The sequence below is a fragment of the Candidatus Nanosynbacter sp. HMT-352 genome (assembly GCF_022819345.1).
In the GTDB taxonomy this organism is placed as follows: domain Bacteria; phylum Patescibacteriota; class Saccharimonadia; order Saccharimonadales; family Saccharimonadaceae; genus Nanosynbacter.
The window spans coordinates 1-461,373 of sequence record NZ_CP089288.1 but is presented as its reverse complement, the minus strand read 5'-3'; the positions used below and the strand labels follow the sequence as shown (position 1 = coordinate 461,373).

461 protein-coding genes, 29 tRNA genes, 3 rRNA genes, 2 other RNA genes and 3 pseudogenes (1 of these 498 only partly in view) are annotated in these 461,373 nt (G+C 42.7%); 238 read left to right on the top strand and 260 right to left on the bottom strand.

The genetic code is table 11. The features are described from left to right. From LRM46_RS02475 to LRM46_RS02370, 22 genes are all read right to left on the bottom strand, one after another. On the bottom strand, positions 1-1,630 hold the 5' portion of the coding sequence (locus LRM46_RS02475; protein WP_243812888.1) for a peptidoglycan D,D-transpeptidase FtsI family protein. It extends 116 nt beyond the left edge of the window; the window shows 1,630 of its 1,746 coding nt (coding positions 1-1,630); it begins with the start codon at positions 1,628-1,630; its stop codon lies beyond the left edge, outside the window. Positions 1,631-1,651: 21 nt separating this feature from the next. Beyond that, the gene (locus tag LRM46_RS02470) at positions 1,652-1,993 is read right to left on the bottom strand and encodes a hypothetical protein (RefSeq protein WP_129634729.1); all 342 of its coding nucleotides are present in this window, start codon (positions 1,991-1,993) and stop codon (positions 1,652-1,654) included. A 199-nt stretch (positions 1,994-2,192) separates the two neighbouring features. Then, complete coding sequence (gene rsmH / locus LRM46_RS02465) at positions 2,193-3,113, bottom strand: 16S rRNA (cytosine(1402)-N(4))-methyltransferase RsmH (protein WP_243812887.1); 921 nt, start codon at positions 3,111-3,113, stop codon at positions 2,193-2,195. 291 nt (positions 3,114-3,404) lie between these two features. Beyond that, positions 3,405-3,773: a division/cell wall cluster transcriptional repressor MraZ gene (locus tag LRM46_RS02460; protein ID WP_052198792.1), complete on the bottom strand. Its 369-nt coding sequence runs from the start codon at positions 3,771-3,773 to the stop codon at positions 3,405-3,407. A 434-nt stretch (positions 3,774-4,207) separates the two neighbouring features. Next, entirely contained in the window at positions 4,208-5,482 is a 1,275-nt protein-coding gene (locus LRM46_RS02455; RefSeq protein WP_243812886.1) for an ATP-dependent DNA helicase, read from the bottom strand. A 1-nt stretch (position 5,483) separates the two neighbouring features. Further along, positions 5,484-6,461, bottom strand: a complete 978-nt coding sequence (locus tag LRM46_RS02450; protein WP_243812885.1) for a Kiwa anti-phage protein KwaB-like domain-containing protein — start codon at positions 6,459-6,461, stop codon at positions 5,484-5,486. A 39-nt stretch (positions 6,462-6,500) separates the two neighbouring features. Beyond that, positions 6,501-6,926, bottom strand: coding sequence for a ribonuclease H family protein (locus LRM46_RS02445; RefSeq protein ID WP_129743803.1), 426 nt, complete (start codon positions 6,924-6,926; stop codon positions 6,501-6,503). An 8-nt stretch (positions 6,927-6,934) separates the two neighbouring features. Next, a complete protein-coding gene (locus tag LRM46_RS02440) occupies positions 6,935-8,620 on the bottom strand; it encodes a hypothetical protein (protein ID WP_243812884.1) in 1,686 nt (561 codons plus the stop codon). A gap of 65 nt (positions 8,621-8,685) precedes the next feature. Further along, a complete protein-coding gene (locus LRM46_RS02435; RefSeq protein ID WP_165000139.1) occupies positions 8,686-9,702 on the bottom strand; it encodes a gluconeogenesis factor YvcK family protein in 1,017 nt (338 codons plus the stop codon). Positions 9,703-9,728: 26 nt separating this feature from the next. Further along, positions 9,729-10,397 (bottom strand): SDR family NAD(P)-dependent oxidoreductase, encoded by a 669-nt coding sequence (locus LRM46_RS02430; RefSeq protein WP_243812883.1) that lies wholly within the window; start codon positions 10,395-10,397, stop codon positions 9,729-9,731. Positions 10,398-10,421: 24 nt separating this feature from the next. After that, entirely contained in the window at positions 10,422-10,907 is a 486-nt protein-coding gene (locus tag LRM46_RS02425) for a hypothetical protein (protein ID WP_129744763.1), read from the bottom strand. Further along, positions 10,894-11,511, bottom strand: coding sequence for a hypothetical protein (locus LRM46_RS02420; RefSeq protein ID WP_243812882.1), 618 nt, complete (start codon positions 11,509-11,511; stop codon positions 10,894-10,896). Before LRM46_RS02420 ends, LRM46_RS02425 begins: the two co-directional genes overlap by 14 nt. A 38-nt stretch (positions 11,512-11,549) precedes the next feature. Further along, the gene (locus tag LRM46_RS02415) at positions 11,550-12,041 is read right to left on the bottom strand and encodes an NUDIX hydrolase (RefSeq protein ID WP_243812881.1); all 492 of its coding nucleotides are present in this window, start codon (positions 12,039-12,041) and stop codon (positions 11,550-11,552) included. A 142-nt stretch (positions 12,042-12,183) separates the two neighbouring features. Beyond that, on the bottom strand, positions 12,184-12,801 hold the full coding sequence (locus LRM46_RS02410) for an SAP domain-containing protein (protein ID WP_146555028.1): 618 nt from the start codon (positions 12,799-12,801) through the stop codon (positions 12,184-12,186). Positions 12,802-12,846: 45 nt separating this feature from the next. After that, positions 12,847-14,190, bottom strand: coding sequence for a glycine--tRNA ligase (locus tag LRM46_RS02405; protein ID WP_243812880.1), 1,344 nt, complete (start codon positions 14,188-14,190; stop codon positions 12,847-12,849). Positions 14,191-14,265: 75 nt separating this feature from the next. Next, positions 14,266-14,946, bottom strand: coding sequence for a DNA repair protein RecO (gene recO / locus LRM46_RS02400; RefSeq protein ID WP_243812879.1), 681 nt, complete (start codon positions 14,944-14,946; stop codon positions 14,266-14,268). Continuing rightward, the gene (locus LRM46_RS02395) at positions 14,930-15,301 is read right to left on the bottom strand and encodes a response regulator (RefSeq protein WP_243812878.1); all 372 of its coding nucleotides are present in this window, start codon (positions 15,299-15,301) and stop codon (positions 14,930-14,932) included. Before LRM46_RS02395 ends, recO begins: the two co-directional genes overlap by 17 nt. Continuing rightward, positions 15,298-16,014: a sensor histidine kinase gene (locus LRM46_RS02390; RefSeq protein WP_243812877.1), complete on the bottom strand. Its 717-nt coding sequence runs from the start codon at positions 16,012-16,014 to the stop codon at positions 15,298-15,300. Before LRM46_RS02390 ends, LRM46_RS02395 begins: the two co-directional genes overlap by 4 nt. 35 nt (positions 16,015-16,049) lie before the next feature. Further along, positions 16,050-16,709 carry a hypothetical protein gene (locus LRM46_RS02385; RefSeq protein ID WP_243812876.1) on the bottom strand — a complete coding sequence of 220 codons (660 nt, stop codon included), beginning with the start codon at positions 16,707-16,709 and terminating at the stop codon, positions 16,050-16,052. 40 nt (positions 16,710-16,749) lie between these two features. Beyond that, a complete protein-coding gene (locus tag LRM46_RS02380; protein ID WP_243812875.1) occupies positions 16,750-16,950 on the bottom strand; it encodes a hypothetical protein in 201 nt (66 codons plus the stop codon). Next, the gene (gene xseA / locus LRM46_RS02375) at positions 16,928-18,028 is read right to left on the bottom strand and encodes an exodeoxyribonuclease VII large subunit (protein WP_243812874.1); all 1,101 of its coding nucleotides are present in this window, start codon (positions 18,026-18,028) and stop codon (positions 16,928-16,930) included. Before xseA ends, LRM46_RS02380 begins: the two co-directional genes overlap by 23 nt. Further along, complete coding sequence (locus tag LRM46_RS02370; protein WP_243812873.1) at positions 18,012-19,079, bottom strand: lysylphosphatidylglycerol synthase transmembrane domain-containing protein; 1,068 nt, start codon at positions 19,077-19,079, stop codon at positions 18,012-18,014. Before LRM46_RS02370 ends, xseA begins: the two co-directional genes overlap by 17 nt. Positions 19,080-19,117: 38 nt before the next feature. On the opposite strand from LRM46_RS02370, the gene LRM46_RS02365 reads away from it, so the two are divergent. Both LRM46_RS02365 and LRM46_RS02360 read left to right on the top strand, forming a co-directional pair. Beyond that, on the top strand, positions 19,118-20,311 hold the full coding sequence (locus LRM46_RS02365) for a TRM11 family SAM-dependent methyltransferase (protein WP_243812872.1): 1,194 nt from the start codon (positions 19,118-19,120) through the stop codon (positions 20,309-20,311). 63 nt (positions 20,312-20,374) lie between these two features. Continuing rightward, positions 20,375-20,647 (top strand): 50S ribosomal protein L27, encoded by a 273-nt coding sequence (locus tag LRM46_RS02360; RefSeq protein ID WP_129632482.1) that lies wholly within the window; start codon positions 20,375-20,377, stop codon positions 20,645-20,647. Positions 20,648-20,735: 88 nt separating this feature from the next. On the opposite strand, the gene LRM46_RS02355 is transcribed toward LRM46_RS02360, so the two are convergent. The 7 genes from LRM46_RS02355 to prfB all read right to left on the bottom strand — a co-directional run bounded on the left by LRM46_RS02355 (position 20,736) and on the right by prfB (position 27,975). After that, positions 20,736-22,274, bottom strand: coding sequence for a DUF445 domain-containing protein (locus LRM46_RS02355; RefSeq protein WP_243812871.1), 1,539 nt, complete (start codon positions 22,272-22,274; stop codon positions 20,736-20,738). Positions 22,275-22,349: 75 nt separating this feature from the next. Next, positions 22,350-22,733 carry a response regulator gene (locus tag LRM46_RS02350; RefSeq protein WP_129632476.1) on the bottom strand — a complete coding sequence of 128 codons (384 nt, stop codon included), beginning with the start codon at positions 22,731-22,733 and terminating at the stop codon, positions 22,350-22,352. A gap of 41 nt (positions 22,734-22,774) precedes the next feature. Continuing rightward, positions 22,775-23,950: a S41 family peptidase gene (locus LRM46_RS02345; RefSeq protein WP_129636881.1), complete on the bottom strand. Its 1,176-nt coding sequence runs from the start codon at positions 23,948-23,950 to the stop codon at positions 22,775-22,777. 64 nt (positions 23,951-24,014) lie between these two features. Then, positions 24,015-25,154, bottom strand: coding sequence for a CHAP domain-containing protein (locus LRM46_RS02340; protein ID WP_243812870.1), 1,140 nt, complete (start codon positions 25,152-25,154; stop codon positions 24,015-24,017). Positions 25,155-25,196: 42 nt separating this feature from the next. Beyond that, positions 25,197-26,180, bottom strand: coding sequence for a cell division protein FtsX (locus LRM46_RS02335; RefSeq protein ID WP_232736408.1), 984 nt, complete (start codon positions 26,178-26,180; stop codon positions 25,197-25,199). Continuing rightward, a complete protein-coding gene (ftsE, locus tag LRM46_RS02330; protein WP_129632464.1) occupies positions 26,180-26,863 on the bottom strand; it encodes a cell division ATP-binding protein FtsE in 684 nt (227 codons plus the stop codon). The genes LRM46_RS02335 and ftsE overlap by 1 nt, the downstream gene beginning before the upstream one ends. A gap of 20 nt (positions 26,864-26,883) precedes the next feature. Beyond that, positions 26,884-27,975: a peptide chain release factor 2 gene (prfB, locus tag LRM46_RS02325; protein ID WP_129635424.1), complete on the bottom strand. Its 1,092-nt coding sequence runs from the start codon at positions 27,973-27,975 to the stop codon at positions 26,884-26,886. Positions 27,976-28,026: 51 nt separating this feature from the next. Between prfB and hpt the strand changes: the two genes are divergently transcribed. Next, positions 28,027-28,566, top strand: coding sequence for a hypoxanthine phosphoribosyltransferase (gene hpt, locus LRM46_RS02320; protein ID WP_243812869.1), 540 nt, complete (start codon positions 28,027-28,029; stop codon positions 28,564-28,566). Here the strand turns inward: hpt and murD are convergent. The 20 genes from murD to frr all read right to left on the bottom strand — a co-directional run bounded on the left by murD (position 28,563) and on the right by frr (position 48,961). Beyond that, complete coding sequence (murD, locus tag LRM46_RS02315) at positions 28,563-29,807, bottom strand: UDP-N-acetylmuramoyl-L-alanine--D-glutamate ligase (protein WP_243812868.1); 1,245 nt, start codon at positions 29,805-29,807, stop codon at positions 28,563-28,565. The two genes, hpt and murD, sit on opposite strands and share 4 nt — an antisense overlap. Positions 29,808-29,843: 36 nt before the next feature. Then, positions 29,844-31,121: a M16 family metallopeptidase gene (locus tag LRM46_RS02310; protein ID WP_243812867.1), complete on the bottom strand. Its 1,278-nt coding sequence runs from the start codon at positions 31,119-31,121 to the stop codon at positions 29,844-29,846. Positions 31,122-31,136: 15 nt separating this feature from the next. Further along, positions 31,137-33,767: a preprotein translocase subunit SecA gene (secA, locus tag LRM46_RS02305; protein WP_243812866.1), complete on the bottom strand. Its 2,631-nt coding sequence runs from the start codon at positions 33,765-33,767 to the stop codon at positions 31,137-31,139. Positions 33,768-33,892: 125 nt separating this feature from the next. Then, a complete protein-coding gene (gene hpf, locus LRM46_RS02300; RefSeq protein ID WP_243812865.1) occupies positions 33,893-34,264 on the bottom strand; it encodes a ribosome hibernation-promoting factor, HPF/YfiA family in 372 nt (123 codons plus the stop codon). Between the two features lie 29 nt (positions 34,265-34,293). Then, the gene (serS, locus tag LRM46_RS02295; RefSeq protein WP_243812864.1) at positions 34,294-35,535 is read right to left on the bottom strand and encodes a serine--tRNA ligase; all 1,242 of its coding nucleotides are present in this window, start codon (positions 35,533-35,535) and stop codon (positions 34,294-34,296) included. Between the two features lie 72 nt (positions 35,536-35,607). After that, positions 35,608-36,447, bottom strand: coding sequence for an undecaprenyl-diphosphate phosphatase (locus LRM46_RS02290; protein ID WP_243812863.1), 840 nt, complete (start codon positions 36,445-36,447; stop codon positions 35,608-35,610). A gap of 65 nt (positions 36,448-36,512) precedes the next feature. Next, complete coding sequence (locus tag LRM46_RS02285; RefSeq protein ID WP_243812862.1) at positions 36,513-37,790, bottom strand: PspC domain-containing protein; 1,278 nt, start codon at positions 37,788-37,790, stop codon at positions 36,513-36,515. Further along, positions 37,790-38,134 (bottom strand): PadR family transcriptional regulator, encoded by a 345-nt coding sequence (locus tag LRM46_RS02280; RefSeq protein WP_243812861.1) that lies wholly within the window; start codon positions 38,132-38,134, stop codon positions 37,790-37,792. The genes LRM46_RS02285 and LRM46_RS02280 overlap by 1 nt, the downstream gene beginning before the upstream one ends. Then, complete coding sequence (locus tag LRM46_RS02275; protein WP_129743900.1) at positions 38,124-38,822, bottom strand: ABC transporter ATP-binding protein; 699 nt, start codon at positions 38,820-38,822, stop codon at positions 38,124-38,126. Before LRM46_RS02275 ends, LRM46_RS02280 begins: the two co-directional genes overlap by 11 nt. A 10-nt stretch (positions 38,823-38,832) precedes the next feature. Then, the gene (locus tag LRM46_RS02270; RefSeq protein WP_243812860.1) at positions 38,833-40,122 is read right to left on the bottom strand and encodes an ABC transporter permease; all 1,290 of its coding nucleotides are present in this window, start codon (positions 40,120-40,122) and stop codon (positions 38,833-38,835) included. A gap of 119 nt (positions 40,123-40,241) precedes the next feature. After that, positions 40,242-40,892, bottom strand: coding sequence for a hypothetical protein (locus tag LRM46_RS02265; protein WP_243812859.1), 651 nt, complete (start codon positions 40,890-40,892; stop codon positions 40,242-40,244). Positions 40,893-40,915: 23 nt separating this feature from the next. Next, positions 40,916-41,869: a CNNM domain-containing protein gene (locus LRM46_RS02260; RefSeq protein ID WP_243812858.1), complete on the bottom strand. Its 954-nt coding sequence runs from the start codon at positions 41,867-41,869 to the stop codon at positions 40,916-40,918. 90 nt (positions 41,870-41,959) lie between these two features. Then, positions 41,960-43,462, bottom strand: coding sequence for a lysine--tRNA ligase (locus tag LRM46_RS02255; protein WP_243812857.1), 1,503 nt, complete (start codon positions 43,460-43,462; stop codon positions 41,960-41,962). Between the two features lie 46 nt (positions 43,463-43,508). Continuing rightward, a complete protein-coding gene (gene greA, locus LRM46_RS02250) occupies positions 43,509-43,964 on the bottom strand; it encodes a transcription elongation factor GreA (RefSeq protein WP_243777712.1) in 456 nt (151 codons plus the stop codon). Positions 43,965-44,090: 126 nt separating this feature from the next. Further along, entirely contained in the window at positions 44,091-45,338 is a 1,248-nt protein-coding gene (locus LRM46_RS02245) for an aminoacyl--tRNA ligase-related protein (RefSeq protein WP_243812856.1), read from the bottom strand. Positions 45,339-45,355: 17 nt separating this feature from the next. After that, entirely contained in the window at positions 45,356-46,162 is an 807-nt protein-coding gene (locus tag LRM46_RS02240; protein WP_243812855.1) for a CPBP family intramembrane glutamic endopeptidase, read from the bottom strand. Next, positions 46,143-47,303, bottom strand: a complete 1,161-nt coding sequence (locus LRM46_RS02235) for a M50 family metallopeptidase (RefSeq protein ID WP_243812854.1) — start codon at positions 47,301-47,303, stop codon at positions 46,143-46,145. The genes LRM46_RS02240 and LRM46_RS02235 overlap by 20 nt, the downstream gene beginning before the upstream one ends. Then, positions 47,300-47,995 (bottom strand): polyprenyl diphosphate synthase, encoded by a 696-nt coding sequence (uppS, locus tag LRM46_RS02230; RefSeq protein WP_243812853.1) that lies wholly within the window; start codon positions 47,993-47,995, stop codon positions 47,300-47,302. The genes LRM46_RS02235 and uppS overlap by 4 nt, the downstream gene beginning before the upstream one ends. Then, positions 47,988-48,407 (bottom strand): hypothetical protein, encoded by a 420-nt coding sequence (locus tag LRM46_RS02225; protein ID WP_243812852.1) that lies wholly within the window; start codon positions 48,405-48,407, stop codon positions 47,988-47,990. The genes uppS and LRM46_RS02225 overlap by 8 nt, the downstream gene beginning before the upstream one ends. After that, positions 48,407-48,961 (bottom strand): ribosome recycling factor, encoded by a 555-nt coding sequence (frr, locus tag LRM46_RS02220; RefSeq protein ID WP_243812851.1) that lies wholly within the window; start codon positions 48,959-48,961, stop codon positions 48,407-48,409. The genes LRM46_RS02225 and frr overlap by 1 nt, the downstream gene beginning before the upstream one ends. Before the next feature lie 90 nt (positions 48,962-49,051). Between frr and recF the strand changes: the two genes are divergently transcribed. Next, a complete protein-coding gene (recF, locus tag LRM46_RS02215) occupies positions 49,052-50,104 on the top strand; it encodes a DNA replication/repair protein RecF (protein WP_243812850.1) in 1,053 nt (350 codons plus the stop codon). A 46-nt stretch (positions 50,105-50,150) separates the two neighbouring features. Here recF and tsf read toward each other — a convergent pair whose 3' ends face one another. The 3 genes from tsf to LRM46_RS02200 form a co-directional block, all read right to left on the bottom strand. Further along, positions 50,151-50,747 (bottom strand): translation elongation factor Ts, encoded by a 597-nt coding sequence (gene tsf / locus LRM46_RS02210; RefSeq protein ID WP_129743823.1) that lies wholly within the window; start codon positions 50,745-50,747, stop codon positions 50,151-50,153. Position 50,748: 1 nt separating this feature from the next. Then, positions 50,749-51,477, bottom strand: a complete 729-nt coding sequence (gene rpsB, locus LRM46_RS02205; protein WP_165000018.1) for a 30S ribosomal protein S2 — start codon at positions 51,475-51,477, stop codon at positions 50,749-50,751. A 109-nt stretch (positions 51,478-51,586) separates the two neighbouring features. Beyond that, positions 51,587-52,573, bottom strand: coding sequence for a hypothetical protein (locus LRM46_RS02200; RefSeq protein WP_243812849.1), 987 nt, complete (start codon positions 52,571-52,573; stop codon positions 51,587-51,589). Between the two features lie 91 nt (positions 52,574-52,664). Between LRM46_RS02200 and LRM46_RS02195 the strand changes: the two genes are divergently transcribed. Then, positions 52,665-53,009 (top strand): type B 50S ribosomal protein L31, encoded by a 345-nt coding sequence (locus LRM46_RS02195; RefSeq protein ID WP_129744463.1) that lies wholly within the window; start codon positions 52,665-52,667, stop codon positions 53,007-53,009. A 60-nt stretch (positions 53,010-53,069) separates the two neighbouring features. On the opposite strand, the gene LRM46_RS02190 is transcribed toward LRM46_RS02195, so the two are convergent. Continuing rightward, positions 53,070-53,669 (bottom strand): hypothetical protein, encoded by a 600-nt coding sequence (locus tag LRM46_RS02190; protein ID WP_129744462.1) that lies wholly within the window; start codon positions 53,667-53,669, stop codon positions 53,070-53,072. 60 nt (positions 53,670-53,729) lie between these two features. Between LRM46_RS02190 and prfA the strand changes: the two genes are divergently transcribed. Next, positions 53,730-54,800 carry a peptide chain release factor 1 gene (gene prfA / locus LRM46_RS02185; protein ID WP_320412666.1) on the top strand — a complete coding sequence of 357 codons (1,071 nt, stop codon included), beginning with the start codon at positions 53,730-53,732 and terminating at the stop codon, positions 54,798-54,800. 128 nt (positions 54,801-54,928) lie between these two features. On the opposite strand, the gene LRM46_RS03860 is transcribed toward prfA, so the two are convergent. Beyond that, positions 54,929-55,054, bottom strand: coding sequence for a hypothetical protein (locus LRM46_RS03860; protein WP_259372789.1), 126 nt, complete (start codon positions 55,052-55,054; stop codon positions 54,929-54,931). Positions 55,055-55,185: 131 nt separating this feature from the next. On the opposite strand from LRM46_RS03860, the gene prmC reads away from it, so the two are divergent. Continuing rightward, on the top strand, positions 55,186-56,010 hold the full coding sequence (gene prmC / locus LRM46_RS02180) for a peptide chain release factor N(5)-glutamine methyltransferase (RefSeq protein ID WP_243812848.1): 825 nt from the start codon (positions 55,186-55,188) through the stop codon (positions 56,008-56,010). Here prmC and LRM46_RS02175 read toward each other — a convergent pair. Beyond that, positions 56,007-56,771, bottom strand: a complete 765-nt coding sequence (locus LRM46_RS02175; protein WP_243777725.1) for a hypothetical protein — start codon at positions 56,769-56,771, stop codon at positions 56,007-56,009. The two genes, prmC and LRM46_RS02175, sit on opposite strands and share 4 nt — an antisense overlap. Positions 56,772-56,792: 21 nt before the next feature. Further along, the gene (locus tag LRM46_RS02170; RefSeq protein WP_243812847.1) at positions 56,793-58,436 is read right to left on the bottom strand and encodes an LCP family protein; all 1,644 of its coding nucleotides are present in this window, start codon (positions 58,434-58,436) and stop codon (positions 56,793-56,795) included. A gap of 41 nt (positions 58,437-58,477) precedes the next feature. On the opposite strand from LRM46_RS02170, the gene lepB reads away from it, so the two are divergent. After that, positions 58,478-59,083: a signal peptidase I gene (gene lepB / locus LRM46_RS02165; RefSeq protein WP_129632352.1), complete on the top strand. Its 606-nt coding sequence runs from the start codon at positions 58,478-58,480 to the stop codon at positions 59,081-59,083. A 6-nt stretch (positions 59,084-59,089) separates the two neighbouring features. Here the strand turns inward: lepB and LRM46_RS02160 are convergent, their stop codons facing one another. From LRM46_RS02160 to LRM46_RS02025, 28 genes are all read right to left on the bottom strand, one after another. Further along, the gene (locus tag LRM46_RS02160) at positions 59,090-59,968 is read right to left on the bottom strand and encodes a ParB/RepB/Spo0J family partition protein (protein WP_129744455.1); all 879 of its coding nucleotides are present in this window, start codon (positions 59,966-59,968) and stop codon (positions 59,090-59,092) included. Then, complete coding sequence (locus LRM46_RS02155) at positions 59,965-60,729, bottom strand: ParA family protein (RefSeq protein WP_129632346.1); 765 nt, start codon at positions 60,727-60,729, stop codon at positions 59,965-59,967. The genes LRM46_RS02160 and LRM46_RS02155 overlap by 4 nt, the downstream gene beginning before the upstream one ends. 95 nt (positions 60,730-60,824) lie before the next feature. Beyond that, the gene (rplU, locus tag LRM46_RS02150; RefSeq protein WP_129632343.1) at positions 60,825-61,130 is read right to left on the bottom strand and encodes a 50S ribosomal protein L21; all 306 of its coding nucleotides are present in this window, start codon (positions 61,128-61,130) and stop codon (positions 60,825-60,827) included. A gap of 78 nt (positions 61,131-61,208) precedes the next feature. Continuing rightward, positions 61,209-62,036 carry a sugar phosphate nucleotidyltransferase gene (locus LRM46_RS02145; RefSeq protein ID WP_243812846.1) on the bottom strand — a complete coding sequence of 276 codons (828 nt, stop codon included), beginning with the start codon at positions 62,034-62,036 and terminating at the stop codon, positions 61,209-61,211. An 8-nt stretch (positions 62,037-62,044) separates the two neighbouring features. Further along, positions 62,045-63,394, bottom strand: a complete 1,350-nt coding sequence (locus LRM46_RS02140) for a TIM44-like domain-containing protein (protein ID WP_243812845.1) — start codon at positions 63,392-63,394, stop codon at positions 62,045-62,047. Between the two features lie 17 nt (positions 63,395-63,411). Beyond that, a complete protein-coding gene (locus tag LRM46_RS02135; RefSeq protein WP_243812844.1) occupies positions 63,412-63,627 on the bottom strand; it encodes an acyl-CoA reductase in 216 nt (71 codons plus the stop codon). A gap of 85 nt (positions 63,628-63,712) precedes the next feature. Further along, positions 63,713-66,622, bottom strand: coding sequence for an isoleucine--tRNA ligase (gene ileS, locus LRM46_RS02130; RefSeq protein ID WP_243812843.1), 2,910 nt, complete (start codon positions 66,620-66,622; stop codon positions 63,713-63,715). After that, a complete protein-coding gene (locus LRM46_RS02125) occupies positions 66,622-67,809 on the bottom strand; it encodes an HNH endonuclease family protein (protein ID WP_129745234.1) in 1,188 nt (395 codons plus the stop codon). The genes ileS and LRM46_RS02125 overlap by 1 nt, the downstream gene beginning before the upstream one ends. A gap of 57 nt (positions 67,810-67,866) precedes the next feature. Then, positions 67,867-69,126, bottom strand: coding sequence for an adenine-specific methyltransferase EcoRI family protein (locus LRM46_RS02120; RefSeq protein WP_243812842.1), 1,260 nt, complete (start codon positions 69,124-69,126; stop codon positions 67,867-67,869). A 287-nt stretch (positions 69,127-69,413) separates the two neighbouring features. Then, positions 69,414-70,103, bottom strand: coding sequence for a LiaF transmembrane domain-containing protein (locus LRM46_RS02115; RefSeq protein ID WP_129745238.1), 690 nt, complete (start codon positions 70,101-70,103; stop codon positions 69,414-69,416). Positions 70,104-70,131: 28 nt separating this feature from the next. Continuing rightward, entirely contained in the window at positions 70,132-71,121 is a 990-nt protein-coding gene (locus tag LRM46_RS02110) for a WxL protein peptidoglycan domain-containing protein (protein ID WP_243812841.1), read from the bottom strand. 99 nt (positions 71,122-71,220) lie between these two features. After that, complete coding sequence (locus LRM46_RS02105; protein WP_243812840.1) at positions 71,221-71,865, bottom strand: hypothetical protein; 645 nt, start codon at positions 71,863-71,865, stop codon at positions 71,221-71,223. A gap of 59 nt (positions 71,866-71,924) precedes the next feature. Continuing rightward, the gene (locus tag LRM46_RS02100; protein WP_243812839.1) at positions 71,925-72,632 is read right to left on the bottom strand and encodes an LPXTG cell wall anchor domain-containing protein; all 708 of its coding nucleotides are present in this window, start codon (positions 72,630-72,632) and stop codon (positions 71,925-71,927) included. 8 nt (positions 72,633-72,640) lie between these two features. Next, complete coding sequence (locus tag LRM46_RS02095) at positions 72,641-75,061, bottom strand: RCC1 domain-containing protein (RefSeq protein WP_243812838.1); 2,421 nt, start codon at positions 75,059-75,061, stop codon at positions 72,641-72,643. Between the two features lie 72 nt (positions 75,062-75,133). After that, positions 75,134-75,742 carry a vitamin K epoxide reductase family protein gene (locus LRM46_RS02090; protein WP_129745508.1) on the bottom strand — a complete coding sequence of 203 codons (609 nt, stop codon included), beginning with the start codon at positions 75,740-75,742 and terminating at the stop codon, positions 75,134-75,136. After that, positions 75,735-75,992 (bottom strand): hypothetical protein, encoded by a 258-nt coding sequence (locus tag LRM46_RS02085; protein WP_243812837.1) that lies wholly within the window; start codon positions 75,990-75,992, stop codon positions 75,735-75,737. The genes LRM46_RS02090 and LRM46_RS02085 overlap by 8 nt, the downstream gene beginning before the upstream one ends. Continuing rightward, on the bottom strand, positions 75,992-76,447 hold the full coding sequence (gene nrdR, locus LRM46_RS02080; protein WP_129632309.1) for a transcriptional regulator NrdR: 456 nt from the start codon (positions 76,445-76,447) through the stop codon (positions 75,992-75,994). Before nrdR ends, LRM46_RS02085 begins: the two co-directional genes overlap by 1 nt. A gap of 5 nt (positions 76,448-76,452) precedes the next feature. After that, positions 76,453-77,646, bottom strand: coding sequence for a cell division protein FtsZ (gene ftsZ / locus LRM46_RS02075; protein ID WP_243812836.1), 1,194 nt, complete (start codon positions 77,644-77,646; stop codon positions 76,453-76,455). 37 nt (positions 77,647-77,683) lie between these two features. Further along, positions 77,684-78,910, bottom strand: a complete 1,227-nt coding sequence (ftsA, locus tag LRM46_RS02070; protein WP_243812835.1) for a cell division protein FtsA — start codon at positions 78,908-78,910, stop codon at positions 77,684-77,686. A 47-nt stretch (positions 78,911-78,957) separates the two neighbouring features. Next, a complete protein-coding gene (map, locus tag LRM46_RS02065) occupies positions 78,958-79,725 on the bottom strand; it encodes a type I methionyl aminopeptidase (RefSeq protein ID WP_243812834.1) in 768 nt (255 codons plus the stop codon). Then, positions 79,722-80,279 (bottom strand): adenylate kinase family protein, encoded by a 558-nt coding sequence (locus LRM46_RS02060; RefSeq protein ID WP_129634944.1) that lies wholly within the window; start codon positions 80,277-80,279, stop codon positions 79,722-79,724. The genes map and LRM46_RS02060 overlap by 4 nt, the downstream gene beginning before the upstream one ends. 9 nt (positions 80,280-80,288) lie before the next feature. Then, positions 80,289-80,747, bottom strand: coding sequence for a GatB/YqeY domain-containing protein (locus LRM46_RS02055; RefSeq protein ID WP_243812833.1), 459 nt, complete (start codon positions 80,745-80,747; stop codon positions 80,289-80,291). Continuing rightward, positions 80,747-80,962, bottom strand: coding sequence for a 30S ribosomal protein S21 (locus LRM46_RS02050; RefSeq protein ID WP_039326918.1), 216 nt, complete (start codon positions 80,960-80,962; stop codon positions 80,747-80,749). Before LRM46_RS02050 ends, LRM46_RS02055 begins: the two co-directional genes overlap by 1 nt. A gap of 43 nt (positions 80,963-81,005) precedes the next feature. Further along, complete coding sequence (locus tag LRM46_RS02045; RefSeq protein ID WP_243812832.1) at positions 81,006-81,542, bottom strand: hypothetical protein; 537 nt, start codon at positions 81,540-81,542, stop codon at positions 81,006-81,008. A 122-nt stretch (positions 81,543-81,664) separates the two neighbouring features. Continuing rightward, on the bottom strand, positions 81,665-82,804 hold the full coding sequence (locus LRM46_RS02040) for an alpha/beta hydrolase (RefSeq protein WP_243812831.1): 1,140 nt from the start codon (positions 82,802-82,804) through the stop codon (positions 81,665-81,667). Positions 82,805-82,880: 76 nt separating this feature from the next. Then, positions 82,881-84,509 carry a single-stranded-DNA-specific exonuclease RecJ gene (recJ, locus tag LRM46_RS02035; protein ID WP_243812830.1) on the bottom strand — a complete coding sequence of 543 codons (1,629 nt, stop codon included), beginning with the start codon at positions 84,507-84,509 and terminating at the stop codon, positions 82,881-82,883. Beyond that, the gene (locus LRM46_RS02030; protein ID WP_129632285.1) at positions 84,509-84,811 is read right to left on the bottom strand and encodes a helix-turn-helix domain-containing protein; all 303 of its coding nucleotides are present in this window, start codon (positions 84,809-84,811) and stop codon (positions 84,509-84,511) included. The genes recJ and LRM46_RS02030 overlap by 1 nt, the downstream gene beginning before the upstream one ends. A 64-nt stretch (positions 84,812-84,875) precedes the next feature. Further along, positions 84,876-85,535 carry a phosphoribosyltransferase gene (locus tag LRM46_RS02025; RefSeq protein ID WP_129632282.1) on the bottom strand — a complete coding sequence of 220 codons (660 nt, stop codon included), beginning with the start codon at positions 85,533-85,535 and terminating at the stop codon, positions 84,876-84,878. Positions 85,536-85,575: 40 nt separating this feature from the next. Here LRM46_RS02025 and priA point away from each other — a divergent pair, with 40 nt between their 5' ends. The 3 genes from priA to fmt are packed head-to-tail and all read left to right on the top strand — an operon-like array spanning position 85,576 to position 88,959. Next, positions 85,576-87,516 (top strand): replication restart helicase PriA, encoded by a 1,941-nt coding sequence (priA, locus tag LRM46_RS02020; RefSeq protein WP_243812829.1) that lies wholly within the window; start codon positions 85,576-85,578, stop codon positions 87,514-87,516. Between the two features lie 20 nt (positions 87,517-87,536). Continuing rightward, positions 87,537-88,112, top strand: coding sequence for a peptide deformylase (gene def / locus LRM46_RS02015; RefSeq protein WP_243812828.1), 576 nt, complete (start codon positions 87,537-87,539; stop codon positions 88,110-88,112). After that, entirely contained in the window at positions 88,072-88,959 is an 888-nt protein-coding gene (gene fmt, locus LRM46_RS02010) for a methionyl-tRNA formyltransferase (RefSeq protein WP_243812827.1), read from the top strand. The genes def and fmt overlap by 41 nt, the downstream gene beginning before the upstream one ends. Before the next feature lie 9 nt (positions 88,960-88,968). Here the strand turns inward: fmt and LRM46_RS02005 are convergent, their stop codons facing one another. The 6 genes from LRM46_RS02005 to LRM46_RS01980 all read right to left on the bottom strand — a co-directional run bounded on the left by LRM46_RS02005 (position 88,969) and on the right by LRM46_RS01980 (position 95,411). Further along, positions 88,969-89,442 (bottom strand): DUF5663 domain-containing protein, encoded by a 474-nt coding sequence (locus LRM46_RS02005; protein WP_243812826.1) that lies wholly within the window; start codon positions 89,440-89,442, stop codon positions 88,969-88,971. A 62-nt stretch (positions 89,443-89,504) separates the two neighbouring features. Continuing rightward, positions 89,505-89,819 (bottom strand): DUF5663 domain-containing protein, encoded by a 315-nt coding sequence (locus LRM46_RS02000; RefSeq protein WP_243812825.1) that lies wholly within the window; start codon positions 89,817-89,819, stop codon positions 89,505-89,507. Positions 89,820-89,855: 36 nt separating this feature from the next. Next, positions 89,856-91,829 carry a hypothetical protein gene (locus tag LRM46_RS01995; protein ID WP_243812824.1) on the bottom strand — a complete coding sequence of 658 codons (1,974 nt, stop codon included), beginning with the start codon at positions 91,827-91,829 and terminating at the stop codon, positions 89,856-89,858. 104 nt (positions 91,830-91,933) lie between these two features. Continuing rightward, positions 91,934-93,703 carry a translation initiation factor IF-2 gene (infB, locus tag LRM46_RS01990; RefSeq protein WP_243777752.1) on the bottom strand — a complete coding sequence of 590 codons (1,770 nt, stop codon included), beginning with the start codon at positions 93,701-93,703 and terminating at the stop codon, positions 91,934-91,936. 49 nt (positions 93,704-93,752) lie between these two features. Next, on the bottom strand, positions 93,753-94,829 hold the full coding sequence (locus LRM46_RS01985; RefSeq protein WP_129635204.1) for a 30S ribosomal protein S1: 1,077 nt from the start codon (positions 94,827-94,829) through the stop codon (positions 93,753-93,755). Between the two features lie 111 nt (positions 94,830-94,940). Continuing rightward, positions 94,941-95,411 (bottom strand): hypothetical protein, encoded by a 471-nt coding sequence (locus LRM46_RS01980; protein WP_243777753.1) that lies wholly within the window; start codon positions 95,409-95,411, stop codon positions 94,941-94,943. A 76-nt stretch (positions 95,412-95,487) separates the two neighbouring features. Here LRM46_RS01980 and LRM46_RS01975 point away from each other — a divergent pair, with 76 nt between their 5' ends. Continuing rightward, entirely contained in the window at positions 95,488-96,300 is an 813-nt protein-coding gene (locus LRM46_RS01975) for an ROK family protein (protein WP_243812823.1), read from the top strand. Next, positions 96,272-96,736 carry a hypothetical protein gene (locus LRM46_RS01970; RefSeq protein ID WP_243812822.1) on the top strand — a complete coding sequence of 155 codons (465 nt, stop codon included), beginning with the start codon at positions 96,272-96,274 and terminating at the stop codon, positions 96,734-96,736. The genes LRM46_RS01975 and LRM46_RS01970 overlap by 29 nt, the downstream gene beginning before the upstream one ends. Before the next feature lie 41 nt (positions 96,737-96,777). Here LRM46_RS01970 and LRM46_RS01965 read toward each other — a convergent pair whose 3' ends face one another. The 9 genes from LRM46_RS01965 to LRM46_RS01925 form a co-directional block, all read right to left on the bottom strand. Continuing rightward, a complete protein-coding gene (locus LRM46_RS01965) occupies positions 96,778-96,987 on the bottom strand; it encodes a con-10 family general stress protein (RefSeq protein WP_129637339.1) in 210 nt (69 codons plus the stop codon). A gap of 327 nt (positions 96,988-97,314) precedes the next feature. Then, a complete protein-coding gene (locus LRM46_RS01960; protein WP_243812821.1) occupies positions 97,315-98,031 on the bottom strand; it encodes a hypothetical protein in 717 nt (238 codons plus the stop codon). Beyond that, positions 98,028-98,726 (bottom strand): DUF3152 domain-containing protein, encoded by a 699-nt coding sequence (locus LRM46_RS01955; protein WP_243812820.1) that lies wholly within the window; start codon positions 98,724-98,726, stop codon positions 98,028-98,030. Before LRM46_RS01955 ends, LRM46_RS01960 begins: the two co-directional genes overlap by 4 nt. 118 nt (positions 98,727-98,844) lie before the next feature. Further along, positions 98,845-98,953, bottom strand: a 5S ribosomal RNA gene (gene rrf, locus LRM46_RS01950). Between the two features lie 181 nt (positions 98,954-99,134). Further along, positions 99,135-102,521 (bottom strand): 23S ribosomal RNA (locus LRM46_RS01945). A 270-nt stretch (positions 102,522-102,791) separates the two neighbouring features. Beyond that, complete coding sequence (gene pyrD / locus LRM46_RS01940; RefSeq protein WP_243813346.1) at positions 102,792-103,931, bottom strand: dihydroorotate dehydrogenase (quinone); 1,140 nt, start codon at positions 103,929-103,931, stop codon at positions 102,792-102,794. Between the two features lie 92 nt (positions 103,932-104,023). Beyond that, a tRNA-Val gene (locus LRM46_RS01935) sits at positions 104,024-104,100 on the bottom strand. A gap of 13 nt (positions 104,101-104,113) precedes the next feature. Next, positions 104,114-104,190, bottom strand: a tRNA-Ile gene (locus LRM46_RS01930). Between the two features lie 49 nt (positions 104,191-104,239). After that, positions 104,240-104,316, bottom strand: a tRNA-Ala gene (locus LRM46_RS01925). A 66-nt stretch (positions 104,317-104,382) separates the two neighbouring features. Here LRM46_RS01925 and LRM46_RS01920 point away from each other — a divergent pair. Further along, entirely contained in the window at positions 104,383-104,622 is a 240-nt protein-coding gene (locus tag LRM46_RS01920; protein WP_146422321.1) for a hypothetical protein, read from the top strand. Between the two features lie 294 nt (positions 104,623-104,916). On the opposite strand, the gene LRM46_RS01915 is transcribed toward LRM46_RS01920, so the two are convergent. The 4 genes from LRM46_RS01915 to LRM46_RS01900 all read right to left on the bottom strand — a co-directional run bounded on the left by LRM46_RS01915 (position 104,917) and on the right by LRM46_RS01900 (position 111,587). Then, a 16S ribosomal RNA gene (locus tag LRM46_RS01915) occupies positions 104,917-106,443 on the bottom strand. A 213-nt stretch (positions 106,444-106,656) separates the two neighbouring features. Then, positions 106,657-107,088, bottom strand: coding sequence for a divergent PAP2 family protein (locus LRM46_RS01910; protein WP_243813345.1), 432 nt, complete (start codon positions 107,086-107,088; stop codon positions 106,657-106,659). 2 nt (positions 107,089-107,090) lie between these two features. Then, positions 107,091-109,589, bottom strand: a complete 2,499-nt coding sequence (gene gyrA / locus LRM46_RS01905) for a DNA gyrase subunit A (protein WP_243813344.1) — start codon at positions 109,587-109,589, stop codon at positions 107,091-107,093. Between the two features lie 9 nt (positions 109,590-109,598). Beyond that, entirely contained in the window at positions 109,599-111,587 is a 1,989-nt protein-coding gene (locus LRM46_RS01900; protein ID WP_146422324.1) for a DNA gyrase/topoisomerase IV subunit B, read from the bottom strand. Between the two features lie 150 nt (positions 111,588-111,737). Between LRM46_RS01900 and LRM46_RS01895 the strand changes: the two genes are divergently transcribed. Beyond that, the gene (locus tag LRM46_RS01895) at positions 111,738-113,342 is read left to right on the top strand and encodes a hypothetical protein (RefSeq protein WP_243813343.1); all 1,605 of its coding nucleotides are present in this window, start codon (positions 111,738-111,740) and stop codon (positions 113,340-113,342) included. A 10-nt stretch (positions 113,343-113,352) separates the two neighbouring features. Continuing rightward, entirely contained in the window at positions 113,353-113,922 is a 570-nt protein-coding gene (locus tag LRM46_RS01890) for a hypothetical protein (RefSeq protein ID WP_232736316.1), read from the top strand. 14 nt (positions 113,923-113,936) lie between these two features. Here the strand turns inward: LRM46_RS01890 and LRM46_RS01885 are convergent, their stop codons facing one another. The 4 genes from LRM46_RS01885 to ssrA all read right to left on the bottom strand — a co-directional run bounded on the left by LRM46_RS01885 (position 113,937) and on the right by ssrA (position 119,478). Next, positions 113,937-116,840, bottom strand: coding sequence for a type IV secretory system conjugative DNA transfer family protein (locus tag LRM46_RS01885; protein WP_243813342.1), 2,904 nt, complete (start codon positions 116,838-116,840; stop codon positions 113,937-113,939). 8 nt (positions 116,841-116,848) lie between these two features. After that, entirely contained in the window at positions 116,849-117,292 is a 444-nt protein-coding gene (locus LRM46_RS01880) for a hypothetical protein (protein ID WP_243813341.1), read from the bottom strand. Between the two features lie 54 nt (positions 117,293-117,346). Next, complete coding sequence (locus LRM46_RS01875; RefSeq protein ID WP_243813340.1) at positions 117,347-117,718, bottom strand: hypothetical protein; 372 nt, start codon at positions 117,716-117,718, stop codon at positions 117,347-117,349. A gap of 1,357 nt (positions 117,719-119,075) precedes the next feature. Then, positions 119,076-119,478, bottom strand: a transfer-messenger RNA (tmRNA) gene (gene ssrA / locus LRM46_RS01870). Between the two features lie 66 nt (positions 119,479-119,544). Here ssrA and LRM46_RS01865 point away from each other — a divergent pair. From LRM46_RS01865 to rplT, 4 genes are all read left to right on the top strand, one after another. Continuing rightward, on the top strand, positions 119,545-121,068 hold the full coding sequence (locus LRM46_RS01865) for a YifB family Mg chelatase-like AAA ATPase (RefSeq protein ID WP_243813339.1): 1,524 nt from the start codon (positions 119,545-119,547) through the stop codon (positions 121,066-121,068). 84 nt (positions 121,069-121,152) lie between these two features. Further along, positions 121,153-121,659, top strand: a complete 507-nt coding sequence (infC, locus tag LRM46_RS01860; RefSeq protein WP_320412669.1) for a translation initiation factor IF-3 — start codon at positions 121,153-121,155, stop codon at positions 121,657-121,659. Then, positions 121,659-121,853 carry a 50S ribosomal protein L35 gene (gene rpmI / locus LRM46_RS01855; RefSeq protein WP_129743559.1) on the top strand — a complete coding sequence of 65 codons (195 nt, stop codon included), beginning with the start codon at positions 121,659-121,661 and terminating at the stop codon, positions 121,851-121,853. Before infC ends, rpmI begins: the two co-directional genes overlap by 1 nt. Before the next feature lie 2 nt (positions 121,854-121,855). Then, positions 121,856-122,197 carry a 50S ribosomal protein L20 gene (gene rplT / locus LRM46_RS01850; protein WP_243813338.1) on the top strand — a complete coding sequence of 114 codons (342 nt, stop codon included), beginning with the start codon at positions 121,856-121,858 and terminating at the stop codon, positions 122,195-122,197. A 50-nt stretch (positions 122,198-122,247) separates the two neighbouring features. On the opposite strand, the gene rnpB is transcribed toward rplT, so the two are convergent. Beyond that, positions 122,248-122,589: RNase P RNA component class A (rnpB, locus tag LRM46_RS01845), an RNA gene on the bottom strand. A gap of 175 nt (positions 122,590-122,764) precedes the next feature. Then, a complete protein-coding gene (locus tag LRM46_RS01840; protein ID WP_243813337.1) occupies positions 122,765-123,409 on the bottom strand; it encodes a site-2 protease family protein in 645 nt (214 codons plus the stop codon). A gap of 98 nt (positions 123,410-123,507) precedes the next feature. Between LRM46_RS01840 and rpmB the strand changes: the two genes are divergently transcribed. Further along, positions 123,508-123,717: a 50S ribosomal protein L28 gene (gene rpmB, locus LRM46_RS01835; RefSeq protein ID WP_243813336.1), complete on the top strand. Its 210-nt coding sequence runs from the start codon at positions 123,508-123,510 to the stop codon at positions 123,715-123,717. Positions 123,718-123,789: 72 nt separating this feature from the next. On the opposite strand, the gene LRM46_RS01830 is transcribed toward rpmB, so the two are convergent. From LRM46_RS01830 to thrS, 4 genes are read right to left on the bottom strand one after another with little or no spacing between them, the layout of a single operon-like run. After that, entirely contained in the window at positions 123,790-124,428 is a 639-nt protein-coding gene (locus LRM46_RS01830; RefSeq protein WP_243813335.1) for an MBL fold metallo-hydrolase, read from the bottom strand. A 2-nt stretch (positions 124,429-124,430) separates the two neighbouring features. Beyond that, positions 124,431-125,024 (bottom strand): hypothetical protein, encoded by a 594-nt coding sequence (locus tag LRM46_RS01825; RefSeq protein WP_243809643.1) that lies wholly within the window; start codon positions 125,022-125,024, stop codon positions 124,431-124,433. 24 nt (positions 125,025-125,048) lie between these two features. Beyond that, positions 125,049-125,951 (bottom strand): tRNA (adenosine(37)-N6)-dimethylallyltransferase MiaA, encoded by a 903-nt coding sequence (gene miaA, locus LRM46_RS01820; RefSeq protein ID WP_243813334.1) that lies wholly within the window; start codon positions 125,949-125,951, stop codon positions 125,049-125,051. Positions 125,952-125,962: 11 nt separating this feature from the next. Then, positions 125,963-127,774: a threonine--tRNA ligase gene (gene thrS / locus LRM46_RS01815; protein ID WP_243813333.1), complete on the bottom strand. Its 1,812-nt coding sequence runs from the start codon at positions 127,772-127,774 to the stop codon at positions 125,963-125,965. A gap of 60 nt (positions 127,775-127,834) precedes the next feature. Between thrS and LRM46_RS01810 the strand changes: the two genes are divergently transcribed. Beyond that, positions 127,835-127,911, top strand: a tRNA-Val gene (locus LRM46_RS01810). A 326-nt stretch (positions 127,912-128,237) separates the two neighbouring features. After that, a complete protein-coding gene (locus LRM46_RS03885) occupies positions 128,238-128,723 on the top strand; it encodes an NrdR family transcriptional regulator (protein WP_445083014.1) in 486 nt (161 codons plus the stop codon). On the opposite strand, the gene LRM46_RS01805 is transcribed toward LRM46_RS03885, so the two are convergent. The 7 genes from LRM46_RS01805 to LRM46_RS01775 form a co-directional block, all read right to left on the bottom strand. Continuing rightward, on the bottom strand, positions 128,641-130,329 hold the full coding sequence (locus tag LRM46_RS01805; protein ID WP_243813332.1) for a glycosyltransferase family 2 protein: 1,689 nt from the start codon (positions 130,327-130,329) through the stop codon (positions 128,641-128,643). The genes LRM46_RS03885 and LRM46_RS01805 overlap by 83 nt on opposite strands. A gap of 3 nt (positions 130,330-130,332) precedes the next feature. After that, positions 130,333-130,710 (bottom strand): hypothetical protein, encoded by a 378-nt coding sequence (locus LRM46_RS01800; RefSeq protein ID WP_129744301.1) that lies wholly within the window; start codon positions 130,708-130,710, stop codon positions 130,333-130,335. A gap of 4 nt (positions 130,711-130,714) precedes the next feature. Then, a tRNA-Thr gene (locus LRM46_RS01795) sits at positions 130,715-130,790 on the bottom strand. Positions 130,791-130,842: 52 nt separating this feature from the next. Next, on the bottom strand, positions 130,843-131,841 hold the full coding sequence (locus LRM46_RS01790; RefSeq protein ID WP_243813331.1) for a SurA N-terminal domain-containing protein: 999 nt from the start codon (positions 131,839-131,841) through the stop codon (positions 130,843-130,845). Beyond that, entirely contained in the window at positions 131,819-132,349 is a 531-nt protein-coding gene (locus tag LRM46_RS01785) for a PH domain-containing protein (RefSeq protein WP_243813330.1), read from the bottom strand. Before LRM46_RS01785 ends, LRM46_RS01790 begins: the two co-directional genes overlap by 23 nt. A 5-nt stretch (positions 132,350-132,354) precedes the next feature. Beyond that, positions 132,355-132,431: transfer RNA gene (locus LRM46_RS01780), tRNA-Arg, on the bottom strand. Between the two features lie 41 nt (positions 132,432-132,472). Then, positions 132,473-132,997, bottom strand: a complete 525-nt coding sequence (locus LRM46_RS01775) for a nucleoside-diphosphate kinase (RefSeq protein ID WP_146423680.1) — start codon at positions 132,995-132,997, stop codon at positions 132,473-132,475. Between the two features lie 92 nt (positions 132,998-133,089). Between LRM46_RS01775 and xerA the strand changes: the two genes are divergently transcribed. Next, positions 133,090-134,007: a site-specific tyrosine recombinase/integron integrase gene (gene xerA / locus LRM46_RS01770; protein ID WP_243813329.1), complete on the top strand. Its 918-nt coding sequence runs from the start codon at positions 133,090-133,092 to the stop codon at positions 134,005-134,007. 1 nt (position 134,008) lies between these two features. On the opposite strand, the gene LRM46_RS01765 is transcribed toward xerA, so the two are convergent. From LRM46_RS01765 to LRM46_RS01700, 14 genes are all read right to left on the bottom strand, one after another. Further along, positions 134,009-135,151: a hypothetical protein gene (locus tag LRM46_RS01765; RefSeq protein ID WP_243813328.1), complete on the bottom strand. Its 1,143-nt coding sequence runs from the start codon at positions 135,149-135,151 to the stop codon at positions 134,009-134,011. Then, positions 135,144-135,842, bottom strand: coding sequence for a PilW family protein (locus LRM46_RS01760; protein ID WP_129634914.1), 699 nt, complete (start codon positions 135,840-135,842; stop codon positions 135,144-135,146). Before LRM46_RS01760 ends, LRM46_RS01765 begins: the two co-directional genes overlap by 8 nt. Then, positions 135,826-136,407, bottom strand: coding sequence for a PulJ/GspJ family protein (locus LRM46_RS01755; RefSeq protein WP_243813327.1), 582 nt, complete (start codon positions 136,405-136,407; stop codon positions 135,826-135,828). Before LRM46_RS01755 ends, LRM46_RS01760 begins: the two co-directional genes overlap by 17 nt. Then, entirely contained in the window at positions 136,400-137,140 is a 741-nt protein-coding gene (locus LRM46_RS01750; protein WP_243813326.1) for a type II secretion system protein, read from the bottom strand. The genes LRM46_RS01755 and LRM46_RS01750 overlap by 8 nt, the downstream gene beginning before the upstream one ends. Positions 137,141-137,172: 32 nt before the next feature. Continuing rightward, on the bottom strand, positions 137,173-138,054 hold the full coding sequence (locus tag LRM46_RS01745; protein WP_243813325.1) for a prepilin peptidase: 882 nt from the start codon (positions 138,052-138,054) through the stop codon (positions 137,173-137,175). A 72-nt stretch (positions 138,055-138,126) separates the two neighbouring features. Further along, complete coding sequence (locus tag LRM46_RS01740; protein ID WP_129632204.1) at positions 138,127-138,606, bottom strand: type II secretion system protein; 480 nt, start codon at positions 138,604-138,606, stop codon at positions 138,127-138,129. A gap of 81 nt (positions 138,607-138,687) precedes the next feature. Further along, positions 138,688-139,902 (bottom strand): type II secretion system F family protein, encoded by a 1,215-nt coding sequence (locus LRM46_RS01735; RefSeq protein ID WP_129744290.1) that lies wholly within the window; start codon positions 139,900-139,902, stop codon positions 138,688-138,690. Between the two features lie 3 nt (positions 139,903-139,905). Continuing rightward, positions 139,906-140,976, bottom strand: coding sequence for a type IV pilus twitching motility protein PilT (locus LRM46_RS01730; protein ID WP_243813324.1), 1,071 nt, complete (start codon positions 140,974-140,976; stop codon positions 139,906-139,908). A gap of 11 nt (positions 140,977-140,987) precedes the next feature. Next, complete coding sequence (locus LRM46_RS01725; protein ID WP_129634924.1) at positions 140,988-142,748, bottom strand: GspE/PulE family protein; 1,761 nt, start codon at positions 142,746-142,748, stop codon at positions 140,988-140,990. Between the two features lie 13 nt (positions 142,749-142,761). Then, positions 142,762-142,992: a hypothetical protein gene (locus tag LRM46_RS01720; protein WP_129637149.1), complete on the bottom strand. Its 231-nt coding sequence runs from the start codon at positions 142,990-142,992 to the stop codon at positions 142,762-142,764. Further along, complete coding sequence (locus tag LRM46_RS01715; RefSeq protein ID WP_129634928.1) at positions 142,989-143,657, bottom strand: hypothetical protein; 669 nt, start codon at positions 143,655-143,657, stop codon at positions 142,989-142,991. Before LRM46_RS01715 ends, LRM46_RS01720 begins: the two co-directional genes overlap by 4 nt. Continuing rightward, positions 143,657-144,382, bottom strand: coding sequence for a PilN domain-containing protein (locus LRM46_RS01710; protein WP_129637147.1), 726 nt, complete (start codon positions 144,380-144,382; stop codon positions 143,657-143,659). Before LRM46_RS01710 ends, LRM46_RS01715 begins: the two co-directional genes overlap by 1 nt. Continuing rightward, a complete protein-coding gene (pilM, locus tag LRM46_RS01705; RefSeq protein ID WP_243813323.1) occupies positions 144,379-145,425 on the bottom strand; it encodes a type IV pilus assembly protein PilM in 1,047 nt (348 codons plus the stop codon). The genes LRM46_RS01710 and pilM (LRM46_RS01705) overlap by 4 nt, the downstream gene beginning before the upstream one ends. A 44-nt stretch (positions 145,426-145,469) precedes the next feature. Next, entirely contained in the window at positions 145,470-148,445 is a 2,976-nt protein-coding gene (locus LRM46_RS01700; RefSeq protein WP_243813322.1) for a hypothetical protein, read from the bottom strand. 44 nt (positions 148,446-148,489) lie between these two features. Between LRM46_RS01700 and ychF the strand changes: the two genes are divergently transcribed. Continuing rightward, complete coding sequence (ychF, locus tag LRM46_RS01695; RefSeq protein WP_243813321.1) at positions 148,490-149,569, top strand: redox-regulated ATPase YchF; 1,080 nt, start codon at positions 148,490-148,492, stop codon at positions 149,567-149,569. On the opposite strand, the gene LRM46_RS01690 is transcribed toward ychF, so the two are convergent. The 12 genes from LRM46_RS01690 to pnp form a co-directional block, all read right to left on the bottom strand. Continuing rightward, positions 149,559-150,281, bottom strand: a complete 723-nt coding sequence (locus LRM46_RS01690) for a TlyA family RNA methyltransferase (RefSeq protein ID WP_243813320.1) — start codon at positions 150,279-150,281, stop codon at positions 149,559-149,561. The two genes, ychF and LRM46_RS01690, sit on opposite strands and share 11 nt — an antisense overlap. 9 nt (positions 150,282-150,290) lie before the next feature. Beyond that, positions 150,291-150,851, bottom strand: a complete 561-nt coding sequence (efp, locus tag LRM46_RS01685) for an elongation factor P (RefSeq protein ID WP_129632170.1) — start codon at positions 150,849-150,851, stop codon at positions 150,291-150,293. A 73-nt stretch (positions 150,852-150,924) separates the two neighbouring features. Beyond that, positions 150,925-151,122 carry a 30S ribosomal protein S18 gene (rpsR, locus tag LRM46_RS01680; RefSeq protein ID WP_129632167.1) on the bottom strand — a complete coding sequence of 66 codons (198 nt, stop codon included), beginning with the start codon at positions 151,120-151,122 and terminating at the stop codon, positions 150,925-150,927. Between the two features lie 13 nt (positions 151,123-151,135). Next, positions 151,136-151,558 carry a single-stranded DNA-binding protein gene (locus tag LRM46_RS01675; RefSeq protein ID WP_129632164.1) on the bottom strand — a complete coding sequence of 141 codons (423 nt, stop codon included), beginning with the start codon at positions 151,556-151,558 and terminating at the stop codon, positions 151,136-151,138. 35 nt (positions 151,559-151,593) lie between these two features. After that, entirely contained in the window at positions 151,594-151,947 is a 354-nt protein-coding gene (gene rpsF / locus LRM46_RS01670) for a 30S ribosomal protein S6 (protein WP_165000188.1), read from the bottom strand. 130 nt (positions 151,948-152,077) lie between these two features. Continuing rightward, complete coding sequence (locus LRM46_RS01665) at positions 152,078-154,291, bottom strand: FtsK/SpoIIIE family DNA translocase (RefSeq protein WP_243813319.1); 2,214 nt, start codon at positions 154,289-154,291, stop codon at positions 152,078-152,080. A gap of 106 nt (positions 154,292-154,397) precedes the next feature. Further along, complete coding sequence (locus tag LRM46_RS01660) at positions 154,398-156,557, bottom strand: ribonuclease J (RefSeq protein ID WP_243813318.1); 2,160 nt, start codon at positions 156,555-156,557, stop codon at positions 154,398-154,400. A gap of 142 nt (positions 156,558-156,699) precedes the next feature. Next, positions 156,700-158,784: a YhgE/Pip family protein gene (locus LRM46_RS01655; RefSeq protein WP_243813317.1), complete on the bottom strand. Its 2,085-nt coding sequence runs from the start codon at positions 158,782-158,784 to the stop codon at positions 156,700-156,702. Continuing rightward, the gene (locus LRM46_RS01650) at positions 158,777-159,211 is read right to left on the bottom strand and encodes an RrF2 family transcriptional regulator (RefSeq protein WP_129745542.1); all 435 of its coding nucleotides are present in this window, start codon (positions 159,209-159,211) and stop codon (positions 158,777-158,779) included. The genes LRM46_RS01655 and LRM46_RS01650 overlap by 8 nt, the downstream gene beginning before the upstream one ends. A gap of 85 nt (positions 159,212-159,296) precedes the next feature. Next, complete coding sequence (locus LRM46_RS01645) at positions 159,297-159,878, bottom strand: uracil-DNA glycosylase (protein WP_243813316.1); 582 nt, start codon at positions 159,876-159,878, stop codon at positions 159,297-159,299. A gap of 59 nt (positions 159,879-159,937) precedes the next feature. Further along, entirely contained in the window at positions 159,938-160,846 is a 909-nt protein-coding gene (locus LRM46_RS01640; RefSeq protein WP_243813315.1) for a hypothetical protein, read from the bottom strand. Between the two features lie 39 nt (positions 160,847-160,885). Further along, complete coding sequence (gene pnp / locus LRM46_RS01635; protein ID WP_243813314.1) at positions 160,886-163,003, bottom strand: polyribonucleotide nucleotidyltransferase; 2,118 nt, start codon at positions 163,001-163,003, stop codon at positions 160,886-160,888. Between the two features lie 181 nt (positions 163,004-163,184). Here pnp and LRM46_RS01630 point away from each other — a divergent pair, with 181 nt between their 5' ends. Beyond that, the gene (locus tag LRM46_RS01630) at positions 163,185-163,793 is read left to right on the top strand and encodes a sortase (protein ID WP_243813313.1); all 609 of its coding nucleotides are present in this window, start codon (positions 163,185-163,187) and stop codon (positions 163,791-163,793) included. 58 nt (positions 163,794-163,851) lie between these two features. Here LRM46_RS01630 and rpsO read toward each other — a convergent pair whose 3' ends face one another. The 3 genes from rpsO to LRM46_RS01615 are packed head-to-tail and all read right to left on the bottom strand — an operon-like array spanning position 163,852 to position 166,511. Beyond that, positions 163,852-164,118, bottom strand: a complete 267-nt coding sequence (gene rpsO / locus LRM46_RS01625; protein ID WP_129632131.1) for a 30S ribosomal protein S15 — start codon at positions 164,116-164,118, stop codon at positions 163,852-163,854. A 38-nt stretch (positions 164,119-164,156) separates the two neighbouring features. Beyond that, positions 164,157-164,813 carry a tRNA pseudouridine(55) synthase TruB gene (gene truB, locus LRM46_RS01620; protein ID WP_243813312.1) on the bottom strand — a complete coding sequence of 219 codons (657 nt, stop codon included), beginning with the start codon at positions 164,811-164,813 and terminating at the stop codon, positions 164,157-164,159. Positions 164,814-164,816: 3 nt separating this feature from the next. Then, complete coding sequence (locus LRM46_RS01615; RefSeq protein ID WP_243813311.1) at positions 164,817-166,511, bottom strand: hypothetical protein; 1,695 nt, start codon at positions 166,509-166,511, stop codon at positions 164,817-164,819. A 159-nt stretch (positions 166,512-166,670) separates the two neighbouring features. On the opposite strand from LRM46_RS01615, the gene rpsT reads away from it, so the two are divergent. Further along, on the top strand, positions 166,671-167,021 hold the full coding sequence (gene rpsT / locus LRM46_RS01610; protein WP_253073718.1) for a 30S ribosomal protein S20: 351 nt from the start codon (positions 166,671-166,673) through the stop codon (positions 167,019-167,021). A 46-nt stretch (positions 167,022-167,067) separates the two neighbouring features. Here rpsT and holA read toward each other — a convergent pair whose 3' ends face one another. From holA to LRM46_RS01585, 5 genes are read right to left on the bottom strand one after another with little or no spacing between them, the layout of a single operon-like run. Next, positions 167,068-167,970: a DNA polymerase III subunit delta gene (gene holA / locus LRM46_RS01605; RefSeq protein ID WP_243813310.1), complete on the bottom strand. Its 903-nt coding sequence runs from the start codon at positions 167,968-167,970 to the stop codon at positions 167,068-167,070. Further along, positions 167,967-168,845 carry a bifunctional DNA-formamidopyrimidine glycosylase/DNA-(apurinic or apyrimidinic site) lyase gene (gene mutM, locus LRM46_RS01600; protein WP_243813309.1) on the bottom strand — a complete coding sequence of 293 codons (879 nt, stop codon included), beginning with the start codon at positions 168,843-168,845 and terminating at the stop codon, positions 167,967-167,969. Before mutM ends, holA begins: the two co-directional genes overlap by 4 nt. A 10-nt stretch (positions 168,846-168,855) precedes the next feature. Beyond that, positions 168,856-169,503 (bottom strand): hypothetical protein, encoded by a 648-nt coding sequence (locus LRM46_RS01595; protein WP_243813308.1) that lies wholly within the window; start codon positions 169,501-169,503, stop codon positions 168,856-168,858. Positions 169,504-169,524: 21 nt separating this feature from the next. Further along, a complete protein-coding gene (polA, locus tag LRM46_RS01590) occupies positions 169,525-172,062 on the bottom strand; it encodes a DNA polymerase I (protein WP_243813307.1) in 2,538 nt (845 codons plus the stop codon). A gap of 16 nt (positions 172,063-172,078) precedes the next feature. Further along, positions 172,079-172,633: a hypothetical protein gene (locus tag LRM46_RS01585; RefSeq protein WP_129744937.1), complete on the bottom strand. Its 555-nt coding sequence runs from the start codon at positions 172,631-172,633 to the stop codon at positions 172,079-172,081. A 62-nt stretch (positions 172,634-172,695) separates the two neighbouring features. On the opposite strand from LRM46_RS01585, the gene LRM46_RS01580 reads away from it, so the two are divergent. Then, complete coding sequence (locus LRM46_RS01580; RefSeq protein ID WP_243813306.1) at positions 172,696-173,283, top strand: AAA family ATPase; 588 nt, start codon at positions 172,696-172,698, stop codon at positions 173,281-173,283. Here the strand turns inward: LRM46_RS01580 and rpoD are convergent, their stop codons facing one another. Continuing rightward, a complete protein-coding gene (gene rpoD, locus LRM46_RS01575) occupies positions 173,284-174,234 on the bottom strand; it encodes an RNA polymerase sigma factor RpoD (protein ID WP_376787544.1) in 951 nt (316 codons plus the stop codon). Positions 174,235-174,242: 8 nt separating this feature from the next. After that, on the bottom strand, positions 174,243-175,976 hold the full coding sequence (gene dnaG / locus LRM46_RS01570; RefSeq protein ID WP_243813305.1) for a DNA primase: 1,734 nt from the start codon (positions 175,974-175,976) through the stop codon (positions 174,243-174,245). 53 nt (positions 175,977-176,029) lie between these two features. Between dnaG and LRM46_RS01565 the strand changes: the two genes are divergently transcribed. Beyond that, positions 176,030-176,641 (top strand): hypothetical protein, encoded by a 612-nt coding sequence (locus LRM46_RS01565; protein ID WP_243813304.1) that lies wholly within the window; start codon positions 176,030-176,032, stop codon positions 176,639-176,641. On the opposite strand, the gene LRM46_RS01560 is transcribed toward LRM46_RS01565, so the two are convergent. From LRM46_RS01560 to LRM46_RS01550, 3 genes are read right to left on the bottom strand one after another with little or no spacing between them, the layout of a single operon-like run. Beyond that, positions 176,638-176,976, bottom strand: coding sequence for an MmcQ/YjbR family DNA-binding protein (locus LRM46_RS01560; protein WP_129635327.1), 339 nt, complete (start codon positions 176,974-176,976; stop codon positions 176,638-176,640). The genes LRM46_RS01565 and LRM46_RS01560 overlap by 4 nt on opposite strands. Beyond that, positions 176,973-177,515 (bottom strand): oligoribonuclease, encoded by a 543-nt coding sequence (gene orn / locus LRM46_RS01555; RefSeq protein WP_129637277.1) that lies wholly within the window; start codon positions 177,513-177,515, stop codon positions 176,973-176,975. The genes LRM46_RS01560 and orn overlap by 4 nt, the downstream gene beginning before the upstream one ends. Before the next feature lie 19 nt (positions 177,516-177,534). Continuing rightward, positions 177,535-180,081 carry a helicase-related protein gene (locus LRM46_RS01550; protein ID WP_243813303.1) on the bottom strand — a complete coding sequence of 849 codons (2,547 nt, stop codon included), beginning with the start codon at positions 180,079-180,081 and terminating at the stop codon, positions 177,535-177,537. A 195-nt stretch (positions 180,082-180,276) separates the two neighbouring features. Between LRM46_RS01550 and pyrH the strand changes: the two genes are divergently transcribed. Continuing rightward, entirely contained in the window at positions 180,277-180,981 is a 705-nt protein-coding gene (pyrH, locus tag LRM46_RS01545) for a UMP kinase (protein WP_129634563.1), read from the top strand. Positions 180,982-180,984: 3 nt separating this feature from the next. On the opposite strand, the gene LRM46_RS01540 is transcribed toward pyrH, so the two are convergent. The 10 genes from LRM46_RS01540 to LRM46_RS01495 all read right to left on the bottom strand — a co-directional run bounded on the left by LRM46_RS01540 (position 180,985) and on the right by LRM46_RS01495 (position 190,656). Continuing rightward, positions 180,985-181,461 (bottom strand): MscL family protein, encoded by a 477-nt coding sequence (locus LRM46_RS01540; RefSeq protein WP_243813302.1) that lies wholly within the window; start codon positions 181,459-181,461, stop codon positions 180,985-180,987. A 21-nt stretch (positions 181,462-181,482) separates the two neighbouring features. After that, a complete protein-coding gene (locus tag LRM46_RS01535; RefSeq protein ID WP_243813301.1) occupies positions 181,483-182,661 on the bottom strand; it encodes a hypothetical protein in 1,179 nt (392 codons plus the stop codon). Positions 182,662-182,692: 31 nt separating this feature from the next. Further along, entirely contained in the window at positions 182,693-184,324 is a 1,632-nt protein-coding gene (gene argS, locus LRM46_RS01530; protein WP_243813300.1) for an arginine--tRNA ligase, read from the bottom strand. Between the two features lie 45 nt (positions 184,325-184,369). Next, positions 184,370-184,528 carry a hypothetical protein gene (locus LRM46_RS01525; protein ID WP_243804177.1) on the bottom strand — a complete coding sequence of 53 codons (159 nt, stop codon included), beginning with the start codon at positions 184,526-184,528 and terminating at the stop codon, positions 184,370-184,372. 89 nt (positions 184,529-184,617) lie between these two features. Beyond that, positions 184,618-185,637, bottom strand: coding sequence for a hypothetical protein (locus LRM46_RS01520; RefSeq protein ID WP_243813299.1), 1,020 nt, complete (start codon positions 185,635-185,637; stop codon positions 184,618-184,620). A gap of 18 nt (positions 185,638-185,655) precedes the next feature. Continuing rightward, complete coding sequence (locus tag LRM46_RS01515; protein ID WP_243813298.1) at positions 185,656-186,558, bottom strand: hypothetical protein; 903 nt, start codon at positions 186,556-186,558, stop codon at positions 185,656-185,658. 62 nt (positions 186,559-186,620) lie between these two features. Further along, positions 186,621-186,800 carry a hypothetical protein gene (locus LRM46_RS01510; protein ID WP_243813297.1) on the bottom strand — a complete coding sequence of 60 codons (180 nt, stop codon included), beginning with the start codon at positions 186,798-186,800 and terminating at the stop codon, positions 186,621-186,623. Between the two features lie 51 nt (positions 186,801-186,851). Next, entirely contained in the window at positions 186,852-187,262 is a 411-nt protein-coding gene (locus LRM46_RS01505; RefSeq protein WP_243813296.1) for a pyridoxamine 5'-phosphate oxidase family protein, read from the bottom strand. Further along, complete coding sequence (locus LRM46_RS01500) at positions 187,262-188,239, bottom strand: ribonucleotide-diphosphate reductase subunit beta (RefSeq protein ID WP_039327939.1); 978 nt, start codon at positions 188,237-188,239, stop codon at positions 187,262-187,264. Before LRM46_RS01500 ends, LRM46_RS01505 begins: the two co-directional genes overlap by 1 nt. Positions 188,240-188,253: 14 nt before the next feature. Then, complete coding sequence (locus LRM46_RS01495) at positions 188,254-190,656, bottom strand: ribonucleoside-diphosphate reductase subunit alpha (RefSeq protein ID WP_243813295.1); 2,403 nt, start codon at positions 190,654-190,656, stop codon at positions 188,254-188,256. A 198-nt stretch (positions 190,657-190,854) separates the two neighbouring features. On the opposite strand from LRM46_RS01495, the gene LRM46_RS03855 reads away from it, so the two are divergent. Continuing rightward, positions 190,855-190,989 carry a hypothetical protein gene (locus LRM46_RS03855; protein ID WP_259372793.1) on the top strand — a complete coding sequence of 45 codons (135 nt, stop codon included), beginning with the start codon at positions 190,855-190,857 and terminating at the stop codon, positions 190,987-190,989. A 4-nt stretch (positions 190,990-190,993) separates the two neighbouring features. Here the strand turns inward: LRM46_RS03855 and LRM46_RS01490 are convergent, their stop codons facing one another. Together LRM46_RS01490 and LRM46_RS01485 are read right to left on the bottom strand one after the other, a co-directional pair. Beyond that, positions 190,994-192,067, bottom strand: coding sequence for a hypothetical protein (locus tag LRM46_RS01490; protein ID WP_243813294.1), 1,074 nt, complete (start codon positions 192,065-192,067; stop codon positions 190,994-190,996). 21 nt (positions 192,068-192,088) lie between these two features. Then, a tRNA-Ser gene (locus LRM46_RS01485) sits at positions 192,089-192,178 on the bottom strand. A gap of 78 nt (positions 192,179-192,256) precedes the next feature. Between LRM46_RS01485 and LRM46_RS01480 the strand changes: the two genes are divergently transcribed. Further along, the gene (locus LRM46_RS01480) at positions 192,257-193,051 is read left to right on the top strand and encodes an ABC transporter ATP-binding protein (protein WP_243813293.1); all 795 of its coding nucleotides are present in this window, start codon (positions 192,257-192,259) and stop codon (positions 193,049-193,051) included. Continuing rightward, positions 193,048-194,259, top strand: a complete 1,212-nt coding sequence (locus tag LRM46_RS01475) for an ABC transporter permease (protein WP_243813292.1) — start codon at positions 193,048-193,050, stop codon at positions 194,257-194,259. The genes LRM46_RS01480 and LRM46_RS01475 overlap by 4 nt, the downstream gene beginning before the upstream one ends. A 1-nt stretch (position 194,260) precedes the next feature. Here LRM46_RS01475 and LRM46_RS01470 read toward each other — a convergent pair whose 3' ends face one another. Further along, on the bottom strand, positions 194,261-195,301 hold the full coding sequence (locus tag LRM46_RS01470) for a bifunctional phosphoglucose/phosphomannose isomerase (protein WP_243813291.1): 1,041 nt from the start codon (positions 195,299-195,301) through the stop codon (positions 194,261-194,263). Positions 195,302-195,378: 77 nt separating this feature from the next. Between LRM46_RS01470 and LRM46_RS01465 the strand changes: the two genes are divergently transcribed. Further along, positions 195,379-195,888 (top strand): hypothetical protein, encoded by a 510-nt coding sequence (locus LRM46_RS01465; protein WP_243813290.1) that lies wholly within the window; start codon positions 195,379-195,381, stop codon positions 195,886-195,888. Positions 195,889-195,949: 61 nt separating this feature from the next. Here LRM46_RS01465 and groL read toward each other — a convergent pair whose 3' ends face one another. The 4 genes from groL to LRM46_RS01445 all read right to left on the bottom strand — a co-directional run bounded on the left by groL (position 195,950) and on the right by LRM46_RS01445 (position 199,171). Beyond that, positions 195,950-197,593 carry a chaperonin GroEL gene (gene groL, locus LRM46_RS01460; RefSeq protein WP_243813289.1) on the bottom strand — a complete coding sequence of 548 codons (1,644 nt, stop codon included), beginning with the start codon at positions 197,591-197,593 and terminating at the stop codon, positions 195,950-195,952. Positions 197,594-197,609: 16 nt separating this feature from the next. After that, positions 197,610-197,879, bottom strand: a complete 270-nt coding sequence (locus LRM46_RS01455) for a co-chaperone GroES (protein ID WP_232272958.1) — start codon at positions 197,877-197,879, stop codon at positions 197,610-197,612. A 94-nt stretch (positions 197,880-197,973) separates the two neighbouring features. Further along, complete coding sequence (locus LRM46_RS01450) at positions 197,974-198,303, bottom strand: hypothetical protein (protein ID WP_129637131.1); 330 nt, start codon at positions 198,301-198,303, stop codon at positions 197,974-197,976. Between the two features lie 7 nt (positions 198,304-198,310). Next, on the bottom strand, positions 198,311-199,171 hold the full coding sequence (locus tag LRM46_RS01445; RefSeq protein WP_243813288.1) for a hypothetical protein: 861 nt from the start codon (positions 199,169-199,171) through the stop codon (positions 198,311-198,313). Positions 199,172-199,254: 83 nt separating this feature from the next. On the opposite strand from LRM46_RS01445, the gene LRM46_RS01440 reads away from it, so the two are divergent. Beyond that, a complete protein-coding gene (locus LRM46_RS01440) occupies positions 199,255-200,544 on the top strand; it encodes a Mur ligase family protein (RefSeq protein WP_243813287.1) in 1,290 nt (429 codons plus the stop codon). Here the strand turns inward: LRM46_RS01440 and LRM46_RS01435 are convergent. Next, positions 200,501-201,817 (bottom strand): UDP-N-acetylmuramoyl-L-alanyl-D-glutamate--2,6-diaminopimelate ligase, encoded by a 1,317-nt coding sequence (locus tag LRM46_RS01435; RefSeq protein ID WP_243813286.1) that lies wholly within the window; start codon positions 201,815-201,817, stop codon positions 200,501-200,503. The genes LRM46_RS01440 and LRM46_RS01435 overlap by 44 nt on opposite strands. A 41-nt stretch (positions 201,818-201,858) precedes the next feature. Here LRM46_RS01435 and tsaD point away from each other — a divergent pair, with 41 nt between their 5' ends. The 3 genes from tsaD to LRM46_RS01420 all read left to right on the top strand — a co-directional run bounded on the left by tsaD (position 201,859) and on the right by LRM46_RS01420 (position 206,592). Then, a complete protein-coding gene (tsaD, locus tag LRM46_RS01430) occupies positions 201,859-202,929 on the top strand; it encodes a tRNA (adenosine(37)-N6)-threonylcarbamoyltransferase complex transferase subunit TsaD (protein ID WP_243813285.1) in 1,071 nt (356 codons plus the stop codon). A gap of 18 nt (positions 202,930-202,947) precedes the next feature. Further along, a complete protein-coding gene (locus tag LRM46_RS01425) occupies positions 202,948-203,874 on the top strand; it encodes a lipid II:glycine glycyltransferase FemX (RefSeq protein WP_243813284.1) in 927 nt (308 codons plus the stop codon). A gap of 162 nt (positions 203,875-204,036) precedes the next feature. Beyond that, on the top strand, positions 204,037-206,592 hold the full coding sequence (locus tag LRM46_RS01420; protein ID WP_243813283.1) for a valine--tRNA ligase: 2,556 nt from the start codon (positions 204,037-204,039) through the stop codon (positions 206,590-206,592). A gap of 1 nt (position 206,593) precedes the next feature. On the opposite strand, the gene LRM46_RS01415 is transcribed toward LRM46_RS01420, so the two are convergent. Next, positions 206,594-206,935 (bottom strand): hypothetical protein, encoded by a 342-nt coding sequence (locus tag LRM46_RS01415; protein ID WP_243813282.1) that lies wholly within the window; start codon positions 206,933-206,935, stop codon positions 206,594-206,596. A 141-nt stretch (positions 206,936-207,076) separates the two neighbouring features. On the opposite strand from LRM46_RS01415, the gene LRM46_RS01410 reads away from it, so the two are divergent. Continuing rightward, positions 207,077-208,159 (top strand): VanZ family protein, encoded by a 1,083-nt coding sequence (locus LRM46_RS01410; RefSeq protein ID WP_243813281.1) that lies wholly within the window; start codon positions 207,077-207,079, stop codon positions 208,157-208,159. Positions 208,160-208,233: 74 nt separating this feature from the next. Here LRM46_RS01410 and LRM46_RS01405 read toward each other — a convergent pair. Both LRM46_RS01405 and LRM46_RS01400 read right to left on the bottom strand, forming a co-directional pair. Beyond that, a tRNA-Ser gene (locus tag LRM46_RS01405) sits at positions 208,234-208,323 on the bottom strand. A 17-nt stretch (positions 208,324-208,340) separates the two neighbouring features. After that, a tRNA-Ser gene (locus LRM46_RS01400) sits at positions 208,341-208,433 on the bottom strand. 72 nt (positions 208,434-208,505) lie between these two features. Between LRM46_RS01400 and LRM46_RS01395 the strand changes: the two genes are divergently transcribed. From LRM46_RS01395 to LRM46_RS01375, 5 genes are all read left to right on the top strand, one after another. Further along, a complete protein-coding gene (locus tag LRM46_RS01395) occupies positions 208,506-208,913 on the top strand; it encodes a hypothetical protein (RefSeq protein ID WP_243813280.1) in 408 nt (135 codons plus the stop codon). A gap of 35 nt (positions 208,914-208,948) precedes the next feature. Next, the gene (locus tag LRM46_RS01390; RefSeq protein WP_243813279.1) at positions 208,949-209,467 is read left to right on the top strand and encodes a hypothetical protein; all 519 of its coding nucleotides are present in this window, start codon (positions 208,949-208,951) and stop codon (positions 209,465-209,467) included. Positions 209,468-209,568: 101 nt separating this feature from the next. Beyond that, a tRNA-Arg gene (locus LRM46_RS01385) sits at positions 209,569-209,645 on the top strand. A 12-nt stretch (positions 209,646-209,657) separates the two neighbouring features. Further along, positions 209,658-209,745, top strand: a tRNA-Ser gene (locus LRM46_RS01380). Between the two features lie 8 nt (positions 209,746-209,753). Next, positions 209,754-210,206 carry a 23S rRNA (pseudouridine(1915)-N(3))-methyltransferase RlmH gene (locus LRM46_RS01375; protein WP_243813278.1) on the top strand — a complete coding sequence of 151 codons (453 nt, stop codon included), beginning with the start codon at positions 209,754-209,756 and terminating at the stop codon, positions 210,204-210,206. Here the strand turns inward: LRM46_RS01375 and LRM46_RS01370 are convergent. Continuing rightward, positions 210,201-210,692 carry a ComF family protein gene (locus tag LRM46_RS01370; protein ID WP_243813277.1) on the bottom strand — a complete coding sequence of 164 codons (492 nt, stop codon included), beginning with the start codon at positions 210,690-210,692 and terminating at the stop codon, positions 210,201-210,203. The two genes, LRM46_RS01375 and LRM46_RS01370, sit on opposite strands and share 6 nt — an antisense overlap. 287 nt (positions 210,693-210,979) lie before the next feature. Here LRM46_RS01370 and LRM46_RS01365 point away from each other — a divergent pair, with 287 nt between their 5' ends. Continuing rightward, entirely contained in the window at positions 210,980-211,474 is a 495-nt protein-coding gene (locus tag LRM46_RS01365; RefSeq protein WP_129743619.1) for an Hsp20/alpha crystallin family protein, read from the top strand. A gap of 99 nt (positions 211,475-211,573) precedes the next feature. Here LRM46_RS01365 and LRM46_RS01360 read toward each other — a convergent pair whose 3' ends face one another. The 6 genes from LRM46_RS01360 to LRM46_RS01335 all read right to left on the bottom strand — a co-directional run bounded on the left by LRM46_RS01360 (position 211,574) and on the right by LRM46_RS01335 (position 213,899). Further along, positions 211,574-211,951, bottom strand: a complete 378-nt coding sequence (locus LRM46_RS01360; RefSeq protein ID WP_243813276.1) for a pilin — start codon at positions 211,949-211,951, stop codon at positions 211,574-211,576. A gap of 76 nt (positions 211,952-212,027) precedes the next feature. Further along, positions 212,028-212,405, bottom strand: a complete 378-nt coding sequence (locus tag LRM46_RS01355) for a hypothetical protein (protein WP_243813275.1) — start codon at positions 212,403-212,405, stop codon at positions 212,028-212,030. A gap of 8 nt (positions 212,406-212,413) precedes the next feature. Then, positions 212,414-212,800, bottom strand: coding sequence for a pilin (locus tag LRM46_RS01350; RefSeq protein ID WP_243813274.1), 387 nt, complete (start codon positions 212,798-212,800; stop codon positions 212,414-212,416). 1 nt (position 212,801) lies between these two features. Then, positions 212,802-213,077, bottom strand: coding sequence for a hypothetical protein (locus tag LRM46_RS01345; RefSeq protein WP_243812127.1), 276 nt, complete (start codon positions 213,075-213,077; stop codon positions 212,802-212,804). A gap of 10 nt (positions 213,078-213,087) precedes the next feature. Further along, positions 213,088-213,525 (bottom strand): pilin, encoded by a 438-nt coding sequence (locus tag LRM46_RS01340; RefSeq protein ID WP_243813273.1) that lies wholly within the window; start codon positions 213,523-213,525, stop codon positions 213,088-213,090. Further along, positions 213,525-213,899, bottom strand: a complete 375-nt coding sequence (locus tag LRM46_RS01335; protein WP_146555102.1) for a hypothetical protein — start codon at positions 213,897-213,899, stop codon at positions 213,525-213,527. The genes LRM46_RS01340 and LRM46_RS01335 overlap by 1 nt, the downstream gene beginning before the upstream one ends. A 103-nt stretch (positions 213,900-214,002) precedes the next feature. Here LRM46_RS01335 and LRM46_RS01330 point away from each other — a divergent pair. From LRM46_RS01330 to LRM46_RS01275, 12 genes are all read left to right on the top strand, one after another. After that, a tRNA-Asp gene (locus tag LRM46_RS01330) sits at positions 214,003-214,080 on the top strand. 160 nt (positions 214,081-214,240) lie between these two features. Then, positions 214,241-215,437, top strand: a complete 1,197-nt coding sequence (locus LRM46_RS01325; protein ID WP_243813272.1) for a hypothetical protein — start codon at positions 214,241-214,243, stop codon at positions 215,435-215,437. 44 nt (positions 215,438-215,481) lie between these two features. Continuing rightward, entirely contained in the window at positions 215,482-218,379 is a 2,898-nt protein-coding gene (locus LRM46_RS01320) for a TrbL/VirB6 family protein (RefSeq protein WP_243813271.1), read from the top strand. 125 nt (positions 218,380-218,504) lie between these two features. Further along, positions 218,505-221,039, top strand: coding sequence for a TrbL/VirB6 family protein (locus LRM46_RS01315; RefSeq protein ID WP_243813270.1), 2,535 nt, complete (start codon positions 218,505-218,507; stop codon positions 221,037-221,039). A gap of 29 nt (positions 221,040-221,068) precedes the next feature. Next, positions 221,069-221,971 (top strand): PrgI family protein, encoded by a 903-nt coding sequence (locus LRM46_RS01310; RefSeq protein WP_243813269.1) that lies wholly within the window; start codon positions 221,069-221,071, stop codon positions 221,969-221,971. Between the two features lie 9 nt (positions 221,972-221,980). Continuing rightward, positions 221,981-222,856: a TraC-like domain-containing protein gene (locus LRM46_RS01305; protein WP_243813268.1), complete on the top strand. Its 876-nt coding sequence runs from the start codon at positions 221,981-221,983 to the stop codon at positions 222,854-222,856. Continuing rightward, positions 222,856-224,715 (top strand): VirB4-like conjugal transfer ATPase, CD1110 family, encoded by a 1,860-nt coding sequence (locus LRM46_RS01300; protein ID WP_129631974.1) that lies wholly within the window; start codon positions 222,856-222,858, stop codon positions 224,713-224,715. The genes LRM46_RS01305 and LRM46_RS01300 overlap by 1 nt, the downstream gene beginning before the upstream one ends. A gap of 17 nt (positions 224,716-224,732) precedes the next feature. Next, positions 224,733-227,711, top strand: a complete 2,979-nt coding sequence (locus LRM46_RS01295; protein WP_243813267.1) for a M15 family metallopeptidase — start codon at positions 224,733-224,735, stop codon at positions 227,709-227,711. Further along, positions 227,711-228,169, top strand: a complete 459-nt coding sequence (locus LRM46_RS01290; protein ID WP_243813266.1) for a hypothetical protein — start codon at positions 227,711-227,713, stop codon at positions 228,167-228,169. The genes LRM46_RS01295 and LRM46_RS01290 overlap by 1 nt, the downstream gene beginning before the upstream one ends. Then, on the top strand, positions 228,162-229,382 hold the full coding sequence (locus LRM46_RS01285; protein WP_243813265.1) for a phage tail tip lysozyme: 1,221 nt from the start codon (positions 228,162-228,164) through the stop codon (positions 229,380-229,382). Before LRM46_RS01290 ends, LRM46_RS01285 begins: the two co-directional genes overlap by 8 nt. Continuing rightward, positions 229,382-229,990 (top strand): hypothetical protein, encoded by a 609-nt coding sequence (locus tag LRM46_RS01280; protein ID WP_243813264.1) that lies wholly within the window; start codon positions 229,382-229,384, stop codon positions 229,988-229,990. Before LRM46_RS01285 ends, LRM46_RS01280 begins: the two co-directional genes overlap by 1 nt. 2 nt (positions 229,991-229,992) lie before the next feature. Further along, on the top strand, positions 229,993-230,643 hold the full coding sequence (locus LRM46_RS01275) for a hypothetical protein (protein WP_243813263.1): 651 nt from the start codon (positions 229,993-229,995) through the stop codon (positions 230,641-230,643). On the opposite strand, the gene dnaN is transcribed toward LRM46_RS01275, so the two are convergent. Together dnaN and dnaA are read right to left on the bottom strand one after the other, a co-directional pair. Beyond that, positions 230,633-231,730 (bottom strand): DNA polymerase III subunit beta, encoded by a 1,098-nt coding sequence (gene dnaN, locus LRM46_RS01270; RefSeq protein WP_178143072.1) that lies wholly within the window; start codon positions 231,728-231,730, stop codon positions 230,633-230,635. The genes LRM46_RS01275 and dnaN overlap by 11 nt on opposite strands. Before the next feature lie 245 nt (positions 231,731-231,975). Beyond that, positions 231,976-233,331 (bottom strand): chromosomal replication initiator protein DnaA, encoded by a 1,356-nt coding sequence (dnaA, locus tag LRM46_RS01265; RefSeq protein ID WP_243777849.1) that lies wholly within the window; start codon positions 233,329-233,331, stop codon positions 231,976-231,978. A 223-nt stretch (positions 233,332-233,554) separates the two neighbouring features. On the opposite strand from dnaA, the gene rpmH reads away from it, so the two are divergent. The 4 genes from rpmH to LRM46_RS01245 are packed head-to-tail and all read left to right on the top strand — an operon-like array spanning position 233,555 to position 235,515. Further along, a complete protein-coding gene (rpmH, locus tag LRM46_RS01260) occupies positions 233,555-233,692 on the top strand; it encodes a 50S ribosomal protein L34 (RefSeq protein ID WP_129631950.1) in 138 nt (45 codons plus the stop codon). 59 nt (positions 233,693-233,751) lie between these two features. Beyond that, on the top strand, positions 233,752-234,099 hold the full coding sequence (gene rnpA / locus LRM46_RS01255) for a ribonuclease P protein component (protein WP_129637026.1): 348 nt from the start codon (positions 233,752-233,754) through the stop codon (positions 234,097-234,099). A 24-nt stretch (positions 234,100-234,123) separates the two neighbouring features. Further along, entirely contained in the window at positions 234,124-235,044 is a 921-nt protein-coding gene (locus tag LRM46_RS01250; protein ID WP_243813262.1) for a YidC/Oxa1 family membrane protein insertase, read from the top strand. A gap of 9 nt (positions 235,045-235,053) precedes the next feature. Further along, complete coding sequence (locus LRM46_RS01245) at positions 235,054-235,515, top strand: Jag family protein (RefSeq protein ID WP_243813261.1); 462 nt, start codon at positions 235,054-235,056, stop codon at positions 235,513-235,515. On the opposite strand, the gene LRM46_RS03880 is transcribed toward LRM46_RS01245, so the two are convergent. Genes LRM46_RS03880 through LRM46_RS01235 form a run of 3 tightly spaced genes read right to left on the bottom strand, consistent with a single transcriptional unit; the run spans position 235,496 to position 237,876 of the window. Next, positions 235,496-235,930 carry a GtrA family protein gene (locus LRM46_RS03880; protein ID WP_243812140.1) on the bottom strand — a complete coding sequence of 145 codons (435 nt, stop codon included), beginning with the start codon at positions 235,928-235,930 and terminating at the stop codon, positions 235,496-235,498. The two genes, LRM46_RS01245 and LRM46_RS03880, sit on opposite strands and share 20 nt — an antisense overlap. Beyond that, the gene (locus LRM46_RS01240) at positions 235,899-236,849 is read right to left on the bottom strand and encodes a glycosyltransferase family 2 protein (protein WP_243813260.1); all 951 of its coding nucleotides are present in this window, start codon (positions 236,847-236,849) and stop codon (positions 235,899-235,901) included. The genes LRM46_RS03880 and LRM46_RS01240 overlap by 32 nt, the downstream gene beginning before the upstream one ends. Before the next feature lie 13 nt (positions 236,850-236,862). Continuing rightward, complete coding sequence (locus tag LRM46_RS01235; RefSeq protein ID WP_243813259.1) at positions 236,863-237,876, bottom strand: glycosyltransferase family 2 protein; 1,014 nt, start codon at positions 237,874-237,876, stop codon at positions 236,863-236,865. Between the two features lie 38 nt (positions 237,877-237,914). On the opposite strand from LRM46_RS01235, the gene LRM46_RS01230 reads away from it, so the two are divergent. The 3 genes from LRM46_RS01230 to LRM46_RS01220 are packed head-to-tail and all read left to right on the top strand — an operon-like array spanning position 237,915 to position 241,705. Continuing rightward, the gene (locus tag LRM46_RS01230) at positions 237,915-238,724 is read left to right on the top strand and encodes an ABC transporter permease (RefSeq protein ID WP_243813258.1); all 810 of its coding nucleotides are present in this window, start codon (positions 237,915-237,917) and stop codon (positions 238,722-238,724) included. A 5-nt stretch (positions 238,725-238,729) separates the two neighbouring features. Continuing rightward, positions 238,730-239,890 carry an ABC transporter ATP-binding protein gene (locus tag LRM46_RS01225; RefSeq protein ID WP_243813257.1) on the top strand — a complete coding sequence of 387 codons (1,161 nt, stop codon included), beginning with the start codon at positions 238,730-238,732 and terminating at the stop codon, positions 239,888-239,890. Positions 239,891-239,896: 6 nt separating this feature from the next. Continuing rightward, positions 239,897-241,705 carry a glycosyltransferase family 2 protein gene (locus tag LRM46_RS01220; protein WP_243813256.1) on the top strand — a complete coding sequence of 603 codons (1,809 nt, stop codon included), beginning with the start codon at positions 239,897-239,899 and terminating at the stop codon, positions 241,703-241,705. Between the two features lie 94 nt (positions 241,706-241,799). Here LRM46_RS01220 and LRM46_RS01215 read toward each other — a convergent pair whose 3' ends face one another. Genes LRM46_RS01215 through LRM46_RS01205 form a run of 3 tightly spaced genes read right to left on the bottom strand, consistent with a single transcriptional unit; the run spans position 241,800 to position 246,150 of the window. Next, the gene (locus LRM46_RS01215) at positions 241,800-243,497 is read right to left on the bottom strand and encodes an FG-GAP repeat domain-containing protein (RefSeq protein WP_243813255.1); all 1,698 of its coding nucleotides are present in this window, start codon (positions 243,495-243,497) and stop codon (positions 241,800-241,802) included. After that, complete coding sequence (locus tag LRM46_RS01210) at positions 243,494-244,084, bottom strand: hypothetical protein (protein WP_243813254.1); 591 nt, start codon at positions 244,082-244,084, stop codon at positions 243,494-243,496. The genes LRM46_RS01215 and LRM46_RS01210 overlap by 4 nt, the downstream gene beginning before the upstream one ends. Before the next feature lie 53 nt (positions 244,085-244,137). After that, the gene (locus LRM46_RS01205; RefSeq protein WP_243813253.1) at positions 244,138-246,150 is read right to left on the bottom strand and encodes a DUF7657 domain-containing protein; all 2,013 of its coding nucleotides are present in this window, start codon (positions 246,148-246,150) and stop codon (positions 244,138-244,140) included. A 128-nt stretch (positions 246,151-246,278) separates the two neighbouring features. On the opposite strand from LRM46_RS01205, the gene LRM46_RS01200 reads away from it, so the two are divergent. The 4 genes from LRM46_RS01200 to LRM46_RS01185 all read left to right on the top strand — a co-directional run bounded on the left by LRM46_RS01200 (position 246,279) and on the right by LRM46_RS01185 (position 249,272). Further along, positions 246,279-246,464, top strand: a complete 186-nt coding sequence (locus tag LRM46_RS01200; protein WP_243813252.1) for a DegT/DnrJ/EryC1/StrS family aminotransferase — start codon at positions 246,279-246,281, stop codon at positions 246,462-246,464. A gap of 244 nt (positions 246,465-246,708) precedes the next feature. Continuing rightward, positions 246,709-247,851: a glycosyltransferase family 4 protein gene (locus tag LRM46_RS01195; RefSeq protein WP_243813251.1), complete on the top strand. Its 1,143-nt coding sequence runs from the start codon at positions 246,709-246,711 to the stop codon at positions 247,849-247,851. After that, positions 247,851-248,912, top strand: a complete 1,062-nt coding sequence (locus tag LRM46_RS01190; protein ID WP_243813250.1) for a Gfo/Idh/MocA family protein — start codon at positions 247,851-247,853, stop codon at positions 248,910-248,912. The genes LRM46_RS01195 and LRM46_RS01190 overlap by 1 nt, the downstream gene beginning before the upstream one ends. Continuing rightward, entirely contained in the window at positions 248,913-249,272 is a 360-nt protein-coding gene (locus LRM46_RS01185) for a DMT family transporter (protein WP_243813249.1), read from the top strand. A gap of 29 nt (positions 249,273-249,301) precedes the next feature. On the opposite strand, the gene LRM46_RS01180 is transcribed toward LRM46_RS01185, so the two are convergent. From LRM46_RS01180 to rfbB, 5 genes and pseudogenes are all read right to left on the bottom strand, one after another. Next, on the bottom strand, positions 249,302-249,655 hold the full coding sequence (locus tag LRM46_RS01180; protein WP_243813248.1) for a hypothetical protein: 354 nt from the start codon (positions 249,653-249,655) through the stop codon (positions 249,302-249,304). Further along, a complete protein-coding gene (locus LRM46_RS01175; RefSeq protein ID WP_243813247.1) occupies positions 249,652-250,356 on the bottom strand; it encodes a glycosyltransferase family 2 protein in 705 nt (234 codons plus the stop codon). Before LRM46_RS01175 ends, LRM46_RS01180 begins: the two co-directional genes overlap by 4 nt. A 17-nt stretch (positions 250,357-250,373) precedes the next feature. Next, positions 250,374-251,219 carry a glucose-1-phosphate thymidylyltransferase RfbA gene (rfbA, locus tag LRM46_RS01170; RefSeq protein ID WP_243813354.1) on the bottom strand — a complete coding sequence of 282 codons (846 nt, stop codon included), beginning with the start codon at positions 251,217-251,219 and terminating at the stop codon, positions 250,374-250,376. An 87-nt stretch (positions 251,220-251,306) separates the two neighbouring features. After that, positions 251,307-252,724: pseudogene (locus LRM46_RS03875) on the bottom strand (sugar nucleotide-binding protein). Between the two features lie 2 nt (positions 252,725-252,726). Next, positions 252,727-253,740, bottom strand: coding sequence for a dTDP-glucose 4,6-dehydratase (gene rfbB / locus LRM46_RS01155; protein ID WP_243813244.1), 1,014 nt, complete (start codon positions 253,738-253,740; stop codon positions 252,727-252,729). 47 nt (positions 253,741-253,787) lie between these two features. Here rfbB and LRM46_RS01150 point away from each other — a divergent pair, with 47 nt between their 5' ends. Next, positions 253,788-254,225: an adenylyltransferase/cytidyltransferase family protein gene (locus LRM46_RS01150; protein ID WP_129631885.1), complete on the top strand. Its 438-nt coding sequence runs from the start codon at positions 253,788-253,790 to the stop codon at positions 254,223-254,225. Positions 254,226-254,227: 2 nt separating this feature from the next. Here the strand turns inward: LRM46_RS01150 and LRM46_RS01145 are convergent, their stop codons facing one another. Genes LRM46_RS01145 through LRM46_RS01130 form a run of 4 tightly spaced genes read right to left on the bottom strand, consistent with a single transcriptional unit; the run spans position 254,228 to position 259,253 of the window. Further along, on the bottom strand, positions 254,228-255,325 hold the full coding sequence (locus tag LRM46_RS01145; RefSeq protein ID WP_243813243.1) for a glycosyltransferase family 4 protein: 1,098 nt from the start codon (positions 255,323-255,325) through the stop codon (positions 254,228-254,230). After that, positions 255,309-256,451 carry a glycosyltransferase gene (locus tag LRM46_RS01140; RefSeq protein WP_243813242.1) on the bottom strand — a complete coding sequence of 381 codons (1,143 nt, stop codon included), beginning with the start codon at positions 256,449-256,451 and terminating at the stop codon, positions 255,309-255,311. Before LRM46_RS01140 ends, LRM46_RS01145 begins: the two co-directional genes overlap by 17 nt. Then, positions 256,451-257,872, bottom strand: coding sequence for a sugar transferase (locus LRM46_RS01135; RefSeq protein WP_129744737.1), 1,422 nt, complete (start codon positions 257,870-257,872; stop codon positions 256,451-256,453). The genes LRM46_RS01140 and LRM46_RS01135 overlap by 1 nt, the downstream gene beginning before the upstream one ends. Next, complete coding sequence (locus LRM46_RS01130) at positions 257,856-259,253, bottom strand: O-antigen ligase family protein (protein WP_243813241.1); 1,398 nt, start codon at positions 259,251-259,253, stop codon at positions 257,856-257,858. The genes LRM46_RS01135 and LRM46_RS01130 overlap by 17 nt, the downstream gene beginning before the upstream one ends. 16 nt (positions 259,254-259,269) lie before the next feature. Between LRM46_RS01130 and LRM46_RS01125 the strand changes: the two genes are divergently transcribed. The 3 genes from LRM46_RS01125 to LRM46_RS01115 all read left to right on the top strand — a co-directional run bounded on the left by LRM46_RS01125 (position 259,270) and on the right by LRM46_RS01115 (position 260,215). After that, on the top strand, positions 259,270-259,620 hold the full coding sequence (locus LRM46_RS01125) for a LexA family protein (RefSeq protein ID WP_320412668.1): 351 nt from the start codon (positions 259,270-259,272) through the stop codon (positions 259,618-259,620). A gap of 41 nt (positions 259,621-259,661) precedes the next feature. Beyond that, positions 259,662-259,736, top strand: a tRNA-Asn gene (locus LRM46_RS01120). 95 nt (positions 259,737-259,831) lie between these two features. Beyond that, positions 259,832-260,215 (top strand): hypothetical protein, encoded by a 384-nt coding sequence (locus tag LRM46_RS01115; protein ID WP_243813239.1) that lies wholly within the window; start codon positions 259,832-259,834, stop codon positions 260,213-260,215. A 72-nt stretch (positions 260,216-260,287) separates the two neighbouring features. Here LRM46_RS01115 and LRM46_RS01110 read toward each other — a convergent pair whose 3' ends face one another. Together LRM46_RS01110 and LRM46_RS01105 are read right to left on the bottom strand one after the other, a co-directional pair. After that, on the bottom strand, positions 260,288-262,012 hold the full coding sequence (locus LRM46_RS01110; protein WP_243813238.1) for a family 16 glycosylhydrolase: 1,725 nt from the start codon (positions 262,010-262,012) through the stop codon (positions 260,288-260,290). A gap of 242 nt (positions 262,013-262,254) precedes the next feature. Further along, positions 262,255-263,502: a glycoside hydrolase family 16 protein gene (locus LRM46_RS01105; RefSeq protein ID WP_243813237.1), complete on the bottom strand. Its 1,248-nt coding sequence runs from the start codon at positions 263,500-263,502 to the stop codon at positions 262,255-262,257. A gap of 17 nt (positions 263,503-263,519) precedes the next feature. Here LRM46_RS01105 and LRM46_RS01100 point away from each other — a divergent pair, with 17 nt between their 5' ends. The 8 genes from LRM46_RS01100 (at position 263,520) to LRM46_RS01065 (ending at position 271,004) form a co-directional block, all read left to right on the top strand. After that, positions 263,520-263,690: a hypothetical protein gene (locus LRM46_RS01100; protein ID WP_243813236.1), complete on the top strand. Its 171-nt coding sequence runs from the start codon at positions 263,520-263,522 to the stop codon at positions 263,688-263,690. Next, complete coding sequence (locus LRM46_RS01095; protein ID WP_243813235.1) at positions 263,657-264,667, top strand: hypothetical protein; 1,011 nt, start codon at positions 263,657-263,659, stop codon at positions 264,665-264,667. Before LRM46_RS01100 ends, LRM46_RS01095 begins: the two co-directional genes overlap by 34 nt. Positions 264,668-264,843: 176 nt before the next feature. After that, the gene (locus LRM46_RS01090) at positions 264,844-266,970 is read left to right on the top strand and encodes a ribonucleoside triphosphate reductase (RefSeq protein ID WP_243813234.1); all 2,127 of its coding nucleotides are present in this window, start codon (positions 264,844-264,846) and stop codon (positions 266,968-266,970) included. Continuing rightward, positions 266,921-267,661 (top strand): anaerobic ribonucleoside-triphosphate reductase activating protein, encoded by a 741-nt coding sequence (locus LRM46_RS01085; RefSeq protein ID WP_243813233.1) that lies wholly within the window; start codon positions 266,921-266,923, stop codon positions 267,659-267,661. Before LRM46_RS01090 ends, LRM46_RS01085 begins: the two co-directional genes overlap by 50 nt. Next, positions 267,646-268,308 (top strand): ferredoxin--NADP reductase, encoded by a 663-nt coding sequence (locus tag LRM46_RS01080; RefSeq protein WP_243813232.1) that lies wholly within the window; start codon positions 267,646-267,648, stop codon positions 268,306-268,308. Before LRM46_RS01085 ends, LRM46_RS01080 begins: the two co-directional genes overlap by 16 nt. Further along, the gene (locus LRM46_RS01075) at positions 268,305-270,032 is read left to right on the top strand and encodes a hypothetical protein (protein ID WP_243813231.1); all 1,728 of its coding nucleotides are present in this window, start codon (positions 268,305-268,307) and stop codon (positions 270,030-270,032) included. Before LRM46_RS01080 ends, LRM46_RS01075 begins: the two co-directional genes overlap by 4 nt. Positions 270,033-270,047: 15 nt before the next feature. Further along, a complete protein-coding gene (locus LRM46_RS01070) occupies positions 270,048-270,752 on the top strand; it encodes a hypothetical protein (RefSeq protein WP_243813230.1) in 705 nt (234 codons plus the stop codon). A 30-nt stretch (positions 270,753-270,782) separates the two neighbouring features. After that, positions 270,783-271,004, top strand: coding sequence for a DUF167 domain-containing protein (locus tag LRM46_RS01065; RefSeq protein WP_243813229.1), 222 nt, complete (start codon positions 270,783-270,785; stop codon positions 271,002-271,004). A 2-nt stretch (positions 271,005-271,006) separates the two neighbouring features. Here LRM46_RS01065 and LRM46_RS01060 read toward each other — a convergent pair whose 3' ends face one another. After that, positions 271,007-272,443: a polysaccharide deacetylase family protein gene (locus LRM46_RS01060; RefSeq protein WP_243813228.1), complete on the bottom strand. Its 1,437-nt coding sequence runs from the start codon at positions 272,441-272,443 to the stop codon at positions 271,007-271,009. A 94-nt stretch (positions 272,444-272,537) separates the two neighbouring features. On the opposite strand from LRM46_RS01060, the gene LRM46_RS01055 reads away from it, so the two are divergent. Then, complete coding sequence (locus LRM46_RS01055; RefSeq protein ID WP_243813227.1) at positions 272,538-273,299, top strand: ABC transporter ATP-binding protein; 762 nt, start codon at positions 272,538-272,540, stop codon at positions 273,297-273,299. Position 273,300: 1 nt separating this feature from the next. Then, the gene (locus LRM46_RS01050; protein ID WP_243813226.1) at positions 273,301-274,419 is read left to right on the top strand and encodes an ABC transporter permease; all 1,119 of its coding nucleotides are present in this window, start codon (positions 273,301-273,303) and stop codon (positions 274,417-274,419) included. Between the two features lie 446 nt (positions 274,420-274,865). Here LRM46_RS01050 and LRM46_RS01045 read toward each other — a convergent pair whose 3' ends face one another. Further along, the gene (locus tag LRM46_RS01045) at positions 274,866-275,078 is read right to left on the bottom strand and encodes a hypothetical protein (protein ID WP_243813225.1); all 213 of its coding nucleotides are present in this window, start codon (positions 275,076-275,078) and stop codon (positions 274,866-274,868) included. A gap of 70 nt (positions 275,079-275,148) precedes the next feature. On the opposite strand from LRM46_RS01045, the gene lysS reads away from it, so the two are divergent. Together lysS and LRM46_RS01035 are read left to right on the top strand one after the other, a co-directional pair. Next, on the top strand, positions 275,149-276,675 hold the full coding sequence (gene lysS, locus LRM46_RS01040) for a lysine--tRNA ligase (protein WP_243813224.1): 1,527 nt from the start codon (positions 275,149-275,151) through the stop codon (positions 276,673-276,675). A 296-nt stretch (positions 276,676-276,971) separates the two neighbouring features. Continuing rightward, positions 276,972-277,565, top strand: a complete 594-nt coding sequence (locus LRM46_RS01035) for a hypothetical protein (RefSeq protein WP_243813223.1) — start codon at positions 276,972-276,974, stop codon at positions 277,563-277,565. A gap of 6 nt (positions 277,566-277,571) precedes the next feature. On the opposite strand, the gene LRM46_RS01030 is transcribed toward LRM46_RS01035, so the two are convergent. The 3 genes and pseudogenes from LRM46_RS01030 to LRM46_RS01020 all read right to left on the bottom strand — a co-directional run. After that, complete coding sequence (locus tag LRM46_RS01030) at positions 277,572-278,288, bottom strand: DsbA family protein (RefSeq protein WP_243813222.1); 717 nt, start codon at positions 278,286-278,288, stop codon at positions 277,572-277,574. Beyond that, on the bottom strand, positions 278,285-278,884 hold the full coding sequence (locus tag LRM46_RS01025; protein ID WP_243813221.1) for a hypothetical protein: 600 nt from the start codon (positions 278,882-278,884) through the stop codon (positions 278,285-278,287). The genes LRM46_RS01030 and LRM46_RS01025 overlap by 4 nt, the downstream gene beginning before the upstream one ends. 7 nt (positions 278,885-278,891) lie before the next feature. Next, positions 278,892-281,030: pseudogene (locus LRM46_RS01020) on the bottom strand (ATP-dependent Clp protease ATP-binding subunit); the annotation flags it as partial. A 158-nt stretch (positions 281,031-281,188) separates the two neighbouring features. Between LRM46_RS01020 and galE the strand changes: the two are divergent. Next, complete coding sequence (gene galE / locus LRM46_RS01015) at positions 281,189-282,202, top strand: UDP-glucose 4-epimerase GalE (RefSeq protein WP_243813220.1); 1,014 nt, start codon at positions 281,189-281,191, stop codon at positions 282,200-282,202. Here galE and LRM46_RS01010 read toward each other — a convergent pair. Next, entirely contained in the window at positions 282,199-283,764 is a 1,566-nt protein-coding gene (locus LRM46_RS01010; protein ID WP_243813219.1) for an LTA synthase family protein, read from the bottom strand. The two genes, galE and LRM46_RS01010, sit on opposite strands and share 4 nt — an antisense overlap. 52 nt (positions 283,765-283,816) lie before the next feature. Between LRM46_RS01010 and LRM46_RS01005 the strand changes: the two genes are divergently transcribed. The 3 genes from LRM46_RS01005 to LRM46_RS00995 are packed head-to-tail and all read left to right on the top strand — an operon-like array spanning position 283,817 to position 286,018. After that, positions 283,817-284,608 (top strand): basic amino acid ABC transporter substrate-binding protein, encoded by a 792-nt coding sequence (locus LRM46_RS01005; RefSeq protein ID WP_243813218.1) that lies wholly within the window; start codon positions 283,817-283,819, stop codon positions 284,606-284,608. Then, positions 284,605-285,315 carry an amino acid ABC transporter permease gene (locus LRM46_RS01000; RefSeq protein ID WP_243813217.1) on the top strand — a complete coding sequence of 237 codons (711 nt, stop codon included), beginning with the start codon at positions 284,605-284,607 and terminating at the stop codon, positions 285,313-285,315. Before LRM46_RS01005 ends, LRM46_RS01000 begins: the two co-directional genes overlap by 4 nt. After that, on the top strand, positions 285,296-286,018 hold the full coding sequence (locus LRM46_RS00995) for an amino acid ABC transporter ATP-binding protein (RefSeq protein WP_275973527.1): 723 nt from the start codon (positions 285,296-285,298) through the stop codon (positions 286,016-286,018). The genes LRM46_RS01000 and LRM46_RS00995 overlap by 20 nt, the downstream gene beginning before the upstream one ends. A gap of 14 nt (positions 286,019-286,032) precedes the next feature. Here the strand turns inward: LRM46_RS00995 and LRM46_RS00990 are convergent, their stop codons facing one another. Both LRM46_RS00990 and LRM46_RS00985 read right to left on the bottom strand, forming a co-directional pair. Then, a complete protein-coding gene (locus tag LRM46_RS00990; RefSeq protein ID WP_243813216.1) occupies positions 286,033-286,500 on the bottom strand; it encodes an NUDIX domain-containing protein in 468 nt (155 codons plus the stop codon). 65 nt (positions 286,501-286,565) lie between these two features. Next, positions 286,566-286,642, bottom strand: a tRNA-Pro gene (locus tag LRM46_RS00985). Between the two features lie 118 nt (positions 286,643-286,760). Between LRM46_RS00985 and LRM46_RS00980 the strand changes: the two genes are divergently transcribed. Together LRM46_RS00980 and LRM46_RS00975 are read left to right on the top strand one after the other, a co-directional pair. Continuing rightward, positions 286,761-288,521 (top strand): ABC transporter ATP-binding protein, encoded by a 1,761-nt coding sequence (locus LRM46_RS00980; RefSeq protein ID WP_243813215.1) that lies wholly within the window; start codon positions 286,761-286,763, stop codon positions 288,519-288,521. Continuing rightward, positions 288,521-290,515, top strand: coding sequence for an ABC transporter ATP-binding protein (locus tag LRM46_RS00975; protein ID WP_243813214.1), 1,995 nt, complete (start codon positions 288,521-288,523; stop codon positions 290,513-290,515). The genes LRM46_RS00980 and LRM46_RS00975 overlap by 1 nt, the downstream gene beginning before the upstream one ends. Positions 290,516-290,562: 47 nt before the next feature. On the opposite strand, the gene LRM46_RS00970 is transcribed toward LRM46_RS00975, so the two are convergent. Both LRM46_RS00970 and LRM46_RS00965 read right to left on the bottom strand, forming a co-directional pair. After that, on the bottom strand, positions 290,563-292,845 hold the full coding sequence (locus LRM46_RS00970) for a S8 family peptidase (protein ID WP_243813213.1): 2,283 nt from the start codon (positions 292,843-292,845) through the stop codon (positions 290,563-290,565). Positions 292,846-292,848: 3 nt separating this feature from the next. Continuing rightward, complete coding sequence (locus LRM46_RS00965; protein ID WP_445083018.1) at positions 292,849-293,877, bottom strand: AAA family ATPase; 1,029 nt, start codon at positions 293,875-293,877, stop codon at positions 292,849-292,851. A gap of 250 nt (positions 293,878-294,127) precedes the next feature. On the opposite strand from LRM46_RS00965, the gene LRM46_RS00960 reads away from it, so the two are divergent. After that, positions 294,128-294,409 carry a DUF3892 domain-containing protein gene (locus LRM46_RS00960; RefSeq protein WP_243813211.1) on the top strand — a complete coding sequence of 94 codons (282 nt, stop codon included), beginning with the start codon at positions 294,128-294,130 and terminating at the stop codon, positions 294,407-294,409. 74 nt (positions 294,410-294,483) lie between these two features. On the opposite strand, the gene LRM46_RS00955 is transcribed toward LRM46_RS00960, so the two are convergent. Next, on the bottom strand, positions 294,484-294,945 hold the full coding sequence (locus tag LRM46_RS00955; protein WP_243813210.1) for a YbhB/YbcL family Raf kinase inhibitor-like protein: 462 nt from the start codon (positions 294,943-294,945) through the stop codon (positions 294,484-294,486). Between the two features lie 8 nt (positions 294,946-294,953). Beyond that, positions 294,954-295,688, bottom strand: a complete 735-nt coding sequence (locus LRM46_RS00950) for a hypothetical protein (protein ID WP_243813209.1) — start codon at positions 295,686-295,688, stop codon at positions 294,954-294,956. Between the two features lie 98 nt (positions 295,689-295,786). Here LRM46_RS00950 and LRM46_RS00945 point away from each other — a divergent pair, with 98 nt between their 5' ends. The 7 genes from LRM46_RS00945 to LRM46_RS00915 all read left to right on the top strand — a co-directional run bounded on the left by LRM46_RS00945 (position 295,787) and on the right by LRM46_RS00915 (position 303,201). Next, a complete protein-coding gene (locus LRM46_RS00945; protein WP_243813208.1) occupies positions 295,787-296,419 on the top strand; it encodes a TylF/MycF/NovP-related O-methyltransferase in 633 nt (210 codons plus the stop codon). Between the two features lie 47 nt (positions 296,420-296,466). Next, complete coding sequence (gene arcA / locus LRM46_RS00940) at positions 296,467-297,705, top strand: arginine deiminase (RefSeq protein WP_243809783.1); 1,239 nt, start codon at positions 296,467-296,469, stop codon at positions 297,703-297,705. Continuing rightward, on the top strand, positions 297,705-298,694 hold the full coding sequence (gene argF, locus LRM46_RS00935; RefSeq protein WP_243809784.1) for an ornithine carbamoyltransferase: 990 nt from the start codon (positions 297,705-297,707) through the stop codon (positions 298,692-298,694). Before arcA ends, argF begins: the two co-directional genes overlap by 1 nt. Before the next feature lie 39 nt (positions 298,695-298,733). Further along, entirely contained in the window at positions 298,734-300,278 is a 1,545-nt protein-coding gene (locus LRM46_RS00930) for a YfcC family protein (protein WP_243813207.1), read from the top strand. A gap of 3 nt (positions 300,279-300,281) precedes the next feature. Continuing rightward, positions 300,282-301,232 carry a carbamate kinase gene (gene arcC / locus LRM46_RS00925; RefSeq protein ID WP_129637190.1) on the top strand — a complete coding sequence of 317 codons (951 nt, stop codon included), beginning with the start codon at positions 300,282-300,284 and terminating at the stop codon, positions 301,230-301,232. A gap of 76 nt (positions 301,233-301,308) precedes the next feature. Then, a complete protein-coding gene (locus LRM46_RS00920) occupies positions 301,309-302,223 on the top strand; it encodes a magnesium transporter CorA family protein (protein ID WP_243813206.1) in 915 nt (304 codons plus the stop codon). A gap of 57 nt (positions 302,224-302,280) precedes the next feature. Then, positions 302,281-303,201, top strand: coding sequence for a CorA family divalent cation transporter (locus LRM46_RS00915; protein WP_243813205.1), 921 nt, complete (start codon positions 302,281-302,283; stop codon positions 303,199-303,201). A 355-nt stretch (positions 303,202-303,556) separates the two neighbouring features. On the opposite strand, the gene LRM46_RS00910 is transcribed toward LRM46_RS00915, so the two are convergent. Beyond that, positions 303,557-304,249, bottom strand: coding sequence for a DsbA family protein (locus LRM46_RS00910; RefSeq protein WP_243813204.1), 693 nt, complete (start codon positions 304,247-304,249; stop codon positions 303,557-303,559). Between the two features lie 53 nt (positions 304,250-304,302). Here LRM46_RS00910 and LRM46_RS00905 point away from each other — a divergent pair, with 53 nt between their 5' ends. The 3 genes from LRM46_RS00905 to LRM46_RS00895 are packed head-to-tail and all read left to right on the top strand — an operon-like array spanning position 304,303 to position 307,966. Further along, the gene (locus tag LRM46_RS00905; RefSeq protein ID WP_243813203.1) at positions 304,303-305,325 is read left to right on the top strand and encodes a CBS domain-containing protein; all 1,023 of its coding nucleotides are present in this window, start codon (positions 304,303-304,305) and stop codon (positions 305,323-305,325) included. 38 nt (positions 305,326-305,363) lie between these two features. Beyond that, complete coding sequence (gene aspS / locus LRM46_RS00900; RefSeq protein WP_243813202.1) at positions 305,364-307,142, top strand: aspartate--tRNA ligase; 1,779 nt, start codon at positions 305,364-305,366, stop codon at positions 307,140-307,142. Positions 307,143-307,180: 38 nt separating this feature from the next. Then, on the top strand, positions 307,181-307,966 hold the full coding sequence (locus LRM46_RS00895; RefSeq protein ID WP_243813201.1) for an N-formylglutamate amidohydrolase: 786 nt from the start codon (positions 307,181-307,183) through the stop codon (positions 307,964-307,966). Here the strand turns inward: LRM46_RS00895 and LRM46_RS00890 are convergent. After that, the gene (locus LRM46_RS00890; protein WP_243813200.1) at positions 307,913-308,452 is read right to left on the bottom strand and encodes a VIT1/CCC1 transporter family protein; all 540 of its coding nucleotides are present in this window, start codon (positions 308,450-308,452) and stop codon (positions 307,913-307,915) included. The two genes, LRM46_RS00895 and LRM46_RS00890, sit on opposite strands and share 54 nt — an antisense overlap. Positions 308,453-308,608: 156 nt before the next feature. Between LRM46_RS00890 and LRM46_RS00885 the strand changes: the two genes are divergently transcribed. The 4 genes from LRM46_RS00885 to LRM46_RS00870 are packed head-to-tail and all read left to right on the top strand — an operon-like array spanning position 308,609 to position 310,039. Next, a complete protein-coding gene (locus LRM46_RS00885) occupies positions 308,609-308,830 on the top strand; it encodes a hypothetical protein (protein ID WP_129636661.1) in 222 nt (73 codons plus the stop codon). A 19-nt stretch (positions 308,831-308,849) separates the two neighbouring features. Beyond that, positions 308,850-309,119, top strand: a complete 270-nt coding sequence (locus LRM46_RS00880) for a YtxH domain-containing protein (RefSeq protein ID WP_129743577.1) — start codon at positions 308,850-308,852, stop codon at positions 309,117-309,119. A gap of 40 nt (positions 309,120-309,159) precedes the next feature. Beyond that, positions 309,160-309,702, top strand: a complete 543-nt coding sequence (locus tag LRM46_RS00875; RefSeq protein WP_243813199.1) for a hypothetical protein — start codon at positions 309,160-309,162, stop codon at positions 309,700-309,702. Next, a complete protein-coding gene (locus LRM46_RS00870; protein ID WP_243813198.1) occupies positions 309,695-310,039 on the top strand; it encodes a hypothetical protein in 345 nt (114 codons plus the stop codon). Before LRM46_RS00875 ends, LRM46_RS00870 begins: the two co-directional genes overlap by 8 nt. A 3-nt stretch (positions 310,040-310,042) precedes the next feature. Here the strand turns inward: LRM46_RS00870 and LRM46_RS00865 are convergent, their stop codons facing one another. Continuing rightward, positions 310,043-310,945 (bottom strand): mechanosensitive ion channel family protein, encoded by a 903-nt coding sequence (locus tag LRM46_RS00865; RefSeq protein ID WP_243813197.1) that lies wholly within the window; start codon positions 310,943-310,945, stop codon positions 310,043-310,045. Positions 310,946-310,969: 24 nt separating this feature from the next. Between LRM46_RS00865 and trmB the strand changes: the two genes are divergently transcribed. Both trmB and LRM46_RS00855 read left to right on the top strand, forming a co-directional pair. Beyond that, positions 310,970-311,611: a tRNA (guanosine(46)-N7)-methyltransferase TrmB gene (gene trmB / locus LRM46_RS00860; protein WP_129637321.1), complete on the top strand. Its 642-nt coding sequence runs from the start codon at positions 310,970-310,972 to the stop codon at positions 311,609-311,611. A 17-nt stretch (positions 311,612-311,628) separates the two neighbouring features. Beyond that, on the top strand, positions 311,629-311,976 hold the full coding sequence (locus tag LRM46_RS00855; protein ID WP_129637319.1) for a nucleoside triphosphate pyrophosphohydrolase family protein: 348 nt from the start codon (positions 311,629-311,631) through the stop codon (positions 311,974-311,976). Between the two features lie 3 nt (positions 311,977-311,979). Here the strand turns inward: LRM46_RS00855 and LRM46_RS00850 are convergent, their stop codons facing one another. Next, the gene (locus tag LRM46_RS00850; protein ID WP_243813196.1) at positions 311,980-313,230 is read right to left on the bottom strand and encodes a UDP-N-acetylmuramate--L-alanine ligase; all 1,251 of its coding nucleotides are present in this window, start codon (positions 313,228-313,230) and stop codon (positions 311,980-311,982) included. Positions 313,231-313,314: 84 nt separating this feature from the next. On the opposite strand from LRM46_RS00850, the gene LRM46_RS00845 reads away from it, so the two are divergent. From LRM46_RS00845 to LRM46_RS00825, 5 genes are all read left to right on the top strand, one after another. After that, positions 313,315-313,980, top strand: a complete 666-nt coding sequence (locus tag LRM46_RS00845; RefSeq protein ID WP_243813195.1) for a hypothetical protein — start codon at positions 313,315-313,317, stop codon at positions 313,978-313,980. Between the two features lie 67 nt (positions 313,981-314,047). Continuing rightward, positions 314,048-314,254: a hypothetical protein gene (locus LRM46_RS00840; protein WP_082001355.1), complete on the top strand. Its 207-nt coding sequence runs from the start codon at positions 314,048-314,050 to the stop codon at positions 314,252-314,254. A 136-nt stretch (positions 314,255-314,390) separates the two neighbouring features. Next, positions 314,391-314,882 (top strand): hypothetical protein, encoded by a 492-nt coding sequence (locus LRM46_RS00835; RefSeq protein WP_243813194.1) that lies wholly within the window; start codon positions 314,391-314,393, stop codon positions 314,880-314,882. Between the two features lie 324 nt (positions 314,883-315,206). After that, complete coding sequence (locus tag LRM46_RS00830) at positions 315,207-316,169, top strand: ADP-ribosylglycohydrolase family protein (protein ID WP_488192385.1); 963 nt, start codon at positions 315,207-315,209, stop codon at positions 316,167-316,169. A gap of 25 nt (positions 316,170-316,194) precedes the next feature. Beyond that, positions 316,195-316,611 carry a hypothetical protein gene (locus LRM46_RS00825; RefSeq protein WP_243813192.1) on the top strand — a complete coding sequence of 139 codons (417 nt, stop codon included), beginning with the start codon at positions 316,195-316,197 and terminating at the stop codon, positions 316,609-316,611. Between the two features lie 378 nt (positions 316,612-316,989). On the opposite strand, the gene LRM46_RS00820 is transcribed toward LRM46_RS00825, so the two are convergent. Then, positions 316,990-317,066: transfer RNA gene (locus tag LRM46_RS00820), tRNA-Met, on the bottom strand. Positions 317,067-317,109: 43 nt separating this feature from the next. After that, positions 317,110-317,535 carry a hypothetical protein gene (locus LRM46_RS00815; protein ID WP_243813191.1) on the bottom strand — a complete coding sequence of 142 codons (426 nt, stop codon included), beginning with the start codon at positions 317,533-317,535 and terminating at the stop codon, positions 317,110-317,112. Positions 317,536-317,871: 336 nt separating this feature from the next. Between LRM46_RS00815 and LRM46_RS00810 the strand changes: the two genes are divergently transcribed. From LRM46_RS00810 to LRM46_RS00780, 7 genes are read left to right on the top strand one after another with little or no spacing between them, the layout of a single operon-like run. Then, a complete protein-coding gene (locus tag LRM46_RS00810; protein ID WP_243813190.1) occupies positions 317,872-318,642 on the top strand; it encodes a hypothetical protein in 771 nt (256 codons plus the stop codon). Continuing rightward, on the top strand, positions 318,639-319,319 hold the full coding sequence (tmk, locus tag LRM46_RS00805; protein WP_243813189.1) for a dTMP kinase: 681 nt from the start codon (positions 318,639-318,641) through the stop codon (positions 319,317-319,319). Before LRM46_RS00810 ends, tmk begins: the two co-directional genes overlap by 4 nt. Further along, entirely contained in the window at positions 319,316-320,026 is a 711-nt protein-coding gene (locus tag LRM46_RS00800) for a 7-cyano-7-deazaguanine synthase (protein WP_243813188.1), read from the top strand. Before tmk ends, LRM46_RS00800 begins: the two co-directional genes overlap by 4 nt. 12 nt (positions 320,027-320,038) lie before the next feature. Next, on the top strand, positions 320,039-320,587 hold the full coding sequence (locus LRM46_RS00795) for a non-canonical purine NTP pyrophosphatase (RefSeq protein ID WP_243813187.1): 549 nt from the start codon (positions 320,039-320,041) through the stop codon (positions 320,585-320,587). Next, positions 320,551-321,144, top strand: coding sequence for a GTP cyclohydrolase I (gene folE / locus LRM46_RS00790; RefSeq protein ID WP_243813186.1), 594 nt, complete (start codon positions 320,551-320,553; stop codon positions 321,142-321,144). The genes LRM46_RS00795 and folE overlap by 37 nt, the downstream gene beginning before the upstream one ends. 3 nt (positions 321,145-321,147) lie before the next feature. Then, positions 321,148-321,591 (top strand): 6-pyruvoyl trahydropterin synthase family protein, encoded by a 444-nt coding sequence (locus tag LRM46_RS00785; RefSeq protein ID WP_243813185.1) that lies wholly within the window; start codon positions 321,148-321,150, stop codon positions 321,589-321,591. A 1-nt stretch (position 321,592) separates the two neighbouring features. After that, positions 321,593-322,378, top strand: coding sequence for a 7-carboxy-7-deazaguanine synthase QueE (locus tag LRM46_RS00780; protein ID WP_243813184.1), 786 nt, complete (start codon positions 321,593-321,595; stop codon positions 322,376-322,378). A gap of 217 nt (positions 322,379-322,595) precedes the next feature. Here the strand turns inward: LRM46_RS00780 and LRM46_RS00775 are convergent. From LRM46_RS00775 to LRM46_RS00760, 4 genes are all read right to left on the bottom strand, one after another. Continuing rightward, positions 322,596-322,671 (bottom strand) — tRNA-Ile (locus LRM46_RS00775). A gap of 30 nt (positions 322,672-322,701) precedes the next feature. Then, positions 322,702-324,072, bottom strand: coding sequence for a dihydrolipoyl dehydrogenase family protein (locus LRM46_RS00770; RefSeq protein ID WP_243813183.1), 1,371 nt, complete (start codon positions 324,070-324,072; stop codon positions 322,702-322,704). 8 nt (positions 324,073-324,080) lie between these two features. Continuing rightward, the gene (locus LRM46_RS00765; protein ID WP_129631704.1) at positions 324,081-324,368 is read right to left on the bottom strand and encodes a hypothetical protein; all 288 of its coding nucleotides are present in this window, start codon (positions 324,366-324,368) and stop codon (positions 324,081-324,083) included. Next, entirely contained in the window at positions 324,362-325,099 is a 738-nt protein-coding gene (locus LRM46_RS00760) for a hypothetical protein (RefSeq protein WP_243813182.1), read from the bottom strand. Before LRM46_RS00760 ends, LRM46_RS00765 begins: the two co-directional genes overlap by 7 nt. Before the next feature lie 141 nt (positions 325,100-325,240). Between LRM46_RS00760 and LRM46_RS00755 the strand changes: the two genes are divergently transcribed. Beyond that, positions 325,241-325,405 carry a hypothetical protein gene (locus LRM46_RS00755; protein WP_164999847.1) on the top strand — a complete coding sequence of 55 codons (165 nt, stop codon included), beginning with the start codon at positions 325,241-325,243 and terminating at the stop codon, positions 325,403-325,405. 52 nt (positions 325,406-325,457) lie between these two features. Here the strand turns inward: LRM46_RS00755 and LRM46_RS00750 are convergent. Continuing rightward, positions 325,458-325,534, bottom strand: a tRNA-Met gene (locus LRM46_RS00750). 74 nt (positions 325,535-325,608) lie between these two features. Here LRM46_RS00750 and tilS point away from each other — a divergent pair. The 27 genes and pseudogenes from tilS to ruvA all read left to right on the top strand — a co-directional run bounded on the left by tilS (position 325,609) and on the right by ruvA (position 351,608). Further along, positions 325,609-326,445, top strand: coding sequence for a tRNA lysidine(34) synthetase TilS (gene tilS / locus LRM46_RS00745; RefSeq protein WP_243813181.1), 837 nt, complete (start codon positions 325,609-325,611; stop codon positions 326,443-326,445). A gap of 28 nt (positions 326,446-326,473) precedes the next feature. Further along, positions 326,474-328,342, top strand: a complete 1,869-nt coding sequence (ftsH, locus tag LRM46_RS00740; RefSeq protein WP_243813180.1) for an ATP-dependent zinc metalloprotease FtsH — start codon at positions 326,474-326,476, stop codon at positions 328,340-328,342. Positions 328,343-328,348: 6 nt separating this feature from the next. After that, complete coding sequence (gene murJ, locus LRM46_RS00735; RefSeq protein ID WP_243813179.1) at positions 328,349-330,001, top strand: murein biosynthesis integral membrane protein MurJ; 1,653 nt, start codon at positions 328,349-328,351, stop codon at positions 329,999-330,001. Further along, a complete protein-coding gene (locus LRM46_RS00730) occupies positions 330,001-330,831 on the top strand; it encodes a GTP-binding protein (RefSeq protein ID WP_243813178.1) in 831 nt (276 codons plus the stop codon). Before murJ ends, LRM46_RS00730 begins: the two co-directional genes overlap by 1 nt. 94 nt (positions 330,832-330,925) lie before the next feature. Further along, positions 330,926-331,102: pseudogene (locus LRM46_RS00725) on the top strand (transposase); the annotation flags it as partial. A gap of 46 nt (positions 331,103-331,148) precedes the next feature. Beyond that, positions 331,149-331,412: a SemiSWEET family transporter gene (locus LRM46_RS00720; protein WP_061582780.1), complete on the top strand. Its 264-nt coding sequence runs from the start codon at positions 331,149-331,151 to the stop codon at positions 331,410-331,412. Between the two features lie 217 nt (positions 331,413-331,629). Further along, entirely contained in the window at positions 331,630-331,944 is a 315-nt protein-coding gene (locus LRM46_RS00715) for a dUTP diphosphatase (protein WP_243813177.1), read from the top strand. Between the two features lie 74 nt (positions 331,945-332,018). Continuing rightward, the gene (locus LRM46_RS00710) at positions 332,019-332,489 is read left to right on the top strand and encodes a hypothetical protein (RefSeq protein ID WP_243813176.1); all 471 of its coding nucleotides are present in this window, start codon (positions 332,019-332,021) and stop codon (positions 332,487-332,489) included. A 110-nt stretch (positions 332,490-332,599) separates the two neighbouring features. Further along, entirely contained in the window at positions 332,600-333,562 is a 963-nt protein-coding gene (locus tag LRM46_RS00705; protein ID WP_243813175.1) for an elongation factor 4 family protein, read from the top strand. A 2-nt stretch (positions 333,563-333,564) separates the two neighbouring features. Further along, entirely contained in the window at positions 333,565-334,023 is a 459-nt protein-coding gene (locus LRM46_RS00700) for a 5' nucleotidase, NT5C type (RefSeq protein WP_243813174.1), read from the top strand. A 9-nt stretch (positions 334,024-334,032) separates the two neighbouring features. Continuing rightward, positions 334,033-334,743, top strand: a complete 711-nt coding sequence (locus LRM46_RS00695; RefSeq protein ID WP_178142755.1) for a guanylate kinase — start codon at positions 334,033-334,035, stop codon at positions 334,741-334,743. After that, positions 334,740-336,107 carry an LssY C-terminal domain-containing protein gene (locus tag LRM46_RS00690; RefSeq protein WP_243813173.1) on the top strand — a complete coding sequence of 456 codons (1,368 nt, stop codon included), beginning with the start codon at positions 334,740-334,742 and terminating at the stop codon, positions 336,105-336,107. The genes LRM46_RS00695 and LRM46_RS00690 overlap by 4 nt, the downstream gene beginning before the upstream one ends. A gap of 50 nt (positions 336,108-336,157) precedes the next feature. Further along, positions 336,158-336,868: a transcriptional regulator gene (locus tag LRM46_RS00685; RefSeq protein WP_129631658.1), complete on the top strand. Its 711-nt coding sequence runs from the start codon at positions 336,158-336,160 to the stop codon at positions 336,866-336,868. 18 nt (positions 336,869-336,886) lie between these two features. Beyond that, positions 336,887-337,351 carry a nucleotide exchange factor GrpE gene (locus tag LRM46_RS00680; RefSeq protein WP_243813172.1) on the top strand — a complete coding sequence of 155 codons (465 nt, stop codon included), beginning with the start codon at positions 336,887-336,889 and terminating at the stop codon, positions 337,349-337,351. Positions 337,352-337,496: 145 nt separating this feature from the next. Beyond that, the gene (gene dnaK, locus LRM46_RS00675; protein WP_259372792.1) at positions 337,497-339,386 is read left to right on the top strand and encodes a molecular chaperone DnaK; all 1,890 of its coding nucleotides are present in this window, start codon (positions 337,497-337,499) and stop codon (positions 339,384-339,386) included. 102 nt (positions 339,387-339,488) lie between these two features. Next, positions 339,489-340,598 (top strand): molecular chaperone DnaJ, encoded by a 1,110-nt coding sequence (gene dnaJ / locus LRM46_RS00670; protein ID WP_243813171.1) that lies wholly within the window; start codon positions 339,489-339,491, stop codon positions 340,596-340,598. 60 nt (positions 340,599-340,658) lie between these two features. After that, complete coding sequence (locus LRM46_RS00665) at positions 340,659-343,793, top strand: hypothetical protein (RefSeq protein ID WP_243813170.1); 3,135 nt, start codon at positions 340,659-340,661, stop codon at positions 343,791-343,793. A 23-nt stretch (positions 343,794-343,816) separates the two neighbouring features. Beyond that, complete coding sequence (locus LRM46_RS00660; protein ID WP_243813169.1) at positions 343,817-344,323, top strand: ATP-dependent zinc protease family protein; 507 nt, start codon at positions 343,817-343,819, stop codon at positions 344,321-344,323. Next, entirely contained in the window at positions 344,323-345,240 is a 918-nt protein-coding gene (locus LRM46_RS00655; protein ID WP_129743736.1) for a RimK family alpha-L-glutamate ligase, read from the top strand. The genes LRM46_RS00660 and LRM46_RS00655 overlap by 1 nt, the downstream gene beginning before the upstream one ends. Positions 345,241-345,264: 24 nt before the next feature. Continuing rightward, positions 345,265-345,756, top strand: coding sequence for a DUF192 domain-containing protein (locus LRM46_RS00650; protein WP_129745312.1), 492 nt, complete (start codon positions 345,265-345,267; stop codon positions 345,754-345,756). Next, positions 345,753-346,232, top strand: coding sequence for a hypothetical protein (locus LRM46_RS00645; protein ID WP_243813168.1), 480 nt, complete (start codon positions 345,753-345,755; stop codon positions 346,230-346,232). The genes LRM46_RS00650 and LRM46_RS00645 overlap by 4 nt, the downstream gene beginning before the upstream one ends. A 47-nt stretch (positions 346,233-346,279) precedes the next feature. After that, positions 346,280-346,356: transfer RNA gene (locus LRM46_RS00640), tRNA-Lys, on the top strand. A gap of 64 nt (positions 346,357-346,420) precedes the next feature. Beyond that, a complete protein-coding gene (locus LRM46_RS00635) occupies positions 346,421-347,872 on the top strand; it encodes a ComEC/Rec2 family competence protein (RefSeq protein WP_243813167.1) in 1,452 nt (483 codons plus the stop codon). 47 nt (positions 347,873-347,919) lie between these two features. After that, the gene (locus LRM46_RS00630; protein WP_129635224.1) at positions 347,920-348,636 is read left to right on the top strand and encodes a YebC/PmpR family DNA-binding transcriptional regulator; all 717 of its coding nucleotides are present in this window, start codon (positions 347,920-347,922) and stop codon (positions 348,634-348,636) included. Positions 348,637-348,735: 99 nt separating this feature from the next. Continuing rightward, positions 348,736-350,535 (top strand): lamin tail domain-containing protein, encoded by a 1,800-nt coding sequence (locus LRM46_RS00625; RefSeq protein ID WP_243813166.1) that lies wholly within the window; start codon positions 348,736-348,738, stop codon positions 350,533-350,535. Positions 350,536-350,551: 16 nt separating this feature from the next. Further along, positions 350,552-351,025, top strand: coding sequence for a crossover junction endodeoxyribonuclease RuvC (gene ruvC / locus LRM46_RS00620; protein ID WP_129631598.1), 474 nt, complete (start codon positions 350,552-350,554; stop codon positions 351,023-351,025). Positions 351,026-351,032: 7 nt separating this feature from the next. Then, complete coding sequence (ruvA, locus tag LRM46_RS00615; protein ID WP_243813165.1) at positions 351,033-351,608, top strand: Holliday junction branch migration protein RuvA; 576 nt, start codon at positions 351,033-351,035, stop codon at positions 351,606-351,608. Positions 351,609-351,653: 45 nt separating this feature from the next. On the opposite strand, the gene LRM46_RS00610 is transcribed toward ruvA, so the two are convergent. Beyond that, on the bottom strand, positions 351,654-352,202 hold the full coding sequence (locus LRM46_RS00610) for a DUF4352 domain-containing protein (RefSeq protein WP_243813164.1): 549 nt from the start codon (positions 352,200-352,202) through the stop codon (positions 351,654-351,656). A gap of 184 nt (positions 352,203-352,386) precedes the next feature. Here LRM46_RS00610 and ruvB point away from each other — a divergent pair, with 184 nt between their 5' ends. From ruvB to LRM46_RS00590, 4 genes are all read left to right on the top strand, one after another. Beyond that, positions 352,387-353,385: a Holliday junction branch migration DNA helicase RuvB gene (gene ruvB / locus LRM46_RS00605; protein ID WP_243813163.1), complete on the top strand. Its 999-nt coding sequence runs from the start codon at positions 352,387-352,389 to the stop codon at positions 353,383-353,385. Between the two features lie 62 nt (positions 353,386-353,447). After that, positions 353,448-353,948 carry a hypothetical protein gene (locus LRM46_RS00600; protein ID WP_243813162.1) on the top strand — a complete coding sequence of 167 codons (501 nt, stop codon included), beginning with the start codon at positions 353,448-353,450 and terminating at the stop codon, positions 353,946-353,948. A 1-nt stretch (position 353,949) separates the two neighbouring features. Beyond that, positions 353,950-356,409 (top strand): VWA domain-containing protein, encoded by a 2,460-nt coding sequence (locus tag LRM46_RS00595; RefSeq protein ID WP_129745296.1) that lies wholly within the window; start codon positions 353,950-353,952, stop codon positions 356,407-356,409. 24 nt (positions 356,410-356,433) lie between these two features. Next, complete coding sequence (locus LRM46_RS00590) at positions 356,434-357,270, top strand: PH domain-containing protein (RefSeq protein WP_129745294.1); 837 nt, start codon at positions 356,434-356,436, stop codon at positions 357,268-357,270. A 4-nt stretch (positions 357,271-357,274) separates the two neighbouring features. On the opposite strand, the gene LRM46_RS00585 is transcribed toward LRM46_RS00590, so the two are convergent. Further along, entirely contained in the window at positions 357,275-357,667 is a 393-nt protein-coding gene (locus tag LRM46_RS00585) for a type II secretion system protein (protein WP_129637085.1), read from the bottom strand. A 67-nt stretch (positions 357,668-357,734) separates the two neighbouring features. Here LRM46_RS00585 and recA point away from each other — a divergent pair, with 67 nt between their 5' ends. Genes recA through LRM46_RS00570 form a run of 3 tightly spaced genes read left to right on the top strand, consistent with a single transcriptional unit; the run spans position 357,735 to position 360,011 of the window. Continuing rightward, positions 357,735-358,790: a recombinase RecA gene (gene recA / locus LRM46_RS00580; protein ID WP_129637086.1), complete on the top strand. Its 1,056-nt coding sequence runs from the start codon at positions 357,735-357,737 to the stop codon at positions 358,788-358,790. Further along, on the top strand, positions 358,790-359,314 hold the full coding sequence (locus tag LRM46_RS00575; protein ID WP_243813161.1) for a 2'-5' RNA ligase family protein: 525 nt from the start codon (positions 358,790-358,792) through the stop codon (positions 359,312-359,314). Before recA ends, LRM46_RS00575 begins: the two co-directional genes overlap by 1 nt. 43 nt (positions 359,315-359,357) lie before the next feature. Beyond that, positions 359,358-360,011, top strand: a complete 654-nt coding sequence (locus LRM46_RS00570) for a regulatory protein RecX (RefSeq protein WP_243813160.1) — start codon at positions 359,358-359,360, stop codon at positions 360,009-360,011. Here the strand turns inward: LRM46_RS00570 and LRM46_RS00565 are convergent. Genes LRM46_RS00565 through LRM46_RS00535 form a run of 7 tightly spaced genes read right to left on the bottom strand, consistent with a single transcriptional unit; the run spans position 360,008 to position 366,178 of the window. Then, positions 360,008-360,595 (bottom strand): PRC-barrel domain-containing protein, encoded by a 588-nt coding sequence (locus tag LRM46_RS00565; protein ID WP_129745290.1) that lies wholly within the window; start codon positions 360,593-360,595, stop codon positions 360,008-360,010. The genes LRM46_RS00570 and LRM46_RS00565 overlap by 4 nt on opposite strands. Positions 360,596-360,619: 24 nt before the next feature. Continuing rightward, positions 360,620-360,904, bottom strand: coding sequence for a hypothetical protein (locus LRM46_RS00560; RefSeq protein WP_243813159.1), 285 nt, complete (start codon positions 360,902-360,904; stop codon positions 360,620-360,622). Beyond that, positions 360,901-361,494, bottom strand: coding sequence for a hypothetical protein (locus LRM46_RS00555; protein ID WP_243813158.1), 594 nt, complete (start codon positions 361,492-361,494; stop codon positions 360,901-360,903). The genes LRM46_RS00560 and LRM46_RS00555 overlap by 4 nt, the downstream gene beginning before the upstream one ends. Further along, positions 361,491-362,066 (bottom strand): PilN domain-containing protein, encoded by a 576-nt coding sequence (locus tag LRM46_RS00550; RefSeq protein WP_243813157.1) that lies wholly within the window; start codon positions 362,064-362,066, stop codon positions 361,491-361,493. Before LRM46_RS00550 ends, LRM46_RS00555 begins: the two co-directional genes overlap by 4 nt. Then, positions 362,059-363,111, bottom strand: a complete 1,053-nt coding sequence (gene pilM / locus LRM46_RS00545; RefSeq protein WP_243816791.1) for a type IV pilus assembly protein PilM — start codon at positions 363,109-363,111, stop codon at positions 362,059-362,061. The genes LRM46_RS00550 and pilM (LRM46_RS00545) overlap by 8 nt, the downstream gene beginning before the upstream one ends. 57 nt (positions 363,112-363,168) lie before the next feature. Continuing rightward, complete coding sequence (locus tag LRM46_RS00540) at positions 363,169-364,395, bottom strand: type II secretion system F family protein (RefSeq protein WP_243813155.1); 1,227 nt, start codon at positions 364,393-364,395, stop codon at positions 363,169-363,171. A 4-nt stretch (positions 364,396-364,399) separates the two neighbouring features. Beyond that, positions 364,400-366,178, bottom strand: coding sequence for a GspE/PulE family protein (locus LRM46_RS00535; protein ID WP_243813154.1), 1,779 nt, complete (start codon positions 366,176-366,178; stop codon positions 364,400-364,402). Positions 366,179-366,238: 60 nt separating this feature from the next. On the opposite strand from LRM46_RS00535, the gene tsaE reads away from it, so the two are divergent. The 6 genes from tsaE (at position 366,239) to LRM46_RS00505 (ending at position 370,053) form a co-directional block, all read left to right on the top strand. Then, positions 366,239-366,697, top strand: coding sequence for a tRNA (adenosine(37)-N6)-threonylcarbamoyltransferase complex ATPase subunit type 1 TsaE (gene tsaE, locus LRM46_RS00530; protein WP_243813153.1), 459 nt, complete (start codon positions 366,239-366,241; stop codon positions 366,695-366,697). Continuing rightward, entirely contained in the window at positions 366,694-367,068 is a 375-nt protein-coding gene (gene tsaB, locus LRM46_RS00525; RefSeq protein ID WP_129744019.1) for a tRNA (adenosine(37)-N6)-threonylcarbamoyltransferase complex dimerization subunit type 1 TsaB, read from the top strand. The genes tsaE and tsaB overlap by 4 nt, the downstream gene beginning before the upstream one ends. 153 nt (positions 367,069-367,221) lie before the next feature. Then, complete coding sequence (rny, locus tag LRM46_RS00520) at positions 367,222-368,712, top strand: ribonuclease Y (protein WP_243813152.1); 1,491 nt, start codon at positions 367,222-367,224, stop codon at positions 368,710-368,712. Then, complete coding sequence (locus LRM46_RS00515) at positions 368,712-369,239, top strand: NUDIX domain-containing protein (RefSeq protein WP_243813151.1); 528 nt, start codon at positions 368,712-368,714, stop codon at positions 369,237-369,239. The genes rny and LRM46_RS00515 overlap by 1 nt, the downstream gene beginning before the upstream one ends. Continuing rightward, a complete protein-coding gene (locus LRM46_RS00510; RefSeq protein WP_129631530.1) occupies positions 369,239-369,874 on the top strand; it encodes a 2,3-bisphosphoglycerate-dependent phosphoglycerate mutase in 636 nt (211 codons plus the stop codon). Before LRM46_RS00515 ends, LRM46_RS00510 begins: the two co-directional genes overlap by 1 nt. 102 nt (positions 369,875-369,976) lie before the next feature. After that, positions 369,977-370,053, top strand: a tRNA-Pro gene (locus LRM46_RS00505). A gap of 35 nt (positions 370,054-370,088) precedes the next feature. Here LRM46_RS00505 and LRM46_RS00500 read toward each other — a convergent pair. The 3 genes from LRM46_RS00500 to LRM46_RS00490 are packed head-to-tail and all read right to left on the bottom strand — an operon-like array spanning position 370,089 to position 373,597. Next, positions 370,089-371,609, bottom strand: coding sequence for a glycosyltransferase family 39 protein (locus tag LRM46_RS00500; protein WP_243813150.1), 1,521 nt, complete (start codon positions 371,607-371,609; stop codon positions 370,089-370,091). A 3-nt stretch (positions 371,610-371,612) separates the two neighbouring features. Further along, positions 371,613-372,335 (bottom strand): type 1 glutamine amidotransferase, encoded by a 723-nt coding sequence (locus LRM46_RS00495; protein WP_243813149.1) that lies wholly within the window; start codon positions 372,333-372,335, stop codon positions 371,613-371,615. Next, on the bottom strand, positions 372,335-373,597 hold the full coding sequence (locus tag LRM46_RS00490; protein ID WP_243813148.1) for a Mur ligase family protein: 1,263 nt from the start codon (positions 373,595-373,597) through the stop codon (positions 372,335-372,337). Before LRM46_RS00490 ends, LRM46_RS00495 begins: the two co-directional genes overlap by 1 nt. A 26-nt stretch (positions 373,598-373,623) precedes the next feature. Here LRM46_RS00490 and LRM46_RS00485 point away from each other — a divergent pair, with 26 nt between their 5' ends. Then, a complete protein-coding gene (locus LRM46_RS00485) occupies positions 373,624-374,022 on the top strand; it encodes a hypothetical protein (RefSeq protein ID WP_243813147.1) in 399 nt (132 codons plus the stop codon). After that, positions 374,013-376,463 (top strand): AAA family ATPase, encoded by a 2,451-nt coding sequence (locus LRM46_RS00480; protein ID WP_243813146.1) that lies wholly within the window; start codon positions 374,013-374,015, stop codon positions 376,461-376,463. The genes LRM46_RS00485 and LRM46_RS00480 overlap by 10 nt, the downstream gene beginning before the upstream one ends. Positions 376,464-376,532: 69 nt before the next feature. On the opposite strand, the gene LRM46_RS00475 is transcribed toward LRM46_RS00480, so the two are convergent. After that, a tRNA-Arg gene (locus LRM46_RS00475) sits at positions 376,533-376,609 on the bottom strand. A gap of 54 nt (positions 376,610-376,663) precedes the next feature. Between LRM46_RS00475 and murB the strand changes: the two genes are divergently transcribed. From murB to LRM46_RS00445, 6 genes are all read left to right on the top strand, one after another. Continuing rightward, entirely contained in the window at positions 376,664-377,686 is a 1,023-nt protein-coding gene (gene murB, locus LRM46_RS00470; protein WP_243813145.1) for a UDP-N-acetylmuramate dehydrogenase, read from the top strand. 44 nt (positions 377,687-377,730) lie between these two features. Next, the gene (locus LRM46_RS00465; RefSeq protein ID WP_243813144.1) at positions 377,731-378,216 is read left to right on the top strand and encodes a prepilin-type N-terminal cleavage/methylation domain-containing protein; all 486 of its coding nucleotides are present in this window, start codon (positions 377,731-377,733) and stop codon (positions 378,214-378,216) included. Next, positions 378,204-378,653 (top strand): type IV pilus modification PilV family protein, encoded by a 450-nt coding sequence (locus LRM46_RS00460; RefSeq protein WP_243813143.1) that lies wholly within the window; start codon positions 378,204-378,206, stop codon positions 378,651-378,653. The genes LRM46_RS00465 and LRM46_RS00460 overlap by 13 nt, the downstream gene beginning before the upstream one ends. Beyond that, on the top strand, positions 378,640-379,485 hold the full coding sequence (locus LRM46_RS00455) for a hypothetical protein (RefSeq protein WP_243813142.1): 846 nt from the start codon (positions 378,640-378,642) through the stop codon (positions 379,483-379,485). Before LRM46_RS00460 ends, LRM46_RS00455 begins: the two co-directional genes overlap by 14 nt. Continuing rightward, positions 379,482-381,263 carry an RCC1 domain-containing protein gene (locus LRM46_RS00450; protein ID WP_243813141.1) on the top strand — a complete coding sequence of 594 codons (1,782 nt, stop codon included), beginning with the start codon at positions 379,482-379,484 and terminating at the stop codon, positions 381,261-381,263. The genes LRM46_RS00455 and LRM46_RS00450 overlap by 4 nt, the downstream gene beginning before the upstream one ends. 77 nt (positions 381,264-381,340) lie before the next feature. Then, positions 381,341-381,781, top strand: coding sequence for a type II secretion system protein (locus LRM46_RS00445; protein ID WP_243813140.1), 441 nt, complete (start codon positions 381,341-381,343; stop codon positions 381,779-381,781). Positions 381,782-381,842: 61 nt separating this feature from the next. Here the strand turns inward: LRM46_RS00445 and glyA are convergent, their stop codons facing one another. Then, positions 381,843-383,111, bottom strand: a complete 1,269-nt coding sequence (gene glyA / locus LRM46_RS00440) for a serine hydroxymethyltransferase (protein ID WP_243813139.1) — start codon at positions 383,109-383,111, stop codon at positions 381,843-381,845. Between the two features lie 69 nt (positions 383,112-383,180). Between glyA and relB the strand changes: the two genes are divergently transcribed. Beyond that, positions 383,181-384,701, top strand: a complete 1,521-nt coding sequence (gene relB / locus LRM46_RS00435) for a type II toxin-antitoxin system RelB family anti-toxin (RefSeq protein WP_445083017.1) — start codon at positions 383,181-383,183, stop codon at positions 384,699-384,701. Here the strand turns inward: relB and LRM46_RS00430 are convergent. Both LRM46_RS00430 and LRM46_RS00425 read right to left on the bottom strand, forming a co-directional pair. Continuing rightward, a complete protein-coding gene (locus tag LRM46_RS00430; RefSeq protein ID WP_243813137.1) occupies positions 384,691-386,496 on the bottom strand; it encodes a glycogen/starch/alpha-glucan phosphorylase in 1,806 nt (601 codons plus the stop codon). The genes relB and LRM46_RS00430 overlap by 11 nt on opposite strands. 32 nt (positions 386,497-386,528) lie before the next feature. Then, positions 386,529-386,603 (bottom strand) — tRNA-Gly (locus LRM46_RS00425). Positions 386,604-386,646: 43 nt separating this feature from the next. Here LRM46_RS00425 and LRM46_RS00420 point away from each other — a divergent pair. Beyond that, positions 386,647-386,723 (top strand) — tRNA-Arg (locus LRM46_RS00420). Positions 386,724-386,747: 24 nt separating this feature from the next. Beyond that, entirely contained in the window at positions 386,748-387,158 is a 411-nt protein-coding gene (locus LRM46_RS00415) for a hypothetical protein (protein ID WP_243813136.1), read from the top strand. Between the two features lie 35 nt (positions 387,159-387,193). Here LRM46_RS00415 and LRM46_RS00410 read toward each other — a convergent pair. Together LRM46_RS00410 and LRM46_RS00405 are read right to left on the bottom strand one after the other, a co-directional pair. Next, positions 387,194-387,270: transfer RNA gene (locus tag LRM46_RS00410), tRNA-Lys, on the bottom strand. An 85-nt stretch (positions 387,271-387,355) separates the two neighbouring features. Then, a tRNA-His gene (locus tag LRM46_RS00405) sits at positions 387,356-387,433 on the bottom strand. 76 nt (positions 387,434-387,509) lie between these two features. Between LRM46_RS00405 and LRM46_RS00400 the strand changes: the two genes are divergently transcribed. Continuing rightward, on the top strand, positions 387,510-388,322 hold the full coding sequence (locus LRM46_RS00400; protein WP_243813135.1) for a bifunctional 5,10-methylenetetrahydrofolate dehydrogenase/5,10-methenyltetrahydrofolate cyclohydrolase: 813 nt from the start codon (positions 387,510-387,512) through the stop codon (positions 388,320-388,322). On the opposite strand, the gene LRM46_RS00395 is transcribed toward LRM46_RS00400, so the two are convergent. Continuing rightward, a complete protein-coding gene (locus LRM46_RS00395) occupies positions 388,319-388,690 on the bottom strand; it encodes a response regulator (RefSeq protein ID WP_129635371.1) in 372 nt (123 codons plus the stop codon). The two genes, LRM46_RS00400 and LRM46_RS00395, sit on opposite strands and share 4 nt — an antisense overlap. Positions 388,691-388,730: 40 nt before the next feature. Between LRM46_RS00395 and LRM46_RS00390 the strand changes: the two genes are divergently transcribed. Further along, on the top strand, positions 388,731-390,083 hold the full coding sequence (locus LRM46_RS00390; protein ID WP_243813134.1) for a class I SAM-dependent methyltransferase: 1,353 nt from the start codon (positions 388,731-388,733) through the stop codon (positions 390,081-390,083). Positions 390,084-390,109: 26 nt separating this feature from the next. Next, positions 390,110-392,269 carry a sensor histidine kinase gene (locus LRM46_RS00385; protein ID WP_243813133.1) on the top strand — a complete coding sequence of 720 codons (2,160 nt, stop codon included), beginning with the start codon at positions 390,110-390,112 and terminating at the stop codon, positions 392,267-392,269. Here the strand turns inward: LRM46_RS00385 and LRM46_RS00380 are convergent. Then, positions 392,266-392,481, bottom strand: a complete 216-nt coding sequence (locus tag LRM46_RS00380; protein WP_129631463.1) for a hypothetical protein — start codon at positions 392,479-392,481, stop codon at positions 392,266-392,268. The genes LRM46_RS00385 and LRM46_RS00380 overlap by 4 nt on opposite strands. Positions 392,482-392,572: 91 nt before the next feature. Here LRM46_RS00380 and LRM46_RS00375 point away from each other — a divergent pair. The 4 genes from LRM46_RS00375 to LRM46_RS00360 all read left to right on the top strand — a co-directional run bounded on the left by LRM46_RS00375 (position 392,573) and on the right by LRM46_RS00360 (position 395,399). Continuing rightward, positions 392,573-392,647 (top strand) — tRNA-Glu (locus LRM46_RS00375). Between the two features lie 221 nt (positions 392,648-392,868). Further along, positions 392,869-393,879, top strand: coding sequence for a DNA-methyltransferase (locus LRM46_RS00370; protein ID WP_243813132.1), 1,011 nt, complete (start codon positions 392,869-392,871; stop codon positions 393,877-393,879). Then, the gene (locus LRM46_RS00365; RefSeq protein ID WP_129631458.1) at positions 393,851-395,008 is read left to right on the top strand and encodes a hypothetical protein; all 1,158 of its coding nucleotides are present in this window, start codon (positions 393,851-393,853) and stop codon (positions 395,006-395,008) included. The genes LRM46_RS00370 and LRM46_RS00365 overlap by 29 nt, the downstream gene beginning before the upstream one ends. A 4-nt stretch (positions 395,009-395,012) precedes the next feature. Next, positions 395,013-395,399 (top strand): virulence RhuM family protein, encoded by a 387-nt coding sequence (locus tag LRM46_RS00360; protein WP_129631455.1) that lies wholly within the window; start codon positions 395,013-395,015, stop codon positions 395,397-395,399. Here LRM46_RS00360 and LRM46_RS00355 read toward each other — a convergent pair. The 3 genes from LRM46_RS00355 to LRM46_RS00345 all read right to left on the bottom strand — a co-directional run bounded on the left by LRM46_RS00355 (position 395,374) and on the right by LRM46_RS00345 (position 397,061). After that, on the bottom strand, positions 395,374-395,856 hold the full coding sequence (locus LRM46_RS00355) for a TIR domain-containing protein (RefSeq protein WP_129631452.1): 483 nt from the start codon (positions 395,854-395,856) through the stop codon (positions 395,374-395,376). The genes LRM46_RS00360 and LRM46_RS00355 overlap by 26 nt on opposite strands. 4 nt (positions 395,857-395,860) lie before the next feature. After that, positions 395,861-396,304 carry a hypothetical protein gene (locus LRM46_RS00350; RefSeq protein WP_129631449.1) on the bottom strand — a complete coding sequence of 148 codons (444 nt, stop codon included), beginning with the start codon at positions 396,302-396,304 and terminating at the stop codon, positions 395,861-395,863. Between the two features lie 454 nt (positions 396,305-396,758). Continuing rightward, positions 396,759-397,061, bottom strand: a complete 303-nt coding sequence (locus LRM46_RS00345; RefSeq protein WP_129631446.1) for a hypothetical protein — start codon at positions 397,059-397,061, stop codon at positions 396,759-396,761. Between the two features lie 133 nt (positions 397,062-397,194). On the opposite strand from LRM46_RS00345, the gene pyk reads away from it, so the two are divergent. The 8 genes from pyk (at position 397,195) to rsmA (ending at position 407,141) form a co-directional block, all read left to right on the top strand. Continuing rightward, positions 397,195-398,616 carry a pyruvate kinase gene (gene pyk, locus LRM46_RS00340; RefSeq protein WP_243813131.1) on the top strand — a complete coding sequence of 474 codons (1,422 nt, stop codon included), beginning with the start codon at positions 397,195-397,197 and terminating at the stop codon, positions 398,614-398,616. Positions 398,617-398,627: 11 nt separating this feature from the next. Further along, positions 398,628-399,866 carry a phosphoglycerate kinase gene (locus LRM46_RS00335; protein WP_243813130.1) on the top strand — a complete coding sequence of 413 codons (1,239 nt, stop codon included), beginning with the start codon at positions 398,628-398,630 and terminating at the stop codon, positions 399,864-399,866. A 24-nt stretch (positions 399,867-399,890) separates the two neighbouring features. After that, complete coding sequence (gene tpiA, locus LRM46_RS00330; RefSeq protein WP_243813129.1) at positions 399,891-400,649, top strand: triose-phosphate isomerase; 759 nt, start codon at positions 399,891-399,893, stop codon at positions 400,647-400,649. 14 nt (positions 400,650-400,663) lie between these two features. After that, complete coding sequence (locus LRM46_RS00325; protein WP_243813128.1) at positions 400,664-401,902, top strand: hypothetical protein; 1,239 nt, start codon at positions 400,664-400,666, stop codon at positions 401,900-401,902. Between the two features lie 4 nt (positions 401,903-401,906). Continuing rightward, positions 401,907-404,009 carry an ATP-dependent helicase gene (locus LRM46_RS00320; protein ID WP_243813127.1) on the top strand — a complete coding sequence of 701 codons (2,103 nt, stop codon included), beginning with the start codon at positions 401,907-401,909 and terminating at the stop codon, positions 404,007-404,009. A gap of 35 nt (positions 404,010-404,044) precedes the next feature. Beyond that, positions 404,045-405,235 carry a resuscitation-promoting factor gene (locus LRM46_RS00315; protein ID WP_243813126.1) on the top strand — a complete coding sequence of 397 codons (1,191 nt, stop codon included), beginning with the start codon at positions 404,045-404,047 and terminating at the stop codon, positions 405,233-405,235. Between the two features lie 91 nt (positions 405,236-405,326). Further along, positions 405,327-406,352 carry a resuscitation-promoting factor gene (locus LRM46_RS00310; protein WP_243813125.1) on the top strand — a complete coding sequence of 342 codons (1,026 nt, stop codon included), beginning with the start codon at positions 405,327-405,329 and terminating at the stop codon, positions 406,350-406,352. Next, a complete protein-coding gene (gene rsmA / locus LRM46_RS00305) occupies positions 406,353-407,141 on the top strand; it encodes a 16S rRNA (adenine(1518)-N(6)/adenine(1519)-N(6))-dimethyltransferase RsmA (RefSeq protein WP_243813124.1) in 789 nt (262 codons plus the stop codon). A gap of 75 nt (positions 407,142-407,216) precedes the next feature. Here the strand turns inward: rsmA and LRM46_RS00300 are convergent, their stop codons facing one another. Next, entirely contained in the window at positions 407,217-408,659 is a 1,443-nt protein-coding gene (locus LRM46_RS00300; protein WP_243813123.1) for a hypothetical protein, read from the bottom strand. Between the two features lie 96 nt (positions 408,660-408,755). On the opposite strand from LRM46_RS00300, the gene metG reads away from it, so the two are divergent. From metG to LRM46_RS00215, 17 genes are all read left to right on the top strand, one after another. Further along, entirely contained in the window at positions 408,756-410,267 is a 1,512-nt protein-coding gene (metG, locus tag LRM46_RS00295; RefSeq protein WP_243813122.1) for a methionine--tRNA ligase, read from the top strand. A 3-nt stretch (positions 410,268-410,270) separates the two neighbouring features. Then, entirely contained in the window at positions 410,271-411,089 is an 819-nt protein-coding gene (locus LRM46_RS00290) for a TatD family hydrolase (RefSeq protein ID WP_243813121.1), read from the top strand. Positions 411,090-411,100: 11 nt separating this feature from the next. Next, a complete protein-coding gene (locus LRM46_RS00285) occupies positions 411,101-411,406 on the top strand; it encodes a hypothetical protein (protein WP_243813120.1) in 306 nt (101 codons plus the stop codon). After that, complete coding sequence (locus tag LRM46_RS00280; RefSeq protein WP_129636418.1) at positions 411,403-411,840, top strand: hypothetical protein; 438 nt, start codon at positions 411,403-411,405, stop codon at positions 411,838-411,840. Before LRM46_RS00285 ends, LRM46_RS00280 begins: the two co-directional genes overlap by 4 nt. Before the next feature lie 12 nt (positions 411,841-411,852). Further along, positions 411,853-413,010, top strand: a complete 1,158-nt coding sequence (locus LRM46_RS00275; protein WP_243813119.1) for a cysteine desulfurase family protein — start codon at positions 411,853-411,855, stop codon at positions 413,008-413,010. Next, entirely contained in the window at positions 413,007-413,603 is a 597-nt protein-coding gene (locus LRM46_RS00270; RefSeq protein ID WP_243813118.1) for a YdcF family protein, read from the top strand. Before LRM46_RS00275 ends, LRM46_RS00270 begins: the two co-directional genes overlap by 4 nt. Further along, positions 413,600-414,652 carry a tRNA 2-thiouridine(34) synthase MnmA gene (gene mnmA, locus LRM46_RS00265; RefSeq protein WP_243813117.1) on the top strand — a complete coding sequence of 351 codons (1,053 nt, stop codon included), beginning with the start codon at positions 413,600-413,602 and terminating at the stop codon, positions 414,650-414,652. Before LRM46_RS00270 ends, mnmA begins: the two co-directional genes overlap by 4 nt. Positions 414,653-414,728: 76 nt before the next feature. After that, positions 414,729-415,076, top strand: a complete 348-nt coding sequence (rpsP, locus tag LRM46_RS00260) for a 30S ribosomal protein S16 (RefSeq protein ID WP_129637183.1) — start codon at positions 414,729-414,731, stop codon at positions 415,074-415,076. 73 nt (positions 415,077-415,149) lie between these two features. Next, the gene (locus LRM46_RS00255; RefSeq protein ID WP_243813116.1) at positions 415,150-417,033 is read left to right on the top strand and encodes an alanine--tRNA ligase; all 1,884 of its coding nucleotides are present in this window, start codon (positions 415,150-415,152) and stop codon (positions 417,031-417,033) included. A gap of 49 nt (positions 417,034-417,082) precedes the next feature. After that, positions 417,083-418,345: a cell division FtsA domain-containing protein gene (locus LRM46_RS00250; protein ID WP_243813115.1), complete on the top strand. Its 1,263-nt coding sequence runs from the start codon at positions 417,083-417,085 to the stop codon at positions 418,343-418,345. Between the two features lies 1 nt (position 418,346). Then, positions 418,347-419,978: a hypothetical protein gene (locus LRM46_RS00245; protein WP_243813114.1), complete on the top strand. Its 1,632-nt coding sequence runs from the start codon at positions 418,347-418,349 to the stop codon at positions 419,976-419,978. Beyond that, a complete protein-coding gene (gene ruvX, locus LRM46_RS00240; protein WP_129631399.1) occupies positions 419,968-420,381 on the top strand; it encodes a Holliday junction resolvase RuvX in 414 nt (137 codons plus the stop codon). Before LRM46_RS00245 ends, ruvX begins: the two co-directional genes overlap by 11 nt. Beyond that, a complete protein-coding gene (gene mltG, locus LRM46_RS00235) occupies positions 420,368-421,444 on the top strand; it encodes an endolytic transglycosylase MltG (RefSeq protein WP_243813113.1) in 1,077 nt (358 codons plus the stop codon). The genes ruvX and mltG overlap by 14 nt, the downstream gene beginning before the upstream one ends. A gap of 190 nt (positions 421,445-421,634) precedes the next feature. Beyond that, entirely contained in the window at positions 421,635-422,819 is a 1,185-nt protein-coding gene (locus LRM46_RS00230; RefSeq protein WP_243813112.1) for a CHAP domain-containing protein, read from the top strand. A gap of 60 nt (positions 422,820-422,879) precedes the next feature. Then, positions 422,880-424,202: a GTPase ObgE gene (obgE, locus tag LRM46_RS00225; RefSeq protein WP_243813111.1), complete on the top strand. Its 1,323-nt coding sequence runs from the start codon at positions 422,880-422,882 to the stop codon at positions 424,200-424,202. A gap of 46 nt (positions 424,203-424,248) precedes the next feature. Further along, entirely contained in the window at positions 424,249-425,667 is a 1,419-nt protein-coding gene (gene sbcB, locus LRM46_RS00220; RefSeq protein WP_243813110.1) for an exodeoxyribonuclease I, read from the top strand. Positions 425,668-425,730: 63 nt separating this feature from the next. After that, positions 425,731-427,035: a WD40/YVTN/BNR-like repeat-containing protein gene (locus LRM46_RS00215; protein ID WP_243813109.1), complete on the top strand. Its 1,305-nt coding sequence runs from the start codon at positions 425,731-425,733 to the stop codon at positions 427,033-427,035. A 4-nt stretch (positions 427,036-427,039) separates the two neighbouring features. Here LRM46_RS00215 and LRM46_RS00210 read toward each other — a convergent pair whose 3' ends face one another. Then, complete coding sequence (locus LRM46_RS00210) at positions 427,040-427,426, bottom strand: hypothetical protein (RefSeq protein WP_243813108.1); 387 nt, start codon at positions 427,424-427,426, stop codon at positions 427,040-427,042. Positions 427,427-427,547: 121 nt separating this feature from the next. Here LRM46_RS00210 and uvrA point away from each other — a divergent pair, with 121 nt between their 5' ends. Further along, positions 427,548-430,361 carry an excinuclease ABC subunit UvrA gene (gene uvrA / locus LRM46_RS00205; RefSeq protein ID WP_243813107.1) on the top strand — a complete coding sequence of 938 codons (2,814 nt, stop codon included), beginning with the start codon at positions 427,548-427,550 and terminating at the stop codon, positions 430,359-430,361. Between the two features lie 2 nt (positions 430,362-430,363). On the opposite strand, the gene LRM46_RS00200 is transcribed toward uvrA, so the two are convergent. Together LRM46_RS00200 and LRM46_RS00195 are read right to left on the bottom strand one after the other, a co-directional pair. Continuing rightward, complete coding sequence (locus LRM46_RS00200) at positions 430,364-431,014, bottom strand: DedA family protein (protein WP_243813106.1); 651 nt, start codon at positions 431,012-431,014, stop codon at positions 430,364-430,366. 37 nt (positions 431,015-431,051) lie between these two features. Beyond that, on the bottom strand, positions 431,052-432,824 hold the full coding sequence (locus LRM46_RS00195; RefSeq protein ID WP_243813105.1) for an ABC transporter ATP-binding protein: 1,773 nt from the start codon (positions 432,822-432,824) through the stop codon (positions 431,052-431,054). Between the two features lie 198 nt (positions 432,825-433,022). Between LRM46_RS00195 and LRM46_RS00190 the strand changes: the two genes are divergently transcribed. The 21 genes from LRM46_RS00190 to leuS all read left to right on the top strand — a co-directional run bounded on the left by LRM46_RS00190 (position 433,023) and on the right by leuS (position 450,901). Further along, positions 433,023-433,415, top strand: coding sequence for a transcriptional repressor (locus LRM46_RS00190; RefSeq protein WP_243813104.1), 393 nt, complete (start codon positions 433,023-433,025; stop codon positions 433,413-433,415). Beyond that, positions 433,415-433,744 carry a thioredoxin family protein gene (locus LRM46_RS00185; RefSeq protein WP_129637096.1) on the top strand — a complete coding sequence of 110 codons (330 nt, stop codon included), beginning with the start codon at positions 433,415-433,417 and terminating at the stop codon, positions 433,742-433,744. Before LRM46_RS00190 ends, LRM46_RS00185 begins: the two co-directional genes overlap by 1 nt. An 18-nt stretch (positions 433,745-433,762) precedes the next feature. Beyond that, positions 433,763-434,158, top strand: a complete 396-nt coding sequence (locus tag LRM46_RS00180) for a cupin domain-containing protein (protein ID WP_243813103.1) — start codon at positions 433,763-433,765, stop codon at positions 434,156-434,158. A 62-nt stretch (positions 434,159-434,220) separates the two neighbouring features. After that, the gene (locus LRM46_RS00175; RefSeq protein ID WP_243813102.1) at positions 434,221-434,655 is read left to right on the top strand and encodes an NUDIX hydrolase; all 435 of its coding nucleotides are present in this window, start codon (positions 434,221-434,223) and stop codon (positions 434,653-434,655) included. A gap of 29 nt (positions 434,656-434,684) precedes the next feature. Next, positions 434,685-435,404 (top strand): HD domain-containing protein, encoded by a 720-nt coding sequence (locus LRM46_RS00170; RefSeq protein WP_243813101.1) that lies wholly within the window; start codon positions 434,685-434,687, stop codon positions 435,402-435,404. Between the two features lie 66 nt (positions 435,405-435,470). Further along, on the top strand, positions 435,471-435,818 hold the full coding sequence (locus tag LRM46_RS00165) for a DUF488 domain-containing protein (protein WP_243813100.1): 348 nt from the start codon (positions 435,471-435,473) through the stop codon (positions 435,816-435,818). Between the two features lie 55 nt (positions 435,819-435,873). Next, complete coding sequence (locus tag LRM46_RS00160; protein ID WP_243813099.1) at positions 435,874-437,451, top strand: helix-hairpin-helix domain-containing protein; 1,578 nt, start codon at positions 435,874-435,876, stop codon at positions 437,449-437,451. A 50-nt stretch (positions 437,452-437,501) separates the two neighbouring features. Further along, positions 437,502-437,876 carry a phage holin family protein gene (locus LRM46_RS00155; RefSeq protein ID WP_243813098.1) on the top strand — a complete coding sequence of 125 codons (375 nt, stop codon included), beginning with the start codon at positions 437,502-437,504 and terminating at the stop codon, positions 437,874-437,876. A gap of 1 nt (position 437,877) precedes the next feature. Beyond that, the gene (gene secG, locus LRM46_RS00150; protein ID WP_129631344.1) at positions 437,878-438,114 is read left to right on the top strand and encodes a preprotein translocase subunit SecG; all 237 of its coding nucleotides are present in this window, start codon (positions 437,878-437,880) and stop codon (positions 438,112-438,114) included. Between the two features lie 10 nt (positions 438,115-438,124). After that, a complete protein-coding gene (locus LRM46_RS00145; protein ID WP_243813097.1) occupies positions 438,125-439,915 on the top strand; it encodes a peptide ABC transporter substrate-binding protein in 1,791 nt (596 codons plus the stop codon). A 24-nt stretch (positions 439,916-439,939) separates the two neighbouring features. Further along, positions 439,940-440,027: transfer RNA gene (locus LRM46_RS00140), tRNA-Leu, on the top strand. Positions 440,028-440,095: 68 nt separating this feature from the next. Beyond that, positions 440,096-440,169, top strand: a tRNA-Cys gene (locus LRM46_RS00135). Positions 440,170-440,294: 125 nt separating this feature from the next. Next, positions 440,295-440,380: transfer RNA gene (locus tag LRM46_RS00130), tRNA-Leu, on the top strand. Between the two features lie 48 nt (positions 440,381-440,428). Beyond that, positions 440,429-440,998: a LemA family protein gene (locus tag LRM46_RS00125; protein WP_129634583.1), complete on the top strand. Its 570-nt coding sequence runs from the start codon at positions 440,429-440,431 to the stop codon at positions 440,996-440,998. A 63-nt stretch (positions 440,999-441,061) separates the two neighbouring features. Further along, entirely contained in the window at positions 441,062-441,937 is an 876-nt protein-coding gene (locus LRM46_RS00120; RefSeq protein WP_243813096.1) for a M48 family metalloprotease, read from the top strand. Between the two features lie 2 nt (positions 441,938-441,939). Then, the gene (locus LRM46_RS00115; protein ID WP_243803758.1) at positions 441,940-443,037 is read left to right on the top strand and encodes a hypothetical protein; all 1,098 of its coding nucleotides are present in this window, start codon (positions 441,940-441,942) and stop codon (positions 443,035-443,037) included. After that, the gene (gene ligA / locus LRM46_RS00110; protein WP_243813095.1) at positions 443,012-445,030 is read left to right on the top strand and encodes an NAD-dependent DNA ligase LigA; all 2,019 of its coding nucleotides are present in this window, start codon (positions 443,012-443,014) and stop codon (positions 445,028-445,030) included. Before LRM46_RS00115 ends, ligA begins: the two co-directional genes overlap by 26 nt. Before the next feature lie 19 nt (positions 445,031-445,049). Next, complete coding sequence (locus LRM46_RS00105) at positions 445,050-445,748, top strand: histidine kinase N-terminal 7TM domain-containing protein (protein ID WP_243813094.1); 699 nt, start codon at positions 445,050-445,052, stop codon at positions 445,746-445,748. A gap of 159 nt (positions 445,749-445,907) precedes the next feature. Then, positions 445,908-447,197 (top strand): glutamate ligase domain-containing protein, encoded by a 1,290-nt coding sequence (locus LRM46_RS00100; RefSeq protein ID WP_243813093.1) that lies wholly within the window; start codon positions 445,908-445,910, stop codon positions 447,195-447,197. Positions 447,198-447,239: 42 nt separating this feature from the next. Beyond that, positions 447,240-448,328 (top strand): hypothetical protein, encoded by a 1,089-nt coding sequence (locus LRM46_RS00095; RefSeq protein ID WP_243813092.1) that lies wholly within the window; start codon positions 447,240-447,242, stop codon positions 448,326-448,328. 65 nt (positions 448,329-448,393) lie between these two features. After that, positions 448,394-450,901, top strand: a complete 2,508-nt coding sequence (gene leuS, locus LRM46_RS00090; protein ID WP_243813091.1) for a leucine--tRNA ligase — start codon at positions 448,394-448,396, stop codon at positions 450,899-450,901. Here leuS and LRM46_RS00085 read toward each other — a convergent pair. After that, positions 450,894-451,409: a hypothetical protein gene (locus LRM46_RS00085; RefSeq protein ID WP_243813090.1), complete on the bottom strand. Its 516-nt coding sequence runs from the start codon at positions 451,407-451,409 to the stop codon at positions 450,894-450,896. The genes leuS and LRM46_RS00085 overlap by 8 nt on opposite strands. 135 nt (positions 451,410-451,544) lie before the next feature. Here LRM46_RS00085 and LRM46_RS00080 point away from each other — a divergent pair, with 135 nt between their 5' ends. From LRM46_RS00080 to LRM46_RS00060, 5 genes are all read left to right on the top strand, one after another. Next, on the top strand, positions 451,545-451,691 hold the full coding sequence (locus tag LRM46_RS00080) for a hypothetical protein (RefSeq protein WP_164999843.1): 147 nt from the start codon (positions 451,545-451,547) through the stop codon (positions 451,689-451,691). A 24-nt stretch (positions 451,692-451,715) separates the two neighbouring features. After that, entirely contained in the window at positions 451,716-452,174 is a 459-nt protein-coding gene (gene nusB, locus LRM46_RS00075) for a transcription antitermination factor NusB (RefSeq protein WP_129631319.1), read from the top strand. Further along, complete coding sequence (locus LRM46_RS00070; RefSeq protein WP_164999994.1) at positions 452,155-452,652, top strand: NUDIX hydrolase; 498 nt, start codon at positions 452,155-452,157, stop codon at positions 452,650-452,652. Before nusB ends, LRM46_RS00070 begins: the two co-directional genes overlap by 20 nt. After that, positions 452,653-453,369, top strand: a complete 717-nt coding sequence (rnc, locus tag LRM46_RS00065) for a ribonuclease III (protein ID WP_146422716.1) — start codon at positions 452,653-452,655, stop codon at positions 453,367-453,369. A gap of 70 nt (positions 453,370-453,439) precedes the next feature. Further along, on the top strand, positions 453,440-453,829 hold the full coding sequence (locus LRM46_RS00060) for a KH domain-containing protein (RefSeq protein WP_243813089.1): 390 nt from the start codon (positions 453,440-453,442) through the stop codon (positions 453,827-453,829). Positions 453,830-454,041: 212 nt separating this feature from the next. Here LRM46_RS00060 and LRM46_RS00055 read toward each other — a convergent pair whose 3' ends face one another. Continuing rightward, the gene (locus LRM46_RS00055) at positions 454,042-454,674 is read right to left on the bottom strand and encodes a hypothetical protein (RefSeq protein ID WP_243813088.1); all 633 of its coding nucleotides are present in this window, start codon (positions 454,672-454,674) and stop codon (positions 454,042-454,044) included. Positions 454,675-454,778: 104 nt separating this feature from the next. On the opposite strand from LRM46_RS00055, the gene trmD reads away from it, so the two are divergent. Together trmD and LRM46_RS00045 are read left to right on the top strand one after the other, a co-directional pair. After that, on the top strand, positions 454,779-455,447 hold the full coding sequence (trmD, locus tag LRM46_RS00050; RefSeq protein ID WP_243813087.1) for a tRNA (guanosine(37)-N1)-methyltransferase TrmD: 669 nt from the start codon (positions 454,779-454,781) through the stop codon (positions 455,445-455,447). 178 nt (positions 455,448-455,625) lie between these two features. Next, positions 455,626-456,045, top strand: coding sequence for a hypothetical protein (locus LRM46_RS00045; RefSeq protein WP_243813086.1), 420 nt, complete (start codon positions 455,626-455,628; stop codon positions 456,043-456,045). Between the two features lie 21 nt (positions 456,046-456,066). Here LRM46_RS00045 and LRM46_RS00040 read toward each other — a convergent pair. Beyond that, a tRNA-Gln gene (locus LRM46_RS00040) sits at positions 456,067-456,141 on the bottom strand. Between the two features lie 28 nt (positions 456,142-456,169). On the opposite strand from LRM46_RS00040, the gene LRM46_RS00035 reads away from it, so the two are divergent. From LRM46_RS00035 to LRM46_RS00025, 3 genes are read left to right on the top strand one after another with little or no spacing between them, the layout of a single operon-like run. Continuing rightward, positions 456,170-456,703 (top strand): phosphatase PAP2 family protein, encoded by a 534-nt coding sequence (locus LRM46_RS00035; protein WP_243813085.1) that lies wholly within the window; start codon positions 456,170-456,172, stop codon positions 456,701-456,703. A 45-nt stretch (positions 456,704-456,748) separates the two neighbouring features. Then, positions 456,749-457,243, top strand: a complete 495-nt coding sequence (locus LRM46_RS00030) for a hypothetical protein (RefSeq protein WP_243813084.1) — start codon at positions 456,749-456,751, stop codon at positions 457,241-457,243. Between the two features lie 18 nt (positions 457,244-457,261). Further along, positions 457,262-458,332, top strand: coding sequence for a DNA recombination protein RmuC (locus LRM46_RS00025; RefSeq protein WP_129635359.1), 1,071 nt, complete (start codon positions 457,262-457,264; stop codon positions 458,330-458,332). 52 nt (positions 458,333-458,384) lie between these two features. Here the strand turns inward: LRM46_RS00025 and LRM46_RS00020 are convergent, their stop codons facing one another. Next, entirely contained in the window at positions 458,385-459,320 is a 936-nt protein-coding gene (locus LRM46_RS00020; protein WP_243813083.1) for an MIP/aquaporin family protein, read from the bottom strand. A 57-nt stretch (positions 459,321-459,377) separates the two neighbouring features. On the opposite strand from LRM46_RS00020, the gene LRM46_RS00015 reads away from it, so the two are divergent. From LRM46_RS00015 to LRM46_RS00005, 3 genes are read left to right on the top strand one after another with little or no spacing between them, the layout of a single operon-like run. Beyond that, positions 459,378-459,614: a hypothetical protein gene (locus LRM46_RS00015; protein WP_129631287.1), complete on the top strand. Its 237-nt coding sequence runs from the start codon at positions 459,378-459,380 to the stop codon at positions 459,612-459,614. A gap of 1 nt (position 459,615) precedes the next feature. Then, positions 459,616-460,659, top strand: a complete 1,044-nt coding sequence (gene pheS, locus LRM46_RS00010) for a phenylalanine--tRNA ligase subunit alpha (protein ID WP_243813082.1) — start codon at positions 459,616-459,618, stop codon at positions 460,657-460,659. A 5-nt stretch (positions 460,660-460,664) separates the two neighbouring features. Then, positions 460,665-461,297, top strand: coding sequence for a DUF998 domain-containing protein (locus tag LRM46_RS00005; protein ID WP_243813081.1), 633 nt, complete (start codon positions 460,665-460,667; stop codon positions 461,295-461,297). Positions 461,298-461,373: the final 76 nt, after the last annotated feature.

The following is a 461,373-nucleotide window of genomic DNA, read 5'->3' as shown; positions in this document are numbered from 1 at the left end:
GTACCATTATGACATATTCGGCGCCATTTTTTCCACCGCCATAACCAATATATGTAGCAATAGTTTCCTTCTGAGTATAAGCACCATTAATCACCGCTTCAGAAGTACCGGTTTTTCCACCAATTTCATAGCCAGATTTGTCACTCTTTGACAGGAATGAAGATCGACGCGCCGTCGTTAGCATCGTTCGCATCTGTGATGACGCGCCACCGCTTACGGTTTGGCGAATAACTTTATTTTCCGACGATTTCAGATTGCCAGATTCGTCAATTGTACCAACGAGAACGGTCGGCTTATAGTATTGACCGCCGTTAACTAGCGATGAAAATCCAGCTGCGACCTGAATCGTAGTCAAATTCATACTTTGCCCGTAAGTCATAGCCGAATAACGAACCTCATTTCCTTCAGCACTATCCGGTGGATAAATATAACCCGAAGCCTCACCCAGCTCAATTCCAGTTTTAGCGCCAAAGCCAAATTTATCGTGATAATATTCATACAAAATCTGGCGAGCCGGCAAATTAATCTGCGAACCATTTCCTAATTTTCGAATCGCGGTAATCGTACCGACGTTGAGCGAATTGTTAAACGCGCCTTGAATCGTCATCGTGCCGCCCAAACCCCTCAAAACGTTACACATCGTGCGGTCAGCGACTTTAATACAATCGGTATTATTATACGTGCTGGACGGCGTAATAACACCCTTGTCAATTGCCGTAGCGAAACTAAAGGACTTGATAATCGATCCCGGCTCAAACGGCACCATCGACGCGCTATCCACAAACACCGACCCATTTTTCTGCTTAGCAAAATCCGCCGGATTATAAGTCGGATAATTCGCCATTGCCAAAACTTGGCCGTTTTTTGGATTCATAACAATCACACTTCCCTCGGTAGCGCCAGCTGCTTCGACTCCCTTTTTCAACGCCAATTCAGTCTGATTCTGAATATTCCTGTCCACCGTCAGCGCCAAATTGTCGCCAGATTTCGCCTCGATTCGCATATTATTTTTTCCAACCGTCAAAGGTATGTTCCTCACGTCAGTTACAGATTGTAATAACCCGTCCCGACCTTTAAGTTGCTTATTCAAAGAACCTTCGATGCCATATTGACCTTCGCCAGCCGCATTCACAAATCCAAGCACGTGCGCACCCAGTTCGCCCTCAGGATAATTTCGAATAGAGCTTTGCTGATACAACACGCCCGCAAAGTTTTTCTTTTTCAATTTTTCCGCCTGAGTTCTGGTAATATTTTTCGCCAAAACTTCATAGCGCGACTTTTTATTATTAAGCCTTTCGGATACATTTTCCGTCATTTCACCGCCAGCAATTTCCCTCAGGCTATCAACAAGCTGACTCCGCTCTTTATCGTCAATCGACTGCGGATCCGCAATCACCGTATAGACCGCCTGATTAAGCACCACAGGAACTGGCGTTTTCCCGTCCATCATGTAAATTTTCCCGCGCTCCGCAGGAATGATAAATTGACGCTGCTGACTCGCTCGCGCTAATTCCGTATATTTGCCATATTGCAAAACCTGCAATTGAAATAATCGCAGCACAAAAGCCGCCATCACTACTAGTAAAGCGATGGCCAACCAACCAGTTCTTGAACGAATAAGCCGCTGCATATTGCTTATCCTATTATATCACTATTGAGCGTAATGCGTTTCAGTTGTCGTCATAGCTGAAGCGACATTGCTATTCTTCACCTTCTCTAACGCTGTCAGACGTGCGTTCTGAACTTCCAATTCTGACTTTTTTGCGCTTAGTTCGGTGATTTTTGTATCCAGACTCTGAGCTTCATAGCCGTAAGCTGTAAGCCTGGTTGCCTGAGTAAGATAAATCAAGCCCAGTACTGTAATCATCAATGCAACTAGCACTGTATGAGCAACAGGACCAAGTTTGACCTGAGACTGAAAACGTGTAGAATTCTGATTTCGGCGCAATTGACCGTGTGAACGTCGTGAAGTAAATGTGGTGGTGTTTGTCATTTGTCTCTATCTTTTATGTTTATATTTGTATTTAACATAACAAACCAGCCCGCCCGTTAAAGACAGGCTGGTTTCTCTAAGGTATATTCCGGAATACGCTTTAGTTTAGCCGCGGCGTACTGAAACAGCCTCTGCCTTGTCTGTATTCTGGAATTCTACTTTGATGTGGATTGGCATATTGTGCCTCCTTCTTTTTGTTTTATTTTTTCACGGCGTATCGAAACTTTGCACTTCGACTACGCGGATTGTGAACATCTTCAGTTCCAGACACCGGTTTTTTCTCTGGAACAATCAGCTCAGCCTCATAGCCAGCCGTTGCTTGCTCCGAAAAGTAACGCTTGATCAATCTGTCTTCCAAGCTATGAAAACTAATTATTCCTACTCGCCCGCCCTTATTAAGTAAGCGTGGCAAAAGTGGCAATAGTTCTTCAATCAGCTTAAGTTCGCGATTGACTTCAATGCGTAGCGCCTGAAAGGTACGAGTCGCAGGATGATGCTTCATACTACCGCGACCAACGGTTTGCTTGATCAGATCAGCCAGCTCAGTCGTTCCCTGAATTGGTCGAGCTTTTACAATTGCCTGTGCAATTCGCCTCGCCCGTCCGGGATTTTCCTCGCCGTAACGAGTAATCAGCTGCGTCAAATCATCAACCGAATACGAATTGACAATATCTGCCGCTGTAATTTCCGTCCGATTGTCCATCCGCATATCTAGCGGACCGTCAAATCTGAACGAAAAACCTCTCTCTGCTCTGTCAAGCTGCGGTGACGACACCCCCAAATCAGCCAAAATCACGTCAAATTTGCGTCCCTGCTTGACCAAATCTTGCGCTGCGCTCACAAAATCTTTGTGAATTAAAGTTACGCCTTTTTCAGCCAAATCGCCCAATGTTTTAATCGCGTTTTCATCACGATCGACTAACACTGAGTTCAAGTAACTATCCGTCCTATTTAAGAATGCCCTGGCATGGCCGCCATAGCCAGCCGTCAAGTCGAGATACGACTCGCCTTCGACTGGCTGCAGCTTGCTAAGGGTTATCTCCAAAAGTACGGGAACATGAATCGGTTCGCTCGCTTGGAGTTCTTCCGACTGTGGTGGATGTTCTTTAATACTCATCATTATTCCATTATACAGAAATAATGCTCGAGATCACCTAACTGGATATTTAATTCTGGCTTTTTTGTATTTGTGTTTTGTTTGTTTTTGTTGTCTTAGAGTGGAAATTTATTGATTGTCAGTAACAACCATGTTTTCCAAAGAGACTTATGTGTGAGGTGGAGTTTTTTTGGGAGGTGTTTGAGGAAGGTGCGTTGCCGTTTTTAATGTGGAGCAAATTGCCACATGCCATTTTCAAATACCCAGATAGTTGATCTCGAGAGGTTTTAATTGTTAAAGTGCTTAGCTAATCTACTATTCCGCATTCTCGGCCGCTATTAGCCGAAAATATTCCCCTGCTCGCACAGCAACGACTTCTCTGTCAATTCCAGCGTAGTCAAGCAAATGCTGCTCAATCGTCACTCGTCCTTGTTTTTGGTCGAGCGCCGATGCGGTTTTACCTCGTCGGAATTTAACGTTCAAGTCGGCAACTCGCTCGTCCAGAATACTTCCAGTTAGAGCGCTTTCCACTTCCCGATCCCAGATCTGCTGTGGATACAAGTGGAGATATTTGCCAAACCCGCGAGTTAGTACAACGCCTGACGCAAATTCTGCCCTGAGTTCAGCTGGAATTGTCAAGCGTCGCTTGTCGTCCAACTTACGCTCAAAGTAATCTGTCTGCACGTCGTCCTTCCTCCGTGGTAGATTAGTTGTTTTTTTGTAGTGGATGTTTGTTTTTGTTGGTGATTTTCCATCAACTTTCGTTCCACTGACTCCACTATACTACCCACAGCTACCCACTTGCAAGCCCTTTTTATGACTTTTTACCCATTTTTGCATCAAATAAAAACTTTTCCACATTTTTGTGGAAAAGCCTAGTGTTGAGTTGGTATAAGCCGACGCTATTTAATAGTTTTGGGCAATGGATTAGCAATTAAAGTTATTTCAGACCAGCCTACAGTTGAAAGGCAAACTAGTATACGCTTTTAACAATAAAAAGAACACCGGCGAACCGCTCAATTAAGGCGATTTAGTTCCGGTGGTTCTTAGCGTCAGTATAGTAAATAATTCTCAAGGAATCAATAGCAATAAGCTCCAGTACTCTATTCAAGAAACTACTAATGAGGCCTAAAGACCACGTCCCTATATCTCTCAGCAGACTCCCTACTTGCCTGCCTCAAGACCTCATCAATTGCCAGCGCGTCAGGAGAAACTTCCAGCGCCCTACGGTTAATTCCGTATAGATATAAATTGTCCAAATCTCGCACGCGACTCAAAGCCACATAACCCATACCTTCAACAAACGCCTTTCTCAGGTCAATCTTAGCCGCATCCAGCGTCATTCCCTGACTTTTGTGGACTGTTATAGCCCACGCCAAACGCAGCGGCACTTGAGAAATACTCGCTCGTTTGCGCTCTCCGTCTCGCAATTCCCAAATATCCGGTACCATCGTCACCCGACGACCATCTCGAAACTCAACAACCGGATATTCCGTCAGCGGCTCGAAATCAACTACCGTGCCGATACTTCCATTGGCATATAATTTTTGCGGCGAATTTTTAACCGCCATCACCAACGCGCCCAGCTTAATCACTAAATTTTCTGGAGCCAAAACTGACCTTTGCAGATTCTCTACATAAATTTTCGAGCCCGTCGTCGTTTGCTGATACGAACGCTCTTCTCCTGGTAATTCCGCCAATTTTTGAATATTAATATCATCGACATCAACATTTACGGTGTGCAGTTCTGTAATATCACCATCTGGCGGCTCAATTTCCGTGCGCGCCAGCAACGCCTCGACGTGACGTCGCCTAACATCGCCAGTTCTTAGAGCGGTCAGAACCTCCAAAAGCCGCTCATCATTCTGACGATATTGTCGCTCCAAATATAAAACCGCCGGCTGAAGTTCTTGCCAAGCATCAGAATAAACCACAAATCCACCGCCCTGCTCGTTCGGACGATTCACTGGCGGCAATTGAAAAAAATCGCCGCTCATCACCAACTGAATACCACCAAACGGCTGATCATTTTCCCTGACGGTTCGTAAAACTTTATCAATCATATCCAGCCGAAAATCGTGAAGCATTGAAATCTCGTCAATAATCAGCACGTCAGTTTTAGAAATCACATCACGCCGCGTTTTTGACAATCGTTCAAAAAAATTGTTCGGCAAATGATCATTCACACCAATGCCACTCCAACTGTGAATAGTATTACCACCAAGGTGCGTCGCCGCCAGACCAGTTGTCGCTGTTACCGACACCTTTTTACCGCGCTTTCGCGCCTGCGCAATAAAATTATTCAACAGGTGAGTTTTACCCGTTCCAGCCGCACCAGTCAGCAACGCCGACCGACCGCTCAGTAGAATAGCCAGCGCTAATTCTTGATCCATTTTAGCCTCGTGGCGGTTCGCCTTCTGGCTCGCCGAGCAGCTTCTTCGACTTAATTTCGTAACGCTTGCCCGTGATTTTACTCTCGATATAATCCTCGTTAATGAGATTTACGAACATATCCAAATCATTGCCGTCCATGATAATAATCGCGCCGTTATCATCGCTCATCAATTCCAATTGCATCTCATCAGCATAGTCCAGAACATCTTCCTGCTTAACCGCGCCGATTTCCAATTTCTGCAATTTATTAATCGTCTTTTTTCGCTCCTTCACTAGCGCATTAAGATCCATTCCCTCTGGAAAACTTAGCTTATATTCCTTCTCAATTTCCGCTACTTTTTTATCAGCAATCACCTGCTTTTTATATTCATAGCCAAACATTCGCTCAAATTTTCCAGGGTTAAACGCAAAAATATCTTTACCAACAATCAAAACTTGATTATCATCCGGAACCTTAAAACCAACTTCCGCACTAAACGAACCAAATTTGCCATCAGAAAATTCCCAAGCCAACGCGCTCTTCAGCGTCTGACCTTGCTGGATTAGCTTAACCGTGTAGAATGTCGCGTCAGAGTTGTTCGGATCGGTAAATCGCGCCACAATTCCCTTCATGCGCTTGAATTCGTGCTCAGTTTCCGAAAACTCCACGATGTCATGACGCTCGTGCTCGATTAGATGAATCAACGTTTCAGCTCGCCCAACCTTCTCCAGGTCAGTCCTCAATAAAACATTATCTTCCGATTCGCTCAATTCATAATCACGAACGCTCAATCCAGTGCCCGCACCCAAATTGACTTGATTGATATAATCAAACAAGAACAACGGTCTGAGTTGCTGCTCAACATCGCCTTTTATTGGCATAAAATACGGCGTGTAATTTTTGCTAAATAAGAACAGCTCTATCTGTAAATCATTCTTTTTTGCGTCATTTTGATTTGCCCACAAAAAAATATCAGTCGTTTCCCTCACTTCTTCCATTTTTCTAGTATAGCAATTTTTATCAGATGTCGCTAGCAGTTATTTAGCTAATCTCTCGCCTTCACGCGCTCGATTAGCCCATTCGTCCGCTAGTTCATTCCCTTCGTCGCCCTCATGACCGCGCACCCAACGCAAATCCGCCTGAGAGTTTGAATATAATTCGTACAGTTCACGCACAATATCCAGATTTTTAATCTCGCCACTCTTCTTCGTCCAGCCGCGCTTTTCCCAGCCCGGCGCCCACTTGGTGACCACGTTAATCCAAAATTCACTATCAGAATAAATCACACACGGCGCACCATTAGCATCTTTCAATGCCGCAATTAAGGCTTTACCTTCCATGCGAATATTAGTGGTATCACCATCTTCTGACCCCAAAATATAAGGCTGAAGATCACGAATAACCGCAAACCCACCTGGACCGGGATTCGGCGAAGCAGAGCCGTCAGTATAGTAAGTTGTCATTAATGTAATTATACACTAACTATAGCTCGCCTGGCTATCTTGCGAGACACACTGTTCATCTTATTATAGACTTTATAAAATTCACTCACGCGCTCACGACTTTGTTTTGTTAAATGAGATTCCTTCTCTTCATCAGCACAGTTTGTAAAGAAGTCTTGCTTACGCTGCCAAATATCAATTACCTTCTCTGCTGTTTCATCACTCATATTGACCAAATCGCCGTAAATTTTCTGCAGCTTAAAGAAAAAGTGTGCCGCCTTTTTATCAGTACGAGCCACCAGACGAGCATCTGGCGTAGAAAACTGCATCTCAAACGGCGCATACGGGATTCTTCCATCGTCAGTTGCATAGAATCCCGTAATCTTCGCATCTGTAAATCCGCTACTACTATCCTTAAAACTGAACATTTCCATATCAACGTCTGGTATTTTATCGATAATTTTCTGGCGAATCTTCTCCTGAAAATCCGAAGAACCCTTAATGACAAAACATTCGCTTTTTCGCCCTGGGGCTGGATATGGAGTAATCTTACCGCCATTAACAGCCTTAATCACAGCATCAGCATAGGCATCAGCTAGCTGTTCGTTGTCTTGACAAATTACCGTCATACCATATAAGTCGATCGGATGGAATTCCCCCGAATCCTTCAGAGGTTGAGAACGTTTATCGTAATAACCTATGGTCTGTAGCAATTTTTTACAATACGAGCCGCGACCCTTACCTCGAGCCCTTACTTCCAATTCTGCTCCATTCGGGGTTTTTACAGTACCAGATCCAAAAAATGTACTATGCGAGGAATTGGTATTTACGGCAGGTTTCAGATCTGACTCCCCTAGCAACTCAGAGAACACGCCATTAAAATTGCCCATAGCAAAATCAAATCGCGTAGGATCAGTCGAATACCTGCTACCAAAATGCAACGACACAACCCTGTCAACCTCATTCATGATCGAATCGATATCATTGCTCAAGGCATCTTTGCGATATAAAGCATCGCCAATATTACGCCCCGTCATAACACCAATTTCATCTTTTAACTCAGATTCCAAGTTATCCAGCCCAATAATACTACATACTGGAATTAAGAAATTTTCAGCAAATACTGCACATTTATACGCGAACGCGCTATGATAAGGGGCGATTTTTAAGTTAGACAAGGTTATAGCTCCAGCAATCATCGCAGTCTCCAAGCCTATACCTTTATCTCTTTCGCCTTTTGTTGAGAATACATTTATCAAGTTATCAAGATGCGGTACTGGAATTGACGGATTTTCAGCCCACGGACTCTTACCATAATTATCACCGTCCACGCCTAAATCGTCAGGAATTGTTTGATTATCCTTAAGCTTTAGCGCTTTTCCCGCTAGTGAACCCTCATCAATATCTTCCATGTACGACAAAAAAGCCTCTTGTAAGACCTTATAGTCCTCAACTATACCTATAACAGTATCCTTACTAATCTCTTCAGGGGCGCCATCTAGCGACCTCGTAATATATTCAGTACGTTGCCTACGACTTAAATCTTCCGGCATCCCGATAATAATCTCTGCAGCCAGTTTACGCGACGGAGTTAAGTGGTCTCCGCTAAATGTCTCCACCAACCCCATAGCCAGTTCTTTCCTTTCAAGAGAAAAGTCAGCTTCGCCTTGATTTTGAAGGTTGGTGATATTGTCTAATGATTCTTTACTTTCCATAATATAGCTTGTAAATTATATCACAAACTATAAATTTTTGCAATAGCTAGACTGCCCCGGACTATCTACGCAAAATAAATCCGCATCAATTCGCGCGCTACTCTGTCGGCATCGTGACGAATTAGGCTACGTTGAGCCGCCAATGGATCGCTGCTGGAGTTCGTATTGACCCACACGTCATCAGCAATCAGACGCTTGCCCGACGCGTAATAATGCTTTTTCTTCAGCAATTCCTTATCCCACTCGACCAAATATTCGCCGTCGTGGGCATATTTCTTTATCAATTCCTCTGGCGGACGATGATTATTGTAAAGCACATAATCCATATTCACCCCTGAAAATCGCTCAATTTCATCCGCAAAATCCGCCACGGTAAATCCATCAGTCTGCGTTGGCTTGGTAACCAAATTGCAAACATAGACTTTCTTCGCCTTCGTTTCAGCAAGCGCTCGAGTAACACCTCGAACCAACAACGCTGGCGCCAAACTACCATATAAAAGCCCCGGCGCAATTACCACCAAATCGGCATCCAAAATCGCTTGACGAGCTCGCGGGTTAATCGTAGCTGGCGGTTTAAGCTCTAACCACGGACGCTCGCCACGTGGAATCTTTAGCGACTCAGCCGCATGCTGACCATCAACAACCGTGCCGTCCTTCAGCTTAATCGACATTGTCGTATCGTCCAGAGTAATCGGATAAACTCGACCATTGACGCCCAAAACTTCGCTAGCCAATTCCACTGCATCAGCAAAACTCCCTGTCATCTTTTCCAGCGCCGCCATGAATAAATTGCCGAACGCGTGACCTTTCATGCTGCCCTCGCCAAATCGGTAATTGAACAAATCACGAACTTTCGGCGAAGTACTTAGCGCCACCAAGCATTGCCTGACGTCGCCCGCTGGCAACACGCCCAATTCATCGCGCAACACGCCAGTTGAGCCGCCATCGTCGACCATATTGACCAACGCCGTAATACTGTGTGTATATTTTTTCAATCCAGAAAGCAACGTGAAACTTCCTGTTCCGCCGCCGATAACTACAACTTTTACCCCAAAATAATCATTATTCGAACCATTTGTCATGCTTGAATTATAGCACCTTGGAAAGCCTAAACCAACGTACCTTTTGGCAACGCCCATTCCAAGAATGGCTGCTGCTGACAATCAATCGCGTTGATAATGTGCGTGGCAATTTTCGCAGGATCGTTGAAAAACACATAGTCAGCCGGAAGATCGCGCCCATTCCAAAACGGAGTTTTCATGGCGCCCGGCAAAAATAGCGCAACCCTAACTGGAAGTTTTTGTTCATCTGCCTGCATTCCCAAACTTCGCGCCAAACCCGCTTGAGCGTGCTTCGTCGCAACGTACACAGCTTCATCTGAGCGCGCTTTAACGCTACTTGTCGACCCGATAATCGTCAGTACAGACTTGCGATTCTGCGTTGACATCTTACGCCAAGCCCATTGAACCAGCGGCAACGCGCCCGAAAAATTGACTTCCGCCATACTGCGAACGCTCGGCTGATCTTCAAAATTGCCGCGCCAGCCATATCCAGCCGCCCACACAAATTGATCAATATCATCGCCGTTTAAAATCTGCTCAATTCGCGCCGACGCCGACTCCACTTGATCCGAATAATAAACATCCAATGGAAAACCTTCGCCGTGCTTCTGCGGATTATGAGTCTTACCCAGGACCAGCACACGCTCACCACGTTCCCGCAGCTGCTTCGCTATCTCTAATCCAAGCCCACTCGTCCCACCAAGAATAATATGCATATGATTATTATAGCAACGGCGATATTAAATGTAAATTCCGTATCTAAGCCTCGGCCACGCCTCTACCAGTTCCTCAGCTGAAAACTCCTTGACAGAATCCAGCTCTTGTAAAGGCGTTTTCAAGCAAAGCCCAACAGCCACGGCAGCCACTCGTCTCATGAGATATTCCGCATTATCTGAAGAAAAATAAGCATTCTTCCTGAATCCTCCTCTTATCCCTCCAACAGAATGTACACCCCACCCATCCCGCCAGCTTCGCAGCTCAACCCTATCATACGGAAACTGAAATGGCGATTGTATGGATGTGGACTGGCTAGGGAGGCGCTTCTCTGCTAACATGATATGTCCTGAATACTCATGACAGCGACTAGCCAACATTACATCCATATCGAGAACCTCGTCCTTAACAACTAATCTAGTCAATAAAGCAAATAACAAATCCTCGTTGACTTCGCCCTCCATAATATTCTCGATATTAACCCTGGCGCCGTAATTATCAGTTTTCCTCATACGTCAAATCTTTGGCTATCTTCTTATATTCTCTCCACTTGCTGCCAAAATCCACATTGCCATGAAAACGAGAAACAAATTCATCCACTTTATCCGGAGAGAAACTCTCAGTAGGCGATTCCTTAAGCTCTTCTAATGACAGTCCTACACAATGCAAAGCCACGGCTCCGACGCGCAAAGCAAGCCTGACGATCTCTAACTTCTGATCGTCGTCAGGGTTATTTTCAATGGAATCAGGGACGACAAGCTCGGTTGGTATTACTTTGCGCAAGAAAGAAATTCCACTATGCGACATAGGATCAGCTAATAGCCAGCCACTTACCTTCACCTCATCTTCAACCGCCAGACACTCTGAAATAGACACTCGCGCCATACTCTCACCAATTCCGCGAACCTTTTCTATCAAATTCCCATGACTACGAATATCACCCACTCTTCTAGCAAACGCCATGGACGCATTCACAGTCCCATCTTCTTCCAAAGACCAATCGCCATCATAGATTCCAATCAAGCGCCGACTTTCGACGGAGGAATAATTCTCTGAGCTATTACTAGAGTCAATAAATCTAATATCAAGAGATACGCCGCCTGTACTTTTTTCCATGCCTGATATTCTATACTATTTTATGGAAAAAGTCAATACTACTCTGTCGGCAAACTATTTGCGCCACACAATTTCTGCCACTTCAAATGCACTTTATATCGAAGCGGCGCGCCCGACTCGCTCTCTTGGAGTCGCAACTCTTCAGGATCCATAAACATCACTTCGTCCGCATCAACACCCGCTGAAAAATCAAAGTTTTCCGTCCACACACGACAAGAAAAACAAATTTGATTAGCATCAATTCGCTCAATGTAAATCTCATCCGACGCATCAAAAAGCTGATAGCGAAGATTACCCTTATAGCCAACCTCCTCATATAATTCCCGCTTCAAAGCCGACTCAAAAGTTTCACCATAATCCATTCCGCCGCCAGGAAGATCCCAAAGCGGCCGCCCGTCCTCTTTAACAACCAAAATCTGCCCAGCATCGTTGTAAATCAGAGCTTTTATGGAAACGCGATACAGACAATCCAGATGGTCCGTTCCATCTAAATTCTGTGTAATGATACGTCCGTTGGTGATTTTTGTCATGAAAGTCATTATACTACACCCGAGCGCTAGATAGCTAATACCATTTCACCTACAGTATACTCTGTCTTTCCAATATCTCTTTCCAATATCCATTTACTAACTACTCATTGGGTGTTAATAAGTTAGGAATTACCTAAATTACCTAATTGTGATACTCTTTTATTTTTCCTGCATATTCAGTCAAAAGATTCTTTGAATAAATTTTTTCATTTCTTGAATCTCTAACTTCTTTCCAAAGAATAGCAGCTACTTTTAACTTATTCGAATAGTTGCGACTATTTTCGTCTGCACAGAAATCCTTTAAAAATTGATTCCATTGACAAACCGAATTATCATATTTAGCATAATCCGATTTTCCATAATAAACTTTCAGCATATCTTGAATCGTAAAACTCAAATCATTTTCACTTTTTACTTTTCTCCAAGCAGTAGCCATATCAGCAGTAAATTTAAAAGGTGCAATACCTGTTACGGCAGAGAAATATTCTCTAAATTTTGTATTAAAGGAAAACCCACATTCAAGTAATGGCATATATAGAGTAATATTTTCAACTTGCTTTGTTTCGTTTTTTATTGATGATTTTTTAATTAAATTACCCTTAAAGTACTGCTCAATAATATAATTAAGTTCTTGTTTTGTACCTCTATGTTCTAATGCTAGCGACCTGCATATCTGTGAAAGTTCTTCACGATACCAATAGTATTGATTAAACTCATCAAACGATGTGATTTTATCAAACTCAGGTCTACTTTTTGTCAATCTTTTATCTCCTCAAAACCAATTTGCTTTTTTCACGTCCAATATCTACAACTCCTCAACCTTCACTCGCCTCTGCTCCGTCGTATCTCGCTCACGAACAGTAACGGTGTCATCTTCCAGCGTCTGAAAATCAACAACTACGCAGTGCGGCGTACCAATTTCATCCTGACGGCGATAACGCTTACCGATGTTTCCATTGTCATCCCACATAACGCGTCCAGGATTTTTCTTAGATAGGTTAGCGTAAATTTCACGCGCCTTCTCCACCAATTCTGGCTTATTCTTAAGTAGCGGTGAAACGGCAAATTTAACTGGCGCCAAATGTTCTGGAAGTGCCAAATAAACACGCTTGCTGCCGTTCTGCTCGTCCTCACGATACGCACTCGACAAGACCGCCATCAGCGCCCGCTCGACGCCAAAACTCGGCTCAATCACGTGCGGCACAAACTTTTCATTCGTCCCCTTGATCGTATATTCCATACTTTTCCCGCTGACGCGCTGAATATTCATCAAGTCAAAATCGGTCCGATATGCAATCCCCATCAGCTCTTCTTTGCCAATTGGAAAATCGTATTCAATGTCAATCGTTTTCTTACTGTAGTGTGCCCTGTCCTCTGGTGGAACGTCCAGCTCGTGAATATTTTCAGGGTCTAATCCCAACGCCTCCAAAAACTCGTGCGTCGACTTCAACAATTCATCAAACGCTTCCTGCCAATTTTCTGGATTGACAAAATACTCAATCTCCATTTGTTCAAACTCACGGCTACGGAAAACAAAATCTCGCGGCGCAATTTCATTGCGAAACGCCTTGCCCTGCTGAGCAATTCCAAACGGCAAGTCTGGATAAAAACTATCAACAACATTCTTAAAATTGGTAAAAATTCCCTGAGCCGTTTCCGGGCGAAGATACGCAGCACTGTCTTCACTTTCGGTGGCGCCAACGCTCGTCTTAAACATCATATTGAACGTTCGCGATTTGCTTAGCGGATTTCCATCTGGGCTTTTAATTCCCTTTTCTGCAATCACTTCATCCATTTGCTCCATCGTCAAACCGTCCGCATCAACCCCATTGTCTTTAAGGATATGATCCGTGCGATAACGCCGATGATTAACCGTATCTTCGCACAATGGGTCAACGAATGTATCAACATGCCCACTCGCCTTCCAGACTTTCGGATTCATCAAAATTGCCGCATCGACGCCATATATATCGTCGCGCTCATCGACAAACATTCGCCACCACAAATTCATGATATTTCGCTTCAATTGAACGCCCAGCGGACCATAATCCCACGTTCCAGACAAACCGCCATAAACATCCGAACCCTGATAAATAAAACCGCGGCGCTTGCATAGGCTAATAATATCTTCCATTTTTGCTTGACCCATTGAAAAAACCTTTCTCCATGTTGGCAACATGGCGATTCACATTATTATCCAAATTATACCATTTTACTGACAATTTTACACTGCCGCGTGTTGTCTGGCAATCAACCAACAATCGTTTATAACCTCAGTTATTCCGCCGATTTGCGCCACATTCGCCAGTGGCTTTGCCTGGATTAACCTTAACAATTTGATTGCGTCTGCGCCCAAATCGCCCTGCTCCGCCAATCTCAAACCTTTCTCTGCATTGTCATACATATATTTTTTATCTGACAGTAGCGCCGCTGTCGTTACGTCCGTACGAAGATTCAGTTCATCTCCCAGCAAACTCGCGTATTGCAAATAAAACCACGTTTCAATCAATTTTTGGTTTATTGCGGGATTATTCAATTGCTCCAAAACTTGACTCAGCACATAATACCACTCTGGTTCGTCAATGTTTTCACTCGCCGCAGAAACCAATTTCATTACCGAATATGCAAACTGCATCCGATCATAATCTTCCAAAATATGCCGATAAAAAGCCGACAATCGAGCGGAAGTTAATAGCCCCAAATCACCCCGACCAGAGCAAATAACCACATCACAAATCGCGAATAATTCAATTCCGCCTGCCAGTTTACTGCGCTCGCGTCGCACGCCTTTTGCGATTACGCTACGTCGACCTTTTGGCGTTAATAATTGCAAAACCCGGTCAGCTTCGGCGTAATTCGTTCGCCTCAAAACAATTGCTTTTACTCGTTCACTCTGCCCCGTCATTTAGAACCTCGCGAAAAATCGCCCGCGCCTCATTCGGGCGCATCGATGTTTTATTCAAAATCGACTTCACGCCAAGCGGACGCAAATCGTCCATTTTAACGTCGATATTCGTACAAACCACAATCGGCAAACTCGCCAAATCCGCGTACGATCGCAGCTCATTCAACAGAGCAATCGCCGTTTCACCAGCTAACAACATATCCAAAATTAAAGCATCAGGTTGCCAATCGTCAATAATTTCAATCGCCTGACCACCAGAAACCGCCACTCGATATTCCGCGCCAACATCTGCGGCAAACTTGCCCAGAATATCCGCCCAATTCTTATCATCCTCAACGATTAACAGTTTTTTCATATCAAACTCAACTGCCGACTAATTGGCATTTCTACATAAAAAGTCAGCCCATCACGATGACGAATCAGACCAATCCGCCCGTTCATCGCCCGCGCAAATTGATTCGCCACGTATATCCCCAGCCCGCTACTTTCCGGCCTTGTTCGCACGGTTTTTCGCGTTTCCATTTCATCAAGCAAAAGCCGATATTCCTTCAAACTCATCATCGGCCCAAAATCCCGCACGCTCATTCTCACGGCATCTTTTGTCGCCTTAACCGAAACCTTAATCTCCGATCCATCCTCCGTATACGCCAGCGCGTTATTTAAGAAATTCGCTAAAATTCGCCCCAAAAGTGTTCGGTTCGCTAATATCAATTGACTATTTCTGCCGCTCTTAGGCCAGCTAACTTTTCGTCCATAAAGCATTGCGTTGAACTTCGTTTCCATCGCTACTTGCTGACATAGAGCCAACGGATTGACCGGTTCAAGCGGAAATAACGACGGCGTTAAATTAGCTGAATTTGCCAAATCAATCGTAAGCTGCAACGCCTGCTCAGAAGTCCGAATAATTCGTTGCTGGATCTGAGTTTTATCGGCAGAACTGGTTAAATCGTCGTCCAACAGTAGCGCCAATTGCCTAATCAAAGCCAGCGGCGTTTTCAGCTCGTGTGCCGCCACTAAAACGCTCGGCAATCCCCCAAAATCAGCATCACTCCACTCTTTACCTGCCATACAATTCTAGTATAGCAAATATGTCTCGGGTTTTTCTATTCAGAGATTTTTACAGTGCTTAATATAGTCTGGAAATCTGGCTTAAACGTATCCGCGTCGGTTGAAAAACGAATAGTTTTATCGCGAACTTTCATCAAAACCACAGAGCCGCGCAATTCTTTCTCAAACGTACCATCAATTCGAGTCGCTGAAATTCCATTAAACTCAGTACTACTTGAGGTCAATTCACCCTTCTTTAGTCGTGATTGATAATCATTCAGCACCGTATCCATATTCTTGTTGATAATCTCCAACCTTAATGCAAATCGACTATTTTTATTAGTTGTCGAAGGAACTGAAATAGGGTGAAGATAAGCTTTGTAATCACCTCTGTCGCTGCCGTCATTTGCTACATATACACTCCAAGTTTTTGGATACATGAACGACACTCGACCATATTCAGAAGGACCGACAAATTCAATACGCGGGTTTTTCGCTTCTTCAGAAAATTTCTTCTGGTCTGATTCGGCTTGTTCGCTCTTCCCCTTAGCGACTTCAATCGCAACTTTACTATCAACACTGCTTTTTTCTCGGGAGTATTGCATGTACGCCCAAATTGCCAAAGATCCAGCAATCAAAAACAATATCAGACAGCCGATTGTACCGACCATCCAGCCATTAACTGAGCCACGCTCACTCTTATCTCTCGTCATCATATTGTAAAGTATAGCTTATGCTTTAATTGATGTAAAGATCTTACTCAGCATTAAAATTCTCGCTAAGAACCTCGATATCATGTCGCATATCTTCCAGCGTGGCAGTAATTTTTTTTGACAATTCTCTCGCCTCAATAAATCTCTGTTTCGCCTCATCCAGATTAAAATCATCGCCTTGAAACCACGCGATTCGCTCGTTCAATTCAGCCATCATTTGCTCAATTGTCATATCGTTGTTCACTATTCTCAATCCTCGCTTTCATAATTATATCTTTTGTTGTAATCTCTACAATATTACCAATCTGTAAATCGCCCTTGATCATTGCATAGCCACGACGCAGCGCCATTTCTGGATCATACTCAGCGATGACTTTTTGTTGCGACAATGTTGCATTTACAGCCGCATCCACACGACTTGACCACTGTTTTAGCGCTTCTTTTTGCAACATTGTTGCATTAAGCGATTGTTCTTCGATAGCCCTACAAATTGAATCTTTCGCGTCAATTAGCCTGTAATGCAAATGCCGAATCACCTCTCGCCTGTCAGGAAATAGCAATTGCGCGGCGTTACTCGGCGTGGCTGCGCGAACGTCCGCCGCCAAATCGCATAAACTCTCATCAATTTCATGACCAATTCCAGTCATTGTTGGAATGCGACTACTCGCCACCGCGCGTACCAGTTTTTCATCGTTAAAACTCGCCAAATCTTCCGCACTGCCACCGCCACGAATCAAAACAATCACATCTGGAGATTCTGACATTTGATTAAAATATGATATTGCTCGCACAGCTTGATCTGCAGCATTCACACCCTGTACATTAACATCGGCGACTACGAATTTCACACCACCCCAACGCTCACCGGAAATCTTCATAAAGTCAGCATATCCCGCCGCTTTTGTACTGGAAATAACAGCCACCCTATGAGGATATTGCGGTAATGGACGCTTTCTTTCAGAATTGAACAAACCCTCGACTGTCAATTTTTGCTTCAAAAGCTCAAAACTTCGCTTCAAACTTCCCTTGCCTAATGGGCGAATCTCTTGAACGTTCAAGCTAAAGGCGCCATTATCCCTAAGTACCGGCATTGCCCGAACGACAACTTTCATTCCATCTTCAATTGGCGTGCGTAAATTGCTAAAACCAACAAAACACCGAACCAGCCCGTCGTCATCCTTCAGATCGAAAAAAGCGTATTTCGGAGGATAAGACTTGAAGCTGGAAACCTCGCCCTCAACTTCAACCATTCCAGCAAAAGCCACGTCAAAAGTTTGATTGACAACTGCTATGAAATTGCTAACGCTAAATCTGGGAATCATCTGGCTTGCCGTATTTAATCAGTGCGTGTTGATAGAGAATATAGCCAAAGATAATCGTACCAGTAAGTAAAATTGCTCGCGTCAAAATTATTCCAGCAATCGCCAAATCCGGCGGAGTGCCTGCCATGCTTAAGAAAATAATCATAATAGTTTCATAAACGCCCGTCCCTCCAGGTGTAAACACGACAATCGCTGCCAATCCCGCCACGCCGTATCCAACCATCAGAATCGCCGGATTAACAAAAACACCCAGCGACAAAAACGCCACAGCAAACATCGCCACGTCAAAAACAGTGTAGACAGTTCCCCAAATCATCGGTTTTATCAGAAGCTTCGGATGATTGGACAAATCTTGAAAATCGTCCTGCATATCAACAAAAAACTCTTCGACTTTCTTCGGCTTCATCACTCGTCGCTTCTTACCTAAGGTTGCAATTTTTACCAATGTATTGATGAATTTAGACAATCTAGCGGCAGTCATCTGCATACGACGCTTTGACGAAAACACGAAAATCAGACCAAACGTCAGCGCCAAAACCACGATAATCAGCAAGAAGCTCGCCGCAACGATATAACGATTAACCTTACCGTCAATAGCCAACGCCAGTACAGCAATCACCAACAAAACCAAAAGCGACAAAAATCCCGTAACGTAACGAATCACCTGCGCAAATGTCGAACGTGCCGAGCTCACGCCAAGCTTATGCATTCGCCACGTCGTATACGAAATCCCACTAACTCCGCCCGACGGAAAAATATGATTGACCAAATTAAGCTCCAGCGCAATCCTCGTCTGCTCCAGCCTGGAAATATGATGAATCAGATTCTTCTCTCTCAGATACGAAAAAATCATCTCGCCGCCAGCGAAGTACACGATAATCTGAAATGGTAATAGCAAGAACAATAGCCATAAATCCGCATGCAAAAACAGATTCCACGCCTTCACGAGCTCATGCCGAGATAGAAAAATTATTATCGCCAAAACCACCAACGTCAAAACGCTCATAATGGCTCGTGGCGATTTCAATAGTTGCAACACCTTCGGTAACATAACCTTCATTATACCACGATAAATGTTATAATTACGACATGTTTATAGCTATTCTTGGACGCCAGCCAGAAATCTCTATCGCTGAATTAGAGGCAGTTTACGGTGCTAAAAATGTCCAAAAAATCTCCAACCAAGCCGCCACGGTTAATTGCGACAATTTTTCAATTGACAATCTCGGCGGAACGATTAAATGCGGACAAGTCATCACGAAGATAAAATCGCAAAAATCAGACCGCAACACTCTGCTCCAAGCCTCAAAAATTATTGTTGAAAAATACACGAAAAAACTTTCGAATAGTCAGAAAAAAATAACGCTTGGAATAAGCTTTTATGGCAATAAAACAGATCCGAGAAACATCCAAAAAATCGGAATCATCTTAAAAAACAACCTGAAAAAATCTGGCGTCAGTTTGCGCCTAATTCCTAATAAAACCGCCGCACTGTCCACTGCGACCTCTCACAATAATAAACTCGGCAGGTCTGAGGCGAAAATTGAAATTATCATAGCTAAGAACGTGTACGGAGATTTGATAATCGCTGAAAGTCGTGGCACTCAAAATATCAATTCATATACTCAGCGCGACCGCGGACGACCAAAACGCGATGCCTTCGTGGGAATGCTTCCGCCCAAGCTTGCACAGATTATGATTAACCTATCTGGCGCAAAACCTGGCGATTACCTCTGGGATCCGTTTTGTGGCACAGGAACGGTACTACAAGAAGCTGCACTTATCGGCGTGAATGCTTATGGCAGCGATTTGAGCGATAAGATGATATCTTACACGACTGAAAATATGAACTGGGTGGAAAAGACTTTTTCGACAAACACTTTCTGGCAAGCGCATCAGGCCGACGCTACCTCTGTAAAATTAACAGATGAACAGAAGAAACGGATTTCTCAAGTTGTTTGTGAAACATATTTAGGTCAGCCATTTTCCGCTCCGCCAAGCCCAGAAAAACTTCACGAAGTAGTTGGAAATTGCAATCACATAATTAGCGATTTTCTGCAAAATATCCATTCGCAAATTCGCCCAGACACGACGCTTTGCATAGCCGTTCCAGCGTGGCAAAATCGCGAAGGTAAATTCACCCACTTGCCTCTGATAAAGAATCTTAAAAAACTTGAATATCAGCAAATTATCGATAAAAACCTCTTATATTACCGTGAAAATCAAGTTGTTGCCAGAGAAATATTGGTATTAAAACCGGCAGATATAGCCAAAACCGCTTGACAACTGGCTTTATTTTCGATAAACTAGAACAGATTGTTTTATAGAAACTATAAGGAGTAAAGAATGTCAAAGGTTAAAGCTGGTGGTTCTAGTAAGAACATCCACAACAATGCTGGTCAACGTCTTGGCGTTAAGCGATTTGGCGGTCAAAAAGTTTCCGCTGGAGAAGTTCTAGTTCGCCAAACTGGCGCCACAAAGATCGCTGGTGACGGCACATACGTTAGCCGCAATTTCACAATCCACGCCGCAAAAGATGGCGTAGTTGGCTTCAAATCAGTTAAAAAAACCAAGTTTACCGGCAAATCAGAACGCCGAACGCAAGTTGTTGTTCTTTAATTGGTAAAAACTTTTTATTAAAATAGCTCCGGTAAATACGGAGTTATTTTATTAATCACCTCTTCTGGCAATATCTTAATATCATTTATCAATACCCCGCTTCCCGAATTCCCTTAATAGCATCTAAGATACTCTGACGACGTCTGTAAATTGATCCCAAATCACCACTGAATTTTCTATCTATATCTCTATAGTCATCGCTACCAATAATTTCTTCAATCACTCTGACAAAACGATCTCTATAAGCAATTATTCCCCATCTGTCATTCCGCGAATTATCGATAATACTTCTTATTATTGTCAATTTACCCAACAAACCATTAGTTACATCACCCAGAACTCTATTATCCGTACCCATCTGATCTACGTGCTCAGTTAGCTTAATCAGACGTCTACGCTCGTCATCATTTTCAATATTACTTTTTAGATCCTCCAGAAGACTCTCTATATCATTCTTAAATTTATTCGCAGATTTAGCCCTAGAAACTTCAAGCTCTCTAATCCTCGATGATGCGCGTCGTATGAGCTCTTCAGTTGCGAGTTCCTTTATCGCTTCAGGGTTCCCCTGAATTCGCCACTTCAGCTCATTCAGTTCTCTAGCTATAGATTTAGTCTCTGCAGAAAACTCGCCGTTATCCCCTCCGGTATATTTTTCAAAATTATTAATCACAGACTTAAAGTCCTCAGGTAATATGTCTGTATTGGCTTCATTCGTCTCTATCGACTTTTCAGCCACTGGGTTTTCAACCGATTTAGCTGCTGGCAAATCTGCTGGAGCAGCGCTTGCCTTATCCGCTTCTACCGGCTTCTCAACTGGTTCGGTTGCCACCAAATCCGCTGGGTTAGCACCTACCTTATCTGTCTCCGCTGGCTTTTTAGCTGACTTAACCGCTAGATTTTTAGCTAGCTCTTTAACTGCAGCTGACTTAATCGCTGGCGAACCCACCGAGTCATCGACCTTAACCGCCCCAATCGACTCCAAGACTTTTTTAGACATCACCAAGGCCGGTGAATTAACGCCAACCTCATTCGTTTTCACTGGCGAAACTTCGACAGTCTTAACGGCTAGATTCCCCATTGCGGAACTGACTTCACCCCTTAAAGACTTCTCAGAATTACCTTCTGTATCCAAGCCATCGCTAAGGGTTTCTGAAGGTGCCTTCACATCCAATAACTCATTCCAATCACTGTCCGGATGTTTCTGCCTCCAAATTTGCTCAGCAGCCTCCGTCCCTTCTTTAAGCATTTCCTCAGTAGATTTTCCGTAAAGTGCCTGAATATAGGACTCTGTAAAGGCCCCATTTTCTTTTAGAATTCGAAGAATATTCAACGGCACAATCCCAGTTACAGGAAAATACTCTCCATTAACTTTAATCGATTTATACACTTCCACAAACAATTCAGTCGAACCAATACCCTTCTCTGAATCAGTGTTGCACGCACACAACATAGCACTAGGAACCCAACCTCCCTCATATATAGCATCTCCCTTGTCTTTACCGCTACGAATAACAGTTAATGGACGTTTTGCAATATCTAAATCAGCATGGAAAGTTGCAACCACATAATCTCTCAAGGTTTTTCGTTGTTCTTGTTCAGGGTTCTGTGTTGGTTTTGGTTTTTCCATATATAACTACTTTATACCAAAAAACAAACAAAAAGTCAACCCCTAAGAGGCTGACCTTCCGCTAGATCTACTTCTCTATTGAATACCCAAATGATGCTTTACGCGAGCCACAACGTCGCCAATTACAACCTGAGATTTCACCAAATAATCATCAACACCCAAGCTCTCAGCACGCTCCTTGTCCTTTGGCTGGCTAAGCGCCGTCAGCATAATAATCCTCACGTTAGCAGTTTCTGGCGTATTGCGAAGAATATCCAGAACATCAAAACCACTGATTTTCGGCATCATCACATCCAAAAGAATCAAATCTGGACGATATTCAACAGTGGCAGACAGAGCGTCTTCTCCGTTGTTAGCCTCTCTAACATCAAACCCTTCAATCTCTAGTCGCGACCTATAAACCGCAGACAGAGCCATGTCATCCTCAACTAGTAAAATCTTCTTTTTTTGTCCGTTCATACTATCTCCATTTTATGTTGTCCAGCCCAAAAACACAAGCTTTATAACGACTTCGCCTTATCCATCTGCGGATCTACGTTATTATTGACATCGTCCGACGAAAGATCAACTTTTACATCAGGCTCTATACCAGTTTTATCTATATTTTTACCCTTTGGCGTGTACCATCTGGCTTCAGTAACTTTCATTTGCGACCCGCCAGGCAGCCCAAGCACAATCTGCACGCTTCCTTTACCGTAACTCTTCTGCCCAACCAACGTGGCTTTTCCGTATTCACGAAGCGCCCCAGCTGTAATCTCGCTAGCACTGGCGCTGTTGCCGTTAATAAGCACCACCGTCTTCATATTGCCCAGAATTGGCGTTCCAGTTGTACGCAGCGTTTTAACAATTTCAGAACCTCTACGCTCGGTCATAGCTATTTGATTGTCCAGCCAAATACCCAATAGCCCTTGAGCAGCCCCAACCGTTCCGCCCGGGTTGTTTCGCAGATCCAAAATCACCTTCTTAACGCCTTTTTCAACAAATTCCGAAGCGTATTTTCTGGACAAGCTTACTGTATCATCGCCGAATCGATTAACTTTCAAAATACCAATTTCTCCATCAATTTCCGACTCCACTGCCGGAGAAACTATATTCTGACGCACAACCGACACTTCACGCGTTTGACCACCGCTTAATAACGTCAATTTAACAGACGTACCAACTTCTCCGCGGATTTTACTCACAACTTTTTCCACTGACCAATCAGAAGAAGCCTCGTCATTCACCTTAACAATCGCCTCGCCAGCCTTAATTCCTGCCTTCTGAGCTGGACTATTTTCCAGGGGTTTTATGATAGTCGGCTTATTATTTCTAAGACCAATCTCCGCACCAATTCCACCGCCAATTTGACCACTTAATGATTTATCAAACTCCTTCGTCTCATCAGGATCCATATACGCCGTATGAGGATCGCCAGCCGCTTCAACTAGCCCACGATTGGCGCCATAAATTAACTTTTGAGTATCCAATTTTCCGTCATAATTAGCAATCAATTCTTGATATGTTTTTTGAACGCTAGATAAGTCAATCGTCTTATTTGAAGTTCTAACGCCAAATACCGATGCCACATTAGCAAACAGCGCATCAGAGCGAGCCCCCGCCACAAAGCTAACAATAGCCACAATAACAAGCGTCAAGAACCAACTTAATTGCTGTCTTTTCTCTCCCGTAACCATATGCTTATTATACTACAAAACGCCCGTTTAACACGAGCGTTTTTTTTGTGTATCACTATGCCGATTAGAAGTAAACGTATGTCAATCCTGAAGCCGAACGCGTGTAATGCCTATATAAACCGTCCCAGGCAAAGTTGTAGTCGCTGACGGTAATGGTTCCATCGCCATTGACAGACTCAACATACATAACGTGTCCGTAATATCCAATATTCATCACGGCTGCCGCGCCAGCTTTTGGCGTTGAGCCGCTAGAAATACCATAGCGCGCTGCAGTTGACGGCCACTGATTTGCATTGCCTGCGCCACCAAAATGCGGGACGTCTCGTCCAGTGCTATGAATTTTCCAAGCCACGTAGCTCACACATTCACGCGTGTATAGTCCCCATGGATCGATATAAGCATCAAGTGGAGCACTCGCCCAGGCGCCAGGATAACCGCCGCCGCCAGGTACACCACCCGGAATCGAAACATTACTACCACCAAGAGCTCGTCGGTTGGCTGCAGCCTGCTCTTCTCGCAACTTCGCCACCTCAGAATTACGTTTCTGAGCCAGAGCCGCATAGTTATTCTGATCATTCTTCGTGTCAGTAATCAGTTTTGCCTTCTCAGATTGCTTAGCCGCCATCGCATTACGCTGCAATTCCTGGTCGCGAAGCGTATTTTCGACAGACTTCTTATTCTCTTCTAGCTTTTTCTGCAAAGACTTAATTTCTTTAATCTTATCGTTCAATGAAGTTTTCAAAGAATTACGCTGTTCTTGCTTGTCAATGTAATCGCTAATATTTTTTGAGCTAGCGAGCATCTCCAGCGGCGAAATCTGATCATCAACATACAAATCCGCCAAAATTCGCCCCATCGCTTTACGATTGTGCTTAATTAGCTCTTCGTTCTTTTTTATCTGATCATTGAGGTTATTGATCTTTTTTTGGCTATCAGAAATCTGCGCTTGAATAGCTGATATTTGTCCATTTATCTTATCAAGTTCCGCCTGCAAACTATCAGCCATCTCACCCAAGCGCGAAGCCTCAGAATTATAGTTGTCTGCTTCTTGTTGCTTTGCCTGAATTTCAGCGTTATAGTCGCGAGCCAATACGTGTGATGCCAAGCCAAAAATGCCCGATCCAGCAAGCAATGCAGACATCGCCACCAGAGACGCTCTGCTGACCAATGATGCCGAAACTGGTGTGGTGGACCGTAGTTTCATATGTCTATGTTAGCATAAGCATAATCAGTATGTCAAGGACTTTTACAACTTAAGATATTTGCGAGTTGCCACCCAAGATGACGCCACGCCAATTGCCGCGCCGACCAGAATCATGCTCAAGAAAACCAGCACTCCGTACATTTTTAGATGATTCAAAAGATTATCGATAGGAATTCCATACTTCACCATCGGATCATGTGCAAGGATTAGCAAGCCATACCCAACCACCGTTGCGATAATTGCCGCGATAAATCCGTACATTATAGCCTCAACGATAAACGGACCTCTGATGAAACTGCGTTCTGCGCCGATCAACTTCATCATCTCAATCTCGTCCTTACGGTTGAAAATTGCCATGCGAATAGTGTTAAAGACCACAAGCGAAGAGATCACCACGAAAACAACTGTAGCGATTGAGCCGCCGATACTCGCCAATCTCACCCAACTACCAACTGTTTTAATGGCTTGCTGACGTTCACCTGAGAATGACGGCTCCCTGTTAGGGTCTTTATATTTTTTATATAAATCATCTGTTTTAACAAAATTATTTAATGATTGCTGGTTATTCAGTTCCTTCACGGAAACACGAAGCGTTGCCGACATCTCATTACTAGACTCGCGAATCGCCTCAAGCGTATCTGGATTATCCTTATATTGCTCAGCTTGCTTTTCACGCGCTTCTTCCGCGGAAATATACTTAACACTATCGACATTATCTAATTTTTCAATCCGAGATTTAATCGTTTTAATCGTTTTTTCTGGCGTGTCACCCTTTAAGTAAATTGACATATCGGCACGTTTGGAAACGTTTGAAACGGTATCAACCAAAACCTGGCGCGCTGATAACGTTATAAACACGATAATCAACGTGACGCTCATCACCGCAGTTGCGGCAATCGTTAGCCAGGCATTACGACTAAAATTATTGATGCCATATCGACACATTCTGACAAACGTCAACCAACCTCGTCGGCGCTGACGTATACGAATAGTTTCTTTATTTTTGTTAGACTTTGATGATTTCATTACTGTTTATAACTCCCTCTCGCCTGATCGGAGGTGATTTTACCATGATCAATTGTAATAACGCGTCGCTTCAATTTGTTGACAATCTCCACGTTGTGAGTCGTCAAAATAACCGTCGTGCCATACTTATTAATCTTTTCTAGCAAGCGAACAATATCCCAGCTGTGCTTCGGGTCCAAGTTTCCAGTCGGCTCGTCTGCGATCAGAATCTTCGGCTGACGCACCACCGCCCTAGCAATCGCTACACGCTGACGCTCACCACCAGAAAGCTGATGAGGAAAATGCTTTTCCTTCCCCTTAAGACCAACCAACTCAATCACCTTCGGCACAGTTGCCTTAATCTCCCGATTTGTCATTCCAGCAATTTCTAGCGCAAACGCCACATTTTCAAACACCGTTCGATTCGGAAGCAACTTAAAATCCTGAAAAACCACGCCAATTTTACGACGCAACAGCGGAATATGCTTGTCCTTCAAATTGTCATAGTCAATTCCACCAACTACAATTTTTCCAGAGCTCGGCTTTTCTTCGCGAGTCAAAAGCTTCAAAAGAGTCGATTTGCCAGCACCCGACGTACCAACAATAATCACAAATTCACCAGCGCCGACATGAATACTTGCTCGATTCAATGCCGGCTTGTTACTTTTACCGTAGTTCTTCGTTACCCTATCTAACAGAATCATTACTAGTATTATACCATAAGCTAAATATTTTTAGAATTAGCATTTTGTTCTAAATACGCCGTAATAAATTCGTCAATATCGCCATCCAAAACGCCTTGAGCGTTGCGGTTTTCATGCTTTGTGCGCGTATCTTTAACTAGTGTATATGGATGTAAAACGTAATTTCTAATTTGGCTGCCCCAATTTGCTGATTCGCCAGCCCTAAGATCAGACAGAGTTTCGGCGTGTTGCTCTAATTTCATCGCTAGCAATTTTGACCGCAGAATCTTCAACGCCGTTTCTTTATTCTGAATCTGTGAACGCTCATTCTGAATAGCCACCGTAATCCCTGTCGGCTCATGCGTCACCCGAACCGCCGAATCCGTCGTATTCACGCCTTGACCGCCCTTGCCGCCCGAACGATAGACATCAATTCTTAAATCATTCGGGTCAATCGATATTTCATCTGGCGCGTCAATTTTCGGCAAAACCTCGACAAGCGCAAAACTAGTCTGCCGCAAATTGTCCGCATTAAACGGACTTAATCGCACCAAACGATGCACGCCATTTTCCGACCGCAATTTTCCATAAGCAAAAGATCCAGAGATCTCCAAAACGACCGTTTTAATTCCAGCGTCGTCATTTGTCGAGCGCTCCAGCGTATCAACTTTCATGCCAGACTTTTCCGCCCAGCGCAAATACATTCGCTCCAACATCGCCGCAAAATCCTGAGCGTCCAGTCCGCCCACGCCAGCGGAAATGCGCATAATTGCCGAGCGATTGTCATATTCGCCGGAGAATAACAAATCGGTTTTATGCCTATCAAAACTCTTCTCAATCGCCGCAACTTGCGCTTGAAATTCCGGCAATAAATCGTCATCACCAAGCTCCATCAGCTCCACCATATCACCAACCTGCACCGTCAAAGTCTGCCAAGGCTCGACAGTCTGACGAAGGCTGGCAGCTTGTTTCGTTAATTCTTGGGCGTAATCAGGATTATTCCAAATTTCCGGCTGGTTTAATTGATCGTCCAGTTCCGCCAATTTCTGCTCCAAATCAGAAAACTTCAGCGCTTTTTTAGCCTGTTCAATTTCTTTTTCTAATTCACCAATTTTCTTTTTTAGCGGTTGCATATACTTTATTGTACCATTTTTCAGCGCTCAATTCTCTGTTAAAATAAAAAGATGTATAAAGATATTGAGAAAATTCTATTTACGAACGAAGAAATAAAAACGGCAGTTCAGAAACTTGGAAAAAAATTGACTGAGGATTATCACGATAAAAATCCTGTTGTCGTGGGTATTTTACGCGGCGCAGCGCCGTTTATGATCGACTTGATACAGGCGATGGATTGCTATATGGAAATTGATTTCATGGCGGTTTCCAGCTACGGCGATGACACAAAATCTTCTGGATCTGTAAAAATTATCAAAGATTTGGATACCGACGTGGCGGATAGACACGTGTTGATAGTTGAGGACATAATTGACAGTGGTCGAACCGCCCAGGCGCTAAGAGAATTATTTGCCGCAAAAAATGCTGCGTCGGTAAAAATATGCTCGCTATTAGACAAACCAGCGCGGCGCGAAGTTGATGCAGAAGCCGATTATGTAGGCATCGATACGCCGAATGAATTTGTCGTTGGCTATGGCCTGGATTTCCGCCAGCAATACCGCAACTTACCATACATTGGCGTCTTAAAACCAGAAGTTTATCAAGATTAAAGCTCTTCTACGGCGGCGACAAATTGCTCGCCGCGATCAGAATAACTCTTAAACATATCAAAGCTGGCAGCCGCTGGGCTAAGAATCACCACATCGCCAGATTGCGCTTTATTTTTGGCTGATTTGGCAACTTCTTTCATTCCTGCCATATTCAATTGGACAATTTCGCAATCAACTTTTTCTTCCCTTAAAACTTCCCTGATTTCATCAGCGTTAGCGCCATTGATAATTATCAATCGTACGTTTTGCCTGGCAATTTCTTTTGCTAATTCAGAATAATCCGCGCCTTTATCCGAGCCACCCAAAATCAAAATTTTCGGCTCCGCAAAAGCTTTTAACGCCGCAATCGCACTGCCCGGAGTGGTCGAAATACTGTCATTGTAATATTTCACGCCGTATTTTTCAGCAACAAACTTCAATCGATGTGGTAACCCCGTAAACTCGCTGAGCCCCTCCTTTATCTCATCATCCGACACATTTGGCAAAATCGATTTCACCGCCGCTATCGCCGCGCACGCATTGTCAATATTATGTTTCCCTGGCAGGCGAATCGCAGAAATTATATCGTCCGAAAGAGCAAATGGGTATTCCTTTTTCTGCGCCAAACTCGCATCTGCAATCGACGAACTGAACTCATTTTGAGAATTATAGACAACATAATCGTCCGTGGTTTGGAACTTGGCAATATTCGCTTTTGCCGCCAAATAATCATTAAAATCAGCGTGGACGTTCAAGTGGTCAGGTTCAATCATCAGCACCACGGCAACGTGCGGAGATTTCTGCAAATCCCACAATTGAAAACTGGACAATTCGTAAACGACAATGTCATTTTTCTCAATTTTTGGCAAAATGTCCAAAGCTGGCACACCAATATTTCCCACCAAATGAACGGTTTTACCCGCCGCGCGCAAAATCGACGAGATAAAACTACACGTCGTGCCCTTGCCTTTTGTACCAGTCACGCCAATTATAGTCGCTGGGCAATTGGCAAAAAACTCATTTGTCGCCGACCAAATTTGACCGCTAGTCTTTATCTTTTTTGGCGGAAGACTTGGCGACCTAACGATTAAATCCGCGTTCTCCAGCCCCGAAAATCCCGTCTGATAAGCCACATTTTCCGGCAAATTATCTACTTTTTCACGCTCGTCCGCCACCAAAAAATCAGCTTCCGGAAACTTCTCTCGGAAATACCGCAAATTAGATTGACCTTCAACGCCAAAACCAGCAATGACAATTTTCATAACCTGATTATATCACGGGAATTTTACGATTACACCCTAAAACAGCTTGTCGAGCTTATCGTACAGCTTTGTTAATAGCTCTTTTTCTTCCGAAGTAACTACTGCCAACGTCCACGTGTTTGATGCAAAAAATTGACGAGCCGTTTCAATCAACTGATCAGGAGTTACCGCCAAAATAGAATCTGGAACGGCGGCATAATCTCTCACGAAATCATCAGCAAAATATCGTCCTACGTAAAAATTGCTTACTTGCCCAACAGTTTGAGCACCCATTTGATAACGACCCAATGAATACGACTTCACGCTTTCCAAATCTTCTTCAGAAATAGATCCAGCCAAAACTTTCTTTAATTCTCTCACGATAATATCAAAGAGCTTTTCTGCAGTTTCGACATTTACTTGTCCACCAAAATCCCAAGCCGAATCGTAAAAACCAATCGACGTGTCGCTAAAAATACCATACGCCAAGCCTTTTTTACGAGCCGCGCCAAAAATCCTCGAGCTCATCGTGCCGGTCAGAATGTGGTTCAATGCGTTCATAGCCGTGACCTCTTCATCGCTTAACTCACGCGGAATCATCATTGACCAACCAAACGTCAAATTCGTCGCCTCTTTTCGTCTGACTAAAACCGGATTAGCCCTGCGCGGTTCATCACGCGGAATAACAAATCGCTCGCCCGTCTCTAATTGCCAGCCTTCAAGATGTTCTTTAATAGCCGCTTTTCGTCCAGCCATTTTTCCAGCCACCACAAACCGCATATTCTTCAAAGTATGCGTTCGCTTGTGATGATTTTTAATGTCTTTCAGTTCAATATTAGTAATTGTTTTTAGGCGCTGATTATATGTCAAAATATCTTCACCCAGCGCCTGCTGAATACGCGGCCACATCACGCGGTTATGATTGTTAAGATAACCAGTCAATTCAGAGCGAACATTACCCTTTTCCGCCTCAAGCTCATCGGCGTTAAAGCGTGGCGTTGTAATAGCCAGCCTCTGAAGCTCCAAAATCCTGTCCCACTCAAAATCCGCACAAATCGCTTCATAAACCATTGAATAGTCAGAAGTGTAAGCGTTGTGATAAGCGCCGTTCTTGGTAAATTCCTGCTCGTAATTGTGCTCCGAACGAAACTTTTCATTCGCACCGAACGCCATATGCTCCATAATGTGAGCAGTTTCATAAATATCTTTATTCAGAACGTAGCGATTTCCCGCCCTGAACTGCACCTGAAAACTCATTACCGTAGCATCTGGAACGTCAATCAACAAGCCGCGCGCACCATTCTTCAGTCTAATTTCCTCAACTGTATGTTTCATTGCCTAGTTCTCTGATTATTTACGATTTTTCTTACGGTTCTGTCGCTGAGCCTTTTTCTTCTTTCGAGCTTGATTCTTCGCACGATTTGATTCCGCGCTAGTCTTACCCTTTTTCACAGAGAAGTCATCGTCACGATTTTCCTCGCCCGAACCAATTTCATTTACGCCACGCTCAACGGCATTTTCTGCCAACCTAGTTAGCTCAGTGTCATATTCATCGTCTTGAGATTGACGGACTGTAGCATCGGCTTTATGGATATTAAATATCGTTGCCAAAACTTCATCGCGGAGATTAGCTTGCAAACTTTCAAACAACTTCTGAGATTCTGATCGGTATTCCACCAAAGGATCACGTTGTCCAACACTTCGCCAGTGAATTCCCTCGCGCAAATGTTGCATATTTTCCAAATGTTGCATCCACAATGTATCCAACACCGCCATGTAAACTTCGCGCTCAACTCCACGCAAATCATCGGCGCCAATCTCAGCTTCTTTCTCCGCGTAAGCTTCTTCGGCCAGCTCCAGCGCCTTTTCATAGCGCAAACGATCTTTCTTTTCCTTACCAACCTTTTCAATTTTTTCCTTATCAACCGGGAAAATAACCGAGAAATCCTCGACAAACTTTGGATTATTCTTTGATGGAAGAGTTGTCAATTCGTGAACTTTAGCCTTCAGCAAACGCTCAATTTCTGGCTTAATATTGTCGCCTTCCAAAATCCTACGTCGCATAACATAAACGACGCGACGATGACGGTTAATCACATTGTCGTATTGAACAACATTTTTGCGCGTATCAAAATTGTAGCCTTCAACTCGCTTCTGCGCCGCTTCCAATGTTTTCGACACAGCCCGAGTTCTGATTGGCGTATCATCATCAACACCCAATCTGTCCATCAATGATGCAATTCGCTCGCCCTGGAAAATTCGCATCAAATCATCTTCGGTCGAAACGTAAAACTGAGTCTCACCTGGATCACCCTGACGTCCGCCACGACCACGCAGCTGATTGTCAATTCGGCGTGATTCGTGTCGCTCTGAACCGATAACAACCAATCCGCCAAGTTCCTTGACACCCTTGCCAAGCTTAATGTCGGTACCACGACCAGCGATATTCGTGGCCAAAGTAATCGCGCCTTTTTCGCCAGCTTTCGCCACAATCGCAGCCTCACGCTCATTGTTCTTAGCGTTCAGAATCTCAAATTTAATACCTTCTTTTTCCAAATATTTGGCAATTTGCTCGTTCTTTTCAATAGAACCAGAGCCAACCAGAACAGGACGACCTTGCTTGTGGTAATCCTTAATCGCCTCAGCGACAGCTTTCAGTTTGGCCTTTTCAGTCTTAAAAATCAGATCTTCCTTATCCTCGCGAATAACTGGTTTGTTCGGTGGAATTTGGATAACGTCAAGTGAATAAATTTGCTGGAACTCCTCAGCTTCGGTAAATGCCGTACCGGTCATACCACTCAATTTATTGTACAAACGGAAGTAATTCTGGAATGAAATTGTCGCCAAGGTCATGCTCTCTTCCAGCACAGGAACGCCTTCTTTTGCCTCAATTGCCTGGTGCAAACCTTCGTTGTAGCGGCGACCCTGCATCAAACGACCAGTATGTTCATCAACGATGATCACCTCGCCATCATTAGTTACGACGTAATCTTTGTCGCGCTTGAACAACGTCTGCGCGCGCAAAGCCTGATCCATGTGATAAACACTGCGCACGTGATCTGGTGTGTACAAGTTTTTTATTCCCAACAATTTCTGAACTTTTTCAACACCTTCGTCAGTCAAGGCAACACTTCGGCGCTTCTCGTCCAAAACGTAATCTTCTGGAACCAACTTCGCGGCGATTTTAGCAAACGTATAATAATTGTCAGGATTTTCAGCTGCTGGAGCAGAGATAATAAGTGGCGTACGAGCTTCGTCAATCAAAATTGAGTCAACCTCGTCAACGATTGCGAAGTTCAATTCACGCTGCCTGAGCAAATCAACGTCGTTAACCATGTTGTCGCGCAAATAGTCAAAGCCAAACTCGTTGTTAGTTCCGTAAGTAATGTCCGCAGCATAAGCTTCCTTACGCGAAACTGGACGAAGTTTTCGCATTCGAGGATCGTCGTGATGCTCATTGTCGTAATCTTTATCATAAACAAATGACGCTTCGTTAATAATCACACCAGTAGTCAGACCTAGGAAATCATATACTTGACCCATCCAACCAGCGTCGCGCTGCGCCAAATAGTCGTTAACCGTCACCACGTGAACACCCTTGCCCTCCAAGGCATTCAAGTAAGTCGGCAATGTCGCCACAAGAGTCTTACCTTCACCGGTCTTCATCTCGGCAACGTTGCCCTCATGAAGAACCATGCCACCAATCAACTGCACATCATATGGACGCTCGCCAATCACACGCTTAGCGGCTTCCCTAGCCACGGCAAACGCATCCGGCAAAATCGTATCAAGTGTCACACTCTTCTTCGACAAACGCTTTTTCAGCTCGTCAGTTTGCGCCCGAAGCTCCTTGTCGGACATCTTTTCATATTTGTCATTCAGACCGTTAATAACATCAACTTGCTTACGCAATCGTTTCAAAATCTTCTTCTGTGGATCGCCAAAAATCTTACTCAGCGCTTTTTGTTGTGTAATTGCCATAAACCTTAAAACTCCCTCACTTTCAGGCATTTTCAAAAATTTCTTTTATTATAACTTTTTTCGGGCAATTTGAAAAGAAAAAGCGCCCAGAATCTGAACGCTTTCCTGCTAATTTCATCTATCAATTATTTTCGACCGAAAGTTTGCTTTAGCTTCGCCAAAACCCCACGACTTCCGCCAACGTGAGCCAGCACATCGTCTTTGTACTTACGAACTTGACCATTCAGCCTAGCTTCAACAATATCCACCGCAGCCAAAACGTTCATGGTTGAATCCTTAGCTACAATTTTCTTATCTGGCACATTGATAATAACTTCAACCTCGTACTTGTTGCCGCCAGGATTGTCAATCTGCCTAATCTTCACATCTGCAGACGCACTTTTTCGCGCGTGGCGTGGCAAATATTTTCCCAACGAACCAATTTTCCTTTCAACGTATTTTTTTGTTGTAGCGTTCAGCTCATATTTAACGCCAGTAATTGTAATATCCTTAATCATTTTTCCTCCTACTAACTAATACGCTCTTATTATATCACGTCACGACCATTCATATATGGACGAAGTACTTCAGGAACAGTCAAAGTTCCATCTGGATTCTGGAAATTCTCCAAAATCACCACCAGAGAGCGAGCTAACGATACCGCAGTTCCGTTCAATGTGTGAACAGATTCAATCGTGCCATTTTCTCGCCTGACTCGAATATTCAAACCACGAGCTTGATAATCAGTACAATTCGAACAACTCGTCAGTTCACGATAAGTTTGGTCAACTGGCGACCAATATTCAATGTCATACTTCTTTGCAGCCGGGGCACCCAAATCGCCCGCCGCAATATTAACCACGTGATAAGAAATCCCAATTTGCTGCCAAAGCGCCTCTTCAACGCTAAGAATTTTCTCATGAATCTCTTTAGATTGCTCAGGCAAACAAAACGCATACATTTCCAGCTTATTAAACTGGTGAACTCGGAACAGACCACGCGTGTGCTTGCCGTACGTTCCCGCCTCTTTTCGATAGCAAGGACTATAGCCAGCGTACAGTAATGGCAAATCTTTTTCGTCCAAAATCTCATCCGCGTGGTAGCCGGTTAATGGCATTTCCGCCGTACCGATTAGCGTCAAATCTTCACCGTCAACTACATATTCATTGCTGCCTTCACCCTTCGGAGTAAAACCTGCGCCCTCAGCCGTTCGCAAATTGACCATATGTGGCACGGTCATAAATGTGAAGCCCTGCTTTGTTACGTAATCCAAGGCAAATTGAGTTACGGCATTTTCCAGCAAAGCCAAATCGCCCTTCAAATAATAAAACTTCGCACCAGCCACTTTAGCGCCACGTTCAAAGTCCGCCCAACCGCGACTTACGGCATAATCCAAATGATCTTTTGCGCCAGTTTTGCAATCGCCATAAACTTTTATTTCAACAGAATCTTCTTCACCACCCAAAGGCACGTCGTCAAAAGTGATGTTCGGGACGTTTTTAAGAATTGCCGCAACTTTTTCCTCGGTCGATTTCAAATAGCTCTCACGCTCTGCCAGCTCAACTTTCAATTGCTTGCCCTGATCAATTAGCTCTTGGTCTGGTCGACCGCCCTTCATCTTCGCTGAAATAACATTACGCTGTTCGCGTAGCGCTTCAACCTGCTTCTGCAAATCGCGGCGCTCATCGTCTAATTGCAACAACGCCGCAATATCAACTTTATAGCCTTTATCGTTTGCCGACTTTTGCACCAAATCGGCATTTTCTCGGATGAACTTAATATCTAACATACTTTCATTATATAACAATTCTGAATAAAAATAGTCTCAAGAGCAGTTGAAATACTGCTAAATTTATCTCTTTTAAACGTGAGAAATCATTCCAACACCAAGCATAACCAATAACACCAAACCTAATGCGAATCGATAAATTATGAATGGTCGGAAATTATTACTCTGGATAAACTTCAATAACCACGACACGGCCAAATAGCCAACACCGAATGAAATTGCCGTGGCAACTATAGTTGGAGTCCAGCCAACGCCGCCAGAAATGTGTTTATATTTGGTAGCGACTTCCAACAACCCCGCCGCAACTAGCGCTGGAATACCCAAGAAGAAACTTAATTTCGTAACCGACACGCGGTCAAATCCACGAAACAGACCGACTGAAATCGTTGCACCAGAGCGACTAATTCCAGGAATAAGCGACAAACACTGCCCCGCGCCAATCGCCAGCGTGTCTTTCCAGCTAGTCTCAGTTTCGCCACGCTTGTTATTTACCGCACGATTGTCAGCCAGCCACATAACAACACTCCAGCCAATAAGCCCGAATGCCACAAACCACAAACTGCGCAGAACTGTTTCAACTTCATGCTTAAATAATAATCCGACAATCGCAATAGGAATTGAACCGATAATAATTGCCCAACCATATTTATAATCAAACTTTCGACGCGCTCGTTTCCACCATAGACCGCGCCACCAAGCCTGCAGGATTCGCCAGATGTCGCTCCAGAAATAAATCACCGCCGCCAAAATTGCTCCGATCTGAATTATCGCTGTAAAAGCCACGACGCTCGGATCGTCAATTCGCATTCCCAACAATTTCTCGGCAATTGTCAAATGTCCAGTCGAAGAAATCGGTAAGAATTCCGTAATTCCTTCAACAATACCAAGGACAATCGCTTGCCACCAAGCCACGCTTAAAAATTACCTTTCATCCTTCAAGTGTAGCATTAGCAGTAAAATCATTCAAATGCATAGGCCTAAGATTCGGAATTTTCTGCTTCAATCGAATTTTGATAGAACAAGCCGCTAACATTCACGCCCGCAGGAGCATAAATTTTCAAGCCAGTTATCGGCTTATAAAACTTCAAGCAACCGTCAAAGAATATCGCGTTACACTTCTCAGAAACAGACAGCACGATTTTATCGCCATCGCGGCGCACGTTAATTTCTGGTTTATTCGCCTTTGGCAAATCCACAAACTCCGCCTCCACCTTAAATTTGTCAGAATTTATTCGCGAAACATTCCCCACTGGCATATCAATAAAAATTGAATTAGCGTTTGCCGTATCCGGAATATCGATATTTACTTTCTTCGTAAGTTGCTGCGATTCACGTGCATATTCCAAGCCAGCGGGCGCGCTAAATATTGCGGCGCTTGCCAAACTCATAAAAACAACGGACGCCGCCACGATCATTGTAATTACAGACATTCGATTGACCTTCCAAGCGAATATGCTACGCGTTACAATTGCGCCAAATATCACCGCCGCGATTCCGCCAATTGCCAAGGAAGTCCATACTCCCCACGCCCACATTTGCATACCCAAACCGCCGAGCATATCAATCATGGAAACGCCGAGCGCCCCGCCAACAATCAGCCCAAACAGTATCGCTAGCGTCGTAAGTAACACCATAACACCGATAAAATATTGGAAAAATTTCGCAATTGGAGTTTTTCCGGCAGACGCAGTTGAGCTTCCATCAGCGGAAGCTTCCTTAAGTGCAGCCAAAGTTACCGGCTTCCCGCGCATTCGTAATTTGTCCGACGCGGTTTTTGCTGGCGGCATTGACACCCACATTGCGAGATAAACCAGCACCATCGTACCGAATGTTACAAACGGCGAGACAATTGCAATTAGTCGCACCCACAACGGATTGATATTAAAGTACGCCGCTATTCCCGCACACACACCGCCAATGACAGCGCCGTCTGTGTCGCGCATCAATTGCTTTTCTGGTTTTTCATTATCATTTGTCAATTCATCAGTTGAGTCCTCGCTATCATCCGAAAAATCACGCGGTTCGCCCATTTGATTTTTAATCGCCAAAACGTCATCATCGCCAATAACGCCCTCTTTCATCACGCCACGCTCAGCCAAAATCTCAACCATTCGCGCCTCAATTTCCTTCATCGCTTCCGCGTCGGCGTGCATATTTTTCTGAATCGAATTAAGATATTTTTCTAGCGATTTCTTAGCGTCAATTTCCGCACTAAACGCCGTTTTTGCCAGATGAATCCTGGTTATTTCCTTCATTATTTTGTTCCTTTCTCTAAGTTATCAAGCGAATTATTTAGCATATTTATGCGATCTTTAAGTTCGTGAATCAATTGATCGCCGTGATCTGTCAATGAATAATATTTTCGCGGCGGACCTTGCTCGCTTTCCTGCCATTCGTGTTGCAAATATCCGTCTTTCTGCAGCCTATTCAGCAGCGGATAAATCGTACCTTCGACCACCGTTAAGTTCGAATCGTTCAATTGCTTAACGATGTCGCCGGCGTACTGCGCTTTATTAGAACAAACCAGTAAAACGCAGTAAACCAAAAATCCTTTTCGCAATTGGACCGCCAAGCTTTCCGCATAGCTATCAACGTCCACTCTTGCCTTCTTTCGGTATATTAGAACCCTTAATTTTGCCGTCTTTGATCAGAATTTGATAATCGCATTTCTTAGCCAAATCAACGTCGTGCGTCACGATAATCAGCGTTGCGCCTTCTTGCTTGTTGTAATTGAACAGCAATTCTTCCACCTTCGCGCCAGTTTCGCTATCCAAATTTCCCGTAGGTTCGTCCGCAAAAATAATCTGAGGACTGCCGACAATTGCCCGAGCAATCGCCAAACGTTGCTTCTGACCGCCCGACAAATCCTTCGCACGATTCTTGCGCTTCTCGTACAAGTCCACCGCCTTCAGCGCTTCATTGATCTTACTTTCCCTCAAACCCCTTGGCATTTTCACAATTTCCAGCGGCAAACTCACATTGTCCGCCACGCTTTCATTGCCCTGAACAAAGAAACTCTGGAAAATAAAACCTATTTTTCTCGCGCGGAACTCGTCAACTTGCTTTTGTTTCAATTTCAGAATATCCTGACCGTCAATAATCACCTCACCTTGCTGTGGTCGATCCAGGCCGGAAATTGCGTGCATCAGCGTTGATTTTCCCGAACCAGATTTTCCCAAAATCGCCACGCTCACACCCGTTGGAATCCGCAAGCTCACATCATTTAGCGCCACAAATTGGTTCTTCTTTTTGCCGTAAATTTTCGTCACATTTTTAAGCTCAATCATAACAACTCTCCTATTCCGTCCTTAACGCTTCAATTGGATCTAATTTTGTTGCCTTGCGGCTCGGCAGCCAGCCAGAAAGTACCGCCATAACCATTAGTCCGATTATCAAAAGTCCCATTTGCAGAGGATTAACGACCAATAGATTCGTACCTTGCTCCAATTTCAGTAAACTAGCAATCATAGGATTAAGTAGTGACATCAAACTTGCTAATCCAACACCAATTAAGCCACCAAGAAGTCCAACCCACGCCGCTTCATATCTAAACATTTTACCAATATCGCGACCTCGCATTCCCAAAGCTTTCATTAGCCCAATCTGACTAGTTCGCTCCAAAACCGAAATGTACATTGTGTTAATAATCCCAAAAACACTCGCCAAAAGCGCCAAGCCGCCAAACCCAATCAGCGCCATTTGAGCCACATTCACAAAAGTTAAAATAACTTTTTGCGTGTCCTGAATCGAATACGACTCATAATCCTTGCCAAGCTCATTCTTCACTGCCTCAACATTTTTCTCATCATCAACTGACGCAATTACGTAAGAATATTCATTAGGCAAATCTTTAGGGTGACTAAAGTCGTAAATATCCTTAGCGTCGTCCACAGAAACGCGCACAGTCGGCTGGTAAAACAGGATCGTATCCGAAGGTTTATCGACTGCTGCGACTTTCAGAGATATTTCCTTGTCAGCACCCTTGCTTGATGAAGTTCCTTTTTGCAATCCTAGTGTAATCGTTTGCCCAATTGCTGATTTTGCATCACTGAATCCCATTTTTTTCACGTAAGATTCTGAAATAACAACTTCACCCTTTTTCGGCATAAAATTATCCAAATCACCAGCTGCAAACTTCATTCGAGTTTTATCAAACTTCACAGTTACGCTAGGCACGAATTTCTTGTCGCTTGCCGAACTTTTGACATATAAAACTCCATACATAGAATAAGCTGGCGTCACTTTTTCCACGTGCGGGATTTTCTGTATTTTTTTCACGTCGTTATCAGTCATCGAATATTTCTCTATCGCCTTAGATTGACTATTTTCCGTATCTTCCGAGTCGCTATATTCCGGAAGATTACTATCAGATCCTGACGAGGTCACTTTTTTATAGACCGAAACGGATTTTTTATCACCAGCCGCGTCGACCAGACTGTTTGTATACAGACGGCCACCTTCTCCAGCCATCAGCGCCAATCCAATCGTAAATGCTCCGACTGAAATCGCCAGCGCGGTTAAAATCGTGCGGCCTTTTGATTGCCCCAAATTTCGACCGGCGCGTTTAATAATGTCAATTCTTCTCACATTAAGCTCCTTGTTGATTTACTATACATAGTACTATGTTATACAAGGTACCTTAAATAGTCAAGGTATTTTTGAAAATAATATTCAAAAAATCGCAGGCTCTGTCAGCTTAGAGATCGCTATTTTCGCCTAGCTTTAACTATCTTCGCCAAGCCATTAAGCGCGCGCTTATAAAAAGGCTCAGTACTCACACGCTCCCGCAACCCGCCGTCGTTCACACTGTCCTGAATCTCGTGACTGCCCGCAACAACCCCGTTTTTCTCTATCGACTCATTATCTACCAAACCAGCCATATATCTAGCAGCATCAAAAAACGTCGGATCTCCCCAAATCTTGACTTCTTCATCATCTCCGTAATCAATTACTGCGGAGATAACCTGCTCGTCGTCCTTATTGTAGATTTCATCATCAATTCCATCGTAATCATCAGTCTCTTCGTCGCCATACTCAGCATCAAAGCGTCCGCTATAAAATCGACAATCGGCGATAATACCACGACACAAATCACCTTGATCATTTCTCTGCCATACACTCATCAGCACCACCAAATTAGACGTAGGCAGATCAGCCTCCTCAAGTAGCTTAACAGATTGTCCTTTACTGATAATTAGACGACCACTTCCCTCTGCCCTAGACTCATCAATATACATCACATCCTGCGGCGATACGTCTGGATAAGTATCGAGTGTGTATAATACCTCAGGAGACATTGTCTCTGTTGTAACTTGTCGTAATCTATCAGGCACTCCATTATTATATTCTTCAGACATTTTATGACCTCCTCAATTTAATCTTATTCCTCATCATACTCATCTTCAATCTCTTGGTCCAGAATCTCTTCAATCACGTCTTCCAGCGTAATAATTCCCAGCTCCATCTCATCGTCCATCACCACAAACAAATGATTGTGCGTTTGAATGAATCGACTTAAGACTGTGTCCAGGCGCGACCTCTTGTCAATATCATAAATTTTATCGCGGTACAATTGGCTAATTGGCAACGGCAAATCTCGTCCAACGACATCCTTCACGTATAAAACTCCGACCAATTCCCCGTCAGACTGAACTGGAATTCGTGAATGTCCAGCGTGCTTTATTTGCGCCAAAAGTGTAGCATCTAACTCGTCATCCAAATCCACGACAAAAACCTCACTCATCGGCGTAACCAAATCGCCAGCCGTCTTTTTGCTAAACTGCAACGCACCCGCAGCAATGCGGCTTTCGTCATAATCAACCGGGCTATCCGACCTAACGGCGTGCTCGTGAATAATCTCCTCCAGCTCCTGATGAGAATATAATTGCGGCGTTTCCTTACCTAGCCAGCAATTCAACAATTTCGACATCGGCTGAGCAAGCGGCCAAAATAGCACGTAAATTACATCAAGCAACCAAAAGAAATATCGCACAAATCGATATCCACGCTGCGAGAAAATCGCCTGCGGCAAAATCTCGCCAAACATCGTGATAAGGAGCGTCGCAATCAAACCACCAACCACGCCATTTGTCATATTTCCCAGCAAAATTGACATCGCGGTATTCACGCCGACGTTACCAAGCAAAATACAGAAAATCAAATAATAACCGTCTTTTCGATATCGATACACCCGTGCCGCAATTTTGTCGCCCTGCCTGGCTTTTCGCTTCAAGTCATCAGGTCGCGCCATCATTAAACCAATATTCAGACCGGAAAATAGCCCAGAAAGCGCCAATAAAACAGTCGCCGCCAGCCATAATAAAACATCAGACATAATCACAACCTTTCACCCTTAACCGCAAACGAAGCTAGCGTGTCAGAAAATAACTCCAATAAAAAATCCATATCCTTAATTATAGCAAAATTACAAGTTGACTTGCGGATAAATCGCCCGAGTTGTTTCGTCAATTTCACTCTTAAGCTGCGGAAACGGCACACCTTCACGCGCTGTAACGCCCTCGAAAATCCAGAATACTCGCTCAGAATAACCCCAACCACAAGCCGGCGGCATTCCATATTCCAACATCTCAACGTAATCAATATCAAGCATCATCGCCTCTTCATCACCAGCGTCACGCATTTGCTGCTGCTCAAGAAAACGATTTAGCTGGTCAATCGGATCATTAAGCTCAGAGAATCCATTACCCAATTCCGAACCAGCGATCACCGGCTGAAAACGCTCCACCGTCTCTGGATTTTCCGGATTAGTCTTTGACAGCGGACTAATAAACTTCGGCGTGTTCACCAACCAAACCGGACCAGCAACATCTTTACGAATATTCTTCCATAATTTATCAATGCTGCGCGGAATAGAGTCAGTTTTTTCGACTTCCAAATTATACTCTTTCAGTTTAGCGGCAACTTCTTCAATTGTCGTGTTATAAACGTCGATTCCGTAATGCTTGCGAATAACTTCAGCGTAATCCCAAACTTCCCACTCACCACTCATATCGACGTTGAACTTGCCCAATTGGAATTGCAAAGTGCCAAAAGTCTTCTGAAGCACATCTTTATACATCGACTCCATAAAACGCATTCCCTGCTTCCAGTCCCAGTAAGCCGCGTACCACTCCATAGCAATATGCTCCGGCAAATGCTCGTCCGAGTAATTTTCATTGCGAAAACGCGGACCGAGATCATAAACTTTCTCAAATCCAGCGCCAATCAATCGCTTCAATGGCAATTCATGACTAATTCGCAAATAAAACTGCTGATCGCCCAGTGCATCCATATGCGTCACAAATGGGTTCGCGTCCGCACCGCCAGTTGTGTGCTCCAAAACAGGAACATTAATCTCAATGAATCCATGACTATTCAAATAATCTCGCGTTGCTTGCCAAAACTTACTTCGGCGAATGAATCGCTCGCGAACTTCGGGATTGACATTCATATCAACATAACGTCGGCGCAAGCGCTCTTCCTTGTTCTCTAATTTTTCTGGCATTGGCCTCAACGATTTAGTCAATAGTCTGATCTTGCGCACACCAACGGACTTTTCACCCGTTTGCGTGGTGGTCATTACGCCCTTCGCCTCGATAAAATCGCCCGTGTCTAGCAATTTAAGCTGCTTCATTCCAAGCACACCGCGCGCAGCATCTAATTCCGCCACGTCATCACGCTGCAAGTAAAGCTGCACATCGCCAGATTGATCGCGTAATTTAATAAACGCCAATTTGCCAAAACTGCGAATAGATGCCACGCGACCCGCAACAACAACTTCCTTACCAGCTAGCTCATCGTACTTAGACAAAACCTCAGCACAAGTGTGAGTTCGTTCTGATTTTGCTGGATACGGTTCAACGCCTAATTGACGTAACGTTTCCAGTTTTCGTAGTCGTTCATTGCGATAATCTTGAAGTGTAGCCATAACAGAGATAATTATAGCACATTATGCGCGGCAGATCTCGCCAGACTTAAGATATCGACTTAATAATGTAGGTAATTTCGGCTTTTGGCGTTTTAATCGTCACTTCGTCACCGATTTTCTTACCAATCAATTCTTTACCAATTGGCGACTGATCTGAGATTCGCCCAGCCAATGGATCGGCTTCAACTGGCCCAACCACCGTGTAAGATACAGTTCTTTCTGGGCATTGCAATTCGACCGTACTACCCAAACCAACGCTTGAGCTGCCGTTGGATTTAATAATTTCGGCGTTCTGCAGAATATCTTCAATTTCCAAAATTCGCGTTTCCACCAAGCCTTGCTCTTCGCGTGCAGCGTCATATTCCGCGTTTTCGCTCAAGTCGCCAAAATCTCGCGCTGCCGCAATTTTCTCAGCAATCTCACCGCGTCGCCCCTTCAATTCTGCCAATTCTTTTTCTAAATCAGCCTTCCCAGCTTCTGTAATTTGATAAGTTTTTTTCATAAAAATTTCCTCCTCTACTGTATGTAGTGGTATTAGTCTTACGATCTACACTAAATATAGTGTTTTTAATTAGTCTTGATTAAGTCTATCTGAGTATATCAATCGCTATTTATTATGTCAATATGATCAGCCTTGCCGACTCAAGCAAAAATCCATCAATTGCTGATAATCCATTTTTCGCGTTTCGCCAGTTGCTCGTTCCGTCAATTCAAACAAGCCATCACCGTCAATCGCTCGATCGCCAATCGTTATCCGCCACGGCAATCCCATTAGCTCAGAATCAGCAAATTTCACACCTGGACGCTCGTCGCGATCATCAAGTAGCGCATCGACGCCACTATTAGCCAGCTCGTCATAAAACTTGCCCGCCAATTCCTGCCCTTTTTCACCAATTGCAACAATATGAACCTTAAACGGCGCAATATTTTCTGGCCAAACCAAACCTTTATCGTCAGCAAACTTCTCAACAATCACGCCCATAACTCGCGTAATTCCAATACCATAACTTCCCATATAAGCGTATCGCTCTTTGCCTTCGCCATCAGTAAATACCAACTTCATTTCTTCGGATTTCTGCGTGCCGAAATTAAAGATATTGCCAACTTCAGCAGTTTTCACTTTCTCTAACTCGCTACGATCAACGCCAAGCTCCTTAATCGCCTCATCCAAAACTTCCTCATTAACAGCGATATTTTTACCGCGATGAAGATAAATATAATCCTCACCAGCGTCGCAAATCGTCTGAAACTCATGACTAAACTTCGTGAAAGCGCCGCCAGAAGCAAACGTCACATATGTTTCATCGCCAATCCCAAATCGGTCATAACAACGCTTATACGCCTCAATGACCGAATTGTAATAACTGTCCAAACTCTCCTTGCTGTCGTGAATCGAATACATATCCTTCATCACAAATTCACGCCCACGCATAATTCCACTCTTAGCGCGAAGTTCGTTTCGCAATTTGTTCTGGAATTGATAAACGCTAATTGGCAAATCTTTGTAGCTCTTTAAGTAATTGCGAAGAAGATCAACAATCGGCTCCTCGTGCGTCCAACCAAAGCCTATATCCGTGCCGTCTTGCAATTTAGACTTAAACCAAACGTCGACCAATTCATCACTCCAGCGACCAGTTTCTTGCCACAATTCCTTTCGCTGCAAAGTACTCATCACCAATTCCTGGCTATCGACTTTACCCATTTCCTCGCGAGCAATTTGCTTAATATTCTCAAGAACTCTCAAACCCAATGGTAAAAACGAATACACGCCCGCCATCGTTTTATGTACGTAGCCAGCACGAATCAAAAGCTGAGCATTTCGCGCAACCTCGCCAGCTGGTGCCTGTTTCAAAGTTTTAGTAAAAAGTTGTGTCATTCGCATATTTTTCTCCTTTACATAAATATAAATGGCAATAACGATTCTGTCTGATTAATTGCGCCCGTATTAACAAACAAGAAATAAAAAGCTATTCCGTTTTTCGCCATATGCATCATAATCGGCACCCAAATTGCGCCAGTGTATTCCCTGGTCGCACACATCACCAGGCTTAAAGTAAATGTATCAACTGCCACCGCCCATTGCAATGGTGAATCTGGACCAACCCAAAGATGTGCCGCGCCAAACGCTATGCTTGTTACGATAATTGACAGCCAAATTGAGAAAGAATTGCGCAACTTGCCATAAAGATATCCGCGATACAAAAGCTCCTCAACAATCGGCGCCAGCACCACCAACACAACAAACGCCATGATAAATTGCCAATGAGTCGCCAACATACTCTGACTGAACGGTATAACCTGCTTTTGCTGCATGTCCACTAAGAAAACACCACTAGCGATGCTCATTGTAACCATTGTTAGTAAAAAGTACGCCACAAAAGCAAACGGAGAGATGAATATTTCCAAAAACGTCGGCCAATCATTCACGCCCAAATCGCTCAAAGTTGTTCGGCGCTTCTTAACCAAAAACGGTACAGAAATCACGATAATTAGCGACAAAATATATACGACAACCGAAAGCACCGTATTAACAACAACTGGATTCACAGAACCGAGAGGTACGCCGATTTTTGCCAAAGCACCGACCGCCAATGAAACAACAACTTCCACCGCCAAAAATACGCTATAAACCCAAGCTGGAAGCGCCAAAATCAGCCACCATTTACGGTTTTTTAATTTCTTAGAAGAGCTTTCCAACATCACTGATCGTCACCAAAATTGTTAAGATTAATAGAATTAGCATACCGGTTGCCTGAATATTTTCTTCACGCTCTTTCGTCAGATCTTTCTTAAATAAGCGGAAAATTGTCATCGTGAACCAGCGACCACCATCAAGCGCTGGGATTGGTAAAATGTTCATCACCGCCAGAGTCAGAGAGATTAACGCCGCCACGAAAATGATATTTTCAATTCCAGAACTGACAACTGACGGGAACAATACGCCTAGCATGCCAATTGGTCCTACTACACTCCCGCTAACAGATGCCAAATCAGCTCGTGCAGATTCTTTTGATTCTGCGGAACCGAATATTTGCCCGATTGATCCGTGCACGGTTTTTACCAATAACACACCAACGCCTTTGATAGTTTCATATGACAATTGCCCAGTAGTCGCCACACCCACAATAGGCGCCGACCAGGTGCTATACATTTTCTCCGTCTGCCCCGGAATAATGCCCAGATATCCGCTTCCCTTCACGGACTTTTCATCATTCAGCTGGACATCAACAGCCGACTCTTTACCGTCACGCTTGTACTTGACGTTGATTTTTTTGCCAGCATTCTCCTTCGTTACAATTGGCAACTTTCCCGCCTCTGTAAGCGACTGACCGTTTATCTCAATCAGTTCGTCATTAACCTTAAGTCCAATTTTATCCGCTGGAGAATTCGGTGTGATTTTCGCTATCGTCACCGGCGAACGCCTAACCTCTGTGTCAAATGGCAATTGAACTTGGTTCGACAGGATTTTCGGCATACCAATTGTCGCAAGAATCGTGAACAAAACAATCGCAGTCATCCAGTTCATCACGACGCCAGCCAGCAAGATTTTCGTCTTCACCCAAAACGTCGAACCGCCATATGTGCCCTCGCCTTTTGCGGAATCGTATTCGCCTTTCAATCTGACAAACCCACCAAGCGGCAGCCAGTTCAAGCTAAACGTTACGTCCTCACCCAAGAAACTTCGCTTTACTTTCCATTTTTTTGCAGCAGGTGGAAATCCGATTCCGAATTCCTCAACCTTAACGTCGTTTCTCTTGGCGACAATAGCATGACCTAATTCATGCAAAACCACCAATAAAATGAGAACAAATAGCCCTAAAAGTACTCCCCAAATAATCATTTCCCAAACCGCCTATTCCGATTAGCGTATTCCTCTAAAATCACCGACACGTCATCCACCGTCATGTCTGGCCAATTCTTCTCAATAAACATTAACTCACTGTACGCCGAGCGCCACAACATAAAGTTGCTGAGCCGTTGCTCGCTAGAAGTTCTAACAATCAAATCACACGGCGGCACCTCTGGCGCGTATATATTTTGAGCAATCAACTCGGGCGTGATTTCCTCAGGAGAAACTCCAGATTGAACAATTTTTTTAACCGCATCAGCAATCTCCAAATGTCCGCCATAATTCAAGCATAAGACCAATTCTCCATTTTTCAGATCGGCAGTTTTCTCCTCAGCCTCGTCAATCGCTTTGATCAATTGATCCGACAAGCCTTCCCTGGACCCAACAACCCTCAAGCGAACCTCATTTTCAATAAATATCGGCAGGTCAGCCTTCAGTATGTTCAATAGCAATTTCATCAAATGTCGGACTTCTTCCTCTGACCGCTTCCAGTTTTCCGTACTAAAAACGTAAGCGCTCGCATATTTCACGCCTCGATGAAGAACCTCCAACGCCACGTCTTTTAGCGCGTTATAGCCCGCCAGATGTCCTTCGTATGTCGGCAGACCGTGCTGCTTTGCCCACCGCCGATTTCCATCAACAATAAACCCGATATGCCGCGGCAAACTCACATTTTCACTCATTATTTGCCCTCCATTCATCAATTAGCTCAACATCTCGTACGTCTTTTTCACGTCCACGCCAGCTCTTCCATTTGCGCAGAAATTCCAAATCAACAAACCTCACACCATCATATTTCACCGCATAATCAAGCAAATCATCATAACTAACAGCCTGCCCATCAAAAACCCAGCCATCCCAAACTTCAGCCGAACCATCACCTTTTACAAAATAAAAACGCTGATTATCGTCGAACTTTTTAATCCAATCGCCACTTTCCTCGGAGAACTTTTTCATCAAATCAGAACTCGCCGCAAGATCAATATCACTAGCTGGACGAATCCCCAATTGATCCAAAATCCCGCTACCAATAACAATAATTTGATCCAACGGCAAATTCAACGCTTTCACTTTATCGGCAAAAGTTTCGCTCATTAAACGGTTAAGACGTCCTTTTCTTTCGCCTTAAATGCCTCGTCAATTTGCGTTTGCACCTTACCCATTAAGCCGTCAATTTCTTTCTCTACACGCTTCAAATCGTCTTCGCTCAGCTCTTTATTGTCCTTCATTCGCTTAGCGTCCTTTAATGCATCCTGACGAATGTTTCGCATCGCAATTCGAGCCTCCTCAACCTTTTCGCTAACCTGTTTCACCAATTGGTGGCGGCGCTCTTCCGTCAAAGCTGGAACTGGAACGCGAACCACTCGCCCATCGTCAGACGGATTAAAACCCAAGCTTTGATTATCGCGAATCGCAGAAGAAATTGCCGTAATGTTACTCGGGTCAAATGGCGTAACTAACAACATTTGTGCCTCTGGAGCGGTTACGTTTGCAACCTGATTAAGTGGCATTTTTGAACCGTAAGCCTCAACCATAACACCGTCGAGCATTCCAGCGTGCGCCCTACCCGTTCGCACCTTCTTCAATTCATCTTGAAAAAAGCTAAACGCTGCATTCATTTTTTCTTCATAAGGGTTTGTGTCGAACATATTTCCTCCAATTTATCTATCCGTTATTATATCAAACTTCAAGCGTCTTGTCTGCTAATTTTGCCTTACGCCCCGTGCTATAATAACAGAGTGATTTCTAAGATTAAGCTATACAATTTTCGGTCTTATCATCTGCACGAAGCGACTTTTAGTAATTCTGGGACGGTAATCGTCGGACCAAATGGCACAGGAAAAACGAATCTGCTCGAGGCGGTTTATGTAGCGCTGCGCGGCAGTAGTTTTCGTGGCAGCCTTAGCGATTGTATGACGCTGAACGCCCCGCAAACAATTGTTCATCTGGAGGGCGATTTCGGCGAGCGACGCATTAAGCTTGATTCAATTTCCGGAAAAATCAACAAAGAATTCATCATCAATGACAATAAATCAAAGGTCTTAACCAGAAAAAACCGCTTGCCTGTCGTTTTGTTTGAGCCAAGCGAACTAAGATTAATTTCCTCTTCGCCGTCCCGACGACGCGATTTTCTAGATGGCTTAATTGCCCGACTTGACCCCAAATATGACACGGATTTAAGAGCTTTTAATCGCACTCTTTTACAGCGCAACGAACTCTTAAAATCCCACCAAGAAGACTCATCAATTTGGCGCGACAACCTGTTTGCTTGGGACATAAAATTTGTCCAATACGCAACCAACATTGCCCAAAAACGAGCCAAATTTCTCCAGATAAACGAGCCCCGCATAAAAAATTTATACGAATCTTTGGCAGGAAAAGACACACAATTATCAATCGAATATGGCGCTATTGTACCTCTGGAAAATTACGACCAAGCCCTACTTAATCGCTTAGGAAAATCCCGCGAATATGAAATAGCAACCGGTTTTACTTCAGCTGGCCCACACCGTGAAGATTTCACAATTTTCCTCCATAATCAGCCCGCCATTAAAGTTGCTTCACGTGGCGAAATGCGCACAATTATGCTGGCGTTCAAGTTGCTAGAGCTTGAAATGCAGACAGAGATTAGTCAATCTCGACCGCTAATTCTACTAGACGACGTTTTCTCGGAACTAGACGCCACTCGCGAAAAACTCCTCCAAGAAACCATCCAAAATCACCAATTTATCGTCACCACGACAGATGCGCGCCACCAAAAAGACGGCTGCTCAATAATCTCCACACAATAAAAAATCGACCGCATTACTACGGCCGATTTCTTCTCTGTGCGAAAATCTATTCGCTGACACCCAGCTCAATTCGCTTGAATTGACGAATAACGATGTTCTCGCCTAATTTCGCGATTGCTTCCTTAACGTGCTGCTCAACAGTCTTAGAATCGTCCAAGATGTAAGCCTGACTCATAAGAACCTGCTCAGCAAAGTGCTTCTTCAATTGACCTTCAACGATCTTTTCGCGCATTTCTTCAGGCTTGCTTGCCAAAGATTCGCTCGCCATAAGCTCAGCTTTAACGCGCTCCATTTCCTCTGCTGGAATGTCAGCTTCAGAAACATACTTTGGACTCATCGCTGCAATCTGCATAGCAATTTCGTGCGCCAACGTCTTAAAGTCGTCAAGTCGAGCCACGAAGTCGGTTTCACAGTTTACCTCAACGATAACGCCGATTCGACCAGAGTGAACATAACTTTCGATCAAACCTTCACGAGCTTCGCGGTCGCCCTTCTTTTCAGCTTTCGTCAAGCCTTTTTTGCGCATAGCTTCCAAAGCTTTATCGAAATCGCCCTCAGCTTCGACCAAAGCTTTTTTAGCGTCAGTCAAGCCTACGCCAGTCAATTCACGCAATTTTTTGATATCGTCAACAGAAACGCCCATCCTATTTCTCCTCTTTTTTAGCTGGTTTTTCTTCAACCTTTACGCTACCTGCGCCTTCAGCAACAGCTGCGGTGAAGTAGTCTAATAGCAATTGAATACCCTTAACAGCGTCGTCGTTACCTGGAATTACGTAATCAATTCCTGTTGGGTTAACGTTGGTGTCAACAATCGCAAATACCGGCACGCCCAAAGTTTGAGCCTCGCGAACTGCATTTGCGTCGGTCAATGCGTCAACCACAACAACAGCGCCTGGCTTGCCCATCAAATCCTTGATGCCGCCATATTTCATATTCAAGCTGTCGATTTCCTCCTGGAAGCGCTGTACTTCAAGCTTGTTATAACGCTTTTCCAAGTCACCTGAAGCCATTCGCTTTTCAAGATTCTTCAGTTTCTTAATTTGCTGAGCAATAGTTGAACCGTTAGTCAACATACCACCAATCCAGCGCTCAACTACGTATGGCTGGTTGATCTTTTCAGCTGCTTCACGAACAACGTCTTTGGCTTGTTTTTTGGTACCAACAAACAGAACCTTACGGCCTGATGCGGCGATTTTTGTCAATTCTGGCAAAGCCTTGTCCAAAGCTTCAACAGTCTTAGTCAAGTCAATAATGTGACTGTCCTGACGCTTACTGTGAATATATGGCGCCATCTTTGGGTGCCAGCGGCTGGTTTTGTGTCCAAAATGAACACCTGACTCCAGCAAAGCCTTAATGTCTACCTTTACAGACATTCTCTTCTCCTTTTGCCTCATCCGCTCACGATTTGGAGTGTGAAACGGATTGTGTCATTAAAATTAGTTACCTGGTAATTATACCAAATAATCAGTAAATCTGCAAATATTACCCTTTCTCTAGCAATTGTCTAAATCGCGACAGACCATCAAAATCCTCACCGTTTCGATACGGTCGCACTATATTTACCAACGCAGGTAAAGTTAACCTATCAATTCTCTCCCCCTTGAGAATCCCCCCTTTGATAGCACGATAAGCTATATCATCAACCTCATAGCCAAATGCGCTATCAGTCGAAGAATGTACACCTGTTACTCTACTCACACCCCAATCATTATGGTCATTTTTGAGTCTGTAGTAAGCCTCTACAGGATATGTCGCCTCCCCCCACAGAGAGTCCGCACCTATACCATTATCAATGTAGTTACTACTAGCTGCCATAACTAATACACTCACCTTATGAGCCCCGGGGTTATTATATGCTCCAAATACTGAAATTCGCTCTCTCACCTGATCGCCGCCAATAATCCAATCATCGATAAATAAAATCTTAGAGCTCTCGCCAATCTCACCCCTGCCGCCATACACTTTCAGTCTACCTTCATATTCTTCGAATTCATCGTCTGGAAATTTAGATAAGACCAGACTTAAAATATACTGACTACTTTTCATCTCGTTTTTAACACGACACTGACTTAGCGAATTTCCTACGTCAATATAGACTGGCTTATTATCAACTTCTAAATGGTGCCTAAGTCTTTTTGCTAGCGCTGTTGCCGCAAAATGCAATTCCGACATGCCCAAAAAAACCAATTCATCTATTAATTCTTTAGCGCAATACTCCATGTAATCAGGTAAATAATACTTTGTCGTCTCTATAAATTGCACAAAATCATTTATCGCTTCGTATTCAGTCATTTCACATCGACTTTTCATAAATGAAGGGTCGCTCGTTTCTGTGCCCAGATAATTATCCGCTTTTACATAGACCATAAGATTATCTCGACTAGCGTCTTGAGCCTGCGACAATAACTTTGGCGGCGCCACTGGACTTAACTCACTCAAAGCATTAGGACTAGTCGGTAACTCTATCATATCTATATTATGTCATAATTTCGCCAAAATAGCAAAGTTAAGGCTACGGACTTTTGACATTTTTCGATAAATTATGTACAATTGAACAGTTATGAAAAGCAGTATTCACCCACAAAACTATCGCCCTGTCGTATTTAGCGACGAACAAGCGGGCTTCGCGTTCTTGACTCAGTCAACAGCGCAAACAACCGAAACTATCAAATGGGAAGACGGCAACGAATATCCATTAGTTAAGGTTCACATTTCATCAGCTTCACACCCATTCTTTACTGGTGAAGAAAAGATTATCGACACCGAGGGTCGTGTTGATCGCTTTAAGGCTCGTCAAGCTGCCGCTGAAGCTCGCCGAGCAGCTTTGGCAAACAAAGCAAAGAAAGCTAACGCTAAAAAAGCAGCTAAAACTGATTCTCCAAAATCAGACAAAAAGATTAAATAATCTGACAAATTAGTCCGACAATCCAAAAACCGCTCAATCACTGGGCGGTTTTATTTTACATTAGTTCAATCTGACAATATTTACCTCACGACATAATATTTCACGGTCTCCCCGCATCTTTGCGGCACATAAGCGGTGAGCGCCGTCCCCTTGTAGAGCCAAAAACACTTCGCCATCAGAATCCACAACAACGTCTACACTGCGTATTGAAGGACTAGTTTTCGGGTCCATTCCTGCGTATTGCCTAATAATATCGCGGCTACTTTTTCCACCTTTCGATTCCGACACTCGCCCTTCTCGCCAATCTTTAATCATCGGTGCAGCCACAAATAATTCAACCGGCAACGGAATATCAGATCCCGGAATCGCTCTCATGTCAGGCCACTCACCCTCATATATAGATATTTTCGTTTCACTGGCAATATTATCTTTAATTGATTCATTCAAATCACGTAGTGAAACTGGCTTCTCTATTGGATTGGTATCAATCTCAAACAAACTCTCCACAATCAAATCAACTCTCGGATCGTTTGCTGGTATATCCTCTGGAAGATCTTCAATACACTGCACCAGTTCAGGCGACTTTCCAACATCACAAAGCGCCAACTTATCAGTATTTTCGTAAACCAAATCACGCGATTCAACCTTGCATTCTCTCATTACGACCATATAATACAATACTAGGAAACATTTGTCAATGTATGATATAATTTTATAGATATGGCGAAGATTTCTTTAGATATGGATTCTCTGAAAAATGAACGAGCTGATTTGAGCAATTTTTTAGCGCAACCTGATGCCTACAGCTCACCAGATTTTACGGTAAAAAACAAACGATTTTCAGAATTAGAAACGCTTATCTCCAAAGGCGAAGAGCGAGAAAACCTGGAAAAAAACTTAATAGAAGCCAAAGAATTAGCAAACGAAGGCGGTGAATTGGCTGCCCTGGCGAAGCTTGAGATTACTGAAACCGAAGCTCGATTGACCGAATTAGAAGAAGAATTATTCATCCTACTTACCCCGAAAGACCCCAACGACGAGAAAAATATCATCATGGAAATCCGTGCCGGTGCGGGTGGCGATGAAGCGTCATTGTTTGCGGCGGAACTGTACCGCATGTATTTACGTTGGTGCGAATCTAACGGCTATAAAGTAGAATTAATCAGCGAATCAGCCAATGATTCTGGCGGCTATAAAGAAGTTATTTTCATGATCAAGGGCGACGCGCCATACTCTAAATTGAAGTTCGAAGGTGGCGTACACCGAGTTCAGCGAGTTCCAGTCACTGAAAGCCAAGGTCGCGTCCACACTTCAACTGTAACAGTGGCGGTTTTGCCAGAAGCAGAAGAGGCCGACATTGAGATAAATCCGAACGATTTGCGCGTCGACATTTACCGCTCCAGCGGACACGGCGGACAGAGTGTGAATACCACAGACTCGGCGGTGCGAATTACCCACTTGCCGACTGGAATGATAGTTACAAACCAGGACGAAAAGTCACAAATTAAAAACCGCGAGAAAGCTATGAGTGTGCTTCGTTCGCGATTGTTACAGATGAAAATTGACGAGGAAAACGCCAAATTAAGTGCCGAGCGACGCTCGTTGGTTGGAACTGGTGACCGCTCGGAAAAAATCCGAACGTACAACTTCCCGCAAGACCGAATCACCGACCACCGCATTCACTACAGCCGCAGCAATATCCCCGCTGCAATGAACGGGGATATCGACGATTTGATTGAAAATCTACAGAGATATGAGCGTGAACTGAAAGCTCAGAATGCTAATCATTAAAGAGATCTGGATTTCTAAATTCTAAATCAAGCGCAGCCTCACTCCACTTATCGCGGTCATCGAAACTTAGAGATTCGTCGCTAGCGCGCCGTTTATATTTTCCGTACAAACTCTTAATTGCCGCTTCATCAGCCGCTCTCTACCGTTACAACTGGAGTCTCTTTAGTTCTATTCCAGCCATAATCAGCCCCTGTTTCAAGACCTATCCCCATAACCACGTTAGCGATAGGAAGCTCGTACTTTCTTTTTGTCATATTATCTAATGCAATCCTTTTCTTCCGCTTAATAATATACCTGTATAATACTATCTTTTTCTTTATTTGTCAATGTCATCTATCTTCCCTCGCTTTTTTACATTCCATAGATATATGTTATAATTAGCCACATGATTATCTCTGAATGGCTAAAAATTGCCACAAAATCTCTAAAAGCAGAAAATATCCCGTCCGCCAGATTAGACGCTGAATTGATATTAGCCAACACTTTGCGAAAAAACCGCACTTACCTACACGCTCACCTGGACGAAGAAATTGACCCCAGGAGATTTGATATCGCAAATGCCAGACTAGACCTAAGATTAGACCGCGTACCAATCGCCTATATTCTGGGCTATAAAGAATTTTACGGCCGCAGATTCACCGTATCTCCCTCTGTTTTAATTCCCCGCCCTGAATCCGAAGATCTAATTTCATTGTTCTTAGAACTGACCGCCAGCGAAATTGCCGAAAAAGTTTTAATTGACGTTGGCACAGGGTCTGGCTGTCTGGGAATTACTGCCAAATTAGAGAGAAACAACTTGTCGGTGATCTTATCCGATATCAGCAAACCAGCCTTAAACGTTGCAGAAAAAAATGCGAACGCCTTAAATGCGGACGTCCATATTCAACAGCAATCATTACTTAATGGCCAGCTTCGACCCGTTGACTATATATTTGCCAATTTGCCTTACGTCGATAAGAATTGGGACGTGTCGCCAGAACTCCAATACGAGCCAGATATTGCGCTTTTCGCCGAAGACGAAGGATTGAAATTGATATTGCAATTGATCTCACAAGCACCACGATGTCTCACTTCAGAAGGTTTATTGTTTATCGAGGCGGACCCCCAGCAGCACAATAGAATAATTGACGAAGCCGTGAAAAATGGTTTTGTAAAAGAGAGAGTTCTCAATTACATCCTAGTCCTGCGTTTCACTGGTGCTAAAGATTAAATTACTACAGAATTTAAGAACACTAGCATCACTAAGATAATTCCGATTGTAAGAATCACTGGAGCGGATATGTCTGAAAACCGAATAGCTTTGTGTTTGTTGTAAGATTGGTAAGCTTTACTGGCGACAAGCGAGAATAGCAATAAGATTATCGTAACCTGTGAAACGCCGCCAAATAATGATTTTCCGTAACTGTAAGTCCAATAGTACGACAGCCAACCCAGTTCAGCAAAGACGAGTCCCCAGATTGCCGAAAGTAAAACCGTTTGTTCTTCATCATAACTGTGCAGGAAATGGCGCGCAGAACTATAGCCTATCAAGAACATCAGAATAACAACTACAGAAACTGGCCACTCGTACGATACCACCATCAGAGCGGTTACGCCGACGAAAATAGCGATCAACGATTGTATGGCAACCTGCCAGCGCTTAGACATCGGCTTAATTACAACCAGCCAAATTGCATATAATATCGCCAAGGCTACGCGGAAATAAAACACCGACGTAGGTAGATACATCAGACCAACAACACCAATTCCGACCGTTAAGTCAACCAAGTTAGCCTGGATGTTTGCCCACCAAAAACGCGGACGAACGGCAATTATACGCCATTTGCTCAGTACAACAAGAGCTAACGCTGGAAATGGAGTCTGAAACGCTTGAGCAATAACAAGTAATGCTGCCGCCAAGCCAATATTTAAGACATAGTAAACTAATTCGCTCCAAAACGTTCTTCGTTTAACAGTTTTCAGTAACTCCATAACTTACTCTATTATACCAAATTATGAGCCAGTTCCCACAACAACGATGAATTGTACATCAACATTCAAATTATACTTTGAAGAATCTGATGAAACCGAGCCGTACAACTCCTTAAATTTATCTTTTGTGGCAGTTTTTTCTTTACCAGCTGACAATTGATAAACTTGCGTCTTCCCTAACTTTTCATTACCTGGAGCGTTGCCAACATGAACAACTTTCATCCCTAATTCTGTCAATTTGTCCGCTTCTTTCTGCGCTGCACCAGCCACGCCGGAACCATTCAAGACAGCAACTGTGGCTTTTTCCTTAGATAACGGCGTTGCGTAAATCTCAGACTTTATATAAGCGCGAATGTCGTCATAATCATACAATCCCGCAGCCGGCTGGACTATGCTTGCGCCACCCGCCGTGCCAGTAGTCATAAGTACGTTGTTTTCCTCTACAAAACTCAATCTGTGAATATCAGATTCTTTTATCTCTGAGCCAAGGTTCATAATTGTGCGAATTTCTTTCGTGTCAATGTTTGTGCGTAAGTTTTTACCCATCGCATCCATCAGTGATGTCACCTTACCAAAGTCAGTCAGCGTTCCCGTGGAAGTAGCTTTGTTTTTCAGTGCCATCATAACCAATTGCTGATTCTTCTCTCGGTCAAAGTTAGATTGTTCCAATCCGTAAGTTGGCGCCACCAAACCACGCGCTCGAGAAAACCACATCGCCTTTTCGCCGTCCATTTCGTGCTTGCCGTTAGTTAATTGCATATAGTGACCTGTTGGGCATCGTTCGCGACGCTGCTGATAATTCAACTCCTTCGCTCGACACATCCAGTCCATACTTGGATCAAGAATTCCTCGTGGATCACGACTCTGTACGTCAACGGTAACTCCGCCGACCGCATTGACAGCATCACGAATCACCGCAGTATTAATATGCGCCACGTATTGAATATCCATACCGAATATATCGCCGATGAATTTCTTCGTTTTATCCATTCGTTCGGCTTCCGCCTGTGCGCTATCTCCGTTATTCACGCAACCAAAATATTCATTGATTTTACCAGCGTAGCCAGAATTACATGCCATGCCAAATTTTACATACAAGTCACGTGGAATGCTGAACATATACGCGTCTTTCTTTGTCTGATTGACGCTAAGAATCATCATCGAGTCGGTCAATGTCGCACCTGGATGGTCTGGATCGTCATCTGTTGTACCTAAAATCAGCACATTGCTTCGGCCATAAGCATCCTCTTTCAGCTTCTGCTGAGAAAATAGTCCTAAGATTCCGCCATTATGGAACACCGAGTTCATCGTCTGCCATAATTTTAATAGCAGCCAGCCCGCCACAATTGCAATAATAATTCCGATAATCGCAAGAATAATCCTGGTAATTAACTTTTTCTTACGCTTCTGCTTACGCTCCTGCCGATGAGAAGGCTTGGTGTTTTCATCAATCGCCGCCAACGATTCGCTAATATTCTGCTTTAATTTATTAGCAGAAGTTGGTTGCTGAATATTCCTTGTCGCATTATTCGACACCTGCGGACTATCTTCGTTACTACGAGGATGCCCGAGCGTAGTCGTTTTTTTGCTAGTAATTTCCCCCAACGAAGTTCGCTGTGGTCGCTTGGCGACAAATCCGTCCATCGACTGTTTGCGTGGTTTCATATCTATTGATTATAACACACAAAACGCTTATAATTGAAACAATGGACGCTACTTTTATGGATCGTCATCCAAAATTACAAGATGGCCTGGGAATGGTCATTTTCGTTGTTGGCGTGGTGATCGGTACACTTTTATTGAACACTTTTGTATTTCAAACTTTCAATGTTGAAGGCGCCAGTATGGAAACGACGATGTACACTGGCGATCGTCTGATCGTCAATAGATTGCCCGTCACTGGTTCAAAATTACAGAATAAAAATTATATTCCAAAGCGCGGACAAGTAATTGTGTTTAAGAATCCGAATTTTAACGCCTCGACAGGCAAAGATGAGTATATCGTTAAGCGTGTAATTGCCTTTGCTGGTGAGCGAGTTACTGTGAAAAACGGCACCGTAACTGTTTACAATACAGAGAACCCCGACGGATTTAACCCTGACACCTCAGTCAATAAAAATGAGCCAGGACAGCCTACTTCTGGAGATGTCGATACGACCGTACCGGAAGGCACGATATTCGTCATGGGCGATCACCGCCAAGGAAGCTATTCTTGCGACTCTCGAAACTGCATGGGGCCGATCCCCCTTTATGACATCGTCGGACCAGTTAGTCTACGAATATTTCCATTCAATAAAATTCGCTCGTTCTAATAAAAATTACTTTTCGAGCAATTCTCTTATTCGTTCAAATTCAAGATTATCCTTAAACTTGATACTAATCTGACCGGCTCCACGGCCGTTTGTACGGATTTTTACACCTGTTCCAAATCGCTTCGAAAGGCTTTCAATAGCATCTGCATGAGGCATATCTGCTGGGCGGCGCTTGTTCTCAATTGGACTAGCCTTCGCCTGCTTCCACAAAGTAACAACTTGCTCAATCCGTCGCGCCGACCACTCCTCGCGAATAGCTCGCTCCATAATATCTTCCGCGGCGTCATCAGGCAAACCGATTAGAGGTCTTGCTTGCCCTTCATTTAATCGCCCCTCAAACAACGCCTGCTGCACAGACTTCGGCAATTTCAGTAGCCTCAACGTATTACTGACCGCACTTATAGATTTGCCACCCAAACGCTTGCCAATCTCCTCCAGCGTCATATTGAATTGATCGCGCAATTTTTGATAAGCAGTCGCAGTTTCAAGCGCATTCAAATCATGTCGTTGCAAGTTTTCAATCAAAGAGACCTCCAGGCGATTTTGATCGCTCATACTCCTGACGATACACGGCACCTCTGTTAAATTCGCCCTATTCGCCGCACGCCAACGTCGCTCACCTGCCACGATCAGATATTTATCTCCTTTTGGCGTCACAACAATTGGCTGAACCACACCATGCTCGCGCACCGATTCCGTCAACTCGTTCAAAGCGTTCTCATCAAAAAAGCGACGCGGCTGATCTGGATCTGGGACGACTTGATCAATAGCAATATCTCTCAGATGAGAAACTTTCACATCCTGCTGTGCGGTTGGATCAAACGTTTCATCAATTAAGTTAGTCGGAATCAATGACCCAAAACCTCTACCTAAACCTTTTTTCATCGTTCCACCCTCTCTATAATTTCTTTCGTTAGCGCCTTATAGGCCCGAGAGCCTTTTGAAAAACGATCATACGCCCCAACTGGCGCGCCGTGACTAGGAGCTTCAGCCAAGCGAATATTTCGCGGAATGCTATTCTTGAAAATCTTATCTGGGAAATACTTTTTAACCTCAGCGTGAACTTGCCCGGATAATGTAGTCCTGGAGTCCATCATCGTCAGTAAAACGCCCAATAATTCCAGAGGTGGATTAAGCCCCTTCTTTATCAATTTCATACTTTCCAAAAGCTGCCCCAACCCTTCCAGAGCGTAAAATTCCGCCTGAACTGGGAGCAATACATAATTAGCGGCAATCATACCGTTGACCGTCAACAAACTCAAGCTCGGCGGGCTATCAATAATAATATAATCGTAATCCGTCGCCTTTTGTAAAGCTTCTCGCAAGCGAACAAACCTTCCCTGTGCCTGCGCCAATTCCACTTCCGTATTTGCCAAATGAGGTGTAGCTGGAGCGATTGATAAGTTTTTATATTCCGTTGGCAATATGATATTAGCCAGGTCAATTTGTCGCATAATCACCTCTGATATTGTTGCACCCAAATTCTGCTTATCTATTCCAAGTCCACTAGTAGCATTGCCCTGCGGATCAAAATCCACCAACAACGTTTTCTTGCCGGCTTTTGCCAAAAAATATGCTACGTTAATTGACGTCGTTGTTTTGCCGACGCCACCTTTTTGATTTGTCACCGCAATGATTTTTGTCATTCGTTCCCCTTTTTACCTGCCTTAATTATAGCATGAGCAGAACATAAATAACAGACATCAAAAAACCGCTTCCTTTGCGAAAGCGGCTCTTTAGATTATTTGATTGACGTAATTTCAATCTTCGTGTACTTCTGGCGATGACCAGTTTCTTTATGTACACGCTTTTTACTCTTGTAGCGGATAACGCGAAGCTTATCGCCCTTAACTTCCGCTTCTACGACCTTAGCTTTAACGCTAGATCCTTTTACGGTTGGCGTACCAACCTTGATTTTATCACCATCAATCACCAAAAGTGCGTCGAGAGTGAGTTCTTTTGTGCCTTCAGGGAGGAGATCCACCAAGAGGGACTCTTTTTCGCTGACAAGATATTGTTTGCCAGAGATTTTTACGACTGCTTTCATTTCGTTCCTTAATTATTATGAATTAACTCTAATAATTCTATCAAAAACTAGCGATAAAATCAAGTACACATAGTCAAGTTAGCAATTCGCGTTTTTCGCCATAGCGTTATTCGCCTTCAGCCAACCGCTCGGTGAGCCGCATTCCATATATTCGCCCTTAGCTTCGCCAACAACAATCACGCCGCCGCCATCGATGTACGCATTAATCGCGTCCGTTAGCTCAAACTCGCCTCTCTTAGGATTCGCCGGCAAAATTCGCGCCAACTCAAAAATCTCTTTGTTCAAGACGTAAAAACTTGAATTACTGAGATTACTTGGAGCTTCTTCCAATTTTGGCTTTTCAATTATTCGCACAAAATTGCCCTGATTGTCAGTTTCAATAATTCCTGTTTGCGGAATAAATTCCTCTTCGACAGGATTTCCTAATAGCCCAGCCGACAATCCGCGCGATTCCACCAACTCCGCCAAATCTGCCGCGTTTGAACCGCCGTCGTCACGCCAAAAGAATTGATCGCCCATAATCACAAAGGCCGACTCGCCCTGTTCGATGAATTCGCTCGCCAGACCAACTGGAATGCTTGTGCCGTAACCACCAGTTCCCGGCTGAGTTAAAAAATGTATTCGGACGTCGCGAAGTGGCGCCACCAGAGGTAATTTATCTTCTTTTCCCGCTCGACGCAAATAATCGTTCAATTGAATATTCGATCGATAATAACTCTGCACCTGCGTACTCTGTTCACCCACCACAAAGTAAATATCCTTTACGCCCGCTCGCACGACATCTTGCACGATATAATCAATCACTGGACGAGTACCGACCGGCAGCATACATTTTTCAATAGATTTGGTAATCGGCAACATTCGCGTGCCCCAGCCCGCAACCGGAATAATGGCTTTAGTAATCATAGTACCTCCTACATTTTCAGCTCTTTGTGAGCTCTTCTTAAAATCTCCAACATTTCCGCATAGCGTTTTTCATCAGAAGAAACCCGGGCATATAGAATAACTATATTGTCCATCACTTCAATATTAGCTTTTATATCCTGGTCATACAGCCACGCCATAAAACTAGGATTTAATAACTCAAAGCTCGCCGCCTGATCTTCGTTTGTGGCAAAAATAGTATAGCGTTTATTAAAATCTCCCCACTCCATTTTGACTTTTTTGTAGCCAAACGGAGCTATCACGCGCTTCCTAAAAATGCTATTATCATCCCTGTCGACCAAAATTCCACCGTAAGATTTGGGTAGCATAATCTGACCGATAAGATAGTTAACCTCATCTTTGTTTTTACCCTCGTCCGTAAATCCATTGCCATTTTTAAGCACACAAGTATAAAGCTGAACAAGAATGCCACCATCCCAAATACCAATAACATGGTTATTTACGTCAGCAGAGTTAAAATAGCGCGGCAAAAATAAGTTACCACCCTTCGGAAGAAGTAGCCTACCCCAATCCAGGCTAAAATACATGCCGTTGTCTTCGGCAAACTTGTTGAGTGAGCCGATCAACGTACCTACATCTTCCGTCGGCTGATTTATACCATCCAACTTCCATTCGTTACCTTCACGAACAAAGTTCCACTTCTCTGCAAATTCTTCGTTAGTACTTCGGATTTTCTTACCTGTAGCAACCTCCTCTAGCCTATCGTCTGCTTCCGCCAAAAATGCTACACTCACCCGATCGCTTTGATTATTAGCATCGTCATGCGCGTCAGCAAAAATGGCCTCATTTATCCGCACGTTATCGACGACATTCCTACGACCCATTTGACGCAAAGCCTGCATCACTAGTCCAATGTGATTTGAATATCTCTGTGTCGTATACTTACGAATTGACTCATAATCTAAGTTGCTCCAATCATACTGAAACCTCTCGAAAACTTGCCTAGCGTAATTAGTAAGATTATCTGGCTGCCATAACGAATCAGCGGAGGAAGCTTGGTGAACTGTATTAGTAGCCGCCTCACTATTTTGGCGAAATACTTTGAGCTTATCAACAAATACAGAGATAGCGGCCCCCACAAAAGTAGAAATAACTGCACATATGAACCACATTAAGTCGGCTAAATACAGTAAGCTAAAAACTAGTCCAACAGCAACGCCCACCAAGAAGCCTGCTATTTTCGATCTAGTCTTCCTTTTTACAAAGCCTGCCACACCGCCCGATACAGCTGCGGGTAGCATCAAAATTAAGGATCCCCCAGAAGAGCCCGACCCACCTCCGCCGGCTCGAGCAAAAAACATTAAAGACTCAATTAACATGAGCTAATTATACACTATTATCTGTCAAAATCGCCATCCGCATGAGACCAAAACTTGCGAATATCCTCTATATCGTCGGCATCTAGACGAATTGCCTGTGGCTCCCGCTGCTCTTTAATAATCTCTTCAGCAAGTCCATCCGCCAGCGGATCAATTGGCGAAAACCCTATTTTACTACCAAATAATTTGTTGAATAAATTTTGCATAACTTTTTTATTTTTATCAATTAACAATCATATATTAGCATAAGTACGATTAAAAGTCAATAGAATATCCTCCCCATGAAGAGGAGGATATTCTCATTTCACTTACTGCCCTTTACGCCTTTTTCAGGGAAATTTCTACCAATTTGCCCTCGATTTTGGCGTCGTATTTTTCCGATTCACTAGCCGCAGAATTCAACTCCACAGCGAGCGTTTCAGATTTAATGACGTCGGCGAAAACATCGACAGCTTGAGATATTTCAGAATCGTCGCTAGAAATACTCAATACAATTCGATCATCTATCTGCAAACCAGCCTGCTTGCGCGCGCTTTGGACATGGCGAACGATTTCACGCATCAAACCTTCGCGCTTTAGTTCAGGAGTGATTGTTAAGTCATAAACAACACTCGGTTGCGCCGACTCAGACTCTGAATCTGTAACAATTTCAACCGATTTCACGTTCAATTCATCTTTAGCGATATCAATCAAGAACTGCGCAACTTCCGCTGGTGTATCCTGAGAAATAGTATTGATAAGCTTCACAGACGCCAACGGCTGACGCACCTTAATTCCCTCCGATGCGCGCTTCGACAAGCCATCATTCACCGCAGTACGCAGTGCATTCATGTCGCGAAGCATTGAATTATCTATTTCACCAGCTGGCATCCAATCTTTAAGATGAATCGACTCGTTATCGCCCGTCAAATTATGGTACAATTCTTCCGCTAAGAATGGCGTAAACGGCGCTAGCATATAACTGAGTCGCACCAAAACGTAATGAAGGGTGCGGTAGGCGTCATTTTTATCGCCGTCATCTTCAGATTTCCAGAAGCGGCGGCGGCTGCGTCGGACATACCAGTTACTTGCATCATCTAAGAATGGCAAAATCGGCTTAGTCGCATCCTGAAGATTATAATTATTAAGACCTCGCTCGACCTCTGTTATCAATTGATGCAATCTCGACACAATCCAAATATCCAACGGATTTGTTAAATCGTGAAGCGGATCTGACAAATCGCCATTAAACTCCCAGCCATCAACTTCAGCGTACATTGTAAAGAAGTCATACATATTCCAGATCATACCAAGTTTACGCGCTACATCCATTACATCCTTATCCGCCAAGGCAAAGTTTTCGCCGTTTGTTAGCGGACTTGAAAGCATCAAGAATCGGAAGCTGTCGGCCGAAGTCTTGTTCATCAATTCCATCGGATCGGTATAATTCTTTAGCTTCTTGCTCATTTTTTTACCGTCGGCAGCATTGATAAATCCAGTACAAATCAAATTCTTCCATGGAGATTTACCGAACAAAGCCACGTTTACCGCTGTTAAGCTATAAAACCAGCCACGAGTTTGATCAATCGCCTCAATGATGAAATCGGCAGGAAAACTTGCTTCAAATTTTTCCTTGTTCTCAAATGGATAATGGAATTGAGCAAACGGCATCGAGCCAGACTCAAACCAACAGTCTAAAACCTTACCGATGTGATGCATTTCTGCGCCGTCGCACTCAAACGTAACGTCCATAACTTGCGGCAAGTGATAATCGTCCAACTTGCGACCCGTAACTTCTTCAAATTCTGCAAAGCTTCCAATCACTTTCACCACTTCCGTGCCATCATTCTTCACGCCCTTCCACACTGGAATTGGTGTTGCCCAATAACGATCGCGACTCAAGTTCCAATCCGGCGCCTGCTCGATGATGTTATGGAATCGTCCAGTCCTCAGATTGTCTGGCGTCCAGCTTGTCTGCTCGTTCGCCTCCAACATTTCCTTTTTCTGACTCTGAATATCCATAAACCAACTTGGGTGAGCGCGGTACATCAATTTCGTGCCGCATCGATGACAATGCGGATATTCGTGACGAATATATTCAATTTTCAGCGCCCGACCTTCTTCTAATAAAGTCTTCGCTATCTCTTTATTTACTTCCCAGATGTTGCGACCCAGCCATCTACCTTCTGTGTAATTTCCATCACCGTCAACCAACGACAATACTGGTACGTCATTTTTTCGACACAATTCATAATCATCCTCACCGTAAGCTGGCGCAATATGAACAATTCCCGTACCATCCTCAGTTGTCACGAAATCAGCGTGAAGAATCTTATGCGCAGCTGGACCGCGATTTTCAAATAGTGGCTCGAATCTTTTACCCACCAATTCAGAACCTTTAATCGTCTTAACAATTGAATATTCCAGCGGCTGGTGCTTTTCGTCCGTCATAACTTTCTCAACGCGGTCGCTTGCAACGTAAAACTTTTTATCGCCATACGCCACCAAAGAATAATCAACGTCTTGATTTACCGCCAAGACCATATTTGCCGGCAAAGTCCACGGCGTCGTCGTCCACGCAAGCAAATATTCATCCTCATCCTCCAGCTTAAAGTAGACGAATAAGCTCGGGTCAGTGTCCATTTGATAGCTATTTTCCATAGCCACTTCACTCTTAGAAATTGGCGTTGCGTCCTTCGTGCAATAGACCAAAATCTTTTCGCCTTCATAGATTTTGCCTTCTTCGTAAAGTCTCTTGAACGCCCACCAAACAGATTCCATGTAATTATTATCCATGGTTTTATAAGCGCCCTTAAACTCGACCCAACGACCAATTCGCTCAATTGTATCTTCCCACTCGGTGCCAGTTCGAACCATAGCCGCTCGACATTCCTTGACGTAATCCGAAACGCTAATTTTCGTGCCAATCTCTTTTTTATTAGAAATGCCTAGCGTTTTTTCAACGTAAACCTCCGCTGGCAGCCCGTGACAATCCCAACCCCAACGGCGCTCAACTCGCTGACCTTTCATCGTATGGAATCGCCCCATCGTATCTTTCACCGTGCTAACCAACAAATGTCCATGGTGTGGTGTTCCCGTCAAAAACGGAGGGCCGTCATAAAAAACCCAAGAATTATCAGCAGAACGCTGCGCGACCGACTTGTTAAATGTGTCATCGTCTTTCCATCGCTGCACCCAATCTTTCTCATATTCTGCAGCTCGACGACGTGTGCCATGTTTGAATTTCATTACTTATTTCCTTTCGCTCTATTATGTGATTTGCATAGCATTTCGCAATTCTCTATTGAGGTTACACCACCCTTGCTCCAAGCGCTAACGTGATCAGCGTCCATTTCATTCAGCTTCCATATTTTCGCCTTGTTAGCATCGTGACCTATTGCACAATAAGAACAGTTTGACACACCTTTTTCTTCCGCAGTTTCGGTCTGCTTTTTATAGACAGTTTGTTTAGTTGCATCGTCAAACACCCTAACCTCAAGCAATTTCGTATCACCAAGATCACCTCTTTGTCCAGAATACAGCCCCAAAACATACTCAAATATTCCCTTACGATTTTTTACAAATGGGTCACCATATAACTCACTAACTTTTGCGGAAATTTGGTCAGAGTTATACGAAAACTTGTGATATTCTTCATATAACCTTCCCCATTCCAGACCACGCATTTCTTTCTCGACTTGATTAAAGATATTTGATACCCAATTCAATACCGTATCAAAATAAGTCTTCGCTTCTGCAATAGAATCATCAAATCTATGCTGCGACATATATTCTGAGACCGTCATCTTCTTTGCATCCGCAATCCATTCCAGTGCCACATGCCAAAAGTCTTGCCGCTTAGCGTCACCATTGATATATGCACTCCACATAGCGATCATCGCATTACCGGAATTTGAGAAAGTCTCCTTACCTAATGTCACAAATGGTCCAGAATAAATAGCATTCAGCAATTCCTGCTCATTAAGTGGTACGCCGACAATATTAATCGTCTTAAACCACTCCTTGATTTCACTCTCTGTCCCTTCACATTCATACACCAAAAGCTCTGTTTCTAATATTTTCTGACGCAAATCATGCGGCAAAGAATCAAAATGCGTCTGATTACCATTGCGCACAATCGAGAAGCGCCCTTCAATAAATCGACCAATCGACGTAATTCGCTGCTGTCCGTCCAAAACATCCAAATCACCATCCTCTAATTTATTAAAATAAATTAGACCAATCGGGTAGCCTTTTAATATTGATTCAATAACCGCCACGTCCTTCTTACCGTCGGCATAAATGTAATTACGCTGATATTCTGGTTGAATCGTCAGCTTACCGCTCAAACCAAACAGACCCTTCCCTTCAAACTCATTATAGGTAAAGCCTTTAGTAACCTCGGCAATGGTATATTTTTTTAGATTAGCAATCATTTTTCTGATCCTTTCCTGCGTATTGTAACTCTTGCGTATGTAATTTTCCCATTAATTTTACCTTCCGCATTTTTTATTAGTCCTGGTATAGAGGTGGCGTATGAGTATTCTTGCACATTTCTTTTGTCCATCAACATAGGCTCTCTCCCCGTTGGCTGCTGGATGTCTGAGTCCTTCGAATAAGTATTCTGAAGTATGGCTGGATGACATCTCTCTCTCTCTCTCGACGGAAACGACTAAGTCCTTTCCGTCGTCACCCTTTCGAAAGGCAACTATCTCAAACTGATCTGGATTATACTTGTCTAGGAATGAAATTGGCACACCCATCACCCCAACATAATCGCTTGGAATTGCATCTGTAAACGATACTTCAATCGCATCATAGTTATCATACTTTTTATAACACACGTCGCTGTCAATTACTTTTTTGTTAAACTTCCTATTTTCCGCCATAGTCATCAACTGCAAATTATGATGACGTTTACCATGGTCAAGATTAGTAAACCATCGCACACCTTTAACTCGTATGAACTTCCTTCCGTCTTTATCAATTCTCCAACCAGACGCTGTTATAGGGTAGTTTTCAGGCACCATAAACTCTCTATCACCACTCGATATTGTTGGCCCAAGCCAAACCTTGTTGTCCATAACTTTCGGGAAGATCTCTTTATACGTAATTGCATTCATATTGCCAATAATCAAAAACTTCTTATCATATTCAAACAGTTGTGCCACATATTCACGAAACAGCGAGAACGGTGGATTAGTTACCACGATATCCGCCTGTTTCAACAGCTCAACACATTCTTTTGAGCGAAAATCGCCCGGCGGAAAATCGTCGTCGCCTTTCAGTGATCGACCACCACCATTAGCCTGAATAATTTTTTTAATATCCTCTAGGTCGTATATTCCGTCACCATTTTCGTCGGATACTTCAGTAATTTCAATCACCCGACCTTTTGTCTCGCCATCTTCAGTTGTCGTATTAGTCTGCGGTGCAGATTTCTTAACTAGAGAAATCTCTTTATCCGGCATATCTGGCAAAAGTGAACTTTGTAGCTCAGTTCCCGCTACCGGCGAGTTGAAATAACTGGTAGCAATCAGCTTTTTGATGCCATAGGCGTTGAATTTATTGGCAAAAAATTTGAAAAAGTTACTCTCGTACGGATCATCACAATTAAGATACACGACCTTGCCACGGAACACATCCGGGTTGTAGTCAATATACGCTTGGACTTCCTTTTGGATGTCTTCGTACTGCGTATAGAACTCATCATTACGAGCTTTCTTTGCTGATGTGAGGTTATTATTCGCCACTATTATTTATGCCTTTTCTTAATTTTAATATAAAAATCACCTCTTTTGACTTCGAGAATCCGCTTAGGTGCTTTATACGGACGGTACCATCTCGATTCCAAAAGAAGTGATTCTTTCAGCTCTTTATTTGCTATTTACGCAAGCTCACGGCAGGTTCTAATCTCGACTTCATGCCAATTTCTTCCCGCAGACTTCACGGCTGATAACCGCTCATTTCACGCCAATTCAACATACGCGAAAACGCCCTACTGCTATTGTAGCGCGTTTTCATCAAAATCCCAAGAACTTTATTTAATTTCCAGACCGCCTAAAACACACTCACCCTTCAGATATAGAGTCTTTTTGGCAGAATCTTTAGGTAGAGTTTTATCATCAGTTCCGCCCAAAAATCCGCGCACTTCGTTCTTAACAATCACATCGTCTGGCAAAGTAATATTAACGCCACCGCAAAATGTAAAAATTTCAATTACAGAACCGTCTTTAATCTTTGCTTGACGCAAATCCAAATCCACACCACCAAATATCGCAACCAACGAACCGCCAGTATAATCACCTTTTACAGCGTCTTCTTCGCCCCAAAAACAAGCAATTTTCTCATTACCAATGCCGCCGTCTTTATCCAGCTTTTTAGAACGCTTAACGCTCTTAGGACTAGTATTAAACATCATCGACAAACCAGCAGCAATCAAAACTACAGGCCAGAATACCTTCCAGATACTAACGTCAACTATTCCGTAAGAATTTAAGCCAATCAGAACGCCAATCGCAACCAGCAATAATCCCCAAATCCACGCCGTTTTATTTCGATAATTGAATATATTCACCAGCCCAGACAATACAAATCCTGCAGCCCAAACTGTACCCCAGAAAATATCCCAGCTAATGTTAATAACTTCGAGATTTTTCAGTAGTAAAACCCCGCCAAGCGCCACGATTACAATGCTCAAAAACGCTCTAATCAGAGAACTTTTCTTCATACAACTATTCTATCACTTTTTCATAAACTCAACGCTTTTTAAATTGAACAGTTTTTTTGTTCCGCTTTGATTTTATGATAATTATCACTATCAAAATAATGAACAAAAGTATTCCACCGCCAATCATCATTAACGCTGTAGTTGATGGCCAGAAGAACAATTCTTTTGGCTCGGCGGTTTTGGTGATTAGCTCATTTTTATCCTGGCTAATCCCCCACTCGCCAGCCTTCTTTTTATAGGAAATCGACAACTCTACCTTATATTTTCCACCCCAAAACGGCGCCAAATTGCTATCATAATTAAACTGTCGCGTTTCATTCGCAATCATCGCATTCACGCCACCGTTTTTATAGACAACATTCCCCATCGGGTCTTTCACGACCAGCTTTACGTCAACATCAGCCGACACATTGCCGGAATTTTTTAAGGCAATTTCATACAATTGACTACTGTTAGAATTCTTAACATTAAACTTCTCAATCGTCACGTCGCGGTGAATATCGCCAGGAACGGTTATCGCCATACGGATAGCCTGACGAGTCTGAACTTGAATGCCGCCGGCATTATTTGACGACTGTTTAACCTTCCGTTGGACAACCATACATGCATTATGCTCGCCAACATCTGCTTTACTTGGAACATTTACCGTAAAATCAACAAGCGTGTTCTCGTTCGCGCCAAGAGTCACCTCTTTCTTAGAGATAGAAACCCATTTACCCGCGCCAACTTTGTCCTCTGACTTCTCTTTGCAAGTCATATCACCGGTCGTCGTAACTGTGCCGTCAACCGAATAAACTTCAATCGTTTCTTCTTTATCAGACCCGTTTTGAACATACAATTGGTCAGATTTCGAAGCGCCACCAGAAAGATTATAGATGAAAATTGAGCTTGTCCTGGGATTATTCGGATCAGGATTTGCTGGTCGACCGCCAATGCCATTAGCAGACACCGACGCAGACAAAATCAGCCCTGCAATCATCGCCACTCCAATAACTTTACTCCACAACGAATTCTTCATATCCCTCCTTAAAAACCTATTATGCTTATTATATCAATGTCGCACATAAAAGAATAGACACTCATTAGAATGTCTATTCTCGCTCAATAATTTAGTCTGCTAAAGAGCCGTAATCGTTTGAACCATTGGCAATACGTATGTACCTGCTGCCTGACCAGCTGGGATGGTTTGGGCTAATGAGGTATTAGTTATATATCCAGCCCATACTTTACTAGCAGTCGCTGAAGCGCTCATTAGTGTTACGGGACTAGTACCAGAAAAGGTCGTAGAAGTACCCTTGGTAATACCTGCAGCTGCACCAATTACAGGGGTAACTGTACCGCCAGATGGATTAACTGTTAGGCGACCCTCGTTAATGGTTCCATTATATTTATACTGTTTTCCACCGCCAGCAGACCAAACACCAGTTCCTGGGGTCGCTACGTTTAGTGTCAACGTCCAGCCATTATCTGCGGCACCTGGGTTTTCGGCATAGATTCGATTATTATTATCTCCAAAAACACCAATTGACGACCCTAATGAGGATGACACTGTCGTAGCACCCATGGCAAATGTTGGATTATTAACTAAGGAATTAGTCGAGTCACGGATATCAGTACTCAAAACTCCAGGATTAATTGTCTGAGAGAGTTTAGAGTTAGCAGTAGTTGCGGCATTAGCTACAGAAGGGTTTGTCATATTATACAACCCCAATAGACCAACCACGCCTACGCTCGCAACGATTAATAATGTTAACTTTTTCATTTTTTCTCCTTACTTAATTGATTTAATTTATTACATTATAACTTATTATGCTTACTTTTTCATTTATCCCTCTTTTTCTGTTTTTTAACAATAAATAACATAATGAACGCCGCAACAATTACACCAATACCAGCAGCCATAATCATCCATAAATTAATTCCCGTATTAGCCAAAGCCTTACTTATCTCTTTAACAATCTTTGGAATACCAATAACATCTTCAATGGTCTTTTCCACGGTCTTTTTCGGAGTAGTAAATGAAAAATCAGCAAACCGCACTATTTCCGGGGATGTTGCATTAGCCTTCAGTTTAGCTGTAACACGACCGTTATGGGTGTATTCTGGGGCTGGCGGCATAAAATTGTCGCCTGGATGATTATTCTGCCAATTTGAAAAATCCAACATCCATATATTTCCCTTAACTTTAAACTCACGATTCCGCCCTAAAACAAAAGTCCTACCACCAAACTCAACCTTCAGATCGTGCTGACCTGTATCAGGATTAACCACCGTATGGACCGCGTCATAAACGCCATATACCAACAGGTCTTTCCCATTTACCAAATCAAACTTAGAGAATTTTGACGGAAAAGTCGGACAAATTGGCTCATTCATCTGGCTACCTGTTTCCAGAGAATCGCGAGCGCAATCAGTAATAACTTGCGACAAATTAGAGCTAGCCGACGAATCTGCAAAAGCCGAATAAGGGCTGCTCAAAGTAGCTAGTAATGTTATGATGATGAATAATTTTTTTACTCTATTTTTCATACTCAACCTTACTGCGCTGTTACCGTTAATGTCATTGGCAATTCATAAGTTCCTGGTTTTTGATATGCTGGAATAGTCTGGTTTAATCGAACGTTCTGTAGCAAAAATGCGCACCCCAATTGACCAGTTGACCCGCCACTGCTCATCAATGTAACGCCGTTAACCGTGGCAGTTCCTACCTTAAATTGAGAGTCAACGCCCTTTGATATTCCTGACGTCTGGCAAGTTGACCCGCTCAGTGAATTGCCCGAAGCTAAGACGGATGATGTTCCAAAATTGACAGACAAAAATCCCTGATCGCCATTAGTGCCGTTGAACATATACGATTCTGTGCCGCCAGTTCGCTTCCACTTAGCGGTCGCGCCGTCAGATGCCGACAACACAACGCTCCACCCAGAGCTGGTCTGCGTATTTGTCACTTCAATTTGCTTCGAGCTTGAGTTAGACAAGAAGGCGTTGGTAGTTACACTACTGCTACCAATAATGGAATTATCAAAATTCGTGACAGGATTAGCGACCGTAGCGCCAGCATTATCTCTAAAACGAATATCTAACGATCCAGGAGCGGTCTTAAATTCTGGATACATCGTGTAGCTGTCAATGCTAGATCCAGGAGCGACAGTCGTGTCAGTTGCTACACGGACGCAATAATTTTCGTTCCTATCAAGCCCTTTATCGACAAGCGCCAAATCCCACACACCCACTTCGCCAGCAGATATTTTTTGCGCATTCGTGAACGTTCCAGCCACTCCGCTTTTTCTCACCAGACTTTGAGGTCGAGAAGCGATAGCTCCTGCCGGCAATTCTGGATCAGTCGAGTTGCTATTGATACTAGTGCCGTCAGCGGGACCGCTCACAGAGTAAGCAAGCTTTGACACTCCAGTCACGACTTGCCAATCTGAACTACTTACCGCCGAACAAGTTGCCGCGCTGCCCTTTTTTGCATATTCGACACGCAGCTTCATTAATGAAGATTCAACGGCTCCCCCCGGAGGTGTTATTAGCGCAGGACGCATGACAGGACTATTACTCGACTGGCCATTCCCTATCTGACCCTTGTTATTATTACCCCAACAATACATCTCACCTGTACGTAAAGCGCATAAAAAGTCTTTGCCTGCATACATAGAAGTTTCACCGGAACTCGTAAATGGAACATTCACTTTTACAGGGGCGGGCAAATATCCCGTAATAGACCCGTTACCCATTTGACCCTTAGAATTAGCACCCCAACAATAAATTTCGCCAGTGTTTAATACCATACACGTAAATTCGCCGCCAGCGTAAACATTTTTAACAGTCTTTCCTCCAGAAAGGATACTACTACCAAAAGAAACTCTTGAAGCAATATTTCTATAGCCCATTGCTGTAACACCCAACTGACCCTTGGTATTTTTTCCCCAACAATACACTTCTTGACCGCCAGAAATAACGGCACAGGCATGCGAATCGCCAGCAGATATTGACTCAATCTTTTTCCCATTAAAACCTTTGACTTCAGTAGGATACTGAGTTCTGCCAGCAGCAAGTCCTACTCCAGTCCTTCCCGTAATATTAGACCCCCAGCAGAATGCTGTGCCTTCAACTGTCGCAGCACACGTAAATTTATCTCCTGCAACAACCTGTTTAACCGATTCCGTCCCAAAGTTATTCATATTAACTGCTGTTGGCGTGGTTGAACCTAAGAGCACGTCACGACCTAATTCTCCGTTTACACCTCTACCCCAACAGTACAATTTTCTCTCCGAGTTAAGTGAACAAGTATGCTCATTACCCGCCGCAATTTGAGAGACGACTGTGGTTGCGAATTCTCTAACTGGATATGGAGCATTCTTCTGAACTATACCATTATCCCCTAGTCTTCCAGCTAAGCCATAGCCCCAACAATAATCTTTATCGTCAGAAGCAATTACGCAAGTGTGATAATAACCAGTAGTAATCTGTTTTATAGTCTTACCGTTAAGCACGTCTTGTGTATATACAGGCACTGGGGTTGTTGATGAGGTGGTTGAATTAGTACCAAGAGCTCCATACTGACCATTGCCCCAACAATAAGCACTATCATCCGACATAATGGCGCAGCTATGTTCATACCCGCTTCCGTATTCAGCTAATTTTTTAAAATATGCACTCTTATTTTGCAGACCAACTCTCAGTCGAAAATCGGCACCGACTTTTGGTAACGTGGCAGCGATGTTGGTATTTGCAAGCGGACTGCCTGGATTAATACCATTGGATGATTCGTACAATCGATAAGAAACTTGTCCCACTTCAATCTGCTTACTACCACTAGGAATAGTCGCACGACTTTGCTGAGAACTCAAAAACATAAACCCTAAAGATGCGCTAACGACAATAAAACTGCCAAGGGCAAAAAATCTCTTGGCTTTACGGTCTTTTATTATTGATAACGTTCTATTATGTTCCATGGTGGTGGTATGAATTGAGCATAAATATACATCATAAATATACCATAAGCACTTTATATAAAGCAAGCAAAACTAGAACAATTGGCTGCCGAATTTGGCGATTATCGCGACAATTACCACGACAACCAACGATATTATAGTAAGCACATCATATCCACCACCAACGATCTTCTGCGCACAACGACAAGAGATATTTTTCTGTAGAACATTATAGCGCGTCAAACCGAGTATAATCATCAGCATTCCAAGATCCAAGGTCAAACACCATGGACAAAGTACACCAATTTCAACGTAGCTCATATAAAACATCCAAATAGCAAATATCATTCCGATGATAGCACCAGCCTGCGCCGCCTGCATAAACCACTTCGGAAACTTTGCTCCCGCCAACAACGCCACTGCAATTGTTACCATAACAGGCAAAGTCATCACGCCGATGAAACTATTTGGAAATCCTAAAATAGCCGCCGACCAATGATTCGCCACCGCCGAACAGCTTAAGGCTGAGCTAAAATCGCAACTTAATACAGCGTGAGAGTTTTTTGCTAATTCTAAGGCTTCAATAGATAATACGAATGATGCCAATAACCCCAGTCCACTACCGACAAGCATTACAAACACCGCCAAATTTTGCTTTTTCAAGTCTTCGTGAAATATCCAGTTTTTGATTTTATTAAACATAAAAACTCACTTCGCTAATTGTTGGTAGCGGCAAGCCACGCCAGAGGTTTTGCAATTGACCACTGTCGCTCAGCGCAATAATTGTTGGATATTCCACAATATCATACACTTCGCAAAAATTATTACCTTCTGCAGAATCAGGACTCATCTCCTCTAAAACATGACCAGTTTGTCGGCTAAAATCACGTAGAAAGTCTGAAACTTGGCGCGCATAATCGCTTTCCGAACGATAAATCACAACTACTCGCATTACAATTCCCGCTCGCCCTTACTGCGTCGCTTCGCTAAAATCTCCACAAAATCGTCCAACGTCTTAAACTCATAAAAAACGCTAGCAAAACGAACATACGCCACTTCGTTGCGCTTTTCTAGCTCGTCCAAAACTTGATCACCAATCTGTTTTGACGTAACTTCCGATTCGCCCAACGCATATAAAGAGTCTTCAACCGCCGTAATGATATTATCGACTTCCTCGTCAGACTTAAAGAATTTTCCGACCGAACGGCGCGTAGAATTCGCCAATTTCACCCGGTCAAACAACTCGCGATCGCCATTTTTCTTTATTACCGCTAGGTTTGGTTTTTCAACTCGCTCATACGTAGTAAATCGCTTGCCATCTGGAGTTTCTCTGCGACGTCGAATTGCGGCACCATCAGAAACTTCGCGTGATTCAATAACGCGACTATTGCCGATATTAAATACCATTTTATCTACTCCTTGTTCTTCTTTCGTCGCCTCAGAAATGCCGGCGTATCATCCTCATCATCGTCAGCTTCAACGGTTGGATTTTCCCAAATATTAGTTTCTGGCTCAGCCGCAAAACTTTCGGCAGATTCTTCCTTATCCAACTCTAGGTCAATATTTTTAACCATTTCGTCATCAACTTCTGTTTCGGCAGGTTTCATGTCGTCACCCACAGTCAAGCTAACTTCCTGCTGGCGGAATGTATCGCTATCAAATCCTGTCGCAATCACCGTAATAACCAGCTCGTCTTCCATTTCCGGCTTCAAAGTCGCACCAAAAATAATGTTGGCATTCGGACTAACAGCGCTAGTAATAATTTCTGCGGCTTCCTGAATTTCTGCCATACTCATATCGTAGCCACCAGTTACATTGAATAGCACACCTTTGGCGCCATCAATCGACACCTCAATTAGAGGACTTTCAATGGCTTGTTGCGCCGCCTGAACCGCTCGGTCATCACCGCTCGCTCGCCCAATTCCCATCAAAGCTGAACCAGCATTGCTCATAATTGCCTTAACGTCAGCAAAGTCAAGGTTAATTAACCCATGCTCAGTAATCAGTTCAGAAATGCCCTGAACACCTTGCCTTAGGACGTCATCGGCAATCTTAAATGTTTCTAGTAGCGGCGTTCGACGATCAATAGTTTGCAATAATCTGTCATTTGGAATAGTAATCAAGGTATCAACCTCGCGCCCCAAGTGAGAAATCGCCCAATCCGCATTAACTCGACGCTTTTCACCCTCAAAGCTAAACGGTCGAGTTGCCACGCCAACCACCAAAATGCCTAGTTCGCGTGCCACTTCTGCCACAACATAACCAGCACCAGAGCCAGTTCCGCCACCAGCACCAATTGTTACGAATACCATATCCGCGCCTTCTAGCGCTTCCCTGATTTCGTCACGAGATTCATTAGCTGCGGCCTCACCAACAGTAGGGTCGGCACCAGCACCCAAACCATTAGTTGCGTCACGACCAAGATGAATTTTTATGTCAGCCTTCGAATTATGCAACGCCTGGGCGTCCGTATTCATAGCAATAAATTGAACGCCAGTCAGACCGGCATCTTTCATTCGATTTATAGCTGAACCACCAGCACCGCCGACACCGACGACTTTTATGCTGGCAAATGTTTGAACTTCACTTGGTTGTATTTGCGGCATATATTCCCTCTCTTAATCCTTACATAAAGTATATCATTTATTTAAATCTAGCGAAAATATTTTTGAGTAAACCGCCAGCTTTTTTAGTGACATCGTTTGCGCCAACTATCGGTTTTACCTGCTGCGAAACACCCATAGAGTCGATCAACATCAGACCAACCGCAGCCGAAAATTCCGCGCCTTTCACTTCATCGCTAACTCCGCTATAGCCAGCCGGAACACCCAAGCGTGCCGCCACACTCAATTGATCTTTCGTAAACTCCACCATACCCTTGACTTTCGCCGCACCACCAACCAGTACAATGCCGCTCGGCAGCTTTCCTAATCGTCCAGCTCGCTTCAGTTCTTTAGCAATTGCTTCAAAGATCTCTTCATAGCGCGCCTGAACAATCTCGTCAATTTCTTCTTGGTTAAACTTATACGTCTGCTTTTCGACCTTCGTTTCAACTTCACCCAAAGTCTCGCCGCCAAATCGAGCATGCGCCAATTTAACAACTTCCGCAATCTCCGGATCCGTCCTAAGCCCAATAGCCAAATCGTTCGTTACATTCTGACCGCCCATTGGGATAACCGCCAGATGTTGCAGATCGCCCTCTTCGTAAATAGCAATTCCTGTAGTTGCCGCACCAAAATCAATCACTGCAACGCCGTTTTCGCGCTGACTTTCCGTAAGAACGGATTGAGCTGCCGCCAAAACTGACGGAACAACAGATACAGCCTCAACCTTAGCCATTTCCGCCGACTTCTGTAGATTAGTAATGTGCGGAACCAAACCAGACACGACATTCGCCCTAATTTCCAGACGCGCGCCAGTCATACCAATTGGATCTTTAATATTATCCTGACCATCCAGCCTATACGCGTGCGCAATAATATCTAAAATCTCTCTATTCTGTGGCACTTTTCCAGTTGTAGCAACTTCCTCCAGCCTCAATATATCATCATGAGTAACTTCATTATTAACAGTTCCAACGGTAATCATTCCGTCGGCTTTCGTACTCAATAAATGAGATCCGTTAATGCTCAATGTAGCCGCATTAATCTGATGACCGCTCATTCGCTCAGCGGGCTCCAAGGCCTTATCAATAGCCTCAGCTGGGCCACTCAAATTCGTTACGGTTCCCTTTCGCATTCCGCTATTCAGCGCTTCACCGACGCCAACAATTTTTGGCGCACCATTTTCTGCATCAATATAACCAACGACACAGCGCACGTTTTTCGTGCCAATATCAATTCCTACCACATATCGAGATTGCTCCTGCATAAGCTCTATTATACAGGTTATGCCTATAATTTGGCAAGCGAATTAGCCTAAAGCTTCGTCAGAATTTCAGCGCCAGTTTCGGTAATCAATACCGTATGCTCAAAATGCGCACCCAGGCTGCCGTCTTTCATACTAATTGTCCAGCCGTCGCTGTCGGTGATAATTTTCTCACCGCCCAAGCTTGCCATCGGTTCAATTGCAATTGTGTCGCCAGCGCGCAACATCGGACCAGTTCCTCGCCTGCCGTAATTCGGAATTTCTGGCTCCATATGCATGCTCAGCCCCACGCCATGACCAACCAGTTCACGGATTATACCAAGTTTGGCCTTCTTCAACACAGCTTCCACTCCCGCTGAAATATCGCCAACTCGCGTTCCATCGCCAGTTATCGCGTCAATTCCAGCATATAAGCTCTGTTCTGTTGCGTGCAACAAATGTTTCTTCGCGCCCTTAGGTTCTTCATCGACAACCATAGTAAAAGCGCTATCCGTCTTCATTCCACGATAGCCAATCACCAAATCAAAACTGACCACGTCGCCCTTTTCAAAAACATATTCGGTCGGTAAAGAATGCACCAATTGCTCGTTCGTCGATATACAAATCACTCCCGGGAATTTCACTTCGTCCGTAAGATAAGTCGCCTCTGCGCCAAAATCTTTAATTCGCTTGGCTACAAAATCATTAGCGTCCAGCTCACTCATTCCAGCCGTTACGGATTTTTTCAACTCATCATAAATTGTCGCAAGCATTTTGCCGCACTCGCGCATATCTTTCATCTGTTGCGGCGTTTTTTCTCCGGTGATCAATTGGCTCATTTTACGCCCTCAACAATGCCGCGACTGACCAGCTCTCTCTCAATTTCATCATGAACTTGCCCGACAGTTCCAACGCCGCTCATATGTACAATTGGAACACCATTGTCATTTAGATAATCCAGAATTGGGTAAATTTCACCTCGATAAATACTGAGTCGTTTGTCAATTGCCTCAGGCGTGTCGTCAACTCGACCGCGAACCCTCAAACGCTCCAGAATTTCGTCACGCGGAACTTCCAGTACAATCACCAACTTAACGTCTTTTCCGTGATGTGAACGCGACTCAATCAGCCATTTAGCCTGTTCTAATTGTCTTGGATAGCCGTCCAGAATTACGCCATTAATATCCTTAGCTTTATTAAGAGCCTCGCCCATCAAACCGTTGATAGTTTCCATCGGCACCAGCTCGCCGGATTGCATACGGTGAATCAATTCACCATCGTGAGTATCGCGCAACAGCTGCCCGGCACTAAGCCAACGCCAACCATGCCGCGCCGCTAAAATCTGCCCCTGCACACTCTTACCAGCACCCGCCGGCCCAAAAAATACAATCATTTTTTCCTCCTATTTTGTGAGTTTTTCTTTAACAATTTTTGCCACCAACGCGCCATCTGCAGCATTGCCGACCTTACTTTTTACCGCGCCAATAACTTGTCCCATTTTCTGAATTGAGACATCGTCCATACTCGCAATAACTTCTTCTACAATCTTCGAGATTTCTGCTTCGCCAAGTTGCTCTGGCAAAAATTCTCGTAAAATTTCCGCTTCTTTTTCTTCAGGTTCCGCCAACTCCGCACGGTCATTCTTTCGATATAAATCCGCACTTTCGACGCGCTTTTTCACTTCTCGAGCAACGACTTTTTCAATTTCAGCATCATCCAAGCCGTCTTCTCGCTTGCCCAAAGAAACTTCTTCGTTTAAGATTGCTGCCTTTAGATTACGCAAAACATCACCACGAAAACGATTGCCGCTCAATAGAGCGGCTTTCATTTCACTAGTAATGCGCTCTTTTAGCGCAGACATTAACGCACCCCTAGGCGCATTTTTGCCGTTTTTTCAGCTCGTCGCTCGCGGCGAATAATAGCTTTTTTACGACGCTCGGTCTTTGAAATTGGTTTTTCAAAACGCATAACGCTCTTAGCGCGAGCCAAAACACCGCTTTGCAAAACCCTGCGGTTGAAACGACGAATGATATTTTCGTTCGCTTCCTTCTGATCTTTACGTGTTACTTGTACCATACTGTAAACATTATAACAGATAAGAAAGTATTTGCCAACTAGATTATCCCTTCACCTTCTTTGACGTGAGATTTAATACCTCACCATCAGGAGTAAACGTAATAGTATAAGTGGTCACATCAGCCCGTATATGCCTATTACAGTCAAATCTGTGTTCTGTAACAGGGATCTTGGCAGTATACGTACCATCATCATTTTCAGAAATTTTAACTTTGGCAAGGTCACAAGGAATATTTTCTGGCAAAGTCGAATCGCCAGGAACTTCTCCATTCGCATCACTGGATAAAGACAATTGAACGCCATTATTTATCTCATACATTACGTCCTTTAGGGAAATTAAGTGACCAGCAGCTGCTACCAAAGAACTCAAGCTAGAAGCTTCATTCAAATGTTCAGCGAATTCCTTATGTTTACCCGCTACGTCATCATACTCTTCTTTAAGATCCGCTAAGGCTTTGCCAGGCAGCTCCGAGCGTGTATCTTCGTGATAATTAGTCAGTAACTTTAGCGCTACCCTCCCCAGGCTAGTATGTGTATCTTTCTGATATATAATTTCACTGCCGCTATTAGAAAACTCCATATTACCAAACCTCCTAAAAAATTCTCCCACCCAAAAATATTAATACACTATAACAATACATCTACTCTACAAGTAATGAAACTATTACGCCTAAGCCAAATGTAGCAATCGCCCTGCAAGCTTTAGGCGGACAAGGCGAGATCTTTAGTATCAGCGCCATACATAATCGCTAACACAGTAGGGTCGTTCATGACATTGTGAGTGTGGTTATTTAAAATTCCATATAGTCCGACTTCGGCGCTTGTCGACTTAGGCTCACCGTTCACAATACCGACAATGCGAGCCACGTCACGCATATTAGTCAAATGACTACCTTCGGGTACAAATATAATAATATTGTTTCGGACATTTGGCGCGGCTTTCAATAAATCTTCCAATAAGCCATCATTACTTAAGGCGAAAGGATCAGTAAGGAATTGCTGGCGCCAACCTTGTTTCGGCGGAGCAAACTCGACACTTGACTCTCCTAAGAGTTTACCAACCTCCTCAATAACTTTAGGATCTTCTCTCTGCAAGAACTTCAAGCCCAGTTCTTTTGCGCTTGGACTCAATGATTTCTTGCCGTAACGTATCAATTCCATGCCTTCTTTTCCTATGAAATTCCACCCCAAAGCAATAATCCCCATTTTACGCGATCCCACCGGATCGAATAGTCGTAACTCATTAACCTTAGATTCCATGTGAGCAACTGACGACGTCGCAACACGACCACCCAAAGAATGCCCACCAACACTAACCTCGTCGAAATCTTTCGCGACATGGTCAATTACTGAACCAACATATTCCCCTAAGCTATCGTAGCTACCAGTCTTTCGTATCTCCTTACGAACAGACTCGGGCAGCATCCCAGAATTGCCCACGCCCGGCATATTCATAACCATAATAGCCGCATCCGGATTCTCGCACGCCAGAACGGCAGCTTCTCGAATTGCGTTTGGATGACGGAAATTTCCTCCCCATCCATACAAAACAGCCTGAATCTTATTCGCATTTTCATTACCAAATATCGCGACTTCAATCCCAACTCTACCCAGTCCACTAAATACGCGAATATAGCGCGGATCTCTCAGTTGTTCAACAGTCTTATTCATATGGTTTGAATTGTAAGATTCCTCAGCCAAGCGACGCATATCTTCCTGTGTAGCAAGTTGTATAGTCTTTCCCTGTCTTAAGCCACTATCAATCTCGGCGACCTGTAGACCATTCTCAAAGCCATAATCTGTAGGTTTAGGTGACGGCGTCCAAAGTTTTTCTGAACTCATAAAAATATCGCTCCAAATAAATTTAAACTATTGGATTTATTATACAATATATATCTAAGTAATGCAACTATTATACCTAAGCCAAATGCAGCAATCGCCCTTCAACTGACTTTATCCCCTGCCATTCATTTACGGTCGGCTGGAACCAGACAGACACTTCGTCACCCACTTCACGGAAAAGTTCTTCTGGCGCATTAAAAGCCAGCATCTGCAACACAACGTCATTTTTATCACGCAAAGTCAATTTCACGTGTTGCCCGTCCGCACCCATTCTCCTCACGCTCAAAACCGTCGCTTCAGTTATTTTCAATATAGGCTCCGCATTACCATTGCCAAACGGCTCCATCTTCGCCAAATTATCAATCAGCTCCTCATTAATTTCCGAAAAATCGTCAATCTCCACGTCAGCTCTCGGCAACAAATATAATTCCTGATTTTTCAATTGCAATGAGTCGTAAAACTCATTCACTCGTCGTCTAAAATCGTCAATTCTCTCGGTCGCCAGCGTCACGCCCGCCGCCGCTCCGTGACCACCACCTTTAATAATGATGTCGTCAGCTGCACGAACCGCGTCAGCCGCAGAAAAATCACCAAAACTTCGCGCCGAACCCGTAGCTTCATCACCACGCTCACCGATTATGAAAACTGGCTTTTTGTACTTCTCAACCAATTTCGACGCCACAATACCAATAACTCCGTGATTCCAATTTCCGCTATTCACCACCAAAACTCGATCATCAGTCATATTGTCCGCCTGCTGGCAAGCTTCGTCAAAAATCTCATCCTGAATACTGCGACGCTTAATGTTCAATTCTTCCAATTTTTCACTAGCTTCCAATGCCCCCAAACCATCACTCGCCGTCAACATATCCAGAGCATATTGCGCAGTCTCCAATCTACCCGCCGCATTCATTCGCGGACCCAGACCAAATCCCAAATGCCTAGCATTAACCTTCTCTGGATCAATTCCCGCCACCGACATCAATGCCTTCAGACCAGGACGCCTCTGCTTTTTCAAAACCTCCAAACCCCAATAGACATTCGCCCTATTTTCATCCGCCAGCGTAACTATGTCGCAAACCGTTCCCAGCGCCACCAAATCCAACAGCCACTTCTCGTAACCATCTGGTAGCCCGTCCAGTTCGGTTTGTAGAGCTTGCACCAGCTTGAACGCTACACCAGCACCGCAAAGATCGCGGAACGGATATTTATGACCAGGAAACTTCGGATTAACTGCGGCAACGCTCGGCGGTGGAGTCTTAGCAACATTATGGTGATCAGTCACCACCGTATCAATCCCCAAACTCGATGCGTATTCAATTTCCGCATGACATAAACTTCCCGTATCAACCGTAACAATTAAATCCGCGCCCATATTCCGCACCTTATCAACTGCGCCCATCGTCATTCCATAGCCTTCAACAAACCGATTCGGAATAAACGCACCAACTTCCTTAAAGCCAAACTTACCAAATGTATCCAATAAAATTGCCGTTGCACTCAGTCCATCAATATCGTAATCGCCGTAAATAACAATTTTCTCACCCTCAGTGTGCGCCTTTTTCAAGCGGTCCACCGCTTTTTTCATATCTGGCAATAAAAACGGATCATGCTTTACTGACGCGTAATTCGGATGCAAAAATTCCTCACGCGCCGCACGCGTAGTCAAGCCTCGAGCCGCTAAAATTTTTTCAAATAATGCCATTAGTCTTTATCAGCCATGCCGCGCTTTGATCGCGCTGAATATTGCTGAGATTTAATCACCATACTTTGCAATTCCTTAAAAATTGGGAATTGTTTATTAGTGAAATACGTACGTGAGTTACCTTGCTTTTCACTCTGCAAAAATCCAACCTTTTCTAGTCGCTTCAATTCTCGTTGAATATTTCCAGGATCTTCCTTAATTAGCTTTGCTAATCCGCGAACATGTGTGTGAAAATCAGGATACTTAGCGTATACTACTACAATTTTTCGCCGCACCCTAGATGTAATAAAAACGTCTAACATAACCTCCCTAACGCATCTTTCTTAATTAAAGTTTATCACAATTTTACAACACCCGACAAGTTTTTTACTTCCAATTCAAAATAACCTGATTAATTTTCGCTATCGTTTCCTCTTTGGACGGCAATGTATTATCCTCATAATAATGATTTAATCCCATAAAATTCTCTTTCACATCCAAAATATGCATTTCATCAACTGTCATATGCAATTTATCCACCGCTGCCACGCCACAAAACGGCACCGCAATCACCAACTTCTCAATCCGAACTGACTTCAGAAAACTCAAAGCCACATCCAAAACCGACAAATCATCGCCAAAACCATCACTCGCTAAAATCACCACCCGATCCTTTAACATATCCTTATCGATGATTCCACCATCGCCCAAAAGCCTATTCATTTTCTGATGAGCCTCGCGCTTTTTCTCTTCCAGATAACCGTGAAATTCACTAGTATATTCATTAATTTCACCGTCAGAAAATTGGCTATTATACGTAAACTGCCCAGACTGCGACATCGCCCCAATGCTTAAACTTTCCCCAGGAATCTCAATCCCTTCGCTCAACAACATCATGAGGACACAGTGAAGCTTCACTGCAATTTGCTCGCCGATCAACACGCCACCTTCGCCAATTGCAACCACCGCGCAGTTTTCATAGCGATACTTTTCCAGTACTTGATCAGCCAGAATTGCCCCAGCCTGCGAACGACTCTCAAAATACATATGCTTATTTTAGCATTTTTTTCGCGATATAATAATAAACATGCATTACTATTTGGTTTCGCCAACAAGAATCGTCCGCGCCGACGCAAGTTCGTTTACGTATTCTTCAGAGGAAAGGCTGCCGACCGGAATGATTGTTGCTATAGAAATCGGCAAAATTAACGCTATTGGTGTAGTTCTACAAGAAGTTCGCCAACCAGATTTTGAAGTCAAGCCAATTAGTAAAATCATTGAAGAATATCCCTTGCCAATCGAACTCGTTCAAACTGCCATATGGATGAGTAAATATTACGCTACACACCAAGCGACCGTCTGGCAAGCAATTTTACCCAGCGGATTATCCAAAAAACGTCGCTCAATTAACCAGTCCACCCCAGTTAATACAGCAGAAAATCGAACAAAAAATGTATTCACTGATGAGCAAAAAACAGCCCTCCAGACCATCGAAAATCTCCATTCCGGAACAGCACTTTTACACGGCGTAACTGGCTCAGGAAAAACCCTAGTGTATATAGAAGCCGTAAAACAAGCCTTGGAAGAAGAGCGATCGTCAATAATTTTAGTCCCCGAAATTGCCCTAACTTCGCAACTAGTTGCTGAATTTTCTGCTCATCTGCCAAATGTCATAGTTACCCATTCCAAACAAACCGAAGCTCAACGATATGCAATCTGGAAAAGAGTTATTAGCTCAAACGATCCAGTAGTAATCATCGGTCCGCGATCTGCTCTTTTCATGCCCGTGCAACAGCTCGGACTTGTGGTGATTGATGAGTGTCACGAACCGAGCTTCAAACAGGAACAGTCCCCTCGATATTCAGCCCTCCGCGTCGCCTCAGTCCTTACGAATCAACATCGCGGCAAGCTAATTCTGGGTAGCGCCACTCCAGCGGTTGCCGATTATTACATTGCCAAAAAATCAAATACACCAATCATTACAATGACAAAACCAGCAAGACCAGACACCGTTCGCCCCAACGTGACGCTGGTAGACATGACAAAGCGCAACAATTTTACTCAACATCAATTCCTCTCCGACCCACTCTTGAAATCTATGAACACAGCGTTATCAAAAAATGAGCAAGTTCTTATTTTTCACAATCGACGTGGCACGGCATCAATCACATTATGCGATAACTGCGGCTGGCAGGCTGGTTGTCCACGCTGTTTTATTCCGCTCACGCTACATGCAGATAGTCATAAATTGTCATGCCACATTTGCGGTTTTTCAACCAAAGTTCCTACTAGTTGCCCTGAATGTAAAAACGCCGATATCATTCATAAAGGTATCGGAACTAAGCGAATTGAAGACGAATTACAGGGGTTATTCCCGAACAAAAAAATTGCTCGATTTGATAAAGACACCGATTTGAAAGCTACCGTAGACGAGCGTTACGATGAACTGAAAAATGGCGAAATAGATATAATTATCGGCACGCAAGTTATTGCTAAAGGACTAGATTTGCCACACTTAACAGTCGTCGGAGTCATTCAAGCCGACACCGGACTTTCCCTCCCTGACTATTCATCGCCCGAACGAACATTTCAATTGCTCGCCCAAGTCGTCGGCCGCGTCGGCAGGTCAAGCACACCAACAGAAGTTGTCGTCCAGTCGTATCAACCAAGTCACCCATCCATCACAAACGGACTCTCTCAAAACTATACAGAATTTTATCAAAGAACCATATCTCAACGACAAAAAACCAACTTTCCACCTTTTACTTACTTATTAAAACTAACTTGCGTTTATAAAACCGAAGCCGCCGCCATAAGGAACGCTAAAAAATTGTCCGAACTATTAAAATTCAATTTTGATAACATTGAAGTTTTTGGACCAACGCCCGCTTTTTATGAGCGCGTCCGCGATACATATCGATGGCAAATCGTAGTAAAAAGCCCCAAACGACAAGAGCTTCTTGACGTATTGAATTTCCTGCCGCCATCACACTGGCAGTACGAGCTCGACCCTGTAAGTCTACTGTAATTTCTGGTATAATTATAGCAATGACAAAAGACGATATTATCACATTACCAAATCCACATCTTCGCCAAAAATCATCAAAAATCCACGTTGTTACTAATGATGTTATAAAACTGGCAGACGAAATGACCGCAGCCGCACTGGATTGGGAAGACTCCAGACCTCACGAGATTAGCGCTGCCCTCGCTGCAGTTCAAGTCGACAAATTAGAGCGTGTTGTGATTGTTCGAGCCGACTTTGAAAGAAAATCAACTCGCGATTTCATCACTCTTATCAATCCAGAAATCGTGAAATATGAAGGCGAAGTTGTTGAAGACTTTGAGGGATGCTTAAGCGTTAAAAGCATTTACGGAAAAGTTCCTCGCTACAGTAAAATTCGCGTAAAAGCCATGAATTTAGATGGCGAAGAAGTGCGAATTAAAGCCGAAGGATTTTTGGCGCGCGTATTGCAGCACGAGATAGACCACTGTAATGGATTAGTTTTTATAGACCATATTAAGGATAAAAAAGATGCTTTTTATACGCTCGACGAGAAAGGCGAGTTGCAACCGCTAGATTATGACAAAGACATCGCCGAAAATAGTATTCTTTGGGACTGAAAATTACAGTCTAATCACCTTAGAAGCTCTCGTTGAAGAGGGATTTAACGTTGTTTGCGTTATTACCAAACCCGACACCAAGCGCGGTCGCGGACACAAACTTACTGAACCTCCAGTAAAAACATTCGCTAAATCTCACAATATTCCAGTTTTGCAGCCAAACAAAGTCAGTGAAATTACCGACTACATAAAACAACTTCAGCCAGTAACGGGAGTTTTGGTTGCGTACGGAAAAATCATTCCCCAGTCAATTATCGACTTATTTACACCGGGAATTATCAATGTTCACCCTTCTCTACTACCAAAATATCGAGGACCTTCACCTATTGAATCAGCTATAGCCAATAGAGATACCGAAACTGGCGTATCAATAATGCAGCTTGACAGTAAAATGGACGCCGGCCCTATATACGCCCAAACTCAACAACCCCTCACTGGAAAAGAAACAAAGTTCGAATTATATGACAAATTATTTCACGATGGCACTTCTCTGCTAATAAAAAACCTGCCAAACATCATCAATGGGAGTCTTCAGCCAACACCACAGGACGATTCTCTGGCTTCATATTGCCAATTATTAAACAAGGACAATTCATGGCTCGATACGGAACGTATGACCGCCGCCGAAGCTGAAGCTCACGTCCGCGCACATCTCGGTTTTCCACGTAGCCGAATGACAATTGACGATCGAGATATCATCATCACGAAATCTCATTGCGACAAAACTCCGAATTCTCATCTTGATAAAAAATTTGCCGACGGCAACTATTTAATTATTGACGAGCTCATCGCACCCAGCGGAAAAACAATGACCGCAGAAGAATTTATCCGCGGTCATCAAGTCTAAATTCACTGACTAAGCAGCCAAATCAAAGTCGCTTTGAGTCTGCTGCGGCGCTGAAGGTGCACTCATGCCACCTAAAATAGCATCGCGGTTGGCAATAATTTCCTTTTTCAAGTCAGCCATCACTGCAGCCACAACGTCACGATAATCTGGTCGATTGACCTCTAGCCACTTAGTAGCTGCAAATTCGTCCTTCAGACGCGGATCATCAACTGGCAAACCTGAAGCTTGTGACATTTTCTGCAGCATTGGTTCCTGCTGATAATTAGGCGCATGTTTCGCTAGAAAATCATCCACAGCACCTGGAGTTTTATCGATAATTCCCGCAAATTCCTCCAGCTGGGCATTGCTCATTCCCTGGCTTAATCGTTCGCCAACTCGAAGCTCCAATTCACTATAAATATGCTGCAACAACGATTTTTGCTGATCTTCCGGCAGCTGGTCCAGCCCCAATTCTTTAAGAAATTCTTCATTCAGTTGGAACATAGTCCTCCTTTTCTTTCGTCTATATGATTAAGTTAAATTATACCAGTAACTGTTTAATATTACTATCCACGCATCATATTCAGCGTGTCATTGTATAATTTTTGTAACTCAATCATAGTCTCATTCATCGAGGCTTGAACAATTTCCATCAAATTAACGCCATTATTTGCACACCAATTCAATATCACAGAAGCATCGTCGCCATCCAGTAATCTCATAAACTCATCCAGCCTCGCTTCGCCAACAGCCAGTAAAATCTTCCTCGTAATCTTATCCTGTACACTGTCAGTGACATCTTTTCTCATTTGCTCTTTTTTATCCGCAGGCAATGATCCAAAACCAGCTTGTGCTAAGAATTCGTCAGTAATTTCAAACATTTTTTTATCTCCTTGTTTATTTTTATATTTTATCTATTAAACGTATCTACTCAATACATCCAACACGTGCTTAGTAGCGCTAGATCCGTCAACTTTCATCCAAACTGATCCGTCAGGGTTATTAAACCATTCCACGGTGTGACCATTAGCCATGGCTTTATCGGCCAGATTATGAAGTTGATCCATTGCGTTTGCGTTACCAAACTTCTCGGCAGCCCAGTCCCAAGGATAGTCGTAAGAATTGAAGTTTGATGTATCTGGATTAATATTATCTACGATTGCTTTGGCAGCAGAGTTATCCGCAGAAGATGCGCCACCAGACTGAGGTGTTTGCTCACCACCAGATTGTGGAGTTGCATCAGCATTACCCTCAGTTCCAGTAGCGTGTGCAGAGTTATTCCACAAGTGATTGATGGAACTACCAAAAACACCACCCAAGGCAAAACCTATACCATACTTACCTAATGACGATTTTACCTTCTTATGCAGGGCATCCTGCCTCTCTATACTCACATCCTTAAGATTGTCAACTGATACATTGACTGCATGCTCCATAACATCGTCAATTTTCATGTTGGCCACAGCTTTCTCAAATGAAGGATCTATAGTTTCAAGACGGTCATCAGCGGCTATGCGATCTTCGCCACGATGCTCCTCCAGAACAGCTTGTTTTGTTGCTCCAGCAACTCCCAATTTCGTTACAATACCGACAGCCGTCGTAATAGGCCATCCAGCAATTCCAGCAAAGGTTCCTGTAGCAGTACCTACCACAAAACCAGCACCACCCAACTTCAGCCACTGAGCAATCTTACCACCCTTATTAAACCATTTACCAACTTTAGCTGCAGCTTTCTTAAATTTACCACGATCATCGAGCATGCTGTCATACTTATCTGTCGTCATTCTTGAGGTTTCTTGCATACTTGCAAACGCTGCTTGAGCCATTTCCGCTGCTAATTCAGTCTGCTTTTCTGGATCCTGTTTTGCTGCTTCGATTTTATCAGCAAACTTAAGACGCATGTATTCCAATACTCTCTCTTTCAATTCTTTTGCAGCAGCTTCCAACGCTTCTTGTCGTTTCTTTTTCCCAAAGAAGTGTGATTCAGCAGCGATACTAGCCTTAGCAAACCTCTCCCTAGCAAGCTTAAGAGAAGTAGCCGCCTCGTGTTCATCTTCGGTTTTTTCAGCATCATCACGCTTATCACCAAGATATTTATCTCGCATAGCCTGTTCGTACAGTGTTAAGCCTTCTGGATTATCATCCTTCTTTGGTTTATCCACGTTAGGGATCGTCGTTCCAAACATCTCTTTGTCTATTACGTTTTCATCTTTATATCTAGAAACCACTTCTGGACTATATCTTGAGTAAATATCTACCCCAAAACTCTCAAGTTTCCTTAGATCCTCTTCAGTCGTCGGATGAACAAGAACAAAACGTTTAGCAGCCGCATCCCTCATATAGTCGTTCCACTTAATTCTATCTAGTTCATCAGGTGTAGGTTCAGGCGGCTCGATTAGAGCAGCAGGTGTATTACCTGATTCTACAGGAGATCGATTACCGTCTGGTGTAGTGACAGATTTAGGGAGAGAAGGTTCAGGATAAACAGGGTATTGACGACCGTCTGGTTTAGTGACAGATTTAGGGAGAGAAGGTTCAGGATAAACAGGGTATTGACGACCGTCTGGTTTAGTGACAGATTTAGGGAGAGAAGATTTAGGATAAACAGGATATTCAGGAGTATTTCTCAGACCTTCCAATTGTTCCTCAGACATAGTATTAGCAATCGGGCTAGTGTCGCCCGTAGTGTCGCCCGATTTTACGGGAGCCTCAGGAGCGATTGTACCGGGTGTATCTTTAGCCTGCTCGCCAGAATCCCTGCCGGTCACTACTCTCCAAGTATATAATGCAACTTCTCCTAATTTTCGTGCAGCTTTTGTAAACAGATTATCTCTTTTTTCAGGAGACGGTTCTCCATTAGGATTAGGCTGAACTTTAGGTGTTTCGCTCATTTTGTGGTGGTTTCCTTTCGCCTTCTGTGCGCAGAATGGCAATAAACTTATGTATACTTAAGATACTATCATAAATACACAAAAAAGTCAATACTTAGAACAGTCTACCCCAGAGTTTTCTTCACTAATTCCCTAGTAAAGAACTCCAGCTTGTCGCCAATTTCTAAGGTAATTTTTTTCTTTGTCCTAAGACTCAGTCCGCACATTTCGCCTTCAAAGACCTCTTTTGCCTCTTGTTGCTGACGCTGCACAGAAGAAACTTCCACTTCAGCAATTTGCTCTCCGCCACGTTTTACGCGCGCCAGCAAGTCCTTAGCGACTTTACCGCGCTTCACTTCACCGCCGGCAATCACTTCTTCGCGCATCGTCCTAAATACGCCCTTAATTTCCAGCTCACCAATTTCAGTTTCAACGATTTCTGGCGCTAGCAAAGCCTCCATTGAAGCCTTAGCGTCATCCAATAGTTCATAAATTACCTTAAAAATCCGTACTTCCACATGTTCACGCGCCGCTAATCGCTTAACTGCTGGTGGCAAATCGACATTAAAGCCATAAATCACCGTATTTTCACCGACCGCCAAATGAATATCGTTCTCAGAAATATTGCCAACACCAGTTCCAACAACATGGAGCTCAACTTCGCCATTCGTATCAATCAGCTTCAAACTATCAACCACAGACGTTACCGAACCCTGAACATCGGCCTTAACGATTACGTTAAATTCTTCCGCATCAAGTTTCCGATTCATCATCTTAAGAATATCTGCGCCAGTAACATTGGTTGTGGCTGCCATTCTCTCCTGTTCAATTTTAGCCTTTTGCGCCAAATTGCGAGCTTCTTTTTCGCTCTTCGCAATCTCAAATCCATCACCGAATTGTGGCAATTCCTTAAATCCGGTCATATTCACTGGCATACTTGGACCGGCATCTTTAACGGTTTTACCACGGAAATCTTGAAGCGTTCGGACTCGCCCGTAAGCCGTCCCAGCAACCAAATAATGACCAGGTCTCAAATGACCATTTTCCACCAATAAACCAACCACGGCACCACGACCAGTTTCCATGTGCGCCTCAATAACCAAACCTTCAGCAGGAACATCTTCATCCGCACGTAAATCTTCCATATCCGCCACCAACAAAACCATATCCAAAAGCTTGTCTAAGTTCTGACCAGTTTTTGCACTAACCTCAACCATCACAGTGTCGCCACCCCATTCTTCAGGATTCAAGCCATGTTCAGACGCCAATTGAGTCTTTACTAGTTGCGGATTAGCCGCCTCTTTATCAATCTTATTAATTGCCACCACAATTTTAGCGTTAGCTGACCTGGCAAATCGAATAGCTTCAACAGTCTGAGGCTTAACTCCATCATCCGCCGCCACCACGATAATCACCACATCGGTCAATGTAGCTCCGTGCTGCCTTAGCGCCGCAAAAGCCTCGTGACCTGGAGTGTCCAATAAAGTGATAGTCCGTCCGTTACGCTGAGCTTGATAAGCGCTAATATGCTGAGTAATTCCTCCAGCTTCACTAGCCGCTGTTTTCTTATCAAGAATCGCATCTAGCAAACTCGTTTTACCGTGGTCAACATGCCCCATCACAGCCACAATTGGCGGACGAGGAACTGCCTTATCTGACAATTTGTGCGCATGGTGATGGATTTCTGCTGAAACCGTCTTCCGTTTCAGCTGCACATCCAGCCCCAATTCTTCAACAATAATCTGTGCAGTCTCAAAATCTAGTCGCTGATTAATTGTCGCAGCGATTCCGTTCTTAAACAATTCACCAATCAGCGTAGTTACTGACAACCCCAGAGTTTCGGCCAACTCGCCAACCGTTACCGAATCCGCAATATTGACGATTTTTTCTGCCATAATAAGCTCCTCTCACCTCTGGGCGTAGCTACGCTTCAGGGGATTTGTATTATTTTTTCTTTGATGATTTGCCGAGCGAAAGAGAAATCTTACGATTTTCCTTATCGATATCCAAAACTGTAAATTCTTTACGCTCGTTCAACGTAAATACCTTTTCAGGATCAGTACCGTCACCGCCAAGTTCTGACACGTGAACCAAAGCTTCAACCGCTGGACTCAACTGTACGAATGCACCAAATGGAGTAATTCGAGTTACAGTTCCCTCAACTTTCTCGCCAGGCTTAAATTGCTCAACTTCATCCAACCATGGATCCTTAGTCAATTGCTTCATACTCAAACTCAAGCGCTCTTTGTCGATTGCAATGATCTTAGCTTCGATAGTTTGACCAACTTTTACGTAGTCAGATGGGTTATTAACACGCTCCCAGCTAATTTCTGAGATGTGAATCAAACCTTCAATACCTTCAACGTTAACGAATACGCCAAAGTCAACAACACCTGTAACAACACCTGTAACTGTATCACCGATTGCCAACTTCTGGAATCGCTCCGCCAGACCCTCTTTAACCGCCTCTTTTTCAGAGAAAATCAATTTATTAGCTTTTCGGTCAGCGTCCAAGATTCGCGCCTTGATATCCTTCTTTACCAAGCTGTTCAATCGTTGCAAGATTTCGTCCTTGTCACTAGAGCCTACACGAGGATAGTGTTCAGCCGACAATTGCGATACTGGCAAGAATCCGCGAATACCTTCGTATTCGACCAGAAGTCCACCACGGTTAGCGTCGTATGGTACAACGGTGATGATTTCACCAGATTCCAATTTAGCCATAACTTCATCCCAACCACGATCTTTCGCAGCCTTGCGCAATGAAAGTAGCGAATAACCGTCTTCCAATTCGGTATCAATTACGCTAGCAATTACTGAATCGCCAACATTGTAGTTCTTTGAAAGGCTAACTTCGCGGCGTGGAACCAAGCCAACACCCAAAGGTCCTAAATCGATTAAAATTTCGTGCTTCTTTACTGATAAAACAGTACCGTCAACTGTTTCACCGACAGTAAGTTGTTTAACACTATCACCTGCTTGAGCCAGCAAGTCATCCATTGTAATTTTGGCATCTGCCATAAGTCTTCTAAAGACCCCTTCCTTAAAATTGATATTATTCTTCAGGGACATAATAAAAATATCCCCACAGATTATCACAATTATATCACAACAGATAGATAGAAGTCAAAGCTAGATAAGATAGCGAGATCGCTGATAAGCCACTGTTAAAAACACCAAAATACCAAAAGCCACTGCAGAAACAGCTACATCTTCTGGTCCAGTTTTTGGCAATCCTTTATCAGATTGCCTAGAAGGAGTAGAAGGAGCTGGCGTTGTAGATGATGGCGATTGTTGAGACTGAGAAGATTCAGATGTAGGAGTTGTCTTTTTCGACTCTTCAGTCTTCACGTCGGTTCGAGCCTCACCTCTTCCGCCTGATTGATTATTCGTTTTTTGATCTGCGGACTGCTGAGATGTGCTGTTGTTTTGTGAATTCTTATTGCTATTCTCTGATGCTACCAAATCGCTAGAAATTGGCGACCCATCTTGCGACAAATTATTCTGCCTAATTCCGTAAAGAACAGCCAAAGATATAGCCACTAAAATAGCGCCTACTACTACAAAAACTCCAATTGACCCAGCCTGATTTACTCGCTTCATATTATATCTCCACTCAAATTTTCTTTATTATATCATAATGACCTCTTATAAGTAAAGCTGGTGATATAATAAATATATGATTATTACGGTTGACACAGGTGGGACCAAAACATTAGTAGCCAGCTTTGACGAGGAAAAAAATCCTAAGCATATCATCAAGTTCCCCACCCCTAAAAACGTAGACCAATACATTCAACGCATTGCCGATCAAATTCACCTGATTACGAACGATAAGCCAATTGACGCAATTTCTGTAGCTCTGCCAGGAGTAGTCAAAGACGGCATGGCAGTGTGGTGTCAAAATCTCGGTTGGAAAAATCAACCTATCCGCGAGCTACTTTCCCGATATTTTCCTAATATACCAATATTTATTGCAAATGACGCCAATATGGCAGGATTGGCAAGCATGCTCAGATTGCCCAAAACTCCCAGATGCGGTCTATACATCACTCTAGGAACCGGCGTTGGCACTTCCCTAATCCTGAATGGAAATCTACATAAAGAACTTAGCGATTGCGAGGGCGGACATATGTCTTTGAACTACAATGGCAAGATTACCACTTGGGAAGAGATTGCTGCGGGTAGAGTTTTACAGAGAATTTTTGGCGAATTATCATCAGACACACCCCTGGAAGTCTGGGAAGAGGTCGCCAATAGGATAAAAGCTGGGTTGCAACCCCTCATCGCCTTTACGCAACCAGATGTCGTTGTTATTGGCGGGAGCGTGGGAGTATTCACATCCTATTTTTCAGATATTTTAAGCGGTCTTCTGGCAGAAAACTTACCCGCCGCTATATCGGTACCAAAAATAATCAGCGCCCCTAACCTAGAAGAAATTGTATTATACGGATGCTACGACAATGCCATCAGTCGGCTTGCCTCAAATTGAACACGACTTTCCAGAACTGCAGTTCAAGGAGGGTAAAGTATTTTCCTGGAACCCTAATTCGCAAACAGTCTATTACGAAAAATTAGATTCGCAAGAAGACTTAGTGCAACTTTTACACGAAATCGCCCACGCTAAACTTGGTCATAAAAATTATCAATATGATGTCCAGCTGATCGAAATGGAAAGATCTGCCTGGGAATATGCCGTTGATACTTTGGCGCCAAAATACAGATTAACCCTCAGTATGGACGACGATAATATTCAAGATTCTTTAGATAGCTACAGAGACTGGCTACATAAACGCAGTCTTTGCCCTCAGTGTAGCGCAGTTGGATTACAAGCCACTTCCTCGTCTTACAAGTGTATTAATTGCCACTCAGAATGGCGCGTAAATCAGGCGAAATCCTGCCAACTTAAAAGATATCAAATAAAATAAGCCTCTCATACGGAGGCTAATTTTAAGAGATTGGAGCGGTCTTATTCTGCAATTTTTTGTACTGTCTTCTTAGTACGGCGTGAAATGCGTCCGCCCTTAGCGCCAGCGATACGAGCCAAAGCTGGATTTGCAGCAAAGCCACCAGTTCGACCGTTTTTACCGCCCTTACGTCCGATCTTTGCGTAAAAATCTGGATCGCGAGCTAGATTTTTTTGAGCGGCCTTTAAGCCGCCAGCCTTTGTTCCTGCCATAGGAAGGTTTTCCTCCATTTTTAAAAAAGATTTCCACATAAATTTAAATGGAAACCCTCACCTTTATATATCACACATGATATGTGTTATGTTTATATGCTAGCATATAACTAACGCTTTGTCAATATTTACATAAGTAGTTTTTATTGTGAATAAAATATTGCATTTTACTGACGCGTTAGCTACACTAATAAAGTCAGTTACTGACGGCACCTGTTGGAGCTTCAGAAATCATGAGTTCCACCACAAAAAATTCTCGTTTTCTGCGAGATTCGAGAAGAAAAATATCCCATCACATAGAGGGATATTTTTTATTGCAGATTTATTCTAAAACTCTCTTAATAGATTGTCTATTCTAAGCTGAGATTCTTGTGTTAACTCATTTTGCAAACCAATCCAGGCGTTAATAGCCACGGTAAATTTATCCTTGGCTATAGTAAACTGGTCGCTATCTTTCTTTTCGTTAGTCGACTTCAAATCGCGCGCAGCCAATAAAATAGCGTCTATTCTCTTCATCGCTAACTTACGTAAGTCAACCTCGTTTTCTCTGGATTCCAACCTCTTCTTTGTATCAGTCCATATTTTCTCCATAGCAATAAAGTCATTTTGCTTGGTCTTCGATAACTTATCTGACACCGTACGTATTTCACCGCTCAATTCCTTATCAAACTCCATAAAGCCGACAATCTTCTCTATACTCTGTATAGTTCGGTTCATCTTCTCTACCGATTTATTGCATTCTTCTGAATACTTTTTAAATCTAGTATTAACGTTCTTCTGCCAAGATACAAAAAATACTACATCACAGCTTTGGCGTTTATTTTTTAAATCAGCCAAATATTCATTCAATTTTTTAGTAGATAATTTGTCTTTTTGCAAATTAACAAACAGCGAGCCCTCCACCTCATTAGTGTTTTTTGTTACGCTTTGAACGTTTTCCCAAGATTTCCAGCTCACAAATCCATATGCCAATATCATTATCAGCGTTATAAAACTCATGACAATAGCCAATTTAAGCGTGCGATAATTTTTTATCAATTTCATAGTTCTATCCCCAGCGTAGTTGACCATAATTCACTATCAAGCGGCCAAGGATTAAAAGCACACCCCTGTAAATCAATTGATTGCTGCTGCATAACCGCCGCTGGATTATTAACCCCAGAACAATTCAAATGCCCATGCCCCAACCAGTGCCCAACTTCATGATTGATTACCATATGTCGATAATTACGAATATCACCACCTGCTTTATTCCACGCTGTAGTCGCGCCAGACCATCGATTGTCATTGATAATGACAGAAGACCCGACTCGACAACTCCAATCCGCGTCACAGCCTGACGAGAATGAGGACATCAATTCAGCTTGCGACAGAACTAGATTGAAACTTCCACTCTCTTTTACCTCTTTAAAAATAATCCCCATACGCGCCCAGCCTCGATTATCGTTTAAGGTTTCATTTACCTGTTTCGAGAATTCAGCTAGATTTGATCGGACATTGCCCTTTGTTGATATTGTATATGTGACTTCTTTTTTCACTCCAGAATTCAATTTTTTTGACGATTGAGATGTGGAGTGCCAATCTGGAGTCTGGATATCTGACACCTTAAATCTGGATAGTGATGATGGAGATTTTATTTCAGAAAAAAATTTAGCACTAATCGCCTTCTTCGCATCACTCTTATTCTCATTGGGTGCTGTTATGCTAATCGTTGGAGTTAAAGCAACAGCAATCGCCATACCGCCAGTAGCCACCCTACACACTATACACATACTTATATTCTATCACCCGCCAAAACATACCACAAACGTTTTAAGACAAAGAAGAAAGCCACCCTATTAGGATGGCTTTCTTATAATTCGGCACCGTGCTAGTTTCCCACTTTCGCAGTATAATCGCCGCTGGGGAGCTTAACTTCTGTGTTCGGAATGAGAACAGGTGTTTCCTCCTCGCTATGGGCACCGAAGGAGGGGGTTACGACGCTTGGTTCCGTATATACTCCACGGTGGGCCAAACCCCTTTCTTCGATGTCCAACATCAGCACGGAATTGATTTTTAATTGACTGGTACTTTTGAAAAGCACCAATTACTAGTTAAGTCTACCTTATCCGCAATGTTTATGCAAGCATAAACTCCACGGACAAGGACATAAAAAGGCAATGGGACTATTAGTACGCTTCAGCTCCATACATTACTGTACTTCCACCTTGCGCCTATCAAACAGATAGTCTTTCTGTGTCCTCATAGGGAAACCTTATCTTGAGGTTAGTTTCGCGCTTAATATGCTTTCAGCGCTTATCTAGTCCGCACATAGCTACTCGACAATGCAGCAGGTGGCCACAATCGATACACCAGAGGTGCGTCCGCCCCGGTCCTCTCGTACTAGGGGTAGATCCTCTCAAGTTTCCTATCGTCCATACCGGATATAAACCGAACTGTCTCACGACGTTCTGAACCCAGCTCGCGTACCACTTTAATCGGCGAACAGCCGAACCCTTGGAAGGTGCTCCCCCTCCAGGATGTGATGAGCCGACATCGAGGTGCCAAACAGCGCCGTCTATGTGAACTATTGGGCGCTATAAGCCTGTTATCCCCAGGGTAACTTTTATCCGTTTGCGCTGTCGATCCCACATTCATGTACAAATGTACGTACAGCGGATCACTTGCTCCGACTTTCGTCTCTGATTGGAATGTACTCCTCACAGTCAAGCTGGCTTATGCGCATACACTATCACTTCGATTTCCATCCGAAGTTAGCCAACCTTTGAACGCCTCCGCTACTCTTTAGGAGGCAACCGCCCCAGTTAAACTACCCACCATACACGGTCCGCTAACCGGATAACGGTCAGCGTGAGAACACAATCACAACAAGGGTGGTATTTCACTTGGTGACTCCACAAATACTGGCGTATCTGCTTCAAAGTCTCCCACCTATGCTACACATGTTGAAACCATATTCAATGTAAAGCTGTAGTAAAGCTCCATGGGGTCTTTTCGTCCTGGTACGGACAGACGGCATCTTTACCGCCAATGCACTTTCACCGAGTCCTTCGCTGAGACAGTGCCCACATGATTACTCCATTCGTGCGGGTCAGAACTTACCTGACAAGGAATTTCGCTACCTTAGGACGGTTATAGTTACCGCCGCCATTGACTAGGGCTTCAGTTCGCACCGTGAAGCGCTCCCCTTAACCTTCCAGCATTGGGCAGGAGTCAGCCCCTATATATCCACTTTCGTGTTAGCAGAGACCTGTGTTTTTGATAAACAGTTCCGTGGGCTCTTTTGCTGCGGCCCCCACATCGTTAGATGTCAGAAGTTCGCGTTCAAAAGAACAATTCGTTTGCTCTATCTCAGAAAATTCGTTTTGTGATTAAAAATGTACTCTTTAACCTAATATTCACTGAGTGAACGCGGCTGATATCCACCGAAGTGGGGGCAGACCTTATCCCGAAGTTACGGTCGCTGTATTGCCGAGTTCCTTAGCGAAGGTTCGCTCGTAAGCCTGAGTCTACTCGACTCGAGCACCTGTGTTGGTTTGCGGTACGGGCGGCTAAGTCCACGCGTACACCTGCTTTTCTAGCCAGGGCTTTCACCAAAATCGCAACTCCGAAGAGTTACTTTCACTCCCTTTGCGTTCCCGCTCGGTTGGACGGATAAACCATGAATCCGCTTCGATTACTTCCCCGTGAACAGTGTACAAAACTTAACCGGTTCAGGAATATTAACCTGATGTCCATCGCCTACGCTCTGCGCCTCGGCTTAGGCCCGACTAACCCTGAGATGATTACCATGGCTCAGGAAACCTTGCTCTTACGGCCGAGAGGATTCTCACCTCTCTTATGGTTACTCATTCCAGCATTCTCACTTCCTACCGCTCCACCGAACCTTCCGATTCGACTTCACCGCTGATAGGAACGCTCCTCTACCACTACACACTAAGAACAAAATCAAAGTTTCTTAATCAATTTAAACCTTGGAATGATCTTTCCGTCTTTTTCAATATTATCTAAAAACATTTTCTTAGGTCTAGCCCATAATTCTCCGTCGCCATAAATGGCTCGATAAACTACAAGCTCTTCAAGCGTCTCAGTATGAACAGCTATACTTACAACAACATACTTATTGCCTTTATAGTGTTTATAAACGCTACCTACGTAAATCTCATTTTCCATAAATTGATTGTAACACAACTTTAACTTTGTACTTAGCGTGTAATCCATATCTTCGGTATAACGTTTTAGCCCCGTTACATTTTCCACGCAAGATCTCTTGACTAGTGAGCTGTTACGCACTCTTTAAATGAATGGCTGCTTCTAAGCCAACATCCTAGCTGTTTAAGAAATCTCACCTTGTTTCCCACTGAACGTTAATTTAGGGACCTTAGATGATGGTCTGGGCTGTTTCCCTTTTGAGCACCGATCTTAGCACCGATGTTCTAACTGCCGTGATTACACACATGGTATTCGTAGTTTGTTAAGGGTGGGTACAGTTGCCCGCCCCAGTCCTTTACAGAGCTCTACCCCCATGTGCTACTAACACGACGCTAGCCCTAAAGCTATTTCGAGGAGAACCAGCTATCTCCGAGTTCGATTGGCATTTCACCGCTAACCACAAGTCATCCAAACACTTTGCTGCGTATCCTGGTTCGGTCCTCCACCACCTGTTACAGTGGCTTCAACCTGCTCATGGTTAGGTCACCCGGTTTCGGGTCTAATCCTTACAACTTAATCGCCCTATTCAGGCTCGCTTTCACTGTGGCTCCGTCAATTGACTTAACCTCGCTGTAAAAATTAACTCGCTGGATCGTTCTACAAAAAGCACGCCGTCACCGGACAAGCCGGCTCCGACTCCTTGTAGGCACTAAATTTCAGGATCTATTTCACTCCCCTCCCGGGGTTCTTTTCACCTTTCCATCACTGTACTAGTTCACTATCGATCGTATATTATATTTAGCCTTGGCTGGTGGTCCAGCCAGATTCAAACAGGGTTTCTCGTGCCCCGTCCTACTCGATAAAACATACATAAGGTCAGCGTCGTTTTCATATACACGGCTTTCACGTTCTTTGGCTAGTCATTCAAACTATTCTACTAACCACGCCGATTTCTTACCTTACTAACTGTTGATAGCCAGTTATCGCAAATCAGATTATTTGAATGAATCAAATTCTCTGACTTGGTCATATGTAATATCACAACCCCTTATAAGTATTCGTCTACCAACTTATTTGCCTAAATTAATAGGCAAAAACTTAAAAGGTTTGGGCTGTTGCGATTTCGCTCGCCACTACTTTCGCAATCGTTATTTACTTTCTCTTCCTCATCCTACTAAGATGTTTCAGTTCAGATGGTTCCCGCTCGCTTGCCTATGTGTTCAGCAAGTGGCAACATGACATGACTCATGCTGGGTTTCCCCATTCGGAGATCTCCGGATCAAAGCTTGTTGACAGCTTCCCGAAGCTTATCGCAGTCTTCCACGTCCTTCGTCGGTAATATACGTCTAGGCATCCATTTAGCGCCCTTGAGTACCTTTTTATGCATTGACTTAACTAGTAGTTGCTACTTTGCAATTACTACTACCGTCAATTAAAAACTCAATTTCTTTTACTCTCAAATTGTTAATGATCAGTGCCTCACACATTTGAGTGCACAATTGACAGGTCAATAAATTGACAAATCTATCTACACTCAGATGTTTTCTCACTGCCCTCGCACGCTTTGCAGTGTATTGCCAGAGGTTCGTTTGAACATTCGCTTAACTAGTAATTAACTATACAGCAGCTGAGATTCTTTTGCAAGGGTTTTTTCAAAGTTTTTTCGACTTTTTTTGCTTTTTATTAAAATCAGCACCAATCGCCTCAGAAATACTAGAAAAACCGTCATTTTTTAGCAACTGAATCAACTCGCGATTTATTCGCCCAATTAACTGCGGACCTTCGAAAAACAGCCCAGTGATAAGCCCAACCAGACTAGCGCCCGCCTTAATCTTAACGTATGCGTCTTCGGCCGAAAAAACCCCACCAACACCAATAATAGTCAGTTTATCCCCATAATTTTTATATGCATACCTAATCAATTCTAAGCTATGTGCGCGAGTAGGTTTGCCGCTTAATCCACCCCTAATGTCATCAGTCAAAGGATCTTTAAGATCTACCTTCTCACGATCCTTTATTAAATTAGCAACCGTTACGCCCTGAATATTATGCTCAACAATAACCTTTAATAGCGAGTCGAATTGCTTCAGATCATACAAATGTGGCATTTTAACCCAGAAAGGAACATTTCTCTCTACAGAATCTAATTCGCTCAATAAAGTCTCTAGCGTATCAGCATAGATAAACGGCTCCTTGCCAGCATTCGGACAAGAAATATTAATCTCTATAACACTAGCCAAGCTGTTGTCTACGATATAACTAACCGCTTTTTTTACGTCCCGAATTATATATTCTTCCGGAACGACTGGCCCAAATTCGTCTTTCGTGGATTTATCAGCAATAACAGCCACAGAGACAACAGTCGGCATTGATTTAACTTTATGTATGTTTAGTTCAACGTAGTCGCTAATCTTCTCTAGCCCATAATTTGGCATGCCAGCGTACACAACTACAGATTTGGTATTCGGCAATCGATGAAACCATGGTCGAGGATTTCCCCTTCTCGGCTCCATAGTTACAGATCCACCAGAAGCAAAGCCAAATCCAACATCTTCCATTAAGGGTGACAATTGTACATTTTTATCAAATCCCGCCGACAAGCCTATTGGGTTATTAAATACAACTCCATCAATTTCCTGCTGTAGCGACTTGTCCTGGAAGCTCCATAGCTTACGAATAATCCATCTAATAGGAGAAAACGCCTGCGCCACACGACCGCAAAAAATAGTTAACTTATGAGTAAAGTCTGGTGTTAATAAAAATAATATCGGCTTAATAATACGCTTATACATATTCTAAGAGTATAACTATCTATGCTTTATTAAGCAAGATTGCTTGTAAACAAAAAATCGCCTACTCGGCGATAATCCTGACTATCTATGATTGGTGGGCGCTGAGGGACTCGAACCCCCGACCCTCTCGGTGTAAACGAGATGCTCTAGCCAACTGAGCTAAGCGCCCATATTAAAAAATATGGTGGGCGATGAGGGACTTGAACCTCCGACCTCGTCATTATCAGTGACGCGCTCTAACCAGCTGAGCTAATCGCCCTCATTCGTCTTGGTGGAGTGTCGTGGACGTAAGCCCACTTCACCCCATATGGTGGAGACACAGGGACTCGAACCCTGGACCCCCTGCTTGCAAAGCAGGTGCTCTAGCCAACTGAGCTATGTCCCCATAAATTGCCAAGACCTTTTAATTGTACAGTATCTTTTTAATTCTGACAAGTGTATAATTAATAATATGTTATATCAATTTAGTTTTGGCTCATTATTTTTTGGGATTTTAGTCTTAATTGCTGGTGGAATCGTCGTCGTTTTTCATCAAAAATTAGCCGACAATCTGGGAAGCGGCGTAAGTAGCTATGACCGTTTCAAGTTTTGGGGGCTTGTTACATGTGGAGTGGGATTCGCTATTATGCTCAGTCTACACACTATCCCACTAAACTGGCTACTAAACTCCCTTTTTGGCGGCGGGCTATAATAAGCGTCGGCAAAAAGCATAAATAGCCAAAAAATTATTGGCTATTTTTTATAATCACAATTCTACTAAAATATCAGATTTAATTAAATATACCATACAAAAAGCCCCTCATAGAAGGGCTTTTTCATTTAACAACTTGATTGTGCAATTCATCAATCGGTTTATCGTAGAGAAAGGTTGAACTTTTGTCTCGTCCTCGAGAGGACTATTGTAAATATGTAAGCTCGACACATTTACGAGACCGACCTAGCTCAATCTGTGATTGCTCGACAGATTGGCATCGTTACTCCCTAGAAAGGAGGTAATCCATCCGCACCTTCCGGTACGGATACCTTGTTACGACTTAACCCCAATCATGCCCCCCACCTTAGGCCGACGAATCGGACTTCGGGTGTTGGTCACTTTCATGGTTTGACGGGCGGTGTGTACAAGACCCGGGAACGTATTCACCGCAACTTGCTGATTTGCGATTACTAGCGATTCCGACTTCATGCAGGCGAGTTTCAGCCTACAATCCGAACTGGGACTAGCTTTGATGCGATTTGCTTCACCTCGCGGCTTCGCTGCGCATTGTACTAGCCATTGTATTACGTTTCTAGCCCAGGACGTAAGGGAAATACTGACCTGACATCATCCCCTCCTTCCTCCCCGTTACCGGGGCAGTCTGAATAGAAAAATACAACTATTCACAAGGGTTGCGCTCGTTGAAGGACTTAACCTAACATCTCACGACACGAGCTGACGACGGCCATGCATCACCTGTCACAGGGTTCCAAAAGGCACAGTCTACTTTCGCAGACCTTCCCTGGATGTCAAGCCCTGGTAAGGTTCTTCGGTTATCATCGAATTAAAGAACATAATCCACCGCTTGTGCGGGTCCCCGTCAATTCCTTTATGTTTTAGCCTTGCGGCCGTACTCCACAGGCGGGATACTTAACGCGTTAGCTTCGCTACTGAAGGGGTCGATACCTCCAACAGCTAGTATCCATCGTTTACGGCGTGGACTACCCGGGTATCTAATCCGGTTCGCTCCCCACGCTTTCGTGCCTTAGCGTCAGAAATGGCCCAGTAACCTGCCTACGCCATCGGTGTTCCTTCTAATATCTACGGATTTCACTCCTACACTAGAAATTCCAGTTACCTCTACCATTCTCGAGTTTAACAGTTTGAATAATAGTCTGTATGGTTGAGCCACCAGGTTTCACTATTCACTTATTAAACCGCCTACGCAACTCTTTACGCCCAGTCACTCCGGATAATGCTTGCACCCTACGTATGACCGCGGCTGCTGGCACGTAGTTAGCCGGTGCTTATTCATGAGTTACCGTCATATTCTTCACTCATAAAAGAAGTTTACAACCCGAAGGCCTTCATCCTTCACGCGGCGTTGCTCCATCAGGCTTTCGCCCATTGTGGAAGATTCCTCACTGCTGCCTCCCGTAGGAGTCTGGACCGTGTCTCAGTTCCAGTCTGGCTGATCATCCTCTCAGACCAGCTATGGATCGTCGGCTTGGTAGGCCATTACCCTACCAACTACCTAATCCAACGCAGGCTTCTCCCAAAGCGCCCGAAGGCTTTAATCCGAAGACCATATGCGGCATTAGCTACCCTTTCGGGCAGTTATTCCTCACTTTGGGGCAAATTCCTACGCGTTACTCAGCCGTCCGCCGCTCGCCGACATTTTACACAAAATTCTTGAATAGATCTTCTATATTACCCAGAAGCTTCCAGAATTCAGTGTAAAACTCGCTGCCGCTCGACTTGCATGTGTTAGGCACGCCGCCAGCATTCATCCTGAGCCAGGATCAAACTCTCCGTTAAAATCTACTTTGTATCAAAGTATTAAGGCTCTACAAAAATATAAACTGACGATGATATTGCACAATCAAATTGTTAAAGTTCATCTTAAGTCAGACTGAAGTATGATTTACCTCGCTTTACAGATTGTAAATCGTTGCTTAACTCGCACTCCAGCAACCAGACTTGTTACTAATCTTACAGTATATAATTGCTTAGGTCAATAGATTTTTACAATTATTTTGTTGCGAAAAATACAACGGCAGCTACAACCATACCAATAGCCGCCCCAGCTGCCACTTCTACAGGGGTGTGACCATGAGCAACGCGAAGTTTTTTCAACTTGCTACCCTGCTCCGAAATTAACTTGTTAAGCGTTTCACCCTGCATTCCGGACGAATAACGGACCATCATAGCATCATACATCACTATAATAGCCAGCCAAGTAGCTAGTCCAAATACAGAACTATCCCAGCCGTCTTGTAGCCCCAGAAATACCGCCAACGACACGACAATCGCACTATGAGCACTTGGCATACCTCCGGATAGAAGTATTTTTGGGTTTGTATCACCGCTAAATACTCGACGATTACGCCCCATGAGATGAAACACTTGCTTCAACCCTTGAGATATCGCCCATGCGATTACTGGAACTATCAAGACCTTCACTATTAATTACCCTCATCCTGCGGGCGATCCGCCATCAAGCCGATCGACGAAACAGCATCGCCGTCAGACAGGCGCATAATCGTCACGCCCTGAGTCGTCCTTCCAAGCAGCTTAATATCACTCAAGCCCAGGCGGATAGTCTGACCATTCTGAGAAACCAATAGCGCCTCTGTTATTTCTGGATCAATAGTCTGCACAGAGATAATCGGACCAGTTTTTGCAGTTACAACTGCGGCTTTTATACCAACTCCGCCACGTTTATGACTTGGGAAGTTCGATACCTTTGTGCGTTTGCCGAAGCCTTTCTCGCTAACCACCAGCAAAGTTTGGTCGTCACCCGTAACGATATCCATACCAACAACAGAGTCATTTGGACGCAATCTGACGCCGCGGACACCGCGAGCTGATCTACCCATTGGGCGCGTATCTTTCTCATTAAAGCGAATAGCTTGCCCTGCAGACGTAGATACAATCACGTCATTCTCGCCAGTCGTTCTCTTTATCCAGCGCAGTTCATCGCCCTCATCTAGCTTAATTGCAATCAATCCATTCGTGCGGACATTGGCATAATCTTTCACAGGAGTCTTCTTAACTGTGCCCTTCTTTGTCGCCATGAACAGATATCCGTCTTCGTTGGCGTTCTTTTCGTGTTTGATAATTGCCGTTATCTTCTCTTCTGGCTGAAGTTGCAATAAGTTAACCGCAGCAACGCCTTTCGCACTCAAACTGGCGGCTGGTACTTCGTAAGCCTTCAGCCGGAAAATCCTACCCATATTAGTGAAGAATAATAGATAATCGTGCGAGCTTGCCTGAACAACTTGATCAATGACATCTTCTTCCTTTGTTGTCATTCCACGCTTGCCCTTACCACCACGATTTTGCCTACGATAATCACTCACAAGAGTTCGCTTAATGTAGTTTTCGCTTGTAAGCAGAATTACCGACTCTTCCTCTGGAATCAATTCCTCGTCAGAGAACTTTCCTAATTCATGATTAATAATCTTACTGCGCCGCTCATCGCCATACTTTTCTTTCATAGCAAGCAATTCTTCCTTAACAACACGCAAAATCTCGTTCTCGTCAGCCAAAATTGCCTCCAGCTTCTTAATCAGTTCATGAAGTTGCTTCAATTCTTCTTCAATCTTGTCACGCTCCAACCCCTGCAATCGTCGTAGTTGCATCGCCAAAATTGCGGCCGCTTGAATTTCCGACAGACCAAATCTCTCCATCAAACGCTTGTCGGCATCGTCATAACTTTCGCGAATTGTCTTGATCACCTCGTCAATATGATCAAGCGCAATCTTCAGACCTTCCAATATATGAGCTCGTTCCTTAGCTTTGCGAAGTTCAAACTCAGTCCTACGTCGAATAACGCCTTGACGATGCTTAATGAATTCCGCCAAAATCTCTTTCAAGCCCATGACCTTAGGTTGAATACCATTGACCAAGGCCAGGACATTATAATGGAACGATGTTTGTAACCCAGTCAATTTATACAATTGGTTAAGAATCTTCTTTGGATAAGCATCTTTTTTCAGTTCAACAACAACTCGAACCTTACCGCGAGCACTTTCATCTCGCGCGTCGGCAATGTGCGTTATTTTTTTAGCAAGGACAAGTTCTCGAACCTTATCAACAAAGCCTTCCTTGCTCATACCATACGGAACTTCGGTGATTATAATACTGTAACGGCCATTTTTACGCTCTTCAATCGACGCAACCGCACGAATCGTAACTGAGCCACGCCCAGTTTCATATGCTTGACGCATTGGCGCGCCACCATAAACTTCCGCGCCTGTTGGAAAATCAGGACCCTTAATGTGCGTCAATAATTCGTCTAGCGTAATTTCAGGATTGTCTATTTGAGCAACTGTAGCGTCAACCACCTCACCAAGGTTGTGCGGTGGAATATTCGTTGCCATACCAACAGCAATACCCATCTGACCGTTCAATAGAATATTTGGAACGGCCGACGGCAAAACCACTGGCTCTTTCTCTGTTCCGTCGAAGTTATCACGAAAATCAACAGTTTCTTTGTCGATGTCAGACAGCAACTCGCCGCCAATTTTATCCATTCGCGCCTCAGTATAACGAGAAGCCGCTGGCTCGTCACCGTCCATAGAACCGAAGTTACCCTGACCTTCAACCAGCGTATATCGCATCTTCCAAGGTTGAGCCAAGTTCACCATAGCGTCATAAATTGACGAGTCACCGTGCGGGTGGTAGTTACCCATAACCTCACCGACAATTTTTGCCGACTTCACTGTAGCATGAGGAGCGCGCCAACCGTTCTTATTCATCGCATACAAAATACGACGATTAACAGGCTTCAGCCCGTCACGAACGTCCGGCAAAGCACGGTCAATAATAACCGACATGGAGTATTTAAGGAAGGAATCTTCCATAACACGCTCAACTGTCGACTTTTCAATACCGCGAACTTCTGGCTCTTCGTTCAGAATTTCCGGTTCTACTATATTTTTATTGTCATTGTCCGCCATATCTCCTCCTTAAAAGTCCAAATCTTCCACATTAACCTTAGCGGCATTTGTTTGAATAAAATTTTTCCTCAATTCTACGCTATCACCCATAAGCTTCGTAAATATAGCATCCGCCCGTTCTGCATCCTCAATATTAACCTTCACCAATGTTCGATTTTCTGGATTCATAGTCGTTTCCCATAATTGAGCAGCATCCATCTCGCCAAGACCCTTAAATCGTTGCTGTGCCGTGTAGCCCGCCTGCTTAAATTTCTCAGCATTTTCATCAATCTTTACACCAGCAGCCTTGCGCTCATTAATCTTTTCGTTCAATTTTTGTTCGAGAGCCACTTCATCATAGACGTAATCTATCTTACGATTACTGCCAGTTCCTCTACTCAACCCAAACAGAGGCGGCTTCGCCAAATATACGTGACCCGCTTCAATCACTTCAGACATATATCGGAAGAAGAATGTCATCAAAAGTGTAGAAATGTGCGCACCGTCAACATCAGCATCTGTCATGAAGATTATCTTGTCGTAACGAATACCACTGATATCAAATTGGTCGCCAATTCCAACGCCCATAGCCTTAATCAACGAAACAATTTCAGCATTAGCGAACATCTTATCAAACCTTGCACGCTCAGTATTCAGCACCTTACCGCGAAGAGGAAGAACGGCCTGAATAGTTGAATCGCGACCATCCTTAGCTGAACCCGCAGCAGAATTACCCTCGACAATAAATAATTCACAATCTTTTCGATTACGAGATGAGCAGTCCGTCAATTTAGATGGCAAGTTTAAGCCTTCAAATGCTCCCTTACGGATAACATTGTCGCGCGCAGCCCTTGCCGCCTTACGCGCTCGTGCTGCCAATGTAGCCTTACCGACAACCTTCTTAGCTGTAGCTGGATTTTCCTCCAAGTAATACGCAAAATATTCGCTCATCACCTGATCAACATAGCGGCGCATCTCTGGATTACCAAGTTTATTCTTGGTCTGACCTTCAAACTGAGGGTCTGGCAACTTCACCAAAATAACTGCCGTCAAACCTTCGCGGATGTCATCACCAGTCAGATTATCCTCTTTTTCTTTCAGCAGACTATTCTTACGAGCATAATCATTAATTACACGCGTGAGGGCTGTTCGAAAACCAACCAAATGAGTACCACCATCAGGAGTTAAGACGTTATTGGCAAATGGCTTTACCACTTCAGCGTAAGTGTCGTTATACTGAACCGCAATTTCCACCATACAATCTTCAACCTGCTTCTCGACGTAAAATATATCGTCCGATAAAACATCCTTGCCGATATTCAGGTTTTTTACATAACTCTGAATACCGCCCTCAAAGTAGAAAGCTTTTCGTTCGCCAGTCCGTTCATCAATAACCGACGTGTGAATGCCTTTTGTAAGGTACGCCTGATGACGAAGATAATTAACAACCCATTTATAGTCAAAATTAACCGTTTCCTTAAAGATGGTTGGGTCTGGATAGAAAGTAATTGTCGTACCAGAACCATCAGACTTTCCGACGGTTTCTAGTTCCGTCTGAGGCACGCCTGTTGCGTATTCTTGACGATAGATTTTACCGTTCTTTCTAACTTCGGCAATCATCCGAGTAGATAGCGCGTTCACAACACTCGAGCCAACACCGTGAAGTCCAGATGAAACTTTATAGCCGCCGCCACCAAACTTACCGCCGGCATGTAAGATTGTTAATACCGTCTCTAGCGTACTCTTACCCGTCTTTGGATGCTTATCGACAGGAATACCACGACCGTCATCAGATACTCGAACACCACCATCCTTTAACAAAGTTACTTCGACCTTTGTAGCATAACCAGCGATTGCCTCGTCAATTGAGTTATCGGCAATCTCCTTAATCAAGTGATGTACGCCCTCGTACCCCGTACTACCGATGTACATTCCTGGACGCTTACGAACCGGCTCAAGGCCCTCTAGGACCTGGATTTGTGAGCCATCATAAGATTGTTCATTTGTTTGTTTAGCCATATCTCCCTCACTATTATCTGAATTATCAGCTCTTTTCAACAACCTTATTATACATCAAAATAGATATATTCTCAAACTATTTACTTTTTCAGCATGCTTATGCTAAAGTTAGATTAAAGTTATATAACAACAAAAATAAAAGAGGTCAAAATGTTCAAAAAAATTATCTCGCGCCTACCATACAGCCCTTCAATGATCCACAGTTTGGGCTTTTACGCGAAACGCTTACACAAAGAAGAAGCTACTCGAAAGATCGGGCTTATCTTAACTGCCCTAGCGCTTATTGTGCAATCTTTCACTGTTTTTTCACCGCCAGAATCAGCCAATGCAGCAGATTCCAGCGACCTAATTTATGGCGGAATTTCTAGCGGTCAGCAACTGATGGCTCATTATGACGCGAACACAAATAATATTCGCGACCTCTACGATCATCTTGGTATTAGCCGCTCTGATTTGGTAGCGGCGACCGGTAATCTCCAGACCTTAAATAGCAATATGGGTACCTATTCATGGGGACTTACACCTCACTTTGGCGCAGCAAGAGGTGAAGGATCTTACGTAGTTCGTACATCACAAGGCAGTGCTCGCACTTTCTATTATCGACCTCACAACCTCTGGGGCAGCTTCTCATATAGAGCATTCGTTGGATATTCAGCTGGGACTGGCTGGTTTGCAATCATGCTTAACTGCGGTAACTTAATCCTTAAAATCGCACCACCGAGCCATCAATGTCCAACTGGGCAAGTCGGAACATACCCCAACTGCTCTACTCCGCCACAGCCAGTAGCTACGTGTAACGCCTTAGACATAAAGAAGAATGGCGATACATACCAATTTACCGCTAACGCCAGCGCAGCTAATGGTGCGACAATCCAAAAATATGTATATAGCGTTTACCGAGGAAATACTCTAGTTAAGACAATCGAAGGTAACGATAAAATCGTAACTTATACAGAAAAAACACCGGGATCATACAAAGTTGTTCTAACGGTAAAAAGCTCGCTGGGCGACAAGACCTCAGACGCCTGCGTAAAGACATTTACTATACCAGAGCCAGCAAGGTGTCCTCAAAACCCTAAATTATTGAAGGACGATCCTCAATGTCAACCATGCCCAGGCGACTCTACGATATGGATTAACGATAGTCGATGTTCTGCTTCGTTCGTGCAGACAAAAACCGCAGTTAATCTCACCCAGAATAACGCCGACGCAACAACTACGGTTGCAAAATCTGGAGATCGAATTACCTATACTCTTTCGGTAAAAAACAAAGGGCTTAAAGAGGAAGAATTTACATTCAAAGATCAAGTCAGCGACCTGTTAGAGTATGCCGATATATTCGACGCTGGCGGTGGAACATTGACAGATGATAAAGGCGCTAGCGCGGGCAGCGGCAACGCAAAAGTACTAGTATGGAACCCTATAAAGATCAAGCCAGGAGAAACCCAGAAGCGCAGCTTTACCATCCAAATAAAGAACAGTATCCCAGCAATGGCTAGCGGTAAAAGCAATCCAATGTCTTACGACTGTAGGATTGATAACACATTTGGCAATACTGTCAGCACAAAAATTGACTGCCCTGCACCGAAAGTTATTGAACAAACCACTTCACAACTGCCAAAAACTGGTGCCAGCGAGAATATGATGTTCGCAGGAATTATTGCAGCCGTGGTCGTATACTTCTACGCTCGATCACGTCAATTAAATAAAGAAGTTAGGATCATTCGGCGAGACATGTCCGCAGGAACTTTATAGGAGGTGAAAAATGAGTGAAAAATTAAAGTCTACCGTAGAGAATGCTGTCGACACCAGAGAATTAGCAGATTTAAGCAGAGAAAAAGCTGCTGAAATCGAAAGATCCCTAGAAAAGGCGGTTGAAAAAGAAAAATCAAATGCCGAAAATGAAAATAGCATTAAACATGAGGCTATAGAAATTGCCGCCCGCCAAGAAAAGCAGCAAGAACAAAAAGAATCTAAAGAGATAAAAGAAGATAAGCCTCTTACAAAAAAAGATATTGAAGCTTCTTATAAGAAGACTTTGGAAAATGTACAAGACCAACTATCAGCTCCATCCAGGGCTTTCAGTAAGGTCATTCATAATCCAGTCGTCGAAAAGACTAGTGATGCAATTGGCAATACTGTTGCCCGCCCTAACTTAATCATCTCTGGCGCCTTAGGCGCAATAGCTTCTGTCGTCGTGTATTTTATCGCCAAACGATACGGATATCTATTATCAGGATCAGAAACTATTATCTTGTTTGTAGCCGGCTGGTCTATCGGCGCTGTTATTGAGTATGCTCGAGTAGGGTTTATTAACAACAGAAAAAATAGCTAGATAAATGTTGAATTTTATCTCAAGCTAATCATCACTTCATTATCGTCATCATCACCATTGCGTAAATCGAGCCGATTCTTAACCACAGGTTGGCTCGGTTTTATATTTATAGAAGAGACAGAGTTATTGTTTGTAGTCATAGACACATTTGTCCTATTAACGACAGCACTATCTATCGCAGAAGGTTGACTTTGCTGTTTGCTGTCAAGGTTAGAAGCCGCAGCATTTACACTATTTATATTAGAAGGCGCATTATCAACCACCTCTGGGCGACCTTGCGTATTCTGTATTTGTGAGGAAGCCTGTGGGGCTTGCGAATTTACTGGTCTTACGGTTGTTGAGCTAGAAGCGGGCTTTCCTCCTAGCTGTTGTCTCTTCGCTAGCCATTCATCCAAGAACGATGACCCACCAGGTGCCTTTTGATTAGCAGAAGGCGCTAATTGAGAAGAACTCGTCTTTGGTTGTACACCACCTCTAATCCTGTCAAATATCTCCTTCTCAACAACAGCTCGTGGTCTACCGTATTTAGCAGCAGATAGCCTTACTAACGCATCTCTCAGTTGATTATTAACTTGCCCCATTGGCGGTATCCAGTTCATACTAAACGGCGCAGACGGCACGTTATTAATCATCACAGAGGTTATAGATTGGAAGTTTGGCAATTTAGCCAAGTCGTCGACATCGAATGTCGGCTGGAATTTCTTAACCATCAGTTCAGCGTCAGTTACACCGATACGCCCAGAAATAACTGTACCGACGTTACCAATAATAGCTTCTCGTATCTTATCTGTTAACTGCGTCATAAACTGGTTACCCATAATAAGACTCAATTTATACTTACGAGCCTCAGACAAAATAGATTCAAAGCTGTCAGTGGCGAAGTTCTGAAACTCGTCAACATACAATGAGAAATCAACTCGCTGATCCTCTGGAATATCCGCCCGAGACATCGCTGCCGCCTGGAACTTCATTACAAAGATAATACCCAAAAGCTTAGAGTTAAGTTCACCCATCTTACCTTTCGATAAGTTAACCAGCAAAATCTTATTATTATCCATAATTTCACGCAAATTAAATCCAGATTTGGTCTGACCAATAATATTGCGCATTGCATCATTGGAAATAAATGGACCAAACTTTGATACAACCCATGAAATAACCTCACCTGCCTCATTTGACCTCTGTGACGCAGGAAATTCCTTTGTCCAGAAATCAATAACTTGCTGATCTTTTACATACTTAAGCTTGCTTTTCACAAATTCAGGATCAATAAGACACTTCGGCACGTCAATAAACGTTCCACCAGCAGGATCCGACATCAACAATAAAGCGCAGTTTCTAAAAATATGCTCCAGGCGAGGACCAACAATTCCCGTATGGCCTGGATCGTAAAGACCATACAGCATATTAATCGCCTCTTGAACCAAAAAGTCTTTTTGGTCTGGAGTGTCGAACTCAAACATATTCAAGCCAATTGGATTAGTCATGTCGGCAGGATTAAAGTAGATAATATCCTCAACGCGCTCTTTTGGAACCTTACCCAATAAAGATTCAACCAAATCACCGTGCGGATCAATAAAGGCGAATCCCCGACCATCCATCATATCCTGATAAGCCATATTTTCCTGCAAGACAGATTTACCAACACCTGTTTGACCAATAATATATACGTGGCGGCGACGGTCTTTTGTGCCGATTCGAATAGGTTTTTTGACTCCTCGAAATTCGTTATACCCAATCAGCAAACCCTCATCCAAAACGTCTGTTGGTCCATCAACCTGCTTGGACATCTGTCGCTTAACTTGTGAAGTCGGGATCGCGTTAGCTCCAGGCAAATGGAATAACGTTGCCATTTCTACACTGTTGAGAATATTACTACGAGTTTCCTGAGGGAAGAACCTCATAATATATGCTGTTGTCATTTCCTCAACATTCCTAGTTAAAGAGAACTTAAACCCATTATTGCGCGGTGAGTCAAACAACGAGAAGGCTGCTATTATATTTTTTAACAACGCTTGAGAGCGCGCCGCAGTATTTGACGAAATTACAACACGCACCAAAACTTCATACGCAGGATAGCGAGCTTTTTCGCTGATAGCATCCACTTCCGCCTGCTCTAAAGATGTTAGCTGCTTGTCCTCAGAACTAGAGCCACCGTCTTTTTCATTATTCTCTGGCGGTTTCCACAGAGCCTCCATGATATCCATAGGAGCAACGCCTCCAAAGCCCTTCTTCTTGCCCTTATTTTTCTTCATGCCGTCAATATGAGACTCTGAAGCCTTGGACCAACCGTCATACGCCGGACGTAGTAAAAATTGTACACCTATTCCATCTTCTCTGGACGCCGAAGATAGAGCATTTAATAATGCCCTGGAAGCATCTCTTTTCGACTCCTGATAAGTCGATATTGGATAAACAAAGGACTTTTTCAGGGTGAATTCGCCGCCGATGGTTCCGCTCATCTTGCCAACCTTGCTGAATATATTAGTATCAGATACCTCTTCTAGCCGAGCAGAAGGATATGCTGCCGCTACAGCTTGACGAATAACATCAACTAACACTAGCGGAACAACAGCATAATAATGAACTAACCCACCGTGTGCAACAATCTCAAACGATATATGACGTTGACCGTAGACTTTACTTTTGAATCCTTTAGTTGCTGTACTTGAGATGATATTGTACATCACCTGGGCTTGCGACAGCACCTCTTCAGTTAAATCTCGCTCATCTCGATTTGAACTATTGACATCTTCACTTGTCGGAGGCAGATGTATAAGCAATGGCACCATCTTCAAGCCTCGTTCATAATTTTTGGCTTCCCTCAGCATATTACGATACAACACAAAAGCTACCACAGAACCAGCGGCTATAATAACAATCGCGATAAAACTAACTATCAAAGGACCCGCACCCATATAAAACCCTACTTACTACCGTCGTCATTTTGACCTAAAGTCTTATTATATCGTTTTTTTAAATAATCAGCCTGCAGCTGTGCAATAACTCTATTCCTCTCATAAGGATTATCTTTTGTTAAAGCTATAATCTTTTTAACTTTATCCACCCACTCTCTTTCTATCAAGTCTTCATCCGCTGCCACCAGAGGAGTATCATCATCAGCTACTACCCCTGACTGCTTCGCGCTTTGATCGTCGTTTTGAGATTGAGATAAAGGAACTGTTGTAGTATTATCAACAGGCAAAGCCACGGGTATATTGTTATACTGCTCAACCCTAGCACCAAGTGACTGCTCAGACTCTCTTCCGACTTCAGGATTTAATGATGTATTTTCTACATTATACTCACCACCTATATTTTGTGGCTGCACCTCAGGGGTCCTATTAACTTGTGGCAGTTCGGGATTCATAAATATATTGTACCACGTAACTGTTTAAAATACACGACTACATTCAGGACGGGATTAGTATCTTTTATGTATAAAAAAACACGCCAGCAATTCAAACACACCAAGTAATAATATCTCAAAAATCCCAACATCTCCCATCGATTGCATACCCACATAAATAACTGGAGCAAGAGAGATTACAGTAGAGTAATAATACGTCTTATACTTAGATTCATTACGACTATTCTTGAAATTAAAAAATTTCGCAGCTATTCGCTCCGATGTTAAAAATACTACATAAGTCAGACAGATAAATAGCACATACAAACATACGAAAAACGCTAGAATCCCAAACGGACCAGCAGAACTCGGGTTTGTCGCATTCAAAATAACCGCAATCAGAATCAACGCAACCAACGCTATAAAACTAACTATCTTCATCCCCATACTCACATCATACTATACACAAGAAGCCTGAGCGATAATACTATAGCATATAGACACAAACCATCCGCCGATAAAAAATAACTATTAGGCGCGGGTGCCATTTGCCTATTACCGCTCGAGGCGATTTGACCGCTCCTTAGTTAAGGAGCATCCTTGCAGTGTTCCTCTGCATACATCCAGGACTCTCACCGCTAGCTATTTAACGAGGATTAACTGGATGTATGCGGTACTAACCGCGCGCTCAACGCTTTTGCAATTTGCGAAATATTGTAAAGGCGGAGCATTGGCTGCGTCATTATAAAAATCATGCAGCCAACTGTCCGTCAATTTATACGTAAAAACGCGGCTTTATATAAATTTTATTGTTAATGTATTTTTTTGCTTTTTTGTTTTTCTAAAAGCTTAACCTTATACTAGCATAGCCCTATTTAGATGTCAACCATTACTCAGTCAAAAAGTATTGTAATTTTCACCTATTTTTTAATGTTGTTAAAATTATCATCTGTTAATTATTCTACTATCGCTTTGTAGTCATATGTGCATTTTACAACAATCTTGTCGTTTTTGAGCATTATATAGCACAGATTGCACACCATTCAATGAAGATATCATCGACTTAACGACCGCCAAATTACATGACGAACCTATGATTACCCGTCGTCCAAACATTGCCACAAAAATAGGTTCGTACGGTCAATATCAGACCGAAGTCTAACACTTAAATCCGTGATAAAATAATAGTCTCTATTCCCCGCTTTATAAAACTCTATTCACTTTCATTGTCACACTACAGCAAACTTAACAAAATTATTTTTTATATTATCACAAGAACATCCAAGCATCAGTATGTATATTAAATCTTATACATCAAAATGTCACACAACAGTTTTAATTAAAAATTACAAAACGAAAGTATAAAGTTTATTCATAGTACACAAAGCCACCTTTTACACTTCAATAAAAGAGTCCTAGAAAATGTGCGACAATTTAATTTATCGCACACATAAAAGACATAGAAAGTCATCAAACAAACGCCAGTCTCTGGCATATAACTTCATAGTAAAAGCCATTAGAAAAATAGTTGCGAAAATTAGAAAGAAGATTATAAAATGTGTGGTATTTTTTACTAAACTTTTTACAAAAATATTGTTGACATAAGCATTTATATAGCTTATTATAGGGGTAGCTTCTGAATAAAAAAGTTATACAGAGGCCAAAAATAAAAAGAAATTGTAAAACTCCACTTTTTTGAAAACAACCACTACTCGCAGGTGGTTGTTTTTCTATCTTAAAGATAAATTCTACTCTTCAATATAAATAAAGCCAGCGACAAGGCTGACTTTTAATCTAATCTATCTGGTGGAGCTGCCGGGTACTGCCCCCGGGTCCAACTGGTATCACAACATTCGTCTACGAACATAGGCTTATCTAAATTTATTTAATAACGCCACTCGGATTTAAAATAAACCGAGAAAACCGAGTTCCGTTACGTAGTAAAAGTCCTACATATCCGCTACTTCCAAATATATAGCAAGCAACATAGATATAACACCCTTAAATATTGACTGTTGCCACAATACAAGGATGATCGCTAAAAATTAGGCAGCGATTGGCGCAAAGGCCATCTTAGGAGCGAAAGCGCTCGCTACGAATGACTTTGCTTTTGCAACAAAGTTTGCATCTAAAAATATACGTTACGCGTATCGTCGGCTCGCAGAATGTCTTGATAATGTCCAATTGTCGAAAGCTATATCAGCCCCACATATCGATTCATATTATACCCTGATCTCATTCAAAAATCTACATGCTTATGTTTTAATAGATTCATGATTAGTAGAGTTATTTCAGCTACACCTTATGGATTTAGCGGGCAAATTATCGAAGTTGAGGGAGATATGTCAAAAGGACTTCCTAGTCTGCAAATTGTCGGAATGGGTAATAAGGCCATCGACGAGTCCAGAGATCGAGTACGTAGTGCAATAAAAAACTCTTCCCTAGATTTTCCAAAAGGAAAAATAATCATCAACTTAGCACCGGCAGAGTTACCAAAAGACGGATCTCACTTCGATCTCCCAATCGCCTTATCTATTTTATGTATCAGCGGCGCACTTAATCAAAGCGACGTAAGTAATGCGGTTTTTGCGGGAGAACTAGCACTAGACGGCAGCCTACGTCCAATACGATCAGCAATTATTACAGCCGAAGTGGCCAAAAACCAGAAAATTAAATCAGTATACGTGCCAGCCCAAAATGCCAAACAGGCGGCGCTAGTGACTGGAGTTGACGTATTTCCAGTAGAAAACCTAAAGGCACTCTTCTTACACCTCAAAAAAGAAAAGATTATTAAGCCAATAGACAGATCGTCAATAAAAAATATATCTCGCAATCATAAAAACACTCCAACCATCGACGACATCTACGGACAAGAGCAAGCAAAGAGGGCTATCCAGATAGCCGTTGCCGGAAGACATAATATTTTATTGTCCGGCCCTCCGGGATCAGGAAAAACTATGTTGGCAAAATCTTTGAAGAATCTATTACCAGCCCTATCAGAGGATGAGATAGTAGAAGTGACAAAACTTCACAGTCTTGGAGAACACACTATAATAAACAATCCCGTAGTAGATAGACCGTTCAGATCACCACACCACACCGCAAGTAGAGCGTCTATTATTGGCGGAGGATCGAAAGTGCAGCCAGGAGAAATCAGTTTAGCTCATAGAGGTGTCCTATTTCTCGATGAGCTACTCGAATATCCGCGCACTGTACTTGAATCGCTTCGTCAGCCTCTAGAGGATCATGAAATTACTGTCAGTCGTGCAAATAGTAAGTTCAACTTCCCTGCCAATTTCTTATTAGTAGCCACAATGAATCCTTGTCCTTGTGGATTTCTTGGAGACCCAAAAAAAACTTGCATATGCTCACAAAATCAAATTCTCAATTATCAAAAAAGATTATCAGGGCCATTACTTGATCGAATAGATCTAACTGTGTCGGTTTCACGAGTTCCCCATGAAAAATTATTAAACAATAACATGTCGACAAAATCACAACAAGAGACATTTTTATCTGAGATACACAAAGCCTACTCTATTCAGAGAGACAGATATAAGTGTAGTTACAAATACAACAATGACATTCCAAGTAATGGTGTTGATAAAATTACATCAATATCAGAATCTGCAAAAACCTTCTTGACGAACGCAGCCAGAAAGCTAGACTTAAGCACTCGCAGCTATTTTAAAGTTATAAAAGTTTCTCGCACTATCGCAGATTTAGAAGGATCCGCATCCATAGAAATTCCACATATAGCAGAAAGTTTACAGTACAGACAGATTAACATAGGTTAATTATTATCCTTGAAAATAACAAACATCTCTGTTACAATAGCAACTGAGTTAATCTAAAATTGCTTCAAAAAAGGAGAGCCAGAGATTAATAAATCAATCCGTATCAACGGAGCAATCCGTGCAAGAGAACTGCGGATAATTGGTCCTGATGGCGAGCAGCTCGGAATCATGTCTCTTAAGGAGGCTTTAAGTAAAGCCAACGACATGAATCTTGACTTAGTTGAAATATCGCCAGGAGCCAATCCGCCAGTTGCTAAAATCATTGACTGGGGTAAGTACCAGTATCAAAAGATGAAGGATCAACAGAAGAATCGGCGTCAAGCCAAATCTGGAGACCTAAAGCAAATGCGCTTCGGTCTAAAGATAGGGGCTGGAGACCTAGAGATCAAGCTGAAGAAGATCCGTAAGTTTTTGGAGGGCGGACATAAAGTCCGCATACAAGTGGTCTATAAGGGTCGTGAAATGGCCCATAAAGAGATCGGCTACGAATTGATTGACAAAATCATGGAGCACCTTAGTGAGGACGCAATATTAGAGCAAAAACCTCAGATGGCTGGTCGCAATCTGAGCGTAGTAATAAGGAGTAAATAATGCCAAAGCTAAAGACCCACAAAGGCACTGCGAAGCGTATCAAGCTGACCAGCACCGGAAAATTGACCCGCCAGCGCGCATTTGGCGGCCACTTGTTGGCTAAAAAGTCAAAAAGTCGTAAGCGCGCAATCAACACAACAGCAACAGTAACTGGTTCGATGGCTAAGAACGCCCGTCGAGCAATGGGAGTATAGTTATGCGAGTAAAACGAGGAGTTGTCGCACGCGCTAAGCATAAAAAAATCTTAAAAGCAGCTGAGGGAATGCAGCATAATCGCACCAGAAGTTTTCGTCTTGCAAAACAAGGTGTTATTAGAGCTCTGCAGTACGCCTACCGCGATCGTCGAAACAAGAAGCGCGATCTACGCGGTCTATGGATTACTCGAATCAATGCAGCCGCTCGACAAGAAGGTACAACTTACGGCAAGCTTATAGCTTCTATGAAATCTAAAAACATTGAGATTGATAGAAAAATATTAGCAGAATTGGCAGTTAACGAGCCAAAAGCTTTCGCTGAAATAGTAAAAGCAAGTCTATAGTAGGACAAATCTACCAATATAAAACACCCTGACATTATGCAGGGTGTTTTGTTCATAGTCTGCCTATAAGCCGGGTTCTGTCTAGGGCAATCATCTATCTAGTTTGCTTGTTGCCAAACAAATCAAGCGGTTATCGATCTGCGGACGGATAATCCTATTTGCAAATCTCCTTGCAGCCGACAGGGTTTACCTCTCGTCTATGTCGCCATAGACGACTGTGGGCTCTTACCCCACTCGTTTCACCTTTTCCCCCGTATATAAAATACGAGGGTAGTTTCGTTTCTGTGGCACTTTCCCTAGAGTTGCCTCCGGTCGCCGTTAACGACTGTCGTATCCTTCGCTGCCCGGACTTTCCTCTTAAGTATAACTTAAGCGATTGCCTAACAGACTACATAGTATATTATAGCACTAAACCCTAGACTTGTCTGTGGGCGCTAGATATTCCCCGCATAAATGCAAGGTGGGTGCTCGCAACTTATTGCCACGACAATAAATCATTAAAGCTCCCTATCGTATGATGTTAGGAAAATCATACGCGCCCACGGATAAATCCAGGGTATGCTCCTATTATACACCAAATATGTTCATAAATACACGCAAAATCGCCCGAATACAACCCGACATAACCTGCCCAATTACATCAGAAAACAGCACAACTATAATCATTACCAAAAGAACGCCGTTTTGCTCAATTTTTTGCATAACACCCCTGATACCATCCGGCGCTACGGCATATAATATTCTAGATCCGTCCAGAGGTGGAATTGGTAGCATATTAAAAACAAAAAAACCCAGATTTACCGATACGGCGGTAGAAATAATCAGTCCAAATATCGTAGGTCGTACTGCCCCAGCATTATTAATAACGCCACTAAACACTCCGAAGCCAAACGCAATAAAGGCGATTACTAAATTAGTAATCGGGCCAGAAAGAGCAACAAGAGCCGCCCCCCAATCGCCAAAACGGACTCTATTTGGATTAAACGGAACAGGTTTAGCTCCTCCGAAAACCGGAGCATGTAACACTACCATAATCAAAGGAAGCAAAATAGTCATCACCGGATCGATATGTCTTATGGGATTAAGTGTCAGCCTCCCCTCTTCTTTTGCAGTATTATCGCCCAATGCATACCCCATAAAAGCGTGCATAGCCTCGTGAATAGTCATAGACAATAATATAACAATCAAAACTATTATTATTTCTAAAATCATAAGTGTCATTATAGCATCAATACGTAATCTTGACTAATTGCACAAATGTCGCTACAATAATAAGGATTGTTATTAATAATAAAGTAAAGAGAGCGGAAATGGCATCACGATGTGATTTAACAGGCAAAGGCAAGCAGTATGGCAACAACGTCAGCTTCTCCCTGCGCCGCACTAAGCGTGTTTTCAAACCAAACCTTCAGAAGAAGACTTTTGTTGTTGACGGTCAAAAAATTACCATGACTTTAAGCACAAAAGCTATTCGCACCCTGAAGAAAAAAGGTATTTTGAGCGCAACTACTAATAAGTAATCGCTAAATCAAATTTTAATAAAATAACCCCGATTGCATTATCGGAGTTATTTTTAATTCAACGAGAAGACCCTAGCTTTTCGATATCTGAACAACTGTTAAATTATCTGGCAGATCCGTTATTTTCTTTAGCTTCCATTTTGGACCAGCCTCAACAACTGGAGCTCCTAGATTTTTTACAAACTCATCCACACCGTCCTGTGGGACTTCATAATGCAAAGTAGCGTCATTGTAATGCACCGGAATCACCACCTTAGGATCCAATTGACGAATTATTGAAGTTGATCCCATTGCGTCTAATGTATATCCATTTCCGCCGACAGGTAATATTGCAAAATCAACAACACCTATATTTTCGAGCTGATCATCAGTTAGTTTACTCTCAATGTTACCAACAACCACTCCCTTAGCTTCACCAATCGTAATTTTATATATTGTAGATTTTTTAACATCATCTGCAGCATCAATATGTCGTCGCGCTGGAATTCCTAGCAATGAGATGTCTCCGACCTCATATTCACCTGGACCCGAAAATAGCAATCTTGGTGTAGAATCCACAACAGTAAACCGATCCTCTGTAACCACTTCTACATCATTATTCACAGAAACATTTTTTCCTCCGACAATCTCTAAATTCGGATCAAATACCACACGAAGTTTCTTTGTGGTAATAATAACAGCATTTGCTCCTTTATACTCTATTTCAAACATGTCTACTCCTTTCTCATTATATTTTCCGTATCTACTAATACAGAGTGCTTGTTTCTTACAATATCCATTATAAACCTATCTTTGACACTCATCCTATAATAGAAATCATCATAAGATATTACGGCATAATTTATCTCTATTTTTCTATCTTTTTCGATTTTTTTAACAAGATTTTTTATAGTTACGGCAGACATATCATCGCCAACCAATAGCAAATCAACAGCAGAACTTGATCCGACTACTAATTTCCCCGAAATAATAGCCAATCTTAAACCTCTCATTCTCCCTAAAGAGTCTTTCCAGGAAACGCTACTCGCAGCACCCATACCGCCTTCTGTATTTTTATCTGAGAATATAGCTGCGAGCGGCTTAATGTAAGGATAGTCTTCATTTACGCTATAGTACAGTTTATTATCAATAGCATCCTGCTGTACTATACCTACAGACACCATATTAGCTAGCTCTCGACGAACAGAATTTATTTGCTCATCGATCATCCTAGTAATTTCCCTCACATAAAATGACTTTTCTGGATTATTCAGAAAAAGATGTAATAATTTTACCCTAGTTTTTGAACCAAATAATGAATCAATCATTGTACTATAATTGTAACATATTTTTTACTTACTATCTAATACTCGAGATAAATATTGTTCACATGAATGAACATCTCCCCATTCAATAAATGGGTTTCGCCTAAACCACGTCAACTGACGTTTCACTAAGTTTACATCACTAACGATAAACTCCCGAATAGTCTGGTCTTCATCTATTTCTTTCTCGATTAATTTCTTAATAATAGGATAAACATTGCCTGTCATAGCCTCATTACACCACCCGGCATTATTGGCTAATCCTATTGTTTCTTCTACAACACCATCCTTGAACATTTTTTTTGCTCTATCTGTAATTCTCTGCCTTAATAGCTGTTTACCTGTAGTAATTCCGACAACGATGGTATTACTCAACGGCACCTCCAATCCAGATGACTTTTTACCGGCTCGCTCAATAGCCCTAATTAGATATCTTTTATTTTTACTATTCTCCGGCAAGGCTACATCGTGATTGACACAGTATTGTTGAAGTTCAGATATCGTCATTTCTTGTAGGTTAGCTCTCTTTTCTTTGCTGGATTTACCTCCAAATTGAAAATCAAATATAACAGAATCAATATACAACCCTGTTCCACCGACAAGAAATGGAATATTTCCTCGACTTCGGACTTCTTTAATCTTTTGACAGGCATAGTCCTTAAATTGTGACACACTGAAAGAATCTCCCGGATCTACTAAGTCAAGACCCCAATGAGGCACTCCTTGCTGTTCACCCAAAGAAGGCTTAGCTGTCCCAATGTTCATACCACGATAAACAGTTCTACTGTCAGCACAAATTATCTCTCCTCTATACTTCTTTGCCAATTGTATAGCTAATGACGTTTTGCCGCTAGCGGTAGGACCAACAATTACAATTAGTGGTAGGCGACCTTCATCAACGCCGTTATCTAATTTTATAAACCTATTCAATTAACTCAACCCTACAAAGATTTTATATACTCAGCAAGCTGCTCCAACGATATTTTTTCTTCGCCAGATTGCGTGCGAATACTAACCTCGTTAGCTTCCATATCCTTTGGTCCTACGATAAGTTGAACAGGTATCTTCATAGAGGTAGCTTCCCTAATCTTCTTGCCTAATGATTCATTTCTAGAATCTATTGTAAATCTTACATCGTTATATCTAACTGGCTCCATGAGGGTAATGTCTGATAACATAGTTGTTATTTTATCAACATATTCTAATACTGTATCGTTGATTGTCAAAATACGAACCTGTTCTGGAGCCGCCCAAAACGGAAACCATCCGCCAGTATGCTCTATAAACACACTTAAGAATCGCTCAATTGAACCCAATAAGGCACAGTGAATCATAACTGGTGTTGTAAAATTACCATCAGCATCCGCATACTCCAAACCGAACCTTTGTGGTTGCACGAAATCTAGCTGCACGGTTGCAACTTGATGTTCACGGCCGATTGCATCGGTTGCCATAAAGTCAATCTTTGGACCATAGAATGCCGCCTCACCCTCTTGTTCAAAATAATCCAAGCCTACTTTCTCAACAGCAGATTTTAACTGGTTCTGTGCGGAATCCCATAAGCTAAGGTCGCCTAAATACGAATCAGACTCGTCACGATAGCTTAATCTAACCCTGAGCTTCATATCGATTGAACCATATAACTCACGAGCAGCAGCTAGCAAATTATTAATCTCGCCTTCAATCTGATCAGTACGACAAAATATATGGCTATCATCTTGTGTTAATGAGCGCACACGGTTCAATCCGCCCAGCTCGCCGGTTTTTTCGTCACGATAATCTGTTGTCGTTTCCAAGTATCTTACTGGCATATCACGATAACTTCGCGGTCGTGAGGCAAAAATTTGCGTATGATGCGGACAGTTCATAGGCTTAAGAGCCATCTCATCACTAGTTTCTTGGCTTTTAACTAAAAATAACTCTTCTCCGAACTTAGCCCAATGGCCCGATGTTTCATATAAATCTTTTTTCGTAATATGAGGCGTCCAGACCTTTTCAAAGCCAAACTTCTGTCTCAGCTGGTTCGAATATTGAGCCACTATATCTCGTAAAATCGTACCGCGAGGAGTAAACAAAGGCAAACCAATCCCCACCAGAGGAGAGGTCGTATATAGATCAAGCTCCTTGCCTAACTTGCGATGATCTCGCTGCTTTGCAATTTCCAATCTATTCAGATATTCATCCAGCTCTTCCTGCGTAGCAAACGCTACACCATATATTCGCTGCATTTGTGGATTATTCTCATTGCCTCGCCAATACGCTCCAGCCGTCTTAGTAAGTTTAAATGCACCAACTTTTCCAGTACTGTCCACATGTCCGCCCCTACACAAATCAGTGTAATCACCCTGAGAATACAAAGAAACAGTCTCGACTTTACTATCGCCATCAGACACAGATCCCATTTTTTCTCCAGCTAATTCGCTAGCAACGGTAGTACCAGATCGTTTAAGATCATTCAGTAGTTCCACCTTAAATGACTGATCTCCCTTTATAGCCCAATCAATAGCCTCTTCTACTGACACATCACGCCTCTCAAACGGATAATTAGCCGCTACGATCTTTCGCATCTCCTCTTCTATCTTCGGAAGGTCAGCTTCAGAAATTGTCCCGTTGTCAAGATAAATATCATAGTAAAAACCATTGTCGATAGCCGGTCCCACGCCAAACTTCGCCTGAGGCCATAAATGCTGAATAGCCTGCGCCATAATATGTGCCAGGCTGTGTCTCATAGATTTTAGTTCTTCTTCACTCATACCAATATTATACCACGCTCCTTGATAGTAGACATCTGTTATGATAATATTATTATATCTGGGCGATTAGCTCATTTGGCTAGAGCGCTTCATTGACGTTGAAGAGGTGAGAGGTTCGAATCCTCTATTGCCCACCAGATGTGATACATAAGCCTCGTCGATAGTAGACGGGGCTTTTTATTGCTTACTATACACACCTTGACTTTATTTGATAAGTATGTTAGAATTTAAAGTATGAATAAACATGGCTCACCTAGTTTAGGCACAAAAAAACCACAACACTGTTCTTTATTGAGCAAGGCAAAAATTCACTACGAATATAACAAGAAGATCAACGAAGAAAGATCTATACTTAATTAAGTTCCCAGATTTACAAAGTAATCGCCTCTATAATGAGGCGATTTTTATTTTACACAGCACTTTTCCACTGGATTTTTTTATAGTTGTATGTCAATATATTGATATGATATGCATAAAATGTTTTCACGGAAAAACCCACGTAGTAAATTCTCGTCAAAATAAAAAATACCCAATAACCTGGCGTAGACATATATGCGACCAATGCGGCTATTCTTTTACAACCTACGAAAAGCCTGCGATTCCCCTCGTTGTCACGTCACAAGATGGCAAGGAAGATAATTTTTCTATAGGAAAACTGATACTTAGTATTGCGCGAAGTTTTAATCATAATGAAAAATTAGCAGGCTCATATAGCTACGACCTGGCCAATACTATACAAGATAAGTTGATACTTTTACAAAACAAACCCACTATATCATCACAACACATCGCCGAAATAACCCACTCAACATTACAGAATTTCGACCAAATAGCCGCACTGCAATACGCAGCACAACATGATCTTATCATCCCTCAGAGGAAGAGGCGTCGTGGTCGTCCTTCTTTTTCTTATTCTGAACACGACTCTGATCATTCATCTCTACAGTAGTCTTCTCTGTCACGTCAAACTTATCAAGATATTTACCAAGCAAAAGATGGGTCTGGGCATTATACGAGGCCATTGAGCTGTATACTATAGCAATTACAGGCATCAGAGCCCATTGCAGGACCATTAATACATTCCTACTCTTTTTATATCTTTCTGGGCGCGGAGGCAGAAGTTTAAATGATACGAAAATTGAAACCAGAATGCCTACCATAGCTATCTGTTGTATTAAGCTAACCGTATCCGGCAGTTGATGTGCGGCAACACTACGAGCAGCCTCACCATTCAGCACAAGCGGCGCCCACCCGCCAAAAGCAACAATTAGAGCAATACAGGCCTGTGTTACATGTCCATCTAACAACCTTATAAACCTGGCTAGACTAGGCCAAAATTTTACTGTTCTATTTTTATTGAATACGTTATTACCAACGTATGCCACATCTGAAGCCCCGTAGCTCCAACGACGCAACTGAACAAACTGCGCCTTCAGTGTCTTTTTATATCCATTAGACAATACCGCATCCTGATAAATCGGTACAAAAATTGGTACAACTTCGTAATTACCATCAAAATAGAAATAGCTTCTCCAGTACTGGTGACCGTCTTCAACAATTGTTCGCGTACTCCAAAAGTTCATCTCAACGAGAGCGTTCATTGGCTGCGAATGTGATGCAAAATTACGTAAAGAATATGGACGCATGGAGCTGATGATATTCCAAAATGAATTCCCTGTTGCCACTACTCGCATCGGTGCAGGAACATCCCATATATTATTAGTAAACAAACATATAGGCTGGAACGATAAATGTTTTCTATCTTCATGAGTAATATACTCATATGTCACATAATCAAAATAATACTTATGCGGCTTATTATCACAGTCCATTGTTGTAACAATAACATCAGAAAAAGCTATTTCTTCCTGTTGTAAATATTGCTCTAACCACTTGCCTGCATACGTGATGTTTCCACCCTTACCGACCACCTCATTTGGTAGATCTTTTGGATGTTTTACAATATGGAAAGAATGAAAGTACTTGCCGTATTTCTTTTTCAGCATTTTAGCTGTTGTATCAATATCAACACCACCACGCTCTTCGTATGCAAAAACCACAATCAGACGCTTCTTATCATATGTTGTATCTAAAACTGATTTAAGAGCAGGTTCAATCACTTCTATACTCTCGTTGTATGCAGGCATAATAAGAGCGTTGTAAATATTACTGGGTTTAGGATAGTACCCGTCTTCCGCAGCAGACATAAATCTTAGATTGTCTACATGTTGTTGATATAACAACTCCCTAGATTGATTATCTCTCAGTCTAGAGTATGCTTCTTTCGGATCTTCCAAATCAGACAATCGACCATTCCAGTCGACTCTCGACGCTTTTTCCATATTACTATAACCACTAATTACCCTATAGCTAATTGCTATGGCTTTCACAAACGCAGCTAGGATTATAGACAGTAAATAAATTGACGCCAGAACAGGACTTAAAATAGACAAAACGATCAAAAGAATAATAGCCCCGTAGCTTAATAATCCAGGAAGCATCTCAAGAAAACGATATTTTTTTGTTCGTTTACCAAGTGGAATCTCAATGTCCATATATTATCCTATCGATGCAATTTTAATTATAGAATAGGCTAAAATAGCTAAAATAGCTAAAATACCCAACGTCAACCATAAAATAAATATAGCCAAGCTTCGTTTCTCTAGTGAAATTAACTTGACACTTAGTGCGGAGTGACCAAAAACTATCATAAACGCCAAAGCAAAATAACTAAATAAACTAGACCAGTGACTCCTATAAAAATTCGCATCACCATACGTAGTGTAGCGCGTAATAACCTGAGCCTCGCTATGCTTTATTGATGATCCTAAAAATATAGATACAACAATAGCCACAACAACGTTAACTATCAAAAGAGTTGCCACAGTCCTGTCGCTAAAAACAATTTTTATCGATTTCTTTACAGTATCTTTCATAAAATGGAGCCGTTGACTGGGCTTGAACCAGCGACCTGCTCGTTACGAATGAGCTGCTCTACCAACTGAGCTACAACGGCAAACTCCTTAGGAAATTATAGCAAAAATGGGAGCTTTTTCAAACTAGGTTGCTTATTTATCGATAGAAATGAAATATTTTACTTTATTGTTATTTTTTAAGTAGTTAAACTGGTTATTAAATTCAGTCAACGGAACTTTTACATAAGAGTAATTTACGGTGTTGCCTTCAATATTATTAAGCGTTACAAAATAATATCCGTCACCCGAAAGAGTCTTTATAGGACCTGAGATTTTACCCTTTGTTAATGACATAGCCGCTTTCGTTAGACCTCCGTCAGAATTATCCGTAGAGACGGATAGATCAAATACCGGCTGCACTTTGTCGCCCATTTCCGTAGCAATATCCTTTAAGGATTTACCCTCTTGCAGCCTCTTCTTAATGTCAGACGCTAGATTATTAGCTGTTTTATCAATCTTAAAAGACGCTTCCTGCTTTAACAAAGTATATTTCATGGCAGTTTTTAGCTCATCCATTGACCAATGAAGGTTGTCTTTTACTACAGACTCGTAAGCGGACTGCGATAGCTTGCTAGATTCCTGCTGTTTTTTGATAAGATCTTGTACCTTTTTATCATCTACCGTAATATTATTTTCTCTCGCAAGTTTTTTGGCATATGCCACCTCTAACGCCTTATCTATGGACTGGTTTTGATAGAACTTAACTTTGTCCTTTTGATCTGCTTGCCCCTGAGACTGCAATACCGCCAATGAGCTACGATGGTACAAAAGATAGTCGCTATACTCAGCATTTTCTCCGTCAATATTAGCCACAGGAAGAGGTAAAATCTTAGTTATCCTATATGCGATATCGCTTGTATCTTTCCAGACATATAACTGTGCCCAACCAAGAGCAATGAAAACAATCAGAATAACAACACTAACGAGCATCGTTATCCATACCAATCGACGTTTGGTGTATTGGATAGGATATTTATGCTTACGACCAGCCGCCAAGACTTTCTCGCGGTGCTGAGCTACTGTATCGTTTGTAATCCTCTTAGGTAGCTCCTTTGGTTGTTTTTTATCTTTACGGTTCAATAGATTCTTCATTGATATCCTCCTTCTTTGTCGAAATTTCCACTGCGTCTTGTAATTTATTATAGATCTTATCTGGATGTTCTACGTTTTTTATAACAAGATCTCCAACAAAAGTTTGAATAACTATTGTTCCGAATTTAAACATCTCTCCACTAAACCCCGGGATACTATAACTAATATTCTGAATTTTTGACAATTTCAGCTCAATGACATCTTTGCCAAAAAATCCATGTTGAGTAATCTGACGAATTCTCTGATCGGTAACAATATAGTAAGTATAAAACCACATCAAAAAATGATAGAAAAATAGCATTAGACCAAAAATAAATCCACCAACAAATACCCATAAAAGATTCAAATTATCTTGCCAAATTAAAAAAGGCAATGAACCAAGCGTCATCGATCCTATAAGTAGATAGAATCCTTTTCTCATAGCAATTATGTGACGACGAAACACAAACAACAGTTGCTCTCCGTCACGCTGCCCATCAAATTGCTTATCTTTAATTTGCTCTGTCATATATTTGGTACCCCGGGCAGGAGTCGAACCTACAACCTTATCCTTAGGACGGATCTGCTCTATCCAGTTGAGCTACCGAGGCATACAACCATTATACCACGGTAACTCTCAGGAAAGACTAGCTTAGCGAGTAAACTTTTCACTTAATGTGTGATAATTTACCAATTCTTCCGGCTTGAACCAGTGCTCGATCTCACGAACAGCCTCATCTGAATCGCCGGATGCGTGAATCAAATTTGGAACTCCCTTTTGGCACTCATCTGCGTAGCCAAAACTAATGTGTGAATAATCACCGCGAATTGTTCCCATGTCAGCCGACTTAGGCTCTGTTGGACCAACAATCTTCCTAACAACAGCAACAGCTTCAACACCCTCTAGTACCATTGCTATGACCGGACCGTCCATCATCATATCTAATGTTATATTCAAAGTTCCCTCACCTCGACGAGTAGCCAATTTACCAATGTCTTCGTAATGAGCATAGTAATGATCCCTAGATGGTGATGTCATTTTTACACCAACTATTTTTAGTCCAACTCGCTCAAAACGTTGTAAAATTTCCCCAACGATACCTCGTTGAACTGCGTCAGGCTTAAAGACGATTAGTGTCCTCTCAACGCCACAGTAGTTTTTTTCGCTTTCTGCCATAGATACTCCTCTGCTTATTATTTTCTAATATAGTAACAGAAATAAATAATTTGATAAACATATTCATTAGCGATAGAATAAATATTATGTTTATGTCAGAAGCTTTAACTGATTTCTTAGAGCACCTAGAGGTTGAAGGTGGGCGTAGTCAAAAAACCATCATAAATTATCAACTATACCTGGAGAGATTTATCGATTTTGCTGGCGATATAAATGTTGATAAAATTACATCAGAGCTAATACGTCAGTATCGCCTCTGGTTAAACCGTTATAAAAATGACAACACTGGCGAAGGGCTGTCTTTAATTACCCAAAGTTATCATCTTATTGCATTGCGAGGTCTACTGACCTACCTTTCTCGTCGTAATATCAAAAGTCTAGCGGCCGACAGAATTATATTACCCAAAGTAGTCCGTAAACAAGTGACTTTTTTACAATATGACGAGGTTTTACGCATGATTGATCAAATACCAACCGATACAGAATCTGGACTGAGAGATCGAGCAATCGTTGAATTGCTATTTTCCAGCGGACTACGTGTTTCAGAATTGGTCAATTTAAACCGCGATCACATAAACCTAAAGAGGCGCGAATTTATGGTGCGAGGAAAAGGACAAAAGGATCGCCCTGTTTTTATTTCAAAAAGTGCCGCCGAACACATATCGGCATACCTGGAAGCTAGAACAGATAATCTACCCGCTCTATTTTTAAGCTATAGCAAACGCCACGCAGCTCCCAACGCCTCCGGAGACTACCGTAGGTTAAGCGCGCGCAGTATTCAGAGAATGGTTGGTCAATATGCTAGATTAGCTGGTATCACAAAACATGTAAGTCCACACACTATGCGCCATAGCTTTGCCACCGACCTACTCATGAACGGTGCGGACTTGCGCTCAGTCCAATCAATGCTGGGACATAGCAATATATCAACAACACAGGTATACACACACGTTACCGACCAACATCTGAAAGACATTCACGACCGATTTCATAGCGACACAGAATCTTAACCTATGGCTTACATTGACCTACAGTAGCAGATCCGCCACCAGATACAGAAAAGTCTTTGCATAGACTATTCTTTAATTCAACCGCATTATTAGGATATGCGAAATCATCTCCTATTTGCAATCGAGCTTCAACTCTTCTAAATAAATCACTTGCCCGCCCCGTGGAATCGACAATTGGCTGAACTCCATCAAAATTGACAATTGTTCCGTCAGTTTTTTGAAGAGAAATCTTCACACTGCCACCTTTATATATAGGCAATAACCTCAAGAACGCAGTTTCGCTACCAGCTGGAATCTCATCAACATCAATCACCGCTTTACACGAATATTCGCCAGAAAACTTGAATGTCTTGCTGCAAGAAACCACACTTGTTCCATTATTATGTTCATTCCCGTCAGTTGCGCGTGGATGATCAGAAATCTTACCAGAAACAGCAGTACCATTCTGACTTGCTACATCTGACCTTAAAACGTTCGGTCGTAAGAAAGAAGTGACGCCAGTTGAATCTAACGCCGCTAAATTAAAGGTGGCGCCTGGGTTAATAAGCTGCACGCGCATCAATTGTGGCGAATTAGCATTCCAGTTGTTTTTCGTCGGCAAATCCCCAGAAGTGGATATTTCAGTGTTAGCGGCGTTGGCGCCATTCAAATTGCTCTCATCATCGCGCCTATACCATTCAATAGATATCTTGTTGAATGAACCAGTTGCGCGTAGTGGCACAATTTGAGATTTTTCCTCGATAGACTTATATATAAAATCTTGAGATTTCATAGTGATCTTTACGCAAGTATACGCTTGGTCAAATTTTTTACCCGCATCTGTACCAGTTTTAATGATAGTTTCACCAGAAGAACTGCCTCCAACAACGCCAGACGCCGCAACCATATTACAATTAATTGGACCATTTAGCACTCCCGCCGCTTGAATATTGCCCGTCTGGGCGGCACGAACCACACGCTTAGCATCCTCAATCCCAGCCAAAGCCGCGTCATAAGCACTCTGCGACAGATCATTATTCGAGGATTGTCGCTGATCCATAATCATCAACTTGATAAACCCAATAGTGACAATAGTCAGCAACATCGCGCCAAATATAACCGCAAAAAGAGATACAGCACCTGATTGTCGCGCATTTTTACCCATTTGTCCTCACAATCATCTCAAATTTATTTATAGCACAGAACTCAAAATTGCTATCATCTTCAGTCGGAGCTTTACAGGAAGAATTCCTTATTTCACTCATCTTGCTCGTCCCCAGCGTAAAGGTCAATTTATACAGCGCCTCCCTTGAATTGTCTGAGGTAACCTTTTCTAATGTAACTTCGTGTACACCAATTGAGCCATCGCCGCTATTGATAGCTCTAAGCAAATTGGATGATTTTGCAAGATCGACGGTTTCTGGATATTTGCCAGAAGCATCTTTTTTACATAATCCGCTATCCGCATCAACTACGCGCACTAAATTCACTGGATTACCATTAACCTTAAACAGACTATTTCCGCCCAACAGGCTAGGATCGTCCAAATACTTTGGATTATTCCACACGTAAGAATGAGAGCCAAGGCAAAGTCGACCAGTTGACCAATTGCTATTATTCGGCACCCTCAATCCTGTACTGTCAATCTTTTCGGCATTTGCCTGAAGAAAATCGCGCCGAATCGTGTCTGAAATATCTCGCCCCGCTTGATTAACATCACGAAGCACGATACCTCTGCTATACATTTTTCCCGCTTGAATACCCACCATCGCAATCGACAACAAAAGAACAGAGATAAAACTCATAGCGAGCATCAATTCGATAAGCGTAAATCCTTTTTTATAGCCCCGAATCATACAACCTCACAATCGTACCAATAGTCGCCGGCATTTTGCTGCCAACTGGCATCCAGCACGCTTTTATGTACGCATCATATTTATTACTATCCCTACTTCCGACAGTCGTACTCGGCTTAACCAACCTAACTGATATTCCATACGTTTTTTTAGTATCACTATCAACCCGCGCGTATGTTTCTGCCGCTTTATAATCTCCAGGATTGTTCAATATACTAATCTTCGAAGCAAGTGAAGGCGTCGCAACCAAAGCAAACTCTTTCGTAGAAAAATCATCAGGACATTTTTCAGCACCCAAGTTTCCTTCATTGCCATTAACAGCAGAAACGCTCACTGAATTATTGTCTACCAATTTCTTCCAAGTATCATTTTTCATATCATGCGCATATCTTAGCATTTCAGCCTGAGCGTCAACCTGTTGGCGAACCAACGTCGTCTCCAAAGAATACTGAGCGATAGCCATCCCGCGGTTCATGGTTTCTAATGAAATAACGGCAACTAGACTAAAAATGGTTACTCCAAGCAGCACTTCGACAAGTGTGTCGCCTCTGTTAAACTTACGCATCAGCACAACCTCCTGTCGCATTACCCATAACTACAGCATCAGCAGAACCTGCATGTGATCGTAGAAAAATAGATAATCTCTCCCCCGGTAGCCAGCCGTCATCATAAACACAAATTTCCCTCTGTTGACGCTGCTCGCCAGCAGACTGCACAACTCCAGCACTATTTTTATTATTGACGAAATCAGTTAAATTGTCACCGAATCGACTCGTGTCAGTTCTAATATCCAACTGCCCCGTCTCTGGATGACGGTACATCAAAATAGAAATATACGCACTATCTTTGGCTTGGTTAGAGAACCTAGTTTTTGCTTGCCAATTAACGATATATTTATCAGACTCGGCACCACGTTTATAAGTCCACGCACTACCCTTATCTGGTCTATAGGCATAAACTGGATAAGTTTTGTACAGATTGCCGTCAGTCGAGCCCAAAGAACCTTCAGTGGTAATATAGCGACCGACAATCACACAATCAGATTGACCACGTAGAGTTTCAGCTCGACCATCAGAACCTTCAATTGGACAAGTGCCCTTAGATCGCTCATTCTCAACATTGACCACCTTCGAGTATTCATTTCGCAAAAAACCAGCATAAGACTGCACCGAATCACGATATTGCTGACGATTAATTGACATACCTACGCCAACCATCAGCATAGAGGTCAGCAAACCAGAAATAGCCACAAACAAAATCACTTCAATTATAGTAAAACCTTTTTGTTTATTGCCCATCACTTCTCCATTATAGCATAAGCGCTTTTTACTTAGACAATAAGAAAGCCCCACTCTAAAATTTGTCGGCTAAAGAACCAAGCGAGCAAAAACCCTGCGATAAGCAATGGGCCGAAGCATATCCGTGAAGTTGCTTGCAATTTTCCTCGCATCATTGATGGCAAGACAAGAAGCGTGCCGATAAGATTCGCGATGAACAACGCAGCAAACGCCAAAAGCCAGTTTCCTAAGAACAAACCCAATCCAAGTCCAAGCTTAACATCACCAAAGCCGATCCAAGTTTTATCTTCCCCATAACGATATTTCGAGAATAAATACAGCACCATATATATTCCGCTCAGAATCGCAATCGACCCAAATAACGTCATCAAGCTTTTTGAAAAATCGCCAGCTAGACATACTTTTATTCCCGCAAAAATAGCGCCAAGAATGATAAACGGAATATTAATTACATCTGGAAGAAGTAGCCATCTGAGGTCATAAACAAATAAAATCGCCAATAGCACCAAACTTGCCAACCACAAAACCAGCAACGCGACTTGCCAGATATCCGTCAATGATCCAGGCCAAAAAGCCACGGATGCAACGAACAGTCCAGCCATCACTAGTTCTAGCAAGATTTCCGTCCAACCGATAAATGCTTTGCAATATCTGCACCATCCCAATCCAGCGACCCAACTTACCACAGGAATCAAATCGTACCACTTAAGCTCATGTCCGCAAGATAGACAGCGAGATCTATCTTTGGAAATTTTTTTTATCAATGGAGATAATTTCTTTAATTCCTTTTGGTCAACTTTTTCTCCGGCTTTTTTATCTTCCATCAATTGACGAGCCCGCAAGCGCCAAATTTGCGCTCCGGCGAAACTGCCTAAAATAGCCCCTAAAAATCCCACTAGTACAAACTTAATCATACTTCTTATGGTAACAAAAAACCATAAAAAAATCAGCCCCATACCGAGGCTGATTCGTAATTTATCTATGGATTATACATCCTGGCAATACAATTGCTTTTGAGAACCGTTGTTCTCCAGCAGAACTACGACTGCCGCATTACGTGAAGATCCGTTTTGCAAAGTTATATTTGCTGGATCGTCAGCAGATGGAGCTGGCGTGCTAGAAGGACATTTCTTACCTCGCATAACCTTGATTTCGTTACTAGCTACTGACATTGAAGCACCAGGTGTAGCAACCTTTAACTCTGAAGACTTGTCGTATTGATCAAGCTTATCGACATACTTGCGTAGAGACTCTTCATTAAACGTGCCACCGTTACGATTAGCTGAATTCCAATTGGTAATAGCTGCGGCAACTGTTGAAGCGTCGTTCTTCCTTGACTGGTCGCGCTGGCTACGCTGCAAAGCTGGCAATGCGATAAACACCATCGCAAAGATAAGTCCAGCAATAGCCAAGACTAGAACAACCTCGATGATTGTAAATCCTTTTTTATTATCTTTTTTTGTCATTAGATTTCCCACCTTTCTATGGTTTACCTATATTTACGCAAAAATGCTTACGTTTATAATACACTAAAAATATAAGTCAGTCTAGCGAATATTAATGTTGCCAACCAAGCTATAGATTGGAAGCAAGATAGCCGCGACCATCGTACCTGCAACTATAGCCAAAAAGACCATTAAAACCGGCTCTATCGCCGTCGACAAGGCGCGAATCTCCTCGTCAAGCTCATCTTCGTACACCTGAGCAGTCTTGCCCATCATCTCATCAATCTTACCCGATTGCTCACCAATTTTAATCATCTGCGGCACCATTGCTAGGAAATAATCTTCATTAGATAAAGAAGCTGAGAGCGCCTTACCACCCTTCACCTTATCTGACGCACGAAGTATGCTTTCGCTAATAATCACGTTATTGACAGCATCAGACGTAATTCGAAGCATATCAAGCATTGGCACACCAGTACTCAGAAGAACTTGACCAGTCCTGGCAAATCGAGCCATGTACATTTTCCTGAACATGCCTTTGAACATTGGGACATTAAGCTTAAAGGTGTCTTTAGTCCTAATTCCCTGTTCAGTTTTCAGATATTGTGCTAGGAAATAACCGCCGATAATCATTGCCAATATAACAAGCCACCAAAGACTACTAAAAAAGTTCGCCGTTTTAATCATCATAAGAGTTACAAATGGCAACCCCTTATTTAAGTCACGATACAGACCCTCAACTTGCGGAACGACCGTGAATAACATAAATCCGATAACTAAGATAATCACTACCAAGACAATTGATGGATACATCATAGCACCTCTAATTTTACTCATCATAGCAGCCTCTTTTTCCTGCTGAGCAGCTAACCTCTTAAGCGAATCATCCATCGTACCTGACGTCTCGCCGGCCGAGATCAAAGCTACATAAACTTTATTAAAAGCTTCTGGATGCTTTGCGAACGAATCAGACAAGGATTTACCACCTTCAACATCAGAGATAATTTCCTGGACTATTTCCTGCATGCGCTTATTCGTCGTCTGCTCCTGAACCGTTCGAAGACTTTGCGCCAAAGGTAGCCCAGCTCCAATAAGAGTTGCTAGCTGACGAGTAAACACAACCCTATCCTTAGTGGTGATTCTACCAGAAAACCTCGCAAAGAAATTTGTTTTATCGTCTTGTAATTCAATTTTTAACGGCACAAAGCCCTGAGCCGTCAAGAGTTTTGCGGCAGCGTTTTCACTATCAGCCTGAACAACTGATTTAACGATTTTGTTACTTGCGCTATCCCTGGCTTCGTAATCGTACTTTTTCATTTATTACCCCCTCATCAACCTCTCAAATTCCGTCAAATCGACAGCAAATTCACGAGCGCTATCATACGTAATCGTACCATTCTGCACCAAATTGACCAAAGTTCGATCCATCGTCTGCATTCCCTGATCAGCACCAGTCTGAATCACGGCATCCAATTGGTGAGATTTACCTTCGCGGATAATGTTGCGCACCGCTGGATTAGCAATCAAAACCTCTGCCGCCACGACTCGCCCACCACCAATAGCTGGCACTAGTCGCTGCGAACAAATTGCCATCAAAATATTACTGAGCTGAGCACGAATTTGCGGTTGCTGGTGCGGTGGGAACACGTCAATCATACGGTCAATTGATTGTGCGGCAGAGTTTGTGTGTAGCGTCGCAAACACCAAGTGTCCAGTTTCAGCAATTGTAATCGCTGCCGAAATCGTTTCAAGGTCGCGCATCTCACCAATCAACACAACGTCTGGGTCTTGGCGAAGACTCGAACGCAAAGCTGCAGAGAATGAATAGGTGTCGTAATGAACTTCACGCTGAACTACCACTGATTTTTTCGACTTGTGAGTAAACTCGATAGGGTCTTCAATGGTGATAATATGCTGTGAACGTTCAGAATTGATCTTATCAACCAGCGCCGCCAAAGTTGTTGACTTACCGGAACCAGTTGGACCAGTAACCAACACCAAACCGCGAGGAAAATCCGCAAACGTATTAACAACCGGTGGCATACCCAGTTCAGACGCCGACTTAATTTCATTTGGAATCAAACGTAGGGCTGCAGCCAAATTGCCACGCTCATGGAAGGCGTTAACTCGGAATCGCCCCAATGTACCAAACGCAAACGAAAAGTCGAATTCCTTATCTTTTAGCAAAATCTGTCGCTGATCTTCATCAAGAATCTGAAATACCAATCTCTCAACTGCAGGCTCGTCCAATGGCTGAGTTCCGGCGATCGGCATAAGCGCACCATCAATTCGTAGCATTGGCGGCAAACCAACTTGAATATGAAGGTCTGAAGCTCGCTTCTTAACGACTTCTTCCAGCAAAATCTCAATTCGCAATTCTTGATTATTCATGTTTCCTCCTTTTACGCGGTATCCGCCGCTACTCTATTAACTTCTTCTATTGTCGTTATTCCGTTCAACGCCTTCAGATAACCATCTTGACGCATCGTAATCATACCCTGTTGAATTGCCATTCGCTGAATTTCCGCTGAAGTTGCACGCTTAACAATCAAATTCTGAATCTCTTCAGTAATATCCATGACCTCATACAAACCAGCTCGACCAGCATAACCGCGAGGAGTTTGCGGCGTATCTTTTCCTTTTGCCAAGGCAAACGACGCCTGCGTCGCTAGTGGCAAGCTTTCATATCCCAGGTCTTGCGCGTATTGAGCAACCTGCTCCCTCGTTTGTGGCAATAATCCACCAACCGCCTCGCGAATTGCCTGCGTTTCCAGTGGTGACGATTGATAAATATCCCGACGACGCGCCACTCGCCTCACCAAACGCTGACCGATGATTGTGTTAACCGTACTGGCAATAAGAAACGGCTCGATTCCCATATCCAACAAACGTGGCAACACGCCAGCAGCGGAATTAGTGTGAAGTGTCGAGAAAACCAAGTGTCCCGTTAAGGCTGCCTGAATAGCCAAATTTGCTGTTTCATTATCGCGAATCTCACCAACCATCACAATGTCTGGGTCTTGACGCAAAATTGAGCGCAGTCCAGAAGCAAAGGTCAAGCCAACTTCCGCATTCACCTGAATCTGATTGACGCCATCCATCTTATATTCAACCGGATCCTCAAGCGTCACAATATTCACGGTGTCATCTTTAATCTCCTTGATCAACGCGTACAAACTCGTTGACTTACCAGAACCAGTTGGCCCCGATGTCAGAATCATTCCATTTGGTCGCTTAATTCCCTTACGAATCGTTCTTAATGCGCGCCCGGCATAGCCCATATCTTCCAAATTGAAAGAGCTTCCACTCTTATCAAGCAGACGAATAACTACCTGTTCACCCCAAACGACAGGAGAGATAGCAATACGAAGGTCAACTTCTTTGCCTGCGACGTTGACCGCAAATTGACCGTCCTGAGGAATGCGATGCTCGTCAATTTTCAGATTGGAAAGAATCTTAATGCGGCTAACCAATGCCGGCTCAATACTCTTTGGAAGCTGCATAATCTCACGCAAAACACCGTCAACACGACAACGAATCTTCAAAGCCTTCTCTAATGGTTCAATATGCACGTCGGACGCGTGACTCTTTACCGCGTATTCCAAAATTGTCGACAACGCTCGCGATATCGGCGAATCTTGAACAATTGTTTTGATATTGCCAGCTTCCGACAAAGACTCTTCCTGCGAAGCCTGTGCAGCCACATTAACAGATGACAAGTCAGTCTTATATTGATCCAAGACATGACGGACGCTCTCTTCTGAAGCCATGAATACTTTTATCGGGCGTTGGATACGATTCGACAAATAGTCCACCGCTTGAACGTTATTCGCGTCGATCATCGCTACTGCTAGTCGGTTTTGAACCTCGGCCAGTGGCACAGCCATAAATCTCTCAGCAACGTCGGACGGTAATAGAGATAAAATATCCTGACTAATAACGCTATTCGACAGATTGACATACGGCACGCCCGAAACTTGAGCCACGCCATGAACTAATAGTTCATTGTCAAGCAACCCCTCTTCACTAAGCAAACTAAACAGAGGCTTGCCACTCTCAGAGGCACGTTTTAAGGCATCATCAATGACAGACTTCTCAATAAGCCCCTCGTTTACGAGCAGCTCGATCAACTTATCTTGGATGTCGTCCGTCAGTAAAGCCATTTACACCCCTTCTCTATTTGGCTGCATCTTGACCTACGAATATTTCAACAGTTGGATTTATCGCATTATTATTAAAAATCGCTGGGTTTGGCTTTTCGACGTCAGGTGATATTTCTCGAATAGTCTGTACTTTTGTGCCAGATTCTGGGACTTTTAAGAACGAGATATTAGAGGCGACAATATAGCCGATTGCCACACCCACACCCGCGATCAATACTACCATTGCTATATCTGTTTTCTTCATGGCTTAACCACCTTATTCTCTAATTGTATTGTTTGTGCTGGCTCGTAATAAGCAACACCTCGAACCACCAAGCTCAATCTATCCTCATTTCGCTGGATTTCCACAGTCTTTAGGTCAATGACTCGAATAGACGCCTCTAACTTAGTTAACAATTCTTTCAATTTTTCAGCTGGACCGCTCACTTCCATAGTAAATGATATGGCATTTTCAGACGTTGACTCAGAGCTTTCACTATCAGATCCAGATTGAGCAACGGTCAGATTTTGAATAGTCACACCAGTAGTCGTGTCGATAAACTTGTTCTTCAATGAAGCACCAAGAGCGTCGGCGTTCGCATTATCTGGCAATGCATCCAGTACTGTCTGAAGAGCATTGCTTTCGCTGCTTGATTTTATAGAGTTAAGAGCAGTATTCGTGTCTAAAACTCGGATATTCTTCTTCAACTCATCAACTGATGACAGGTTTTTATCTAAGCGAGAAATCGTATTTTGCTTCTCCAAAAGAATCTTCGAATGAAATACAATTTGCTGCACCAAAAATATACTCACAACAAGCGCAATTCCAGCCAAAAATGCCGCAGAAGCCACAAAAATAAACATAGTCTTTTTTGACGAATCAATCTGTTGACGCTTGCGTATTGCAACTTCTTTATTATCGGTCGCCATTATTTCTTCTCCTGTTTTTTCGAGTTACTCTTAAACAAGCTATCCGGAATTCCCTGACGTGAGTCCGTCACATCAACCTTGCCAGTCGGCGTCAATACGGAAACTGTGCCGTTATTTGCAGGTGCTAATAATTCTTCCGCATATTCAAACGAGAATGAGAATTGCAACACTTTTTTACCTTCTGAGTTCTCCCCAAAACTAGTATCGCCATCTTTTATCTCCTTGGTCAGGCTAACCTCGGAACTTTTATCGCCGTCAGTGGTTTGGATCTTCGTATTCAAGATAGTTTTCTTTAAGGTCTCTAACGCACTATAGCCATTAACCGCACTACCCTCCAGAGTAATAGTTTTTGACTCAGGATTGACTTTTATATCCGAAAAACTAACATTATTTGGCGCAACCGGATTAACCGCCGTTACAACATCAAAAATCCTTGAATTAAGCTTCTTTCCAGAATGCTGCTCATTGATCTTTGTTAATTGATGTTGAATCGTTACAACCTTATTGAGATCTTCGACCGCCATCAATTTGTCGTTTCTATCTTTGATAACTCCGTTCTGGACCGCCTCGGCTGCAATTTGGCTACCCAAAATCAATGCCAAAACAACTACCGCCGCAATCGAAGCACCGCCCACTAAGAACGATATCGAAATAACCCGATTGCGCATAGCCCGAGTCTTCAATAGCTCGCGCTTAACGTTTGGGAGAAGATTTATCTCAATCATGATATATTACTCCTTTGTGCCAACCCTACAGCAATAGCGAATTCTGAAGCAATCGGCGCCAATTGCTGTTGATCCGACTGAGAAACTTGAACACGTTGCCACGGATCTGCGGTAATTGACTGGACTCCAGTTTTATTCATCACATATCCATCAAGCTGTGGAATAGCTGAGCCAAATCCTGATAATAGGATTCCAGAAACTGCTACGCTTGGATATCGAGTTTGGAAAAACTTTATAGATTTTACTAGCTCTGAAGAAAAATTATCGAGAGTTGAATCAATTGCCCTTAGTACTTGACCATCTAATTTATCCGGTGCCAAACCAAATTTCAAAATAAATTGACGCGCTTGATCTTCCTGGACACTGAGATTCTGAACCGCCGATCGAACCAAAGATGAAAGCCCGGTCGGAATCATACGGATAAGTCGCGGCGCTCCGTTATAAACAACCGCCAAATCCGTTGAATTTTCGCCCATATTGATAATTAAACGCGCATCCTGAGAATCGGTAGCTGACAAGGAACGAACCATAGCAATAGCGTTCGGTTCTTCGGCAATCACATTGAAGCCAAGATTTTCAACTAATTCCAGACGCTCTTCCGCATAAGACTTCGCTGTACTTGTCAGCAAAATCTCATACTGATTCTGAGCATGCAAACTATCACCCAATAAAGCCCAGTCAACTTCTGCCTCATCCAAAGACATTGGAATATATTGGTCAATTTGATATTTCATCATTGCCTTCAATTCCTGCTCAGGAACTTTCGGCACATCGATAATAGTCGAGAATGTCTTATTTGACGGCAAACCGACAGCTACATTGGATGCCTTAATCCCAGCCTGACCAACGGCGGTCATAATAGCCTCACCCAAGCGTCGCTTAGACTCTGGAGAATCGCCGCTCGTTATTTTAGAATCAACTGGCGTATAACCGTAATGAGACAAACTCCATCCCGCGCCAGTACGAGACAATTGAACCACCCGCACCGCATTCGTATCGATGTCCAGTCCGAAGAATTCGCCCAACCCTTTTGCTAATTTCATAACTAATAATAATTATATACATTAGCGTTTTAATTTGCAAACTTTTAATATCTTGGCGGCAATTCGCGAACATTCATCGTGCTAATCGCGCCAGTGTTTCGATAATTATTGTAAGCCCAAATATAAGTGTCAGCCCTCAAATTGATGATTTCTGCTGGAGTTCCAGGATGCATATTCGGATCATTCTTTGCAGATGAAGCATGTTTTCCGCCGTACGTTCGTCGCAAGAACAAGCGTCCAGTTTTAATTGGTCCGTTAACCTTCAGTTGCTTCTTACCGCAAGAAGATTCAGAAACTCCACTTAGCCAATCTCCGAAGCTAATTACCACACCACAAGTACTAACATATCCATCCTTCTGAGTAATCAACCAAGCATTCACTTCACCAACCGAAGGCTCTATAATAATATTCTTCGCGTAGATAATTAGTTGTGGCAATTGGCGCACATCATTCGTGTCTGTATATAGCAAATCGCCCGAAATCCTAACTACGCCCGAGGACTTTATGACTATACTCTTGCCTACGCTTAATTTTGACCCCGTTAAGGTTACGTTTCCAGCGTTATATTCACCCGAAGCTAGACTATTCACATCTACATTGCCAGAGATACTACCTCTCGTCCCGCCAACCGACGGTAAGGTAAAATTATCTGGAACTGAACTGGTGCTACTGAAATTACCGTATTTTGGAATATTGGCAAAAGTTAGCTTATTATAGTCACGTGGAGTCACTCCCGAGCGACCATTAAACGACGATGACAATCCAGCCCCCGAAGCCGAATCCGCCTTACCATTAGCAATAATTCCATATTCACCCCAAGAACCGTACACATTCTGATTCGTATAGGCCATCTTATAAGCCAATGATATATCCTCGATCAGCAGACCCATATGTGACGGATTAGATTTTACATAAATATCGATGAAGTTATTATCCTTATATAAAACAGTACCTGGCTGCGTCTCGGCAGTAAATCGAGAATTTCCAGCATAGCCCGGAAAACCCCAACCAGAATACTGAGTCCCCTCAGGTCTTGCGCCGTTTTCATTGCCCAACACCTTCATTTCATGGCCATTAATTTTCACTCGAACATAGTTATCTACAGCTCCACTAAAACCAATCTCCAGCTTCTTAGCATCTTTTAGCTCTTCTAAATTAATACCCTTCAATCTAAAGACATACGTATTCGAGCACGAGATAACTTCTGCTATAGGGCGAGAATCATCCCGACAGTTTAGATTCGCTGGATCTGGTTTACTATTAGAATGCGTATGCCGACCAAAACTATTTATACTAATCCACTCCGCAGAGTCAGACGTTCTCCAAACACCCCTCTTGCAATAATCAGGATTATAGACGAGCGATGCGTCACCAACTATATCGCGATACATAGAATCGGGCGTACATGTAATATAACCATCTTGCAGCATATCACCCCGACCGGGATTGCGCCACTGTGTCGTTACGACTGTTCTGGCTTGATAGTCGTCTTTTAAGTTGGTTGCATCGCCATGACAACTAGGTAAATCAGCCACATTACCGCTCTTATCGTAAGCCCTCTGATTTCCATTACCGCCATACTGATCCTCAGCACAAACTATAGACCAGTGCAGATCAGCGTCGTTGCCCCCCTTAAAGCCGTATTCGCCAGGACTAAAATGAACATTACCTCCAATTTTATTACCATTTCTATCTAAACCTGTACCCCACAGCCCCCTTGACCGTATAGAAGTCTTATCTAACTCAATACGACTAAGATTCTCATCAGGAACGTTCACGCTGTTTGATGTCTTGCTAGTAATAACCTCTTTATCGGTCTTAATGTCGCCACCCCAAACCTGTACTTTCGGTCTTTTCGAGGATCTGATACACTTAACTGCGTATTTAAAATCCGTCGAAGGCGCCGAACCGTTGTAATTACTTGCCATAACTACATAACATAGACTGTCGTTAGCGCTTAGCTTAACCCTATCCAAATTATCTATCTGATTTGTAGCCACTGGAGTCTGACCGGTGTTTAATTGACTGCCAGTGTTTTGAACAATTTTTCCACACGCGCCACTATCAATATTTAAGCTATCTTTATATTGTCCTTTAATCAGTCGCACGATTGCACACGGCCAATCATTATCAGCAGTACCCCCAGGCAACGAAACCACATCGCTCTTGCCCGCAAGCCCCGATACTTCAGCCCCTCTGACAACAAACCGAGCAAGTGCATATGAAGAATTTTGAGTTTTTGACGTGCCCTTATTATTCAACCCAGCATTTATTCCCTCAATTTTCGTGACATTTTCTGCGTCAATGTAATCCGAGTTAACACTGACCGAAGGCTCCACGTCATAATCATATGGAACCTCTACGCATGCATACTGCGAATAGCCCCATCCCGAAACCGGCAAAGAATTGCGCTTGCTCCAATAGATTCGCTGACAGATACGCTTACCCATATCCTCTCTTTTAATGACTCGCGTAAACATAAATTTATTTTTTCCAAGCGGACCACGAACATCCTCTAATCTAGATTTTCCGTTCAACGCCTCCATAGAGGTAGTGCGATAATCCACTCCCTCTGGATTGTTCATTCGCTTCCAAGCATAATCCTTCCAATCCGTCATAACGTTAAACCATCGAGGATCTTCATTATGCCAAGCCCCCCTATCGTTCAGACTGATATCATTATCCATCGGCTGATTTGAGCTTAAATCGAACACATCTTGCTGAACTCCAGTCACGACATTGTCAGTAGGCCCGCCGCTGACAAAAAGACTATGCCACCAATCAACCGTATCTCCCGGCTTTACGTCTTTTAATCTACCTGGTGCAGCCACCCAACCAGATCCATAGTTGTTAGTGTCTGACCGATTAAAATGTTTCGTAACCCAGGATTTACCAGTTATCGTCCAATTTGGCGAGCTTGGCGCCGCATATGTATAGATAAAAAAAGCCGTTACCGAAATAGCCAAAGCCACTACTATTGCCAGCATGCCCACCTTAGGCAATGAGTATTTTCTTCTCATGCTTATAATTATATCAAAGATTCCGCAGATGATATAATAAATATATGAGTTTATCTATTGGAATCGTTGGTTTACCAAATGTCGGCAAGTCGACACTTTTTAACGCTTTAACAAATAACGACATTTTGGCGGCTAATTATCCGTTTGCGACAATTGAGCCGAACACAGGAATTGTTCCCGTGCCAGATGATCGTCTGCAAATTTTGGCCGATCTTTATCACGCGCAAAAAATTATTCCAGCCACCGTCACTTTCGTCGATATCGCTGGGCTGGTTGCTGGCGCGTCTAAAGGTGAAGGTTTGGGCAATAAATTTCTACACAATATCAGAGAGTGCGACGCGATTGTTCACGTTGTCCGTGCGTTCGAAAATTCAAAAATTTTGCGCCACGATGAAGCGCCAATTGACCCTAAGAAAGACATTGAAGTTATAAATACCGAGCTTATTCTGGCCGATCTACAAACTCTTGAAAAACGCCTGCCTCAGCTCCAAAAAGAAGCCAAAGCAAACCCAAAAGCTCGTCAAAAAGTTGAATATCTGCAATCTTTAATCGACAATTTACAAAAAGGCGTACCAATTTCCGCCCTGTCAGATGTGGATTTTGAGGCAATTTCCGACCTTCACCTTCTTACCACCAAACCCGTTATTTACGCATTCAACGTTGACGAAGAAGGATTGAACAATTCCGATCTACAGAGTCAATTGACCGAACTCGTAAGTCCCGCAAAAACCGTCTTTGTCTGCGCAAAACTGGAAGAAGAGTTGAAGGGCTTATCTGAAAATGATGCCAAAGAGTTATTAGAAAGCTACGGCGTCAAGGAAACTGGACTCGCTAAACTTATTCATGCGGCCTACGATACGCTCGGACTACAAAGCTACTTAACTGCGGGCGAAAAAGAAGTCCGAGCTTGGACAATTCACAAGGGCTGGACTGCACCGCAAGCCGCGGGCGTTATTCACTCGGATTTTGAGCGCGGATTTATTGCTGCACAAATTGTTGATTTTAACGATTTAGTCGCAGCAGGATCGGAAGTTAAGGCTCGTGAAAACGGCAAAATTCGCACCGAAGGAAAAACCTACGTCATGCAGCCAAATGATGTCGTTGAATTTAGGTTTAACGTTTAGCTAATTTCAATTTGTAAAATCGCTCGAGATTACCCTTACTGCCAGCCACTTCACTATCTTTTTTATCTAAGATAACAAAATACTTTTTCGCCCAATCTTCAAAATCGGACAAAATCTGCCGGCGAACTTTATCGTTTTTAATAATTCCTTTATTAACCTGATGCCGCCCCGCCTCAAATTGAGGCTTCACCATAGCAATTAATATCGTATTCGTGTTCATCAAATTTTCTGCCACGTGCGGCAAAATTTCCCTCAGAGATATAAACGACACATCGCCCACGATAATATCAATTGCTTCATCTGCATAAAAATCACGAATATCGGTCTTTTCGTGGAGAATAATTTTTGGATTCGGTCTCAAACTCGGATGGAGCTGCTCCGTTCCAACGTCAACAGCAAATACCTTTTTGGCGCCGTGACGCAATGAATAGTCAGTAAATCCGCCCGTACTCGAACCAATATCCAGAACGGTTTTATCCTGAAAATTAAGATGAAAATACTCCGCCACGCTTGCCAGTTTTAAGCCAGCTCGCGAAACATAAGTTTCTTTCTTCTCGAGCTTTATCTCGTCCGAATCAGACACCATAGTTCCTGATTTTTGGACAATTTTCTTATTCAAAAAAACATAGCCCAGGCGAATAAAATTATCCGCCTGAGATCTTGTTGTCGCCAAACCACGCTCGACCAGAGCTTTATCTAATCGCTGTTTCATTAAGTAGAACTATTTCTTTCGCTCGCGATATTCACCAGTGGATGTGTCAACGCTAATAATATCGCCCTGCTTGATAAATGCTGGAACTTTGACAACTAGCCCCGTCTCCAAAGTAGCGTCTTTTAGCACAGATGAAGTCGTATCGCCCTTAACCACATCTTCCGTGTAGGTAACTTCCAGATATTTATTCTTTGGTAGCTCAACGTTAATCACTCGACCGTCGAAGAATTGAAGGCTTAATTCATCGCCTTCTTTCAGGTATTTACTGGCATCATCCACGATTTCCGCAGCCAGCTCAAATTGCTCAAAGCTAGTCGGGTCCATGAAATAGAACTTGTCGCCGTCGTTATACAAATATTGCGCAGTTTTATTATTTACTTCCGCAGCTTCGATTCGCTCTTGACCCTTGAAAGTCTTTGGGATAACACTTCCGTCAATTAGGTTTTTCAATTTCACGTTAACAATCGAACCGCCACGACCCATAACTTTTTGGCCGTATTCTACGACGCGATATGGCTTGCCGTCAATTTGACAAACTACGCCTTTTTTCAAATCAGTTGGCTGATACATATTTTCTCCTTTCCAATAAAATATCTCGCTGCCAAATATATCATAGCAACGAGATATTGCGCATTAAACGTTCCTAGTTGCTAGTAACAAATGGCAACAAAGCCAAGTGGCGAGCACGCTTAATTGCTACTGCCAAGCTTCGCTGTTGCTTTTCGCTCAAACCAGTCTTGCTGATTGGCTCAATTTGACCGTAAACATTGATGTAACGTTGCAAAGTTTTTACATCTTTATAGTCAAAAATGATCGGTGGATTTTTCTTCAATTGTGCCATTTTAATCTCCTTATTAGAATGGAATTTCGCTTAGGTCAATTGGCTTATCGTCAATTTCCGTTACGACTTCCTCTTTTTTAGTAGTCTTTGGTGCTGCAGAACCCGAATTGTCGCCATTTGGACCGTCTAAGAACGTTACGTCCGAAGCAGTAACTTCAATTCGACTCTGCCTTTTACCAGTATCCTTATCTTCCCAGCTATCCTGTCGCAGTCGTCCTTGGATCAAAACCCGACGACCCTTGCTTAGATATTGCATTACCAAATCACCAAGTTTATCCCAAGCTGTGATATTGAAAAAGTCAGCCTGATCGTCTTGAGATTGTCGATCAACAGCAATGCTGAAACTAACTACATTCTTGCCAGAAGCGGTTGTTCGCTGTTCTGGATCGCGTGTCAATCTACCCAACAAAATCACTTGATTGATACTTCGTGCCATATTCTATCCCCTCTTTTACCTTACGGCAGTTAGGCTTATTTACTTGATTCGCTTGAATCAGATTCTTCGTTGCGCGCTTTTTGCTCGCTTAATGCTTGACGAGTTTTTTCATCAGTTTTTACCAATAGGTAGCGCAAAACTTCGTCAGTAATATTAAGTGTGTTTGAAATTTTCAATAAAGCTGGCGCTGGCAATTTAACCTCAAAACAAACGTAAACTGCAAAGTCCTCACGCTTGATTGTGTAGGCCAATTTTTTCTTGCCCCAGTTATCTTCTTTGGTAATTTCACCACCGTTAGCAGTGATCAAACCACGTACCTTATCCAACGCTGAATCTAGATTAGCCTCTAAATCCGGGTGAATAAGAACAGTTAGTTCGTATTCGTTCATGTTTCCTCCTCTGGAATCCATTTACGGATGCTTACGCTGTCTCACGTAAGCTTAGGTTAATATTCAATTGCTATTATATCACTAAACAGCCAATATTGCCAATCTTACTACTGATAAATCGTAGCAATCGCTATTCCGCCAGCAGCTCCTCAAGCTCTTCTGGACTAGAAATCAAAACATCGCGCGGCTTAGAACCGTTCTGCGGACCAATAATCCCCCGCTCTTCCATCTCTTCAATAATTCGCGCTGCTCGCTGATAACCAATTCCCAGGCGCGTTTGCAGCATACTCGTTGAGGCTTTGCGACGCTCAACCACCACACGAACCGCATCCTTAAACTTATCATCGCCACCTTCAGATAAGTCCATCACGACGCCACCCTTACCGTCCAATTGAACTGGCTGAGCCACCACTTCATCGTTGTATTGCGGAGCCATCTGCATACGCAAATGATCGGCAATTTTATTCACCTCATCATCTGTCACCCAGGCGCCCTGGATACGTCTTGGCTTGCTCATACTCGTTACGTAAAATAGCATATCTCCCTGACCCAATAATTTCTCAGCGCCAGATTGGTCTAGAATCGTTATACTGTCAACCTGGCTAGCCACCGTAAAGGCAATTCGCGCCGGCACGTTTGCCTTAATCAAACCAGTAATCACATTCACGCTAGGACGCTGCGTTGCCAACACCAAGTGAATGCCAACTGCTCGCGATTTCTGCGCCAAACGGACAATTAACGTCTCAACATCCTTTTTAGCCATCATCATAAGGTCAGACATCTCGTCCACCACAATCACGATATACGGCATCGATCCATCTTCATGCTCTTGAACATTGCCATTTTCATCAGCAATTGCAATCTTCTTAGCGCGCGACTGCAGCCTCTTGTTATATTCCTTAATATTACGGATTTTCTCGCCCGCCAACAACTTATAGCGTCGTTCCATCTCATTCACCGCCCACTTCAAAGCTGAAATGGTCTTCTCTGGTTCATTAATAACTGGCGCAAGAAGATGTGGAATATCGGCGTACGGTGCCATTTCGACTTGCTTCGGGTCAACCAAAATCAACTTCATATCACTCGGACTATTGCGATACAACAAACTACAAAGCAAGGTGTTAATCATCACAGACTTACCAGAACCCGTTTGTCCAGCAATCAGCAAATGCGGCATCTTTCCCAGTTCACCCACAACAACTTGACCAGATATATCTTTACCAATTCCAAAACTCAAAGGATCACGAGCAGCAGCCCATTGCTTTGATGACAACGTACTTCGCAGTCGCACCTCGGCAGCCTTACGGTTAGGCACTTCAATACCAACCGCTCGCTGACCAGGAATTGGCGCCTCAATCCTTAAACTTTGTGCCGCCAAATTAAGCGCAATGTTAGTTTCCAGCGCCGTAATTCGCGTCAATTTAACGCCACTTGGCGGTCTTAAAGTGTATTGCGTGACTTTTGGACCAACATTAATATCGCCCATCGCTGCCTCAATATTAAATTCAGCCAGCGTATCGTGAATTATTTGGGCATTCTGGCGCGTATCTCCAGCATCAGCACCGCTTTCGTTCTTCTCTAATAGATCCAAGCTTGGCGCCTCCCAATTCGGATCACGAGTTGCCACCAAAGCCTGCTCTTCATTGACCTTTTCTGGCTTCTCTACTTTCTTTAATAAGCTCTTTTTCTCTTTGGCTGTATCAATTATTGGTACACCAGCATTTAACTTAATTTCTCCCAAGTCGGTCTTTTTCTCTTCTTCTGCTGGCTGAGCAATTGACGCCTTTTTCATAACAGAACGATTATTATCGTCCTCCTTAGTATTGCTCTTAATCATCTCCCAAAGTTTACTGAAAACCGTAAACGGTGACGTTTGAGTAATAAATAGAACCGTTATAAACGCCAAAACCAGATAAATAATCACAGCAATTGCCGAATCTACCATTTTCAGTGTGGCCATATTCAATATATCGCCCACAAATCCACCAGAATTCGGATGCGAAGCCGTCTTCATTAACCCAAACAATCCAGAAAACCACACAATTTCCAAAATTGCCGCAAATTTCACCACTGCAGGCAACTGATTCTCTTCTGCTCGGAAAGTCTCAACCGCCAAATAAATCAGCAATATCGGTAAGGCGTACGCGGTGTAACCAATAGTTTTTATGGTCGCCATATCAATCCATTGTAAAACCGGACCACCGACGCCAAACCACGACACGACGAGTAGTAGAGACAAAAGAATAAGCATCACCGCGCCAACTTGCGACCAAAAACCCGCCGGCAAACTATGCTGCGGCTTGGCTGGTGCGGATTTTTTCGTGCTCTTTCGTTTTTTTGCCATAATCGTTTTTATTATACACTGATTTTACACTTATTAACAGATGTAAAAATCAACTTAATACGCTTAGTATTATAGCATAATTTACCAGTAAAATCAATCTAGAACTCTAGTACGGGCGAGTATTCTGTCGTTCTCTGGCTTTTGTGTCGTTTGCTTCAGTATCTGGCACTTGGCGCTGCGGGAAACGGCGACGTGGCGTAGTTGGGAGGGTCATTTTTGGCTCGTCTGAGACAGGCTTTTTACCGCGCGCGGGCGATTTCACGGCAGAATGTGTTGGCGTAGCTGCCGACTTAACAGATTTCAAGCCACCAACTTCATTTATCACTGGAATGACAATCGGTGTTCGGCGAGTCTGATCGTACAATATATGCGTAATCTCATCTTTAATTTCTTTTTTGATAACGTCCAAATCATATTTGCCAGAAAAACTACGTGCCGCTTTTTGCTTCAAGTATTGGCGAATCATATTCATCAACTCTTCAGAATCGCGCAAGTAAATAAATCCGCGAGAAATAATGTCTGGACTAGTCAATAATCGTCCCGTGCCACGCTGTACGGTCAGCACCACAACAAACATTCCCTCTTGCGACATGTGAATGCGATCTTTCAATACAACCTCAGAAACAATCGCGCCAGTGTCATCATACATCACGCCACCAACGTGAATTCGCCCAGCCTTCTTTGCTTGCCTTTCAATATCAATTTCAATAATATCTCCAGCATCGCACACAAAAATATTCTTACGAGGAATTCCACATTCCTTTTCCGCCAATCTGGCATTATGCACCAACATATGGAATTCACCGTGAATTGGCATGTAATAAGTTGGGTTAAGTGCATTGATCAACTTGACATGATCGTCATAATATCCGTGACCTGACAAGTGTAGAGGACCGATTCCTGTCAAGTGAGTCTTTCCGTTCTGAATAACGTCAGAACCTTCGCGCATCAGACCATCAACCGTTCGCACCACGCTTTTTTCATTGCCAGGAATTGGATTTGAACTAAACACCACAACGTCCGAACCCTTAATTTTCATATATTTATGAGCGCCCGTCGCCATGCGATTTAAGACGGCGTTAAATTCACCCTGCGAGCCAGTACAAACTACGGCAATTTGGTTATCGGGCAATTTAACAATATCTTCCATCTTCATAATGGTGTCTTTAGGAATCTTAATTGTCCCCGAACGCAACGCTACTTCCAGATTTTGAATCATCGAGAATCCAGCAAACGCCACCTTGCGTCCGTGCTTATGAGCCTCTTCCAAAATTAATTGCAAGCGATGCACCTGCGATGAGAAACAACTTAAAATTACTCGACTATTACTAAACTTATCCATCACCTGACCGATGGAATACTGAATATCAAACTCCGTGTGCGTGTGTGTGCCAGCCGATTCACAGTTGGTCGACTCGTTCATAAACATCAAAATGCCTTCTTTTGAAGCCACTTCCGTAAGTCGCTCAAGGTCAAACTTCTGACCATCAACTGGACTTTCCTCGAATCGCCAGTCACCAGAATCGACAATCACACCCATCGGAGTTCTAATAATCACCGCCGTAGAATCAGGAATTGAGTGGTTGACTCGCACCAACTCGATTGAAAAATGCTTAGAAACTTGAACAATTTCGTGACTCAGCGGATCCATCACTCGATAATCTGGCTTGAAATCCACTTCTGAATCGTCCATCGTTCGATCAAGCATGCCAATCGTAAACTTAGAGCCATAAACTGGCGCTGGAATACGATGAATAAAATGACGGAACGAGCCAATGTGATCAAGGTGTCCATGCGTAAAAACATGCGCCTTAATTTTATGCTTATTCTCTTCCAGCCAAGTAATATCTGGCGTGATGTAATTAATGCCTGGATAATCACTGCCCGGGAACAAAAAGCCCATATCTACGATGATAATCTCATCATCATATTCGATGGCGTTCATATTCTTACCAATTCCCATTTCGCCCACGCCACCAATTGGGATAATCCGAAGTTTCGGCTGACCACCGCGAACAGGCTTTGGCTGCATTTTGGCACTAAATTGCTCGCCGCCGTATCCGTTGTAAACTGACTTGTTTACCGGAATATCAATTAAGTGTTGTGAAGCCCTGAGATTAACATTCTCGCTCGTTCGTCGCTGAGCTCGGAAAACTTCACCCTTACGAGTAGTTGTGCTATTCAAAACTGCATTGTTGCTTTTCTTTGACTGCGGACGCTTATTGGCGTCATCTTTTTGCGGTGTTGCTAGTCGCCGCTGACCCATATTGTTATACTCCTTTTTTATTACAATATAATTCAAAAACCAGGTATAGAGGTGAACTGATGTAAATTCCTCTAGTTAGTACTCTTATATTAGCAAACCGCTCATATTTTGTCAAAGAACAATGTTTTATAACAGAGGTAAATTAATCGTCGCCATCCACCGACGTGTGTGCGAATTTACGCTTGCCACGATAGGCGAAGAAGCCGATTGTCAATAAATTAGCCACCAACAAGAATCCAGCCAAAACCCACATACTGCCGCCGTAAAATGCGTTATCTAGCCCGCCCGAAATAGCCTGGCGCAATGCACGAATCGAGTAAGTCATCGGCACTAGCGGATTAATTGCTTGGAAGAATCCGTTGGCAGTTTGGATTGGGAATGTTCCTTCACTGGATCCCAATTGGAGCACCAAAAGAACCATCGCTAGGAACCGCCCTGGATTGTCCAAAACAATCACCAAAAGCGACACAATCGACATATATGCAAACGACGTCAGATAAATTGCCCCGATGAAATGCGCTGGATGCTCTGGAGTTAGCCCTAAGAAAAACACCATCACCAACATCAAAATTGTTGCTTGCATAAAGGCTGCCACGCCAGCCACCGAAGCTTTAGATAGCCACCAACGAATCGCACTTTCTTGCTCGGAAAAAGTTTTGCGGATCGGATAAATAACGTTCAGAACGAGTGCTCCAACGAACAAACTTAGCGACAAAACATACGGCGACAAAGCGTATCCATAGTTTGGAACATTGCCCTTTTCGGTCATTTCCGACTTCACTGGATTTGCAATTTGCTGCTGAGTCGTAGCGCCAGTTGGTTGAATTTTTATGCGATTAGAAGCATCCGCCAATTTATTCGCCAGCGTATCCGCGCCGCTTGCCAGTTGCGAAGTTCCGTCAATTAACGCGCCCGAGCGACTTTCTAACAAACTCGCGCCATTCGCCAATTTTTGGCTGCCCGATTTTGCTTCGCTTAAGCCGTTTGCTAAGCTTGCCGAGCCCGCCAGCAATTGATTATTTGCGAATCGCACGCTGTTATAGCCGTTAAATGCGGTGATCGCGTTTGGTGCCAATTGATTCACGCCTTTATTCAATGTAGAAACTCCAGCCCGAAGTTGCGTTTGTTGCGCCGATAATTGTTGAGTTAGCACTCGAAGATCTTTAAGTAGCGTTGTCGTCTGCTCAATAATTGTCTGAGTTTCTGTGAATGCTCGAGAAATATTGCTAATTTGCGACAAACTTATCGTCGTAGATTCACTGCCAGAAGCGGCTGCTTGCGCGCCCAAAGTCCGCAAAGTATCGCCCGCCGCCGACAAGTCGGACTCCGAATCTTTCATTGTTTGCACCAAAGTTTGCGCGGTCGTTTCTACCTTATTTTTCAGCGCCACGAGCGCTGGCGATGGGTTACTCACGCTGGCGTTTAACTGATTTATGCCCGATTGCAATTGTTTCATGCCGTCAGATAATTGTGACAATTGAGATTCGGTCGGCAAATTGTTCGACAATTGCCCCAACCCCGCCTGCAATTTACGAGAACCGTCGCTGAGTTGCGCCAGTCCGCCAGTCAAGGATTGCTGATTTACCGCTAATTGCTTAACGCCGCCAACGTATGTTTGTGTGCCAGATTGCAATCGCCCTAATCCGTCGTGCAAAGTTGACGCGCCGTTAGCTGCCGCATCCAGCCCTATTCCAAGCTTGTCCAAATTCTCCAAAATTCCCTTAGCGTACGCCTGAGTGATTTGTTCAGACACCGAAGATTTAACCTTGGCGGCAGCTTGATTGCTGACTAGCGAACCGATATAGTTTTTCGCTGGCGTGGTCGTAAAATTAATAACCGCCTGCTGAGGTTCAGATTCGGTAATTGACGCCGCTTTCTGCGAAAAGTCGGACGGAATAGTTACTACTGCATAAAAATGCCCGCTATTCACGCCTTCGTCTGCTTGTTGTTTACTGACAAACTCCCAACCCAAATCGTGATTATCTTTCAGTTTTTTCTCGACGGATTCGCCGACATTCAGCACTTTACCGTTTAAGCTAGCGCCCTTATCTTCGTTCACGAACGCCACCGGTAAGTTTTTTGTTTGTCCGTACGGATCCCAAATTGAGCCTAGGAAAAATCCACTATACAAAATCGGGATAAACGAAATCACAGCCATGGATATCAGCAATATTTTATTATTAAACAAATGCTTCCACTCGGCTCGTAACATCTTATTTTTAATCATGTGTAACCTCCTTTGTGACATCTTCCAGCGTCACAGTTTTCAAATATTCACTCCACTTTTCCTGCGCTTCAGAAAAAACCTTTTCTATCATATTCATGCCAATTTCCACCTGACGAGGACGCGATTGAAAAACTCTCTCAATAATTCCCTGAGGCTGAAAAAATGGCGACTCTCCTTCAATTGCAAGGACAACATCATGCAACGTAACTTCGTTCATTTTTCTCGCTAAAATAAATCCGCCGCCAGCTCCCTGAGTTGAAGTGATTAGCTTTGCTATTACCAATTTCCGACTAATTTTCTTCAAGTACGTCGGCGAAACCAGCATCTTTTCCGCCAGCGCATCATTAGTTACCGGCGTCGTCCTTTTCGGATCCGCCAGAATTGCCATAATGCAACACGCTTGTTCAACAGCTCCCGATAATCTCATACAAATCCTTTCTCGACTTAGATATAATAGATATCGACTATCCACTATACTACGTCTGAGAAACTTTTGCAAGAAAATAGTCTAATTAAGCGCCGCTATTATTCTTCACAAATTCCACAGCCTGAATAAAATCGTCAATTAAAGTCTGACGCATACCGCCGTTATAAAGCGCAGCGGCTGGATGATATAACGGAATCACTACGAATTCAAGCTCGTGCAGACGCACTTTACGTGGACGACCGTGTTCTTTACTGATCTGCAATCCCGGAATAAATCCGCCGCCGCTGTGCCGCCCTAAGGTCAGAATAGCCTTTGGCTGAATGATTTCTAATTGCCTGAGTAAATATGGCCAAAATTGACGCTTCTCCTCTGGCAATGGGTCGCGATTATTCGGCGGTCGATACTTAACAATATTGGTAATATATACATCTGACCGCTGTAAATTGGCAGACTTTAGCATCTCATCAAGGAATTTTCCCGCAGCACCGACAAACGGCTTGCCCTGCAGATCTTCATTCTTCCCCGGCGCTTCACCAATAAAAACGATACCAGCATCAGGATTTCCATCGCCCATAACAAGCTGCGTCGCCTGATCAGCCAAATCCGAGCAAACCTTCTCTTTTACAATTTCTTCCGCCAACGCGTCCAATTTAGTCTGCTTGTCCATATATTTATTCTATCAAAAACGCCCCGCAAAAAACGAGGCGCTTATGATATTTAGCAGAACTATTTATTTACCTTGTCTGCCAGTATAGTTCCTAGGTCATTTAATTCATCGCGAATTTCGCCCTCTTCTGCCAACTTCTGTATTCCTGATGTCCATTCATTAATAGGCTTCTGAATCGCGGTAAGACTGTCATAAAATTCACTCATATAGTTGGAATTATACTTTTTATAGTCAGTCTTCATCTCCGCGACCTTCGGCAGCATCTTTTCGATTTTTTCTAGCTTGGCAGTAAAATCTCTAATAAACTTTTTATTAGTTTCATTCTTAGCATCAACATTCTTAAGATTCTGTCGAGCCTTCCTAATCGTGCTTTCTACGCTAGAAAAGTTAGAGCTGTTCCTACCGTCAGAAAATTCAATTATCACTGGCATAATCTTCTCGTATACTTCTTCAAAGGCATCCACGGCTGTATTGAACTTTTCTAGTTTGTTCTTCAGAGCCTCATACTTTTCACGAACCTCTTTGTCGCCTGTAATGGCCTTCATTTTACCTATCTCAGCCAACCTGTCGTTAACTTCGCTCTTTGTTTTAGCGAGCTTATCACGATTGGATTTCAATGAAGTCTCAGTTTCTGAAGTGGAGATGTACGAAAGCGACGAAGCCGCCTTATTGTATATCTCAATTGTCTCGTTTAACTTTTCTCCAGCAGCTTTATAATCCGCCTTACTTGGACCACTTAGCAGTAAGACAGCCAGGACTACACCAACGATAATTACGACTAGTCCAATTATTCCGCCGATAATTCCCCATAAAGCACCTTTACTCATTTTCTTTTTTGGTGGCATTTGGTATGGAGCTCCCATGACTGGTTGTTGTGGTTGAGGCTGCTGAGCCTGAGGCTGCTGTGGAGCCTGCTGGAATTGTGGCTGAGGCGGTGTTTGCGGTTTGTTGTTATTACTATTGTCCATAAATTTTCCTCCTAAAATTACGCTTTCGCTATTATATATTTATAAACCAATCATCGTCAAATTAATCTTACCGCGCTCGTCAATTCCAGTAATTTTCACGCGAACAGTTTGCCCTTCTTTCACGACATCAGTCACTTTTTCAACTCGATGTTCTGCCAATTTCGAAATATGAACCATTCCGTCAACACCAGGAAGTATATTCACAAACGCGCCAAAATCTTTAATGCCAACAACTTTACCTTCGTAAATCTTGCCGACTTCTGGCTCCTCAACCAGACTCTTAATCCAGTTCATAGCCTTTTCAATCGACGCGCCGTCTGGGCTGGCCACGGTAATCAAACCATCTTCCTTAATATCAATCTCAGCGCCAGTTTCCGAAGTAATCTTATTGATCGTCTCACCGCCCTTACCAATAATCACGCCAATCTTATCCGGATCAATCTTAATCTTCTCAATTCGTGGTGCATACGGACTGAGCGACTCACGAGGCCCTGGAAGCACACTAAGCATATGTTCCAAAATGTGCGCACGCCCCGCCTTACTCTGCTCAATTGCCTGACGCAAAATCGCCACCGGCAGTCCATGAACCTTCATGTCCATTTGAAGAGCTGTAATACCCTTTGAAGTTCCAGTTACCTTAAAGTCCATATCACCAGCAAAGTCCTCAGCATCAGCGATATCGCTCAACACATACGGAGTATCGCCATCCATCATCAATCCCATCGCAATTCCACTCACTGGAGCCGAAATTGGCACGCCAGCATCCATCAACGCCAAGCAGCTAGAACAAGTCGCCGCCATTGAAGTGGAGCCGTTCTGGCTCATAATTTCTGTCACCGAACGAATAGCGTATGGGAAATCCTCTTCAGTTGGCAAAACTGGAAGCAAAGCACGTTCCGCCAAGTATCCGTGACCAATTTCACGTCGACCTGGACTGCCCATTCGCTTGACCTCACCAACCGTATAGCCCGGCGCATTGTAATGATGCATATAACGTCGCTCACCGTCGGTAATTTCCATAGTGTCAATCAATTGCGAATAACTAAGCGGCGCCAAAGTCACAATATTCATTCCTTGAGTCACGCCACGCGTAAACAAGCTGGAACCGTGAGCGCGCGGCAAGAATCCAACTTCCGAACTGAGCGGACGAACCTCGGTCAATTGTCGACCATCAGGACGAACTCGTTCGGTAACAATTCCCCGGCGAACATCTTTATGTAAAGCCAAAGTGAACGCTTCATCGTAATCGCTACGAACTTCGCTATATTCTTCCTCGTCCAGTCCCAATTTTTCCGCCATCGCCTCATGGAACTCAGCGCGAATTTCGCTAATCATTTCATTGCGCTCTGGATACGGGCGACGGATTTTCTCACCAAATTTCCCATCAGTCCACGCGTTAACTGTCTGCTGAATTGATTCGTCTGGCAAAATTAAATCGTATTCCTGCTGTGCTGGCGCAACTTTTTCCGCCAGTTCGCGTTGCAGGGCAATCGCTGGCTGCATCATCTGGTGAGCCCATGTCATCGCATCAACAATAACATCTTCCGAAACTTCTTTAGCACCAGCCTCGACCATTGTTATACCGCTTTCAATACCAGCCACAACCAAATCAAGATCCGACTTTTCGCGCTCTTCCGGAGTCAAGAACGCCTTAAATTCGCCATTGACTCGACCCACGCGCAAACCAGCCACTGGACCATCAAACGGCGTACCAGTTAACATTAACGCACTAGACGCAGCAATCATCGCAATCACATCTGGACGGAAACTCGGATCCATACTCAAAACAGTCGCGACGACTTGAATTTCCTGTCGATAACCTTTCGGGAAAAGCGGACGAATCGGACGATCAATCAATCGACCAATCAGCACAGCTTCATCGCTTGGGCGACCTTCGCGCTTAATAAATCGGCTGCCAGAAATCTTACCCGCTGCATAAAATTTTTCTTCATAATCAATTGACAATGGAAAATAATCCAATTGCACTGGACGCGGACTAACTTGAGCGCTACCCAAAACTACAGTGTCGCCATAGCGCACCAAAACGCTACCAGTCGTCCTAAAACCGACGCGATTCACTTCTAAAGTCAGCGGCCGACCACAAAAATCAGTGGTAACACTAAAAATCTCCTTGCCGCTTGGATTGATAATACTCATAAAGAGCTCCTTTCTTGCGGTAGTAACAGGGATGAAATTACTTGGCAATTTAGTCGTCTCATCTCTATCACTTCCGCGTTACAAATTGCTCCTTACATTATACTAAAACCTCAGCCCAAACGCCAGCCGCGAGCGCACTTAACATAACCTTATTAACAGACGAGTGTGCTATAATTTATTTATGTCACTTCAGCTAGATTCAGTAAAAAATCGCCAGAAAAGCTGGAAAAGCTATATCTTAACTATAATCGCAATCTTGATGATTCTTGGCGGAGTTTACTTGCTTGCTCTCATCGGCACGCCCCTTATTTTGTCGCAAAACATCAATCCAAAAGACAACCACACCACTCATCTCATCACTAAAACTGAGAATAAAATTACCGAAAATCGACTTTATATACCGAAAATCGACATAAATTTGCCTTATAGCACTGGCGGCGCCGAGACAATGGAACATGGTGCGTGGTGGCGTAAACCAGAAAACGGCAACCCAAAAGATGGCGGCAATTTTGTCTTATCTGCGCACCGTTTTATTATGGGATTAACTCCTCAGCAGACGCTCAGAAAATCACCTTTTTATAATATCAATAAATTGACTGTCGGCGATGAAATTATCATTGACTATAACGGCGTGCGTTACAATTACGTCATCAGCGAAAAACAAAGCGTTAAACCAGACGCCGTGGAAATTGAACAACGCACAGATCAGCCGCAATTAACTCTTTATTCCTGCACCTTGGGCGGCGCAAACGACGGACGAGATGTGATTATCGCCAAATTGAAAAAATAGCCAGAACAACAAAAATCCCCTTTTCGTCAAAGGGGATTTAAGCAGTTTTTAACGTAAATTATTTACGCAAACCTAATTTGGCAACAACTGCTTTGTAACTCTCAAAATCAGTTCGCTCCAAATATTTCAGCAAACGCTTGCGCTTACCAACCATTTGGATCAAGCCGCGACGAGCCATGAAGTCGTGCTTATTCGCCTTCAAATGCTCCGTGACTTCTTTGATACGAGCCGTCAAAACTGACACCTGAGCTTGTGGGCTACCGACGTCGTTTTTATTGACCTGAGTCAAAGCAATTGCTTTCGCTTTATTTTCTTTGCTAATCATAGCTCTGTAATTATACCAAGCTTCTCTGTTTTTTGCAATTAGCTAGTAATTCCAAAGTCCGCCAGAGTCTTTGCTGCGTCAATAGAATAGTCAGCAATTTTCGTACGACGCAAATTCTCACAATACGCACTCGTCCCTAGTTTCTCGCCAATATCTACCGCTAACGTTCGAATATAAGTTCCGCTTGAAACGTGAGTTCTGATCTTTAATTTGGGATATTCGTATGCCAATAGTTCCAACGAGTAAATTTCTATCACACGCTTAGGAATCTCAACTTGTTTACCTTTACGCGCCAATTTATACGCTCTTTCACCGTTAATTTTTATTGCGCTAAAAATCGGCGGCGTCTGCTCAATTTTTCCTACAAATTGACTAATCACTTTCCGAACTTCTTCCAAACTCGGCTCATAATCAGACACATCAGTAATTTCGCCTTCTGGGTCGCCCGTCGAACTATTCTTGCCCAGAATAATTTCCGCCTCGTACCATTTATCCAGTTTAGTGAACGCTTCAGCTTCTCGACATTTTTTACCAGTCACAATAATCATTAGCCCAGTAGCAAACGGATCAAGCGTACCCGTGTGACCAACCTTCACTTTCTTTCCCGCCTGATTAGATAAAACTCGTCGCAAGCGCGCTACCACCCCAAAGCTAGTCATTCCCTGAGGTTTGTCTATGAGAATCACTTCGTCCATCAACTATTGTCCTGGGATGTGGAATTGCGCTGGATTGAAGTCTGCGTTTTGAGCTGGCTGAGTTGGCATCGCGGTGATCGGCGCAGGCGCTGGAGCTTGCGGAGCGGCTACTGGCTCAGGAGCCACCCCTAGCGGTGCAATCTGTGGCAAGCCATTTACATCAACACCCGTAGGCGCTGGCGGCATCGGCGGCAAGGCACCGAAATCCGGCATTGCTGGCGGCATCGGCAAATCAAAGCCTGGTATGTTATTTTCAGGATTTGTTATTGCTGGCTCAATTGGCGCAATCGGCTGACTCGGAGCTGGCGCTACTAGATTATTTAATTGATTTGTGTCGTTAGTAATTGCCGAAATAATTGACTCTTCAGATTGAGGCGCAACAGGTATCGTCGACAATTTTTGCTCAGCAGCGTTAGTTGTCGCGAACGGATCAATCTTTGGTGGTTCATCAGACGCGCCCATAGCCGCATTTAACGGAGTATTGCCAAACGACGGCGTGTTATCGCCCACGTATTTACCGTGCGTTAAAATGGTTTTATTTTGATCGCTAGCCAATTCCCTAATCTTATCCTCGGCAGCCTGTGTAGTCGTTGCGTTCAGAGTGCCACCCATCAGTGGAGTTTCCTCAAAAGAAAGTTCGCCCTTTGAAACTATTTTTTCACTAGGCTTTTCTTCCTCGGCTTGCGGCTCCTCTTTTATTGGCTCAATTTTAGCCAATTTCTCTTCAGCAATCCTAGCAGACTCTTCTTGCTTTTCCTTTGCTGTTTGTTCAGCCACTTCATCAACATCGCCCTTCTTTTCGTGGCTAATCGACAAAGTTCCGTCCGCGTGTACAGTTTCCTCATCTTTCTCTACTTCTTCAGTTTTATCCTCTGAAGCTTCTTCTTTTTCTGGAGATTTTTCTTCGGTCTTTTCAATCTTCTGCGGCGTATCCTCTACTTCGCCCTCTGCAATCTTTGAAACCACCAATTGCTGATTTGCGCCAGCTGCCATAAGTTCTGCGGCCGTAGTCATAACCTTTGATGACGTATTTCCATTACTAAATCGGTCAGTCACTGCAACAATTCCCGTAAGCAAAGCCGTCGCCATCTGCTCATCCAAAGTCACCTTCGGCGTCTTCAGATCATCAAGAAGCTCAACAACCATTTCACTCACACCACTCGCGTTAGATTCGTGCCAATCAACAGAACCAAGACCACTCTTTACGTCGCCCGCTGTTATAGCCACAACCGTAGCATCGTGCAAAATCTTACCGTGCGCAGTCAAAGCCGTATCAATACTTTCACTATTTTCAACATTTAGCGCCAGAACTAGCTCAACGTTATAATCGCCCTGTGAAAATTCCAAGTCTTTATCGGTAATCGTCGTACGATATGGCGTAATGAAAATCTTTACGGCGTCGTCAACAACTTTATAGCGCAAATGGTCAGCCTTCTCTTTATCCAAGGCAATAATAAAATCACGTAAAGAATCTGCGGTCTGCTCAAACGTCTTATCAGGATTCAAAAACGTAATTGCTGGCGGAATGTCGCCGCTAAACACAGCCGTAGCGTGCTTCCCTAGTTTATTGAGGAAAATCGTCAATCCTAATGCTGCCGACAATTCGTCGACCGACGGGCTAGAACTCACCGTCACTAAAATATTAGTTACATCCTTGATGCTCTGGATTACTTTTTGCTTTGCTGATCCGTTTGACATGATTTTTCCTATGTTTGTTTTTTGTAATTACGCTTGGCATCACTATACCATAAGCAGTACCATAAAGTCAATATCTAAGCCGCCTCTTTACAATTTATGCTATTTTCTGTATAATTCTTCCTGATTAGCGATACAAATCTATAGAGGTAAAGGAGAAACATGCCAATCATCAAATCCGCCATCAAGCGTGCTAAACAAACCTTAAAGCGCCGCGAGCGAAACATCAGCATTAAAAAAGACATTAAGACTGCTGTTAAAGCTTTCTCTGCAGAACCAAGTGCAAAAACTCTTGCTGCAGCACAAAGCGAAATCGACACCGCCGTTAAAAAAGGCTTGATTAAGAAAAACACTGCTGCTCGCCGAAAGAGCGCATTAAGCAAAATTGCTAAAAAAGCAGGTGTTACATTAGAAGCTGCTAAAAAACCAGCTGCAAAGCCAGCAACAGCTAAGAAAACTGCTACTAAAAAAGCTCCAGCAAAGAAGCCAGCTGTTAAGAAATCTGAAAAATAATCTGTAAAGATTACTAGAAAATACCCCGGAATTAACTGGGGTATTTTTATTTTCCAATTCCAACCAGCGCCGCCTCCACAAGCAGCCACGGATTTACAGAAGTTGTTTTCATTTGCAAGTCCGCCCGAAGTAGTGCGTCATTTATCCTTTTCAGTTTTTTCTTATCGACACCTTTTGCTGAAGACGCCAATTTTCGTAAAACATACGGATTAGCCGAAAAATCCGAAGCCACCGACTTACTGTCGCCGCCAGCCAAAACTAACGCCGTCAAGTTAGTTGCCTGCGAGGCGAGCAACCCCATTGTCTGATAAGCGCCATCAACGCCACTTTCCGACTCCAAATAGCTAATTATATCGTGAACTCTACCATAATCACCCGCCAGCGCCGAAACAAACAAATCAAACATATTCTCCGTCCTCGCCAGAGGTATGAAGTTGTCAATTAAATCATCCGTCACCTTCTCCGCCAGCGCCAATTGATCCAAAAAATTGCTTAGTCGCAACTGATCAAATCCCAAACGATCAATAATTATCTCTGCTTGACGATTCGTTAACTCACACTCGCGAACCTTCGCCTCCGCTACGCACCACTTTAAAAGCTGCGGTTTTTGACGATCACTAAGCGGTGAAAATTCCTGAACTTTGGCATTTTTCTGCAGCCACTTATACGTTTTCGTTCGCTTATCAATTTTATCTTCCACCAGAATAATCGTCCTGTCATCGTCAAACTTCATATCTGGAAGTTGCGACCAAATCTCAGAATTTTCGCCTAGTTTTGAAATCAAATACACCGACGAGTTCATAAACAGCGTCTGCCCAATTGCTATTTCCTGCGTTCCAGCCAGCGTCAAATCTTCGCCATCATGTCGCGCCACTTTTTCATCGCCGATCAGCTTAGCAATTGCCCGCCGTTTCTCGAATTCGTTTTCGCCGTAAAAAAGGTAAATCACTTCGCCTCCACTTGGCAAACTGGACAAATATGCGTACCGCGTCCAGAAACCCTCATCTTTACAATATCTTGATCAGGATGTCGATGGCACGGCTGACCTTCCCGACGAAATACATGCGCAAACGACAGATAATTCCCTTTCCTGCCTTCAGCGTCAACATAATTTTTATCCGTCGAGCCGCCCTGATCAATGCTCAATTGTAGAATCTGACGCAGTTCATGAAATAGTTTTTCTAATTGTTTATCGCTAACGTTTTTAACTCGCGTTTGGGGGTGAATTTTCGCAGCCCACAGAGCTTCATCGGCATAAATATTACCAACCCCAGCGATCACCGACTGATCAAGAAACGCTGGCTTTATCATCGAATTTTGCCGACGGCGAATTCGTTTAATAAAATCACCTGCCTCGGTTTTTTTATCGAGTGGTTCCGGACCAACTTTCTGCATAAACGGCAAATTTCCTATCTCATCGGTCGGCATCAATTTCATCCAGCCAAACTTACGCTGATCATTGAAAAATAAGTGTGAACCATCCGTAAAATCAATTTGCACTCGTGTCGACTTATCAGGCAATTCACCGATCAAACTATCATTCGGATGACCACCAGCAAAACTATTAGCCCCACGAAAAATTAATTGCCCAGTCATCTTAAGATGTATCACCAGCGAATAACGCGTATCAAGATCAATCATCAGCACTTTTGCGCGACGTCGCACCGCCGTTACATGCGCACCATATAAAAATTGCTGAACGTCAATTGGCGAATTCGGAAAGCTTTTTGGCGAATCAAATACCGTAGCTCGTACAACAGCCTGACCTGGTAATAAATCCGCCAAACCGCGACGAACTGTCTCAACTTCGGGTAGCTCGGGCATTCGGCGAGTCCTACAGCTTAAACAAAGCTTCTTCTTGACTTAGTCCAATTCCAGCCGCCATTTTCTTACCGTCAGGAATTTGCTTCAAAAACATATCCAAAATCTCGTTTACATTAGCTTGTGCTGAGCCCTTAGAGCCGCTACAATCCGACGTCCACAAACTCTTCACAACGGAATTATCCTTCAAAGTTTCGAATTTGTAAATTTTACCGCTAGCACAAATCCCGCGCAAATCGTTTTGCTGCTCAGTCAGCGGCGTACCTTCCATCATTTTTCGCTTATCGAGCGCATAAACCAGCTCCGTATAAGCCTTGCTGTTATTGTCCAATTTTTTCTCTGCAATCGGCTTATCTAAATATCCCTCGTACGTCGTCATTTCGCGAGATTCTGGCGAAATAGTGATGCTATATGAGCGGAAATTCTCATTCGCTACAATTGGTCCGCGTACTGTCAATCGAACCGCGCTTCCCGCGTCCGTCGACAACAAAGCAACTTGCCCTACGTTAACATTCTGATCCGTTGTTTGACCTGAATCGTTTTTGCCAAATAATGCTCGACCAATCGCAATAACCGCTGCTACCGCCACAACCGTGATAACAATAACCAGCAAAATTGGTACAAATCGAGAAAATGAATTTCGTCGTTGAGTGTATTTCATGGCATAATTATACCATATTTTCTATACTTCACCCCAATTTACGCCCGTACCGACATCTACTTTCAATTTAATCGGCAATTCCGGACAAACGCCTTCCATTTCCGCTTTCATAATCTCGCTGACTTTCTGGACGTCTTCAGGTTTGCATTCCACCAAAATCGAATCATGAACCTGTAAAATCGCGTCAGCCAAACCTGACAATTTATCCTCCAGCCGAATCATCGCCAATTTCATCAAATCCGCTTCCGTGCCTTGAATTGGCATATTCATCGCAGCTCTTTCCGCCGAAGACCGAACCATAAAATTGCTCGATTTTACATCAGGCGTTGGTCGTCGCCTGCCGAAATACGTTTCAACAAATCCCTGTTCTCGCGCTTGAGTTAGAATTTTATCCAAGTACTGACGAATCGGCTTTCGCACCTCAAAATAATGATCAATAAACTTTTTCGCCTCTGTAAATGACATTCCCGTAGCCGCCGCCAAACCGTGCGGGCTCATTCCGTAAAGTACACCAAAATTGATCACTTTCGCTGCTCGACGCTGAGATTTGCTTACTTCGTCAATCGACATTCCGTATGTTTCCGCCGCCGTTTTTGCGTGAATATCAACATCGCTATTAAAGTCTTCAATCAACTTCTCGTCACCCGCCAGCACAGCCGCCAGCCTCAATTCAAATTGTGAATAATCCGCGCCGACAAAAACTTTACCATCACTCGGAACAAACGCCTGGCGAATTTTCCTACCCAGTTCAGTCCGCACCGGAATATTCTGTAAATTCGGATTTGTACTGCTCAGCCGCCCCGTGCTGGTTACATCCTGATTAAACGTAGTGTGAATTCGCCCATCAGTCGCCATCAATTTTGGTAACGCCTCAATGTACGTGCTGATCAATTTGGTCAATTCTCGATATCGCTCAATCAACTCGATAATCGGATGTTGTCCACGTAATTTGTCCAACTCTTTTTGACCTGTTGAATATCCAGTTTTTCCCTTTTTTATGCCCACGGTTGGTAATTGTAATTTGGTAAACAAAACCTCAGAAAGTTGCGCTGGACTAGACGCGTTAAACTCATATCCAGCCATGGAATACATTTGTTGTTCAAGCTCACGAACTTCCGCCGCCAGCTCATCGCCCATCTGTTTTAATAGCGTGTCGTCCAACTTCATCCCGCGTTTTTCCATCTGGAATAGCGCCCAAATTACTGGAAAATCAAACTCGTAAGCCACGCGCGCAATTTGCGAATTGTTTGACATGTAAACTTTTTGTTCACGATAAATTTTATGCAAGCGAGCCAATTGATAAGGCGCGGAATTGTCATCAGAAAAATCACCAGACAGCGCATTCAAACTACGATCGCGCTTCAGTGGATCAATCAAAAACGCCGCCTGCCCAACGTCACAAACCTCATGAAAACGCACCGCCACGCCATGATTATCCAGCGCATGATACAACTGCTTAACGTCCGCCGCGATCACAGTTCCCTGCGCCAGTAATTGCCACACAGATTGACTAATTTCGCTAATTTTCGCCGTCCACACCGACTCAGGATTTGAGCTTATGTAAATTACGTCAGGCTCCGACGAATCGATATATATTATATTTTCCGACTCAAACATTGGCATATCGGGCAATTTTTCAATTCGTGGAATATCCAACTTCGGTTCTTCTTTTTTCTCATTTTCCGCCATTCGCATCGTTCGCGGCAATCGTCCAATCAGCGAATTAAACTCCAACTTCTGCAGAATTTCCGTTACTCGCGCAAAGTCGCAATCATTAACATCCGCCACATCCCAGTCCAGTTCAATCGGCGCATCCGTCCAAATTTCCGCCACTTGCTTGGTCAAATATGCCGACTCACGACCATTTTCCAACTTCGTTCGCAACGCGCCTTTTTGCTCGTCCAGATGTTCATAAACTCCGTCCAGCGTTTCATATTCTTGCAATAATTTCACCGCCGTTTTCTCACCAATTCCCGGCACTCCCGGCAAATTATCACTGGAATCACCCTTTAGTGCTTTCAAATCTAAGAATTGTTCCGTCCGAATTCCATATTTTTCTTCAAAATGTTCCGCCGTAAATTCCTCGATATTCCTTAAACCATTTTTCATGGCGTAAACTTTGGTCATCGGTGATATCAATTGCAATGCGTCCAAATCCGACGTTATCAAGCACGTTTCAATTCCGCGAGATTCCGCTTGCCTGGCAAACGCGCCCAGAATGTCGTCCGCCTCGTAATCATCAATTTCATAAAGCGGCCAGCCAAATGCATCGAGCAGCTCGTGTAAAATCGGAATTTGCTGGTAAAAGTCATCTGGCGCTGGCTTGCGACCAGCTTTATATTCTGGATACAATTCCCGCCGCTTGCGAATATTTGTACCGCGCTTATCCCAAGCTACCGCCACATAATCCGGCTCCAATTTCTTAATTAACTCAATTGCCAAACTTACAAATCCATACACACCACCAGTCGGAGTTCCGTCAGCCATCGACAATCCCGGCATAGCATAATAACCTCGGTAAAACACCGACTTTCCATCAATAACCACTAGACGCTTCATACTTCTATTGTAGCATTTAAGCGGCTATCGTCAGAGAATTGATTATTGACGCCTCAGCAAGTTTCTTCCGCGCTCTTTCGTACTTCGCCTCCCTTATCTCGCGCTCCTTCAGAAAGCTATAACAATGGACATACTCAATTTCTCTATTGTCATCAAAGAATATCGTTATAGTCTCATCTATGCCTTCGTCATCAGGACCAACAAAAAACTCATAAGACGTTTTGTGGCGCCCAGGGTAACGATCAATCTCAAGCGCTTTTATGAAAGCATATCTGAACTCATCTTCATCATTAGGTATCTTATATACTTGGTATCGATCCTTCGGGTTAGATGACGAAGCGGTAGGATTTTTCCAAATCATCCAACGCTGCCTATATTGATCCTCGATAGGCTCGCTAACAAGCCTCTGCCATTTCTCGCTACCGTCCAGATTACGATCAAATTTCGATTCCAGCTCTTCAACCTGAGCCATTATCTTATAATTATTTGCTGGATTTTCTTGACCCTTAATATCAAGGTCAGAAGGAGAATTCTGAGGTAACTCTTCAGTATGTCCATGAAGTGTTTCCATAGTGTGTAGCTTAAAGATACTCTCTATTTGGAAGAATGTCAACAAATTGTTAAAATTAGTACATGACACAACCATACGCAAAAATTATCGCCCTGGTTGGATTGGCGGGCAGCGGCAAAAGTTCGGCTGTCGAATATTTGACAGAAAAAGGATTTCCAAAAATTTACTTCGGTGGCGTTATTTATAAAGCCATGGATGAGGCTGGAATTGAAAAAACTTGGGACAATCAACAACAATTTCGGGAAGAGATTCGCCGCCGCGAAGGCAAAGATTTCGTAATCAAACGCGTCATAAAAAACATCCACGATTTAATAAACGCTGGGCAAAATAAAATCGTTTTGGACGGATTATACACTTGGAGTGAATATAAATTCCTTAAGCACGAATTTCCTGGACAAGTTGTCGTTATTGCTATTGTTACGCCGAAATACCTCCGTTATCAACGAATGGCTAAGCGCATAGAGCGCCCAATGCAACCGCACGAAGTTGATCAGCGCGACTGGTCAGAAATCGAGAATTTGGAAAAAGGTGGACCAATTGCTATTGCTGATTATTTCATCATTAACGACGGCAGCCTTGAGCAATTACATCAAAAAATAGACGCCGCAACTCACGACGTCCATTTTTGTAAATCACCCGAACAGTGTTAATTAATCCAGATATTCGTAAAGTTTTTTCGCGTCTTTGTGTTTGCGAAGTTTCGCTAGCGCCTTAGCTTCAATCTGACGAATTCGCTCACGCGTAACCGCAAACTCCTGACCAACTTCTTCCAAAGTGTGGTTTTTTCCATTGTCCAAACCAAAACGCATTCGAACAATTTTCTGCTCGCGATCACTCAAACTTGATAGAATTTCCTGAACTTGCTCTTTTAACAATTGATTTGAAGCGGAATCTTCTGGCGAAACCGTATCTTCGTCAACGATAAAATCTTGCAAAACTGAATCGTCATCTTCACCGTCACGACCAACACCAGCGTCCAAAGAAGAAATGTCTTGCTTAATCTTAATGACATATTCAATTTTCTCTGGCTCCATATCCAACTCTTTAGACAATTCTTCAATTGTCGGCTCACGGTTCAATTCCTGAGTCATTCGTCGCTGAGTACGCAGCAATTTATTGATTGTTTCTACCATGTGAACTGGAATACGAATCGTTCGCGCTTGATCAGCAATCGCACGCGTAATTGCCTGACGAATCCACCAAGTCGCATAAGTCGAAAACTTAAATCCCTTATCTGGATCAAACTTTTCAACCGCACGCAAAAGTCCAGTATTTCCCTCTTGAATCAGATCCAAAAAGTCCAAACCACGACCAGAATAACGCTTAGCAATTGACACCACCAAACGCATATTCGCCTCAGCCATCTTATCCTTGGCCTTTTTATCGCCTTCAACAATTCGGCGCGCCAAGTCCATTTCTTCTTCAGCGCTAAGTAGTGGAATTTTACCGATTTCCCGCAGATACAACCTGACCGAGTCATCCGACACGTCGTCCAAATATTGTCCAGTTGTCAACGAATCCAAATCTTCCGATTCTTCTTCGTCTATAAGCGTTGGATCAAAATCATCATCTTCGTTTAAGTTTACTGGCTTCGTCGTGATATCGTCGCTCACATTTTCTCCTTAATCAGATTATTTAAGCTCTGGCGTAAATTCTGAGACAAAACCTCATCGCCCGACGCCTCGGCCTCTCTAAGCTGCGTTAATAATTGATTCTTTTTGTTTTCGCGATGTTTGATTGTTATCTGTCTGACTAGCCGAGCCATCTCTTCGTCCAAGCTTTTTTGCTCCCAATTGGCGTAACGACTTTCACTTTTCAACTGTACTATTTTCACATACTGTTCGATTTTTTGCAAGTCCAGCGGAACCTCGCCCAAATCCGCGTCTGGATTCTTCCGCAAATAGCCAATCAACTGCCGCGCGTTGTCATCATCCAACATTTCGCCAGAAACCGCCGCCAACCAACGCCGCACAGATTTTTCACTCGCCGCCAACCCCGCCAGCATATCCTCAGTTTCATCCTGAACCGGAGTCGGTTTTTCTTTTTCAATTTTCGCCTTTTTCAATTGATGTTCAGCGACTTTTTCATTCGACAATTTCGCCTTCAGTGCGGTAATTGACGCGCCAGTTTTTTCAGAAATTACCGACAGATAATGCTCTTGTTCCACCGGATCTTTCAAGCCTCGGACAATCCTCAGTGCAATGGTCGAAAATCGCCGCTTGCCTTCCGCCGACTTCAAATTCTCCATTTCCGCGTACCTAGCAATCACCCAATCCACCGCCGGCTGAGATTGGTCAATCGCCGCTTGCCAAAGCGCTGGATCTTTTTGGATCAATTCGTCTGGATCTTTGACGCCATCAGGCAAACTCACGACTTCCAATTCCACGCCGACTTCCTGCGCCAAATTGATAGCGCGTTCCGTCGCGTTAACTCCCGCTCGATCGCCATCAAACGCCAAGCGAATCCGCCCCGCCAATCGACTAAGCGACTTCAAATGTTGCGTCGTCATCGCCGTTCCAGATGTCGCAACCACGTTTTTGACGCCCGCTTGATGGCTGCTAATTACATCCAAATTGCCCTCAACAATCACCGCCACATCGCTTTTTCGAATCGCTTCTTTGGCTTGGTGTAAACCAAAAATATGTCGCGATTTATCGAATAACAGCGTTTGCGGCGTGTTCAAGTATTTTGGCGCGCGCGGATCGTCACGAATAATTCTGCCCGTAAATCCCACAACCTCGCCATTGCCGTCACTCAACGCCACCATCATTCGCCCGCGGAACAAATCGCCACCAAACCTATTCGACAAGCCAGCGTCCGCCAATTCCTGCCTAGAAAATCCTCTTTTTTCCAATGCTTTCGTCAGCGTGTCGCCATTCTCCGGCGCATAGCCAATCAAAAAATCACCAATTGTTTGACGATTTAATCGCCGTTTTTTAACCACATAATTTAACGCTGTCGAATTTTTTACCAAATTCTGCTGATAAAAATTGGCAGCCAGCTTCAGCGCTTCCCTAGCCCTGGCGCGACGCTTGGCCGTTCGTCCGTCGCCATTAGAAAACAAAGTCAGATCAACGCCCGCCTTCCGAGCCAAATGTTCCAGTGATTGACGAAAATCCATTCCTTCCACCATCATCACAAACGTAAAAATATCGCCACCTTTTCCAGAAGAAAAATCGTGCCAAATCTGCTTTTCTGGACTGACCATAAAGCTTGGGGTTCGTTCATCGGTAAACGGACTTAAACCCTTCAAGTTGCGCCCCGCTCGCTTCAACTGAACATACTCACCAATCACATCCTCGATGTTCAGCCGCGCCCGCACTTCTTCTTTGGCATCATTCATATTTTTATTATATCACTCTTTACCTCTGTTATTGTTTGTGGTTAAATAGAAATATGTATCCTGACAATTTGAATAACCAACCTCAAGGTATCGATTATCTGAATCAAATTGCCACACCTCCGCCAGCGGAAGGTTTTGATAAAAAAACCAAAATCATCATCGCTATTTTGAGTTTTATCGGCTTGATAACCCTGATCGCGATATTCGTTTTTTCACAAGATTCTATGCCAAACGCCAACCCGTCACAAGTTGCGGCGCGCGTTAATAAGCTGCTCACCATTTCCAAAAAATACAATAATAAGTTCCGCTCAACCAGCTTACAAACCACCAATAGTTCTCTGGTTGCAGTGCTGACCACTGCGGATGCCTCAATGGGCGAAGCGCTTCAAGCAACCGGCATCAATTATAAGGAGAAACGGAAGGACATCCTCGCTCTAGATCCGTCAGAAAAATTAGAGAAAAAATTGGACGAAGCTCTTCTGAATACGCAATTGGATATTACCTATGCCCATGAGATGAATGTGCAAATAACAGATACAATCAACATGATGAAAAAGGTGTACAAGTCTACCAAGTCAAAAAAGATGCGCGAATGGCTAGTAAAAACTGCTGGCGATTTAGAGAATATTCAGAAGCAGATCAATCAAATCATTAAAGCAGATTAAGCTTCCGAGACTAATCGATAGCTCAGCCTCGCCAGATCAAAGACCTCTTCGTCGGTCAATTGACCTGAACAAATAATTGTATTCCAATGTTTCTTGTTTAAGTGATAGCCTGGTAAAACCGTTTCGTACTTTTCTCGTAAATTCTGCGCCAACAACGGATCGCATTTTAGGCTTACTCTGAGCGGCTTTGAACCTTCCGTCACCAACGCCACCATTTTCCCTGCACCGTCATTATCTCTACCAAATTTATACACCGCAACATCCTCGCCAAATGGATAATCCAGCCATACGCCCGGCAAGCTTAGGATAAATTCTTCAAATTGTTTATGTGTCATACCTTTACCTTTTTCAAATAATATTCAAGTTCCATAATGCTGCCGCGGATGTCTTCCAGTGCTCGATGATCTTCTGGCTTGGCGAATTTCTTACCGTATTTACCTTCAAACACCACCTTCCATGCGCTCACATCCAGCACACGATAATGTAGTTTTTTTGACAACATTGGCCACCATTGGTCAATGAATCGACGATCCTGATGGATTGAATTGCCTGCTAACAAAATCTTCGTTTCACCCGCAAAATGCTCATCACAAAACGCCAATAATTCGCGTTCTATTTCCGCCAAAGGCTTGCCCGATTCATTCTGCTCCTCCAGCCCGCGTCGCGCTTCCGGATGATCATTCCAAAAACCAGCATTTCGATCTAACAGCTTAGCCAGCTTTTCCGAATCGTGGCGCACAATTCCTTCGTACGTCGCAATTTCCTTAAAATTCCAATCCGTCGCAATCGCCGCCACTTCCAAAATCTCATCACGTACTGGATTTAGTCCAGTCATCTCCAAATCCACCCATAAAATCTTTTTCGGCTTACTCATACTATCTATTATACACTCGTTATCTGTTTATCTGACCATAAAAAGCTTCTTGCTGCTCGCTCGTTAACACATTCTGCACTTCAGCCCAAACCTTAGCCTCCGCCTCATGGACATTGTGACTATTTACCGCAGACCCGTCTAGGACCTGATGCAATTGACCCTTGGTGATAACTCGCTGATGTTGTAAATCAAACAATACTCTTACTTGTTTATTAGCCTTGTTTTTCATTGCGTCCACTATCAGCGCGATTTGCTCATCTGTTATGGCGGGGATTTTTTGCTGCCGCTCTGGACCGAGTATCAGCGAGCCGACTTTCGGCCGCGTCACACGAACCAAGTCACCATTAGGAGCAACTCTATCACCAAGAGATTCAGACACAGCGCTGCTACTCAAGGCTTGAGCAACTTGATTCTTGGTTACTGGTAAAATTGTGTTGAGCGTGTATCGACGACCATCACGCGTATCATACCACCACGGTAAAGCCAGGGCCAACTTCAACGCCTCCGAGCCCATACGTCGCACTAAGCTGTGCGAACTAATTTCATACTCAGAAATACCACGTTCGCCAGTATGAACATTCTTGTATTGATTAACCGTTGTTCGTCCAATGCGCCGACTACCAGTTTTGACATACAATAATTCCTGAAACCCGCGCACCAAAGCCACCGATATATTGTGTTTTTCCTCGCTGTTTAGTTCACCCATGTCGATATCGTTTGGATTAACCGACAGGCGCCGACATATTTTACTAAATTGATAGTGAATATTATCCGCCTTATTGGGATCAATACCATTAGTCAGGTAGACGTCATTGTCAGTACGACAGCCGTCATAAATCTCTCTGGTTTTCAAAAAAGCATCGTATTCGGCAAAAAAGTCATCTGTTGTATCGGGGCTGACAAATTCCTGGAACAATTCCTTTGGTTGATGCCAGGCAGCAAAGCCACCACCCGAGACGGAGGCTGCCATGGCCGATAATGCCAACACTTCACGTAAGCTTCCCCCATTCTTAATCATTTCTGCTAATGACCGAGAAAGTTCTGGCGACAATGGTAAACTATCCATAAACTCACCAATTTTTGTGATCTGCCCCTCTCCATCAATTGCTTCCAGGGTTTCCAGTAAATCGTACGACTCTTGAATAACTTTTTTACTAGCAACAGGATGCATCAGGTATCGGTTCAGATCCTCAAAATCACCATTCAGATGGATAGCCGACAAGACGTTGCGCACAATATTCGTGTGATATATCTCCGGTGGAATATGCTGTTCACGGGACGCAATATCATAAAATCCTTTCAGCTCATCTGGCAAATAAATCTTATCGTAAGATATCGGACGAGCCAATACAAACTTAGCGCCATCAATATCACGACCGCCCCGCCCCGCCTGCTGCATCAGCTCTGCTTGAGTACACAATCGAGGTGGCAACCCCTCCGTGCCCTCTTCACCAATTTCTTTACTCTTCGTCAGTCCATTTGACAACACCAAGTCAACCTCAGGGATGGTGATGCCAGACTGTCCAGCCGAGGTAGAAACGATGACAAACGACTCATCTTCTGCTGGTTTGGCAGTAAAAATCTCTCGGCGCGCAGCTTCTGATATGCCAGAATGTAGTTTGAAAAATCGTATTTTCCCGGATTGATGGCGAGTATGACGTTTGATTGACGTAATGGTCTCATCAATACTCCTCACACCTTCAACAAAGATTAGTGATTTTTTCGAGTCCTTACCATATTCAAGGTAGGCTTCGGATACGGTATTCACCTTATCTTCTTCAATATCAATATCATGCGGCCGACCCTCAATGGTTACGACTGGCAATTCTGATCCGTTAATATCTTCGTACATCGCCTGAGAAGCTTCCGTGTCAGGCGTGGCACTAGAAAAAGCCATATGCCATTTGCCGGTATTCTCTATCGATTTTGCCGCCAGAGCGGTAGCAAATTCCATCTCCAAATTGGCTTCATGTATTTCATCAACCAGGATAAGCGTCTTCTCGTCCTGCCAGTCGCTAGAAAATTGTTCCAACTTTTTCGTAAACGTTGCTGGAGTCATGAAACAGAGCCTAGTGTCCGGCGTCGCTTCAGTGGCACGTCCGTGAATCTTGCCCACCAAGTGATTAGGATATTGTTCGCCAAGCTGTTCACGCAAACTCTTCTCGACATATTCAGTAACATTATCGACGATAACCCGCCGCGGCATCAACACCACGACACGATCAAACCGCTCCAGTGCATACTGAGCGGTTTGTGTCGTTTTACCACTACCCGTCGGTCCGCACAGCCAGGATATTTTACTTTCCGATAATGTGTCTAATATCTCTGCTTTGTGCTTATATGCAGGTAGTTTTTTGTCACCAAGATCATAGTCAGCAAAAGGAGTTTCCGGTAGTTTACTGTACCGTTCCCGCAATTCTTTTAAACGCTGTCGCCTCTGTTCGGGCGGTTCACCATAACTATACGACGGTTGACTGGGTCTTTCAATATTTCGACTCAATAAATGACTACTGCCAGGTTCTTGCGATCTACGTAAATAGCCCGGCCGCCGAACTCCATCTTTCACACTACTCTCTCCTTTATACTCACATTGTAGATAGGAGAAAGTAAAATAGCAAACGTAAGCGTCTTAGCTTTTTCTTGTCTAGTTTGTCTAACTTAAAAAACGAATATTTGTATAGCAAATCGCAATTCGTATTACACTGCCGCCTCCCTTTTGCATTTATGTTATTTTTCAAGCGCGCTATGATACACTAGTGTCATGACAAAACGCATCCTACTCAAATTATCAGGTGAACAACTTCAAGGCGAATTCGCCAGCGGCTTTGACCCAAAACGCGCTCGCTGGATTGCCGAACAAATTCGGCCAGCGCTGGACGACGGGGCTGAAATTGTAATTATGGTTGGTGGCGGCAATTACGTTCGTGGTAATCAAATCATCGGTCACGGAATCCAACCTGTTTCTGCTCATAATATCGGGATGCTTTCTACACTTATGAATGCCATTGCACTGGCGGACGTATTAAATGACGCAGGGCTGCCAACTCGCGCATTGTCCACAGTCGAAGTGAATCAATTTATCGACCACTATACTTTCCGACGCGCCATTAGCCATATTAAGAAAAACCGCATCGTAATCGTGGCGTGTGGCACCGGTCGACCATTTCTGACTACTGATACTGCGGCATTAAATCTAGCACTGGAAATGCAGTGTGATGCCGTGGTTAAAACAACGAAAGTCGACGGAGTTTATGATAAAGATCCTATGAAATTCCCTGACGCCGTAAAAATTGATCATTTATCTTACCAAGAAGCCCTAACAAATCCTAACATTGCCGTTATGGATAAGGCGGCAATTGGACTAGCAATGGACGAGCATATTCCAGTCGTAATTTGTGATTTGCTTACAGACGGAAATATTCTCCGCGCAACCCGCGGAGAATCAGTAGGCACACTTATTAGTTAAGGTTTAGTCCTTTTTCTTGTCTAATTTATCGAGTTTAAAGAAGTGAACGATTGCATATACAACAAATGCAACGGCTATCAACGTAATTAACGAGCTAACGAACGCGCCGTATAAAAACTCACCTTTACGTCCAGCAACTTCAACCGTAAATGAAGCTGATTGCAATCCTTGTTGAGAGCCAACGATCAACTGCACTAACGGGTCAATAAATGCCGTCACTAACTTTTTAACCGTATCACCAGCTGCAGTACCAATTGCCAAACCTACAGCCAAACCAACAACACCTTGCTCGCGAATAAAGTTTACAAACCCACCCATATGAGTATCTTTTATAGCTGCACTTACAATTTTCTTTTCTTTGATGGCGGCAACTTTCGTGACTGTTTTAATACTATTAGCAGTTAGTTTTTTAGCTGATGTTTTCGCTGCTTTTACGTCCTTATTTGTTGGTTTTTTTGACTCAGTAGATTTCGCTACCATAAAACTCCTTTTATTAGATATTTATTCACTAATTTTATCACAGGTAGCATCGCACACAATCGCACCAGCAGCCTTCATAGACCTCAGTAACTTTTCGGCAGCCCTTAACTTCCCCACAGCCAAGCTATCATACTTAGGTTTACTATTGATAATTTCCTTATACAACCTAATTGCCTCATTTAATAAGTTAATATCCCTATCATGTTTAGCTACTTTACGTATAACATCAGGCAGAAACAGCCTGTTCTTTGAAGGATCTCCCGACAACAAACTATCATTTACCACGGACGCTACTTGAACAGCCAAATCACCACTGCCTTGTTTTATTAATTCTCTACATAATTTATCCGCTTCTTTCAAATCATTCCGAGAATCAACATCCAAATATATACCAGACAAGTCTACTATTTTATCCGCAGCCTCTTTATATCGCCCATTCAACTGATCAATTCGAGCATTATATTCATCTAGCAATAATAATCTACCTGGAATGGACAGCAGAGTAAGCATCTGTAGTCGTGCATTTCTTCCGTAGCCATCTCGATATTTCATACCATCCGAGAACATCAACCATTCTCGTCGAGCTACAAAATCACTTCTATTAACGGACGAGGGCAATTTCTGCAATAATAAATCTGTATATAAAGTACTATTAGCTCTGAGTTCACCATAATACAACTGCTCAGCTGGATCTATTCCATCAAAGCCAATGGCGTCAGTCATTTCACAGCGCAACTCCTCTGTCAAAACATCTATTATAAACGACCTATCACTCTCACGATCAAATAAAGTAATGAACGTGTGTTGATTAGCATAACTAATAAAGTGCTCAATATTTAATTCTTCCAAACACTCAGACGCAACGATTGTATGCCCATAACAGTTAGCAACTTCATCTTTAGCGATATTATCTGCGTTAAGTTCTCGCGAGTCACGATCTGTAGACCTAAAATAAAGTGTTTCACGGATAAGCTCTGCAACAGATTTAGCAGCCTCCGCTATATCATCAAACGTCTTATCTGACTTTTCGTACACACTTTTTATGTCACAAAGCTTCCCTGACCCTAATAAGGGTTCTCGCTTAACACCTCTTTTCTCTGCTATATCACTTCTCGGAGTTAATAGCTGAGTAGATAGATATCGATCATCAAATGATGTATATGGCTGCTCGTCTAATTGTTTACTCAGTTGTTCATTCACGAATTCATATTATATACTAATACAGCATATTTTACAAGCGATCCGGTGCCACGATTCCCAAAATAGCCAGTCCAGCCTTAAGAATGTCAGCGTAAATTGCCACGATTCCTACGCGATGCGCTTCTTTGTCGCTACCAATAACCTGATTTTTCTCGTAATATCGATTAAATTCTTGCGCTAGTTCAAACAAATACGTACAGATGTGATGAGGCTCCAAACTCTCCTTAGCACGATCAACCACGTCCACGTACTCACTCAATTTTCTGACCAGCATTTTATCTTCGTCAAACAACTCTGTCGGAAAGGCAATTTCTTTGTCGGATTTAGTTAAAATACCTCGCGCCCGAGCGTGAGCGTATTGCAAGTAACTTCCCGTATTTCCCGTCAAACTTACCGCGTCGTTAATATCAAATATGACGTCACCGCCGATCTTCACTTTCAAGAATTGATAACGAAGCGCGCCAGCAATCACGTCGTCAGTTGGCTCGCCGCCAGCATTTTCAATTGCCTTCTTAAACTCATCGAACAGCCAGCCAATTGTAACAACCTCACCCGTTCGCGAACTCATTTTCCCAGTTGTCAATTTGACCAAGCCAGTTGCGTAATTAAACAATTTTCCTTTCAAGGCTGGAATTGACAATTCACTAGCCGCAATCACGCCGCGGAAGTATGCTGCTTGCTCCTCGCCATTTACTGTAATTGACAAGTCCAAATTCGGGTAGTCCTTATACTTCAACTGGATCAATCCCATATCATGCGCCCCATAAAGACCATTGCCGTGAGATCCAATAAACACGTTGTCGAACGCGCCGTATTTACTGCCCTTAAAAACATACGCGCCGTCAGATTTGGTGAACACCTCTGGAGTTTTCTCTTTAATCAGAGATTTGCCCAATTCTTCAGTTTCACTCTCAACGTAACGTCGCTCAATCGGCACGTTTCCAAGTCGCCCAACATTAGAGTCAATTTCGTCAAAACTCCAACTTTTACAGATTTCGTAAACTTGCTTATATAGTGGATCATCCAGAACGAATGATTGCTTAGCTAGTTCATCAATTTCTGCCTTCGCCTCTGGAGATTCTTTCGCCGCACGCGCACCTTCAACGTACATGCGACTCATAAATTCATTTCGCTTATCGGCTGGGATTTCGTTCAATTTATTCATATCGCCGTCAATCTCACGCAAAATCGCCCACATACTTTTACCAACATGCGTTCCGACATCACCGTGATAACTCACTCGATGCACAATTGCGCCATCAACCGCCAACAGATTAGCCATCGTGTCCGCCAAAATCGCATTCAAAGCGTGTCCGATATGCATAGCCTTAAATGGATTCGGGCAATTGGTTTCAATTACAACCGTCTGACCAGCGCGCTTCGTCGTTGGCTCTTTTTTCAAAGAATTTAGAACGGATTGATCGCTCAGTTTTACATTGATAAAACCTGGACCAGCCACGCTTACTTCGCTAAACTCTTCTTCTTTACGCAGATTCTCAGCAATCATCTCCGCAATTTCGCGCGGATTCTTCCCCAGTGGCTTAGCCAATTGCAATGCCACATTTGTAGCAAAGTCACCAAACTTCGGATCAGGACGCGTCAATTGTACCGATATATCTTGATCAAAAAGTTGCTTCACTACTTGAGAAATAATCTGTTCCATACTGTCTAGTATACAACAGAGGTGGATTATTATCTAGCTAAATCCCTACGCTGTTTCGTCAAGCTCTTCCAGTTCCAGACTTAATTTCGTCGCTGAACTTGGGCTAGATCCTTTCACGTGCTGCAACACATACGTCAACGCCGACATATCGTCTCGACTCAATATGCCTTCGGTAAGTCTGTGAATATCTTTTTCTTCAGCCATTTTATTCCTTTTTGTTTTAATTTTTTATACAGTAAAATGATATCACATTATTTTTATTTTGTCAATAACTAAGACTTCGGTGCCGCTCGCTAGGCTTTATTTTTGTCTGATCGACGCCTATATTCTTCCGCTATAACCCTACCTATTTCGCTGTCTTTTAAGTACTCTTTGCATGACGACAATAAACGCTCGGATGCATCAGAATCCTTCATCTCTAGCGCCTTTCTATATGAATTACTAAACGCCGCAAACATACCATCCTCATCCTCCATAACTCTGACGGTAAGTTTCTTATCCTCTGACGATACGTAAACAAATATCAATTCTGCACCAGATTTTAATGCCGTATGAATCGCCGCAGATCCCATTTCACTGCGAGGCTTTGAACCTACTGAGTCATCCGCTGAATATCCAGCCAAAACCAAAGATCCACCATCCTCAACAAATTTAACCGCTTCTTCGTAATGGTCTGTTGAAAAGTGAACCGGTTTTTTACTCTTTTTATCTACCCATTCATATGGCACACCAAAAAAGTTTTTAGCGCCAAACGCAAGATATTGTATAGCCTCTAGGTTGATTCCGCCAACGCCCTTCTTAATCCAATCTCTATTAGTCGACGCTACGCCAATATTAATTTTGTTCAACAAAGACGCCAAATAACTAGCCGTAGGAACATCCTCTCCATTGAAATGTGTTGGCGCTATAACACTTCCCCTACCTTCTTCTTTGGACTTTTTGGCGGCTTCAATTAAAATATCTTCGCCAATTATTTCAACTTCCTTTTTGCCATGCATTAAGCCCATCAACAGCTTAAGTCCAGGGGAAAGTCGAACGTCTGTTTCTGGCAGTCCCAATTCTTCTCCAGCTGCCTCAAGTTTTTCTACCGCCGAATTGTTAGTTAGTCCAAAAGGTTTGCTGTGCTTTTCTCGTCTACCACGCACCCATTTCTTAAGAGAACCAAGCGCAACCGACAGAGAAAAACCCTCTCTCTGTGGCTCAATTTCTTTTACGTCAATATCAAACTCTTCAGTGATTTCTGGATAGAAAACTTTATTGAACAATTCTTGCTCTTCTGAGGTTGGGATAAATTTATCTATTCCTGCAGCCATTTTAGCTATCTCTCCTTATTACGCAGCCAATACCGGATCATATTTATCACGCATATACCCCAATATCGCCTTCCCACCAAACGCCTCCAATATGCGACACTGCTCTTCACGAGCCGCCTTTGAGTAAGACGCTTCATGCGAAACATTGGCATAAGCTTCAACTTCATCAGGACTAGGCTTAATAGTCTCACCAAATACCAGTCGCACAACTTTTTTACCCAAAAGCCACTTTAGATGTATCGCATTGTCATTGAGTTGATTAGGATTTCTCTTCTGACCCTCAACCTGCATAAGTACAGGAATTATGGTGGCACCCGTCGCCAGGCTTAGATGAGGAGCTAATTTACCCGCCTTTTCTGGCAGTTCACCGTCATTTTTTATCCCAATATTGCTCATCGGGTTATGCGCTGCAGTAATAACAGAAAGTCCACTATCTGTTATTTTTTCTTGCAGACCTAAGTAATCGTCACTATTAAACGGCAACGCGTACTTATTATCAATAGCATCTTTTTCCACAGACAAATCTCTTCCATACGGAACCTGAAAAAAGTTATCCATCCCAACAAGTTTATATGGTATCCTCTGATGCCAAAGACCCATATTAGTGGAGGCTACTGTCACGCCTATATGTCTAAACTCAGAAACTACGCTAGCAACAGTCGAAACATCAACGTCCGTTAGGTGACTCGTAGCAAATATAACACCCTTGTTTTCCTCGGTTTTCTCAGTTGCCTCCAGAAGATTACCAACCCCCTCAACGTCAACACCCACATTACCAAAAAGAAAATCAGTAACCAGCTTAAGAGGAACGCACAGTCTTCTTGGGCTCGGATCATACAGACCTTCAGATGCACCCTTTTTAGCGCACTGTTTAATCTCTTTTATAGCCTCAGATCCTGAAAAAGTCTCAATTTTTTTCATGATACCCTTAATTATACAATATAAAGCCCTATATTGTCAATGATCAGATCTGTTGGTGGACCTTATTCGCAACCGTCACAAATAGTCAAACTTGCTGGGTCAACTGGTGCCGCAACAGTGCCGTTCGACTTTGCTTGATCATCAGCCGCTTCTTGTGCTGCTTTAAGAGCTGCGTCAATAGCGCTTAATTTTTCTTCCAGAGTCATGTCATCAGTAATAATTTGACTAGCATTCATTTTCATTTTCCCCTATATTTAGTAGTTACTTAACTAATTTTACGCTAGATATAGTGCTTATGCAATAAAATGCATCCAATTGCCCGTTGTAGTTTTTTCATCAAGTTCACCAATTGGCGCAACGTATATTTGCGGATTTTGGCAACGCGGCATAAAATCAGCCAGCTTCTCTTTATAAGCCGCCATTGCCGCCTCTTTCTCAGATTCTGGAAGTTCAGTCACGTTAGTTTTTAAGAAAACTGCTCGCTTCTTATCATCCCAAACCACAAATTCCGCCTTACCGTTCCGAAACGCATTTTCTGAATGGCGCGCAGTCGGCTCTGATATCCAAACTATCGAATCACCCAATCGCGCAAAGTGCAGCGGCGTCACCAAAGGAGTTCTATCAACATTCACCGTTGCCAACACACCAACTTCGACTGTATCTAATATTTCTTTCGCTAATTCGTTCATATCATCAACTCTCATTACTTCGTGGTATTAACTTCGTAACTGGTGTTTGTGCTTTCAAAGAAATTCACCAATTCCAGTGTATCGTTGGCAGCTGCCATCCATTTAGCTGGATTTGGCACGTTATATTCAGGTTCAAAACCTAATTCTTGCAAGCGTCGGTCGGTCATATGCATAACATACTGGTTCACATAATCAGCATTCAATCCCAAAATTCCCTTTGGCAGCATATCCTTATTGTAAGCCTTCTCAAGTTCTACCGCCTGCAAAATCAAGCCACGGATTTCTTCTGCGAATTCCTGTGTTTGCAATTCTGGGTTCTCGTCCAAAATTGTCAAAAGCAAATTGATACCAAACGTCAAATGAAGATTTTCATCGCGAGTAATCCAGTCCAGTAGCGAGCCAACATTGCGCAATAAATTACGCTGACGGAAACTCATGCCAACCATAAAGCCTGAATAGAACCAAATTCCCTCAAGCACGATGTTATACGCCACCAAAGATCTAACAAAGTCCTTCTTGCCTTCCAGCGAATAAATATCCAAATTCGGATCAAGCATCACGTCCAAATGCTTATTCTGGAAGTCAGCCTTGTCAGCCAATGATTTTTTACCAAATCCCGCAGCGTAAATTTCCTCGCGATCAAACGGAAATGTCTCAATAATGTATTCAAATGTCATGAAGTGATTAGCTTCTTCCCACATCTGTTTTGACAAATATAGTTGAGCTTCCGCCGCATTCACATATGGATAAATACCGAACGCCAATGATTTATTAATTAATAGCTCGTTTGGATTCAAATAGCTAATAACCGTTTTCAATGCGTGCTTCTCGTCGTCTGACAATTTTTCAAAATCCGCCAAATCTTGGACTAATTGAACTTCATTTGGAAACCACGTGTTAGCCACTGCTTGATTATAAAGATCATACGCCCAAGGGTAACGAATTGGGTGAAGTGACAATCCATCGCGTAATCCTGAACCTAAAATTCCCATCTTAATTTCCTCCTTTATTTATTAATTTTCGCAAATCCAAATCCGCGCACTTTACTATTTGTGCGGACTTTTTGTTCTGCAATTTTATCAACTGAAACTGTTGTCTGCTCCGACTGATGACGCGGCTTAACGTGCAGATAATATGTCGTCTTCAAGCCACGCTTCCACGCTTCCGAATAAATCTTCACATATTCATCAATGTCTCGCGTCTCCAGATACATATTTCGAGAAATCGCCTGGTCGACCCACTTCTGAGCCCTAGCCGCCACCTCAATAAACGCGTACGGACTGAGCTGGAAACTTGTTTTATAAACATCCTTGATATTCTGAGGAATACCGTCAATATCTTGAATATCGCCTTGCGCCGCAAAAATCTCATCCTTCAAATTATCCCATAGACCAAGCTTCTTCAAATCGCGAACTAAATTATGGTTCACTTCCAAAAACTTACCATTCAAAGTCGAGCGACTGAAAATCTGCGCAAATTGCGGATCAATTCCAGGAGTCGTTCCCGCCACATGACCAATGTTAGCCGTCGGCGCAATCGCCATAAGAGTCGCATTTCGCATTCCCTTCTTCACCTTCTTTCGCAAACCATCCCAGTCCAGTCGCGTCTTTTGGTCTATTTTCACCTTCACGCCGCGATCTTTCGACAGTTTATCGACCGTATCAATTGGAAGAAGACCCTTACTCCAACCGCTGCCTGCGAATGTTGGATAGCTGCCTAATTCCTTCGCCAGGTCAGCCGATTGGTCAATGGCGTGATAGCTAATGAACTCTGTCAATTGATCAACCAAATCGTAAGATTCTTTTGATTCGTAGCAATAGCCCAACTTCTCCAACACGTCAGAAAGACCCATAATCCCGAGGCCAATCGCTCGAGTTTGCTGATTCGAATGCATCGCTTCTGGAATTGGCGTTTGAGTGATGTCGCACAAATTGTCCAATTGTCGCACCGCCGCACGAGCCGCTTCTTTCAATCGATCCCAATCCCAAGTCTTATCCTCGCTAAGAAATGCCGACAAATTGATACTCACCAAATTACATGTCGCAATGTTGTTTTTATCCTGCGGCAATGTAATTTCCGTACACAAGTTACTGAGGTGAATCGTACCCGTATTGTTATTTAACGCGCGCACGTTAATCGTGTCTTTCCAGGTCAGCCACGGATGTGAAGTCGCTTGCAAACTAGTCAAAATGCGCTTAAACTGCTGACGAGCTGGAACTTTATCAAACGTACGCAATTTCCCAGCTTCCGCCATCTTGATATATTCTTTATATCGCGCCGAAAACGCCTCGCCATATAATTCCGTCAAATCTGGAGTTTCCGCTGGATCAAACAAATACCAATCTTGGTCTTTTTCTACTCGCTTCATGAATTCGTCAGAGATAAATACCGCGGTATTCGCAAATCTGGTTCTTAAATATGGGTCGCCAGAGTTTTGACGAAGATCGACAAATTGATCAAAATTCAGATGCCAGTTTTCCATGTAAATTGCAGCTGCACCAGCCTTTTTACCCTTACGAGAAACCGCAAAAAGCGCCGTATCAATCATCTTCATAAATGGAATTGGGCCAGTAGATTCAGTGTTGGTGGTTTTAACTGGACTGCCCGCTGCACGTAGCTTAGTAAAACCAATGCCAATTCCGCCCGTGCCTTTAGCAATCCACATTGTGTCGCGAACAGCCTTAGCAATTGATTCCATATCATCATCGACATTAAGCAAGAAACAGTTACTGAGCTGCGGGAACGAACCGCCAGCATTAACTCGCGTTGAGCCTCCTGGGACATACTCCAAATTGCTCATGTGATTATAAAACTCAATCGCCGCAGTTGTTGGGTCAGATTCGTTATAACTAAGCCCCATAGCGATACGCATATGCGTAAACTGAGGTGTTTCAATTGGTGAGCCGCTTTGCTTGCGAAGAGCATAGCGATTTTTATTAGTCACCACGCCCAAATATTTGCTCAAATCATCACGCGCTGGATCGAGCTCCGCCGCCAGCTTTTTCAAGTCAAATCGACCGTCAGCCATACGCTTATCTAGCAATCCTTCTTTTACCGCCGCCTTAACGAACTTCGGAAATTCGCGCGCATGAAGCTTTTTCAATTCTTCCGCCGTCTCGTAATCACCCAAAATCTGCTTATAGACAGTTTTCAGTAGCAATCGTGCCGCGATTTTATCGTAATCTGGATCATCTTTAACGTTTTGGAGAACTGTTTGAATAACCGCCTCGTCCAATTGCTCGGTTGTAATTCCATCAAATAATGTCAGTTGCAATTCGGTCGCAACTTGAACAACTTTAGATATTTGGTCTGGCAAACCTTCGCACGCCTTTAAAATAGCCGTGTTAATTTTATTAGCATCAAACGGTTCTTTTGTTCCGTCGCGTTTGACTACGTTAATTTCTTTCACATACCCTCCTTAATTTTCCCTCTTAAAAACAAACCACCAACACCTCATCTGGTGGCTTATCTTCGTAGCTTGTGTTTTTGTTTATTTATGGGCTCGCTATATATATAGCGTACAATAATAACTATAGCCGCTATATCTAGTGTTTTGCAAGCTATTTAGTAAAAATTACAACCTATTTTTGCTATAATCAGATACGGTATGAAATCTGCAGTCGAGATTGAATACAATCCAGACAGAGCTCTCACAAAAGCCATCAAGAAAGCCCAGCAGCTTGATACGTACGTCGTTGTTGCTGGGTCGTTTTATTTGGTGAGTGAATTTGCGGCAAGGTAGATCGTTATAATGTTCGGAAGAATTTAACAAAAATATCTTCTAGCTTTTCCTGCTGAGCCACACCGCTTGCCATAAATTGTTTGGCACCAGGCGTTGCGTTTACCTCTATTACGCCGTATTCGCTATCTGATTGCGTAATATCCTTACACGCCAAATCAACCCCACATATTCGTAAATCAAAGATTCTCGCCACCCTGACAGCTAGATCTCGCCACCGCTGATGCATAACTTCACCGACATCAACTGGCGTTCCTCCTGCTGATAAATTTGATATATCCATCAAACGAACATCTGCGCCTTCCGGTATAATATCGGTCATAGACAGACCCATTTTCCCTAATTTATTCATAATTATAGGTAGCTGCCTTTCAAAATGTATATCTCTACCAGAATCTACCAAGGTCTTATGTTTCGAATCAATTAGCTGTTCTAAATTACTTACTCCATCACCCTTAACAGAAAAAGGTCGTCTCTCATAAGCATTAACTACCTCACCATCAAAAACCAATATGCGATAGTCAGGCATTTTTAATTCTTCTTCAATGACAGCTACTTTAACACGCCCCTCGTTATACTGATTAAGAAGCTTATCAAGTTCTTCAGCGGTTTCAACTCTAGCTACACCAACTCCTTGAGAACCTCTGCTAGGTTTAACATAGACAGGAAATCCTAAAGATTTATCAATATAGCCAAGGGCTTCTTTTGTGTCACGCATAGAGTGATTAAACTGCTGACGGTCTGATTGACGCAGCATATCCGCCCACCAAGGTAAAAGAAATTCAGAACCTCTTGCACAATTTATGCCATTTTCTCTGAGCAAAAACTTTGTATACCCCTTATCATTAGCTAATTGCTCTGCACTTCCTGAATTAAACCCAGGATCATGCCCATATAAAACTCTGTGTTCTCCAGAATTATACTCAATTGACGCCACATACCCATATTCAGGTTCGATAATAATATCTTTTATCTCTGGTAGCTTACCAGCATTATATGCGTCTATCAAAATATTGATTAAGTACGTATAATGTTCTCTTGTTTCTATATGCTTTTCTGTATGATGTTCGTACATTTCCATAATACCCTCTCAAATATCTCTTGGCGGAAGGAGAGGGATTCGAACCCTCGAACAGATTACTCCGTTACACGCGTTCCAGGCGTGCCAGTTCAACCACTCCTGCATCCTTCCTTGTTGATAATTATACCACAACTTTATTGCCCCTTATGGTTGCACTTACTGATGTTCATTCTCTATAATAAGTCAAAGATGAAAGAAACTATTCCACCACGCATTAGGCTTGTTAATGTCACCAAAAAATTTGGCTTTGGCGACGCTGAGATTCGCGCCTTAGATAACGTCGATTTAACCGTTAAAAAGGGTGAGTTTATCGCTATTATGGGACCAAGCGGTTGCGGAAAAACTACTTTATTAAACACCCTTGGACTATTAGACCAGCCATCAGAGGGCGAATACTATCTGGACGATGTCGCTGTCGACAATCTCAGCTCACGACGACGCGCCAAAATTCGTTCCAAACACATCGGCTTCGTTTTCCAGAATTTCAATCTTATTCCTCGCCTGACTGTAATTGAAAACGTGGCGTTGCCGCTAACGTATAAAGGACTCGGGAAAGTCAAACGACTTCAAGAAGCTAGCCGCATTCTGAAAACTTTTCATCTGGGACAGCGCGAATATTACATGCCGCATCAATTATCTGGCGGTCAGGTTCAGCGCGTAGCAATTGCCAGAGCGTTGGTTAATAGTCCGTCAATTATCTTAGCCGACGAGCCAACAGGAAATTTGGACAGCAAATCGAGTCATCTTATCATGGAAGAATTGTCCGATCTACATCGTCGCGGCAACACTATAATTATGGTTACCCACAACCCAGAATTGACTCATTACGCCAGTCGCGTCATCACTATGTTGGACGGAAAAATCGATACCGACGAACATAAGGAAAAGCGCAAGTTCACTAAGAAGTTGATTGTAGACGACGAAAAAGACGAAAAACCTAAGAAGCAAAAATCTTCAAAGAAATCGAGGGCGAAAAAATCGTGAAAATATTAGTAAAAAATCATTTTGAGAACGCTACTCAGGCGCTACGAGCTAATCGCGGACGAACATTCTTGACAATTGTAGGCGTAGCTATTGGCATCGCCAGTATCACCATGGTTCTATCTCTGACTGGCGGATTTAATCACCTATTCGGCGACAATTCCAACCAATCATCCACTCCTGTTGCCATTGTTAAGTCTGGCAATCAAAAAGCTGTCCCGAATCTGCTGACCGAATCCGACAACACGACGACGGTCAACACATTGACTGAAACGGACGCCAGGGATATAGGAAAAATTGCCAACACAAAAGCCGCGCCAATTGCCTTCCTACACGCCGAGCTGCGCGCCCGCGAAGGTAAAATCGATATCCAAAACGCCGCGTTAATCGGCAGTACGGAATCGCTAAAAGACGTCGCCAATTTGCAAATTGCTACTGGGCAATTTATTAACGACATCGGCGGAGTTGTCGTCGGCCAGCAATTATCGGTCGATTTGTTCGGCACCGAAAGGTCCATCGGAAACGTTATTTACATCCGAAATCAACCATTGACCGTTGTTGGCGTGTTGAAGAATATTGAAAATCAAGCCAGTTATTTGGACGTGAATTTTAATAACGCCGCCATTATTCCATTGTCTGTGATTAAAAAATTTACCCAAGGCACGCCGCAAATTCAGCAAATCATCGTAACTACCAAAGATCATAAAAATCTCAATTCAGTCATAAAATCGGCTGACGATATTTTGAAGAAGAATCATGATAGCGATAAGAATTATCGAATCGTTTCTGGCGAAGAGATAAATGAAAAGAAGTCTAATGTCGCGAGGTTTCTCTCGATAATCTTAACTGTAATCGGCATTATTTCTCTGTTAATCGGTGGAATAGGCGTTATGAACGTGATGCTTGTCAATGTTGCCGAGCGTCAGCGTGAAGTCGGCGTCAGACGAGCCGTCGGCGCCACAGGCTGGGATATCATCAATCAATTCTTAATCGAGGCAGCGATCATCGGATTCCTCGGCGGAATATTGGGCTACGGATTAGGCTTGGCGGGAGCTTATGTTGCCAGCTTATACTTGCCGCTCACGCCTTATATTTATTGGCAAACAGCCGTCTTATCAATTGGACTATCAATAATCATCGGCGTAATTTCTGGCGTATATCCAGCAGCCCGCGCCACTAGACGCGACCCTATCGAATCTCTACGATATTAAATTAGCTAAGTTCCGCTTTCAATTTTTCAATTAGCTGAACTGGACCAGGATTGACTCCATTAAGAATAGCTGTGTAAATACTAGCCGCGTCAGCCAGCACCAAGCCCCACAGCAATTGTTCCATAAGCGTCTTTCCTCGAAGCTCCAGCACGTGCGCCTTTGGTCGCTTGCCACTCAACAAACGATCACTCAGCTCCATTCGCTCGCGGATTCTGTCCCGCTCCAAATTGCTACGAATATCAAAAACCGTAAACGGCTTCTCTATTGGATGCGACGACCAACCTATAAACTCGTTATGATTAAATTCTGGATATTGATTCGAGAACGCCAAATTCTTCGCCGATTCATTCCAGCTAATTTTCCACTTATATGCCAGCGGCCAAGTCAATTCACCGCCAAAAACAACCAACGTCTTGCCAATTGTTAATTTCGCAATCTGCTTTGCCAAATTATCAGCTTCTGGCGTTTTGGCTGTCCAATTAGATATTTCGCCCGCCAGCCAATCGGCACTATTTTTCACCTGATCGTACAAATCATTATCAATAATCCAAAAATGCTGTAATAATTTCAACAATCCTCGCAAATGGTAAACCGTCGACATTCGTGGCTGCGCGCCGGCTGGAACTTGGGCGTAAGTTACGTTGTCATTTTTCGCTCGCTCAATCAACGCTCCGCCAGTCGACATAGCTGCCAGACACGCCTTCTTCTCCAATGCTTGCTGATAACAGCTCAGAGTTTCCTCAGTATTGCCCGAATGACTAACCGCAATAACCAACGTTTCCTCGCTCACAAATCCCGGCAAATCATAGCCCTTCACCACTTCAAGCGGAATATGCAACCAGCCCGCAGTCAAAACTCGAACCATATCGGCCGCTAAAGCCGAACCGCCCATTCCCGCGATCACAATATTCTTAAAATCTCGACGCTGATTCGCACCTTCGTGAATCGACACTTCATATCGAGCTTGTTCTGGAATATTCAAAACGCCGCTTAAAACGTCGCCTGGATCATATTGTTTTATTACATTCATATCATCTAACATCTTGCGCTCCTTGATTAACTCATGTTATAGTGTAGCATATATAAGCTTAAACAATTTAATATATAAGGTGGGTTATAATGGATTCTCAAGCTAATCAATCATTCAGTGACGACCAAGAACTGGCTAAGGTATTAGCTGGCGTATCACAAAATACAGACAATAATTTACAATTTGAAGAGACAAATGCTACAGCTTCACCTGTTATTAATCCTGCAACCATCTCACCGGATCCTGTCGCCACAGATCAGAACGATGAGCCTGCTATTGACACAGCGAAATCTCCTGTTTCAGAGCCAGTTGTGCCAACTCCAACAGTCAGCACACCAGCTCCAGCTGCAGCCGCAGATCCTGCGCTCGATACGATTAAGCAAACTGCCTTGAACGAGTTGCGTCCATTAGTCGACAAGCTGGACGTTTCTCCAGAAGAAAAGTTTGACACTTACCTGTTACTTCTTCGTTCTACGGACGATAAAACTCTGATTGCACCAGCACACGACGCTGCCGTAGCTATTGTCGATGAAGCTCGCCGTGCTCAGGCTCTACTAGATATCATTAAAGAAATCGACTATTTCTCAAATCCTCGTTAATTCATTCCTCCAAAATAAAAACCCGCCATTTTCGGCGGGATTTTTATTGCTCGGGGCAGATTTACATCATACCCATTCCTGGCATACCGCCAGGAGCAGCTGCAACTTCAGCCTCTGGAATATCAACCACCAAAGCGCCCATAGTTGCCGCAGTTGACGCAATTGACACTGCATTTTGAACAGCTTCTTTAGTCACACGAGCTGGATCAATCACACCAGCCTTTTTCACGTCAATCAGACCATCTTCTGGCTTCATAACGTTAACACCGAATCCAGGTTTACCAGATTCAACTTGAGCAAGCAGCGCATCGGCATTCAAGCCAGCATTTTTCATAATCTGTAGGAACGGTTGCTTCAGAGCGTCCTTCAAGATTTGTCGACCAATCGATAAACTATCCGCGCCGCTAACTTTTAGATTGCCAGCCAAATTGACCAAAGTTACGCCACCACCAGCAACAATTCCCTCAGCCAAAGCCGCTTTGGTAGCCGCCACGGCGTCATCAACGCGGAATTTCTTTTCGTCAATCTCTGTCTCAGTCGCACCACCGACTTTAATAACCGCAACTTTACCAGATAGCGCTGCGGCACGCTTGTCGAATTGCTCTTTTTCATATTCGCTAGAAGCATTTTCTGAAAGCGACTTAATCTCAGCAATTCGCTCCTTCACGCCTGAAGGCTTGCCTGCGCCTTCGATAATTGTCGTTTCGTCTTTACCAACAATCACCTTGCGCGCCGAGCCTAAAACTTCCAAGCCAGCATTTTCGAATGTCAATCCATGATCTTCAGAAATCACAGTCGCGCCAGTCAGCACAGCGATATCACGAAGAACATCTTTACGACGATCGCCGAAACTTGGCGCCTTAACGGCTACGGTATTAAATACGCCCTTCAATTTGTTCAAGACCAAAATACTCAAAGCTTCGCCTTCAACTTCATCGGCAATCAAAACCACGTCCTTTTTACCGCTTTGTGCCAATTTTTCCAACATTGGCAAGAATTCTTGCACACTAGAAATCTTCTTGTCGGTAATCAAAATCGCTGGCTTTTCGTACACAGCTTCCTGGCGACCCGCGTCAGTAACAAAGAACGGACTCACCCAACCCTTGTCCAAGCTAAAACCTTCGACAACCTCAGCTTCCAGCTCCAAACCTTGACCAGCCTCAACAGTAACCACGCCGTCTTTGCCAACTTTCTCAATAACGCCAGCAATCAATTTACCAATTTCCGCATCTCCCGCCGAAATCGTAGCGACTTCAGCCACGCGGTCAGACCTGCCTTCAATCGGTTCAGCCAATTTGTTCAATTCTTTAACAATTTCCGCGCCAGCTTGCTCGATGCCTTTCCTAAGTTCCATCGGATTATGTCCAGCCGCAATCAATCGATTCGCCTCTTTCAAAATCGAGTACGTCAACACCGTTACAGTCGTTGTGCCGTCGCCTGCTTGCTTGTTCAAGTTCTTAGCAGCCTGTTTGATTAAATCGGCACCAACTTTATAGCCCAGCGTTTCGTCATCGTTTTCTGGCAATTCAATTCCTTCAGCCACAGTTACACCGTCATGAGTAACAGTTGGACCGCCAAAACCCTTCGCAATCACAACATTGCGACCCTTTGGACCGTAAGTTACCTTAACTGCGTCGTATAGCGATCTAGCTCCACCAAGCACGCGATTTCGCGCATCGTCATCATAAAAAACTTTTTTTGCCATAATTAAACTCCCCTTTTTATCCAACAACCGTTGCTAAAATATCTTCTTCGCGAACAACTAAATATTCCGTGCCGTCAATTTTCAAATCCGTAGTCGAATATTCCTTATAGACAATCCGATCACCAACTTTGACGTTCTTCACATCGCCGCCAACTGCTTTAACTTCCGCAACTACTGGCTTTTCTTTAGCGTTATCAGGCAAGTAAATTCCGCTCGCTGTCTGAGTCTTTGCTTCTTCACGCACCGCTACAACACGGTCGCCAAGAGGCTTAATAGGTGTACTCACGTTATCCTCCATTTCGTTAACAACGTATCTATTGTAACGCAACAAATTAGCACTCGTCAAGTGTGAGTGCTAATTATCTAGATATTATTCGGTATTATACGATTAGTAGCTCAGGGAAATTATCATCACCATCATCGCCTTTTTCCGATGCAGAGATTCTTCCCGTAAAGGCAACCCCCTTAATAGCAACTTCCCCCATTGTTATAATCATTCTAGTATTTTCACTGCTCTTTCCAACATCAATAGAAGCAGCTGAAAAGGTAGCTTCCTCTTTCTTAGGAACAACACCTCTTCTTTTTGCAATATCATTACCATCAAGATTCCCCTCAATCGTTATTGGAAATTCTGAACCCAACGGATTAGTGCGTAATGTAGCATCAAGCTCCTGAAGATTAGCTGGCTTAATAACTTTATAAGCTTCCATACTCTACCTAGACTGCCCTTCCCAGCGTTCTTTGAGCTTTGCTACGCCTTTGCCTTTCAATGGCAACTATTTCCTTAATTTTTTTCTCATAGTAAGAACATTTACTCTTGATAGTTCTGTCTTCAGGAAGCACTCTACCACAAAAATCATCATCATCAAATTCCGACCAGATTACATAATAACCCGGTCTACGATTCCTTTCTTTTGCCTTATAAGCAGAAATTTTAGTCGCTTTTATATCAATGTTAAATTCAAACCTTTCGCCTTGATCATCGACATAGTGAACACGAATATCTCCTCCATTAAGATCATCTTCAGTACTAGTCATTTCAGCAAGTTCAACTCCCGGAGTCCAGTTTAAGGCACTTTCAGCAGCAATTTCATGGCGCATTCCCTGAATCACAGCATAAAACGACTGACTAGCGTACTCAATCTCCGAGCGAGTATAATTAAGCATTAACATAACCTCATTGATGGAATCCATAGTTTCCTTCATACTACTACACTGCTCTTCATCTATCATAGTACGTATGATTTTATTGAATGTCGTAACTGTTTCTTTACACTTTTTTATCTCTTTGTGAGACATATCACTCTTATGATTATTAAGCTTTACCTGAGCATCAAGCCAATACGGCATAATTTGTATTAATTTCAGAGCTCTGTCTTCGTCTGTTTCATATTGACTTTCTTGTTTACTACGCTGAATATCTATAGCTTTAGACACAACATGCCGCTTTGCCCCTACCGTTTTTAATGCCGTCCCACCTAACTTTGAGCATATTTCCATATACTCAGAAGATCTCGTGACCTCAGCAGCAACCTCACTCAATCTCATTCGCTCTCTATTGGATCTGCTTGTATTCATAACTGCTATAATACCATAAAATCATTAAAAAAGCAACCCCACGCCCTTCTCCCTACTATTCCTCAATCTGTTATAATAACTCCATGCAATTATTCAAACATCTCTTAGAAACAATTCTCGGCTCTTATGTAAAAAAATATCTTAAATCTCATCCTGACACCAAACTAATTGCCATAGTTGGCAGCGTTGGTAAAACTAGCGTAAAATCAGCAACCGCCACTGTTCTATCAGAAAAATTCACCGTGCGCCATAGTCGTGGCAATTTGAACACAACTTTAAGTGCGCCGCTGGAAATCTTAGGTGTAGACGGACCAAAAAACGCCAAATCTCCCCTAGCCTGGCTGAGAGTCTTCTCCGCGGCACACGCCAGCATAAAAAACCCCGAATCGCCAGATGCAATTATTCAAGAATGCGGCATTGATTGCCCTGGTGAAATGGCTACTTTTATGCGCTACATTCAACCCGACATTGCCATAATTACCTCTGTTGCTCCTGAACATATGGAGTTTTTCAAAAATATGGATACGGTAGCTCACGAGGAATTGTCCATTAGCCAGGTCGCTAAAAAAACCATCTTCAACCTTCACGATATCGATGAAAAATATCATAATCTCATAGTTGGAAATCGCGTAAGTTACGGCGATAAATCCGCCGACGTTTTCTTGGAAATTAAAAAGACTACAGATGCTGGTTGTATTGTCAATTTAAAACACTCCGAAGAAACTTCTCAGGATATAAATATTTCTGTATTGGGCAAACACAACATCCGCTCAATCACTGGCGCGGCGGCGGCGGGATTAGCCTGCGGAATGAATATTGAAGAAGTTGCGGCGGCTTTAACAAAAATCAAACCAGTTTCAGGTAGAATGAATATTTTACGCGGCATACGCGGCTGTACATTACTGGACGACACTTATAACGCCAGCCCTATTGCCATGGAAAATTCGTTAAAAACGCTCTATTCCATCTCTGCCAATCATAAAATTGCCGTATTGGGCGATATGAATGAACTAGGCGAAACATCTGAATCAGAGCATAAAAAAATCGGCGAAATTTGCGACCCTAAACAGTTAGAATTGCTCATCACCGTCGGTAAAATGGCTAAAAAACACCTCGCACCAATTGCTAAGAAAAATGGCTGTAAAGTAATTTCTTTTGACACGGCGCTTGAAGCTGGAGAATTCCTGAAAAATAGCGACATTAAAGATACGACAATTCTATTCAAAGGCTCACAGGGCGGCATTTACCTTGAAGACGCCGTGAAAGAATTGCTACTCGACCCAAGCGATGCAGAAAAATTAGTTCGTCAATCACAAAGCTGGAAACAAATTAAAGCGAAATTTTACGACTCTTTTTCTCAATCTCAGAAATAATTTCCTGAACGACCTTCTTATCATTCCACGGAATTCGCTTGCCATTCACAATTCGGTACTGCTCATGACCCATACCCGTAATCAGAACCGTATCGCCACGAACAGCCGACCTCAGAGCTTGATAAATCGCCTGTTTTCGATCAGCAATTTCCGTCATTTTATGAGCCTTCTTCGTTCGCTCAATTCCCTGACGAATCATTGCCCGAATTTCATCTGGATTTTCGTTGTAGCTCTCCTCGTCAGTCAGGAAAATCCTATCCGCCAAATTAGCCGCCAGCTCGCCCATAATCGGACGCTTTGTCTTATCTCTATCGCCGCACGCACCAAACACCAAAGTTAATCGCCCCTTGGTAATTTTATGAGTAGTTTTTAGCAATTTTTCCAGCGCGTCTGGTGTGTGAGCATAATCCACAATAATATCAATTCCAAGCTTATTCTCTACTCGCTCGAATCGTCCAGGAATCGCTTCCAAGTTCGCCACACCTTCTTGGATATCTTCCAACTTTATTCCCAACAAATACGCCAACGACACCGCAGCCGACATATTCATCACGTTAAATTCGCCAGGCAAATTAGTCGCCAACTCCAAATGAGTTTGATGGTCAATCAGTAAACTCGCCTCTGTTCCCTTTTTATATAACTTAACGTGCGTTAAGTGAGCTTCGGCTTCCGGATTCGTTCCGTAAGTCATTTTCTCGCCAGAAGCTGTAAACTTGTCAAAGTATTCAAACCACTCGTCATCACGATTCAGCACGATATATTTCGGCTTTTTCTCAAACAATTTAGCCTTAGCTGCTGCGTAAGCTTCCATCGTTTTGTGATAGTCCAAATGGTCTTGAGTCAAATTAGTCATCACCGCCGCCTCAATTGGCACGCCGTCAAATTTATGCTGTGATAAAGCGTGACTTGTTGCCTCTAAAATCACATATTCCACACCTTCACGCTGAACTGTCTGAAAAAAGCTAAACAGTCTTGCTACAGTCGGCACCGTCGCATTCAAATCATTTATCTTTTCCTCGCCAGCAATTTCAATCACCGCCGTCGTAAATAATGCAGTCTTAAAGCCAGCCTCTTTCAAGATTTCATTGATGTAACAAGCAGTCGTAGTTTTCCCGTTCGTCCCTGTTACTGCAATAATTCTCAAGCCACGAGCTGGATTGCCATATCTTAGGCTAATCATCTTCGTGCGCGCAACTCTATAGGCGTTTTCGGTTTTTTCCAAAGCTCCTTGAGGTAGCGTTTTTCTAGCAATTTTTACCAACTCGTTTTTCATAATACCCATTTTACCACTTATATTTGCTATAATAAAAACAAATGAGGATTTTGGGAATTGAATCCAGTTGCGACGAAACAGCGGCGTCAATAGTTGAAGATGGCGAACGCCTGCTTTCAAATGTCGTCAATTCTCAAATTGACATTCACGCAGAATACGGCGGAGTTATTCCAGAAATTGCCGCGCGTAGTCATTTGGAAGTTGTAAATCCCGTCATTAAAAAAGCTTTATCTGACGCAAATTGCACTTGGGATGATATTGACACCATCGCCGTTACTTACGCGCCAGGACTTATTGGCTCGCTATTAATCGGCACTCTCGCCGCTAGAACTCTCGCTATTATTCACAATAAGCCGCTCTTTAAGATTCATCACGTAGAAGCTCACGTGTACGCCAATTTTATCAATAAGCAAGCTGGCAATTTATCTCTAACATTGCCGAAACAACAACCGTCATTCCCTATGCTTTCGTTGATCGTTTCAGGCGGACATTCACAACTTGTCCTATTCAAAAATCACGGTGACTATCAGCTTATTGGACAAACTCAAGACGACGCGGTTGGCGAAGCGTTTGATAAAGTTGCTAAAATCATCGGCTTGCCATATCCTGGCGGCCCAGCTATCGCTAAAGCTGCTGAGCTTGGCGACCCACACGCGTTTCACTTGCCTATCGCCAAATTATCCGGCGAATACGATTTTTCCTTCTCTGGGCTTAAGACAGCCGTTTTGAGAGCCGTTCAGCACGAAGTCGGTAAAGACTTCACTTTTCCCTCTCATGAGCTTCCAGCGCTCGTAGATGACGAATTACGACGTAATATGGCGGCAAGTTTCCAGTATACAGCCATAAAAACTCTCGTAAATAAAACCAAGAAGGCGTTTGACAATTTCCAGCCAGCCTCCGTTGTAATCGCTGGCGGAGTCGCGGCTAACCAAGAGTTGCGCCGTCAATTACGCGAAGCTTTGCCAATTGACATCGAATACGCCCCTATCCAACTCTGTACAGATAACGCCGCGATGATTGCTACCCTTGGTTATTTCAGATCTCAAATTGACGAACCGACAGATCCATACGACCTGGAAGTTCAGCCAAGTTTATCAATGACAGCAATATAACGTTGTGAGGATTACAACATGAATCAACATTTTCTACAATCATCATCCTGGGAAAAATTCCAACAATCGCTCGGTCGAAAAGTCTTTCACAACAGAGGTGAAGGATGGGAATATTTCGCAATATTAGAGCGCGGCACGGGCAATTCTCGCTTATACTGCCCTTTTGGTCCAACCGCCACTAATGAGAAAAATTTGCAGTTGGCATTAAAAGATCTCGTTGACCTAGGTAAAAAACTTGGCGTTACTTTCCTTAGAGTCGGACCGGTTAAACCCACCTTTTCTAAGGTATTATATGATGAGAATTGGAAGAAAGCCACTTACGTCCATTTGCAGCCAGAACATACGCATATTATCAATCTCCAGCAGCCAGAGGAAGAGATTATAGCAAGCATGGCGCAACCTGTAAGGAATTGTTATAGGAATTATCACAAAAAAGGTGTAACGGTCCATCAATCTCAAAACCCAGACGATATTAAATATTTCTTAGAATTGATACACAAAGTCGCCAAACGAACTGGTATGTCGCCGCACCCAGATTCATATTTTCATAAGCAAGCTGGTTCCCTGCTGCCATCAAAGGACGCTTCATTCTGGTACGCGACATGTGATAATAAAGTAATTGCTACTGCCCTATTTTTCGACTCAAAAACAACTCGAATTTACGCGCATGCAGCAGCAAATTCTACACCAGAATATCGCAAACTTAACGCTGGAACCGCCCTGCTCACCGAAGCGATAATCGATGCAAAACATCGCCAAATGGAGAAAGTCGATTTATACGGAATTGCTCCTGAAAACGCACCAAAAAATCACCCGTGGGCTGGCTTTACGAAATTCAAGCGATCATTCGGCGGCGAAGATGTCTATTCTGGGTCAACCTGGGAACTTCCCTTAAAGCCACTTCAATATTGGCTATATCGAGCGTATCAAACGATTAGAAAATAGCCTTAATTTCATCCATCGCACCACATAAATTTGTGGTATAATTAAGATGTAATATAAACATGTGGAGAAATTAGAGGATTACATATTTAAGGGCTTTTGCACGTGAAAAGCTACTTTGTTTTCTTTTGTCTTTTTTCACATGAAAAAACCATGGAATAATTTATGCAGCTAGCTAAACAATACATACCAAACGATTACGAACCAAATATTTACGCCCTATGGGAAACCAGTGGCGCATTAGAGCCAACAGGGGTAGGCAAGCCATATTCAATCATTATGCCACCACCTAACGCGAACGGTAATCTGCATATCGGGCACGCACTCGATATGAATTTGAAGGATATCCTGATTCGTTATCACCGAATGAAGGGCGATGATGCCGTATTTATTCCAGGCGCCGACCATGCTGGGTTTGAAACTTGGGTTGTGTATGAGAGAGATTTGACGAAGCAAGGGAAGAGTCGCTTCGATTTTTCACGTGACCAATTGTATAGTCAAGTTTGGAATTTTGTACAAGAAAAACGCGGCAATATGGAGCTGCAATTGCGCGCGTTAGGTGTTAGTGCGTCATGGAAGCATTTGACATTCACTCTGGACGAAAAAGTTATCAACACCGTATACGACACATTTAAGAAAATGTGGGATGACAATTTGGTTTACAGAGGTGAGCGAATTGTCAATTATTGTACCAAACACCAAACCAGCTTTGCCGACATCGAGGTAGAACATAAGAACGAGAAAGGGAAGTTGTGGAAAATAGCTTACCCGACATTAGATAAAATTGGCGAGATTATCATTGCTACTACGCGTCCAGAAACTATGCTTGGCGACGTTGCCGTAGCGGTTCATCCAGACGACGAGCGATACAAAAAATTGATTGGAACTCGCATTTTACTGCCAATTGTCGATAAGGAAATTCCTATCATCGCGGACGAATATGTCGACATGAGCTATGGTACCGGTGCGGTTAAGATTACGCCAGCGCACGACCCGAACGACTTTGAAATTGCAAAACGTCATGATTTACCTATAGAGTCAATTATCAGCCCAGAAGGGAAGATGATAAACGTGCCAGCGCAGTTCTTAGGATTAACACCAGTAGAAGCTCGCGCTCGAGTCTTGGAAGCACTGGAAGCACTGGAGCTACGTCGCGGTGAAACTGAAATTGAACACGCCGTTGGACATTGTTATAAGTGTGGCAGCGTAATTGAGCCAATGATTAAAGAGCAGTGGTTTATTAAAACACAATCACTCGCACAGCCGGCAATTGATGCGCTCAAAAAAGAAGAAATTACTTTTTATCCAGCATCAAAGCGCAAAGAACTTATCGCATATCTTGAGCAATTAAAAGACTGGAATATTTCACGACAGATTCCATGGGGAATACCAATTCCTGCGTTTGTAAATGAAAACGACCCTAAGGATTGGATATTCGACACTCGCACCAACGAGCAGAGTATTGTTGTAAATGGTACAACATATATCAGAGAAGAAGACACTTTTGACACCTGGTTCTCATCTGGTCAATGGCCATACATCGTAACAGATTACTTAACTGGCGGCGATTTAGCTAATTATTTCCCGACCGACATGATGGAAACTGGTATGGATATTATGCGCGCATGGGTTTCTCGAATGATCATGCTTAGCCTATACCGAACAGGTAAGGTGCCGTTCAAAGAAGTTTATCTACACGGAATGGTTAATGATGAGCACAATCAGAAAATGTCCAAATCTAAGGGTAACGTTATCAATCCAATGGAATTGGTTGCGGAATTCGGATCCGACGCAACACGCATGGGAGTTATTTCTGGGCGAGCGCCAGCTCAAAGCCAAGCTTTCAACAAGGGATCAGTCATTGCGGCACGTAATTTCTGCAATAAGCTATGGAATATTGCCAGGTTTGTCGAGGCGCAAATTGGCGATAATCACCAAATTGTTGACTTAGAGCCGCAAACTCCGGCCGATCACTGGATTATTCGCCAATTGAACGACGCCGCCAACAACATTGCTGTTAGAATAGAGCAATATCGCTTCTCAGAGGCATCAGAAACTGTTTATCACACCATCTGGGACGATGTGGCCGACTGGTACATTGAATCGTCTAAAACCGCGATCAATCGTCCGTTGTTATCCTGGGTTTTGGCGACTTCTTTGAAAATCGCTCATCCGTTTGCGCCGTTCGTTACGGAAACAATTTGGCAAACGCTTAATTACACCGACGGCATTTTGATGCGTGAAGCTTGGCCGACTCCAGAAAAGTTCGATCCGATTGCCGCCGAGCAATTCGAGCAACTTAAGCTTCTGGTCGCTGAAGGTCGCTGGGTGATTGCTGAACTGCCAGGGAATAAGAAATATCGATTGTTATACGGCAACGATAGTCTTATCGCCGACAATCAAGACACAATTAAGCATCTTATGCGGCTTGAGGCAATTGAGCACACAGATCAGCCGCGTGGACTGAGATTAGCGGCAGCAAACAGGGAAGCGTGGCTAGATATCGATAGCGAAACTCTGTATCAACATCAGGAAAATCTGGAAATGCGCCTAGCCGAAGCACGTCAGAAATTGGCGGGATTAAAGAAGCGCCTGGAAAATCCAACTTACGTTGAGAAGGCGCCAGCTCACCTTGTCGAGGAAACTCGAGAGCAATTAGCCGAGCAAGAAAAAATCATTACTCGGCTTGTTTCGGAGTTGGAAGTGATTAGCTTAAAATAGCCTAACTCACACCTTCAAAGTCAAGGTGATATCCGTCAAAAGTATGCTGACCACGAGCGGCATATTTTTGGCGTAATCGCTTCTTATCGTTGTTACGAGGCGTAGTTCGCGGTCGCGCCGAACCCTCTTTCAGCACATTTGACAATTGAGCATGTTCTGGATGAGTATGGGGCTTTGTTTCTGGCATTTTTATTTCATCCTCAACGCCACTTTGAACGCTATATGTTTTCCAAGATGACAAAAACGCTTTATCGACGTTGGTGTCGTGCAGCAGCACACCAAACGCTACATTCAAACTGACAAACATAGTTGTAACGGTGAAAAACTGTTGTACTAAATTCATTTTTATTCTTTCTTTTTGTATCTATTTTTAGAATACTAATTACAATGTTAGCATAAGCTTTGTTTTTTGTCAAGTATATTTCCCAGCATAGAAATAGCTATTCTGATTTTTACAGAGAAAATGTTTAGTATAATGGAGTTTATGGGATATCTAATTTCTATTAAGGTCGCGCTGATACTTTTTCCAATTTTGGCTTTTCTTATCACGTTGCCGTATATGATTGCGAACTATCGAAAATATGGCTCCGTCAATAAGCTGCGGACTTTGATTTTGTATTCCTTTATTCTGTATTTATTAACTGTGTATTTCTTAGTTATTTTACCGTTACCAAATCCAGAATCCGTTCACACAACTTACGCAGAAAATCTGAATTTAATCCCGTTTTCATTCGTCGCAGATTTTATAAAGAACAATCCACTTATATTAACAGATAGTTCAACTTGGATTACGGCGATAAAACATCCCACTTTCTACGTTCCTGCTTTCAACGTTTTAATGCTCATTCCGTTCGGAATTTATCTGCGATACTATTTCAAATGTAGCCTTAAAAAGACGTTGTTATTAACAGCTATTTTAAGTTTATTCTTTGAGATAACTCAATTATCTGGACTTTATTTCATCTATTCAGGACCTTACCGATTAGCCGACGTCGATGACGTCATCCAGAACACGATAGGCGGATGCATCGGTTACTTTCTGGGCTGGTTTGCGACATGGCTACTTCCGTCCAGGGAAGAAATAGATGAAAAATCCCTTGAGGCTGGCTCACGAGTTTCTGGAATTCGCGTTAGTTTATCTCTAATAATCGACGCTGTTATCATCCGTATTCCTTACACCTTATCAAAAACCCAACTTCCGTTTTCGCTATTTTTAGCCCTCTATTTTAGCCTAATTCCTCTACTGAATGGTAAAACTTTTGGTAGCGCATTATTAAAGTTTGGGCTAACATTTGAAAATAAAAAATGGATTCGCACAATTTTCAGAGGAATCTTACTTACGATATATTTTCGCATCATTCCCGCAGGCTTGTTTTACCTAGCGAATAAATTTAATAAGGAAGCAGATTCGTTATTGTTTCTCTGTCTGCTCGCAATTGCGTTATTAGTATTCATATTATTCGTATTAATTACAATTATAATAGCCCTATTTAACCGACGTTTTATGTTTGATCGTCTATCTGGCGCAAGTTATGAAAGTACGATTCAAGTCAAACAAGAGAAATAAAAAACTCCATCAAAACCAATAAAAATAGGAGACTCACATGGATCTCCTATTTTTCAAATTCAATAGCACTATTTTGGCGGAAGGGGAGGGATTCGAACCCTCGGTACGTTTTACCGCACGCCGGTTTTCAAGACCGGTACCTTCAACCACTCGGTCACCCTTCCGTACTATCTCTGAATTTTGGCGGAGGAGGGGGGATTCGAACCCCCGCTACAGATCTCTCCGTACTAACGATTTAGCAAACCGTCCCCTTCAGCCACTTGGGTACTCCTCCAAACTCACTATTTAGTGTACCATATAAGTGCAATTATTGATAGCTTTATCGTAAATAGAGTATAATAGGATTATGATAAAAGAATACATCTCTAAGATTACAATAGGATTACTTACAATCGGATTCGGCGTAGCTTTAGTAACTGCTCCAGTTTCCGCATTAGGTGAAGGCGGCGCACCAGCCGGAATTAACGCGGCACGCGGCGACAATACGCCATCCAACTTAGCTAATGGTGATTCATCAATCGTAAGGCGTGCCATCAACATTATGCTATTCGGCGTCGGCGTTTTAAGCGTCGTTATGCTAATCTTCGGCGGTTTTCGCTACGTAATATCTGGCGGTAAAAAAGAATCCGTCACAAACGCCAAAAACACAATTTTATACGCAATCATCGGTCTATTAGTCGCGGTCTTTGCTTACGCCATAATCAACTTCATCCTTGGCGCAGCTTTAAGCGGCGGATCAACCACTAACGTTTAATTGTCCGTTAATTCTCATCGTGATATACTAACGCCATGAACGATAGTCCAGAAAACCAAGACTTTGAAACGCCATCACCTGACAGGATTGATTTAACCGAGCCAATAGCCTGGAACGCACCAGAAGGTGTGCAAGTTCAACGCGGTAAATTGTGGTACGTGTTTTTTGTCATTGTGTTGATAGGTTTAATGGCTTTAGCAATTTTGGTGTTTAAGAACTGGACTTTCGCTGTTTTATTGCCAATTATGGCTGTAGCCTTGTTTGTATTATCAAACAAAACTCCTCAAATAATAAACTACGCGATTAGCCCCAAAGGCATTTACATCGCCGATGTTTTACACGATTTTAGCGAATTTCGCGCATTTGGATTAATTCACGAAAACAACCAACATTCGATTCTATTATTGCCCGTAAAACGATTTTCGCCAGGTTTAACTATTTACTTTTCCGAAGCAGAGGGCGAGAGAATTGTCGATATGCTCGGAGCGCGCCTACCAATGCAAGAAATTAAGCCAGACGCCTTAGAGAAGTTTATTCGGCTGATAAAGCTATAGCTTGATTGACTATATTTTATGTGGTAGAATACAAAAGTTCAGTGCTTTATAGCAATGAAGGTACCTTATATTTTTATTATAGCCTTTTCGAAAGGCTGTATGCACCCGTAGCTCAGCTGGATAGAGCGCTGGCTTGCGGAGCCAGAGGTCGTAAGTTCGAATCTTGCCGGGTGTACCACATTAGCTTTATGGAGAGGTGCAGGAGTGGTTGAACTGGCCGCTCTCGAAAAGCGGTATGGGGCAACTCATCGAGGGTTCGAATCCCTCTCTCTCCGCCATAGATATTATGAAAATCACCATTATAACAATCGGAAAAAAGCACGAAGTCTGGGTTCAACCAGGCATTTCTCGTTTTTTAGAGCGTCTACGAGCACCATTTGCTGCGGAAATGATTATTCTACCGCATTCAAGCTTTGAAGGCGACAGAGCGCGCCAGGAAGAGTCTGAACGTATTTTTTCACGCCTTAATTCGGACGACTTCGTTATTTTGCTCGATGAGCGCGGAAAAAACTTATCATCGCCGGAATTATCTAACCTAATAACCGAACATATCGACAAGCATATTGTCTTCATCATCGGTGGCGCTTACGGAGTTACTGGCGACTTGCGCCAAAAATCCAACGTCGTCTGGTCGTTATCGAACTTAGTGTTTCCACACCAATTAGTTCGTCTTATTTTAGCTGAGCAATTATACCGCGCCCAAGAAATCCATCGCGGCAGTCATTATCATCACTCATAGCTTCGGGCGCCCGTGCCTGGCAATAACCGCAATGTCCACGTGTTTAGCACCATTTTTTCTCAAACATTCCGCCGCCGCTAATACAGTTGAGCCAGTCGTAAAGATATCGTCAATAATGATATATCGCTTATTTTTATCAACTTTACCCGCAATTTCAAAAAACTCCTTTGCTTGACGTTTTCTCTGGGCGGAAGACTTCGTAAAGTGCTGGGTGACGTTATTTCTGCGCCGGAGCAGGGAACAGCACTCTATTTTTCTACGTCGAGATAGTTTAATAGCAATTTTTCGGATATGATCAAATCCACGACGCCGAATATTCTTAGAAATTGTAGGAATCGGTACGATTACTGTACCTGACGGCAATTCAGGCAGAGCTTCGTCTAAGAACTCACTTAGCAATCCAGCCGCCGCCTGAACACGATTAAACTTATAATCATCAATTATTTTTGCAACAACACCTGTACGTCGCGAAAAGCACCAGATCATATCACAGGGGAGCTTATGTTTTTTACATAAGTTGCCATTCTCCAATAAATCACCACATAATACACACATATCATACTTCCGACTCATGATGTATTTTTTACAATCTAAGCATAAAATACCACCCGTTTTACCACACTTATAACAGTGGTGAGGAGCGATGATTGATAATAGCGTGTCAAACATTGTAATTTTTACGTTTTAAGCCTTTCTCTGTTGATTATAACGCACATTACAGTTATACTAATAAAGACTTTGTCAATGAGCCTATTATAAAAGTGGAGGAAATTATGGCCCGAAAGCAAGATGATACATTACTAACAGAACAGGAATTGGCTGCGGCGTTTATTGACGATGATAACGACGATCTGCTACCTGGTTTTGACGACGACAACAGTAGAAGCAACAGTACATCAACAACACGATCCGACGACAATTGGGAAGATGAAGCTGATGATGCAATGGGTCAATTGGCTGTTGACGTTTTTGAGACAGAAAATAACCTAGTTATCAAAGCTCGTACTGCCGGCGTAGATCGAAACGACCTAGACGTAAGCATTTCTGACGGCATCTTAACAATTAGCGGCACACTGTCTAGCGGTGACGAAGCAGATGTTCGCCAATGGCACATCCAAGAATGTTACTGGGGTGAATTCAGCCGTACATTAGCATTGCCAACCGCTGTAAATGAAGAAGGTGTTAAGGCAGAATTAAAAGATGGCGTTTTGACAATTACTTTTGAAAAGATAAAGCAAGAAAAAGCAAAGAAGATTCAAGTTCTGTAAAAACCATTTCACAGAAAATACCGTCACAAATTGGCGGTATTTTTTTAGCCATAAAAAAAGAACCTCATCAGCGAGGCTCTTTTTTACCGGTAGAGTAGATTAACCCTTAAACTTATCGATAACCATATTGACGATTGCGTATGCCAAAATTGCAACCACCAAACCAACAATTGCGTACAAAACTGTGTTCTTAGCTGCAGTAACCTTATTACTGTCACCGGCTGAAGTGGTGTAACGGATACCACCCCAGATAAGCATAATAACGCTTAATGCACCGACGGCAAACAAGAATATATTTACAAATTGCTTAACCAAAGTTTGAGGATCTGAAGCGGTTTCACTCACACCTTCTCCTCTTGCACTATTTACGCCATTAGTTAAGGTAAAATCACCTTCGGCGCTTGCAGCTGGAGCTACAGCCAAAGCAACAGTTGGTACTACCAGTAGTCCCGCCAAGATTAATTTTAATTTATTCATTGTTATTTTCTCCTTGTTTAATGATATTACTATTATACATTTTTATCTGTTATTTGTAAAACTAATTATGGATTTATTATAGTCGATTTGTAACCATATTGACGATCGCGTATGCCATAATAGCCACAATTAGTCCAACCACTGAATAGGTGAGCGTACTCTGAGCAGATTTTGTCTTTGAAGCGTCGCCAGCCGAAGTAATATAGCGAAATCCGCTAAAGATAATCATAATAACAGACAAAATACCCACAGCCCAAAGCAAAACATTAACTACTGTTTTTATTAGACCGTTATCACCGTCAATACTTTTACCTTTCATTTCCGATGTTGTAGCCGTATCAATTCCTTTAGATACCTGAGCAGAAACACTGCCCGACAGGGAAGCAGTAGATAAAACCGATGCTCCAAACACCGCACAGATCATAATTGCTATTGATATGATTGATTTTTTCATATTTTCTCCTAATTAAACCTATTAAATACAAAATTAACAATTGCTGATGCGAATAATGATACAGCCAAACCGACTACCGCATATAAAACAGTATTCCTAGCTTTTGCAGCCTTCTGAGCATCACCACTGGAAAGCGCAAATAAAATACCACCAATAACTATCATAATAATCGAGATAGCACCGACAGCCATAAGTAGAACTTCAACGATAGTTTTTATAATACCATTCACCTGACCTTCACCGCTATCTTTATTTTGACAATAGACAGAGTTGTCGCTTCCATTTTCCTTTGAGCAAATATCGATACCGTTAGCCGCAGACACCGCTGGAGTGAACACTCCAAGAAGCCCAATCATTAGTATTCCAGCCGTCAGGATTTTTGTAAAAATCTTCATCTTAAACCTTTCCTATAATATAACCTGTTATAGCAATCGCGTTAGCAATAATTACCAAACCGATGACTGCATATAGAATAGTATTCTTTGCGCTGGCAGTCTTAGCTGGATCACCAGAGGACAGGGAATAGTTTATTCCAGCAATAATAACAATAATAACGGCTACGACACCAGCCACCCAAAATGCCAAATTAACAAACTTCATAATATCTACACCATTATCCTTCGGCACACCAAGACTATCAGCACTCCCCAACAATCCAGCAAAAAATTCCATATATCTCATTTTATACTCCTATATTTGATGATATAAAGTTAACCAACGCAACAGAAGCTAGGGCAATAACCAAACCAATCGCGGCACTCATAATAGTCTTTCGCCCATGAGCGGCCTTGTCTGGAGCACCGTTACTGGTCATCATCAAGAAACCACCGTATATAATATATCCAACGGTCGTGTAACCAATAAGCTGCAGCAAATCATCAACGATATTAAGCGCGATTTTCCAGATAAAATTTGCCTGCGAGTCAGCGTCCGAACCCGGATCTTTAATAGAACAGTCACCTTTCGTCAATCCGTCATACCACGGCTTCAATGTTAAAATCTTTCCTTTTTTATCACATTCATTAACTTTACTTTCAGCAAAAGAAGTATCCGGGAAAGTCATACTCACCCCAAACGACCCTATAATCATTAAAGACATTGCTATTATAATTTTCTTCATCAATCGAAAACTCCTCCTGGAATAATAAAGTTAGTAATTGCCACCATAAATGCAAACATTATTATCCCAATAACAGTATTCGTCCAAACTTCACGCGCTTTTTTTATCTTATCAGGACTACCCTCAGAAGTGGTATATAAGAATGCTCCGTATATAACAGCACCAACCGCCGCGACCAAAACTCCAGCGGTTAAGATTTTAATAACTTGTTTGATTATGTTGATAATTGCCGTGCTGCCTTCGCCTTCACAAGAAATAACAGAGGTTTCCGCGCCACCACAACTGCCGGCAGCTAGAGCTATTCTGGGTACAAAAACACTTCCTACGATTACTGTTGCGATAAATATACTGATTACAATATTTCTTTTTGTCATAAAATTTTCTCTTATACCTAAATTGTAAAATAGTCAAGCGAAAAAAGCAAACATTTTCCTTGAAAAGACAGAAGTAATCTGATAATATAAAGGATATTGATATGCGCTCGTAGTGAAGTTGGCCTATCACGCCTCCCTGTCACGGAGGAGATCGCCGGTTCGAATCCGGTCGAGCGCGCCACAGATGATTCACCCTAATAGGGTGTTTTTTTATGGAAAATATACCATTTTTATTGCATTTTTGTACAATTTGTGTTATTATATAGCCAATTGGACTGGAAGGTCTAAGAAGTTTTTATAATAAAATACCTGACAATGTCAGAGAAAGGACCCCAAGCGTTATGGTTTATAATCCCAATAAGCTTAATAGCCCAAGCGGTTCAGAACTACCAAAAAAAATAATGGCACTAATTGGTGCGGCAGCATTCGCGCTTGGAGCGGCAGGATGTAGTGATAGCGAAAGCTATAGATATAAAGAGCCAACTCCAGATACTACAACATCCACGTCGCAGGAAAGCGAGAATCCATCTTCTGAAACCAGCACAGACACAACAGAGCCTGTACCTCAAGAAATAATCGACAAATATAAAGACGTAAATCTATCTGACCTCAGAGGTCTTTTAGAAAAAGAAAAAAGTGGTGAAGAAGTTAGCTATAGTGAGTGGAGAGCCACTTTCGCTAAATTCGTAAACGAAAACTTAGTAAAAGAAGACGATAAAATACCTGTAGAAAAATACGGAGCAGTATTAACCAACTATTCCAACTTCGCCAAAGATATGCGCCCTGTCATCAAGAATAATGTTATAGGTATATTCGCCCTTGGAAGTATACGTCAAGACTCTGTTGAACACGGTTATCCTTTCTCTGTAGAAGAAATGAAAATCATAGACAAGGGTGTATTAAATACAATTACAGTTGCTCAAGCTAAGTTCTCCTTAGGTTCTATAACTGAGTATGATAAGAATAAGCATTTTCCTAATATATTCAGGATAAAAGATATTACAGACATTACTGTAGAGGAAGTTTTTGAAAGCACAGGGCGCGACAATGAAGGTAATACTACAGGCTATATCACCTACATACCTGATGGTTTATCAACAAAAACCCAATGCGGAATTGCAGATTCTGTTGCAATGTGCATGAAGACAAGCCCTAGAGTAGATCTTGGACCAAATGAGGCTGTAGGCAAAAAAGTCTCTACGTATGGATACGCCACCGAAGAAATATCTACAGTATATAAGGTATCTTTTAAAGACAATGAAAATAGAGAACTTTCTATGCCTTTTGCTGTTAGAGCCTTCGTTAACGGCGATAGGGATGCAAGTAAGTTAAACGTTCCTGGGTACGAACAAGTTGACAGCGGCTTTGATAATGACTACTTCAATCTTGACAGATATGTACACATGACTAGCGTGATAGCTGGCTTTGACATATTAGTCGAATCTAATGCAGACGGAGCCTTTCTGGAAAAAGATGGTGTTAAAGTATCACCCCGTGATATTCCTGAGGTTGCTGAAGCTATTGAAAACGATAAGTAGATTTTTAATTTATTACTTGCATAAACACCTTCATATGTGATTAAATGAAGGTGTTTATGTTTATGAGTGGGTTTGGTCGTAGAAACGTCTTTAAGAGTATAGTTTTATATTTGTGCGTAAGCGCCTTATTTATATTACCAATTTCTACGCTATTAACCTCTTTACCTGCATTTGCCGCTGGGTACTTTGACGGTCTCAGTACTCAAGAAAAATATAAGTTCTATGTTTATGCGCGCGCATTAGATACATGTTTTGTCCGTGCAGGAAGTAAGGCGCCCAACAGCAACGTAGAGGAGCTGAAAAAGGGAAAAATATTTAATAACGTTGGCGACGGATCTTACGTAGGAACTTTTCCAGGCTTTACAGGATACAATAACTCGGGAGGATATTTTGATTGCAACTCAGCTGAACTTATGAGTACAGCTGTTAGTCAATTCAACATACAGCCACAAGGAAGATCCTCCGCTGTAGAGGTATTGCTTTGCAAAATAGGATACAGGAGAGGCACTAACTACACCCTGTCCGAAGACGAATGTATAAATGGAAGTGGTGCATTTGGTAAAAAAAAGAAGTCTGCAGGAGGGAAGGATGATAGACAAGTTGACGCTAATGTATATTCAAAAGGAAAGATATTTGAAGTACTAACAAATTTATCAGGTTATAAAAATGGTATAGAAAACTCCGATCCTAGCATAAAATATCTGGTTTCGAGGTCCATGATAAAAGGTTGCGTAAAAGACGACAATCCTCAACCTCAACGACACAGCTCAAAAGATTGGGAAATACCAAATATAGATGGTAACGGAAATTTAACTAACTCATATTACCTACCTGGCGACGGGCAGGGTTATAATGTGGGCGGATCAAATAACCGTGAATGGCCACAGAATCATTATGACGCAAACATTTCTGAATGGCAGTGTATGAATATATATCAACGCCTGGTGGAGTCGGCGCCAAAGTATCAAGAAGCACTAAAGCAGTCAGCCACAGACACTGCATGCGCAGGATTAGCAGGAGATAAGTTAGAAGTATGTCAGAATGGTGTAGAAAACAAAGATAACCCTGAGTATTGTGGCAGAACCTATAAGAACGAACCAGAAAAAATAAATGCCTGTAAGCAAGGTCAGTCTGCTAAAATAGAGACTCCATCGGACGGTGACGGCGGCGGAGAAGAAGAGAAAAATTCGTGCGGAGTCGACGGTATAGGGTGGCTCGTCTGTCCTTTGATGAGTTTTGCTGGCAGCCTGGGAGATGCCTCCTACTCCGCAATATCGTATTTTCTATCTATCGATAGCGGAATCTTTGATAGCAAATCAAATGGGGGATTAGAGCAAGCTTGGAAGTTCTTCCGAGATATTGCAAACGCCGTATTTGCCGTAATATTCCTGTGGGTAATATTCTCCCAAATAAGCAATGTCGGCGTCAGTAATTATGGAATTAAGAAAATTCTACCAAGATTAATAATAGGGGCTTTGCTCGTAAACTTATCTTTCTATCTCTGCCGATTGACTGTAGACTTGTCTAATATCCTCGGTTTTTCTCTTAAAGGGGTTCTGGAGGGGGCGGCATCAGGAGTCGGCACTCAATCAGCAGAGGTTGGTACCTTCAACACCTTAATCGTTGGCGGACTAGCACTAGTTGGAGTAGGTCTGTTTATATTCCTTGCTGTAAGTATACCTACTATTTTAGCGCTGCTTCTGGCGCTGCTTGTAGTGTTGGTCATACTAATCGTTCGACAAGCTGTCGTCATATTGTTAATAGCAATATCTCCATTAGCATTTGCAGCATGGCTTCTACCAAACACTGAAAATTTATTCAAAAAATGGGTATCAATGCTTAGGGGGTTGTTAATTGTATTTCCTGTAATATCTCTTCTGTATGGAGCTGGAAAGTTAGCGGGAGCCGTATTGGCTGCAGTCGGCACAAACGATCCAAACAATCCAAAAGAAACCATGCAGGTTGCAGCCTTGGCGGCGTCTATTTTGCCATTAGGCGCCACACCTTTTGTGATTAAAAGCTCATTAAACTCATTAGGTAGTATCGGAGCAAAGATAGGCGGACTTAGTGGTGCTGCAACCGGCGTCTTAAAGAACTCTGCGAAGAATACAACCAGAATGAACGCCGCTAAAGCCAGAATTAACGATGTTAAGAACGCATGGAAATCTCGATCTGCTAGAAAGATGGCAGAAAGAAGGTCTGGTAATACTTGGCTTGGAGAAAAATCCGCCAAACTTCGAGAAAATGACAATAGATTTGTAAGAGGAGCAGGTGTCGTTATTAACCCAATGAGGGCTTTAGATAGGAGCTCGTTTGGTCAAAAGATAGGTCTTGGTGAGGGCGAAAGAGCGGCACAAGAGGCTTATGATAAAAATGCAATGGAAAAAGCTGAACGAGCAATCACGTATCAACATGGCGGAGATGCGGTAGCGGCTCTAAAGGACGAAAATGCCGACAAGTACATCAGGATTGCAGCCGTTAACCAACTTAAGAGTCAGGGAACCTACGGTGCGGATAAAATAGCAGAATATCTAAGTGCCGGAGGAAAGGTGGACAGTGTCAGTATGGCTAAATCACTCACCGATATGAAAGGATCTCATGCGGGTGTTGCCGAAGCCGGGGCTGAAGCACTCCAAGCTCTTCAGAAAAAAGATGGACCATCAGAAATTAAGTTCAGCTCGGATCGATTTAACAGTCTTACTGCTTCAGGTGTAGGCAAATTATCAAATAAAGACATCGCTGGACAAAGTGCCAACGCCATCCAAAACAGCAATATTACCGCTGATCAAGCCACTGAAATCTTGAGTGATGACATATTATACTCTTCCGCTAATAATGCCGTGAAATCTGCCTTGATGGCAAAAGGAGGAGAGCGAATTATTCCGCAAACTCCTCAAGATAATCAGAATGACCAGCAGAATAATAGTAGTTCTGGGGGATAATTATTGCTACATCTCAAGAAGATGTAAGAAAGGCATTAGAGGATTCTAGACGATGAGGTAGCTAGACGCATGCTTCATACGCTCTCTCTTGACTTTTTCCATCAAAAATGCTAATATAGCCTCAGATGGAGTGGTTAATTTCCCGTAAGCAGCTTCTTAACAAGTGGCTGCAGTGGTTCGTATTGCTGATAGCAGGGATGCTGGTGGGCATTTTTCTTAATACCTTAACACACTCAACCTCTGTTTACGCCGTAGACGCAGAATGGAGCGGCCATAATTTAACCTATAATAAAGAAAAGTATACAAAGGTAAGTGATGATAAAAAGATTAAACAATTTAACCTACCTGATAATTCGCTTGTTTATGTTAACGAAGATAAGAATAAAAAAGAAACCAAGGTTATTTATTTCCCATCAAGCGAAATATCTTCACTAAGTTCCGCAACTTATGCAGTTTATTCATTTACACCACCGAACACTTATGAGCAAACCAGCACCTCAACTATTTCAATTGAATCGCCATCTGAAAATTCAACCAGTACTTCCTGTGACGTACAGGGAATAGGGTGGATTATCTGTCCAGTTTCCAATTGGCTGGCTGATGGCATAGATTATATGTACAGCGCGCTTCAGGAGTTCTTAAAAACTAAGCCATTAGAAACAACCAACCAAAATAGTGGAATTTATCTGGCGTGGGTCATTATGCGTAACATTAGCAACGTGGCGTTTATTGTGGCGTTTTTGGTAATTATCTACTCACAATTGACCTCTGTAGGAATTAGCAATTACGGCGTTAAAAAAATGCTCCCTAGGTTAGTAATTGCGGCGGTGTTGGTCAACTTATCATTCACGTTTTGTGCTGTATTGCTGGATTTATCAAACGTAACTGGCTACGCCTTCCAGGACGCTTTCATGGGGATTAAAAATACCATATCCACTGTAGGAGAAAATACGGGCGTAGGTTGGACATGGTCGGAAGTTATTATGATGATATTGTCCAACGGGGCTTTAGCTGGCGGGGTAGTCGCAACAGTAGCCATGGGCGCAGAATTGCTACCGTTGGCGCTATCAGCATTAGTGGGAATAGGTCTAGTACTTCTCTTAGTGCTTCTAATTATGGCAGCGCGCCAAGCTTTAATTGTAATCTTAATCATCATTTCACCTTTAGCATTTGTTTGTTATTTACTTCCTGGTACAGAAAAATGGTTTAAGAAATGGCGAGACTTATTCTTCACGATGTTAGTATTCTTCCCGGCATTCGCTGTAATATTCGGTGGAGCACAATTGGCAGGAATAATAATTATCCAAAACGCTACAGGAGCAAATGGTGGAATAATGCAGATTTTAGGTATGGTAGTTCAGGTTATACCATTAGCCTTAACACCTATAATTCTGAAACTTAGCGGCGGAGTATTAGGCAAATTTGCTGGGTTTGTTAATGATAAAAACAAGGGCTTATACGACAGGACTAAGAACTGGTCTAAAGATCGCCGCGAAACTATTAAAAACAAGAAACTGGCTAATGCCAATATGGCGCGATTCAACCCAAATCGTTTACGCCGTTGGGCAGATCATAACAGTAGATTGCGTAAAAAGGATCTGGAAACTTCACAGAAAAATGCCGAGAATTCATTTAGAAATACAGCCAGGTATAAGAAGTCAGACTTGTATGCCAGGCAGGCTTCCAGACGCTCAGATTTCTTATCTGCACAAGATGATAATCGCTATACCGAAGCTACGCTGGGTCACGCACCAGATGATATATACGAAAAAAGATCTCTATACGATCGTGCTAGGAGAAATATGTCGGCTACATATGCAACTCGACAAGATTTGAAATCTCATCAGAAACAAACTGCATTTATGAATGACATTAAAGATCTAGAAACCGAAATTGCAACGGCAGGTCTGATTAAAAATAATGCTCAACGTCAACAACATAGTGAATTTGCAGAGCAATTGATAAGTAATAAAGAACTTCGAGAAAAAGCTGGCGGCAATGTATTTACAGACGAGAATGGCAATTTGATTGGTGCAAATGCAGCCTTAGCTTCAGCCATAGCAACCAGCCGTAGCGAATATGCTAAGTCAATTGATGAAGCTCGTCAAATCATAAAGCACTATAAATTGGATGCAAAACATAGGCAGGGATTAGCCCTGAACAAATTATCTATACCCCTTCCTGGTGGAGTTAATTTATCTGGAGATAGCATATTCGTACGTGAAGCCGCAATTGAAGAGCAATTTAAATACGGTACTGCGACGGAAATCGCTGAACTTCTTAGTGAATTGCCACCAGAATTCTATTCTTCTGCAGCTTCAGGATTAGCGGAATCTGGTATAAAGAACAGAGCGTCCTTTATAGGAGGTAAGCTCATCGACGACATGCTGAAGGGCGATATTAATAACAGGGGAGATCTAATGAACTACTTTGCTGAATGGTTGCAGAGTGGTAAATATAAACCTGAAACTTTAGCGTCTACAGATGCCGACGCTGTTAAATTGTTAATAGAAGCTGTAAATACCACCTCTATTATTACAGACAATAAACGTCAAGATATCAAGGGTGTTATCAATACAATTCTTACCGACAGGAGGTTATCTGCAAACGTAACAGATGCCGCCAAAGAACAATTTGAGATTTTCCGCAACATGTTATAATCTCCATATTTTGATATAATATAAGCAGTATGTCGGTGTATAAAGTTCCTCAAGATGTCGAGGCGGAGGACAAACTGCTCGGGCCGTTTAGTTTCCGACAGTTTGTGTTTTTAATTATAGCTGTTATCGGAATCGCTATTGCGTACGGTTTGAGTACAATTTTACTACCTTTGGCAATAATTCCTGTGCCGATAATTTTATTCTTTGGAGCGCTGGCTTTACCGCTTAAAAAAGATCAGCCAATGGAAGTTTATTTAGCAGCAGTTATTTCTTTTATGCTAAAACCAAAAAAACGACTATGGCAGCCTGATGGAATTGAAAGATTAGTCGAAGTTATCGCGCCAAAAGTCGAGGAGAAGACTTACGGTAATAATTACGATCAAGCCGAAGTCCAGCGAAGATTATCGTATTTGGCAAATCTGGTAGATAGTCAAGGTTGGTCGATTCGTGGCGTCAATGATCCTAACAGTTCAATGCGTGCCGATTTGTTTAACGAAGGACAGGCAGCTAACGACATATTGGATGAAAATAGTGCTACGGCGCAAAATATCAATCACTTAATAAATCAGTCCGATGTTCGTAGGCGACAAGAAGTTATCCAAAAGATGCAAACAGGGCAATCTGCTACGCCGCCTCCCGCACAACCACATCAACCAGATAATCCTACTCCAGCCACACCACTACAAATGAATCCATACCCAACAATGCGTCAATCTGTATTAAATCCTGTGTCCGGACAGCCTACCGCGAGCGCTCCAGCTCAAACTCAACCGACAACCACGCCGCAAACTAGCGTAAACGAGGTGTCACCTGCTATAATAGAACTGGCAAATAACCGCGACCTCTCGATTGAAACGATTGCGCGTGAGGCAAATCGAATTCAGCAAGAAAATAAATTATCAGATGAGGAAGTGGTGATTTCACTACGTTAGGTGGGGTTTATGCAACCAGAGTTACAAAATCAACAATCTTATCAGCAGGTTCCGCAAACCAATGCGGCTCTTCCTAATGTCCCTCAGCAATCACCAGGGGTAATTGGTTCGGGACCAAATCCAACTGCGCCGTCTCCAGATAAAACCCCTGAGAATAAGAAGCAAAAAGGACCAATTAGTACCCAGAATACGCTGCTTTTCTCTGAAATGCGTGAAAATATGATCATTATGAGCGACGGCAGTTTTCGGGCGGTAGTGGAATGTGAATCGATCAACTTTGACCTGATGAGTTCACGCGAAAGAGAGGGAATTGAGTTCAGTTATCAAAACTTCATTAATTCTCTATATTTCCCAATTCAAGTTCTTATCCGTTCACGCCGCGTGGACATTGGCCCATATCTGGACAGATTGGCTGAGATTCGCCGCAATCAAGATAATATGCTCCTCAACGTTTTAATGGACGATTATATGGATTTCATTGATATTCTGGCACAAGAAGCAAATATTATGGATAAGAGCTTTTACGTTGTCGTTCCATATTATCCAGCTGGCGAGGAAAATGCCTTCAAACAACAGACTAAGGGACTATTTAATAGCTTCTTCAGTGGAAAAAAAGAGGCAACCGTAACAAAAATTGACCAAGTCACTTACACCAAAGCCAAAGATGAAATTAAAAACCGCATTGATTCGGTTATGAACGGACTATTCCAAATGGGCGTAAAAAGCTGGCAATTAAATACCAGGCAACTGGGTGAACTGTTCTACACTTCATATAATCCCGACACGTCGTCACGTGAATCGCTAGAGGACATTGATCCGAGCGAGCTTACGACCACTTACGTAACTAAGGGAACTGGTCCGTCACCGAGAGGAGGAAGGTCATAATGGCAAAGAAGAAATTAGATGCCGTTGATATTGCTGCTCAACAACGAGCTCGTGAACAAGCCGAAGTCGAACAGGCCTTCTTAACTGGCGTTCGAACTCTGCGTGATTTTATTGCGCCAAGTAGTATTGAGCTTCATTCCGACCATTTCCGACTTGGCTCAAAATATGGCCGCACAATGTATGTTTATGGCTATCCTCGCCAAATCTACACCGGCTGGCTTAGTTCAATCATTAACATCGATGAAGTGCTGGATATTAGTATGTTTATTTATCCAGTCGATACGCAAATTGTCCTGAATAACCTGCGCAAAAAAGTTACTCAGCTGGAAGCAACCATGAATATAAACATGGAAAAGGGAAAGGTGCGCGACCCAGGCTTGGAAGCGGCTTTGCAAGATGCCGAAGAATTGCGCGACCAATTACAGATTGGCGCCGAAAAGTTCTTCCGCTACGGTTTATATATTACGCTTTACGCCGACAGCTTGGACGAGCTAAACTTCATCCAGCATAAAATTGAAACTATTTTTGGCCAGCAATTGGTGTTCTCAAAAGTGGCTTCCAGTCAGCAGGAGCAGGGATTGAATAGCTCTATTCCACAATTGACCGATGAACTACAGATTCGCCGCAACATGAACACTGGCGCAATTTCAACCAGCTTTCCATTCACTTCAGCCGATTTGACGGACAATAAGGGCGTACTTTACGGAATTAATATGCATAATAATGGCTTGGTGATTTTTGACAGATTCTCTCTGGAAAACGCCAATATGGTCGTGTTCGCTAAGTCTGGTGCCGGTAAATCATTTACCGTTAAGTTGGAAGCTTTGAGAAGTATGATGGTCGGGGCTGATATTGTGATTATTGACCCAGAAAATGAGTACCAAAAACTATGCGACGCGGTTGGTGGCAGTTATATTCGATTGAGTTTAAGTAGTGACACGAGGATCAATCCATTTGATTTGCCGCGTGTGATTGACACTGATGAAGCAGATGACGCACTGCGAGCCAACTTAGTTACGCTACACGGACTACTCAGGCAAATGCTGGGCGGCGCAGGAGTAGGGGCTGGCGGGCAAGTCGTAGCAGGATTATCGCCAGCAGAAGAAGCTGATATTGATCAAGCATTAATCGACACTTACGCACGCGTCGGCATTACTTCAGACCCATTGACGCACAATTCTACGCCACCGACGATTTCCGACCTATACGACACTTTGCTTCACATGGGCGGAACTGGCCCAAGCCTGGCTCAGCGACTTCGCAAATTTACCTCTGGAACGTTTGCTGGAATATTCTCGCAACAGAGTAATATTGATATTAATAATAATATGGTTGTCTTTAACATTCGCGACTTGGAAGACGAACTGCGACCAACGGCGATGTATATCGTTCTGAACCACATCTGGAATATTACGCGCACTGACCAGAGGAAACGTATGTTGATTGTTGACGAGGCTTGGCAATTGATGAAATATGACGATTCCGCCAACTTCTTATTCTCATTAGCCAAGCGCGCCCGCAAATATCAATTAGGTCTGACAACAATCACTCAGGACGTAGAAGACTTCGTTGGAAGTAAAATGGGGCGAGCAATCGTTTCCAACTCCTCAATGCAGTTACTTTTGAAACAGTCTGCCAGCGCCGTTGACGTTTTGGCGCAAGTGTTCAAATTGACAGATGAAGAGCAGAAACGATTAGCCAATTTCCCAGTTGGGCAAGGATTATTCTTTGCTGGACAAAATCATGTTCACATTCAGATTCAGGCTAGCGATACCGAATATAATTTGATCAATACAAATCCCGTATCGCAACAAATAAAACCGTCAGATTCACCAATCGGCGGCTACGGAGCGGTGTAGAAAAATAGCGAGAAAATATGGCACGAGTTGATTATACGACAGATTCCGAAACCGACAGCAGATTAAATCCTGCTGAGCAGGCTAAGTTTGATCAAATCTCGGCTGGTTATGACAGCGGGTCAGAGTTAAGTGATCGCGAAAAGGATGCTATAAACGACCTTGAATCTCAGTTTGATAATAAAGATTCGGACTTAAATCCTAATCAAAACGATTCCGCCAGCGCCGCCGTTAATGACCAAGAATCTTCTGCTCCAGGCAACAGTTTTTATCAGCCGTCTGCGGGAAAAAAGAAAAGTCCAGTAACGTTCAAATCTTTGCTGAAAAAACGCGGACCGATTGCAGCTATTGCCGGAATATTGGGACTGGGCGGTGGAATTCTGGGAATATTTCTTAGTCCAGCGACAATGTTACAAAATATTATGGAGAATTTCACCTGGAAAAACGACTCCGCCACACCCTCTAAAATATCCAGAATTAAACAGGTTATGAACGGATTCCTGGATTCTAAAGATGGCCCAGGAATCTGCGCTAATAGCAGTAAGAAGATAAGATGTAGAACAGGAAAGTTGTCCTATAAAGCATTAACGAAGTTCAATAAATCGGGAATTATTCCAGTCGATGTTGACGGCAACGAAATGAAGCTGAAGAAAACTGGTTATCCAGAAAAAAATCCAACCCATTGGAAGGTAGAAGGATTAAACGACGGGAAACCTATTGAGTCGTCGAAATTAAAAGACGAACTGCTCAAAAAAGAGAATCGTAAAATTGCCAGTAAAGTTTATGGCAGAACTGGCTTATTTAAAATGCGTTTCCGTGCCTGGACAGGAAAACATATAAGTAAGCTTTACAAGAAATTTGGTCTTAAAAGAAATAGTGCGATTTCAAAAATTGACAAAAAACTCGGAGTAAAAGAAAAGGCAAATAAACTTAAAGAAAAATTACCAGGCTTTAACGACGACAAGGCTATCGGTGGAATCAATGAAAGAGTTACAAAATCAACAGAGAAACTAAAAAAAGGCGGGCTAGTATACGTCGCGGCAGCAGGAATATGCCTTGCGCTAAAACTTCCCAACATCATCGCATCAGGAGTAGCAGCAATTCAGTTAGTACCTTTATTAGGGCTAGTTATGGATGTAATATTATCTCCTGGATCACAAGCTAAGGCTTCTGGACTCGACTCTAGTGGCAGTGGATTCTCTCAAGAAACGATGGAAACCATCGGTACCATGCTAACCGAAAGAGGAAAGATGAAAGGGTCCGATAACGCTGAAGGATCGGCATTAGATTCTCCGTATTTACTGGCGGCAATGGGCGTAAATAACGACAAGCCTGGAATTGCAAAAAACTACATTCCTGGATATTCAGTAGCTACAAATCCTATAGTTCGTACTCTCAATTCCGCCGAAGAGGTTAGCGAACCAGTGTGCAATTATATACTAAGTCCAGTTGCTATGTACTCCTCTCAAGCAGTAGACCTAGCAATAGACGCTACCGGGGCGGCTACTTTTGGATTAACATCATTAGCAAAGTGGATTGCAAAAAAGACATTAGCCACAGTAACCACAGAATTACTTAAGTATGCCGTTGGCGATACCGTAAAGAGAGTCCTCAAAGAATTGGCAGTAAGTATGCTTACATCAAATAATGCTCAGTATAAGGATTTGGGTGATGCACTCGGCGTTGGTGCGGCGGCGTTCTTTGCAAGCGGATCTATGGGGCAGATGCTACCAGGGCTTAAAATGAGTCAATTGGCAGAATTCAATGGAATCCAAATAGCAAACGAAGAATTCCAAAAAGAAATGGATATTGCTTCATTAAGCCCATTTGATACGTCCAGTAGATATACATTCTTAGGTAGTATATTCCATAATATGGGCAATATGATGATGGCTAATGGGACTTATAGCAAAACTCCAGTAGCAATGCTATCTAATATTCTCAGGCTACCTTCTATGGCATTATCTTATTCATCCACTGCAAAAGCAGCAAGCGGTATGTATTCTGATAAATATTGCGGATATGCAAAAGACTTTTCTATGGGCAGTGGGTCATCGGAAGATCCAGCCGTGAATATGGCAGGATTACCGTGTACTGGTATAACCAACAGCCAGGCAAACATGTCAGTAGAGGAAGCTATTCAAATTGCCGAAGATGAAGGATGGATACAGAAAGATATGGACATTCCAGATGGCGCAGATATATCCGATCTCATGAATAATGGATACATAGTTAAAGACACTCCTCTTCATGACTTTGTAGAAGACTGTGGAGATGCTAGCACCGGAAGCTATTGGTTTAGCAATGGCGGGTGCACAGCGCCATCAGATTCAACACGTGTCGCAAAAATTACTGAAAAAACATATAAAGATGAAGAAGGGAAAGATATTACCAATGAGTCATTTGGAACTGAAAATTCCGCTAAGCAATACGACGATAGAAAGCTTTCCGCTATGTCAGTATTACTAATTGACTTCCAAATTGCCCAATCAATCAATGGCGAAGATGACGAAGAAGACGCCCCTTCAACCACGGCTAAAGCTCCAGACAATGGCGAGGCAGTTGGTGAGCCGCAATTAGAAGAAGCACAGGCCAAATGGGGCAGCTACGAAAATGGTAAAATTCCAGACTCAGAACTACAAGCTCTATCTTTTTCACCAGGCAATAAAATGAATAAGAAAGCTGCGATTGCTATGGAAGAGATGAATAAAGCATACAAAGCTGATAACGGTTCCGACCTCATCATAAATGACGCCTATCGAGAATATGACAGGCAAGTTAAACTTCGTGAACAATTAGGCAGCACCGCGGGCGTTCCAGGTACATCAAATCACGGCTGGGGACTTGCTGCAGATATTGAAGTTGGCGCGTTTGGGTCTTCTACATATAATTGGCTAAAGGCTAACGCCCACAAATACGGTTATGTGCATCCCGCTTGGGCTGAGCCAGGTGGAAGTAACCCCGAACAATGGCACTGGGAATATGCGAGGAAGGTCTAATGAATAAAGAAAATAAAGTCATATTAATATCATCCGTATTATTTTTAATAAGTATTACGGCAACTTTCCTCATTATTAAAAACCCTGACAGCAATCAATACACAACTATTCTGTCATCATCCCAAAACACCAACGAAAACTCAAGTAATCCAAATAACGCTCACGAGCAATCATCAGAGCAAAAAGTTATCACTGAATTACTAAACTCTACCTCCAGCACCTACGGCAACCGTGAATTAAAAAAGTATTCAATAGTAAAAGAGCAGGGCGAATTTAAGTTGGTTGCGCTAGAAATTTATAGCGAGAAATTCAAATCTACTTATAACACGTATGCAATTCTAAGAAATAATTCGGTCATAACAGGTGTTAATGATAGAGAATCTCCAGACGCCTTAAAAAGTATTGGTGTTCCTGCAGATATTATAAGCGAATATAAGAGGAATCGATCTGATGTATAAAAAATTGTCTATCGTTCTTTGCTTTGTTATATCTTTTGCTATTACTATGCAGCCAGTATCTTTGGCGGCAGGATATCCCGATTCATATGTAACAAACGATATTCTTTGGTATAAAGAAAATGATTCAACAACTTGTTCCGGATCATCTTCTAATGGAGTGTCAGGATCTGATAACCAAGAAAAGATTTGGGGATATCTACGTAACGCAGGATTAAGCGCCGAACAAACAGCTGGCGTGATGGCTAATATTCAAGCAGAATCCGGATTTAGTCCTACCAGACACGAAGTAGGTCAAGGATGGGGGTCTGGTGGCTGGGGACTCGCCCAGTGGACGTTCGGAAGGCGAACGCTTATAGCCAACAAAATACCGTCTGAGTTAAAAAAATATTACAGCCAAGAGTATGGTGGCGCACCTAACGACAAGGGTATGGTCGACTCTATTCCAGTAGAAGACAACGACAAGCTATTGATCTTCGAATTAGAGTATTTAGTGCAAGAGGGGACAGAAAGACCCGTTACTGCTCGTGGATTTGGTACCGCTTCAAATTCATGGGAATTATTAAAAACACTGAAGACAGTTGATGACGCCACTGTTTTTTGGCATGACGATTTTGAAAAATCAGCCATGACAAAAGATGAAGTTAAAAATATACGCGGTACCGCTGCACAAAAAATCTATGAAAGATTTAATGGTACGGGCGGAAGTGGAGGAGGATGTTCTTCGTCAAGTGGTGGCGGCGACTTTATTGACTACGTCAAACGTTATGCCTGGCCAGAAAAAAAGGTTCGTACAGACAAAAAACCTGATTACGAAAAAGCTATAGAAAAGGCAAAAAGCGAGAACAGATTTACTGGCGGTACGTGTTTCGGTGGCGGTGTTGATTGTGGCGCGTTTGTAACAACAATTTTGAACGACAGTGGGTTTGATAAAAATTATAACTACGGAGGTGAGAGCGGCAAAGCTGGACCAACTGGTGTACAGAGAGCGTGGGCAGAAGCCAACTGGCAAACTCTTGGCAACGGCAGCTCAATCAACGTAGCAGACCTTAAACCCGGTGATGTCGCCCATAGCCCAGGACATACATTTGTTTTTGTTGGTAATATAGAAGGATTTGACTCAAATATAGCATCCGCCTCATTGTGTGAATACGCCCCAAAAGCAGGCGGTGAAAGTCTAACATCACCAAGCGTAACTTGGTTTAGGAAGAAATGATGAATAAAAAAATAATTAGCAGTATATTTATATTATTATCAGCCAGTACATTAGTATATGGTGTCATAACCTACGTAAATAGACATGACACCACTCCAGTTTACCTACTAACCTCACCCGATAAGGCTGAAATTACTACTGGCAATCAAAAATTTATCGGCTCGCAAATCGTATATTTAAAACCAGGAACATACGATTTTAAGGCATCAAGAAGTGGCTTTAAGGATGAGAGCATTAATGTCGAAGTAAAGAAGGGTAATCCGTTAAGGATAATTTTTGCACTCACACCCACGACAGAGAAGGCTATTAAAGAATTACAGTCTTCGTCTAAAACATCAGAAATAGACAGAGCTACAACAGACAGACTTGCTAATGAGCAAAAAAAGTTGGAAGACGCCAATCCTATAATTAAAAAATTACCAATAAAAAACTTAATTTATTCAATTGGATATAAGGCAGACCCTAACCATAAGAATGGAGTTATCGTAGAAATCGATACTATAGAAGGATATAGAAATGCTGCTCTCAATAAGATTAAAGAGCAGGGGTTTGACCCGTCAAAATTAAATATTACATTTAGAAACTACGCTAATACATTTACGGAGTAATTATGAATCGAAGGAATATTATCATCGGCAGCATTACATTAGCAATATTAACGTTAATATTGCTAGCGATTATGTTCATCCAGCCAACACACACTATATCTATAACTTTCGATAAGGAAAATCTGTCAGCGAAAATATATCGTAACACAGGCAAAAGCACTTCCGAAATTACGTCGATAAACGGTAGTTCTAAGATACAGTTATCAGACGGCAAATACATAATAAAGACGTCATCTAAGTCCGGTTCTATCAATGAGAATTCCACGGAATTTACTGTAAAAGGATCAGATGAAAATATATCTATAAAAACCGAATATAGCCAAAAATTCATGTCTAGCAAAATAAATGAATATAGAAATGATATTTTAGAGATATTATTTGCCAAATATCCAGAATTAAAATCATCTTTTATACTTCAAAAAGAAATTATTCTAGGAAATGATGCGGACTGGTATGCGGCTAGTTATCAGAGAGGCGTCATAGATAGAAACTCCGGTGATGTCTACACTGTTATTTTGAAGAAAGAAAACGACAAATGGGTGATTAAAACTAAGCCACAAATAATCAATACTATATACAACACAAAAGATATACCAGAAGATATTTTATCAGAAACAGCCTCCAGATTATCTCCGTTTTCTGCTAACTCTTAAGTGGCATAATAATGTGCGTATAATCAGGATTTTTTACTTGCTCGCGAATTACACACGGCGACAATTTGCCATTAAACGAAAATACGATTTCATCCGCGTCAATAATATTCAAAACCTCAGTTAGGTAGCGTGAATTAAGCGTTACTTGACCATCTGCGGATATTTTGGCTGTTGCCTCTGAGGTGTTCTCGCCAAGTTCAGACGCAATCGAATGAATAGAAAGCAGGGAATTTTCCTCTGATGCAGTAATTGTAATTCCACCGCCAGATTCACGCGCGAATAACGCCGCAATTTTCGTAACTCGACTAAAATCAGACTTCTTAATGACAATCTCAGTTTCAGCAGTCGCTGGAATCAATTGGCGATAATCAGGGAATTTCCCGTCGATCAATCGACTGACAATTTCCATATCTCCCGTCTTAAAACAAACTTGAGAATCGTCAAAAAGAACCGTAATTTTCTTCTCATCGCCGACACTCTTACTGACTTCCGCCAGAGTAGAGGCGGGAATAATAGCCGACACTTCATTGTCTGACTTTATTAGGCGCTTTTCTGCCAGCCTGTAGCCATCAGTAGCAGCCAAGTATAGCGACCCTTCGTAATTGTGCCAATAAACTCCCGTAAGAACTGCTCGCGTAACGTCAGAGCTGACAGCCAACTTCGTTTGGACTATGGCTTTCTTAAGATCCTCAACGTCAATTTCATATTGCATAGCGGTCTTTTCATCAATAGTTGGCAGCTCAGGATATTCATCAGCCACTACGCCATTGATAACTGATGAGAATTTTCCTGAAGTTATATGCAAATGTTCGTTTTTAGTTTCAAGTTCCACCGGGCCGCTTGGTAGGTTTGTAATGAATTCTGATACCAATCGGGCAGGGATTGTAATAGATCCATGATCTTCAATTTTCGCGCCAATGTATTGAGTGGAAGCAATTTCCAAATTCGTTCCAGCAATCAATAATCTTCCTCCGTCAGTACGAAGTAAAATATTATTCAATATCGGCAGTTCATTACGACTTGATGCGATATCTTTGATTAGATTAAGTGCTTTTGCAAGTTTTTCTTGGGTGACTGATACTTTCATTATACTTTCCTTAATTTTTAATTAGTCTTAATAGTAATAGGTGCTGTGGAAACTGGGTAAAAAATGTGTTCAAACAGGGGTAGAGTGGCGATAAAATAGGTGGAAAACTCTGTGTGCTATTTGTGGACTTTATAGTGGATATTTGTGTATTATTCCACTGTCTGCTGACTTGTCGTTTTCTTTCCACAGATCTGTGTGTTGGTAAGTCGCCGCGAAAACACAACATCTGCACAGCTTTTCCACAATTAATGAACATATAATTTATCCTTAATGTCGTTAATTTGCTCGCGAATACTGACATTTGTAAGGCTTTCTTTAGTAATCTTCTCAATTGAATGCATAGCGGTCGTATGGTCTTTTCGTCCAAGCTCTTGGGCAATTTTCGGAAAACTCATTTTCAGTTCGCTACGCAGAAGGAACATCGCAATTTGCCTTGGCATCGCGATAAATTTATCTCGCCTAGATGAACACATATCTTTTACGTCAATATTATAATAACGAGCCGTCTTATCAATTATCTGTTTGGCGGTTATATGTTGTGGTCTATTGCGTTTGATATCTCCCAAAATTCCTTCAGCTGCCGCTAAATCAGGCGTGAAATTCTGCATTTCCGCATAAGCAAGCAGTCGATTCAAAGCGCCTTCCAGTTCGCGAATGTTTGTCTTAAAGTTGGTCGCCAGATATTCTACAACATCGGAATCTAGTTCAGTGTTGCTGAGTTCGGCTTTCGCTTTAACAATAGCGCAACGAGTTTCATAATCAGGCATCTGAATATCAATTGCCATACCCCATTCAAATCGACTACGCAAACGATCGGTTAGAGTAGGGATACTTTTTGGCGGTTTGTCTGAGCTAATGATAATTTGCTTGTTGTTCTGATGAAGATCGTTAAATGTATGGAAAAATTCGTCCTGAGTTTTTTCTTTCCCAGCGATAAATTGCATATCATCGACAATCAATACATCGACATTGCGATATTTATCAGAAAAACCTTTTTTCTTGAAACGAATAGAATCCAGAAACTCATTAACAAACGTTTCTGTAGTGATGTAAAGCACGCGCGCCGAAGGTTGTTTTTTAACTATCTCGTTGCCAACAGCCTGCATTAAGTGAGTTTTACCAAGTCCAGAGCCGCCGTAAAGATAGAGCGGATTATATTTTTCTCCTGGGTGTGCCGCGACCGCTTGGCAGGCAGCATAGGCCAAGTCATTACTCGAGCCAACGATGAAGTTGTCAAAGGTATACCTGGGATTAAGATTACTAGAATGAGATTTTTTCGACGGTAGAATCAGCGGCTTTGCTGGTTCTTGTTGCCCACTTTTATCAACTTCACGATTAACGCGCGGTTTTTTATTGCTAGATTCGACGTTATAGGAAATAGACGGGGCATTAATGCCATTATGAGCCAAGGCTTCCAATATTTGCGGATGAAATCGCTTTTCAAGTTGAGTTCTAGCAAAAATATTCGGCGCAATTATAAGAACTTCTTTGTCGGAGATTATTTCCAATTTGGTATTTTTGAACCACGCAGTAAATGACGAAGACGATACAGTTACTTCAATCTCACCTAAAACACCCTGCCAGACCGCATGACTATCCACGAAAATTACTCCCTCAAATTCTGTTAACTGTCTTTACTATAGCAAATAAGGGGAGTTTTCCACAAGTATAAACGGAGTAGAAATGGTACTATTCAAAACAGGGGTGGAGTTTTCCACAATTAAAATTCTCATCTGTTAAAACTGTGGAAAAATATACGTCGATAGTGGAAAAGTCATTGTCGACTTGCAAAAAGTACCGAAAGAATATATACTATTTGTTGATATGCCAAAGCGAACATTTCAACCACACACCCGACACCGTGCAAAGACGCATGGTTTTAGGGCACGAGTTTCTACCAAGGCTGGTAGGCTGGTTTTGAAGCGCCGCCGCCTAAAGGGTCGCGCTAAAATTGCTATTTAATTAATAGCTAAAAATTATCCCGTCGATGAAGGCGGGATTTTTTGATATAATTGTAAAATATGTTACAACAATGTAATCGGTTTCATGGTCATGGCAGTCTTAAGTTTGTCTATAAAAATGGACAGGCGGTTCGTTCGTCTATAGCCACGATAAAATATGTGAAGAATCCGTATCGAAATCACAGCAGATTTGCGGTTGTTGTTAGTAAAAAAGTCCTAAAATCAGCGGTGCGTCGGAATCGTATACGTCGACGTGTTTATGAAATTATTCGCCTGGAACTTCCTAGTATGAAAAACGATCAAGACGTGGCTGTTATTATATTTTCGGCGGAAGTTTTATTGATGCCACATAAAGACTTGAAACAGACAATAAAGAATCTTTTCTCTCAAGCTCAACTGTATAAATAGGCGCTTTTTTGCTATAATTAAGACATGAGTTTTTTTGATGAGTTTATTGTTCGACCGATTTTAAATTTGTTAATGGCTATTTATAGTCTAATTCCGGATTTTGGTGTTAGTGTCATTATCTTTACGATTATTGTAAGACTTTTACTTTGGCCGCTAATTAAGAAGCAACTTCATCAAGCAAAGGCGATGCGTAAAATGCAGCCAGAGTTGATGAAGATCAAAAAACAGTACGCGAAAAATCCACAAATGCGTAACTTAGCGATGGTGGAGCTTTATAAAAAACACAACGTCAGTGCCTTTGGTTCAATTGGCGTTATGATTATTCAGCTGCCGATTTTGATTGCGATGTATCGAGTGGTGCAGATTTTTGTTTCCAGTCGCGCTGATCTAGGAAAATACGTTTATGATTTCATGAAAAATCTGCCGGTTGCTAATAATTTAGTGAATAATCCGGATCAATTTAATCAGAATTTCCTGGGAATTATAGATTTGACGCAACACGCGATATCAAAGAATGGAATTGTTGTTGGCTTGGTTATTTTGGCTGCAGTCGCGGCGTATTTGCAATATTTAACTTCAAAACAATTGTCACCCCAATCTGACAGCAATCGTAAATTGCGAGATATTCTAGCTGAGGCTGGCGATGGAAAAGAGGCGGATCAGGCAGAAGTAAATGCCATTATGACGCGAAAAATGATGAAATTTATGCCGATAATGATGTTCTTTGTGATTGTATATTTGCCGGCGGCTTTGGCGCTTTATTTGACGACAGCTAGCGCCGTGGGATATCTCCAGAATTATATTGTCTTTAAGCAAGACTCTAAAGAAATGCAAGAAATTGCAGATAAAAAATCATCTCAAAAATCTAAAGCATCGACAAAAATCGATAAACGTGTTAAAAAGGCTACAGAGGCTAGGATAACTCGAATCAAGGCTAAGGATTAAGGAGGATTTATGGACCAAATTGAAACGGTTGAATTTGTAAAAAAATATTTAGAGGATTTGCTAACATTCTTTGACTTGAATCTGGAAGTTTCGGTAAAAATCGAAGATGGAATTGTTGTAGCTTCAATTCCGCATAGCGAGCGAAGTAGTATTTTAATTGGCAGAAATGCGGAAACATTGCGTAGTATTCAGAACCTTTTGTCGACAGCGCTTCGTCATAAAGAAGCGTCAACTGTTCGGGTGAATTTGGATATTGCAGACTATAAAAAGCAGCACGCTGAAAAAATTGCCGAAAAGGCGCGCGGCTGGATTGAGGAAGTTCGACGAACTGGCGAGTCAAAGGTGGTGGATTTGAGCGCCGCTGATCGCTGGACGGTGCATCACTTGGCTGGTGAATATAGCGATATTGATACGCATTCTGAAGGCGAAGGTCGCGAACGACGTCTGATTATTAGTCAGAAGAGTTCTTAGTGTCTTTAAAGACTATTCTGGAGTACAGAACGTAATTCCAAACGAGGCTGACCACTGTGGCGGCTAGTTTGCTAATTAATAGAGCAAGTGATTTATTTAATCCGAAGTTTATAAATATCGGTGTGATAATGGCGATAATAATTGTTTGAATTACCCATAAGCCAAAGAGTGTAACTGCCGCGAATAAAAGAAATTGTTTTTTCAAGTTTTGAGACGTTGACTTGAAAGTGTATTTTTTATTTGCAAAAAATGAGAACAAAAAAGCAACGAATGTTGATATGAAATTAGCAAACTCCTTTGGGATATTTAAAAAGATTGTTAGACTAAAAAGTATGCCAAAATCTAGTACTGTATTAGTACTGCCAACGATAAGAAATCTTAATTTATCGGCGTGTTTTTTTAATATTTCCTGCATGGTATTCCTCTATTAAATATAATGGTCTGTTTTTTGTTTCAATAAATATTCGACCTATGTATTCGCCAATTATACCTAGGGATAATAACTGAACTCCGCCGAGGAATAAGATAACTGCCATTAGCGAGGAATACCCAGCACCAGTAGAAACTCCGAACAAAGGGCGAACTAAAAGATATATAATCCAAATGAAAGCAATAAGCGAAATAATGAAGCCGAAAATAGTTGCCATTCGTAGCGGTGCAGTAGTAAAGCTGGTAATTCCGTCGATTGCCAAGTTGAGTAGTTTCCGGTAATTCCATTTGGTTTGACCAGATAATCTGGGATCGCGATCATAAAATATCTCTTTTTTCTTATATCCAATCCAGCTAAAAATCGCTTTTGTATTGCGCTGAGACTCGCGGAATTTTTGCAAAGCCTCAATGCATCGGCGATCCAGTAAGCGAAAATCTCCAGTGTCGATCTGAATGGGGATGTTGGTCGATTTTTGCAATATTCTGTAATACCATTGGCTGGTTTTTTTCTTCAGCCAGGTTTCGCCTTGTCGATTGTTGCGGCGAGCATAGACGTCATCGTAACCATCTTCCCAATGTGAAATCATTTCCTGAATGAGCTCTGGTGGATCTTGTAAATCCGCATCGATAATCACCAGAGCGTCACTTTTTACGTGGTCAATTCCAGCTATCATGGCAATTTCCTTACCGAAGTTTCGCGATAAATTTATATAGCTAATTCGAGAATCTCTTTTCGATTGCTCGGCTATGATTGAAAAAGATTTATCGGTGCTGCCGTCGTTTATGAAGAGAAATTCGAATTGATAATTGGGTGTGTTTTTTGTAAATTCATCCAAGCGCTTAAATAATTGCGGTAAAACAGATTCTTCATTGTAGACTGGGATAAGAAGGGTGATGGTTTTCATGGTATTAAATATATTATTTTATTCTGAAAAAATGCTTAAATTTTAATAAACCAGTTTGATTTGGCAGCGGTCCATCGTGGATAATATTACGAATATAGTCGACAGAAACCTTACGATTTTTTTGGATATAAAAACGTTTTTTATAAGCTGCCGGTTTGTGGACAATTGACACTAAAGTGCCCTTGAATGCGGGCCAACCGTTACCGTGGCGAATTGCGCTGGCAAAAATCAACCAATATGTCAGTAAAAATCGTATGCCAATATGCCAGAATAATTTACCTGGAACATTTTTAATGAAGACTAATGGTAAGTTTTTGAAAGTATTATAAACAGCTAATCCGGGAACTTTTTTACTACTAGCGCCAACTTTATGATAAGCAATAGCCTTGGGTGTGAAGCGAACTTTCCAGCCGGCTAATTGTGCTCGGAAGCTTAAGTCGACGTCTTCATAATACATGAAGAAATCTTCATCAAACATATCTATATCATCAAAGATTTTTGCACGATAAATAGCTCCGCCGCCAGTTGCACCAAATACTTCTCCAGGCTTAGTTGGCGCGTTTTTTATCAATTCATCACGGTTTCTTGGTCCAGGAAGTCCCCATGTTGTGTAAAAATCTCCAGTTGTGTCAAGAGTTTTGCTGTTTCGTCTTTGTAAGATTCCAGTTGCAATTCCGCATTCTGGGTATTTTGATAATTGATAAATGAGAGATTCGCACCAGTTTTTATCAGCGATCGCATCCGGATTAAGTACTCCAATATATTCAAAGTTGTTTTTTAGGGCGTAGATTAATCCTGTATTAATTCCTCCTGCGAATCCTAGATTATCTGAGTTTTTGAGTAAAATAATCTTTTCTTTTTTATGCGACGATATATATTCTTCAAATACGGCAACAGAATTGTCGCTACTATTATTATCTACTATAACAATAGTAGGTTTTAAGGTTTGTTTTATTAATGAATCAACGCACTCTATGGCGTCGTCGGATCCGTTCCAATTAAGAACTATAATTGCAAGTCTATTCATAATGTTCTTTTTGTATTGTATAATAGGTAATGTATATTATGAAGTGGCTAGAGGTTTTTAATAGAAAAAATAGGATTCTCTTAAGAGAGTTAGTTATTACGGATTTTAAATTGAGATATCAGGGTTCTGCTCTCGGATATGTATGGAGTGTTCTTAAGCCGCTTTTTCTATTTTCGATATTGTATATAGTTTTTGATAAATTTTTAGGAGTAGGAAGGAATATAGAACATTTTCCAGTGTATTTATTGTTGGGGATAATTTTATGGAACTTCTTCGTAGAAGCAACTAATCAAGGACTAAACTCTATAGTAGGTCGAGGTGACCTACTTAGAAAAATTAATTTTCCTAAATATATTGTTGTAATTTCTGGAACTGTATCCTCATTGATAAATTTGCTATTTAATATGATAGTGGTGCTTTTATTTGTGTTAGTAAATGGAGTTCAATTATCATGGATGTCGCTATTAATCATACTACTAATAATTGAACTGTATATATTTGCTTTAGGGGTGGCTTTTTTCTTGTCCGCTCTTAATGTTAAGTCGCGAGATACTGGATATCTATGGGAGGTATTTACTCAGGCTGCATTTTACGCCACCCCTGTTATTTATCCAATGCAGATGGTTTCGCAGAAGAGTAATTTTGCTGTTGATCTGTTATTTCTTAATCCTGTTGCACAAATTATTCAAGATAGCAGATATGTGCTTATAACTAAAGATACGATGATTATGTGGAATAGATTAAGCCCGCTAATGATGTCTGTACCGTTTTTAGCTATAGCTATAATAGTTCTGTTTGCAGTTTGGTATTTTAAGAAGCAGTCAAAGACATTTGCGGAGGAGATTTAGGATATATGAAGGACGTAGTTATAGAGGTTAACTCTCTTACTAAGACTTTTAAGATACCAACAGAGTCTAGCAACGGGATTAAACAGAAGACTATTAATTATATTAAAGGCAAAAAAGGCTACAGGGAATTTACGCCATTAAAAAATATATCTTTTGATATTAAAAAAGGTGAATTTTTTGGAATAGTGGGTAAAAATGGTTCAGGTAAGAGTACTTTATTGAAGTCTATAGCTCAAATCTATTCTCCGACGAAGGGTTCAGTACGAGTAAATGGATCTCTTGTCCCGTTTATCGAGCTGGGTGTTGGTTTTAATCCAGAATTAACAGGTAGAGAAAATGTATTTTTAAATGGAGCTTTACTGGGATTTAGCCATAAAGAGATGGAGCTGATGTATGATGATATTGTTGAATTCTCTGAGTTGGCAGATTTTATGGAAGAGAAGCTTAAGAATTACTCATCAGGGATGCAGGTTAGATTAGCTTTCTCTGTAGCTATTAAAGCTCGTGGCGATATTTTAATGCTTGATGAAGTGTTGGCTGTCGGGGACGCGGCTTTTCAGCAGAAGTGTTTTGATTATTTTGAAAAAGTTAAACGTAGTAATCAGACTGTGGTTTTTGTGACGCATGATATGAATGCTGTACGCAGATTTTGCTCGAGAGCTATGTATATAGAAAATGGAACGATAAAACATATTGGATCTCCTCAGGAAATTGCCGATATATATACGGAGGTTAATATGGACGCGGTTACTAGTGCAGAAGAAGAATCTCATGACGATTCAGTTAGTATGTCTGTTGATATACCTAGTAAAAAAAATTTTACGCAAGAAGACTCGATTGATATTGGCGTGACTGTAGATGGTATTACTGAAGATGTTTTTGTGAATATATCCTTTGTGTACGGAGGGTTTGTATTTGCTGATCGCAATTGTAGAGACACTCCTAGTGACTTTATACAAAACAATAGGAGGGTTAATTTCAATCAGAGTTTGGATGGCTTTAATCCTGGCAAATATGATATTCATATGTCATTACACCGTAGGGCTGATGATGGCATAATTAAACATTTGCCACGAGCGTTTTCGTTTATTATTACAGGTAAGGATGATTTTCGTGATGGTCCAATGAGAATGACGGGAAAATGGAGCGTAAAGAAGAGGAGATAAAATCAGATGAAAAATAAGATTATAAAGAGTACAAAATTTGTTATTAGAGCAACATTGCATCCGTCGTACGGCAGTGAACAAGTAAAGTTGTTTCGCGATCGTAGATCTATTAACAAGAAACGATATGAAGATTATATTAAATGGTTTGATAAGCATAAAGTCACCGATGGGCAACTTGAACTGCAAAGAAAATACTCCAAGGAGTTTAAGCAGCGTCCATTGATTAGTATTTTGTTGCCGACATATAATACAAATCCAGTATATCTGCGTAGCTGTATTGACTCTGTCTTATCTCAGAGTTATGACAACTGGGAGTTGTGTATTTCTGATGATAATTCTACTAGCGATCAAACAAAGAGTGTTATAAATGAATATGTAGAAAAGTATAATAATATTAAGGCTACATTTCGTAAAGAAAATGGTCATATATCAAAGTCATCTAATACAGCTCTTTCGATGGCTAAGGGTGATTATATATCATTACTCGATCATGATGACATTTTACCTCCCAACGCCTTGTTTGAAGTGGTTGATGTTATAAATAAAAATCCTGACGTAGATCTTATTTATACAGATGAAGACAAGATCGATAGTGACGGTATTCATATAGAACCATTTTTTAAACCTGACTGGAGTCCTGATTTTATGAATTCATGCAACATGGTAACGCATTTTGCTACCATAAAAGCAGATATAATTAGAGGTGTTAATGGATTTACTGTCGGAACGCATGGCGCGCAAGATTGGGATTTATTTTTGAAGATTTCTGCTAAAACTAATAATATTTATCATATTCCGAAAATTTTATATCATTGGCGTAAATCTGAGACATCTACTGCTATGAATGCTGATAGTAAACCATATGCTTATATAAATCAAAAGAATGTCCTTCGTAGTAGTGTGAGACAAAGAAGAGAAAATGCTTATATAGATTCTCATGTTGCGTTAGGATTTTGGCGTAAAAAATATGTAATCCCGACAAATCCGTTGGTGTCAATTATCATACCAACCAAGGATAATTTTAGATATATAAAAAAATGCATAGATTCAATTATTGAAAATACTTCGTATCCATATTTTGAAATAATAATTGTAGATACGGGATCTACGGATTCTCGAGTAAATGATTTTTATGAAAAATTGATAGATAATAATGGCAATGTGCATGTTATTAAATACAAGAAGAAATTCAATTTTTCAGATGCATGTAACTATGGTGCAAATAATTCTAGTGGAGAATATCTGCTATTCCTTAATAATGACACGGAGGTTATTACCCACGACTGGATCCAGTCATTGCTTGAGCATGCTCAGCGTCCAGAAATAGGGATGGTTGGACCTAAGCTTATATTTGAGGATAAGACAATACAGCATGCTGGAATAGTCTTATCTGAAAGAGATATCGCATTCCATCCGTTTTATGGTCAGGATGAGCGTACAGATATATTTACGTATATTTATACCGCCAATATTCGTAATGTATCGGCAGTAACTGGTGCTTGTTGTATGATTAATCGTGATAAGTTCAATAAGGTGGGTGGGTTTGATAATAAACTTCGTATAACGTATAACGATGTAGATCTTAACCTTAAATTGCGCAAAGAAGGCTATTATAATGTCTACACTCCATACGCAGAGTTATTCCATTATGAGTCTAAGAGTGTTGGTCGCATAAACACGAGCGAGAGAGATACTAGCGAACTAGAGAGTGCCCAAAAAGAGATGCGTAAGAGATGGGGTGAATACTTGAAGAGGGATCCATTCTATAATGATAATTTTGAGCAATTTGGTCCGGGCTATAGGTTACCCGAATAACGTTAACTATTAATTATAAATAACCGCGACAGTAAGTTGTACTGCCGCGGTTATTTATATTATTTACGATGTAAAGATGTATGAGTTATTATACTTAGTATATTCCTGATGATGTAGATATGTGGCTAGCCCATGATTGTTGACCGTCGCCCCATCCATGTACTTCGACGGTATTATTGGTTGTACCTCTGTATTTGACATAATAGATGGTGTCTTTTCCTCTTCCTTGCAAGTCGGCTACTACTATGTCATTCGATCCTATCACATAGCCAGATTCTGGGTAATTACTTGCGGTGTGACGTACCCAGTTTTTTAACGAAGAATCCCATACGTGAAATTCGATAAGACCACTCGTAGTGTTGTCGTATTTAACATATATGAATTCATCTTTTTTATCTCCATCAAGATCTGCTGCAATAACTCTTCCTGTGTTCATGCTAGCTGAAGGGTGGCTTGTTGCTGTGTGCCTAAACCAACTAGTTCCATTATTATTCCAACCATGCACTTCAATCATGCCAGAATTAGTCTGCTCATAATTAATCAGATAATATTCGTCATTACCATCGCCATCAGTATCTGCTGTTATAACTTCAGAAAATAGCGGATCAATAGGTCCGGCAGATGTTGCAGTGTGAGCTAGCCAACGCAATCCATCTTGAGTCCACGTATGAAACTCTACTCTACCACTTGCAGTTCCATTATAGTCAACCTTTGTTAATACGGTATTTTTGCTATTAACCTTCCTTGATATAACCTTGCTGTACTGCTGATTAAAGGTGTATGAGTTTGTCGCTGTATGCTGAGACCATGCCTGTAAGTTACTATTGGCCCATGTGTGCATTTCGGCACATTTACTGCCAGTATTATTAGGGACGGATATAGTTAAGGTGTCATTATTTCCATTTATCCTAGTTGGTATAATTCTAGCGCCAGTTTCTACGTTAGGTATATTCTGTCCGTTTTTACAAGAGAATGAACTGCTTGATCTTGTGTCTCCAAACCAGTCTGTAAAGTAATTATAAAAGTTACGATTACCATAGGCGCTACACCCATCACCTACGCCATACCCAGATGACATAGCAGCGGCATTTGGTTGATATGGTGTATAACTATAAAGAGCGGCGGTTGTCCAATTCTGAATATTTACATTAGATCCTCCGCAAGCAGCATTTGGACTCCATTGAACGAAATTTACGCCTGTTGTATATGGTGAAAACCAATTAGGATTACGTGTTATTATGTAGTGAAAGTGTTTCGCTGCCCATTCTAGCTGGTTTTCTAGACCAAAATATTTACTATCACACTCGGCAGTGTCTGGACATCCGTAGCCAGTTGCGCTTTTGAATTGCCCACGAGTTGGCCACGTGTCAGTAACTAGGGCTTGCTCTTTTTGGAGCAAAACTATTAAAAGCTGTGGGTTTACATGATATTTTTGAGAGATATCAAAGATTAATTGAGCAGCGCTTCTCCCGTCTTTTGTTTTATAATCACGGAGACAGGTATATGGAGGGCTATGCCACCCTTTCGATGCGGCATACTGAGCGCGAGTTATATCAGGTCTTCCAAACTCACTGGCTGGTTTGGCGCCATTTGTATCACATTGGGGAACTTTACTATTTAAAAATGACTGAATTTGGCTCGCACTCATGGATCCGTAATTTGTTGCTACGGCATCATCCATAATATTGCCTGGGTCAAAATCATTTAATACTGCAGATGCTGGCGTAGAGGATAATATCACCCCTAAGCATATTGACGTAAGTATGCCTAATTTTAATATTAATTTCTTCATATAGTTATTTCTCCTTCAGTATCTCCAGTCACGTTGTTGTCTTCATAGTGAATGTTTATTGTCCATTTTCCAGGTGACAATTGAGACAATGGAACGTTAAATCCTTTGCAGCTAGACGTACTTGGTCCAGCTTGCAACTCTACGCTATTGGAATACGTTTGTCCGCTAGTATTATGCATTGATAACGTACATCTTCCGCTTGATGATATAGTTTGGATCAAACTACGGATATAAAGAGTGTTTGAATCTTTATCGACTGTTGTAGTTGTTATACTTACTCCAACTGTTGGTTTTTTTCCGTTGGATGATGGAGTCGGTTCTGGCGAAGGATCGCTTCCTTGTAGTGTTTTAGATTTTTGACCTGATGACTCTTTTCCTGACTTATTGGATGCATCATTTAATGATCTTTTTTTTATGTCTTGACCAGCTGTTTTCTGTTCCTCGGTGACCGTGTTGAATTGATTCTGGATGAAGGGCCAGAACTTAAATTTATAGGAAATTAAGCCATAGCCTGTTATAGACAATAGTATGACAGCTATCAGAATTAATACTTTATTTTTTTTATTTTGTTTTTTCTGTATTTTCATAATTGTTACCTAATCAACACTACTATAGCAGATATAGATAAAACGGTAAAGCTTTAAAAAGTTCTTTTATAGAATAAAATATCTCCATTATGTACAGTGACTTTATCGATTAGTTCATAGCAAGGTAGCTGTAGCGGTGTTGTAGATAACACACGAGTAACAGATTTTCCTATATGATTACTACAACTCAATTTTGCAATAAATACATCCGGCTGAATAAGTACGAGATCTTTGTCTATGGTATCAGACAGAAGTATATGTGCATACCTGTTATAAATTGTCTTATCTTTTGATACTTTTGACCAGAAATCTTTATCAGGGTAAGTATTGACTCCCGTAATTGATTTTCTATTTGCCATTTGAGGGAAATTTTCTAGCACGCTTGTGCCAGACAATCCCCATATATCGTCACTAGACGAGGTAGAGATAATCTTTTTGGTTATAATATTATCGTTATACCCGCTTCCTAGACCTCTATATAACGGCTGTATAGTTATTGTCGACATAATACATAAAGAAGAAAGCACTAACAGTCCGAGTTTTTCCTTTTTTATAAATATAAGAGCTAGTCCACCAGAAAGGCTTATTGCGGCTAGTAATAATACGCGAAGATCTCCGGCAAAGTTACGATTGAACTTTACGACATATACGATGGTGCAGACGTAAATAATAATCACCATTGTTGAATATAGATATGGTAAATAGCGATATTGTGATGAAAATTTTATAGTATTAGCAAGCGTGTATATTAATGAAAAGATTCCTATAAAACCTAATCCAAGCTGCAATCTTGTTATCGGTACAAGATGCATCATAAAAGGTTTTGCTATTGAAGAGAATCCTGGAATAAATAAATGAGATATGAATATTAAGCAGGAAACAAAAATAGCAACTCCGACCCAATCTATAGTTTTATCTTTACGCCATTTGCTATATAAAATAAACAGTATAGGAATGATAAATGCAAAAGGTGTGATGATAAATGCAGACATCTCACTTTGATTAATGGATCCTTTACTTGGATCTATCGATGAAATGGATGCGCCATCCATAAGTCGGTATTGACTATAGCCAGTGAGACCGATTAGATCAGCCTGTGATGGAGCTCCCGAATGTACGAATCGTGCCCCGGGATAATCTGTACCAGAAATGGCTTGTACGGCATCTATTCTGGTGATTAAAAATATACCAACTATGCCGATCGCTGCTAGAGCGGATCCTACTATGAATGCTGTATTTACATATAGTATTTTTCGTACTTTTTTGGGTGCTTTTTTCCAAGTATTTATATAATAGCCAATCGCCACTAGAAATACAGTGATGATAACAGGTATCTGAAAGGCTGGGTACAATAGTAGGGCGAAGCTTACCATTGAATAGGTTAATAAAAGTGATAGTGTGAGTTTCGATATTATATCACCATGTTTATATCTCTTTAAAAAAGATAAAGATTTATTTTCTATTAATTTCATTATTAATAGCAGTATGACAATTCCCCAGACGATACTCATTATAGTAATGGTTTGATACCACCAGAATATAAAAGGAGTGAAAGAGCCTATGATAGCGATAGATCCTGACAGCGCGTATTTATTGGGAAGAAATTTTAACGATAGAAAGTATATACTTAATAATAATGATGCCAATAATAGCCACCACTTAAAGGCAAAAGCAAACTCGAAAGGAACTATTAAAAAGGCAAGATTTTGAGGTCGGAATATTGTTGACCATTCTTTGTATGGTGCATCAGATATAAGGCTCATATTCTTGCCAGAATTGCCAAAGTTCTTGTTGATTAGTGGATATCCAGCTTCTTTTTGTGCAATTGTGAATTGTGTAACGACTAGCCACTCGTCGCTGCGAATAGGTCGAGCTTCGCCTGATATGAGATTAGATGATTTACCATTAAGGAAAGAGTCATAGTATAAGCCAAATGAAGATCCAGATATCTTAAATCCTGTCGCAAAAATTAAACAAAAGATAATAGTAGACGGGAAAATCCATTTTTTATACGAATCGTCTTTTAATTTTGTAAAAATAGAACGTAGAGCTTGCATAACATTCATTAGTATACAGTAAAAATAGCAAGTATAAAAATTGTGTTTTTTTGAGAACAAGTCTAAAAAACGAAAAATAAAAAATGAGTGATGCGCTATCTTTGTTAAAGATAGTAAGAATGTAAGGAGGCTACGTAATGATAAACATCGCATCACCCGTTATAGAGGAAGAGGAGCGTCGGGCGGTAAATGAAGTTATAGAGTCAGGTATGCTGGCTCAGGGTCCAAAAGTCGCTGAGCTTGAAGAAAGCTGGGCTAAATATTGGTTTGCAAGGGAGGTATTTTATGCCTTTTCTAATGCTGCTATATCCATTATTTATTAGGTTACGAAAATATATAAAAGTAGATACAAGCAATAAATATTTTTGTAGTTTTTTAATTTTGTTTTTTATGTGCTTTATGTTAGCTTTTTATACTGTTCAAACGATTTACTATAATGTACGGGTTACTTAACTGTAAGGGACTAAACGAGTAGTAATAGTTGATCATATAACTAATGACAATGAGGGACTATTTATGTAAAAATTATCAAAATATGATATTATATGATTAAGTAAATGGGGGTTTATGACTAAGAAGATATTAATATATACAGGGTATTTTATTCCGCACCTGGGTGGCGTGGAAAGATATGTAGATAAATTAACAAGTGCTTTGGAGAAGATAGGGTATCAATGCACAATAGTAACTACTGCACACGATAATAGCCTACCCTCCAAAGAGACGATAGGCAGCAGAACTATATATCGATTACCTACGCATAATATTTTTAAACAGAGATACCCAATCATTAATAAACGTAAGAGTGCTAATATTATTTCAGATATTGATTTTAATAGTTTTAGCTTTTGTATAGTTAATACCAGATTTCATCTAACAAGTCTTCTGGGTGCCAGGTTGGCAAAAAAGCATGGGATAAAGGTTGCTCTTATAGAACATGGAACTGCTCATTTTTCGGTTGGGAATAAACTTCTTGATTTTTTTGGGTTAATATACGAACATGTTTTGACTGCAATTATTAAGCAGTATGTTGACTACTACTATGGCGTATCGCAAAATTGTAATAAGTGGTTGAAACATTTTGGCATATCTGCAGAAGGTGTTTGGTACAATGCAATTGACTCGAAGGATAAGTTGCTGGCGACTAATAAATATGATTATTTTGATAAGCGAGAAATCATAGTTACATATGCTGGGCGTATTATAAAAGAAAAAGGAATCATCAATCTACTTAAGGCATTTGATAAGGTCAGAAGCGAGATGTCAAATCAAAAAATTCGGCTAGTTATTGCCGGTGATGGTCCTTTAAAAGATGAGCTTGAGTCTAGATATTTAGATGATAGTTCTATACAATTTTTAGGTAAAATAAATTTTAGTGATATCCTATCTCTCTTTAAGCGTACTGATATATTTGTTCACCCGTCACTCTATCCTGAAGGGCTACCTACGGCCATATTAGAGGCTGGATTGATGCGAACGGCTATTATTGCCACTCCTAGAGGGGGGACGGAAGAAGTGATTATTGACAAGCGCCATGGTATAATAGTTGACGGTAGTGTGGATAGTTTAAAGATTGCTCTAATGGAAATGGTACAGAATGAGTCTATGCGCAAAAAAAGTGCAGATAATGTAAAGAAGAGAATAGAGAGTGTTTTTAGTTGGCAGTCGGTGGCGAAATGCGTTGATAATAAAATCAAGGAGAGTATATAGTGTCTAAAGCGGTAAAGTTCGTAATAGTTGGTGCTGGAAATATATCAAATACAAGACATATCCCAGCACTCAAGAAAATCAAGAATGCTGAGATATTTGGTGTTATAAGTAATAAAATAGAGCGAGCCAGAAAGACAGCTAAAAAACATAATATTCCTCACGTGTCTCAAATAAAAGAATCTTCTGACGGTTTAGTTGTGGTTAATGCTGATTGGATGAATGATGCTGATGCCTGGGTGATAGGTGCTCCTCCACACCTTCATTATCCATTGGTTAAATTGGGTTTATCTCTTGATAAGCATGTACTCGTAGAGAAGCCAATGATGATGAATGAAGATGAATGCAACGAGTTGATAAAACTGGCTAAGAGTAAGAATAAAGTGTTCTATGTTATGCATAACTTCCAGTATGCAAATAAGATGCTAAAACTAAATGATATTGTTGAGTCTAAAAAACATGGTGAAGTGGTGTCTATTACTGAAGTACAGTTTACTAATCATGACCGTCGGCTGCCAGAGTGGTATAATGATTTACCTCTGGGTCTGTTTTATGATGAGGCTGCTCATTTCTTGTATCTTCCAGAGAGACATGTTGGCAAGTTGCAAATACAGCATGCACATGCGGTGTATGGTAACGCTAAGAAGGAGGCCACTCCAGTAACTCTTTCGGTCAATGCTATGGCGGGTAAAGTTCCATTAACAATGTTCTTAAATTTCCGCTCACCAGTGTGTGAGTGGTATTATATGGTATCCTTCAAGAAAGATATTTACATCTACGATTTCTTTAAAGATATCCTAATTCACCTGCCAACAGACGGAGAACATCTTGGTAAAGATGTGTTGCGTAGCTCGATAAAGTATACGACTCAATATTGGGGACAATTTATAGCTAACGGTATACGCAGGGTGATAGGAGATCTGTTGTATGGTCACGATAAGGTATTAAGTAGTTTCACGTCTGCAATTGTCGACGGCAATGTTGATAAGTTTTTGACAGCTGAAAATGGTAAGATAAATGTAGCTGCTGCCAATTCTATAATTGATAAGGTCAATAAGCGATAGATGAATATATTTCTGATAATTGCGTATGTTGTAGCGGCGGTTAGTGGATCAACATTAATAAAATTAGGAGGATTGTCAGCGGGTTCAGCTCATTTACTTACAATTCCTTATACTAATTTACATCTTCCTATAATGAGCCTGTTTGGTATATTGTTTTACGGGGTAAGTTTCTTTTTATATATAATTTTATTAAACAGGTTTGAATTATCATTTATTTCACCGCTAACGATAGGACTAGTCTACCTGTTGCTTATGTTAACAGCTGTAGTAATTTTTAACGAAAGCTTTACTATAATTAAAACTATCGGCTGTATATTAATATTAGTTGGTGTTTTGATGATTGCTGCGACTAATAAATAGAATAGGATATAGGGAAGTATTAATAAAAATTATCTTCTAACAGATAGCCTAATTGATAATTCTTGATGTAGGTCGCGTAGTCTGCGCTCGTTTTGGTCGATACGTTGGCGTTGGTTGTTGGCGATATAGAATAGAAAAATAATCGTCGTAGTTTGTAAAATATCAAACAAGCTTAATTCTGATGAATCAAGTGGCGGATGCCCAAGTGAGATGTTGTATATCGGGAACGACCCCATCAAGGAAACCATGATGACTAGCCAAATAATGAGTTGATGACGAAAGCGTGCCGGGCTGACTTTACGCAGTTTGTATTGAGTGATTATATTGATTAGTGCCGCCAGAATAATCGGCACATTGAGTAGTATGAGGATAAGATATCTCATTCAAATAACTCCGTTAAGCGTTGCTTAAATAGTCGTTTGATAATATTGATGGCGTTCCAGTTGTTTTGACCTTTGGCTCGGGAATAGTCGGTGTAAATTGCTTTAATCGGGTATTCAGAAATAACCATGCTTGCCTGTTTAGCTCGCCAAATCATCTCTGAGCAAAACTCATAACCAGTTGATTTCCAGTCAAGGCTATCAATGGCCTTTCGTGAGTAAACTCGCAGACCAGATTGTGAATCGGTAACGTTGATACCGAACAGTACGTAGGTGATGAAGCTGAGGCCTTTGTTTCCTAGGACTTTAGTCCTGGACATGCCCTCGCTATTGATGAGTCGACTACCAATCAATAGGTCTGTATTAGAAGTGGAGATTTTTTTAATTCCAGCTAAAACATCTTCTGGGTCATGTTGACCGTCGGCATCCATAGTGGCGGCAATGTCATAATTATTTTGTCGAGCGTAGGCGAGGCCAGTTAATGTGGCACCTCCAGCTCCGGAATTCAATATATGATCAATAACTATTGCGCCGCCTTTTTTAGCCTGCTCAAGAGTGTCATCTTTGGACCCATCGTTGACGAGTACTATGTCGATCAAATAGTCTTTTTCGACTTTTGAAAAAACCTTTTTGGCTTTTTTAATCACACTCTCAATAACAGCCTCCTCGTTGTAAGCTGGAATAATAACACAAACCCTCTTCATATCAATAATTATACCATTTATAAATATTTACCGTAACCAGATTTCTTGAGTGTATAAGCGAGCGAGTTGAGCTGCTCTCGACTGATCCAGCCATTTTTAAAGGCAGTTTTTTCCGGACTACCGATAATCCTACCGGTTCGTTTTTGGATAACTCTAACGAAGTCGGATGCATCAGTTAAGCTATCAATCGTTCCTGTGTCTAGCCAAACATCTCCATTGTCTAAGGTTTGAACTTGCAATTTACCGCGACGTAAGTATTCTGCATTAATGGATGTAATTTCTAATTCTCCTCGAGCTGACGGTTTTACGTTTTTAGCAATCTCTACTACGTCATTATCATAAAAATATAAGCCGACAACTGCGAAGTGGGATTTTGGGGAAGTTGGTTTTTCTTCAATTGATATTGCCTGATTTTGGTCATCAAATTCAACGACGCCATACCTTTCTGGGTCAGATACTTTGTAGGCAAAAACTGTGCCACCGTCGGGATTTGTGCATTCCCGCAGAGATTCATCTAAACGCTCTCCATAAAATATATTATCTCCCAGTACTAGGGCTACTTTATCGTCACCAATAAAATCTTCACCAATAATAAAAGCTTGCGCCAGACCATCTGGAGTGGGTTGAACAGCGTATTCTAGATTTATGCCCCATTGTGATCCGTTACCAAGAAGCCTCTTGAAGCCGTTTTGGTCATCTGGAGTGGTAATTATGAGAATGTCACGGATTCCCGCTTGCATTAATGTGGTAAGCGGATAATAAATCATTGGCTTGTCATAAATAGGCATTAATTGCTTGCTTATGGCCTGAGTAATTGGCCATAATCGCGTACCCGATCCACCCGCTAAAATTATTCCCTTCATCATATTCTCCTTTGTGTTGTATGATTATATATCTATGATTCGACAGTATCAAGGTTAAACGGTTTTGAGATTTATAAATGTTGCATTTTAAGCGTTGTTTAATATATATTGCCTTAAATCCTCTTCCCAGTTACGGCTTTGAAATCCTGTAGAGTGCAGTTTATCTAGGCTCATATCACTATTGAGCGGTCGTGGCGCAACCCCCGGCTTGTTGGCAAAATATTCTGCGGTAGTTGTATTAGAAACGATTAAGTCTTTATGATTAGATAATTCAAATATTTTTCTAGTAATGTCTGCCCAAGAAGCGAGTGGTCCGTCATTTGTCGCATTGTAAGTTCCGAATGGAGCTTTAGTTGACAATAAATGATCTATAATACGCACTAGCTCACTGGTGAACGTTAAGCGACCTATTTGGTCATTAACAACGGTTGGCGAGATGTTTTTTTCCGCCAATCCTAGCATGGTGCGAACAAAATTTTTGCCTTCACCAATTACCCATGTGGATCGAAGTAGATAGAAGTTGTCTAATTGTTCGACCAATAGGTCTCCTGCGGCCTTACTCTGACCATAGACACTAAGAGGGCTAAGTGGCTCGTCTTCTGTGTGGCGTTTTTTTGTTCCGTCGAATACGTAATCGCTGGAAATGTGAACCATTGTCATATCATATTTTCGGCATACCCTAGTAAGGTTAGATACTGCAGATGCATTAACTTTCCAAGATGCTACGCGGCCTTCTTCGGTTTCTGCTCCATCGACATTAGTCCAGGCTGCGGCATTTATAATGATCGATCCATGTTGCCAATCGAAAGAGTCGACAGCGGTTTTATTGGTAATGTCTAAATCTTGACGCGATAACGCCGTCGCATTGGAAAAAACACGTTGTAGTGCTCGTCCTAGTTGGCCATTAGCTCCAGTAATAAATACAGCTTTATTATTCATTATACCTCCATAGGAATTACATTACTTAGTAGTGGATGTGCGGCATCTTTTTCGGAAATAATTGCTTGATCCTTATTGATTGGCCAGTTGATTTTTAGTTCTGGATCAAATAAATTAACAAAAGTATATTTAGCATCCGGGAACCAATGAGCGTCAACTAGATATGTGTAGGCGACATTATCGTCAAGTGTTTGATAACCGTTAGCTACACCCTTAGGAACGAAAATTGCCGTACCCGGATTAATCTCGTGCGTGAAAACTTGGCCGAAACTCTCACCTTTACGAAGGTCACACCAAGCTCCAAAAACACGTCCATTGGCTGTTGAAATGAATTTGTTCCAAGGCTCAGCATGAAGTCCACGAGTGGCGCCAGTTTTGTCATTGAAGCTGATATTGTTTTGTACGATATCGAACGACGGTAAGCCTAAGGCTTCCATTTTTTCTTTTTGATAATTCTCTTTGAACCAGCCGCGATTGTCGCCATGTACGGGTAATTTAATAACAAATAACCCTGGAATTGACGATTCAGTGACCGTAAGTTCATTGTAGTTAGTTGGGTCAAACATAATTATTGTCCTTGTTTTGCATAAGCTGCTTCAACGGCGTCTTTTTGGGTGCGCCACCAGTCTTCATGCTCGCGGTACCAGTTAATAGTTTGCATTAGTCCATCGTGCATGCCGGTTTTATTATCCGTGTATTGCGGTTGCCATCCTAACTCGCGGCGTAACTTGCTGGAATCCATTGCGTAGCGCATATCATGACCTGGACGATCGTTGACATGTTCATACCAATCTTTACCTTTACCCATTAGATCACAAATCAATTCAATCACCATCTTATTATTAACGTGATCATTATCTGCGCCAATGATGTAGGTTTCTCCTAGAACGCCTTTTTCTAGGATTAAATGAACCGCTGAGTTATGATCATCGACATGAATCCAATCGCGAACTTGCTCGCCGGTGCCATAAAGTTTTGGCTTGATATCGCTTAAGATATTGGTAATCTGCCGCGGAATAAACTTTTCAATGTGTTGGTATGGTCCGTAATTGTTAGAACAGTTTGAGATAGTTGCTTTAATACCAAAACTACGAATCCAGGCACGAACTAGCATATCGCTGGAAGCTTTAGTACTAGAGTAGGGGCTGGAAGGCTTGTATGGAGTGTCTTCTGTGAAGCGATTTGGATCATCAAGCTCTAGATCACCAAAAACCTCATCAGTTGAGATGTGATGTAGTCTCTTATTATGTTTTCGAATAGCCTCTAGAATGGTATATGTGCCAATTATATTTGTTTCAACAAATGGCCATGGATTACGTAAAGAATTATCATTGTGACTTTCGGCGGCGAAGTGTACAACTATGTCATTTTCAGCGACTAATTTGTCTATTAATTCGGCGTCACAAATATCGCCTTCTACGAATGTAATTTGGTCAGCTACAGTTTCCAAATTAGCACGATTTCCGGCGTAGGTTAATTTGTCAATAACAGTGATTTCATATTCTGGCTTGTGTTTTACGGTGTAATGCACAAAATTCGAGCCAATGAATCCCGCGCCTCCCGTGACTAGCATCTTTGTCATAAGTATAGTATATCAGGTATAATAGAGAAGTTATAGAGGAGGATATTATGAAAGTTGTAATTGTTAGCGGCTATTTTAATCCATTGCACGGTGGGCATTTAGATATGATTGAGGCAGCTGCAAAAATGGGTGATTATTTGATTGTAGTGGTGAATAACGACAAACAGCAATTGCTAAAAAAGGGAAAAATTATCCTTAATGAAGAAAATCGACTCCGCTTAATGCGGGCATTAAAGGGTGTGGATCAGGTGATGCTTTCTATTGATGAGAATCCTCCAGTTACAGAAACCTTAGAAATGATCGCTCGGCAATATCCGGGATGTCAATTGGTGTTTGCAAATGGTGGCGATAGGTCGGCACCGGAAGTTGTTCCAGAGCGTGATGTTTGCGAAAAGTACAACATTGAAATGGTCTATGGAGTTGGCGGCTCAAATAAAGCAGACTCGTCTACTCGAATTAATCAAGCTACTGGACAGGAAAGCTAATCTCAACTTTTCCGACCATATTTTTCATATACAGCCAAAGTTTGCTCTGCCATGCGTTGCCATGAAAATGTCTTAACGTGTTTCTTGCCTTTTTTAACGAGTTCATTGCGTAACTTATCGTCAGATAAGATGTCGTCAATTGATTTTGCTATATCCTCGACACTGAAAGGATCAAAATAGTGAGCAGCATCGCCGTGAGTTTCTGGCAAGCAAGTAGCCGTGCTCGAGGCGACTGGCGCGCCGTGTAGCATTGCCTCTAATCCTGGCAAACCAAATCCTTCACTGAGCGAAGGGAAGCAATAAACTGCCGTATTTTCGTACATCCAGCGCAATTGCTCGTCTGATATAAAGCCAGTAAACACGACGTTTTTAATTCCGTGATCATTTACATATGTCTCGTGGCGAGCGTAATTACTGTCTTTTTTACCTGCCAAAGCCAGTGTTAAATCTGGATATTTTTTCTGTAACAAAGCAAATGCGTCAATTAGTCGTCGAAGGTTTTTATGTGGCGTTGGTCTACCGATATACATAATGAATTTTCTACCAATCAACTCGTCAACAGGCTCGTTGCCTTTTGGTAACTCATCTGCAGACTCCAAAGTTACAGTAATTTTCTCTGGGCTTACACCGGTGAATTTAATCAAATCATTTTTTACGAAGTTAGAAATTGTGATTATATGCGAAGATTTTTTCGCGACTTTTTTATTGACCCATTTATAAATTTGCTGCTTAATCCAGAAAACGACAGGATTTTTATCTGGATTTCTGAATCTAACAGTAGTCAAATCTTGCATCGTAGTAACAACTGGACTGGAATTGTATAGAACTGGCTGCTGAACCATCGCAAAATGAACTAAGTCTGAATGGAGACTTTCAAGTTGTTTTTTAAAGCCGATTTGCTCGGCGAAAGTGTATTCTTTGTAAGGACAAATGACTTTTTTAAAGCGCGGATTGCTCGGCTGCCAACTATCAAAATCCTTTGGCTTGAGCAGAATAACATAATCGTTTTTATTATCAATTTTCTGCAAATAATGAATCAGCCGTTCGATGTACCGACCAGTGCTAGTTCTTAATGTTCGGGCGTCAATTACGATTTTCACGATAATGTTCCTTCCATGATTTATCAACTATATTTTTTATCGCTTTATGAAAAATTGCAGCTGAAAATTCGTTTGCTGTGGCTGAGATTTTTGTTGGTGAAACTTTTTTTCCTGGAAGTTTCTCTAGGGTTTCTGTCAATGAAGAATCTGTTTGCTCAGAAAAGAACCAGCCGTTTTTTTCGGGTTTTATATAATCAAGTGCGCCGCCAGCTTCATACGCAACCACTGGGATACCAGACGCCAACGCTTCAACTGGCGCGATTCCAAAATCTTCGTGTGAACAAAAAATAAACAAATCTGCTTTTTTAATATATTTTTCTCGCGTGGCATTATCGACAAATCCTAAGAAATTAGTATGTTTATCGGCGATATTCTTCAGGTTGTCAACGTCTGGACCTTTTCCAATAATATCTAATTGCCAGCCAAGTTTCTGACAAGCCTTAATAGCGATATCAAGTCGTTTCATTGGCACAATTCGCCCCCAAATCAGACAGCGAGGTTTTTTGGGGATGGATGTTTGCTTGCGATTTTTAGCAAGTGGCGAAAAGCTCGACACGTCAATTGGCGGAAAAATAACCGTACTTTTTCGCTGGTAAAACTCTTCAATATCAGCCTGAATTCCCGTAGAGTTGGCGATAAAAATATCAACTTGCTGAGCGGCATTGAAATCTCGTTTTTTCAGTGGTCGGACTAAGGTTTTTAAGCCTAGGCGCGCCAGCCATTGCGGGCGAAAACTTGGTCGTTTGATATATTCGTCGTAATGTCGCCAATAAAAATGCGTTGGCGTGTGGCAATAGCAGATATGAAGTTGATCTGGTCTGGATTTGCGGACGAATTTTGCCTCACCATTTCCAGAGCTTGAGATGATAATGTCAAATTCGCTAAGATCAAGTTTAGCGAACCACCACTGTCTAAGAAGTGGCAGTAATCGTCGAATTTTTGAAAACGGCCATCGCTGTAAATAACCAGTAATGACTTTGTTGTCTAATCTTTCTCGCCATTCATCACTACAAAAAGAAGTGTAAATTGGCGCGTCTGGGTATAATTTGTGAATTTCCAAAACGACTTTTTCGGCTCCGCCGCCGTAAATCCAGTCGTGAACTATGGCAATTTTTGGCTTACTCATTAATTATCTTTCTGGAAAATAACCAAGCAGGTTTTTAATAAAATCGTGATGTCCATCCAGATACTCCAGTTTTGAACATAATATAAGTCAATTCGTCGCCGCTCTTCAAAGCTGATGCTGCGTCTGCCAGATACTACTGCAAGTCCAGTTAACCCAGATTTGACCGCTAATAAAACGTGTTTTTTATCGTATGCGCTTAATTCGTGCGGTACCAGCGCTCGCGGTCCGACTAGGCTGATATCTCCTTTAACGACGTTGAATAACTGCGGTAATTCATCAAGGCTAAAGCGACGAATAAATCGACCAACTGGCGTCACACGAAAATCATGATCAAGCTTGTCGCCGTTTTTACGGTATTCTTCAATTAGCTCAGGCTTACCAACCATTCGAAAGACTTCTTCGTCAGTTTTGCCATCAAACTTTGCATAATGCGAGCGGAACTTATAGACCTTAAACGGTCGATTGTAGCGAGTGAGACGTTTTTGCTGTTTGCCGTGCATTAAAATCGGTCCCGCTGGGTCGCTGATTTTTACGGCAATTGCCACCAAAAGCATAATTGGCGAGGCGATAATAATCCCAGCTGTTCCACCGATAATATCCATAATCCGCTTAACAATTCGCCCATAGCCCATTAACGGCGTCGGATGAGTGTGAATTAGCGGCACGGAGTCGATGATATCAATAGTGTGCTTGGTGGTCATAATTCCGTCGAATTCCGGCGCTTGATAAAAATCCAGATAATGTTTCTGGGCAATTTGATAATGTTCACTAACGTTTTTTGAGTCGGTTTGGATGATGACGTCAATTTTATCTCTGGTGAGCGCCGATTCTAATGACGAGCGTCGAAGCTTTTTTAGTTCAATAGGAATGAACTGGGTTTGTGCAACAATTCCGCTAATCTTAAAGCCAGTTAACGGATTAGTTTCTATAAAATCAGCCAGAACGTGAGTTAAATCACAATTGCCAATTAATATAACACGGCGAGCTCCTAAGCCGCGCTTTAATAACTTCAGACGAACAATATTGGCGGCGCTGCGGAAAATCATTAGTAGAACAAAGCCAATTCCAGTGGCATAACCAGCGACGAGTTTGGCTGGGAATAACGGAGTGTTGGTAAAGAACGTCACGGAAATCATAATCATAATTCCAGTTATTGACGCTAAAAGTATTCGTCCAAAGTTTCGTAATGGGTGCGTGTAAATCTCTCGGTCGTATAAGCCAAAGAAATAGAACATCACGATCCACAACGGTAGCGTCATAAAAATGGAGGTAATAAAATCTATGGCATTGATGCTGATATGGAATGGTCTAGGATCCAGGGAAATTCGCAAAATATAGGCAATAGTAAATGCGCTCAATAAAGCTAAGATATCAAGAACGACCAGGACAATTTTGAAGTAAAAATCAGACTTTTTCCGCATAATCTCTGGGGTAATTATACAAAAATATGCCGATTATAGCAAAACAATGAATCGTATTTATGAAACTACCAAAAAACCAAAAATGTATAAACATCGCGACGGTCAGCGATAAGATAAATTGAGCTTTAATTTTACGGATATTTTTTATGGCGAAAAATATGATTATCAATGGGGCAATTAGAAGGGTGAATAGCCCAACAATCCCTAAGCCGCTGAGTAATAATATGTAAAAAACGTAGACTGTTTGGTCTGTTGGGACGTTTACGTGAAGATGTTTTTGGATGAAATTACCGAGGTTGCCGAGTCCAACGCCAAAGAAGAACGTTCGTGGCGATGATAGCCAAGATTTTATGGCTAAGTCACTGGCGCTGAGCCTGTCATTGGCGGAAGCTTCAACAAAACCGGCAGGTTGGAAAGAATTGTTGCTTGGTGGAATGTTTTCGGCGGATTTTGGTGACGGATTTTTGGCGATGGATTTTTGTGGAATCTTAATTTTCCCGAGAGATAATTGATCAACCATACTGACGAAGGTATTGTGTGCGATGAAGGGCGTATTGGCGTATCTAATGTTGGCTGATGAGAATAATAAGATGAATCCGAATAGTAATCCAACGAAGATGATTGGAAGTTTTTTACGAATAAAAGATGCGTCAATTCGTTTTATGAAAACGATTATAAATAAGGCTGTGATGGCGATAAAAATTGCTAAAAATCCGCCACGGGAAAATGTTAAAGATATGGCGAGAGTTGTGAAAAATAGGCTAAATTTGGCTAAGCGAGATTTTGGTTGAAAGAACGCAAGGAAAAATGCTGGAAGTAGAGAATTGGCGAAGAATTGCGGTTCGGCGGCGAATAAATTGATTCGTGGAAACCCAAAAACGTCGGCTTTACAACCAGCGCAAAGCGTGCCAAATCCTGTTGGTTCAAAGGTGGCGACGATAAGCTGAATAATTGCTAAAATCCCAAAAACTAGTCCGCCCCACAGTCCGACGCTGATGAGTTTACGTTTTTCTGATTTTGATAATTCGCCGTAAATTAAGCCAGCGGATAATCCGACGGCGAGTAGGAATAATAGCGATAACGAATATAACGCGGTGCGCAGGCGTGCTTCTGCGAAAAATATGCCGACGACAATGGCGATAAAAATTGCTAAAGATCCGCCGATTAGCCATCGGTTTTTCAATAATTCTTGGCGTTTTTTAAGTAGTAATGGCAAGGAGAATAACAATAGGCTTACGGCAACGATTTGGTATAATCCTACGCGCAGTGACGGGAAATCCAGAATTGATAAGCCGACACTGGGATGCAGGGCGAAGCCGCCACCAAAAATAATAATAGCCAATAGCCAGAATCGAACGTCGTTAATGTATTTTTTTGCCATATTTTAAGTATAGCGTATGGTGTATACTTTAGATATGAAACTGACGAAAAAGCAAAAAATAATGTTGGATTTTATCGATGGGTTTATAAAGGGCAATGGCTATAGTCCGACGCTTCGGGAAATTATGCGCGCCTTAGGCTATAAATCGGTGTCGACGGTGGCAAAACATGTTGATAATTTGGTGGCTGCGGGATTTTTGGAGAAGCAGGACGGCGAAGTTAGGTCTTTGACGCTGAGCAGTGAGAAAAAAGAAGTTTGGTGGCAGAATTTAGTGAAGGAAATTAAGAAGAGAGAAGCCGAGGACGACGAAAAATCACGCTCGGAAGTGGAGATTTTAAAAAAAGCATTGGAAATTGTCCGTCAGTAACTTTACAACTATTCAAAAACTCGCTATAATACAAGACATATTCCGGGGTAGCTCAGCGGTAGAGCGGTTGGCTGTTAACCAATAGGCCGCGGGTTCGAACCCCGCCCCCGGAGCCAAATCGAATTTTAAGACTTCAACAAGTATAGTTGAGGTCTTTTTTATTGTTTTTGTAGTTATATATTTCTAATAACGCGGAATAGGTGAGACAATAATGATTATGAATAACACTTATTGCGATGGTATGTGGGCTAGATTTCTTTCTAGTCAATGTTTACGGGATGATTTTAAGAGCAGCCCAAGGAGTAATGACTTAAAGGATATTTTTAACTTTGCTTATGGCTTGGCGGATTACGCTGAAGATTTTGAGCAGCGATTTCCAGTGATTGCGCATATTGATCTTTATGGACATACTGCTGTAGACGGCTACTCATATGTTCGGCTGGTAGAAAATGAATTGCCAGAGATACGAAAGTTAGCGGAAGAGAGGCGAGAGGCTGGCGCCGTTAAGCGGATAGATGATTTGATGAGGTTTATAGAGCTGGGTGCTAATGATGCAGATGGCGATGTAGCTTTATTGGTTTTTGATGGTATGTAAAACAATAAAAACCAACTTCTCAATAAAAAATTACCACCTCATCGCGGGGTGGTAATTTTATGTAGCCTCTGGTTAGCGTAGAATGAATAGTCCTGCGGCAACTAATGCTAGGGTGGCGATAACACCTAAGAAGGCATTAAATCCTGTGTTTGCGAGTAGACCGCTTACAGCATTCTGAGGCTTATTAACTGGATTATGAGCGGCAGCTGACGGATTTCCAGGCTGTGGCTGCGGCTGCGGCTGTGGTTGTGGCTGCGGCTGAGGCTGAGGCTGTGATGCCCTAGGAATCGCTGATGTGTCAACAGCCAGAGTACCACTGAACGTAGCTGAAATTGCTCCGATTGTTACGCTTCTGGTCCAAGGAGCATTCAGGATAGGAGATGCTCCGCTGGCTGGTAGTGATAGTAGCTGAATATTTCCAGGAGTTGCTGTGTCGTTGACGACTTCCGCTGAGTTGGTTACAGAAACCGTGTTTCCTACCAAATCCTTCAGCGGTGAAGCGAATGATTTGTCGTTAGGCTTAACACTAACTCGCTGATTTTCAAGACGTAGGGAAGTCAGGGATGTTAATCCAGCTAGCGGACTTATATCGGCGAAGCAGTTATTTCTTAAGGATAGAATTTTTAGAGAAGTTAGACCAGATAGTGGGCTTAGGTCTGAGATATAGTTGTTGTTTAACAACAAGTTCTGAAGATTCTTAGCAGCTTCTATTCCGGTTAGGTCGTAAATGTTTGAGTAACTTAGGTTAAGATCTGTCAATCTTTCCAACTCTACGTCAGTAATTTTTTGATCGTCTTTACGATTAGTGCTAAATACTGTTGACAGTCTGTCATTAAGCAACTTGCGCAGTTGTGTGTCCTTGACTTCAACCTCTTTGGGTTTTCGCATCTCGTACACGCGGACGTAGTCGACTGACATAGTTGCCGGGAAGCCCTCTCCATTTGCAGCTCCTACTGAGTTGATAGGATCATCCCATGGCGAATCAATGTAATTGCCTCCAATGGCTAAGTTAAGTCGTAAGAAGAAGTTCTGATCAAAAGGACCATTAGGGCTTCCTGTGGAGTTCGAATTCTTAAATTCAGTAATTGTGTGATGCCATTCTCCGTCAATGAAATATTCAAGTTTTCCTTCAGTCCATTTTACGCCGTATGTGTGCCACTCTGTAGTGTCATTACCAGTGCCGAACTTACTTGGTGGAATAACGCCTTGGCGGTTTCTGTGACTTCCGGTTTGACCGGTCGGTGTATTCTTGTCTCGCCAGTGTGCGTCAGAAGCAGCGAATTGGTGATTAGAGCCTTTTGTCTCTACGATGTCGATCTCGCCCCAATCAGGCCAACCAGCACTGTACGGAGAGTTGTTAGGACTCATCCAAAAACCAGGCCAAGTACTCTTATTCTTTGGCATTTTTATGCGAGCTTCGATGTAGCCATATTTAAAATATGCCTTATTTTTCGTCTGTACGAATCCGGAAGTGAAGTTGCCAGTTTTAGTGTTACCACCAGTACAGGTTGCTCCTGGTTTGTATAGTCCAATTAGATTTAAGCTACCGCCACTGACATTAATGTTCTCATCTGATCTCGTGTAGCAGTTTCGAACTTGTTGGCCTTCGTCTCCCCATCCGCCATTAAGAGCTGTCCATTTGGTCCCATCTAGTGAATTTCCGTCAAACTCATCACGCCAAACAGGTTCTGGATTCCAGTTTTCACTATCTGTTGGCGGATATGGACTTCCTGCACCTTTGGCGTTGTCCATTGGCAGAGTAAATAACGCACCACCAACAACAATACCGACAGCCATTACCGCAGTTACTATTTTAACTTTTGTATTTAAAAAACGTCTTTTTATTAACATTTTTTGTTTTCTCCCAAATACTTTTTATCCATCGCTAGTGTAACAATAAGCGGAATAAAAGTAAAGAATATTATGTAGTTATTTTAACAACAGAGCTGTGGAAACACTGAATACTGAGGTTTTAAGCTGAAATAAAAAATTGCCACCCCGTAATGAGATGACAATTTTTCTGTAAACGTTTAAGCTAATTAGCGATTAATCGTTAAGTTTATTGACTTTAGAGATTTGATGTTAGAAACTGCTCTTAGGTCGAAGATAGAGCTGTTCTTAAGAGATAAGGTCTTAAGGTTTTTAGCTGCCTCTAAGCCTGTTAAATCGTGAATCTTTTCTGCTTCTGATGCGTTGTCGGCCGCATCTAAGTTAAGATCTGTCAATTTTTCCAACTCTACGTCAGTAATTTTTTGATCGTTTTTACGATTAGTGCTAAGTGCTGTTGACAGTTTTTTATTAAGTTGAGTGCGCAAATTGTTATCTGGCACGTTTATTTCCTTAGCTGTTCGTCTTTCGTATACACGGACGTAATCGATTGACATAGTTGCCGGGAATGACTCTGGATATTCAGCTAGGGCGTTGTAGGCGTTTGACCATTTACTACCTTTACCGTCAATGTAGTCACCGCCGATTGCTAAGTTAAGACGCAAGAAGAATGGCTTGTCGAATGGGCCGTAAGGTGTGTTTGCTGCGTTTGGCCATCCAAAACTACTGACTGTATGGAATTTTACGCCGTCAATGTAATATTCCAATTTTCCTTCAGTCCATTTTACGCCGTAAGTGTGCCACTGAGTAGTATCTTTAAATCCAGCTGGTAAATCTCTACCTTGAGCATGTTTTTTATTGTATGTTGAAAGTCCCCAGTGAGCGTCTGCTGCCGCGTAATCTAAGTTAGAACCTTTAGTTTCTACGATGTCAATTTCACCACTGCGAGGCCAACTGCCGTATGTAGGTTTGTCAGGACTCATCCAAAAACCAGGCCAAGTACTCTTGTTATTTGGCATTTTTATACGCGCCTCGATGTAGCCGTAAGTCCAAGATTTTTTACCCTTTGTCTCTACGAATCCAGAGGTGAAGTCGCCGCTTTTTTCATTTCCTTTGCAGCGCGCACCAGGCTTATATAGTCCTACTAAGTTTAGACTGCCGTTTTTAACATTCACATTCTCTTCACTTCTACTGTAGCAACTCTGGACGTTATTAGCGCTCCATCCGCTGCCGTATATATTCCAAGATTCTTTATCTAACGATGTGCCATTAAACTCATCACGCCAAACAGGTTCTGTGTTCCAGTGAGTACTATCATTTAATGGATAATCATCGCTGACGACACTCTTAGCTTGTCCAGTTGGCAAGGTAAGTAGCGACCCGCCAATGAATAGTCCAGCGGCTATTACTCCAGTTAATATTTTAACTTTTGTATTTAAAAAGCGTTTTCTTATTAACATACACTCCCCTTAAATTTATGTTAGACACCAATTATAACAACAAGCGCAATAAAAATAAAAGTAGATTGGTCAATTTAACAACAAACCTATGGCGAATGATGGCAGTGAAGGTTATCGAACTGCTTCCTGATGATTATGATGTTATAATTTATACATGGAAACATTGCCAGATCACGATAAATTATTAACCGACAGAGTCTTGCAGTGTGCGGCGGCGGAGCTAAACGTTGATTCATCTGAATTACGGATCACGCCAGTAAGTGGCGGCTTTTCGCTTAATCGCCGAGCACTAGTGTCGTCTGGTGATCGAACGATTTTCGTTAAAGAAGTTGATGCTAATTTATTGTCGGATGAGGGTGAGCGGGAATTAGGCTGGCTAAAAAAAGATTATGCAGTAACACGCTTGTTACAGAAAACTTATCCGCAATATGTTGCTGATTGGACTGAATTGGCCGATGATGGTCACGTGTTGATGACGAGCAGTTACGCTTCGTCAGATGGGTGGTTGTGGCAACCTCCGACGGATAACTCTGTCGCGGAACGTTATATTTCGACGGTGATAACCGCGGTCCGCGAGTTGGAAAAAATAAAATTGCCGCAGGAGCTGATTGAAGAATTGCAACTACAACCGTTTGTGGCGAGAGAGCTTGGCTTAGATGATGGGATTGATCAGATTATTGCTGACGCTGATATTCGTCGTCGATTGATTAATAATTATCAAAAACTATTGCCAAATCAGTTGGAGATTAATCAGCGGCGTTGTCAGGCTATAATTGAGCTGTTAGAAAAGCGCGATGAGTTGATTGATATTTCGGCGCGCGCTAAAGAATTTGCCAAGCAGACGGAGGACTGCTTTAATCATTCGGATGTTCGTAGTGATAATTTGGCATTTAATCCGCAAACTGGCGAGTTGAAGTTGGTTGACTGGAACTGGGCTTCCTATGCGCCCCAGGGATCTGGTGCGACAGAATTTCTGGTTGATATGGCGCGCCATGGTCATGACGTAACGCCGTGGCTAGGTGAGTTGAACGCGGAAATGCTGGCGTCATTTGTCGGATTTTTCCTTACACGTAGCCTAAAACCACCACTCAAGCCGGGTGATAATCTTCGTCAAATGCAGGCGTTATCAGCGGCTGCTGCTTATGATTTGCTGCAATCTATGTAAAGAGATCATAAATGTAAATAATACAATGTACTTTCATTGACAGACGCTATATATCGCGTGTATATTCAATATTAAGCACTACATATGGTGTTTTAGAAAATAAATAACGTTTTTTGCAACATGTACCCACTGGAGAGGTTGGGCTGGTTTGCTATTTTTATAAATAAGGAGGGGGAATGTATAAATCAATTAAAAAACGCGATGGTCGAACTGCTAAATTTGATCGGAAAAAAATTGAAAAAGCAATTGAAAAAGCAGGACTGGAAACTGGTGAATTTGACGTCGCTCAAGCAGTTGAATTGACCGACAAGGTTTTGGATGTTTTAGAAACTCGTAACCAAAAACGTCTACCAAGCGTTGAAGATATTCAGGACATTGTTGAGGATGCGTTGATTGACTCTAAGTTTAAGAAGACTGCAAAGGCGTACATTATTTACCGCGATCAGCATAAAAAATTGCGCGAAATTACCTCTAATGCACACGTTGATTTGATTGATAAATATCTGGAAAATTTGGACTGGAAAGTTAATGAAAACTCTAATATGGGTTACAGCCTTCAGGGTTTGAATAACTATGTTTCAGCGGAAATTACGAAGACTTACTGGCTGGATAAGATTTATACATCGAAGATTGGACAGGCTCATAAAGAAGGCGACTTGCACATTCACGACCTTAACTTGTTAAGCGTTTATTGTGTTGGTTGGGACCTGACTGACTTATTGCAAGAAGGATTTACTGGCGTGGCTGGTAAGGTTGCCTCTAAGCCAGCTAAGCATTTCCGATCAGCACTTGGTCAAGTTGTAAACTTCTTTTATACATTACAGGGCGAAGCGGCTGGTGCGCAGGCTTTCTCTGATTTTGATACACTATTAGCGCCATTTATTCGTGCCGACAAATTGAGCTATGACGAAGTAAAACAGGCTATTCAAGAATTCGTCTTTAACGTTAATGTGCCGACTCGTGTTGGTTTCCAGACGCCGTTTACCAACATTACACTTGACCTTGAATGTCCAAAACACATGGCAGATAATCCAGTGATTATTGGCGGCGAGATGCAGGATACGACTTATGGCGAATATCAAGAAGAAATGAATATGTTAAACAAGGCGCTGTTGGAGGTTCTTTCTGAGGGTGACGCTAATGGTCGAGTCTTTACGTTCCCGATCCCAACAGTTAATATCACCAAGGATTTCAATTGGGATAATCCGGTGATTGAAAGTTTGTGGGAAGCTAGCGCTAAATACGGCATTCCATACTTCTCAAACTTCATTAATTCCGACATGGATCCAGAAGATGCGCGCTCGATGTGCTGTCGATTGCGTATTGATAATCGTCAATTGGAATATCGTGGCGGCGGCTTGTTCGGCTCAAATCCAATGACTGGTTCGGTCGGTGTGGTAACGATAAACTTGCCGCGACTGGCGCTAAAATCCAAGAACGAAAAAGAGTTCTTTAAGGGATTGGCTGAACTTATGGATATGGCAAAAGACAGCCTGGAAACTAAGCGTAAAGTTTTGGAGCGATTGACCGACGCTAATTTGTATCCGTACACCAAGTTTTATTTGCGAAACATTAAGCAACGCTTCAACCAATATTGGAAGAACCATTTTTCAACCATTGGTTTGATCGGCACGAATGAGGCAGCGCTTAATTTGTTGGGCGTTGATATTGGCACGGAAAAAGGTAAGGCTTTTGCTGAGAAAACGCTTGATTTTATGCGCGATCGTTTGGTGGAATATCAGAAGGAGACTGGCAATAATTACAATCTTGAGGCAACGCCAGCTGAAGGCACAACTTATCGATTAGCGCAACTTGATAAAGCCAGCTTTCCAGATCGAGCGCATTTTGCTAACGGAATTGGTGCGGAAGTTAAATGTCCGTTCTATACCAACTCTAGCCACTTGCCAGTTAATTACACAGACGATTTGTTTGAATTGATGGATCTTCAGGACAATTTGCAAACCAAGTACACAGGTGGCACGGTGATTCACTTCTTCTTGGGTGAGCGCATGGACGATCCACAAACTTTGAAAAAATTGGTGAAAACGATTTGTGAAAATTACAAATTGCCATACTTCACGTTCAGTCCAAGCTTCTCAATTTGTAAGAATCACGGCTATATTGTTGGTGAGCATCCAGAATGTCCAAAGTGTGGTGAAGCGACTGAAGTTTACTCACGTGTGGTTGGTTTCTTGCGTCCAGTTTCTCAATGGAATAAGGGCAAGCAAGCGGAATTTGAAATGAGGGAGCATTATGACGATGCCGCCGAACACCAGCGACTTAGCGCCGTCGCGGCAGCTTAAAGTGTCAATTGGTGGAATTCAGAAGCTGTCGCTCGTGGATTATCCAGGGCACGTGGCAGCAGCTCTGTTTCTCTCTGGTTGCAATATGCGGTGCGGTTATTGCCATAATCCTGAATTGGTATTACCTGAACGATTGGCGCCGAGTATTCCAGTTGATGAAGTGATGATATTTCTAAAATCGCGAGTTGGTCGGCTGGACGGCGTGGTGATTTCTGGCGGTGAACCAACGGTAAATGAAGATTTGCCGGAGTTATGTCGGATGATTAAGAAACTTGGTTTTGATATTAAATTGGATACCAACGGCACGCATCCAGATATAGTTCGCGGAATGGTCGAAGAAGGGCTGATTGACTTTATTGCGATGGATGTAAAAGGTCCGCTGGAAAAATATGTTGAAATTGCGGCACGACCGATTGATTTGGAAGCGATCAAGGAGAATGTTCGGTTGATGATTGATTCGGGAATTGATCACGAATTCCGTACGACAATTGTCCGCGAGCAATTGGAAGTCAGCGATTTTGAGAAGATTGGCGAGCTAGTTAAGGGCGCGAAGAGATTTGCCTTGCAACATTTTCGCACTGGCACGATAATTAGTCCAAAGTTTGCGAATTACCACACTTTTACTGACGAAGAATTTAGAGAAGCTCAGAAAATAATGGAAAGGTACGTTGGAGAATGTGTGATTCATTAGAGGTTGAAATTGTGCGCGTCCGTCAGGAAAATCCTGAGGTGAAGACGTTATATTTTGCGCGACCGTTCGACTTTACCGCCGGACAATATATTACGGTTTTTATTGATGGTAGTAGCGTGCGTGAAGGGAAGGCTTATAGCATTTCTTCTACCCCTGACGATGAGCTAATGTCAATTACCGTGAAGAATGTTGGTGGTGAATTTTCTAGCTATTTATGTTCACGGAATGTTGGCGATAAATTACAAATTAGCCACGCTTATGGCGATTTCAATCCGCAAACAGAAAGTCCTTTGGTCGGAATTGCTGCGGGCTGTGGACTTAGTCCAATTTGGAGCGTTATGGCAAATTCTAGCCAGCCGACGTTTTTATATTTTAGCCAAAAATCGCCAGAATATATGGTTTTTGAAAATGAGCTAGCGGCATCAAATATTAAAGTGAAGAAGTTCAGTACTCGCCAGCAAGTTGAAGAAAAAGACGGTTGGTTTAACGGTCGATTTAATGTAGAAAAAATTGTTCACGAAACACCAGAAGATGCGCATTTTTTGGTCTGTGGAAGTTTGCCGTTTGTTAGAGATGTTTGGCAAAAATTATCCGCCGCTGGTGTAAGCGAATTGAAAATTTCAACAGAGACTTTTTTTGAGCAATGAACGAAGGTTTGGCAAATGGAGCGGGCGATTTTAATGTTTTTTCGGCGTTGAATGGTGATGCTAATTTTCAGGATTTATCTTCAGAAATTGATGATGATGCGGCTGAATTAAATTTGGTAGAAGCGGTTGCTAGCGGCGAGAAAATTGATACGTCATTTGCCGAAGAAAGTGAAGTGGAAGCAACAGAAAAATGTTTGGACGCTGAAAGACGATCGGAAATTTGCCAAAACGTAGCCAGCGCAGCGTGCGACAGTTGCGCTGCGGCGGGAAACTGTCCAATACTAAGAATGCGAAATTTTGCGGAAGAGAATTTGCGTCTGGCAGCAAAAGAGCCAGAGAGTTATTTAGCTGACTTAATGGAGAAGGATGGTTGTGGTTTTGTTGTTGCTGGATATGTCAGTGCTGATAACGAAGAGAAGGCATCCGAGTCGATTGAAAAAGATAGTCCATCAGAAAAACCTGCGGTTAAGTCGGAAGTGAGCGATGATGATGCGTCGATGCGCGTATCGGCGGAAAGTAATGAGGCGAACAAACCGACGGATGATGAATGTTTGGATAGTGAGAGTGTGTCGTCGGAAAATATTCCAAGCGCGAAAATAATCAAAGAAAATATCCCGCCGAAAATTAACGAAGATCCGGACGAGACTGAGGCGATTAATCAAATTAACTTGGTGGATTCGGAAGACATCAATGAAAAAGTAGACATTCATAAAGAAGATGTGTCTTCTGAGAATCAAGCTCCGGCTGTTGATAAAGAGGATGAATTGCCGAGAGAATTACCTAAAAAGAAAGATAGCTATATAGGAAATGAAAACGATATAAACTCTGTACCGATTTTGGAAGATTCTACTCCAAGGGACAATCTGGTCGAGAAAGTTATTCCTAACGAGACAAATTCCTCGCCTGTGCGTGATTTTGTTCAAGTCAATAATGAAATTGATGTGGCGATGAATGAGTTGATAGAAAATAAGAAGGATTCGTCAATTTTACCGCAACGCGATTTTGAAAAGCGTGAAGTATGTTTCGAAGATTCGGAGAATGTTGCTGTGGCTGAGATTTCTGACGGCCATGCGGTTGTGAGTAAAACGGATAATGCGGTGGATGATTTGGGTGATTGCATAGAATTGAGCGAAGAAGCTATGCGTGAATCGGATGATTTGGGTGATCGTGTAGAGTTGGATGAAGAAGGTGTGTGTGAATTGGAAGAATTGCCGACCAGCAAGTCTGAAGTAATAGGGCAATTTATTCCTGATTTGAAATTAGCCGATAATGAAATTGGTCATAATAATGTCGTTGATGAGGTTGTAAAAAAAGTCGCGGGAAAAACTGAATTGACTGAAGAATATAGCGAATTGGTTGCTACGGATGATTGTGATAAGTCAAAATGCTCTGTAAAAATCGAAGAGTCGAGCGATTATTGTGATGATACCGATAATGTCTTGAATAGGGATTTAAATATTCCAGTTTTTCAAGAATTTTCTACTTTACTAGATGATTCATCGGAGGAAAAAGCTAATTATAATTGTGACGAAGATGGCGCTAATAATACAAATATATCCGGCGTTTATTCGGGGCTTTGGGTTGATGATAGCCCGTTGAATCCGGAAGATGATAAGACTTCGAACGTTAGTTATAATTCTAGTGTACTTTTTCAGCTGATAGCATTAGTTGGTTCGTTGGCGGTTAGAATTGCTATCAAGAAACAAGAAGAATTGTGCAAATAGATATATAATAAGCGTATGAATGATAAAGACTCTAGTTTTCAAAATATAATAAGCATCTTAGGTTTGGTCGCTGCATTTATAGCGGCTATGGTTCCTTTATTTAGCCAATCGGAGCTGAGTAAATATTTTATTAGCACATCTTTTGTTGCACCAATAACTATACTTACCATCATAATAGGAATTCCTCTGTCGTGGAACATCATAGAGAACCATAAAATAATTATGATTCCTGTAAAAAAGAGAGGCTCCGTGTATCCTTGGTATGTAAAAACACATCATATTGTATGGGCATTGATTGTGTTAGCTACCATCTTGCTTATATTATTTTTTGTTGCACGAGAATTACAATGGCAACCTTATGTCCAATACATTGCATATCCAGTATTTTTCTTAAGTATCTTTGCTACTTTTTCTTTACTGCTTGCTTCAGCTATGGGGCGTTTAGAATATGAGAATGGAAAAATTATGGTGCCGTATAAAATACTAAAGACGCTAGAAGCTAATGGGTTAATTAATCCAAAAATAAAAGTTATTGAGAATATTAAAATTGACGATGACGAATATATTAGAAGTAATTTCGGTATATCTAGCGATTTTACGGGGGTAAGATTGGTTACGGTTGAGGTTGATTCTCGTAAGATTTCGGCTATATTTACGGGAGACCTATCTCAACTATTAAAGCTTGAACCATCTAGTGATAATCATAGAGAGAACAATTAATAAGTTACAGAAATAAGAATTGTCTTAATTATGAAAATCTCCGTACACATTAAACCAAACTCTCGCCATCGTGAGGAAGTTGTGAAAAATGACGACGACACATTGACGGTTTATGTCAAAGCTCCAGCAATTGAAGGTCGAGCCAACGCGGCGGCTATTAAATTATTGGCAAAACATTTTAAGGTCGCATCGTCCAAAGTTAAATTAGTGCACGGCGCAACTTCAAAATATAAGATATTTGAGATTGATTAAGTTTACGGATAAACGGCGCCCGGTGTCATGTCACCGATTAAATTTTGTACCGTTACGAATGAATAGCCTTGTTGCTTGAGTGAGTCAAGAATACAAGGAACGGCATTCACGGATGTCGGATGAATATCGTGCATTAAAATCACAGCTCCGTTGCGAGCGCCAGCGACAGCCCTTGAACAGACGATTTCGCTATTACGATCAGCCCAGTCGCGCGTATCGACAGACCAAACCACTGCCGACATTCCCCGTTGACGGAATTGCTCCAAAACAGCCCGATTAAACGCGCCATATGGTGGACGTATGATGTTAGGTTTGGCGCCGACGGCTTGTTTTATGGCGTTATTTGTCTGGTCAATTTCACTAGCGAGTTGCTCCGCTGAAACCTTATTTAACTCTGGATGTGACCAAGAGTGATTACCTAATTGATGTCCGCGCGACTGCATACGGCGTAATGTATTGGCACGTGCTGAAACTTTGCTGCCGATTAGGAAAAATGTCGCTTTGGCGTCGTACTTATCCAATATATCCAACAGTTTTTCGGTGTATGGTCCGGGTCCGTCGTCAAAAGTTAGAGCAATTGTTTTATTTGCGACGGTAGGCGTTGGAGCTACGGGCGCTGGTTTTGGTTTTTCTGCAGGTTTGGGGATGTTGGCGAATTTTCTCGCCGTTGGGTTTTGCAGATATTTAGAGACGGAGGAAATTGGCACGGTAATTGTCAATTCGCCGTAAGATGATGGCAGTAGCGACGCTTGACCGAGTGGCCAAGCCAATGAATTGCCGTCGTTAGTGATGATGAAATTAGACAAAGCTTCTTTATTTATGATTTCATTCAGGTCAATCTCTGGCTGCTGGCGTTGCTTGATGGTCTGAGAAATGCTGTCTTTGGCAGCGGATATGATTGCTTCGGCGGCTTCATCGGACTGTTCTGTAAAATCAGCTAAGCCGACAACTTCGCCAGATTTTTTGTCGAAAGTCCAAAATTGCGTCATTGATGCTGGATGTGCGCCGTTCATATCCTGCTTAATATTGACGACAATTGACAGCGCCTCTGAAGTGTTGTGCGTGACTTGATAGCCAATTGTTTCGGTCATTGGCTTGTCAAAAACTGTCGCCAGTAAAACCGTATTTTGAAAATCGCGATCAATTTTATCAATCGACTCACTAATTAAGCGATTAATCTTTTCATTTTCCGTGATTGGATATTCAATTGAAACTTTTTCTCGTTTGTTATCTCTGGTGACGAACTTTGAACGAATGCCAGAATATTTCGAATCGGCAAAATAATACTTTTCGTCAGATGGCGCAGTCGTTTGTCGCGAGTGTGATTGATTGAGGAAATATATCCCAAATAGCCCTGCCGAAAATAGCAATATCAAAAACGGTATGATAATAAATAGTTTTTTCGATTTTGGTTTTGCTTTTTTTCTCTGAATGCGCATACTATAAGTATAGCACTAGTATTTTGGTTTTGTTATTATTGATGATAAGTAGAGACTAGCTTGATCAAAATTACAACAGAGAGGAATTTGCGGAGTGGAATTTGAGCCAATTATAAAAGTCGATAAACTCGTTAAGACTTATGATGGAAATAACGTGGTCGACGGCGTGTCGTTTGAGGTTAAAAAGGGCGAGATATTTGGGATCCTTGGTCCTAACGGCGCGGGCAAAACAACAACGTTGGAAATGTTGGAAGCACTCAGGTCAATTGACGGCGGCGTGGCTACAATTGACGGCATAGATGTCGCTAAGAAACCTAAGGACATTAAGAATATAATTGGCATTCAGCTTCAGTCGACGGCTTTTTATGACAAACTGACTTTGCGTGAACAATTGAAAATGTTTGGTAGTTTATATGGTCGGACGGTTGATACCGAGGCGCTGCTTGCTAAGGTTCAATTGATGGAAAAGGCTAAGAATTATGTCGAGCAACTTTCTGGCGGTCAAAAACAGCGTTTTGCGATTGCTTCAACATTGGTGAATAATCCGAAAGTGTTGTTTCTGGACGAGCCAACCACGGGGCTTGATCCGCAGGCGCGCCGAAATTTGTGGGACTTGATTGAGGAAATTCGCGACGAGGGAATTACGATTCTTTTGACGACGCATTATATGGACGAGGCGGAATTATTGTGTGATCGTCTGGCAATTATGGATAGTGGTAAGATTATCACAATTGATACGCCGCATAATCTCATCCAGCAATTATTGGCGCGCGGTTTCAAGAAGGAACAAGTTGTTGAGCAAGCCAATTTGGAGGACGTGTTTATTGATTTAACAGGAAAGGCAATTCGGGATTAACATGAAAAAATATTGGATTGGAATATTCGGGCAAGTTCGCGCTCAACAAAAGCGTTTCGTCCGAGATAAAATGGCGCTATTTTTCACTTTTCTTTTTCCGCTGATTTTTCTATTGGTTTTTGGGTCAGTTTTTAGTAATGATTCGACCAGTTTTAATATTGCAATTGTCAACAATTCGCAGACGGAATTTGCCAAAAGTTTCGTTAAAAATGCCAAAGAAAATTCGAAGGATTCGATTCTCAAAATTAAAGACGTTAAAGATATGAATGACGCACGTGAAAAAATGAAGCGGTCGGAGCTTAACGGTATTATTGAGCTTCCAAGCAATTTTGGTGCGATAAAAAATAATGGCAATCATCCTATTCCAACAGGCACGATGAATGTTATTTACTCCAAAGGTTCTGAGCAAACAGGTGGCGCGTTGGTGGCAGTGATGAATCAGATTACCAATAGTATCAATAGTCAGATGGGTCAACCTGAAGCTCCGCTTAAAGCTGTTGGTAAAGCGATTGGTGATGAGCAATTAAAATCGTTTGACTACATGTTTACGGGACTATTGACTTTCAGTTTGATGAGTATAGGTATTTTTGGCTTGGCTAACCGAATACCGGCTGAAAAGAAACGTGGTTTATATCGTCGGTTACGTGCAGCGCCATTTACTTCGGGTCAGCTAATCATCTCCACAGCAATTCATTATACGACGATTTCCTTGCTTAGTTTGGTTATGATGGTTGTCGCTGGGACGTTGATATTCCACTTTAATATGCGAGGCGACTGGACACTATTTGCAATGATGTCTGTATCGTCTGCATTTATGACTGTGGGTGTGGGGTTATTAATTGCTGGGTTATCAGAGAACGAAGATCAGTCCTCCTCATTAAGTAACTTAATCTCTTTCCCAATGATGTTTTTATCTGGTACGTTTTTTCCACTTTATCTATTTCCAGAATGGTTGCGAAGCGTTGCTCAATTTATCCCTATAACGCCAGTTACGGACGGCTTTCGATTAATCATGACCGAGCATGCGACCTTCGTAGAAGTTTTACCGCAATTTGGTATCATTGCAGCCTGGACTTTTGCGATTTACCTCGTGGCTATTAAATTATTTAGGTGGGAATAATATAATATCAATGAAAATAGCCCGCCGAACGAACTCAAGCTGAATGCGGATCTTTCAATCCGAGAAACAAGTAGTAGTTCCTCTCAAGCCTACTCAAAGAGAAGGTGATTTTCACCCTCTGCAGCTCTGAGTAAAAGCTATATAGCACACTAAAATAAAAAATATCAACTTACTCGTATGGTCGCTAACCATATGTCGATTGCAGTATAAAAACTCTCGGGGTTACTTCGAAATATCTTACGTCGTAGTTGTGATAAAATACGCTCATGTAAGGAATGTGGCCGATAGACGCGCAGATATCGCAGCGGTGCCATGGTTGTTGTGCTTGACTTGCCATCCCAGCAAGCCATAGGTAACATTGGTGTAAGTCCAATATCTATTGATGGGTCGACATCGTACGCAAATTCATCAATAAACACGCGTAGTATCACATGCCTCTCATATTGTTAGCGGCGAATTTTGAGGATGTATTCGGGGATCTGCAGGTCTTGCCAGTCAAAAACACCAATTAGCAATTGACTGGTAATGCCGATGTGCTGCAGTTCTTGTTTCAAGAGTACGCATTTTTGGTAACACGACCACACTTCATTACTGCCACTTGTTCCGTAGGGTAAGTCGCGAATCTTTTCAAATACTTTAATTGCTTTTTTGACTCTCATGATAGGTAGAAAATGGGACTACGTCTATGATATCACCGGAATGATCGCTCACTAGTGTATAATATAGCACATGAAGTGGCTTAATGATATAATAAATACTTTTCAGGATACTAATAAAGAGATTTTGGTTTCCTCGGGTGCGTCACCGTCGGGGGTGTATCATGTGGGGCATTTGCGCGAGATCGTCATTGCTGACGCCGTGGTGCGGGCGCTGAAGAAAGCAGGCATTCGGGCGCGTCACGTTCACGTTTCAGACAACCTCGACGCCTTTCGTAAAGTGCCGGTTAATTTGCCAGCTAGTTATGAGCAGTACTTGGGTATGCCACTTTGCATGGTGCCGTCACCAGATGATCGGTACGATTCGTGGGCGGATTTTTGCTTGAAGCCATTCCTCGACAGCGCCGATAAAATTGGTGTGACTATGGACGTGGTCTATGCTAGCGATAAATATCGGAGCGGGTTTTTTGTGCCAGCCATCGAGCGCTCGCTGAGCCGCATTGACAAAGCTAAGTCGGCCATCCAGGAAGTATCGGGTCGGCGGCTGGATGATCAGTGGTCGCCAATTCAAATCATGGAGCATGGTCGGCTAAAAAATCGCCGGTTCATCAGCATGGATAGCGATGCTAAAACGATTACCTATCGTAGTCACGATGACTCGGAGCACACGGTTCGGTACGATGACGGGCAGGTAAAGCTGGACTGGCGGTTGGATTGGCCGGGGCGGTGGTGGCTGCTCGGTGTTGATGTTGAGCCGTTTGGTCGTGATCACGCGACGAAGGGCGGTTCGTATGATACCGGCAAGCGGATCGCTCGCGAGGTTTATGACATTGATGCGCCAGTACCAGTGCCATATGAATTTATTAATCGCACCGGTGATACGAAAAAGATGAGCGCCAGTAAGGGTACTGGCGTGAACGCACACGACGTTGTTGATATGCTGCCGCCTGAGGTAGTGCGCTACTTTATCCTTCGATATTCGCCAGCCAAGCGGCTGTATTTTGACGAGACCGATAGCCTGGTGCGGCTGGTTGACGACTTCGCGGCGATGAAGCAGCATCCGCAAAATGAGCTTGATAAACAGCTATTATTCTTGTGTACTGACGGGCTAGATCAGCCAGCGGTCAGCTCAATTCCATTCTCGCATCTGGTTATTTCATACCAAGCGGCGCTGTGCGACATGGTAAAAACAGTAGAGATTTTGCGGCGCAGTTCGGAATATGCCCGCATCGTCGACGAGGAAGAAGCAGTGATCATCACAGAACTAGGCTATGTCAGTCGGTGGCTGGAAAAGTGGGCGCCCGAGTCATTGAAGTTTCGTCTGACGGACGAGGTAAATCCCGATGAGTTCTCGCCAGAGCAAAAAGAATACTTGAGGCGATTAGCTGACGATATCGCCGAGGCGCCGGCTGGGGCTGATGGTAACTGGTTTCATCAAGCAATTTACGCCTACAAAGAGAGCGGTTTGCTACTGCCGCGGGAGCTCTTCACCACCATCTACCGCGCGCTCATTGGCAAAGATTCCGGGCCACGCGCTGGCTGGTTCTTGTCGATTTTGCCGCGGGATTGGTTGATTGAGCGATTGCGACTAGTCAAGTAGAAGCCCGTCTAGTGATTAAGCTTTTCAGGTGGAAATTTTTATCGAATAGCCGTATCTGTTGCTTAAAAACATTCTTTCTGTTTTCGAAAACAGCTTTTATGTTTTGGGAAATTGCCTTTCTATTTTGTGCGATTTTTACCGTTTTCCATAATGCTAACGCTGTATTACAATTAGACTAGCTATAGTGAAGCTACACCAGAAGGGGGAATTATGACATTTGAAGAAGTGCAAGAGCTAGTGATGAGTCATATTCGCGCGCGGAAGTGGGATACGACGTTATGAAAAAGAGGTTTGGTATGAATAAAAAACTTATTGCGATTATTTCAGTCATAATCATCTTGTGCGGCGCTGCGGCTGGGCTGTGGTATAACCGCCAGCATTCTGCCGAGCGGCCGAAGGCTCCGTCTACTAACGTGTCCGACGCCGCCAAATTCAAGTCAGAATATCCGCGAGTGGCGGCGAATAATCGCTTCGTTTATGCCAGCGATAAAGAAATCCTTGATATCTTTGATAACGGCAGCGGTGTGATTTTTTTGGGCTTTCCGCAATGTCCGTGGTGCCAGCATTTGAGCGAACACGTTGATCGGGCAGCTCGGGCTGAAGGTGTTGATAAAATATACTATTTGAATATTCGCGATGCTCGCGCTAGCAACAACGAAGTTTACCAAAAATTGGTCAAGAAATTAGAACCGTATTTGGAAAAAGATAAAAATGGCAATCCTCGAATATTTGTGCCTGATGTATCGATTGTCAAGAATGGCAAGATTATCGGCCGCTACAAAGAGGAATCAACTGGCGACGATAATATCACGCCAGATAAATATTGGACTAATGAAAGAATAGAGCGGACTTTATCTCAACTGCGTGGATTTATGAGTCAACTGAAATAGTGACAATTATTTAACGCCGCCAGCCTTCAAAATTGCTCTTAAGCCACTCTCGCCACCGGCGAATCCGCTGGTTTGATAATCGTTAACAACCATATATGGCAAGCCGTTCACGCCAAGAGACAAGGCTTTTTGTGTGTTGCTATCAATTTCTTTTTGGTGCGGCTTTTTGGTCATGCAATCGGAAAATTGTGATTCATTCATGCCGACGTTTTTGGCGGAAGTTAGGAAATATTCCAGCGGAAGAGCAGGGATTTTCTTCGGCACGGCAACGTTTTTTACGCCAATTCCTTTATCGAAATAATCGCTTTTAATGCGCGGGACAATATCGTGAGTGTACTGCCAATATTTATCTTGATCAGCAGCGCAAAACGCAGCGTGAGCACCAGTTTCGGTATTGTTGGTCATCTCTTTTAATAGTGTCACTACGCGATGCTCATAACGAACTTTGCCGGATTTAATATAGTCATTTTTGAAGAATTCTGTGCCGGTTGCGGTTTCAACTTCGGCGCAAAATGAACAAAAATAGTCAGTATAATCAATGAACACGTTTTTCGCGTCAGCGGATCCTTGCGACATTTTTTCGTTCCATGGTTTATTGTCACCAATGTGACGATTCGGCGGGCGATTGACAATTCCATAAATAAACAAAGCCACAATTCCCACGATTACAATTCCCGAAAGAGCCCAAATAAGCGCTATGCCTGATGATTTTTGTCGATTCATATTTTCTCCTGTTTAGATAATTCTGTGTACATAAAAATAATTTGACCTGATTTATATAGCGAGAATAAACTGAGCAGTAAAGCTAACAACAGGACTATTGTGCTGGCGATATTTGCGGCGGTGGCGGCGGCAGCTCCTGAGAAAAATAGGGTTACAATTGGCAAGATTAGTGATGTTCCGCAGGGAACGCAGCCGAGTCCAATTGTTGCGGCAATTGATGCGATTCCGCTTAATCCGACTTGTCGAGATACAGTTTTTTCATTGTCGCGATTATTCTTTGATGTAAAAATTACAGCGGCGATCGATACACCTTGAAGAATTGACACTACCATAAGCAACGCACTATTTGGTGAAGTGAAACTTTGTTTGAAGATGTCTATAATCATCGAACCGAGCAGCGCGATTTTATCGATGATTGGTAAGCGCGACATCATCAGCGGCCCGTAAAAATTGGCGTTGATTGCGAAATAAATTATCACGGCGAAGGCGACGGTCGCGACAATTGTTATCAGGAAATATTTCGGTAAACCAAGCATTCTGCCGACTCCTAAAATTGCTGATTTGATGGATTCCTGCTTGCTGCGAATTCGACCCATACGCCCATTATACGATATTCGTAAAGGCAATTCGATCATCCACGGCAGCAACTTTTACTGTATCTCCGTCGTGAATTCGCCCGTCGATCAGTTCGAGCGCCAAAGGATCAAGCACGCGTTTTTGAATCAAACGCTTAAGCGGTCGAGCACCGAAACTTGGGTCGTAGCCGTCTCGCGCCAACATGTCACGAACGCTATCGTCAAAATTCAGCGTTATGTCGCGACTATCCTTAACTTGGCGAACAACTTTTTCTAATTGCACATCAACAATCGCGCGCATCGATTCAGGGTGAATGCGATCAAAAATCACAATGTCGTCGATTCGGTTTAAGAATTCTGGACGGAAATGGCCACGAAGCGTTTCTAAAATTTGATTGTCGAGAGAGCTAATGTCGTCGCCCGTGTAGTCCATAATCATTTGCGATCCGACGTTGCTGGTCATGATGATAATGGTGTTACTAAAGTCAATCGTTCGTCCTTGTCCGTCCGTCAATCGACCGTCGTCCAAAACTTGCAATAGCACGTTGAACACGTCAGGATGTGCTTTTTCGATTTCGTCAAACAAAACCACGCTATACGGACGCCGTCTAACGGCTTCCGTCAATTGACCGCCTTGATCGTAACCAACATATCCTGGAGGTGAACCGATCAATCTGGCTACGGCGTGGCGTTCCATGTATTCACTCATGTCAATTCGAATCATGGCGTGTTCGTCGTCGAATAATTCACGGCATAAACTGCGCGCGACTTCTGTTTTTCCTACGCCAGTAGGGCCGAGGAATAGGAATGAGCCAATCGGTCGATTAACGTCGCCAAGTCCAGCACGCGACCTACGGATGGCGCTTGCTACGGCTGCCACAGCGCGATCTTGCCCGATGACTTGGCGGCTGATCGATTCTTCCAATTTGGTCAATTTGCTAGATTCACTTTCCATCAATCGCTCCACTGGAATTCCGGTCCAGCGTGCCACCACGCCAGCGATGTCATCAGGCGTAACTTCTTCGCGGAGTAATCGGTCGTGAGTTGGAATTGCCGCTAGTTCTTCGCGAGCGCTTGCTAATTTTTTCTCCAGCTCCGGCAAGTCGCCATACTTAATGCGGCTGGCGGTGGCTAAATCCGCGTCGCGTTCAGCAATCTCTAATTGTGAGCGCAGATTGTCCATTTTTTCGGTAGTCGTGTTGACGGTTTGCAAAATGTCTTTTTCGTGTTGCCATTTTTTATCAATCACTTCGGCTTTTGCGCGAATTTCGGCAATTTGCTCCTTGATCTCATTTTTGCGAATATTGGCGTGGTCGGATTTGTCTTTTTTTAGCGCCGCTTCCTCGATTTCCAATTGCAAGCGTCTATTGTTCAATCGATCCAGCGCAATTGGCACGCTTTCTAACTGCATTTTGAGCGAGCTGGTCGCTTCGTCAAGTAAGTCAACCGCTTTGTCTGGTAAGAATCTGTCAGGTAAATACCTGGTGGACAATCTGGCGGCTGCCACGATTGCGTCATCAGCGATTTTTACTCCGTGATGAATTTCGTATTTTTCCTTCAATCCGCGCAAAATGGCAACAGTGTCATCAAAGCTTGGTTCGCCAACGTAAACTGGCTGGAATCTTCGTTCTAGAGCGGCATCTTTTTCGACATACTGACGATATTCAGCGAGTGTCGTCGCGCCAATCATATGTAATTTTCCGCGAGCCAGCGCTGGTTTTAACATATTTCCCGCGTCCATGCTGCCTTCGCTTTTTCCAGCGCCAACCATGGTGTGAATTTCATCGACAAAAAGAATAATCTCACCAGCTGCGTCTTCTACTTCTTTCAGAACGGCTTTCAATCGATCTTCAAATTGTCCACGGAAACTAGCGCCCGCCAGAAGACTGGAAATTTCCAGGGAAATTAGTCGCTTATCCTTCAGTGAAGCGGGAACGTTGCCTTTGACAATTCGCTGCGCCAACGCCTCAACAATTGCGGTTTTACCGACTCCTGGCTCACCAATGAGAACGGGATTATTTTTAGTGCGGCGACTCAAAATCTGCATAGTGCGTCGAATTTCTTCATCTCGACCGATCACTGGATCGAGTTTACCCTCGCGTGCTAGCGCCGTTATGTCTGTACCGAATTTTTCGAGTGGTTTAGTTGTTTCTTCTTGATTCATGTTTGGTGGCATAAAATCCTCCTTTTGGTTTTTAGTCCTAATTTGTTGCGCCCCAGTAAAAGACAGAATGGTGAAATTTGATGTAGCTATCATAACAAATTAGCACTCTCAGTGCAAGAGTGCTAATAAAATAAATAGGCTTTTTGTAGTATAATAAGTGTATGAATATTCTTGTCACTGGTGGCGCTGGATATATCGGCAGTCACACTATCATCGAACTATTATCATCAAATCATAACGTAGTGGTGGTCGATAATTTATCAAATTCATCCGTCGAGAGTCTGAGGCGAGTTGAAGAAATCACCGGTCAATCAATACCGTTTCACGAATTCGATTTATGTGATCATCAGCGACTATCAGAATTATTTAAGTCTGAGAAAATTGACGCCGTGATTCATTTTGCTGGGTTGAAGGCGGTTGGTGAATCGGTTGAAAAGGCGCTTCTTTATTATAAAAATAACCTCGAAAGCACGTTGGTTTTGCTTGATGTTATGCAAGAATTTGACGTGAAGAAATTGGTGTTTTCTAGTTCGGCAACAGTTTATGGTGATCCAGCTCGATTGCCAATTACCGAAGATATGCCGTTGTCTGCCACAAATCCATACGGTCAGACAAAGCTGATGATTGAGCAAATGCTTCGCGACATTTCTGCGACGAATCAAGATTGGCAATTTACGTCTCTCCGCTATTTTAATCCAGTTGGCGCACATCCGAGTGGTCGCATCGGGGAAAATCCCTCAGGGATCCCGAACAATCTTCTGCCGTTTGTGTCGCAAGTTGCTGTTGGTAAGCGAGAGCATTTGAGTGTTTTTGGTGACGATTATGACACTCCAGATGGAACTGGCGTGCGCGATTACATTCACGTAGTTGATTTGGCAAAGGCTCACGTGGCGGCTCTGGAGAATTTGGGCCGACCGAACGAGTATAAAGTCTATAATATCGGCACTGGACGCGGTACTTCGGTTTTGGAATTAGTGAAGGCGTTTGAGAAAGCTTCTGGTCGCGATGTTCCGTATCAAGTTACGCCACGTCGAGCAGGTGACATTGCGACGTGCTATGCAGACCCAGGATTGGCAGAAAGAGAGTTAGGTTGGCGAGCAGAATTGACAATTGAAGATGCTTGCCGCGACGCTTGGAATTGGCAGAGCAATAATCCAAATGGCTACAATGGCTAATTGCCGGATTTGGTGAAAATCTTATTTTCGTAATAAGCGGAACGTTTGGAAAGTTCTGAATTTAAGTTTTCAATTCCGCCATATTGCTCGACTAAGGTTTTCTTTCCAGAAAATAAGTTTGTGCCCAGACCTAATCGGTCGCCGTCAATTTCAACTCCCAGCGCCGCCAAAGTTGACGGATACATATCGAATGTCGTGAATTGACGGTTCTTTGAGTGACTAGTCGAAATGGCTGGATTTATAAACGTGTTGTAAATGGTTCGTTGATAATTAGTTCCGCCAATTTTTTCGTCGTAGTATGAAGTTTGCATTCCTAAATGGTCGCCAGAAATGACAATCGTGGTGTTTTCATAAAATGGCTGAGATTTAACCCAATTGACGAATGCGGCGACTTGTTTTGAGGAGCAAGCGTGAACATTATCGTATTGATTGCTGAAGGTTTTAGCGCAGGTTTCATCCAAATAGCCATCGGTAAAATGCGTGTCAGCGGTCAATAATTGCAAGTTAAATGGCTTGTCTGACGCCGCCAAGCGCGAGGCTTCTTCGCGGGCAAATTGGAATAATTTTTTGTCTTCATAGCCCCACCAAACTTTGTAATCTTCGGAGATTTTTCCGTGTTTTTTGGCGTAATTGTAATCTTCGATATTGAAATTGCCGTGTTGAGTTAATAATTTATCGCGTCCGCCAAAACTCGCCTCAGATCCCATAACAAATGTTTGATTGTAGCCTTGTTTTTCTAAAATCTCACCAAGACCATAAGCGCCCGGCAGGAACTTTTTAAACTCGCCCAGGGCGTTATGATCGCGTCCGCCAACCAAGTTTTCTTTCAGTGGGACGCCAGTAGATTGCGCAGCCATTCCTGCCACAGTCCAGCCAGTGTTTGTTGCAGGCAAGGCGCCGCCGACACCGGATGCTTTGTTTGAGAATGAGGTATTTTTTAACGCCAATTCTTCCAGCTCTGGAATAATGGAGGTTTCGGAGCTGCCGCCATTAGCCTTTGATGCCAAAGTGTTTTCCATTGACTCTAAATAGATGTATATTAAGTTGCGTTTTTTCTCTGGAAAAGTCAATTTGGCGGTTTTTGGATTAACATAATTTTCTTCGTATAATTTGGTCGATTGGGTTAGGGCATAAATATAGTTAGGGATGCCAAAACTTTGAATGAGAAGGACAATTGCAATTAAAAACATACTCAGCGAGTAAATTGCTTGATTTCGTAATCTCAAAAACGGCAAAGTGAGTTTTCGTGATGATTTGATTTTTTTCAAACAGAAGGCGATTATGCGATTTATGAAAGAGATCGATTTGTCGAACATTGGGATTAATAAAGCGCCGAATAATAAGAAAACTAGCGGAAGATTTTGCAGGACGGCCGACCATAAATTGTCAGATTTGCCGCCAGCTAATCCGTTAACAAAATAAAAAATTATCTCGTCGATTTGCGAATTTTTAAAGACGATATATTTATAGCGCGCCGCAATTAAGCAAAACGCCGCCAAAAAAAGCAAAATGATTGATATTGATTTAATCCAGAAACGTTTGGTAAATTTAATTTTTCTCACCATTCTATTATATCACTTACGTTTTTTGCGAATGAAGGGGTATAATAAAAGCATGAGCAAGAATAAGACGCGCACATTCGGAATTAGTTGGTGGATTGGGGTGGTTTTATTTGCGGGGATGATTTGTTTGATGTTGGGCGATATTTTACATCGAGATGGCGTAATTGGCTCAAAAACTGATGTTTTAGTGATGGGTACGAATGCTGGATTTAAGCCGTTTGAATATATTGATAATAATCAAGTGGTCGGTTTTGATGTTGATCTGGCTAGGGAAATTGCTAAAAGCTTGGGTAAAGATTTGAAGGTCGAAGATATGTCGTTTGACGGGCTACTTCCGGCGCTGGATAGTGGGCAAATTGATATGGTGGCGGCTGGAATGACAGTGACGCCTGAGCGAGAAAAAAATGCGTTGTTTTCGGATCCGTATTATTCGGCGTCACAGAGAATAATTGTTAAAAAGGGCAGTCCGATTCGCAATAAATATCAATTGCCAGGGCGAAAAATTGGCGTACAGCTGGGTACGACTGGCGATACTTTGGCGTCTAAAATTGCTGGCGCATCAGTCACACAATTCCAAACCGCGCCGAGTGTTTTGCAGGAATTAAGTTCGGGAAAAATTGAAGCGGTTATTCTGGACGACGCTCCCGCAAAGCAGTATTCGGCTGGATTTTCTGACTTAGAAATCTTACCGGGCGCGCTCAGCGATGAAAGTTATGCGATTGCTATTAAAAAGGACAATAAAGACCTCTTAGAAAAGGTTAATAAAGAAATTGCCAAGATGAAAAAAGATGGTCGCTATGAAAAGCTGATCCGCAAATATTTTGGTGAGGAGGCTAAATCGTGAATTTTTGGGAAGTGATTTTTGGCGGCGGTCGATGGCTATTTTTATGGCATGGATTAGAAGTGACGCTGGTTTTGACTGTGTTGTCGCTGATTTTAGGATCGGCAATTGGTGTACTTGTTGCCCTGATGCGCACGTCGAATTTACGACCATTTGGCAGGATGAAAACGAGCAGACTCGCGAACTTTAATCCGCTGGCCAGTCTGGGAAAAATTTATGTCGATATTATTCGCGGCACGCCACTTTTGGTTCAACTATTGATTATGTATTACGTCGTTTTTGGGTCGTACCAATTTATGCCGAAGATTTTTGTGGCGGCGGTGGCGTTCGGGATAAATAGCGGTGCATATATCGCTGAGATTATTCGTGGCGGAATTCAGAGTATCGACAAGGGGCAAATGGAAGCAGCCAGGTCTTTGGGTTTGAGTAATTGGCAGGCAATGCGGCTAGTTATTTTGCCGCAAGCGATGAAGAATTCGTTGCCGGCGTTGATTAGTGAATTTATCGCGCTATTAAAGGAAACTTCGGTTGTTGGTTGGATTGGTCTGAATGATATTATGCGAGGCGCGGACAATATTCGTTTTCAAACGGCGACAGCTTTTCAATCGCTATTTGCCGCTGCGGCGATGTACTTAATTTTGACGGCGATTTTTACGCGAGTAATGGCGCGAGTAGAAAGGAAATTGAAGCATGACGATGATCAGCGTTAAAAACTTGAAAAAAACATTTGGCACAAATCGAGTTCTTCGCGATATTGATGTGGAAATTGAAGAGGGCGAGATTGTCGTGGTGGTTGGCTCGTCTGGTTCTGGCAAGTCGACGTTCTTGCGTTGTCTGAACTTGCTGGAGGAACCGACTTCGGGTGAGATTATCGTCGATGGAGTGAAAATTACTGATCCACACGTAAACTTGAACGCCTTGCGTCAGAATATTGGCATGGTCTTTCAGCAATTTAATCTGTTTCCAAATTTGAGTGTGATTGAAAATATTAAATTAGCTCCGAAAAAGCTACGTAAATTTTCAGATCAAAAAGCGACAAAATTGGCGCGAGGTTTATTGGACGATGTTGGGTTATTGGATAAAGCAGACGCTTCGCCGAATAGTTTGTCTGGCGGTCAAAAACAGCGAGTGGCAATTGCGCGGGCGCTGGCGATGGAGCCGAAAATTATGCTTTTTGATGAGCCGACTTCAGCGTTAGACCCAGAGATGATTGGCGAAGTTTTGGATGTGATTAGAAAAGTTGCCAAAAAGGGAATGACGATGGTAATCGTTACGCACGAAATGAAATTTGCCCGCGAAGTTGGGACGCGGATGATTTTTCTGGATAAGGGAGAAATAATCGAAAATGGCACGCCAGCTCAGGTAATGGATCACCCGAAAACTGAACGTGCCAAAAAATTCTTCGCCAAATAACCCGAGTGACCTCGCTATAATTCGCTTAGAACTGGAACTTCTGTCAATTTATTAACCAGCTGGTCCAGGTCAACCTCTGTCAAATAGCTTGGCAGAATATTTGTTGTTTTTGGGTCGACAAAGCCGCATTCCGCCACTTCCTCGACACCGTGCGATGTTTGCTCCAGGTTGATGTGTTGGTAATCTTGCCAGTTGGTGATGAGGAAGAAAAATTCCAATTGCTCGTTCGGACCATGTGCGGATTGCTCGCCTGATTCGGCGAATTGTTGGATAAATAACAGCTTACCAATTTCTGGTTTGACTCCCGTTTCTTCAATCATTTCTCGACGCAAGCCGTCCAGCAAGCTTTCGCCCATTTCCAAACCGCCGCCCGGCGTACACCAAAAATCACGACCTTTGCCGGTGTTTGCGGTTAATTTTTGACAAAAAATTTCGCCGTTTTCATTGATAATAATCCCGCGTACGTTTACTCTTCGTCGCATAAAACCTCCTTTGATTGCTAATAGCCAGAGGTTCAATTAAGCTGAACGTACGCCCAATAATTTCATGGTCGGGGTGACTGGATTTGAACCAGCGACCTCACCGTCCCGAACGGTGCGCGCTACCGAGCTGCGCCACACCCCGACGCTAAAAACAGTATAAAACTAACAGATATTTTTGTCCAATTGTAATTATTAGAATGAAATCAACTAGTCCTAAAATGATATAATATAAGGTGGACTTAGAGCTTAAAGGACTATAAATGAAACATATTTTACGAATTTTTAGAGACTATTGGCTGCTGTTTATTATCTTGGTTGGATTCACGTATGGCGTTGTGATGGCGAATTTGTGGCTGCCGGATAAAATGTCGGAAATTGTCAATAACGGCATTATTAAACAAGATATGTCGGCGATTTGGAATAATGGCCTGATGATGATTTTGGTGACGGCGGCTGGTGGGTTTTGTTCAATTATCGTGGGTTTTTTGGCGGCGCGAATTGCTACGGGAATGGCGCAGAAATTGCGATTGAAATTGTTTGAACGAATAGAAAGTTTTTCTTTGGCGGACTTTAATAAGTTTTCTACGGCGTCGCTGATTACGCGCTCAACGAATGATATTCAGCAGATTCAAACAACGTCAATAATGCTGCTGAGACTGGCGTTAATGGCACCGATTATGGCAATTGGTGGTCTGCAAAAAGCCATGAATAATGCGCCCGATTTAAGCTGGATTATCGCTTTGGCGGCGTTAGTTTTGTTTGTGACTATCGCCGCGTTATTTACGATTGCCGTACCTAGGTTTAAGAAATTGCAGACTCTGGTGGATAAGCTTAATTTGGTGGCGCGGGAAAATTTGGTTGGACTGAAAGTTATTCGTGCGTTCCATAACGAGAAGATTGAGCAGAAAAAATTCCAAGAAGCCAACACAGAATTAAATAAGATGAATTTATTTGTGAACCGTTTGATGATGTTGCTTGATCCGATTATGACTTTAGTGATGAACTTTTCGAGTGTGGCAATTGTGTGGTTTGGTGCGCATTTGATAAGTAGTGGCAATTTACAAATTGGTAATATGATGGCGTTTTTGGAATACGCGATGCAGGTGATAATCTCGTTCTTGTTGCTGTCAATGGTGTTTATTATGGTGCCAAGAGCCGCCGTATCGGTGCGCCGAGTCGGAGAAGTTTTGGATACAATGCCGTCAATTATTGACCCGAAGTCTCCGAAAAAATTGCCAAAAGATGCCAAGGGAAAAATTGAGTTTAAGGACGTTACATTTACTTATCCTGACGCGGATTTGCCAGTACTTTCGGATATTAATTTTATAGCTGAACCTGGTCAGACAACGGCGTTTATTGGCAGTACTGGTTCGGGAAAGTCGACTCTGATAAATTTGATTCCTCGTTTCTATGATGTTTCGGCGGGGCAGATTTTGCTTGATGGCGTTGATATTAGAAATCTGAAATTGGAAGATTTGTCTGGTCAAATTGGTTACGTGCCGCAAAAAGGTGTGTTGTTTAGCGGGACGGTTGCTAGTAATATCAAATACGGCAACGCTGAGGCTAGTGATAAGTTGGTTGAAAAAGCGGCCAAAATTGCCCAAGCGGAAGAATTTATTAGCGAGTTAAAAAGTGGCTATAAAAGTGAAATCGCTCAGGGCGGCAGCAATGTTTCTGGCGGTCAGCGTCAGCGTTTGTCGATCGCGAGGGCTATTGCGGTTGAGCCGAATGTTTACATTTTTGACGATTCGTTTTCGGCGCTTGATTTTAAGACGGACGCGAAGTTGCGGGCTGTGCTTACGAAGGAAACTAAGAATAAAACTGTTCTAATTGTCGGTCAGCGAATTAATACGATTATGAATGCAGATAAAATTATTGTGCTTAATGAGGGAAAAATTGTTGGTCAGGGAACGCATCGGGAATTGATGAAAGATTGCGAAGTTTATCAAGAAATTGCCGCTTCGCAACTCTCGGAAGACGATTTGCAGAAAATGTCTATTGCTGCGAAAGGAGTGCTTTAATGTCTAGGCAAACCACGAAAAAACGTCAGCAAGTACGAATGGGCGGTCTGATGGGCGGAATGGGCACTGGCGAAAAGGCTAAAGATTTCAAGGGAACGGTCAAGAAGCTGATCAAATATTTGTCGGATTTTCGATGGCAAATGTTGATGGTGTTGGTTTTTGCAATTGGGAGCACGATTTTTGCGATTGCCAGCCCGAAGATTTTAGGCGGCGCGACGAATCAAATTGTTGATGATTATGCCAATATGAAAGCTTACGAGGCGATCACTAGCAAATTGCCAAAAAGTGTTTCTTTGCCAGCGGGAACTACTGGCGCGGACGTTTTGAACCGATTGCCGAATAAGTCGGAGATTGAAAAACAGATTCCGTCCAGCCAGCTCGAATCGATTAAAAAGTTAGATCTTAGTCGGCGTCCAGAATTTCATTTTGACGCTATTTGTCGAATAATTATTTTGCTAGTCGGAATGTATGTGTTGAGTGCAATTTTTCGCTATATTCAAACGTGGATAATGACTCAGGTGACGCAAACCGTAACTTTCAGAATGCGACAACAATTGTCCGAAAAAATAAATCGCTTGCCGCTGAGTTATTTCGATAAGCAAACTTACGGTGAAGTTCTTAGTCGCATAACTAATGACGTCGATACTATTAGCCAAACGCTAAATCAGAGTTTATCGCAAATTATAACTTCAACGGTTACGGTACTGGGAATTTTGGTGATGATGTTTTCGATTAGCTGGCAGATGTCGCTAGTTGCGCTACTGGTGCTTCCGCTGGCGGGTGGCGTGATTACGCTGATTACAAAGAGCTCGCAAAAACAATTCTTACGCCAGCAAACTCAGCTTGGCGAACTTAATGGACACATTGAAGAAATGTATGGCGGACATCAAGTGATGCGCGTCTTTAATGGCCAGAAAAAATCGATTGCTAAGTTTTCTAAGATCAATAATCGGCTTCAGGATAGTGCTTGGAAGGCTCAATTCTTTTCCGGATTGATTTATCCGATTATGAACTTTATTGGCAATATTGGCTACGTTGCTATGACAATTTTGGGCGGTTGGCTGGCAATTAATGGTCGGCTAAAAATCGGCGATATTCAGGCGTTTATTCAATACGTCGATCAGTTCAATCAGCCGCTGGTTCAGGTTGCTAATATCGCTAATATTTTGCAATCGACAGCTGCTGCCGCCGAGCGAGTGTTTGAGTTTTTGGACGAGCCAGAAGAAGCGGTTGAATCGAATAACTTGGTAAAATTGTCCAACGTAAAAGGCGAAGTTGAGTTCGACAATGTCGTCTTTGGGTATAAGCCAGACCAGACTATCATCAAAGGTTTGTCGGCGCATATTAAGCCGGGTCAGCGCGTAGCGATTGTTGGTCCGACTGGTGCTGGCAAAACGACGCTGGTTAACTTGCTGATGCGATTTTATGAGATTAATAGTGGTTCGATTAAGATTGACAGTGTGGATATTCGTAAAATGAAACGTAGCGATGTGCGTCAAATGTTTGGTATGGTGCTGCAGGATACGTGGCTATTTAATGGCACGATTCGTCAGAATTTGATGTATGGCAATCCAAAAGCCACCGAAGAAGAGATGGTAAAAACCGCCAAAGAAGCGCATGTTGATCATTTTGTGCGGTCGCTACCGGGTGGCTATGATATGGTTCTTGGTGAGGAGGCTGCTAATATTTCCCAGGGAGAAAAGCAGCTGTTGACAATTGCTAGGGCAATGTTAGAGAAGGCGCCGATGTTGATTTTGGACGAGGCGACAAGCTCGGTCGACACGCGCACCGAAGTCCTTATCCAAAAAGCCATGGATAAGCTTATGCAGGGAAAAACTAGTTTTGTTATCGCGCACCGTTTGAGTACCATTCGCGACGCCGATTTGATTTTGGTGGTTAAGGACGGGAATATCATTGAGCAGGGCAATCACGAAACTCTGCTGAAACAAAATGGATTTTACGCAGAGCTTTACAATAGTCAGTTTGCTGAGTGATTGATGTTGATTATAGAATAATATCTCTTAATATTATAAGTACGGGTCTAGTCGAAGTGAATTACCTCCTGTGATTTTTCGTGTAGGTCAACTTGAGTATCAATGTCTATCTCATTAACAATCCATCCCGCCAAGCGTGCTTTTTGAATAAAATCGTGAATTCTGTTTATGTTGTTAATTTCTTTAAGAGTAACTACAAGTCCAAACTTAATACCATACCCGTCACGTTTTTCTAATCGTTCCTTAGTTTTTATGCTTACGCCCCACATGCCAGATTCATATGCTTTTCGAGCTATTAATTTGGACCCATACTTTTCACGTATATGCTTAGTGTTGTCCCATTTGCGAAATAATTTTCTCGCCTCACCTTCATATACAAAACCGCCAGTAGTTTGAGTATTTTTGTTGATTGTTTTTATACCCCTGTGATTAATCCTTCCTATTGATATATCCAGCTCCGTATTAGTGTAGTCCACACCCTGGTTGATTGAGCACTTGGGGAAGTAACACAAAGTAGCTTTGGCGACAAAAGGGTGAGCCTCTTTATTAACAGGTACTGGTATGTTATATGCATAAGTGTCATACTCCTTAGAGACGTCGTTTATCACAAACTTAATCTCATTATCCTTAGACTTAACGATATCGTCGATTTTTATTGGCACCGATCCATGTCCAATAAGTGGAGCTATACTTTGGTTATTGCCGGTATCTTCCCAGCCTGTAGCCGCATCGACAATTAACGCCTTTGCTACTTCGCGGCTCAATCCTAGTATTTCTATAAGGTATGCTAACTTACGAGTAACCCACGGTGCGGCAAATGATGTGCCAGACAGAAACTTGTAAGTGTCTGCGGATATGCATACATGGATATTATCTCTGTAATCGTTGCCGTCGCCACCATATGCACTAACGTCAGGCTTGTTAAAGAATGAGAGCACACGTCCCCTTCGAGAGTAAGAGGCTGGGTTATTTTCCTTATCTACGGAGTTTACTACTATGGAGTTTATTGAATCTGCAGGTGCTCCAATTAGCATTTCTCTTTTATGCATATCTGGTTTATTAGTTCCGGCGATTACGAATATCACATCGTTATCAAATTGAATTCTATCTAACTCTGCAGCCTCTGGCGAAATAAAGTTGTCATTGATTTCTTGATCAGACCCTAGCGACAGATTCCATACCTTAATATCTCGGTTATTGGCGACAATTTCTCGAATAAGTTTGACTACTGTAAACGAACTAAATTTTCCGCTAACCGCCACGCCAAAATGTCGAACTCTAAAATTTCCACATCCATCATCTAGAGCGGGGTTTAGTCTGTGACCGTCGACAATAATTGACGAAACCGCCGTTCCATGACCGTAGTCTTTTGGCTGCTTTTCTATATCGTTTGACACCATATCTCGATAATCTACCCACTCACTAAAGTAAACGCTTGTGTCAAATAGCGTATCAATGACGCCAATGATCGGTTGATTACTTGGCTTATCTATAGTATCCGCTTGATTAGCATATTGAGAGACCTCCATAGTAGCACTACTGCCGCCGGCTGGGATATTCTCTAAGTTTAACTTGGTTAAATCATTGACGGACATTGCGATAAGGTAGGGAGCTTTGCTCTGGAGCAGCTCTATCTCGTCTGGTTGTAGTAAAAGTGCAGGTGCAGTCTCGTTATTGCCAAGCATCTTTCCTGGATTAATTGTGATGCCAATAGACTGTAATATAGATAAGACGTCATCATCTGTCTTGTAGATTGTAACGATCTGATTATTATCGGCATTTGCTCCACGGTTTGGTACGCTGAAACTCTCAATATAGTATGAATCAACTACTATATTGAGGAAGACTGACTCGCTTAGGCTATAGTCCTCAAATTTTATGCCTTTATTTTTTATGCTGTCTATCTGATCATGTTTTATTATGCCATTAAAAATGGCATCTAGGAGCCGTATACTATTCTCGACCTTTACTATTGTGTCGGTTAGCGCTTCATTGCTAATATAGTGCGTAATGATGTGTTTTGGGTGTTTTACGTCTGTTCTGTCGAAGCACGCACCAACCACAGATTCGTTTGATTTTTTTCCTTTGTTAAAGTAGCCACTAATACGATTACTTTTTGCAATTACATCTATATAGTGTATATCTATCAAGGCGCCAGTGATCAATTTTTCGGTCTGCCAGTAACTGTCTAATTCTTTTAATTCTTTAAGTAACCTTTTCAGATGAATGGATTCCACTGATTTTGCGCCTTTTGGTATGTTTGGGGGTCCTGGGCGACCACTGCTTGGTTTTTGATTAAGGGTGCCGCGAAGCTGTAGAATGCTGTTCATGAGTTATCCTTGTAGTTCTCTTGCAACTTGACTTTTTGATATACTTGTTAATATTTCTATCTCACGTACTGAAAAACCTTGATTTTGAAGCGTCTTGATATCGCTTGGACCCGAGACGGTCTCGTAGAGCTTTTTCAAGTAAGCATATTCATTAGTCGGATCGCTAAACGCGACTGAAGTCTTTATGATATTCTTCAATTCGCCTGGGTAGGGTATTTTATCCATTGTAGATATAATCTTTCTAAATAAACGCATGTTGCGGCCAGCAAACTTAAACTGGATTAAAAGATCGTTTAGTATTGATTCTGCGATATCAAGCAGTTCGTTCTTGTTGTACCTATTAAAATTGATAATGGCGTCAAAACGCCTAGTCAATGCCTTGTCGAATTGAGCGAATAGGTTAGTAGTAGCAATAAGAACAATACTACCATCTAGACCATCCAATCCCTTAAGAACAGACGAAGTGACTCGTCCCATCTCGCGTAAGTCATTAGAATTTATACGGTCTAGAGCAATGGCATCAATTTCATCAAACATGATTATTGCTTTTTCCGGATTTGGTAAAGCTCGTATTTCCTGAAATACCGAAGCTATATTTTTAGACGTCTGCCCAAGTTTGCTGTCAATAACACTATCAAAATCAACAGAGTATAGATCACGGTTGAGAATGCGAGCGATCTGCTTTACTGTCTCTGTCTTGCCAGTGCCTGGGTCACCCTCAAATAAAAACTTATTAAAGCCAGAGTGATGTCTAATGGAGTTGATGACGCCAATGATATCATTCATAATGGAAGTGGGCAGTGGTAATGAATCTCCTGTCAGACTTACTTTATTAAAGAAGGATGATTGGTATTCATTGCTTTGCGGAACAAATGTGTTAGCACCAGATAATAGAGCCATAATATACTCGGCTAATTGGGAATCTCCAGCTTGATCAAATAGCTTAGCAATGATATACGCTTCATTTCGAAAACCTGCATCATTATGCTCTGCGTAGTATTTAATTAGATTGAGTATATTCTTCTTGCGCATTTGTTCCCTCATATTATTAGAATATCATCTCTGGGACACAAATACAATATTTTGGGACACATCATCCCATTGCTTTATTTGCGTGGATGCTATATTATAGTGGTAATCGGGGTAGGAACCTCGGGGGTATAAATAGGAAAAGCGCCTATGCGGCGCTTCCTTACACAATAGTTTTCCAACAAATTGTACAGTTCCTATAATACCACACATATTAATAAGTGGTAATTCCGCCACAGGAAGGACGGTTGCTATGACTATCCAAATTAGAGCCATCACGAAGCTCGAAGGCGATGAGCGCTATGAAGCGATCTCACACTATTGGGTGAACAATGACAGAGGTGTATTGATTCCTCTTGAGCGTAACTGGTTTATTGACTGGCTTGACGCTAACGGAACTTACGCTTTTGTATCGGAAGATGGTGATGAAGCGCGTTGTGATGTGAAATACAATGGACATATTCGTTTTTTGCAGACACGCGCAGACGCCTCGCAGGCGAATAATCTACTAAACTTACCTCGTAAGCGAGTATAGACAAGTAGGGGGCAATATTCGTTAAAAACATTTCGGTAAATCCGGGATGTTTTTATGGTGGTGTAAGATTGTATCTATCCCCGCCGCAAAATATCCAACATGCCAAACTTCCCAGTCAGCACAGCTTGGCTAATTATGTGCGGCGTGAGGGCGGCGATGAGTTCTTTGGGTTTGGTGTTGTCTGGTAAATCTAATGTCGTGTCCAGCGCGTACACGTAAAATTGATAACGGTGTGTGCCAAATGGCGGTTGCGGTCCGTTCCAGCCAGGACGACCCCAACTGGTAATCCCCTCGACGGCATGTGTGGGTAGTGACTCGCCAGTTATTTCAGTGGTTTTGCTCGGTAAATTCCAAATCTTACGATGGCAGAATCCATCGCGCCCAGGCGCGTCAGGGTCGTGGTAGACGATCGTCAGGCTTTTGGCGCCTGTTGACACGTCGCTGATCTCGAGCGGCGGGCGTTGGTTGTCGCCAAGCTTGGAGTAAATTTTTGGTATGTTAGCGTTTTCGGTGAACGTAGGGCTCGTGATTTTCATACTAAATTTTAGTATAGTGATATTTTTGTAGCCTTTGGTACGTGCAGTTCAAAATCAATATTAGTTTTCTGGACAATTTCATAATAAGGCGGAATTGATGGGTTTTTCGGAAGTTCAATTATTTTTCCGTCGTTAAATAATTGTCCTTGTCTGTAGACATTATGAATAAACGGTACATTTGGTTTTATTTTTCTCAAGCGATATAACGCTGATTCATGCCGTGTTTCGCCATCTGTAACAACTTTGGGCTGCGTATGCCATTGTCCCATAATACATAATGTTGGTAGAGAGCCGTCAATTCCGAGGATATTTTTAGCTAGCTGCTCTTCTCGTTCTTGCGGGCTTGGTGGTATGATGGCATCCTCATCTAAATTGTCAAAAAATGTATCAATAAAAACGAGCTCTTTAAGTTGATTTTGCTGCAGAAGAATTGCTATCGTTTTTATCATCTCAAGAGATAGAACGCTTAAGTTAAAAAGGTCTTCATCAACTAAGGAAAAATCATAAGAATTGATCTTTACTGAATTGATGAAGTTGGATGCGGCGGGGCTGGCTTCAATAGCTAATCTCTTTACGCCAAGTTTCTTAACCAGAGTATAGATGACGTCGGAATTTTCTTTAATGCCGTGGATTTCGCCATAAACAATTAGGTTTGACTTTTGTAGGGCGGGCTGCAGGAGCTCGAGGCACTTTATGTCTAATTGTTTTGGCAAGAATGTTTTGATAATATCGTGATTATTCATAGGTGCTAATTGATAGTTTACTTCATAAGACCGTAAATATATAGGGTTGCGTTGTTAATAAATTTGTCGGTATTTGGCGAACTATTTATAATTAAGTCATGAATATCGCAGACCAACTCCTCACTAAATACCCAATTATTTCTGACCAAGTCGACATTAAAGAGCTTGGTGCGCTTTTAAGAGAGTTGGAAAAAACTTTACGCCGTGGCGCCACTGGAAACATCGTGGAGTTTGGTTGTTATGTCGGCACAACTAGTTTGTTTATTCGCCGACTATTGGACGCTTATAATTTTACGGGCGAATTTCACGTTTACGATTCGTTTGCGGGATTGCCAGAAAAAACCCAGAAGGATAATAGCGCCGCGGGTGATCAATTTAAGGCTGGCGAGTTATTAGCGCCGCGTAAGACATTTGTCCAGAATTTTAAGAAAGCAGGATTGAAGTCGCCGATTATTCACAAAGGCTGGTTTTCTGATTTTACTTCTGATGATGCGCCGGAAAATATTATGTTTGCGTTTTTTGATGGCGATTTTTACGAATCAATTGTCGATTCTTTTCGGGTTTGTGAAAGTAAATTTAACGAAGACGCAATAATTATTGTTGATGATTACGCAAATGAAGCTCTGCCGGGTGCCGCAAAAGCCACTGATGAATGGCTAAAAGTTAACCGACAATTCACGGTCAGGACTGAAGCCAGTCTGGCGATTATCTCCTCTTGCCCAAAAACATAAACGTGTTACAATTAAAACATCACTAATATAAACAGGGGAGGGTTGTGATGGACGAACCAATTCACATCACGTCTGAAATAGGAAAACTTAAGACCGTTCTATTGCATCGGCCAGGTGAAGAGCTGGAGAATTTGACGCCAGACTATCTGACCGATCTTTTATTTGACGATATTCCATATCTGAAAGTGGCGCAGGCTGAACACGATGCTTTTGCGGAAGCATTGAGAAGTCGTGGAATCGAAGTTTTGTATCTGGATCAATTGGTCGCTGAGGCGATTAACACAGATCAACTGCGTGAACAATTTGTCGATGAAATGTTGGCTGCTTCTAAGCAGGATTCACGCCGTGTTACTCAAACATTGCGCCAATTCTTGTTGGACTTGCCAACTCACGCTATGATCCGCAAGATTATGGCTGGTGTTCGCAAGGATGAAATTACTTTGCCTCCAGATCAGCATCAGCAACTTCATAATATGATCGAGAAAAATCGTTATCCGTTCTATCTCGATCCAATGCCAAACCTATACTTTACACGCGACCCAGCTGCCGCAATTGGTAACGGTTTGACAATCAACAAGATGCACTGGACGGCTCGTCGTCGTGAATCGCTATTTATGCGCTACATCATCGACCACCATCCACGCTTTGCTAATCGTGCGCCAGTTTGGTACAACCGCACAGAGAAATTCTCAATGGAAGGCGGCGACGAATTAATATTAAGCGATAAGGTTATGGCAATTGGTGTTTCAGAGCGAACAACTGCTGAGGCAATTGAAAAGATGGCAACCAAATTGTTTGCTGGCTCGAAATTCGAGAAAGTCATCGCTATGGAAATTCCAAAATCTCACGCCTTTATGCACCTAGACACCGTGTTTACGATGATTGATCGTGATAAGTTTACGATTCATCCAGAAATCCGCGACCATGGCGGCAGGATGAATTGTTTCATTTTGGAGAAGGTTGAAGGTCAGCCATTCCCACGAATTACACACGAAACAGATTTGGAGCATGTCTTGAGAGTTGCGCTAGGCTTGCCAAGTGTTACGTTGATTGAATGTGGCGGTGGCGATCCGATTGCTGCTGCTCGTGAACAGTGGAATGACGGTTCAAACACTTTGGCGATTGCGCCGGGTGTTGTGGTGACTTATGATCGCAACTACGTAACTAACCAGAAATTGCGCGAAAACGGTATTGAAGTTATTGAAATTAGTGGTGCTGAGCTTGGACGCGGTCGTGGCGGTCCACGCTGTATGAGTATGCCGCTAGTACGAGAGGATGTATTCTAATGGCTCAGAGTTTGAAAGGACGATCGCTATTAACTTTGAGCGATTATACCGCTGAAGAGATTCGCTTGCTGTTAGATACAGCTCGTGAATATCGTCGATTGAAATATGCCGGCATTCCGCACCGAATTCATGAGGGTAAAAACGTGGCATTGCTATTCGAAAAGGCTTCAACGCGAACGCGCTGCGCATTTACGGTAGCTGCTAATGACCTTGGAGTTGCGCCAGAATACCTCGGTAAAGATGATATTCAATTGGGTAAGAAAGAGACGGTTGAAGATACCGCTAAGGTTTTGGGCCGAATGTTTGACGGAATTGAGTTCCGTGGTTTTGATCACGCGACCGTTGAGGAATTGGCGCGTCACGCTGGCGTTCCAGTATGGAATGGATTGACCGATAAGTTCCACCCAACGCAGATTTTGGCTGACTTCATGACGATTGAAGAACATGTCGGAAAATTGAAGGGAACTAAGCTGGTGTTTGTTGGCGATGGTCGTAACAATATGGCGAACTCGCTGATGATTGGCTCAGCTATTATGGGACTTGATTTCCGCATTTTGGCACCTCGTGAATTGCATCCAGATCAGGCTTTGGTCGATAAGGCAAATCATTTTGCCAGGTCAAGCCACGCACGCATTACTATCACTGATAATTTCGAAGAAGCTTTGCGCGGTGCTGATGTAATTTACACGGACGTTTGGGTTTCAATGGGCGAAGAAGACAAGTTTGCTGAACGCATTAACCAATTGCGACATTTCCAAGTTAATCGCCAGATGATTAACCTGACAGGAAATCCTGAGGTCAAGTTTATGCACTGCTTGCCAGCATTCCACGACGCATTAACGATTACTGGAAAGAAAATTCAGGAAGATTTCGGTTTAGATTCAATGGAAGTGACGGATGAGGTGTTCCGCTCGCCACATTCGATAGTTTTTGATCAAGCGGAAAATCGTATGCATACAATCAAGGCTGTGATGGCTTTGACATTGTAGTTGTTGTCGTAATAAGGAGGTTAAGGAGGCTCCGAGGCAATGGTAGAAAAAATTAAAAAAGCAAAGCAGAAGCTTCGATCACCGTCGGCGTTTACTATTTTGTTTGTCGTGATCATCGTTATGGCGGCATTGACGTGGGTTGTTCCTTCTGGACTATATAAGACGAACGAAGATGGCGATCGTATAGCTAATTCGTATCACGTAGTCGACAAAGATCGAACCGTCACGGAAGAAAAAGACGGTAAAAAGGAAGAGGTCAAAAAACACGATCAGCAAGGTTTGTGGGACGTCTTCACTGCACCTATTAAAGGTATGTCAGACAAGCTTGATGTCATCGTCTTCGTGATGGTGCTTGGTGGATTCTTAGGCGTCACTATGAAAACTGGTGCGCTTGACGCTTCTCTTGGCGCACTGCTTCGAAAGATGAAGGGTAAGGAAAAGTGGCTCATCCCGATTCTGATGATTTTATTCGCTATCGGTGGTACTACTTACGGTATGCAGGAAGAAACTGTGGCGTTTTACGCACTAGTTATACCGATGATGATTGCTGCTGGCTATAACGCCATGACTGGTGTGATGGTGATTGTGTTGGGTGCTGGTACTGGTGTGCTTGGTTCAACAATCAACCCATTCTCTACTGGTGTTGCGGCAAAAACCGCAGATGTGAAATTGGGTAGCGTTATTCCAATAATGTCTATCATCTTAGCACTTTGTTTGATTGCCGCGATTATCTTTACTATGCGTTATGCTGCAAAAGTGAAGGCCGGCAAGTACAAGGAAGACGTTCGCTACAAGCCAGCTACGGCTGCTCTCGACATGACAAACGTACCAAAATTTACTGGTCCACGAAAAGTTGTTATGTCTGTGTTTGCTATTACATTTGTGCTAATGATTCTTTCCTTGATTCCATGGGGAAGTTGGAATATCACATTCTTCGCCGATATGTTTGAATGGGCTGCAGGTTTGCCAGTTATTGGCGCGGTACTTGGTGTAGTCCACAGTGCAGCATTTGGTGATTGGTATTTCAACGAAATCACTGCGCTATTCCTAATTTCAACAATTGTCATAACCGCAATTTACTACAAAGAATTTAAGAAAGAGGGTGTTTTCCCAGTTGATACATTTATCGACGGTGTGAAAGATATCTTGCCAGTTGCTTTGATTATTGCAGTGGCAACAGGTGTTTCTGTAGTGATGACTAACGGTGAAATTCAGGACACGATCATCAGCTGGGGTGAGTCCCTTCTGAAAGATGCTGGTGGCGGTGTTGTTGGTGTGTTGGCATATTTATTCTACTTGCCAATGTCGTTTATCGTTCCGTCATCATCAGGTTTGGCGGCAGCAACTATGCCAGTTATTGCGCCAATTGCTGACTTGGTTGGCTCAAGCAAAGAAGTTATGGTTGCCGCATTTGCGACAGCGTCTGGCTTGATCAACATGATGGCTCCAACTATCGCATCGTTGATGGGTGGATTGGCGCTGGCTGGCGTTTCATATCGCGACTGGCTAAAACGCTCAGCTCCAATTATGGCGATATTTGCTATTATCAGCATTACAGTTATTGCAATTTTCGGAGCACTGTAGCCTATGGATAAGAAGCGTACTATTGTAGTAGCGCTCGGTGGTAACGCCCTGCAACGGCAGGGCGAAGCCGCGTCTGAGCAGCAGCAACGAGTAGCCGATGAAACCGTTCGGCAGCTTTTACCGTTAATCCAGGCTGGTCATAACGTAGCAATCGTTCATGGTAATGGTCCTCAGGTTGGTAATATTGTGTTGCACGAAGAGGCGATTAATACGCCAGATGTGCCAAGTTTGCCCCTGGAAGATTCTGGCGCTATGAGCCAGGGGTTGATTGGCTTTTGGCTGCAACAAGCTTTTCATGACGCCTTTATGGTTAATCAAATGAACAATCGCGCTGTTAGCGTTATAACTCAAACGATTGTTAGCTTAAGCGATCCAGCATTCCAAAATCCAACCAAGCCAATTGGTCCGTTCTATTCGGAAGACGAGGCGAAAACCGTCGCTAGCGAACGCGGCTACACGGTAAAAGAAGACGCTGGCCGTGGTTGGCGACGCGTCGTTCCTTCGCCAAAACCTCAGACGATTGTTGAGGCTGATGTGATTAAGGCGTTGGTTCATGCTGGTGTGACGGTCGTTTCAACTGGCGGCGGCGGCATTCCTGTTTTACAAGACGAAACTGGTCAATTAAAAGGCGTCGCTGCGGTTATTGATAAGGACTTCGGCGCAGCAAAATTGGCAGATCTTTTGGACGCTGATACCTTGTTGATTTTGACTTCGGTTGATGCTGCTAAAATTAATTTTGGCAAACCAGATGAGCAATCTCTCGGGGAAGTTTCAATAGAAGAGCTTCAAAAGTATATTGACGATGGGCAATTTGCGGCAGGTTCAATGTTGCCAAAAACTCAGGCTGCCTTGTCGTTCCTAGACGGAAAGTCGGGGCGTACGGCGATTATTACTTCGCTGGATAAAACCGCTGAAGCCATTAGCGGCTCGGCAGGCACGATAGTCAAATCGTAATAAAAATCAAGAAGTTCCTGTGAATGGCGCAGGAGCTTCTTGTGTTTATGTATGTTTTATTTTATAATATGAAATTATGTTGCAATATCTTCGTTCGACAAATAGTGATTCAATAATTAGCCCGCAAGAAAATTTGCAGTCTGGTTCGTGGGTGCGCTGCGAAAGACCGAGCGACGAAGAGGTTTCGCAATTGTTGACGCTGGGCTTGGATGAGGATTTGATAAGTGACGCGCTTGACCCGCACGAGGTGCCGCGTATTGAGTTTGATGATGAGTGGACTTATTTGATTGCGCGATTGCCAGACACTGACGACGATTTTAATGATTTTACTACGCCGATTTTATTCTGCATTAATAAAGATCATATCGTGACGTTGTCCAGAGATAGTTTGGGGCGTTTGTGGCAGCCATTTATTGATAAGATGCGAATTAGAACGGATCGACAAGTTGAGCTTTTGGTGGCGATGGTTGAGGCGATTTCAATGCAATATCAGCGGCGTGTGGCAACGATTAACCGTCAGATGCGAGCGGCTACGGACAGTATTCATACGCTGAGAGTTAATGACATTGCCACTCTGGCGGAGTATGAGCGCAAATTGAATGATTATCTTGACGCGCTAATTCCGATGAACTGGGCGATTGAAAGACTTCTGGCGACTCAGAAGTTGCGACTGAAAGCTGATGATAAGGAAGATGTTGAGGATATTTCGATTGATTTGGAGCAGGTGATTGCGCGTTGTAAAAGTTTGTTGAGGACGATTACTAATGTGCGCGACAGCTATAGGGCGGTGATGGATACGCGCCTTAACGAAACGATTCGCCTGCTAACAGTAATTACCGTAGCTTTGACTATTCCGACGATGATCGCTGGTTTATATGGTATGAACGTGCCGGTTCCAGGTGCCGATAATCCATTGATGTTTTGGGGAATTACCGTAGTTAGTGTGGTCCTAGCTATTGTTGTGGGCTATTATTTCCTGCGCAGCCGATAAAGTTTAATTGCAATTCGATAGATTGCTAATATTGCTTGTGTATATTATAATTTTCTCATGATGGTGGGCTATTTTGAACGCAGATCGTTGACTGAAAAGTTGACGCAAGCTCAACGAATGCATAAAAACGGTTGGATTAATTTGACCGGGAGTCTTGATGCTACTCGAGTTTCAAAGGCGTTGTCGCTGTCTGCTAATATTGTTCGTGACGTACTGGATATCCACGAATTACCTCGAGCGGAGTTTTCTGATGGTGTTGAGTATATTTTTACGCGCATGCCGTTCGGTCAAACTGATTCTGGCAAAACGGCACCGTTTTTAATTGCAATTAGCGGCGGTCATTATATTACAATATCGCCTCATGTTAAATTTTCACCTCTGGAGGTTAGCGATTATTTATTTAGCACCACCGAGCGTCCAGCGGGAGTTTTTGCTGCGAATTTGGCGTATATTATTTCTCAATATGAACAGCGTGTACACCTGTTAACAGAACAAATTAGCGATGCTCGTCGGCGACTAAGTCGTCATGAAGTTGAGAATTCGGATTTTATTAAATTTGTCGCAATTGAAGACACTCTCAATGAATATCGAAGCAGTTTGGAAGGGATGTCCCGTGTTATTACACAACTGATGGAAAATCGCCGCCATCTATTTAAGACCAGAGGTCTGGAAGCCTTGGAGGATGTTGACCTACATATCAGGCAGGTTCTAGTGGCAATTAGTTCCAGCACGCACACAATTTCCAGTATTCAAAACGCTTATTCGACGGTTGCTAATAATACGCTGAATCAACGTATGAAGGCATTGACCGCCATAACAATTCTTCTGGCTATTCCAAACGTTTTTTACGGAATGTATGGAATGAATATCGCGTTACCATTTCAGGGCGAGCCTTGGGCGTACCCGGTTATCACCAGTTTTACAGTGTTGTTGATTTTACTTGTTATGTTTGTTGCTAAGCGACTCCGCTTATTCTAATATAGATGTAATAAGCATTTTCAAAATGTTTTTGCTTGACGTGCCAATGAACGTTTGGTAACATTGTTAGCATGTCTCGCGCCGAAGCATTAAATTGCTGATATTAAGTGATAAAGGTCGAAGCGCGTGGGGCTGCACATAATAATAAGGAGTGCAAAACACATGCCAATAGCAATCAAATTTGTGCCATCAAGGCGCAAAAAGATCGCGGTGGATGTGGTGCCTGCCGAATGGCAAACATACATAGCACAATAATAAAAAGTAGTGCAGTCGCTCCAACGATAGAATAGGGACGACTATAAACAAATCCCGCTCCAAGGCACCGGAGCGGGATTTTGGTTTGTGTGAAAATGCGTTAATCTTTTACTTCAACGCCAGCTTTTTTCAAGGCTTCCTTGACTGATGATTCGATTGAGCCAGAGCTGTCCATCTCAGTGTTTTTTCCATTTATGTAGAAAGTTGGTGTTGCGGCAACGCCGTGTTTGCGACCGAGAGCCATATCGAAGTCGATTTTATTTTTAACCCTGTTGCTGGCAATATCGGTTTTATATTGATCGATATTAAGCTTCAATTGTTCAGCATAAGATTTGAAAATGCTGTCGCGTTCTGTAGTGTTGGCGTTTTTCCAAGCGTCCTGATTTGCATATAGAAGCTCATTCATTTCCCAGAATTTACCCTGTAAACCAGCGGCTTCAGCTACGGCAGCGGCAGCTCGTGCGTTAGGGTGTGAGCTGGCAATTGGGAAATTGCGGAAAATTAATCGAACGTGATCTTTATATTTTTTAGCTAGCGCTTCGGCTTTTGGTGCAGCGGCACCACAGCCAGGGCATTGATAGTCGGCGTATTCGATAATTGTTACTTTGGCGTCTTTGCTACCAATTTCATGATCCGCGATATTGCCATTTCTTGATTCTGCGCTGATAGCCGTGTTTAGCTGATCGTTATTGATATCGCTAATATTTAGTCGATTTTGCGTCGAAATATAAATCATTCCACCAACAATTGCCACTACAATAATTGCGAAAATTATCCAGCTTTTCTTATTCATTTTACCTCCATTTACTCTAGTAAGTATAGCACGGAATGCGGTACAATAAAACTATGACGATTGTGCTAATTTTTGGATATTTGGTTACTTTGGCGGTTTTGCTGATAGTGCTGGGAGTTCAGCCGAAGACATCTTCGCATAGCCAATTTGAGTTGCGGCGGAGAAGTGGATTGGGTGATGAAAAGGCTAAAATTCTTTTGCGACAAAGAGAATTTTTACGAGATATTATTTCACTGCAGCGCGCCGTGGCTTCTTTATGTTTGGTAATTTTAAGTGTTATTAGCGTTTATTTGTTCAATTGGGCGGCTGGACTCATTTTGTCAATCATAATAGCCCTAGAAATCGGAGCTGTCGCGCGAATCGGCTTGTGGCAGAAATACTCACAGCAACTTTATGAAAAATACGAACCGCTAATTTTAACGACAATTGAGCGACATCAAGTAATTTTGTCGCTAATTCGTTCGGTGTCGCCAGTGGTTGGTGATAGTCGGGTGATTGAATCGAAAGAAGAATTGCTGGAAATGGTGGCTCAATCCAGCGGAGCGATTTCATCTTCTGAGAAAAAGCTTATTACTAACGGGCTGAAGTTCAATGATATGAAGGTCGAGGAAATTATGACGCCGCGAAGCATGATTGAATCGGTACCTATGAATGAACTTCTCGGGCCGCTAGTGCTTGATGATCTTCATAAAAAGGGATATAGCAGATTTCCTGTCATTGACGGCGACATTGACCATGTTGTTGGAATGTTGAGGATTCAAGATCTGTTAACGATTGATCGCAAAGCAAAATCTCATCGTGCGGAAACAGTCATGAGTAAAGACGTCTATTATATTCGCGAAAATCAAACTCTACAGCACGCCTTGGCTGCATTTTTGAAAACGCAGCATCACTTGTTTATTGTTGTAAATGAGTTTCGAGAAACAGTTGGTCTGCTGAGCTTAGAAGACGTAATTGAAGCGCTATTAGGTCAGAAAATTATTGACGAATATGATGTTTATGGAGATATTCGTAAGGCCGCCACGGCTAATCCGCAGAAAAATAATTTGCCCACAAAAACTCGACGAGATGTTTAATTCTGGGAATTTGCCCATATTATGCTATAATAACAGATATGAAAAATAGAATTTTGGCGGTAGAAACTTCTAAAAAAGTTGGTGAAAATATTACAGTTGCGGGATGGGTTCATTCCAGGCGTGATCATGGCGGATTGATTTTTATTGATTTGCGCGACCATACGGGTTTGGTTCAGTTAGTTATTAACCCTGATAAAAAAGATGCTTTTTCTTTGGCGGAAAGCTTACGAGATGAGTTTGTGGTTCGTGCTTGTGGCGTGGTTGCGGAGCGTGGCGAAGGTCTGAAAAATCCGAATATTGCCAGTGGCGATGTGGAAATTGTTGTGGACAATTTGGAGATTTTGAACCGAGCCGAAACTTTGCCAATTCAGCCATTTGCTGAGGATAATCAAGCTGGCGAAGAACTAAGATTCAAGTATCGTTATCTTGATTTGCGTCGTCCAAAAATGCAAAACATGCTTAAAAAACGCGCCGAAATGTATCGTCGAATCCATGAATATATGGACGGTCGAGATTTTATTGAAATTCAAACGCCAATTTTGGCGAATTCAAGCCCTGAGGGTGCGCGTGATTTTCTGATTCCAAGTCGCTTGCAGGAAGGGAAGTTTTACGCTTTGCCGCAAGCTCCGCAGCAGTTTAAGCAGCTGCTGATGGTTGGCGGTGTGCCGCGTTATTATCAGTTGGCGGCTTGTTTCCGCGACGAAGACCCAAGGGCTGATCGCTTGTATGGCGAGTTTTATCAGCTTGATTTAGAAATGAGTTTTGCTGAAAATGGTGAAGAAGTTCGCACTGAAGTTGAGCCTTTGATGAAGCAACTGGCGACTGATTTTGCTGGTAAAAAATTGTTGGATTTGAGCGATTTGGCGGTTGGTGATGGCAATTCAATTCCGCGAATTTCATATCGCGACGCCATGGAAACTTACGGTTCTGATAAGCCGGATTTGCGGTTTGGTATGGAATTGATAGAACTAACGGACGTGTTCTCGGAGACTGAGTTTGGCGTATTTAAAAATGCTGAATGCATTAAGGCTATTTGCGTAAAAAATGGCGCAAGTCTGAGTCGCAAGCAAATTGACAATTTCACCAACATCGCTAAAAGTGAAGGCGCTGGCGGTTTGGCGTACATCACATATCAAGACGGTGAAGCAAAATCTCCAATTGCGAAATTCTTGAGCGAGAAGGAATTAGCTGATATCCAGCAGAAAACTGGTGCGGTTGATGGCGATGCAGTGTTCTTTGGTGCTGATTCTCGCTCGGTTGTTAACGCGGTATTGGGGCGCTTGCGTAATGAATTTGCCTCGCACTTTAATCTTAAAGACCCGTCGGTCGTGGCGTTTGCTTGGATTGTTGATTTTCCGTTTTATGAATGGGATGACCGAAGTAAAAAACTTGACTTTGGGCATAATCCGTTCAGTATGCCAAAGGGTGGTTTGCAAGCTCTGGAATCTGCTGAAACTGACGCCGAAAAATTATCCATTGTCGCTGACCAATTTGACATGGTGATGAACGGCTATGAGATTTGCTCTGGCGGCGTTCGCAACCATAATCCAGCGGTGCTTTATAAAGTGTTTGGGTTACTGGGCTTTAGTGAAGCTTACGTTGAAGAAAAGTTTGGTGCTATGCTTGGTGCTTTCAAATACGGCGCTCCGCCTCACGCAGGATGTGCTTTTGGTGTTGATCGTATTTTGATGGAATTGACCGATGAGCAAAACGTCCGTGAGACTCTGGCGTTTCCAAAGAATGGCTCTGGCGTGGATGTGATGATGAATTCACCATCGGTTGTCGATCCCGCTCAGCTACGCGAATTGGGTTTGTGAGATTTAGCATTGAGTTCACGGGAGATACTTGTAGGGTGATGGATAATATTATTCTTCACATTCCTCATGCCTCGCTGCATCTACCGACCGATTTTTGGCGTGATATTACGGTAGATAAAGAGATTATCGAGAGGGAATTGCGTTTCATTGCTGATTATAAAGTTGATGAGCTTGTTAAAAATATAGATAGCCATAAAATTATAGCTAAATATTCGCGACTATATTGTGATGTTGAGAGGTTTCGTGATGACGAAGCTGAGTCGATGGCTAAGCTGGGTATGGGGGCGACTTATACACGTTTATCTGACGGTACGCAATATCGCAAAATAGGATCATCTCGTCGGGAGGAAATTTTGGGCAAATCATACGACTTACATCACAAACAACTAAACGCATTGAGTAGGAAAATTGTTGATCAATATGGCTCGTGTGTGATTATTGATATTCATAGTTATAGTGATGAATTGGTGCGAAGATTGTTTGGCTGGACGGATAATTTACCAGATATTTGCCTTGGCTATGATGAAAAATGGCTCAGCAAAGACAATGCATCAAAATTAAAAACATATATTGAAAAAATGGGATATAGTTGTGAGTTAAATTATCCGTATTCTGGGGCGCTGGTTCCGATGGAATTTTATCACGATGAAAATCCGAAGATACATTCGGTGATGTTGGAAATTAATAGGCGCGTTTATTTGAATGGTGATACGGTAAGCGAAAAGGCTGTGTGTAATATAGATAAAATAATAAATTTTATCGCAAAAAACCTAAATCCTAATCCCCAGCCATGCCGCCAAAATGTCGCCCGCAAAGTAGGCTAGTCCCGCCGCAATTGCCCCAAGAAGTAACGTGATGCCTGCAGACTGCCAAGGTGATTGTTTGCTGACTTTACCTTTGATAAAGCCGATTGCTAAGAACGTTGCCGCAGTTAGCGCTGAGCTAACATAGAATAATACCGTGTTTGGCGCTTTTAAGTTTGCAATTACGTCAATCAAATATGGCAATACTGGTACGCTACCGATCACCACGAAAGCTAAGAATGTTACTGCGCCTATGATCTTTGGGGATGAGCGTTTTTGGGTGTCGCGCACAGATTCTTCGTGTTCGGCGCTGGCTGCCAAATATGCACTAGAACCCATTGAGAATCCGTCGGCTATTAAATTAGCAATTCCTAATATAAGAATGACCGAACTGGATATTCCAGCTCCAGCTGAAGCCGCCACGACTGCAAATGTTGTTACTGTGCCGTCGACCGCGCCATAAACAAATTCCGGTATATATCGTTTGAAAAAATCTCGCATAACCATACCAGTTTATCATATTATTAACGATTAGCAGACACCTCTATTGACAATTTAATAAGCTTATGCTATAGTGAAATAGTTAGATTATCTAATACAAACAATTTAACAAGCATGCTAAAATAAACATAACAAATATAAACTTTTGCAGAAAGGTAAAGCGTGGAAGATATCCAAACAGCCATCGTTTTATTATCAATCATCGTAGGATTGTTGTCGGTTATTATCGTAACGCTACTGGCAGTGGTCATCGCCTTGTTGGTAAGACTTAATACGGTCATGAAAAGCGTTAGTAAAATTACAACTAACGTAGCTAGTGCAACCGAATGGTTGTCGCCAACAAAAGTTTTTAGTGAAATATCAGGTTTATTTCGTAAAAAATAATTAAAAAAGGAGTAAATATATGAAAAAAGTTTTAGCAATTATCGGAGCGGTAGCAGCAGGTTTTACAGCTGGAATTTTAACTGCACCAAAGAGTGGCAAGGAAACAAGGAAAGACTTGAAGGATAAGGCTGTAAAATTGAAAGCCGACACTGAAAAGGTAGCTTGCAAAGCGACTGCCGCAGCAAAAGACAGTTTAAGCTCGTTAAAAGCTGGTTCTCAGAAAGTTGGAGATGCTGTAGCAGAAACCGCAAAAGACGTTAAGGGTAACGTCGAAAAACGTTTCAAGTAATATTTGACTCTATTCAAGAAGACGTGAGATAATATAAGTGATGAAAAAAGTTACTTTCTATCTCGCGTCTTTTTTGATTACTTCTAGTTTGTTAGTGACGCCACGGGCAGTTGAGGCTCAGTCTGTCGATGCTGCGGCTGATTCTGAGATTATAAAAACGCTTAATCGAAACTGTAGTTCTGTAAGAGTTGCTATTAAAAATATCCACACCAATGACGCTCTAACTAGGGTTAACGTTGGACAAAGATATAATTCTATTTCTACCAAACTTATGGCCAGGCTGAACGGTCGATTGGCAATCAATAAGCTGGACAGCTCAAAGTTAGTGAACATTACTAATGAATTCGAGTCGACGAGACTTAAGTTTAATAGCAATTACAACGATTACGATACTGCGATGACCGATCTTCAGCGCGCAAATTGCTCTAATAATGTGGCGGACTATTATCAAAAATTGACCGTCGCTCGCGAGGCTCGTAATAAACTTTCTGAGGACGTGAAGATATTGGATGAATTGTTAGTGAGATATAAAGAAGAAGTGCAAGTTATTAAAAATTCGCTGTCTGGAGGTTCTAATGAATAGGGCTAAGGAATTATTTCGTAGCTATAAATTTGCTACATTTATTGGGCTGACTATTGCGGTTTCGATTTTACTAGTATCGATTGCGATGTTTATGTATTACAAGACTGACGCTTATCGATTGGATTTGAGTCGCCCAGAATACGCTTCTCGCCGCAAGCAAATTAGCAAGGATGCGAATGAAAAAAGTCACGAATTTGACGCGCAAGGCACAGTAAATAAGGATACATTGAAGGAATTTTTGGGAATTTATGATAAAGAAGTAGAGAGCGTTAATAAAATCAAAGCGTTTTCTAATGATGTGTTGAGCGATAAAGAATTGGGTTTGTCTAATAATTAATCTTTATCTTCTGGTTATTGAGGTTGGAGTTGGTAGAGTCGCCAGAAGAACTCCTTCGCGATCAAAGTTTTGTAGTAATCGATGTCGCATTTCAGAGGTAACAGACCACTGATCGGATGGCTGAGTTTTTCCGGCAATGATCAATTCTGTTCCTCGTCCAGTAATATCGCCAACGGAAACGAATTTAGGCGGATCGATAATTTTCTTTTGCCAAGCCTTTTCTTTAGCCAATTCTTGACCAGTAGCGTTAATGATGTCTGTAACTGCAGAAATGTCAGAACTTGGGTCGATATAAATGCTGAAGCGCGACATACTATAGCCCATAGTTTTATTGATAATATGCTGAATCGTGCCATTCGGAACATAATGAACATTGCCCTCAGAATCTCGTATAACAGTAGTGCGAGTGCCGACTCTCTCGACGGTTCCAGCGGCTCCCATTACGTCAACAACATCGCCAACACGATATTGATTTTCGGCGATGATGAAAATACCAGACAAGAAGTCCTTAACGAGCGATTGAGCGCCAAATCCTAATGCCACACCGATTATGCCAGCACTAGCGAATAGCGGCGATAAATCAAATAGAAATAGTTTATTGGCGACAATTGCGGCGACATAGAAAATTATTATGATTTGCCAGAAACTTCGGGTTAATTGGATGAGAGTTTTTTCGCGCTTTTCTATGTCTTTACGGTGCCAGGAACGATGTTTAGCGGTGGAGCGTATAGAATAATGGATAGTCCAAGATAATAAATATTTCCCCAGAAAATAAACAAAAACAGAGCCGATAATAATGCTGACTGTGTCGATAATGCGCTCACTAATTAACCAGCCAATGTTATTGCCATGCAGCCATTGACCTAACGTAGAAGAATCTAAGAACTGTTTTATAAGCTTATCCATTATTGATTTAGTATAATAGAAAATATGAGTTTTGTCGATCCGAATCAATTTATTATCACCAGAAAACGAAAGAAGTATAAATTCGCTTTATTCCACAATTCACCTCTATGCTTTGAATTTGACGAGTGGATGAAGCGGGAAGTGAATTGTCTGGAAATCGGTGCTGGAACTGGACTATTCAGCGTGGAGCTTGCATTGCGTCATCCTGAAAAGACCTTTTTAGCAATCGACGTAAAAGGTGATCGATTACAAAAGGGTGCGAAAATTGCTGAAGAAAAAGGGCTGGAGAATGTGTTTTTTGTTCGGGCGCGGGCTGATCAAATAGACCAATTAGTAGAGCAGAATTCTTTGGAGCAAATTTGGGTAACATTTCCTGATCCGTTCCCGAGGAAGCATAGCGCTGGGCGCCGCTTGACTCATCCTAATTTTTTGAAGAAGTATTCTTCATTGCTAAAATCGGACGGATCTTTATTAATTAAACACGACGATCACATTTTTTTCTGCTGGAGCTTGGAGCAATTGGTGGCAGAAAAATGGCAAATTAAAGAGTTGAGTTTTGATCTTCATGAATCAGCGCTAAATGACGAATATAAAATAATGACGACTTACGAGCAAAGGTGGATTGGCGAAGGAAAAACTATTAATTTCGTAAGAACTACCCGCTAATAAATGAAAGGAATATTATGCAATTTAACGACTACTCAACTAAAGCAATTTCTACCTTAACAGATAAAGATTCTCATAAATATGGTGATGTTGACGCGAGATTGATGGCACAGATATTGGGATTAAGTGGTGAATCTGGTGAAGTGATGGAGAAGTTTAAGAAAATTTTACGTGATAAAAATGGCGATATCTCGGAGAATGATCGCGACGCAATAATAAAAGAGCTCGGTGACGTGCTTTGGTATGTCAATTCTATAGCGCATTTGCTTGGTTGTAGTTTAGAGGAAGTGGCTCGCAGAAATAATGATAAACTGCTCAGCCGTCAGAGTCGGGGGAAGATTCACGGCAGCGGCGATGATCGATGATCGCTAATTTTTAGCTAATTGCTCGCGAATCCATCCGTCGATTGTACCAGCGCCCATACACAGGACGAGCTTGCCAGAGTTCCTTGCTGCGGTTATTTCTTGCCATAAATTATCGTCTAATTCGGCAAAATGAACTTTTTCTTTGTCGATATTTTTGGCAAGTTGTTGTGGCGTCAAGGTTGGCAAATCTGGATTCTCCCTCGTTAAGTAAGTCGGCAGCCAGTAAATTTCATTGGCATCATGGAAAATATTGTCAGTGTATCGGTCTATTATTTCGTGCTGGCGAACATTTTGGTGTGGCTGATAAACCAGAACTACATCGTTTGACAACTCCTTAGCCATCTGTAATGTTGCTTGAATTTCAACTGGGTGATGTCCATAGTCAGAGTATAGATTTTCGGCGAGCTTTTCAAAACGTCGTCCTGAGCCGGGGAAAGAGTTTATTGCTTGGTATATTTCTGACTCCTCCGCGTCCACTCCCATATGCCTCAAAGCTTCGATCACCAAAGTAGCGTTCTTTCGGTTGTGCTCGCCGGGCAGAGTGATGTTTTTGTTGGAGTCGTACAAGATTGTTAGATTTTTCTCATCAAATATGGCGGAATTTTCTTGCCACGCGATAACTTTTTTAGATTTTTCACCGAATTCACGGAAGGCGTCTAAGTAAGATTCTTTTGTTGGATATGTGTCTGGATGGTCGTAATCAACAGATGCGATAAGGCTGATTTCTGGAGAAAAATGCAAAAAGTTGCGGTCAAATTCATCACACTCGTATACGAAAAATTGGCTATTTTTATCAAATGTTCCGCTCGGTCCAAAGCTTAAAGTCGAACCTACTGAATAACTGACAGGAATTTGCAATTGCTCCATTGTCCAGACTAGCAGGCTTGTTGTTGTGGTTTTTCCGTGGGTGCCAGCGACCGCGATAAGTTTCAGGTTTTTATCGGCGATTATTTGCGCCAGCAATTCGTCGCGCTTGCTGGTTTTTATGCCTAATTTTCGCGCCAAGACTAATTCTGGGTGATTTTCTGGTAAAGCAGCGGTGTAAATAAACCAATCAAACGGTGATTTATCGTGCTCTGATTGCAAGAACGCGCCAGATTGGTCAAAAGAAATAGGAATTCCGGCTGATTCTAATTCGTTTGTGATAAGACTTGGTGATCTGTCGGAGCCGCAAACGTCATATCCAGCCTCTAAGGCAATTCTACTCAGCGGTCCGATACCAACGCCGCCGATTCCTGAAAAATAAATTCGCATACAAATATTATACCACCGCAGTGGCAGTAATATTCACGCCATTGGGATAATTTGCTATACTAAAATCATAGAGAAGGTGGTGGGATGGCTATAGACAAGAAGAAAACCAAATTCAGAATTAAGCGACTCAGTCAGATTAAGACTTGGCAGTTGGTTATTTTATTGATTATGTCTGGTTTTATTTCGGCAACTTTTTTGAGGTTGAATAATGTTGGTATGGTCGAGCGACGAGAATCTGTGGAGCATGCAGATAAGGCTGGAGATATAGTCAATCTTCAGCAGCGACTATACGATTTGCAGCGTTATGTATCTACGCATATGAACGCAGATCCAGGGAAGATTGCACTGGATCATACGTATAAACAAATGTATGACCGGAAGCTGAAAGAGTTCGAGGAGGAGATAAAAAATCAGTCTAACAATGATACTGTGTCGAAGGTTAGGGCTGTTTGTGATACTAGGGCGCAGCAGGGCGGTTACGGCCGATTTACGACACAGGCGGATCCGAGGTATATCAATTGTATTAACGAGGAGTGGGCGAAATATCCTGCCGCGAAAGCCACTAACCTGCAGTTTGAAGCGCCTTCAACCGAGCCGTATTATCACACTTTCGTCTCGCCGATATGGTCAGCTGATTATGCGGGGTGGTCTTTGCTGGTGACGATATTTATTGCCATGATTATCGTAATGAGGTTGGTTGTTCTGGGGATGTTAAAGTTGATGATTAGACGACGAAATAAGCTTTTTTAGCTTGACAGGGGTGATATAGAGATAGTAATCTATATAGGTATATCATTAATAGGAGGTATATAACCAAATGGCTTATAAACATACCAACTCAAAGGGCATCACATATTACTTGCACAAGACTGACGTAACTTTGCGCGGCGGCAAGACTCAAACTATTTACTTCTTCGCTAAGGTTGAGAAGAATGAAAAGGGTACACCATGTGATCTACCAGAAGATCGTATTGTGAAAGAAAACCCACGCAACGGCTTTTTGACAATTTCTAAGAAAAAATAGTCCTTTGCTTGCACCATAAGCGCGTTTGGTGATATAGTATAACCAAACAAACAGGTGCCATAACTCCTCTGTAAAAAGCAGGGGAGTTTTTTGTGGGGTTGATTATTTGTGGATATTGTGGTATAACAGTTACTATATGAAGTCGAAGACGGTTGAAGTGTTGGAGCTTGCTAGGCCAAACAGAGCGGGCGTTATTGATGTTGTTGATTCGGACGGTAATGTTGTGCCGTTGGATTATTTAGGCGAAGATTTTGTTCCTGATGCAAATAGTTATAGTGATGAAGATTTTACGAAGAGAAATAGAATTATAGTTGAGATGTGTGATCTTTTCGGCAGGATTCGTCGTCGTGCTGGCTTTGCCGAACGTCATAGAGGTCGTGGCGACTATGATCGAGCTCGTCGCATAGAAAGAAACAGGGGTAGTGATATTTCTGAAGTTGGCAGGCTTGCTATAAATGCTTGTGAAGCATGTCCACTTAAGCTTGATTGTGAACTGTATGGTAAATTAGGAGGGGCTGTCCTAAGTGATGTTTTGGATTATAAAAAAGTTCGCACAGCCACATCTCTGACTAAAGCAGGCAAGAAACGTTCAGGTTGGAATAAGGGCTGCATAGATAATAATGCGTAAAGAAAAAGCCCCCTTCTGAATGAAGAGGGATTTTTCTTGGTGGCCCAAGTGCATCTACATTGGAACCATATCTGTAGCGAGATTCTGAGCTGGAGACGCTTAATAGAGGCGACCACCCCTTCAATAAAGATACCCAACCACCATTAAAGTATATCGTAACAGAATGTGTTAATATCAATAAATTATCCTCTTGACTACTTTTACGTTATCCAGCCTGATAAATTCATAAATCAGCACTAAATGTCGCGGTTGGGTTAGGCTAAGATTGCCACAAAGGGCTAATTGAGGTCGCTTATTTAGGAGATTGACGATATAATCAAAATAATGAAGAAAAGCTCTCAAGCACAGCTCCAGGGTATGTTACTCGGCTTAGCTATAGGCGATGCCCTCGGTGCTCCTATTGAACACGGTTACACAAGTGATGAGATTGCTGGTCGTATAGAAGAATTGCGTCATATGCACGATGAGGCACACTTTCCTCGTGGCGTCTGGACAGACGACACTTCTATGGCATTATGTTTAGCAGATAGTTTACTGGAGTGTGGCGGCTATGATTCTTGGAACGTTATGGATAAGTATTGCAAATGGCAATCAGAGGGCTACCGCTCGTATTTTGATTATGGCGAGGGTATCGGCATGCAGACGCTTATCATGCTGGATATGTACGCTAGCGGTTACGCTATTGTTCACAAAACGATGAATCGGAGCGATGGTGCTGGCAACGGTGTCGTAATGCGCCTCGCGCCAGTCGTGATAGCTGCCTACGGTAAACGAGATATCCGTGACGTGATACGACTTGCTCAAGTCTCTGCTAGAGAAACGCATTACTCCTATGAGGCCGAAGCTGCTGCTTCAGTCTTTGCTGCCATACTACATAACGCTATCCATCTAAAAAACAAAGCAGATATTATAGATGTTAGTGAGTATAGTACCGGTATACACTACGACCAACTGCTGAACAAGATCAAAGAGAGAGTCGAGACGGATAAGCTCAAAAACAAGCCAGGTTATGTCGTATACACCCTCCAGATAGCTTTATGGGGTTTTATGAACTATGACACATTTGAGGATGGAATGTTGGCAGTTATGTGTCTGGGCGGCGACGTCGATACAACTATGGCGGTGTACGGGCAATTAGCTGGTGCATACTACGGACTTAATGCAATACCGAACGAATGGCGGCGTGATGTTTATCAAGGGAATGATATTATTGAACTAGCAGATAAACTAGCCGCAATGGACGATTGCCCTGTCCTGTATACACGGTTTGAGGAAGATGTGACTTAATACAAATTAGGAAGAGAATGACTATATGAACAAAACAACATTAGAAACAGCTCAGCAGCTACTAGCCACAAAAGAGTTTAGCTACAAGGATATTAATCCAAGTGAGAAAGGAATATTCCTAGCGGCGCTTATTGAGAATGGTAAAGCCGCCAAAGAAGGAACTAACCACCACTCAAATATCCCCAAAGGAACGCTGATTAGTGAGTGGTATTTACGACATAAGTTAGGGCTGAGTGGAGCAATAAAGCACGACCTATACACCTCGCTTGAGCTGTGGAAGTTAGATGATAAGCGATATCAAATTATCTATTATAAACCCTTCGGTTTGGGAAATTATGCTGAAACAAAATCAGAATTCTATGACAATAAAGACTCTGCTCAGGCTCGCCTTGACGAAGAATCTCGTAAGCTTGAAGCAGAAGCATCTCTCCTTAAGAGATAAATCCTAGAATCGTTTTTTACCAAGGCAAATCATATTAAGTACCGCTACTTTTTGTGCTTGGATTGTTGTATGAAAAACAGATCTAATAAATGCGTATGATGACGATAAGGCAATGATAGCCGACAAGCTACGGCGACTAGAGCGTCAGCAAGCAATACTAGAGACTGATATTGATGTTGCTCTTGAGATTATGCGAGATGTAGATAGACAATGGGTACTGGCTTCGCCGGGCGCTAGGGTAAGGTTCCAAAGCATATTATTCCCCACAGGGGTTGATATATGACTATAAAAACCATAGGTTTGGGACCAGCGAAATCAGTGCATTTTACAGAATACTACCAACCAAAAAAGGCTCTCCAGAGCCTGAAAAACCTTTCTTGGTGGCGGGGGTAGGATTTGAACCTACGACCTTTTGGTTATGAGCCAAACGAGCTACCAGGCTGCTCTACCCCGCGATACATAGTTATGATATCAGCTTGAGGCGATAATTGCAACACCCTAGCGTTTATGACTATTTCCACCGAATAAAAAGTTCATCCATTGTTGAAAATTACTATCCGTTCGCTTCGCACTCGACGCAGGTTTTTGGGCAGGCGTGGCGCTTTCGAAAGATTGGGTGATGAGCTGTTTTTCGCCAGGTAGACCTTTTCCTGTGCGTTGTCTAATAGTCAATTCTTGATACTCTTCGCTTTGATAATATTTTGATTCGTATTCCAGCAAGGCGACTTGCAATTTTTCTATTTCCACTTGTTGGCGTTTGTTGTCAATAGAGCGTTGCAATTCGTAGTTTTTTTGCATTGATTCAATGGAGCCCCAAGCCCAACTCATAGCAATTAAAATCGCAGCAGCAATAACGACATTATTTAGGGTTAAATAGTCGTGTTGTATTCTGTAAATTAATCGTTTGAGTTTTAATTTGTTCATTTTGCAAATTTAATATCTACTACATAATATTGTAGCAGGAATAGTAAAAATATTCATCTTATGATTATCAAATTCAAATTCAGACTTTGGTACGATTTTACGCCCACGCTCGAACCTATTTGAGCACAAAGTAGTTGCGCTGAAAAAGATCAGGGCAAAGCCCTGTTCAGCAGGTCGCCCGCGCTCCGATCCGCCGAAATTCTTTAAGTGAGGACTAAATGGATATTGTATAGGTCTTATGAATACCTACAAATATCCATATGTATTTACAGTATCATATCATCTATGTAAAGTATAAGTATTTGCACACAACATGTGTATGCTATAATCATAACTATGATACGGGTAGCTCATATAATGCCAACTGAATATCAAGAAAATTTAGTTGCCGATGGTGTGCGCTTTGATATTCAGATGAGTTTAGCTCATCTCGTACTAGAAGATGTCAGCTACCGAGAACTATTCTCAAAACCTATCAGAAGTAGCTTTTTAATACTTGATAACTCGGCCTTTGAACTCGGCGAATCTATCGACAGTAATGATTTAATGTTGGCCATTTCTAAAGTTAGTCCAGATGAGATAGTTCTGCCAGACTCACTGTACAATCACAACTCTACTATGAAACTTATGCAAGATTTTATTGCAAGGCACAGAGATTACCTGTCTAATATGTCACTAATGGCCGTTCCTCATGGGAAAAGTATAGATGAGTATATCGAGTCGTACAGAATAATGTCATCTCTTGACTATGTATCAACTATTGGTATCGGTACTATATATAATGACAAGTTTGCAGAAGACGGAATTCTCGGAAGAGAAAAGATAGTCCGCGAGTTAATAAATAGAAATTTAGTGGCAGATAAAGCACATCACTTACTTGGACTGGGTGATAGTGGCAATATAGAACTTATCCGACTATCTAAATATGATTTCATAAGATCTTGTGATTCAAGCGCAGCGTATGTTAATGCTCGTGCTGGCACTAGAATAACGTCAGACGGTTACAAAAAAGATAGGATTAAGGTGGATTTTTCAGCAAATTTTGATAAGCATATTTACAAAATTATGTTGCATAACATGAAGACCTTGGAGGAGGCGGCAAAATGAGGCGAGGATTCAAGATCTCACTTGAGGGAATAGATGGAGCTGGGAAAACAACGCAACTTAGACATGTAGTTAGCCATCTGCAAGACTCAGGGTTCAACCCCATGATCAAGCCGTGCAGAAACAATACAAATAGCGATGAGCTGGATGGTCGACTTCTGTCAATTATTAAGCGAGATGAGGAGATGCGGAGGTACCCAATAACCGACGCACTGGCAGGTGCTGCACGGACACTATATGTTGACGAAAAGATCATAAACCCTCACCTTGAAAAAGGCGGGGTGGTCGTAGCTGACAGAGATATTGACACTGCAATAGCATACTCATTACCAGATCTGCAGAAATCCTATCCTGAGGTAGATATTGATTTGCATGTAACTTGGATGTTGGGAGTTTACAGTGTTCGGCATGCCATGCCTGATTTGACCATCTATCTTGATATTGCACCAGAAAGAGCGCTAAGCAGAGCTCTTAACGATGACATCCCGAATGAGCGCATAATATTCAATGATCAAGACCTCGTTTTCATGCAATCTGTTCAGCAGGGATATAGTAGGCTCATAGAAAGAAGCCCCGACAGAATTTACCCTATTGACGTAAATGATAAATCTATAGACGAAGTATCAGAGGAAATCTCTCATCATATCAATCGGTTTATTAACAGGAGGGATTTATCGTGAACGCTGCCGATGAGATGCTGGTCACAAAGCGAGGTTGGTCTGTTCGCCAGCCTGTTAACGAGCCTGTCGTTATCTTAATGTCTGGCGGGATAGACTCATCAGTTTTAGCAGAGCTCTGTATAAAAAATTTAGGTAATATACTTTATCCACTCTATATAAAGAGAGGTGCCAAAGCAGAATTAAGAGAATTAGAGGCAACTCAAAAAATTATAAATTATTTACGAAACTTATATCCTGAAAATATTAAAGATCTCAAAACGGTTTCTTGTGAGGTTGTACCTAAAGAACTATACGATTCTTGGGGTTCTGAAGAAGTGCGAATAAAGGGGTTGCCTTTGCGAAATATAATGCTAATCTCTCTCGCCGTCCAATATGCCACCTCACTCAAGGAGACTATACGAACGGTGATAATAGGCGCAGAAAAGGTGCTTCCTGAGGGGTCGGAATATCCAGATATGAGTCTATTGTCCCTCGTTGCTGATACGATCATGGTCTGTTCCAATACTAATGATTGGGATTGGCAGGTAATGTCACCATTGATGATACCTGGGCTATTTCCACACAAAGATTACGTGACAAAAAACGATTTAGTATTATGGGCTCAGTCCAATAATTTTCCCCTAGACGATACTTACTCCTGTACTAGTGGTAATGAAGAATGTTTTTTATGCAAGAGCTGCATGGCAAAGAAAAGAATAATTCAATAAAGGAGGGGCTTTATGAATATAACCTACGCCACAACCAACAAATATAAATTAGCTGGAGCAAACCAGGCATTATTGGGGGCGGGTCTAACACTCACAGCTCCCGACAGGGAGCTACCTGATGTACCGGAAATTCAATCAGATAGCCAAGAAGAAGTGTCCATTGATAAAGCTCAAAAATACTACGAACTACTAAAGAGTCCACTGGTTGTTATGGATTCTGGACTGTTCATCAAAAGCCTCAAAGGTTTTCCAGGGGTTTATACGAAGTACGCACTTGATACTATTGGCATAGAAAACATAGTAAAATTGCTTAGAGATGACAGAGGGGCATACACTCAGCGTACGGTTACGTATCTAGATGGACTAGAAATCAAGACGTTTACGTACAAAGTGCATGGTGAATTACTCAGCGAACCACGCGGCGAGAATGGTCGTGACTACGATAAATATTTCAAAGTTGATGGCGCAAACAAGACGATAGCTGAGATGAGTGACGATGAAAAGACCGACATGATATCTGTAGTATGGAAGGAGTTAGCACAGTGGTTGCAGCAAAAATAAGTTCAGCAGAGGCGAAACTGATCGACGCCATAAAAGATTATTTATCAGAGAAGGGTGAAGACATTAACAGAGATGGTTTAATTGATACGCCAGAGAGGTTTGTTAAACAATTAAATGAAAATCTTCGTGGTTATAGCCTAGACCCTAATGATTTCGCAAAAGTTTTTGACAGCGATGGGTATACAGATCTTATATACATAAGGGATATAGATTTTAGTAGCCAATGTGAGCATCATATGGTGCCGTTCATGGGCAAGGTTGACGTGGCCTATTTGCCAGACGATAAGATTTTAGGACTATCAAAGTTTGCGCGTATAGTAGATGCCTACGGAAAACGACTACAGGTTCAAGAAAGACTTACAAAACAGGTTGCTGACCTTCTCGAGGATACATTGAAGCCTAAGTTGCTAATAGTTAGAATGGTAGCGCAACATACTTGTATGAGCACCCGCGGGGTGTGCAAACCTGGTAGCACGACCGAAACGGTTGTAATTCGCGGGGATGCTGAAAAATATAAACATTATATCAGCCACTTTCAGCGTATGATAGAAAGGTAATAAATGATAAGTATTACGAGACAATTCGAATGGGATATGGGACACAGAGTTACTAATCATATGTCCTTATGTAAAAATCCACATGGACACAGGTATAGATTGCTTATCGAGATATCGGGCGATATAAAGAATAAAAACGATAAACCCGACCAGGGCATGGTTTTAGACTTTGGAGACCTCAAAGGGCTAATCAATGAAGAAATAGTTGACAAGCTAGATCATTCATTTATGTACTGGGATAAGGACGATGTTATGTCAGACTTTGCTAAGAATAACAAAGAGCTTAAGTTTATCAAGACATCATTTGTGCCTACTGCTGAATGTATTGTTGAATATATCGCCATAACCCTACAGAAGCTATTTGAAAACAAGCTACCCGGCATTGCCTTGGAGTCTGCTACGCTTTTTGAAACACCAAATTGTAGTGCGAAATGGTCTCGAGATTAAAATGACAGAAAAATATATTCCTACTGTCGAGGAAAAAGATACGTATAGAGCGCGTCGCGATTTTTTGAGTATAAGTGGCGATGGTATTTTTGCAACTTTACAAGGTGAAGGGGTTACAGCTGGGTATCCAGCTGTGTTTTTGAGATTGCAAGACTGTAACCTACATTGCGGTAAGGATGGTATTGGCTGGCGCTGTGATGCATGGTATACATGGGACAGGTCGACACCTGAATTTTGGAAAGAGCGCCAAAATAATCCACCTCATGAGGTTGCAGAAGAAATTTCCTCTGCGTGGCTTGAGGCGTTTGGCAGTACAGAAGCGGAACCCAGGCTTGTCATTACTGGCGGAGAACCTCTACTGCAGCAAGACAGAATTGTAGAGTTATTGAAACTACTGAACGGATGGCAATTTGAAATTGAGACCAATGGTACAATTGTGCCACGGGTAGAATTGCAGAATTGTCAGATTAACTGCTCGCCAAAGCTTTCAAGTAGCGGAAATTCAGTCCGTTCAAGATATAGACCAGAAGTACTTCATGCTATATCCAATCTTAGCAATTCATGGTTTAAGTTTGTCATCTCTAGTCCTGAAGATGAAGGCGAAATACAGACAATAGTAAGAGAATGTAGTATATTGCCAGAGAAAATACTACTGATGAGTGAGGGCGTTAGTCGTGACACGCTGGAGGCAAGAGATAGCCTTATTGAATTAATAGCGTCTCGTATTGGCGCGGTTGCTATAAGGCGCAATCAAATATTTTGGTTTGGGGACAGACGCAGAACTTGAAATTATTAACACGACTCTGTAGCCATACGCAATATATACAATATACAATATCCATTTAGTCCTCACTTAAAGAATTTCGGCGGGTCGGGGCGCTGGCGACTTGCCGAACAGGGCTTTGCCCTGATCTTTTTCAGCGCAGCTACTTTGTGATCAAATAGGTTCGAGCGTGGGCGTAAAATCGCCCAAGAAGGCGAGGGTTTGGATTTTTACTCTGAAATGGTGGGGGCGGCTGGGATCGAACCAGCGACCAATCGGTTATGAGCCGACTGCTCTAACCCCTGAGCTACGCCCCCGTGAGACTTATTATAGCGCATCAGAGGTAATTATAGAAGTTTTCCGGCGGCAATTCGCACGGCTTCTGACCAAGAAGTAAAACAATGCGGCGTGGACGCTAGTTCTTCGCTGGTCATTTTATGTCGAACGGCCAGGGCTAGCTCGGCTGCCATATCGCTAGCGTGCGGTCCGACTATCGTTCCACCTACGACAACTCGCTTCTTATCAACGATCAATTTCACAAAACCTATTCGCTGGTCGGTAATATTGCTGCGTACGGTAGCCGTGAGTGGAACAATTGCTATTTTTGCGCTTATTCCTTTCACCTTACAATCGTATTCATTCATTCCAATTTGAGCTATTTCAGGTTGAGTAAATGCAACTTGTAATCGTGGGGAATCATTGAATTTAATCTTATTATTATGTAGCAAATTATGAGCCGCAATACGACTCTGCGCTAAAGCTGTGTGAGTTTGGATATTGGCGTCAGTTACATTTCCTGCGGCAAAAATATGCCGAGCGGAAGTTTGCAGGGAAGAATTAACCAAAATGCCATTTTCGGTATATTTCACGCCGGCGTTCTCTAATCCTAAATCTGTCGCAGGCAATTGTTGGTCGGCAATTAGAATCTCATCAACGCGTACAGATTTCTCTATTCGCCCTTGCAGAAAAGTGACGCGCTTTTGTATAGACGATTTTTGGATGGCGATAATCTTAGTGCGAGCTAAGATTGAAATGTTGCGATTTTTTGCGTCATTCGTAACCAAAGCACTGACTTCTGGGTCAAATGTTGATAATATTCTGGACGATTTCTCTGCTACGTAAACTTTTGTTCCCAGGGTGGAGAAGATGTGCGCCAATTCTAGTGCCGTAGCTCCCGCGCCAACAATGAACATGGTTTTTGGTGGGCGCTTTAAGCTAAAAATAGTTTTTGGAGTGTGATAAGAAACGGCGCTTAACCCAGGTATTTCTGGAATTTGCCAATCAGATCCAGTTGCAATGAGAAATTTGCGAGCGGACAAATGTCTACGATTGACGGCTATTTCATTCGGACTCAAGAAATGCGCATTGCCAGCAAAAACACTAATGCCTTGCTTCTCGTAATAATAGCGATTACCGCCAGCTCCAGTTCTCTTTATAACTTTGTCTTTCCAGGATAGTAGAGAAGGGTAATTATACCCAACCGAGTTGGTGCGCAACCCAAATTTAGCAGCATCTTTGGCTGTTTGATAAACGTTAAGAGCATGAGTTAAAAATCCAGTTGGCACATCTCCCCAGTTTGGTGATTCCCCGCCGAATGTTGATTTTTCTACAACAGCAACTTTTTTTCCGGCACTTGCTAATATACTGGCTGCCGGTGAGCCACCAGCGCCACTACCAATTACGATATAGTCATAGTCAAAAGTTGGTTTTTGCGACATCAAATCTCCTAAATTATGGTTTTATAATTTTTATATAAATAGGCTGCGTCAGGATGTAGAGTTTTCATAATGCGTTGTGCTTGGCGGCGGATATCGGCAGAGGTTATTTCTGGATGAGTTTCGCACCAATTCATAACGCCCAGAGTGACGGTTTTTGCGATGTCTTGAGCTTGACCCTCTGGTGTACGAACGCTTAGGCAGGTGGCAATTATGGAATTGTGGAGCTTGTCTGGGCTGAACTCCTCTGGCGGTCGCTTTCCTTGTTTGATGACGTCAATTTGACCCGGCTTTACCATAAATTGCCTCCGTAGCTAATGACGCCAATAACGCGGTCGACAAATAGGAATGCTGCCAAAATTAATAAGCTACCGCCGCTGGCGAATTGCAAAAATCTCTTATGGTCTTCCCGCCAACGTTGTAAATTAGAGATGCTGCGCCCGCTGCCGATTAATATGATAACAACAAACAACGGCAGTGTGGATACAATGACGTAGATCGCTATGCTGATGATTTGCAAGAAGGGGTTTGGTAGGGTGATAATAGCCAGACTGGCGGCTATAATTGGCGCGATAATAAATATGATTTCTGCAATAACGCTAATTATTCCCAGAGCAAAGCTTTCTATGGAATTTTTGGTTTTTTTGGTGCGCTTGTTTAAATATTCTGCAAAATTGCGTGGAAGCCATAATGAAGTTCCTGGTTGTCGTCGAAAGTAAAATGCCCAAATTGCGATTCCTAAGCCAAACATCATCCCCGAAGAGACGGCGGCAACGAGTTGCTCTGCGCTGGTGGCGTGGTGGATGAATAGTGATAGGAAATAGGAAATGGAGCTAATGAGCAGCAGAGTGATTGTTGAAACACCAAATACAAAACTGTTGCTCATACGAAAAATTTTTCTCTGGGTAGTTTTTTTGCCAATTGAATGTCCGCTAAGTAACGTTAAAACACTGACACTAAGCTGAAAACTAGCGTGAATAATCGCTGCAAAAGTTATGGTGGCCAGTGACGAGATTGTTACGGGGGTCATTTTTGTGTATAAATCCTTCCCTACCAGTGTACCACAAGCGGAATGAAAAGGTAAATAATGACCGAAAAAGGTATTGCTTTTTTGTCAAATTTATGATAGTATAAAAACAGTTAAATAATTAACACAAAAAAAGGAAAAAATATGGAAATCAACACCAGTGAATTAGCTGAATTTTTAGAAGTAACCCGAAAAAAGGATTTAGCAACGTGGGAGCGTCAGCGTAATTCATGGGAATTGGATAGCTTTGTGTCGCGACGATTGGCTGCTTTGGACGGCGTTCAATCTGAAGAGCTTGAGCTAATTTAATTCAGTATCTATAAAAAATTCCCCGTCGTATTGACGAGGAAAAGATAATTTCTGGTAGCACCGGGTGGACCCGAACCACCGACCTCAGGCTTATGAGTCCTGCGCTCTAACCAGCTGAGCTACGGTGCCACACTGCATTGATTGTAACAGATAGTATAAAATTTGCCAAATACGTTTTAGGTAAATTGTGAGATAATGGATATGTGAGATATATTATCGCAGTCAGTGGTGGGATTGATTCGGTAGTTTTGCTGGATTTGATGTCGCGAACGGAAAAAGATTTGGTGGTCGCTCATTTTGACCACGGAATTCGTGAGGATTCGGCGAGTGATGCTAGATTTGTCGAGGCTTTAGCTGATAGATATAAAATACAATTTGTTTGTCGGCGCGAAAAGCTGGGGGCTGATGCCAGTGAAGAATTGGCGCGCCAAAGACGGTATGAATTTTTGCGTGGCGTGGCGACGGATTTTGATGGCGTGATAGTGACAGCGCATCACCGAGATGACATTATTGAAACTGTAGCGATGAATCTTAAGCGTGGCTCCAGGTGGCGAGGCTTGGCGGGGATGAGTGATAGTCAAATAGTTAGGCCGATGAATGGTTGGACGAAGCAGAGAATTTATGAATATGCGATTCGCCAGAAATTGGAATGGTGTGAAGATGAGACAAATCAAAGCGACTTGTATCAGAGGAATAAATTTAGGCGCAAGATAAATCGTGAACTTGATGAATACCAGAAGCTTGGAGTGTACGAGGCGTGGCGAAAACAAAGAGAATTAAGAGGGAAAATTGAGCAGGAAATAGAGGAATTTGATGGAGAAGTCCTGCGTCGGTATTTTTTGACGATGATAGATGATAATGTCGCACAAGAATTGCTATATTATTACGTTTTACGACATTATGATGTGTCACTGCTAGGTTCTCAACTAGAGCGTATGCTAATTGCTATAAAAACTGGAAAAGCTGGCTCGTGCTGGCAAGTTGGCGGCGGCATTGTGATGAAATTGACGCTAAGAAGTGTTATAATAAAGAGAGTTTGATTAGTATAGGCGAAAGGATTAGTTGAGAATGGCTGTTAAGATGCCTCAAAGAAATGGAAAGAATAGAATAAGTCAAATTTTACGATTTGGATTGTTTTGGGCAATTATAATTTTTGTAGCGTTAATTTTTTACGCAACACTCTTCCCTGCATCAAATCTTAAAGATGTTGCATTATCTGATGTAGTGCGTCGAGCAAATGACGGTAAAATTGCTCAATTGGAGATTCAAGGAAACGATATTAAGATTACTCCAAAAGATCAATCAAAACCTACCGAGCATTCAGTCAAGGAATCTAGTAGCATTTATGAGCAGGGTTTGAACAAGGACGCTAAGGTTGAGGTGAAGGTTATTCCACCATCCACAACCGGCGAAACTATGTGGAACCTGGCGGTTATGGTTGTGCCTGTGCTGATTATCGTGGTGTTCTTCATGTTTATGATGCGCCAAGCTCAGGGTCAAAATAATCAAGCCATGGGATTTGGCAAGAGTAAGGCTCGCCTTTATGGACAAGACAAGGAAAAGGTTCTATTTACAGATATCGCTGGAAATGATAACGCCAAGCAAGATCTGCAGGAAGTTGTTGATTTTCTTAAGCATCCGAAGAAATATAAAGATTTGGGCGCAAAGATTCCAAAAGGCGTATTGTTAGTCGGTAATCCGGGTACAGGTAAGACGATGCTAGCCCGAGCTGTTGCTGGCGAGGCTGGTGTGCCATTCTTCTCAATTTCTGGTTCTGAATTCGTGGAAATGTTTGTTGGTGTTGGTGCTAGCCGGGTGCGAGACCTATTTTCTAAGGCTAAGAAAAATGCCCCGTGTATCATCTTCATTGATGAGATTGATGCCGTGGGTCGTAAGCGTGGCTCTGGTATGGGCGGCGGTCATGACGAGCGTGAGCAAACTCTGAATCAGATTTTGGTGGAGATGGATGGTTTTGATGGCGAGACCAATGTTATTGTTTTGGCGGCAACCAACCGCGCGGATGTTTTGGATCCGGCTTTGCTTCGCCCTGGACGATTTGACCGACGTGTGAATATTACATTACCAGAACGCAAAGATCGTGAGGCAATCCTGAAAGTTCACTTTAAGAAAAAGCCAACTGATGAAACTGTTGATCTTGATAAATTGGCGGCAAAAACCGCTGGCTCATCTGGTGCGGATTTGGCAAATATGGCTAATGAAGCTGCAATCATTGCTGCGCGTCGCAATAAGAAGAAGATCACAAATGACGAATTAACTGAGGCGTTTGAGCGTGTGGCAATTGGTCCAGAGCGCAAGACTAAGATAATGAACGATCACGAGAAAGAGTTGACTGCTTATCACGAAGCTGGCCACGCAATTGTTGGTCACGTCTTGCCTGACTCCGACCCAGTCCACAAGGTTACGATTATTCCGCGCGGCGGTACTGGTGGAGTAACATGGTTCTTGCCACCAGAAGATAAGAGCTACACAAACGTTTACGAGTTTAAAGATATTTTGGCTCGGGCAATGGGCGGACGAATCGCTGAACAATTGATTTACGGCGATGACGGAATCACTACTGGCGCTGGTTCGGATTTGCGAAAAGCGACTGAAATTGCCCGTGATATGGTGATTGAGCAAGGAATGGGCAAGGGCTTACGCGATCAAGTATTCCATGAAGATAACGGCGGCTTGATGTTCGATAAAATGACCAGAGAGCGTCCGTATTCTGATGAGACTGCGAAGATGATTGATGAGGAAGTCGCGCAATTGATTACCGAAGCTAAACGTCGTGCAATGTTGGTATTGAAAGAAAATCGTTCGTTCCTTGATAAGTTGGCTGAGGCTCTACTGAAGGAAGAAACTCTGGAAGAATCTGAGGTTGACGAGATTCTTAAGGGCACTAAATTACCAAAAGAAGCTAAACTGCATTCGTAAAATACTATGGGGCGCGTTCGTAGTACAGTTACGAAAATAAATCAGCGGCTTAATGTGAAATTGGCTGCTACGATTCTGGCGGGCTCGACGTTGTTGTCGAGCTTGCTGGGGTTTTTCCGTGATCGCTTGCTCAACTCCGCCTACATGCCGAGCGAAAACGGAGCATTGGCGGGATACCCGGTTGGACTAGATGCTTATACGGCAGCTTTCATGGTGCCGGACTTTATGTTCGCAGTGCTGGTTTCTGGTGCGCTTAGTGTGACGTTCATTCCAGTTTTTAATGAGCGCTGGGTCAAGGGTAATAAACAGTCGGCTTGGCAAATTAGCTCTAGTATGATTAATTTCATGGCGCTAATAACCATGGCGGCGTCGGTGCTGATTATTATTTTCGCTGATCCATTGATGAAGTATTTAATCGCACCTGGTCTGAGCGAGTCTGGTCATGCTTTGGCGGTTAGTATGATGCAGGTGATTGCGGTTAATCCGTTTATTTTTGCGGTTGCGGCGGTGATTGCTAGCATTCAGCAAGCGGTCGGGCGATTTATGTTCTGTGCGCTGGCGCCAATGCTGTATAACGTCGGTATTATTATCGGTACGGTGTGGTTTACTGGCGGTGTCAATTTATTCGGTTGGCAGATTTTTGACGGTGGCATTATGGGCGTGGCGTTGGGTGTGGTTTTGGGGTCATTTTTGCAATTGATCGTCAGCGCGGTTGGCTTGGCTGGGCTTGGATTTGATTACAATTTCAAAATTTATTGGCGGAATAAGGGATTTAGAAAAGTTTTATCTTTATTGCCTGCGCGTTCTGTTGATCAAGGAATGGATTATGTGGTTAGCTTGGTCGAGGTCAATTTGGCTTCGCGCTTGGCTGACGGAACGGTTAGGGCGTACCAGCAGGCTTTGACCCTCCATATGATGCCGATCAATCTTATTGGCGTGGCGATTTCAAATGCCGCTTTTCCTCAATTGACTGAGCATTTGGGTGAAGGTCGAAATGACCTATTTCAAAAAGACCTGCGTTCCCTGCTGAGAATTATTTTTTGGATGGCTCTTCCGGTGTCGGTGGTGATTTTCTTTACCAGGGGATACGTCGTGCATTTTATTCGCAATGGTGGCAATCAACTGATCGCGGGAATTTTGGGCTGTTTGGTCGTGGCGATTTTATTCCGAACCATTTACCACATGGCCGCGCGAGCATTTTACGCCCGCCAAGATACGAAAACTCCGCTGTATATTTCAATTTTCTCGATTACTTTAAATATAATTTTAGCAATTGTTCTATCGATGGTCTTGAAAATGGGCGCATATGGATTGGCCTGGGCTCAATCAACAGTGGCGGTTTTGGAAGTGGTTGTGCTTTTGGCGGTTATGAATCGTCAAATGCCAAAATTATTCGACATGACGTTTGTGCGAGCGATTTTTAAGATGATGATTGCGGGTACTATTACGGGCGTGGTTTGTTATATCGCCGTGCTAATTATGCCGTTTCGTTATCATGACGACAGTTTCTTTAGCGCTTTTCCGAAATTCGTTATCATTTCATTGGTCAGTTTTGGTGCGTATGCCGCGGCTTCAAAGTGGTTAAAATTGCCAGAAATTGACCCGATTCTTGCACGATTGAAAAAAGTGTTATTTGGACGATTGGAGTTTAAGGGTTAATGGAAAATATTCGGAATTTTTGTATTATTGCTCATATTGATCACGGCAAGTCTACGCTGGCTGATCGAATGATGGAGATGACTGGGACGGTAGAAAAGCGCGAAATGAAATCGCAGCTGCTGGATTCGATGGATTTGGAGCGGGAAAAGGGCATCACTATTAAGCTGGCGCCGGTGCGAATGCGATATAAAAATGTCGATCTGAATTTGATTGACACTCCGGGGCATGTTGATTTTAGCTATGAAGTTTCGCGTAGTTTGCAGGCTTGCGAGGGCGCGATATTGGTGGTTGATGCTAGCCAGGGAATTCAGGCGCAAACATTATCGAATGTTTACTTGGCGATGGAGCAGGATTTGACGATTATTCCGGTGTTAAATAAGGTCGATCTGCCGGCCGCCGACATACCGCGCGTATCCAGGCAAGTCATTAATTTGTTGGGTTGCGATGAAAACGAGATTATTCATATTTCTGCTAAAACTGGTCAAAATGTAGATAAGGTTTTGGACGCGGTTGTCGATAAAATCCCTGCGCCAACTGGCGAGGTTGATGATCCAACTAGGGCGTTGATTTTTGATAGCTATTATGACGATTATCGTGGCGTGATTTTATATGTGCGGGTGGTTGACGGGCGAATTAAAAAGGGCGAATCTATCCGAATGATGGCGACTGGCGCAAATGGACTAGCTCTGGAAGTTGGTCATCTTAACCCAGCCATGCAACCCGACCCTTCGCTTGAAACTGGCGAAATTGGCTATATTGTGACAAACCTGAAGACGACACGCGAGGCGCGGGTTGGTGATACGGTAACGCTGGGGAGATATTTTAATTAAGATTAAAAAGGGAAACCACGAATCTACAAACAATAAGCTTAACTGAATTTTTTTGGCGTTGGTTCGTAGTATTGACGCGTATGATTGCTGAAATCAGTTTCCTTACCAGATTTGGCATAGCATTTATTCGACAAAACTCATTAAGTCTCTTAATAAAGAAATCAAACGTCAAACGAAATAGAAGGTTCTTTTTCCTAACGAGGAGGCTCTGGAACGTTACTTAGTTACTTTGTTTGAAGACTCTACTAGAGTGTTTACACAAAATTATTGACAGCATCTTTTCCTTTATAATATAATAAAACCTCATGAGGTATTATATGTCTAAACAAAAAATTAATCGCTTTGTCGGATCTATTGGAGCTTTTATTGGGATCCTTGTCTTTATTGCATATATTCCACAAATTATCGCTAACCTACAAGGAGAAAAAGCTCAACCATTCCAACCACTATTCGCAGCAGTTTCTTGTTTAATTTGGGTAATCTATGGTTGGACAAAAGAACCTAAAAAAGACTGGATCCTCATCATTCCCAATGCAGCGGGAGTGATATTAGGCGGTTTAACTTTTATTACTTCTTTATAAAAGTTATATAAACAAAACCAGCAACTTCATAAAAAAGTTGCTGGTAGAGATTTTGGACTATCACAGGAAAAAATATTTAACCAAAGTGATATATTGTTTGATAAATCAGAGTATAATAGTAATTAAAAATAGGATTGGATAGCGAGCAGATTCTTGCTTCCTGCTATGTTTATATTCCATCAAGTGTAAGTTAATTAAGATTAAAGAAGGAAAAACCATGAATCCACAAACAATAAGCTTAACTGAATTACAAAAACACCTCGATCAAACTTGTAAGGAGAAAGGTTGGGATAAAAATTCTGTCACTGAAGTATTCTTATTGTTAGCCGAGGAAGTTGGCGAGCTGGCGAAGGCGATTCGCAAAGAGACAGGATTTAAGGGAGAAAAAAGACCTGATAACCACGACAATCTGCGCGAGGAGTTTGCGGACGTGCTGAACTATTTGATGGAATTGGCAAATCGGTTTGACGTCAATTTGGCGGAAGTGTATTTTGAGAAGCACAAGATCAACCAGACGCGACAGTGGAAATAGTATATACTGTATTGAAAAGCGTAGATGTAATAAAATGTACGAAATGGATATTGATATGTCTATCGTTGGCAATTATGAGTAATTTCAAAAACTTTGCAGAGAAAATTAGATGTCGGGTGATTCCAGTAACACGTGACCGTCGTGTGTGGTTAGATGAGAAAATTGTTGACGATGATCCGTATAGTATTTTTATGAATGGACGATCATACGAACTTGGTGAAGAATACGATGACTTTTTGTGTGTTACGGTTGACAGTTTTGCCGAGCTAGCGGACGCTATTCTCCGCGAGTTGTATGCGCGCGGATTTTCATCGTCAGACTATAAACTGATCAACGAAAATTATGTTCATCTAGATTATAGCTTTTTGAGCGATGACATACCTTGGGTCGCTTGGCGTAATGTTGATGCAATAGTTAAGGGCGATATTACTGACGAGAAGGATTATCGTCGCGATAAAGCTAAACGCGGTCGGTGGATGAGTTACACTGAACTGATTCAGGTTATTGGCAAGAATCAAGCTCATAAGATTTTTGAGCAGCTATAGGTTAGACCTCAGTGTGTAAGGAATAATTTGCTGACAATAAATAGGAGCGCAAGGAGCGATTTACTGTGCGTTTATACAAGAACGCTGAGCTGATATAATAATACATAGTTATGACTGAAAAATTTACCGTCCAACCACTTCCAGGTTATAAAGAAGTTAAGCCGTTTGTTTATGCGGGTTTTTTCCCGGTGTCCAATGAAGACTACAATGACCTGAAAGAGGCAATTGAAAAGTTGAGTCTGAGCGATTCGGCGTTACAGTTCGAGCCGGAGAATTCGCCGGTTTTGGGCTACGGTGTGCGAATTGGATTTTTGGGATTGCTACATATGGATATTATTCGCGAGCGATTGGAACGTGAGTATAATTTGGATTTAATTGTGACCAATCCGAGTACTGATTATCAAGTTAGTCTGACGAATGGCGAGGAGCTGGATATCAAGTCTGCTAGTGAATTGCCCGACCCAGCGCAAATAAAAGAGATTCGCGAGCCGTGGATTGATGGTGAAATTGTCGTGCCGCAGGATTATATTGGTGCGGTGATTCAGTTGATCGTGAGTAAGCGTGGTCGCCAGAAAAACCTGAGCTACATTGACGAGCGAGCGCTGATTTCATTTGCGGCGCCACTTGCGAATTTGTTGACGGATTTTTATGACCAATTGAAATCTATTACCAGCGGCTACGGTTCGTTTAATTATGAGTTGGCAGATTATCAAGTGGAAGATTTGGTGCGCGTCGATTTTTATGTAGCGGGTGAGATGGTTGATTCGTTGAGCGTAATGTGCCATCGGTCGGAATCGCAGCATTTGGGGCGCGAGATTGTTAAGAAGTTGAAAGAAGTCGTGCCTCGTCAGAGTTTTGAGGTTTCATTGCAAGCGGCAATTGGCGGTAAATTTATTGCCAGGGAAAATATCGGCGCTTATCGAAAAGACGTTACGGGCTATCTTTACGGCGGCGATGTTAGTCGTAAAAAGAAGCTTCTCGCCAAGCAAGCGCGCGGTAAAAAACGAATGAAACGCTTTGGTAAGGTTGACATACCGAGCGAAGCATTTATGGTGATGCTAAAAAGGGATTAGTTGTGAAAAAACCTATTGTTTATATTGATATGGATGGCGTTTTGGCGGATTTCAAATCTGCTTTAACGAAGATATCGCCTGAGTTGATTGATGAGTTTGCCGGTCAGCACGATAATATTCCAGGAATTTTTTCTTTAATGGATCCAGTGCCTGGAGCTATCGATGCGGTTTACGCCCTGAAAGACAAATACGATTTATATATTTTATCTTCTTCTCCGTGGGAAAATCCGACGGCTTTGGGCGATAAGTTGGCGTGGGTGAAAAAGTATTTTGGCGGCGAAGGTTCGGATAATGTTTTCTTCCGTAAGGTTATTTTTTCGTCAGCAAAGAATTTGAGTCGAGGCGATATTTTGATTGACGATCGGACGGCGAATGGCGCGGGTGAGTTTTCTGGTCGGCTTATTCGTTTTGGAAGTTCTGAATTTCCCAATTGGCAATCTGTACTTGATGAGTTATTATAGGTAAATATTATGCCAAGTATCGAAGATCTTATTACAAATTATCAGCCAACTGAATCGACAATTGAGTTGGTTAAAAGTACGAAAATTGCGCTGCTTGCGGGAATTTCTGGTGCGGGCAAAGACACGATAAAAAAACAATTACTGAAGTCGCCGGAGTTTCGCGATATTGTTTCTCACACTACGCGCGCGCCACGCACAAATAATGGATGTGCCGAGCAAGATGGAATTGACTATCATTTTATTGATTCGCAAACTGCCGAAAATATGTTACAAAATAATGAATTTATCGAGGCGAAGTTTGTTCACGGTACAGTTTATGGGACATCGGTGGCTGAGCTGAAATTAGCGCATGATCAGAACCGCGTGGCAATTACCGACATTGACGTTCAGGGCGTGGAGGAATATGAGCGATTGGCGCCAGATAGCATTGCGATTTTCATTGTGCCGCCAAATAGTCAAACTTGGATTGAGCGATTAAAAAAGCGTTACGCAACTGAAGAAGATTTTCAAGCGGAGTGGCCAAAGCGTCACGCCTCGGCGGTAAAAGAGTTGGCTTACGCGCTTGAAGTTCCGTATTATCACGTGATTATCAATGACGATTTGGAGCGAGCAATTAGAGTGACCGAGGAAATTATTTTGCGCGGCGACGTGTTTAAACGTCAGGATGACGAGGCGCGTTTGGTAGCTCGAAATCTCCTCAATGATATAATTAATCTATGAGTTCAGTAAAAACTCCAAAAAAAATAGCAGCCAGGCAAGATCGTTCCTCGAAGACCTTGACTACATTGTTAGACCAATCCTTTTTTATCTTTGCAGGTTTGGCGTCGTTTTGGTTGGCGTGGTTGGTGCTTAGAGAAGGTTGGGTGACGGGCGGCTGGTGGCTGGTTGGCTTGTTCTTTGTTGTGTGGATAATTGTGGCATATTTGGCGCTGCCTAGGCTTCATCGAATTTTGAGCAATATGTACGTACCGAATTATTTTATCGGCAGGACGCGGACGGCGGACGGAGTATTAAGCGACCCCGTCAATTTGAGTGTGCGCGGCTCGGAAGAAAAGCTCCATAAGGCAATGACTGAGGCTGGCTGGGTTTTGGCGGATGACATAACTCCGAGGTCAGCTTGGAAAATGGTGCTTACAGTGCTGAGTGGTCGTAGTTATCCAAATGCACCAGTGTCGCCAGCATTTTTGTTTGGTAGGCGGCAAGACTTTGCCTATCAGCAGGAAGTTGACGGCAATCCAAGGCGTCGTCATCACGTTAGGTTTTGGCGATGTCCAAATGGCTGGCTTCTTCCTGGCGGTCATCGAGTTGATTGGTTGGCGGCTGGTACGTACGATAAGAGTATTGGCTTTTCTTTATTTACTTTTCAGTTCACGCATAAGATTGACGAGAATATTGATATTGAACGAGATTATATTATTGAGTCGGTTAAAAGTAACAATAAAAATGTTAGAGTGACGATATTAAAGGATTTTTCAACGGGCTATCATTCGCGCAATGGTCTCGGAGACTCCATTCGCACTGATGGCGATTTACCGATTTTGGAAGTCGGTCGGATAAAGACTGACGATAATGTCGCGACTTCAACGCGGCTCGGAGTGATTATGGACGGCACAATTTATGATCGTCATCCGCGAAATCACGAAACTTTATTAGAAGAGCTTTGGGGTCGCCGACCACCGCAGATTTTAATTGGCGGCGGACTAATGATTCTGGCGTCGTTGTTCACAATCGGGCAAATGCTGGTGGACTTTTCTAGCTGGCCGACGACTTTGGTGCAAGTTGCGAATATTGATGGAATTGATATAAATGCCGCGAATACCATGTTATCAATGATGGCTGGTTTTAATGTGTTGTTGGTCGTGGCGGAAATCGTTCTGGTTGGGCTGCTACTTCGGGGAAGTAGTCGGGCGCGAATCTCACTGCTTTCTGTGGCGACATTAGCTATTGTCACTGAATCTCTGTCTGTGACAATTGGGCGAATTAATGCGTCGATTATGCTGCTTTTGATCTCGATTGGTGTGCATATTATGATTATGATGTTGTTCTCTTCAGATGCAGCGCGCTACTTTACGGAAAGACGATAAGGCTTGGCACTCTGCTTGTATGAGTGCTAGATTTGCGATATAATCGGATTATGACCGAACGTCAACAAGCAATCCTTGTCGCGATTATTGAGCAATACGCTGAAATTGCGGCGCCAGTTGGTAGCGTAACGCTAGCCAAACTGTTTGGCGTGAGTAGCGCCACGATTCGCAGTGAAATGGCAAAACTTGAGGAGATGGGATTTATTGAGGCGCCCCACACGAGCGCAGGTCGAATTCCGACAGATAAGGGATATCGTTTTTATGTCAATGGAATCACGGCGGCGCAAATGACGGAATTGCCGAGCGGTATTGATAGCAGTACGAAGGCAATTGAGGCGCACGTCAATTCAAATGTTGATACTTCAGACAAAGCGATTCGTCGAGCAGTTGATGGTTTGGTAGAAATGACTGGCAATTTTGGTTTTGCGTCGTTTGGTTCGAGCTTGTATATGAACGGAATGACTCAGTTATTTAGTCAGCCAGAGTTTGGTGACGGCGATCACGTTCAGGCGGTTGCTAAATTGATTGACAATATCGAGCCGTGGCTGCGTGAAGCGGCACCGGATGAACCGCTAAATGTGTTTATTGGTAGCGAAAACCCAATTGGTAAAAGTAGTGGAGCTACGTTGATTATAAGTAAATTTAAGTCATCGTCTGGTGGCGATAATTACATCGGTGTGATTGGTCCGACGCGACAAAATTATCGTCGAACGATGGAGCTGGTGCGTCGTACGGGCGCGATGTTGGAAGAAGTCTTGTAGTGGCTAAAAGGAGGAAAAATGACGAAGAATAAAAAAGTTGAAGATTTAGAGAAAGAAATTGCTGAGCTGACGTCGGATTTGCAGCGAACTCGAGCGGATTTTGAGAATTATCGTAAGCGCGTGGAAGCGGAAAAACAATCAGCGCACGAGTTGGGCCAGACTAAGTCGGTGATGAAATTATTGCCAGTCATTGATACAATTGAGCGAGCTGTTGCCAACGTCCCAGAGGAACTTCAAGATAATGCGTGGGTTAAGGGTGTGGCTGGTCTGGGTAAGCAGCTTGACAAGCAATTGAAGGAGATTGGTTTGGAAAAAATTGACGCCAAACCCGGAACTTTGTTTAATCCTGAATTTCATCAGGCTGTTCAATTTGACGAATCGACGGATGGCGATAAGGAAATTATTGCCGAGGAGCTTCGCGCTGGTTATACTTTGAACGGTTCAGTTATTCGCGACGCAATGGTGAAAGTTGCTCGTCAGTAATATGATTGCGAAAAAAACAGCGATTAGCACTCTTGACATGAGAGTGCTAATTATTTATACTGAGATAGTTGGCACTCGCCACGAAAGAGTGCTAGAATGAATATAAGATATAGACCAGATGTGATCATAAAGAAAGGGGAATCATATGGGTAAAATTATTGGTATTGACCTCGGCACAACCAACAGCGCATTTGCGTATATGTTAGCTGGAAAGCCGGAGGTGATTTCTAACGCCGAAGGCAATCGTACTACGCCATCTGTAGTTGCGGTTAATAAAAAGGGCGAACGACTTGTCGGTCAAGTTGCTCAGCGTCAGCGCGTAACAAATCCAAAAAACACGATTTACGGTGTTAAGCGTTTGATTGGTCGTAAGTTTGATGATAAGGAAGTGCAAAAAGACTTGGATATCATGCCGTACAAGATTGTTAAAAAAGGTACTGGCGTGGCGGTCGAAATGGGCGATAAGGAATATACGCCAGAAGAAGTTTCAGCAATGATTCTTAGTAAGATCAAGTCTGACGCCGAAGCTTTCTTGGGTGAAAAAGTGACGGAAGCAGTGATTACAGTGCCGGCTTACTTTGACGATTCACAACGCCAAGCAACTAAGGATGCTGGTAAAATTGCTGGATTGGAAGTTAAGCGCATTATCAATGAGCCAACAGCTGCGGCTTTGGCATACGGTTTGGAGAAGGGTAAAAACGACGAAACTATCGTAGTGTTCGACCTTGGTGGTGGTACGTTTGACGTGTCGGTGCTGGAACTCGGTGACGGCGTATTTGAGGTTAAGGCAACTAATGGTGACACACACCTTGGTGGTGAAGATTTCGACAACGCTATTGTCAATTACTTCTTGGATGATTTCAAATCGAAGGAAGGAATTGATCTTCGTAAAGATAATGCAGCAATGCAACGCCTAAAGGACGAGGCTGAAAAGGCAAAGAAAGAATTGTCAACAGTTACGGAATATGAAGTCAACATTCCATTTATTACTGCTGACGCCGATGGTCCAAAGCACTTTGAAATGAGCTTGAGTCGCGCTAAGTTGGAAGATTTGGTTAAGGATCTATTGGATCGCTTGGATGGTCCAGTAGAAAAGGCTTTGAAGGATGCCAAACTTTCTAAGTCCGACATTAACAATGTAGTTATGGTTGGTGGAATGACTCGTATGCCAGCTGTGGTCGAGCGCGTGAAGAATTTCTTTGGAAAAGATCCAATGCAAGGCGTGAACCCAGATGAGGTTGTGGCTGTCGGTGCCGCAATTCAAGGTGGTGTCTTGGCTGGTGATGTTAAGGATGTGTTGCTTCTGGACGTGACTCCGCTTTCTCTTGGAATTGAGACGATGGGCGGTGTATCGACGAAGTTGATTGACCGAAATACGACGATTCCAACAAGCAAGAGTGAAGTTTTCTCAACTGCTGCGGATAACCAGCCTCAGGTGGAAATTCACGTTCTTCAAGGTGAGCGCGAGTTTGCTAATGACAATAAGAGTTTGGGTCGTTTTGTGCTTGATGGTATTGCGCCAGCGCCACGCGGCGTGCCTCAAATTGAAGTGACCTTTAACATTGACGCCAACGGTATTCTTAACGTTACGGCTAAGGACAAGGGAACAGGCAAAGAGCAGTCAATCACCATTCAAAACTCCGGTAATATGAGTAAGGAAGATATTGAGAAGGCGCAAAAAGAAGCCGAACTTCACGCGGACGAAGACAGGAAAAAGCGCGAAACTGTCGATACGAAGAATCAGCTTGAAAACGCTATTTATCAGGCAAAGAAAATGCCGGACGAATTCAAAGATAAGATTTCTGACGACGACAAGCAAGCGATTGAAAAGGCTGTCGAAGAGGCTGAAAAGCACAAAGATTCTGAGGATAAGGACGAATTGGATGCTGCAATTAAAGCCTTGAACGACGCGATTATGCCAATTGGGTCCAAGATGTATCAACAATCAGCCGACGATAAAAAAGCCGACGAATCTGGCGACAAAAAGTCTGATAAAGACGAGCCGGTCGAAGGCGAAATTGTCGACGAAAAATAAACCTAACGTATTTACAAAGAAGGCTGCTCGATAAAAAGAGTGGCCTTTTTTGAACTTAGCACTCTTGCACTGAGAGTGCTAAACGCGTATAATATATAAGGTATGAGTAAGCGTGATTATTATGAAATATTGGGCGTTCCAAAGACCGCTTCTGAAGATGAGATAAAAAAGGCTTTTCGTAAATTAGCAATTAAATATCACCCTGATAAGCAGGGCGGCGATGAGGCTAAGTTTAAGGAAATTAATGAGGCCTATGAAGTTTTGAAAGACAAGCAGAAGCGACAGCGTTATGATCAATTTGGTCATGCTGGCGTGGGTGGTGCTTCTGGCGGCGGTTTTTCCGGTAATCCGTTTGAGGGATTTGGTGGATTTGGCGGTCAAAATGTTCACTTTGATTTTGGTGATGGTGGACTAGGTGATATTTTTAGCCAATTCTTCGGTGGTGCGGCTGGCGGCGCTGGGAATGGTCGTTCGCGTGGGCGTGATGTTGAAACTAGCGTAACACTAAGTTTTGAGGACGCGGTATTTGGTGTAGAAAAGAAAATTAGTTTAATGCTGGATGTTGAATGTGAACATTGTCATGGCGATGGCGCCGAGCCTGGATTTGGAATGAAAACGTGCCCAACTTGTAAGGGCGCGGGTCAGCAAACTCGAACGATGAATTCGCTATTTGGACAAATTCAGCAGGCGGTTGTTTGTGAAACTTGTCATGGTAAGGGGAAAGTTCCTGAAAAAGAATGTTCAGTTTGTCGAGGAAAAGGCACGAACCGACAGAATCAGGATATCACTATTAAAATTCCGGCAGGGATTGATGATGGAGCGACAATTCGTCTGCGCGATCGTGGAGAAACGGTTGCTGGTGGTAGTAGAGGTGATTTGTATGTCCACATTCGTGTTAAGGCGCATAAGAAATTCACTCGTGAAGGCAATATTATTCTTAGCGAAGAACATATTTCTATGGTTGATGCGGCACTGGGAACGGAGATTGATGTAGAGACTGTGGACGGCATAATAACGATGAAAATCCCAGCGGGTACTCAGAGCGGCACCGACTTCAAGTTGTCAGGTCATGGCGTGCCACATTTACACAGCGAATCTCGTGGCCCGCATATTGTGGGTGTTATTGTTGATACGCCAACTAAATTGACCAAAAAGCAGAAGGAGCTTTTGGAGCAATTTAAGGGCGCGAAAAAACGAGGGTTGTTTTCCTAGTATATTTGCCGAGAAAAAATCCTGTGCTATACTGAAGCTAACATAAGAGGGATTGAAGGTATGGGATTAATTTTTCTGGTAATAGCTATTATTGTAGTAATTAAGCTAATAAGATTATTACAGAGAGGTAATAGCCAGCCGTCTAATTATTCTGAAGATTATCGGCAGGGATATTGGGATGGTGTGCGTGATGCACAAAATGGATGCGCCAAAATTGAGAATGACAACGGTCAAGTGAGGCTTATTACAGAGAATCAAAACGCCGCTTCGCGGCTTGCGAGTACGCCGTTAAATATCAGTAAAAATGAGAATCTCGATAATATAATTCCTACTAGTATTTCCACATCTGAAGAGAGAGTAAATATGGTCGCCGTGCCTGTTGAGAATAATATTGAACGAGCACCACATATTGACGACAGGGAAAAGGAGAGGGGTCGTAAGACTACAATTAATATAGCTCTATATACAGCATCGCTACTTCTGACTGCGGGAATATTGCTTCTGGCTCAGACAATTAATCTATCTATCCAACTTAGGTTTGGATTGGTGTGGCTGTTTATTTTTATTTATTATATTATTGGTCAGATATTGTATGCTCGCTTGCCAATATTGAAATCTGCGTCGACGGCACTTATTGGCACCGCCTTGGCAGCTGTACCAATTGGCGGCTGGACTATGAATTTACTTTTAGGTATTGACCCTGCATGGTGCTGGCTTATTACCTCTGTAATTGGTGTTGTTTTGTGTGTTGATGCTACAGTGAGATTGAATAGTAGACCTCTTGCTTATGTATCGCTACTATCGATGTTTACGATGACGACTAGTTTGCCGGCTGTTGTGCATGCGCAGCTGGTCTGGTATTACGTTGTAATGCTGCTATTTGGATGTTTGATGACTGTGGCTGCGTATTTTTCTAGTCGTCTTCCTCGTCAGTTTGTCGAACCGTTAAACGTTGTAAATCCGTTTATCGTGCCGATGACGATGTTTGTCGCGCTTAGCTCGTCGGTATATATGGGCACATTAGATATTAGCGTACTGTTATTTGCTAGCGTTGCATATTACTTTACGGTTGCTCTTGTTGAGAAGTCTAAAAAGATGCGTACTTATGAATTGACAACAGCTCGCTTATTGTTAATGGTGCTGGCTACTAGTTTCACAATGTATTTATCTGACGATAATCAGTTGGTCGTAAGCGTGATTCTAGGGTTAGCGGCGCTTGGAAATATAATCTGGTCCGCTGTATCAATGTACGTTCAGAAACAGTACGATAGACATCATGAAATAGTATTGTGGGCTAGTTTTGTTGTGTCGCTAAGTGCTTTGTTTGGCGTGATCGGCTCTGGAGATTCGCTACGAATGACGATTGCTTCTATTTTGATCGGCGTTATTTCAGCAATTAGTCTTGCAATTCTTTTTTTGTTACGCCGTGCCCGCTTCGGTATTATGGTTGTGATATCTGGGATTCTATTGGTGCCGATTGGTATAACACTATTTAATATTGATATAGCTATAGCACCACGCGTACAGTATCTAATTTTTCTATTCATGACGCCACTGCCAGTTATTTGCCGATTGCTAATTTTGAAGCGTCCGAATATTAGTAAAAGTCAGGCTGCTTTAGTGTATGGCGCTGCGTCAACTTGGCTATTAATGGCGATGTTTACTTCAGCGATGATAGCCACTTATGCGACAGAGGAAGCCCTGATGTGTCTATCGGGCGCGATAGCTATCGGTGCTGGCATTATGAGTGTGGCTGTATGGCGCGAAAAAGTTTATGAGTTTGTAGTTGGAGTCCATACTTCTTTAATGTTGTCAGTATTTTTGCTAGCTTTAGGTTTTGCGGTGTCTAGTGAAAACGTCTCTATTTTAATGGCGTGGATAAATGTGTCGTCGCTATTAATAGTAGAATGGCTTTATCGTCGTCATAGCAATACAGCCATCAAAAGTCGTGAGCTGTTTCTATATTCTATTATTGGCGTAGCTATCATTGTTGTGTTGTCGTCAATTCATCCGATAGTTTGGTTACCGCTAGTGGTGTCACTATACTATGCGTTTTACCGATGTCGTAGAGAGGTTTATTTGGGCGGGGCATATCTTACGACAATCATCTTTGTTTTATTATTCCTGCATTGGTTGAATATACCGTTTAATGACAATCTCGCAATTGCTGCATGGGTGAGTCTGGTTGGTTTTGGGTCTTTGTACTGGCTGTTGCGAATGAATATGCAATCGTCAATTATTGGTGATATGACGCTGTGCGCTGCTACAGTTCCAGCGATAGCGCTTCCAATGATTAATCTACTGGCAACATATGATTTGTCGTTCAAGGTATTGGGATGGCTAGCGGCCGTAGTAGCTCTTTATATGGCGGTACTTGCTAAACGAGATTGGCGAATAATGACAATAGCTGCGCACCCGAGTCTAGTGTTGTTACTTTGCCTTATAGCTCAATGGTTTACTATTCCACTCGAATTTATGTCAGTCGTTGCCCTGGTCATTTTTGCGGTGTTTTACGGCTTGGCTATTGCTGCGCGAATCAGAAAGATGTCGAGTCGTTGGTACTACTCTTCATTCTATAGCGCCATCGGCTGGTCGGTAGTCTTATTGTCTATTACTACATCAGTTAGCGCTACTGTGGCGTCAGTGATTCTGGCGGCGCTAGTGTGGATAATTAATGGTATCGCCTTGATGTCTGAAGGTGTTCCTAAAAAGAATATTTTATATTTTGATTCAGGTGTGATCCTGATTTTGTGCGGCGTTTTATTTACTATTAAAAATCTAGCCTTACCCGTTCACTCTATCACAATACCATATTTGTGGTCAGCGGCAATTCTTTCGGGAGCAGTAATGTCGTGGCGTTGGTTGGGGTATATTCATAAGTCTACTACGGTACACCTAGTGCTGGCTCTTTCTGTGCTTAGTCTGCCGACTCTTATCTTGGCGTTTGCAGGAGACAGCGTCATGGAAATATTATTCCTAATAGAGCATTCATTGATGGTTGTCGTGGGGTTGGCGCTTAACAAACGACTGATTACGACCTGGGGTGCTGTATGTGTGACATTAGCTTTGATATATCTATTGTCGGGATACACTTATGTATTAGCTATTTTGGCTGGTATATCTATCATTGTAGCGGTGACAATTGTGGTAGCGAGAGCTCAAAGAAGCAAAAGGCAAGATATTGTAAAAAGATAGTTTTTATGCCATAATATGGACGTATGAAAGAAAAAACCGTTATTGGCTCAACTGAGTTTGTAGATTTTGGTAAGCGAGCGCAAAAAGTCCCAGCTAAAATTGATACGGGCGCCGATTCCAGTGCGGTTTGGGCGAGCAATATTCGCATAGATAAGGACGGCGTGTTAAAATTCTCTATTTTTGGTGAGGGTTCGCCCTATTATAACGGTAAAATATTTAAGAGAACTGATTATTCTGTAGCGAGGGTGCGTAGTTCGTCTGGGCATGAGCAGATTCGTTACCGGACACATTTTTGGGTAAAAATTAGTGGGCGAAAAATTAAAATGTTGATGAATTTGTCTGATCGGTCGAAGAATGAATTCCCGGTGCTAATTGGAAGACGGTCGATTTCTGGAAAATTCCTAGTGGATGTCTCAAGAAAAAATGTTCGCAGGAAAAAACCGTCCGTAACTTCTAGTCTTAATGAAGAAGTGAAATTGAATCCATACGAATTTTATAAAAAATATCATCAGAAAGGTGAAGAAAAATAATGCGAATTGCAATCTTATCCAACGGCAACATTAATTATTCGACGCTTCGCCTGAAAGAAGAGGCTGAAAAGCGCGGTCATCAAGTTAAAGTTATTAAGTATAAAAACTGCTACGTTTCAATTGATGAAAAGCATCCGACGGTCATCTATAAAGGTAAGGAAATTGGTGATTTTGACGTGGTGATTCCGCGAATCGCGAGCCATATGACAAAGTATGGAACAGCGGTTTTGCGTCAATTGGAGATGATGTATCCGAAGGCGTTTTTCATGAATCGCTCGATTGCAATTACTAGGGCGCGAGACAAATTGCGTTCAACGCAGTTGTTGGTAAAAGCGGGAGTATCGATTCCGAAGACGGTATTTTCCCGAAACGCGACTGACATTGATTCGCTCATTGAAGAGATTGGTGGTATGCCGGCGATTATTAAGTTAGCGCGCGGCACGCACGGAAATGGCGTGGTTCTGGCGGAAACTAAGAAGGCTGCCAAGTCGGTTCTGCAGGCGTTCTATTTGACCAACTCGGATGGCACGAACGTGCTGCTCCAGGAGTTTATTAGAGAGTCGGCTGGTGTCGATATTCGTGCGTTTGTGGTTGGTAGTCAAGTGGTGGCTAGTATGAAGCGTCAGAGTTTGGACGATGATTTTCGTAGCAATTTACACAAGGGCGGCGAAGGAACCAGTATAAAATTGACAGATTCTGAGCGTAAAATGTGCGTGAAAGCCGCTAAGGCAATGGGATTAACGGTTGCCGGAGTCGACTTCATGAGGTCAAGCCGTGGAGCTTTGGTGCTGGAGGTTAATGCTAGTCCAGGATTTGGAATTGAGAAAATTACTCGCCGAAATGTGGCTGGAAAGATAATTGAATACATCGATCGAAACGCCAAGCGCGGCAATAAAAAAGATAAAATCGGCGCTTAAGCATAAACTTGTTATAATAGGTTTATGGACGAGCCTCGTCACTCGACAGTAACTCAGACTGTCATCAAATGGATATTTATCTGCGGTATGCTAATGGTTATTGGTGGGGCAATTTTTTATGCTTTCCGAACGGTTTCGCCAAAAACGGAAATGATTTACCTGAATAAGACGATGCTTCAGGCGGAAATTGCTAATGACGAAGAATCGCAGCAGAAAGGTCTGTCCGGAAGGTTGGGGATTGATGAGAATTATGCCATGCTATTTGTCTTTGATCATAACGATCGTCATAAAATGTGGATGAAAGATATGAAGTTTTCGGTTGATATGATTTGGATCAATGATAAAAAGCGCGTTGTCTATGTAAAACATAACGTCAAGCCAGACGCTGAGCCGCATGAAAAATATGCGCCACCGGTTCCTGCAAAGTATGTGTTGGAGGTGAAGGCGGGAGTTGCTAAGCAGGCGAGCGCTACAGCTGGGTCACAGGTAAAATTTGATTTGGAGGAGGATAAATGAGCGTAATAATTCTATTTGGAGTAATTTTAGTAACGGTTTTTGCGGTTGCATTTGTTTCATCTCGAAGATTCGGTCCATTGGCGTTGGCGTTGGCGACGGGATTTTTACTATCAGAATGGTGGGGTAGCTGGCTGACGGGGGTGCTGGACAGCTTGAAGTTGGAAACTGGTTTATTGCCAAATGGTGTAATTTCGGGATTAGTCTTAACGTTGGTTCCGTTAATTATGCTTCTTCTAAGCGGACCTAGATATCAGAAAAAACATGAGAGAATTGTCTCGGCGGTGGGAATCGCGTTTTTGACAGCAGCGCTATTGGTGGTTCCTCTGGGAAAATATATATCACTAGACGGACAGGCGCTGGAGCTGTATAAGATTTTCGCGAATAATTGGCGATATGTGGCTACGTTTGGTCTGGTGTGTGGTCTAATTGATATTTTTTCACTACATACTGGCGGACATAAACTCGCTAAGTATTGACCTTTGTGTTGGTTTGTGCTAGGATGAAGAAAGCGGATATTCCGAATGGGTCCATAGCTCAGCTGGTTAGAGCACCTGCCTTTTAAGCAGGGTGTCCCGGGTTCAAGCCCCGGTGGACCCTCCAAATTTGAAATCGACTCCCTTGGCGGAGTCTTTTTTATGGCTTCGGATCTAGATATACTTTAAGTATGAATAGTTGGCTATTTGAGAAGTTGCATATTTCTTGGTTGGTGACGGCGTGGTGCCTTGGCTTGACAATTGGCGTAATTTCCATCCATTATATACCGCGGTCGTTTGCGGCGAATCTATTATTTTTATTGGTCGGGCTGGCTATTTTTGTAATCGTGGCAATTTGGCGCTGGCGATTTTTTGTGATTTTAGCAATTATTTCTGGAGTTTTGGTTGGTCTTTGGCGCGGTGAAATCGGCAGAAAAGGCGTGGAGGTTTATGATTCGTTAATCGGAAAAGTCGCAATTGTCCAAGGTCAAGTTTTGGAGGATCCTGATCTCGATAAAAATAGTCAAACGGTTCTTAGGTTGGGCAATTTGCGAATGAATAATGAAAAATTGCCGGGACAAATTTGGGTGACGACGCCAGATAAAAACTCAATTAAGCGTAGTGATATTGTGAAGGTTAAGGGTAAAATGACGGCGGGATTCGGGGCTTTTTCAACAAGCATATATCGGGCGAAAATTATTAGCGCCGAAAGACCCGTTCCAGGTGATGTGGCGGTGGGAGTTCGCGATTGGTTTGCCGGGCGAGTTCGCACTCACGTTCCAGAGTCTGAATCTGCGTTGGGGCTGGGATTTTTATTGGGTTTAAGGCGTGCTATGCCGACTGAATTAAGTGACAATTTGAAAATTGCTGGACTAACGCATATCGTGGTGGCGAGCGGCTATAATTTAACAATTTTAGTTCGTTTAGCGCGACGATTATTCGCCAAGCGATCAAAATATTTAGCGATGCTCAGCGCGGCTGTTATGATAATTGGTTTTATGGCGGTGACTGGATTAAGTCCCAGTATGTCGAGAGCTGGTTTGGTGGCGGGACTGAGTTTGGCGGCGTGGTATTATGGTCGGACAATTCATCCGCTGGTTCTGCTTCCCGTGTCGGCAGCAATCACGCTATTGATAAATCCACAATTTGGTTGGGGCGATTTGGGCTGGCAATTAAGTTTTGCTTCATTTGCGGGCGTAATTATGTTAGCGCCACTTTTACATTCTTACTTTTTTGGCAATAAAGAACCAGGCGCGTTTCGACAGATTTTAATTGAAACTTTGTCGGCGCAAATTATGACATTGCCGCTACTTATGATGAGTTTTGGGGTTATTAGTAATGTGGCGTTAATTGCGAATATGTTAATTTTGTCGTTTGTACCGCTAGCGATGCTGCTGACGTTTATGTCGGGTGTGATGGTTTTTGTGCCGATGATTGGTGTGTTGATTGCAATTCCGACGACGTGGTTACTTGGCTATATGATTCAAGTCACCAATTGGACGGCTGGATTTGAATGGGCTCAAATGGAAGTTAGTATCAATCTGTGGCAGTGTGCGGTTTTATATGTGGCGCTAATTTTGGCAATGATTTGGATGAAAAAGCAAACTAGATTAGACCTCGCTAAGATAAATATTGTGGAGTAGTGTATAATAGTAACAGATTGAAATAGCAAATAACTTTAGGAGAAATTATGTCAGGACACAGTAAATGGGCTACAACTCACCGACAAAAAGCGATTGTTGACGCTAAGCGCGGCGCGATTTTTACGAAATTGGGTAATCAAATTGCTATTGCAGCACGTGGCGGCACAGACCCGGCGCTGAACTCAAGTTTGGCGATGGCAATTGAAAAAGCTAAGGCTGCAAATATGCCTAGCTCAAACATCCAGCGAGCAATTGACCGAGTGGCGGATAAGAGTGCGGCGGCTTTGGAGGAAATTGCTTACGAAGGTTATGGTCCTGGCGGCGTGGGTGTTATTATTGAAACGGCGACAGATAATCGCAATCGAACATTGCCAGAAGTAAAAACTGCGTTGGTTAAAAATGGCGGGCGAATTGCCGATGCTGGTAGTGTGATGTTCCAATTTACACGCAAAGGCGTCATTACTATCGAAGGCAGCGGGGAAGATTTGTTGCTAGCGGTTTTGGACGCTGGCGCCGAAGATGCTGTCGAGGAAGACGGCGAAATTATCGTGTATACGGAGTTGAAAGATTTGGCGAGCGTGCGGAATAAATTGGTTGAGCAAGGCTTGAAGGTTAAAGATGCAGAGTTACGATATATTGCCAATACGCCGATAGAAATTGCCGACATGGAAACTGCGCAGAAATTGATGAAGATGATTGATGCGTTGGACGATTTGGATGACGTTGTGAATGTTCATACAAATGCGGATATCACGGCGGAATAAAATTATCGCTTTAAGAAATCGCTCCTTTTTTGGGGCGATTTTTAATTTGACAAAAAGTACGCTAAACTAAAGATGATTAACCATAAGCAAGGAGCGAGCATGAAATATTTGCGCAACACACTACTTATGATACTAGCCGCGGCACTAATAATGCCGTCGCCGTTGGTTTTGGCGGAAGGCGTTTCAGGTGCTGCTCAAGAGTCGAAAGTTGATGACGTTAAGACTGTTGATAATAGTCTTAAATCGGCTGAGGAAGCGAAAGATTCAGTTGTTGATAAGAAGCAGGTCGCTAGCAATTCACCTTCTCAATCAAGTGAAAATCTCGAGACTCCAACGGAGAATTCATCTATAGATAGTCCGAGCGAAAATCCTGCTACCAATGAGTCTTCAAAGTCCGAGCCAAACCCCGAATCTGAGCCGCTAAAAACAGATAATTCAGATAAAAGCACAGAAGAAAATGCGCCGATATTAATTTCAAAGATTAGTCAGGACAAAAAATACGTTGAGATTTATAATCGGACGAATCAGAATGTTAATTTGGCTGATTGGAAAATAGAGTATTACGCTGGATCTGGCGCTAAAACCGTTGGAAAAATTTTCAAGGATGAAGTAATCTTAGCGAACGAATTTTTGGTTTTGTCGAATGATAATATGTTGGCGGGCGCCATAAAGTTTGATAATAATTTAGGTTTGGCTCAGAATGATGGATCTGTCGTGTTGTCGCGTTCGGACGGGTCGGTCGCAGATATTGTCGGCTGGGGAAATAATTCAAAGTCTGCGGGCTCGCCAATTAAAGGCGGTGTGAAGATTGTTTGGCGCTGTTTTGTTGGTGAAAATATTATTGATTCGAAAAATAATTCCACTGATTTTTTGTCGAGTAAAGATTCCGACAATCAGGAAGTTGTGCCGTATTCACGACCAAATTGTAAGAGTCCAGAGCCTAAACCTGAACCTTCAAAAGAGCTGAATAAATGTGAAGGTCTGAGGCTAAGTGAAATTGCGTCGAATGTTGATGAACAATTTATTGAGATTATCAATTCTAGCGAAAAAACCGTCATTACGACAGGCTGTAAATTGACGGTTGGCGATTCTGGCGTTCGTGAAAATATTGGTGACATCGAATTAAATCCTGGTGAATTTTTAACGATCAAAATAAAAAATACGAAGCTGAAATTGCCAAAAACAAAAGGAAAAGTTTATTTACTAGACGAGGCTGGCTCGAAAATTGATTCCACTGAATATGAGAAGTTATCGAAAAGCTCTTCGTGGAGTTTGATTGATGATGAGTGGATGCAAACGTTTATGATAACTGAAAATTCTGAGAATATCTTTAAGGAATATCCAGACTGTCAGAATGGTTACGAGCGAAATGCGCTGGGCAAATGTGTGAAAATTGCCACCCCGCCAGCTGAAAGTCCTTGTCCTGTTGGTCAATACCGCCATCCGGAAACTCACCGTTGTCGAAAAATTGAAGCGGTAAAAGCTATTACGCCCTGTAAAGATGGCTATTATCGTAGTGAAGAAACTGGCAGATGTCGATCTATCGCATCGGCTGCAGCAAAAACTTTGAAGCCTTGCCCAGAAGGTCAATTCCGCAATTCAGCTACGGGTCGATGTAAGAAAATTGCCTCCACTGACGATATAGCAAAAGAATGTCCAGAAGGATTTGAGCGTAATCCGCAAACTAAGCGATGTCGAAAGATAAAATCTGCAAATATGCCAACTGTTGGTTCGGCGGCTGCTGAAGTTAAGCAAGTCGCTGGTGCTACTTGGGGCTGGTGGGTGTTTGGTGGCATGAGCTTACTAGCCGTCGGTTACGGCGTATGGCAGTGGCGATGGGAAATTTCGCAATTTGTACGAAAAATCCGCGAAAGCATTAAATCCGCAAGCGGTAAATAATTGCTATAATAAAGATATGAGAATTATCGGGATTGACCCGGGAACGGGGATTTTGGGGTTTGGTGTGATTGATTTTTCTCGTGGCAAGTTTAAGATGGTTACGGCGGGAGTTGTGACAACGCCGGCACATACGCCAATTGACGAAAGGCTTGAAGATATTTTTGATAGCCTGACAGAAATTATTGCCGAAACAAATCCTGATGTTATGTCGATTGAAAAGCTATTTTTTGCGCGTAATGTTACGACGGCGATTTCTGTGGCGGAAGCGCGCGGTGTGGCGATGTTGACTGGGCGAAAAGCCGGAATGCCGATTGCAGAATATACGCCTTTGCAAATAAAGCAAACTTTGACCGGCTATGGCAAGGCTGACAAAAAGCAGGTTCAGGAAATGGTGCGACTTAATTTGGGTTTGAAAGATGTTCCGAAGCCGGATGACTGCGCGGATGCTTTGGCTGCAGCAATTACACACGCGGCGATGAATCGGGTATAATTGAAATATGATTGCACATGTTTTTGGAAAAGTTGCTGAGAAATTTAACGGCTCGTTAGTCATTGATGTTCATGGTGTTGGATATGAAGTTAGTGTGGCGACTAATGATTTTGACGCGGTGACATTAGATCAAGAAGTAAAATTTTACACTTATCATCACGTGCGCGAACAGTCTGAGGAATTGTTTGGGTTCTCTAGCTTGGCGGCGAAAAAGTTATTTGAAATGTTAATCACGGTTCAGGGGGTTGGCCCGAAGGCTGCGCTGGCTATCTTGAGCTTGGGTGATGCCGAGCAAGTGCGCAACGCTATTGCTAACGCTGACAGCGGTTTTGTGCAAAAGGCTACTGGCGTTGGCAAAAAAACTGCCGAGCGAGTGGTGGTTGATCTGAGTGATAAAGTTGGTTTACCGACTCATTACGGCCGAACGGAAGCTCCGCTACAGACTGAATTGAACACTTCTGATGAAGCTTTGGAGGCATTGATGGCTTTGGGCTACACATTAGCGGATGCCACTAAGGCACTTGAAAACGTTGATGTCAATTTGCCAACAGCTCAGCGAGTAACTGAGGCTTTGAAGAAATAAAAAAGGACGCTAAGATGGCGCCCTTTTGAATAATAGGTAAATTTTCTAAGGCTCAATGACTATCTTTTTATTTGACCAAAATGAAGGCTGGTAGTGAATTTTAATTTTTGAATCTTTTGCAACCTCAAAAATAACAGAACCTTCTTTTTTGCCGTTGACTGCTAGGTCGCCAGACCCTAGGTTGTCGCTTGCAGTGAAGGCTGTGCCACTTGGTCCTTCAATAGCGCCATTTGTGTCCTCAATTTTCCAATCAAATGTATTGAAAGACAATTCGCTATCTGATTTGTTGACGATTGAAACATTTGCTTTAACATATTCTTTGCCGTCACCAGCTTTAATGAACTGGTTGCCAGAATTCCAATTTCGTTCAATCGACTTGATTGTTACTTCTTTGCCGTCGAAAGCGATAGTTTCGCCGACTTTGAAAGTAGTTTTTTCGGTTGGTTTATTTTCCGAAGTAGCGTTATTATTGTTTGTATTGACGACAGTGGCTTTGTTCTGTTGCGATGCGCTGGATACTCCAATCACAATAATAACAATAATTACCCAAAACCACACCTTCTTAAAAATTGGTTTTTTCTCGCTTGTATTCATCATCTCCTCCTATGAGATTTGCTGTCCAATAAAAAGGACAGCCGTTAAATTTGGCTGTCTACACCTAGAACGTAGAGTTTACGCTCGAATAACGGCTGCCCATTATATGCGTAAACAATACGTTTGAAACGTTGAGTTCTAGATGTAGACAATTCTATTGTACTATAAATGTTATAATTAGTTTATGGCAATTGAAAGAATAGTTGATACGAGTTCGCATGATGACGACTCTGAAGAGCAGCGAATTGAAGTTAGTTTGCGTCCGCAGAGTTTTTCTGAGTATGTTGGCCAAGAGAGATTGAAGAGAAATTTACGTTTGGCAATTGATGCAGCCAAAAAGCGCGGCGAGCCGTTGGATCACGTATTATTATATGGTCCGCCGGGGCTTGGTAAAACAACTATGGCAACGGTGATTGCTAATGAAATGGGCACGAATCTGCGGATTACTAGCGGTCCGGCTATTGAAAAAGCGGGTGATTTGGCGTCGATTCTGACTAATTTGTCGGACGGTGATATTCTGTTTATCGATGAGATTCATCGGTTGGGGCGATCAGTGGAGGAAATCTTGTACTCCGCAATGGAAGATTTTAAGCTGGATATTGTGATTGGAAAAGGTCCGGCAGCGCGATCAATTCGATTAGATTTGCCGCGATTTACGGTGATTGGTGCGACGACGCGCACTGGAAGTTTGGCGGCGCCTTTGCGTGATAGGTTTGGGCATATTTACCGCTTGGAATTTTACACGCCAGAGGATATTGCGAAAATTGTGACGCGTAGTGCAAAGATTTTGGAGTCGTCAATTCGAAGTGAAGCGGCGGATTTATTGTCGACGCGAGCGCGCTTGACGCCACGTATTGCCAATAGACTTCTTAAGCGCGTCCGTGATTACGCCGACGTTAATGGCGACGGAATAATTGATGTAAAAACTACAACCAACGCTTTGGAAATGCTGGAAGTGGATGAGTTGGGCTTGGATCCGGCTGATCGTAATTTATTACAATCGATTCTTGAAAATTATGGCGATAATCCTGTTGGATTAACAACAATTGCGGCGTTAACTGGCGACGAAGCGACGACAATTGAGGATTTTTATGAACCATATTTGCTACAAATTGGGTTTATTGAGCGTACACCGCGTGGTCGTCGAGTGACGATTAAAGCGAAGCGGCATTTGGGAAAATAGTTATCGTATTCTTCGGCTTTTTGTGTTTTAATAAAACCAGACAAACTTAACTAGGAGCCGCCATGGGCAAAAAACAAGCAACGACATCACCAGTTAAGAATTCTAAAGCTAGGCGCTGGCTACGACGATTTATAATTTTGGTGGGAATTTTGGCTGGTTTGTGGCTGGTCAATTTTTTAACTTGGCTGCCAGCGTATATAGAAGTGTGGAATATGGCACGAGATCCAATGGCTGAAAAGGGCGTTTTGGGCTTAAAGCTGAAATCGTCACGCGAGAGACATCGCATACCTACAGAGCGCGGATTTTTAAAAAAGAGCACATCTCTATCAGTTGATAGATATTATGAGATGCCCCAGAATGAGTCGGTGAGTGATTTGTTAAATAGGCTACGACGATACGCTGAAGATTCTGGCTGGAAGCTAGACAAAGAGAGGTCTGGGGAGGAATATTTTGTAGGATATAAAGATATAGAGGGTAGGGAATACTCTCTCTGGGTTAGCGTTATACTAAACGATAAGTATAACAATGGTGTTCATATAAGTGTTGAGGGCTTGGGTGATTAATATGAAAATTAGAGTTATTATATTATCTTTCTTTGTAGCTATTATTTCTGGCCTTTTTATACAACAGTCGGCACAAGGCGAGGTTGTTCCTTATAATTACGCAGGAAAGAAACTTACGATTACATTATTAGGCGATTCTTATTCGGCCGGAAATGGCGCTGATGGGTATGAATATGGTCCTGCTGTCTGTCATCGCAACAGTAATAACTGGGCGGAAATGTATAAAAGATGGCTAAGCAATAACGGACTGTCAGTAACGCTTATAAATCACGCTTGTTCTGGAGCTAAAATTAATGCCTTCTTGAAGGATAAGAATGCGGGTAGTGTTGTAAAAACGATTAGTGATGATCCGGGCAAGCTAGCGACGAATGAACAGATTATTAAATATGCAGAAGACAGGGATATTTGCAATATTAAACCGAATAACGACTTAAAAGTTGCTTATAGGATCATAAGTAGTACGATTGGCTCTAAGCGCGGAAAAAAACAGAAAAGAGTCAATATAAGATGTAATTATACGATTCGACGACAACTTGATAATGTGGATCGCAGCACGGATATGGTAATGATGACGATTGGTGGAAATGATTTGGATTTTGACGGCATTGTTAAGTCTTGTTTTGCCGCTGTAATAAGATCTGCTTCAGATTGCAAAACAAAGATAAATGACGCAAGAAATAATATGGGAGATTTAGAGCTAAATCTTAGAGGTATTTTATCATCGCTTAATTCTCGTTTACGTCCAGACGCGAAAATAGTCCTTTTAGGATACCCGCTACTAGCACTTGATAATGGCGAGAAGCTATCCGATTTTTCGGTTGCTAGCGAAGTGCGTAAGTTAGGGCTGGAAGGTAATTTACGCCAGAAAAAGGTGGTTGAAGAATATAATAAAAGCCTCGGTAAAGAGAAAGTGATTTTTATTGATAGTTTGCCAAAGCGGTTTTCTGGACATGAGCCAGACGCCTCAATATTTAAGAGGAATCACGATCGTTGGATTCATGAATTCCTTGAGCCAAATGCATTCAATATGAGCTCGTGGTATCATCCAAACTTCTTTGGGCATAGCAATTATATGTCAGCACTTCGCGAAAAAGTACCACTGCCTAATTTGGTGAAACCAATAACGAAAACGAATGGCGATATTGATATTGTATTTGTTATTGACACGACCGGTTCGATGGGTAGTTCAATTAATGCTGTTAGAAATAACATTCGAAATATAGTTGAGTCGATCAGTTCGAAAACGAAGAGTGCTAGATTTGCACTGGTTACTTATCAAGATCATCCGTGTTGTGGCGGAAGCTCGGGAGACTATCCGTCCAAAATTGAGACAGATTTTACGAGTAGTGCCGAGGTGTTTAATAAGGCTGTCAATTCTATTCAACTCGGTAATGGCGGCGATGATGAAGAATCTGTTTATTCTGGCATTAAGGCGGGGCTGAATCTACAGTGGCGAGCGGGAGTAAAAAAGATTATGATTGTGATTGGTGACGCTCCAGCTAAGAATCCAGAACCAGTTACTGAGCTAACCGAACAATCTATCGTTGATGCTGCTTATGCTGTTGATCCAGCTCAAATATATATTATTGATACTTCTGGACATGATGCGATGGCACCTGTGATGTCTTTGGCTGAAAGAACGGGCGGCGCATATTTACAAGCTGACGATAATGATAAGCTCGTTGATCAAGTTAATGCGTCGGTTGAAAATGTGACGAATAAACCGAATGCTTGGATAAATCGTCAATATGTGGCGAAAATTGGTGACACATTAGAATTGGATGGCGCTGGTTCTTATTCGGCAAATGGTAAGATCGTAAAATATGAATGGGATGTCGATCAAGACGGCGTGTATGACGTGACGACGGATAAGCCCTTTGTTAATTATACGTTTACTAAGGAATTTTCTGGGCTGTTAACGCTTAGGGTGACTGATAGTTCTGGATTAATGAACGTAGCGACGACGACTTTGACGGTTAGTGATGACGGCGATGAACATGAACGGGAATTTGATAATTGTCCAGATGTGGCTAATCCAGATCAAGCTGATTATGACAAGGATGGAATTGGTGACGCTTGTGATTCTGATCCAGGATATTTGGAGGAATATGGCTATTATCAGATGTTAGAGTATGAAAAGAATCAAGCAAAGAAAGATGATAGTAAAAAAGAAAATACAAATCGTAAACCTGTTGACGTGTCTTCGAGTAATAAAGTAAACGACGGTGATAACAAGGAAATAGCTACCATAGATTCTGGCGGTAAAGACGTAAAACTTCAGGAAAATAGTAGCGTTAATGAGATGGAGTCGGGGGAAACTCAGAAGAAATCCGAGGATAATAATGAAGACAACAGGGGCGGATCGTCGTGGCTTGGTGCTGCTGCAGCTGTTGGAATGGTTGCAATCAGTGCAGCAATAATAGCTATAAAAGTTTATCGCCAAAAAACAAGATTATCTTAAGTTCTGTCGTGTTATAATATAGGCATGAATCCACAAACATCCTCGTCAGAAGATTTAACGCAGCCTGTTGCGTACGATGCTGATGGTCGACCACTATACCATCATCCGTCACAGACTGGTCGTCCAGCTCCGGTTGTGGCGCAGACGAATTCTTATGTGACGGCAAGACCAGAAATTATTGATGGGGAGAATTTTGATCCGCGATTGCGTAGTCAATATGCCAATGAGCCGCAAGTCGTACATGTTGCGCGAGATATTGACCCGAAGCCGTTTACTATTAGCGATGACCTGAAGCAAAAGCATGAAAAATCAGTCCAGCAATACCCGAATCTCAATTTGAGTGAAGGTGAATATATTATTTTGGATATTAAACGCCATCCAATTGGCATGCTAATCCCGACGGGAATCTCGGTTTTTTTGGTGGTGATGATCATGGTGTTTGTGATGTTTTATCCATCAATTGCTCGTGACGCAATTATCTCGCCGATGCCTTCGCTGACCGATGTGTTTGGCGTGGCAATGTTGCTTATTGGGATAGTGGCGCTTGGCGGTGCGGTGTCTTTGTGGATATATTTGCAGAATCATTTTTACATGACCAACGAAAGTGTAATTCAGGAAATCCAGGGTAGCTTATTTTATAGGCATGAGCAAACGGTGAGCTTAGGCAGTATTGAAGATGCAAGCTTCCTCCAATCTGGAATTATTCAGACTCTTTTCAATTACGGCACGATTCGTCTCAGCACCGAGGGTGAAGAAACGACATATATATTCCATTTTGTGGCAAATCCACGCAAGCAAATTGCGATAATCAATAATGCCATTGAAGACTTTAAGAATGGCCGTCCCGTTTGTGATGATTAGCTAATTATTTGTGGCGACTTTCTTTTACGTAGTCGTCTTCATCGACAAGCGTCGCAACGAGTTTATATGACTTACACTTTCCGTCATTGCAATTTGAAGATTCATAGCGGTAACTGCTGTCTTTCTCGCCAATTTTCTTACCCTGCGGATCTTTTAATAATGCGGGATCCATAGTCGGAAGCGTACCTTCTTCTAACTTCTCTGGGTAATAGCCATTTTTAACGTAAAAACCTTCTTCCAGGCTATAATGCATGGCGTTAATCGCGGTGCGTTTTTTGGCGTTGTTTGATTCGTTGGTTAATTTTGTATATTGTGAGAAACCTAAGATTGCGATAATAATCAAGAAAGTCGCTACAACCAAAAGTTCAATAATAGTGAAACCGTTTCGCTTATTCATGAATGTAATTATAGCAAATCTTGCGACAAATCGGTATAATAAAGGAAGTAACTAAGGAGGGAATGCTATGGCAAAATCAGACAGTAAAACAGTAAATCCAGAAAAGTCAAGTCAGGCATCGGATAAAAAAGTTGATGAAGGTAAGCTTAAGGCGCTTGGTCTAGCGATGGACCAAATCACCAAGCAATTTGGCGACGGATCAATTATGAAATTAGGCGAGGCTCATAAAGTCGATGTTGAAGTAATTCCTTCTGGTGCTTTGAGTTTGGATTTAGCGCTCGGTGGCGGATATCCAAAAGGTCGTATCATAGAAATCTATGGTCCAGAAAGCTCAGGTAAGACAACATTGACGCTTCACGCTATTGCAGAAATTCAGAAGCAGGGTGGAACGGCGGCGTTTATTGATGCTGAGCATGCCCTTGATCCAGCATACGCCAAGCGTCTGGGTGTGGACACGGAAAATTTGTTGGTTTCTCAGCCAGATAACGGCGAGCAAGCATTGGAAATTACGGAGACGTTGGTTCGTTCGAACGCGGTGGATTTGGTGATAGTCGACTCGGTGGCTGCCTTGACACCACAGGCTGAAATTGATGGCGATATGGGTGATTCTCACATGGGTCTTCAGGCTCGATTAATGAGCCAGGCTCTACGTAAATTGACGGGAATTATCAATAAGTCAAAAGCCACGGTGATCTTTATCAATCAGATTCGTATGAAAATTGGCGTGATGTTTGGTAATCCTGAAACGACAACTGGCGGTAATGCGTTGAAGTTTTATGCGTCGCAGCGAATTGACATTCGTCGAATTGGTCAGATCAAAGTTGGCGATGATATTATTGGTAACCGCACGAAAATTAAGGTCGTGAAGAATAAGATTGCACCGCCGTTCCGTGTGGCTGAATTTGACATTATGTACAACGAGGGAATTAGTAAAACTGGCGATATTTTGGACTTGGCGGCAACACACGGTATAGTTGAAAAGTCGGGTGCGTTTTATAAATATAACGGCGAAACGATTGGTCAGGGGCGCGATAAAACGAAGACTTATTTGAAGGAAAATCCTGAGGTTCTGGCGGAAATTGATCAGAAAGTGCGTGATAAAGTGAAGGAGGAGGAAAAGTAATGCGAGCAGTAGAGTCCAGATATTCAGCCGAACACCACATGGCGTCAGTTAATCTTATTTTTGATGATGAGCAGACCGCTTACCTTCGAGAACTGTCGGAAAAAATGAATCTTGATTTCGGTGAGTTTATTCCACACGCAACGCTAATCAATGTAACTGAGCAGGATATGTCGCGTCTCAAGTTGGCTGCCGCTGCGTTGCCGCCCCTAGACAAACTGGTACTTGACGGTGTTAACTTCTTGCCAGATGAAGCCGGTAACTGTGTTTGTGTTGAATTGCGTGTACAGAAAACCTCCTGGATGGTTGAAGTACGTCGGAAGTTGCTTGAAATACTGGACGACATTCATCCAGGGCTGGATATCGATGGATTTCGTCCACACATTACGCTTGGCATTGTCGAGGCTGGTACGCTCGGCGATGTCGATATGAGCGCTATTCCGCGCCAACTGCCGGTTATTACTAAGCCGCGTGCCGCTGCTTGTTATAACGGCGTACATGGCAAAGTGGTTGAGGTGGTCGAATAGTCCACCAGTAGCTAGCGCATAGTTTTGGCGCTATAATAGATTTATGAAAATCACTGATATTTCTCTTCAGACTCGTGATAAAAATCGTGTCAATGTAAGTGTTGACGGGAAATATCGTTTTAGCTTGGACGTATTTCAGGTCGGCGAGCTAGGCATCAAGATTGGTCGCGAATATACGGAAGAGGAAATTTCGAAACTAGAAGACGATAGTCAGTTTGGCAAGTTATATGCCAGGTCTATAGAGTACTGCTTAATGCGTCCGCGAGCCATCAAAGAAGTGCGCGATTACCTGCGTCGGAAAACGCTAACGACTCGTCGACGTTCGGCGAAAACTGGAAAAATTATTGAGCGTCCTGGAATAAAGCTGGAGATTACCGAGCGCGTCTTGGATCGTCTTATTGAGAAAAAATATTTGGACGATGAAAAATTTGCTCGATTTTGGTTTGAACAGCGGTTCATGAAAAAAGGCGCCAGTATTCGTCGTTTGAAGTTGGAGTTGGTGCAAAAGGGAATTGATAATACAACGATTGAGTCGTTAGTTAAAGAGAATATTCGCTCTGATGACGATGAATTGCAGAAGATTATTGCTAAAAAACGTTATCGATATAGCGACCAACAGAAGTTTATGCAATATTTGGCTAGGCAGGGTTTTTCTTACGACGACATTAAGAAGGCTCTTGAAAACCCAAATGATTAATCAACTTCTGTAGATTCTGGTTGCGGACGAGGCTGTTTACGGAATGGATTTTCGTATGAATTTATCTGCGGAATAGGTGTTTTTTCGGCTATGTGCGAGATGGTTGCCGATTTTACAACAATTTTATCGTCGGTTACTTTTATAATCTGAGAACGATGAATAAGTAGCTCTGTGTCGCCAAAACTTTTCAAGAACGGTCGCCGAATTCGGAGTTGTTGTATAATAAAATTCCCAGCCGCCAACGTGTATCCGATAACTTTTCCGATTTTCTTATTCTTCTCATCAATAACCAACTTGTCTTTTAATGTAAAATTGATTTCATAAATTTCTTTTATAGTAATCACATCATCAATTCCGATGATCTCATCGGTTGAATCGATAATCATACCAAGCGGTCCAATCTCTCTGACGTCGTTTATGCGAAGTAAACTAGGGTGCTGGTCCAAAAGTCGCCCCTCGAGCTCATATGCGATTATAGATAGATTCTTCGGATTGATAATTTCCCGCGATGTTCGCGCCAGTTCGGAGCCCGTCTGAAGACTCATGACGGGAATATCAAGGAAGCGATCTGCGGATATAAGCATAACTATATTATAAACGGTTACGTTCTATTCGGCAAACGGATTGGAGCGACCAGATGGCAGGCTAAACGAGTCATTTGCTGAAGTTGACGGTCGGAAGTCTTTAATGACTTTCATGGTTTTTTTATCGAAGCTTATTGATGCAGTTTGTGGTTCTTCGGTAGGAACTGCTAAAAGTCCGCTCAAAAGAAATATCGCGATTGCTACGCCTCCGATTACGACAACGCTATATATTATCACATGAAATCGCCACAGGAATTTGGATAGTGATTTTACGATTGGCTCGAGCTGTTCTGATATTGATGGACTCATCGTGTATAAACCTTTACTTCAAGTGATTGGATTGATATTTCATGATTATTTGCACCTCTGGAAATTGACACGCCTAAAAGCTGCATTCGGGTGACATTTTTTTCAATAAGACTAAGGAAATGTAGGAATTTCGTGTAATCTATATGATCTCCCAATTGAATTGATACAAAAGTGCTTTTCACTCCAGCAGGATTGGTGGATGTCCGCTTGCTAGGTTTCGCTGTCTTGGCAGAAGTTGTTGGTTCGTTTTGGAAAGAGAAAGCTTTAATCGGAATGCCGGCGCGGTTGGCGTAGGTATTTAGATCCTGAATAATCTGATTTTGATATTGATAAAGTTTCGATTCTGAGACGATATTCTTTGCTTTTTTAACTGTGTCGGAATTGCGATCGAGCTGAGATTTTGATGCTAGCAAACTTTGTATTTTTGCGTCAACTGCAATTGCTTCTGTTTGCATTTTTCCAACTTCTTCTGATGTTTTGCTTAAGAATGAATAGGCGAAAATAACTAGCCCTACCATTGCTGATAATATTATGAGCAATAATAACGACAGGACAATTCGCGCGATGCTGGCATTTAGAACTTTTTTCATTGTTTTAAGACCTCTGGCTTTGGTGTAACGCTAATTGTTATAGTGATTGGATAATCTGCAGGCTTGTCTGACGATTGGTTTCCATCGCTATAAACAACAGTCTCCAAGTGAACGTTACTAAATATTTCTGACTTTTCTAAGCTGGTTTTTATTCGGATGGCGTCATCCCTGTTTTTTCCAAGAGCTGTTAATGACAATGGTTTATCTAACGCTGAAGTGTCTAATGCCAGAGAATCCAAAACCATACCCGATGGGATGTATTGTGCAATTTTTGGGATGATTGTAGAGTAATGGGCTTCGTTGCTAATGATCGCCTTAGCCGAGTCGAGGTCTTTCTTAAACTCGCTAACTTCTTTTTGCGTCGATTGGTATTGAGCAAGTTTGGCATTTCCTTCGTCAATGTTAGCTTGAGCTGAGGTGCGGCTATTTTCTAAGAACAGATAAAACCCACCAATAGTTAAGAATAGCAAACCTGCAAATATCAATGATATGATGCAGTACCGTCTTAAGATGACGTTTACTCGCCCGGCGCTGATTTGCTTTTTTTCTTGAGGAGGGAGAAGGTTAATCATAAATATCCTCCTGCTTGATTAAGGCTAGTCCCGCAACTGGTGATAGCTGAGAGCGAAGCTGTTTTGCCGGCTGCTCTAGTCCATCGAAATTCAGCATTTGCCACGGACTTGCCACGCGCGCTGGCATTAATAGTTCGTTTGTGAAAAAATCACCAATTCCTGGTAAATTACCGCCGCCACCAACGATGAGAACTTGCTCGATTTTTTTCTCGTCAGGGAAGCGGTCTGTGTAATATCGCATAACGCGCTTAACTTCGTTGGTCATTTTTTCCAAACTTGGGCGCAAGGCTCCTGCGATTCTGGCTTGCCTTGGGCCGGGATTTAATCCGTTTAATACCTTAAATTGATGAGCTGTCTCAATTGGTACATTCATTTTTTTAGCTAAATTTAAGGTGAGTGAATAACCGCCAACATTTAAGCCGCCAGTCACACGTATATCAGAATCTAGAATCGCGATATCTGTAGTTGATGTGCCTATGTCGACAATAACAGTAGGAAGCATTCCTTCTTCTGTGCGCTTCAGAAGCCTAGCGATTGCGCTGATGTTCGGCTCAATTATTGCAACTTCCAGACCGCATTGTTTTGTAGCATCTAACATACTATCGATCATTTTCTTCGGTGCAGCACACATTAGCACACTAAGCTCATCTTTCGTACGATTGATGATTCGATAGTCCAAATAAAGAGAATCTAACGGAGCTGGAATGTATTGTTCGGCTTCCAAATTTACCGCACTGCGAATATTACTCTCCTCTTTCACGGGCAGGCTAAATGTCCGCGAAAATGTTCGGTTGGTTGGTATGCCCAGCGCTACGCGATTGCTATTGATCTGTCCTACGACGTTTTTCTTCAATAACGTTTTGATATTCTGCGCCAAATATTCAGTGTTGTCTGCAGAATTTCCGTCGCTTTTTTGAGAATCGAGGTTAATCGATCCATATCCATGAACTAGCATTCGATTTCTATCAATCGACATTACTTTTATGCTTGTTCGGCTGATATCTAGGCCGATAATTGGTTTTTTTCTATAAAATATGCTCGACACGTTATTATTTTCCCACCTATATATCGGTATTATAGCATAAGCTTTTTTGAAAAACTATTATTCCTTAACTTGACCCGCCATACTTGTAATTGGACCCATAACACTAACCGCCACCAGGGCAATAACAACACCCATAGCAACGATCATCACCGGCTCGATAATAGAGCTAACGCCGTCAATCGCGGTATCGACCTCTTCCTCGTAAAAGTCGGCAACTTTAACCAGAACTTTGTCAGTTTGGCCGGTTTCTTCGCCAACAGACAACATCTGTGCTACGATTGGCGGATATAAATCGTCCTGCTCCGCGATAATTTTTGATAAAACTTCACCGTTTTGGACTCGCCTGGTGGCTTCTTTTAGGGACTTTTCGTAGGCGACATTTCCGACAGCGCGCGAAGTTACATCCAGCGCTTCAAGCACAGCCACGCCCGCACCGATGAGAGCGGAGAAGGTTCGAGTAAAGCGGGCGATTGCCACTTTTTTAATAATTGGACCGACAGCTGGAACTTTGATGATGATATTGTGAAATTTTACGCGACCTTTTGGAGTTTTAATATAGCGAATCAATAGCCAAATGCTTCCGACAAATATTGGAATGATTATATACCAAAACGACACTACAAAATCGCTAATCCCGAGCATAATCTCAGTAAGAAGTGGCAATTTGGCGTCAGGTCCGCCCATGTCTTTAATGGTTTTTCCGATAACTGGAATAATGAAGATCATCAGGATGAAGAAGGCGATAATCGTAATGATTAAAAGGACGATCGGATATGTCATGGCGCCTTTAATCTTTTTCTTCATAGATGAGTTCTTTTCTTGTTGTAGAGCCAGGCGCTTTAAGATATCGTCCAAAATACCTCCGGTTTCACCCGCAGCAACCATGTTCACGTAAATATCATTGAAGGTTTCTGGATGTTTACTTAGGGCATCTGCAAAGGACATACCGCCTTCAACATCTTTAATAACGGCGTTGATCGTGTTTCGGAAATTGGCGCTTTCGGCGTGTTTTGCCATAGAGTTAAGGGAACGAAGAATAGGAACGCCAGCTGAAACCATGGCGCTTAATTGGCGAGTAAACATCACCAATTCTTCAGTCTTAGCACCTTTCTTTTTCTTGCCGAAAGAAAAACTAAGCTCTTTTTTTGCGCCTTTTTCTTCAATTTTTATCAATTGTCCGCGTGACCTCAAATTGTTAATGGCAGACAGTTTGTCGGCTGCTTCAATTGTTGAAGAGACGGTCTCTTTCTTTTTATTGACAAGCAAATATTCAAAAATTGGCATAATGTTACTCCCTTGTTGCCCTCAAAACTTCGTCCACGGTGGTGATCCCGCGCAGTGATTTAATAAGTCCGTCCATCTGCATTGTCACCATGCCTTCAGAGATTGCTTGATCTTGAATATCGTTGCTGGTGGCGTTGGCGGTGATCATTTTTTGGATAGGGATGGAAATGCCAAGAACCTCGTAAATGCCAACGCGACCCTTGAATCCGTTATGTCCACACTCATCACAACCTTCTGGGTTTGGCTTCCACAAGTGTTCAATTCCTGAGTCTGTTGACCCCATGGGTGTGTCGCCACCAATTTTATCCTCAAAAGCCTGCTCTTCGAGATCGTGGATTTTCTTAATTGACTCGGTGTTTATCTTAAACATCTCGGTGATATACTTTATTTCTTCTTCGTTTGGAGTGTATTCTTGACGGCAATTCATACACAGGCGTCTAACTAGTCGCTGTCCAATCACCGCCTTCACGGTTGAAGCAATCAAGAATGGTTCAATTCCCATATCCAGCAGACGTGGCAAACATGTCGCAGCGTTATTTGTGTGCAGAGTGGAGAACACCAAGTGCCCAGTTAGCGCCGCTTGAACACCAAGGTTTGCGGTTTCGCCGTCGCGAATTTCTCCGACCATGATGATGTTTGGGTCTTGGCGGAGTAGGGCTCTTAGTCCTGAAGCGAAAGTCATCCCGGCCTTGGCGTTGGTCTGGGTTTGATTGACTCCTGGGATTTTATATTCTACTGGGTCTTCAATTGTGGAAATATTGACATCTGGAGTATTGAGTTCAGACAAGACACTAAATAAGCTGGTTGATTTTCCCGATCCAGTCGGCCCAGTCACTAGGATCATTCCGTTCGGCTGAGCCATTGCGTCTTTTACGGTTGCGAGCGACAGACCCCAATAGCCAAGCTGATCCAGTTTAACAGCCTGGTTTGATTCGTCCAAAATACGCATAACCACTTTTTCACCGTCAGCAATTGGCAATGTCGAAACACGAAGCGCGTATTGTTTTCCTGAAACTTTTATCTTAAATCGTCCGTCCTGTGGTACGCGGCGTTCGTCAATTTTCAGATTGGAGAGGATTTTAATGCGGCTCACCAAAGCGCCGTGAACGTTTCGTGGCAATTTGTTAACTTCCTTCAAAACACCGTCAATTCGGTAACGAACCTGAACGTAATCCTCGCGCGGCTCAATGTGAATGTCGGAAGCGTTGGATTTTATGGCATATTCCAGTAACAAATTAACAGTTTGAGCAATTGGTGAATTTTCCGCAAAATCATCTTGGCTGACGTTTTGGTCTTCGGCGGAAGCGTCTTTTTGCACCGCAATAACCTCGTCAAGCTCGGCATTGATATTACCGCGATAATTTTCCAAACAGTCCAAAATGTTGCTTTTTGTCGCTAGGAAAACCTTAGTGTTGTAGCCAATTTCTTTCTGAATAAAGTTCAACGCCTGCACGTCGTCTGGGTCTTCCATTGCAAGCGATAAGCTGTCGTCCTCGTTTTTCTCAAAAAGCACAACATTATACTGGCGCGCGATATGTTCAGGAATTCGTTTCAATATATCTTCGGGAATATCCTTTGGTTCAATTCGCACGAAAGGCACACCGATATAATCGCCGATCAACTTTGTCAAATCTTCCTCAGAAATGACTTTTTGTTCAATAGCGGTTTCTTGCAATGTTTGCTTTGACCGTTCAGCGATCAATTTCAAATCAGCAAGCTGCGGCTCATCAACAACCCCACCTTGTTTCAGAATACTCTCAATTGTCTGGTCTGAAACACGCATAACTCTTATGGTTATTGTACTATTATCGCCAAAAAAAAGCTAGCATAGTATAATATAAGAGTGAATATTTCTAGTGAAGAGAAAATGCGAGAATTGGGCGCGGCAATTGGTCGGGCTGTTTCTGGCGGGGAAGTTCTGGAATTGGTCGGTGATATTGGCGCGGGGAAAACCACATTGACGAAGGGAATTGCGCAAGCTTTAGAGATCAATGAGCCAGTTCAGAGTCCAACTTTCACGATTTCACGCGTGTACGATTCACCTCGCGGTCTGAGTTTGGCGCATTACGATTTTTATAGATTGGGAAATGCTGGAATTATGAGCGAGGAGATTCGCGAAGTGGTGGATTCTAATTCGGTTGTTGTAGTTGAATGGGCTGGCGCTGTCGATGATGCATTGCCGAGTGATCGGTTGGTGATAAAAATTACTGCGATTAGCGAAGAAGAACGGCTTGTGGAATTTTATCCTGGCGGCAAAAAATCTGATGAACTTTTGAGAAAAATAAAGGAGAATATGGCGTGATAATTTTATTAGACACTTCAACATCAACATGTTTTTTGACAATAGTCAATGGAGAAAATCGTCAGGATTTTGAATGGGAAGCTGGGCGAACGTTGGCGCGGAATTTGTTGAAATTTTTGGAAGAAAAGACTGGCGATTTGCATCTGATAAGCGGCATTGGCGTGATGAAAGGACCAGGAAGTTTTACGGGGCTGAGAATTGGTTTGACGGTTGTGAATACTTTGGCGGACAGCTTGAATATTCCTATTGTTGGTGCGATGGGTGACAATTGGCGTGATTTGGCTTTGGACAAATTGCGTTCTGGCGAGAATGAAAAAATTGTTATGCCAGAGTACGGTGCTACTGCGAATATCACTGCGCCGCGAAAATAATTTTTATCGCCCAAGCCGTCAAAACCGTGTATAATTAAATTACGGCGGTTTGTGATTTTTGATTCGCCGAATTAGATAGTTTGAAGTTGATTGGCTGTTGATATTTTTCCTTGAGACGAACACTCAGGGGCGGCTGATCGGAAAGGAATGATAATGATAGAAGTAATTATTGCCGCGGCTGTTGGAGCTGGCGCGGGCGCTGCTGGTCTTGTTGGATATCAGAGAACTCGCCAAATTAACGGTAAAAATCAGATTGAGCGAGATCTGGCAGATGCGAAAACTAAGGCGAGCGACATTGTCCTTAAGGCTAAGGATGAGGCGCTTAAGATCGAAAACGAGCGTCGCAAGGAATGGCAAAAGACCGAAAATCGTTTGGCGGATCGCGAGAAGACTCTGGACAATAAATTGGAGGAGCTTGATCGACGAGCAGAAAAGTTGCGCGCGCATGAGGATGAAGTTGATAATCTTAAAAATGAAATTCGCGACATCCGCTCCAGACAGCAGGAGAAATTGGAAAAAATCGCTGGATTGAAGAAAAAAGACGCTGCCGATAAGTTAATTCAGATGACTGAGCGCGACATTAAGCAAGACTTGGTCGGTTTGGTGTCGAAATTACAGCATGACGCAATGGATGACGCTGAAGAACGGGCGCAAATGATCCTAGTGACCGCGATGGAGCGGATGAGTAGTGAAGTTACTGCTGAGCGCACGGTGACTGCGGTCAAGTTGACTGATGACGAGATGAAGGGTCGAATTATTGGTAAGGAAGGGCGTAATATTCAGGCGCTGCAGCGCGAAACTGGTGTCGATATTTTAGTTGACGACACACCTGGCATGATTATTTTGTCGAGTTTTGATCCTGTTCGCAGGCAAGTGGCTCGCTTGAGTCTTGAGATGTTGATGAAGGACGGTCGTATTCATCCTGCGCGTATTGAAGAGGTGGTTGCTAAGGCCAAAAAACAGATTGAAAAAGAGGTTCGACAAGCTGGTGAAGATGCTATGCGCGAAACTGGCGTAGTTGGGATTCCGAAGGAAATGCTGCTATTGCTTGGTGAGCTGAAGTTTCGTACCAGCTTCGGTCAGAACGTCTTGAAGCATTCGACTGAGATGGCGCAAATTGCGGGGATGATTGCTGAGGAAATCGGTGCGGACGTGCGCATTACAAAAATTGCTACACTTCTTCATGATGTCGGTAAGGCGGTGTCGCATAAAATTGAGGGCAAGCATCATCATATTGGGGCGGAATTAGCTCGTAAATATGGCATGGATGAGAGAATTGTCCACGCAATCGAAGCACACCACGATGACATCGAAGCGACAACTCCAGAGGCAATTATTGTTCGAGTTTGCGACGCTGCTTCGGCTGCACGTCCAGGTGCGCGTAATGTTTCTGCTGAAAACTTTGCAGAGCGAATGCGCGATTTGGAAAACGTCGCTACGAGTTTTGAGGGAATCGATAAGGCTTATGCAATTTCTGCCGGCCGTGAAGTTCGTGTGATTGTGAGACCTCAGACGGTTGATGATTTGTCGGCGATTAAATTGGCGCGAGATATTGCGACGAAAATTGAGTCGACGATGCAATATCCTGGCACAATTAAGGTTAACGTGATTCGCGAAACGCGAGCAATTGAGTTTGCTAAATAATGAAATTTACAGATGAAGAGCGACGGGCTTGGTTGGCAAGTTTGGATAGGCGTTTTTCTAGTGCGGCGGTGCTGATTGAAAATGAGCAGGGCGAACTATTGATTGTCAAGGCTGGCTATAAAGACCATTGGTCGCTGCCTGGTGGCATTGTTGACGCTGGAGAATCTCCGTTGGAAGCGGCGATACGCGAGGTGAAAGAAGAAGTTGATATTCAGGTCGACCCTAAGGGCTTGAAGCTTGCGATGGTTGCTTCGCGTCATTCTGATGAGTTTTTGACGCATCAATTTGTGTTTTTTACAAAGTTAGAAAACGATGCTTTTTCTGAGATAAAATTGCAGGAATCGGAAATTGTGGCTAGCAAATTTATTGCCAAAAATGAGGTTGACTTTGAAGATATGTCGCTGCTCTGGGCAATCAGATTTTGGGCAATTGATAAATTCGGTTACGTAAATACGAAAATTATTGATAATGACGGCGTGAAAAAAGAAGTTGTAGAATTTTTTTCGCCGATGATTGGAGGGAAATAATGGGAATATTAGTTATTAGTCGGCACGGTGAGAGCGAGTGGAATCTGCTCGGTAAGTGGACTGGCTGGACGGATGTTAATTTGACGGAAAAGGGTCATAATGACACAGTGCGATTGGGCGCTTTATTGAAAGGCTTGTCATTTAATGAAGCTTACACTTCATCATTAAAACGCACACAACAAACTTTGGCAGCACTACTCGAAGGCTGTGGTGTCGAAAATCTACCAACAACGCATGCAACTGAGTTAAACGAGCGTGATTACGGTGATTTGACTGGAAAAAATAAATGGGAAGTTAAAGCGGAGATTGGCGAAGAGGCTTTTAATGGCATTCGGCGCGGTTGGGATTATCCAGTGCCGGGCGGCGAAACTTTGAAAGATGTTTATGCACGAGTTGTTCCATATTTCGAGCAAGAGATTTTGCCGAAATTGCAGAATGGAGAGAATATTTTATTGGTGGCTCACGGCAATTCTATTCGGGCTTTAATTAAACATCTTGATCAAGTTCCAGAGGCTGAGATGGCGAATGTAGAGATGCCATTCGGTCAATTATTGGTTTATACGTTCGAGCCCGGTCAATCTTTGCCAATCAAAAAAGAAGTGCTGTCAGTTGAGATTGAAGCCGTGAATGCTTAGCTGTTGTATTTTTAGTGATCTCTTTTAAGTTTTATGGGATTTTCCTGTACTTATTCAGTGATATATGTTAAGATAGATCAGAGCGAATGATAGAGATATCTTCGGGGTGTGGCGCAGTTGGCTAGCGCGCGCGGTTTGGGACCGTGAGGTCGAAGGTTCGAGTCCTTTCACCCCGACCAATTGAAATCATTCAATGTATTAAAATAACTGGTATTTAACCAGTTATTTTTTTATTTTCGTATAATCCAATAATCAAGTCGCCATCATGGAATTCTTGCTTTAATTGCCAATAGGGCGGAACTTGTTTTTTATATTCGTCATATGTTTTTTCGCGAAGAATTAGCCAGATTCTTGGAGATTTTACTGACTCTAAAGAACTAATTTCTGGAGTATTTAGTTTCTTAATTAATCCCCATTCGCCAACCCAACCCAGCTCTTCTTTTGGCTTCAGGAGAATAATCTCTTTATTTGTGTGGTTGTAATAGGAAGTATGAAAATAGGTGTAGATCTCGCCAGAGATAATAACATCACTACTCTGGATATTTTTATTTATATGATTCATGGCTGTGTTGGTATTATTCCAGGATGATTCCGCAATATTTTTACCGCCGATGTGCCACATGTAATGACCGATAAATAATGTCAGGACAATAGATATTCCAATAGGCCACCATTTTTTATTAGAAAAAATAAGCCCGATGAATACCGCAATCAAGCCGTAAAACGCTGGCACTGAATAAGTGAAGTATCGATCTAAGTAAACTGGTCGACCCTGGCTGAGTATGTAAACGATGATCATCGGCAGCAGCAACCAAATTGTTAAAATCCAAATTGCTGCTTGGTATTTTGGGTGTTTTTTGGCTAGGATGAATGAAATTACGATTATAATTGGTGGCAGTAGCAATCCAAAATAGCGGACAATTCTGTCGTCATAAGTTAAGAACATTGATAATGTTGTCGGGATGGTAAATTTAGTGACTTCGGGGATCCAGAAGCTGCCGCTTACCCGGCTGGTCTGGGAGATCATAACTGGTAGCCAGGGGAGGAATAGTAAAAAGCATGTTTCTGCGGCAAGCCAAACGTTTTTGTCCTTAAATATATTTTTTATGGCAGTGTGATTTCCGCCAAGCTTTAGCCAAATATAAACAAAATGTGCCGGTAATATGAGCGCTAGAAAATACTGAGTATAAAGACCGAGTGCTACTAAAATTCCGTATAGCGCCCACCAGAACTTCTTGTTTTTGCGCTCGACCGCCACGACAAATGCGTATGTCATTGCTACAGCCAAAAATGCCGCCAGTGCATACATTCGAGCTTCGTCGCTATAGCGAATTAAGAATGGTCCTAGCGCTGCTAAAAAACTTCCGAATACGGCGATTCTTTTAGAGAAAAGTCTTTGGAGTAATAGGAATAATAGGGCAATCGTCAGAACTCCGCACGTAACACTAAATCCTCTGAGCGAAGCTACGGAATTGCCGAAAATCGATTGCCAAACGTGCATGATAACGTAATAAAGCGGCGGGTGAACATCTGTGGTTGTGATGGCGATAATTTCCCTGATCGGCTGCTGAATGATGGCCGCCGTATATCCTTCATCGTGCCAAATATTGGCTTTTGTTAAATAGGTAAGTCGAACGTTGATGGCTAAAATTAAGATTGGGATTAGCCAAATCCAACCTGGCATTTTATAAAGAAATGCATATAGCTTTTTAAGATATATACGGATTTTTTTCATGAATTATCTGGATAATTTTAACGCTATCTCTCTCGCTTTATTCGCTAAAGTATTGTCAATTTTTCCCAGTCCCGAGTTCGCGCTTACGCCGCGTCGCTCTAGTGCTTCGCCAATAAGAAAATCTGCAATCTGCAGGTTTTTGGGTAGAATCGGGCCGTGGAGGTAAGTGGCAATGACGTTGTTATAGCGAACACCTTCGTTTGCATCGGTCATATTATTGCCGGCGCCTTTAATAACTTGCCCAAGAGGTTTGGCTGTCTTATCTAAGAAAGTTTGTCCGCTGTGATTTTCATAGCCAACGATATCGCCAAATTCCTGGCTTTTGATAACAATATTACCAATCATCCGCTCGTCACCAGCAATTGTTTCAATCGGCAGAATGTTAGCGCCAACAATTTCCTCGCCCTTGAGTGTTCGGAAAAATCGACCAAATAATTGGTACATTCCGCAAATCATCAACATCGGCACACCGTCTTTTGCTAATTGTCGCAGTTCATCAGCTCGCGACAGAAGATCATTTTGGATAATCGTCTGCCCGGAATCTTGTCCGCCGCCGCCAACAAAAATATCAATTTTAGAAAAATCCGTTGAATCGCCTGGATTGTGATCGATAATCTCAACTTCAAAGCCGCGTCGCTCCAGCCGTTTTTTCAGAACTAGCGTGTTGCCCCAGTCGCCATAAAGATTCATATCTCGCGGATAAAGTTGCGCAATTGTTATTTTCATTATGATATTTCCTCCACGTCGGTTTTTTCGCTCAGTAGGCGACGAATTGTCGTCATGGCTGTGTAGCTACAAAAAATCTGTTTTGGCTCATCGGGATTAGTATTAATGAAATCTCCCAAGGCTTTCGAAATATTGGTGTCAATTTTCCCAATTGGAATGTCGTCATATTGAAGCCGCAAAGCCATATCGTAAGCGCGCGCGCCACTGATCATTGCTACGTTTTTTAATAGTGAAAAATCGACGTCCCAGAACCAACTTACATCTCGTCCGTCGGCGTAATTGTCATTAACAGCGATCATCGTAGTGCTATTATTTTTGGCAAACGACAGAAGTGCCAACCGAAAGCCGCTTGGATTTTTCACTAAAATAAGCTCAATTGGCGTGCCATTCAGGTAAATCGTTTCGCCACGACCAAACGCCGGCTTTATGCTTTCCAGCGCAGATAAAATCATATCGGTAATTTCCGGTCCCGCTATTTGTCGAGCCAGGGCAACCGCCGCCGCCGCATTGAGAAGATTATAAACTCCAGTGAGTTGTAGATCTACGTCGATTTCTTTATTGTCAATTTGAAAAGTCGCCTGTTGAGCGTTAATTTTTTTCAATAAAACATCAGCCGCCACGCTCTGATTCGCGGTTGCGGTTCCGTATTTTAGAGTGTCGTCCGTTGGCATCAATTGAAGTAATTCGCTGGTTGTACCGAAGAAAACTTTTTTAGCCTGAGTATGTTCGCTAATCTTAAAAATTCGTGGATCGTCGCGGTTGAGAACGACAGTGTCGCTGGTGGCTTCAGCTATTTTTTGAAGCAATGCGGCTGTATTGTCGATTTCTCCAAATCTGTCCAATTGATCGCGCATAACATTCAGAAGCAGGGAAAAGCGCGGACGAACAATTTGCACAAACTTAACCGCCCAAGCCTCGTCCAGTTCCAGAACTGCAATGTCGGCGTCCAGCTTGCCGCGGATATTGACCTCATCAAGTAGCGCCGCTGCCACACCTCGGGAAAAATTGCTGCCAGTACGATTGGTGAAGACTTTCAGCCCGACTGATTCCAGCAACTCTACGACGATTTTTGTCGTCGTCGTTTTCCCATTCGTTCCGCTGATAATCACCACGCCTTGCGGCAAATCTGCCAACGTTCTCTGAATAAATTTTGGGTCAATTTTTTCAATCACCAAACCCGGCAAGGCTGAACCGCCACCGCGTAATTTAGCGACTTTCTTGACGCTTTTGCCAATAATAGTACTAATCATCTGTCTTGCCATATTGTCTATTATACTCTGCCGGGTCGATGTGCTACAATATCAATATGTTTTTGGTGGGTATCTTTCAGTGGTGGTATGGCAATGGCTTGTTGCAATATATCCGACAAAGTTTTCTGGGGGTTTTACGAACCGCGGATTTTTTCTCAGTCGGGCTACTTTTGAAAACCTTATTAAATCCGTTTCGTCAGATTTCAGCCGCTCCGGTTGGCGGCGACTTATCCGTGCAGCTATCTGCGTTTTTTGACAAAATGTTCTCGCGAGTAATTGGCGCGGTGGTGCGCTCTATGGTGATAATTATTGGGATATTGATGATATTACTACGATTTTTGTGGATGATTTTAGGAATTATTATGTGGCTAGCACTGCCGCTGATGCCGTTTATCGGAATTATTTTATGGCAAATGGGAGTTTCTGTATGGAAATAGAGCCGAGATTTAATTACGACAGTTTGCGGGCTCAGAAAGCGCGATTTTCTGTAAGGTTCGGCAATGCCTGGCATATCGTGGCGATAGCTGTCGGCATTATGATGGTGTTACTTGGCCTGTGGTCGTTGATTGAACACGGAGCGATTGGCTGGCTACTATTTGGTCTGAGTGGTCCAATGATTATGGTGTCGATTTGGTGGGAGAAAGACTTAAAGACTGCGGAAATTAGTAAAAATCCTAAGACGATTGACGATGTGATGGCGGCGGACGTTTTGGGCAAATTGCCGCGCAGACCGACGCCGATTGATATTGCTGAGGCAATTACAGGCACGCGAGCTGGGCAATTTTTATCAGTGCGGCTGGGCTTGACGCCGAATTTCTTGCGCAATATTTCCGTCGATGATCCGGATCGAACGGAGCAGATTTGGAAAGCGGCGATTGAAATCTGGCAGAGTACGGAAAGCCCGAAGATTACTAGTGCGGTTTTGGCGGCGGCAATAGTAAAGCAATTGCCACAACACGATTCTTTGTTGGCAAATATGAAGATCGATTTTCATGATATCGAGGAGGCTATTCGATGGTACGAGCGAATCAAGGCGCTAATTGACCAATATAAAGAGAAGCCGCTAAATACGGGCGGAATTGCTAGGGATTGGTCTTTTGGTTATACGCCACTGCTGAGTCGATTTGCTCAGAATATTAGCGTCAGCGTATCTGGCGGCGCGTTTACAACTAAGTTGGCTGCGCATGAGGAGGCACTGGGGCAGATGCTTAAAACGTTTAGTTCTGGCGGGCGGCAGAATATTACGCTGGTTGGAGCTGATGGTGCGGGAAAAAGTACCGTTGTGTTGGCGTTTGCGGAAATGTTGATTGACGGACATCGAGGCGTTCCTGGTTCGCTGATGTACCAGCAGGTTTTTATGCTTGACGCGTCGTCGTTGATCAGCGTGGCGTCGGGTCGCGGGGAATTGGAAAATCTAGTCACGATGATTTTGAACGAAGCTTTTCTGTCGAAAAACGTGATTTTATGTCTGGACAATGCGCAATTATTCTTCGAAGAAGGTGTTGGTTCGGTTGACCTGAGTAATGTGTTATTGCCAATTCTGGAGGCGGGCAGACTTAGGACGATTTTAACGATGGACGATCAGCGATTTTTGCAAATTTCTCAGACTAAGCCGCAGCTGGCTCACGCTTTGAATACAATTGCAATTCAGCCGTCAAACGAACCTGAAACTATGAAAATTATGCGCGATCAATTGGTTTTATTTGAGGCACAGCACAAAGTGACATATATGTATCAGGCGCTGGCGGAAGCGTATCGTGTTGGTGATCGTTATGTTCAGGACTTAGTGATGCCGGGTAAGGCGTTGAAAATTTTGGAAGCGGCAGCAAGCTATGCGAGTGGCGGGCTAGTGACCGCGCAATCTGTGGATGACGCGATTGAAAAGACTCTTGGCATAAAAATTTCAGTAGCTTCTTTGAGTGACGAGAAGGAAAAATTGTTAAACTTGGAGTCGTTAATTCATCAGCGAATGATCAATCAAACGCGAGCCGTGACAGTTGTTTCTGACGCTATTCGCCGCGCGCGCACAGGTGTTAGGAATCAGAATCGACCGATTGGCGCGTTCCTGTTTCTTGGTCCGACTGGTGTTGGTAAAACGGAGCTTTCTAAAGCTTTGGCGGATGTTTATTTTGGCGGTGAGGGCAATATGATTCGCTTGGATTTGAACGAATTTGTTAGGCCGGATGACGTGGCTAGGTTAATTGCGGATGGTGCGCGAGATCCAGGGAGTTTGACGGCTCAAGTTCAGAAACGCCCGTTTTCTGTCGTGCTTTTGGATGAAATTGAAAAGGCTCATCCTCAGGTTTTGACGACACTTCTGCAGCTTTTGGACGAGGGAATACTTCGCGACGAAAATAACCGAGAAATTAGTTTTCGCGATACGATTGTAATTGCGACGTCAAATGCTGGCGCGGATAGAATTCGTGAATATATTGAGCGGGGCTATCAATTGGAACAATTCGAGCAGACATTTATCAACGAGCTGATTAATGCCAATTTATTCCGCCCAGAGTTTTTGAACCGTTTTGATGAAATAGTTTTGTTCCGTCCGTTAGGAAAAGAGGAGTTGCTGCAGGTTGTTGATTTGATTTTGGCGGGAGTTAATAAGACTTTGGCGCCGCAAAAAATTCAAGTTGCGGTCGAGGAAGAAGGTAAGAAATTGTTGGTCGAGGCTGGCTATGATCCAAGATTAGGAGCTCGTCCAATGCGCCGCGTCGTCCAGCGTGCGGTCGAGAATACCGTCGCCAAGCAAATGCTGGCGGGAACTGTCGCGCCCGGTTCGACTACAATTATCACCGCTGATCAAATTCGCCAAATTGTAGGTTCACAATCTGCGCAAATGCCGTCAGGAATTCAGAATCCGCCATTGAATAGCTAGCTCAGCTGCTCGACTAGTGTTTTTATAGTGTCATCATAAATAAAAACCCGTCATAATGACGAGCTATTTTGGTACACCCGGCAAGATTCGAACTTGCGACCCCTTGGTTCGAAGCCAAGTACTCTAATCCGCTGAGCTACGGGTGCGTATGAAGTTATTATATCATAGATGACGGCCGAGTAAAATGATATACTATATGCATGGACGTTATGACTAATATATCACTGAAACAATACACAACTATGAAATTGGGAGGTGAGACTCGCTATATGGCGACGGCGGATTCTGCTGGTGATGTTGTGTCGCTATATCGTAATGCCCGAAAGGAAAATTTGCCGATTTTTGTGTTGGGCGGTGGCAGCAATGTGATTACGCATGACGAGGTTTTTGAAGGAATCGTACTATTGAATAAGATCAAAGGTTTTGAGGTTATCTCTGAAACCGACGAAACAACTGATGTGAAAATTGGTGCGGGCGAAGTCTGGGACGAGGTTGTTGAGAAGGCTATTGGGCTTGGACTTCAGGGAATTGAGGCTATGTCGGGAATTCCCGGAACGGCTGGAGCTGCGCCGGTCCAGAATGTTGGGGCGTACGGTCAAGAAATTGCTGACACGTTGATTAGCCTGGAAGCTTACGATTCAAAAACCGACACAATTGTAACTATTTTTGCCGATGAATGTGACTTTTCTTATCGAAACAGTATTTTTCGCGATAAGGAAAAAGGACGATATTGCATCCTGAATATTACTTTGCGACTAAATAAAGCAGAGCCGAAACCGCCGTATTACGCTTCTTTACAGAGATATATTGACGAGAATGACATTCGTGAGGTTAATTTGTCGGTGATTCGCGTGGCAGTTCTTAATATTCGTTCGGAAAAATTGCCAGACCCAGCGGAATTGCCAAGTGCGGGTTCTTTCTTCAAAAACGCGCTGGTTGAAAAATGGAAATTGGAAGAATTGCAAAAAGAATATAGCGACATTCCAAACTATGCAATGTCTGGCGGAAGATATAAAATCCCGACAGGTTGGTTGATAGATAAGGCTGGCTTAAGGGGTTATCGCAGTCACGGCATGCGAGTTTACGAAAAGAATGCGCTGGTGCTCGTAAACGATTCGGCAACAGGATATGATGATTTGGCGGCGATTCGTGAGGAAATTGTGCAAATTGTCTTTGACAAGTTCGGTATAAAAATCGAACAAGAACCGTTAGAACTTTCCTAATAATAAGCATATGCTTTTTTGTAGATTTGCGCTACAATATTGATATGAATCGTGGGACGGGTGGCTATACGATAGTTGAGGTGGCAGTAGTTGTTGTGGTTGTGTCTATTTTGGCTAGTATCGCGTTTGTTGGTGGCGGAAGATTTTTGAATTTGACTAGAGATCAGGAGCAAAAAGCTGATGTATCTGAGCTGTCCTTGAGGTTGGAGCGATATTACAAATATAAAAATGTAAGCTCTATTGGGCACGAGTATCCTTCCTGCGCTGATCTTATTAAAAGTTTTTCGTCAATCGTAGGAGATGATTCTCTGAAAAAGGAGATGATCAAGTGTAGTCGGAGTGATTGGGCTGGCGGTAGTAACGGCGAATTGTTGTACGAGGCGGCAAACATAGACGATGGAGATTGCACGAAGCCAACTTCTGGTCCTATAACTGACGTGGCGGCGGCAACTTGCGTGAAATATAACATTATATATAAGGAATTTTCGACGGGGTCGGAAAAAAGGGTAAATAGCATATGGCGCGATTAACAGGAAAAAGCGATGGATTTACTATTGTCGAAGTTGCGGTTACTTTGGTTGTAATTGGTATTTTCATGGCTGTTATATTAAGTATGCAAGCGCAAGTTAGCCAGATATCGGTTTTAAGTGCTCAGCACAATAAAGCAAGTCTTCTGGCGTATAATAATATGCGTCGTTACGCGAATGACTCCGCTCCGTCGTGGTTTAAATGTAACACGGCGTCGTCGAATACTAGGTATGAAGTTACGAGAACTACTGGTAATGTCGATGGGCTGCCCGGGGTGGTTAGGCAACAAGTGTATGCATCAGCGCCATACGGATGTAAGAGTGGAACAGTTAGCCTGGGGATGCCGATTAAAGTGGAATCTATCGTGGAATATGGATTGCCAAGCTCTGGCGTAGGTAATGGAAAGAAGGTGGTACATGCGACATATGTGGCGTTCTAATGAGGGCGGTTTTACTGTAGTCGAATTGGCAATGGTGATGGTCATCATTGCAATGGTCGTCGGCGTGTTTAGCCAGATGTTAATTTCAGCAAACCAAAGTGCGTCTATCAGCAAGGCGAAGGTTGAGATTAGCCGAAATATGCACAATTCCATGGACGCAATTGAAACTGACGTGCGCCAAGCCTCGCGCTTTAAGGTGAGTAGTTATGACGGGGAGGATACGTTTGCTACTGATAAAAATTTCCCTAGTGCGGCGCCTAGAGAGTGGGGATATAGAAGTAATCCATATTCAAGTAGCGCCATCACTGATCCCGAAAAGAACTCACTTATACTACTCCAATATGCTACAAATATGGGACGAGGCGCTGATTCTAGGGAGATTGTATATCTAAGAACTCCAAAGTTTGATTGTAATGCAAATAAGACTCAGCAGCCGAAGTATAAAAAGATAGTCATATATTTTTTGAAGAATGGGGAGTTGCATCGACGGACTATTTATAATGATTTAGTTGATTTCTCCAGTTATCCTCCAGCGCCATATTCAGGGTCTGCCGCGGGTTACTTTTGTATGAATGTTACGGATGCTGATAAGTTTAAAGATCGAGCTATGAAGCTTCGTGAAGATTCGATTTTAGCGACTGGAGTTTCGGAATTTAAGATTAATTACTATGACGGAAAAACGCTGATAAGCAAAAATAGCGACGCTCCAGATAGCGATAATAAAGCTCTTGATGGCGCGGATAATGTAGAGGTTACTTTAACAATACAATCACCAAGTAAACAAGTTTCCGATTCTCAAACACTAATGATACGAAAGATAAATAACTTATGATTCGACAAAAAAACGGCTATTCTTTGGTGTTAATTGTGCTTATGAGTACTTTTATATTGGCTCTTTTGGCTGGCGCTATGAGGGTTGTGGCTCAATCATATATTTACTCTCAGGAAGAGTATTATTACAAGTTAGCTCAAGAGGCTGGCGAGGCAGGTACGGCGTATGCTAACGCTTGCTTGGATTCTAATGGAGCTGAGCAATCATGGGGTTCGGTTCCTGGTGGAATTGGTCCGCTTCGCCCGGAAACTAATTGTAAGGGGGCTGTAAATCCGAGTTATGAGAAATATGTATTTGATGAAGGCAATAAATTTAGGACGACTTTTGAGGTCGGTGATTTGGAGGCTTCGACTAGAAGCACAGCTCTGTCGGCCGCTACCGCTCAAATCTCATCCACCGGTCGCGTTGAAATAACAAATGGGAGTGGTGTAGTTCTTAAGACTTATACTGCTGTTGTAAAAAAATCAGTTACTTGGCCGGCTGATATTGACGCAACGCGTACAGTAAGCGGCACTTATCGTACGTGCGCTATATTGTCGAATAATGTTTGGTGTTGGGGCAATAATGACAAGTATGAAAGTAATGAATATACTATGGGTCAATTGGGCGACGGAACTACTGTTAGTTCTAATGTCCCCGTAAAGGTGCGTTCTGTGGGTGATATGAGAAATGGAAAAATTATTGATATATTTGCGGCACAATTTCATAGCTGTGTATTGACTGAATTTAGTTCTGTCAGGAAGATATATTGTTGGGGTAATAATCAATTTGGACAACTAGGTAATGGAGATTTTGGCGACGGCAAATATTCTAGTGTTCCAGTCGAGGTTAAACCGCCTACTGGCGCGCTAGCTGCAGATTTTGCTGGAAATAATATCAGTGCAATTGGAGGGACCGGCGATGTTTCGTGTGCTATTGCTGCAGGAAAGGTGTATTGTTGGGGCAGTAATACTATGGGTCAATTGGGTTACGGGAGTCCCGGCAGCCCTAAGTCCAGCGCAACGCCAGTGCGTATTAATTCGGGCGGCTACAGCAGGCTTCCTAATAATTATTCTGCTACTAAGTTATCAACTGGCGGATCTCGTTCACAAACTATGTGTGTTATAACCACTGAAAAAAGAGCTTACTGTTGGGGGCAAGCTAGGTTTGGACAGCTGGGTATTGGTGTGCCGCATTATAGCGGCTATGGTAATGCTACCAGAGTTAAGGACTTGGAGGATGTGACTGATATATCTCAAGATGGATACACTTGGTCAGGCTCTCCTGATTATGTAACCCACACCTGCGCTATTGCTGCGGGTAGAGTGTACTGCTGGGGTGGCGCTGGGCGCGGACAGGCTGGATCTCCGGGGAGTGGCACTCCTAAAAAGCATATTGAGCCGAGGTTGGTCGGTGGTTTGCCTGGGGTGGCGCTGCAGGTTGAGGTTGGCATTGCTCATTCTTGCGCCTTGATGAACGATGCCGGTACTAAGAAAGTCTATTGTTGGGGCGATAACAGATTGGGTCAACTTGGAGCAAATAGGACGGACATTCAATATTCATTTACTCCTCAGCCAGTTAATGTTGGTCCAAATGGACTTCCTGTTTCAGAAAGCGTAGTGAGTTTGTCTGCTGGGGCAAACCGCGGCTGTGTAATTATGTCGGACAAGCGCTCTTACTGTTGGGGATTGAATGATAATGGTCAGATTGGTGACGGAACTTCAGGTAGTGAAAATAATAGGTTCAGCCCAACGGAATCTTTATTCTTGCGTCCAGTGCAGAATCGATATATATATTAAAAAACGCTTGCGCTTTTAAAAACGTTGTAGTATTATCAAGTTACAAATCAAACTAACAATTTAGGGGGCACATTATCGTGACTACAAAGAATATCAAAAATCAAGGTTTTACACTAGTTGAGCTTTTGATCGTTATCGTGATCATCGCAATTTTGACAGTTGTTTCTTTGGTTGCATACAACGGTTTGCAAAACCAAGCAAAGACATCTGCTGCTAAATCAACAGTTGACTCAGTTGCTAAGAAAGCTGAACTGTACAACACTGAAGAGGGCAAGTATCCAGATGGTATCGCAAAATTAACTGGTGCTGACACAAAGAAATCTTACTACATTGCTTCAGCCAATGTTACTGAATTAGGTTCTGGTGCTTTTAGTTCAACCACTCCAACCACGACAGTTAAGTATGAGGCGTGTCCTGGTACTGGCGATCCAACAGGTGCAAAGATTTCATACTACGACTACAGTAAGAATAGTATCGAGAGCCGAACAGTCGGTACTTGTCCTACTCCTGCTCCGTAATTCGGTATAGGTAATAAAAAACTCTGGCATTAAGCCAGAGTTTTTTATGTGCAGGTTTATATTAAATATCGCGTAGAGTATGGCAGAATTCTACGACTTCTTTACGGAGTTCAGCCAACTCATCATCATTATCGCGATTGTCTATTGACTGCCTCATCCATTCCGCGATTTTTTCCATGTCGTCTTCTTTGGCACCTCGCGTCGTGACGGCTGGCGTGCCTAAGCGAATGCCGCTTGGTCTGAACCTTGGTAGTGGGTCATCTGGAATCGCATTAGCATTCAGTGTCAGACCGATTTTATCCATGGCGATTTCCGCTTCCTTGCCGTCAATACCGAAGCTGCTGTGAATATCTGCCAGAATCAAATGGTTGCTGGTGCCGCCAGTTACTAGCTTAAAGCCGCGCTTTTGCAACTCTTCCGCCAATCTTTTCGCATTTTTAACAATTTGCTCGGCGTAATCTTTGAATTCTGGCTGTAAAGCTTCACCGAACGCTACGGCTTTTGCAGCGATGGTGTGCATGTGCGGTCCACCTTGCGTGCCAGGGAAGACTGCTCGATCAATCAACGTAGGTAAATTTTCGAGAGTTTTCTCTGGTTTTTTCAATGGATTGCCAACTATTCCTCGACTAAGAATCAGCCCGCCTCGTGGTCCACGTAGAGTTTTATGAGTTGTTGTGGTAATTACATGAAAGCCATAGTCGAACGGGTTTTTAGCAACGCCACTAACGATTAGTCCCGCAATATGGCTCATGTCTGCCATTAGCATAGCGCCGACCTCATTACCAATTTTAGCAAATTTTTCGTAATCTAACTCTCGTGGATATGCCGAAAATCCCGCCAAAATGATCTTTGGTTTGTGTTTAAGTGCCAATTGACGGATTTCTTCATAGTCAATTTCGCCAGTGTCGATATTTTTTATACCATAGCGAATGAAGTTGTATTCTCTGGCGCTACGAGTAACTGGAGCGCCGTGCGTAAGATGACCGCCGTGAGCCAAATCCATAGCCAGAATAGTGTCGCCAGGCTCGCACCAAGCGTAGTACACCGCCTCATTAGCCTGCGCGCCAGAATGTGGCTGGACGTTGGCGTGGTCGGCTTTGAAAAGTTTTTTAGCGCGATCAATTGCCAGCTGCTCGACTTGATCAGTGTTTTCTTGTCCGCCGTAATAACGTCGACCAGGGTAGCCTTCTGAATATTTATTAGTGAAAACACTACCGAGCGCCTGAAGCACGTCTGACGAAACGTAATTCTCGCTAGGAATCAGTTCCAGGCCGTCCGTTTGGCGCTTTTTTTCTGCTTTTATAAGTTCTTCAATTTGCTTGTCTTTCATGACTAAACCTCCGTTAATACCTATTATATCATTGCTTATATATATCATCAGTGATATAATTTACGCATGATAAAAGACAGGTATCTTCAAAAAATCGGCAATTTAATCGCTGAAAATCGCCAAAAACAAGGTCTGACGCAGACGCAATTAGCTGAGGCGATTGGCACGTCGCAAAGTGCTATTAATCGCATTGAAAACGGGGGTCAGAATATTAGTATTGAGATGATTGCTCGAATTAGTGAAGTGCTTAATAACAATATTGTGACTGTAAATCATTCCGGAAAAATGAATTTTAAGGTAACTGGCGGCAAAAAATTGTCTGGTGAGATACAAGTTAAGACTAGTAAAAACGCTGCAGTAGGTCTTCTCTGTGCAAGTTTGTTGAATAAGGGAAAAACGACGCTCAGGAAAGTGGCGCGAATTGAGGAGGTTAACCGAATTATCGAGGTTTTGAATTCGATTGGTGTTAAAACTCGCTGGTTGGATGGCAGTGATCTTGAGATCGTGCCGCCAGCGCGCTTGAAACTTGAAGATATGGATATTGCTGCGGCGAAGAGAACTAGGACGGTAATTATGTTCCTTGGTCCGCTACTGCATCAATATGACGATTTCAAATTGCCGTTTGCTGGCGGCTGTAATTTAGGCAAGCGCACAGTTGAGCCTCATCTTAGTGGATTAAGGCATTTTGGAATGAACGTCACAGCGGAAACTGATTATTATCATGCAAAAACTGATGTCAATTCTGGCGATCGAACGATTTTATTGACGGAGCGTGGCGATACGGTGACGGAAAATATAATTATGGCTGCGGCGTTGTCACCAAACACTACCATCATCCGCAATGCTAGCCCAAATTACATGGTCCAGGACGTCTGTTTCTTCTTGAAAAAGTTGGGTGTGAAAATTGAGGGAATTGGTACGACAACCTTGAAAATCACGGGCCGTAAACGCATTAGTAAAAATCTGGACTATTATCCGAGCGAAGATCCGATTGAAGCGATGAGTTTTATTGCGGCGGCTGTGGTGACGGATTCGGAAATTACTGTTCGTCGTGCACCGATTGAATTCTTGGAGATTGAATTAGCAACATTGGCGGAAATGGGTCTTAAGTTTGAACTCAGCAAGGAATATTTTGCTAATAATGGGCAAACTCGTTTGGTTGATATTAAATTGCAGCGTTCCAAACTCCAGGCTGCCAAGGACAAACTTCACGCCTTGCCGTTTCCTGGAATTAATATGGACAATTTGCCGTTCTTGGGGCTTATCGCGACGGTGGCCGAGGGGCGTACGTTAGTTCATGACTGGAGTTACGAAAACCGAGCAATTTATTTTACAGAGCTAAGCAAGCTGAATGCGCAAATTGAGCTGGTTGATCCACACCGTGTTTATATCACTGGTCCGACAAGATGGAAGCCGGCCGACATTGTTGCTCCGCCAGCGCTTCGTCCGTCCGTTGTGATACTTTTGGCAATGCTTGCCGCTCCGGGCGTATCGATCCTGCGCGATGTATATTCAATCAATCGCGGATACGAGGAATTGGCGGCGCGCTTAAATTCGCTAGGCGCTGAGATTGAAGTGATTATTGAATAGGAATTCGCTTGATCTGCGGTTCTTTTTTAGGCTGGATTTGCGGTTTTGGAAAAATAAATTTGAGATAATCTTTCATCATTCGGGCGCCAGAAATAATTGGCAAATAGTTGCTTAATTGGTGGCGGATATGTTTTTCTAACAATTGGTCATTTTTCAAAATAGCGGCAGCTTTATGCATGTTGACGTACAGAGATGAAACTTCAGCTTCGTAGTTTCTCCCGGTAACCTCGAGGCAAGCGATTGGCTGGACATCGGCAACGCCGCCGTCGCTGGTGGAGATGAGGAGTTTCAAATTGGCGATGTCTTTCTCCCATGAAGTGCCGCACGCTTCTAATCCGACAATAGGAATATTTATTGAGGCATCCGAGCCGATTGCTAATGCTCGCCCTAACTCTTCGTCATAATCTTGTATGTAATGAACGCGCTCCTTGAGGACTGGATCGTTGTCAATCAATTTTAATACTTCGAGCAATTTCTGATACATCGTCACGTCGCCTTGGTGAACTTTTCCTGTCAGAATATAATGCGCGTTGTGGCTAATGAGAATTTGGCGCAATGAATCTGGGTTTTCAAACGGCATATAAGGTCGTTTGTAGTTGGCGAATCTTCGCTTGAAATCGAATAATATTGCATTTTCTGGGATTTGTATGGATTTTCCGTACTGGTCTTGGCGACTCAATAGAACTCGATTTAATTCTTTTTGACCGAGTTTTTTCAAATACCTCAAATCCGCGCTACTCAGTGAGTTTAATTTTTCAGAAAAATCATTTGTGGGCAGCCCAAATTTATCAATAATTCCGTGGTCGCGATATGTCTGTAATGTTTCGGGTAGCACCCACGTTTCAAGATCTATTCCATTGGTAATGGCTTGAAATTTAACTTTGTCGTTGTTGCGGTCGCGGAAATTTGCTACGCGGGCGTGTAACTTACTCACGCCATTCTTCGCTTCGGTAAGCTCAATTGCCAAAAGATTCGGCCTCAGTCTGTCGTTGCGGAATTGTTCCATTAGCCAGCAACGCACGGCATTGCTTTTTATATTTGGCAGAACTAATTTTTCAAATTGCGAACGATTAAATTCTGGTTCGGCCGCTTGAAGAAGTGTGTGGTTTGTATAAAGTGTGTGTTTGCGAACGTAAACGACGGCTTCGTATAAATTCATTCCGTTGGCGCACAGTTCGTCTAGTCGTGCCAATGCGGCAAAAATCGTTGCGGTCTCATTAAGCTGAATAACAGCCGGCTTAATACCGAGGAGTTTTAATGCTTTATAACCACCAAAACCCAGCGCTACTTCTTGGTATAATCTATGGTCACCAGATCCGTCGCCTTCGTACAATTGTCCAAAGTTCGGTTCTGAAATTGTAACAAATTGCGTTGAGCCGAGCGTCTTCTTAAAAATGCTTAAGCTTGCGTCTGGAAAACCGTTTGAACTCACAAAAACTTCGTCAATATATTCAAATCCGTAATCTTGAGGTGAAACGGACTCTGAAAATTCTTCTTGCGCGAGGTCGGTGATTTTCTGGTGTGATTCGCTACGATAAAACGGCGTTACCACTACGAATGGAACTTCCAATTTTTCAGCTACACGTCGCGTGTCTGCTGCCAAAACTCCAAGTCCGCCGCCACCTTTAATGCCGTTGGATTTATCATAAATTTCCATTGTCCAATAGACATATGGTCGGTTTTCAGACAATTGATGTGTTAAACTACTTCGTTCAATTACGTCATAAAATTCGGACGCATCTTCGATGTCATGCGGTTGGTATTTTGGCTTTTCTGTATAAATATATGGATCCATCGATGCCCTTTATGGATTGAAATTGTCTAACTTGGTGCGGGTGGGGAGAATCGAACTCCCATCTCAAGTTTGGAAAACTTGCATACTAACCGCTGTACTACACCCGCAAGCTTTTACTATTGTAGCAGAAAGATGTTATAATGTGAATACGCCCTGATAGCTCAGTTGGATAGAGCAGGAGACTTCTAAGCTCAAGGTCGTAGGTTCGAATCCTACTCGGGGCGCCATTTCATATAACTAATGGGGGATATATGGATGCGAATAAAAAACCGCAAATGACGCGGGAAATGATAATGAGATTATCTGGTCCTTCGAGGAGGTCAGTTGATGGTTTTAAAGCGTATGGGGATACTGGCAGAATGCTGGCTGCCAACCGTAGCGTGAATTCGGAGCGCCGATATGTTAAAGGATATGGATCTTCGATATCTGCCAATAATTCTGACAATCGAAGACGATTTGGTGCGGAAATAAGTGTAGTGTCTCGGTCGAGAGTCGCTAACAATAATCCTGATGACGTTGGTTTGTCTGGCGGAAATCGACGGGTCAATAGTATACAAAATAACAATGTCCCGTCAGACGTGAACAATTCTCGTCAATCTTTCAATGCTAATCGAACTACTTTTCGTGAACCACCTTCTCGTGGATATAATCCGTTTGGATAAATAAAAATCCTCACTTCAGTGTGAGGTTATTTTTTTGGAGGGCCAGGAGGGGCTCGAACCCTCGACACCCTGCTTAAGAGGCAGGTGCTCTAACCAGCTGAGCTACTGGCCCACAACTTCATTATACAACAATCAATAAAAATGTCTACCGTTTTATTGAAAATAATTTATCGGTGTGAATAAATTGTCGTAAAACTTGGGGCGAATGATGGGGTTCGAACCCACGGCCTCCGGAGCCACAATCCAGCGCTCTAACCAAACTGAGCTACATCCGCCATAAACCAAGCTTCTCAAATTATAGCACACACTATATCTGTACTCAAGATGGTAAAATTGCTATACTTAATGACAATGAGAGAACTAAATGGCTCAGAATTAGCTGGATTTATCAAGGAGCGCCAGGCGAAACAGGTGCGAGCTTTAAGACAGGCCTGGCATATTAATCCTCGTTTGGCGATTATTACTGATGTCGAAAATCCAGTTATTGAAACTTACATGCGTTTGAAGCAGAGATATGGCGCTGATATTTTGATTGACGTGGAGATTCATCGAGTCCCTGCGGGCGGTGCTTTGGAAGTGATTCAAGAATTGAATAATCGAGACGATATTCAAGGAATAATTCTGCAATTGCCGATTAGCAATCCTGAGCAGACCGAAGAATTACTCGAGAGTATTCAAGAAGATAAAGACGTTGATGGTTTGCGTAAAAAGGCGATTTTTCAGGCGGCCACGCCAACGGCTATCAATTGGCTACTGGCTGGATATGGCGTTGATTTGAAGGGAAAAAAAGTTGCGATTGTCGGGCGAGGTCGTTTGGTTGGCGCTCCTCTTGAGAAAATGTGGCTAAAGTCTGGTGTCGATGTGACGGTTTTTGAAAAAGGTGACGATTTATCTCAATTGATAAATTACGATATTATCGTGTCGGCAACAGGAGTTCCGGGGCTGATTAAAAGCCAGATGATTAAGACTAAGACAGTCGTTGTTGATGCGGGAACTGCTTCGGAAAATGGAAAAATTGTTGGCGATGTATCTGAAGAGGCGCGTCAGCGTAATGATGTAATTATTACACCAAAAAAAGGCGGAGTTGGTCCATTAACGGTTTCTGCGCTGTTTGATAATGTAATTACGGCTTGCCTAAAAATTGCGAATCAATCAAAAAATTAAGCGGCTTTTATGGCGGTTTTGACCTGCTCGACAACTTGGCGCGGTGTGAGGTTCGCTTTTACGATGTAGCTATGAATTCCTAATTTCTTCAAATCGTGCGGAGCTTCTTCTTCGCCGAGGTTGGTAAGGACAATAACGGGAATAGTTTTTCCCCAGTCTTTAGATCTAATTCGCTTTAAGGCTTCTGCGCCGTCCATTTCTGGCATTTGTAAATCTAGCAAAATAATATCTGGCTGAAACTTCTCGACTACTTCTATGCCAATTTGTCCGTTGGCAGCCAAGCGAACGTCAAATCCGTCCGATTCGAACTTCATTCGGTACATCTGGCTGATAGTAGGGTCGTCTTCAATGATAGCGATTTTTATCATGCTCTAAGTATATCATATAAACTATGTTATAATTTTTGGCATGGAAAACTTTAGAGGCGAACAACAGTATATTGCAGAAGCGGGTGATTTTCTTAATGGAGTTGATCATGAGGCTAATGAAAAATTAAATAAGGAAATTGCGGATCTTAGAAGTGAGGGATGTAGGGTTAAAATTGGAGAAAAGACCGACCCTGCATATAATAACCCTGATGGTATTAAAGATACATACAACTATTTGAAGCGGGGCGATGCAAAATTAAAAGAGATTCGTAAAAACTTTATTCATAAAAATCTGGCCACCGCGGCAATTGCGAATGTTTTAGATAAAACTCCTTTTGTGAAAATGGGCAAGTGGGGCAAAAAGATAGATTTATATCTGGAGTTTTTTCGCGACAAGTTATTGTACGGTGAAAATCAGACTGCTTCGAAGCCGTGGCACAATCAGCGAGGTTCCGCACTAACATTTTTGACAATTTCTGAAGCTTATAGATTAAGAGTTTCTCGCAAAAAAGGCGAAATATTGTCAGAAGGTAAATATCCAACTATGAGTGGTCCGCTGGATGAGTCGGTATTTGATGAGAAGATTAATGGCTTGCCGCTGACAGAAGTTATGATTCAAGATAAAATCAACAACGGCGTAGATAAAGCGATAGCTATTGAAGAAGTAGAGAAGAGGCTTAGTGACGTACGAGAGTTTATCCAGGCGCCGGTGACGGAGAAGTTTTCTAACGTTATTCGGCATTGTGCGGATTCGCTTGGTATTCGTGAGCGAGTGGAAACAGTGAATGGTTTATCAATTGATTATTTGAAGAAAGTGGCAGAAAAAGAGAATCGTTCAATTGACGATATGTTGGTGATGAGTTTTGGTTGCGGAACGGGACTAGCTACTTTGAAGATGCTGAAAAAACTTAAGGACGAAACGGGTGAGGCGCCGACGGTTATCCTGCTAGATCAAGATCCGTTGTCTCTAGCGGCGGCGCAGAGCTTGGCGAAGAAATGGAATTTGGAAGATAAGATTGAAGTTCATTGTGAGCGATTATTCAGTAAGCTTGGCAAACCTCTGAGTTTGGAGGGAGTTCTGGGCGATCGTAAGCTGGATATCGCGGAAGACTCTGGCTTACGGGAATATCTGCCAGATGGCGTTTATAAGCAATTGACGCGAGAATCGCTGAAGTTCTTGCGATCTGGCGGGTTGATGATTACTGGCAATATGAACGTAAATCGCCCACAAAAAGAATTTTTGCATGGACTAATGGGGTGGGTTCCAAAGGTTAGGATGCGCTCAATTAAAGAAGGTTTTAAATTGCTCCAAAAATCTGGCATACCAAAAGAATCTATTGAAGCTACAGTTACTGCGAGCGGCGTTTACACAGTTTTTGCGATTGAAAAGTAGAATAAAATGCTATAATAAGCATTAGTATGATGATACGGGCGTTAGTGCTAGGATTAGTTGCGTTGATGGCGCTAATTTTGGGCGTGCTCGTACTTAAAAAGTCGAAGCGTCGTCATGATGCAAAGTATTGGTTTTTTCTGGTTTGTTTATGTTTGGCTGTGTGGTCGGCTGGACTTGAAGTGTTTTCTCTGGCGGACAAGGAAGTAACATTGGACACTGCGTCCAGGTGGTTTTATGTCGCTTCGGCTGTTTTTTGTCCTGCGTTGGCTATTTTCACTACAAAGTCGTTTCTTCCATCGACAAAATCAACGAAGAGTTTTATCTGCGCGTCTAGTATATTGATAGCGATTTTTTCGCTATATATTATTTTGGTGCCTGAGTTTATTATCAATACATCAGAAATTGTCACGCCAGTAGATTTTTCTCGAATTCCGATTCATGCAGTCAACTATGTTATTTTTGCAACTTTTTTCTCGGTATTCTTCTTAATTTCTATGTGTTTTGGTTATATAGCGTGGCGCAAATCAGATCCTGTTCGACGCAAGCAAGTCGCGATCTACATGATTGGTCTGTTGATATGTAGCATTCCTGGCTTTGTAGTGGATCTGTTTCTTCCGGCGCTTGGTGATTATCGATATATATGGATTGGTCCAATTGCTACGATTATTTTCTTATTTGCAATTATGTATAGCATCGTCAGATACCGATTGATGGACGTAAAAATGGCGGTGGCTCGAAGTGTTTCGTATATGTTGCTATTAATCGCACTAGCTGTCGTTTACGTGATTTCTGCATATGTCATTTCAATTTTGGTTTTCCAACGCAGCCTAACGGTTGATAGTCACGTAAATCTCATGAACATGATTTTGGCTATGGTTTTGGCGGTCGTATATCAACCAGTGAAGAAAATCTTTGATAAATTTACTGATAGGGTTTTTTACTACGGAGAATATGACGCTGATACGTTTACGCGTGAGATTAGTAAAATATTAACCTATACGGCGGATCTGCAATTGCTAACTCGACGTGTTGGCAATTATATAGCAACTTCTCTTAAGGCGGAAAAAGTGGCGTTTTGTATTCCGGAAAAAGGAATATATGGTCGAGCGGGTCGGCGACGAATATCTGTTGTCGAGGAAGATGTTCGCAGGATTATGGATTACTATTATAAGAATTGCAGTTTTCCGGAAGTTATTTTGGCAAATCAAGTAAAGGATCCAGAACTGAAGAAACTTTTGGATATTCATCGCACGAAAATTGTTATGCCGCTGCTGCATCAAAATCAAGAAACGGGAATTCTATTTCTGGGCGAGCATAAGAGCTTGGGCTATAGTTCTCGCGATATTGAAATGCTGGAGTCGATTGCTGGGGAACTGGCGGTGTCGATTCGAAATTCTTTGTCTCTGGAGGAGATAAATGAGTTGAACAAGAGTTTGCAGCGTAAAATTGACGAGGCGACGAAAGAGCTGAGGTTCAGTAATCGACAGCTTCAGCGACTGGACGAAGCGAAGAACGAATTTATTTCTATGGCTTCACATCAGTTAAGGACACCGTTGACTAGTATTAAAGGTTATCTGGATATGATGCTGGAGGGTGATTTGGGTAAGATTACACCGACGCAGCGTGCAGTTCTTAGAGAGGCATTCTCTTCCAGCGAGCGAATGGTTAGGCTAATAAACGACTTTCTTAATGTTTCTAGGCTTCAGACTGGTAAATTTAATATTGATAAGCAGAAGATAGACATTGCTCAAATTCTTCGGGATGAAGTTGCTTTGCTTAAGGTTGTGGCTGATCAGAGGTCTGTCGAAATGGATCTAAAGATTGATAAAAAAGTTCCATTGATTACGGCCGACTCTGAGAAGATTCGTCAAGTTATGCTGAATATGATCGACAACGCTATTTACTATTCAAATCCGCACAAAAAGGTAATAATTTCTCTGAAAAATAGTAATGGCGCGATTGAGTTTACGGTGAAAGATTCGGGAATTGGTGTGCCAAAATCAGAGCAAGCAAATTTGTTTGGCAAATTCTTCCGCGGCACAAATGCCAGAAAAAAGCGGCCAGACGGCACTGGCGTTGGCTTATTTTTGGCGAGGAAAGTTATTTTATCGCACGATGGCGAAATGATCTTTGAATCAGAAGAAGGAAAAGGTAGCATTTTTGGATTTAAGTTGCCAGTTCGTTAACGAAATAAACTCAGTATTCCAGAAATAACGATAATTAAGACAACTACAACGAGTCCCGCCATGCCAATGGTGCGAATGAGTTTTTTCCGATCGAAAAACCATTGAGATAATTTGGAGCGATTCGTTGCTGTAATCCTTGTTACTTTTGGTCGCTGAGATGTCGCGTTCATCCCAGAGTATTTTTTATTGCGCTTTTTCTTCTGCTTTGTCATGGAAATATTATACATTAATAGATAACGGCGGAGAAGTGGCTGATTTGCTATAGACAATTCGACAATAATTTGTTATGATATCTGAAGTCGTGGCCTTATCGTCTAACGGTTAGGACACCAGGTTTTCATCCTGGCAATCCGGGTTCGATTCCCGGTAAGGTCACCATTTCAGGATAAAAATCCAAATCGTCGCCCAACTGGACGATTTTTTGGTTTACATTTCTTAATTCCTGCCACCACCCAAAAACCGCACTTTAGTTACCTCAGAAAACAGAAATAACTGGACAAAAGGAGCTAGCCTGAACAGATTAGAAAAGTGGCGTTTTGGTGGAAATAACTTGATTGGGACTATTATAATTTTCTAAGAACTTATGCTACAATAAGAATATGATTGGGGCTAATAAATCACATAGGAACAAAACTATTGATTTTTCTCTTAAGGAAGGTCGAGAATATTTCGATCGTTGCATAAAAGGCGATTCAGATCTATCTATCGATAGAATTATAAACAAAACAATCAATGGCGACACTTTCGAAATTATGAAAAAAATGCCAAAAAAGTTCGTTGATTTACTTATTGTTGATCCACCATACAATTTATCAAAGAATTATAACGGTAGTAAGTTCAGGCAAACAGATGATGAGAGCTATGCTAAATATACTGAGCAGTGGCTGAAACTAGTATTGCCGCTATTAAAAGATGAAGCCAGTGTTTATATTTGTTGCGACTGGAAAACTAGCGTTGTCATTGGTCAGGTTCTGCCAAAATATCTTAATGTCAGAAACCGAATAACATGGCAACGAGAAAAAGGACGTGGCGCAAAGGAGAACTGGAAAAATGGACTCGAGGACATTTGGTTTGCCACCAACAACGACCGCTGGACTTTTAACTTAGCTGATGTGAAAGTTAGAAAAAAGGTTATTGCTCCATATAGGCAAGACGGAAAGCCAAAGGATTGGAAAGAAACTAAAAGTGGTAATTTTCGGGATACTTGCCCGTCGAATTTTTGGGATGATTGTACAATTCCGTATTGGTCAATGCCTGAAAATACCGCCCATCCAACTCAGAAACCTGAAAAATTAATTGCCAAAATGATTTTAGCTAGCTCTAATGTGAAAGATGTAGTATTTGACCCTTTTTTGGGTAGCGGAACAACTTCCGTAACTGCTAAGAAGCTTGGTCGTAAATATGTTGGTATTGAGCTTGATGAAACTTATTGTGCTTGGGCTGAGAAACGAATAGAAATGGCAGATGATGACAGCTCTATTCAAGGTTATACAGACGGTGTTTTTTGGGAGCGCAACACTCTTGGTGGGCAGAAAAAAGTTAAAGAGAATTCGCAAATCAAAGAAATAACTAAGGGAAAAAATGGACAACTCACTTTACAAGTTAATTGATTTTATAAAAAGGCTCGATGGTCAAGCTGGCAAGGCTAGGTTGCAAGAGCTCGTTCAAAAAGAATTCTCTCTGACAAAAGACAGATCTGTATTTTATACAGATGCTTTTGCAATACGATTTAGCTCGTCCAAATCGACAAGCTTTTCCAATACGGTTATCTCACTTTCAAATCTACAGAAGTATGACGACTTTCCTTTTGTAGTTTGCCTAAATACTCCTAATAAAAACTATTTATTTTTGGCCAATACTACCTTTTTATCTAAAGTAAGCCATAGTTCACAAGAATTAAGAGAGGATAATATACGGGGCAGTATCAACGGCTCCGACATAGTAAAGGTCTTTAATGACATTTATAATGAACCTAAAAATTTCGCTGAGCTGTTTGCAATACATTCCGAAATTGGCTTTGATGGCAATCTTGCCAGACTAGTTGAAGCAACAAACAACATTTCACCCAATGGTAGCAAATATAATATACGAGCGATAGATAAAGATGTTATACTGCAATCCCCCCAGAGAGCAAAGGATTTTGTAGTATCCGCTGAATATAGCACGTTGAAGTCAGAGCTTGATCAAATGACAATAGCTTATAAAAACGAAATTATTTTAGCGAGTCTGATTGATAATGTAAATATTCGCGGGCGAGTAATTGAGTATATAATCGCCGGTGAAGATGATAGATTGCGAAGCGAAATCATTCATACTTTACAAAAAGGCACAAAACGAATACCGAGCTTTCGCACAAAAAATACACTTGGTGATTTTGTTAAAGTTTTTGATAAATACAATACGGCAACCGACATAAAAACAAAGGTCATGATCTTAAATTCTGCCCCAAAAGCATACAATCTCGATAAAATGTTAGAATTCTTGGCAAAAGAAAAATCTGTTTTTATGTTTTACTTTGTAGGTATTATGCCTAATCAGGTTGTCGGACAAGTTTTAATCTCAATGTTTCAGGATGACTTAAGAGATACAACACATCTACTGAAACATTGGGCGGGCAGAAATTCACGAGGAGTTTCACAGTTTAGTGGGCAAACTATCGACACCTTAATAAAAGAGCCAAACAATAATATAGATATTGTAAAGAGTCAGGATTTCCTAGAAAAGATAATGAGCTTATAGTTTTATGAATGATAGAATAAGATTGGTTAGCGAGACAGTTGGCGATACCTATAGGAATAGTAACGGCTCAGAGATTGCGGTTATAAAAATCGCAAATGATGTTCTTATGACTACTAAAGAAATGTCTAAATTCTATGGCGTAAGTGTGTCGACGATATGCAAAAAGTTAAAGAAACTGTTTGCCGATAGCGGAGTTAACAAAAAACAAGTTAGCTCAATTCTTACTCACAAAGCTAGTGATGGCAAACTTTATCGCACAATTTTCTATAATTCACAAGTAATAATCACCGTTGGCACAATGCTAAAATCGCCTGAAACCAAGCAATTTCAAGAATGGGTTACTCCAGGGATTAAAAACAAATCAACTAATAATTTTCTCGAGTTGAAATAGCTTCTTCTACCCAGTTTTCAAGATTTTTCGCAATATCATTGTAGGCATCCCAGCTATTTGGATCATAGCATGAAACAAGAGACGATAATCTTTGGCCATTTCGCATCAGTACATTATCAAATGGATTAGCTCCCTTTCTGCAGGTTCCAGTTATTGGGTCTTTGAGATTATGAATATAGATACCAAAAAGTCCTTTTCCTTCGTTCCACGCTTTGCGTATTTCGTAATCTACCCATTTGCGGCTTGCAGTTTCAGACCCAACCAAAACAATAACACAACTTTTATATTTCATGTTATCATCAATCCATTTTTTTACAGCATATTCACTACGCTTAATTTGTTCCCAGTTATTTGGCGCAACCGGCTCATTGCCTTCAATCGCTCCCATTTTACGAATTTGCCAAACCCGCATAACGTCGTTATCGAAATGAAAACTGTAAAACACCTGCCTTTTCATGCCGTTACTTTCTCATAATTATTAAATTTATATCAAAATTATTATGGATAATAATTCCAATGATAATCATCAGAATTACGCCATAAAACAACAAAAGAACAGGCCTGCGAAGCGCTTCCAACCAAGCAGAAAACTTAATAAACTGACCAATATTCATTCCATAATCGATTTTTTCAGAGCTTGTTTTCGCGACCTGCTTGTATAGCCTACGATAACCTCTTTCAAGCATTAGATAGTAGGCGTCAATTACCCAAAACATCAGAACTATACCAAGAATTAGCCAGAGAAAGTCGTTATTGTTAGTCGCAATCATTGTTGTAAAAACAGCACCGATTATAGTGATAGACCAGCCCTTAAAAAGAAAGGTGTTTGATGACAGACGATTTATTACGCCTTGTATAAACTCTAAATGAGAACGCTTGTCGTCTGGTGTGGTTTTACTTCCCATAATAACTACATTATACCACATGAGGCGTAATTTTAATCAAGTTATTTCTACCAAAATGCCACTTATCTAATCTGTTTAATCTAATTCTTTTTTGTCCAGTTGTTTCTGTTTTCTTGGGGGGGTAATTAAGGCGGTTTTTAAGCGGCGACAAAAACCGCTTAAAAACCGTAGGTAGCAACTTTGTCGCTTTTATGACGTGCCGCTTTTTACGGTCGAATCAGGGGAAGCTGAAAAAGGGAAATGTGAAAGCCGAATTCATCCACTAAAAGAAGTGTCGAGAAGATTCAAAATAATCAAAAGCTGGCTTTTATATTGTTAGCTGTCAAAGACAGCGTGGCACGTCAAATAGATTGGATTAGATTTGCGACTTTGTACTAAAATAGGTTCTAGTGTGGGCATAAAATCGTACCATAAAGAATATTTGGAATAGCTCGCTTATTGTGGCGAGCTTTTTTTATTGTCGCTTCGTAGTTTCTTTGGCAGCGGATTCATCGTCAGTCCGAGACATCATTTCAGAATAGGCTTCAAGTATATCGCTCTCCTTATATTTCGGTTTATGTGAGCGCTCGATTGCATACCAGATTGTTATGGGTATCAGCAGAGCGGTGTTTATGCAATATATCGTAATTGCAGCTTCTATGGATCCAACGATATTTATAAATACTCCAGTATAGAATAAAAAGAAAATAATTACAGTAGTTGATCCGAAAATGAAGAATAGAATTTTTGAGATAATGTATTTATCTATTTCTGGCATAATATTTTATATTCTAACATTAAGGAGATGGGTAGGCTAGTTTTGATTAACGCAAATCTTGACATTAAATAAGTATTATAAGGTGTTCTGGTACCATTTTTCATCACTGTTATTTCGTGATATAATTTTAAAAATGAGTGATAATATATTTAAACGAACAAAAATATTAGCAACAATTGGGCCAGCAACGTTCAGCCAAGAAAAGGTTTACCAATTGTTGGAGGCCGGTGTTAATGGCATCCGTATGAACTTTAGCCACGGCGCTAATGAGGAGCGAATTGAGCAGATCGATTGGGTGCGCACAGCTAGTAAACAGCTGGGCAAGCCTGTCGCAATTCTACAAGATTTGCAAGGTCCGAAGATTCGCCTGGGCGTTTTGAAAGATAATATGCTGAATGTTAAGGTCGGCGATATGCTGGTCTTGGACTCAGAAATTAATGAGCATGACGGCAGCTTCAATTTGCCAGTGCAGTACAATTTGGCGGAGAAGATGAAAGTCGGCGAGCCACTTTACATGTTTGACGGCAAGATCAGGACGGTTGTGCGAGAAATTGTTAGCTCAACTGCAATTCGCGTAGAAGTTCAGAATGACGGTTTTTTGATGAGTCGCAAGGGTTTGAATTTGCCAGACACAGATTTTGGTGGCGACATTCTTACTCAGAAAGATATTAACGATTTGGAATGGGGCGCGAACCAAGATTTTGATTACGTTGCATTGAGTTTTATCCAAAAAGCTGATGATATTATTGATTTGCGTCGTCGATTGACAGACCTGGGTTCGACAGCCAATATTATTGCCAAGATTGAGACTAAGTCTGCCGTTGATCCAGAGAATTTGGAGGAAATCGTTAAGGCTAGTGACGGTATTATGGTCGCTCGCGGCGACTTGGCGGTGGAAGCTGGTGCAGAAATTGTCCCAGTTGTACAGCGTCGAATTATTGCCTTGTGTCGTAAATATTGCAAGTTAGTAATCGTTGCAACACAAATGATGGGTAGTATGGTTGATAATCCAGAGCCAAGTCGCGCTGAAGTAAGCGACGTTGCCAATGCTGTAATCCAAGGCGCTGACGTAGTTATGCTGTCTGATGAAACTGCCAATGGTAAATATCCTGTTGAAACCGTTCGTGCGATGCGCAAGACTATTATTTACACTCAAGAACACAGTGAAGTAATGTTGGTAGAAAAGGCTGAAATGCGTGAAAAAACTGACGCGATTTTAAGCTACACGGCAGCTCAATTGGCAAGGAGAATTAAGGCTCGAGCTATTATTGCGGAAACGCACACTGGCGCTACTGCAATTAACGTTGCCGCATATCGTCCGAACCTACCAATTGTTTGCGTGACCGAAGAAGTGAAGACTGCGCAAAAGTTGGCGCTAAGGTACGCTTCTCGTCCATACGTTCGACCAAACGACCCAAATGCAGCAACTAAGCTAGCTGACGAGTTGAAACAAGAAGGCTATTTCGGCGCAGACCCAGTTACGGTTGTGCTTGTTAGTGGCCACAATCCAGAGCCAGGCAAAACTGACAATATCCAAGTCAAGACGTTGTCATAAGGAGAATTTGGGTGGGCAGAAAATTTCCGAAGCAAACAATTCGCGATGTTGATCTACGTGGAAAAACTATTCTTCTGCGAGCAGATTATAATGTGCCGCTAACAAAGCGCGGTCAGATTTCTGATGATCTAAGAATTCGTGCTTCGCTGCCCACACTCCGATATTTGCTGGAGCAGAATTGCAAGATTGTTATCATGTCTCATCTGGGGAGACCAAAAGGTAAGGATCTTAAGTTTAGTCTGAAAGTTGTTGCAGATCACCTATCCAAGTTGCTGAGCCGTCCGGTAGAATTGCTGGATGATTGCGTGGGCGAAGCTGTTCATCAAGCCGTTCGCCGCGCGCCACGAGGCAGTATTCTTATGTTGGAGAATTTACGCTTTTATGACGAGGAGGAGGCTGACGATTTAACATTTGCCAAGTCAATTCAACGCGCTGTCCGAGCAGATTATTTTGTGCAAGACGGATTTGCTGTGGCGCACAGGGCGCACGCCAGCACTCATGCGATTACGTTGTGTGTTCCAGGACTAGCGGGATTACTATTAGAAAAAGAATATGTAACTATCACCGAGGCGATGAATAAGCCAAAACGTCCGTTGGTTGCGGTTATTGGTGGTGCGAAAGTTAGTGATAAAATATTACTGATTAAGCGTCTGATTGAAAAGGCGGATCGGATTTTAATTGGCGGCGCTATGTCAAACACGTTTTTACATTGTCGTGGATTTAATGTCGGCAAGAGTGTGTTTGAGCCAGTAATGGAAAAGGTTGTCGCGGAAATTTATGATTTGGCGGCGGCTAAGGTCAGCGCAGAGAATGTTGACGATTTTTTGGTATTGCCGATTGACGTGGCGGTTGCGCCAGAGATTTCTAAAGATTTTCCTCGTCAAGAAGTTAATATTGATAAAATAAAGAACTCAGATATGGCGCTGGATATTGGAAGTCAGACAATTGAGAAATTCACGAAAATACTGGCCGGCGCGAAGATGGTTATCTGGAACGGTCCGCTGGGCTATGCTGAAATTGATAATTTTGCAATCGGTTCAGCGCGAGTAGCGCTAGCTATTGCCCAGAATAAAGGAGCCGTTTCAATAGTTGGTGGCGGAGATACGGCTGATTTTATATTGAAATGGGACGGGCATGATGGCGCCAATTTTACCCATGTTTCCACTGGTGGTGGAGCTAGTATGGCCTTGATGGCTGGTAAAAAATTGCCTGGAATTGAAAGTTTACTAGACGCATACGGTTTGAGGTGATAAACTAAGCATAAGGATTATCTCATGAGAAAAAAGTTAATCATTGGTAACTGGAAAATGAACTTCAATATGCAGGAGGCTAGCTTATATTTGCATAAGCTGATGAACACGCTGCCGTCGCATAGAGATGTTGAAGTGGTGCTGGCGCCTACTATTTTGACGCTGCAGAGTTTGAGTTTACAAATTAATCGTCGAATCGCTAAGTTGGCGGCCCAGAATTGCTATTGGCGAGATTCGGGGGCGTATACGGGAGAAATTCCAGCGGCGCATCTTCGTGGAATTGCTGATTATGTGATAATTGGACATTCGGAACGTCGCTATATTTTCATTGAAAGCGAAAAAGATATTCGGTTGAAAGTTCAGGCGGCAATTCGAAATCGTATTCATCCGATTTTGTGCGTTGGTGAGACGATTCAAGAGAAGACTCTTGGCGAAACGAAGGATGTTCTAGTTGATCAATTGACTAGCGGTCTGGCTAATGTGACGGCAGACGAGCTGGATGAAGTGGTTATTGCGTATGAGCCAGTTTGGGCGATCGGTACTGGCGACAGCGCTAAAGCGTCTGATGTAAAAAAAGCTACACAGATGATTCGACGACATATTTCTCATTTGTATGGTAAAAAAGCGGCGGAATCAGTTCGAGTTATCTATGGTGGAAGTATTACTTCAATAAACGCCGCAGATTATTTGGCAATTGATGAACTTGATGGTTTATTAGTTGGTGCAGCCAGTTTGGATGCATATCAATTTAAGGAGATAATCTCGAAAGCACATAAAGGTTAAAAAATAGGGGGCATATGACAGATATTGATTTTGATGAGTTGGATAGAGCGGTAAGCTCTCTTATGGATAAGCAGCGAGAAAAGGAAGCTCCAGCGGTGGCTAATGAAAATAATAGCGAGGTTTCTGTGTCTGCGCCCGTAGAGGAAAAACCTGTATCAGAGAACTCTATTGGTACTAGTTTTGCACCTCCAGTAACTCCATTTACGCCTTCGTCTGTTGCTTCTACTCCTTTATCATCGATCTCTCAGCCTGAAGCAAAAAAAGACTCTTCTAACGACGATGCGACTCCTAAAGAGGTCGATAGCCCTACGAACGAGAAAGTTGCTAATGATTTAATAGCTAGCAGGACTCCTGGCGTGGCTGCTAGCGAAGTCAAAGCTGCGCCAGTAATCGCGAGACGCTCGACTGGCCGTTTCATGGATGTTGTTAGACCTTCATCTGTCAGCACTATCCAAAAACCTGCTACTCCCGCTCCATCTCGAACTGGCACGACAATTCAGCCTTCGCCTGATTTGGTGGACGTGATTAGCGCAAATAATAGGCATTCTGCGGTAAGAAAAGAAATGTCTGATATAGTTGCTCAATCAGATAATCTTAGCGACACCCCTGATCTTAAAGATGTGCACAATGAATCTACTTTTGCGGAGATTGAAGATGCGCCCGCTGGGGAATTGTCGTTGACTGATAAGATAGCGCAATCGTTAGCTGTAAGTAATAGCGAAGCTCCTGCTGTACCGATGACTACGCCGCTGGAGTCTCCGTTTATTGCTAATGTTGAAGTGGAGAAGCGGCCGCTTGGTTCTGTTAACCAAACTATGACTAGTTCTGAGATAAATAGTGATGAAGATGCGTCTATGTCTGCTGATTCTGAGGGTGTAAAATTGGAACATCAATACAATACCAATTTATCTAATTACAGCATGAGCGAAAATTCTTTGGGTGATGCACCCGACTCGCCAATGGATTTGAGTCCAGAAATTATAGCAATTGAGGAGGCTGGCGTTCCTGAAGATTCAGACGATAAAATGTCCACTGACATTGACAGCTCTTTGATTGAGTCTTCCGAATTGTCCGAAAAAGAAACTATGGATTCTGAGCCAGCACCGATGTTTGCTGCTGTATCCACAGAAGTCAAACCTTCAGTCGACAAAGAAAAGAAAAAGTCCGGATTATTAATAGCGTTGCTTATTGTTCTATTTTTAGCAATTGGCATGGCTGGCGGCGCTGTTTCGTACTTTTTGCTGATAAAATAGATATATGTCTAATTTTACTGACGGATTAAATAGCGAGCAGGCTCGAGCGGTGACGCACGTTGATGGGCCGTTGTTGATTTTGGCTGGAGCCGGATCTGGAAAGACCAAAACTCTGACTCATAGAATCGCTTATTTGATTGGCGAGTTGAAAATATTTCCTAGTCGAATATTGGCGGTTACATTTACTAATAAAGCCGCGAAGGAAATGCGTCAGAGGTTAGCGCAGATATTAGGTGAAGATTCTGAAAATCGGCAATTTATGCCGTGGATGGGAACTTTTCACAGTATTTGCGTGCGAATGTTGCGGATGGATGGTGAAAATATTGGCCTGAACAAGCGATTCTTGATTTACGATACCGACGATCAAATAAGCTTGATGAAGCAAATTATGAAGTCTCGCGGCTTGACGGATAAAGATATTAAACCTCGAGCTGTACTTTCGGCTATTTCAAACGCTAAAAATGAAATGCGAAATGCTGAGGATTTTTCTGCTTCGACCCGTGGCCCAAGAGAGCAGAAAATAGCCGAGCTGTTTTTTGCTTATGAAAAAGCTTTGAAAGATGCTTCGGCGTTGGATTTTGACGATTTATTGATAAAAACTGTTGAATTGTTACGAAACAAGCCGGATATTCGCCATAAATGGCAGCAGCAATTCGAACATATTCTGATTGACGAGTATCAGGATACGAATGCGGTGCAATATGCGTTAATTAAGTTGCTGGTCAATTCGCGTCGCAATTTATGCGTGGTTGGTGATGATGCTCAGTCGATTTATAGTTTTCGCGGGGCTGATTATACTAACATTCTCAATTTTGAGCGTGATTTTCCAGGTACGACGGTGGTTAAGTTGGAGCAGAATTATCGTTCGACTAGTGCGATTTTGAATATGGCAAATGCGCTGATTAGTCATAATATTCATAGAACTGATAAAAATTTATGGACAGCGAATGGCGACGGTGTTGAGCCAAAATTATGGCAATTATACAATGAGTCTGAAGAGGCTTTGGCGATTGCGAATGAGATTCAGGCGCAAATTGCGAACGGTCGTCAATATGGTGACGTGGCGGTGTTGTACCGAACGAATGCGCAAAGTTACGCAATTGAGCGAGCCTTGCGTCAGAGCTATATTCCGTATAAAATCGTCGGCGGTCTGCGATTTTTGGATCGAGCGGTCGTTAAGGATCTATTGGCATATCTTCGATTGTTATATCAGCCGAGTGATCGAGTTAGTTTTTTGCGAATTGTGAATACGCCAAAACGTGGCGTTGGCGCGGTGAGTATCTCTAAGTTTTTGGACTGGAATGATGCGTCAGGGAAAGACATAATTAGCGGGTTGCTGGCGGTTGAGGAGGCGGATACTTTGACGGCGCGTGCAAAACGTCCGCTGCTAGAGTTTGGTCAAAAATTGCACAATTTGCAGCAGGAAATTGACGGATCTCCGGCCGAACTGATTGAAAAAATTATGAAAAGTACTGGCTATGAAGATTTTATAAACGACGGAACGCCGCAAGCTGAGGAACGAATAGAAAATATCGGCGTGCTTTTGTCGGAGGCGAAGGCTTATGTTGACGTGGCGACGTTTTTGGAAGAGATGGCTTTGATGTCTTCGACGGATACAACTGCCGATCAACAAGTAACGCTCATGACGCTTCATGCGGCTAAAGGTTTGGAGTTCCCGGTGGTTTTTCTGGCGGGACTGGAAGAGGGAATTTTGCCGCATGCGAGAGTGTTTGATAGTGGTAATGCTGACGATATTGAGGAGGAGCGCCGATTGTGCTACGTTGGTGTGACTCGGGCGAGGGAAGAATTGTTCGTTAGTTGTGCTAGTTCTCGGACGCAATTTGGTCAGATCGGCTATAACATGCCATCGAGGTTTTTGGACGAGATGGGTTTGATGGCCGGTGGTGTTGATAGGCCAGCTCAGCCGATTATAGAACCTGATTTTTATTCGGAAGATATTGGTTTGGAGGTTGGTGATCGAGTTTGCAGCCCGAGTTTTGGTTCGGGGGAAATTATTGACAGCGAAGGGCTGAGTGTTACGGTCCAGTTTGACAATGGAAATATTAAGAAATTGAACGTCGAGTTCGCGCGCTTGGAGAAAATTTGATATAATAAGAATACCTGCGTTGTGGGTGTGAACTTATGGGTATAAGATTACAAGCAAAACATTACTCTAAGAAAATTACGTTCGTTTCTGGCGCGATATTGATGCTGGTTGGCGGTCTATTTTTTGTTAATCAAGCGTTAGCTGACGCTACTAAGCCAGCGGCTAAGGCTGGCGAAAAGTTGGTAACGATTTACGACAGAGGCGCAGAAAAGACGATTGTTACAAAAGCGAGGACGATTCGCGAGGCTTTGAAATTGGCTAAGTTTTCTATTGACGAACGCCAAGACGTAGTCGAGCCGAGTCTTGATTCGGAGATGGTGGCGGAGAAGTACAATATTAATATTTTCCGCGCTCGTCCAATAACAATTGTTGATGGAAATAAGCGTCTAAAGGTAACTACTGCCGAGCAGACGCCGGCTTTGATTGCGAAGGCCGCTGGAATTGAAGTTTTTGAAGAGGACAAAACTACTCTATCTAATTCCGATAATATGGCGGTTGATGGCGCAAATATGGTGATGAAAATTGACAGAGCCTCGATGGTTATTTTTGTGCTTTATGGTAAAGAATCTGTCATTCGTACACATGCTAAGACAGTTGGCGAGCTATTAAAAGAGAAAAATATCGACCCAAAGAAAGATGATACGCTATCTGTGGATCGTTCGGCAAAAATTATTCCTGGAATGAAAATTGAGCTTTGGCGTAACGGCAAGCAAACTATAACCGCAGAAGAAGATGTGAAATTTGAGGTTGAAAAAGTTCAAGACGCGAATCGAGATTCGGGATATCGCGAAGTAAAACAGGCGGGCGAGAATGGTAAGAGAAATGTCACTTATGAAATCGAAATGAAGAACGGCGTGGAGGTGAGCCGCAAGGAGATCGCTAGTGTTGTGACAAAAGAGCCAAAGAAGCAGATTGAGATTGTGGGGACGAAAGTTAGCCTACCTTCTGGATCTCATTCGGATTGGATGTCTGCGGCTGGTATTAGCCCTGATGATTATGGCTACGTGAACTTCATTTTTACGAAAGAGTCAACTTGGCGAACAACGGCTAGGAATGGGCAATATGCTGGGCTCGGTCAGACGAATATAGATAAGCTTTCTCAGGCTTGCCCAAATTGGCAAAGTGATCCAGTCTGTCAGATTAGAGTTTTCAATAATTATGCTGTAAGTACATATGGTAGCTGGGCTGGCGCTTACAATGCATGGAACCGCCAAAAATGGTGGTAGACTAACGCTGGTGGCGTAAGTTGGCTGTAGTCTATAGATAAAAAGTGTTTAATTTGGTATAATTTATTTGACTAGGTTTACAAGTCATTATATGATTATGCGCGCAAAAGGTTTATTTTTTGGAAAAATTATTGGATTGGCTGTGTTGGTTGCGATTGCAACTCCAATGATTTCGTTTGCTGACGGAAAGACTTCTGGTGAGCATTTGGTTCGCATTTATGATCGCGGTGAAGAAAAGACCATTATCACAAATGCATTGACCGTTCGGCAGGCCTTGCGTGCGGCTAAGATTACGATTGACGAAAAGATTGACGCGGTTGAGCCAAATATTGATATGGAATTGACCGGCGCAAAATACCAGGTCAATATTTTCCGCGCTCGTCCAATAACAATCGTTGATGGAAATAAGCGCCTGAAAATAACCACTGCCGAACAAACGCCGGCTTTGATTGCGAAGGTCGCTGGGCTGACTTTATATCGCGAAGATAAGACGCATTTTACGAATTCTGACGATCTTTTGGTGAACGGTGTTGGCTTGGTGATGAAGATTGAGCGATCAAAACAGCGAACGATAACCGAAGAGGTTGATGTTAATTTTGATATTGAGCAGATTAAGGACGATTCTCAGCCTATTGGATTTAAGAGCGTTAAACAGCTTGGAGAAAAGGGCGTGCGGAAGGTAACTTATCGGGTTGAGATAGAAAACGAGCGCGAGATTAGTCGTAAGGAAGCTGCTAGCGAAATCGCAAAACAGCCAAAGAAGCAGATTGAAATAATTGGTACGAAGCCTAAAAATCCATTGACAAAAAGCAAGGGCGCGCAGATATTTACCGACTCCAAGGGTGTGGCGCATCGCGAGACGTATTATGATTTGCCGATGAATATTGTGATAAAAGCCTGCGGTAGCGGCGGTACTTATACGGTGCGGGCGGACGGCGCGAAGGTCGATAAGGATGGCTATATTTTGGTGGCGGCTAATTATGGTAATTATCCGCGATGCTCGGTGGTTGAGACTAGCATGGGTCCTGGAAAGGTTTATGACACCGGTGGATTTGCAGCCAAGCATCCGCACGGATTTGACTTAGCGACTGACTGGACGAATGGAGATGGGCGCTAAATGACTTCTTCTCGTGGACCAAAAAAATCGCTTGGACAGCATTGGCTGAAGGATCCGGAGATTTTGGCGGATATTGCTGAAGCGGCTGAATTGACGAGCGATGATGTTGTGCTGGAGATCGGCCCGGGGCTGGGTACTTTGACTAGTCGTTTGTTGGCTCGGGCTAATTCGGTGACCGCTGTGGAGTTTGATGCGGATTTGGCGCGAAAATTACCAGGGCAATTTCCTGGGAAAAAATTAACTGTCGTAAATCAAGATATATTGCAATTTGACCTGAATCAATTACCAAAAAACTACAAAGTCGTAGCTAATGTCCCATATTACATTACCAGCAAAATTGTTGAAAAATTGATGACAGCAGAAAATAAGCCGAGCATTGCGGTGCTGTTGGTGCAAAAAGAAGTTGCCGAGCGAATTGCGGCAGAGGCTGGAAATATGAGTGTTTTGTCTGTGAGCGTTCAGATTTTTGCTGAGGCGGAGCTAGATATTGAAGTGCCGCGGCAATTCTTCACGCCGCCGCCAAAAGTTGACTCGCAGGTTGTGGTTTTAAGAACTCGTAATAATCCGTTAATTACTCCAGAAGCTCAGAGAGATTTTTTCCGCATTGTTAAGGCTGGATTTTCTGCTAAGCGAAAGAAGTTGCGCTCTAGCTTGAGCGGCGGGTTGGGGATTGATAAAAGTGTGGCGGAAGAATTACTGAAAAATGCAGGAATTTCACCAGATGCTCGCGCTGAAGATTTGGCGATTGAAGGTTGGAAGAAGTTGCTCAAAGAATGGCGGGCGCTATAATTGCTTAGAATTTATTCTCGAATAAAAAGCGACTCAATACATTTAAACTGAGTCGCTTTTGTGATTAGAGGTTAATTAATCAGTTAGGTTTTCGTGCTTTAAATCCTTAACGGCGTTGGTGGCTTCTTCCTTAGTGAATTTCCACTGGTCGATAAGAATTTTTATCAAGTCGCTTCTACTATATTTTCCATTCTTCAGAATGTCTATAGCTCGTAGTCGTGCCCGCTCAGTGTAATTGATATTGTATTCTGCTAGAACCTCTCGAACTTCTGATTCTACAAATAGATCATTTCTTACTAAATGGTCTACTATGAATTCTTTTGAAATTGATCCCGCCCAGGTAGCATTGGCGGTTGTGAAGTTTGCCTCAATAAGGTTACGCAGATTGATTTTATAGTCATAGTTCAGGCGATTAACTCCTTCTTCTGCTTCTTTTCTGGTGAAACCGTAACCTTTTACTAAGGCTTGTATAGTCCATTCTTTTGAGGATGTACATTTACTGCCTGCTGTTGTGCAGCTACTAGTTGCTTTTTGCTGAGCATTATATGCAAAGTCAATTTTTACTGTATTAAAGGCATTGTCAATTTCTTCCTTGGTAAAGCCGAACTCAGTAAGGTCTTTTTCGTACTGTGTTTTTGATGTATGCTTATAGGAATCTATATTCTTTAGAGCTTTTACGGCCTGTCTTTGGAAGAATTTAGCGAAATCAATCTCGCTACTCAGCTCATCGAATGCTTTTTTAACTTCTTCTTGTGAGAACATGTAGCTACTGTGGCTATTAGTGTTAACATGCCACTCAGTAAGGGCGCGTATTGACAAGTCCTTGGACATCCAATCGTAAGGATTATTATCATTGTCCATCTTGCCTATCATGTTTTTTATTGCCCTTTTCGCGTTATCTACAGCGTTGTATTCTGGGTAAATTGTCTCGAGTAACTGAAGTGCTATATTGTATTCATTTCTTTTTCCAAAGGTAAGATCTCCGGCTACGCTATATTTGGAGCGATCAACCTTATATAGGTTATTCAATGGGCTCTTAGCTTTTTCTGCTAATTCTCTCGAAAACCTCTTGTCCCATTTTCCGTCGCTTCCAACTACATAGTTGTCTGGTGTGACGGTATTCTTTAACATATCACCATCTTTACCGACGTAGTAGTCGCCGACCCATTGATTTAATAGCATATGACCTTTGTTGTCGAAGTAGTACCACTTGTCGCCAATCATTTTCCAGGCGTTTTCTGTCATGTGACCGCTAGTGTTGAAATAGTACCAATAATCCTTTATACGCTCCCATTTGCTATGCGTGATGTATCCGCGTCCATCAAAGTAATACCATTTGCCATCTATTCGTTGCCAATCATTCTTTGGGTAACTTCCATTGGAATTTTTATACCACCATCCAACTGAATCCCTCTGCCAGCTTCCTCCGTTGGCGCTTGCTGTTGCTGGTGTGTAGACGCCGATTATAGCAATGCTAATAGCTGCGGCTACGGTTAAGTTTTTTATGAGTTTGTTCATAACTCCCCTCCTAATAAATTGTGACTATAATTATATCACATCAATTAGCGCCCTTTATCATTGGTCATGATCTGTTGAATTTGCTATAATTTACCTATGACTAAGAAACACGCTTACATCACTACCGCTATTCCTTACGTAAACGGCTTGCCGCACATTGGGCATGCTATGGATTATATGTTGGCAGATGTGTGGGCGCGATATTCCAGACAAAACGGTCGTGAGGTTCGTTTTCAAGCTGGTGTAGATGAGCATGGCAATAAAATTGCCGCCAAAGCTGCTAGCCAAAATCAAACCCCTCAAGAATACGTCGATCAGACGCACGTTAATTTTAAGAAGATGATTAATGAGCTGAATATTTCAGTGACGGATTTTATTCGAACAACTGACGCGCATCACGTTGCTGCGGTGCAGTATATTTGGCAGAAACTCGTTGAGGCTGGTTACATTTACAAGGGTTCATATGAAGGCTGGTATTGTCAGGGTTGCGAAGCTTTCGTTACGGATAAAGAAGCTGCTGACAATAATGGGGTTTGTCCAGATCACCAGACGCCGTATCAGCGCTTGAGTGAGGAAAATTATTATTTTAAAACCAGTGCTTTTTCGGACAATATTCGTCAGGCGATTGAGTCAAATAAAATGAGAATCGTGCCTGAATTCCGTAAAAAAGAGTTTTTGGAATTGATGAAAGATGGCTTGAAAGATGTGTCGGTTTCTCGTCCACGTAAAAATCTTAGCTGGGGCGTGCCGGTTCCTGGCGATGATAATCAAGTCATGTACGTTTGGTTGGATGCTCTGAGTAATTACATTACGGTTATTGGTTATCCTGACCGTCCAGAAGAGTGGCAATCATTCTGGCCGGCTGACGTGCAAGTTATCGGCAAGGACATTCTCCGCTTCCACGCTGGTATTTGGCCAGCAATGCTCATGGCGCTAGATTTACCACTTCCGAAGGTTCTACTTGTTCATGGATTTATCAATTCTGGCGGAATGAAAATGTCAAAGAGTCTCGGAAATGGTGTTGGCCCGACTGACATTATTCCAGATTACGGCGCTGAGGCGTTCCGATATTATTTCCTGCGCCACGTACCGACGCAAGATGATGGTGACTTTACTTGGGAAAAGTTTGAAGCTGCGTATAATGGTGAGCTTGGCAATGATTTGGGCAATTTGGTTCAGCGAGTTGCTAAAATGGTGCAGAGTTATCAAGCGGGCGTTATTGGCGACGCTCCACAATCAGAGCACGACATGGGACCGTATCGTCAGGCGATGGAAAGTTATATGTTCGATCAAGCAATGGACGAAATTTGGCTAATTGTTCGCTCTTTGAATCAATATATCGAGCGAGTCCAGCCTTGGCAAGTTGCTAAAAATCGCGATAAAGATCCAGAGGCGGAGTCGCATTTGAGCGAGATTTTGGCGCACGCTTGTGGCACATTATTGCAAGTATCTGACATGCTTCGTCCATTTATGCCGCAAACTGCCGAGAAAATTCATGATATGTTTGCTAGTGGTGTCGTGCCGTCAGAATTGATGCCTTTGTTCCCGCGCAAATATATTCACACGCCAGATCCACGCGCTCCGAAAACAGAATCTCAGGTTAAATAGTTTATGATTGAGGCTGATAAGAAAAGTGCGACTGAGGGCTTACGTCTGATAGATTCGCATTGTCATTTGCACGATACAGAATTTTTTACGGACAATCGTGAGAGGTTTTACAAAGAAACGGTCGAGGCGAATATTGGCATGATTTGTGTCGGTACTGACCAGCGAAGTAGCCGCCAAGCTGTGGAATTTGCCGCGAATCATAAGTTTACTTGGGCGGCAATTGGCGTTCATCCGCACGATACGAAAGATGGCTGGGGAGATGTCAAAACTTTGCTGGAGAATAAGACGGAAAATTCTCCGATTGTGGCAATTGGTGAAATTGGGCTTGATTATTATTACAATAACAGTCCGCGGGAAACGCAAATTGAAGGCTTGGAGGCGCAACTTCAAATGGCGATTGATTACGATTTGCCGGTAAGTTTTCATGTTCGTGATGGTGCGAAGGATCAGCCGTCGGTTTGGGATGATTTTTGGCCAATTTTTGACAATTTTCACGGGCTTCGCGGCGCACTACATAGCTTTACTGATACGCGTGAAAATTTGGAAAAAGGTTTTTCGCGAAATTTGTACGTTGGACTTAATGGAATTAGTACATTCACAAAGGATCAATTGCAGAAAGAATTGTTTGCTTCAATTCCGCTGGAGCGATTATTGCTAGAAACTGACGCGCCATTCTTGACACCAGCGCCGTTTCGTGGTAATATAAACAAGCCAGAATATGTGAGAGTGGTGGCTGAATATTGGGCGAAACAGAGAAATATTGATTTTGATGTTTTAAGCCAAGCTACTCTTCGCAATACAAAAGAACTTTTTGGCATTTGAAAGTGGAGAAGATGAATAGTACACCGGAATGTGTTACAAAAACACCTGAAATTGAAGCTCGCGAAAAACTTGCTGCTATTTTTTCTGACGCCGAGCAACGCGATAACTCTAAGGTGAACCCTGAATTGGGGAAGACTGCGATTGATATTAAGATGGACTTTGCTGATAATGGGGCGGTTGATTTCTGTAATCAAGCACTTGGTAGCTATGGAAAAAGTCTTGACTACATTAACAACAGTCCGCTTGAAACTGTGCAGGCAATTGGTAATTCACTCCAACTCCTACGTGAATACAAAACTAAGGAGAGTTGCAGGTGACTAAGTTTTTGAAAAAAGTACGAAGTTTGGTTTTTGCTGATGATAGCGACGCGGTGTCTTTATTGAAATTCCGTAAAAAAGATCGTCCATTAAAGAAATTTACCGAGCGCGAGCTAATCCAATTGGAAAGTGAAATTGGCGCAACGATTTTTGGCGAGAAGCCGGCGTATGTTGCGCGACGAGAGTTTTTTAATTTAGATAAAGATACTTGGATTTGGTATGAAGAAGTTGCTGATGGTAAGGGTGGCCGGCAAGAATTGACGACGCGTTATGAAGTGCAACCAAAGGGAATTTTGAAGATTCAGCCGAATTATCGCTATAGTTACTTGGAGGGCGACGAGCTTCAGAATTTTGTCTTGGCAACTAAGGAATATTACGAGCGAGTTTCTCGACAATTGTATAAGAAAGATCCGCAAACCGGTCAGCCTCTTTGATATAATAAAAAAGTGAATAAAGACTATATCTATCTTGATCATGCTGCTGCCACGCCAATGGATCCATTGGTGATTGAGGCGATGTTGCCATATTTTTCTGAAAAGTTTTTCAATCCGTCTAGTCCTTACGCTCCGGCAATATTTACAAAGCGTGAATATCAAGACGCGAAGGCTCGGCTGGCGCGCTGCTTGGGCGTGATGGCTGACGAATTAATAATGACAGCTGGAGCAACTGAGTCTGTCAATTTGGCGTTCAATGCAGCAAATGGCGTAAGTTTAATTTCGGCAATTGAGCATGATTCGGTGATCAACTCTGCAAAAGCGTGTTCGGAAGTGAAGTTAATTCCGCCAATGAAAAATGGACGAATAGACCCGAACACGGTTAAAAAAATGTTAACGCCAGATGTTGGATTTGTTAGTGTTGCGCTGGTGAATCATGAGCTAGGCTACATCCAGCCAATTGAAGAAATTGCGGAAATTGTAAAAGCTGAGCGACTAAGGCGCCAAGAAAATGATGAACCTTTACCGTTGATTTTTCATACAGATGCTTCGCAGGCGGCGGCTTTAATTGACGTGAAGATTAAAAGGCTGGGTGTTGATTTATTGACATTATCTGCGGCGAAAGTTTACGGCCCAAAGCAGGTTGGTTTACTGTGGGTGCGACCTGGTGTTACGCTGAAAGCCAATATTTTTGGTGGCGGTCAAGAATTGGGTCTTCGCAGCGGAACTGAAAACGTTGCTGGCGTGGTTGGGTTTGCGACGGCTTTGGAATTGGCACAAAAACGACGTTCTGCCGAAGTGAAGCGACTGCGAAAGTTGCGGGAAGAGTTGGTAAAAGATTTGAGGCGGGCTTTTCCTGACATGTTGATATCATCAGATATGAAAAAAAGTTTGGTGAGTTTTTTGAATATATCATTTTCTGGAATTGATGCTGAAAGATTGGTGTTTTTATTAGAATCTCGCGGGGTTTTAGTGGCTACAGGTAGTGCTTGCGCGGCTAATTCTGGAACGCGTTCTCATGTACTAGCGAGTGTTGGTCTGAGCGAATCAGAGATTGACGGAAGTCTAAGGCTTACCTTAGGCAAGTTGAACAATGATGAGAATATAAAGCGAGTTGGCGAATTTATCATCGAAGCTGTACAGGCGGAAATGAAGAGGACTCGTCGATGATTCATAAACTAGTTGGCTTGATTATTTTTGCTGCTTTGGTGATTTTTGGGCTTAGCGCATATTTGTCGCCGAATGATTTGGGAAAATGTCAAAGCGTGGGCGAAGGCGATTGTCGTAAGGCTGATGCAATAGTTGTTGTCAGTGGCGGTGACACGAATGCGCGAACTGACGAGGCTATTAAACTGTATAAAGAAGGTTGGGCACCGTTGATTGTTGTGTCGGGCGCGGCGGCCGATAAAACTGGCCCGTCCAACGCTAAGGCTATGTACCAGCGAGCGATTAATAGCGGTGTTCCTGAGAAAGCTATTGTTATGGACGAGTCTTCCGAAACGACCAGGCAAAACGCCACCGAAGTGAAGAAAATTGTCGATTCGCGAAAAATTGAAGATGTGATTTTGGTGACAAGTGGATATCATATGCGTCGGGCGCAGCTCGAATTTTCAGCGCAGTTTAATGACGTCAAAATCCGGAGCCATCCTGTCGCTTCTGATAAAAACTGGAGCTCGTGGTGGTGGTTGACGCCGTGGGGTTGGTGTTTGGCAATGGGTGAATTAATGAGAATTGGGCTGTTCGCTCTGGGGTTGTCCAGATGAGTAAGAAAGTTTTTGTTGGAATGTCGGGCGGTGTGGACTCCTCCGTGGCCGCGGCACTTTTGGTTGAGCAGGGCTATGACGTAACGGGTGTTTATATGAAAAACTGGTCGGAAGATCTTCCTGGAATGCATTGTCCGTGGGCGGAAGATGTTGCTGACGCCAAGCGTGTGGCGGTTGGTTTGGGCATTGATTTTCGAGTTTTTGATTTCCAGAAAGAATATAAGCAAAACGTTGTCGATTACATGATTCGCGAATATCAAGCGGGCCGCACGCCAAACCCAGATATTATGTGTAATCAAGAAGTGAAGTTTAAGGTATTTTTGGAGGCCTCGTTGGCGGCTGGAGCGGATTATATCGCGACAGGGCATTATGCGCGCGTTGCTCACGAATCGTCTTCGTCAGCCAAATTATTACGCGCTCGTGATGATAATAAAGACCAAACGTATTTCTTATATCGAGTGACTTCGGAGGCTTTGTCAAAAACCATATTTCCGTTGGGTGATTTTACTAAGGCGGAAGTTCGCAAAATGGCGAAAGAGCGCGGTTTGTGGACGGCTAGCAAAAAGGAATCGATGGGAATTTGTTTTGTTGGGCAAGTTGGAATTCGTGAGTTTTTGTCGGAATATGTTAAAACTGCGCCAGGAAATATCATTGACCAGCAGACGGGATCTGTCGTCGGTAAACATGACGGCGCAATTTTCTATACGCTTGGTCAGCGTCATGGGCTGAACGTCGGCGGAGGATTACCTTATTATGTTGTGGGCAAGGATATGGAGAAAAATGAGGTTTACGTGTCGCGCTCGATTGATAATGAAAGTTTGTGGCGAAAAGAACTTAGGCTGGCAGATATTCATTGGATTAATCAAGCGCCGCATAAAGATAGGGGTGTGCAAGTTCGACTGCGTCATCGAGGCTCTTTATTCAACGCGAAAATTGACGGAGATATTGTGCACCTTTCTGCTTCGGAGCGTGCCGTAGCCGCGGGTCAATCTGCGGTAATATATGACGGCGATGAATGTTTGGGTGGCGGAATCGTGAAAACAGATTGACGTTATGGGAAAAATAGTGTAAACTGTTCTAAAGTAAGGAATAATAAAACGTAGAGTTAAAGGAAGAATTAATTTTATGCTAGCAATTCGTTTGCAACGTTTGGGTCGCAAAGGTTATCCAGTATATCGCTTGGCGGTACAAGAAGCACATCGTCATCCATCAAGCGGTCGTGTAGTCGCTTATGTCGGTAGCTACAATCCACACACTAAAGAATCAAATATCCAAGTTGAATTGGCTCAGAAATATTTGGACAATGGCGCACAGCCAACACCACGCGTAGTTAAGTTATTGAAAGAAGCTGGCGTTAAGTTGCCAAAGTGGGTTAAGGAAGTCTCAGTTGATAAGCACAAAGCCATCCGCAATCCAGAAAAACTTCGCAAGAATCAACCAAAAGAAGAACCAGCTGAAGAAGTAGCTGAATAATCTGTTGAGATTGGCGATTTGACCTATAAGCCCCATCTATAAGGTGGGGTTATTTTATGGTATAATAACACTCATGAATGCCCAAAAAATACGTAGTAAATATCTTGAATTTTATAAAAAACAAGGTCACGCCGTCGTTGAGCGTGCGCCGTTGATTTTAACTAATGACCCGACGACTTTATTTACGGGCGCCGGAATGCAGCCGATGATTCCGTACTTGCTTGGTGAGGCACATCCCGAAGGTAAGAGAATTGCCGATTCTCAAACGTGTTTACGGGCGCAGGACATCGACGACATTGGCGACAATCGTCATACAACGTTTTTTGAGATGCTTGGAAACTGGAGTTTGGGCGACTATTTTAAGGAAGAACAAATTGGCTGGATGTGGACGTTTTTGACTGAGGAAATTGGTCTTGATCCGCAGAGATTGTATGTAACGTGTTTTATTGGTGCGCCGGAATATAATATTGAGAAAGATGTTGAAGCGGCTAAACTGTGGCAGAAAAAGTTTGCAGAAAAGGGCATTGATGCAAAAATGGCGGATATCGGCAGCGAAGAGCAGGGAGCGGCGCGTGGTGTAAATCCAGGTGAAAGAATTTTCTTTTATGACGGCAGTAAAAACTGGTGGAGTCGTAATGGTGGTCCAGAAACTACTCCGGTTGGTGATCCGTGTGGTCCGGATAGTGAGATGTTTTATGAGTTTGATTTCATTGAGCATGATCCAAAATTTGGTGAAAATTGTCATCCGAACTGCGATTGTGGTCGATTTATGGAGATTGGTAATAACGTATTTATGGCATATAAAAAAGTTGCCGAGGGTAAATTTGAGCCACTTGATAAGCCAAATATTGACCATGGATCTGGACTTGAGCGAATCGCAGCTGCAGCAAATAATGATCCTGACGTCTTTAAGATTAGCTTGCTCTGGCCGATTATTGAAAAGCTGCAAGATCTGAGCGGCAAGGATTACACTTCACATACCGAAAGTATGCGAGTGATTGCTGATCATTTGAGGGCTGCGACGTTTATGGCGGTTGATGGGTGTGTGCCAAGTAATAAAGAGCAGGGCTATGTGATGCGTCGTCTGCTCCGTCGGGCAATTCGCTATAGTTTTGATTTGGGTATCGAGCAGAATTTCCTGCAAGAAGTTGTGCCGACGATTGCTGATTTGTATGAAGCCGATTTTCCAGAGGTGAAGAATAATCGCGATAATATAATTTCCGTCCTTGTTAAGGAGGAGAAAGCTTTTCGCCAGACTTTGAGAAAAGGTTTGCGACAAATGCAGCGCTATATTGACGATGGCTTGACTGGTGAAGAATTGTTTACTTTGTACGACACTTTCGGTTTTCCGGTGGAACTCAGTACGGAAGAGGCTTATAAACAAGGAATTAAACTTTCGGACAATTGGCGCGATGAATTTGCTAAGAAAATGGATGAGCAGAGGCAGCGCTCTAAGACGGCTCGCAAGGGGCAATTTAGCGGCGGTTTGGAAGGTCATGACTCTATTCATCTGAAATATCACACGGCGACACATTTATTGGGTGCGGCGTTACGCAAGGTTTTGAATGCGCCAGATTTACAGCAGCACGGAAGCAATATTACCGCCGATCGATTGCGCTTTGATTTCAATCACGATAAATTGACGCCAGAAGAAAAACAGGCGGTCGAAGATCAAGTTAACGCTTGGATTGATGAAGATTTGCCAGTTGGTTTTGCTGTTTATCCAACAGACGAGGCACTAAACATGGGTGCAATTGGCGCGTTCGGCGAGCGTTACGGCGACGAAGTTAAGGTGTATTCTATTGGCAAGGGTGATAATATTGTCAGCTTTGAAGTTTGTGGCGGTCCACACGTCGAACATACTGGAATTTTGGCTGAAGATGGCAAGCGATTCAAAATCACCAAAGAAGAATCTAGTTCGGCTGGAATTCGTCGAATCAAGGCTGTTTTAAGATAGATAATTAACTGTTGCTCTAAAATCACAAGCGTTATATAATATTTCTTATATGGCATTGAAAGACATGTTGAAGAAGTCTGATAAAGATAGTCGTGAACTATTGGTTAGCTTAGATATTGGTACGGAAGTGGTTAAGGCGTTAATCGCTGAAGTTAAAGACAACGAACTGAAGATTATTGGCGTTGGGCGAAAACAGCAGGAAATGGGCGATATGCACAGCGGTGCGATTGCTGATATTGCTGGGGTTGTAGCGAATTGCGAGGAGGCTCTGTCTGAAGCTGAAGATCAAGCTGGCGTTCAAGGTAAGCGAGTTGTTATCGGCATTGCGGGCGAATTAGTTAAGGGCGTTACGAATACTATTCGCTATCGCAGGCCGCAGCCAAATAAGCCACTAGACATTGCCGAGATGGAGTTCATCATTGAGAAAGTTCAGGAGCGGGCTCAAGGAAAGGCTCAGGCTCAAATTGCACTGGAAACCGGCAATGAGGATGTTGAAGTGAAGCTGGTCAACTCAGCGCTGGTGAGTATCCATATTGATGGCTATAAAGTTTCGAATCCGATTAGTTTTCAGGGGCGAGATGTGGCGGTGCAGATTTACACGGCGTTTGCTCCGATGGTTCATATTGGCGCGCTGGAGAAGATTGCGGACGAGCTTGCACTGGATTTGGTAGCTGTGGCCGCCGAGCCATTTGCGGTGAGTAGGAGCGTTTTGGGGTCAGATACGGATAGCAATTTCACGGCGATTCTAGCAGACATTGGTGGTGGCACGACGGATATTGCAGTTGTTAATGACGGCGGAGTCGAAGGCACAAAGATGTTTGGTATTGGTGGACGAAGTTTCACTAGAACTATTGCGGCTGACCTGGATTTAAGCTTCAAAGATGCAGAAAAGTTGAAGCTTAATATCGATAATGAGAATTTGAAGCCTAGCGTAAAGAAAAAAGTTGACGCGGCGATCGACAAGACTTTGGAGGTTTGGCTATCAGGCGTTGAATTGGCGCTGAGCGATTTTGATAATGTCGATTATTTGCCGAATAGGATTTTACTGTGCGGCGGCGGATCGAGCTTGCAGAAAATTACTGAAGCTCTGAAAACTCGACGCTGGCCAGAGGATTTGCCTTTTACTAAGAAACCTGTGGTTCAGTATATCAATCCAAGTGATATTACAGGGATAATTGATGAAACTGGAGATATTAGCGATCACACATTTGTAACCGCAATGGGCTTGTTGCGAGTTGGATATGATACAATTATCGGTAGTCAAGACGGTAATAGTTTAGTTGAAAAAGTAAATAGGTTGTTAAAGATTTAAAATGAATAAAGACGTTATTTATATCGATGTAGAAGACGACATTACGACGATAATTAGTAAGATTAAGGCGTCGAAAGAGCGAATTATTGCGTTAGTGCCGCCTCGAAGAATTGGTGTTTTACAGAGTGCAGTCAATATTCGATTACTAGCTCGGGCGGCAACTTCGGCGGATAAGAGAATTGTATTAATCACGAATGATTCGGTTTTGGCTGGATTAGCGGCAACGGCGAAAATTCCTATTGCAAAAACACTTCAGAGCAAGCCAGAAATTGCGGAGATTCCAGTCCTGAAAGTCGATGACGACAATGATGTGATTGATGGCGGCAAGCTGGCGGTTGGAGATATGGCGGATTCCGCGAAAAGATCAAAGAAATCTGATGAAGATTCTGCCGTAGATAATGTTATAGCTGACGCAAACAAGAAGGAGTCTAAGGGGTTGGACTCTCTGAAAAAGATGGTTAAAAAACCAAAAGTCCCTGATTTTAATACATTTCGTAAGAAGTTCTTATTGATTGGAGGCGGCGCCTTACTTTTGATCGTATTTTTGGTTTGGGCAATTTGGTTTGCGCCACACGCTACGATTATTATTTCAGCAAAGACGACCAGTGTGACAGTCAGTGATACTGTCAACTTAAATGAAACAGCCACTACAAGCGCAAAATCTAATGTCATTAAGCCTGTAAAAAAAGAATTAGCAAAGGAAGTTAGTGTTGAATTCTCTGCTACGGGCAAGAAGAATGTCGGAGAAAAAGCTACTGGAGTGGTTGTCTTTAGTAACTCGTCGTCAAGTAGTGTGACTATTTCAGCTGGTACAATCTTGAAAAATAGCGGACTATCTTATACTTTGAATTCTTCTGTGACTGTTCCAGGAGCTACGTTGGGTTGGAGCTGTCCAGGATATAAATGTCCGGGATCTGCTTCTGGGTCTATTACCGCCAGTGAGGGCGGAGCTCAGTATAATGCGGCGACTGGTAGTATGAGTATTTCGGTTGATGACATTTCTGCGTCGCTACGGTCCGCTACTAGCGGCGGTACCGATAAAACTGCGACGGTTGTGACGGCTAGTGATATAGAATCGGCAAAAAGCAAGCTGAGCGAAAAGAAGATTGATGGATTAAAAGAGCAGTTGTTGTCATCATTCGGCGATTCGGCAACGGTTATAATGGAAAGCTACGTTGAAAATCGATCAGATCCTAGCTCGAGTGTGGCTGTGGATGGCGAGGCGACTGGAGCTGTAACTCTGAAATCTACAATTACCGCCAGCGCGTTGGCTATTGATAAGAATGAGCTAAAAAACTTTGTGGAAGCAAAGCTTAAAGAGGAGATTTCTGGTAAGAAGTCGCAGAGAATTTATGACAATGGAGTAAGCAAGGTTGCGTTCTCGCAATTTTCTAGGGCGCATAATACGCAGACTGTGCGCTTAACTACGAATGGCAAGGTTGGTCCAGATATTAAAGAAGCGAACGTAAAGGATCAAGCCAAAGGCAAGAGTTACGGAGAGGTTCAGTCTGCTATTGAATCTATCGAAGGCGTTGAAGATGTCGATGTTAAATTCTCGCCATTTTGGGTTAAATCTGTTCCAAAGGATATCAATAAGATTAATGTCGAATTTAAGATAAAAGATGTCAAGTAAAAATTTTTTAGCGCTGGATGTTGGATCTCGGCGAATTGGTTTGGCTATGGCGGATTCGCAAGTGAAAATTGCCGTGCCGTTTGGCTGGTTGGAGAATAATGAAAATATTGTCCAGGAAATAACAGAGCTGGTATTGAGGCATGATATCGATACGATCGTAGTGGGCTATCCACGAAATCAATCCGGTGAACCAACGAAGCAGACGGAATTTGTGGAAGAGTTTGTTAAGCAATTTGAAGACATTGAGCTTGACACAGAGATTGTTTTTCAGGACGAATCTTTAACAAGTGTACAGGCTGAGCAGAGATTGGGGAATAAAATTAAAGATAAGGGCGAGATTGATGCGGAGGCTGCTAGCATAATTTTGCAGGATTTTTTGGAGGAGAATTATGAAAATTCGTAAACAACGTATTTGGCTATTGGTGCTGTCAATAGTTGTGGCTATCACTGGAATTGGCGCTCTCGGGGCAACAGTGTGGTATAAGCAGATGCTTTCTCCTGTCGACGTAAATAGCCAGCAAACCTTCAGAATCAATATTAAAGAAGGTATGGGATCTAGTGATATTGCCAAAACTTTAGAGGATAATAAAATTATCAAAAACTCTTTAGCTTTTTCTATCTACACAAGGCTCCACAACTCAGCGAGTAAATTTAAGGCTGGCGTTTATTCTGTAAAAGCTTCACAATCTGTCGATGAAATAATTAATCATTTGACCAGTGGTAAAACTGATGAGATTGCTATAACATTTTATCCTGGATCGACTTTGAATAAAAAAATAAAGAATTCTGATAGCAGAGAGGTTGAATCTGTGTTGCTTAAGGCGGGATTCTCGGATGATCAGATAAAAAAGGCATTTACTGCTAAGTATGACAGTCCAGTTTTTGTGGGTAGACCGGAAAATGCTGGGCTTGAGGGGTATATTTACGGTGAAACATTCTATATTTCCCCAGACGAAACCGCAGAACAGGTTTTGCAGCGCTCAATTGATCATTTGGAGAAAATTGTTAAGAAATATAATCTGGAGGAGAAATTTAAAGCTCGTGGACTGACCCTATATCAAGGGATAACACTAGCGTCGATTATTCAGCGCGAATCGATTGGCTGCGGGTCTGGTGCGGCAACTTGCGAGGATCAGCGTAAGATTGCTAGTGTATTTTACAATCGCCTGAAAGCCAATATGCCGTTGGGTTCTGATGTAACATATCAATATATTGCTGACAAAACAGGGGTAGAGCGCTCACCAAACCTTAAATCGCCATATAATACACGCATTCAAAAGGGCTTAACTCCTGGACCAATCGCTTCGCCTAGTTTGAGTGCGTTGAATGCCGCAGCTGACCCGATAAACTCTGATTATCTATATTTCCTGAGCGGCGACGATGATATTACGTATTTTGCGAAAACCAACGAAGAGCACGAGGCTAATGTCAAGGCTCACTGTCAAAAGAAGTGCCAGATTTCTTGACAAAAACGCATTTTATAAAATTTATTGACTTTATTGTCAATGTTGTGTAAAATAGATGTTAGATCATTTGTCTAATTTATCAAACAGGGGTGAATTACGATAAATGACCTGCCAAAATTGTCGCTACGGATATAGCAAAACTAATGTAGAATAATAATAATCAATTAGGTCGACAACATATCCTGTTCTATTGCGAGAAGAAAGACAATTTGGTAGAAGTGCTGATGGTAACATCAACGCAAGGAGAACGATTATTCGTAACCATTTTACATCTCTTCGGAGTAAAAAACGTAAACTGCAATCATTTGCAATCTACGGTGGAATATTTTTATTGACTATATCATTTTTGGTCTACGGTAATAGCGGTAGTAATGTATCCGCTGAAAGATCAAAAACTTTGGCATCATCTGAAGCTACTGGTGTTTCATCGGTATCTAAGTCTGCTAAGTCTAAAACAGCTTCAGTAGATGAATTAACGGCAGCTAATGCTGTAACTAACTTGGCGGAAACGGCGGAATTGCCTTCAGCTGGTGACTTGCGCGAGTCTGAAACTTCACTAACAATTAAGAAGAACCTTTCTCAGAATGATGCAGAAGTTATAACAAAACCTGATATCGTTAAGCCGGACACTTCGGCGGCGCGTGGCATTTCGTCTTATGTAACCAAAGAGGGTGATACGATGGAGTCTATTGCTAAGAAGTTTAAGATTTCGTCTCAGACTCTTCGTTGGGCTAATAATACAACTTCGGACGCTGTAGAGCCAAATAAGACCCTAGTCGTACCTCTTGTTGATGGTGTTGTCTATACTGTTAAAGATGGTGATACTGCCCAATCTCTGGCAGAAAAGTATAAGACGAGTGCTGAGCGCGTCGTTCTGTATAATGACATTGATGATGGTGCGAAGTTGTCTACTGGCTCTAGGATTGTGTTGCCTGGAGGTGAGCTTCCAGAAAATGAGCGACCTGGTTATGTTGCTCCACGAAGTAGGTCGTACGGAAATCAATACTCTTCGGCATCATCTACTACGAGCGCGAGTCGAAGTTGGTTGACTGCTTCTGTCGGTAACCGATATGCGGCCGGTAACTGTACATGGTATGCATACGAGCGTCGTTTACAGCTTGGTCGTCCGATTGGTAGTTTCTGGGGCAATGCTAATACTTGGGCCACAAGTGCTCGTGCCGCTGGATTCGTAGTTAATAATACGCCAGCACCTGGTGCAATATTCCAGACTACTGCCGGATATTATGGTCACGTTGGTATTGTCGAGCGAGTTGAAAACGGTGTGGTTTACGTTAGCGATATGAACTACGCAGGTTATGGAATAATTACTCACCGCACACTCAACGGCGCAGGCGGTTATCTATATATCCACTAGAACTAGTTAATATTAGCACCTCCGCTATCTCTCGGGGGTGCTTTTTGGTATACTAAAGATATGTTTGTAGATATTGCAAAAGTTTTAGTGCGCGCCGGTAGAGGCGGTAATGGTGTAGTCAGTTTTCGTCATGAGAAATATGTCGATAAGGGAGGTCCCGATGGCGGTGATGGCGGTCGTGGTGGTGATATTGTTTTCTTGGCGACGAAGGATCTTAATACACTTTTGAATTTTAGATATAAGCCGGAGCTTAAAGCTGAAAAGGGTGGTGATGGCGGAAAACGTAATAAACGAGGAAAAAGTGGTGCGCCGCTAATCGTTAAAGTGCCGATGGGTACCCTAGTGAAGCGCGACGGTATGATAATTGCGGATTTGACCGAAGATCAACAACGGGCAGTGGTGGCTCGTGGGGGAGATGGTGGATTTGGAAATGCACACTTTACGTCTAGTACGCGCCAAACACCTAAAATTGCTGAACTTGGTGAGGCTGGCGAGGAATTCGAGGCAGAGTTGGAATTGAAATTATTGGCCGATGTTGGTTTGGTTGGCTTTCCGAACGCTGGTAAGTCGACGTTCCTAAGCGTGGTTTCTAATGCGCGTCCAGAGATTGCTAATTATGAATTTACGACTTTGACGCCTAATTTGGGAGTTGCTGATGTTGACGATGGGTCGATTTTGATTGCTGATATTCCGGGGTTGATTGAAGGTGCATCAGAAGGTAAAGGTTTGGGTGATCAATTTTTGCGCCATGTCGAGCGAACGGCCGTGCTGCTTCATATGATTGATGTGTATAGCGATGATCCGGCGGAGAAATATCAGGCAATTCGTCGCGAGCTGGAAAAATATTCTGAATCATTGGCGGAGCGCCCAGAGATAATAGCGCTAACCAAATGTGAAGGCTTGGATGACGAGATTATTGCTATGCAGTCGACTGCCCTTCAAAAAGTAGCTAATGGCGCGCCGGTCGTGGCGATTTCTTCCCAGACGCACGACGGAGTGACTGAGCTTCTACGAATGTTGCGCGATGAAGTTGCTAAATATCGAGAGCGTGAAGCTGATGTTGTTGATGAAAAAGAGGAAGATTTGCCGACAATTTCGTTGGACGATCAGGTTGTTTCTGATGCTTGGTCTGTAAGGCGTGTTTCTGACGCTGAATCTAATGAGACTGACGATGAAGATGAGAATATTGAGTTTATTGTTACGGGCGCTAAGATTGAAAAATTTGCTCGTCGAACTAACTTTGATCAGTTTGAATCTGTTAATCGCTTGCGAGATATTATGCGAAAAATGGGAATTACTCACGAATTGTTGCGTCAAGGAGCGATTGGCGAAAGTCTGATTCAGATTGGCGAGTCTATGCCGTTTACGTTGGTCGAGCAATAGATTTTGCTGGTGTAAATTAGCGTGAGCTTGATGGTATAATATAAATATGGCGCAAACGTTTTTCTTCTACGACCTTGAAACTAGCGGTCTTAATCCTCGACAAGATCGAATTATGCAATTTGCCGGTCAGCGAACCGATATGGATTTGCAACCGATTGACGAACCGTATAACATTCTCGTGACACTAAATGACGATACGCTGCCGAGTCCTGATGCGTTGATGGTGACGGGCATAACGCCGCAAAAAACTGTCGAAGAAGGCTATACTGAGGCTCAATTTGCGCGTATGTTAAGCGAGGAAATATTTACGCCTGATACGATTGCTGTTGGTTTTAATAATATCCGTTTTGACGACGAGTTTATTCGTCATTTGTTTTGGCGGAATTTTTACGATCCATACGAGTGGACTTGGAAAGACGGTCGATCCAGATGGGATTTGTTGGATGTGGTGCGCTTAACCAGGGCGCTTCGACCTGAGGGAATTGAGTGGCCGATTGACGATAAAGGTGAGCCGAGCAACCGCTTGGAGCTCATCACGAAAGCCAACGGAATAGAGCACGAGAACGCGCATGATGCGCTGGCTGACGTGACCGCGTTGATTGCTGTAACTAAATTGATTAAGCAGAATCAGCCGCAAATGTACGACTATTTACTGAAGATGCGCGATAAGAAATTGGTGCAGAAACTGGTGAATGTCGACGATAAAAAACCTTTTGTTTACGCGAGTGGTCGATATGATAAAGAATTTGCCAAAACGACCGTGGCTTTTCCGCTAACCACGAGTCGAAATGGTGGCGTGATTGTTTATGATTTACGCTATGATCCGACGCCGTTTGTTGATCTGAGCGTTGAGGAATTGTCAGCGAAGATATTTGCAACGTGGGAAGAAAGGCAAGCTGAGGATTTCGTTAAATTGCCAGTTAAGGAATTACAATATAATCGTTGCCCGGCAGTTTCGCCACTTGGCGTGTTGACTCAGGGCGATGGCTGGAAGAAAATTTCTCTGGATGCGGAAACTGTACAGAAGCACCAAGATATTTTACTTTCTCATCCAGATTTTGCCGAAAGGCTGCGTAGTATATTTGAGAATAGGCCAGAGTTTAAGAAAATGACCGACCCAGAAGCGCAATTATACGATGGTTTTTTGGATAATAGTGATCGAGTTCGTGTTGAAGCTGTGCGCAATGCTGGTGAGCGCGAGTTGGCTGATTTTCATCCGGATTTCCAGGATGAGCGATTATCGCCACTATTGTTGCATTATAAAGCGCGAAGTTTTCCTAATTTGCTTAGTGAAGATGAGTTGCGACAATGGGAAGAATGGCGCACTGAGCATTTACAGACGCAACTGCCGCAATTTATGAAATCTTTGCAGCGATTGGCGCCTAGTGCGACTGATGAACAGCAGTTTATTTTGCAAGAATTGCAATTATGGCTGGAGTCTGTTCTGCCTTCTGTTGACGCTTGAAATGAGGTTATGCTAAAATCAGAAAGATGGTTTCGCATAGGAAAACAAAAAATGGAGGAGCGGATGTTAATTAAGAACAGAAAGCGCGTAGTATACAGAGGGATGCTGTCCTTAGTATTTGTGTTTGCATTATCAGCATTGGCAGTTCTACCGCCTTTGGTTAGAGCGGAGGAATCGCCTAAGTATACGTGGAAGGATGTAACCGTACCAGGAGATGATGAATTTAGGGAAGCGATTATTAGTCCAGACGGGTCAAAACTTTTTGTCCTGCGAGAAGATACTAATACTGGCGATATAAAATTGTTAATCTCTGCGGATAATGGTGCAAGTTGGAATAGCTTTGCGATGCCAGACTCTGCGAATAGATTGCTAGTAAATACAGACGGGTCTAAGATGATTGTGAATGGTCGGCATGGAGAAAACTCTTTTTATATGTCAACTGATGGTGGTCGCAACTGGATAAAGTCTAGCAATGTAGACCCCGGCAATAATCATTTATTTATGAGCCCAGATGGCTCCACTCTAGCTAGGTGTGGAGATGACGGTGAAACTCCTCCGCTTTATGTTTCTACTGACGATGGTCAAACTTGGACGCAGAAGGGTAATGTTTGTCCTGAGCGCATACTTGACGGTGGAAAGATGATTGCGATAGATGGGACTCCTAGTGTAGTAAAGAGGTCTGATGATTACGGATTGACCTGGACGGACGCTGGAACTCGTGTCATCCACGATACAACCCTCATGTTCATCAGTATTAACGGTAATAGTCTATTTGATGGTCACAAAATTTCATTAGATGGTGGTGCCAGCTGGGCGCCCATTCCTGCTGAAGTTCCGACTCAGAAGGTGGATGATTATATTACGCAGACAGGAGTTAGCGATGACGGCAAGAGGCTGTTTGTCTACGTTCGACCAGCCGTCATGGATGCTTCAAATTTGCCGTATATTGTAATGTCAGTAGACGGCGGTAAAACCTGGACGTCGCAGGGTGATAATGAGGCTGGTTTTGGTAGCGTTTATTCGTCTTCGTCGGCGTCCAGAATGTTCGCAATGTTCTACGATATGACAACGGGCGCGGCTTATTATCGCCTAGCAACTCTACCGACACCTCCGCCTGTAACTCCTGGCGGTACCGGCTCGGGCGCGGGCGGAACTACCACTCCATCAACTCCCGCCACCCCATCCACGGGCTCTTCATCTTCAGGTGCTTCAATCGCCGCAACAACAACATCATCCACTTCCAGTAAAAAACCAGAAAAATTATCGTCAAAAAACCTTGCTGAAACAGGAAACTCTATTTGGCTAGTTAGTGGATTAGCTGTTGTGGCTGTCGCAGCTGGTGCGTTGGTTCTGAGAAAACGGCTGTAAAAAATTAGGTCATAGACGGAGCGAGCTTTTGAGATTCAATCTCATCATAAGGCTCGCTCTTTTTCATATTGGAAAGTAGATAAATTGATAATAAAATAAGCTCGCTTTTTTGATTTGGTGTAAAATAGCGGATTTTTCTGTTGATTCGTCGTTGCGCGATTTCGCCGGCAATGTCAATGGACTTCCAAAACAGGGCAGAAAGTGATTTTCTGAGGATAATTGCCAACGGTACGATAATTGCCCAGAAAATAACCATTAAAATTGCGGGCAGGCTGATGTTCGTGAAGGGGATTTTTCCTAGGAAAAAGAAGAAAAAAAGCTGGTCAATTACAAAAGGTGCGAGTAGTATCGCTCCGAGTGTTATAACTAAGTAAATGCCCAGCTTTCTCATAGATCTAACTGTAACAAATAAGATATTGACTTGCAATCATAAGCGTAATGTGTTTTAACTCTGATTTGCGTCGATATTTGGACTGGAAAAAAATGTCAAAAACCTGTATAATATAGCGGTTATGACAGAGGTAATTCGTGTTAAAGGTGCTCGTGAGCACAATCTGAAAAATGTAGATATTGAGATTCCGCGAGATCAGCTGGTGGTGATTACAGGTCTTAGCGGATCGGGTAAATCCAGTTTGGCATTTGACACGATTTATGCCGAGGGTCAGCGCCGTTATATGGAGAGTCTTAATTCTTATGCGCGGCAATTTTTGGGTACGATGGATAAGCCTGATGTTGATTCAATTGAAGGGCTCAGCCCAGCGATTTCAATTGACCAGAAGTCGACCAGCCGCAACCCGCGTTCGACCGTGGCTACGGTTACGGAAATTTATGATTATCTGAGGCTTTTGTTTGCACGAATTGGCGTGCCGCATTGTCCGATTTGTGGCAATGAAGTGACGCGTCGCACGACTGAGGTGATTATTGACGAGATTTTGCGACAATTTGTTGATAAGCGAATTTTGTTATTGGCGCCAATTGTTAAGAATAAAAAAGGTGAGTTTGCGCACATTCCGGAGCAATATCAGCGACTTGGTTATGCCAGGGTTCGCGTGGACGGCGTAGTATACGCGCTGGATGAATTTCCGGAGCTGCAAAAAAGTTACAAGCATAACATCGAGCTGGTGGTTGATAGGCTGGCGTTGACGGCGGAAATGCGATCTCGATTGAGTCAGAGCGTTGAGCAGGCGCTAGATCTAGGTCAGGGCGTTATCGAGGTTTTGGACGCGGATAGCGACGAAGTGAAGACATTTTCGCAGAGATATGCTTGTGTTGATCACCCTGATGTCGATATTCCAGAGCTGGAGCCGCGACTGTTTAGTTTTAACGCGCCGCAGGGAGCTTGTCCTGTGTGTACGGGTTTGGGGTCGAGGTTGGAGGTCGATCCAGAATTGGTCTTTAATAACAATTTGACAATTTCCGAAGGCGCAATTCGACCGTATAATCGAATGAATTCTGACGCTTGGAATATGAAGCGATTGGCGTCTGTTGCTGAAGCTCACGGCTTTAGCTTGAAAGTTCCCGTAGGCAAGCTTTCTGATGATGCTAAACATAAAATATTATACGGAACTGGCGACCAAAAATATCGCGTTGATTTGGGTGGCGGTCGGCATTATGATACGACTTATGAGGGTGTTATTCCTAATCTGGAGCGACGCTGGAAGGAAACTGATAGCGATTTTATGCGACGAGATATTGAGCGATTTATGCGCGAGAGGGATTGTTATGCCTGTAAAGGTGCGCGCCTGAAACCTGTGGTTTTGGCGGTGACGGTTCATGAATTGAATATCGTTGACGTGTGCGATTTGAGTGTTGATGATGCGTTGGATTTGTTTGACAATAAGCTTCAATTGACTGAGCAAGAAATGACGATTGCTCGCTTGATTGTGAAGGAAATTAAATCTCGTTTGGCGTTTATGAGCAATGTTGGACTGAACTATTTGGAATTAAGTCGAGCGGCTAACACATTGAGCGGTGGCGAGGCGCAGCGAATTCGCTTGGCGACGCAAATTGGTGCTGGACTTCAGGGCGTACTTTATGTGTTGGACGAGCCGTCGATTGGACTTCATCAACGTGACAACGACAAGCTGATTGATATGTTGAAGCGTCTTCGAGATTTGGGAAATTCTGTGCTGGTGGTTGAGCACGACGAGGACACGATTCGCCAGAGTGATTTTCTGGTTGATATGGGACCGGGAGCTGGTGTGAATGGTGGTCAAGTAGTGGCGATGGGGACGCCTGAAATTGTTGCGAAAAATGAGAATAGTATAACTGGTCGCTATTTATCTGGGGCGGAAAAAATTGCCGTTCCGAAAAAGCGTCGCAAAGTCGTGAAAGATAGAAAGTTGATTGTTCGTGGCGCTCGCGAAAATAATCTTAAGAACATTGATGTGGAATTTCCTTTGGGGTTGATGACTGTAGTGTCTGGTGTTTCTGGTAGCGGAAAGTCGACGCTTGTGAATGACATTGTGGCGCGGGAATTGGCTGCAGAGCTGAATCGCGCAACGACGGCGCCAGGACTGCACGATGCCATAGAAGGTGTGAATTTGCTTGATAAGACGATTGTCATAGATCAGTCGCCAATTGGTCGGACGCCGCGCTCCAATCCAGCGACTTACACTGGAATTTTTACGCCGATTCGCGAACTTTTTGCCAGTACGCCCGAGGCTAACGTTCGAGGCTATAAATCTGGACGATTTAGTTTTAATGTTAAAGGCGGTCGCTGCGAAAATTGTCAGGGTGATGGTGTGATAAAGATTGAAATGCACTTTTTGCCGGATGTTTATGTTCAATGTGACGAGTGTCATGGCAAGCGTTATAATCGCGAAGCGCTGGAGATTAAGTATAAAGACAAGACAATTGCCGATGTTTTGGATATGACAATTGATCAAGCGGCGGAGTTTTTTGATAGTGTGCCGAATATTGCACGTAAACTTCAGACGTTGGTTGAGGTTGGGCTTGGTTATATTAAACTTGGTCAGCCAGCAACTACTTTTTCGGGCGGTGAGGCGCAGCGAATTAAATTAGCGACGGAGCTCTCCAAGCGTTCCACTGGAAAAACTATGTACATTCTGGATGAGCCGACCACTGGGCTTCATTCGGCTGACGTAAAACGACTGTTGGGGATTTTACAGCAATTGGTTGAGGGCGGTAATAGTATGATTATCATTGAGCATAATTTGGACGTCATAAAGTCAGCCGACTGGATAATTGATATGGGCCCAGAAGGCGGAATTGGCGGCGGTACGGTTGTGGCTTGCGGTACACCTGAAGATATCGCCAAGGTACCAAATTCGTTCACTGGCAAATATCTGAAAAAGATGCTTTAAGATTATTTTTTACGCTTGGTTTTTGAGAGGAGAACCAACAATTGTTTTCTTAATAAAGCGCGAGTATTTGGTTGTTTCAAAGCATGAATAACCATTGGTGAGACAGACAGGAAGATGATGAGAATAGCTGCAACTTCAATATTTACGCCTGCTTTGGTCAAAAACTCGCCAGCATAGAAGCCTAGATAAACGAATGCTGACGACCAAAGAAATCCACCGATAAGATTGAAAGTTAAGAATGTTTTATAGTGCATCTTACTGGCGCCGGCAACGATTGGGGCGAAGGTTCTTACAATTGGCACAAATCGAGCCAGGACGATTGTCGCCGAGCCGTGTTTGTAATAAAACTTTTCTGTTTGCTCCAAATATTTTTTCTTGAAGAATCGGGAATTTTCTTTTTCAAACAACTTGCGTCCAACTTTATGGCCAAAACTATAGCCAACACTGTCGCCCAGCACTGCCGCCGCAAAAACCAAAAGCGCAAAAATGTGAATGTCAATGTGTAGAATGTTTTGCTGAACCATGTATCCAGCGGTGAAAAGTAGACTGTCGCCGGGTAGAACAAATCCGATTAACAGGCCAGACTCTGCAAAAACTACTAATAAAATTGCCAATACACCAAAGCTAGTTATCAAGTGAATAAAAGATTCCATGCCTTAATTATAGCATGATTGGCGTATGCAGATTGGACTATTCTTCAATAAATCCGCCAGATTGTCGCGCCCATAATTTCGCGTAAACACCACGTTTTTTATTGATAAGTTCATCATGCGATCCATCCTCGACAATTTTTCCATCCTTCAGGACAATTATACGGTCCAACTTAGCAATTGTAGATAAGCGATGGGCAATGACAATTGAAGTTCGATTCTTCATCAACGTTTCCAAGGATTTTTGGATCAATGCTTCTGACTCGGAATCTAGCGCTGAAGTCGCCTCGTCGAGGACTAGAATTGGCGCATTTTTTAGGATTGCCCTAGCAATTGCAACTCGTTGTCGCTGTCCGCCAGATAATTTAATTCCGCGCTCGCCAACCATTGTGTCAAAACCGTCTTTAAGTCCAACGATAAAATCGTAAGCGCCAGCTTTTTTGGCGGCTTCTTCAATTTCTGCGTCCGTTGCATCAGGTCGACCGTAAGCGATGTTTTCGCGCACGGAGCGGTGGAATAGTAATGGCTCTTGCGGTACGTAAGCGATTTTTGCGCGCAAACTTGCTTGGGTGACTTCGGAAATATCTTGTCCATCGATGGTAATTTTTCCCGAGTCAATATCAGCGAAGCGTAATAGCAATTTGGTGAGCGTAGTTTTTCCAGAACCGCTCGCTCCGACTAAACCTATTTTTTCGCCCGGTTTAATATCCAGAGAGAAGTCGCGGAATAGAGTGTCGCCTTGACCCTCGTCGTGCGTGAAAGTTACTTTATCTATAGAAATTTCGCCGTTTGTAACTTTTAGCTTTGAATCACTTTTATCAATCAATGTTGTTGGCGTTTGTAAGATTTCTACCATATCATTTGCGTTACCGATAATTCGGTTGTAATTGCGCATAATTCCGTTCATGTTCCATAATTCATGCGCGACACTACCGGTGTAGGTGATGATGAGGTAAACAGACGCCACTGATACCAAATTATTTTGAGCTGCGTACACTGCGAAGGCGATTGCTCCAATTTTAATAACCATGTTGATTGACGAATATATAGTGCTGACTTTTAAGAATCCGCGCATTACGTCGAGACTTGAGTTTCGCCAAGAGTTGACGGTTTTTGTGAAAAATTTCTGTTCCGTAGCTTCGGCGCCAGATGACTTGACCGCCAGAACGTTTGAGATTACATCCGCCAATTGCCCGTTCAATTTATTGCTGGATTTGGCTTCTTTTTTTGTCAATTTTGCCATTGGCTTGGATCCGTAATAAACGACGAGGCTGAAAACAATTGAGAAGATGAGTAAGAAGAGCGCGTATTGCCAGAGGAGAGTTGATAAGACAATTATTGAACCGACCAGTGAAACAACTAGAGGCAAAACTGACCAAATTATCGTGTCCCAAAAACTTTCTACCGCGCCAACTAATTTATTTGTTTGGCTAACGAGCGACCCGCCGAATTTATTTGAATGGAAGAATAATGTTTGGTTGGTCAGTTTGCTGAAGCACCGAGCGTACAAATCTCGCTGCATGGCGGTTTCGAATGTCCAGGCGAGATATAAAACTAATCGCCAGCCGATGACGCTCGACCATAATTCACTGACGCCGTATAAAGCAATTAGTGTCCATATGTTTTTTGCGTCGTGCAGTTGATTGTGTTGGATAATACTAAGAAGCTGAGCAATTATAAGTGGGCCGACAAAAATAGTAACCACGAGTGTGAGCATTGCAAAAAATATTGCCAAGTTTCGGCGGTGTTTGTACGGCGCTGACGTCTTCCAGAATAGACGAAATATTTCTTTACTGTTCGGTTTGTTTTTCAAATCAATTCCTTTCGATGATAAATTAATATTTATAAACTGCACAGAAAACTGAGCGTTCTTAATTATTCAAAACGTATATTAGAGGAACTCGCCGTCGGGAGTTCATAGACTTTGACTATTATATGGAATATATAGATATAAGTCAATTTGTGGAGCAAAGCCCTTGTTTATTTATTGTAAATACTTTACAATAGGAACATGACGCAAATTGTTAGGCGATCAACAAAATACACGAATGATGTGATGGCGATTTTAAAGAGTAAGCATCATGCGACGAATGCGGAAATTGCTCAGGAATTGCGGAACATTCATCCTGAAGTCAGCGACACGACGGTGCATCGAATAACTCAGCGCCTGTACGGCGACGGGACGATTGGTTTGGCACCATCGACCAAAAAGGGTTGCTTGCGATATGATATTCGTAAGGACGATCACGATCATTTTGTGTGTAGTGACTGCGACGGCTTGATGGATGTTAAAATTGCCGATGAGATGAGAAAACAGATTGCGCATGAAATTAGCGATTGTTATATTGACGGCCCGTTGGTTGTGACGGGAGTTTGTAAAAAATGCCAGAAAAGGAGGAAATAATGGCTTTATATGAAATTACAACAAAGCAAGAATTCGAAGATAAGGTGCTAAAAAGCGACGGTCCTGTGCTAGTTGATTTTTGGGCGCCGTGGTGTCCGCCATGTCGTGCAATGGCTCCGCTTTTGCATCAAATTGCTGAAGAAACAGAGTTTGATATTGTTAAAGTTGACACTGAAGCAAGTCAGGAAAATGCGCAATTAGCTATGGAATACCGCGTGCAGGGAATTCCAAACATGAAGATTTTTGTTGGCGGCGAGGAAGTTGCTGAAATGATCGGCATGAAGCCAAAGCAGACGTTGATTGACGCTTTGGAAAAAGCTGCGAAATAAAAAATAGAAGGGGGATTTATGAAGGGTTTTAGTGGAAATATCGAAGAGCTTACATTGGCAAATAATAATTTTCGTCAAGTTCTATATACTGCGAAGCATTGCCAATTGGTATTGATGAGCTTGCCTGTTGGTGGGGAAATTGGTTCGGAGGTTCATGAGGAGAATGATCAATTTTTCCGATTTGAGTCTGGTAAAGGTAAGGTTTTGATTGATGGCAATGAATATGCTGTTTCTGACGGTAGTGCGATTATTGTGCCGGCGGGAGCTGAGCATAATGTGATAAATACCGGCGAGGAGCCACTTAAGCTTTATACTATTTATAGTCCAGCACACCATAAAGATGGAATCGTTCGGGCGACTCGCGAAGAAGCGGAGGCTAACGAAGAAGATTTTGATGGTGTAACCACAGAATAAACTGTCGCCAAAGGAGAAAGTTCCTGCTAATTATGTCTCACAAAGGATCAATCGCCGGCGAGATGTTTAGTTCATTTGGGCGGGCGATTTTTCGTGGAATTGCGTGTGTCGTATCGCTAATTTTTAGGATTGTACCGAAGAAGGACCGCGTACGGGTAATTGTTTATTGTGATGATGGTAAGATTTTATTAGTTAGAAGCCGCTTTAGTCGTCAAGAATGGGCTTTGCCAGGAGGCGGGGTGAAATATAATGAGAGTTATGAGCAGGCTGCCGTTAGAGAAGTCTTGGAAGAAATTGGATTAAAGATACATAATCTGCGATATCTCGGAAAAGCTAATTCTCATGAATCATATGCCAAATTTTCAGTTCGAGTTTTTGCGGCGCACGCGTCTGATTATGACATAAAATGCAACTTTGAAATAATGGAAGCCCGGTGGCTTAATATGAATTATCTTCCTAAAGAATATTGCACTTTGTATATTAATAAGCACCAGTAGGCGGCTCTGTTTTTATGTATAATATGAGTATGAACGATCGACAAATTGCCCAGCTTGAAATAGTAAAGACTAAAGTTCGGCAGTTACTGGGCGGCGACACTTCGGGACATGCTGATGATCATGTCGAGCGAGTGGCGTTGCTAGCGGAGCGTTTTGCTAACGAATATAGCGAATCGGTGAATCTGCAAGAAGTTCTGTTGACGGCTTGGCTACATGATGTTGATGATTATAAATTAGTCGGTAAAACGCAGGCGGAAAAATTGACGAATGCAGTAGATATTATGGCGCAGGCGGAGATAGCTGATGATTTAAGTCAGGTTGTGCTGGAAAATATTGCGGCGATTGGTTATAGTAAACGGTTGAACGGCAAGCAGCCGCAGCGGTTGGCGGGGAAATTGGCGTCTGACGCTGATATGTGTGATGCTATTGGTGCGGTCGGCATTGAGCGGGCGTTGGCTTATGCTTGTCATCACGGCGGTCGGATTTTTGATCCTAAAGTCTGGCCGAATGTCAATCTGGCGGCGCACGAATATAACGCTGATGGCAATACGCATGATACTGACGGATTTATCAATCACTTCTTTGAGAAACTGCTGAAATTGAAAGGTTTGATGTTGACTGAGCCAGGACGAATAGAAGCAGAAAATCGTCATCAAATTATGGTTGATTTTCTTCGCGCCTATTTCCGCGAGAAGAATGCGTCTGACTGGAGTGAGTTTTTGGAGGAATATTTACGCAGCGTCGATTAAATATTGAAGAATGGCTAGCTTTCGCCTTTTATTGATCTGATCAATGATTTGTAGTTATATGAAATTATGACAAAGTATAAAATTGAACGGATTTATGAGTCGACCGCGTCGGACGATAGTTATCGTGTGCTGGTTGATCGATTGTGGCCGCGCGGAATTAGCAAAGAACGAGCTGCATTGGACGAGTGGAACAAAGAAATTGCCCCGACCGATGAATTACGCAAATGGTTTAATCACGATCCAGAAAAATTCCCGGAATTTTCTCGCCGTTATGTGAAGGAGCTAGATAATAATCCTGCGGCTGCCGAAGCAAAGAATAATTGGAACGAACAATCTGCAGTTACGCTGTTATACGGCGCCAAAGATACGGAGCATAATCAGGCGATAGTTCTCAAAAAGTGGTTGGAAGATTAGTTAATCACTAGAAGAATACTTGCATAATTGCCGTGTTTAGATTGTAATATATTTAATGAATCAAGCATTGCAAGCCAAGCTAAAAACTTTGCCGCGAACGCCCGGCGTTTATTTTCATAAGTCGGCGAGCGGCGAGGTAATTTATGTTGGCAAGGCGGCGGTTCTTAAAAACCGCGTACGTCAGTATTTTCAAGATTCGCGCGGGCGAGATAATAAAACTATGGCGCTGGTGGCGGAGATTTTTGATACTGATTGGATTGAAACTGAGAGTGAGGTTGACGCGCTGTTTTTGGAAAGCGAGATGATCAAGCGGTATATGCCGCGATACAACGTTCTGTTGCGCGACGACAAATCTCAGATGTACGTTCGGATTGATATGAAAAGCGATTGGCCGACGGTCAGTTTTACGCGAAATCCTGCCGATGATGGTGCGGATTATTTTGGTCCGTTTTACAATGGTTTTGCACTGAAAAAGGCATTGCGCTATTTGAGGCGAATTTTTCCATATCTCACTCACCAAAGACGTCCCGGTCAATCAAAGTTGGATGAGGATTTGGGTTTAAGTCCGAAAATAAGTGATGGTTCGGACGTGTATAAAGCTGGTTTGCGTAAATTGATAAGTTATATTAAGGGAAATCGCAAAGCTATTGCCGTGGAGCTAGAGCGTGATATGAAAACGGCTGCGGGGCTTCATGATTTTGAGCGGGCGGCAAGTCTGAGGAATAAGTTGCGCGCCATGCAAGAGCTTCAGCGACGCGTTATGTTTGGCGACAAAGAATTTTTGGATATTTCAAAAGACAAGGCGCTGGCTGATTTAGCGAAACTACTTGGCTTGAAAAATATTCCAGTGCGAATTGAGGGTTATGATATTTCGCATATGAGCGGACGCCAAGTTGTGGCGAGTATGGTAGTTTTTACGAATGGTGCGAGCGATCGTGCGGAATACCGCAAATTTAAGGTGAGCGAAAAAAACGACGATACTGGAAATATGTATGAGGTGATTTTTAGGCGGCTTGGCGAGCGAAATATCAAAAGTTGGGGCTATCCAGATCTGTTGTTGATTGACGGTGGAAAAGGTCAACTTTCGGCAGCGATTAAAGCAAGGGACGAGCGCGGAATTAAATTGCCGATTATTAGCATTGCCAAACGCGAGGAAGAAATTATTATTCATAAAACTGGCTCGCAAATTGATGTAACGCGCATTGAAGAGTTGCAAAAATCGATTCATCAGGATGTCGCCATTTATGAAGATAATGATGTGTATGTGGTAAATTTGCATCCTGCTCAGCGCAACGCCGGATCGCATTCAAAGAATCTACGAGGCTCTGCTATTGATGACGGTTCCGGCCGGGGCAATTTTACAAAAAGTTCTATTGCAACGACGGACATTGTTAAGCTTTTTCAGCGGATTCGTGACGAGTCACACCGATTTGCTGTGAGTTATCATACAGCACTGAAGCGTCAAAATCAGACGAAAAACCAACTGGAAGAAATTCCGGGGATTGGGCCAAAGACACGCGCTAAATTGTTGAGGAAATTTGGCAGTGTGAAAAAAATTATTGAGGCAGATTATGCGGAATTGCAGGCGGAAGTTGGCGCGAAAAAGGCGAATTTGATCAAACGCTCGTCTTAAGTTTGGGCGACCAATCGACAATAAAGCATAAATTATATATAATAAGACTAATGAAAAGACAATTTGCAACGTTTTTGATTCGGCTGATTCTTAACTCGGTAGGTATTTGGGTTGCAGTGCGGCTACTTGGAAATGAAACTCCGAGCGCAACTTCTGCGTGGACGTTTATGATGGCGGGGTTGATATTTTCGGTGGTGAATAGCGTATTGAAGCCAATTGCTACAATTTTAGCTCTGCCAGCAATTCTATTGACCTTAGGGCTGTTTACCTTAATTGTGAACGGCTTTATGGTTTATATTTCGCTCGCTTTGGCACCAGGAATTTCTATGACTTTTGCGCATTCAATTATTGCCGGGATTATATTGAGTTTGGTAAACTATATTATAAGTAGCGCGCTGGTTTTGCAGCGGGAAGAAAAGGAGTAATATGTCAATTGATACAATTTTACCGTACGTGACACTTGGATCTGCCGTACTGATGATTATCGCAATTTTGTTGCAGCAACGAGGCGCAAGCTTGGGCGCAGGATTCGGCTCGTCTGGGGAATTATTCACTACTCGTCGCGGATTTGATAAAAACTTGTTTGATGTAACTATTGTTTTTGCGGTGATTTTTGTGCTATCGATTTTGGCAAGTATGATTTTGCCGGGATTGCAAAAATAGGAGAATAGATTTGAGCTCGGATAATTTGTCATGGAATCGTTTTGCGCGGCTAAAAGTTTCCAGTAAAGATGTCAATAAGCGTCTGCGTAAGATTGAAAAGGGAAGCTTGCGCCATGCGCATAAATTCGTGACATCCAGGCTGGATCGCTTATCTAATGTGCGACGTCGGGTTTCTGTCTGGATTATTCTAGTATTGGTGATGATTGGCGCCAGTGCGGTGCAGTGGCATATTTCTCGCAATTCTTTCACGACAATGGCGTACACTTCTGGCGGATCATACTCTGAGGGTGTGCTGGGTCCTTTGGAAAACCTAAATCCAATTTTCGCAAAAACCAATGCTGAAAAATCCGCCGCGAAATTGCTATTTTCAAGTTTGTATCGATATGACTCAACGGGCAATATAAAGGCTGACATGGCGGACAGCGTCAGTGTGAACGATAAAGAAACTGAATATATAGTCAAACTGAAGAAAGGTCTGAAGTGGTCGGACGGACAAGACCTAACGGCGGACGATGTAATCTTTACGTTGAAGCTATTGGCGAATCCAGAAGTTGGAGCTGAAATATCAGGCTGGAAATCCATAAAATTCGAGAAAGTGTCTGACGATTCGGTAAAGTTTATCTTGCCGTCGTCATATTCGCCGTTTGTCCACGCTTTGACATTCCCGATTATCCCTAAACATATATTAAAAGATGTTAAACCGTCGAATTTACGTGAACATGATTTTAATAAGTCGCCCATATCCAGCGGTCCATTCGCCTTTAGATTGCTGCAGAATGTAACGAGCGATGGTAGTAAAAAAGTGCTATATCTGCAGTCGAATAGTAATTATTATGGTAGCACACCTAAGTTGGAGCGATTCCAGTTGTACGCATATCCGACGCAGGATGATATTGCGAAAAGTTTGCGTACGCGAGAAATTACAGGAACTCCAGAATTAATTTATAACGATCAGTCCGCCGAGGTAAAATCTATGTACGCCGCAGAAGCGCATTCTTTGAATAACGGAGTTTACGCGCTGTTTAATAACAATAGCCAGTTCTTGCGATCAAAAGCAGTTCGCCAGGCTTTGTCGCTCAGCGTTGATACATCCAAGCTGCGCCAGTCTTTGTCATTGTCTACAGAGGAATTATCTGGTCCAACGCTCAACAAATTCCTGGGAAAGAATTCGAATTCGTCTAGTTATGACGTCAAGAAAGCGAAATCTCTACTTGACGCTGAGGGCTGGAAGAATGTAAATAATGTTCGCCAGAAGGGAAATGATAAGTTAAAACTCAACGTGGTCGTTTTGAAGAATAGCAATTACGAAAAGGTCGCCAGGTACTTGGCTCAAGTTTGGTATGACGAGCTGAACATAGAATCGGATATTAAAGTTGTCGATCCGAACGACGCCACTCAAAATATTCTTCAGACAGTTTTGCAGCCGCGCAATTTTGACGTGCTGGTTTACGAACTCTCCTTGGGCGGCGACCCCGATGTTTACGCCTATTGGCATTCTTCGCAGGCAACCAACAATGGTTTGAATTTCTCCAATTACAATAATGCGATAGCGGACGATGCTTTGGAGAGCGGTCGATCTAAAATCTCGGCGAAGCAACGCGCTGATCGTTACGCGAAGTTCACTGCTGTTTGGCAAGCAGACGCTCCGGCGATAGCATTGTATCAGCCGAAGTTTGACTATATCCATATTCGTAACGTTAAGGCTCTCGACGCAAGCACTGAAGTTGTCAATCCCGTCGATCGCTATGTCGATGTTCAATATTGGGCGACAGAGAAAAAGTCCGTTTACAAAACCCCGTAATCGGGTATAATGGTAAGTGGCTATGCGGGCGTGGCGGAATTGGTAGACGCGCTAGCTTGAGGGGCTAGTGAGCATTGCGCTCGTGGAAGTTCAAGTCTTCTCGCTCGCACCAAACATATTGCAACTATTAGACGATCTGTTCGTGATATGTTTTGCAAAATCTGATATAATAAAAGTGGTGGCGCGTTGGCGGAGCGGTTACGCAGAGGTCTGCAAAACCTTTTAGACGAGTTCGACTCTCGTACGTGCCTCCAATTTTTTGATGAATAGTCCTGAGTATTGGGCTATTTTTTATTTTGCGAAATTGTACACTTTACTTAGCGAATATAGTATAATATAAGCAGTCTGGCGTGTAGGCGTCTGGATCGTATATAAATAAGCGCGAGTGGCGGAATTGGTAGACGCGAGGGACTTAAAATCCCTTGACCAAAAGTCGTGCGGGTTCGATTCCCGCCTTGCGCACCAAAGTTGTAAAGAAAATAATATTGAATAGGAAAGGGACAAAGGTAAGAAATGAGTCCATTGGTAATTGTACTTATTGTTACAGTGGTAGTTTTATTGGTACTCGTAGGAGTTGTAATCGGTGCGTACAATGGTTTAGTTGTGTTGCGCAACCGCGTAGAAGAGGCATGGAGCGACATTACTGTTCAGCTAAAGCGCCGAACTGATTTGATTCCAAATTTGGTCAACTCGGTAAAAGGCTACGCTACACACGAAAAAGAAGTGTTTGAGAAGGTCGCAGAAGCTCGTTCAGCAATTATGAATGCTGGCAGCGTGGCTGAGACTGCTAAGGCTGAAAACGCTTTGGAGGGCGCTTTGAAGAGCTTGTTTGCTGTATCTGAGGCTTACCCAGAATTGAAAGCAAACCAGAACTTCTTGCAATTGCAGCAGGAATTGGTTGATACTGAGGATAAAATCCAAGCAGCTCGCCGATTCTACAACGGTGGCGTTCGCGACTTAAACACGAAGATCCAGACTTTCCCAACAAACATCATCGCGGGAATGTTTGGCTTCCAAGCTAAGGAATTCTTCGACGTTGAGGATCGCGCAAGTGTTGAAAATCCAGTTGAAGTAAAGTTCTAATTGAACTCTGAAATGAAAATCGCTCGTCTATTTTTAGCGGGCGATTTTTGGTATAATTAACATATGTACAATGCAGTTTCTCAAAACAAACGCAACACAATATTAATTATGTCTGTGTTTGTGATAATTATTGGAGTCATCGGTCTGTTTATTGGAGTGGCAACTGACAGCTATTCGCTAGCGCTCATCATTTTCATATGTGCGATATTGTATGCTTGGTTGCAATATTTTATAGCTGGCAAGTTGGCTATGATGATGACCGGCGCTCAGGAAATTAGCAAAAATGATGCTCCTGAACTTTGGCGAGTGGTGGAAAATTTGTCTATCGCTTCTGGCATGCCGATGCCGAAAGTTTATGTTATCGACGATCCAGCTCCAAATGCTTTTGCGACTGGTCGCGACCCAAATCATGCTATTGTTGGCGCGACTACTGGGCTTTTGGATATTATGGACAAGCGTGAGCTGGAAGCGGTTATGGCGCATGAAATGAGTCACGTGCGAAATTACGACATCCGTGTGAGTATGATTGCTTTTGGTTTGGTTAGCGCAATTGGGCTGTTTGCAGATTTGGCGCTTAGGATGATGTTTTATAGTGATGACCGTGACAGAGATGTTAATCCTATCATCTACGCTTTCGGGTTGATTGTGGGTATATTGGCGCCGCTTTTAGCAACGATAACCCAATTGGCGGTTAGTCGACAGCGTGAATATCTGGCGGATGCTTCGGGTGTATTATTGACACGAGATACTGAAGGGTTAGCAAGCGCGCTGGAAAAATTGCGCCAATACGGCAGACCAATGCAAAAACAAAGTTCTTCTACTGCCAATTTGTTCATGAATAATCCTTTGAAACCCGGATTTTTCTCAAAATTATTTAGTACTCATCCACCGCTAGAAGACAGAATTGCAAGGTTGAGAAATAACGCAACAAAGATGTAATTATGGCAACGAAAACCTCCAAAAAACGAGTAGTCAAGAATCCTAAGAAGTCAAATACTGATCATAAAAAAGGTGTATGGCCTGGTATTAAACGGGACTTTAGCAAATTAAATCAGCAGCGGCGTAATTTTCTGCAGCGCCGACCTCATCGTAGTTTTCGGCTAACTAAGCGACGAGATTACCAACGAGATCTTAAAATTCCAGGATATTGGTCGCTGACTAGTGAGGCTTGTCGTCTGGTATGGCGAAATAAGAAAACTTTTTTGGCGTTAATCATCGTTATGTCGATATTGACGTTTGCTTTAGCCAGCGTCATGTCGCAAGATACATACCAACAACTTAAAGACGTGATGAATCAGGCTGAGTCGAATGGATTCGGCGGAATTTATACAACAATTAGCCTATTCTCTGGCGTTGCAGTTAGCTATATTTCCGGTAGCGGAACGGCTGGTGGAAATGTGCAGCAAGCGGCGGGAATCTTTCTGGGGCTGCTCACTTGGCTGTCGTCTGTTTGGCTAACGCGAGCTATTTTAATTGGTAAAAAACCGAAAATGCGCGATGGTTTGTATAGCTCTGGGTCGCCTATAATTGCGCTGATAATTGTTATCGGGGTTTTCTTGATTCAAATGGTGCCGGCGGCAGTGGCGGTGATTATTTATAGCGCGCTTAATGCTTCGGGAGTGTTAAATCAAACGCCGATTCTGATGGCGGCTGGCGGTGCGGCGATTCTGATAGTGGCGATGTCCGTCTATTGGGCGACTTCTACGGTTTTTGCGATGATCATCGTAACATTGCCGGGAATGTATCCGTTTCACGCGCTGCGTTTGTCGGGTGATATTGTGACGGGGCGAAGACTAAGAATTTTGCTGAGATTCGCGTGGGCTGTTGTTTTGGCTGTGCTTTTGTGGGCGGTCGTTCTGATTCCGGTAATTCTGCTTGACGGCGCGCTGAAGGGATGGATTAGTGGCATCGACTGGCTGCCAATTGTCCCAACAACTGGCTTAATTTTACTTTACGTAACGATAATTATGATTTCCGTGTATGTCTATTTGTTCTACAGAAAGGTGGTTGAAAGTGACACCAAAAAAACCAAGAATTGACGAAATTAAAGACCTGTTAAATCGTTATAGCTACGAATACTACACCTTGAACAAACCGAGTGTGAGCGATGCGGTTTATGACAGCCTGATGGATGAACTGAAGAAAATTGAATCGGATCACCCAGAACTGATTACTGTCGATAGTCCTACGCAGCGAGTTGGAAATAAGCTGCTCGACGGTTTTCAAAAAGTAAAGCACGCGCGCCGAATGGTCAGTTTGAATGACGTTTTCGATAAAAGTGAAGTTGAGGCGTGGATTGAGCGAACTGATAAATTGATACCGGGTCAGCGACATGAATTTTTTACGGATATAAAAATGGACGGATTGGCGTGTGCGTTGATTTATGTCGACGGCGTACTATTCCAAGCTGTGACGCGTGGCGATAGTTTTGTTGGCGAAGATGTAACGAATAATGTTCGGACTATTAAAAACGTACCGCTTCGTCTGCGTGAAGCGGCGGGTTTTGAGAATTTTTTGCATGGTCGGACAGAGATTCGTGGCGAAATTGTTATGCTGAAACGGGATTTTGAGGAGCTTAATAAAAAGCAGAAATCTCTAGGGCTGCCTACATTTGCCAATCCGCGCAATTTGGCTGCGGGGACGATTCGTCAATTAGATCCTGCGCTGGTGGCGGCGCGTCCGTTGCATTTTCGCGGATATGATGTGATTCGCGATGATAGTTCGGAAGTTCCGACGAATAGTTTTGCTTACGAGGCCTTGACGGCGCTGGGGATTTCTCGCAATCAGCAAGCCAGTGTCTTTGATAATTTATCCGACGTGATGAAATTTGTTGATGAGTGGAGCGACAAGCGTCATGATTTGCCGTTTAATACGGACGGGCTGGTTATTAAGATTAACGATCGAGAGATATACGACAATCTCGGGATGGTGGGTAAAAATCCGCGTGGGGCGGTGGCTTATAAGTATGCGGCCGAAGAAGCTACGACGATCGTTCGGGACATAGTCATTTCTATCGGGCGAACCGGTGCGGCGACTCCAGTGGCTGTGTTTGATCCAGTAGTGGTGGCGGGAACTACGGTGCAGCACGCCAGCTTGCATAACGCCGATGAAATTGAGCGTTTGGATATTCGACGAGGCGACACTGTGGTGATTTTTAAGGCTGGCGATATTATTCCGCAAGTTGAGAATGTTTTGAAGGAATTGCGACCCGCAGATTCTGAGCCAATTGATTATGAAGCAGAGCTAAAACGGCAATATCCGGAGTTGGAATTTGTGCGACCGGAAGGTGAAGCTGTTTACCGAGTTAAGGGCTCTAGTGGTCCGCTGATTTTGAAGCGAGCTTTGGCGCATTTCGCGTCTAAGGGCGCGCTTGACATTGATACGCTTGGTGAAAAGAACGTGGAAGTTTTGATTGACAATGGTTTGGTTGGCGATTTGGCGGATATTTTCACACTCACCAAGGACGATTTGTTGGAACTGGGTCGGTTTGCTGATATTTCTGCGCAAAAGTTAATTTCTGCAATTGCTGATAAAAAAAGCCCAGAATTAGAGCGATTTTTGTATGGTCTGGGGATTCGTCATATTGGCGCGCAAACGGCGATTGATTTGACGAATCATTTTGAGAGTATGGAAAATTTGGCGAAAGCGACGATTGATGATTTGCGACAAGTTGATGGCGTGGGCGAAATTGTTGCTGAATCTGTGGTGGCGTGGTTCGCTGATGAAGATAACGTAAAATTGCTCAATAAATTCACCGAACTAGGTGTTGTTCCTCAGTTCAATAAAAAATCTGGCGGTTTGAGTGGAAAAAGTTTTGTCATCACGGGCACTCTGAAATCTATGGGGCGCGATGCTGCTGCGGATAAAATTCGTAATCTCGGTGGAGTTTTTCAAACCGCAGTTTCTAAAGATACGACATATTTGGTGGCTGGCGGTAAGGTCGGTGCTAGCAAATTGAAAAAAGCTGAGCAATACGGCACAAAAATTATTGACGAAGAAGAACTGTTGAGGATGATAGAAAACGCGGGATGAATTAATGTATAATTTACGCATGGATAAGATTAAAAAACCGAGACTCTATTGTTTCTCTCCAGCGGTAATGTTGGCGACGTTGACAATTGAAATTATTCTGGCAATATATACTTTTTGGAAATATAAATTGAATGCTGTGACGAAGATTGTGATCATGCTGTTGATTTGTTTAGCGCTGTTTCAATGGGCTGAATATAACGTTTGTGAAGGTGCGATTCTTCTGGATAATCTCGGCTGGGCTAAACTTGGCTATATTGCAATTACTATGCTTCCGCCCCTGGGTATTCATTTGATATATAAAATTTCTAGCGATAAGAGGCGGTGGATTCCTGTGCTTGGTTACACTTTTGCCGCAATGTTTATTAGCTATTTTCTATTGGAGGCTAACGGAATTAAGTCCGGGGCTTGCCTTGGTAATTATGTGATTTTTGAAAACCAGCCGGGCGTCGGAATGTGGTATGGTTTGTATTATTACGGCCTATTATTTGCAGCAATTGCTTATGCATATGTTAGTAGCAAAACCTCCAGTAAACACATTCGGCGCTCTCTAGGTTCGTTGATTGTGGGATATGTTCTATTTATGGCGCCTACGACGTTTGTCAATATCATTGATCCGTCGACTATTATCGGAATTCCGTCAATTATGTGTGGATTTGCAGTTTTGATGGCGGTAGTTTTAGTTGGGAAAGTTTTGCCAGAATATGCAAATGAGAAATGATGCTTGTGTTTTTTTGGGTGATAATGCATAATTAAACATGAGCTGGTACGCATAGGGGCATTCTCCTATGCTTGCCAATTGAAAGACAAACACATATTCAAATATGCCCCGGGTGGGCGCGTAGCAGCTCTTCTATAATGCTTATGGTATGATATAGTTATGGTTACTGTTTCAAAAAAGAGGGAAGAAAAACTAGCAAAATTAGTGCGAGAATTTTTTGCTGTTCATCCAGATGTGAAGCTTGTGGCGATAACTGGTAGCGCTGGAAAGGCTAGTGCAAAAATAGCTATCGGTACGGTTTTGGCGCAACAATTTGATATTCAACTTCGCAATGAAGAGCCGAAGACGAAAGCTGACGTTTTCCTTCAGATGATGGGCGTGAAAATGCCTGAAAAAGGCTTGTTCAAATGGTGGAAAGTGATGCGCGCCGTAAAGAAGAGAATCAAGGCTGAAAAACCGGAAGTTCAGGTGATTGTTCAGGAGTTTAATCCAAAGGAACTTGGCTATAATGATTGGTTTAAGGCTTATGTTGTGCCGGATATTACGGTTGTAACTTCCGTGACGAATGGTAGAATGCAGGTTGAATATTCCTTGGAGGAAGTGGCGAATGAGATGATTTCGCTGGCGAATTTCTCGCGAATGGCGATGATAAATCGTGATGACATCGACGGGCGTTTTGCTAGCTTTTTGACAAATCCTAATATCACTACTTACGGAAGTGATCCAGTAGCGGAGTATAATTTTGACGATCGTAATTTTTCCCTGAAAGACGGACATCACGGCTTTATTATGTCGCCAGAAAACCCTAATGGATTAGAAGTCAATGTTAAGCTAATCGGCGAGCATAATATTCGTCCAGCGATCGTGGCGGCAGCTATTGGGTATGTGTTTGGTGAAACTGAGGAGAATATAAAAAAGGGTATAGAAAATTTGCGTCCACTTCCTGGCAGGATGAATTTGCTGAAGGGTGCGGACAATACTTGGCTGATTGATGATAGCTATAGTTCGACGCCGTTGACTGCCTTGGCGGCTTTACAGTCTTTGTATCGAATTGAGACTCCGCAGCGAATTGCTGTACTTGGCAATATGAATGGCTTAAAGGGGATTTTCGAGCAAGCTCACGCTGAACTTGGTTCTCATTGTAGCCCGGATTTGTTGGATTGGGTTGTGACGGTTGGTGAGAAAGCTAATCAATATTTGGCGCCGGCCGCTCGTCAAAAAGGTTGCCAGGTGAAGGAATGTAAGAATGCCATCGAGGCTGGGTCTTTCGTGCGCGACAAATTGAAATCTGAAGGCGTTGCTCTGTTTAAGGGTTCAAGCGGCGGCGTATGGCTAGAGGAATCTATAAAAATTAACCTTCATAGTACTGAGGATGATAAATACTTGGTCAGGCAAACGCCGAAGTGGATTGCTAGGAAAAATCAATTTTTCTCACAATTTAAAGATTAATGTGATATATTGAATTCAAGTTATACAAAACAAGGGGGAATGATGTATCAAGGTAATCAACCTGCACCGCAGCCGCAATATAACGGCGTGCCGATGCAACCAAAAAAGAAGAAAACGGGATTGATAATTGGTGTAGTGTTGGGGGTTATAGTTCTCATTTCTATTGTTTCTGCTGCGCTAGTCTATTTCTTGTGGTGGCAGAATCCAGAAAAAATGGTTACGGACGCTATGTCTAATGCCGTTATGTCAAAGAAGATGACTGCCAACGGCAAGGTAGTTGTTGATATGCGCGACCAAGGAAAAATAGAGCTAAACGTAAAGACTGCTACTGATTCGGGAAAGTCAAAGGCGAATATTGATGCTAAGCTTGATATTAAGGGAGTTGAGAAAAACATCTCTCTTAAAGGTGATGTGATTCTTGATAGTGACGGAACGATATATGTGAAGATAAATAACTTTAAGGATTTGTATGGCACTTTGCTTGAAGTGGTTATGGAATCTTCGTCTGGCGGTAAGATGTCAAGGGCTCAAATAGAAACTTACCGTGATCAGACTTTGAGGAAGATGAGCTCTGAGATAGATAAAATGGGTAATACATGGATGAAGATTTCTCCAGATGAAATCGGTAGCGAATACAAGTGTGGAATTAACGCTCTGAAGAAAATCCAAAGTGACGAAAGTGCACGTAAGGAATTGGCTCAGATTTATCAAAAGAATAGTTTATTTACTATAAAAGATTCAAAGATTAGTGATCGTAACGGCGGACGTGGTTTTGAATTGCAAGGTAATAATAAATCTAATTCGTCAAAATTTGAGGAAGAGTTTAAGAATTCATCAGTCGGCAAGGCGCTCAGTAAGTGTGGAAAATCGAATGGCTACGATAGCAATGATGAATCATCATCTATTGACGAATCTTCATTGAAAGTGTGGGTTGATAGGTCATCTCATGAGCTGAAGGCTGTAGAGCTTAAGGGTAATGATAAGAAGGCTTCTGTAGAAATTTCATTTGACATTAATATGAACAAGTCTGAAGAAATCAAGGTTCCTTCGAGTGCTGAGAGCTTGAAGGAGTTTGTAGAAGGTTTTATGGAAGGGTATTCGAGCGGATTGTCATCAACCTCGACTAGGTAAATAGCTTAATTGCTTAATAATAATCCCGTTCGTAATGAGCGGGATTATTTGCTATAATTACAGATATGAGACGCTATAATCCGACAGAAATTGAACAAAAATGGCAAAACAAATGGGAGGCTGACGGCACTTACGCGGTTGATTTTAATGACACGACCCGACCGAAATATTACAGTTTGAGCATGCTTCCGGGGATTACGGGGGCGGGAATTCACATTGGCCACGGTCGTACTTTTCAATTTGCCGACATCAAGGCACGATTCAAGCGTCAGCAGGGCTATAATGTCTATCATCCAATCGGCTGGGACAGCTTTGGTTTACCGGTTGAAAATTACGCTATTAAAGTCGGAAAAACGCCGCGTGTAGCGCATGATGAGGCGAAAGTTCATTTTAAGGAGCAATTGAAGCGACTTGGGTTTAGTTATGATTGGACAAAAGAAATTTCTACAGCTGATCCAGAATATTACAAATGGACTCAGTGGATTTTTACGCAATTATATAAGCACGATTTGGCATATCAAAAAGAGCAGCCACAATGGTGGTGTGAAACTGATAACACGGTGCTTGCTAACGAACAGGTTGAAGGTGGCAAATGTTGGCGCTGCGGTAATCCTGTAACTAAGCGCAACCTTAAGCAGTGGTTTTTCCGAATTACGGCGTATGCAGATGAAATTTTAGAGGCAACCGATGTGCTTGATTGGACGGAAATGGTTAAAACCATGCAGAAGAATTGGATTGGTCGATCAGTTGGCGCGGAAGTTGAGTTTGTGGTTAGTGGTCAAGATTCCAAGATTACAGTTTTCACAACTCGTCCTGACACGTTATTTGGCGCGACGTATGTAGCTTTGGCGCCGGAGCATCCTCTGATTACTCAGTTGGTCAATTCTGATACGCGCGAAAAGGTTGAAGCGTATATCCAAGCTTCGCAACAAAAATCTGATGTTGAGCGCCAAGAGAATAAAGAGAAAACAGGTGTATTTACTGGTAGCTATGTCATAAACCCGGTCAATGGTCAAAAATTGCCGATTTGGGTGGCGGATTATGTTTTGGGTGGCTATGGAACCGGCGCAGTCATGGCGGTGCCAGCGCACGACGAGCGCGATTTTGCGTTTGCTGAAAAATTTGACTTGCCGATTATCCAGGTGATTGATAAGCCTGAGCATTCAGCCGATGCTGGTTGTTATTCTGGTGAAGGTGAGTTGATAAATTCCGGACAATTCAACGGTACCAGGAGCGAGGATGCTCGCGAGCAAATTGTTGCGTGGCTGGAGCAGCAGAATTCTGGGCGAAGCAAAACCACGTATAAAATGCGCGATTGGTTAATTTCTCGTCAGCGCTATTGGGGCGCTCCGATTCCAATTGTTCATGTTGACGGTCGTGCGCCAATTGCCGTGGCTGATGAATGCTTGCCAGTGATTTTGCCAGAGGTGGAGAACTTTAAGCCAACGGGCGGTAATACTTCCGTTTTGGCCCAGGTTGATGATTGGGTGCGAGTATGGGTGGATGTTGAAACTGGAAAAACTGTGCCGATTACAGAAAATAAGCCTGATGGCGACAATTGGGTAGAAGGTCGGCGCGAGACTGACACTTTGGATGGCTATGCTTGCTCTAGCTGGTATTTCTTGCGATATCTCGACCCGCACAATGATAATGAAGCATGGAATCCTGAGAGAATTAACCATTGGATGCCGGTTGATTATTACAACGGTGCCGACCACGCCGTGGCTCACTTGTTATACAGTCGTTTTTGGATGCGATTTTTCTATAAGCTCGGTCTCGTTCCAACTCCCGAACCTTTCAAGCGAATGATGTACAATGCATATATTATGGCCCCAGACGGTCAGAAAATGTCCAAGTCTAAGGGCAATGTCATTGATCCAATGGAAATTATGGATAGTGGATATGGCGCTGATGCGCTGCGAGTTTACGAAATGTTCATCGCGCCTTATGATATGGATGCGCCATGGGATCCTCGTGGCGTTCCGGGAACTTATCGATTCTTAAACCGAGCATGGAATCTGGTTCAGGAGCTCGTTGATAAGAATAATAGTCCAAGTAGTTCTCCCGAGATGGATGAAAAAACAACTCAAGAACTATTGCGATTAACTCACTCGACGATTAAAAAGGTTACTCGCGACATTGAAGATGAGAAGTTTAATACAGCCGTGGCTTCGATGATGGAAATGGTCAATGGCCTGTATAAGATAAAAGAGTCGCATGGAATTGACATGTCGGACGAGTGGCGATTTGCGTTAGAAAGTTTGATCCAGATTTTGGCGCCTTTTGCTCCGCATATCACAGAGGAATTGTGGCGTGAAATGGGTCATGATGATACGGTTCACGTTGGTCACTGGCCGAAGTGGGACGAAGAATATCTAAAGAGCGATACGGTGACTATTATAGTTCAAGTGAACGGCAAGCTTCGTGCGAAACTTGAACTGTCGAGTGATATGGACAAGCAGAGTGTTGAAGAAGCGGCTCTGGCTGACGAAAATGTCCAGAAGTTCACAAGCAATAAACCACCTAAAAAGATGGTTTATGTTCCAGGCAAGCTGGTGAATATTGTTAGTTAGGCGAGCGTTTTATATCGAGTACTGTTACGTCTCGCATGCCGTCTCCATTTGCGTCTACAATGGCAGCCATGACTTGATCGCCCGCCCGCACTTTCGCTGACGATGAAGGCTCTTCTCCTTGTTCTTTATTGAAGCCGTATACTGCTTGTGCACTTGTTAGAACACCTTCGCCTAGATGATTCATTTCGTCTTGGCTAAAGTTGTTCTCCTTGGCTAGTTTGGTGGTTTCGTTAACTATATTTCCGCCTTCTTCTATAGTGAACGTCTCCACTACTGCATCATCAGGCAAGTCTGCCGTTCCTTCTCTGTAGTCATCTACAAACCGAGCGATCTCTTCTTGTGTGCTAGGTTTTTGCTCGGGCATATTGGCTTGTCTCGCTGCATATACGAAAGCGCCTCCAGCTATTAAAGAGAGGGCTAGAGCTACCCCTCCTAGCTTTTTAGGAAATTCTGCTGCCGTTGTTTTATTTTTAGATTCTACTCTATTTGGTGATAGTTCTTTACTCATGTTCCATATGTTACCATAAACGACATAAAAAGTCAATATTATTATCTAATTTGCAGGCAAGCTCTTGAGATTGTTCAATAAAAAAGGTATAATGGTACGTAAGTTTTATGACAACCTAAAAGAGGAGAATAAATTATGGCACAACCTAAGAAACAGAGTAGCCCGCGTAAAACTGGTCTTCGTCGCAGCCACTTGGTATTAAAATTGGCACGTCGCGTTAACGCAACTTCACCAGTTAAGGTGAAGACAACCAAGCGTGAAACCGGTAAAACAACAAAATAATAATTACGAACAGGACGCTTAATAATGGCATCAAACCGTCATTTGGGACGAATTGTCGCACTGCAAACACTTTATGAACATGAATTTCGCAAAGAGGTTGGTGATAGCGATGTTGACTATAAGACTATTTTAAAGCGTAATTTGGCTGAATATAAATCATCGGTTGACGATATTGAATTTATCGATAATTTGATCAGCGGCGTACTTTCGACGCAGAGTCAATTGGACGAGAAATTGCAGCCATTGGCGCCAGAATGGCCTATTAGTCAGTTGCCGCGAATTGATCGGGCGGTACTTAGAATTGGTTTATATGAATTGCTATATTGTGCAGATACCGTTCCGCCGAAAGTGGTGATTAATGAAGCGGTAGAGTTAGCGAAAGCGTTCGGTTCGGATAACTCGGGTAAGTTTGTGAATGGCGTGCTTGGCACGGCACTCCGTACTCTCGTGGAGGAGTCCGACAGTGAGAACAAGCAACTTTGATAAGATAAAAAAATATTTTGGCGGCAGCAAGAAACCATTGATTCAGGAAATTGTACGCGAGCCAACTGCTGGTGGCGTGATTTTTCGTCGCAATAAAAAGGGCGAGGCGGAATTTTTGCTATATCAAGACGCTCGCGACCGCTGGACAATTCCGAAAGGACACATTGAGCCAGGTGAAACAGCTCAAGTGACGGCTCGTAGAGAAATCGGCGAGGAAACTGGACTGAAGAAAATTGAGCTGCATGGCTGGCTGGGCAAGGTGAATTTTCGTTATCGTCGAATCGATAAATTGGTATTGATGACAACGCAAGTTTATCTAGTTAAGGCGCTGGATCCTAACGAGAAACTCCAAAAGGAAGAGTGGATGAATGGCCTTAAATGGTTTAGTTTTCATGAGGCGCTGGATGAAGTTGAATATGAAGATATTGGCAAGCTGATTCTTTTGGCAATGAAACGAATTAGACAGGAGAACTTATAAATGAACGGAATGAATACCGCGCCATATCAAGATTTTGCGCGCGAAAAATTAGGTTTTGAATTTACGAATTTGGATTTGCTGATTACAGCTTTGACTCACCGTAGCTATGTGAATGAGCATCGAAAATCCGTTCATCACCACAATGAGCGCTTGGAATTCTTAGGTGATGCGGTTTTGGAATTGGCGGTAACGGAATATTTGTTTACGCATTTTTCTGAGCCAGAGGGAATTTTGACTGCTTGGCGGGCAGCTTTGGTGCGAACGGAAAGTATTGGCGATGCTGGTGACAAGTTGGGTTATGGTCCGCTGATTCGTATGTCAAAGGGTGAGAAGAACGGCTCAGAGCGAGCACATTTACAGATTTTAGCCAATGCATTTGAGGCGGTAATCGGCGCGATTTATTTGGAGCGTGGTTTTGATGATGCTCGCGATTTTATTCATAAGCATATAATTGTTAAGTTGGATGGAATTTTGGAGTCGGGCAGTTGGCGTGATCCGAAGTCATATTTGCAGGAGATTTCTCAGCGAGTTGACAATCAAACGCCGGTATATAAAGTCCTGAGCGAAGAAGGTCCAGATCACGATAAAGTCTTTACTCTTGGGGTTTTTGTTGGCGATAATATGATGGGGCGAGGCATTGGTCCATCTAAGCAAGTTGCTCAACAGCAAGCTGCTCGTGCTGCAATTGCTAAATATAAAGAATCTGGCGAGAAATAGTTAAAGTTTGCACGGCGTAAACTGCTCGTGTATAATGAAAATACAGTTTAATTCCAGGAGGAGGGGCAGAATGTCAACAATAGATCAGCAGTTTGTAGAATATACTGTAAAGGCGTTGGTTGGACATCCAGAAGACGTCGTAGTAGACCGAACGATTGATGAAAAGGGCGTTTTACTAACATTGACAGTTAATCCAGCAGATTTGGGTCGAGTTATTGGTAAGCGCGGCAGTACGGCACAGAGCTTGCGCACGCTTCTACGAGCTTTGGGCGCAAAGAATGACGCTCGATATAACTTGAAGATTGTTAACAATGATGGTTTTTCTGGCGCACGCGAGGAAAATGATTATAATGGTAATGCTTCTGTGGATAACTCAACAGATGAAACTGTGGAAAATGAATCATCTTACGCAGAAAACACCAGAAAAGAACTTGCAGAACTCGACGATCTTGATATATAATTAAAACCAGTTCAAGCACAGACATTATGCGAGAACAGCTCTATGCGAGACAATGGGTAACCATTGAGAGCCTTATTTGTGCTAAAAAACCGTCCTTACTGGGACGGTTTTTTGGTGGGGAATAATTTCTGTAAAAAGACATGAAAATAGCCCGCCGAAAACGCGCTCAAGCTGAGGCTTAATGTCTCAACGAGCTATTTTCTCGGCGGGCGTTAGCCCTCTTGTGGGATGGGGCGCGCGACCCAACCGTCAACATTCCTCAAAGGGAAGGGGAGGTGATACCTGGTCTTCCAGGGGAATGCCTTGCTCAGATGCGGAAGGAGATCTGCGTAGGTCTCCTGGTCGTTGACATGAATGATTTCATGTCCCGGACCCCGCCTAAGGAGCTCGGCGATGGCTGCACTGTTCGTATAGGAGAACAATGCAGCCATCGAACAGAAGTCGAAGCCAAGCCCGGAGACGCATGCGGCGTGGATACGCTCCGCGCGTCCGTTATCATTCCCCTGATGAATCAGGGGATAATGCTCGTCGCTGTTGATGTTGTGCTTTTCGGGAAGGACGACGTCAGCACCGACTGTGACAGTGAGTCTGTCTCCGAAGAAGTTCAGCCGCCAGTCTTCGGTGGAACTTCCCTTCCACGAGATCTCATTGATGAGATGAGACAGGTTTCGCCGGATATCACTGCCAGCTCCATAAGGAACCTGCGTTCCATCATCAAGAGTCAAGGGGACTTGGATCTTGATGATGATATCACCACATGGGTCGACATACGCATGCGACCTAGGGCTGAGCCCTGCAGTATTGATTGCGTACTCGGCACCTTCGAGCGAGAGTTCTCCGGACATATCTCTGTCCTTTCTATGTAAGGGCTACTTCTGTTCGGTTGAACAAAAGCTGATATATATATCATACCTGGACAAAAAAGTCAACACTTGGTACACTGTAACAGATGAGAAAGTTTCAAGTAATTACGCTTTTCCCAGAAATGACAACGGGAGTTTTTAATAGTTCCATGATGTGGAAGGCTCAGAAAGACGGTATAGTGGAGCTTACGACAGTGAATTTGCGGGAGTTTGGTTTGGGTCCTCGTCGTCAAGTTGATGATACTCCTTATGGCGGCGGCGACGGGATGCTTCTTATGATTGAGCCGTTATGGAAAGCAGTAGAATTTGCGAAATCTCAGGATGAAACAGCGAAAGTGGTACTGATGAGTCCGCGAGGGCAACGCTGGAAGCAGGCTAAAGCTCAGAAAGAAGCCGATAATGATAAGGGTGTGATATTTATTTGCGGGCGATATGAGGGCGTAGATGAGCGAATATTGGAGTTGGTTGACGAGCAATGGAGTATTGGCGATTTTGTGCTGACTGGCGGCGAGTTGGCGGCAATGATGATGATTGATTCTATTGTTAGGTTGATTCCTGGAGTTTTGGGCGGCGAAAAATCTGCGGAAATTGAAAGTTTTTCAGATGGAGAAACGTTGGAATTTCCACAGTATACACGGCCTGAGGAGTTTAAGGGTTTACGTGTGCCGGATGTTTTATTGAGCGGACACCACGGAAAAATTGCCGAGTGGCGCGCTGAACAATCGCGGATATTGACCAATAAAAATACCCCATAGAGACGGGGTATTTTAAGTTGTGGTGGATTTGTCGTAGAGCGAAAGATACGATTTTGTGGTGTTTATTTTTGTAACGTTCGCTGATTTAACTTTATGACGTTTTTATAAAAAGTGCAAGTGCTTTCGTAAAAAATACAACAAGCTTGAGCTTTTTTGACGCGCAAGCTATACTGAAATCATGTCTAGAAAAGTGAATAAAATTGTTAAATTGATTACAGGACTATTGATAATGGTGCCATTATTATGTCAATTATTTACGTTTGAGAAGTTTTCTGCGGTCATTACTTCTGCGGGGATTACGCCATATTTAAGTCTTCCGATTGCGATAATATTGGTGGTTGTTGAGCTAACATCGTTGCCGTTTTTAATTGATATGGATATGTCAAAAAGAATTACTCTGACGAGTAGAATGGCTGGCTTTTTGAATTTGGGGATTATGACGGTAATTAGTTTTTTGGCGTTTGTGAATGGGTATGTGTCGGTGATATTTGGTGCAACGATAAAGAACGTGAATAGTGCGGCTGTGATTTTTCTGGTATTCGTGATGTGGGCTTTGCTGATTTGCGCAAATTTATCGATGAAAAAAACAGCCAAATAATTGGCTGCTAAATTTCAAACTTGGCTGGGATGGAGGGATTCGAACCCCCGAATGGCGGGACCAGAACCCGCTGCCTTACCACTTGGCGACATCCCAACGGCAAACATAATTGTACTATAGAAAAATGATTTCCGCAAGCGTTTACTGGCCAGCGTTGACGCGATATACTGGTAATATGGATTTGCAATGGATCGTGAAGCTAATTGCTGATGGGCTAGTGGTGCCAGTCGTGCTAATTGGTGCGTACTCGCTGATAAAATTGGTTCCAAATAAAGAGAAGTATCAAGTTTATAGCCAAGTTTTGATGGCTGGTTTGACGGCTTACGTGGCGGCAAAAATTATCGGGTCAATTTATCAACCAGATCAGATGCGCCCGTTCGAGATTCTGGGTGTATCTGCCGGCGCGTCATTCCTTAATAATCCGGGTTTTCCGTCCGATCACGCGCTATTTACAATGGCAATTACTTTGGCGGTATTTTTCGGAGCGAAGAGTTGGCGGCTGGCTGTTGTTTGTCTGGTTATGACGATCTTAATATGTGTCGGTCGGGTTATTGCATTGGTACATACGCCACTTGACGTTGTTGGCGGATTATTGATTGCCTGCGTAGGGATTGTTTGGTATAAACCGATGAGTCTCCTGAAAAAGCATAATATTTAATCATATACATTTGCAATATTGACAAGTTTACGTTACAATTTACGTATGAAATTATTGTCAGCTATTTTCCGTGAAGAAATATCAGATTACACATATCCATTTTCAAGGCGAGTTTTCTTGAGGATTTTGGCGATTTTAGTTGCTAGCGGCGTGACTATCTGGTTGCTGGCGCTTGCGTTTGATAAATTTATGATTACACCCGTATTTTGCGCGAACGCTGAGCATATTTCTATTTGCGCAAACAGCACGAGCATCGCATCTTACGTTGCGTTAGTTTTGGCGGGAATTATGTTAGTTCCAGTGTTGGCGGTATTTGGTATTAAGCGACCTCTGTTGGTAGTAATCGCGGCAACTGTGTCATTGTGGGGTGCTACATTATGGGCTGGCGGATCTTGGATTTTGTCATTACTATGGGTAGTTTTGGCGACAGTTTTGGTATATTTGTCGTTAATCTGGTTGAATAGAATTCGTGGCAACGGCGCAGCAATTTTATTTATGACTTTATTCGCAATCTTAGCACGAGTTGTTTTGGCACTATAATCACTGTACACTAAGTGTATGGAAATCATTATCATTATTCTCTTAATTGTTATTACTATTGGTTTGGGTGCGACTTTATTTGTCTTGCAATCAAAAATCAGTGAGCTAAAAAATCAATCATCCGTCGAGCTAATTAAAACCGATGTCGTGGAATTGGGGCGGACGATTGCGAAACTGAATGAATCCGTTAGTGATAAGTTGGAGCGAAGTAACGCGCAAGTTCAGACTTCCGTGCAGAAACAATTATCAGAAAGCGCGAAGTTGGTGGCTGATGTGACGCAGCGATTGGCAAAATTGGATGAGACCAATAAGCGTGTGGTTGATGTGGCAACTGATCTTAAAACCTTGCAAAACGTGTTGCAAAATCCAAAACAGCGTGGCGTTTTTGGTGAGTTTTATCTGGAAAGCGTGCTGGATAACGTTTTGCCAGCCAAGCAATATCAAATGCAATATCGTTTCAAGGACGGTGAAATTGTTGATGCGGTTATTTTTCTGGACAAGGGGCAGATATTGCCGGTGGACAGTAAGTTTTCTTTGGAGAATTACAATCGGATGATTAATGCCGAGACAAAATCCGAGCGTGAAATGTGGCTAAATAAAGTGAAGGCCGACCTTAAGGGGCGAATTGACGAGACTAGTAAATATATTCGTCCGCGCGAAAACACCATGGACTTTGCCTTTATGTTTATTCCTAGCGAATCTTTGTATTACGATCTTCTGATTAACAATGTTGGTCAGGGCGGTTCGAGTCGCGATCTGATTGAATATGCGTTTCGAGATAAGCGAGTGATTATTGTTAGTCCGACTAGTTTTCTGGCGTACCTACAAACCGTTCTTCAGGGGCTTCGTAGTTTGCAGATTGAAGAGCAGGCCAAAGATATTCAAGTTCGAGTTGGGCAATTGGGTGTTCACATTAAAAAGTTTGACGAGCTGATGACAAAAATGGGCAAGAGTTTAAGCACGACCGTTGGCCATTACAACAATACGTACAAGGAGTTGGGGAAGATCGATAAGGATGTCGTGCGAATTTCTGGTGGAGATAACCAAGCTCAGCCGGAGCTGATTGATCGGCCGACTCAGGAAGATTGACATAAAAAATACCCCGCCGATTAAGCGGGATATTTTATTGTGAAGTTATAATCTATTCTTCGTCTTTGTTTCGGTAATTGACGAGTAGAAATAAGTTACCACCTAATGTTGCGCCGATTAGGGTAGCGGCAATTACTTCCAGACTAAAGCGTGAATAGCTTTTTTCGCCTTCAGCTGGCAATACTCCGTTGCTACGTAGTTGAGAGTCGGTTTTCTCTGTAATAGCCAAAGAAACTGCTGGGTTCAAAGTTGCGCCTGAGATGTAGATCTCGCGTGGGTAAGTGCGGCCGTTTTTCTCAGTTTGAGTAGTGCTTTGATCTTTTTGGATTTTTGCAATAGCAGTACTTTTAATGTATGAAGAGATTGAGCCAGATACGACAAGACCAATCATCAATGCCAAGCCAATTCCAAAAGCTTGACCAGCTGCTTTGATTTCTTTGCGCTGCAAAACTGCGGCAATACCAAATACAAATACAGCGGTACCGACTAATTCCATCGCGAAGATGTTCCAAGAGAACGCAGTGAATTGGTCGAAGCTTAGGGCAAATCCGCCGTTTGTTAATGAACCAACAAGCACGATAGCTGCCATTGCACCGAGGAATTGTGCACCCCAGTAAAATGGAACAAGTACAGTCTTTAGCCTACGCATTGTCCATAGACCAAATGTGACAGCTGGGTTTACGTGTGCGCCAGAAATGTTGCCGATGATTGCAACGATGAACATCAACGCAAAACCGACGTACATTGATGACAAAATATCTGATGCGAATAATGCGGCAAGTGTCAAAATGAACGTACCGATAACTTCCGCAATAATGATGTTAATTAAGTTGTTTGGTAATTTAGAATCTAGTTCGACACGCTTGCTTTTAGCGGTAGATTCAGCAACGACGCGCTTTACGGTCGTTTTGGTTTCAGTTTTAGCGGCAGCGGTTTTCTTTTCTGCGGCTTTAACTGGGGCTTTCTTTGAAGTTTTCTTCGTAGCCATATTCCCTCCTTAAAGTAATATCACGACTATTATAACATAATTTGCTATACTGTAGTTATGGGATTATTTGTAAATCAACAGGATCAGCGCAGTGAATTGCAAGAGCGAATTGCGGCGGAATTAAGAGAGAAGGCAAAGGCTTCGAGTTTGCAAGAAAAGGCAACTATGGACGGCGTCGACGACATAAGATATTTGGAAGGCACGAAACAGACGACGACTTTGGCGTGGGCGTGGATTTTAATTGCTATTATGGCTGGTGCGGTGATTGTAATGTTTTTAATGCAAGGACGATAAAATGGTTGACTTAGATGAATTGAGAAGAGAAATAGTTTTGGCGGTTTCGCAATCCAAATCTCCGCGTGAGTTTTTGCGCGATCGACGACTTAGGGAATTGTATGATCAAATCAAGTCGTTGCCGCCAGTTGAGCGTGGTCCGTTCGGTAAGCGAATTAACGAGCTGAAGCAAGCTGTTGAACAGGCTATTGCTGTGCGACTGGAGGAGCTGGAAAAAGTTGACTTGAAACCGATTGACGTTACGGCGCCGATGGATGTGAATTCGCCCAAGCCTGAACTTTTGCCGAGCGAACAGGGCACGATTCATCCGCTGAGCACTGAAATTGAGCGCATTTCTGAAATTTTTAATCGCATGGGCTTTGTCACGGAAGAGTCCAGAGAGATTGACGATCAATTCCATATGTTCGAGAGTCTGAATTTTCCAAAAGGTCATCCAGCGCGCGACGATTACGATACGTTTATGACCGAGGAAACTGATTCTAATGGCGATCGTTTGATTGCTCCGGCGCATACGTCGACTATGCAAAATCGCGTATTGACGAAATATCGCGACAATTTGGAAAAAGGCGAGGCTATTGCCGCTATCGTTCCTGATCGCGTTTTCCGTAACGAAGATTTGGACGCGCGCCACGAGCATACGTTTTATCAAGTCGAAGGCGTGTACGTTTCACGCCGAGTTAATGTTGGCAATTTGATTGCTACGTTGCAAGAATTTTTGCAGGAATATTATGGCAAGAAACTTGACGTTCGTGTTAATCCATTTTACTTTCCGTTCACCGAGCCTAGCTTCGAGTTTGCGTTAAGTTGTCCGTTTTGTGAAGGAAAAAATCCTGATTGTAAAGTCTGCTCTGGTGAAGGTTGGATTGAACTATTGGGTTGTGGAATGATTCATCCGAATGTTCTTCGGGCGGCGCAAATTGACCCAAATGAATATACAGGATTTGCTTTTGGTTGCGGAATCGACCGCTTGGTTATGATGAAGTATGGAATCGAAGATGTCCGTCATTTTGAAAGTGGCAAGTTGGACTTTTTGGAACAATTTTAAGCAATATGAAACTTCGACAGACTAAGGATTTTTTGCGTAAGAATCGCCTTCAGGTGCTCTGTATTCTTAATGGTGTCGTTTTGGCTGTGGGCTTGGTTGCGGCGATGCTGCTTTCTGATGATACTCGGTGGACGAACTGGAGTTTGAGTAGATTGGGCGAAACCACTTCGAACCGTTTGTCTGCATTTTCGTTCAACTCGGGAGTATTTTTATCTGGTTTGATTATGGCAACGATTGGATTTTTTATGAATCGCGGTTATCTTAAGCTTGGTCAAATTCGCTCTGCTCGGATATCTGGTTGGATACTTTCATTGTTTGCGATTTGTATGATAGGAGTGGCGCTTTGTCCGAACGACACAATGCATGCGGCGCATTTTGTTTTCTCGCGCGGCATCGTGATATTGATGGTGTTTTTGATGTTTATTTTGCCATCGAGTTTGAGTTATTTAACTCATCGTGAGCGAATCTCATCTTTCAGTTTTCCGATTTTTGCGGCAATTATAGCGGCACAAGGTTACGCGATGGGCAAGTTTTGGTTTGTGATAGTAGAAGTTTTATTGGGGATTTTTGCGACGATGTGGCTAGTTCTGGTTTGTCGTCGAATGGAGCTTAAATTGTCCGACTTGAAAACTTCATAAAATGCTATAATTACTTCAAAGGGAGTAATTATGAATCGCACAATTTTTGACGACATCGTATCTGGAAAAATGAAAT

Coding starts and splice junctions, on each gene's coding strand:
- LRM46_RS02470 (WP_129634729.1), bottom strand. CDS start 1,993: ATGACAAACACCACCACATTTACTTCACGACGTTCACACGGTCAATTG.
- rsmH (WP_243812887.1), bottom strand. CDS start 3,113: ATGATGAGTATTAAAGAACATCCACCACAGTCGGAAGAACTCCAAGCG.
- LRM46_RS02455 (WP_243812886.1), bottom strand. CDS start 5,482: ATGGATCAAGAATTAGCGCTGGCTATTCTACTGAGCGGTCGGTCGGCG.
- LRM46_RS02450 (WP_243812885.1), bottom strand. CDS start 6,461: ATGGAAGAAGTGAGGGAAACGACTGATATTTTTTTGTGGGCAAATCAA.
- LRM46_RS02445 (WP_129743803.1), bottom strand. CDS start 6,926: ATGACAACTTACTATACTGACGGCTCTGCTTCGCCGAATCCCGGTCCA.
- LRM46_RS02440 (WP_243812884.1), bottom strand. CDS start 8,620: ATGGAAAGTAAAGAATCATTAGACAATATCACCAACCTTCAAAATCAA.
- LRM46_RS02435 (WP_165000139.1), bottom strand. CDS start 9,702: ATGACAAATGGTTCGAATAATGATTATTTTGGGGTAAAAGTTGTAGTT.
- LRM46_RS02430 (WP_243812883.1), bottom strand. CDS start 10,397: ATGCATATTATTCTTGGTGGGACGAGTGGGCTTGGATTAGAGATAGCG.
- LRM46_RS02425 (WP_129744763.1), bottom strand. CDS start 10,907: ATGAGGAAAACTGATAATTACGGCGCCAGGGTTAATATCGAGAATATT.
- LRM46_RS02420 (WP_243812882.1), bottom strand. CDS start 11,511: ATGGAAAAAAGTACAGGCGGCGTATCTCTTGATATTAGATTTATTGAC.
- LRM46_RS02415 (WP_243812881.1), bottom strand. CDS start 12,041: ATGACAAAAATCACCAACGGACGTATCATTACACAGAATTTAGATGGA.
- LRM46_RS02405 (WP_243812880.1), bottom strand. CDS start 14,190: ATGGGTCAAGCAAAAATGGAAGATATTATTAGCCTATGCAAGCGCCGC.
- recO (WP_243812879.1), bottom strand. CDS start 14,946: ATGACGGGGCAGAGTGAACGAGTAAAAGCAATTGTTTTGAGGCGAACG.
- LRM46_RS02395 (WP_243812878.1), bottom strand. CDS start 15,301: ATGAAAAAACTGTTAATCGTTGAGGATGATAAGAATTGGGCGGATATT.
- LRM46_RS02390 (WP_243812877.1), bottom strand. CDS start 16,014: ATGGCAGGTAAAGAGTGGAGTGATGCTGATTTTGGGGGATTGCCGAGC.
- LRM46_RS02385 (WP_243812876.1), bottom strand. CDS start 16,709: ATGATGACGAGAGATAAGAGTGAGCGTGGCTCAGTTAATGGCTGGATG.
- xseA (WP_243812874.1), bottom strand. CDS start 18,028: ATGATTCCCAGATTTAGCGTTAGCAATTTCATAGCAGTTGTCAATCAA.
- LRM46_RS02370 (WP_243812873.1), bottom strand. CDS start 19,079: ATGTTACCGAAGGTGTTGCAACTATTGAAATCGCCACGAGCCATTATG.
- LRM46_RS02365 (WP_243812872.1), top strand. CDS start 19,118: ATGTTTATAGCTATTCTTGGACGCCAGCCAGAAATCTCTATCGCTGAA.
- LRM46_RS02360 (WP_129632482.1), top strand. CDS start 20,375: ATGTCAAAGGTTAAAGCTGGTGGTTCTAGTAAGAACATCCACAACAAT.
- LRM46_RS02355 (WP_243812871.1), bottom strand. CDS start 22,274: ATGGAAAAACCAAAACCAACACAGAACCCTGAACAAGAACAACGAAAA.
- LRM46_RS02350 (WP_129632476.1), bottom strand. CDS start 22,733: ATGAACGGACAAAAAAAGAAGATTTTACTAGTTGAGGATGACATGGCT.
- LRM46_RS02345 (WP_129636881.1), bottom strand. CDS start 23,950: ATGGTTACGGGAGAGAAAAGACAGCAATTAAGTTGGTTCTTGACGCTT.
- LRM46_RS02340 (WP_243812870.1), bottom strand. CDS start 25,154: ATGAAACTACGGTCCACCACACCAGTTTCGGCATCATTGGTCAGCAGA.
- LRM46_RS02335 (WP_232736408.1), bottom strand. CDS start 26,180: ATGAAATCATCAAAGTCTAACAAAAATAAAGAAACTATTCGTATACGT.
- ftsE (WP_129632464.1), bottom strand. CDS start 26,863: ATGATTCTGTTAGATAGGGTAACGAAGAACTACGGTAAAAGTAACAAG.
- prfB (WP_129635424.1), bottom strand. CDS start 27,975: ATGCAACCGCTAAAAAAGAAAATTGGTGAATTAGAAAAAGAAATTGAA.
- hpt (WP_243812869.1), top strand. CDS start 28,027: ATGTATAAAGATATTGAGAAAATTCTATTTACGAACGAAGAAATAAAA.
- murD (WP_243812868.1), bottom strand. CDS start 29,807: ATGAAAATTGTCATTGCTGGTTTTGGCGTTGAAGGTCAATCTAATTTG.
- LRM46_RS02310 (WP_243812867.1), bottom strand. CDS start 31,121: ATGAAACATACAGTTGAGGAAATTAGACTGAAGAATGGTGCGCGCGGC.
- secA (WP_243812866.1), bottom strand. CDS start 33,767: ATGGCAATTACACAACAAAAAGCGCTGAGTAAGATTTTTGGCGATCCA.
- hpf (WP_243812865.1), bottom strand. CDS start 34,264: ATGATTAAGGATATTACAATTACTGGCGTTAAATATGAGCTGAACGCT.
- serS (WP_243812864.1), bottom strand. CDS start 35,535: ATGTTAGATATTAAGTTCATCCGAGAAAATGCCGATTTGGTGCAAAAG.
- LRM46_RS02285 (WP_243812862.1), bottom strand. CDS start 37,790: ATGAAGGAAATAACCAGGATTCATCTGGCAAAAACGGCGTTTAGTGCG.
- LRM46_RS02275 (WP_129743900.1), bottom strand. CDS start 38,822: ATGATTGAGCTTAAAAATGTGACGAAAATTTACGGCAAAAAGAAGAAC.
- LRM46_RS02265 (WP_243812859.1), bottom strand. CDS start 40,892: ATGTCTGAAGAATATAATAATGGAGTGCCTGATAGATTACGACAAGTT.
- LRM46_RS02260 (WP_243812858.1), bottom strand. CDS start 41,869: ATGTCTGATGTTTTATTATGGCTGGCGGCGACTGTTTTATTGGCGCTT.
- LRM46_RS02255 (WP_243812857.1), bottom strand. CDS start 43,462: ATGGCTACACTTCAAGATTATCGCAATGAACGACTACGAAAACTGGAA.
- greA (WP_243777712.1), bottom strand. CDS start 43,964: ATGAAAAAAACTTATCAAATTACAGAAGCTGGGAAGGCTGATTTAGAA.
- LRM46_RS02245 (WP_243812856.1), bottom strand. CDS start 45,338: ATGACACAACTTTTTACTAAAACTTTGAAACAGGCACCAGCTGGCGAG.
- LRM46_RS02240 (WP_243812855.1), bottom strand. CDS start 46,162: ATGTTGGAAAGCTCTTCTAAGAAATTAAAAAACCGTAAATGGTGGCTG.
- LRM46_RS02235 (WP_243812854.1), bottom strand. CDS start 47,303: ATGATTATTTGGGGAGTACTTTTAGGGCTATTTGTTCTCATTTTATTG.
- uppS (WP_243812853.1), bottom strand. CDS start 47,995: ATGAGTGAAAATGTGAGTTTGCCGCGGCATATCGGGTTTATTGTTGAT.
- LRM46_RS02225 (WP_243812852.1), bottom strand. CDS start 48,407: ATGAGCGAAACTTTTGCCGATAAAGTGAAAGCGTTGAATTTGCCGTTG.
- frr (WP_243812851.1), bottom strand. CDS start 48,961: ATGTTCGACACAAACCCTTATGAAGAAAAAATGAATGCAGCGTTTAGC.
- tsf (WP_129743823.1), bottom strand. CDS start 50,747: ATGGGCGTTTCTGTTGACGATATCAAAAAATTGCGTGAATTGACTGGC.
- rpsB (WP_165000018.1), bottom strand. CDS start 51,477: ATGTCTGTAAAGGTAGACATTAAGGCTTTGCTGGAGTCAGGTGTTCAT.
- LRM46_RS02200 (WP_243812849.1), bottom strand. CDS start 52,573: ATGATAGAGTTACCGACTAGTCCTAATGCTTTGAGTGAGTTAAGTCCA.
- LRM46_RS02195 (WP_129744463.1), top strand. CDS start 52,665: ATGAAAAGCAGTATTCACCCACAAAACTATCGCCCTGTCGTATTTAGC.
- LRM46_RS02190 (WP_129744462.1), bottom strand. CDS start 53,669: ATGAGAGAATGCAAGGTTGAATCGCGTGATTTGGTTTACGAAAATACT.
- prfA (WP_320412666.1), top strand. CDS start 53,730: ATGGCGAAGATTTCTTTAGATATGGATTCTCTGAAAAATGAACGAGCT.
- LRM46_RS03860 (WP_259372789.1), bottom strand. CDS start 55,054: ATGACAAAAAGAAAGTACGAGCTTCCTATCGCTAACGTGGTTATGGGG.
- prmC (WP_243812848.1), top strand. CDS start 55,186: ATGATTATCTCTGAATGGCTAAAAATTGCCACAAAATCTCTAAAAGCA.
- LRM46_RS02175 (WP_243777725.1), bottom strand. CDS start 56,771: ATGGAGTTACTGAAAACTGTTAAACGAAGAACGTTTTGGAGCGAATTA.
- LRM46_RS02170 (WP_243812847.1), bottom strand. CDS start 58,436: ATGAAACCACGCAAACAGTCGATGGACGGATTTGTCGCCAAGCGACCA.
- lepB (WP_129632352.1), top strand. CDS start 58,478: ATGGACGCTACTTTTATGGATCGTCATCCAAAATTACAAGATGGCCTG.
- LRM46_RS02160 (WP_129744455.1), bottom strand. CDS start 59,968: ATGAAAAAAGGTTTAGGTAGAGGTTTTGGGTCATTGATTCCGACTAAC.
- LRM46_RS02155 (WP_129632346.1), bottom strand. CDS start 60,729: ATGACAAAAATCATTGCGGTGACAAATCAAAAAGGTGGCGTCGGCAAA.
- rplU (WP_129632343.1), bottom strand. CDS start 61,130: ATGAAAGCAGTCGTAAAAATCTCTGGCAAACAATATCTTGTCAGCGAA.
- LRM46_RS02145 (WP_243812846.1), bottom strand. CDS start 62,036: ATGATTACTAAAGCCATTATTCCGGTTGCGGGCTGGGGCACGCGAATG.
- LRM46_RS02140 (WP_243812845.1), bottom strand. CDS start 63,394: ATGTTAATTGAGTCTTTAATGTTTTTTGCTCGAGCCGGCGGAGGTGGG.
- ileS (WP_243812843.1), bottom strand. CDS start 66,622: ATGAAATTCAAACATGGCACACGTCGTCGAGCTGCAGAATATGAGAAA.
- LRM46_RS02125 (WP_129745234.1), bottom strand. CDS start 67,809: ATGATTGCTAATCTAAAAAAATATACCATTGCCGAGGTTACTAAAGGC.
- LRM46_RS02115 (WP_129745238.1), bottom strand. CDS start 70,103: ATGAAGAAAAGTTCTCTGATTAGAGCGTTTTTGAGCATTGTAATCGTG.
- LRM46_RS02110 (WP_243812841.1), bottom strand. CDS start 71,121: ATGAAGAATTCGTTGTGGAGTAAAGTTATTGGAGTGGCGATGATTGCA.
- LRM46_RS02105 (WP_243812840.1), bottom strand. CDS start 71,865: ATGAAAAAGTTAACATTATTAATCGTTGCGAGCGTAGGCGTGGTTGGT.
- LRM46_RS02100 (WP_243812839.1), bottom strand. CDS start 72,632: ATGAAAAATAGAGTAAAAAAATTATTCATCATCATAACATTACTAGCT.
- LRM46_RS02095 (WP_243812838.1), bottom strand. CDS start 75,061: ATGGAACATAATAGAACGTTATCAATAATAAAAGACCGTAAAGCCAAG.
- LRM46_RS02090 (WP_129745508.1), bottom strand. CDS start 75,742: ATGTTTAATAAAATCAAAAACTGGATATTTCACGAAGACTTGAAAAAG.
- LRM46_RS02085 (WP_243812837.1), bottom strand. CDS start 75,992: ATGCGAGTAGTTGTGATTTATCGTTCGGAAAGCGATTATGCGCGCCAA.
- nrdR (WP_129632309.1), bottom strand. CDS start 76,447: ATGGTATTTAATATCGGCAATAGTCGCGTTATTGAATCACGCGAAGTT.
- ftsZ (WP_243812836.1), bottom strand. CDS start 77,646: ATGCCGCAAATACAACCAAGTGAAGTTCAAACATTTGCCAGCATAAAA.
- ftsA (WP_243812835.1), bottom strand. CDS start 78,910: ATGCAGGAGCAATCTCGATATGTGGTAGGAATTGATATTGGCACGAAA.
- map (WP_243812834.1), bottom strand. CDS start 79,725: ATGAGCCAATTGATCACCGGAGAAAAAACGCCGCAACAGATGAAAGAT.
- LRM46_RS02060 (WP_129634944.1), bottom strand. CDS start 80,279: ATGATTGTATTTTTTGGGCCGGCGGGTGCTGGTAAGAGTGTGCAGGGG.
- LRM46_RS02055 (WP_243812833.1), bottom strand. CDS start 80,747: ATGTCTGCGCTAAAAGAGCGCATTACTAGTGAAATGAAAGCCGCTCTA.
- LRM46_RS02050 (WP_039326918.1), bottom strand. CDS start 80,962: ATGGTACAAGTAACACGTAAAGATCAGAAGGAAGCGAACGAAAATATC.
- LRM46_RS02045 (WP_243812832.1), bottom strand. CDS start 81,542: ATGGAGTTTTCTAATAGCGGCAGTGAAATTATATATCAGAAAGATACA.
- LRM46_RS02040 (WP_243812831.1), bottom strand. CDS start 82,804: ATGAGTTCAGAAAAACTTTGGACGCCGTCACCTAAACCTACAGATTAT.
- recJ (WP_243812830.1), bottom strand. CDS start 84,509: ATGGCATTATTTGAAAAAATTTTAGCGGCTCGAGGCTTGACTACGCGT.
- LRM46_RS02030 (WP_129632285.1), bottom strand. CDS start 84,811: ATGTTAGACGTTTTTATTACATCTAGGGTGCGGCGAAAAATTGTAGTA.
- LRM46_RS02025 (WP_129632282.1), bottom strand. CDS start 85,535: ATGTATTTTGAGAGTCGTTCGCAGGCTGGGGCAATTCTGGCTGATCAA.
- priA (WP_243812829.1), top strand. CDS start 85,576: ATGCATTACTATTTGGTTTCGCCAACAAGAATCGTCCGCGCCGACGCA.
- def (WP_243812828.1), top strand. CDS start 87,537: ATGACAAAAGACGATATTATCACATTACCAAATCCACATCTTCGCCAA.
- fmt (WP_243812827.1), top strand. CDS start 88,072: ATGACAAAGACATCGCCGAAAATAGTATTCTTTGGGACTGAAAATTAC.
- LRM46_RS02005 (WP_243812826.1), bottom strand. CDS start 89,442: ATGTTCCAACTGAATGAAGAATTTCTTAAAGAATTGGGGCTGGACCAG.
- LRM46_RS02000 (WP_243812825.1), bottom strand. CDS start 89,819: ATGTTTGAAATTACTGACGAATTCTTAGCACAAGCTGGTTTTGGATCA.
- LRM46_RS01995 (WP_243812824.1), bottom strand. CDS start 91,829: ATGAGCGAAACACCTAAAGTTCAGCCTAATCCTAATGGAGAACCGTCT.
- infB (WP_243777752.1), bottom strand. CDS start 93,703: ATGGCAGAAAAAATCGTCAATATTGCGGATTCGGTAACGGTTGGCGAG.
- LRM46_RS01985 (WP_129635204.1), bottom strand. CDS start 94,829: ATGGCAGATGCCAAAATTACAATGGATGACTTGCTGGCTCAAGCAGGT.
- LRM46_RS01980 (WP_243777753.1), bottom strand. CDS start 95,411: ATGAAGCGAGTAAATCAGGCTGGGTCAATTGGAGTTTTTGTAGTAGTA.
- LRM46_RS01975 (WP_243812823.1), top strand. CDS start 95,488: ATGATTATTACGGTTGACACAGGTGGGACCAAAACATTAGTAGCCAGC.
- LRM46_RS01970 (WP_243812822.1), top strand. CDS start 96,272: ATGCCATCAGTCGGCTTGCCTCAAATTGAACACGACTTTCCAGAACTG.
- LRM46_RS01965 (WP_129637339.1), bottom strand. CDS start 96,987: ATGGCAGGAACAAAGGCTGGCGGCTTAAAGGCCGCTCAAAAAAATCTA.
- LRM46_RS01960 (WP_243812821.1), bottom strand. CDS start 98,031: ATGAAATTGATAAAAAATTATCGCACGCTTAAATTGGCTATTGTCATG.
- LRM46_RS01955 (WP_243812820.1), bottom strand. CDS start 98,726: ATGGCGATTGCTGTTGCTTTAACTCCAACGATTAGCATAACAGCACCC.
- pyrD (WP_243813346.1), bottom strand. CDS start 103,931: ATGTATAAGCGTATTATTAAGCCGATATTATTTTTATTAACACCAGAC.
- LRM46_RS01920 (WP_146422321.1), top strand. CDS start 104,383: ATGTTATATCAATTTAGTTTTGGCTCATTATTTTTTGGGATTTTAGTC.
- gyrA (WP_243813344.1), bottom strand. CDS start 109,589: ATGGCGGACAATGACAATAAAAATATAGTAGAACCGGAAATTCTGAAC.
- LRM46_RS01900 (WP_146422324.1), bottom strand. CDS start 111,587: ATGGCTAAACAAACAAATGAACAATCTTATGATGGCTCACAAATCCAG.
- LRM46_RS01895 (WP_243813343.1), top strand. CDS start 111,738: ATGTTCAAAAAAATTATCTCGCGCCTACCATACAGCCCTTCAATGATC.
- LRM46_RS01890 (WP_232736316.1), top strand. CDS start 113,353: ATGAGTGAAAAATTAAAGTCTACCGTAGAGAATGCTGTCGACACCAGA.
- LRM46_RS01885 (WP_243813342.1), bottom strand. CDS start 116,840: ATGGGTGCGGGTCCTTTGATAGTTAGTTTTATCGCGATTGTTATTATA.
- LRM46_RS01880 (WP_243813341.1), bottom strand. CDS start 117,292: ATGAATCCCGAACTGCCACAAGTTAATAGGACCCCTGAGGTGCAGCCA.
- LRM46_RS01875 (WP_243813340.1), bottom strand. CDS start 117,718: ATGGGGATGAAGATAGTTAGTTTTATAGCGTTGGTTGCGTTGATTCTG.
- LRM46_RS01865 (WP_243813339.1), top strand. CDS start 119,545: ATGATTAGTAGAGTTATTTCAGCTACACCTTATGGATTTAGCGGGCAA.
- rpmI (WP_129743559.1), top strand. CDS start 121,659: ATGCCAAAGCTAAAGACCCACAAAGGCACTGCGAAGCGTATCAAGCTG.
- rplT (WP_243813338.1), top strand. CDS start 121,856: ATGCGAGTAAAACGAGGAGTTGTCGCACGCGCTAAGCATAAAAAAATC.
- LRM46_RS01840 (WP_243813337.1), bottom strand. CDS start 123,409: ATGATTTTAGAAATAATAATAGTTTTGATTGTTATATTATTGTCTATG.
- rpmB (WP_243813336.1), top strand. CDS start 123,508: ATGGCATCACGATGTGATTTAACAGGCAAAGGCAAGCAGTATGGCAAC.
- LRM46_RS01830 (WP_243813335.1), bottom strand. CDS start 124,428: ATGTTTGAAATAGAGTATAAAGGAGCAAATGCTGTTATTATTACCACA.
- LRM46_RS01825 (WP_243809643.1), bottom strand. CDS start 125,024: ATGATTGATTCATTATTTGGTTCAAAAACTAGGGTAAAATTATTACAT.
- thrS (WP_243813333.1), bottom strand. CDS start 127,774: ATGAGTGAAGAAGAACTAAAATCTATGAGACACAGCCTGGCACATATT.
- LRM46_RS03885 (WP_445083014.1), top strand. CDS start 128,238: ATGATATGCATAAAATGTTTTCACGGAAAAACCCACGTAGTAAATTCT.
- LRM46_RS01805 (WP_243813332.1), bottom strand. CDS start 130,329: ATGGACATTGAGATTCCACTTGGTAAACGAACAAAAAAATATCGTTTT.
- LRM46_RS01800 (WP_129744301.1), bottom strand. CDS start 130,710: ATGAAAGATACTGTAAAGAAATCGATAAAAATTGTTTTTAGCGACAGG.
- LRM46_RS01790 (WP_243813331.1), bottom strand. CDS start 131,841: ATGAAGAATCTATTGAACCGTAAAGATAAAAAACAACCAAAGGAGCTA.
- LRM46_RS01785 (WP_243813330.1), bottom strand. CDS start 132,349: ATGACAGAGCAAATTAAAGATAAGCAATTTGATGGGCAGCGTGACGGA.
- LRM46_RS01775 (WP_146423680.1), bottom strand. CDS start 132,997: ATGGCAGAAAGCGAAAAAAACTACTGTGGCGTTGAGAGGACACTAATC.
- xerA (WP_243813329.1), top strand. CDS start 133,090: ATGTCAGAAGCTTTAACTGATTTCTTAGAGCACCTAGAGGTTGAAGGT.
- LRM46_RS01765 (WP_243813328.1), bottom strand. CDS start 135,151: ATGGGTAAAAATGCGCGACAATCAGGTGCTGTATCTCTTTTTGCGGTT.
- LRM46_RS01760 (WP_129634914.1), bottom strand. CDS start 135,842: ATGATTCGGGGCTATAAAAAAGGATTTACGCTTATCGAATTGATGCTC.
- LRM46_RS01755 (WP_243813327.1), bottom strand. CDS start 136,407: ATGCGTAAGTTTAACAGAGGCGACACACTTGTCGAAGTGCTGCTTGGA.
- LRM46_RS01750 (WP_243813326.1), bottom strand. CDS start 137,140: ATGGGCAATAAACAAAAAGGTTTTACTATAATTGAAGTGATTTTGTTT.
- LRM46_RS01745 (WP_243813325.1), bottom strand. CDS start 138,054: ATGATTAAGTTTGTACTAGTGGGATTTTTAGGGGCTATTTTAGGCAGT.
- LRM46_RS01740 (WP_129632204.1), bottom strand. CDS start 138,606: ATGACAAAAAAAGATAATAAAAAAGGATTTACAATCATCGAGGTTGTT.
- LRM46_RS01735 (WP_129744290.1), bottom strand. CDS start 139,902: ATGAAAAAGTACGATTACGAAGCCAGGGATAGCGCAAGTAACAAAATC.
- LRM46_RS01730 (WP_243813324.1), bottom strand. CDS start 140,976: ATGAATAATCAAGAATTGCGAATTGAGATTTTGCTGGAAGAAGTCGTT.
- LRM46_RS01725 (WP_129634924.1), bottom strand. CDS start 142,748: ATGGCTTTACTGACGGACGACATCCAAGATAAGTTGATCGAGCTGCTC.
- LRM46_RS01720 (WP_129637149.1), bottom strand. CDS start 142,992: ATGAAGAAAACAGATATAGCAATGGTAGTATTGATCGCGGGTGTGGGT.
- LRM46_RS01715 (WP_129634928.1), bottom strand. CDS start 143,657: ATGGCGACCGATAATAAAGAAGTTGCAATACGCAAGCGTCAACAGATT.
- LRM46_RS01710 (WP_129637147.1), bottom strand. CDS start 144,382: ATGATTGAGATAAATCTTCTCCCAAACGTTAAGCGCGAGCTATTGAAG.
- pilM (WP_243813323.1), bottom strand. CDS start 145,425: ATGAAATTAGCAAAAGGGTTGGGCGAATTCTTCGGACTGGACATCGAT.
- LRM46_RS01700 (WP_243813322.1), bottom strand. CDS start 148,445: ATGAGAAGAAAATACTCATTGCCTAAGGTGGGCATGCTGGCAATAGTA.
- ychF (WP_243813321.1), top strand. CDS start 148,490: ATGAGTTTATCTATTGGAATCGTTGGTTTACCAAATGTCGGCAAGTCG.
- LRM46_RS01690 (WP_243813320.1), bottom strand. CDS start 150,281: ATGAAACAGCGATTAGATAAAGCTCTGGTCGAGCGTGGTTTGGCGACA.
- efp (WP_129632170.1), bottom strand. CDS start 150,851: ATGTATCAGCCAACTGATTTGAAAAAAGGCGTAGTTTGTCAAATTGAC.
- rpsR (WP_129632167.1), bottom strand. CDS start 151,122: ATGGCACAATTGAAGAAAAATCCACCGATCATTTTTGACTATAAAGAT.
- LRM46_RS01675 (WP_129632164.1), bottom strand. CDS start 151,558: ATGGCACGAAGTATCAATCAAGTGATTTTGTTGGGTAGATTGACACGC.
- rpsF (WP_165000188.1), bottom strand. CDS start 151,947: ATGAACGAATACGAACTAACTGTTCTTATTCACCCGGATTTAGAGGCT.
- LRM46_RS01665 (WP_243813319.1), bottom strand. CDS start 154,291: ATGGCAAAAAAACGAAAGAGCACGAAAAAATCCGCACCAGCCAAGCCG.
- LRM46_RS01660 (WP_243813318.1), bottom strand. CDS start 156,557: ATGGGTCAGCGGCGACTAGCAACACCGCAAAAAGATGACGCCAATAAG.
- LRM46_RS01655 (WP_243813317.1), bottom strand. CDS start 158,784: ATGATTAAAAATAAGATGTTACGAGCCGAGTGGAAGCATTTGTTTAAT.
- LRM46_RS01650 (WP_129745542.1), bottom strand. CDS start 159,211: ATGAGATTATCGGGAGCTGTTGAACAAGCGTGTTGCATTATGGCAATT.
- LRM46_RS01645 (WP_243813316.1), bottom strand. CDS start 159,878: ATGGACAAGCAGACTAAATTGGACGCGTTGGCGGAAGAAATTGTAAAA.
- LRM46_RS01640 (WP_243813315.1), bottom strand. CDS start 160,846: ATGGACAATAGTAATAACAACAAACCGCAAACACCGCCTCAGCCACAA.
- pnp (WP_243813314.1), bottom strand. CDS start 163,003: ATGAGTATTATCAATCCAAGCGGCAAGGAGATTTTTAGTGTTACCACT.
- LRM46_RS01630 (WP_243813313.1), top strand. CDS start 163,185: ATGTCACTTCAGCTAGATTCAGTAAAAAATCGCCAGAAAAGCTGGAAA.
- rpsO (WP_129632131.1), bottom strand. CDS start 164,118: ATGATTAGCAAAGAAAATAAAGCGAAAGCAATTGCTTTGACTCAGGTC.
- truB (WP_243813312.1), bottom strand. CDS start 164,813: ATGGACGAAGTGATTCTCATAGACAAACCTCAGGGAATGACTAGCTTT.
- LRM46_RS01615 (WP_243813311.1), bottom strand. CDS start 166,511: ATGTCAAACGGATCAGCAAAGCAAAAAGTAATCCAGAGCATCAAGGAT.
- rpsT (WP_253073718.1), top strand. CDS start 166,671: ATGCCAATCATCAAATCCGCCATCAAGCGTGCTAAACAAACCTTAAAG.
- mutM (WP_243813309.1), bottom strand. CDS start 168,845: ATGCCCGAGCTACCCGAAGTTGAGACAGTTCGTCGCGGTTTGGCGGAT.
- LRM46_RS01595 (WP_243813308.1), bottom strand. CDS start 169,503: ATGAAATACACTCAACGACGAAATTCATTTTCTCGATTTGTACCAATT.
- polA (WP_243813307.1), bottom strand. CDS start 172,062: ATGAAGCGTCTAGTGGTTATTGATGGAAAGTCGGTGTTTTACCGAGGT.
- LRM46_RS01585 (WP_129744937.1), bottom strand. CDS start 172,633: ATGGAAACACTTCATGGACATACTGAAGAGTTACCTCAGAATTCTCCT.
- LRM46_RS01580 (WP_243813306.1), top strand. CDS start 172,696: ATGACACAACCATACGCAAAAATTATCGCCCTGGTTGGATTGGCGGGC.
- dnaG (WP_243813305.1), bottom strand. CDS start 175,976: ATGAATGATGCCAAAGAAGAAGTGCGGGCGCGGCTGAACATCGAGGAT.
- LRM46_RS01565 (WP_243813304.1), top strand. CDS start 176,030: ATGTATCCTGACAATTTGAATAACCAACCTCAAGGTATCGATTATCTG.
- LRM46_RS01560 (WP_129635327.1), bottom strand. CDS start 176,976: ATGACACATAAACAATTTGAAGAATTTATCCTAAGCTTGCCGGGCGTA.
- orn (WP_129637277.1), bottom strand. CDS start 177,515: ATGAGTAAGCCGAAAAAGATTTTATGGGTGGATTTGGAGATGACTGGA.
- pyrH (WP_129634563.1), top strand. CDS start 180,277: ATGACAAAACGCATCCTACTCAAATTATCAGGTGAACAACTTCAAGGC.
- LRM46_RS01540 (WP_243813302.1), bottom strand. CDS start 181,461: ATGGTAGCGAAATCTACTGAGTCAAAAAAACCAACAAATAAGGACGTA.
- argS (WP_243813300.1), bottom strand. CDS start 184,324: ATGGAACAGATTATTTCTCAAGTAGTGAAGCAACTTTTTGATCAAGAT.
- LRM46_RS01525 (WP_243804177.1), bottom strand. CDS start 184,528: ATGGCTGAAGAAAAAGATATTCACAGACTTACCGAAGGCATATTGAGT.
- LRM46_RS01520 (WP_243813299.1), bottom strand. CDS start 185,637: ATGGCTGCAGGAATAGATAAATTTATCCCAACCTCAGAAGAGCAAGAA.
- LRM46_RS01515 (WP_243813298.1), bottom strand. CDS start 186,558: ATGAAAAAAATTGAGACTTTTTCAGGATCTGAGGCTATAAAAGAGATT.
- LRM46_RS01510 (WP_243813297.1), bottom strand. CDS start 186,800: ATGAAAATGAATGCTAGTCAAATTATTACTGATGACATGACTCTGGAA.
- LRM46_RS01505 (WP_243813296.1), bottom strand. CDS start 187,262: ATGAGAGTTGATGATATGAACGAATTAGCGAAAGAAATATTAGATACA.
- LRM46_RS01500 (WP_039327939.1), bottom strand. CDS start 188,239: ATGGGAATTTTAGGTTCAGGATTACGCGATGGATTGTCACTTCACCCA.
- LRM46_RS03855 (WP_259372793.1), top strand. CDS start 190,855: ATGAAATCTGCAGTCGAGATTGAATACAATCCAGACAGAGCTCTCACA.
- LRM46_RS01490 (WP_243813294.1), bottom strand. CDS start 192,067: ATGGAAATGTACGAACATCATACAGAAAAGCATATAGAAACAAGAGAA.
- LRM46_RS01480 (WP_243813293.1), top strand. CDS start 192,257: ATGAAAGAAACTATTCCACCACGCATTAGGCTTGTTAATGTCACCAAA.
- LRM46_RS01470 (WP_243813291.1), bottom strand. CDS start 195,301: ATGTTAGATGATATGAATGTAATAAAACAATATGATCCAGGCGACGTT.
- LRM46_RS01465 (WP_243813290.1), top strand. CDS start 195,379: ATGGATTCTCAAGCTAATCAATCATTCAGTGACGACCAAGAACTGGCT.
- groL (WP_243813289.1), bottom strand. CDS start 197,593: ATGGCAAAAAAAGTTTTTTATGATGACGATGCGCGAAATCGCGTGCTT.
- LRM46_RS01450 (WP_129637131.1), bottom strand. CDS start 198,303: ATGGAAGCTTATAAAGTTATTAAGCCAGCTAATCTTCAGGAGCTTGAT.
- LRM46_RS01445 (WP_243813288.1), bottom strand. CDS start 199,171: ATGAATACAAGCAGATCCAATAGAGAGCGAATGAGATTGAGTGAGGTT.
- LRM46_RS01440 (WP_243813287.1), top strand. CDS start 199,255: ATGCAATTATTCAAACATCTCTTAGAAACAATTCTCGGCTCTTATGTA.
- LRM46_RS01435 (WP_243813286.1), bottom strand. CDS start 201,817: ATGAAAAACGAGTTGGTAAAAATTGCTAGAAAAACGCTACCTCAAGGA.
- tsaD (WP_243813285.1), top strand. CDS start 201,859: ATGAGGATTTTGGGAATTGAATCCAGTTGCGACGAAACAGCGGCGTCA.
- LRM46_RS01425 (WP_243813284.1), top strand. CDS start 202,948: ATGAATCAACATTTTCTACAATCATCATCCTGGGAAAAATTCCAACAA.
- LRM46_RS01420 (WP_243813283.1), top strand. CDS start 204,037: ATGCAGCTAGCTAAACAATACATACCAAACGATTACGAACCAAATATT.
- LRM46_RS01415 (WP_243813282.1), bottom strand. CDS start 206,935: ATGAATTTAGTACAACAGTTTTTCACCGTTACAACTATGTTTGTCAGT.
- LRM46_RS01410 (WP_243813281.1), top strand. CDS start 207,077: ATGGGATATCTAATTTCTATTAAGGTCGCGCTGATACTTTTTCCAATT.
- LRM46_RS01395 (WP_243813280.1), top strand. CDS start 208,506: ATGATAAAAGAATACATCTCTAAGATTACAATAGGATTACTTACAATC.
- LRM46_RS01390 (WP_243813279.1), top strand. CDS start 208,949: ATGAACGATAGTCCAGAAAACCAAGACTTTGAAACGCCATCACCTGAC.
- LRM46_RS01375 (WP_243813278.1), top strand. CDS start 209,754: ATGAAAATCACCATTATAACAATCGGAAAAAAGCACGAAGTCTGGGTT.
- LRM46_RS01370 (WP_243813277.1), bottom strand. CDS start 210,692: ATGATCTGGTGCTTTTCGCGACGTACAGGTGTTGTTGCAAAAATAATT.
- LRM46_RS01365 (WP_129743619.1), top strand. CDS start 210,980: ATGGCCCGAAAGCAAGATGATACATTACTAACAGAACAGGAATTGGCT.
- LRM46_RS01360 (WP_243813276.1), bottom strand. CDS start 211,951: ATGAATAAATTAAAATTAATCTTGGCGGGACTACTGGTAGTACCAACT.
- LRM46_RS01355 (WP_243813275.1), bottom strand. CDS start 212,405: ATGAAAAAATCAATCATATCAATAGCAATTATGATCTGTGCGGTGTTT.
- LRM46_RS01350 (WP_243813274.1), bottom strand. CDS start 212,800: ATGAAGATTTTTACAAAAATCCTGACGGCTGGAATACTAATGATTGGG.
- LRM46_RS01345 (WP_243812127.1), bottom strand. CDS start 213,077: ATGGAATTTTTTGCTGGATTGTTGGGGAGTGCTGATAGTCTTGGTGTG.
- LRM46_RS01340 (WP_243813273.1), bottom strand. CDS start 213,525: ATGAAGAAAATTATAATAGCAATGTCTTTAATGATTATAGGGTCGTTT.
- LRM46_RS01335 (WP_146555102.1), bottom strand. CDS start 213,899: ATGACAAAAAGAAATATTGTAATCAGTATATTTATCGCAACAGTAATC.
- LRM46_RS01325 (WP_243813272.1), top strand. CDS start 214,241: ATGGTTTATAATCCCAATAAGCTTAATAGCCCAAGCGGTTCAGAACTA.
- LRM46_RS01320 (WP_243813271.1), top strand. CDS start 215,482: ATGAAGGTGTTTATGTTTATGAGTGGGTTTGGTCGTAGAAACGTCTTT.
- LRM46_RS01315 (WP_243813270.1), top strand. CDS start 218,505: ATGGAGTGGTTAATTTCCCGTAAGCAGCTTCTTAACAAGTGGCTGCAG.
- LRM46_RS01310 (WP_243813269.1), top strand. CDS start 221,069: ATGTCGGTGTATAAAGTTCCTCAAGATGTCGAGGCGGAGGACAAACTG.
- LRM46_RS01305 (WP_243813268.1), top strand. CDS start 221,981: ATGCAACCAGAGTTACAAAATCAACAATCTTATCAGCAGGTTCCGCAA.
- LRM46_RS01300 (WP_129631974.1), top strand. CDS start 222,856: ATGGCAAAGAAGAAATTAGATGCCGTTGATATTGCTGCTCAACAACGA.
- LRM46_RS01295 (WP_243813267.1), top strand. CDS start 224,733: ATGGCACGAGTTGATTATACGACAGATTCCGAAACCGACAGCAGATTA.
- LRM46_RS01290 (WP_243813266.1), top strand. CDS start 227,711: ATGAATAAAGAAAATAAAGTCATATTAATATCATCCGTATTATTTTTA.
- LRM46_RS01285 (WP_243813265.1), top strand. CDS start 228,162: ATGTATAAAAAATTGTCTATCGTTCTTTGCTTTGTTATATCTTTTGCT.
- LRM46_RS01280 (WP_243813264.1), top strand. CDS start 229,382: ATGAATAAAAAAATAATTAGCAGTATATTTATATTATTATCAGCCAGT.
- LRM46_RS01275 (WP_243813263.1), top strand. CDS start 229,993: ATGAATCGAAGGAATATTATCATCGGCAGCATTACATTAGCAATATTA.
- dnaN (WP_178143072.1), bottom strand. CDS start 231,730: ATGAAAGTATCAGTCACCCAAGAAAAACTTGCAAAAGCACTTAATCTA.
- rpmH (WP_129631950.1), top strand. CDS start 233,555: ATGCCAAAGCGAACATTTCAACCACACACCCGACACCGTGCAAAGACG.
- rnpA (WP_129637026.1), top strand. CDS start 233,752: ATGTTACAACAATGTAATCGGTTTCATGGTCATGGCAGTCTTAAGTTT.
- LRM46_RS01250 (WP_243813262.1), top strand. CDS start 234,124: ATGAGTTTTTTTGATGAGTTTATTGTTCGACCGATTTTAAATTTGTTA.
- LRM46_RS01245 (WP_243813261.1), top strand. CDS start 235,054: ATGGACCAAATTGAAACGGTTGAATTTGTAAAAAAATATTTAGAGGAT.
- LRM46_RS03880 (WP_243812140.1), bottom strand. CDS start 235,930: ATGCAGGAAATATTAAAAAAACACGCCGATAAATTAAGATTTCTTATC.
- LRM46_RS01240 (WP_243813260.1), bottom strand. CDS start 236,849: ATGAAAACCATCACCCTTCTTATCCCAGTCTACAATGAAGAATCTGTT.
- LRM46_RS01235 (WP_243813259.1), bottom strand. CDS start 237,876: ATGAATAGACTTGCAATTATAGTTCTTAATTGGAACGGATCCGACGAC.
- LRM46_RS01230 (WP_243813258.1), top strand. CDS start 237,915: ATGAAGTGGCTAGAGGTTTTTAATAGAAAAAATAGGATTCTCTTAAGA.
- LRM46_RS01225 (WP_243813257.1), top strand. CDS start 238,730: ATGAAGGACGTAGTTATAGAGGTTAACTCTCTTACTAAGACTTTTAAG.
- LRM46_RS01220 (WP_243813256.1), top strand. CDS start 239,897: ATGAAAAATAAGATTATAAAGAGTACAAAATTTGTTATTAGAGCAACA.
- LRM46_RS01215 (WP_243813255.1), bottom strand. CDS start 243,497: ATGAAGAAATTAATATTAAAATTAGGCATACTTACGTCAATATGCTTA.
- LRM46_RS01210 (WP_243813254.1), bottom strand. CDS start 244,084: ATGAAAATACAGAAAAAACAAAATAAAAAAAATAAAGTATTAATTCTG.
- LRM46_RS01205 (WP_243813253.1), bottom strand. CDS start 246,150: ATGAATGTTATGCAAGCTCTACGTTCTATTTTTACAAAATTAAAAGAC.
- LRM46_RS01200 (WP_243813252.1), top strand. CDS start 246,279: ATGATAAACATCGCATCACCCGTTATAGAGGAAGAGGAGCGTCGGGCG.
- LRM46_RS01195 (WP_243813251.1), top strand. CDS start 246,709: ATGACTAAGAAGATATTAATATATACAGGGTATTTTATTCCGCACCTG.
- LRM46_RS01185 (WP_243813249.1), top strand. CDS start 248,913: ATGAATATATTTCTGATAATTGCGTATGTTGTAGCGGCGGTTAGTGGA.
- LRM46_RS01180 (WP_243813248.1), bottom strand. CDS start 249,655: ATGAGATATCTTATCCTCATACTACTCAATGTGCCGATTATTCTGGCG.
- LRM46_RS01175 (WP_243813247.1), bottom strand. CDS start 250,356: ATGAAGAGGGTTTGTGTTATTATTCCAGCTTACAACGAGGAGGCTGTT.
- rfbA (WP_243813354.1), bottom strand. CDS start 251,219: ATGAAGGGAATAATTTTAGCGGGTGGATCGGGTACGCGATTATGGCCA.
- rfbB (WP_243813244.1), bottom strand. CDS start 253,740: ATGACAAAGATGCTAGTCACGGGAGGCGCGGGATTCATTGGCTCGAAT.
- LRM46_RS01150 (WP_129631885.1), top strand. CDS start 253,788: ATGAAAGTTGTAATTGTTAGCGGCTATTTTAATCCATTGCACGGTGGG.
- LRM46_RS01140 (WP_243813242.1), bottom strand. CDS start 256,451: ATGAGTAAGCCAAAAATTGCCATAGTTCACGACTGGATTTACGGCGGC.
- LRM46_RS01135 (WP_129744737.1), bottom strand. CDS start 257,872: ATGCGGAAAAAGTCTGATTTTTACTTCAAAATTGTCCTGGTCGTTCTT.
- LRM46_RS01130 (WP_243813241.1), bottom strand. CDS start 259,253: ATGGCAAAAAAATACATTAACGACGTTCGATTCTGGCTATTGGCTATT.
- LRM46_RS01125 (WP_320412668.1), top strand. CDS start 259,270: ATGGTGTATACTTTAGATATGAAACTGACGAAAAAGCAAAAAATAATG.
- LRM46_RS01115 (WP_243813239.1), top strand. CDS start 259,832: ATGATTATGAATAACACTTATTGCGATGGTATGTGGGCTAGATTTCTT.
- LRM46_RS01110 (WP_243813238.1), bottom strand. CDS start 262,012: ATGGCTGTCGGTATTGTTGTTGGTGGTGCGTTATTTACTCTGCCAATG.
- LRM46_RS01105 (WP_243813237.1), bottom strand. CDS start 263,502: ATGTTAATAAGAAAACGCTTTTTAAATACAAAAGTTAAAATATTAACT.
- LRM46_RS01100 (WP_243813236.1), top strand. CDS start 263,520: ATGTTAGACACCAATTATAACAACAAGCGCAATAAAAATAAAAGTAGA.
- LRM46_RS01095 (WP_243813235.1), top strand. CDS start 263,657: ATGGAAACATTGCCAGATCACGATAAATTATTAACCGACAGAGTCTTG.
- LRM46_RS01090 (WP_243813234.1), top strand. CDS start 264,844: ATGTATAAATCAATTAAAAAACGCGATGGTCGAACTGCTAAATTTGAT.
- LRM46_RS01085 (WP_243813233.1), top strand. CDS start 266,921: ATGACGATGCCGCCGAACACCAGCGACTTAGCGCCGTCGCGGCAGCTT.
- LRM46_RS01080 (WP_243813232.1), top strand. CDS start 267,646: ATGTGTGATTCATTAGAGGTTGAAATTGTGCGCGTCCGTCAGGAAAAT.
- LRM46_RS01075 (WP_243813231.1), top strand. CDS start 268,305: ATGAACGAAGGTTTGGCAAATGGAGCGGGCGATTTTAATGTTTTTTCG.
- LRM46_RS01070 (WP_243813230.1), top strand. CDS start 270,048: ATGAATGATAAAGACTCTAGTTTTCAAAATATAATAAGCATCTTAGGT.
- LRM46_RS01065 (WP_243813229.1), top strand. CDS start 270,783: ATGAAAATCTCCGTACACATTAAACCAAACTCTCGCCATCGTGAGGAA.
- LRM46_RS01060 (WP_243813228.1), bottom strand. CDS start 272,443: ATGCGCATTCAGAGAAAAAAAGCAAAACCAAAATCGAAAAAACTATTT.
- LRM46_RS01050 (WP_243813226.1), top strand. CDS start 273,301: ATGAAAAAATATTGGATTGGAATATTCGGGCAAGTTCGCGCTCAACAA.
- LRM46_RS01045 (WP_243813225.1), bottom strand. CDS start 275,078: ATGAGAGTCAAAAAAGCAATTAAAGTATTTGAAAAGATTCGCGACTTA.
- lysS (WP_243813224.1), top strand. CDS start 275,149: ATGAAGTGGCTTAATGATATAATAAATACTTTTCAGGATACTAATAAA.
- LRM46_RS01035 (WP_243813223.1), top strand. CDS start 276,972: ATGAATAAAAAACTTATTGCGATTATTTCAGTCATAATCATCTTGTGC.
- LRM46_RS01030 (WP_243813222.1), bottom strand. CDS start 278,288: ATGAATCGACAAAAATCATCAGGCATAGCGCTTATTTGGGCTCTTTCG.
- LRM46_RS01025 (WP_243813221.1), bottom strand. CDS start 278,884: ATGGGTCGAATTCGCAGCAAGCAGGAATCCATCAAATCAGCAATTTTA.
- galE (WP_243813220.1), top strand. CDS start 281,189: ATGAATATTCTTGTCACTGGTGGCGCTGGATATATCGGCAGTCACACT.
- LRM46_RS01005 (WP_243813218.1), top strand. CDS start 283,817: ATGAGCAAGAATAAGACGCGCACATTCGGAATTAGTTGGTGGATTGGG.
- LRM46_RS00995 (WP_275973527.1), top strand. CDS start 285,296: ATGACGATGATCAGCGTTAAAAACTTGAAAAAAACATTTGGCACAAAT.
- LRM46_RS00990 (WP_243813216.1), bottom strand. CDS start 286,500: ATGCGACGAAGAGTAAACGTACGCGGGATTATTATCAATGAAAACGGC.
- LRM46_RS00980 (WP_243813215.1), top strand. CDS start 286,761: ATGAAACATATTTTACGAATTTTTAGAGACTATTGGCTGCTGTTTATT.
- LRM46_RS00975 (WP_243813214.1), top strand. CDS start 288,521: ATGTCTAGGCAAACCACGAAAAAACGTCAGCAAGTACGAATGGGCGGT.
- LRM46_RS00970 (WP_243813213.1), bottom strand. CDS start 292,845: ATGAACAGCATTCTACAGCTTCGCGGCACCCTTAATCAAAAACCAAGC.
- LRM46_RS00965 (WP_445083018.1), bottom strand. CDS start 293,877: ATGCGCAAGAAGAATATACTCAATCTAATTAAATACTACGCAGAGCAT.
- LRM46_RS00960 (WP_243813211.1), top strand. CDS start 294,128: ATGACTATCCAAATTAGAGCCATCACGAAGCTCGAAGGCGATGAGCGC.
- LRM46_RS00955 (WP_243813210.1), bottom strand. CDS start 294,945: ATGAAAATCACGAGCCCTACGTTCACCGAAAACGCTAACATACCAAAA.
- LRM46_RS00950 (WP_243813209.1), bottom strand. CDS start 295,688: ATGAATAATCACGATATTATCAAAACATTCTTGCCAAAACAATTAGAC.
- LRM46_RS00945 (WP_243813208.1), top strand. CDS start 295,787: ATGAATATCGCAGACCAACTCCTCACTAAATACCCAATTATTTCTGAC.
- arcA (WP_243809783.1), top strand. CDS start 296,467: ATGGACGAACCAATTCACATCACGTCTGAAATAGGAAAACTTAAGACC.
- argF (WP_243809784.1), top strand. CDS start 297,705: ATGGCTCAGAGTTTGAAAGGACGATCGCTATTAACTTTGAGCGATTAT.
- LRM46_RS00930 (WP_243813207.1), top strand. CDS start 298,734: ATGGTAGAAAAAATTAAAAAAGCAAAGCAGAAGCTTCGATCACCGTCG.
- arcC (WP_129637190.1), top strand. CDS start 300,282: ATGGATAAGAAGCGTACTATTGTAGTAGCGCTCGGTGGTAACGCCCTG.
- LRM46_RS00920 (WP_243813206.1), top strand. CDS start 301,309: ATGTTGCAATATCTTCGTTCGACAAATAGTGATTCAATAATTAGCCCG.
- LRM46_RS00915 (WP_243813205.1), top strand. CDS start 302,281: ATGATGGTGGGCTATTTTGAACGCAGATCGTTGACTGAAAAGTTGACG.
- LRM46_RS00910 (WP_243813204.1), bottom strand. CDS start 304,249: ATGAATAAGAAAAGCTGGATAATTTTCGCAATTATTGTAGTGGCAATT.
- LRM46_RS00905 (WP_243813203.1), top strand. CDS start 304,303: ATGACGATTGTGCTAATTTTTGGATATTTGGTTACTTTGGCGGTTTTG.
- aspS (WP_243813202.1), top strand. CDS start 305,364: ATGAAAAATAGAATTTTGGCGGTAGAAACTTCTAAAAAAGTTGGTGAA.
- LRM46_RS00895 (WP_243813201.1), top strand. CDS start 307,181: ATGGATAATATTATTCTTCACATTCCTCATGCCTCGCTGCATCTACCG.
- LRM46_RS00890 (WP_243813200.1), bottom strand. CDS start 308,452: ATGGTTATGCGAGATTTTTTCAAACGATATATACCGGAATTTGTTTAT.
- LRM46_RS00880 (WP_129743577.1), top strand. CDS start 308,850: ATGAAAAAAGTTTTAGCAATTATCGGAGCGGTAGCAGCAGGTTTTACA.
- LRM46_RS00875 (WP_243813199.1), top strand. CDS start 309,160: ATGAAAAAAGTTACTTTCTATCTCGCGTCTTTTTTGATTACTTCTAGT.
- LRM46_RS00870 (WP_243813198.1), top strand. CDS start 309,695: ATGAATAGGGCTAAGGAATTATTTCGTAGCTATAAATTTGCTACATTT.
- LRM46_RS00865 (WP_243813197.1), bottom strand. CDS start 310,945: ATGGATAAGCTTATAAAACAGTTCTTAGATTCTTCTACGTTAGGTCAA.
- trmB (WP_129637321.1), top strand. CDS start 310,970: ATGAGTTTTGTCGATCCGAATCAATTTATTATCACCAGAAAACGAAAG.
- LRM46_RS00855 (WP_129637319.1), top strand. CDS start 311,629: ATGCAATTTAACGACTACTCAACTAAAGCAATTTCTACCTTAACAGAT.
- LRM46_RS00850 (WP_243813196.1), bottom strand. CDS start 313,230: ATGCGAATTTATTTTTCAGGAATCGGCGGCGTTGGTATCGGACCGCTG.
- LRM46_RS00845 (WP_243813195.1), top strand. CDS start 313,315: ATGGCTATAGACAAGAAGAAAACCAAATTCAGAATTAAGCGACTCAGT.
- LRM46_RS00840 (WP_082001355.1), top strand. CDS start 314,048: ATGGCTTATAAACATACCAACTCAAAGGGCATCACATATTACTTGCAC.
- LRM46_RS00835 (WP_243813194.1), top strand. CDS start 314,391: ATGAAGTCGAAGACGGTTGAAGTGTTGGAGCTTGCTAGGCCAAACAGA.
- LRM46_RS00830 (WP_488192385.1), top strand. CDS start 315,207: ATGAAGAAAAGCTCTCAAGCACAGCTCCAGGGTATGTTACTCGGCTTA.
- LRM46_RS00825 (WP_243813192.1), top strand. CDS start 316,195: ATGAACAAAACAACATTAGAAACAGCTCAGCAGCTACTAGCCACAAAA.
- LRM46_RS00815 (WP_243813191.1), bottom strand. CDS start 317,535: ATGAACAAATTAAAACTCAAACGATTAATTTACAGAATACAACACGAC.
- LRM46_RS00810 (WP_243813190.1), top strand. CDS start 317,872: ATGATACGGGTAGCTCATATAATGCCAACTGAATATCAAGAAAATTTA.
- tmk (WP_243813189.1), top strand. CDS start 318,639: ATGAGGCGAGGATTCAAGATCTCACTTGAGGGAATAGATGGAGCTGGG.
- LRM46_RS00795 (WP_243813187.1), top strand. CDS start 320,039: ATGAATATAACCTACGCCACAACCAACAAATATAAATTAGCTGGAGCA.
- folE (WP_243813186.1), top strand. CDS start 320,551: ATGGAAGGAGTTAGCACAGTGGTTGCAGCAAAAATAAGTTCAGCAGAG.
- LRM46_RS00785 (WP_243813185.1), top strand. CDS start 321,148: ATGATAAGTATTACGAGACAATTCGAATGGGATATGGGACACAGAGTT.
- LRM46_RS00780 (WP_243813184.1), top strand. CDS start 321,593: ATGACAGAAAAATATATTCCTACTGTCGAGGAAAAAGATACGTATAGA.
- LRM46_RS00770 (WP_243813183.1), bottom strand. CDS start 324,072: ATGTCGCAAAAACCAACTTTTGACTATGACTATATCGTAATTGGTAGT.
- LRM46_RS00765 (WP_129631704.1), bottom strand. CDS start 324,368: ATGGTAAAGCCGGGTCAAATTGACGTCATCAAACAAGGAAAGCGACCG.
- LRM46_RS00760 (WP_243813182.1), bottom strand. CDS start 325,099: ATGACCCCCGTAACAATCTCGTCACTGGCCACCATAACTTTTGCAGCG.
- LRM46_RS00755 (WP_164999847.1), top strand. CDS start 325,241: ATGGAAATCAACACCAGTGAATTAGCTGAATTTTTAGAAGTAACCCGA.
- ftsH (WP_243813180.1), top strand. CDS start 326,474: ATGGCTGTTAAGATGCCTCAAAGAAATGGAAAGAATAGAATAAGTCAA.
- murJ (WP_243813179.1), top strand. CDS start 328,349: ATGGGGCGCGTTCGTAGTACAGTTACGAAAATAAATCAGCGGCTTAAT.
- LRM46_RS00730 (WP_243813178.1), top strand. CDS start 330,001: ATGGAAAATATTCGGAATTTTTGTATTATTGCTCATATTGATCACGGC.
- LRM46_RS00720 (WP_061582780.1), top strand. CDS start 331,149: ATGTCTAAACAAAAAATTAATCGCTTTGTCGGATCTATTGGAGCTTTT.
- LRM46_RS00715 (WP_243813177.1), top strand. CDS start 331,630: ATGAATCCACAAACAATAAGCTTAACTGAATTACAAAAACACCTCGAT.
- LRM46_RS00710 (WP_243813176.1), top strand. CDS start 332,019: ATGAGTAATTTCAAAAACTTTGCAGAGAAAATTAGATGTCGGGTGATT.
- LRM46_RS00705 (WP_243813175.1), top strand. CDS start 332,600: ATGACTGAAAAATTTACCGTCCAACCACTTCCAGGTTATAAAGAAGTT.
- LRM46_RS00695 (WP_178142755.1), top strand. CDS start 334,033: ATGCCAAGTATCGAAGATCTTATTACAAATTATCAGCCAACTGAATCG.
- LRM46_RS00690 (WP_243813173.1), top strand. CDS start 334,740: ATGAGTTCAGTAAAAACTCCAAAAAAAATAGCAGCCAGGCAAGATCGT.
- LRM46_RS00685 (WP_129631658.1), top strand. CDS start 336,158: ATGACCGAACGTCAACAAGCAATCCTTGTCGCGATTATTGAGCAATAC.
- LRM46_RS00680 (WP_243813172.1), top strand. CDS start 336,887: ATGACGAAGAATAAAAAAGTTGAAGATTTAGAGAAAGAAATTGCTGAG.
- dnaK (WP_259372792.1), top strand. CDS start 337,497: ATGGGTAAAATTATTGGTATTGACCTCGGCACAACCAACAGCGCATTT.
- dnaJ (WP_243813171.1), top strand. CDS start 339,489: ATGAGTAAGCGTGATTATTATGAAATATTGGGCGTTCCAAAGACCGCT.
- LRM46_RS00665 (WP_243813170.1), top strand. CDS start 340,659: ATGGGATTAATTTTTCTGGTAATAGCTATTATTGTAGTAATTAAGCTA.
- LRM46_RS00660 (WP_243813169.1), top strand. CDS start 343,817: ATGAAAGAAAAAACCGTTATTGGCTCAACTGAGTTTGTAGATTTTGGT.
- LRM46_RS00655 (WP_129743736.1), top strand. CDS start 344,323: ATGCGAATTGCAATCTTATCCAACGGCAACATTAATTATTCGACGCTT.
- LRM46_RS00650 (WP_129745312.1), top strand. CDS start 345,265: ATGGACGAGCCTCGTCACTCGACAGTAACTCAGACTGTCATCAAATGG.
- LRM46_RS00645 (WP_243813168.1), top strand. CDS start 345,753: ATGAGCGTAATAATTCTATTTGGAGTAATTTTAGTAACGGTTTTTGCG.
- LRM46_RS00635 (WP_243813167.1), top strand. CDS start 346,421: ATGAATAGTTGGCTATTTGAGAAGTTGCATATTTCTTGGTTGGTGACG.
- LRM46_RS00630 (WP_129635224.1), top strand. CDS start 347,920: ATGTCAGGACACAGTAAATGGGCTACAACTCACCGACAAAAAGCGATT.
- LRM46_RS00625 (WP_243813166.1), top strand. CDS start 348,736: ATGAAATATTTGCGCAACACACTACTTATGATACTAGCCGCGGCACTA.
- ruvC (WP_129631598.1), top strand. CDS start 350,552: ATGAGAATTATCGGGATTGACCCGGGAACGGGGATTTTGGGGTTTGGT.
- ruvA (WP_243813165.1), top strand. CDS start 351,033: ATGATTGCACATGTTTTTGGAAAAGTTGCTGAGAAATTTAACGGCTCG.
- LRM46_RS00610 (WP_243813164.1), bottom strand. CDS start 352,202: ATGAATACAAGCGAGAAAAAACCAATTTTTAAGAAGGTGTGGTTTTGG.
- ruvB (WP_243813163.1), top strand. CDS start 352,387: ATGGCAATTGAAAGAATAGTTGATACGAGTTCGCATGATGACGACTCT.
- LRM46_RS00600 (WP_243813162.1), top strand. CDS start 353,448: ATGGGCAAAAAACAAGCAACGACATCACCAGTTAAGAATTCTAAAGCT.
- LRM46_RS00595 (WP_129745296.1), top strand. CDS start 353,950: ATGAAAATTAGAGTTATTATATTATCTTTCTTTGTAGCTATTATTTCT.
- LRM46_RS00590 (WP_129745294.1), top strand. CDS start 356,434: ATGAATCCACAAACATCCTCGTCAGAAGATTTAACGCAGCCTGTTGCG.
- LRM46_RS00585 (WP_129637085.1), bottom strand. CDS start 357,667: ATGAATAAGCGAAACGGTTTCACTATTATTGAACTTTTGGTTGTAGCG.
- recA (WP_129637086.1), top strand. CDS start 357,735: ATGGCAAAATCAGACAGTAAAACAGTAAATCCAGAAAAGTCAAGTCAG.
- LRM46_RS00575 (WP_243813161.1), top strand. CDS start 358,790: ATGCGAGCAGTAGAGTCCAGATATTCAGCCGAACACCACATGGCGTCA.
- LRM46_RS00570 (WP_243813160.1), top strand. CDS start 359,358: ATGAAAATCACTGATATTTCTCTTCAGACTCGTGATAAAAATCGTGTC.
- LRM46_RS00565 (WP_129745290.1), bottom strand. CDS start 360,595: ATGCTTATATCCGCAGATCGCTTCCTTGATATTCCCGTCATGAGTCTT.
- LRM46_RS00560 (WP_243813159.1), bottom strand. CDS start 360,904: ATGAGTCCATCAATATCAGAACAGCTCGAGCCAATCGTAAAATCACTA.
- LRM46_RS00555 (WP_243813158.1), bottom strand. CDS start 361,494: ATGAAAAAAGTTCTAAATGCCAGCATCGCGCGAATTGTCCTGTCGTTA.
- LRM46_RS00550 (WP_243813157.1), bottom strand. CDS start 362,066: ATGATTAACCTTCTCCCTCCTCAAGAAAAAAAGCAAATCAGCGCCGGG.
- LRM46_RS00540 (WP_243813155.1), bottom strand. CDS start 364,395: ATGCCAATTTTTGAATATTTGCTTGTCAATAAAAAGAAAGAGACCGTC.
- LRM46_RS00535 (WP_243813154.1), bottom strand. CDS start 366,178: ATGCGTGTTTCAGACCAGACAATTGAGAGTATTCTGAAACAAGGTGGG.
- rny (WP_243813152.1), top strand. CDS start 367,222: ATGATAGAAGTAATTATTGCCGCGGCTGTTGGAGCTGGCGCGGGCGCT.
- LRM46_RS00515 (WP_243813151.1), top strand. CDS start 368,712: ATGAAATTTACAGATGAAGAGCGACGGGCTTGGTTGGCAAGTTTGGAT.
- LRM46_RS00510 (WP_129631530.1), top strand. CDS start 369,239: ATGGGAATATTAGTTATTAGTCGGCACGGTGAGAGCGAGTGGAATCTG.
- LRM46_RS00500 (WP_243813150.1), bottom strand. CDS start 371,609: ATGAAAAAAATCCGTATATATCTTAAAAAGCTATATGCATTTCTTTAT.
- LRM46_RS00495 (WP_243813149.1), bottom strand. CDS start 372,335: ATGAAAATAACAATTGCGCAACTTTATCCGCGAGATATGAATCTTTAT.
- LRM46_RS00490 (WP_243813148.1), bottom strand. CDS start 373,597: ATGGCAAGACAGATGATTAGTACTATTATTGGCAAAAGCGTCAAGAAA.
- LRM46_RS00485 (WP_243813147.1), top strand. CDS start 373,624: ATGTGCTACAATATCAATATGTTTTTGGTGGGTATCTTTCAGTGGTGG.
- LRM46_RS00480 (WP_243813146.1), top strand. CDS start 374,013: ATGGAAATAGAGCCGAGATTTAATTACGACAGTTTGCGGGCTCAGAAA.
- murB (WP_243813145.1), top strand. CDS start 376,664: ATGGACGTTATGACTAATATATCACTGAAACAATACACAACTATGAAA.
- LRM46_RS00465 (WP_243813144.1), top strand. CDS start 377,731: ATGAATCGTGGGACGGGTGGCTATACGATAGTTGAGGTGGCAGTAGTT.
- LRM46_RS00460 (WP_243813143.1), top strand. CDS start 378,204: ATGGCGCGATTAACAGGAAAAAGCGATGGATTTACTATTGTCGAAGTT.
- LRM46_RS00455 (WP_243813142.1), top strand. CDS start 378,640: ATGTGGCGTTCTAATGAGGGCGGTTTTACTGTAGTCGAATTGGCAATG.
- LRM46_RS00450 (WP_243813141.1), top strand. CDS start 379,482: ATGATTCGACAAAAAAACGGCTATTCTTTGGTGTTAATTGTGCTTATG.
- glyA (WP_243813139.1), bottom strand. CDS start 383,111: ATGAAAGACAAGCAAATTGAAGAACTTATAAAAGCAGAAAAAAAGCGC.
- LRM46_RS00430 (WP_243813137.1), bottom strand. CDS start 386,496: ATGGATCCATATATTTATACAGAAAAGCCAAAATACCAACCGCATGAC.
- LRM46_RS00415 (WP_243813136.1), top strand. CDS start 386,748: ATGGATGCGAATAAAAAACCGCAAATGACGCGGGAAATGATAATGAGA.
- LRM46_RS00400 (WP_243813135.1), top strand. CDS start 387,510: ATGAGAGAACTAAATGGCTCAGAATTAGCTGGATTTATCAAGGAGCGC.
- LRM46_RS00395 (WP_129635371.1), bottom strand. CDS start 388,690: ATGATAAAAATCGCTATCATTGAAGACGACCCTACTATCAGCCAGATG.
- LRM46_RS00390 (WP_243813134.1), top strand. CDS start 388,731: ATGGAAAACTTTAGAGGCGAACAACAGTATATTGCAGAAGCGGGTGAT.
- LRM46_RS00385 (WP_243813133.1), top strand. CDS start 390,110: ATGATGATACGGGCGTTAGTGCTAGGATTAGTTGCGTTGATGGCGCTA.
- LRM46_RS00380 (WP_129631463.1), bottom strand. CDS start 392,481: ATGACAAAGCAGAAGAAAAAGCGCAATAAAAAATACTCTGGGATGAAC.
- LRM46_RS00370 (WP_243813132.1), top strand. CDS start 392,869: ATGATTGGGGCTAATAAATCACATAGGAACAAAACTATTGATTTTTCT.
- LRM46_RS00365 (WP_129631458.1), top strand. CDS start 393,851: ATGGACAACTCACTTTACAAGTTAATTGATTTTATAAAAAGGCTCGAT.
- LRM46_RS00360 (WP_129631455.1), top strand. CDS start 395,013: ATGAATGATAGAATAAGATTGGTTAGCGAGACAGTTGGCGATACCTAT.
- LRM46_RS00355 (WP_129631452.1), bottom strand. CDS start 395,856: ATGAAAAGGCAGGTGTTTTACAGTTTTCATTTCGATAACGACGTTATG.
- LRM46_RS00350 (WP_129631449.1), bottom strand. CDS start 396,304: ATGGGAAGTAAAACCACACCAGACGACAAGCGTTCTCATTTAGAGTTT.
- LRM46_RS00345 (WP_129631446.1), bottom strand. CDS start 397,061: ATGCCAGAAATAGATAAATACATTATCTCAAAAATTCTATTCTTCATT.
- pyk (WP_243813131.1), top strand. CDS start 397,195: ATGAGTGATAATATATTTAAACGAACAAAAATATTAGCAACAATTGGG.
- tpiA (WP_243813129.1), top strand. CDS start 399,891: ATGAGAAAAAAGTTAATCATTGGTAACTGGAAAATGAACTTCAATATG.
- LRM46_RS00325 (WP_243813128.1), top strand. CDS start 400,664: ATGACAGATATTGATTTTGATGAGTTGGATAGAGCGGTAAGCTCTCTT.
- LRM46_RS00320 (WP_243813127.1), top strand. CDS start 401,907: ATGTCTAATTTTACTGACGGATTAAATAGCGAGCAGGCTCGAGCGGTG.
- LRM46_RS00315 (WP_243813126.1), top strand. CDS start 404,045: ATGGGTATAAGATTACAAGCAAAACATTACTCTAAGAAAATTACGTTC.
- LRM46_RS00310 (WP_243813125.1), top strand. CDS start 405,327: ATGATTATGCGCGCAAAAGGTTTATTTTTTGGAAAAATTATTGGATTG.
- rsmA (WP_243813124.1), top strand. CDS start 406,353: ATGACTTCTTCTCGTGGACCAAAAAAATCGCTTGGACAGCATTGGCTG.
- LRM46_RS00300 (WP_243813123.1), bottom strand. CDS start 408,659: ATGAACAAACTCATAAAAAACTTAACCGTAGCCGCAGCTATTAGCATT.
- metG (WP_243813122.1), top strand. CDS start 408,756: ATGACTAAGAAACACGCTTACATCACTACCGCTATTCCTTACGTAAAC.
- LRM46_RS00290 (WP_243813121.1), top strand. CDS start 410,271: ATGATTGAGGCTGATAAGAAAAGTGCGACTGAGGGCTTACGTCTGATA.
- LRM46_RS00285 (WP_243813120.1), top strand. CDS start 411,101: ATGAATAGTACACCGGAATGTGTTACAAAAACACCTGAAATTGAAGCT.
- LRM46_RS00270 (WP_243813118.1), top strand. CDS start 413,007: ATGATTCATAAACTAGTTGGCTTGATTATTTTTGCTGCTTTGGTGATT.
- mnmA (WP_243813117.1), top strand. CDS start 413,600: ATGAGTAAGAAAGTTTTTGTTGGAATGTCGGGCGGTGTGGACTCCTCC.
- rpsP (WP_129637183.1), top strand. CDS start 414,729: ATGCTAGCAATTCGTTTGCAACGTTTGGGTCGCAAAGGTTATCCAGTA.
- LRM46_RS00255 (WP_243813116.1), top strand. CDS start 415,150: ATGAATGCCCAAAAAATACGTAGTAAATATCTTGAATTTTATAAAAAA.
- LRM46_RS00250 (WP_243813115.1), top strand. CDS start 417,083: ATGGCATTGAAAGACATGTTGAAGAAGTCTGATAAAGATAGTCGTGAA.
- LRM46_RS00245 (WP_243813114.1), top strand. CDS start 418,347: ATGAATAAAGACGTTATTTATATCGATGTAGAAGACGACATTACGACG.
- ruvX (WP_129631399.1), top strand. CDS start 419,968: ATGTCAAGTAAAAATTTTTTAGCGCTGGATGTTGGATCTCGGCGAATT.
- mltG (WP_243813113.1), top strand. CDS start 420,368: ATGAAAATTCGTAAACAACGTATTTGGCTATTGGTGCTGTCAATAGTT.
- obgE (WP_243813111.1), top strand. CDS start 422,880: ATGTTTGTAGATATTGCAAAAGTTTTAGTGCGCGCCGGTAGAGGCGGT.
- sbcB (WP_243813110.1), top strand. CDS start 424,249: ATGGCGCAAACGTTTTTCTTCTACGACCTTGAAACTAGCGGTCTTAAT.
- LRM46_RS00215 (WP_243813109.1), top strand. CDS start 425,731: ATGTTAATTAAGAACAGAAAGCGCGTAGTATACAGAGGGATGCTGTCC.
- LRM46_RS00210 (WP_243813108.1), bottom strand. CDS start 427,426: ATGAGAAAGCTGGGCATTTACTTAGTTATAACACTCGGAGCGATACTA.
- uvrA (WP_243813107.1), top strand. CDS start 427,548: ATGACAGAGGTAATTCGTGTTAAAGGTGCTCGTGAGCACAATCTGAAA.
- LRM46_RS00200 (WP_243813106.1), bottom strand. CDS start 431,014: ATGGAATCTTTTATTCACTTGATAACTAGCTTTGGTGTATTGGCAATT.
- LRM46_RS00190 (WP_243813104.1), top strand. CDS start 433,023: ATGACGCAAATTGTTAGGCGATCAACAAAATACACGAATGATGTGATG.
- LRM46_RS00185 (WP_129637096.1), top strand. CDS start 433,415: ATGGCTTTATATGAAATTACAACAAAGCAAGAATTCGAAGATAAGGTG.
- LRM46_RS00180 (WP_243813103.1), top strand. CDS start 433,763: ATGAAGGGTTTTAGTGGAAATATCGAAGAGCTTACATTGGCAAATAAT.
- LRM46_RS00175 (WP_243813102.1), top strand. CDS start 434,221: ATGTTTAGTTCATTTGGGCGGGCGATTTTTCGTGGAATTGCGTGTGTC.
- LRM46_RS00170 (WP_243813101.1), top strand. CDS start 434,685: ATGAACGATCGACAAATTGCCCAGCTTGAAATAGTAAAGACTAAAGTT.
- LRM46_RS00165 (WP_243813100.1), top strand. CDS start 435,471: ATGACAAAGTATAAAATTGAACGGATTTATGAGTCGACCGCGTCGGAC.
- LRM46_RS00160 (WP_243813099.1), top strand. CDS start 435,874: ATGAATCAAGCATTGCAAGCCAAGCTAAAAACTTTGCCGCGAACGCCC.
- LRM46_RS00155 (WP_243813098.1), top strand. CDS start 437,502: ATGAAAAGACAATTTGCAACGTTTTTGATTCGGCTGATTCTTAACTCG.
- secG (WP_129631344.1), top strand. CDS start 437,878: ATGTCAATTGATACAATTTTACCGTACGTGACACTTGGATCTGCCGTA.
- LRM46_RS00125 (WP_129634583.1), top strand. CDS start 440,429: ATGAGTCCATTGGTAATTGTACTTATTGTTACAGTGGTAGTTTTATTG.
- LRM46_RS00120 (WP_243813096.1), top strand. CDS start 441,062: ATGTACAATGCAGTTTCTCAAAACAAACGCAACACAATATTAATTATG.
- LRM46_RS00115 (WP_243803758.1), top strand. CDS start 441,940: ATGGCAACGAAAACCTCCAAAAAACGAGTAGTCAAGAATCCTAAGAAG.
- LRM46_RS00105 (WP_243813094.1), top strand. CDS start 445,050: ATGGATAAGATTAAAAAACCGAGACTCTATTGTTTCTCTCCAGCGGTA.
- LRM46_RS00100 (WP_243813093.1), top strand. CDS start 445,908: ATGGTTACTGTTTCAAAAAAGAGGGAAGAAAAACTAGCAAAATTAGTG.
- LRM46_RS00095 (WP_243813092.1), top strand. CDS start 447,240: ATGTATCAAGGTAATCAACCTGCACCGCAGCCGCAATATAACGGCGTG.
- leuS (WP_243813091.1), top strand. CDS start 448,394: ATGAGACGCTATAATCCGACAGAAATTGAACAAAAATGGCAAAACAAA.
- LRM46_RS00085 (WP_243813090.1), bottom strand. CDS start 451,409: ATGAGTAAAGAACTATCACCAAATAGAGTAGAATCTAAAAATAAAACA.
- LRM46_RS00080 (WP_164999843.1), top strand. CDS start 451,545: ATGGCACAACCTAAGAAACAGAGTAGCCCGCGTAAAACTGGTCTTCGT.
- nusB (WP_129631319.1), top strand. CDS start 451,716: ATGGCATCAAACCGTCATTTGGGACGAATTGTCGCACTGCAAACACTT.
- rnc (WP_146422716.1), top strand. CDS start 452,653: ATGAACGGAATGAATACCGCGCCATATCAAGATTTTGCGCGCGAAAAA.
- LRM46_RS00060 (WP_243813089.1), top strand. CDS start 453,440: ATGTCAACAATAGATCAGCAGTTTGTAGAATATACTGTAAAGGCGTTG.
- LRM46_RS00055 (WP_243813088.1), bottom strand. CDS start 454,674: ATGTCCGGAGAACTCTCGCTCGAAGGTGCCGAGTACGCAATCAATACT.
- trmD (WP_243813087.1), top strand. CDS start 454,779: ATGAGAAAGTTTCAAGTAATTACGCTTTTCCCAGAAATGACAACGGGA.
- LRM46_RS00045 (WP_243813086.1), top strand. CDS start 455,626: ATGTCTAGAAAAGTGAATAAAATTGTTAAATTGATTACAGGACTATTG.
- LRM46_RS00035 (WP_243813085.1), top strand. CDS start 456,170: ATGATTTCCGCAAGCGTTTACTGGCCAGCGTTGACGCGATATACTGGT.
- LRM46_RS00030 (WP_243813084.1), top strand. CDS start 456,749: ATGAAATTATTGTCAGCTATTTTCCGTGAAGAAATATCAGATTACACA.
- LRM46_RS00025 (WP_129635359.1), top strand. CDS start 457,262: ATGGAAATCATTATCATTATTCTCTTAATTGTTATTACTATTGGTTTG.
- LRM46_RS00020 (WP_243813083.1), bottom strand. CDS start 459,320: ATGGCTACGAAGAAAACTTCAAAGAAAGCCCCAGTTAAAGCCGCAGAA.
- LRM46_RS00015 (WP_129631287.1), top strand. CDS start 459,378: ATGGGATTATTTGTAAATCAACAGGATCAGCGCAGTGAATTGCAAGAG.
- pheS (WP_243813082.1), top strand. CDS start 459,616: ATGGTTGACTTAGATGAATTGAGAAGAGAAATAGTTTTGGCGGTTTCG.
- LRM46_RS00005 (WP_243813081.1), top strand. CDS start 460,665: ATGAAACTTCGACAGACTAAGGATTTTTTGCGTAAGAATCGCCTTCAG.